This window comes from Actinomadura sp. J1-007 (genome assembly GCF_009793335.1).
Classification (GTDB): Bacteria; Actinomycetota; Actinomycetes; order Streptosporangiales; family Streptosporangiaceae; genus Spirillospora; species Spirillospora yumaensis.
Genome location: NZ_WING01000003.1, coordinates 445,657 through 899,763, shown reverse-complemented (window position 1 = coordinate 899,763; position 454,107 = coordinate 445,657). Strand labels below are relative to the sequence as shown.

General features: G+C 73.4%; 416 protein-coding genes, 1 tRNA gene, 26 pseudogenes and 2 riboswitches (1 of these 445 only partly in view). Of the genes and pseudogenes, 256 read left to right on the top strand and 187 right to left on the bottom strand.

The window, feature by feature from the left end:
• From GEV43_RS45520 to GEV43_RS45500, 4 genes are all read right to left on the bottom strand, one after another.
• A protein-coding gene (locus tag GEV43_RS45520; RefSeq protein WP_160826787.1) for a M20 family metallopeptidase crosses the window boundary here: on the bottom strand, positions 1–352 show its 5' portion. 875 nt of this gene lie to the left of the window's left edge; the window shows 352 of its 1,227 coding nt (coding positions 1–352); its start codon is at positions 350–352; its stop codon lies beyond the left edge, outside the window.
• A gap of 73 nt (positions 353–425) precedes the next feature.
• Positions 426–956: a DinB family protein gene (locus GEV43_RS45515; protein WP_160826786.1), complete on the bottom strand. Its 531-nt coding sequence runs from the start codon at positions 954–956 to the stop codon at positions 426–428.
• A gap of 17 nt (positions 957–973) precedes the next feature.
• Positions 974–2,563 (bottom strand): maleylpyruvate isomerase family mycothiol-dependent enzyme, encoded by a 1,590-nt coding sequence (locus GEV43_RS48915; protein WP_206681730.1) that lies wholly within the window; start codon positions 2,561–2,563, stop codon positions 974–976.
• Between the two features lie 67 nt (positions 2,564–2,630).
• Positions 2,631–3,080, bottom strand: coding sequence for an NUDIX domain-containing protein (locus GEV43_RS45500; protein WP_160826784.1), 450 nt, complete (start codon positions 3,078–3,080; stop codon positions 2,631–2,633).
• A 158-nt stretch (positions 3,081–3,238) separates the two neighbouring features.
• Here GEV43_RS45500 and GEV43_RS45495 point away from each other — a divergent pair, with 158 nt between their 5' ends.
• The 4 genes from GEV43_RS45495 to GEV43_RS45480 are packed head-to-tail and all read left to right on the top strand — an operon-like array spanning position 3,239 to position 6,041.
• Positions 3,239–4,360, top strand: a complete 1,122-nt coding sequence (locus GEV43_RS45495) for an LLM class flavin-dependent oxidoreductase (RefSeq protein ID WP_160826783.1) — start codon at positions 3,239–3,241, stop codon at positions 4,358–4,360.
• Positions 4,357–4,980, top strand: coding sequence for an FMN reductase (locus GEV43_RS45490; protein ID WP_160826782.1), 624 nt, complete (start codon positions 4,357–4,359; stop codon positions 4,978–4,980). The genes GEV43_RS45495 and GEV43_RS45490 overlap by 4 nt, the downstream gene beginning before the upstream one ends.
• Before the next feature lie 51 nt (positions 4,981–5,031).
• Positions 5,032–5,406 carry a helix-turn-helix transcriptional regulator gene (locus GEV43_RS45485; RefSeq protein ID WP_160826781.1) on the top strand — a complete coding sequence of 125 codons (375 nt, stop codon included), beginning with the start codon at positions 5,032–5,034 and terminating at the stop codon, positions 5,404–5,406.
• The gene (locus GEV43_RS45480; protein ID WP_160826780.1) at positions 5,403–6,041 is read left to right on the top strand and encodes an SRPBCC family protein; all 639 of its coding nucleotides are present in this window, start codon (positions 5,403–5,405) and stop codon (positions 6,039–6,041) included. Before GEV43_RS45485 ends, GEV43_RS45480 begins: the two co-directional genes overlap by 4 nt.
• 16 nt (positions 6,042–6,057) lie before the next feature.
• Here the strand turns inward: GEV43_RS45480 and GEV43_RS45475 are convergent, their stop codons facing one another.
• Both GEV43_RS45475 and GEV43_RS45470 read right to left on the bottom strand, forming a co-directional pair.
• Positions 6,058–6,879: a thioesterase family protein gene (locus GEV43_RS45475; protein ID WP_160826779.1), complete on the bottom strand. Its 822-nt coding sequence runs from the start codon at positions 6,877–6,879 to the stop codon at positions 6,058–6,060.
• Positions 6,880–7,102: 223 nt separating this feature from the next.
• On the bottom strand, positions 7,103–7,681 hold the full coding sequence (locus tag GEV43_RS45470) for a hypothetical protein (RefSeq protein WP_160826778.1): 579 nt from the start codon (positions 7,679–7,681) through the stop codon (positions 7,103–7,105).
• A 9-nt stretch (positions 7,682–7,690) separates the two neighbouring features.
• Between GEV43_RS45470 and GEV43_RS45465 the strand changes: the two genes are divergently transcribed.
• On the top strand, positions 7,691–9,004 hold the full coding sequence (locus GEV43_RS45465) for a hypothetical protein (protein ID WP_160826777.1): 1,314 nt from the start codon (positions 7,691–7,693) through the stop codon (positions 9,002–9,004).
• A gap of 149 nt (positions 9,005–9,153) precedes the next feature.
• Here GEV43_RS45465 and cobN read toward each other — a convergent pair.
• A pseudogene (cobN, locus tag GEV43_RS45460) lies at positions 9,154–12,733 on the bottom strand (cobaltochelatase subunit CobN).
• Positions 12,734–12,789: 56 nt separating this feature from the next.
• Positions 12,790–12,909, bottom strand: a riboswitch (cobalamin riboswitch).
• A 19-nt stretch (positions 12,910–12,928) separates the two neighbouring features.
• The gene (locus GEV43_RS45455) at positions 12,929–13,327 is read right to left on the bottom strand and encodes an ATP-binding protein (protein ID WP_160826776.1); all 399 of its coding nucleotides are present in this window, start codon (positions 13,325–13,327) and stop codon (positions 12,929–12,931) included.
• A gap of 137 nt (positions 13,328–13,464) precedes the next feature.
• Here GEV43_RS45455 and GEV43_RS45450 point away from each other — a divergent pair, with 137 nt between their 5' ends.
• Entirely contained in the window at positions 13,465–14,172 is a 708-nt protein-coding gene (locus GEV43_RS45450; RefSeq protein ID WP_160826775.1) for a DUF5753 domain-containing protein, read from the top strand.
• On the top strand, positions 14,156–14,401 hold the full coding sequence (locus GEV43_RS45445; RefSeq protein ID WP_309240336.1) for a DUF397 domain-containing protein: 246 nt from the start codon (positions 14,156–14,158) through the stop codon (positions 14,399–14,401). Before GEV43_RS45450 ends, GEV43_RS45445 begins: the two co-directional genes overlap by 17 nt.
• 74 nt (positions 14,402–14,475) lie before the next feature.
• Here GEV43_RS45445 and GEV43_RS45440 read toward each other — a convergent pair whose 3' ends face one another.
• Positions 14,476–14,871, bottom strand: coding sequence for a hypothetical protein (locus GEV43_RS45440; protein ID WP_160826773.1), 396 nt, complete (start codon positions 14,869–14,871; stop codon positions 14,476–14,478).
• A 305-nt stretch (positions 14,872–15,176) separates the two neighbouring features.
• Here GEV43_RS45440 and GEV43_RS48910 point away from each other — a divergent pair, with 305 nt between their 5' ends.
• The 4 genes and pseudogenes from GEV43_RS48910 (at position 15,177) to GEV43_RS45425 (ending at position 18,466) form a co-directional block, all read left to right on the top strand.
• Positions 15,177–16,004 carry a hypothetical protein gene (locus GEV43_RS48910; RefSeq protein WP_206681729.1) on the top strand — a complete coding sequence of 276 codons (828 nt, stop codon included), beginning with the start codon at positions 15,177–15,179 and terminating at the stop codon, positions 16,002–16,004.
• Between the two features lie 8 nt (positions 16,005–16,012).
• Positions 16,013–16,348 (top strand): hypothetical protein, encoded by a 336-nt coding sequence (locus GEV43_RS52970; RefSeq protein ID WP_241684531.1) that lies wholly within the window; start codon positions 16,013–16,015, stop codon positions 16,346–16,348.
• Positions 16,345–16,964 (top strand): annotated as a pseudogene (locus GEV43_RS48905) (precorrin-8X methylmutase). The gene GEV43_RS52970 and the pseudogene GEV43_RS48905 overlap by 4 nt, the downstream one beginning before the upstream one ends.
• Complete coding sequence (locus GEV43_RS45425) at positions 16,964–18,466, top strand: precorrin-2 C(20)-methyltransferase (RefSeq protein ID WP_160826772.1); 1,503 nt, start codon at positions 16,964–16,966, stop codon at positions 18,464–18,466. The pseudogene GEV43_RS48905 and the gene GEV43_RS45425 overlap by 1 nt, the downstream one beginning before the upstream one ends.
• Here GEV43_RS45425 and GEV43_RS45420 read toward each other — a convergent pair.
• Positions 18,438–19,193 carry a cobalt-precorrin-6A reductase gene (locus tag GEV43_RS45420; protein ID WP_160826771.1) on the bottom strand — a complete coding sequence of 252 codons (756 nt, stop codon included), beginning with the start codon at positions 19,191–19,193 and terminating at the stop codon, positions 18,438–18,440. The genes GEV43_RS45425 and GEV43_RS45420 overlap by 29 nt on opposite strands.
• A 17-nt stretch (positions 19,194–19,210) precedes the next feature.
• On the opposite strand from GEV43_RS45420, the pseudogene GEV43_RS52965 reads away from it, so the two are divergent.
• A pseudogene (locus GEV43_RS52965) lies at positions 19,211–19,984 on the top strand (cobalt-precorrin-5B (C(1))-methyltransferase); the annotation flags it as partial.
• A 290-nt stretch (positions 19,985–20,274) separates the two neighbouring features.
• Here the strand turns inward: GEV43_RS52965 and cobM are convergent.
• From cobM to GEV43_RS52955, 6 genes and pseudogenes are all read right to left on the bottom strand, one after another.
• Positions 20,275–21,017, bottom strand: a pseudogene (gene cobM / locus GEV43_RS45410) (precorrin-4 C(11)-methyltransferase).
• A complete protein-coding gene (gene cbiE, locus GEV43_RS45405) occupies positions 21,014–22,087 on the bottom strand; it encodes a precorrin-6y C5,15-methyltransferase (decarboxylating) subunit CbiE (RefSeq protein WP_309240335.1) in 1,074 nt (357 codons plus the stop codon). Before cbiE ends, cobM begins: the two are co-directional and overlap by 4 nt.
• On the bottom strand, positions 22,051–22,251 hold the full coding sequence (locus GEV43_RS55755; RefSeq protein WP_309240334.1) for a hypothetical protein: 201 nt from the start codon (positions 22,249–22,251) through the stop codon (positions 22,051–22,053). The genes cbiE and GEV43_RS55755 overlap by 37 nt, the downstream gene beginning before the upstream one ends.
• Positions 22,244–22,657 (bottom strand): pyridoxamine 5'-phosphate oxidase family protein, encoded by a 414-nt coding sequence (locus GEV43_RS45400; protein ID WP_160826770.1) that lies wholly within the window; start codon positions 22,655–22,657, stop codon positions 22,244–22,246. The genes GEV43_RS55755 and GEV43_RS45400 overlap by 8 nt, the downstream gene beginning before the upstream one ends.
• A gap of 143 nt (positions 22,658–22,800) precedes the next feature.
• On the bottom strand, positions 22,801–23,691 hold the full coding sequence (locus GEV43_RS52960; protein WP_309240333.1) for an ROK family protein: 891 nt from the start codon (positions 23,689–23,691) through the stop codon (positions 22,801–22,803).
• Positions 23,652–23,816: a hypothetical protein gene (locus GEV43_RS52955; protein ID WP_241684530.1), complete on the bottom strand. Its 165-nt coding sequence runs from the start codon at positions 23,814–23,816 to the stop codon at positions 23,652–23,654. Before GEV43_RS52955 ends, GEV43_RS52960 begins: the two co-directional genes overlap by 40 nt.
• 73 nt (positions 23,817–23,889) lie before the next feature.
• On the opposite strand from GEV43_RS52955, the gene GEV43_RS45390 reads away from it, so the two are divergent.
• Positions 23,890–24,774: an MFS transporter gene (locus GEV43_RS45390; RefSeq protein ID WP_206681728.1), complete on the top strand. Its 885-nt coding sequence runs from the start codon at positions 23,890–23,892 to the stop codon at positions 24,772–24,774.
• Positions 24,708–25,058, top strand: a complete 351-nt coding sequence (locus GEV43_RS48900; protein ID WP_206681727.1) for a hypothetical protein — start codon at positions 24,708–24,710, stop codon at positions 25,056–25,058. The genes GEV43_RS45390 and GEV43_RS48900 overlap by 67 nt, the downstream gene beginning before the upstream one ends.
• 30 nt (positions 25,059–25,088) lie before the next feature.
• On the opposite strand, the gene GEV43_RS45385 is transcribed toward GEV43_RS48900, so the two are convergent.
• Positions 25,089–26,672 carry a Na+/H+ antiporter gene (locus tag GEV43_RS45385; RefSeq protein WP_160826769.1) on the bottom strand — a complete coding sequence of 528 codons (1,584 nt, stop codon included), beginning with the start codon at positions 26,670–26,672 and terminating at the stop codon, positions 25,089–25,091.
• 172 nt (positions 26,673–26,844) lie between these two features.
• Here GEV43_RS45385 and GEV43_RS45380 point away from each other — a divergent pair, with 172 nt between their 5' ends.
• Positions 26,845–28,446, top strand: a complete 1,602-nt coding sequence (locus GEV43_RS45380; RefSeq protein WP_175251216.1) for an ABC-F family ATP-binding cassette domain-containing protein — start codon at positions 26,845–26,847, stop codon at positions 28,444–28,446.
• 261 nt (positions 28,447–28,707) lie between these two features.
• Here GEV43_RS45380 and GEV43_RS56870 read toward each other — a convergent pair.
• Positions 28,708–29,061, bottom strand: a pseudogene (locus tag GEV43_RS56870) (glycoside hydrolase family 16 protein); the annotation flags it as partial.
• A gap of 230 nt (positions 29,062–29,291) precedes the next feature.
• The gene (locus GEV43_RS45370; protein WP_160826768.1) at positions 29,292–30,134 is read right to left on the bottom strand and encodes a hypothetical protein; all 843 of its coding nucleotides are present in this window, start codon (positions 30,132–30,134) and stop codon (positions 29,292–29,294) included.
• Positions 30,135–30,280: 146 nt separating this feature from the next.
• Between GEV43_RS45370 and GEV43_RS45365 the strand changes: the two genes are divergently transcribed.
• The 6 genes and pseudogenes from GEV43_RS45365 (at position 30,281) to GEV43_RS45350 (ending at position 36,931) form a co-directional block, all read left to right on the top strand.
• Positions 30,281–33,127: a biotin carboxylase N-terminal domain-containing protein gene (locus tag GEV43_RS45365; protein ID WP_206681726.1), complete on the top strand. Its 2,847-nt coding sequence runs from the start codon at positions 30,281–30,283 to the stop codon at positions 33,125–33,127.
• Positions 33,016–33,573 (top strand): annotated as a pseudogene (locus tag GEV43_RS53525) (carboxyl transferase domain-containing protein); the annotation flags it as partial. The gene GEV43_RS45365 and the pseudogene GEV43_RS53525, both read left to right, overlap by 112 nt.
• Positions 33,574–33,582: 9 nt before the next feature.
• A pseudogene (locus tag GEV43_RS56865) lies at positions 33,583–34,778 on the top strand (AMP-binding protein); the annotation flags it as partial.
• Between the two features lie 75 nt (positions 34,779–34,853).
• Positions 34,854–35,300: a hypothetical protein gene (locus tag GEV43_RS56860; RefSeq protein ID WP_375539160.1), complete on the top strand. Its 447-nt coding sequence runs from the start codon at positions 34,854–34,856 to the stop codon at positions 35,298–35,300.
• Positions 35,297–35,980, top strand: coding sequence for a TetR/AcrR family transcriptional regulator (locus GEV43_RS45355; protein ID WP_206681725.1), 684 nt, complete (start codon positions 35,297–35,299; stop codon positions 35,978–35,980). Before GEV43_RS56860 ends, GEV43_RS45355 begins: the two co-directional genes overlap by 4 nt.
• A 54-nt stretch (positions 35,981–36,034) precedes the next feature.
• Complete coding sequence (locus GEV43_RS45350) at positions 36,035–36,931, top strand: aldolase (RefSeq protein WP_309240330.1); 897 nt, start codon at positions 36,035–36,037, stop codon at positions 36,929–36,931.
• Here the strand turns inward: GEV43_RS45350 and GEV43_RS55750 are convergent.
• Both GEV43_RS55750 and GEV43_RS45340 read right to left on the bottom strand, forming a co-directional pair.
• Positions 36,874–37,623 (bottom strand): CdaR family transcriptional regulator, encoded by a 750-nt coding sequence (locus tag GEV43_RS55750; RefSeq protein WP_160826767.1) that lies wholly within the window; start codon positions 37,621–37,623, stop codon positions 36,874–36,876. The two genes, GEV43_RS45350 and GEV43_RS55750, sit on opposite strands and share 58 nt — an antisense overlap.
• Positions 37,521–38,234, bottom strand: a complete 714-nt coding sequence (locus GEV43_RS45340; RefSeq protein ID WP_160826766.1) for a hypothetical protein — start codon at positions 38,232–38,234, stop codon at positions 37,521–37,523. The genes GEV43_RS55750 and GEV43_RS45340 overlap by 103 nt, the downstream gene beginning before the upstream one ends.
• A gap of 152 nt (positions 38,235–38,386) precedes the next feature.
• On the opposite strand from GEV43_RS45340, the pseudogene GEV43_RS52940 reads away from it, so the two are divergent.
• Together GEV43_RS52940 and GEV43_RS54435 are read left to right on the top strand one after the other, a co-directional pair.
• A pseudogene (locus tag GEV43_RS52940) lies at positions 38,387–38,539 on the top strand (MerR family transcriptional regulator); the annotation flags it as partial.
• A gap of 500 nt (positions 38,540–39,039) precedes the next feature.
• Positions 39,040–39,168, top strand: a complete 129-nt coding sequence (locus tag GEV43_RS54435; RefSeq protein WP_302931463.1) for a hypothetical protein — start codon at positions 39,040–39,042, stop codon at positions 39,166–39,168.
• A gap of 67 nt (positions 39,169–39,235) precedes the next feature.
• Here the strand turns inward: GEV43_RS54435 and GEV43_RS54430 are convergent, their stop codons facing one another.
• Positions 39,236–40,387 carry an FAD-dependent oxidoreductase gene (locus tag GEV43_RS54430; RefSeq protein WP_160826765.1) on the bottom strand — a complete coding sequence of 384 codons (1,152 nt, stop codon included), beginning with the start codon at positions 40,385–40,387 and terminating at the stop codon, positions 39,236–39,238.
• Positions 40,388–40,468: 81 nt separating this feature from the next.
• Here GEV43_RS54430 and GEV43_RS45325 point away from each other — a divergent pair, with 81 nt between their 5' ends.
• Both GEV43_RS45325 and GEV43_RS45320 read left to right on the top strand, forming a co-directional pair.
• Positions 40,469–40,960 carry an RNA polymerase sigma factor gene (locus tag GEV43_RS45325; protein ID WP_160826764.1) on the top strand — a complete coding sequence of 164 codons (492 nt, stop codon included), beginning with the start codon at positions 40,469–40,471 and terminating at the stop codon, positions 40,958–40,960.
• Positions 40,957–41,436: a hypothetical protein gene (locus tag GEV43_RS45320; RefSeq protein WP_160826763.1), complete on the top strand. Its 480-nt coding sequence runs from the start codon at positions 40,957–40,959 to the stop codon at positions 41,434–41,436. The genes GEV43_RS45325 and GEV43_RS45320 overlap by 4 nt, the downstream gene beginning before the upstream one ends.
• Positions 41,437–41,483: 47 nt before the next feature.
• On the opposite strand, the gene GEV43_RS45315 is transcribed toward GEV43_RS45320, so the two are convergent.
• Together GEV43_RS45315 and GEV43_RS45310 are read right to left on the bottom strand one after the other, a co-directional pair.
• Positions 41,484–42,146, bottom strand: coding sequence for a TetR/AcrR family transcriptional regulator (locus GEV43_RS45315; RefSeq protein ID WP_241684529.1), 663 nt, complete (start codon positions 42,144–42,146; stop codon positions 41,484–41,486).
• Between the two features lie 147 nt (positions 42,147–42,293).
• Entirely contained in the window at positions 42,294–43,646 is a 1,353-nt protein-coding gene (locus tag GEV43_RS45310; protein WP_206681724.1) for a GMC family oxidoreductase, read from the bottom strand.
• A gap of 671 nt (positions 43,647–44,317) precedes the next feature.
• Between GEV43_RS45310 and GEV43_RS48890 the strand changes: the two genes are divergently transcribed.
• From GEV43_RS48890 to GEV43_RS45265, 9 genes are all read left to right on the top strand, one after another.
• On the top strand, positions 44,318–44,890 hold the full coding sequence (locus GEV43_RS48890; protein ID WP_206681723.1) for a hypothetical protein: 573 nt from the start codon (positions 44,318–44,320) through the stop codon (positions 44,888–44,890).
• Complete coding sequence (locus tag GEV43_RS45300; RefSeq protein WP_160826762.1) at positions 44,887–46,650, top strand: GMC family oxidoreductase N-terminal domain-containing protein; 1,764 nt, start codon at positions 44,887–44,889, stop codon at positions 46,648–46,650. The genes GEV43_RS48890 and GEV43_RS45300 overlap by 4 nt, the downstream gene beginning before the upstream one ends.
• Before the next feature lie 193 nt (positions 46,651–46,843).
• Entirely contained in the window at positions 46,844–47,389 is a 546-nt protein-coding gene (locus GEV43_RS45295; protein WP_160826761.1) for a hypothetical protein, read from the top strand.
• Between the two features lie 112 nt (positions 47,390–47,501).
• Positions 47,502–47,993 carry an HU family DNA-binding protein gene (locus GEV43_RS45290; protein WP_160826760.1) on the top strand — a complete coding sequence of 164 codons (492 nt, stop codon included), beginning with the start codon at positions 47,502–47,504 and terminating at the stop codon, positions 47,991–47,993.
• A 123-nt stretch (positions 47,994–48,116) separates the two neighbouring features.
• A complete protein-coding gene (locus GEV43_RS45285) occupies positions 48,117–48,980 on the top strand; it encodes a sensor histidine kinase (RefSeq protein ID WP_160826759.1) in 864 nt (287 codons plus the stop codon).
• Positions 48,977–49,459, top strand: coding sequence for a sensor histidine kinase (locus GEV43_RS45280; RefSeq protein ID WP_375539159.1), 483 nt, complete (start codon positions 48,977–48,979; stop codon positions 49,457–49,459). The genes GEV43_RS45285 and GEV43_RS45280 overlap by 4 nt, the downstream gene beginning before the upstream one ends.
• A gap of 21 nt (positions 49,460–49,480) precedes the next feature.
• Positions 49,481–50,155, top strand: coding sequence for a response regulator transcription factor (locus tag GEV43_RS45275; RefSeq protein ID WP_309240329.1), 675 nt, complete (start codon positions 49,481–49,483; stop codon positions 50,153–50,155).
• A 102-nt stretch (positions 50,156–50,257) separates the two neighbouring features.
• The gene (locus GEV43_RS45270; protein ID WP_160826757.1) at positions 50,258–53,404 is read left to right on the top strand and encodes an efflux RND transporter permease subunit; all 3,147 of its coding nucleotides are present in this window, start codon (positions 50,258–50,260) and stop codon (positions 53,402–53,404) included.
• Positions 53,401–53,748 carry a hypothetical protein gene (locus tag GEV43_RS45265; protein WP_160826756.1) on the top strand — a complete coding sequence of 116 codons (348 nt, stop codon included), beginning with the start codon at positions 53,401–53,403 and terminating at the stop codon, positions 53,746–53,748. The genes GEV43_RS45270 and GEV43_RS45265 overlap by 4 nt, the downstream gene beginning before the upstream one ends.
• Positions 53,749–53,775: 27 nt before the next feature.
• Here the strand turns inward: GEV43_RS45265 and GEV43_RS45260 are convergent, their stop codons facing one another.
• Together GEV43_RS45260 and GEV43_RS45255 are read right to left on the bottom strand one after the other, a co-directional pair.
• Complete coding sequence (locus tag GEV43_RS45260) at positions 53,776–54,960, bottom strand: NADH:flavin oxidoreductase (protein WP_160826755.1); 1,185 nt, start codon at positions 54,958–54,960, stop codon at positions 53,776–53,778.
• 12 nt (positions 54,961–54,972) lie between these two features.
• Positions 54,973–55,800, bottom strand: coding sequence for an SDR family oxidoreductase (locus GEV43_RS45255; RefSeq protein WP_160826754.1), 828 nt, complete (start codon positions 55,798–55,800; stop codon positions 54,973–54,975).
• 110 nt (positions 55,801–55,910) lie between these two features.
• Between GEV43_RS45255 and GEV43_RS45250 the strand changes: the two genes are divergently transcribed.
• From GEV43_RS45250 to GEV43_RS45240, 3 genes are all read left to right on the top strand, one after another.
• Entirely contained in the window at positions 55,911–56,540 is a 630-nt protein-coding gene (locus GEV43_RS45250; RefSeq protein ID WP_160826753.1) for a helix-turn-helix domain-containing protein, read from the top strand.
• Between the two features lie 140 nt (positions 56,541–56,680).
• The gene (locus GEV43_RS45245; protein WP_160826752.1) at positions 56,681–59,779 is read left to right on the top strand and encodes an NACHT domain-containing NTPase; all 3,099 of its coding nucleotides are present in this window, start codon (positions 56,681–56,683) and stop codon (positions 59,777–59,779) included.
• Between the two features lie 93 nt (positions 59,780–59,872).
• Positions 59,873–60,967 (top strand): acetate/propionate family kinase, encoded by a 1,095-nt coding sequence (locus GEV43_RS45240; RefSeq protein WP_160826751.1) that lies wholly within the window; start codon positions 59,873–59,875, stop codon positions 60,965–60,967.
• 177 nt (positions 60,968–61,144) lie between these two features.
• Here GEV43_RS45240 and GEV43_RS45235 read toward each other — a convergent pair whose 3' ends face one another.
• From GEV43_RS45235 to GEV43_RS55745, 5 genes are all read right to left on the bottom strand, one after another.
• Positions 61,145–61,927 (bottom strand): hypothetical protein, encoded by a 783-nt coding sequence (locus GEV43_RS45235; protein ID WP_160826750.1) that lies wholly within the window; start codon positions 61,925–61,927, stop codon positions 61,145–61,147.
• Between the two features lie 19 nt (positions 61,928–61,946).
• Positions 61,947–62,816 carry an oxygenase MpaB family protein gene (locus GEV43_RS45230; RefSeq protein ID WP_160826749.1) on the bottom strand — a complete coding sequence of 290 codons (870 nt, stop codon included), beginning with the start codon at positions 62,814–62,816 and terminating at the stop codon, positions 61,947–61,949.
• 79 nt (positions 62,817–62,895) lie between these two features.
• A complete protein-coding gene (locus GEV43_RS45225; protein ID WP_160826748.1) occupies positions 62,896–63,612 on the bottom strand; it encodes a TetR/AcrR family transcriptional regulator in 717 nt (238 codons plus the stop codon).
• A 138-nt stretch (positions 63,613–63,750) separates the two neighbouring features.
• Positions 63,751–64,968 (bottom strand): acyltransferase, encoded by a 1,218-nt coding sequence (locus GEV43_RS45220; protein WP_160826747.1) that lies wholly within the window; start codon positions 64,966–64,968, stop codon positions 63,751–63,753.
• Positions 64,965–67,211: a glycosyltransferase gene (locus GEV43_RS55745; protein WP_206681722.1), complete on the bottom strand. Its 2,247-nt coding sequence runs from the start codon at positions 67,209–67,211 to the stop codon at positions 64,965–64,967. The genes GEV43_RS45220 and GEV43_RS55745 overlap by 4 nt, the downstream gene beginning before the upstream one ends.
• A 600-nt stretch (positions 67,212–67,811) precedes the next feature.
• On the opposite strand from GEV43_RS55745, the gene GEV43_RS45210 reads away from it, so the two are divergent.
• Entirely contained in the window at positions 67,812–68,957 is a 1,146-nt protein-coding gene (locus GEV43_RS45210) for a DUF2637 domain-containing protein (protein WP_160826745.1), read from the top strand.
• Here GEV43_RS45210 and GEV43_RS53520 read toward each other — a convergent pair.
• Both GEV43_RS53520 and GEV43_RS53515 read right to left on the bottom strand, forming a co-directional pair.
• A complete protein-coding gene (locus GEV43_RS53520; RefSeq protein ID WP_309240328.1) occupies positions 68,909–69,295 on the bottom strand; it encodes an SDR family NAD(P)-dependent oxidoreductase in 387 nt (128 codons plus the stop codon). The genes GEV43_RS45210 and GEV43_RS53520 overlap by 49 nt on opposite strands.
• A complete protein-coding gene (locus GEV43_RS53515) occupies positions 69,250–69,765 on the bottom strand; it encodes an SDR family NAD(P)-dependent oxidoreductase (protein ID WP_254715914.1) in 516 nt (171 codons plus the stop codon). The genes GEV43_RS53520 and GEV43_RS53515 overlap by 46 nt, the downstream gene beginning before the upstream one ends.
• Before the next feature lie 64 nt (positions 69,766–69,829).
• Here GEV43_RS53515 and GEV43_RS45200 point away from each other — a divergent pair, with 64 nt between their 5' ends.
• A complete protein-coding gene (locus tag GEV43_RS45200; protein ID WP_160826744.1) occupies positions 69,830–70,495 on the top strand; it encodes a TetR/AcrR family transcriptional regulator in 666 nt (221 codons plus the stop codon).
• Between the two features lie 107 nt (positions 70,496–70,602).
• On the top strand, positions 70,603–72,009 hold the full coding sequence (locus tag GEV43_RS45195; protein WP_160826743.1) for an SPFH domain-containing protein: 1,407 nt from the start codon (positions 70,603–70,605) through the stop codon (positions 72,007–72,009).
• A 75-nt stretch (positions 72,010–72,084) separates the two neighbouring features.
• Here the strand turns inward: GEV43_RS45195 and GEV43_RS45190 are convergent, their stop codons facing one another.
• Both GEV43_RS45190 and GEV43_RS45185 read right to left on the bottom strand, forming a co-directional pair.
• Positions 72,085–72,849 (bottom strand): 2OG-Fe(II) oxygenase, encoded by a 765-nt coding sequence (locus GEV43_RS45190; protein ID WP_241684528.1) that lies wholly within the window; start codon positions 72,847–72,849, stop codon positions 72,085–72,087.
• An 83-nt stretch (positions 72,850–72,932) separates the two neighbouring features.
• Entirely contained in the window at positions 72,933–73,514 is a 582-nt protein-coding gene (locus GEV43_RS45185; protein ID WP_241684527.1) for a TMEM165/GDT1 family protein, read from the bottom strand.
• 289 nt (positions 73,515–73,803) lie between these two features.
• Here GEV43_RS45185 and GEV43_RS45180 point away from each other — a divergent pair, with 289 nt between their 5' ends.
• Complete coding sequence (locus GEV43_RS45180) at positions 73,804–74,904, top strand: serine hydrolase domain-containing protein (protein ID WP_160826742.1); 1,101 nt, start codon at positions 73,804–73,806, stop codon at positions 74,902–74,904.
• 58 nt (positions 74,905–74,962) lie between these two features.
• Here GEV43_RS45180 and GEV43_RS45175 read toward each other — a convergent pair whose 3' ends face one another.
• From GEV43_RS45175 to GEV43_RS45155, 5 genes are all read right to left on the bottom strand, one after another.
• Positions 74,963–75,811, bottom strand: a complete 849-nt coding sequence (locus GEV43_RS45175; protein ID WP_241684526.1) for a universal stress protein — start codon at positions 75,809–75,811, stop codon at positions 74,963–74,965.
• Between the two features lie 162 nt (positions 75,812–75,973).
• Positions 75,974–76,747: a hypothetical protein gene (locus GEV43_RS45170; RefSeq protein WP_160826740.1), complete on the bottom strand. Its 774-nt coding sequence runs from the start codon at positions 76,745–76,747 to the stop codon at positions 75,974–75,976.
• A gap of 318 nt (positions 76,748–77,065) precedes the next feature.
• Positions 77,066–77,518: a cyclic nucleotide-binding domain-containing protein gene (locus GEV43_RS45165; RefSeq protein WP_160826739.1), complete on the bottom strand. Its 453-nt coding sequence runs from the start codon at positions 77,516–77,518 to the stop codon at positions 77,066–77,068.
• Between the two features lie 43 nt (positions 77,519–77,561).
• A complete protein-coding gene (locus GEV43_RS45160; protein WP_160826738.1) occupies positions 77,562–78,095 on the bottom strand; it encodes a hypothetical protein in 534 nt (177 codons plus the stop codon).
• 20 nt (positions 78,096–78,115) lie between these two features.
• Positions 78,116–78,808 carry a Crp/Fnr family transcriptional regulator gene (locus GEV43_RS45155; protein WP_160826737.1) on the bottom strand — a complete coding sequence of 231 codons (693 nt, stop codon included), beginning with the start codon at positions 78,806–78,808 and terminating at the stop codon, positions 78,116–78,118.
• A gap of 347 nt (positions 78,809–79,155) precedes the next feature.
• Between GEV43_RS45155 and GEV43_RS45150 the strand changes: the two genes are divergently transcribed.
• Positions 79,156–81,027, top strand: a complete 1,872-nt coding sequence (locus GEV43_RS45150; RefSeq protein ID WP_160826736.1) for a histidine kinase — start codon at positions 79,156–79,158, stop codon at positions 81,025–81,027.
• 30 nt (positions 81,028–81,057) lie between these two features.
• On the opposite strand, the gene GEV43_RS45145 is transcribed toward GEV43_RS45150, so the two are convergent.
• Positions 81,058–81,867 (bottom strand): DUF72 domain-containing protein, encoded by an 810-nt coding sequence (locus tag GEV43_RS45145; RefSeq protein ID WP_241684525.1) that lies wholly within the window; start codon positions 81,865–81,867, stop codon positions 81,058–81,060.
• A 365-nt stretch (positions 81,868–82,232) separates the two neighbouring features.
• Here GEV43_RS45145 and GEV43_RS45140 point away from each other — a divergent pair, with 365 nt between their 5' ends.
• The 11 genes and pseudogenes from GEV43_RS45140 to GEV43_RS45090 all read left to right on the top strand — a co-directional run bounded on the left by GEV43_RS45140 (position 82,233) and on the right by GEV43_RS45090 (position 93,964).
• Positions 82,233–82,880, top strand: coding sequence for a DUF4360 domain-containing protein (locus GEV43_RS45140; RefSeq protein ID WP_160826735.1), 648 nt, complete (start codon positions 82,233–82,235; stop codon positions 82,878–82,880).
• A gap of 75 nt (positions 82,881–82,955) precedes the next feature.
• The gene (locus GEV43_RS45135; RefSeq protein WP_160826734.1) at positions 82,956–83,612 is read left to right on the top strand and encodes a DUF4360 domain-containing protein; all 657 of its coding nucleotides are present in this window, start codon (positions 82,956–82,958) and stop codon (positions 83,610–83,612) included.
• Positions 83,613–83,903: 291 nt separating this feature from the next.
• Entirely contained in the window at positions 83,904–84,854 is a 951-nt protein-coding gene (locus GEV43_RS45130; protein ID WP_160826733.1) for a carbohydrate kinase family protein, read from the top strand.
• A complete protein-coding gene (locus GEV43_RS45125; RefSeq protein WP_160826732.1) occupies positions 84,851–86,155 on the top strand; it encodes an alpha-glucosidase/alpha-galactosidase in 1,305 nt (434 codons plus the stop codon). The genes GEV43_RS45130 and GEV43_RS45125 overlap by 4 nt, the downstream gene beginning before the upstream one ends.
• Positions 86,156–86,396: 241 nt before the next feature.
• Positions 86,397–86,855, top strand: coding sequence for a hypothetical protein (locus GEV43_RS52925; protein WP_241684524.1), 459 nt, complete (start codon positions 86,397–86,399; stop codon positions 86,853–86,855).
• Between the two features lie 515 nt (positions 86,856–87,370).
• Positions 87,371–88,660 carry an ABC transporter substrate-binding protein gene (locus tag GEV43_RS45115; RefSeq protein WP_160826731.1) on the top strand — a complete coding sequence of 430 codons (1,290 nt, stop codon included), beginning with the start codon at positions 87,371–87,373 and terminating at the stop codon, positions 88,658–88,660.
• Positions 88,661–88,726: 66 nt separating this feature from the next.
• A pseudogene (locus GEV43_RS56855) lies at positions 88,727–89,503 on the top strand (carbohydrate ABC transporter permease); the annotation flags it as partial.
• Between the two features lie 100 nt (positions 89,504–89,603).
• Complete coding sequence (locus GEV43_RS52915) at positions 89,604–90,443, top strand: carbohydrate ABC transporter permease (RefSeq protein ID WP_206681721.1); 840 nt, start codon at positions 89,604–89,606, stop codon at positions 90,441–90,443.
• Between the two features lie 225 nt (positions 90,444–90,668).
• Positions 90,669–91,985, top strand: a complete 1,317-nt coding sequence (locus GEV43_RS45100; RefSeq protein WP_160826730.1) for an MFS transporter — start codon at positions 90,669–90,671, stop codon at positions 91,983–91,985.
• A gap of 9 nt (positions 91,986–91,994) precedes the next feature.
• Positions 91,995–92,654, top strand: a complete 660-nt coding sequence (locus GEV43_RS45095) for a response regulator transcription factor (RefSeq protein ID WP_160826729.1) — start codon at positions 91,995–91,997, stop codon at positions 92,652–92,654.
• On the top strand, positions 92,651–93,964 hold the full coding sequence (locus GEV43_RS45090; RefSeq protein WP_160826728.1) for a HAMP domain-containing sensor histidine kinase: 1,314 nt from the start codon (positions 92,651–92,653) through the stop codon (positions 93,962–93,964). Before GEV43_RS45095 ends, GEV43_RS45090 begins: the two co-directional genes overlap by 4 nt.
• Here GEV43_RS45090 and GEV43_RS45085 read toward each other — a convergent pair.
• From GEV43_RS45085 to GEV43_RS45070, 4 genes are all read right to left on the bottom strand, one after another.
• On the bottom strand, positions 93,955–94,893 hold the full coding sequence (locus GEV43_RS45085; protein ID WP_160826727.1) for a TAXI family TRAP transporter solute-binding subunit: 939 nt from the start codon (positions 94,891–94,893) through the stop codon (positions 93,955–93,957). The genes GEV43_RS45090 and GEV43_RS45085 overlap by 10 nt on opposite strands.
• Before the next feature lie 70 nt (positions 94,894–94,963).
• A complete protein-coding gene (locus tag GEV43_RS45080; RefSeq protein WP_160826726.1) occupies positions 94,964–95,347 on the bottom strand; it encodes a solute carrier organic anion transporter in 384 nt (127 codons plus the stop codon).
• Positions 95,331–95,528: a helix-turn-helix transcriptional regulator gene (locus GEV43_RS45075; protein WP_160826725.1), complete on the bottom strand. Its 198-nt coding sequence runs from the start codon at positions 95,526–95,528 to the stop codon at positions 95,331–95,333. Before GEV43_RS45075 ends, GEV43_RS45080 begins: the two co-directional genes overlap by 17 nt.
• Positions 95,529–95,619: 91 nt before the next feature.
• A complete protein-coding gene (locus tag GEV43_RS45070; protein ID WP_160826724.1) occupies positions 95,620–96,465 on the bottom strand; it encodes an LLM class flavin-dependent oxidoreductase in 846 nt (281 codons plus the stop codon).
• Positions 96,466–96,732: 267 nt separating this feature from the next.
• Here GEV43_RS45070 and GEV43_RS45065 point away from each other — a divergent pair, with 267 nt between their 5' ends.
• Genes GEV43_RS45065 through GEV43_RS45055 form a run of 3 tightly spaced genes read left to right on the top strand, consistent with a single transcriptional unit; the run spans position 96,733 to position 99,958 of the window.
• Positions 96,733–98,211, top strand: a complete 1,479-nt coding sequence (locus GEV43_RS45065) for an amidase (RefSeq protein WP_309240327.1) — start codon at positions 96,733–96,735, stop codon at positions 98,209–98,211.
• Positions 98,208–98,462, top strand: coding sequence for a hypothetical protein (locus GEV43_RS45060; protein WP_160826723.1), 255 nt, complete (start codon positions 98,208–98,210; stop codon positions 98,460–98,462). The genes GEV43_RS45065 and GEV43_RS45060 overlap by 4 nt, the downstream gene beginning before the upstream one ends.
• Positions 98,459–99,958, top strand: coding sequence for an MFS transporter (locus GEV43_RS45055; protein ID WP_309240326.1), 1,500 nt, complete (start codon positions 98,459–98,461; stop codon positions 99,956–99,958). The genes GEV43_RS45060 and GEV43_RS45055 overlap by 4 nt, the downstream gene beginning before the upstream one ends.
• Positions 99,959–99,981: 23 nt before the next feature.
• Here the strand turns inward: GEV43_RS45055 and GEV43_RS45050 are convergent, their stop codons facing one another.
• The 4 genes from GEV43_RS45050 to GEV43_RS45035 form a co-directional block, all read right to left on the bottom strand.
• The gene (locus GEV43_RS45050) at positions 99,982–100,374 is read right to left on the bottom strand and encodes a MerR family transcriptional regulator (protein ID WP_160826722.1); all 393 of its coding nucleotides are present in this window, start codon (positions 100,372–100,374) and stop codon (positions 99,982–99,984) included.
• Positions 100,375–100,557: 183 nt separating this feature from the next.
• The gene (locus tag GEV43_RS45045; RefSeq protein WP_160826721.1) at positions 100,558–101,409 is read right to left on the bottom strand and encodes an endo alpha-1,4 polygalactosaminidase; all 852 of its coding nucleotides are present in this window, start codon (positions 101,407–101,409) and stop codon (positions 100,558–100,560) included.
• A 349-nt stretch (positions 101,410–101,758) separates the two neighbouring features.
• The gene (locus tag GEV43_RS45040; protein WP_160826720.1) at positions 101,759–103,183 is read right to left on the bottom strand and encodes an amidohydrolase family protein; all 1,425 of its coding nucleotides are present in this window, start codon (positions 103,181–103,183) and stop codon (positions 101,759–101,761) included.
• Positions 103,184–103,305: 122 nt separating this feature from the next.
• Positions 103,306–104,511 carry an NAD(P)/FAD-dependent oxidoreductase gene (locus tag GEV43_RS45035; protein WP_160826719.1) on the bottom strand — a complete coding sequence of 402 codons (1,206 nt, stop codon included), beginning with the start codon at positions 104,509–104,511 and terminating at the stop codon, positions 103,306–103,308.
• Between the two features lie 107 nt (positions 104,512–104,618).
• On the opposite strand from GEV43_RS45035, the gene GEV43_RS45030 reads away from it, so the two are divergent.
• Complete coding sequence (locus tag GEV43_RS45030) at positions 104,619–105,104, top strand: MarR family winged helix-turn-helix transcriptional regulator (RefSeq protein ID WP_206681720.1); 486 nt, start codon at positions 104,619–104,621, stop codon at positions 105,102–105,104.
• A gap of 31 nt (positions 105,105–105,135) precedes the next feature.
• Here the strand turns inward: GEV43_RS45030 and GEV43_RS45025 are convergent, their stop codons facing one another.
• Both GEV43_RS45025 and GEV43_RS45020 read right to left on the bottom strand, forming a co-directional pair.
• Positions 105,136–105,627, bottom strand: coding sequence for a nucleoside 2-deoxyribosyltransferase domain-containing protein (locus GEV43_RS45025; protein WP_309240325.1), 492 nt, complete (start codon positions 105,625–105,627; stop codon positions 105,136–105,138).
• 251 nt (positions 105,628–105,878) lie between these two features.
• Positions 105,879–107,360 (bottom strand): pyridoxal-dependent decarboxylase, encoded by a 1,482-nt coding sequence (locus GEV43_RS45020; protein WP_160826716.1) that lies wholly within the window; start codon positions 107,358–107,360, stop codon positions 105,879–105,881.
• A 103-nt stretch (positions 107,361–107,463) separates the two neighbouring features.
• Here GEV43_RS45020 and GEV43_RS45015 point away from each other — a divergent pair, with 103 nt between their 5' ends.
• The 3 genes from GEV43_RS45015 to GEV43_RS45005 all read left to right on the top strand — a co-directional run bounded on the left by GEV43_RS45015 (position 107,464) and on the right by GEV43_RS45005 (position 109,809).
• Positions 107,464–107,958, top strand: a complete 495-nt coding sequence (locus tag GEV43_RS45015; protein ID WP_309240324.1) for an Lrp/AsnC family transcriptional regulator — start codon at positions 107,464–107,466, stop codon at positions 107,956–107,958.
• Between the two features lie 200 nt (positions 107,959–108,158).
• A complete protein-coding gene (locus tag GEV43_RS45010; RefSeq protein ID WP_160826714.1) occupies positions 108,159–108,767 on the top strand; it encodes a TetR/AcrR family transcriptional regulator in 609 nt (202 codons plus the stop codon).
• Between the two features lie 4 nt (positions 108,768–108,771).
• A complete protein-coding gene (locus tag GEV43_RS45005) occupies positions 108,772–109,809 on the top strand; it encodes an NADP-dependent oxidoreductase (RefSeq protein WP_160826713.1) in 1,038 nt (345 codons plus the stop codon).
• Between the two features lie 69 nt (positions 109,810–109,878).
• Here the strand turns inward: GEV43_RS45005 and GEV43_RS45000 are convergent, their stop codons facing one another.
• The gene (locus GEV43_RS45000; protein WP_160826712.1) at positions 109,879–110,331 is read right to left on the bottom strand and encodes a hypothetical protein; all 453 of its coding nucleotides are present in this window, start codon (positions 110,329–110,331) and stop codon (positions 109,879–109,881) included.
• 201 nt (positions 110,332–110,532) lie between these two features.
• Entirely contained in the window at positions 110,533–112,341 is a 1,809-nt protein-coding gene (locus tag GEV43_RS44995) for a hypothetical protein (protein ID WP_160826711.1), read from the bottom strand.
• Between the two features lie 164 nt (positions 112,342–112,505).
• On the opposite strand from GEV43_RS44995, the gene GEV43_RS44990 reads away from it, so the two are divergent.
• Positions 112,506–112,745 (top strand): hypothetical protein, encoded by a 240-nt coding sequence (locus tag GEV43_RS44990; RefSeq protein WP_160826710.1) that lies wholly within the window; start codon positions 112,506–112,508, stop codon positions 112,743–112,745.
• A 147-nt stretch (positions 112,746–112,892) separates the two neighbouring features.
• Positions 112,893–113,672, top strand: a complete 780-nt coding sequence (locus GEV43_RS44985) for an oxidoreductase (RefSeq protein ID WP_160826709.1) — start codon at positions 112,893–112,895, stop codon at positions 113,670–113,672.
• Positions 113,673–113,700: 28 nt separating this feature from the next.
• On the opposite strand, the gene GEV43_RS44980 is transcribed toward GEV43_RS44985, so the two are convergent.
• The 3 genes from GEV43_RS44980 to GEV43_RS44970 all read right to left on the bottom strand — a co-directional run bounded on the left by GEV43_RS44980 (position 113,701) and on the right by GEV43_RS44970 (position 115,487).
• On the bottom strand, positions 113,701–114,591 hold the full coding sequence (locus GEV43_RS44980) for a LysR family transcriptional regulator (protein WP_160826708.1): 891 nt from the start codon (positions 114,589–114,591) through the stop codon (positions 113,701–113,703).
• A gap of 102 nt (positions 114,592–114,693) precedes the next feature.
• Positions 114,694–114,870: a hypothetical protein gene (locus GEV43_RS44975; RefSeq protein WP_160826707.1), complete on the bottom strand. Its 177-nt coding sequence runs from the start codon at positions 114,868–114,870 to the stop codon at positions 114,694–114,696.
• Complete coding sequence (locus tag GEV43_RS44970; RefSeq protein WP_160826706.1) at positions 114,861–115,487, bottom strand: hypothetical protein; 627 nt, start codon at positions 115,485–115,487, stop codon at positions 114,861–114,863. The genes GEV43_RS44975 and GEV43_RS44970 overlap by 10 nt, the downstream gene beginning before the upstream one ends.
• Positions 115,488–115,681: 194 nt before the next feature.
• Between GEV43_RS44970 and GEV43_RS44965 the strand changes: the two genes are divergently transcribed.
• The 3 genes from GEV43_RS44965 to GEV43_RS44955 all read left to right on the top strand — a co-directional run bounded on the left by GEV43_RS44965 (position 115,682) and on the right by GEV43_RS44955 (position 118,267).
• Positions 115,682–116,158: an Rrf2 family transcriptional regulator gene (locus tag GEV43_RS44965; RefSeq protein WP_160826705.1), complete on the top strand. Its 477-nt coding sequence runs from the start codon at positions 115,682–115,684 to the stop codon at positions 116,156–116,158.
• 68 nt (positions 116,159–116,226) lie between these two features.
• A complete protein-coding gene (locus tag GEV43_RS44960) occupies positions 116,227–117,444 on the top strand; it encodes an MFS transporter (protein WP_160826704.1) in 1,218 nt (405 codons plus the stop codon).
• A 217-nt stretch (positions 117,445–117,661) separates the two neighbouring features.
• Positions 117,662–118,267 (top strand): helix-turn-helix domain-containing protein, encoded by a 606-nt coding sequence (locus GEV43_RS44955; protein WP_160826703.1) that lies wholly within the window; start codon positions 117,662–117,664, stop codon positions 118,265–118,267.
• A gap of 58 nt (positions 118,268–118,325) precedes the next feature.
• Here GEV43_RS44955 and GEV43_RS44950 read toward each other — a convergent pair whose 3' ends face one another.
• Entirely contained in the window at positions 118,326–118,937 is a 612-nt protein-coding gene (locus tag GEV43_RS44950; RefSeq protein ID WP_160826702.1) for a TetR family transcriptional regulator, read from the bottom strand.
• A gap of 122 nt (positions 118,938–119,059) precedes the next feature.
• Between GEV43_RS44950 and GEV43_RS44945 the strand changes: the two genes are divergently transcribed.
• Positions 119,060–120,271, top strand: coding sequence for an FAD-dependent monooxygenase (locus GEV43_RS44945; RefSeq protein WP_160826701.1), 1,212 nt, complete (start codon positions 119,060–119,062; stop codon positions 120,269–120,271).
• 113 nt (positions 120,272–120,384) lie between these two features.
• On the opposite strand, the gene GEV43_RS44940 is transcribed toward GEV43_RS44945, so the two are convergent.
• A complete protein-coding gene (locus tag GEV43_RS44940; protein ID WP_160826700.1) occupies positions 120,385–121,485 on the bottom strand; it encodes an acyl-CoA desaturase in 1,101 nt (366 codons plus the stop codon).
• A gap of 420 nt (positions 121,486–121,905) precedes the next feature.
• Here GEV43_RS44940 and GEV43_RS44935 point away from each other — a divergent pair, with 420 nt between their 5' ends.
• Both GEV43_RS44935 and GEV43_RS44930 read left to right on the top strand, forming a co-directional pair.
• Entirely contained in the window at positions 121,906–125,544 is a 3,639-nt protein-coding gene (locus tag GEV43_RS44935) for a WD40 repeat domain-containing serine/threonine protein kinase (protein WP_160826699.1), read from the top strand.
• A gap of 83 nt (positions 125,545–125,627) precedes the next feature.
• Positions 125,628–126,365 (top strand): ATP-binding cassette domain-containing protein, encoded by a 738-nt coding sequence (locus GEV43_RS44930; protein ID WP_160826698.1) that lies wholly within the window; start codon positions 125,628–125,630, stop codon positions 126,363–126,365.
• Between the two features lie 81 nt (positions 126,366–126,446).
• Here the strand turns inward: GEV43_RS44930 and GEV43_RS44925 are convergent, their stop codons facing one another.
• Entirely contained in the window at positions 126,447–126,965 is a 519-nt protein-coding gene (locus GEV43_RS44925) for a hypothetical protein (protein ID WP_160826697.1), read from the bottom strand.
• A gap of 468 nt (positions 126,966–127,433) precedes the next feature.
• Between GEV43_RS44925 and GEV43_RS44920 the strand changes: the two genes are divergently transcribed.
• Together GEV43_RS44920 and GEV43_RS44915 are read left to right on the top strand one after the other, a co-directional pair.
• Positions 127,434–128,039: a TetR/AcrR family transcriptional regulator gene (locus tag GEV43_RS44920; RefSeq protein WP_206681719.1), complete on the top strand. Its 606-nt coding sequence runs from the start codon at positions 127,434–127,436 to the stop codon at positions 128,037–128,039.
• Between the two features lie 100 nt (positions 128,040–128,139).
• Positions 128,140–129,030: a DUF4232 domain-containing protein gene (locus GEV43_RS44915; protein ID WP_160826695.1), complete on the top strand. Its 891-nt coding sequence runs from the start codon at positions 128,140–128,142 to the stop codon at positions 129,028–129,030.
• Positions 129,031–129,084: 54 nt separating this feature from the next.
• Here the strand turns inward: GEV43_RS44915 and GEV43_RS52910 are convergent, their stop codons facing one another.
• The gene (locus GEV43_RS52910; protein WP_241684522.1) at positions 129,085–129,831 is read right to left on the bottom strand and encodes an Lsr2 family protein; all 747 of its coding nucleotides are present in this window, start codon (positions 129,829–129,831) and stop codon (positions 129,085–129,087) included.
• Between the two features lie 457 nt (positions 129,832–130,288).
• Between GEV43_RS52910 and GEV43_RS44905 the strand changes: the two genes are divergently transcribed.
• From GEV43_RS44905 to GEV43_RS44890, 4 genes are all read left to right on the top strand, one after another.
• Entirely contained in the window at positions 130,289–131,230 is a 942-nt protein-coding gene (locus tag GEV43_RS44905; RefSeq protein WP_160826694.1) for an acetoacetate decarboxylase family protein, read from the top strand.
• Between the two features lie 11 nt (positions 131,231–131,241).
• Complete coding sequence (locus GEV43_RS44900; RefSeq protein ID WP_160826693.1) at positions 131,242–132,840, top strand: succinic semialdehyde dehydrogenase; 1,599 nt, start codon at positions 131,242–131,244, stop codon at positions 132,838–132,840.
• A 54-nt stretch (positions 132,841–132,894) separates the two neighbouring features.
• Positions 132,895–133,854: an NAD(P)H-quinone oxidoreductase gene (locus tag GEV43_RS44895; RefSeq protein WP_160826692.1), complete on the top strand. Its 960-nt coding sequence runs from the start codon at positions 132,895–132,897 to the stop codon at positions 133,852–133,854.
• 149 nt (positions 133,855–134,003) lie between these two features.
• Positions 134,004–135,389, top strand: coding sequence for an MFS transporter (locus GEV43_RS44890; protein WP_160827040.1), 1,386 nt, complete (start codon positions 134,004–134,006; stop codon positions 135,387–135,389).
• On the opposite strand, the gene GEV43_RS44885 is transcribed toward GEV43_RS44890, so the two are convergent.
• Positions 135,384–136,310: an LLM class F420-dependent oxidoreductase gene (locus GEV43_RS44885; RefSeq protein ID WP_160826691.1), complete on the bottom strand. Its 927-nt coding sequence runs from the start codon at positions 136,308–136,310 to the stop codon at positions 135,384–135,386. The two genes, GEV43_RS44890 and GEV43_RS44885, sit on opposite strands and share 6 nt — an antisense overlap.
• Before the next feature lie 82 nt (positions 136,311–136,392).
• Between GEV43_RS44885 and GEV43_RS44880 the strand changes: the two genes are divergently transcribed.
• A complete protein-coding gene (locus GEV43_RS44880) occupies positions 136,393–136,896 on the top strand; it encodes an acyl-CoA thioesterase domain-containing protein (protein ID WP_206681718.1) in 504 nt (167 codons plus the stop codon).
• A 187-nt stretch (positions 136,897–137,083) separates the two neighbouring features.
• On the opposite strand, the gene GEV43_RS55740 is transcribed toward GEV43_RS44880, so the two are convergent.
• The 7 genes from GEV43_RS55740 to GEV43_RS44845 all read right to left on the bottom strand — a co-directional run bounded on the left by GEV43_RS55740 (position 137,084) and on the right by GEV43_RS44845 (position 144,915).
• Complete coding sequence (locus GEV43_RS55740; RefSeq protein WP_160826690.1) at positions 137,084–138,175, bottom strand: helix-turn-helix domain-containing protein; 1,092 nt, start codon at positions 138,173–138,175, stop codon at positions 137,084–137,086.
• Between the two features lie 171 nt (positions 138,176–138,346).
• Complete coding sequence (locus GEV43_RS44870; protein ID WP_160826689.1) at positions 138,347–139,492, bottom strand: FAD-dependent oxidoreductase; 1,146 nt, start codon at positions 139,490–139,492, stop codon at positions 138,347–138,349.
• Entirely contained in the window at positions 139,485–139,664 is a 180-nt protein-coding gene (locus GEV43_RS44865; protein WP_160826688.1) for a rubredoxin, read from the bottom strand. Before GEV43_RS44865 ends, GEV43_RS44870 begins: the two co-directional genes overlap by 8 nt.
• Before the next feature lie 4 nt (positions 139,665–139,668).
• On the bottom strand, positions 139,669–139,827 hold the full coding sequence (locus tag GEV43_RS44860; RefSeq protein WP_160826687.1) for a rubredoxin: 159 nt from the start codon (positions 139,825–139,827) through the stop codon (positions 139,669–139,671).
• Between the two features lie 64 nt (positions 139,828–139,891).
• On the bottom strand, positions 139,892–142,093 hold the full coding sequence (locus GEV43_RS44855; RefSeq protein WP_160826686.1) for an acyl-CoA dehydrogenase: 2,202 nt from the start codon (positions 142,091–142,093) through the stop codon (positions 139,892–139,894).
• A gap of 56 nt (positions 142,094–142,149) precedes the next feature.
• The gene (locus GEV43_RS44850) at positions 142,150–143,334 is read right to left on the bottom strand and encodes an alkane 1-monooxygenase (RefSeq protein WP_160826685.1); all 1,185 of its coding nucleotides are present in this window, start codon (positions 143,332–143,334) and stop codon (positions 142,150–142,152) included.
• A gap of 30 nt (positions 143,335–143,364) precedes the next feature.
• Positions 143,365–144,915: an AMP-binding protein gene (locus GEV43_RS44845; RefSeq protein ID WP_160826684.1), complete on the bottom strand. Its 1,551-nt coding sequence runs from the start codon at positions 144,913–144,915 to the stop codon at positions 143,365–143,367.
• Between the two features lie 237 nt (positions 144,916–145,152).
• Here GEV43_RS44845 and GEV43_RS44840 point away from each other — a divergent pair, with 237 nt between their 5' ends.
• Positions 145,153–145,833, top strand: coding sequence for a TetR/AcrR family transcriptional regulator (locus tag GEV43_RS44840; RefSeq protein WP_160826683.1), 681 nt, complete (start codon positions 145,153–145,155; stop codon positions 145,831–145,833).
• A 21-nt stretch (positions 145,834–145,854) separates the two neighbouring features.
• On the opposite strand, the gene GEV43_RS44835 is transcribed toward GEV43_RS44840, so the two are convergent.
• Positions 145,855–146,493, bottom strand: a complete 639-nt coding sequence (locus GEV43_RS44835; RefSeq protein WP_241684521.1) for a TetR/AcrR family transcriptional regulator — start codon at positions 146,491–146,493, stop codon at positions 145,855–145,857.
• Between GEV43_RS44835 and GEV43_RS44830 the strand changes: the two genes are divergently transcribed.
• From GEV43_RS44830 to GEV43_RS55735, 4 genes are all read left to right on the top strand, one after another.
• On the top strand, positions 146,492–147,103 hold the full coding sequence (locus GEV43_RS44830; RefSeq protein WP_164717274.1) for a hypothetical protein: 612 nt from the start codon (positions 146,492–146,494) through the stop codon (positions 147,101–147,103). The two genes, GEV43_RS44835 and GEV43_RS44830, sit on opposite strands and share 2 nt — an antisense overlap.
• A gap of 290 nt (positions 147,104–147,393) precedes the next feature.
• Positions 147,394–148,014 (top strand): TetR/AcrR family transcriptional regulator, encoded by a 621-nt coding sequence (locus GEV43_RS44825; RefSeq protein WP_160826680.1) that lies wholly within the window; start codon positions 147,394–147,396, stop codon positions 148,012–148,014.
• A 374-nt stretch (positions 148,015–148,388) separates the two neighbouring features.
• On the top strand, positions 148,389–149,732 hold the full coding sequence (locus GEV43_RS44820; protein ID WP_160826679.1) for an MFS transporter: 1,344 nt from the start codon (positions 148,389–148,391) through the stop codon (positions 149,730–149,732).
• Positions 149,707–150,411, top strand: coding sequence for a FadR/GntR family transcriptional regulator (locus GEV43_RS55735; RefSeq protein WP_309240323.1), 705 nt, complete (start codon positions 149,707–149,709; stop codon positions 150,409–150,411). Before GEV43_RS44820 ends, GEV43_RS55735 begins: the two co-directional genes overlap by 26 nt.
• 64 nt (positions 150,412–150,475) lie before the next feature.
• Here GEV43_RS55735 and GEV43_RS55730 read toward each other — a convergent pair whose 3' ends face one another.
• The 4 genes from GEV43_RS55730 to GEV43_RS44795 form a co-directional block, all read right to left on the bottom strand.
• The gene (locus GEV43_RS55730) at positions 150,476–151,147 is read right to left on the bottom strand and encodes an RraA family protein (protein ID WP_206681717.1); all 672 of its coding nucleotides are present in this window, start codon (positions 151,145–151,147) and stop codon (positions 150,476–150,478) included.
• On the bottom strand, positions 151,110–152,288 hold the full coding sequence (locus tag GEV43_RS44805) for a mandelate racemase/muconate lactonizing enzyme family protein (RefSeq protein WP_160826678.1): 1,179 nt from the start codon (positions 152,286–152,288) through the stop codon (positions 151,110–151,112). The genes GEV43_RS55730 and GEV43_RS44805 overlap by 38 nt, the downstream gene beginning before the upstream one ends.
• 162 nt (positions 152,289–152,450) lie before the next feature.
• Positions 152,451–154,853: an alpha-L-fucosidase gene (locus GEV43_RS55725; protein ID WP_206681716.1), complete on the bottom strand. Its 2,403-nt coding sequence runs from the start codon at positions 154,851–154,853 to the stop codon at positions 152,451–152,453.
• A gap of 199 nt (positions 154,854–155,052) precedes the next feature.
• The gene (locus tag GEV43_RS44795; protein ID WP_160826677.1) at positions 155,053–155,757 is read right to left on the bottom strand and encodes a FadR/GntR family transcriptional regulator; all 705 of its coding nucleotides are present in this window, start codon (positions 155,755–155,757) and stop codon (positions 155,053–155,055) included.
• Between the two features lie 193 nt (positions 155,758–155,950).
• Between GEV43_RS44795 and GEV43_RS56850 the strand changes: the two genes are divergently transcribed.
• From GEV43_RS56850 to GEV43_RS44720, 17 genes are all read left to right on the top strand, one after another.
• Positions 155,951–156,715: a substrate-binding domain-containing protein gene (locus GEV43_RS56850; RefSeq protein WP_206681715.1), complete on the top strand. Its 765-nt coding sequence runs from the start codon at positions 155,951–155,953 to the stop codon at positions 156,713–156,715.
• Positions 156,616–157,020, top strand: a complete 405-nt coding sequence (locus GEV43_RS56845; RefSeq protein ID WP_375539158.1) for a substrate-binding domain-containing protein — start codon at positions 156,616–156,618, stop codon at positions 157,018–157,020. The genes GEV43_RS56850 and GEV43_RS56845 overlap by 100 nt, the downstream gene beginning before the upstream one ends.
• Positions 157,017–158,552, top strand: a complete 1,536-nt coding sequence (locus GEV43_RS44785) for a sugar ABC transporter ATP-binding protein (RefSeq protein WP_160826676.1) — start codon at positions 157,017–157,019, stop codon at positions 158,550–158,552. Before GEV43_RS56845 ends, GEV43_RS44785 begins: the two co-directional genes overlap by 4 nt.
• Positions 158,545–159,585, top strand: a complete 1,041-nt coding sequence (locus GEV43_RS44780) for an ABC transporter permease (protein WP_160826675.1) — start codon at positions 158,545–158,547, stop codon at positions 159,583–159,585. Before GEV43_RS44785 ends, GEV43_RS44780 begins: the two co-directional genes overlap by 8 nt.
• Before the next feature lie 27 nt (positions 159,586–159,612).
• Positions 159,613–160,464 carry a fumarylacetoacetate hydrolase family protein gene (locus GEV43_RS44775; RefSeq protein WP_160826674.1) on the top strand — a complete coding sequence of 284 codons (852 nt, stop codon included), beginning with the start codon at positions 159,613–159,615 and terminating at the stop codon, positions 160,462–160,464.
• A gap of 11 nt (positions 160,465–160,475) precedes the next feature.
• Complete coding sequence (locus GEV43_RS44770) at positions 160,476–161,837, top strand: L-fuconate dehydratase (protein ID WP_241684520.1); 1,362 nt, start codon at positions 160,476–160,478, stop codon at positions 161,835–161,837.
• Positions 161,834–162,607 carry an SDR family NAD(P)-dependent oxidoreductase gene (locus GEV43_RS44765; RefSeq protein ID WP_160826672.1) on the top strand — a complete coding sequence of 258 codons (774 nt, stop codon included), beginning with the start codon at positions 161,834–161,836 and terminating at the stop codon, positions 162,605–162,607. Before GEV43_RS44770 ends, GEV43_RS44765 begins: the two co-directional genes overlap by 4 nt.
• A 70-nt stretch (positions 162,608–162,677) precedes the next feature.
• Positions 162,678–163,694 (top strand): aldo/keto reductase, encoded by a 1,017-nt coding sequence (locus tag GEV43_RS44760; RefSeq protein ID WP_160826671.1) that lies wholly within the window; start codon positions 162,678–162,680, stop codon positions 163,692–163,694.
• On the top strand, positions 163,685–164,404 hold the full coding sequence (locus GEV43_RS44755; protein ID WP_160826670.1) for a (Fe-S)-binding protein: 720 nt from the start codon (positions 163,685–163,687) through the stop codon (positions 164,402–164,404). Before GEV43_RS44760 ends, GEV43_RS44755 begins: the two co-directional genes overlap by 10 nt.
• Positions 164,388–165,860 (top strand): LutB/LldF family L-lactate oxidation iron-sulfur protein, encoded by a 1,473-nt coding sequence (locus tag GEV43_RS44750; protein ID WP_160826669.1) that lies wholly within the window; start codon positions 164,388–164,390, stop codon positions 165,858–165,860. The genes GEV43_RS44755 and GEV43_RS44750 overlap by 17 nt, the downstream gene beginning before the upstream one ends.
• Positions 165,857–166,504 carry an LUD domain-containing protein gene (locus GEV43_RS44745; protein ID WP_160826668.1) on the top strand — a complete coding sequence of 216 codons (648 nt, stop codon included), beginning with the start codon at positions 165,857–165,859 and terminating at the stop codon, positions 166,502–166,504. Before GEV43_RS44750 ends, GEV43_RS44745 begins: the two co-directional genes overlap by 4 nt.
• Positions 166,501–166,812: an L-rhamnose mutarotase gene (locus GEV43_RS44740; protein WP_160826667.1), complete on the top strand. Its 312-nt coding sequence runs from the start codon at positions 166,501–166,503 to the stop codon at positions 166,810–166,812. Before GEV43_RS44745 ends, GEV43_RS44740 begins: the two co-directional genes overlap by 4 nt.
• Positions 166,813–166,818: 6 nt before the next feature.
• Positions 166,819–167,208, top strand: a complete 390-nt coding sequence (locus tag GEV43_RS55720) for a hypothetical protein (protein ID WP_309240322.1) — start codon at positions 166,819–166,821, stop codon at positions 167,206–167,208.
• Complete coding sequence (locus GEV43_RS44735; RefSeq protein ID WP_309240366.1) at positions 167,139–167,756, top strand: amidohydrolase family protein; 618 nt, start codon at positions 167,139–167,141, stop codon at positions 167,754–167,756. Before GEV43_RS55720 ends, GEV43_RS44735 begins: the two co-directional genes overlap by 70 nt.
• Positions 167,757–168,024: 268 nt before the next feature.
• Positions 168,025–169,185: a hypothetical protein gene (locus tag GEV43_RS44730; RefSeq protein ID WP_160826666.1), complete on the top strand. Its 1,161-nt coding sequence runs from the start codon at positions 168,025–168,027 to the stop codon at positions 169,183–169,185.
• Positions 169,182–169,799, top strand: a complete 618-nt coding sequence (locus tag GEV43_RS44725) for a hypothetical protein (RefSeq protein WP_160826665.1) — start codon at positions 169,182–169,184, stop codon at positions 169,797–169,799. Before GEV43_RS44730 ends, GEV43_RS44725 begins: the two co-directional genes overlap by 4 nt.
• Positions 169,800–169,866: 67 nt before the next feature.
• Positions 169,867–170,583, top strand: a complete 717-nt coding sequence (locus tag GEV43_RS44720; RefSeq protein WP_160826664.1) for a PIG-L deacetylase family protein — start codon at positions 169,867–169,869, stop codon at positions 170,581–170,583.
• Positions 170,584–170,714: 131 nt separating this feature from the next.
• Here the strand turns inward: GEV43_RS44720 and GEV43_RS44715 are convergent, their stop codons facing one another.
• Together GEV43_RS44715 and GEV43_RS44710 are read right to left on the bottom strand one after the other, a co-directional pair.
• Positions 170,715–171,308 carry a hypothetical protein gene (locus tag GEV43_RS44715; protein ID WP_160826663.1) on the bottom strand — a complete coding sequence of 198 codons (594 nt, stop codon included), beginning with the start codon at positions 171,306–171,308 and terminating at the stop codon, positions 170,715–170,717.
• Positions 171,309–171,427: 119 nt separating this feature from the next.
• Complete coding sequence (locus GEV43_RS44710; protein ID WP_160826662.1) at positions 171,428–172,012, bottom strand: hypothetical protein; 585 nt, start codon at positions 172,010–172,012, stop codon at positions 171,428–171,430.
• A 129-nt stretch (positions 172,013–172,141) separates the two neighbouring features.
• Between GEV43_RS44710 and GEV43_RS44705 the strand changes: the two genes are divergently transcribed.
• Complete coding sequence (locus GEV43_RS44705; RefSeq protein ID WP_160826661.1) at positions 172,142–172,546, top strand: hypothetical protein; 405 nt, start codon at positions 172,142–172,144, stop codon at positions 172,544–172,546.
• A 63-nt stretch (positions 172,547–172,609) separates the two neighbouring features.
• Here GEV43_RS44705 and GEV43_RS44700 read toward each other — a convergent pair whose 3' ends face one another.
• Both GEV43_RS44700 and GEV43_RS44695 read right to left on the bottom strand, forming a co-directional pair.
• Positions 172,610–173,419 (bottom strand): BPL-N domain-containing protein, encoded by an 810-nt coding sequence (locus GEV43_RS44700; RefSeq protein WP_160826660.1) that lies wholly within the window; start codon positions 173,417–173,419, stop codon positions 172,610–172,612.
• Between the two features lie 267 nt (positions 173,420–173,686).
• Complete coding sequence (locus GEV43_RS44695; RefSeq protein WP_309240321.1) at positions 173,687–175,219, bottom strand: monooxygenase; 1,533 nt, start codon at positions 175,217–175,219, stop codon at positions 173,687–173,689.
• Between the two features lie 28 nt (positions 175,220–175,247).
• On the opposite strand from GEV43_RS44695, the gene GEV43_RS44690 reads away from it, so the two are divergent.
• Entirely contained in the window at positions 175,248–175,919 is a 672-nt protein-coding gene (locus GEV43_RS44690; RefSeq protein ID WP_241684519.1) for a TetR/AcrR family transcriptional regulator, read from the top strand.
• A gap of 40 nt (positions 175,920–175,959) precedes the next feature.
• On the opposite strand, the gene GEV43_RS44685 is transcribed toward GEV43_RS44690, so the two are convergent.
• Positions 175,960–176,982 carry a LacI family DNA-binding transcriptional regulator gene (locus GEV43_RS44685; RefSeq protein WP_160826657.1) on the bottom strand — a complete coding sequence of 341 codons (1,023 nt, stop codon included), beginning with the start codon at positions 176,980–176,982 and terminating at the stop codon, positions 175,960–175,962.
• Positions 176,983–177,189: 207 nt separating this feature from the next.
• On the opposite strand from GEV43_RS44685, the gene GEV43_RS44680 reads away from it, so the two are divergent.
• The 5 genes and pseudogenes from GEV43_RS44680 (at position 177,190) to GEV43_RS44660 (ending at position 182,874) form a co-directional block, all read left to right on the top strand.
• On the top strand, positions 177,190–178,434 hold the full coding sequence (locus GEV43_RS44680) for an ABC transporter substrate-binding protein (protein ID WP_206681713.1): 1,245 nt from the start codon (positions 177,190–177,192) through the stop codon (positions 178,432–178,434).
• Between the two features lie 36 nt (positions 178,435–178,470).
• Complete coding sequence (locus GEV43_RS44675; RefSeq protein ID WP_160826655.1) at positions 178,471–179,403, top strand: carbohydrate ABC transporter permease; 933 nt, start codon at positions 178,471–178,473, stop codon at positions 179,401–179,403.
• On the top strand, positions 179,393–180,268 hold the full coding sequence (locus GEV43_RS44670; protein WP_160826654.1) for a carbohydrate ABC transporter permease: 876 nt from the start codon (positions 179,393–179,395) through the stop codon (positions 180,266–180,268). Before GEV43_RS44675 ends, GEV43_RS44670 begins: the two co-directional genes overlap by 11 nt.
• Before the next feature lie 76 nt (positions 180,269–180,344).
• Positions 180,345–181,852, top strand: a pseudogene (locus GEV43_RS44665) (alpha-N-arabinofuranosidase).
• 245 nt (positions 181,853–182,097) lie between these two features.
• Entirely contained in the window at positions 182,098–182,874 is a 777-nt protein-coding gene (locus GEV43_RS44660; RefSeq protein ID WP_160826653.1) for a DeoR/GlpR family DNA-binding transcription regulator, read from the top strand.
• Here GEV43_RS44660 and GEV43_RS55715 read toward each other — a convergent pair.
• From GEV43_RS55715 to GEV43_RS44650, 3 genes are all read right to left on the bottom strand, one after another.
• Positions 182,871–183,209, bottom strand: a complete 339-nt coding sequence (locus GEV43_RS55715) for a hypothetical protein (RefSeq protein WP_309240320.1) — start codon at positions 183,207–183,209, stop codon at positions 182,871–182,873. The two genes, GEV43_RS44660 and GEV43_RS55715, sit on opposite strands and share 4 nt — an antisense overlap.
• Positions 183,206–183,976: a galactokinase family protein gene (locus tag GEV43_RS44655; protein ID WP_309240319.1), complete on the bottom strand. Its 771-nt coding sequence runs from the start codon at positions 183,974–183,976 to the stop codon at positions 183,206–183,208. Before GEV43_RS44655 ends, GEV43_RS55715 begins: the two co-directional genes overlap by 4 nt.
• 290 nt (positions 183,977–184,266) lie before the next feature.
• Positions 184,267–185,364 (bottom strand): serine hydrolase, encoded by a 1,098-nt coding sequence (locus tag GEV43_RS44650; RefSeq protein WP_160826652.1) that lies wholly within the window; start codon positions 185,362–185,364, stop codon positions 184,267–184,269.
• A 495-nt stretch (positions 185,365–185,859) separates the two neighbouring features.
• Here GEV43_RS44650 and GEV43_RS44645 point away from each other — a divergent pair, with 495 nt between their 5' ends.
• Positions 185,860–187,395, top strand: a complete 1,536-nt coding sequence (locus GEV43_RS44645) for a bifunctional 3-(3-hydroxy-phenyl)propionate/3-hydroxycinnamic acid hydroxylase (protein ID WP_160826651.1) — start codon at positions 185,860–185,862, stop codon at positions 187,393–187,395.
• 91 nt (positions 187,396–187,486) lie between these two features.
• Here the strand turns inward: GEV43_RS44645 and GEV43_RS44640 are convergent, their stop codons facing one another.
• Positions 187,487–188,245, bottom strand: coding sequence for an IclR family transcriptional regulator (locus GEV43_RS44640; RefSeq protein ID WP_160826650.1), 759 nt, complete (start codon positions 188,243–188,245; stop codon positions 187,487–187,489).
• Positions 188,246–188,606: 361 nt separating this feature from the next.
• Here GEV43_RS44640 and GEV43_RS44635 point away from each other — a divergent pair, with 361 nt between their 5' ends.
• The 4 genes from GEV43_RS44635 (at position 188,607) to GEV43_RS44620 (ending at position 193,069) form a co-directional block, all read left to right on the top strand.
• Positions 188,607–189,197: a VOC family protein gene (locus GEV43_RS44635; RefSeq protein ID WP_160826649.1), complete on the top strand. Its 591-nt coding sequence runs from the start codon at positions 188,607–188,609 to the stop codon at positions 189,195–189,197.
• Between the two features lie 38 nt (positions 189,198–189,235).
• On the top strand, positions 189,236–190,123 hold the full coding sequence (locus GEV43_RS44630; RefSeq protein WP_309240318.1) for a fumarylacetoacetate hydrolase family protein: 888 nt from the start codon (positions 189,236–189,238) through the stop codon (positions 190,121–190,123).
• A 360-nt stretch (positions 190,124–190,483) separates the two neighbouring features.
• Positions 190,484–191,491 (top strand): S9 family peptidase, encoded by a 1,008-nt coding sequence (locus GEV43_RS44625; protein WP_160826647.1) that lies wholly within the window; start codon positions 190,484–190,486, stop codon positions 191,489–191,491.
• A gap of 162 nt (positions 191,492–191,653) precedes the next feature.
• Positions 191,654–193,069 (top strand): alpha/beta hydrolase, encoded by a 1,416-nt coding sequence (locus tag GEV43_RS44620; protein ID WP_160826646.1) that lies wholly within the window; start codon positions 191,654–191,656, stop codon positions 193,067–193,069.
• Between the two features lie 752 nt (positions 193,070–193,821).
• On the opposite strand, the gene GEV43_RS44615 is transcribed toward GEV43_RS44620, so the two are convergent.
• Positions 193,822–194,283: a winged helix-turn-helix domain-containing protein gene (locus tag GEV43_RS44615; RefSeq protein ID WP_160826645.1), complete on the bottom strand. Its 462-nt coding sequence runs from the start codon at positions 194,281–194,283 to the stop codon at positions 193,822–193,824.
• 179 nt (positions 194,284–194,462) lie between these two features.
• Between GEV43_RS44615 and GEV43_RS52890 the strand changes: the two genes are divergently transcribed.
• The 8 genes from GEV43_RS52890 (at position 194,463) to GEV43_RS44580 (ending at position 205,484) form a co-directional block, all read left to right on the top strand.
• Complete coding sequence (locus GEV43_RS52890) at positions 194,463–194,675, top strand: hypothetical protein (protein ID WP_241684518.1); 213 nt, start codon at positions 194,463–194,465, stop codon at positions 194,673–194,675.
• 26 nt (positions 194,676–194,701) lie between these two features.
• Positions 194,702–195,388: a hypothetical protein gene (locus GEV43_RS56840; protein WP_375539151.1), complete on the top strand. Its 687-nt coding sequence runs from the start codon at positions 194,702–194,704 to the stop codon at positions 195,386–195,388.
• A gap of 496 nt (positions 195,389–195,884) precedes the next feature.
• Positions 195,885–196,502: a hypothetical protein gene (locus GEV43_RS44605; protein ID WP_160826644.1), complete on the top strand. Its 618-nt coding sequence runs from the start codon at positions 195,885–195,887 to the stop codon at positions 196,500–196,502.
• A gap of 354 nt (positions 196,503–196,856) precedes the next feature.
• On the top strand, positions 196,857–197,696 hold the full coding sequence (locus GEV43_RS56835; protein WP_375539150.1) for an NERD domain-containing protein: 840 nt from the start codon (positions 196,857–196,859) through the stop codon (positions 197,694–197,696).
• 311 nt (positions 197,697–198,007) lie between these two features.
• On the top strand, positions 198,008–199,465 hold the full coding sequence (locus GEV43_RS44595; RefSeq protein WP_160826643.1) for a hypothetical protein: 1,458 nt from the start codon (positions 198,008–198,010) through the stop codon (positions 199,463–199,465).
• Positions 199,462–202,032, top strand: coding sequence for a hypothetical protein (locus GEV43_RS44590; protein WP_160826642.1), 2,571 nt, complete (start codon positions 199,462–199,464; stop codon positions 202,030–202,032). The genes GEV43_RS44595 and GEV43_RS44590 overlap by 4 nt, the downstream gene beginning before the upstream one ends.
• Positions 202,033–202,943: 911 nt before the next feature.
• Complete coding sequence (locus tag GEV43_RS47550) at positions 202,944–203,510, top strand: hypothetical protein (protein ID WP_160826641.1); 567 nt, start codon at positions 202,944–202,946, stop codon at positions 203,508–203,510.
• Positions 203,511–204,485: 975 nt separating this feature from the next.
• Positions 204,486–205,484, top strand: a complete 999-nt coding sequence (locus tag GEV43_RS44580) for a GTP pyrophosphokinase family protein (RefSeq protein WP_160826640.1) — start codon at positions 204,486–204,488, stop codon at positions 205,482–205,484.
• A 404-nt stretch (positions 205,485–205,888) separates the two neighbouring features.
• On the opposite strand, the gene GEV43_RS44575 is transcribed toward GEV43_RS44580, so the two are convergent.
• On the bottom strand, positions 205,889–206,920 hold the full coding sequence (locus tag GEV43_RS44575; protein ID WP_206681711.1) for an XRE family transcriptional regulator: 1,032 nt from the start codon (positions 206,918–206,920) through the stop codon (positions 205,889–205,891).
• Between the two features lie 307 nt (positions 206,921–207,227).
• Here GEV43_RS44575 and GEV43_RS44570 point away from each other — a divergent pair, with 307 nt between their 5' ends.
• Positions 207,228–207,560 (top strand): hypothetical protein, encoded by a 333-nt coding sequence (locus tag GEV43_RS44570; protein WP_160826639.1) that lies wholly within the window; start codon positions 207,228–207,230, stop codon positions 207,558–207,560.
• A gap of 286 nt (positions 207,561–207,846) precedes the next feature.
• On the opposite strand, the gene GEV43_RS44565 is transcribed toward GEV43_RS44570, so the two are convergent.
• Positions 207,847–207,920: transfer RNA gene (locus GEV43_RS44565), tRNA-Pro, on the bottom strand.
• A 246-nt stretch (positions 207,921–208,166) separates the two neighbouring features.
• Between GEV43_RS44565 and GEV43_RS48880 the strand changes: the two genes are divergently transcribed.
• Positions 208,167–208,517 (top strand): hypothetical protein, encoded by a 351-nt coding sequence (locus tag GEV43_RS48880; protein WP_206681710.1) that lies wholly within the window; start codon positions 208,167–208,169, stop codon positions 208,515–208,517.
• Positions 208,518–208,991: 474 nt separating this feature from the next.
• Entirely contained in the window at positions 208,992–209,750 is a 759-nt protein-coding gene (locus GEV43_RS44555) for a glucose 1-dehydrogenase (RefSeq protein WP_160826638.1), read from the top strand.
• Between the two features lie 50 nt (positions 209,751–209,800).
• On the opposite strand, the gene GEV43_RS44550 is transcribed toward GEV43_RS44555, so the two are convergent.
• Positions 209,801–210,460, bottom strand: a complete 660-nt coding sequence (locus tag GEV43_RS44550; protein ID WP_160826637.1) for a flavin reductase family protein — start codon at positions 210,458–210,460, stop codon at positions 209,801–209,803.
• A 512-nt stretch (positions 210,461–210,972) separates the two neighbouring features.
• On the opposite strand from GEV43_RS44550, the gene GEV43_RS44545 reads away from it, so the two are divergent.
• From GEV43_RS44545 to GEV43_RS52880, 9 genes and pseudogenes are all read left to right on the top strand, one after another.
• Positions 210,973–211,803 carry a short-chain dehydrogenase/reductase gene (locus GEV43_RS44545; RefSeq protein ID WP_160826636.1) on the top strand — a complete coding sequence of 277 codons (831 nt, stop codon included), beginning with the start codon at positions 210,973–210,975 and terminating at the stop codon, positions 211,801–211,803.
• Between the two features lie 225 nt (positions 211,804–212,028).
• Complete coding sequence (locus GEV43_RS44540) at positions 212,029–213,384, top strand: hypothetical protein (protein WP_160826635.1); 1,356 nt, start codon at positions 212,029–212,031, stop codon at positions 213,382–213,384.
• Positions 213,385–213,652: 268 nt separating this feature from the next.
• On the top strand, positions 213,653–215,551 hold the full coding sequence (locus GEV43_RS44535; RefSeq protein ID WP_309240317.1) for a SpoIIE family protein phosphatase: 1,899 nt from the start codon (positions 213,653–213,655) through the stop codon (positions 215,549–215,551).
• Between the two features lie 438 nt (positions 215,552–215,989).
• Positions 215,990–216,148, top strand: a riboswitch (cyclic di-AMP (ydaO/yuaA leader).
• A 10-nt stretch (positions 216,149–216,158) separates the two neighbouring features.
• Entirely contained in the window at positions 216,159–216,923 is a 765-nt protein-coding gene (locus GEV43_RS44530; protein WP_160826634.1) for a CHAP domain-containing protein, read from the top strand.
• Between the two features lie 218 nt (positions 216,924–217,141).
• Positions 217,142–220,114 (top strand): CDP-glycerol glycerophosphotransferase family protein, encoded by a 2,973-nt coding sequence (locus GEV43_RS44525; RefSeq protein WP_309240316.1) that lies wholly within the window; start codon positions 217,142–217,144, stop codon positions 220,112–220,114.
• The gene (locus GEV43_RS44520) at positions 220,098–221,351 is read left to right on the top strand and encodes a glycosyltransferase (RefSeq protein WP_309240315.1); all 1,254 of its coding nucleotides are present in this window, start codon (positions 220,098–220,100) and stop codon (positions 221,349–221,351) included. The genes GEV43_RS44525 and GEV43_RS44520 overlap by 17 nt, the downstream gene beginning before the upstream one ends.
• Before the next feature lie 54 nt (positions 221,352–221,405).
• Positions 221,406–221,810, top strand: coding sequence for a cupin domain-containing protein (locus tag GEV43_RS44515; RefSeq protein WP_206681709.1), 405 nt, complete (start codon positions 221,406–221,408; stop codon positions 221,808–221,810).
• 13 nt (positions 221,811–221,823) lie between these two features.
• Positions 221,824–222,405 (top strand): annotated as a pseudogene (locus GEV43_RS52885) (NAD-dependent epimerase/dehydratase family protein); the annotation flags it as partial.
• 107 nt (positions 222,406–222,512) lie between these two features.
• On the top strand, positions 222,513–222,659 hold the full coding sequence (locus GEV43_RS52880; protein WP_241684517.1) for a hypothetical protein: 147 nt from the start codon (positions 222,513–222,515) through the stop codon (positions 222,657–222,659).
• Here GEV43_RS52880 and GEV43_RS44505 read toward each other — a convergent pair.
• A complete protein-coding gene (locus tag GEV43_RS44505; RefSeq protein ID WP_160826633.1) occupies positions 222,649–224,097 on the bottom strand; it encodes a PLP-dependent aminotransferase family protein in 1,449 nt (482 codons plus the stop codon). The genes GEV43_RS52880 and GEV43_RS44505 overlap by 11 nt on opposite strands.
• A 59-nt stretch (positions 224,098–224,156) precedes the next feature.
• Between GEV43_RS44505 and GEV43_RS44500 the strand changes: the two genes are divergently transcribed.
• From GEV43_RS44500 to GEV43_RS44470, 7 genes and pseudogenes are all read left to right on the top strand, one after another.
• Positions 224,157–225,338 (top strand): acyl-CoA dehydrogenase family protein, encoded by a 1,182-nt coding sequence (locus GEV43_RS44500; protein WP_160826632.1) that lies wholly within the window; start codon positions 224,157–224,159, stop codon positions 225,336–225,338.
• 88 nt (positions 225,339–225,426) lie between these two features.
• Entirely contained in the window at positions 225,427–226,206 is a 780-nt protein-coding gene (locus GEV43_RS44495) for an SDR family oxidoreductase (RefSeq protein WP_160826631.1), read from the top strand.
• A gap of 4 nt (positions 226,207–226,210) precedes the next feature.
• Complete coding sequence (locus GEV43_RS44490) at positions 226,211–226,828, top strand: TetR/AcrR family transcriptional regulator (protein WP_160826630.1); 618 nt, start codon at positions 226,211–226,213, stop codon at positions 226,826–226,828.
• A 65-nt stretch (positions 226,829–226,893) separates the two neighbouring features.
• Positions 226,894–228,047: pseudogene (locus GEV43_RS44485) on the top strand (acetyl-CoA C-acetyltransferase).
• Positions 228,048–228,201: 154 nt separating this feature from the next.
• Positions 228,202–230,325, top strand: coding sequence for a phosphocholine-specific phospholipase C (locus tag GEV43_RS44480; protein ID WP_160826629.1), 2,124 nt, complete (start codon positions 228,202–228,204; stop codon positions 230,323–230,325).
• A gap of 53 nt (positions 230,326–230,378) precedes the next feature.
• A complete protein-coding gene (locus GEV43_RS44475) occupies positions 230,379–231,557 on the top strand; it encodes a CoA transferase (RefSeq protein WP_160826628.1) in 1,179 nt (392 codons plus the stop codon).
• On the top strand, positions 231,554–232,369 hold the full coding sequence (locus GEV43_RS44470; RefSeq protein WP_309240314.1) for a MaoC family dehydratase N-terminal domain-containing protein: 816 nt from the start codon (positions 231,554–231,556) through the stop codon (positions 232,367–232,369). Before GEV43_RS44475 ends, GEV43_RS44470 begins: the two co-directional genes overlap by 4 nt.
• A 33-nt stretch (positions 232,370–232,402) precedes the next feature.
• Here GEV43_RS44470 and GEV43_RS44465 read toward each other — a convergent pair whose 3' ends face one another.
• From GEV43_RS44465 to GEV43_RS44450, 4 genes are all read right to left on the bottom strand, one after another.
• Complete coding sequence (locus tag GEV43_RS44465; protein ID WP_160826627.1) at positions 232,403–233,974, bottom strand: hypothetical protein; 1,572 nt, start codon at positions 233,972–233,974, stop codon at positions 232,403–232,405.
• A gap of 76 nt (positions 233,975–234,050) precedes the next feature.
• A complete protein-coding gene (locus GEV43_RS44460; protein WP_160826626.1) occupies positions 234,051–235,727 on the bottom strand; it encodes a glycerol-3-phosphate dehydrogenase/oxidase in 1,677 nt (558 codons plus the stop codon).
• A 31-nt stretch (positions 235,728–235,758) separates the two neighbouring features.
• Positions 235,759–237,276, bottom strand: coding sequence for a glycerol kinase GlpK (gene glpK, locus GEV43_RS44455; RefSeq protein WP_160826625.1), 1,518 nt, complete (start codon positions 237,274–237,276; stop codon positions 235,759–235,761).
• A gap of 67 nt (positions 237,277–237,343) precedes the next feature.
• Entirely contained in the window at positions 237,344–238,168 is an 825-nt protein-coding gene (locus GEV43_RS44450) for an MIP/aquaporin family protein (protein WP_160826624.1), read from the bottom strand.
• Positions 238,169–238,393: 225 nt separating this feature from the next.
• Here GEV43_RS44450 and GEV43_RS44445 point away from each other — a divergent pair, with 225 nt between their 5' ends.
• A complete protein-coding gene (locus GEV43_RS44445) occupies positions 238,394–239,161 on the top strand; it encodes an IclR family transcriptional regulator (RefSeq protein ID WP_160826623.1) in 768 nt (255 codons plus the stop codon).
• A 42-nt stretch (positions 239,162–239,203) separates the two neighbouring features.
• Entirely contained in the window at positions 239,204–240,736 is a 1,533-nt protein-coding gene (glpK, locus tag GEV43_RS44440) for a glycerol kinase GlpK (RefSeq protein WP_160826622.1), read from the top strand.
• A 16-nt stretch (positions 240,737–240,752) separates the two neighbouring features.
• Here glpK (GEV43_RS44440) and GEV43_RS44435 read toward each other — a convergent pair whose 3' ends face one another.
• Together GEV43_RS44435 and GEV43_RS44430 are read right to left on the bottom strand one after the other, a co-directional pair.
• The gene (locus GEV43_RS44435; RefSeq protein WP_206681708.1) at positions 240,753–241,919 is read right to left on the bottom strand and encodes a serine hydrolase; all 1,167 of its coding nucleotides are present in this window, start codon (positions 241,917–241,919) and stop codon (positions 240,753–240,755) included.
• Between the two features lie 97 nt (positions 241,920–242,016).
• The gene (locus GEV43_RS44430; protein ID WP_309240313.1) at positions 242,017–243,168 is read right to left on the bottom strand and encodes an acyl-CoA dehydrogenase family protein; all 1,152 of its coding nucleotides are present in this window, start codon (positions 243,166–243,168) and stop codon (positions 242,017–242,019) included.
• A gap of 160 nt (positions 243,169–243,328) precedes the next feature.
• Here GEV43_RS44430 and GEV43_RS44425 point away from each other — a divergent pair, with 160 nt between their 5' ends.
• From GEV43_RS44425 to GEV43_RS44415, 3 genes are all read left to right on the top strand, one after another.
• Positions 243,329–244,024 (top strand): GntR family transcriptional regulator, encoded by a 696-nt coding sequence (locus GEV43_RS44425; protein ID WP_160826620.1) that lies wholly within the window; start codon positions 243,329–243,331, stop codon positions 244,022–244,024.
• Positions 244,025–244,143: 119 nt separating this feature from the next.
• Positions 244,144–245,322, top strand: a complete 1,179-nt coding sequence (locus GEV43_RS44420) for an acyl-CoA dehydrogenase family protein (RefSeq protein WP_160826619.1) — start codon at positions 244,144–244,146, stop codon at positions 245,320–245,322.
• A gap of 4 nt (positions 245,323–245,326) precedes the next feature.
• Positions 245,327–246,541: a CaiB/BaiF CoA-transferase family protein gene (locus GEV43_RS44415; protein WP_160826618.1), complete on the top strand. Its 1,215-nt coding sequence runs from the start codon at positions 245,327–245,329 to the stop codon at positions 246,539–246,541.
• Positions 246,542–246,616: 75 nt separating this feature from the next.
• Here GEV43_RS44415 and GEV43_RS44410 read toward each other — a convergent pair whose 3' ends face one another.
• From GEV43_RS44410 to GEV43_RS44395, 4 genes are all read right to left on the bottom strand, one after another.
• Positions 246,617–247,384: an ABC transporter ATP-binding protein gene (locus GEV43_RS44410; protein ID WP_160826617.1), complete on the bottom strand. Its 768-nt coding sequence runs from the start codon at positions 247,382–247,384 to the stop codon at positions 246,617–246,619.
• The gene (locus GEV43_RS44405; protein ID WP_160826616.1) at positions 247,384–248,445 is read right to left on the bottom strand and encodes an iron ABC transporter permease; all 1,062 of its coding nucleotides are present in this window, start codon (positions 248,443–248,445) and stop codon (positions 247,384–247,386) included. Before GEV43_RS44405 ends, GEV43_RS44410 begins: the two co-directional genes overlap by 1 nt.
• Positions 248,438–249,535: an ABC transporter substrate-binding protein gene (locus GEV43_RS44400; RefSeq protein WP_160826615.1), complete on the bottom strand. Its 1,098-nt coding sequence runs from the start codon at positions 249,533–249,535 to the stop codon at positions 248,438–248,440. The genes GEV43_RS44405 and GEV43_RS44400 overlap by 8 nt, the downstream gene beginning before the upstream one ends.
• A gap of 93 nt (positions 249,536–249,628) precedes the next feature.
• The gene (locus GEV43_RS44395) at positions 249,629–250,228 is read right to left on the bottom strand and encodes a hypothetical protein (RefSeq protein ID WP_160826614.1); all 600 of its coding nucleotides are present in this window, start codon (positions 250,226–250,228) and stop codon (positions 249,629–249,631) included.
• 173 nt (positions 250,229–250,401) lie between these two features.
• Here GEV43_RS44395 and GEV43_RS44390 point away from each other — a divergent pair, with 173 nt between their 5' ends.
• The 6 genes from GEV43_RS44390 to GEV43_RS44370 all read left to right on the top strand — a co-directional run bounded on the left by GEV43_RS44390 (position 250,402) and on the right by GEV43_RS44370 (position 255,125).
• Positions 250,402–251,217, top strand: a complete 816-nt coding sequence (locus GEV43_RS44390; RefSeq protein ID WP_160826613.1) for an alpha/beta fold hydrolase — start codon at positions 250,402–250,404, stop codon at positions 251,215–251,217.
• Between the two features lie 55 nt (positions 251,218–251,272).
• The gene (locus GEV43_RS44385; protein WP_160826612.1) at positions 251,273–252,133 is read left to right on the top strand and encodes a helix-turn-helix transcriptional regulator; all 861 of its coding nucleotides are present in this window, start codon (positions 251,273–251,275) and stop codon (positions 252,131–252,133) included.
• A gap of 93 nt (positions 252,134–252,226) precedes the next feature.
• Positions 252,227–252,547 (top strand): type II toxin-antitoxin system CcdA family antitoxin, encoded by a 321-nt coding sequence (locus tag GEV43_RS52875; RefSeq protein WP_241684516.1) that lies wholly within the window; start codon positions 252,227–252,229, stop codon positions 252,545–252,547.
• Positions 252,547–253,023: a Clp protease N-terminal domain-containing protein gene (locus tag GEV43_RS52870; protein ID WP_241684515.1), complete on the top strand. Its 477-nt coding sequence runs from the start codon at positions 252,547–252,549 to the stop codon at positions 253,021–253,023. The genes GEV43_RS52875 and GEV43_RS52870 overlap by 1 nt, the downstream gene beginning before the upstream one ends.
• A 141-nt stretch (positions 253,024–253,164) precedes the next feature.
• Positions 253,165–254,169, top strand: a complete 1,005-nt coding sequence (locus tag GEV43_RS44375; RefSeq protein WP_160826611.1) for an aldo/keto reductase — start codon at positions 253,165–253,167, stop codon at positions 254,167–254,169.
• Entirely contained in the window at positions 254,169–255,125 is a 957-nt protein-coding gene (locus GEV43_RS44370) for a zinc-binding dehydrogenase (RefSeq protein WP_160826610.1), read from the top strand. The genes GEV43_RS44375 and GEV43_RS44370 overlap by 1 nt, the downstream gene beginning before the upstream one ends.
• 41 nt (positions 255,126–255,166) lie before the next feature.
• Here GEV43_RS44370 and GEV43_RS44365 read toward each other — a convergent pair whose 3' ends face one another.
• Entirely contained in the window at positions 255,167–256,000 is an 834-nt protein-coding gene (locus GEV43_RS44365; RefSeq protein ID WP_160826609.1) for an SAM-dependent methyltransferase, read from the bottom strand.
• Between the two features lie 113 nt (positions 256,001–256,113).
• Here GEV43_RS44365 and GEV43_RS44360 point away from each other — a divergent pair, with 113 nt between their 5' ends.
• A complete protein-coding gene (locus GEV43_RS44360) occupies positions 256,114–257,337 on the top strand; it encodes a cytochrome P450 (protein ID WP_175251213.1) in 1,224 nt (407 codons plus the stop codon).
• Between the two features lie 36 nt (positions 257,338–257,373).
• Here GEV43_RS44360 and GEV43_RS44355 read toward each other — a convergent pair whose 3' ends face one another.
• The 4 genes from GEV43_RS44355 to GEV43_RS44340 are packed head-to-tail and all read right to left on the bottom strand — an operon-like array spanning position 257,374 to position 260,805.
• Entirely contained in the window at positions 257,374–258,444 is a 1,071-nt protein-coding gene (locus GEV43_RS44355) for a nitronate monooxygenase family protein (RefSeq protein WP_160826608.1), read from the bottom strand.
• Positions 258,441–259,199, bottom strand: coding sequence for a CoA-transferase (locus GEV43_RS44350; RefSeq protein ID WP_160826607.1), 759 nt, complete (start codon positions 259,197–259,199; stop codon positions 258,441–258,443). Before GEV43_RS44350 ends, GEV43_RS44355 begins: the two co-directional genes overlap by 4 nt.
• Entirely contained in the window at positions 259,196–260,056 is an 861-nt protein-coding gene (locus GEV43_RS44345; protein ID WP_175251212.1) for a CoA transferase subunit A, read from the bottom strand. The genes GEV43_RS44350 and GEV43_RS44345 overlap by 4 nt, the downstream gene beginning before the upstream one ends.
• Entirely contained in the window at positions 260,056–260,805 is a 750-nt protein-coding gene (locus tag GEV43_RS44340) for an enoyl-CoA hydratase family protein (RefSeq protein ID WP_160826606.1), read from the bottom strand. The genes GEV43_RS44345 and GEV43_RS44340 overlap by 1 nt, the downstream gene beginning before the upstream one ends.
• Positions 260,806–260,861: 56 nt before the next feature.
• Between GEV43_RS44340 and GEV43_RS44335 the strand changes: the two genes are divergently transcribed.
• Positions 260,862–261,653, top strand: coding sequence for an SDR family oxidoreductase (locus tag GEV43_RS44335; RefSeq protein ID WP_160826605.1), 792 nt, complete (start codon positions 260,862–260,864; stop codon positions 261,651–261,653).
• Entirely contained in the window at positions 261,650–262,558 is a 909-nt protein-coding gene (locus tag GEV43_RS44330; protein ID WP_160826604.1) for an SDR family oxidoreductase, read from the top strand. Before GEV43_RS44335 ends, GEV43_RS44330 begins: the two co-directional genes overlap by 4 nt.
• 57 nt (positions 262,559–262,615) lie before the next feature.
• Here the strand turns inward: GEV43_RS44330 and GEV43_RS44325 are convergent, their stop codons facing one another.
• Positions 262,616–264,079, bottom strand: coding sequence for a serine/threonine-protein kinase (locus tag GEV43_RS44325; protein WP_160826603.1), 1,464 nt, complete (start codon positions 264,077–264,079; stop codon positions 262,616–262,618).
• 230 nt (positions 264,080–264,309) lie between these two features.
• Between GEV43_RS44325 and hrpA the strand changes: the two are divergent.
• A pseudogene (gene hrpA, locus GEV43_RS44320) lies at positions 264,310–268,279 on the top strand (ATP-dependent RNA helicase HrpA).
• A gap of 93 nt (positions 268,280–268,372) precedes the next feature.
• Positions 268,373–269,380, top strand: coding sequence for a prolyl aminopeptidase (gene pip / locus GEV43_RS44315; protein WP_160826602.1), 1,008 nt, complete (start codon positions 268,373–268,375; stop codon positions 269,378–269,380).
• 23 nt (positions 269,381–269,403) lie between these two features.
• Here pip and GEV43_RS48875 read toward each other — a convergent pair whose 3' ends face one another.
• Genes GEV43_RS48875 through GEV43_RS44305 form a run of 3 tightly spaced genes read right to left on the bottom strand, consistent with a single transcriptional unit; the run spans position 269,404 to position 271,909 of the window.
• Complete coding sequence (locus tag GEV43_RS48875) at positions 269,404–270,354, bottom strand: ABC transporter permease (RefSeq protein ID WP_206681706.1); 951 nt, start codon at positions 270,352–270,354, stop codon at positions 269,404–269,406.
• The gene (locus GEV43_RS48870; RefSeq protein WP_206681705.1) at positions 270,351–270,992 is read right to left on the bottom strand and encodes a hypothetical protein; all 642 of its coding nucleotides are present in this window, start codon (positions 270,990–270,992) and stop codon (positions 270,351–270,353) included. Before GEV43_RS48870 ends, GEV43_RS48875 begins: the two co-directional genes overlap by 4 nt.
• Complete coding sequence (locus GEV43_RS44305; protein WP_160826601.1) at positions 270,989–271,909, bottom strand: ABC transporter ATP-binding protein; 921 nt, start codon at positions 271,907–271,909, stop codon at positions 270,989–270,991. Before GEV43_RS44305 ends, GEV43_RS48870 begins: the two co-directional genes overlap by 4 nt.
• Before the next feature lie 101 nt (positions 271,910–272,010).
• Here GEV43_RS44305 and GEV43_RS44300 point away from each other — a divergent pair, with 101 nt between their 5' ends.
• Both GEV43_RS44300 and GEV43_RS44295 read left to right on the top strand, forming a co-directional pair.
• On the top strand, positions 272,011–272,523 hold the full coding sequence (locus GEV43_RS44300) for a MarR family transcriptional regulator (protein ID WP_309240312.1): 513 nt from the start codon (positions 272,011–272,013) through the stop codon (positions 272,521–272,523).
• Positions 272,524–272,642: 119 nt separating this feature from the next.
• Positions 272,643–274,316, top strand: a complete 1,674-nt coding sequence (locus GEV43_RS44295) for a proline-rich domain-containing protein (RefSeq protein WP_241684514.1) — start codon at positions 272,643–272,645, stop codon at positions 274,314–274,316.
• 208 nt (positions 274,317–274,524) lie between these two features.
• On the opposite strand, the gene GEV43_RS44290 is transcribed toward GEV43_RS44295, so the two are convergent.
• Both GEV43_RS44290 and GEV43_RS44285 read right to left on the bottom strand, forming a co-directional pair.
• Entirely contained in the window at positions 274,525–275,220 is a 696-nt protein-coding gene (locus tag GEV43_RS44290; protein WP_160826600.1) for a hypothetical protein, read from the bottom strand.
• Positions 275,221–275,377: 157 nt separating this feature from the next.
• Complete coding sequence (locus tag GEV43_RS44285) at positions 275,378–275,893, bottom strand: hypothetical protein (RefSeq protein ID WP_160826599.1); 516 nt, start codon at positions 275,891–275,893, stop codon at positions 275,378–275,380.
• A 328-nt stretch (positions 275,894–276,221) separates the two neighbouring features.
• On the opposite strand from GEV43_RS44285, the pseudogene GEV43_RS44280 reads away from it, so the two are divergent.
• Positions 276,222–276,970, top strand: a pseudogene (locus tag GEV43_RS44280) (ABC transporter ATP-binding protein); the annotation flags it as partial.
• Positions 276,971–277,038: 68 nt separating this feature from the next.
• On the opposite strand, the gene GEV43_RS44275 reads toward GEV43_RS44280, so the two are convergent.
• From GEV43_RS44275 to GEV43_RS44240, 9 genes are all read right to left on the bottom strand, one after another.
• Complete coding sequence (locus GEV43_RS44275) at positions 277,039–278,319, bottom strand: AAA domain-containing protein (RefSeq protein WP_160826598.1); 1,281 nt, start codon at positions 278,317–278,319, stop codon at positions 277,039–277,041.
• Between the two features lie 112 nt (positions 278,320–278,431).
• On the bottom strand, positions 278,432–278,668 hold the full coding sequence (locus GEV43_RS52865) for a hypothetical protein (protein ID WP_241684513.1): 237 nt from the start codon (positions 278,666–278,668) through the stop codon (positions 278,432–278,434).
• Positions 278,632–279,903 (bottom strand): hypothetical protein, encoded by a 1,272-nt coding sequence (locus GEV43_RS44270; RefSeq protein WP_241684512.1) that lies wholly within the window; start codon positions 279,901–279,903, stop codon positions 278,632–278,634. The genes GEV43_RS52865 and GEV43_RS44270 overlap by 37 nt, the downstream gene beginning before the upstream one ends.
• A gap of 147 nt (positions 279,904–280,050) precedes the next feature.
• Positions 280,051–281,130, bottom strand: a complete 1,080-nt coding sequence (locus GEV43_RS44265) for a hypothetical protein (protein WP_241684511.1) — start codon at positions 281,128–281,130, stop codon at positions 280,051–280,053.
• Positions 281,127–281,993: a hypothetical protein gene (locus GEV43_RS44260; RefSeq protein WP_160826597.1), complete on the bottom strand. Its 867-nt coding sequence runs from the start codon at positions 281,991–281,993 to the stop codon at positions 281,127–281,129. The genes GEV43_RS44265 and GEV43_RS44260 overlap by 4 nt, the downstream gene beginning before the upstream one ends.
• Before the next feature lie 109 nt (positions 281,994–282,102).
• Entirely contained in the window at positions 282,103–283,008 is a 906-nt protein-coding gene (locus GEV43_RS44255; RefSeq protein ID WP_160826596.1) for an NAD(P)-dependent oxidoreductase, read from the bottom strand.
• 28 nt (positions 283,009–283,036) lie between these two features.
• A complete protein-coding gene (locus GEV43_RS44250; protein WP_160826595.1) occupies positions 283,037–283,624 on the bottom strand; it encodes a TetR/AcrR family transcriptional regulator in 588 nt (195 codons plus the stop codon).
• A 98-nt stretch (positions 283,625–283,722) separates the two neighbouring features.
• The gene (locus GEV43_RS44245; protein ID WP_160826594.1) at positions 283,723–284,808 is read right to left on the bottom strand and encodes a phosphotransferase; all 1,086 of its coding nucleotides are present in this window, start codon (positions 284,806–284,808) and stop codon (positions 283,723–283,725) included.
• A gap of 253 nt (positions 284,809–285,061) precedes the next feature.
• On the bottom strand, positions 285,062–285,463 hold the full coding sequence (locus GEV43_RS44240; protein ID WP_160826593.1) for a nitroreductase family deazaflavin-dependent oxidoreductase: 402 nt from the start codon (positions 285,461–285,463) through the stop codon (positions 285,062–285,064).
• A 71-nt stretch (positions 285,464–285,534) separates the two neighbouring features.
• Between GEV43_RS44240 and paaI the strand changes: the two genes are divergently transcribed.
• Positions 285,535–286,068 carry a hydroxyphenylacetyl-CoA thioesterase PaaI gene (gene paaI / locus GEV43_RS44235; protein ID WP_309240311.1) on the top strand — a complete coding sequence of 178 codons (534 nt, stop codon included), beginning with the start codon at positions 285,535–285,537 and terminating at the stop codon, positions 286,066–286,068.
• 60 nt (positions 286,069–286,128) lie between these two features.
• Here paaI and GEV43_RS44230 read toward each other — a convergent pair whose 3' ends face one another.
• On the bottom strand, positions 286,129–287,055 hold the full coding sequence (locus GEV43_RS44230) for a helix-turn-helix transcriptional regulator (protein WP_160826591.1): 927 nt from the start codon (positions 287,053–287,055) through the stop codon (positions 286,129–286,131).
• A 402-nt stretch (positions 287,056–287,457) separates the two neighbouring features.
• Here GEV43_RS44230 and GEV43_RS44225 point away from each other — a divergent pair, with 402 nt between their 5' ends.
• Both GEV43_RS44225 and GEV43_RS44220 read left to right on the top strand, forming a co-directional pair.
• On the top strand, positions 287,458–287,856 hold the full coding sequence (locus GEV43_RS44225; RefSeq protein WP_160826590.1) for a PPOX class F420-dependent oxidoreductase: 399 nt from the start codon (positions 287,458–287,460) through the stop codon (positions 287,854–287,856).
• A gap of 152 nt (positions 287,857–288,008) precedes the next feature.
• Positions 288,009–288,311, top strand: a complete 303-nt coding sequence (locus tag GEV43_RS44220) for a hypothetical protein (protein ID WP_160826589.1) — start codon at positions 288,009–288,011, stop codon at positions 288,309–288,311.
• Positions 288,312–288,476: 165 nt separating this feature from the next.
• Here the strand turns inward: GEV43_RS44220 and GEV43_RS44215 are convergent, their stop codons facing one another.
• The 3 genes and pseudogenes from GEV43_RS44215 to GEV43_RS44205 all read right to left on the bottom strand — a co-directional run.
• Positions 288,477–289,211: an ABC transporter permease subunit gene (locus GEV43_RS44215; RefSeq protein WP_160826588.1), complete on the bottom strand. Its 735-nt coding sequence runs from the start codon at positions 289,209–289,211 to the stop codon at positions 288,477–288,479.
• A gap of 77 nt (positions 289,212–289,288) precedes the next feature.
• Positions 289,289–290,065 carry an ABC transporter permease gene (locus GEV43_RS44210; protein WP_160826587.1) on the bottom strand — a complete coding sequence of 259 codons (777 nt, stop codon included), beginning with the start codon at positions 290,063–290,065 and terminating at the stop codon, positions 289,289–289,291.
• Positions 290,066–290,372: 307 nt separating this feature from the next.
• Positions 290,373–291,302: pseudogene (locus GEV43_RS44205) on the bottom strand (ABC transporter ATP-binding protein); the annotation flags it as partial.
• A gap of 168 nt (positions 291,303–291,470) precedes the next feature.
• Here GEV43_RS44205 and GEV43_RS54395 point away from each other — a divergent pair.
• Positions 291,471–292,649 carry a histidine kinase gene (locus GEV43_RS54395; protein ID WP_309240310.1) on the top strand — a complete coding sequence of 393 codons (1,179 nt, stop codon included), beginning with the start codon at positions 291,471–291,473 and terminating at the stop codon, positions 292,647–292,649.
• Positions 292,646–293,304: pseudogene (locus GEV43_RS52855) on the top strand (response regulator); the annotation flags it as partial. The gene GEV43_RS54395 and the pseudogene GEV43_RS52855, both read left to right, overlap by 4 nt.
• A gap of 41 nt (positions 293,305–293,345) precedes the next feature.
• On the opposite strand, the gene GEV43_RS44190 reads toward GEV43_RS52855, so the two are convergent.
• A complete protein-coding gene (locus GEV43_RS44190; protein WP_206681704.1) occupies positions 293,346–294,338 on the bottom strand; it encodes a TIGR03620 family F420-dependent LLM class oxidoreductase in 993 nt (330 codons plus the stop codon).
• Positions 294,339–294,379: 41 nt separating this feature from the next.
• On the opposite strand from GEV43_RS44190, the gene GEV43_RS44185 reads away from it, so the two are divergent.
• Complete coding sequence (locus tag GEV43_RS44185; protein ID WP_206681703.1) at positions 294,380–295,465, top strand: TetR/AcrR family transcriptional regulator; 1,086 nt, start codon at positions 294,380–294,382, stop codon at positions 295,463–295,465.
• Between the two features lie 91 nt (positions 295,466–295,556).
• On the opposite strand, the gene GEV43_RS44180 is transcribed toward GEV43_RS44185, so the two are convergent.
• Entirely contained in the window at positions 295,557–296,696 is a 1,140-nt protein-coding gene (locus tag GEV43_RS44180; protein ID WP_160826585.1) for a winged helix DNA-binding domain-containing protein, read from the bottom strand.
• A gap of 253 nt (positions 296,697–296,949) precedes the next feature.
• Here GEV43_RS44180 and GEV43_RS44175 point away from each other — a divergent pair, with 253 nt between their 5' ends.
• The 6 genes from GEV43_RS44175 to GEV43_RS44150 all read left to right on the top strand — a co-directional run bounded on the left by GEV43_RS44175 (position 296,950) and on the right by GEV43_RS44150 (position 301,361).
• Entirely contained in the window at positions 296,950–297,504 is a 555-nt protein-coding gene (locus GEV43_RS44175; RefSeq protein ID WP_241684510.1) for a DUF4291 domain-containing protein, read from the top strand.
• A gap of 271 nt (positions 297,505–297,775) precedes the next feature.
• Positions 297,776–297,919, top strand: a complete 144-nt coding sequence (locus tag GEV43_RS44170) for a hypothetical protein (protein ID WP_160826584.1) — start codon at positions 297,776–297,778, stop codon at positions 297,917–297,919.
• A gap of 230 nt (positions 297,920–298,149) precedes the next feature.
• Complete coding sequence (locus tag GEV43_RS44165; RefSeq protein WP_160826583.1) at positions 298,150–298,443, top strand: hypothetical protein; 294 nt, start codon at positions 298,150–298,152, stop codon at positions 298,441–298,443.
• Positions 298,444–298,532: 89 nt separating this feature from the next.
• Entirely contained in the window at positions 298,533–298,829 is a 297-nt protein-coding gene (locus tag GEV43_RS44160; RefSeq protein WP_160826582.1) for a YiaA/YiaB family inner membrane protein, read from the top strand.
• Between the two features lie 1,428 nt (positions 298,830–300,257).
• On the top strand, positions 300,258–300,494 hold the full coding sequence (locus GEV43_RS44155; RefSeq protein WP_160826581.1) for a hypothetical protein: 237 nt from the start codon (positions 300,258–300,260) through the stop codon (positions 300,492–300,494).
• A 564-nt stretch (positions 300,495–301,058) separates the two neighbouring features.
• A complete protein-coding gene (locus tag GEV43_RS44150) occupies positions 301,059–301,361 on the top strand; it encodes a GNAT family N-acetyltransferase (protein ID WP_160826580.1) in 303 nt (100 codons plus the stop codon).
• 254 nt (positions 301,362–301,615) lie between these two features.
• Here the strand turns inward: GEV43_RS44150 and GEV43_RS48865 are convergent, their stop codons facing one another.
• The 4 genes from GEV43_RS48865 to GEV43_RS44125 all read right to left on the bottom strand — a co-directional run bounded on the left by GEV43_RS48865 (position 301,616) and on the right by GEV43_RS44125 (position 306,082).
• Complete coding sequence (locus GEV43_RS48865; protein ID WP_206681702.1) at positions 301,616–302,263, bottom strand: nucleoside triphosphate pyrophosphohydrolase; 648 nt, start codon at positions 302,261–302,263, stop codon at positions 301,616–301,618.
• Between the two features lie 47 nt (positions 302,264–302,310).
• The gene (locus tag GEV43_RS44135; protein WP_160826579.1) at positions 302,311–303,213 is read right to left on the bottom strand and encodes a hypothetical protein; all 903 of its coding nucleotides are present in this window, start codon (positions 303,211–303,213) and stop codon (positions 302,311–302,313) included.
• A 99-nt stretch (positions 303,214–303,312) separates the two neighbouring features.
• Positions 303,313–304,527, bottom strand: a complete 1,215-nt coding sequence (locus GEV43_RS44130; RefSeq protein ID WP_309240309.1) for a cytochrome P450 — start codon at positions 304,525–304,527, stop codon at positions 303,313–303,315.
• A 271-nt stretch (positions 304,528–304,798) separates the two neighbouring features.
• Positions 304,799–306,082, bottom strand: coding sequence for a citrate synthase (locus tag GEV43_RS44125; RefSeq protein WP_160826577.1), 1,284 nt, complete (start codon positions 306,080–306,082; stop codon positions 304,799–304,801).
• Between the two features lie 129 nt (positions 306,083–306,211).
• Here GEV43_RS44125 and GEV43_RS44120 point away from each other — a divergent pair, with 129 nt between their 5' ends.
• Entirely contained in the window at positions 306,212–306,871 is a 660-nt protein-coding gene (locus tag GEV43_RS44120) for a transcriptional regulator (protein WP_160826576.1), read from the top strand.
• Positions 306,872–306,934: 63 nt separating this feature from the next.
• On the opposite strand, the gene GEV43_RS44115 is transcribed toward GEV43_RS44120, so the two are convergent.
• The gene (locus GEV43_RS44115) at positions 306,935–307,846 is read right to left on the bottom strand and encodes a serine/threonine-protein kinase (protein ID WP_241684636.1); all 912 of its coding nucleotides are present in this window, start codon (positions 307,844–307,846) and stop codon (positions 306,935–306,937) included.
• Between the two features lie 151 nt (positions 307,847–307,997).
• Positions 307,998–308,936 carry an aldo/keto reductase gene (locus tag GEV43_RS44110; protein ID WP_160826574.1) on the bottom strand — a complete coding sequence of 313 codons (939 nt, stop codon included), beginning with the start codon at positions 308,934–308,936 and terminating at the stop codon, positions 307,998–308,000.
• A 208-nt stretch (positions 308,937–309,144) separates the two neighbouring features.
• Between GEV43_RS44110 and GEV43_RS44105 the strand changes: the two genes are divergently transcribed.
• Positions 309,145–309,924, top strand: coding sequence for a hypothetical protein (locus tag GEV43_RS44105; protein WP_160826573.1), 780 nt, complete (start codon positions 309,145–309,147; stop codon positions 309,922–309,924).
• Between the two features lie 417 nt (positions 309,925–310,341).
• On the opposite strand, the gene GEV43_RS44100 is transcribed toward GEV43_RS44105, so the two are convergent.
• Positions 310,342–311,067 (bottom strand): hypothetical protein, encoded by a 726-nt coding sequence (locus tag GEV43_RS44100; RefSeq protein ID WP_160826572.1) that lies wholly within the window; start codon positions 311,065–311,067, stop codon positions 310,342–310,344.
• An 836-nt stretch (positions 311,068–311,903) separates the two neighbouring features.
• On the opposite strand from GEV43_RS44100, the gene GEV43_RS44095 reads away from it, so the two are divergent.
• Positions 311,904–312,710: a thioesterase family protein gene (locus GEV43_RS44095; RefSeq protein WP_160826571.1), complete on the top strand. Its 807-nt coding sequence runs from the start codon at positions 311,904–311,906 to the stop codon at positions 312,708–312,710.
• Positions 312,711–313,242: 532 nt separating this feature from the next.
• Here the strand turns inward: GEV43_RS44095 and GEV43_RS44090 are convergent.
• Positions 313,243–314,367 (bottom strand): hypothetical protein, encoded by a 1,125-nt coding sequence (locus GEV43_RS44090; protein ID WP_160826570.1) that lies wholly within the window; start codon positions 314,365–314,367, stop codon positions 313,243–313,245.
• Between the two features lie 170 nt (positions 314,368–314,537).
• On the opposite strand from GEV43_RS44090, the pseudogene GEV43_RS56830 reads away from it, so the two are divergent.
• From GEV43_RS56830 to GEV43_RS44075, 4 genes and pseudogenes are all read left to right on the top strand, one after another.
• A pseudogene (locus GEV43_RS56830) lies at positions 314,538–314,792 on the top strand (SDR family oxidoreductase); the annotation flags it as partial.
• A 17-nt stretch (positions 314,793–314,809) separates the two neighbouring features.
• Entirely contained in the window at positions 314,810–315,334 is a 525-nt protein-coding gene (locus GEV43_RS52850; RefSeq protein ID WP_241684508.1) for an SDR family oxidoreductase, read from the top strand.
• 154 nt (positions 315,335–315,488) lie between these two features.
• A complete protein-coding gene (locus tag GEV43_RS44080) occupies positions 315,489–316,403 on the top strand; it encodes a class II glutamine amidotransferase (protein ID WP_160826569.1) in 915 nt (304 codons plus the stop codon).
• A 166-nt stretch (positions 316,404–316,569) separates the two neighbouring features.
• Positions 316,570–316,782, top strand: a complete 213-nt coding sequence (locus GEV43_RS44075; protein WP_160827023.1) for a helix-turn-helix domain-containing protein — start codon at positions 316,570–316,572, stop codon at positions 316,780–316,782.
• Between the two features lie 378 nt (positions 316,783–317,160).
• Here the strand turns inward: GEV43_RS44075 and GEV43_RS55710 are convergent, their stop codons facing one another.
• From GEV43_RS55710 to GEV43_RS44060, 3 genes are all read right to left on the bottom strand, one after another.
• Positions 317,161–318,504 carry a DUF2786 domain-containing protein gene (locus GEV43_RS55710; RefSeq protein WP_160826568.1) on the bottom strand — a complete coding sequence of 448 codons (1,344 nt, stop codon included), beginning with the start codon at positions 318,502–318,504 and terminating at the stop codon, positions 317,161–317,163.
• Between the two features lie 1,053 nt (positions 318,505–319,557).
• Positions 319,558–320,499: a diiron oxygenase gene (locus GEV43_RS44065; protein ID WP_309240364.1), complete on the bottom strand. Its 942-nt coding sequence runs from the start codon at positions 320,497–320,499 to the stop codon at positions 319,558–319,560.
• Positions 320,500–321,173: 674 nt separating this feature from the next.
• Positions 321,174–321,437, bottom strand: coding sequence for a hypothetical protein (locus tag GEV43_RS44060; protein ID WP_160826566.1), 264 nt, complete (start codon positions 321,435–321,437; stop codon positions 321,174–321,176).
• A 293-nt stretch (positions 321,438–321,730) separates the two neighbouring features.
• Here GEV43_RS44060 and GEV43_RS44055 point away from each other — a divergent pair, with 293 nt between their 5' ends.
• The gene (locus GEV43_RS44055) at positions 321,731–323,254 is read left to right on the top strand and encodes a long-chain-fatty-acid--CoA ligase (RefSeq protein ID WP_160826565.1); all 1,524 of its coding nucleotides are present in this window, start codon (positions 321,731–321,733) and stop codon (positions 323,252–323,254) included.
• 485 nt (positions 323,255–323,739) lie between these two features.
• On the opposite strand, the pseudogene GEV43_RS55705 reads toward GEV43_RS44055, so the two are convergent.
• Positions 323,740–324,351: pseudogene (locus GEV43_RS55705) on the bottom strand (winged helix DNA-binding domain-containing protein); the annotation flags it as partial.
• 182 nt (positions 324,352–324,533) lie between these two features.
• Between GEV43_RS55705 and GEV43_RS44045 the strand changes: the two are divergent.
• Positions 324,534–324,995: a VOC family protein gene (locus tag GEV43_RS44045; protein WP_241684506.1), complete on the top strand. Its 462-nt coding sequence runs from the start codon at positions 324,534–324,536 to the stop codon at positions 324,993–324,995.
• A 341-nt stretch (positions 324,996–325,336) separates the two neighbouring features.
• Here GEV43_RS44045 and GEV43_RS44040 read toward each other — a convergent pair whose 3' ends face one another.
• From GEV43_RS44040 to GEV43_RS44030, 3 genes are all read right to left on the bottom strand, one after another.
• Complete coding sequence (locus GEV43_RS44040) at positions 325,337–326,443, bottom strand: low temperature requirement protein A (protein WP_206681700.1); 1,107 nt, start codon at positions 326,441–326,443, stop codon at positions 325,337–325,339.
• Positions 326,444–326,507: 64 nt separating this feature from the next.
• Positions 326,508–327,653 carry a serine hydrolase gene (locus tag GEV43_RS44035; RefSeq protein ID WP_160826564.1) on the bottom strand — a complete coding sequence of 382 codons (1,146 nt, stop codon included), beginning with the start codon at positions 327,651–327,653 and terminating at the stop codon, positions 326,508–326,510.
• A gap of 42 nt (positions 327,654–327,695) precedes the next feature.
• The gene (locus tag GEV43_RS44030; protein WP_206681699.1) at positions 327,696–328,616 is read right to left on the bottom strand and encodes a LysR family transcriptional regulator; all 921 of its coding nucleotides are present in this window, start codon (positions 328,614–328,616) and stop codon (positions 327,696–327,698) included.
• 206 nt (positions 328,617–328,822) lie between these two features.
• On the opposite strand from GEV43_RS44030, the gene GEV43_RS48860 reads away from it, so the two are divergent.
• The 6 genes from GEV43_RS48860 (at position 328,823) to GEV43_RS44015 (ending at position 331,877) form a co-directional block, all read left to right on the top strand.
• Complete coding sequence (locus GEV43_RS48860) at positions 328,823–329,839, top strand: MFS transporter (RefSeq protein ID WP_206681698.1); 1,017 nt, start codon at positions 328,823–328,825, stop codon at positions 329,837–329,839.
• A gap of 26 nt (positions 329,840–329,865) precedes the next feature.
• On the top strand, positions 329,866–330,057 hold the full coding sequence (locus GEV43_RS48855; RefSeq protein WP_206681697.1) for a hypothetical protein: 192 nt from the start codon (positions 329,866–329,868) through the stop codon (positions 330,055–330,057).
• On the top strand, positions 329,985–330,332 hold the full coding sequence (locus GEV43_RS48850; protein ID WP_206681696.1) for a hypothetical protein: 348 nt from the start codon (positions 329,985–329,987) through the stop codon (positions 330,330–330,332). Before GEV43_RS48855 ends, GEV43_RS48850 begins: the two co-directional genes overlap by 73 nt.
• Positions 330,333–330,386: 54 nt before the next feature.
• On the top strand, positions 330,387–330,848 hold the full coding sequence (locus tag GEV43_RS48845; RefSeq protein WP_206681695.1) for a hypothetical protein: 462 nt from the start codon (positions 330,387–330,389) through the stop codon (positions 330,846–330,848).
• Complete coding sequence (locus tag GEV43_RS48840) at positions 330,815–331,225, top strand: siderophore-interacting protein (protein WP_206681694.1); 411 nt, start codon at positions 330,815–330,817, stop codon at positions 331,223–331,225. Before GEV43_RS48845 ends, GEV43_RS48840 begins: the two co-directional genes overlap by 34 nt.
• A gap of 157 nt (positions 331,226–331,382) precedes the next feature.
• The gene (locus GEV43_RS44015; protein ID WP_160826562.1) at positions 331,383–331,877 is read left to right on the top strand and encodes a hypothetical protein; all 495 of its coding nucleotides are present in this window, start codon (positions 331,383–331,385) and stop codon (positions 331,875–331,877) included.
• Positions 331,878–332,009: 132 nt separating this feature from the next.
• Here GEV43_RS44015 and GEV43_RS44010 read toward each other — a convergent pair whose 3' ends face one another.
• Genes GEV43_RS44010 through GEV43_RS44000 form a run of 3 tightly spaced genes read right to left on the bottom strand, consistent with a single transcriptional unit; the run spans position 332,010 to position 334,523 of the window.
• The gene (locus GEV43_RS44010) at positions 332,010–332,705 is read right to left on the bottom strand and encodes a pentapeptide repeat-containing protein (protein ID WP_160826561.1); all 696 of its coding nucleotides are present in this window, start codon (positions 332,703–332,705) and stop codon (positions 332,010–332,012) included.
• Between the two features lie 20 nt (positions 332,706–332,725).
• On the bottom strand, positions 332,726–333,451 hold the full coding sequence (locus GEV43_RS44005; protein WP_160826560.1) for a TIGR03943 family putative permease subunit: 726 nt from the start codon (positions 333,449–333,451) through the stop codon (positions 332,726–332,728).
• 43 nt (positions 333,452–333,494) lie between these two features.
• A complete protein-coding gene (locus tag GEV43_RS44000; protein WP_375539149.1) occupies positions 333,495–334,523 on the bottom strand; it encodes a permease in 1,029 nt (342 codons plus the stop codon).
• 576 nt (positions 334,524–335,099) lie between these two features.
• Between GEV43_RS44000 and GEV43_RS43995 the strand changes: the two genes are divergently transcribed.
• Entirely contained in the window at positions 335,100–335,717 is a 618-nt protein-coding gene (locus GEV43_RS43995; protein ID WP_160826558.1) for a hypothetical protein, read from the top strand.
• 173 nt (positions 335,718–335,890) lie between these two features.
• On the opposite strand, the gene GEV43_RS43990 is transcribed toward GEV43_RS43995, so the two are convergent.
• On the bottom strand, positions 335,891–336,904 hold the full coding sequence (locus GEV43_RS43990; protein ID WP_160826557.1) for an ABC transporter substrate-binding protein: 1,014 nt from the start codon (positions 336,902–336,904) through the stop codon (positions 335,891–335,893).
• A 321-nt stretch (positions 336,905–337,225) separates the two neighbouring features.
• Here GEV43_RS43990 and GEV43_RS43985 point away from each other — a divergent pair, with 321 nt between their 5' ends.
• From GEV43_RS43985 to GEV43_RS43955, 9 genes and pseudogenes are all read left to right on the top strand, one after another.
• Positions 337,226–337,774, top strand: coding sequence for a GNAT family N-acetyltransferase (locus GEV43_RS43985; protein ID WP_160826556.1), 549 nt, complete (start codon positions 337,226–337,228; stop codon positions 337,772–337,774).
• A gap of 85 nt (positions 337,775–337,859) precedes the next feature.
• A complete protein-coding gene (locus tag GEV43_RS48835) occupies positions 337,860–338,252 on the top strand; it encodes a condensation domain-containing protein (protein ID WP_160826555.1) in 393 nt (130 codons plus the stop codon).
• Positions 338,147–343,414, top strand: a pseudogene (locus GEV43_RS43975) (amino acid adenylation domain-containing protein); the annotation flags it as partial. The gene GEV43_RS48835 and the pseudogene GEV43_RS43975, both read left to right, overlap by 106 nt.
• A gap of 140 nt (positions 343,415–343,554) precedes the next feature.
• Positions 343,555–344,148: a hypothetical protein gene (locus tag GEV43_RS52840; protein ID WP_375539157.1), complete on the top strand. Its 594-nt coding sequence runs from the start codon at positions 343,555–343,557 to the stop codon at positions 344,146–344,148.
• Positions 344,046–344,357: a phosphopantetheine-binding protein gene (locus tag GEV43_RS52835; RefSeq protein ID WP_241684629.1), complete on the top strand. Its 312-nt coding sequence runs from the start codon at positions 344,046–344,048 to the stop codon at positions 344,355–344,357. Before GEV43_RS52840 ends, GEV43_RS52835 begins: the two co-directional genes overlap by 103 nt.
• Positions 344,357–345,193 (top strand): thioesterase domain-containing protein, encoded by an 837-nt coding sequence (locus tag GEV43_RS52830; protein ID WP_241684628.1) that lies wholly within the window; start codon positions 344,357–344,359, stop codon positions 345,191–345,193. The genes GEV43_RS52835 and GEV43_RS52830 overlap by 1 nt, the downstream gene beginning before the upstream one ends.
• The gene (locus GEV43_RS43965; protein WP_206681692.1) at positions 345,190–346,626 is read left to right on the top strand and encodes a DHA2 family efflux MFS transporter permease subunit; all 1,437 of its coding nucleotides are present in this window, start codon (positions 345,190–345,192) and stop codon (positions 346,624–346,626) included. The genes GEV43_RS52830 and GEV43_RS43965 overlap by 4 nt, the downstream gene beginning before the upstream one ends.
• A gap of 86 nt (positions 346,627–346,712) precedes the next feature.
• Positions 346,713–347,600: a siderophore-interacting protein gene (locus GEV43_RS43960; RefSeq protein WP_241684505.1), complete on the top strand. Its 888-nt coding sequence runs from the start codon at positions 346,713–346,715 to the stop codon at positions 347,598–347,600.
• Between the two features lie 58 nt (positions 347,601–347,658).
• Positions 347,659–348,984, top strand: coding sequence for a lysine N(6)-hydroxylase/L-ornithine N(5)-oxygenase family protein (locus GEV43_RS43955; RefSeq protein WP_160826553.1), 1,326 nt, complete (start codon positions 347,659–347,661; stop codon positions 348,982–348,984).
• A 368-nt stretch (positions 348,985–349,352) separates the two neighbouring features.
• Here GEV43_RS43955 and GEV43_RS43950 read toward each other — a convergent pair whose 3' ends face one another.
• Positions 349,353–350,441 carry a M20 family metallopeptidase gene (locus tag GEV43_RS43950; protein ID WP_160826552.1) on the bottom strand — a complete coding sequence of 363 codons (1,089 nt, stop codon included), beginning with the start codon at positions 350,439–350,441 and terminating at the stop codon, positions 349,353–349,355.
• A gap of 14 nt (positions 350,442–350,455) precedes the next feature.
• Entirely contained in the window at positions 350,456–351,484 is a 1,029-nt protein-coding gene (locus GEV43_RS43945; protein WP_160826551.1) for a LacI family DNA-binding transcriptional regulator, read from the bottom strand.
• A gap of 140 nt (positions 351,485–351,624) precedes the next feature.
• Between GEV43_RS43945 and GEV43_RS43940 the strand changes: the two genes are divergently transcribed.
• The 8 genes from GEV43_RS43940 to GEV43_RS43905 are packed head-to-tail and all read left to right on the top strand — an operon-like array spanning position 351,625 to position 358,709.
• Entirely contained in the window at positions 351,625–352,476 is an 852-nt protein-coding gene (locus GEV43_RS43940; RefSeq protein WP_160826550.1) for a BtpA/SgcQ family protein, read from the top strand.
• The gene (locus tag GEV43_RS43935; protein WP_160826549.1) at positions 352,473–353,411 is read left to right on the top strand and encodes a carbohydrate kinase family protein; all 939 of its coding nucleotides are present in this window, start codon (positions 352,473–352,475) and stop codon (positions 353,409–353,411) included. Before GEV43_RS43940 ends, GEV43_RS43935 begins: the two co-directional genes overlap by 4 nt.
• Before the next feature lie 2 nt (positions 353,412–353,413).
• Positions 353,414–354,427, top strand: coding sequence for a substrate-binding domain-containing protein (locus GEV43_RS43930; RefSeq protein WP_160826548.1), 1,014 nt, complete (start codon positions 353,414–353,416; stop codon positions 354,425–354,427).
• A complete protein-coding gene (locus GEV43_RS43925) occupies positions 354,427–355,173 on the top strand; it encodes an ATP-binding cassette domain-containing protein (protein ID WP_160826547.1) in 747 nt (248 codons plus the stop codon). The genes GEV43_RS43930 and GEV43_RS43925 overlap by 1 nt, the downstream gene beginning before the upstream one ends.
• Positions 355,174–355,218: 45 nt before the next feature.
• A complete protein-coding gene (locus GEV43_RS43920) occupies positions 355,219–356,235 on the top strand; it encodes an ABC transporter permease (protein WP_160826546.1) in 1,017 nt (338 codons plus the stop codon).
• On the top strand, positions 356,232–357,302 hold the full coding sequence (locus tag GEV43_RS43915; RefSeq protein ID WP_160826545.1) for a phosphotriesterase: 1,071 nt from the start codon (positions 356,232–356,234) through the stop codon (positions 357,300–357,302). Before GEV43_RS43920 ends, GEV43_RS43915 begins: the two co-directional genes overlap by 4 nt.
• Positions 357,303–357,333: 31 nt before the next feature.
• Positions 357,334–358,080: a glutamine amidotransferase gene (locus GEV43_RS43910; RefSeq protein WP_309240308.1), complete on the top strand. Its 747-nt coding sequence runs from the start codon at positions 357,334–357,336 to the stop codon at positions 358,078–358,080.
• Entirely contained in the window at positions 358,077–358,709 is a 633-nt protein-coding gene (locus GEV43_RS43905; protein ID WP_160826543.1) for a TenA family protein, read from the top strand. The genes GEV43_RS43910 and GEV43_RS43905 overlap by 4 nt, the downstream gene beginning before the upstream one ends.
• Before the next feature lie 61 nt (positions 358,710–358,770).
• Here GEV43_RS43905 and GEV43_RS43900 read toward each other — a convergent pair whose 3' ends face one another.
• From GEV43_RS43900 to GEV43_RS43890, 3 genes are read right to left on the bottom strand one after another with little or no spacing between them, the layout of a single operon-like run.
• Positions 358,771–359,601 (bottom strand): IclR family transcriptional regulator, encoded by an 831-nt coding sequence (locus GEV43_RS43900; RefSeq protein WP_160826542.1) that lies wholly within the window; start codon positions 359,599–359,601, stop codon positions 358,771–358,773.
• A gap of 50 nt (positions 359,602–359,651) precedes the next feature.
• Positions 359,652–361,355, bottom strand: a complete 1,704-nt coding sequence (locus tag GEV43_RS43895; protein WP_160826541.1) for a thiamine pyrophosphate-binding protein — start codon at positions 361,353–361,355, stop codon at positions 359,652–359,654.
• Positions 361,356–361,366: 11 nt separating this feature from the next.
• Positions 361,367–362,134 carry an SDR family NAD(P)-dependent oxidoreductase gene (locus tag GEV43_RS43890; protein ID WP_160826540.1) on the bottom strand — a complete coding sequence of 256 codons (768 nt, stop codon included), beginning with the start codon at positions 362,132–362,134 and terminating at the stop codon, positions 361,367–361,369.
• Positions 362,135–362,255: 121 nt separating this feature from the next.
• Between GEV43_RS43890 and GEV43_RS43885 the strand changes: the two genes are divergently transcribed.
• The 13 genes from GEV43_RS43885 to GEV43_RS43830 all read left to right on the top strand — a co-directional run bounded on the left by GEV43_RS43885 (position 362,256) and on the right by GEV43_RS43830 (position 374,927).
• Positions 362,256–363,320 carry an ABC transporter permease gene (locus GEV43_RS43885; protein ID WP_160826539.1) on the top strand — a complete coding sequence of 355 codons (1,065 nt, stop codon included), beginning with the start codon at positions 362,256–362,258 and terminating at the stop codon, positions 363,318–363,320.
• Between the two features lie 159 nt (positions 363,321–363,479).
• A complete protein-coding gene (locus GEV43_RS43880; RefSeq protein WP_160826538.1) occupies positions 363,480–364,436 on the top strand; it encodes a sugar ABC transporter substrate-binding protein in 957 nt (318 codons plus the stop codon).
• A 1-nt stretch (position 364,437) separates the two neighbouring features.
• Entirely contained in the window at positions 364,438–365,937 is a 1,500-nt protein-coding gene (locus GEV43_RS43875; protein WP_160826537.1) for a sugar ABC transporter ATP-binding protein, read from the top strand.
• 166 nt (positions 365,938–366,103) lie between these two features.
• Positions 366,104–368,431: a Na+/H+ antiporter subunit A gene (locus tag GEV43_RS43870; protein ID WP_241684504.1), complete on the top strand. Its 2,328-nt coding sequence runs from the start codon at positions 366,104–366,106 to the stop codon at positions 368,429–368,431.
• Positions 368,410–368,958: an MnhB domain-containing protein gene (locus GEV43_RS52825; RefSeq protein WP_309240307.1), complete on the top strand. Its 549-nt coding sequence runs from the start codon at positions 368,410–368,412 to the stop codon at positions 368,956–368,958. Before GEV43_RS43870 ends, GEV43_RS52825 begins: the two co-directional genes overlap by 22 nt.
• Positions 368,955–369,521 (top strand): Na(+)/H(+) antiporter subunit C, encoded by a 567-nt coding sequence (locus GEV43_RS43865; RefSeq protein WP_160826536.1) that lies wholly within the window; start codon positions 368,955–368,957, stop codon positions 369,519–369,521. The genes GEV43_RS52825 and GEV43_RS43865 overlap by 4 nt, the downstream gene beginning before the upstream one ends.
• On the top strand, positions 369,518–371,086 hold the full coding sequence (locus GEV43_RS43860) for a Na+/H+ antiporter subunit D (protein WP_160826535.1): 1,569 nt from the start codon (positions 369,518–369,520) through the stop codon (positions 371,084–371,086). The genes GEV43_RS43865 and GEV43_RS43860 overlap by 4 nt, the downstream gene beginning before the upstream one ends.
• A 79-nt stretch (positions 371,087–371,165) precedes the next feature.
• Complete coding sequence (locus GEV43_RS43855; RefSeq protein ID WP_160826534.1) at positions 371,166–371,729, top strand: Na+/H+ antiporter subunit E; 564 nt, start codon at positions 371,166–371,168, stop codon at positions 371,727–371,729.
• Positions 371,726–372,004: a monovalent cation/H+ antiporter complex subunit F gene (locus tag GEV43_RS43850; protein ID WP_309240306.1), complete on the top strand. Its 279-nt coding sequence runs from the start codon at positions 371,726–371,728 to the stop codon at positions 372,002–372,004. The genes GEV43_RS43855 and GEV43_RS43850 overlap by 4 nt, the downstream gene beginning before the upstream one ends.
• Positions 372,001–372,408 carry a monovalent cation/H(+) antiporter subunit G gene (mnhG, locus tag GEV43_RS43845; RefSeq protein ID WP_160826533.1) on the top strand — a complete coding sequence of 136 codons (408 nt, stop codon included), beginning with the start codon at positions 372,001–372,003 and terminating at the stop codon, positions 372,406–372,408. Before GEV43_RS43850 ends, mnhG begins: the two co-directional genes overlap by 4 nt.
• A 162-nt stretch (positions 372,409–372,570) precedes the next feature.
• A complete protein-coding gene (locus tag GEV43_RS43840) occupies positions 372,571–373,140 on the top strand; it encodes a dihydrofolate reductase family protein (RefSeq protein ID WP_160826532.1) in 570 nt (189 codons plus the stop codon).
• A gap of 90 nt (positions 373,141–373,230) precedes the next feature.
• Positions 373,231–373,758, top strand: coding sequence for a SigE family RNA polymerase sigma factor (locus GEV43_RS43835; protein WP_160826531.1), 528 nt, complete (start codon positions 373,231–373,233; stop codon positions 373,756–373,758).
• A complete protein-coding gene (locus GEV43_RS43830) occupies positions 373,755–374,927 on the top strand; it encodes a hypothetical protein (RefSeq protein ID WP_160826530.1) in 1,173 nt (390 codons plus the stop codon). Before GEV43_RS43835 ends, GEV43_RS43830 begins: the two co-directional genes overlap by 4 nt.
• A 52-nt stretch (positions 374,928–374,979) precedes the next feature.
• Here GEV43_RS43830 and GEV43_RS43825 read toward each other — a convergent pair whose 3' ends face one another.
• On the bottom strand, positions 374,980–375,924 hold the full coding sequence (locus tag GEV43_RS43825; protein WP_160826529.1) for a TIGR03621 family F420-dependent LLM class oxidoreductase: 945 nt from the start codon (positions 375,922–375,924) through the stop codon (positions 374,980–374,982).
• Between the two features lie 143 nt (positions 375,925–376,067).
• Between GEV43_RS43825 and GEV43_RS52820 the strand changes: the two genes are divergently transcribed.
• The 4 genes from GEV43_RS52820 to mctP all read left to right on the top strand — a co-directional run bounded on the left by GEV43_RS52820 (position 376,068) and on the right by mctP (position 379,245).
• Positions 376,068–376,637 carry a thioredoxin family protein gene (locus GEV43_RS52820; protein ID WP_160826528.1) on the top strand — a complete coding sequence of 190 codons (570 nt, stop codon included), beginning with the start codon at positions 376,068–376,070 and terminating at the stop codon, positions 376,635–376,637.
• Positions 376,638–376,696: 59 nt separating this feature from the next.
• On the top strand, positions 376,697–377,206 hold the full coding sequence (locus GEV43_RS43815) for a hypothetical protein (protein ID WP_160826527.1): 510 nt from the start codon (positions 376,697–376,699) through the stop codon (positions 377,204–377,206).
• A gap of 108 nt (positions 377,207–377,314) precedes the next feature.
• On the top strand, positions 377,315–377,614 hold the full coding sequence (locus GEV43_RS43810) for a DUF3311 domain-containing protein (protein WP_160826526.1): 300 nt from the start codon (positions 377,315–377,317) through the stop codon (positions 377,612–377,614).
• The gene (mctP, locus tag GEV43_RS43805) at positions 377,611–379,245 is read left to right on the top strand and encodes a monocarboxylate uptake permease MctP (protein ID WP_160826525.1); all 1,635 of its coding nucleotides are present in this window, start codon (positions 377,611–377,613) and stop codon (positions 379,243–379,245) included. The genes GEV43_RS43810 and mctP overlap by 4 nt, the downstream gene beginning before the upstream one ends.
• A 78-nt stretch (positions 379,246–379,323) precedes the next feature.
• Here mctP and GEV43_RS52815 read toward each other — a convergent pair.
• The 3 genes and pseudogenes from GEV43_RS52815 to GEV43_RS43785 form a co-directional block, all read right to left on the bottom strand.
• A pseudogene (locus GEV43_RS52815) lies at positions 379,324–380,384 on the bottom strand (alpha/beta hydrolase-fold protein).
• A gap of 122 nt (positions 380,385–380,506) precedes the next feature.
• Positions 380,507–381,409 carry an ABC transporter ATP-binding protein gene (locus tag GEV43_RS43790; protein WP_160826522.1) on the bottom strand — a complete coding sequence of 301 codons (903 nt, stop codon included), beginning with the start codon at positions 381,407–381,409 and terminating at the stop codon, positions 380,507–380,509.
• Between the two features lie 41 nt (positions 381,410–381,450).
• The gene (locus GEV43_RS43785) at positions 381,451–383,634 is read right to left on the bottom strand and encodes an iron chelate uptake ABC transporter family permease subunit (protein WP_160826521.1); all 2,184 of its coding nucleotides are present in this window, start codon (positions 383,632–383,634) and stop codon (positions 381,451–381,453) included.
• Positions 383,635–383,813: 179 nt separating this feature from the next.
• Here GEV43_RS43785 and GEV43_RS43780 point away from each other — a divergent pair, with 179 nt between their 5' ends.
• The 8 genes and pseudogenes from GEV43_RS43780 (at position 383,814) to GEV43_RS43750 (ending at position 391,917) form a co-directional block, all read left to right on the top strand.
• Complete coding sequence (locus tag GEV43_RS43780) at positions 383,814–384,593, top strand: 2,3-dihydro-2,3-dihydroxybenzoate dehydrogenase (protein WP_160826520.1); 780 nt, start codon at positions 383,814–383,816, stop codon at positions 384,591–384,593.
• Positions 384,594–384,637: 44 nt separating this feature from the next.
• Positions 384,638–385,822, top strand: coding sequence for an isochorismate synthase DhbC (dhbC, locus tag GEV43_RS43775; RefSeq protein ID WP_309240305.1), 1,185 nt, complete (start codon positions 384,638–384,640; stop codon positions 385,820–385,822).
• Positions 385,822–387,453 (top strand): (2,3-dihydroxybenzoyl)adenylate synthase, encoded by a 1,632-nt coding sequence (locus GEV43_RS43770; protein ID WP_160826519.1) that lies wholly within the window; start codon positions 385,822–385,824, stop codon positions 387,451–387,453. Before dhbC ends, GEV43_RS43770 begins: the two co-directional genes overlap by 1 nt.
• Before the next feature lie 9 nt (positions 387,454–387,462).
• Positions 387,463–388,152 carry an isochorismatase family protein gene (locus GEV43_RS43765; RefSeq protein WP_241684503.1) on the top strand — a complete coding sequence of 230 codons (690 nt, stop codon included), beginning with the start codon at positions 387,463–387,465 and terminating at the stop codon, positions 388,150–388,152.
• A gap of 24 nt (positions 388,153–388,176) precedes the next feature.
• Positions 388,177–388,413, top strand: a complete 237-nt coding sequence (locus tag GEV43_RS52810; RefSeq protein ID WP_241684502.1) for a phosphopantetheine-binding protein — start codon at positions 388,177–388,179, stop codon at positions 388,411–388,413.
• Entirely contained in the window at positions 388,410–388,595 is a 186-nt protein-coding gene (locus GEV43_RS43760; RefSeq protein ID WP_160826518.1) for an MbtH family protein, read from the top strand. Before GEV43_RS52810 ends, GEV43_RS43760 begins: the two co-directional genes overlap by 4 nt.
• A gap of 121 nt (positions 388,596–388,716) precedes the next feature.
• A complete protein-coding gene (locus GEV43_RS43755; RefSeq protein WP_160826517.1) occupies positions 388,717–390,975 on the top strand; it encodes a hypothetical protein in 2,259 nt (752 codons plus the stop codon).
• A 13-nt stretch (positions 390,976–390,988) separates the two neighbouring features.
• Positions 390,989–391,917 (top strand): annotated as a pseudogene (locus GEV43_RS43750) (oxygenase MpaB family protein).
• Here the strand turns inward: GEV43_RS43750 and GEV43_RS43745 are convergent.
• A complete protein-coding gene (locus GEV43_RS43745; RefSeq protein WP_160826516.1) occupies positions 391,888–392,400 on the bottom strand; it encodes a GNAT family N-acetyltransferase in 513 nt (170 codons plus the stop codon). The pseudogene GEV43_RS43750 and the gene GEV43_RS43745 overlap by 30 nt on opposite strands.
• A gap of 146 nt (positions 392,401–392,546) precedes the next feature.
• On the opposite strand from GEV43_RS43745, the gene GEV43_RS43740 reads away from it, so the two are divergent.
• Both GEV43_RS43740 and GEV43_RS43735 read left to right on the top strand, forming a co-directional pair.
• A complete protein-coding gene (locus tag GEV43_RS43740) occupies positions 392,547–393,164 on the top strand; it encodes a LysE family translocator (RefSeq protein WP_160826515.1) in 618 nt (205 codons plus the stop codon).
• Positions 393,164–393,850 (top strand): B3/4 domain-containing protein, encoded by a 687-nt coding sequence (locus GEV43_RS43735; RefSeq protein WP_160826514.1) that lies wholly within the window; start codon positions 393,164–393,166, stop codon positions 393,848–393,850. The genes GEV43_RS43740 and GEV43_RS43735 overlap by 1 nt, the downstream gene beginning before the upstream one ends.
• Positions 393,851–393,923: 73 nt before the next feature.
• Here the strand turns inward: GEV43_RS43735 and GEV43_RS43730 are convergent, their stop codons facing one another.
• Together GEV43_RS43730 and GEV43_RS43725 are read right to left on the bottom strand one after the other, a co-directional pair.
• The gene (locus tag GEV43_RS43730; protein ID WP_206681691.1) at positions 393,924–394,700 is read right to left on the bottom strand and encodes a cytochrome P450; all 777 of its coding nucleotides are present in this window, start codon (positions 394,698–394,700) and stop codon (positions 393,924–393,926) included.
• Positions 394,701–394,884: 184 nt separating this feature from the next.
• Entirely contained in the window at positions 394,885–395,247 is a 363-nt protein-coding gene (locus GEV43_RS43725) for a hypothetical protein (protein WP_160826512.1), read from the bottom strand.
• Positions 395,248–395,370: 123 nt separating this feature from the next.
• On the opposite strand from GEV43_RS43725, the gene GEV43_RS43720 reads away from it, so the two are divergent.
• The 3 genes from GEV43_RS43720 (at position 395,371) to GEV43_RS43710 (ending at position 396,906) form a co-directional block, all read left to right on the top strand.
• Positions 395,371–396,051, top strand: a complete 681-nt coding sequence (locus GEV43_RS43720) for a TetR/AcrR family transcriptional regulator (RefSeq protein WP_160826511.1) — start codon at positions 395,371–395,373, stop codon at positions 396,049–396,051.
• Positions 396,052–396,232: 181 nt separating this feature from the next.
• On the top strand, positions 396,233–396,610 hold the full coding sequence (locus tag GEV43_RS43715) for a hypothetical protein (RefSeq protein WP_160826510.1): 378 nt from the start codon (positions 396,233–396,235) through the stop codon (positions 396,608–396,610).
• On the top strand, positions 396,502–396,906 hold the full coding sequence (locus GEV43_RS43710; RefSeq protein ID WP_160826509.1) for a GNAT family N-acetyltransferase: 405 nt from the start codon (positions 396,502–396,504) through the stop codon (positions 396,904–396,906). Before GEV43_RS43715 ends, GEV43_RS43710 begins: the two co-directional genes overlap by 109 nt.
• Positions 396,907–396,914: 8 nt before the next feature.
• Here the strand turns inward: GEV43_RS43710 and GEV43_RS48830 are convergent, their stop codons facing one another.
• Together GEV43_RS48830 and GEV43_RS56825 are read right to left on the bottom strand one after the other, a co-directional pair.
• On the bottom strand, positions 396,915–397,592 hold the full coding sequence (locus GEV43_RS48830; RefSeq protein ID WP_375539156.1) for a hypothetical protein: 678 nt from the start codon (positions 397,590–397,592) through the stop codon (positions 396,915–396,917).
• A 125-nt stretch (positions 397,593–397,717) separates the two neighbouring features.
• Positions 397,718–398,065, bottom strand: a pseudogene (locus tag GEV43_RS56825) (MFS transporter); the annotation flags it as partial.
• Positions 398,066–398,210: 145 nt separating this feature from the next.
• Between GEV43_RS56825 and GEV43_RS43700 the strand changes: the two are divergent.
• Both GEV43_RS43700 and GEV43_RS43695 read left to right on the top strand, forming a co-directional pair.
• Positions 398,211–398,969: a DeoR/GlpR family DNA-binding transcription regulator gene (locus GEV43_RS43700; RefSeq protein WP_160826508.1), complete on the top strand. Its 759-nt coding sequence runs from the start codon at positions 398,211–398,213 to the stop codon at positions 398,967–398,969.
• Between the two features lie 111 nt (positions 398,970–399,080).
• Positions 399,081–399,593, top strand: coding sequence for an HAD-IA family hydrolase (locus tag GEV43_RS43695; protein WP_309240363.1), 513 nt, complete (start codon positions 399,081–399,083; stop codon positions 399,591–399,593).
• Between the two features lie 27 nt (positions 399,594–399,620).
• Here the strand turns inward: GEV43_RS43695 and GEV43_RS43690 are convergent, their stop codons facing one another.
• The 4 genes and pseudogenes from GEV43_RS43690 to GEV43_RS56820 form a co-directional block, all read right to left on the bottom strand.
• Positions 399,621–401,483, bottom strand: coding sequence for a hypothetical protein (locus GEV43_RS43690; protein WP_160826507.1), 1,863 nt, complete (start codon positions 401,481–401,483; stop codon positions 399,621–399,623).
• Positions 401,447–402,283: a hypothetical protein gene (locus tag GEV43_RS43685; protein WP_160826506.1), complete on the bottom strand. Its 837-nt coding sequence runs from the start codon at positions 402,281–402,283 to the stop codon at positions 401,447–401,449. Before GEV43_RS43685 ends, GEV43_RS43690 begins: the two co-directional genes overlap by 37 nt.
• The gene (locus GEV43_RS43680; RefSeq protein WP_160826505.1) at positions 402,280–403,800 is read right to left on the bottom strand and encodes a cytosine permease; all 1,521 of its coding nucleotides are present in this window, start codon (positions 403,798–403,800) and stop codon (positions 402,280–402,282) included. Before GEV43_RS43680 ends, GEV43_RS43685 begins: the two co-directional genes overlap by 4 nt.
• 125 nt (positions 403,801–403,925) lie before the next feature.
• Positions 403,926–404,932 (bottom strand): annotated as a pseudogene (locus tag GEV43_RS56820) (phosphotransferase family protein).
• A gap of 199 nt (positions 404,933–405,131) precedes the next feature.
• On the opposite strand from GEV43_RS56820, the gene GEV43_RS43670 reads away from it, so the two are divergent.
• The 6 genes from GEV43_RS43670 (at position 405,132) to GEV43_RS43645 (ending at position 409,244) form a co-directional block, all read left to right on the top strand.
• Complete coding sequence (locus GEV43_RS43670) at positions 405,132–406,430, top strand: acyl-CoA dehydrogenase family protein (protein WP_160826504.1); 1,299 nt, start codon at positions 405,132–405,134, stop codon at positions 406,428–406,430.
• Positions 406,427–407,083, top strand: a complete 657-nt coding sequence (locus tag GEV43_RS43665) for a TetR/AcrR family transcriptional regulator (RefSeq protein ID WP_160826503.1) — start codon at positions 406,427–406,429, stop codon at positions 407,081–407,083. Before GEV43_RS43670 ends, GEV43_RS43665 begins: the two co-directional genes overlap by 4 nt.
• Before the next feature lie 19 nt (positions 407,084–407,102).
• A complete protein-coding gene (locus GEV43_RS43660) occupies positions 407,103–407,243 on the top strand; it encodes a hypothetical protein (protein ID WP_160826502.1) in 141 nt (46 codons plus the stop codon).
• A gap of 459 nt (positions 407,244–407,702) precedes the next feature.
• Entirely contained in the window at positions 407,703–408,023 is a 321-nt protein-coding gene (locus tag GEV43_RS43655) for an Lsr2 family protein (protein ID WP_160827017.1), read from the top strand.
• Positions 408,024–408,543: 520 nt separating this feature from the next.
• Complete coding sequence (locus tag GEV43_RS43650) at positions 408,544–408,708, top strand: hypothetical protein (protein ID WP_160826501.1); 165 nt, start codon at positions 408,544–408,546, stop codon at positions 408,706–408,708.
• A gap of 38 nt (positions 408,709–408,746) precedes the next feature.
• Complete coding sequence (locus tag GEV43_RS43645; protein WP_160826500.1) at positions 408,747–409,244, top strand: hypothetical protein; 498 nt, start codon at positions 408,747–408,749, stop codon at positions 409,242–409,244.
• 131 nt (positions 409,245–409,375) lie between these two features.
• On the opposite strand, the gene GEV43_RS52790 is transcribed toward GEV43_RS43645, so the two are convergent.
• Both GEV43_RS52790 and GEV43_RS43640 read right to left on the bottom strand, forming a co-directional pair.
• The gene (locus GEV43_RS52790) at positions 409,376–409,777 is read right to left on the bottom strand and encodes a hypothetical protein (RefSeq protein ID WP_241684500.1); all 402 of its coding nucleotides are present in this window, start codon (positions 409,775–409,777) and stop codon (positions 409,376–409,378) included.
• A gap of 26 nt (positions 409,778–409,803) precedes the next feature.
• The gene (locus GEV43_RS43640) at positions 409,804–410,838 is read right to left on the bottom strand and encodes an MFS transporter (protein WP_241684499.1); all 1,035 of its coding nucleotides are present in this window, start codon (positions 410,836–410,838) and stop codon (positions 409,804–409,806) included.
• 168 nt (positions 410,839–411,006) lie between these two features.
• Here GEV43_RS43640 and GEV43_RS43635 point away from each other — a divergent pair, with 168 nt between their 5' ends.
• From GEV43_RS43635 to GEV43_RS43620, 4 genes are all read left to right on the top strand, one after another.
• A complete protein-coding gene (locus GEV43_RS43635) occupies positions 411,007–411,612 on the top strand; it encodes a TetR/AcrR family transcriptional regulator (protein ID WP_160826499.1) in 606 nt (201 codons plus the stop codon).
• A gap of 70 nt (positions 411,613–411,682) precedes the next feature.
• Positions 411,683–412,552 carry an ROK family protein gene (locus tag GEV43_RS43630; protein ID WP_206681688.1) on the top strand — a complete coding sequence of 290 codons (870 nt, stop codon included), beginning with the start codon at positions 411,683–411,685 and terminating at the stop codon, positions 412,550–412,552.
• A gap of 130 nt (positions 412,553–412,682) precedes the next feature.
• Positions 412,683–413,888: a hypothetical protein gene (locus GEV43_RS43625; RefSeq protein WP_160826498.1), complete on the top strand. Its 1,206-nt coding sequence runs from the start codon at positions 412,683–412,685 to the stop codon at positions 413,886–413,888.
• Positions 413,889–414,008: 120 nt separating this feature from the next.
• Entirely contained in the window at positions 414,009–414,650 is a 642-nt protein-coding gene (locus GEV43_RS43620; protein WP_160826497.1) for a carbonic anhydrase, read from the top strand.
• A gap of 120 nt (positions 414,651–414,770) precedes the next feature.
• Here the strand turns inward: GEV43_RS43620 and GEV43_RS43615 are convergent, their stop codons facing one another.
• The 5 genes from GEV43_RS43615 to GEV43_RS43595 form a co-directional block, all read right to left on the bottom strand.
• Positions 414,771–416,078, bottom strand: a complete 1,308-nt coding sequence (locus GEV43_RS43615) for a HAMP domain-containing sensor histidine kinase (protein ID WP_160826496.1) — start codon at positions 416,076–416,078, stop codon at positions 414,771–414,773.
• A gap of 158 nt (positions 416,079–416,236) precedes the next feature.
• Positions 416,237–417,787 carry a BBE domain-containing protein gene (locus GEV43_RS55700; protein ID WP_309240303.1) on the bottom strand — a complete coding sequence of 517 codons (1,551 nt, stop codon included), beginning with the start codon at positions 417,785–417,787 and terminating at the stop codon, positions 416,237–416,239.
• 132 nt (positions 417,788–417,919) lie between these two features.
• Positions 417,920–418,348 (bottom strand): cold shock domain-containing protein, encoded by a 429-nt coding sequence (locus tag GEV43_RS43605; RefSeq protein ID WP_309240302.1) that lies wholly within the window; start codon positions 418,346–418,348, stop codon positions 417,920–417,922.
• Between the two features lie 307 nt (positions 418,349–418,655).
• The gene (locus GEV43_RS52785; RefSeq protein ID WP_241684498.1) at positions 418,656–418,919 is read right to left on the bottom strand and encodes a hypothetical protein; all 264 of its coding nucleotides are present in this window, start codon (positions 418,917–418,919) and stop codon (positions 418,656–418,658) included.
• A gap of 577 nt (positions 418,920–419,496) precedes the next feature.
• Positions 419,497–420,390, bottom strand: coding sequence for an ABC transporter ATP-binding protein (locus GEV43_RS43595; protein ID WP_160826495.1), 894 nt, complete (start codon positions 420,388–420,390; stop codon positions 419,497–419,499).
• Positions 420,391–420,623: 233 nt separating this feature from the next.
• Between GEV43_RS43595 and GEV43_RS56815 the strand changes: the two genes are divergently transcribed.
• From GEV43_RS56815 to GEV43_RS43565, 8 genes and pseudogenes are all read left to right on the top strand, one after another.
• Positions 420,624–420,920 (top strand): helix-turn-helix domain-containing protein, encoded by a 297-nt coding sequence (locus GEV43_RS56815; protein WP_375539148.1) that lies wholly within the window; start codon positions 420,624–420,626, stop codon positions 420,918–420,920.
• On the top strand, positions 420,887–421,570 hold the full coding sequence (locus GEV43_RS43590) for a helix-turn-helix domain-containing protein (RefSeq protein ID WP_309240301.1): 684 nt from the start codon (positions 420,887–420,889) through the stop codon (positions 421,568–421,570). The genes GEV43_RS56815 and GEV43_RS43590 overlap by 34 nt, the downstream gene beginning before the upstream one ends.
• Positions 421,571–421,789: 219 nt before the next feature.
• Entirely contained in the window at positions 421,790–422,899 is a 1,110-nt protein-coding gene (locus GEV43_RS43585) for a Xaa-Pro peptidase family protein (RefSeq protein ID WP_309240300.1), read from the top strand.
• Positions 422,900–423,259: 360 nt separating this feature from the next.
• Complete coding sequence (locus GEV43_RS43580; protein WP_160826493.1) at positions 423,260–424,486, top strand: ABC transporter ATP-binding protein; 1,227 nt, start codon at positions 423,260–423,262, stop codon at positions 424,484–424,486.
• Positions 424,487–424,553: 67 nt separating this feature from the next.
• Positions 424,554–425,809 (top strand): annotated as a pseudogene (locus tag GEV43_RS56810) (ABC transporter substrate-binding protein).
• A gap of 43 nt (positions 425,810–425,852) precedes the next feature.
• Positions 425,853–427,106: pseudogene (locus GEV43_RS55680) on the top strand (carbohydrate ABC transporter permease); the annotation flags it as partial.
• A gap of 86 nt (positions 427,107–427,192) precedes the next feature.
• Positions 427,193–427,318, top strand: a complete 126-nt coding sequence (locus tag GEV43_RS54380) for a hypothetical protein (RefSeq protein WP_302931446.1) — start codon at positions 427,193–427,195, stop codon at positions 427,316–427,318.
• Complete coding sequence (locus GEV43_RS43565) at positions 427,315–428,298, top strand: carbohydrate ABC transporter permease (RefSeq protein WP_160826492.1); 984 nt, start codon at positions 427,315–427,317, stop codon at positions 428,296–428,298. The genes GEV43_RS54380 and GEV43_RS43565 overlap by 4 nt, the downstream gene beginning before the upstream one ends.
• Positions 428,299–428,421: 123 nt before the next feature.
• Here the strand turns inward: GEV43_RS43565 and GEV43_RS43560 are convergent, their stop codons facing one another.
• Positions 428,422–429,681, bottom strand: a complete 1,260-nt coding sequence (locus tag GEV43_RS43560; RefSeq protein ID WP_160826491.1) for an ABC transporter ATP-binding protein — start codon at positions 429,679–429,681, stop codon at positions 428,422–428,424.
• 166 nt (positions 429,682–429,847) lie between these two features.
• Here GEV43_RS43560 and GEV43_RS43555 point away from each other — a divergent pair, with 166 nt between their 5' ends.
• Both GEV43_RS43555 and GEV43_RS43550 read left to right on the top strand, forming a co-directional pair.
• The gene (locus tag GEV43_RS43555; RefSeq protein ID WP_309240297.1) at positions 429,848–430,927 is read left to right on the top strand and encodes a LacI family DNA-binding transcriptional regulator; all 1,080 of its coding nucleotides are present in this window, start codon (positions 429,848–429,850) and stop codon (positions 430,925–430,927) included.
• A gap of 47 nt (positions 430,928–430,974) precedes the next feature.
• Positions 430,975–431,415, top strand: coding sequence for an Lrp/AsnC family transcriptional regulator (locus tag GEV43_RS43550; RefSeq protein ID WP_160826489.1), 441 nt, complete (start codon positions 430,975–430,977; stop codon positions 431,413–431,415).
• 122 nt (positions 431,416–431,537) lie between these two features.
• Here the strand turns inward: GEV43_RS43550 and GEV43_RS43545 are convergent, their stop codons facing one another.
• Complete coding sequence (locus GEV43_RS43545; protein WP_160826488.1) at positions 431,538–432,476, bottom strand: TIGR03619 family F420-dependent LLM class oxidoreductase; 939 nt, start codon at positions 432,474–432,476, stop codon at positions 431,538–431,540.
• A gap of 223 nt (positions 432,477–432,699) precedes the next feature.
• Here GEV43_RS43545 and GEV43_RS43540 point away from each other — a divergent pair, with 223 nt between their 5' ends.
• Positions 432,700–433,368 (top strand): hemolysin III family protein, encoded by a 669-nt coding sequence (locus tag GEV43_RS43540; protein ID WP_160826487.1) that lies wholly within the window; start codon positions 432,700–432,702, stop codon positions 433,366–433,368.
• 58 nt (positions 433,369–433,426) lie between these two features.
• Here the strand turns inward: GEV43_RS43540 and GEV43_RS43535 are convergent, their stop codons facing one another.
• The 13 genes and pseudogenes from GEV43_RS43535 to GEV43_RS43485 all read right to left on the bottom strand — a co-directional run bounded on the left by GEV43_RS43535 (position 433,427) and on the right by GEV43_RS43485 (position 446,367).
• Positions 433,427–434,401 carry an N-acetylglucosamine kinase gene (locus tag GEV43_RS43535; RefSeq protein ID WP_160826486.1) on the bottom strand — a complete coding sequence of 325 codons (975 nt, stop codon included), beginning with the start codon at positions 434,399–434,401 and terminating at the stop codon, positions 433,427–433,429.
• Positions 434,401–435,693 carry a 6-phospho-beta-glucosidase gene (locus GEV43_RS43530; RefSeq protein WP_160826485.1) on the bottom strand — a complete coding sequence of 431 codons (1,293 nt, stop codon included), beginning with the start codon at positions 435,691–435,693 and terminating at the stop codon, positions 434,401–434,403. Before GEV43_RS43530 ends, GEV43_RS43535 begins: the two co-directional genes overlap by 1 nt.
• Complete coding sequence (locus tag GEV43_RS43525) at positions 435,690–436,583, bottom strand: carbohydrate ABC transporter permease (protein WP_160826484.1); 894 nt, start codon at positions 436,581–436,583, stop codon at positions 435,690–435,692. Before GEV43_RS43525 ends, GEV43_RS43530 begins: the two co-directional genes overlap by 4 nt.
• The gene (locus GEV43_RS43520) at positions 436,580–437,614 is read right to left on the bottom strand and encodes a sugar ABC transporter permease (RefSeq protein WP_309240296.1); all 1,035 of its coding nucleotides are present in this window, start codon (positions 437,612–437,614) and stop codon (positions 436,580–436,582) included. Before GEV43_RS43520 ends, GEV43_RS43525 begins: the two co-directional genes overlap by 4 nt.
• Before the next feature lies 1 nt (position 437,615).
• Positions 437,616–438,944 carry an ABC transporter substrate-binding protein gene (locus GEV43_RS43515; protein WP_160826483.1) on the bottom strand — a complete coding sequence of 443 codons (1,329 nt, stop codon included), beginning with the start codon at positions 438,942–438,944 and terminating at the stop codon, positions 437,616–437,618.
• 33 nt (positions 438,945–438,977) lie between these two features.
• Positions 438,978–439,993: pseudogene (locus tag GEV43_RS43510) on the bottom strand (ROK family protein).
• Positions 439,990–440,259: a winged helix-turn-helix domain-containing protein gene (locus tag GEV43_RS52765; protein ID WP_309240295.1), complete on the bottom strand. Its 270-nt coding sequence runs from the start codon at positions 440,257–440,259 to the stop codon at positions 439,990–439,992. The pseudogene GEV43_RS43510 and the gene GEV43_RS52765 overlap by 4 nt, the downstream one beginning before the upstream one ends.
• A 192-nt stretch (positions 440,260–440,451) precedes the next feature.
• Positions 440,452–440,991: a DUF1707 and FHA domain-containing protein gene (locus GEV43_RS43505; protein WP_160826482.1), complete on the bottom strand. Its 540-nt coding sequence runs from the start codon at positions 440,989–440,991 to the stop codon at positions 440,452–440,454.
• 150 nt (positions 440,992–441,141) lie between these two features.
• On the bottom strand, positions 441,142–441,951 hold the full coding sequence (locus GEV43_RS43500) for an acyl-CoA dehydrogenase family protein (RefSeq protein ID WP_241684497.1): 810 nt from the start codon (positions 441,949–441,951) through the stop codon (positions 441,142–441,144).
• Positions 441,846–442,370, bottom strand: coding sequence for an acyl-CoA dehydrogenase family protein (locus GEV43_RS52760; RefSeq protein WP_241684496.1), 525 nt, complete (start codon positions 442,368–442,370; stop codon positions 441,846–441,848). The genes GEV43_RS43500 and GEV43_RS52760 overlap by 106 nt, the downstream gene beginning before the upstream one ends.
• A gap of 122 nt (positions 442,371–442,492) precedes the next feature.
• Positions 442,493–443,569, bottom strand: coding sequence for a DUF3616 domain-containing protein (locus tag GEV43_RS43495; RefSeq protein ID WP_160826481.1), 1,077 nt, complete (start codon positions 443,567–443,569; stop codon positions 442,493–442,495).
• Between the two features lie 116 nt (positions 443,570–443,685).
• Positions 443,686–444,882: a cytochrome P450 gene (locus tag GEV43_RS43490; protein ID WP_241684495.1), complete on the bottom strand. Its 1,197-nt coding sequence runs from the start codon at positions 444,880–444,882 to the stop codon at positions 443,686–443,688.
• Positions 444,883–444,987: 105 nt separating this feature from the next.
• Positions 444,988–446,367, bottom strand: a complete 1,380-nt coding sequence (locus GEV43_RS43485; protein WP_160826480.1) for a KamA family radical SAM protein — start codon at positions 446,365–446,367, stop codon at positions 444,988–444,990.
• 145 nt (positions 446,368–446,512) lie between these two features.
• Here GEV43_RS43485 and GEV43_RS43480 point away from each other — a divergent pair, with 145 nt between their 5' ends.
• On the top strand, positions 446,513–447,688 hold the full coding sequence (locus tag GEV43_RS43480; RefSeq protein ID WP_160826479.1) for a zinc-binding dehydrogenase: 1,176 nt from the start codon (positions 446,513–446,515) through the stop codon (positions 447,686–447,688).
• Positions 447,689–447,762: 74 nt separating this feature from the next.
• Complete coding sequence (locus GEV43_RS43475) at positions 447,763–449,094, top strand: DUF2252 domain-containing protein (RefSeq protein ID WP_160826478.1); 1,332 nt, start codon at positions 447,763–447,765, stop codon at positions 449,092–449,094.
• 317 nt (positions 449,095–449,411) lie between these two features.
• Here GEV43_RS43475 and GEV43_RS43470 read toward each other — a convergent pair whose 3' ends face one another.
• Positions 449,412–449,627, bottom strand: coding sequence for a hypothetical protein (locus GEV43_RS43470; RefSeq protein WP_160826477.1), 216 nt, complete (start codon positions 449,625–449,627; stop codon positions 449,412–449,414).
• Positions 449,628–449,759: 132 nt separating this feature from the next.
• Here GEV43_RS43470 and GEV43_RS43465 point away from each other — a divergent pair, with 132 nt between their 5' ends.
• Positions 449,760–449,927 carry a hypothetical protein gene (locus GEV43_RS43465; protein ID WP_160826476.1) on the top strand — a complete coding sequence of 56 codons (168 nt, stop codon included), beginning with the start codon at positions 449,760–449,762 and terminating at the stop codon, positions 449,925–449,927.
• A gap of 73 nt (positions 449,928–450,000) precedes the next feature.
• On the opposite strand, the gene GEV43_RS43460 is transcribed toward GEV43_RS43465, so the two are convergent.
• From GEV43_RS43460 to GEV43_RS43445, 4 genes are all read right to left on the bottom strand, one after another.
• Positions 450,001–451,236, bottom strand: coding sequence for a lipase family protein (locus GEV43_RS43460; RefSeq protein ID WP_164717278.1), 1,236 nt, complete (start codon positions 451,234–451,236; stop codon positions 450,001–450,003).
• A gap of 149 nt (positions 451,237–451,385) precedes the next feature.
• Positions 451,386–452,459, bottom strand: coding sequence for an ABC transporter ATP-binding protein (locus tag GEV43_RS43455; protein WP_160826475.1), 1,074 nt, complete (start codon positions 452,457–452,459; stop codon positions 451,386–451,388).
• Positions 452,452–453,234, bottom strand: a complete 783-nt coding sequence (locus tag GEV43_RS43450; RefSeq protein ID WP_160826474.1) for an ABC transporter permease — start codon at positions 453,232–453,234, stop codon at positions 452,452–452,454. Before GEV43_RS43450 ends, GEV43_RS43455 begins: the two co-directional genes overlap by 8 nt.
• The gene (locus GEV43_RS43445; RefSeq protein ID WP_309240294.1) at positions 453,231–454,028 is read right to left on the bottom strand and encodes an ABC transporter permease; all 798 of its coding nucleotides are present in this window, start codon (positions 454,026–454,028) and stop codon (positions 453,231–453,233) included. The genes GEV43_RS43450 and GEV43_RS43445 overlap by 4 nt, the downstream gene beginning before the upstream one ends.
• Positions 454,029–454,107: the final 79 nt, after the last annotated feature.

Below are 454,107 nucleotides of genomic sequence, written 5' to 3'. Positions count from 1 at the left end.
GCATCGCGGTGTGCAGGTCGTGGCCGCACGCGTGCATCGCCCCGGGGACCTTGGAGACCACGGCGGCGTCGCCGCGCTCGGTGACCGGCAGCGCGTCCATGTCGCCGCGCAGCAGCACGGTCGGGCCGGGCAGCGCGCCCCGCAGCACGGCCGTCACCGACGACAGCCGCTCCCCGGTGGCGATCTCCAGCGGCAGCCCGTCGAGCGCGGCCAGCACCTTCTCCTGGGTGCGCGGCAGGTCCAGGCCGAGCTCGGGCTCGTGGTGCAGGGCACCGCGCAGCCGGACGAGGTCGTCGCGCAGCGCGGCGGCGTCGTCGCGCAGGGACCCGGGGACGTGCTGGGCGTGGCTCACCGATGCCTCCTTCGAACGGTTCCGTTCCCGCACGTTATCGCCGCTGTGCTCGCGCGCCCGCGCGCGGGTGGCGTCACTCGCCGACCGCGCCGTCCGCCAGCTCGCGCACGACGTCGAGGTGGCCGAGGTGCCGCGCGTACTCCTGGAGCAGGTGGAACAGGATCCAGATCAGCGACGCGGGCTCGTCCTGGAACCGTTCGCCCGGCTTGGCGGCCTCGTCCAGGGAGGCGGACGCGACGATCCGCCGCGACCGCTCCCACGTCTCGGCGGCCAGTGCCTTGAGGCCGTCGAGGGTCTCGTCCTCGCCGACCTTCCACGGGTTCTCGGGCCGCCCGCCGGGCCCGCGGTCGCCCCAGGGGTCGCCGACGTCCTCGGCCATGAAGCCCCACTGGAGCCAGCGGATCTCCACGTACGTCAGGTGCTTGAACAGCTCCAGCGGCGTCCAGCCGGACGGCAGAACGGCCGCGCGGAGCCGGTCCTCCGGAAAGCCCTCCAGCTTGCGCAGCAGCGCGCTGCGGTAGTAGTCGAGATAGCCCGTCAGCAGCTCGCGCGGGTCGGTGAGGGTGTCCGGCGGCTCGGACGGCATGTCGCTCGGCGTGATCATGGCCACGACCCTAACAATCAGGTGCGCAGCCAGGACGACAGGTTTCTGAGCAGCAGATGCGCGTCGTTCAGGCGCGCCTCGTCCTTCAGCGAGCGGTAGACGCCCCACTTCGGGGAGATGCCGCGCGAGCCCGGGGACCAGGTGGCGAGGCCGCCGCGTTCGACGTCGAGCACCCTGTCGCCGCCGGGCGCGGTGATCGTCCAGTGGACGTGCCCGGCGGGCGCCGGGCGGAACCCGACCTCCAGCTCCACGTCGATCCACCGGGCGCGCAGCGGGCCGAGGGCGGTCGCCCCCGCGATGGTCCGCGAGCGCGGCACGTTCAGCTCGACGGTGTCCCGGCCGTCCCGGTGCCGCAGCGAGATCATCAGGACGGGCTCGCCGCCCTTCCCGGACGGTGCGGACGCGAACATCTGGTGGACGTGGGTGAAGCTCGTCGTCGCGCGCAGCGCGCCCGTCAGGTACCACGACCAGCGGAACCGCCACGTCTCGCCCTCGGCGATCCGCCGCTCGCGGCCGCCGGTCCGCATCCCCCTGACCTCCTGCCGCTGCCGGTCGGGGTAGGTGTCGACGTCGCCGGGATGGTGCACGTCGAAGCGGTACATCGTGCCGAGCGCCCGGACGTGCGGGACGCCCGGATGGACGCCCGCCCGGTCGTCCTCGACGCTCGCGAACGCGTCCAGGCCGTCCCGGCGCGGATCCGGCGCCCACACCCGCCGCCACCCGGACCCGTTCACCGGACGCCCGCCTCTCCGATCATCGGCCGCGCGATCTGGTCCCGCGCGAACGGACGGCACGGCTCGCCCACTAGAAGGCGGTGTGGGACAGCCAGTGGTCGAGGAGGGGGCGGTCGCCGGTGACGGTGACCGCCGGGTCGTCCGGGGGAGGCGGCGGGACAGGACGCGCAGCAGGTCGGCGAGCGAGGCGGACACGTTCACGTCGCCCTCGGCGGACGAGCGCCGCGACGTGACGCCGTCAGGGGTGCGGGTGACCAGCCAGGCGGCGGGCGGGGCGCCGGTCGCGCGCCAGCCGAGGGTCTGCCCCTCGCCGCGCAGCCTGGCCAGTTGGGGCCGCGCCTTCTCGGCCCAGGGGCCCGACAGCATCAGCAGGGCCTCGTCGATCGCGTCGGCGGCGAGGTCGGGCGCGATCGTGAACGCGCCGCCCGTCGTCGCGGCGGCGTCGGCCTGGTGGACGGAGGTGTCGTTCAGCATCCGCCGCAGCCAGAACGCCGGCGGCTGCGGCCCGACGAACGACCACAGCGTCGCGTCCGGGCCCGCCTCCTCGGCCGCCGCGACCAGCAGATCCGCGCCCTCCAGCAGCCAGTCGCGCCAGGGCTCGGAGCCGTCCACCGGGACGCGGGACGGGCCGCCGGCCACCTCCTGCGAACGGGTCCGGACGAGCTCGGCCGCCCAGCGGTGCGCGCGCCCGACGTGGGCGACCAGGTCGCGCAGCGTCCATTCCGGGCAGGTGGGCACGCGGGCGTCCGGGTCGCCGCCGTCCACGTGGGCGGCGAACGCGGCGGTCTGCTCCCGGAGTCCTTCCGCGAGCCGCTCGGGGGTCGGCGCGGTGTCCACGTCCCTGTTCATGTCCATGCTCACGTCCTTGTCCATGTGCATGCTCCTCCGGTCCAAGTGTCTGTGAACGACGGGACGCGCTGCCACGCCTCGCGGTCGTGCGTCAGGGGGCTCCGGCGATGAGGGAGCGGTGGGACGGCATGAGGTCGGCCGGGAGGGCGCCGGGCTCGAACCAGCCCGCCTCCAGGATCTCGCGCCGGTCGACGCGCAGCGTCCCGCCGACCAGCTCGGCCTCGAACGCGACCTCCGCGCGGAGCCGGTAGCCGCTGGTGAGGCGGACGAGGCGGCCGGTCCGCACCTCCAGCGCCGTCTCCTCGCGGACCTCCCGGACGACGGTGTCCTCGAACGTCTCGCCGCGCTCGGCGTAGCCGGACGGCAGCCCCCACTGGCGTCCGTCCGGCCAGAGGCGGTGGCGCAGCAGCAGCACCCGGCCGTCGGCGTCGCGGACGACGCCGGTGACGCCGATCATGAACGTGGCCTGGCGCAGGAAGGCGAGCCGCCACTGGACGCGCCCGGAGAGCGACTTCCACAGGCGTGCGGTCAGATCGTCCATGAGTCCTTTGTCCGGTGGCGCCGTCAGGGGGCCGCCCGCTTCGGCGGCCTGGACCACCCTACGGAGCGGCGCGCGGCGGCGGGGCGCGGCGGGGGAATAGCGGCGGGAGGGGGGCCGTTCCGCTAGGGTAGTTGAACGTTCTACTAACGGAGGCGGGCATGCAGTTCGGGATCTTCAGCGTCGGCGACGTGACGCCCGACCCGACCACCGGGCGCGCCCCGACCGAGCACGAGCGGATCAAGGCCATGGTCGCGATCGCGGAGAAGGCCGAGGAGGTCGGGCTGGACGTCTTCGCGACCGGCGAGCACCACAACCCGCCGTTCGTGCCCTCGTCCCCGACGACCATGCTCGGCTACGTCGCGGCCCGCACCGAGCGGCTCGTGCTGTCCACCGCGACCACGCTGATCACCACGAACGACCCGGTCAAGATCGCCGAGGACTTCGCGATGCTCCAGCACCTCGCGGACGGCCGGGTCGACCTGACGATGGGGCGCGGCAACACCGGGCCCGTTTACCCGTGGTTCGGCAAGGACATCCGGGACGGCATCCCGCTCGCCGTCGAGAACTACGCCCTGCTGCACCGGCTCTGGCGCGAGGACGTCGTGGACTGGGAGGGCCGGCACCGCACGCCGCTCCAGTCGTTCACCTCGGCCCCGCGGCCCCTGGACGGTGTGCCGCCGTTCGTCTGGCACGGCTCGATCCGCAGCCCGGAGATCGCCGAGCAGGCCGCCTACTACGGCGACGGGTTCTTCCACAACAACATCTTCTGGCCCGCCGAGCACACCCGGCGGCTCGTGGAGCTGTACCGGCGGCGCTTCGAGCACTACGGCCACGGCTCCGCCGACCAGGCCATCGTGGGCCTCGGCGGCCAGGTGTTCATGCGCAGGAACTCGCAGGACGCGGTCCGCGAGTTCCGGCCCTACTTCGACAACGCCCCGGTGTACGGGCACGGGCCGTCCATGGAGGAGTTCACCGCCGAGACGCCGCTGACCGTCGGCAGCCCGCAGCAGGTGATCGAGCGCACGCTGTCGTTCCGCGAGTACGCGGGCGACTACCAGCGCCAGCTCTTCCTGATGGACCACGCGGGGCTGCCGCTCAAGACCGTGCTGGAGCAGCTCGACCTGCTCGGCGAGGAGGTCGTCCCGGTGCTGCGCAGGGAGTTCGGGATCGGACGTCCGGCGCACGTCCCGGACGCGCCCACCCACGCCTCGCTCCTCGCCGCCCGCCGCACCGCGGCCGCGACCGCCGCCGCGACCGCGGAGAAGGAGGGCGCGCGATGACCGGGACCCGCACGCTCGCCGTCGTCTCGGCCGGTCTCGGGCAGCCGTCCTCGACCCGCCTGCTGGCCGACCGGCTCGCCGCCGCGACCGCCGACGCCCTGCGCGAGCGGGGCTCCGGCGTCGTGGTGGAGCCGGTCGAGCTGCGCGACCACGCGCACGAGCTGACCGACAACCTGCTCACCGGCTTCCCGGCCGCGCCGCTGCGCGAGGTGATCGAGACGGTCACCGGCGCGGACGGGCTGATCGCGGTCACGCCGCTCTTCAACGCCTCGTACAGCGGCCTGTTCAAGACGTTCTTCGACGTCCTGGAGAAGGACGCGCTGGAGGGGCGGCCGGTGCTCGCGGGCGCGACCGGCGGCACGGCCCGCCACTCGCTCGCGCTCGACCACGCGGTCCGGCCGCTGCTGGCCTACCTGCGCGCGACCGTCGTCCCGACCGCGGTGTACGCCGCGTCCGAGGACTGGGGGAGCGCGGACGGCTCGAACGCCCTGGCCGGACGCGTCGCGCGGGCGGGCGCCGAGCTGGCCGCGCTGATCGCGGGCGGCGCTCCGGCCGTGCGCGCCGACCCGTACGAGGACCCGACGCCGTTCGAGCAGCTCCTCGCGTCCGGAGGGGCCTGACCTCGTTATTTTCGGCTTGACTTATATAAGTGCCCGCCGTATCTTCGCGGGGTGCACGCCTTCGACGTCCTCGGCGACCCCGTCCGGCGGCGGATCCTGGAGTTGCTCGCCGACGGCGAGATGAGCTCCGGGGCCGTCGGCGAGGTCGTCCAGCGGGAGTTCGGCATCTCGCAGCCCGCCGTGTCGCAGCATCTGAAGGTGCTGCGCGACGGCGGGTTCGCGACCGTGCGGCCGGAGGGCGCCCGGCGGCTCTACAGCGTCGCGCCCGAGCCGCTGCGCGAGATCGACGCGTGGCTGGACCGGTTCCGCCGCTTCTGGACGCCGCACCTCGACGCGCTCGCGACCGAGCTGGCGCGCGGCAGGCGTGCGCGCCGCGCCGGCGGACGACCGCCGGCCACCGACGACGAACCGGGGAGCAGTGGATGATCGAGGTCAGCGAGCAGGTCAACGCCGTACGGCGCAGGGTCGGCGAGCGCGTGCTGGAGGCCGGCGACGCGCGCACCGTGACCCTCGAACGGGTCTACGACGCCGAGGTCGAGGACGTCTGGGACGCGGTCACCAACCCCGAGCGGATCCCGCGCTGGTTCCTGCCGGTCTCGGGCGACCTGCGCCTCGGCGGGCGCTACCAGCTCGAAGGCAACGCGGGCGGGACGATCGAGAGGTGCGAGCCGCCCACGGCCTTCTTCGCCACCTGGGAGTTCAACGGCGAGGTGAGCTGGATCGACGTACGGCTCGCCGCCGAGCCCGACGGCCGCACGCGCCTCGTCCTGGAGCACATCGCGCACGTGGACGACGAGCGGTGGGCCGAGTTCGGGCCGGGCGCGGTCGGCATCGGCTGGGACATGACGCTGTACGGCCTCTCCAACCATCTCGCGACCGGCGTGTCCATGGACCCCGAGGAGGCGGCGGCCTGGGCGGAGTCCGAGGACGGCGTCCGGCTCATGAGGCTCAGCGGTGAGGCGTGGTACGAGGCGCACGCCGAGTCGGGCGCCGACAAGGCGTTCGCCCGCGCGGTCGCCGACCGCACCATCGCCGCCTACACCGCCGCTCCCGAGTCCTGACCGGTCCGCGGGGGCCTCAGGTGGCGGCCTCGTCCACCAGCAGGGTCTGGAGGACGCGGCCGAGGTCGCCGTCGCGGTCGGCCAGGGTCGCCTCGACCAGGCCGCTGCCGCCCGGGTCGGCGTGCAGCGCCGCCCACATCCGCAGCCACTCGCCGGACGGGTCGCGGTGCAGCGCGACGGTCAGGTCGGTGTTGATGACCAGCCACTTGGCGAAGTCGAGCTCGCTGCCGAGCCCGGACGCGCTGTCGGCGAGCAGGAGCGCCCGTTGCAGCGGCGAGACGGCCTCGCCCGCGACGAGCGGGATCCGGGTGCGCGCCCACACCGCGCCGGGCCCGGGACGTCCGAACGACCCTTCGGTGAACCGCCACTCCATCGCCGCGATGTAGCCGTCCACGTGCGCGCCGGACCAGGCGGTGCTCCGCGTGCGGGCGTCCGGGCCGAGGTCGGGCAGCGGCGGCGGCGCGGGCGCGTTCGCGGTCGGTTCGAGCGCGGCGGGCGCGGCGGCGATCCGCCAGGCCGAGGCGCGCGCGACCGGCCGCCCCTCGTGGGTCATCTCGGCTTCGAGCAGCGTGATCCGCCGTCCCGGCCGTACGGTCCGGGCGGTGACGCGCAGCTCCGCCACCGGCACGGGGCCGAGGATCTCCAGCGTCACGCGCGCGACCCGCGTGCCCGGCGCCGGCTCGTGCCGTTCGAACGCGCGGCCCATCAGCGCCGCGACGGGGCCCGCGTGCTGGAAGTCCGGCGACCAGGGGCCCGCCGTGGCCACCGTGCTCGCGAACGCGCCGTCCTCGCCGAGCGGCTCGTAAAACGCGTTGGCGGGGAAATCGGCCGATGCCATCCTGGTTCTCCTCTCGACCCGGTACCGTCCCATGCTTCCAGAACGGTCGGCCCGGAACGCGAAAGGGGACACCCATAACCACGGTCCTGCACGGCCTCGACGCGATCGGCTGGGACGCCCTGCGCCACGCCTACGGCGCCGCCGGCGACGTCCCCGCCCTGCTCCGCGCCATCGCGGACGGTGACGACCCGCTGGGCGCGGTGGACGAGCTCGACGTCAAGATCTACCACCAGGGCGGCGCGGTCTTCTCCGCGGCGGCGGCCGCCCTGCCGTTCCTCACCGGCCTCGCCGCGAGCGCCGAGACCGATGCCGGCGTCCGCGCCGCGATCCTCGACACGGTCGGACGGCTCGCCGACGAGGCGCGGCTCGCGGACGCCCGCGCCATCGCCCGGGAGTGGCCCGCCGCGTGGGACGCCGCTCTTCCCCGGCTCCTCGCCCTCCTCGCCGACCCCGACGCCGTCGTGCGGCGGGCGGCGGTCAGCGCCCTGGACGGCGCGGCGGCCGACGCCGACACCGTGACCATGGCGCTGCGCGCCCGCCGCCCGGACGAGGACGATCCCGCCGCCCGCCTCGAAGCCGTCCTCGTCGTCGGGGCCTCGCCAAGGCCGCGACCGCCGCCGTCCTGCCCGAGACCCTGGCCTGGCTCCGCGACCTGTGCGGCGACCCCGACCCCGACACCCGGCTCGCTGCGCTGCTCGCGCTCGCGGAGGCCGTCCCGGCGCAGCGCCTCGGGGACGACCTGGACGCCGTCGTCGCCGCGGCCCGCCAGGCCGAGCCGGACGTGTGGCGGGACGTCCCGCACGTCGGAGACATGCCGGACGACCTGGTCGCGACGTACGGCGGCATGCCCGCACGCCTCGTCACGTGGATCGGCGCGCACCTGGAGGACGAGGTGCCCGCGCGGACGCGCCTCTGCCTGGCGTTCGGCGGCGACCGCGACGCCGACCGGCGCATCGGCGCCGTGCGGAACGCCGCCGACCTCCTCAGCGCCTGGCGTTCCCCGGCCGGACGGCTCGTGCCCCTGCTCGCCGAACGCACCGCCGACGGCGGCGGGCCCGCCCGCGCCTACGCCACCCACGTCCTCGCCGCGATGGCCGGGGGACCGGACGGCGCGCGCGACGGCGAGGTGTTCGCCGCGCGCCTGGACGACCCGCACCGCCTGGCGCGGCACAACGAGCAGACCGTCGCGGACGTCGCCGCCTGGGGCCTCGCCCGGCTCGGCGACGCGCGCTGCGTCCCGTACCTCGCCGAACGGCTCGCCGCGCCGAACCTCGGCTACGGGACGGCGGTCGTCGGGGGCACCGGCGGCGCCGGGTACTCGACGTGGCTGCCGGCGGCCCAGCAGGTGCTGGAGCCGCTGCGCGACCACGCCGGCGTCCTGCTCCCGGTCGTCCGCGAACGCCTCCGGAACGGCACGGCAAGCGACCAGCGGGCCTTGGCCGACCTGCTCGAACGATGGGGGAGCGCGTCGTCCCCGGCCGTCCCCGAGCTGATCCCGCTGCTCGGCACGCAAGCGCACATCGCGGCGGTGAACGCGCTCGCGGCGATCGGCCCCGCCGCCGCCGAGGCCGCGCCCGTCCTGGAGGAGATGTGGCACCGGCCGCCCGAAGGGCTGCCGGAATGGAGCCGGAGGCAGTCCGCGTGCGCGCTGCCGTGGGCGCTCTGGAAGATCGCCGGTGACGCGGCGGCGGCGCGCGCGGTGGCGGACGCCGCGTTCGCAGGCGCGCCCCGCGATGTGGCCTGGGGGTACGTCGCGGACGTCGGCGGCCACGCGGACACCTGCACCGGTCGCCTGCGCACGCTGCTCGACCACCGCGACGACTGGACGCGCGTCCGCGCGGCGCACGCGCTCTTCCGGGTGACCGGCGATCCGAGCGGGGCGTCCGAGACGCTGTACCACGAGATCTATCCGATCACCCGCGGCGAGTACCTGCCGGTCAGATGGGCCGCGGCCCGCCACCTCGCGGAGATCGGACCCGCCCCCGAACCCGTCCACTGGGCGCTGCGCGACATCCTCGACTCCGACCGCCGCCACCACGTGAACACCGGCTGGCAGGCGTTCGCCGAGGACCGCGAACTCCGCGACCTCGCCGCCCGCCTGCTCGCGGACACCGAGAATCACTGAGGCGGCCTCGGCCACGGCGCGAGTGCGTTAACTGTCCGGGGAAGGCGAAGCCGAAGGCGAGCCTTCCCCGGACAGATCCCGAAGCGATGCAGCACTCGCAAAGCAACGGTCAGGCCGCGAGCCGTTAGGCGAGCGGCCTGGGCCGGGGCTTAATCAACACCGTCCTCCAGGTCGCCTTCGATCTGGAGGTAGAGGCTCTTGAGAGCTTCGAGCGTCTCCGGCTCCGGGTGCTCCCACAGGTCGCGGTCGGCGGCTTCGAGGAGCCGCTCGGTGATGCCGTGCAGCGCCCACGGGTTGGACTGCTTGAAGAACTCCTGGTTCTCGGGGTCGAGCGCGTACGTGCGGGCGAGCTTCTCGTACATCCAGTCGGCCACCACGCCCGCCGTCGCGTCGTACCCGAACAGGTAGTCGACGGTCGCGGCCAGCTCGAACGCGCCCTTGTAGCCGTGCCGGCGCATCGCGGCGAGCCAGCGCGGGTTGACGACGCGGGCGCGGAAGACGCGAGAGGTCTCCTCGTTGAGCGTGCGGGTGCGGACCGCGTCCGGGCGGGTGCTGTCGCCGATGTACGCCTTCGGCGCGGAACCGGTCAGCGCCCGCACGGTCGCGATCATGCCGCCGTGGTACTGGAAGTAGTCGTCGGAGTCGGCGATGTCGTGCTCGCGGGTGTCGGTGTTCTTCGCCGCGACGCTGATCCGCCGGTACGCGGTCTCCATGTCGCCGCGCGCGGGACGCCGTCGAGCCCCCGCCCGTACGCGAACCCGCCCCACACCGCGTACACCTCGGCGAGGTCGGAGTCGTCGCGCCAGTTGCGGCTGTCGATCAGCGGCAGGATGCCCGCGCCGTACGCGCCGGGCCGCGACCCGAACACGCGCATCGTGGCGCGGCGCTCGTCGCCGTGCTCGGCCCGGTCCGCCCGGACGTGCGCGCGCACGTAGTTGGCCTCGTCCGGCTCGTCCTGCTCGGCGGCGAGCCGTACCGCGTCGTCCAGCATGGTCACCGCGTGCGGGAACGCGTCGCGGAAGAACCCGCTGATCCGCACCGTCACGTCGATGCGCGGGCGGCCGAGCTCGTCCGGCGCGATCGCCTCCAGGCCCGTCACCCGCCGGGACGCCTCGTCCCACACGGGCCGGACGCCGAGCAGCGCGAGCACCTCGGCGATGTCGTCGCCGGACGTGCGCATGGCGCTCGTCCCCCAGACCGACAGGCCGACCGAGCGCGGCCACTCGCCGGTGTCCTCGCGGTACCGGGCGAGCAGCGAGTCGGCCATCGCCCGGCCCGTCTCCCAGGCCAGGCGGCTCGGGACGGCCTTCGGGTCGACGGAGTAGAAGTTGCGGCCGGTCGGCAGCACGTTGATCAGCCCGCGCAGCGGCGACCCCGACGGGCCCGCCGGAACGTACCCGCCGTCCAGCGCGTGCAGCACCATGCCGATCTCGTCGCGCGTGCGGTCCAGCCGCGGCACGACCTCGGTGGCGGCGAACCGCAGCACGTCGGCGACCACCGGCGCGTTCGCGGTCTTGGCGGTCTCGGCGACCGCGGCCGCCTCCGCCGGGTCCCAGCCGCGCTCCTCCATCGCCGCGACCAGCGACCGCGCCCGCTCCTCGAACGCGTCGACCTCGCCGCGGTCGGTGCTGTCCTCGTCCATGCCGAGCGCCTCGCGCAGGCCGGGCAGCGTCACCGCGCCGCCCCACATCTGCCGGGCGCGCAGCATCGCCAGCACCAGGTCGACGCGCGTGTCGCCCTCCGGCGCGGCGCCGAGGACGTGCAGGCCGTCGCGGATCTGGACGTCCTTGATCTCGCACAGCCAGCCGTCCACGTGCAGCAGGAAGTCGTCGAACTCGGCGTCGTGCGGCCGGTCGTCCAGCCCGAGGTCGTGGTCGAGCCGCGCGGCCTGGATCAGCGTCCAGATCTGCGCGCGGATCGCGGGGAGCTTCGCCGGGTCGAGCGCGGCGATGTTGGCGTGCTCGTCCATGAGCTGTTCGAGCCGCGCGATGTCGCCGTAGCTCTCCGCCCGCGCCATCGGCGGGATCAGGTGGTCGACCAGCGTCGCGTGCGCGCGCCGCTTGGCCTGCGTGCCCTCGCCCGGGTCGTTCACCAGGAACGGGTAGATCAGCGGCAGGTCCCGAGCGCGGCGTCCGGCCCGCAGCTCGCCGACATCCCGGCGGCCTTGCCGGGCAGCCACTCCAGGTTGCCGTGCTTGCCGACGTGGACGACCGCGTGCGCGCCGAACGCGTCCTCCAGCCACCGGTACGCGGCCAGGTAGTGGTGGCTCGGCGGCAGGTCGGGGTCGTGGTAGATCGCCACCGGGTTCTCGCCGAACCCGCGGGGCGGCTGCACCATGACGACCACGTTGCCCGAACGCAGCGCGGCGAGCACGATCTCGCCGTCCGGGTCGCGCGAGTCGTCCACGAACAGCTCGCCGGGCGGCGGGCCCCAGTGCCGTTCGATCCCCTCGCGGAGATCCTGCGGCAGCGTCGCGTACCACGCCCGGTACCGCGCGGCCGGGATGCGCACCGGGTTGCCGGTGAGCTGCTCCTCGGTCAGCCACTCGGCGTCCTGCCCGCCCGCCGCGATCAGCGCGTGCATCAGCGCGTCGCCTTCGGCGGGCAGCTCGTCGCCGATGTCGTAGCCGCGCCCGCGCATCTCCGCGAGCAGCTTCACGACGCTCGCGGGCGTGTCGAGCCCGACCGCGTTGCCGATCCGCGCGTGCTTGGTCGGGTAGGCCGACAGCATCAGCGCGACGCGCCGTTCGCCCGGCGCGACGTGCCGGAGCGCGCCGTGCCGCACCGCGATCCCGGCGACCCTGAGCGCCCGCTCCTCGTCGGCGACGTAGACGCTGAGGCCGTCCTCGTCGATCTGCTTGAACGAGAACGGGACCGTGATCAGCCGGCCGTCGAACTCGGGCACCGCCACCTGCGTGGCCGTGTCCAGGGGCGACAGCCCGTCGTCGTTGCGCTCCCAGGCCGAACGCTCGCTGGTCAGGCACAGCCCTTGCAGGATCGGGACGTCCAGGTCCGCCAGCGCGCCCACGTCCCACGCCTCGTCGTCGCCGCCCGCCCCGGCGAACGCGGGCTTCGTCCCACCGGCCGCGAGTACCGTCACCACCAGCGCGTCCGCGCGGCCGAGCGTCTCCAGCAGCCCGGCGTCGGCCGTGCGCAGCGACGCGCAGAACACCGGCAGCGCCCGCCCGCCCTTCGCCTCGATCGCCCGGCACAGCGCCTCGACGAACGCGGTGTTGCCGGCCAGGTGGTGGGCCCGGTAGTACAGGACCCCGACGAGCGGGCCCCCGTTGTCGTCCGCGTCCCGTTCCAGCACGCCCCATGTCGGCGTGGCGGCGGGCGGACCGAAACCGTGCCCCGTCAGCAGCACGGTGTCCGACAGGAACCGGAACAGCTCCCCGAGGTTGCCCGGCCCGCCGTGCGCCAGGTACGCGTGCGCCTCCGCCGCGACCCCGGCCGGAACGGTCGAGAGCTCCATCAGCTCCGCGTCGGGAGCCTGCTCCCCGCTGAGCACGACCACGGGCCGCGGCCCGGCCAGCAGCGCGTCGAGCCCCTCTTCCCAGGCCCGCCGCCCGCCGAGCAGCCGCACGACCACCAGGTCGGTGCCGTCCACCAAGGCGGGAAGGTCGTCGAGCGCCACCCGCGCGGGGTTGGCCAGGCGGAACCCGGCGCCGCTCGCACGGGCGCTGAGCAGGTCGGTGTCCGAGGTGGACAGCAGCAAGATCACGTGGATCGAGTCCTCACCCGGGGTCCTCGCCCCGAATCGCAGAGTCCAACGGCGGCGGCACGGAGTCTCCTGGCTCCCGGATCAACGCTCGCCCCGGCCTTCCCGCTCGCACGGTGGCCTTCGACGGGGTCCGCTCCCCGGTGACAGTGGCGGGACCGCGCCGGATTCGCACCGGCTTCCTCCCTTGTCGCCGCACACACCCTAACCCGACCGCGCCACGGCCACGCCCTCGCACTCCGCCCACACGACCTTCCCGCCCTCCGCCAGCGGCCGCGCCCCCCACCTCCGCACGAGCGCCCCGATCAGGAGCAGCCCCCGCCCGTTCTCCGCCCCGGGATCGAACGGCCGCACCACCGGCGGCGCGTCCGACCGATCCCACACCTCGATCACCGGCCGACCGTCCAGGGCGAACACCCGCACCACCACCGGGTCCCCGTCCCGCGACCCGTGCCGGATCGCGTTGGTGACCAACTCGCTCACCACCGTCCGCGCCACGTGATCGTCCAGCCCCCACTCCCCGAACACGAGCGCCACGAATTCCCGCGCTTCCTTGACCGCCTCGGGAACCGCCTTCACCACGACCGCCGCCGCCTCCGCCATAGCCGTTCACCTCCCGAAAGATTCGCTGAGTCACCGGCCAATCTCCCTCGAAGTCCAGCCTGTGGAATCTCATCGCGTTCTACCTGCGGCTTCTCCGCACCCAGCACGGCCAGTCAGGCGAGGCGCTCGGCCGGATCATGAACTCCGGCAAGGCGACTGTTTCGCGCATCGAGAACGGCGAGGCCCGTCTGGACGGAACCCGCGCCGCGCTCGTGGACAAGGGCTGGAATACCGGCGGCCTCTTCGGCTTCCTGGTCTGGTACGCCTCGCTCGGCCACGACCCCGAGTGGTTCGGCCGCTACGTGACGTTCGAGCAGCGCGCCCGCCTCATCCGCATCTTCGAGCCGCTCACCGTCCCCGGCCTCTTCCAGCAGGAGGACTACGCCCGCGCCCTCCTCGCCTCCGGCGGCGCGGCGGATCCTGAAGCCGTTTTCCGCGAACGCATGGAGCGGCAAGCGATACTTGAGCGGGCCTTTATCACCGCAGTGGTGAGCGAAGCGGCACTGCGGTGGCCGGTCGGCACTCCCGAGATCATGCGCTCCCAACTCCAGCATCTGCTGGAGTTGGCGGAACGGCCGAACGTCGTGATCCTTGTGGTCCCCATGTCATTCGACACCGGGGCGTACGCGGGTTTGAATGGTCCCATGATGTTGCTCTCCGGCGATGGTTTCGGGGAGTTGGCGTACGCCGATTCGCCGCTCGGCGGACGGCTCGTATCGTCACCGTCCGACGTAGGCGAATTCGCGGTCATGTACGCGCGGATCAGCGCGAAGGCGCTGCCTCAAGGGTTGTCGAAGAACCTGATTGAGACGGTATTGGAGGCGTTCAGTGACGACGTGGCGTAAGAGCAGTCACAGCGGCACTCAGCACAGCGACTGTGTCGAGGTCACTGCCCTTGCCCCCGCCGTTTGGCGTAAGAGCTGGCATAGCGGTGATGACGGCGGCAACTGTGTGGAGTTGGCGTCCTCGTCCGGCAAGGTCGGAGTGCGGGACAGTAAGGATGCGGCGGGTGGGGTGCTCGTCTTCGCGCGTTCGGACTTCCGGGTGTTCGTCGAGGTCGTGAAGCGGCGGTAGGGCGGGTGTCGCTACCGGTGACCAGTCGGGTGCGCGTCACGCGCCGGGGCCGGCGCGTCGGCGGGCGGCTTCGGTCAGGGGACGTGCACGGTCGTCTGCGGGCCGCCGGGCGTGGTGCCGATGGCGAAGTGGAAAACGATCTCCGCGGGGTGTTTGTTCTTCTCGATCGGGACGCAGACCGGGTGGGGTGAGGTCACTACGCCGTCGCGGGGGATTCTCGCGCCGGGGCGGTCGGTCACGCAGGTGTCGCGGGAACGGATCTGCCGGGTGAGGTCCACGACGCTCGCCATGTCCTCGCCGTTGAGGTCGAGCATGTCGAAACCGACGGGCTCACCGCCGGGGTTCTCGATGCGCCAGCCGAAGCGGTAACCGCGGGCGCCGTCGGAGCCCGTCCAGGGTTCGTAGCCGGTGACCTTGACCGTGAGCCGGCCGTTCTGGCCGCAGGGGCGCGGGGCGCACGGCTTCGGCACGCCGAAGCAGACGCGGTACTTGCCGCTTTTCGTGGGCGTCGGAACGGGCGGGCAGGACCATGTCTGGCCGGGGGCAGGGGTGCGTCCGAGGGGGAGGCGGCCGTCCGGGGCGGCTGCTCGGTGCCGCAGGCGGTCGCGAGGCAGAGCAGCGCCGGGAGCGTCAGGAGGGGCGTCCAGCGGGGCATGCGCGGCAGCGTAACGGCGTATTTCGGGCGGTGTCGGGCGTTCGGCGGGGAGAGGTGGAGGAACGGGCCGGGTTAGAGTCGCGTTGGGGGTTGTTCGCGCTGGTCCTTAGGATCCGTCCCGTGTCTTCACCTTCGCGTACTGGGCCGGACAGGTGTCCGGGAACGCTGCGGGTCCACGCCGCGGCCGATGGCGGGCTCGCCCGCGTGCGGCTGCCGGGCGGGACGTTGAGCGGGGCGCAGGCGGGCGCGCTCGCCGACGCCTCGCGGGATCTCGGGGACGGGCATCTTGAGCTCACGTCCCGGGCCAACGTGCAGATCCGCGGGCTCCGGGACGGTGTCGAGGGGGAGCTGAGCGAACGGCTCCACGACGCCGGGCTGCTGCCCTCGTTCACGCATGAGCGGGTGCGGAACATCCTGGCCAGCGTCCTGTCCGGGCGCGATGGGGGCTTCGCCGACGTGCGGCCCCTGGTGAACGAGCTGGACGCCGAGTTGTGCGCCGATCCGGAGCTGGCCGGGCTGCCGGGACGGTTCCTGTTCGCGTTGGACGACGGGCGCGGGGACGTCATCGCGCAGGGCGCCGATGTCGCGCTCTATGGGATCGAAGGCGGGTTCGCGCTCGTGCTCGCGGGGCGCGACAGCGGGCGACGGGCTTCGCCCGCGGGCGCCGTCGCGTTGATGGTCGAGGCCGCTCGGGCGTTCCTGCGGGTGCGGGACGGCGAGTGGCGGCTGAACGAGCTGGACGACCTCGGGGCGCTCGGGATGGGCGGGGACGCCGAACGGGTCGCGGTGCCGGAGACGGTGCGGCGGGTGCCGGTCGGGGTGCTGCCGCAGTCGGACGGGCGCGCGGCGGTCTCGGGGCTGGTGCCGTTCGGGCGGCTGGGGCCGGACGCGCTGGGGGAGCTGCGGGCGTGCGGGGAGATCATCGTCACTCCGTGGCGGGGCTGGTGATCCCCGACTTGACGGACGTGCCAGACTTCCATGGCCTGGTCACCGCGCCGTCCTCCGGTTGGGAGGGGCTCACCTCCTGCGCCGGGCGGCCCGGCTGCGCCAAGTCCCTCACCGACGTGCGCGCCGACGCCGCGCGCGTCCGCGAGGCGGGCGCCGCGGACGGCGGCCCGCCGGTGCACTGGGCGGGCTGCGAGCGGCGATGCGGGCGCCCCGCGGACCGGCACGTCGCCGTCGTGGCCACCCCCGGCGGCTACGAGGTGCGGCTCGGCGACGAGGTCCGCGCGCGGTCCCACGACCTGACCGCGACGGCCGCCGCCGTCGCGACGACACGGAGGAGTACGTGATCGACTACGTGCGCGACGGCGCGGAGATCTACCGGCGGTCGTTCGCGACCATCCGGGCCGAGGCGGACCTTGGCGGGCTGCCGGAGGACGTCGCCCGGGTCGCGGTCCGCATGATCCACTCGTGCGGGATGACGGACCTGGTGCGCGACCTGGCGTACTCGCCCGGCGTCGTCGCGGCGGCGCGGGACGCGCTGGTGGCCGGACGGCCCGTGCTGTGCGACGCCCGCATGGTCGCGGCGGGCGTGACCCGCAAGCGGCTGCCCGCGGACAACGAGGTCGTCTGCACGCTGGCCGACGAGCGGGTCCCGGACCTGGCGGCGAAGCTCGGCACGACGCGCAGCGCCGCGGCGATGGAATTGTGGCGCGGACGGATCGAGGGGCCGTGGTCGCGATCGGCAACGCGCCGACCTCGCTGTTCCGGCTGCTGGAGATGGTGCGGGAGGGGGCCGGGACCCCGGCCGCCGTGCTCGGCATCCCGGTCGGGTTCATCGGCGCGGCCGAGTCGAAGGCGGCCCTCGCGGAGTCGGGCCTGCCGTTCCTGGCCGTCCACGGGCGGCGCGGCGGGTCGGCGATGACGGCCGCCGCGGTCAACGCCATCGCCAGCGAGGAAGAGTGATGACCGGACGTCTGTACGGCGTGGGCCTCGGCCCCGGCGACCCCGAGCTGATCACGATCAAGGCGGCCCGGCTGATCGGGGCCGCCGACGTGGTCGTCCACCACGCGGCCCGGCACGGCCGCAGCATCGCGCGGTCGATCGCGGCATCGCACCTGCGGGACGGGCAGATCGAGGAGGCGCTCGTCTACCCGGTGACGACGGAGGCGACCGACGATTACCGGGGCGTTCTCGAAGCGTTCTACGAACGGTGCGCGGAACGGCTCGCCGACCATTTGGACGCCGGTCGCGACGTGGTCGTGCTCTGCGAAGGCGATCCGTTCTTCTACGGCTCGTACATGCATTTGCACAAACGGCTCTCGGGGCGTTATGAAACGACGGTCGTGCCGGGAGTGACGTCGGTCAGCGGCGCATCGGCGGAACTGGGGCGGCCCCTCGTGGAACGCGACGAGGTGCTGACCGTCCTGCCGGGCACGCTGCCGAGCGAGGAACTGGCCGAACGGCTCGCGCGGACCGACTCGGCGGCGGTCCTCAAGCTCGGGCGGACGTTCGGGGGCGTGCGGGACGCGCTGGAGCGGGCGGGGCGGCTGGACGAGGCGTGGTACGTCGAGCGCGCCACGTCCGACCGGCAGAGGGCCCTGCCCCTGGGAGACGTCGATCCGGCGAGCGTTCCGTACATGTCGGTGGCCGTCGTACCGAGCCGCGTGCACGAGGAGACGCGGCGGTCCCTTCCGAAGCCGGAGGCGGGCGGCGAGGGCGAGGTCGTCATCGTCGGCCTCGGGCCGGCGGGGCGGGAATGGCTGACGCCCGAGGCGCAGGACGCGCTGGCCGGAGCCGACGACCTGGTGGGGTACGTGACGTACCTGGACCGGGTGCCCGCCAATCCGCGGCAGCGGCGGCACGCGTCCGACAACCGCGTCGAGTCGGAACGCGCGGAATTCGCGCTGGCGCTCGCCGAGAAAGGCCGCCGGGTCGCGGTCGTGTCGTCGGGCGATCCCGGGGTTTTCGCGATGGCGGCGGCCGTTCTGGAAATAGCGGCCGAGGAACGGTGGAAGCACGTTCCCGTGCGGGTCCTGCCGGGTCTCACGGCGGCCAACGCGGTCGCGTCGCGGATCGGCGCGCCGCTCGGGCACGACTACTGCGTGCTGTCGCTGTCGGACCGGCTGAAGCCCTGGGACGTCATCGAGGCGCGGTTGGACGCGGCGGCGGCGGCCGACCTGGTGATCGCGATCTACAACCCGGCGTCGAGGAGCCGCGTCGAGCAGGTCGCGCGGGCGCGGGACGTCCTGCTGCGGCACCGCTCGCCGGACACGCCCGTCGTGATCGGCCGCGACGTCGGCGGCGACGGCGAGAGCGTGCGGGTCGTCCGGCTCGGCGACCTGGACGCGTCGGCGGGCGTCGACATGCGGTGCCTGCTGCTCGTCGGGTCGTCGCGCACGCGCGTGGCCGAACGCGGCGACGGCCGCACGACCGTGTTCACGCCGCGCCGCTACCCGACGGCGTGACGCGCGAGCCAGGCCGCGGCCTCCTCGACCGTCGCGGCCGCGGCGACGTCCGGGGGAGGGGCGGGCGGTCCACCATCACGACGGGCACGCCGAGGGTGCGGGCGGCGGCGAGCTTCGCGGCGGTCATCGCGCTCCCGCTGTCCTTGGTGACCAGGACGTCGATCGCGTGCTCGCGCATCAGCGCCAGCTCCTCGTCCACCGTGAACGGGCCGCGCGCGAGCACGGCCGCCATGCGGGGCGGCAGCGGCGGCTCCGGCGGGTCGACGGAGCGGACCAGGTACCAGCGGCGCTCGTCGCCCGCGAACGCGGCGAGGTGCTTGCGGCCCGTCGTGAGGAACACGCGCTCGCCCGGCAGGTCCGCGGCGGCGGCCTCCAGCGTCGGGACGCGGCGCCAGTCGTCGCCGGGCCCCTCCGTCCAGCCCGGACGGCGCAGCACGAGGAGCGGGAGGCCGGTGCGTTCGGCGGCGGTGACGGCCGAGTCGGTCATCACGGCGGCGAACGGGTGCGTGGCGTCCACCACGGCCCCGATGCCCTGGGTCTCCAGCCAGTCGGCGAGGCCGTCGGGGCCGCCGAACCCGCCGATCCTGACCAGGCCCGCGGGCAGCGCCGGATCGGCGGTGCGCCCGGCCAGCGAGCTGATCACCTCGTACGCGGGATCGGCGTCGAGGCGCGCGGCGAGCAGCCGCGACTCGCCGGTGCCGCCCAGCAGCAGTACACGCAACGTCACGAGAGCATGCTAGAGCCGTGAGCGAGCTGCGTTACGGATGGACGACCGGCGCGTGCGCCACGGCCGCGACCAAGGCCGCCCACACCGCGCTGCTGACCGGCGAGTTCCCCGACCCGGTGGAGATCGTCCTGCCGAAGGGGCAACGTCCCGCGTTCGCCCTGGCCGTCGAGGAGCTCGGCGACGGCGTCGCGACCGCCGGGATCGTCAAGGACGCCGGAGACGACCCCGACGTCACGCACGGCGCGCTGGTCCGTTCGACGGTGCGGCTCGGCGAGCCGGGGACCGGCGTGGTGTTCCGCGCCGGGCCGGGCGTCGGGACGGTCACCAAGCCGGGCCTGCCGCTGGACGTGGGGGAGCCCGCGATCAACCCCGTCCCGCGCCGGATGATGCGCGAGGTGCTCGGCGGCGCCGACGCCGTCGTGGAGATCTCCGTGGACGGCGGCGAGGAGCTGGCCCGCAGGACGTGGAACCCGCGGCTCGGCATCCTCGGGGGCCTGTCGATCCTCGGCACGACGGGCGTCGTCGTCCCGTACTCGTGCTCGGCGTGGATCGACAGCATCCGGCGCGGCGTGGACGTCGCCCTCGCGGCGGGCCGCGCGCACGTCGCGGGCGCGACCGGCTCGACGTCGGAGCGGGTGGCCGCCGAGCTGCACGGGCTGCCGGACGACGCGCTGCTCGACATGGGCGACTTCGCGGGCGCGGTGCTGAAGTACGTGCGGCGCCACCCCGTTCCGCGGCTGACGATCGCGGGCGGCATCGGGAAGCTCGCCAAGCTCGCGAACGGGCACCTGGACCTGCACTCCAAGCGCTCCCAGGTCGATTTCGGCGCGCTCGCCGCGCTGGTCGGCGAGGGGAGACCGCCGAACGGGTCCGGCACGCCAACACCGCGCTCGACGCGCTGCGCATCTGCCAGGCGGCCGGGCTGCCGCTCGGGGACCTGGTGGCCGCGCGCGCCCGCGCGGTCGCGCTCGACGTCCTGCGCGGCGCGCCCGTCGAGGTCGACGTCGTCGTCATCGACCGCGCCGGAACGATCGTCGGCCGCGCCCCCTGAACCCCTGGCTTCCTGTTCCCGGCGTGCCGGTCAGTCGCGGCGGCGGGCCGCCGAGTACAGGTGGCTGTCGGTGAAGTGCTCGGCGGTGAGGGCGCGGCCGACGATGATGACGGCCGTCCGCCGGATCCCGGCCTCGCGGACCCTGGCGGCGATGTCGGCGAGCGTGCCGCGCAGCACGACCTCGTCGGGACGGCTGGCGTACGCGACGACGGCGGCGGGGCAGTCCGCCCCGTAGTTCGGGACCAGCTCGTCCACCACGGCCTCGACGCGCTGCACCGCGAGGTGCAGCACGAGCGTGGCGCGGCTGCGGCCGAGCGTCGCGAGGTCCTCGCCCGGCGGCATCGGCGTCGCGCGCGCGGACGTGCGGGTCAGCACGACCGTCTGCGCGACCTCCGGAACGGTCAGCTCCCGCCCGAGCGACGCGGCCGCCGCCGCGAACGCGGGCACGCCCGGCGTGACCCGGTACGGGACGCCGGCCGCGTCCAGCCGTCGCATCTGCTCGGCCATCGCGCTGAACACCGACGGGTCGCCCGAGTGCAGCCGCGCGACGTCCAGCCCGTCGGCGTGCGCGGCGACCATCTCGGCGACGATGTCGTCCAGCACCATCCGCGCGGTGTCGACGAGGCGGGCGCCCGGCGGGCACCACTCCAGGACCTCGCGGGGACGAGGCTCCCCGCGTACAGGCACACCGGCGACGCGGCGACCAGGTCCCGGCCGCGCACCGTGATCAGGTCGGCGGCGCCCGGCCCGGCGCCGACGAAGTGCACCGTCACCGCGTCACCGCCCACTGCGTCACCGGCATCATCGTCCTCCATCCCGTGAACCCGCCGACCGGCGCGCCCCTGCTGATCGCGACGCGCGTGAGCTCGCCGCCGAACCGTCCGTACGCCTCGGCGACCACGCGTTCCGACTCGACGGTGACCGCGTTGACCACGAGCCGCCCGCCGGGGCGCAGGGCGTCCCAGCAGGCGTCCAGGACGCCGGGGACGGTCACGCCGCCGCCGATGAAGACCGCGTCGGGGGCGGGCAGGCCCGCGAGCGCGTCGGGCGCGCGGCCGGTCACCACGCGGAGCGCGGGAACGCCCAGCTCCGCGGCGTTCGCGGCGGCGCGCGCGGCGCGGTCGGGCTGGGACTCGACGGCCACGGCCCGGCAGGAGCGGTGCGCGCGCATCCACTCGATCGCGATGCTGCCCGCGCCCGCCCCGACGTCCCAGAGCAGCTCCCCGGGGACGGGCGCGAGGCGCGCCAGCGTGACGGCGCGGACCTCGCGCTTGGTGAGCTGGCCGTCGTGGTCGTACGCGCCGTCCGGCAGGCCCGGGACGGCCGCGTACCCCGCCGCGCCCGCGCCGGCGTCCTCGGGGTTCGCGGGCGGGCAGCGGATCGCGACGATGTTGAGCGGGTCGGGGTCGGGCGGCGGCGGGCCGATCCGCTCGCCGGGGGCCCCGAGGCGTTCGAGCACGGTGACCTCGGCGCCGCCGAGGCCGCGCCGGTCGAGCAGGGCCGCGACCTCGGCGGGCGTGGACGCGCCCGCGCTGAGGACCAGGATCCTGCGGCCGGGCGCGAGCGCCGCGTTCAGCGCGGGGAGCGGGCGGCCGACCGCGCTGACCACCTCGACGTCCTCCACCGGCCAGCCGAGCCGCGCGCACGCCAGCGACACCGACGACGGGTGCGGCAGGACGCGCAGGCGGCCGGGGCCGAGGAGCCGGGCGAGCGCGGCGCCGACCCCGTAGAACATCGGGTCGCCGCTCGCCAGCACGGCGACCCGCCGCCCCGCGTGCTCCTCGAACAGGCCGGGCAGCGCGGGCATCATCGGCGACGGCCACGCGACCCGTTCGCCCGCCACCCCTTCCCCGGCGGGGGCAGGAGCGCCAGGTGGCGCGGGCCGCCCATGACCACCTCGGCGGAACGGAGCGCGGCGCGGGCCGGTTCGGCGAGGCCCGCCCAGCCGTCCGCGCCGATCCCGACGACCGCGACGCGTTCGTCGCGGGAGCCCGCGAGGTCAGACATTGCCGAGGGCCCGGGTGACCGCGATCTCGATGACGACCCGGGACGGGTTGGCGCGCGGCGGCTTGTAGCGGTCGGTGTAGCGGCGCTCGGCGTCGGCGACGGACGCGGCGTCGGTGCGCAGGACGGCGCGGCCCTCCAGGGACGCCCAGCGGCGGCCGTCCACCTGCGTGACGGCGACGGGCAGCCCGTCCGGGCCCGCCGCCGCGACGTGCCGCGCCTTCGCCGAGCCGGCCGAGGTGATCACCCGGACGAGTCCGGCGGCGGCGTCGAGCGTCGCGCCGACCGGCACCACGTGCGGCGTGCCGTCCGGGCGGAGCGTGGCGAGCGCGCACACGTGCCGTTCCCGCCAGAACGCTAGGAGGCGCTCGTCGTCCAGCCCCAGCCGGTGCCGTGTCCCCTGCTGCATCTCATCCCCTCGTCCGCGTGACCAGCAGGATCCCAGAAACCGGGCATCGACCCCGAATCGGGACCGGCCGCCGGGCCGCCGGGGTCAGCCGGGCGCGGCGACCGGGTGGCCGAAGACCGCGTCGCGTGCGCCGTCGAGCGCGGTCAGCACGGCGCCCTGGAGGATCGCGTTGCCGTCCACGGTGCTCGCGCGGACCTCGGTCGGCGCGGGGACAGGGCTTGGAGCTGCTCGGCGACCCGTACGGCCAGGTCGTCGCCGCCCGCGCGGGCCGTCGAGCCGGCGAGCACGACCAGGCCGGGATCGAGGACGGCGACGAGCAGGAACGCGGCCTGCGCGACGCGCCGCGCGGCCTCGTCCGGGGAACGGCCGCCGAGCGCCTCGGGCAGCAGCAGGTCGCAGATCGTCGTGCCGTCCACGCTGAGCAGGCCGACCTCGCCCGCGCCCCCGGACGCGCCGCGCCGCAGCCGCCCGCCGAGCACGACGGCGCCGCCGATGCCGTTGTCGAGCCACAGCAGCGCGAAGTCGTCGCGGCCCGCCGCCGTCCCGGTGCGGTGCTCGGCGATCGCGGCGAGGTTGACCTCGTTCTCCAGGACGACCGGGACGCCGAGCCGCCGCGCGACGTCCTCGCGCAGCCCCGGATGCCAGCCGGGAACGGCGTTGTCGGCGGCCAGCTCGCCGGTGGACGGCGCGACGAGGCCCGGCGCGCCGATCACGACCGTGTGCGGCGTATGCGCGCCCGCGGCCTCGCTGACCGTGTCGGCGAGGAACGCCGGCAGACCGCCCCCGGCGGACGGCCGGGACCCGGCGGAACCGCCCGCGCCGGGGAGGGGGCGGCGGGCGGAGCCGACGACCGTGCCGGTGATGTCGGCGACCGTGACCTGGACGGCGTCGCGGCGCAGGTCGACCCCGGCGACGTGGGCGCGGCCCGCGACGATGCCGTACAGGCGGGCGTTCGGGCCGCGGCGGTCGCTGCCGCGCTCGCCGGTCACCTCGATCAGGCCGCCGTCGCGGAGCCGTTCGACGAGGTCGGACACCGTGGGCGGGACAGGCCGGTGAGCGCGCGCAGCTGCGGCGCGGTCAGCGGGCCCTGCTCCAGCAGCAGGTCGAGGGCCAGGCGGTCGTTGATCGCCCGCGCCATCGCGGGGGTCGCGGTCTGCACCCGGCCCATATTAGTCAGGAACCCTGCCTGATATCTCTTTTCATCAGGAAGCCTTCCTGTTAATTTGCTCGGCATGCACCACCACCGCGCCATAGCGATCGTGTTCGCCGTCCACGGGGCCGTCAGCGGCAGCCTCGCGACGCGCCTGCCCTGGATCCAGGACCACCTCGGCCTCACCCCCGGCATGCTCGGCTTCGCCCTGCTCTGCGCGCCGATCGGATCGTTCGTCGGGATGCCGATGGCGAGCCGCCTCGCCTACCGGATCGGCGCGCGGACCGCCGTGCGCCTGCTCCTCGCCCTGTGGTGCGCGGGCCTCGCGCTGCCCGCCCTCGCGCCCGTGCAGGTCGCGCTGTTCGGCGCGTTCGTGCTGTACGGGGCGACGGCCGGGATGTGCGACGTGGTGATGAACGGGCACGCCGTCTCGCTCGAACGGCGCCTCGGCCGGTCGATCATGTCCGGGCTGCACGGGATGTGGTGCCTCGGCAGCCTCGCGGCCGGGGGCGTCGGCGTGCTCGCCGCGCACAACGGCGTGGACGCCCGGCTCCACCTCGGCGGGGCCGCGCTCGTCCTGCTCGGCCTCGGCGCGCTCGCCGGGCGCGGCCTGTGGGCCGAGCCGCCCGCGCCGGGCGCGGCCGCCCCGCGCCGCTACGCGCTGCCGCCCCGCTCGATCCTGCTGGTCGGCCTGGTCGGGTTCGCCGGGACGTTCGCCGAGGGGTCCAGCGCGGACTGGGCCGCCGTCTACGTCACCGACGTCGCGGGCGCAGGACCGGGCCTCGCCGCCGCGACCTACACCGTCTTCATGCTGTGCATGGCGTCCGCGCGCCTCGCGGGCGACCTGCTCGTGCGCCGGTTCGGGCCCGTCGCGGTCGTCCGGGCGGGGGAGTCGCGGCCGTGCTCGGCGGCGCGGTCGTCGTCGCGTCCCGGACGCCCGTGCTGTGCACGGCCGGGTTCGCGCTGATCGGGCTCGGCGTCGCGGCGGTCGTGCCGCTGGTCTTCGCCGCGGCGGGCAACCGGGGGACGACACCGGGCGAGGGCGTCGCGGGCGTCGCGACGATCACGTACATGTCCGCGCTGATCGCGCCCGCCGTCACCGGCTGGGTCGCGGGCGCCACGTCCTACCCGGTCGCGTTCGCGGTCATCACCTGCGTCGTGGCGCTGATGACCGTGCTCGCCGGGGCGATGCGCCCGCCCGCGCCCGCCGCGACGGCCGACGCGGCGTCCCTGAGGGAGGTCGGCGCCTGACGCGCCCCGTCCGCCCGGCCCGCCGCGCGGTCAGTGCAGGCTGCGGACGTCGAGCTGGTAGAGCAGCCGGTCCACGACCTCGGGATCGACGCCCGGCTCGTTGCGCGCCGACAGGACGGCGCGCCGCGCGGCCGACATCATCTCCGACTGCACGCGCCGGAACGTCCGGATCTGCTCCGACCTCTGCTCGACGGCGCGGCGGCGCTCCTCGTCGGCCAGCTCCGGGCTCGCGCGGGCGCCGAGCGCCTGCACCTGCCTGTTCAGGACGTCCAGCATCTCGTCGGGCAGCACGCCCTCGCCGGCGATCTCGCGCAGCCGGTCGCGGGCGGCGCCCGCCGCGCGCAGGGCCAGGTCGCGCTCCAGGGCCCGTTCGGCGGCGGTGTCGGCCCGCACGCCGAGCCGCCGCACCAGCCACGGCAGCGTCAGCCCCTGGAGCACGAGCGTCGCGAGCACGACGGAGAACGCGATGAACACGATGGCGTCGCGGGCGGGGAACGGCCCGTCGTCCGTCCGCAGCGGGATCGCGAGGGCGAGCGCGATGGACGCCACGCCGCGCATCCCGGCCCACCACATCACGATGGTCTCCCGCCACGTCGCGGGCAGGTCGGCGTCGGCGTCCATCGCGCGGCGCGCCCGCCGGGCCGCCCACGCGGCGGGCATCAGCCACGCGAGCCGTACGGCGAGGACGACGCCGGTGATCGCCGCGCCCCAGACCAGCAGGTCGCCCCGGTCGCCCCCGGCCTCGCCGAACAGGTTGTGCAGCTCCAGCCCGATCAGCCCGAACGCGACGCCGGTGACCAGGGTGTCGACGACGTCCCAGAAGCTGCTCCCGGCGAGGCGGCCGAGCACGTCGTCGGCGTCGGCGTCCACCTCCGACAGGTACAGCGCGGTCGTCAGGACCGCGAGCACGCCCGACCCGGCGAACTCCTCCGCCAGCGCGTAGCTCGCGAACGGCAGGATCAGCGACAGGCCCGTCCGGGTGTTCGCGTCGCCGAGCAGGCCCATCAGCCGTCCGCCCGCCCAGCCGATCGCGAGCCCCGCCGCGACCGCCACCACCGCCGACAGCACCAGCCGGCCGAGCCCCTCCGGCCAGGAGAACGCGCCCGTCACGGCCGCCGCGATGGCCACGTGGTACAGCACGATCGCCGTGACGTCGTTGAACAGGCCCTCGCCCTCCAGGATCGACACCAGCCGCCGGGGCAGCCCGAGCGGCCCCGCGACCGCCGTCGCCGCCACCGGGTCGGGCGGGGCGATCAGCGCGCCGAGCGCGACGGCGGCGGCGACCGGCAGGCCCGGCACGAGCGCCTGCGCGGCGGCGGCCACCACCGCGGTCGTCACGAACACCAGGGCGACCGCGAGCAGCACGATCGGCTGCCAGTTCGCCGCGAACTGCCGCCACGACGTGCGCTTCACCGCCGCGTACAGCAGCGGCGGCAGGACGAGCGGCAGGATCAGCTCGGGCTCGATCCGCACGTTCGGGACGAACGGCAGCAGCGCCAGCACGATCCCGATCAGGGTCATCAGCACCGGCGAGGGCAGCCCGAGCCGGTCCCCGAGCGGCACCGTCAGCACGGCGCCGAGCAGGAGGAACAGCAGCAGCACGAACTGGTCCATCGCAGTGCGGATGCCCGCGCCCGGGCCCCGCCGCCCCCGCCCGCCGAACCTTGACCGCTCGATGATCACCTCGTGACGTACACTGGCCGCATGTCCACGCCCCGGATCTCCTAGCTCAGGACACCGCCTCCACGCCACACGTGTGTCCTGAACCGATCCGGAGCGTCACCCAATGATCACCCTTCGCGGCGCCGACGTGCGCGCCGGCGCCCGCCTCCTGCTCTCGGGCGCCACCGCCCATGTCGGCCCCGGCGACCGCGTCGGCCTCGTCGGCCGCAACGGCGCCGGCAAGACGACCCTGCTCACCGTCCTCGCCGGCCTCGCCCGTCCCTCCGCGGGGACGGTCACCCGCACCGGCCCCGTCGGCTACCTGCCGCAGGACCCGGCCGCCGCCGATCCCGCCGCCACCGTCACCGGGCGCATCCTGTCCGCCCGCGGCCTGGACGAGGCGGTCCGTTCGCTGCGGGCCGCCGAGACCGAGATGGCCGAGGCGCGCGGCCCGTCCGCCCAGGACCGCGCGATGCGCCGCTACGCCCGCGCGGAGGCCGCCTTCCAGGCCGCCGGAGGGTACGGCGCGGAGGCCGAGGCCGCCCGCATCGCCGCCGGGCTCGGCCTGCCGGACCGCGCCATGGCGCGGCCGGTCGGCGACCTGTCCGGCGGGCAGCGGCGGCGGGTCGAGCTGGCCCGCGTCCTGTTCGGCGAGCGCGGCGTCCTGCTGCTCGACGAGCCCACCAACCACTTGGACGCCGACTCGGTCGCGTGGCTGCGCGGGTTCCTGGCGTCCCACGCCGGAGGGCTCGTGCTGATCAGCCACGACACCGGCCTGCTCGACGCCGTCGTCAACCGCGTCTGGCACCTCGACCCGGCGCGCGCCGCGCTGGAGGTCCACAACACCGGCTGGGCGACGTACCTCGCCGACCGCGACGCCGACGAGCGGCGGCGGGCCAGGCTGCGCGCCGCCGCCGAGCGCAAGGCCGCCGCGCTGCACGCGCAGGCCGACAAGATGCGCGCCCGCTCCGCGACCGCCGTGCGCGCCAAGGACATGGCCCGCCGCGCCGACCGGATGCTCGCGGGCCTCGAACCCGTCCGCCGCGCCGGGAAGGTCGCCCGCATCCGGCTGCCCGAGCCAGCCCCCTGCGGGCGCACGCCGCTCGGCGCGGTCAGCCTCGCCAAGGCGTACGGGCCGCTGCCCGTCCTGACCGGCGTGGACCTCGCCGTGGACCGGGGGAGCCGGCTCGCCGTCCTCGGGCTGAACGGCGCGGGCAAGACCACGCTGCTGAAGATCCTCGCCGGACGGGAGGCGCCCGACTCCGGGCGCGTCGTCCGCGGGCACGGCCTGCGCCTCGGCTACTTCGCGCAGGAGCACGACACCCTCGACCCGGAGCGGACCGTCCGGCAGAACCTCGCCGCCGCCGCGCCCGGCCTGGCGGACGCCGAGGCCCGGCACATCCTCGGCTCGTTCCTGTTCACCGGGGACGACGCCGACAAGCCCGCCGCCGTCCTGTCCGGGGGCGAGAAGACGCGGCTCGCCCTCGCCGGGCTGGTCGCGTCCCGCGCGAACGTCCTGCTCCTGGACGAGCCGACCAACAACCTCGACCCGGAGTCGCGCGAGGAGGTCCTCGCGGCGGTGGACGCCTACCGGGGCGCGGTCGTCATGGTCACCCACGACGAGAGCGCGATCGAGGCCCTGCGCCCCGACCGCGTCCTGCTCCTGCCCGACGCCGTCGAGGACCTCTGGAACCCCGGCTACGCCGACCTCGTCACCCTGTCCTGAACGACGTCTAGGACGTCTAGGAGGTCGGAACGGGGCAGGAGGTGGGCGAGGCGGTGGGGTGGGGGAGGGGGAGCGGGGTTCGCTGCTGGGCGGGGAGTCGCCGGGGAGGCCGTAGACGCGGACCCAGTCGACGTTCATGGTGACCCACTTGGGCGTGTCGCGGGTGCGGCAGAAACCCTTGCCGCGGTCGCAGACCTGGTCGTTCTGGAGGGCGAGGCCCATCTTGGTCTGCTTGGGAAGGAGGGGGCCGGTGTAGGTCCACACCTTGCGGCCGTCGATCCAGAAGACGAGCTTTTCCGGACGCCAGTCCAGGGCGACGGTGTGCCAGCGGGTGAAATCGACCTTGACGGTCCGCTGCGCTTGGGCGTCGTTCTCGCCCTGGTGGACGAACAGGCCGGTGGACTTGCGGGTGGGGTCGATGACCTCGGCGAAGTTGATCTCGGCTTTCTCGGGCCGGCCGAAGTGCTCGGGCCAGAGGAGCGCGACGGCGGAGTAGCCCGTGCCGGCGTCGGCGCGCATCCGGACCTCCCAGCGTCCGTAGCGCTGGTTGAGGTGGGACGCGATGCCGCCGGAGAGGTCCTTGCCGTCGTAGAGGCCGCCGGTCAGGTGCAGCATGCCGTCCTTGACGGTGGTCGCCTTGGCGGTGCGGGGGTTGACCTTGGCCGCGGGGGAGTCGTACACGAGCCACTTGCTCGTGTCGACCTCGGTCCCGTCGAAGTCCTCGGAGACGACGGGCCGTCCCCAGCCGCTCGTTCCCCCGCCCGGCGAACGGCTCGGGCCGCCGCCTGGCCCGCGCGTCGGCGGAGAGGCCGGGGCGGGGCCGCGCCGGCGGGTGTTGTGGGCCTTCATGACGGCTTGCAGTTCGGGGTGGTCGGCGAGGGCGGGGCAGGCCCACGCGTCCTGGCGGCCCAGGAGTAGGAGACGTCGAACGCCGGGGACGGGGCGTGACGGTCCCAGCGGTCGAGCATGGCCCGGAGCTGCGCCGGTCTCGGCATCCGCCAGGTCTTCTCGCCGTCCGCGCAGGTCTGCCCGAACGTCTGGAACACCGGGACGATCATGCGGCGGGGGAACCCGGCGGCGTCGGCCTGCCGCACCATCCGGTCGATGACCCCGAGGTCGCAGCCGTCGCCGTCCACGCGGCACGGGTACGGGTCGACCCCGATCAGGTCCAGGTGCGTCTCGGACGGCCGGAGCGGCGACATCTCCCAGTCGGTCAGCGACGCGAACGCCTTCTGCCCGGGCGCGCGCTCGTGGACGATGTCGGCCCGCTCACGGATCTTGGCGGCGATCCCCGGGCACTCCTTGGGGTTCGGCTCGTCGGACAGGTACCAGCCGTACACGCGCGGGTCGTCCGCCAGGCGCTCGACGGTCTCGGCGAACGCGCCGGTGTCGGCGATCTCGAAGTCGCCGCAGGTGGTGTTGCCGACCCACAGCATCGCCTTGGCGCCCTTCGGCAGCGACGCGATCTCGTCCTCGTCGGGATCGACGTCGAACAGGTCGTAGCCGAGGCCCGCCGCCTTGGCCCGGTCGCCGGCGGGCATGTTCAGCGCCAGGTGCCGGGGGCCGGCGGCGAGCGAGGACGCGGCCCGGCGCGCGTCGGCGCCGCCGGGCGAGGGGGCGGCCAGGTAGCCGGTGAGCGCTCCGCCCAGGGCGGCGACTGCGGCGACGGCGGCGAGGTGCGTTCTCATCTGCTCTCCCGGCATCGGTGATGCGGGCGGAACGGTCTCGCCCAGTATCGGCCGGGAGGGGGCGGTGCGTCCGGCGTTGACGGAAAGCGGCCACACGTTAGGATGATGACGTTGACGTCAGTGTCAATGCGCAGGTGGGAGGCTTGGTGAGCGGCATTCTGGTGGCCAACCGCGGGGAGATCGCCGTCCGCGTGATCCGCGCCGCGAGCGAGCTCGGCCTGCGGACCGTCGCGGTGCACGCCCGCGACGACGCGGCCTCGCTGCACACCCGGCGCGCCGACGAGGCCCGCGAGCTGCCCGGCGAGGGCGTGCCCGCCTACCTCGACGGCGAGGCCGTCATCGCCGCCGCCCGCGCGTCCGGCTGCGCCGCCGTCCACCCCGGCTACGGCTTCCTCAGCGAGAACGCCGCGTTCGCCCGGCGCTGCGCCGAGGAGGGCCTGGTGTTCGTCGGGCCGCGCCCGGAGGTGCTGGAGCTGTTCGGCGACAAGGTCCGCGCCCGCGCGCTCGCGGAGGAGCTCGGCGTCCCCGTCATGCCCGGCACGGCGGGGCCGACGAGCCTGGACGAGGCGCGCGCGTTCGCGGACCGGCACGGCGCGGTGATGCTGAAGGCGCTCGCGGGCGGCGGCGGGCGCGGGATGCGCGCGGTCCTCGACCCCGCCGAGCTGGACGAGGCGTACGAGCGGTGCCGCTCCGAGGCGCTCCAGGCGTTCGGCGACGGCGGCCTGTACGTCGAGAGGCTGCTGGCCTCCGCACGCCACATCGAGGTCCAGGTCGTCGGCGACGGCGACGGGAACGTGCGCCACCTGTGGGAGCGCGACTGCGGCGTCCAGCGCCGCCACCAGAAGCTGGTCGAGGTCGCGCCGAGCCCGTCCCTGGACGACGCGGTGCGCGACCGGCTGCTCGGGGCCGCGCTCCGGCTCGCGGGCGAGGTCCGGTACGGGGGCCTCGGCACGTTCGAGTTCCTCGTCGGCGCGGACGGGTTCTGGTTCATCGAGGCCAACCCGCGGCTCCAGGTCGAGCACACCGTCACCGAGGAGATCACCGGGATCGACCTCGTCCAGGCGCAGATCCGGCTGGCGTGGGGCGCGTCGCTCGCGGACGCCGGCGTGGACCGCACGCCGCCGCCGCGCGGGTTCGCCGTGCAGGCGCGCGTCAACCTGGAGACCCTCGCCGAGGACGGCACGCCCCGTCCGGGCGCGGGCACCCTCACCGCGTTCGCGCCGCCGTCGGGGCCGGGCGTCCGGGTCGACTCGTACGGCTACGCGGGCTACCGGGCGAGCCCCCGCTACGACTCGCTGCTCGCCAAGGTCATCGCGCACGCCCCCGACTTCGCGGGCGCCACCGCCAAGGCGTACGCGGCGCTCGGCGAGTTCCAGGTGGAGGGCGTCCCGACCAACATCCCGCTGTTGCAGAGCATCCTCGCCCACCCCGGCTTCGCGGCGGGCGAGTGGGACACCTCGTTCGTCGCCGCGCACCTCGGTGAGCTGCTGCACGGCGCGCACCGCCGCCTCTACTTCGACGCGCCCGCGCCCGGGACCGCGCGCGAGCCGGACGGGGCGGACGCGCCGGTCGCGGCCGAGGGCGACGCGACCGTGACCGCGCCGATGCAGGGCATGGTGATGAGCCTGGACGTGGCGGAGGGCGACACCGTCCCCGCGGGCGGCCGGCTGATGGTGCTCGAAGCGATGAAGATGGAGCACGTCGTCCGCGCCGGCCGCGCCCTGACCGTCACCGCCGTCCTCCCGGCGGCGGGCGACCTGGTCGAGGAGGGCGCGCCACTGCTGTTCGGGACGCCCGCGGACGGACTCGGCGCGGAGCCTGAGAACGACGACGGGGCCGACAGGGCTGACAGGGCTGACAGGGCTGACAGGGCCGACGGGGCCGACGGGGCCGACTGGTCCGCGGAGGTCGCAGAGATCCGCCGCCGCCACGAGCTGGCCCGCGCGATGGGCGGCCCGGCGAAGGTCGCCAGGCAGCACGGCGCGGGCCGCCTCACGGTGCGCGAACGGATCGCGGCGCTCGCCGACGCCGGCAGCTTCCGCGAGATCGGCGCCATGACCGGCTTCGCCGAGTACGGCTCGGACGGGAACGCGGCCTCGGTCCTGCCCGCCAACTTCGTCGCCGGCACCGCCCGGATCGACGGCCGCAAGGTCGTCCTCGGCGCCGACGACTTCACCGTGCGCGGCGGGTCGGGCGACGCCGCGATCCACGACAAGCAGGTCTTCTCCGAACGGTACGCCCGCGAGACGCGGCTCCCGGTCGTCCGCCTCCTCGACGGCGCGAGCGGCGGCGGCAGCGTCAAGATGGCGCAGGAGGCCGGGTTCACGTACGTGCCCGTCAACCCCGGCTGGGACGCGGTGGTCGACAACCTCTCGCTCGTCCCGGTCGTCGCGGCCTGCCTCGGCCCGACGGTCGGGCTCGGCGCGGCCCGGCTGGTCATGTCGCACCTCGCCGTCATGGTCGAGGGCGTCGGCCAGCTCTTCACCGCCGGGCCGCCCGTCGTCCTCGGCGGGACGGGCGAGGACCTGACCAAGGAGGAGCTCGGCGGCGCCGAGGTGCACCGGGGCAACGGCGCGGTCGAACGGTTCGTCCGCACCGAGGAGGAGGCGTTCGGCGTCGTCCGCGCGTTCCTGTCGTACCTGCCGGGCAGCGCGTTCGAGCTCCCGCCGGTCGCGCCCTGCGACGACCCGGCGGAACGGCGCGAGGAGTCCCTCCTCCGGGCCGTCCCGCGCGACCGCCGCCGCCCGTACCGGATCGAGCCGGTCCTCGACGCGGTCTTCGACGCGGGGTCGGTGTTCCGGTACGCCGAGTACGGGGCGGGACGGTCACCGCCCTCGCCCGGCTGGACGGCCACCCCGTGGGCGTCATCGCGGCCGACCCGTTCAAGGGCGCCACGATGTCGGTCGAGGGGGCGCAGGCCGTCACCCGCCTCGCCGACCTGTGCGAGACGTTCCACCTGCCGATCGTCAGCCTCACCGACCAGGCGGGGATGACGATCGGCAGGGCCGCCGAGCGGCGCGCGACGATCCGGCACGGGGCCCGCGCCATCGCCGCCGTCTACCAGGCCCGCGTGCCGCAGGCCGAGCTGGTGCTGCGCCGCGTGTACGGGGTCGGCGGCGCGGGCATCGTCAACCGGCACCGGCCCGGCCGGAGCTGGGCCTGGCCGTCCGGCGACTGGGGGTCGCTGCCGGTGCGGGGCGGCGTCGAGGCCGCGTTCCGCGCGGAGCTCGAAGGCGCCGCCGACCCCGAACGGGAGGTCGAGCGGATCCGCCGGGAGCTGGAGGCCGTCGCGTCCCCGTTCCGCACGGCGGAGCACTTCGGGATCCAGGACATCATCGACCCGCGCGACAGCAGGGCCCTGCTGTGCGACTGGGTACGCGACGCCTACCGGCTGCTGCCCGAGCAGACCGGTCGGCCCTCGTTCGGCACCCGCCCGTAAGGAGAGGACATGAACGAACGGGACCTGGCCGCGCCGCTGCGCGCCGGGGGCGAGATGGTCGTCGAACGGCTCGACCACTGGGCCGCGGCGGCGGGCGACCGGCCGTTCTTCCACTACGGCGAGGACGGCGTGACGCTGACCTACCGCGAGTTCGGCCGCCGTACCGACGCGATCGCCGGGAACCTCGCCGCGAACGGCATCGGCAAGGGCGGCCGGGTCAGCGTGTTCTGCGTCAACCCGCTGGCCGCCGCCCTCGTCATGTTCGGCGCGTGGAAGGCGGGCGCGCTCTACTGCCCGTCAACTTCGGCTACACCGGGCGGCTGCTGGCTTACCAGCTCGCCGACACCGCGCCGGACGCGATCGTCACCGAACCCGCGCTGCTGCCCGCGCTCAACGAGGTCGCCGGCGGCCTCGCCGAGCCTCCCGCCGTCGCGGTGTACGAGGCGCCGCCCGGCGCGCACGACCACGGCGCGGAACGGCCCGCGGCGCACCCCGCGCTGCGGGAGATCCCGTGGGCGGACCTGACGCGCGACGCGCCCCGGCCGGACGTGACCCTCGCGTACGACGACCCCGCCAACGTCATCTACACCTCCGGGACGACCGGCCCGGCGAAGGGCGTCGTGCAGCCGTTCCGCTGGCTCGCCCAGTACACCTTCAACCTGCGCCTGCCGGTCACCCGCGACGACGTCATCTACAACGACCTGCCCATGTACCACGTGGGCGGCGCCATCGCCAACGTCGCGCGGGCCGCTTGGGCCGGCTGCGAGGTCGCCGTCTGGAACCGGTTCAGCCCGAACGACTTCTGGCGGCGCGTCGAGTCGCGCGGCGTGACGACCGCGATCCTGCTCGACGTGATGATCCCCTGGCTGGCGAAGGCGCCGCAGACGCCCGGCGACCGCCGCAACACGCTCACCAAGGCGCACATGCAGCCGCTCCCGGCCGGGCACGCGGAGTTCGCGCGGCGCTTCGGCATCGACTTCGTGACCGCCGGGTTCGGGCAGACCGAGTCGGGCGCCCCGCTCGGCGTGATCATCGAGGAGACGGCGGCGGGCGAGGGCACCCCCGCCGACCTGTACCGCGGCCTGACGCACGCCGAGGTCGCCGCGCTCGCCGCCGAGCACGGCGTGCCGTTCCTGCGGGGCGCGGACGCCTCGCGCAAGGGCCTGATGGGACGGCCGAGCCGGTTCGTGGAGGCCGCCGTCCTCAACGAGCGCGACGAGGAGTGCGCCGACGAGGAGCCCGGCCAGCTCGCGCTGCGGCCCCGGCTGCCCGCCCTCTTCATGGACGGGTACCTCGGCAGGCCCGAGGCGACGGCCGCGGCGTTCCGCAACCTGTGGTTCCACACCGGCGACGCCGCGGTCCGTTCGGCGGACGGGCTCTTCTACTTCGTGGACCGGCTCGGCGACCGCATCCGGGTGCGCGGCGAGAACCTCTCGTCGTTCCAGGTCGAGGACCTGCTGAACCAGCATCCCGGCGTGCGGTACTGCGCGGCGTTCGCCGTCCGGAGCGGGGAGGGCGACGAGGACGACGTGGTCGCCTACGTGGTGCCCGCCGAGGACGACGGCGCGCTCACCGAGGACGACGTGCACGCGTTCGCGCTGGAGACCATGCCGAAGTTCATGCGCCCCCGGCACGTCCGGATCGTCCCGGACCTCCCGCGCACCCCCACCAACAAGATCGAGAAGTACCGGCTGCGGGCGCGGATCCTGGAAGAGCTCGGCGGATGAACGCGGAGCAGGCGGAGCAGGCGCCGCAGGCGGCGTGGGCGGCGGCGCGGACGTCGCGCGAGGGCAGGGAGCACGAGACGCGCTCCCTGCTGGTCGGCTGCGCCTCGCGGGTGTTCGCGCGGCGCGGCTACGCCCGGACGACCATCGCCGACATCACCGCCGAGGCGCGGGTCGCCCGCGCGACGTTCTACGTCTACTTCGCGTCGAAGGAGGACGTGTTCCGCGCCGTCGCGCTGGGCGTGCGCGACGCGTTCCTGGCCGCGCACGAGATCCCCGGCGTGGACGAGGACGACCCGTACGAGCTGGCCCGCGAGTCCAGCGCCGCGTTCCTCGCCGCGTACGCCGCGAACCTCGACCTCATGACCGTCATCGAGCACCAGGCCCTCGCCGACCCCGGGATACGCGACGTCTGGCACGAGATCCAGGAACGGCCCCTGCGCCGCACGGCCCGCTACATCGAGCGCATGACCGCGCAGGGGCTCGCGCGCCCGGCCGCGCCCGCCCGCGCGGTGGCGGAGGCGACGATCGGGATGTTCGCGCGGTTCGCCCGCACGGCCCCGCCGACCGCGAGGGCTTCGACCGGACCGTCGACCAGCTCACCGCGATGTACCTGCGGCTCCTCGGCATCCCGGAGGCGCCGCCCGGGGCCGGAGGTGACCGTGCGCGCGGAACGGGGATGACTGGGCGCGCGGAACAGGGGTGACAGGGCGCGTGGAACGGGCCACGGTGGGTGCGTGGACGAACACAGCGGACCGATCGCGCGCCTGACCGAGATCCGGGCGACGCGGCCCGAGGCGATCGCGGAGGCGGCGGCGCGCCGGGCCAGGCGCCCCGCCCTGCTCGAACCGGGCGGGCGGCTCATGCTCGTCGCCGCCGACCATCCCGCGCGCGGCGCGCTCGCGGCGGGCGGCGACCCGTACGCGATGGCCGACCGCCGGGACCTGCTCCGCCGGCTGTGCGTCGCGCTCGGGCGGCCCGGCGTGGACGGCGTGCTCGGCACCCCGGACGTGATCGAGGACCTGCTGCTCCTCGGCGTCCTGGACGGCAAGGTCGTGCTCGGCTCGATGAACCGGGGCGGGCTCGCCGGCTCGGTCTTCGAGGTCGACGACCGGTTCACCGCGTACGACGCCGAGGCGATCGCCGCGTCCGGGCTCGACGGCGGCAAGATGCTCCTGCGCGTCGACGACCGCGACGGCGCCACCGCGCGCACGCTGGAGAGCTGCGGGCGCGCGGTGACGGCGCTCGCCGCGCGCGGCCTGACGGCCCTGATCGAACCGTTCGTGGCGCGCCGGGAGCCCGCCGCCCCGTCCGGCGGGAGGCTGCGCAACGAGCTGACGCCCGAGGCCATGGTCCGCGCGGTCTCCGTGGCGTCCGGGCTCGGCGCCACGTCCGCCCGGACGTGGCTCAAGGTGCCCGTCGTGCCCGACATGGAGCGCGTCATGGCCGCCTCGACGCTGCCCGCGCTGCTGCTCGGCGGGGAGGTCGCCGACGACCCGCGCGCGGCCCTCGCGGGATGGCGCGCGGCGCTGCGCCTCCCGTCCGTGCTGGGCCTGGTCGCCGGCCGGTCGCTGCTCTACCCGGCGGGCGGCGACGTGGCGTCCGCCGTGGACGCCGCCGTCGACGTCCTCTGAGCGCCGCGGTCCGGCGCGGACGGCCGGGACGCGGCGGCGCCGTCCGTCCGGGCGGGCGCCGCGGTCTCGGGCGCGGCGTCCTGGCCGCTCTCGGAGGCGGGGTTGTCGGCGAGCCACGCGCGCAGCACCATCTGGAGTTCGAGCGAGTGCGCGGGGTCGTAGATCACCTGGCCGAACAGGTCCTCCAGCGTGCGGAGCCGGTAGCGGACGGTCTGCGGGTGCAGGTGGACGCGCTCGGCGACCCGCGCCGAGTTGAACCCGCACTCCAGGCACGCCACGAGCGTCTCGGCCAGCAGGCGCCGCCGCTGCCGCGACCGGACCCTCTCCAGCGGCGCGAGGCGGCGCGCCGCGACCCGACCGACCAGGTCGTGGCCCTGCGTGATGACCAGCGTGGGCATGTGGTCGGCGACGTCGAGCAGGCCGTCCGACGGCAGGGCGCCCCGGCGCGCCAGCGACAGCGCGTGCCGCGCCCACCGCAGCGACGGGCCGAGCTCGGTGACGGCCCCGGCCGGGCCGAGGACCGCGATCCAGCCGCGCAGCGCGGCCTCCAGCGCCTGCCGCCGTCCCGGGCCCTCCGGGTCCGGGACGATCAGGCAGGGCTGGTTGAGGTGCAGGCCGTCCAGCACGTCCGGACCGAGCGGCGGCGTCGCGGGCGTCCGGTCGCCGCGCGGGTGCAGCGCGACGGCGGCCACGGTGCGGGCGGGATGCCAGCCCGCCCACCGCGCCTGCGCGCGGACGGACCGTTCCGTCGGGGCGGGTCGGCGATCAGCAGGTCGAGCAGCAGCCGCCGGTGCCGCCGCAGGCCGTGCTCGGTGCGCGCCTCGCCCTCGGCGTGGCCGCGCGCGGCGGCGGCGTCGAGCAGGTCGAGGTACGGGAAGATCGCGTCGATCACCTGGCTGTAGACCGGGGACGGCAGGTCGGGCTCGCGCCCGGACGCGGCCTCGCTGAGCCGCCGGACGGCGGTCTTCGCGCCGCGCCGCACCGCGAGCCGGAGCGGCTCCAGGCTGCGGCCCTCCAGCGCCTCGCCGTAGCCGACGTCGCGGAAGAAGGCGACCACCTCGTCGGTGGGGGCGGACGGATCGTTCACCAGCTCGACGAACTGCCCGATCGCGTACCGCACGCCGAGCTCCAGCGTGGCGGCGTAGCGGGCGTCGTGCGGCCGGACGTACTCGGGCAGCTCCCGCCGGATGTCGAGGACCGTCTCCTCGGCGATCGACGGGACGGACGCGCGCAGGGCGTCCGCCGTCGCGCGGTGGCCGTCCGGCCAGGGCAGGAACGGGCCGGCCGTCGCGAGGGTTCCCATGGAGCCTCCTCCGTCGCGGAGGGGTGCAACGGCCGGACCCCGAACGCCGTTCCACGCACTTCCATCGAGTTATGCGCCATCAATCGATGGGACAATAGTGTGGTTAAGATCCGGTACCGTCAAGGGCGACCTCCGGCGTACAGAGCGGTGCCATGTCCGTGTTCCGAATCGACGAGCTGGCTCGGGCAGCGGGCCTCACCGCGCGCAACGTGCGCGCCTACCAGGAGCGGGGCCTCCTGCCGCCGCCGCGGCTGCGGGGCCGCACCGGCCTCTACGACGAGTCGCACCTGGCGCGGCTCCGGCTGATCGGCCAGCTCCTCGGCCGCGGCTACACCCTCGCCGTCATCGCCGACCTGCTGTCGGCGTGGGAGCGCGGCCGCGACCTCGGCGACCTGCTCGGTCTGGAGAAGGTGCTGACCGACCCCTGGTCGGACGAGCTCCCCGCCTACCTCACCGACCGCGAGCTGATCGAGATGTTCGGGCTCGACCCGGAGGCGGACGACCTGCCCGGACTGCTCGCCGAGGCGCAGGAGCGCGGCTTCCTCGAACGCGAGGGCGACCGCTACAGGGTGCCGAGCCCGCAGCTCCTCCAGATCGGCGCCGACCTGGCCGCCGCCGGGATCCCGCTGCGGGACGTGTTCGCGATGTCCGACCGCCTGCACGAGGACCTCGCCGTCGTCGCCCGCCGCTTCGTCCGGTTCGCCATCGACCACGGCAGCCAGGGCCCCGGGCGGTTCCTCACCCGCGACGACGTCCCCGAACTGGCCGCCTTCATCCAGCGCCTGCGCCCCTGGCGTTCAGCGGGGTGGAGGTCATCCTCGCGCGCAGCATGCAGAACGAGATGCGCGGCGCGGTCGGCGACCAGATCGCGCTGGAGATCCGCCGCGCGATCCAGTCCGCCGCCCCCGGCGAGCAGGCGGAGCCGGGGGGCTGACACCGCGGCGGCGCGGTCCCATGAGCCCCCGCCGCCGCGCGGCGGCGGGGGCCTGGCGGGGCGAGGGTCAGGCGCTCAGGTGGGCCTCGGCCGGCCGGGCGGGTTCGCCGAGCTGCTGGACGGCGAGTCGCGCGGCGGCGATCCCGACCTCGGCGAGCAGCCCGGGTGCGGCGGACTGGTCCGTGGCCACGGCGAGGGTGTCGCCGCGCCGGACGGCCGGACGGTCGTTCGCAGTGGTTCCGGGCAGGTCCAGGGCCCCGGTGCAGGCTGTGCGGAGAGCGCCGGCGTTCCACCGCACCGCGGAGCGCCAGCCGGGCCAGGCGTGGTCGAGAAGGCGCTGCACTCGCCGTTCGGCGTCGCTCTTACGCTCGCCGGGAGCGCACGCGGCGGAGATCTGGACGAGTTCGTGCCCGGGAGGAGCCAGGGTGGGGTCGGCGAGGCTGTAGCGGGCGGCGTAGATCCGGTCGTCGAGGTCCATCACCCGGAACCAGTCCGGCCCGCCGCCCGCCCGCAGGCCCAGGTCGAACGTCGCGACGCGGGCGCTGGGCCAGGTGAGCGAGTCGTCGCCGGTCAGCCGGCGCGCCGCCGCGAGGCTGGTGGCCAGGATCGTCGGGCCCTCGGGCGGGGCGGCCGTCCGGGTGCGGGTGCTGATCCGTACGCCCAGACCGGCGGCCCGTTCGGCGAGGAGATCGACCAGGGTGGACCACCCGCCGGCCACGTACCGGGCGCCGCCGGCGAACGCCCGGCCGAGGCCCTGGCGGGCGAACGCGGCCGAGAGCCGTCCGGGGTCGTGGTCGAAGGTGAAGACGAACGCCGCGCCGATGATCGCCTCGGCCGTCCTCGCGTCGACGTGCCGGAGCAGCCAGCCGCGGAAGGTCTCCTCCGCCGGGGCCTCGGCGGGCAGCGCACTGACGGCCCGGCTGAGTTCGGCCGGCCACGGGCCGTACCGTCCGTCCGCCCGGACGAGGGCGGGACGAGACGGCGCCTCCACGATCGGCGGCGTGAGCCCGCGGCGCTCCAGCCAGGCCCACCAGGGCCCGTCCACGTAGACGGCGTGGGGACCGGCGTTGGCCCGGTACGGGCCCGCGAGCGAGCGCGCCCGCCCGCCCGGCCGGGAATGCGCCTCGGCCACGGTCACCGTTCGGCCGCGTTCGGCGGCCTCGATGGCCGCGGTGAGGCCGGTGAGGCCCGCGCCGACGATCGTCAGGTCTGGTTTCACGAGTCAGGCCCTCCTGTGTGGTGTCCTCTCGTCCGGAAAGTGGCGGGGAACCTTTGGAAGGTTCCGCTTAACCTTCCTGGCGTGGACCCGGAGATCGTCGCGGCGGCTCAGCAGGGGGACGCGCTCGCGCTGGACCGGCTTCTGGACGAGCTCGCCCCCTACGTCCGCCGGCTGTGCGCGCGGACCGCACCGGCGGCGGCCGACGACGCGACCCAGGAGGCCCTGCTGGCGATCTTCAAGGGGCTGCCCGCGCTGCGCGCCCCCGAGGCGATCATGACCTGGGCGCGGTCGGTCACCGTCCGGACGGCGATCCGCGTCGCCCGCCGCCAGGACGTGGAGGTCGCCGCGGAGGAGGCGCGCGTGGACCGCCACGACTCCTCGCCCGAGGGGCTGGTGGACATCGACGACGCCCTGGCGCGGCTGCCGGTCTCCCAGCGCGTCGTTCTGGTGCTGCGCACCCGGGAGGGGCTCAGCGAACAGGAGATCGCCACCACTCTGGGAATCCCGATGGGGACCGTGAAATCCCGGCTGCATCGGGCCAGGGCCGCGTTCCGGGAGGTGTGGGAATCATGAACGACCCCGTGGCGCTCCCGGGCATCGACCCGGTCGACCGCCTCGCCGTTCTCGCGGCGGCCCTGCCGGGCGCGGCCGTCGGGCAGCGCCGCCTGGCCGCCCCGTTCGACGCCGTGTGGCAGGTCATCGCCGACCTCGAACACGCCCTGCCGCGCTACGAGCCCGGCGTCGCGCAGGTGCGCGTCATCGAGCGGAGCGGCGAGTTCCTGCGCCTGCTGGTCGAGGACGACGCCGGGCGCGAGGACGCGATGGAGGCCCGGCTCCGTCCGGGCTGGTGCGTGATGCAGTCCGCCGAGGTCGTCGTCGCCTTCGCCGCCCGCCGCCTGGGCGACGAGACCCTGCTGGCCCATCTCGAACACCGGCGCGCGCAGGCCCCTGCGTCCGGCCGGAGCGGGCCGGGGGACCGCCGCGCCGCCCTCGCGAAGATCGACCAGGAGCTTCGAGCGGTCGAACGGCTCGCCACCTACAACCGCTGACCTCGCGGGCCAACGCGCGCCGGCTCTCGCGGGCGCCGAGCCGGACGTCAGCCGCCCGCGCCGGTGCGTTCCGCCTCGGGGCCGGAGAGGATGCCGTCGACGAGGCGGTCGAGGCCCGCCTTGACGCGGGCGAGGGCCATGCCCTGCTCCTGCCGGTGGTGGACGAACATCCCGGCGGAGAGCGGGGCGAGCAGCGCGTCGGCGAAGTAGTGCGCGTCGAGGTCGGGGCGCGCCTCCGCGACCAGCCGGGCCAGGTGCACGTGGTGCACCGCGTACGCGCCGCCCCGGTACCTGCCGGTCGGCGACGTCGCCTCCGCCACCGCCATCAGCGGCGCGTAGTTGTCGAGCAGGTCGGCGTACGCGTGCAGGAACCCCTTGATCCGGTCGGCCGGGGAGGCGTCCGGGCCGAGCGGCGGCGCGCCGGTGAGGCACGCCTCCTGGAGCTGGCGCTCCCGCTCGTCCATCACCGCCGCGATGAGGCCCGCGAGGTCGCCGAACCGCCGGTAGACCGTGCCCACGCCGACGCCCGCCGCCGCGGCGACCTCGTTCATGGTCAGCGCGTCGACGCCGCGCGTCGCCACGATCTCCTCGGCGACGGCGAGGATCTTGCGCCGGTTGCGGGCGGCGTCGGCCCGTTCGGGCGCCGCGGCGCCGGCGATCGGCAGCCGCCACCCCAGGTCGGGCCGCACGGGCTCGGACTTTTCCATCATCGTTCACGCTACCGGACGCCGACCGGCGCGAGGCGGTGATCGGAGGACCCTCCGGTTAACCGCCGTCGCGGACGACGGCGGCCATCGCGCGCTCGGCCAGCGCGGCGATGGACAGCGACGGGTTCGCGCCGCCGACCGTGCCGGGGATCAGCGAGCCGTCCAGCACGTACAGCCCCGAGGGCCCTTGACGCGGCCGTACAGGTCGGTCGATCGGCCCAGGACCACGCCGCCGAGCGGGTGCGCGGTGAGGGTGAACGGCCACGTCAGCGAGAACGGCACCACCCCGGGGTTGGCGGCGATCACCTTGGCGTTCAGCGCGGCGCCCGCGTCGGCGGACGGCCTGGACTTGTCCCGGGTCCAGTCGGCGAGCCGCACCCTCCCGCGGAGGCGGTCGTAGGCGAACGTGCCGCGGTTGTCGAAGTCGGCGGTCATGGTGAGAGTGTGGATCACCGGCAGGCCGTGCGCGCCGAGCAGCTGCCAGCTCTCGGCCCGCATCGGGATCCCGAACTCGGAGTCGTGGAACGTGCCGCTCGCGCACGGCGACCCCTGCGACGGGCCCGCGGGCAGGTCGGTGTAGGCGTACAGGTTGAACTGGTCGCCGTTGTCGCCGAAGCCGGTGCCGATCTCGGCGGGCAGGTCGGGCAGCGCGCCCGTCTCCCGCGCCGCGACCAGCAGCCGGTTGGTGTTCAGGGTGCCCGCGCAGACGAACAGCCGGTCGCAGAGCAGGGACTCCGCGCCGTGCGCCGAGCCGTCCGCCGCGAGCCGGCGCACCTCCACGGTGTAGCGGCCCGAGGCGGTGCGGCCGAGCCCGGTGACCTCGGTGAGCGGGCGCAGCGAGACCTTGCCGGTCGCGAGCGCCGACGGCAGGTAGTTGCGGGTGAGGCTCCGCTTGGCGCCGTCGCTGCACGCGAAGTCGGTCTCGCCCGCGATGGCCGACGGCCGTACGGACCCGGCGAGTTCCCTGCGCACCACGCCCCAGTCGAACGTCGAGTCGAGCGGCGCGGGGGCGTGGCCCGCCTTCCGCATGTGCGCGTCCCAGACCCGCGAGTGCGTGAACGGGGCGGAGCCGTAGACGTCGGGCGGCATCGGCGAGGCGTTCAGCGTCGCCCGCACCTTGGGGAACCAGACGGTCGCGAACTCGTCCCAGCTCAGCCCGGGGTAGAGCCGCTCGAAGTAGCGGCGCGGCGGCGGCACGGTGACGCCGGTGTAGACGATCGACCCGCCGCCGACCGCGGCGCCGCAGGCGATGTTGAGGTGGGCCTCGCTGGACAGCTCCATGACGCCGGGCACCGGCGAGATCAGCGTCGGCACGACGGCGGGCCAGTCGGTGATGTGCCGCATCCAGAACATGTCGCTGTTGGGGCGGTCCTGGTTGCCGATCACGAGTTCGGTGTCGTTCGGGATGGGCCACTCCCGCCCGCGCTCCACGACGAGGGTCTCGACACCGGCGCGGCCGAGCCGCAGCGCGGCGACCGAGCCGCCGAACCCGGACCCGATCACGATGGCGGGGAAGTCGGTGCGGGTCCCGGCGGACGCGCGGGCCCGGCGCCCGAGCGACTCGGCCTTCGCGGCGGTGAGCGCCGCCAGGGCGCCCCCCGCTGAGAGGCCGAGGAACTCGCGTCGGCCGACGCCGTCCCCTGCCCGTGCCCTGGTCTCGTACCCGGTTCCGTCCTGGTCCGTGCCCTGGTGTCACGGCTTCCTCCACTGGCTGCGCGGAGACGTGGAGCGCCAGTGTGAGCTGCGTCATAGCGCGGTGCTATGCGGTCGGCGACGGAAACCGGGGGCCCGTTCTGTCAACGGAGTACGGAGAAACTGGACCAGACGTCCAATATCGTGGCCGGGCCGCGACCGAAGGTGATGGACGTGTCGGACGAGCCTCAGAGGGAACGCCGCGCCGTGCTGGGAACGGCCGGCCTGCTGGCCGCCGCGACGGCCGTGCCCGGCCTCGCAAGCCCCGCGCGGGCCGGAGCCGCCGGACCCCCGGCCGCCGGGACCGGAATCGCTGAGTCCCAAACCGGCGGGCCCGGGGCGGCGGCGCGTGACGCGCTGACCCTGGACACCATGCGCGGCCTCGCCGTGTTCGTCATGCCGGGCCCGGACGCCTATTCCCGCGCCCAGGGCACGCCCGCCCGGGAGCCCGGCGGATCGAGGCGCGGCTGCCGGAGTTCCTGGTGGACGCCCTCGACCGCTACCTTCCGGCGCCCGACCTGCCCGCCGTCCCGCTCGTCCGCGCGCTGCGGGACGGCGTCCCCGGCCTGCTGCGCGAACCGGTGCCGGACGCCGCGCTCCGCGCCGGTCTCGGAGTGGACGCCCTGCTGGAGAGCGACGCCACGATCCCGCTGTCGCCCCTGGTGGCGCTGCTGCTCAACGCGGAGGCCCTGCGGGTCGATCCGCGCACGGTCGCCGGGCCTTTCCTCGCGCCGTTCTCCCGGCTGGCGTTCGGGCGGAAGGCCGACGTGTTCGAGCTGCTGGAGGGCGCCGACCCCGACCTGGTCGAGCTGCTGGACGCCCGGCTGCCCGAGCCCCTGAAGCGCACCGCGTCCGGCCTGCTCCGCTTCCTCGGGGGCGCCCTGCTGGAGCTCGCGGCGCTCGGCGGCTACTCCGAATGGGCGGTGTTCGACCCGGCCTCCCGGCGGCTGCGGGACCGCCCGGTCGGCTGGCGGATCAGCGGCTACACGCCCGCCGCCGAGGGACGGCCCGAGTTCCGCGGCTACTACCAGGGCCGCACGGAGGTGACCGGATGAGCCGGGACGTGATCGTCGTCGGAGCCGGCGGGGGCGGCCCCGTCGTGGCCAAGGAGCTGGCCGCGCGCGGGCTGGACGTCCTGCTGCTGGAGGCCGGGGCGCGGCACGCCGACCCGCGCCGCGAGTGGACGCACCTGGAGAACGACGCCAACAACCCGCTCACCGGGTTCCTGCGCGTCGGCCCCGCCGACCGGAGCAAGCCCGCCTGGCTGCGGGAGGAGCCGCAGAACTCCTACCTGCTCCAGGCGTCCGGCGTCGGCGGCACCACCCTGCACTACTACGGCAACTCGCCGCGCGCGTACCGGGGCGTCTTCCAGGGGTACGAGGGCCCCGACAAGGGCGCCTACGACAGCGCCCACGCGTTCCCGTTCACCTACGACGAGCTCGTTCCGTACTACCGGTGGGTGGAGGCGACGCTGCCCGTGCAGACGGCGGCGATGGGCGTCAAGGAGACGGTCTTCCTGTCCGGCGCCGAACGCCTCGGCCTCCCGGTGCAGACCACCAAGGACACCACGCGCTGGTCGTACCGCCCGCAGGAGAACGCGATCCTGCAACCGGGCGGCACCGCCGGGCGGACCGGCGACCCCGAGCGGCTGCGCTACCCGCGGGCCACCGGATGCACGTTCTGCGGCTACTGCCTTCAGGGGTGCATGGAACCGGCGGGAGCGCCCCGGAACCAGGCCGCCAAGCGCTCCACCGACAACAGCTACGTCCCGATGGCGCTCACCGCGCCGGCGTGGTCGCCGCACGGCAAGGCCGTCACGCTCCTCGCCGACTCCTACGCCGTCAAGGTGCACACCGCCCGGCGCGACGGCGGGCTCGTCGCGACCGGGGTGACGTGGCGGAACGGCGCGTCCGGCGACCGGCACCGCGAGGACGCCGAGGTGGTCGTGCTGGCGGGCGGCACCACCGAGACCCCGCGGCTCTGGCTGAACAGCGGCCTCCCCGACCCCAACGGCTGGGTGGGCCGCGGCTACACCGACCACTTCCTGGACGGCGTGACCGGGCTGTTCGACCACGACACCGGCTCCTCGCGCGGGCCGAGCTCGGCGGCCCGCTGCGACTTCCCCGGCTACGGCGCGCTGGAGAACATCGGCCTGCCGCCGGCGATGCAGGCGTTCAGCATGTCCCTGTCCGACAGCGGCATCCGGGGCCGGTACCGCAACGGGCGGGGGCTGACGGGGCCGTGGGACGGGCGGACGGGCCGCCTCGGCGGACCCGAGCTGAAGGAGGTCCTCGCGCACGGGATCGACCGGCTGCTGAACGTCCTGATCCTGACCGGCGACGACGTGGAGCCCCACAACCGGGCGACCCTGTCCGCGCTTCCGCCCGACGAGCACGGCGCGGTGCCGAAGGTGGTGTTCCGGTCGCGGCGGCGGACGCGCCGTACGCTGGCCGCCCGCGAGTTCCTCGCCCGCCGCGCCACCGAGCTGCTGCGCCGCGCGGGCGCCACGCGGGTCTACCGGTTCGACTGGGCGCCGCTGCTGCTGCACGTCCACTCCTCGATGCGGATGGGCCTGTCCGCGGACGACTCGGTGCTCGACGCCGACGCCGCGAGCCGCTGGGTCGGACGCCTCTACGTCGCCGACAACTCGGCGCTCGCGAACAGCCTCGGCGGCCCCAACCCCACCCTCACCACGCAGGCCCTCGCGACCCGTACCGCGGAGAGGATCTTCGTCCGGCACTTCGGCGGGGACCCCTGGGTGGGCGACGAGACCCCCGTCCCCTCGACCGACCACCGCGTCACCGACGCGCTCTGAGGCCCTCCGGACTCAAGCGCGGCCAGCTACTCCGGGCGGCGTACGGCGCGGGCCCGGCGTACGCCCGGGGCCGCAGCGCGGGTGACGCCGGCTGTGCGACGACGGCCACCGCGTGCCGTTCGGATCATTGGGTGCGACACGGCGCCGGCCGCGAGGCCGGCGCGGACGCACGCGGTGAACCGGAGGAGAGCGGATGAGCGAGGACAGGGAACAGCACGCGGGCGACGAGGGGCGCGCGCGGCGGCGGGTGGCGCGATGGGCGGCGCCCGCGGCGGTCCTCGGGGCCGTCGGGCTCGGCGCGACCGGCCTGGCCGCCGCGTCGAGCGGCGCGTCGGAGCCGTCGCCCGGCCCGAGCGCGTCGTCGTCGCACGGCACCGAGCACGGGAACGGCTGGCGCGGCGGCTGGGGCGGTCAGGGCGGTTGGGGCGGGCACTGGGGCGGGCCCGGCGCGGGGCGCTTCCAGGGCGCGCTGCACGGGGAGTGCGTCATGGCCAAGGACGGGGGCGGCACCGAGACGCGGGTGTTCCAGCGGGGCACGGTCACCGGGGTGAACGGGTCGTCGTTCACCGTGCGCAGCTCGGACGGGTTCACCCAGCGCTACGGCGCGGCCAAGGACCTGACGGTGAACGGGGAGAAGAAGGGGCCGGGCGCCGTACCCCAGGGCAAGGAGGTCATGGTGATCGCGCTCAAGGGCGGCGGCGACCCGGCCGCGCAGCGCGTGTTCTCCTGGTCCCACTGACGGGCTCCCGGTCCCGCCGGACTCCTCCCGGTCCCGTTGGACGCCCGCGGCGGCTAGCCTGACCGGCATCGCAGGCCAACCCGGCTTCGCACACTTTCCGGAAGGTGCCCGGATGAACAGGACCGAGCTGATCGAGGCGGTCGCGGCGCGGGCGGGGAGCGACCAGGCCGCGGCCCGGCGCCACGTGGACGCCGTGTTCGACGCCATCATGGACAACGTCGCCGCGGGCGAGCGGGTGCTCGTCACCGGCTTCGGCACGTTCGAGCGGCTCACCAGGCCCGCCCGCAAGGTCCGCAACCCGCGCACCGGCGTGCCCATGGACGTCCCGGCCGCCGAGGTGCCGCGCTTCCGCGTCGGCCAGACGTTCCGGCACCGGGTCGCCGGGGACCCGGCCGTCGCCCTCGCCGAACTGGACGAGGCCGACGCCCCGGCCCCGGAGGCCGAGAAGAAGCCGAAGAAGGACAAGGGCAAGAAGTCCAAGAAGGACGCCGCGGCGAAGGGGGCGTCCGCCTCCGCCAAGAAGCCGAAGGCCAATGCCAAGCCGAAGGCCAATGCCAAGGCCAAGGCGAAGGCCAAGGGCAAGGGGAAGAAGGCCGGAAAGTAGGCGCGGCGGGGCCGGGCCGCCGCGTTTCCCCCCGGATCGGACGACGCGGGTGGTACCCGGGTCCTACGCCGGGTCCGCCCGGGGGATGAGGGTGTGGGGCCGGGGGCTTCTACTCTCAGGACCATGGAGCCCGAGGCGAGACCGCGTCACCGCGACGGCCCGGCGCGGCGCGCCCGGAGGGCCCTCGCGGCGGTGCGTCGGCGGTGGAGCCCGTCGGCGCGGTCGCGCGCGCTCGACGGCCTGGTGGTGCTGCTGGCGCTCCTGGTGGTGGCGAACGACGTCCTCCAGCACGGGCCGCGCGAGGAGCTCGTGATCGGGCTCCCGCTCGGGATCGTGCAGGCCGGCGCGCTGATGCTGCGGCGCAGCCGCCCGGTGGGGGTGCTGGCCCTGGTGGCCGGGACCGACGCGTTCGGGTGGCTCCTGCTGCCGGGCCTGTGGTTCTCCCCGGCCAGCCTGGCGAGCGTCTTCGCGCTCTACGCCCTCGGCAAGTACCGCCCGTACGCGACCGGCTGGGTGGCGGGGGCGGGCCAGCTCGTCCTGGCCGCGGCCTGCTACCTCCTGCGGACCACGCCGGCCGACAAGGTCTCCAACGTGGTCCTGTGCGCGCTCACGGTCGTGCTCGGCCAGTACGTCCGGCTGCGGCGCGAGATGACCGAGCGCCGCCGGGCGGCGCGGGCGCACGAGGCGGTCCAGGCCGAGCGGCGCCGGATCGCGCGGGAGCTGCACGACGTGGTCGCCCACCACATCAGCGTGATGAACGTGCTCGTCGGCGCCGCGCGGACGACGATGCGGCTCGACCCGGAGCGGGCCGAGGAGGCCCTGACCACGACCGAGCGGACGGCGCGCGAGGCGATGGCCGAGATGCGCCAGCTCCTCGCGGTGCTGCGCGCCGACGACCGGGTGGAGGACCCCGAGCCGGGCGCCCGCACGTCGCGGCTGCCCGAGCTGGTGGAACGGGCCCGCGCCGCCGGGGTCCGGCGGAGCTGAGCGTCGAGGGCGAGCCGCTGCCGCTGCCCGCTGCCGCGGACCTGGCCGTCTACCGGACGGTCCAGGAGGCGCTGACCAACGCGCACAAGCACGCGTTCGGCGTCCGGACCCGCGTGTCGCTCCGCTACGCGGACGCGGCGGTGGTGGTCGAGGTGGTGAACGGCCCCGCGGCGGGCGGTCCCGCCGCGGGCGGCCCGGCGCGGGGTCCGGCGCGCGGGCCCGCGCGCGGCTCGGCCCACGGCGAGGGCTACGGCCTGCGCGGCATGGCGGAACGGGTCGCCCTGTGCGGCGGTGAGCTGACGGCCGGGCCCAGGGAGGACGGCGGTTTCGGGGTGCGCGCGCGCATCCCGCTCTCCGCGCCGGCCCGGCCCGCGGCGCCCGGCGGCGAACCGCCCGCGGCCCCGGAGGGCGAGGCCCCGGGGGACGCGGGGCGGCGCTCTGGACTGCTGGACGGGCCCGTACGGCACGGGCCCGGGTGAACGCGATCGAGGAGGGGGCCCGTGGCGATCTCGGTGCTGCTCGTTGACGACCACGCGCTGGTCCGGACGGGCTTCCGGATGATCATCGGGGCGCAGCCGGACATGGACGTGGTGGGCGAGGCGGCCGACGGCGCGCAGGCCGTGGAGCGCGCCGCCGAGCTGTGCCCGGACGTGGTCCTGATGGACATCCACATGCCCGGCCTGGACGGCGTCGCCGCGACCGAGCGGATCATGGCCGCGCGGTCGGCGGCGCGGGTGCTGGCGCTCAGCACGTTCGACCTCGACGCGTACGTGCTCGGCGCGCTGCGGGCGGGCGCGGCGGGCTTCCTGCCCAAGGACGTCTCGCCGGAGGAGCTGGTGGAGGCGATCAGGGTCGTGCACCGGGGCGAGGCCGCCGTCGCGCCGCGCCTGCTCACCCGGCTGATCAGCACGTTCGTGCGGGCGTCGGCGCCGGCCCCGGGCGGGGCCGGGCGCGGGCGGGCCGACCTGCGCGCGCTGACCGACCGGGAGCGCGAGGTGCTGGTGCTGATCGCGCGCGGCCGGTCGAACGTGGAGATCGCGGCGGCCCTGGCGATCACGGCGTCCACGGTGAAGAACCACGTGACGAGCGTGTTCGCCAAGACCGGCGTGCGCGACCGGGCGCAGGCCGTGATCGCCGCGTACGAGGCGGGCCTGGTCACCCCGGGCGGGGATTAGGAACACGGTCCCAGCCCGCGGGGGCGCGTCGTCCCGCGGGCACGGTCGCAAAGCGTCCGCGCGGACGACGAAACCCGTCCGATCAGGCGAAACCGTTGGGGCATGAACTTTCTGACCCGGCTCAGCCTGGCGAACAGGGCGCTGGTCGCCCTCGCGGCCGTGGGGGTCCTGCTGTTCGGCGCGTTCACCGCGACGTCGCTGAAGCGGGAGCTGTTCCCCTCGATCAACGAACCGGCGTTGACCGTCACCACCGCCTACCCCGGGGCGGCCCCCGCGATCGTGGAGTCCGCGCTGACGCGCAAGGTCGAGGACGCGGTGAAGGGCGCCGAGCGCCAGACCGAGGTCACCTCGGTCTCCGCCAAGGGCGTCTCCAGCGTGCAGGTCTCCTACGAGTTCGGCGTGGACCTCGACAAGGCCACCTCGGAGCTCCAGCAGCGGATCGCACGGATCCAGCCTGACCTGCCCGAACGCGTCACGCCGTCCGTCGCGGGGTTCAAGACCGAGGACCTGCCCGCGATCGTGCTGACCGTCGCCGGCCCCGGCGACCAGCAGGCCCTCGCCCGGCGGCTGGAGAGCGTCGCGGTGCCGCGGCTGTCCGGGCTCGCGGGCGTCCGCGAGGTGAAGGTGGACGGCGCCCGCGACGACCGGATCGAGGTGGACGTCGACCCGGCGAGGCTGAGGCGCGCGGGCGGCACCACGGAGGCCGTCGCGAACGCGCTGAAGGGCGCGGGCGTGCCGGTGCCCGCCGGGAGCGTCCGGAACGGCGCGCTGTCGCTGCCCGTCCAGGTCGGCGAGACGCTGGCGTCCGCCGAGGCGGTCCGCGACCTGCGGCTCGTCGGCGCGGAGCGTCCCGCGCGGCTGGGCGACGTGGCGTCGGTCCGGGTCGGGCCCGAGGAGCCGGAGTCGCTGATCCGGGTCGGCGGGCGCCGGGCGCTCGCGCTCAGCGTGCTGCCCGCCGCCGACGGCAACACGGTCGGGATCTCGCACCGGGTCCGGGACGAGCTGCCCGCGCTGGCGAAGGCGATGGGCGGCGGCGTGACGTTCACCGCGGTGTTCGACGGCGCCCCGGCGATCGAGGAGGCGATCGGCGACCTGACGACCGAGGGCCTGCTCGGGCTGGCGTTCTCGGCGCTGGTCATCCTGGTGTTCCTGTTCTCGCTGCGGTCCACGCTGGTGACGCTCGTGTCGATCCCGGTGTCGCTGCTGATCGCGCTGATCGGCCTCGGCGCGGGCGGGTTCTCGCTCAACCTGCTGACGCTGAGCGCGCTCACCGTCGCGATCGGGCGGGTCGTGGACGACTCGATCGTGGTCATCGAGAACATCAAGCGCCACCTCGGCTACGGGGAGGAGAAGCGCTCGGCGATCCTCGGCGGCGTCCGCGAGGTCGCGGGCGCCGTGGTCGCCTCGACGCTGACGACCGTCGCGGTGTTCCTGCCCATCGCGTTCACGGGCGGGATCGTCGGGGCGCTGTTCTCCTCGTTCTCGCTGACGGTCACGATCGCGCTGCTCGCCTCGCTGCTGGTGTCGCTGACCCTCGTCCCGGTGCTGGCGTACTGGTTCCTGAAGGCGCCCGCCGCCGCGTCCCGCGCCGCGTCCCGCCGCGAGGCCGAGGACGGCGAGCGGAGCGGGCGGCTCCAGCGCGCGTACGTCCCGGTGATCCGGTTCGCGGTGCGGCGCCGGTGGGTGACGCTGGGCGCGGCGCTCGCGGTGTTCGTGCTCACGGCGGGCCTCGGCACGCAGCTCAAGACGAGCTTCCTGGACGACATCGGCGGACGGCGGTTCACCGTCAGGCAGGAGATGCCGCCGGGCACCGGCCTGGAGGCGACCGAGGCCGCGTCCGGACGGATCGAGGCCGTCGTCAGGGGCCTGCCCCACGTGAAGAACTCCTGGGCCGAGGTCGGCTCGTCCGACGAGGACCCGAGCGGCGGCGGGACCGCCACCGTCACGGTCGAGCTGACGAAGGACGCCGACTCCGAGGCGCTCCAGAACCGTGTCCGCGACCGGCTGCGCGCCCAGGGCGCGGCGGGCCGCGTCACGGTGGACGAGGGCGAGGGCAGCGGGAGCACGGCCGAGATCACCGTGTTCGCCGCCGGGGCCGTCCCCGAGCAGGCGCTGCGCGGGGCGGCCGACCGGGTGGTCCGCGTGATGCGGGAGACGTCCGGCACCGCGGACGTGCGCAGCGACCTCGGCGAGGCCGCGCAGGAGCTGCGGGTCCGCGTGGACCCGGCCAAGGCCGCCGCGCTCGGCCTCACCGAGACTCAGGTCGGCCAGGCCGTCGCGCAGGCGACGCAGGGCGAGCCGGTCGCCAAGGCCGACCTCGGAGGCCGCCAGGGCGACGTCGTCCTGCGCGTCGGCGCGGGAGGCTCCGGTGGACGGCCCGCAGGCGACGGGGCGGCGGGCGGCGGCGCGCCGCAGGGCGACGCGCGGACGCTCGCGGCGCTGGAGATCCCGACGCCGGCGGGCAGGAGCGTCCGGCTCGGCGCGGTGGCGGCCGTCACGACGGAGCGCGCGCCGGTCACCCTGACGCGGATCGACGGCAGGCGCGCCGTGACCGTGAAGGCCAAGGTCACCGGCGGCGACCTCGGCAAGGTGAACGGCGCGATCGAGCGCCGCGTCAAGGCGCTGCCGCTGCCGGAGGGCGTCACCACCGACGTCGGCGGGACGGGCGAGGAGCAGGACGACTCGTTCGCCGACCTCGCGCTCGCGCTCGGCGCCGCGATCCTCATCGTCTACCTGGTGATGGTCGGGACGTTCCGCAGCCTGGTCCACCCGCTGACGCTGCTGGTGTCGGTGCCGTTCGCCGCGACCGGCGCGATCGGGCTGCTGGTGGTGACCGGGACCCCGCTCGGCCTGCCCGCGCTGATCGGCGCGCTGATGCTCGTCGGCATCGTCGTCACCAACGCGATCGTGCTGCTCGACCTCGTCCGGCAGTACCGGGAGGCGGGCATGAGCGCCCGGGACGCGGTCGTGGAGGGCGGCCGGCACCGCGTCAGGCCGGTGCTGATGACCGCGCTCGCGACGGTGTTCGCGCTCGTCCCGATGGCGCTCGGCCTGACCGGCGAGGGCGGCTTCATCTCCAGGCCGCTGGCCGTCGTCGTCATCGGCGGGCTGACGACCTCGACCGTCCTCACGCTCGTGCTGATCCCGACGCTCTACACCATCGTGGAGGACGTCAAGGACCGGTTCCGCCGCCGCCGGGGCGCCGGGGACGCGCCGGAACGCGACCCCGAGGCGCAGCCGGTCGGATGACCTCCTCGCCGAAGCGGGGCCCGGCGCGCCCGCCCGGTCCCGTCCGCGAACCCGTCCGCGAGCCCGCGGGGGCCGCCGGGCGGGGCCGCGGCACGGGGCGGGCGCGCCGGATCCGCCGCGTCGTGGCCGTCCTGCTGCTGATCATCGCGCTCGGCATGCTGCTCCCCGCCGCCGGGCGCGAGCGCCCGCACCGCGGTGACCCGTGCCGCCCCTGGTTCTCGCCGGTGTCGGGCCGGGTCCAGCGCCTTCTGCCCGGTCGGCTGCCCGGCTGCCACGGCGCGCGCGACGAGAGTCCGGCGCCGTCGCGTCCGCGCGATCCGGGGGACCGCGGCGACCGCCCGTGACAGCGAAGGGGTCCGCCGGTCCGCTGGTCAGGTGAGGACGCAGCGCGTCCCGCTGAAGATCGTCGGCATGCACTTGTTGCAGTGGATGCACAGGGAGGGCGTGCCCGCGTCCCGTTGGACGCGGTTGACGAGGTCGGGCTCGCGCAGCAGCGCGCGGGCCATCGCCACGAACTCGAACCCCTCGGCCATCGCCAGGTCCATCGTCCGCCGGCCGGTGATGCCGCCGAGCAGGACGAGCGGCAGGTCCAGCGCCGCGCGGAACTGCCGGGCGTCTTTCAGCAGGTACGCGTCCTCGTACGGGTAGTCCCGGATGAACCGCTTCCCGACGAGCCGGATGCCCAGCCGCTGCGGCCTCGGGAACGCCGCGGCGAACTCGCGTACCGGCGCGTCCCCCTTGAACAGGTACATCGGGTTGAGCAGCGAGCTGCCGGCCGTCAGCTCCAGCGCGTCGACCGAGCCGTCCTCCTCCAGCCACTCCGCCACCCGCAGGCTCTCGTCCAGCCAGAGCCCGCCGGGCACGCCGTCGTCCATGTTGAACTTGGCGAGGATCGCGATCCGGTCGCCGACCGCGTCCCGCACCGCCCGCGCGACGCCCCGCGCGACCTTGGCGCGGTTGGCGAGCGACCCGCCGTACCCGTCCTCGCGCCGGTTGACCCTCGGGCTGAGGAACGAGCTGGCCAGGTAGTTGTGGCCGAGGTGGATCTCGACCGCGTCGAAGCCCGACTCGATCGCCAGCCGCGCCGCGTTCGCGTGCGCCTCGGTCACCCGGGCGATGTCGGCCGCGGTCGCCGCGCGGACCCTCCGCATGCTCTGCGGGTTGAGCATCGGCGAGGGCCCGAGCGCGGGCACGCCGTTGGAGCGGGCGTTCGCGACCGGCCCCGCGTGCCCGATCTGCGCGGACGCGGCGGCGCCCTCGGCGTGCACGGCGTCGGTGAGGCGGCGCAGCCCCGGCACGGCCTCGGGCCGCATCCAGATCTGGTGGAACTGGGTCGTCCCCTCGCGGGCGACGGCGCAGTACGCCACCGTCGTCATGCCGACCCCGCCCGCGGCGTGCCGCCGGTGGAACTCGACCAGCTCGTCGCCGGCCAGCGCGCCGCGGCACCTCCCCTCGAACGTGGCGGACTTGATGATCCGGTTGCGCAGGGTCAGCGGGCCCAGCCTGGCGGGCCCGAACACGTCGGGAACGGTCCTGCTCTTCCCAGGGGTCGCCATCGCGTCTCCAGCTCAGAAGGTCATCGGGGTCGGGTAGCCGTCGGGCCGCATGGCCGCGTCCGTCCCGCCGTCGACGAACAGGACGGCGCCCGTCGCGAACCGGGCCTCGGGCCGGAGGAACTGGTGCACCCAGAACGCGATGTCCTCGGGCTCGCCGAAGACGCCGAGCGGCATCGGCGTCGGGAACTCGTCCACGTCGCGGTCGGCGGCGCCGTCGGTGGAGCCGCGCATGAGCGGGGTCAGGACGGCCCCGGGCGCGATGGCGTTCAGCAGGACGCCCTCGCGCGCCCACGCGGGCGTCACGGCGGTGCGCCGCACCCAGCGGGCGAGCGCCAGCTTGGACGTGGCGTACGCGGTGATGCTCGGCGCGCTCGCGGCCAGCTCCGGCGGGAGCCCGGCCTGCGCGGCGCGGGCCCGGTCGCGGGCGGCGTGCTCGTCGCCGGCGAGCGCGAGGCCCGCGAGCTCCTCGTCCACGAGCGGGACGGTGCTCGCCGAGTTGGAGCTGATCGCCACGGCGCGGCCCGCGCCGGTCGCGGCGAGCGCGGGCCGCAGCCCGTCCAGCAGGGCCACCGGGCCGAAGTAGTTGATCGACATGACGGCCCCGGCGTCCTTCAGGTCGGGGCCGACGCCCGCGATCGCGGCGACGCCGTCGAGCGTCCCGCCGCTGACCGACAGGATCCCGTCCACGGCGGCCCGGCGGCCCGCGGCCGTCCCGAGGTCGGCCTCGATCCGCGCGTTCCGCAGGTCGACGCCGATGACGGTGTGGCCCGCGTCCTCCAGCAGCCGGGCGGTGGCGGCGCCGATGCCGGACGCGGCCCCGGTGACGGCGAAGGTTCCCATGCTGTCCTCCCTTGCGTGGTGGTTCCGGGACCCGCCCGCCGGGCAGGCCCGCATACACCAGTCAATCACTGATTGATGCCTATTTGGAATATATGTGATGGGATGGGCCGATGGCCGACGAGACGACGACCGAGGGCACCAGGGACCGGCTGCTCGCCGCGGCCGAACGGCTCTTCCTGGAGAAGGGCGCCGACCGGGTGTCGGTCCGGGCGATCAACGCCGCGGCGGGCCTCAACCCCGGCGCCGTGCACTACCACTTCGGCGCGAAGGAGGGCCTGATCGCGGCCCTCCTCGAACAGGACCTGCGGCCCTACTGGGAGGACCGCCTGGAGGACCTCGCCGGACGGTCCCGGCGCGGGGCCGAGACGGGCGAGCCGTTCCCGATCGGCGAGCTGGTCGCCGCGATCGTCGAGCCGTTCGAGGAGCTGACGAGCACCGAGAAGGGCCGGATGCTCTGCACCCTGCTCGCCCGCTCCGTGCTGCCGTCGTGGCGGCTGCCGAGCGCGTCCGCCTGGTTCGGCTCGGCGCCGTTCGAGGTGATGCTCGGCCGCGCGCTGCCCGAGCTGTCGGCCCGCGAGGTCGCCGAACGGTGGCGCCTGGCGTTCACCCTCCTGCTGGAGGTCTACGGGCGCCCCCAGGCCCCCGCCTCCGCCCGAGCCGGGACCTATCCCGAGACCGCGACCGTCATCGCGTTCGTCACCGCCGGGCTCACCGCGCCGCCTCCGCCCGACCGCCGCTGACACCGGGCCGGAAGCGCCCGGCACGTCCGCTCTCGCCGGTGCCGCCGTGCCGCCGTCCGGCTCCGATTCCCGTCCGGAGGCGGTGTCCGGTCTGTGCCATGTGCACTGGTATGCGGGATCGGCGCGCCTATCGTGAGGCGATGGCCGCGGACCCGCTGCTGAAGCTGCTGCCGTACGGGCTGGGCGGCACGGCGGTGCTGGCCGTGTCGCTGTGGGCGGCCAAGCTGTACTTCGGGAAGCTGATCGACACGCTCGCCTCCCGTACCCCCGACGGCCTCGCCCGGCTGGCCGGCCGCCGCCCGTCCCCGCTCGGCCGCCGCTACAAGCGCTACCGGCGGGCCGTCCAGGCGCGGTACGCGACGCACTCCATCGGGTTCGGCGAGAGCGGCACGATCGACATCCGCGAGGTCTACGTCCCGCTCCAGTACGACCACGCGGGCCGCCGCGAGGACATCTACGAGCGGATCCGCGGCGAGACCCGCACGGTCGTGCTCGGCCCCGCCGGCGCGGGCAAGTCGCTGCTGCTCAAGAACTCCATGCTGCTGTGGGCCGCCGACCGGGACCGGGGCCGCCTGCCCGTGCTCATCGAGCTGCACCGCTACTCGGGCGCGGCGACGGCCGCCGGCGGCGACGGCGACGGCGACGGGGCGACGGGCGGCGCCGACCTCGTCTCGCTCGTGGTGGAGGAGCTGTGCCGCCCGCGCACCCGGGCGGCCGGCCGCGTCCGCGCGTTCGTCGCGCGGGCCCTGGAGGAGGGGCGGCTGCGGCTGCTGTTCGACGGGCTGGACGAGGTGAGCCGCGACGACCACGACCGGGTCGTGCTCGCCCTGCGCGACTTCGCCGCGTCCTACCCCGACTGCCAGATGATCGTGACGTGCCGCAACGCCGCGTACTACGGGGAGCTGGCGCCCGAGTTCGGGCACGTCGTGCGGGTGGCGCCGCTCGACGACGCGTCCATCCGCCGGTTCCTGTGGCACTGGCCGGGGATCGGGGCCGCCACCGACGCCGACCGCGTGTTCGGGACGCTGCGCCGCAGCGCGCCGCTGATCCGCCTCGCCCGCAACCCGCTGCTGCTGACGATCATCGCGCACCTCCAGACCGGCAGCCTCGACCCGGTCGGCGGGACGCTGCCGAACTCGCGGCCCGAGTTCTACCAGCGGGCGATCTCCCACCTGCTCGCCCGCGACCGGGTGATGGGCCGCCCGATCACCTCGGTCTACAAGCCGTCCGACAAGCTCGCCGTCCTCCAGCGGGTCGCGCTCGCCGTCCAGGAGCAGGTGGACGGCGACCGCCTCACGATCGGCCGCGCCCGGCTCATCGCCATCACCGCCGAGCTGCTCGCCTCCACCCTGAACCTCGGCCCCGAGCACGTGGACCCGCTGCTGGACGAGATCATCGACCGCAGCCAGCTCCTCGAACGGGCCGACGAGGCGGGCTCGCGGTTCCGCTTCCCGCACCTCACCCTCCAGGAGTTCCTGGCCGCGCAGGCGCTCGCCCGCGACGTCGACGGCCTGCTCGGCCGCTACACCGCCGACCCCGACTCGTGGCGCGACACCGTGCGGCTGTGGTGCGCGGAAGGCAGCGCCGACTGCACGGAGGTCGTCCGCGCGGTCTTCGCGATGGACGGCACGCGGCACCGCGTGCTCGCCCTGGAGTGCCTCGCCGACGCCGCGCGGATCGACGCCGCGTTCGGGGCGGAGGTCATCGCCTCCTGCCTGGCGTCCATCGACGCCGCCGGGGGAGCGGTCTGGCGGGCGTTCGCCGCGGTCGCCGCCGACGGCCGCCCGCGCGGCAACGCCGTGCTGGAGCTGCTCACCGGCACCGCCGAGCAGGGCCCGCCCGCCGCGCGCGAGGCCGCGCTGTCGGCGCTGTCGGCGTCGGGCCGCCCCGAGGCGGCCGACTACCTCGCGGCGCACGCGGACGGGTCGCCGGTCGTCCAGGCGTGCCTGCGGGAGATGGGCGAGCCCGCCGTCGAGGCGCTGAGCGCGGCGGCGCTGGACGGCGCGCTGTGGGCCGTGGACGCGCTCGCGGGCGTCGCGACCCCGGCGGCGGCGCAGCGGCTCGCCGGCCTGCTGTGGCACGCCGCGCCGACCGCGACCCGCGCCGCCTGGCGGCTCGCCGCGCTGCTCCCGTACCCCGACGTCGAGGAGGCGCTACGCGGCGAGCCCGGCCTCGCCGCGCCCGCCGATCCGCCGCTCGGCCCCGAGAACTGGTGGTACCCCTGGATCTGGGCCCCGTTCGCCGGTCCGGACGACGGCGCCCTGCCCCAGATCGCCGGACGGATCGCGTACCTGATCGACGGCGGCCGCAACGGCGGCCCGCTCCGCCCCCTCGACGTGCCCGCCGACGCCGGGACGATCGACACCCGCGTCGGGCTGCCCGTCGCGGGCATCAGCGCCTCGGCCCACCGGATCCTGTTCGCGCTCGTCCAGCACAGCCGCCTCGACCCGCTGGCGCAGGACGTGCTGGACGAGGCGCACCGCCAGCGGCCCGGCCTGACCAGGGCGACCGGGATCGGGCCGCGCGTGCTGACGACGCCGGAGGTGCTGGTCACCGCGCCCGGCGCCGCCGTCGCCGCGCTGCGCGCCGAGCTGTTCGCGATCAACGACCTGCCCGCGGACGACCGGCGGACGATCGAGGCACTGCGCTGGCCCGTCCAGGCCACGCTGCTGGCCACCATCCTCGGCGTGTTCGAGAAGCCGCACCTCGACCCGGGGACGTGGCGCACCGTCCGGCAGGCGCCCCGCCCCTCGGCGTGGCTCTGGTGGACCGCCCGGGTCGGCGCGGCGGCGTCCGTCGCGCTCATCGCGCTCGTCGGGACGTTCCGCGCGGTCGCGACCATCGCGGGCACGTGGCCGACCGGCCCGCTCCTGGCGAGCTGGGCCGTGGCGGTGCTCACGGCGGGCCTGCTCGCCGCGCTGCCCGTCCGCTGGTGGCTGCTGCGCAGGCACCTCGCCCTGGAGACCCCGGTGAACGTCCCGCTCGCGCTCGGGAGCCTGGTCTACCTGTCCGGGTACGACTTCGTGCTGACGCTCGTGACGTGCGCCGAGCGCGCCGGGTGGCCCGCGACGCTGCTCGGCCTCGCGGCGCTCGGCGCGCTGACCGCCGTCCCCGCCGCCGCGGCGTACGTCCGGGACGGCAGGAGCGCGAACCCCCTGCGCGAGTGCCTGGCGGCCGACGCGCTGGCGGTCTCCGGCCGCACGTCCGTGCTCGCCGCCGCGCCGCCCGCGACCGCCTGAGGCGAACGCCCCGCGCGGGAACGGCGGACGGCCTGCGCGTTCGGGCTCCCGGCGGCCCGTGACGCGCGGCGGTGAACGGGTATGGCCGATGCCATGCGCGTACTGACGATCAACCCCGGGTCCAGCAGCCTGAAGCTCGCCCTGCTGGACGAGGACGGCACCGCGCCGCACCGCGCCGAGGCGCCCATCGAGTCCGGCGCCCGCGAGGGCGAGCGGCTCGCCGCGATGGTCGCGGACCTGCCGCGGCCCGACGCCGTCGGCCTGCGGTTCGTGCACGGCGGCCCGGACTTCGCGGGCCCCGTCGTGGTCGACGACGCGGTGGCCGAGCGCCTGCGCGGCCTGGTCGACCTCGCGCCGCTGCACCAGCCGCACTCCCTCTACGCGCTCGGGGAGGTCCGCCGGGCCCTGCCGGACGTCCCGGTCGTCGCGTGCTTCGACACCGCGTTCCACGCAGGGCTGCCGGACGAGGCGTCCACCTACGCGATCCCGGGGGAGTGGCGGGAGCGGTACGGACTGCGTCGCTACGGCTTCCACGGTCTCTCGTACGCGTACGCCGTCCGGCGCACCGCCGAGCTGCTGCCGCCGGACGCCCCGTCCGAGCCGCGCACGGTCCTGTGCCACCTCGGCTCGGGCGCCTCCCTCGCGGCCGTGCGCGGCGGCCGTCCCGTCGACACGACCATGGGTTTCACGCCGCTCGAAGGGCTCGTCATGGCGAGCCGCGCGGGCAGCGTGGACCCCGGGATCCCGCTGTGGCTCATCGACCACGGCGTCCCGCCGAAGGAGGTCTCCGACGCCCTTGAGAACCGTTCCGGCCTGACCGCCCTCGCCGGGACGGGCGACATGCGGGAGCTCCGGGAGCGGGCGGGCCGGGGCGACCGCGCCGCGTCGTTCGCCCTGGACGTCTACCACCACCGCCTGCGCGCCTGCGCCGCCGCCATGGCCGCGTCGCTGGGCGGGCTCGACGTGCTGGTCTTCACCGGCGGCGTCGGCGAGCACGACCCCGAGACCCGCCGCCGCGCCGCCGCCGACCTGGCGTTCCTCGGCGCCGCCGTCGACGGCGAGGCCAACGCGGCGGCGCGCGGCGACGCCGACGTCACGGCCCCGGGCGCCGCCGTCCGCTCCCTCGTCGTGACGGCCCGCGAGGACCTGGAGATCGCCGCCGGGACCCGCGCCGCCCTCGCGCGCTGACCCCGCCGCCTCGCCCGCGGGCCGCGCGGCTCGGCGTTCAGAGGTCGGAGTGCTCCTCGGGCAGCGCGAGGTCGTTGACGACGACCGCGGCGAAGCCGCCGCGCGCCGCCACGCCCAGCCAGAGCACGGGCAGGACGGCGGCGGCCCCGACCCACCCGACGCCGTGGACGAGCAGGCTCAGCAGGACGGCGGTCGCGGCGACGCCCCCGCGACCACCGCGCCCACGAACCCGGCCCGGATCACGCCGGGGCCCTCGGCTCCGGCGTCGGTCAGCCCGAACTGGTGCAGCACACCCATGATCAGCACCAGCGCGCCGACCGCGGGCGCGCCCGCGAGGCAGAGCGCGACCGCGACGTCCGAGCCGAGGAACGCCAGCACGTGCCTAGCCACGGGCCCAGCGTCGCCGAGGTCGGTGTAGTCGGGGAAGCGGGCGAGGTCGGCGCGGTCCGCCGAGACGAAGCGGCGCCAGCCGTCGCCGTCCGGGCCGTGCACGACGGCGCACGCCATCACCAGGCACGCGCCGATCACCTGGACGGCCGCGAGCCTGATCCGTCCCCGCACCAGGAGGCCGCGCGCGACGAGGAAGCCCGCCGCGACGAGAGCCAGTTCGGCGGCGGCCAGAAGGACGAGGTCGTTCCGCGACAGCGACCCCTTGTACTGCATCGTCGCCCACTCGGGGTGGGCCCGCGCGACGGCGAGGCTCGTGGGAACGAAGACCAGCGCGCCGTACACCAGGGCCAGCGCCAGGTGGCGGCCGGTGGCCGCCCCCTTCACCCGCGGCGCCCGCCCGACGCGGGGCTCGTCCCCGGCGGACGCGTGCCGGGGCGACGCGGGCACGGGCCTGGTCGGTGACGCCGCGCGGGCCAGGGGCCGGGCGCCGCGGAGCTGGTGCGCGGCGGACAGCGCGATCCCCGCACCCGCGCCGTACGCCCAGGGGAGGTCGGTGTAGACGCCCAGCATGGCTGCTCCTCTCCAGGGCTCAGCGCGAACGGGAACGGGACCGCGAACGGGCGCGGCGGTTCCGGTCCAGGCGCCGTTCGACGCGGCGGGTGGCGAGCCGCGCCAGCACGCGGCGGGGCGGGCGGCGGAGCGGGCCGGGCGTCAGGTGGTACAGGTCGGTCGCGGCGCGCAGGAAGACGTCCGCGGCGCGCTGCCGCCCGTGGCTCCAGCCGAAGCCGTACTGGCGGCGCAGCGGCTCGGGCAGCAGCGCGAACGTCACCAGCCGGAACACCCACAGCGCGGGGGACAGGTACCAGAGCCGGCGCGGCCACATCACCGCGCGCGCGACCTCCCGCGCGGTGTCGCTCACCTCCAGCTCGTTGACCATGCGGTCCATGTACGCGCGGAACGAGGCGAGGTCCGGGGGCTGCGCGTCCGGCGGGGCGCCGAGCACCTCGGCGACCAGCCGCGCCTGCCGGTAGTAGGCGGGCGCGAGGTCCTCCTCGTCGTCGCCGGGCCGCATGACGTGCCGGTACACGTGCAGCGCCGAGTCGATGAGCGTGGCGTTCACCCAGACCTGGAGACCGGTGTCCGTGCCGGAGTAGCCGTCGCCCTTCACGCGCTGGTGGACGCCGCGCACCCGCGCCGCGAACCGCGCGATCTCGTCCTCGTCGCCGAACGTGACGACCAGCAGGAAGTCGAGCGTCCCGAAGAGGCGGGCGAGGGGCCGGTCCTCGAAGTCGCTGTGGCCGGCGACGCCCGCGGCCACCTTCGGGTGGGCGAGCTGCATGAGCAGCGCGCGGCCCGCGCCGAGGCCGACGAGCGGCTCGGACGCGAGCCTGCGCAGGACGTCCCGGTCGCCGAGGGCCTCGCGGACCGAGTCGTTCGGGAACGGCGGCGCGGCGGGCATGGCGACCTCCGGAAGCGGCGGGCCGGTGCGGCTACCGACCGTTCTACCCCCTTGTTGGCGCTGTGCCAATAGGTTCGGGTCAGCGTTCCTCCGCCTCCAGCAGGCGGGGGACGACCTGGTCGATGAGGTTGACCAGCACCTCTTCCAGCAGCAGCTGCACCTGGGCGCGCGACAGCAGCCCGTGCTTCAGCCACTCGCGCGTCGTCGCCTCGGCGAGCGCCGCGTACCCGCGGAACGCCGAGCGGACCTCCGCGCGCTCCTCGGCGAGCGGGGACAGCCCGACCACCTCGGTCATGTGGTCGACCGCGCGGTCGCGGCCCTCCCCGAGGATCCGGTCCAGCTCGGGGTCGCCGCCGGGCGCGGTCAGGTCCAGCGCGGCGACCCACGTCTCGCGGTTGCGTTCGAGCAGTTCGAGCCAGGCCGACACGCTCTGGGTGATGCGGTCGCGGACCGTCGCGCCCTCGACGAACGCCGGGACGGGGATCGGCGGCACGCTCATCATCTCGCTGACGGCGGCCAGGTACAGCTCGCGCTTGGTGCCGAAGTAGTGGTTGAGCAGGCCGCGGCTGACCCCGGCCGCCGCCGCGATCTCGGTGTTGGACACCGTCCCGTACGGGCGGCGGCTGAACAGCGCCCGCGCGGTCTCCAGGATCTGGCCGCGCCGCTCGTCCGGCTCCTTGCGGACCCGGCGCGGCGCGGCCCCCGCGTCCGCAGGGGCGTCCGCGTCCGCAGGGGCCGCCGCGTCCGGAGGGACGGCCGCGCGCGGGCGGGAGGCCGTGCTGTGCTCGCTGGTCATCGTTCCTCGCGCTGGTCGGCGGGCGGCACCGGGCCGGACGCCCTGTCGGCATCCCGACAATAGCGGCCGCCCGTTCGCCAACAGGCCGCCGGCGGTTCGCCGCCGGGAGGCCGCCGGCGGCGGACGGAGCGCCGGCCTTCACGGGGACAGCTCGGGGTAGTAGTCGCGGCGGCGGTGCGAGGAGTCGCGCAGCCGCCGCAGCAGCGCCGCCGGGTACTCGATCGCCCAGTACGACGCCGCCGCGGCGGGCAGCGCGACGGCGAGGACGACCAGCAGCGCGGGCCCGAACCCGCCGGGCCCGCCGGGCAGCGCGCCCGCCCCGTCCAGCCAGATCATGATCGGCTCGTGCCACAGGTAGAGGCTGTAGCTGACCAGGCCGACGCCGGTCAGCCACCGCGCCCGCAGGCAGCGGTGCCAGAGCCCGCCGCGCCGGACCTGCACCGTCGTGTGGATCAGCACCGTCCACAGCAGCGCCGCCAGCGGATGGTAGAAGACCGACGCCGCGCCCGCGTGGTCCTTCGACAGCCACGCCAGCGCGAGCAGCGCGCCGACGGCCGCCGCCCGCGCGAGCGCGGAGGCGCGCGCGCCGAGCCGCCCGCGCTCGCCGAGCGCGACCGTCACGACGGCGAGGAGCATCCCGGCGGCGAACGCGTGGAAGCGGGCGTGCGGCCCGTAGTACGCGGGCCAGTCCGTCACCGGGACGCGCAGCCCGTAGTGCGCGACCGCCAGCCACGCCACCGGGCCCGCGAACAGCAGCGCGCACCCGGACGCGCAGACGGCGACCCGCGCCCCGCGCCGCGCGAACGGGCGGCACGCGCGCGCGGCGAGCGGCCCGAGCACGACCAGCGCCCCGTAGAACATGATCTCCAGCGACATCGACCAGGACGCGCCGATCGTGTAGAAGATCCGCTCGCCGTCGAAGACCTGGGTGAACGTCAGGTGCTCGGCGAGGTCGCGCCAGTCGCCGGGCAGGCCCGGGTTGCGCGCCGTCCAGACCACGAGGATCGCGGTCCAGTACAGCGGCAGGATCCGCACCGCCCGCCGGAACAGGAACGTCCGCGCCGGATGCCCCGGCTCCCGGTCGATCGCCGCCCGCGCGTACGACAGCGTGAGCAGGTACGCCGACAGCACGAAGAACAGGTCGACGACCTCGAACGAGAAGAACGCCCGCGCGAACCCGTTCGCCAGCGGCGGCCTCGCCCCCTCCGGCCCGTACGTCGTGTAGTGCTGCCAGACGTGGAACACGACCGTGCTGAGCGCCGCCACGCCCCGGTAGCCCTCCAGCTCGCGGACCCGCCCGCTCCTCGCGGGCGCCCCCTCCGGCGGATGCGCGCGGGAGCCGTCGGCGGCGGTCACGGGCCGTTGCCCTTCCGCGCCGTACGGGGCGTCACGCGCCACTGGCGGTCGCCCAGGAACTCCTTCAGGTGCGCGTTGCGGGCCACCAGGTTCTTGAAATGGCCGTAGAACAGCATCGACAGCAGCAGGTACCGCCAGAACCAGCCGCCGCGCCGCCGCACCTCGGGCACGGCGAGACGCCACGCGAACGCGGCCTGGACCGGCCCCGTCGCCACGGTGAACACCGTCGCGAGCAGGAACGCGGGCACCGCCCAGTCGAGCCGGTCCACGCCGCCCGCGCGCCACGCCGAGTACAGCAGGATGGGCAGGATCTGGAGCGTCAGCCACGGCTGGGCCTCCCGCCAGCCGAGCAGCACCAGGAACCCGAGCTTCTGCCGCCGCGTGAACGTCCGCGACGCGAGCACGGCCCGCAGATGCCGCAACGAGACCTGGAGCCAGCCCTGCGCCCACCGCGACCGCTGGTTCCACAGCGCGCGCAGCGTCGTCGGCGCCAGTTCCCGCGACACGATCTCCCGGTCCACCGCGATCCGCGCCCCGGCGCTCAGCGCCCGCAGCGTGGAGTCGATGTCCTCCGTCAGCATCGAGCCGTGCATCCGGGTCGAGGCGAGCCGGTCGGTCGTCCAGAACCCGTTCGACCCGCCGAACAGCCCGAACCCGAACATCCGCGTCCGGCCCGGGTGGCTCACCGCGTAGATGGCCTCGAACTCCACCGCGACCATCCGCGCCACCCACGAGCTGTCGCCGTTCCGGACGACGCAGTGCCCCTGGACGACGTCGTAGCCGTTCGACAGCCAGTGCCAGGCCAGGCGGAACGCGTTCGGATGCGGATGGTGGTCGGCGTCGAACACCCCGACGAACTCCCCGCGCACGCGGGTCACGGCGGCGTTCAGGTTCTGCGCCTTGGACGTGCTGCCCGGCACCGGCAGCAGCACGAGCCGCTCGTCGCGGCGCGCGATCTCCCTCAGCACGTCCTCCACCGGCAGCGGGCGCGGCGTGTTGTAGGCGAGCACCACCTCCAGCCCGCCCGGGTAGTCCACGCGCAGGAACGACTCGATCGTGTCGACGATCGTCGCGGCCTCGTTCGGCAGGTACGCGGCGATCACCGCGCTCGCGGGCGGGTACGGCCTGGACGGGCCCGCCGGTCTCGGCACCGCGTCCAGCGTGAACAGGCACTCCAGCACGATCAGCGCGGCGGCCGTCACCAGCGCCGCCACGACCGCCCAGTACACGACGGGCCCGGCGTCCACGCCGAGCCGGTACGCCAGCAGGTACGCGGCGAGCGGCGCGCCGACGCCGAGCAGCAGCATCAGCGCCGGAGACAGCACGGGCACCAGGGCGTCGGCGAGCGCGCGGGCGACGGACCGGCGGCGCGGCGTCCCGCGCATCCACGCCTCGTAGCGGACGGGCCGCAGGTCGCGGTGGCGGCCCGCCTCCCGCACCGCGTCCAGCGCCGCCGACACGGCGGGGGTGTGGCCCGAGCACTCCTCCAGCGGCACCCAGCCGATCAGCGGCGTGAGCAGGACGTGCTCGTTCGCCACGACGAACCGGGTCCCGGCCACGGCGTCGGCGAACTCGCTCAGCCCGCGCCGCGCGGTCTCGCCGTCGATCCCGGGCAGCAGCATCAGCAGGCGGCCGTCGCCGTCCCACCCGAACCGGTCGCACGCCCGGCCGAGCCGTTCGGCGACGCCGGCCATCCGCTCGGCCACCTCCCGGTGCACGCGCGGGCCGAGCCGGGCCTCCAGCGTCGCCATCTCCGCGACGCCGACGACCGCGACCGCGCCGCCGCGCCGCGACGGCGCGGGCCGTTGCAGCTCGCGGTCGATCTCGTCCAGGAAGTGCGGGCGCGAGTACAGCCCGGTGCCCGGATCCAGCGGCAGGTGCTCGACCGGGACCGGGACGCGGCGCAGCTTCGCGTCGATCCTGGCCAGCAGCTCGCCGGGGTCGGACGAGTCGGGCACGCAGTCGTCCGCGCCGCTGCGCAGGCCCTCCACGACGCCCGCCGGGCCGGGCGCCCGCGTCACGACGAGCAGCGGGGCGGCGCGGCCCGCCGGGGCCCGGCGGATCTCCTGGATCATCTCCCGCCCGCCGCGTTCGTCCGCGAGCGCGACGACCGCGTCCGGCGGGGACAGCCTGACCCGGGCGCGCACCTCGCCGGGCTCGGCGTGCTGCACCTGGTGGCCCGCCGAACGCAGCGTCGCGCTGAGCCGGTCGAGCCGGGGGCCGGGCGCCCCGACGGCGAGCACCTGCGCGCCCGCCGGGGCGGGCGTCTTGAGATGCGAGGGAGCGGCCGATGGGAGCGGCGAAGGCGGCTGGGGGAGCTGCGGAGGCGGCGGGGATGGGACGGACTGGGAGGACTGCGTGGACTGGGAGGACTGCGTGTTCGGCGGGTGGGGGCGGGGGCGGGGGCGGTGAACCGTGCTCAAGCGAGGTCACCCGGAAAAGCATGGAAGAGACCAATGGGGTTTTTGATCCCCCTCGGAGCAAAATTCACTGCCGTGAATCCGTCTTTAACCGATAGGTAACGACACGGTCACCGCCCGCCGCCGCCGGAACCGGCCCCGCCGAACGGCGCGCCGGCGGTCGGGCTCGGCCGGCGACGCCTCCGGGACCCCACGGATCGCAGGGATGTCGTTGATCACTCCAATATCGGACAAAAAGGTCTGTAGAGGTCTATATCGGTAACCGTGCGCGGAACGTAACGGCGAATGCCCCACCAGAGGCCGCCGGAATGGATAGTCTCGCCACCGATCACCTATGAACGCGAAAGAGACTCCGGGAGCACACCCCACATGACCGTCGCTAACCGGGCACAGGCCATCACACGCTGGGGAGCCGTGGCGTTCATGGCGACCGCGGTCCTGACCGCGACGGCGGGTGGTTTCGCCCAGTCCTACGCCGGGCTGTACCACTGGGCCCTCGAACACGGCCTGCACGGCTGGAAGGCCGAGTCCTTCCCCCTGCTGGTCGACCTGTTCATCATCGTCGGCGAGCTCGGGCTGTTCCTGCTCGCCATAGACGCCTTCGTGCTCAAGCGCCGCGCGCTGCTGAGCTGGCTCGACTTCTGCCTGCCGCTCACCATCGCCCTCGCCGGCTGGACGGCCAGCCTCATCTTCAACGTCGGCCACGTCGGCCACCGCCAGTTCTCCTACCAGGCGACCGCGGCCGTCCCGCCGATCGTGTCGATGCTCGGCCTGTTCGTCCTGCTGCGCACCCTGCACCGGTACGTGTCGCGCGAGAACGAGGAGCCGGAGGGCAAGGGCGAGGGCCCGCGCGCCATCGCCGCGCCCGTCACCCTGCACCAGATCACCCTGATGCCGCTGCGCTCCACCGGCCCGTTCCCGCAGATCCCGCTGCGCCCCGACAAGGCCCTGGAGCCGGGCGCCGAGGGCGAGCGCGCGAGCCGTACGGCCACCGAGGACCGCGCCGAGCCCGCGACCAACGGCGCCGCCCGCACCAACGGCGCGCCCCGTACGAACGGCACGCCCCGCGCCAACGGAACGCCCCGCGCCGACGGCGCCGAGCCGAGCGGCAAGCGGCGCGGCTCGGCGCAGGGCAAGCGGCGCAAGCCCGCCCGCGCGCCCGAGCCCGAGCCCGCCCCGGAGCCGGCCCCCGAGCCCGAGCCCGCCGTCGTCAGCGCCGCGGCCCGGACCGGCCTGAACGGCCACGGCAGCCTCAGCACGACCGCGCTGGACGAGCCGATCATGCGCGAGACCATGCCGGAGAACCTGCGCACCCGGATCATCGAGATCCTGGAGCGGCACCAGGGCGACATCGCCGCGACCGCCGCCGACGTCGCCGCCGAGGGCCACGTCTGCGACGAGAGCGAGATCCGCCGGATCAGCGACAACCACTGGTTCCCGTACGCGGTCTACCGCCTGCTCGCCAAGCACGACGGCGACGGCGCGCTGGTCGCCCAGGAGCTGACCGGGCGCGGCGTCGTCTACGACCAGGCCGCGCTGGACGAGCTCGTCAAGTCCTGGCGCGTCTGACCGCCCCCGCGCGCCCCGCTCCCGCGGCGGCGCGCCGCGTGCGCCCCGCGTTCCGCGCTTGCGGCCCCGTGCCCGTGATCACCACGGCACGGGGCCGTCCTCGTTGAAGAACCCCCGCTCGGACCGTCCGCGGGCAGCGTGGCCAGCCGCACGATGACCCGTGCGCCCTCGGCGACGGTGCGGGTGCCCCGTCCCCGCGTCAGGTCGGTCGCGACGTATCCGGGCGTCGCCGCGTTCACCTTGATGTGGGCGAGCGCGGGGTCGTCCGCGAACGCCCGCGCGTACTGCACGGTCAGCATGTTGAGCGCCGTCTTGGACGTCGAGTAGGCCGCGCGCACCGCGGCGTCCCCGCCGAAGTCCCTGCCCCGCTGGTGAGCGCCAGCGACGCGGTCGTGCTCGACACGTTGACCACGCGCGCCGCGGGCGAACGGCGCAGCAGCGGCAGCAGCGTCCCGACGGCGGTCGCGGCGCCGAAGACGTTCACCTCGAACGTGCGCCGCAGGACGTCCGCCGTCATCTCGGCCGCCGCCGACTCGACGACCGTCCCGGCGTTGTTGACCAGGACGTCGAGCCGCCCGTGCTCGCGTGCGATCCGTTCGCCGGCGGCCTCGATGGACGCCGCGTCGGTGACGTCCAGCCGGATCGGGGTGACCGGCGCGCCCTCGGCGGCGAGGCGGCGCGCGGCGGCGGCCCCGCGCTCGGCGTCGCGGCTGCCCAGCAGCACCGCCATGCCCCGCTCCGCGAGGCTACGGGCGGTCTCCCGGCCCAGGCCCTTGTTCGCTCCGGTCACCAGCGCCACCGCGTCCATGGGAGCCCTCCGCTCGTTCGTGATACAGCCTGTATCCCAATATACAGGTTGTATCATCAACGCCATGGTCGAGAAGCCGGGCCTGCGGGCCGCCGCGGCGGAGCGCACCCGCCGCGCCATCGTCGCCGCCGCGCGCCGCCACCTGGTCGAGTCCGGCTACGCGGGGTTCGGCATGGAGCGCGTCGCCGAGGAGGCGGGGGTGACCCGCGTGACGATCTACCGGCGGTTCGGGTCCAAGCTCGGCCTGCTCGAAGCGGTCGCCGACGACCTCGCCGCGCGGTCGCGCGTCGTCCCGCTCCTGGCGGACGCCGAGGCGGGCGACGCGGCCGCCGCGTTCCGCGCGATGGTGTCGGGCCTGTGCGCCTTCTGGGGTACGGACCCGGACCTGTTCCGGCGGCTCATCAGCCTCGCCGCCGTCGATCCCGAGGCGCAGGAGCTGCTCGGCTCCCGCGAGCGCTGGCGGTACGGCCGGATCACCGCGTTCGTCGAACGGCTCGCCGCGGCCGGCCGCGTCCGCGCGCCGTTCGACGCCCTCGGCGCCGCCGCCGTGGTCGGCGCCGTGACGTCCTTCCCGGCCTGCGACGAGATGGCCGCCCGCCTCGGCGTCGGCTTCGCGGAGCTGGACGGTCCGCTCACCGCGCTCCTCGCGTCCGTCGCCGACCTGGACGCCCGCGGCGGTGCCGACGGCGGCGGTACGGACGGCGGCGGGGGGACGGGCCCGGCGCGCTGAACGTCAGCGAACGGTCGTCCATGTGGTGAAAAACGGGGACGTGCCGTGGTGCGACCCGCCAGGATGATGATCGACGGACCGGGAGCACACGGCCACGGGGAGACGGCATGAGCGGTGGCAGCAATACCTACCTCGACCAGGTCGTGGCGCAGCAGGCCGAGCTGGAGGGCGACCTGCGGGGAAGGCGCAGTCGGGGCGCGCCGCCCGCCCCCGGCGCGGCGCCCCCGCCTCAGGGGCCGCTCGCGAAGCGCGACCGCGCGCTCGGCGGCGGGGGAGGGGACGCGGGCGACCGCGCCCCGCACGGCCCCGTCGACGTGCGGATCAGCGGGTTCTGGCGCTGGAAGAACGTGCTCGTCCCGCCGAACGCGTTCGTCGTGCACACGCGGCGCGGCCGGGAGGACCCGCTGCACATCGGGCTCGGCGTGTCGTTCCGGTTCAACCCGGCGACGGACGCGTTCCTCGTGGTGCCGGGCGCGACGCAGACGATCCTGATCAACGCCTACTGCATCTGCCGCGAGCTCCAGGGCGTGCTCGTCCAGGGGTACGTCCAGTGGATCATCCAGGACTTCTCGATCGCGTACCGCAAGCTGGACTTCGGTGACGCCGACGACCCGATGCGGCTGGTGAACCTCCAGCTCAAGGAGCAGGCCGAGGCCGCGATCAAGGACAAGGTCTCGACCATGGGCGTCCGCGACGTGCTGAGCGACAAGCAGCCGATCATCGAGGAGCTGACCGCGCGGCTGCGCGCGGTCGCCGAGGGCGAGGAGTCCGGCGACGAGGGCCTCGGGCTGCGGATCGTGACCGTCCAGATCAAGGAGGCCGTGGTCAGCTCCTCGCGGCTCTGGGAGAACCTCCAGAAGCCGTACCGGTCCGAGCAGGGGCAGATCGCGCGGCTCGCCGAGCTCCAGGCCGAGGAGGCGATCGCGCAGCGGGAGATGGCCGCGGACCGGCTGAAGCAGACGCAGCGGCTGGAGCACGAGCGGGAGCTGGCCGAGCTGCGCTCCCGCAACGAGGCGCAGCGCTTCGACACCGAGACCGCCGAGCGGCTGCGCCGCGCGCGGCGCGAGCACGACGACCGCCGCGAGGTCGCCGAGCTGGAGACCGAGACGACCCGGCACGCGCTGCGGATGGAACGCGAGCGGCACGGCGAGGAGGCCGAGACCGGGCGGCTCCGCGTCCAGCGCGAGCAGGAGCTCAAGCGCCTGGAGGCGGACGGCGAGCTGGCCCTCGCCCGCGCCCGCGCGCAGGCGGGCCACGATGAGGAGCTGCTCGCCCTCGAACGGGAGCGCGCCCGCTCGTCCGTCGCGAACGACCGCACGCCCGCCGGGATCCAGTCCGAGCTGATCGCGTCCCTGCCCGCGATCCTGGAACGGCTGCCGAAGCCCGACGAGCTGCGCACCGTCACGATCGGCGGCGCCGACCAGACCACCGTCGCCGGGCTGCTCGCCCAGCTCGCCGCCGTCGCCGGGGCCCTGCGCGCGGCGGCCGACGCCGAGCCGCCGCAGCGCGCCTAGCGCCGCGGACCCAGCGGCGCGGGGCTAGCGGCCCAGCGGCGCGGGCCGGCGGCGCGGGGCTGGCCGTTCCCGGGGCTACGCCGCGTCGTGGAAGACCAGGCCGAGGGTGCGGCGCCGTCCCGACCGGACGGTGCTGACCCCGTGCCGTACGGGTGAGGCCGACCAGCCCCGCGCGGACCGCACGGGCCGGTCGCGGGTGGTGAAGACGAGCCCGTGCCCCCGTTCGAGCAGCACGGAGGTGCCCCGCGACTGCGCCCGGGGCCGCTGCTCGACCAGAAGGAACTCCCCGCCCCGGTAGTCGGCGCGCGGCTCGTCCAGCCCGATCACCACCTGGAGCGGGAACACCAGGTCGCCGTACAGGTCGCGGTGCAGCGCGTTCCAGTCGCCCTCGCCGTACTTGAGCAGGATCGGCGTCGGCCTGGTCTGCCCGGCCGCGTGGCACATCTCCAGCCACTCCTCCAGGTCGTCCGGCCACGGCGCGGGCCGTCCGAGCCGCGCGGCCCAGTCCCGCGCGATCGGCAGCAGCCGCGGGTAGAACGCCTCCCGCAGCTCCCTCACCGCGTCGGGGAACGGCCGCGCGAAGTAGCGGTACTCGCCCTCCCCGAACCGGTACCGCGCCATGTCGACGGTCGAGCGGAACCGCCCGGCGTCCTCGTACATCTCCGCGAGCTCGGCGCACTGCGCGTCCGTGAGCACCCGCGGCGTCAGCGCGCACCCGTGCTCGTCCACCTCCGCCGCCAGGCCCGGCCAGTCGGCCGCGGCGACCCGCCCGGCCGCCGTCGCGGCGCCCGCTCCGAGCCGGGTGTCGTGGTCGTTCGCGGTGTCCATGTCAACGTCCATGCCGGTACAACACCGGAGGCCCCCGAACGGGTTGGCGGATTTCCGACGCGACGTTCGCGGCGTCCGCGGCGTCCGCGCGGCGGTCAGAGCACCGCCTCAGCCAGCGACCAGGCCGCCAGCCCCAGCATCACGACGCCGCCCACGCGCTGGACCGTCCGCAGGGGGACGCGGTCGGCGATGAAGCGGCCCGCGACCAGGGCGAGGGCGGACACGGCCATGAGCGCGAGGAGGGCGCCGAGCGCCACCGGCAGGGGCCCGCGCGTGGCGGCCAGGTTGGCGGTGGTGATCTGCGTGAGATCGCCCCACTCGCCGATGAACACCACCGTGAACGCGGTCAGGTACGTGGGCCAGAGCCCCGTGACCCGCTTGGCGGGGGACTCGTCCTCGTCCCCGTCATCGCCGCCCCGCAGCAGCGTGTAGGCGCCGAAGGCGAACAGCGCCGCGGCGACGGCCTGCACGACCGGCTTCGGCAGCAGGGAGAACGCGCTGCCCGCGGCGACCGCGATCAGCACGTGGACGACGAACGCGCTGGAGGTGCCGAACCACACCCAGAGCGGGCGCATCCGCGTCCCCATCGCGAGGGAGGCGAACATGGTCTTGTCCGGCAGCTCGGCCAGGAAGATCACGGCGAAGGTGGTCGCGAACGTGGCGAGGTCGAACGGCAACGGGCGGCCTTCCGTACGGACCGGACCCGGGCGGCCGCCGGCTGGACGGGGAGGACCGCTCGGCCCGGCAAGTCGTCGGCGCCCGGCGGTCGCCGGGCACCCTTACCAGACCGAAGGTCTCGTCCACCGCGCGAACGCGGCCTGAGCGCCGGGCCCCTCCGAGGAGGGCGCCAGTATGTCGACCACTCAGCGACGGACTACTCCCCTTCGCGCCACCAGGGTACCCCGGCCGATGATTTTCCGGTTCCGGCGCGGTCTCCATGTCCGAACCAGATGAAAAGGGGATGAAGTGACAGATATTCAGCGGGACGTCCAGGACGCCGTCGACCGGCTGGTGGCCTCGGGCGCCGAACGGGGCCTCCAGGTGCACGTCCGCGTGCACGGCGAGCCGGTCGTGGACGCGGTGGCGGGCGTCGCCGACCCGGCGTCCCGGCGGGAGATGACCCCCGCGACCCCGGTCTACGGCTGGTCGATGGGCAAGGCCCTGACGGCGACGATCGTGCACATCCTCGCCGAGCGCCGCCTGTTCGGGTACGACACGCCGGTCGCCGAGCTCTGGCCGGAGTTCGCCGCGCGCGGCAAGGGGGGCGTGACCCTCCGGCACGTCCTGAACCACACCGCGGGCGTCCCCGGCCTCCCGCCCGGAACGACCGTCGAGGACGTCTGCGACTGGGACGCGATCTGCGCCGGCATCGCGGACCTCGAACCGTGGTGGGAGCCCGGCAAGGAGATCGGCTACCACGCCTACACCTTCGGCCACATCCTGGGCGAGGTCGTCCGGCGCGCCACCGGCAAGCCGATCTCGCGGGTCCTCCGGGAGGAGATCACCGAGCCGCTCGACCTGGACGGCGAGCTGTACTTCGGGATGCCCGAGTCCGAGCAGCACCGGCTCGCGGTGCTGGAGGACGCGGTGCCGCCCGAGCAGGCCGCCGCCGCGATGGCGGACCTCCCGCCGGACCTGCCGATGTTCCGCGCCGCGCCGATGGAGCTGTATCCGACCGCCGCGCTCGGCAACCGGGCCGACGTCCTCGCCGCCGACATCCCGGCGGGCGGCAAGATGTCCGCGCGGGCGATGGCGCGCGTGTACGCCGCGCTGCTCGCCGGGGAACTCGTCCCGCTGGAACGGGTCCGCGAGGCGACGGCCGACCCCGTGTCCGGCACCGACCAGGTCTTCTCCGTGCCGTCCACCCTGGGCCTCGGCTACTCCATCGGCTTCCCCGGCGTGGAGGAGCTGGCCGGGTCGTTCGGGTTCGGCGGCGCCGGCGGCAGCTACGCCTGCGCCGACCCCGGCACCGGCCTGGCCTTCGCGTTCACCAAGAACCGCCTGACCGACGGCTTCGACGCGGCCGTCGAGATCGGCGGCATCGTCGCCCGGCACCTCGCCGTCTGAGCCCCTGCACCTCGCAGCCTGAGCCCGGCGCCTCGCCGCCCGGAGCCGGTGGCGGTGGTCAGGCGTCCGCCCCGTCCGCCCGCACCACCGCCACCGGGCACGCGGCGCGCCGCAGGAGCGTCATCGTCGTGATGCCGGTGTCGAGCGGGTGCGGGTCCGCCGACCCGCGCGCGCCGACCACGATCAGGTCCGCTCCCGACGCGGCCTCCATCAGGGCGCTGCGCGGCTGGGACGGCACGAGCGACGTCCGCACGGGCACCCGCGGGTAGCGGTCCCGCCAGGGCGCGACGGCCCGTTCGAGCCGCGCGCCGCTCGCCCGCCTCAGCTCCTCCAGGTCGGAGTACAGCGACAGGTCCTCGGACACGCCCGGGTCCCAGTAGCCGTAGACGGCCTGCACGCACCACCCGCGGAGCTCCGCCTCCCCGAACGCGAAGCCGAGCGCCGCGTCGCCGCCGGGGGAGCCGTCGGCGCCCGCGACGATCCTGCGCTCCGCCGAGCCCGCGCGCCGCACCACGATCACCGGCCCCGGCGCCCGGCCGGGGAGCTGGAGCGCCGTCGAGCCGATCGGGACGGCGTCCGGGTCGTGCGAGCCGATCACGATGAGGGACGCCTCGTCGGACTCGGTGAGCAGGCCCGCGCACGCCGGGCCGTCCACCAGCAGCGTCCGCACCTCCAGGCCGGGCGCCAGGTCCCCGGCGACCGCGCCGCCGCGCTCCAGGATGTTGCGCCCCATCCGCTGGACGATCGTCTTGGTGTCGCGGTCCGCGTACTCGGCGGGGTAGGGCCAGCGCCAAGCGTGGCAGAGCATCAGCGGCAGCCGCCGCGCGCACGCCTCGTCCACGCCCCAGTGGAGCGCGGCCTCGCTCTCCGCCGAGCCGTCGTAGCCGACGATCACCAGCTCCGTCATCCGCCCTCCCGCGCCCCGGACCGCCATGGAAGTCCTCTAGGGAGTCCCCGCGAGGGTCGGCCGGGGCCCGCGCGGGGAGAGAGATTCATCACTGCTTTGCCGAGACTTTCCGGCGCGCGGCGGACGCGGCGCGCCGCGCGGGCGCGCCCGCCCGGGGTGAGGTCACCCCGTGGCGGGCGCGTCCGTGTGGTCGTGGGGCTCGTGCTCGCCGCCGCCCTCCGACGCGTCCGCGTCGTCCCGGCCGGTGTTCGCCTGGCCCTGGTCGGGGACGTCCTGCGCTCGTTCGCCGTCCTGCTCCTGCTGCTGCTCGACCCCGTTGACCACGAGCTGGATGCCCGCGCGCGGCGGGACGGCGGCCTGCCCGCCGCGGCGCCCTCCGCCCTTCCGGCCCTTGCCGTTCCCGGCGCCCCCGCCGCCCTTGCCGTTCTTGCCGCTCTTCCGCGCCTTGCCGTTCCCGCCGCCCTTGCCCTTGCCGTTCTTCCGGGCCTTCGCGGGCTTCCCGCCGCCCGCGCCCCCGTCCGGAACGGCCCCGGGCCGGTCGCCTCCCGCGTCGCGTTCGGGCAGGTGAACGGTCTCGGTCAGCTCCTGGATGCCGCTCTCCTTGAGGGTCGACAGCACCGACAGCGCGTCCCCGCGCGGCCCCTCGGCCGACCGGAACGACGGCAGTCGCGACGTCGCCGTCCTGGTCGTGCGGGTCAGGGCCCTGCTGTACCCGCGCGCCAGCTCCATCTGCGCCCGGTAGGGCAGCGCGTCGCGGCGGGTGCGCTCGCGCTCGATCAGGTACGTCGCCAGCAGGACCGTGAGCGCGGTGATCACGGCCAGGCCGATGATCAGCCTGACGTCGTCGGTGACCAGGGCCGCGCCCACGCCGGTGACCGGGCCGGGGACGAACCGCCCGCCCCAGCCCGCGGCGGTCGACCAGCCGCCGGCGATCATCCGTCCGGCCCCATCGCTGCGCGCACGGCGGCGCGGACGGCGCGGGCGGCGCGCACGCCGGGGCGTGCGGCGCCGGGTCCCGCGGCGCGCGGGGAGGGCCCCCGCGCGGCTTGCCAGGAGTCGCCTCTTGGCCTCACAGTTGGTTGTGTAAACAGCGGACTCCCCTCCAAGGGAATCGGGAGAACCGTCCCAGGGCCGGAGCGTCTTCGGCTTGGCGGCAGTGGCGCTCTGGCCCTAGGGGACGGCCCTCGGGCGCGAAGGTGCCGGTGAGCGGGGGTCCGGCGGTCGAACGTTCGGCACGGGCCGGTGGGTGGCCCGTCAGTACGGGTGGATGCCCGCGATGTACGCGCGTTTCAGCCAGGTCCTGGCGATCTGGATGCTCACCCCCGGACGGCGCGCCAGGAACGCCTCGAACTCCTCCGGCGGGACCTTGAGCGTGTGCACCGGCTCCAGGGCCCGCACGGTCGCGGACCTGGGCCCCCGCACGACGGCCGACAGCTCCCCGAGCAGCGACCCGGGCCCATGCAGGGCGGGGACGAGCGCGTCGCCCGCGTCGCCCTCCCGCGCCGCGCCGCCCGGCTCGTCGGTGTCGGCCTCGACCCAGCCCTCCAGCAGCACGAGCACCGAGGTCGTCTCGCCGTTCTCGGTGAACAGGGTCGCGCCCGCGGGCCGGCGCTCGCGCACCCCGAGCGCGAGGAGCTCCTCGCGCTCGGCGGGGCCGAGCGCGGCGAGGAACGTGCCCGGTTCCGGGGGCGTGGTCTCGGATGTCATCTGTCCCGTCCTCCTTGCGGTGGGGGCGCGGCGACGGGCGCCGCTAGCCGACGAACCGCGGCCGTATGCAGGTGGCGCGGCTCTCGACGGGCTGGGCCTCGCCGCGCTGCTCGCGGTCCCGCCGCCACTCCTGGATCGCCGCCACGTCGGGCTCGTCCTTGTCGCGCTTCAGCTTCTCGTCGGCGATGAGCATGAGCTTGTAGCGCTCGACGTCGTCCACCGGCGCGAACCGCAGCCCGCCGATGATCTCGGAGCGGGCGATCAGGTCCTCGGTGTCCCAGCCGTCGAAGATCCACTTCTGGGAGAACTCGATCCGCCCGTGCGCGGTCTCCAGGCACCGCGTCGGCGCCCCGCTGATGTCGCCGGTCGACGGCCTGCTGATGCGCACGACCCGGTCCCAGGCGCTCTTGCGGACGACGACGTCGAGGTCGCTGATGTCGTCCCGGATCCCGCAGGCCAGCAGGGGGCCGCTGCCGAAGATGACGAAGTCGTCGCGGTCGAGCGGCAGCCTCGTCAGCTCGCGGATCAGCGGGTGCCGGAGAAGGTCGACGGTCTTCGACTTCGGGCGCTTGAACATGTCGGCGCAACTCGCTCTCGTCAGTCCAGGGCCGTGCGGTCGCCCTTGGCGATCTCGCGCAGCGCCCCGGGGTCGAGGATGATCGTGGCCTGCCGGGAGGTGGCGACGATCCCGTGCTCCTTGAAGGTTCGGATGATCTTCTTCACGGAGGCGAGGGAGCCGCCGTTGAACGCCCGGATGCCGTCCTGGCTGAGCTTGACGACCAGGCCGCGCGCGGACGGCTTGGCGAAGCCGCTCTCGATCAGCCGGACGAACGTCTTCGCGAGCCGCTGCTCGGCGGCCAGCTCCGACGAGTCGGCCGCCTGCTGGTCGGCCTCGGACAGCCGCTCGTACACCGCCCGCAGCAGCGAGATCGCCGCCCGGGGGTGCTCGCCAAGGAACTGCCGGTACCGGCGTCCCGACAGGCGCAGGACCTCGACGGAGTCGAGCGCCTCGATGGTCGCCGACCGGGGCATGCCCGCGATGGCGGCGGTCTCGCCGACCACCTCGCCCTCGCCCCGGATGGCCTGGATCCTCCTGAGCGCGGGGTTCCACACGATGACGTGGCCCTTGCGGATCAGGAGCATGAAGTCGGTCTTCTCGTCCTGCTCGATGAAGCGGTGCCCGGCCTCCCGGTGCAGCGCCTGCCCGTACCGCTCGAAGAACTCCAGCTCGGGGCCCGTGAGCAGGGTCTTCGAGTCCTCGAAGAGATAGTCGTACTCGTCCACGTTCACGAGTGTAATTATCTACTTAGCTTCGGGCAAGAGGAACTCTCTAAGAAAGTGGAAATCGACCCGTCCGAGGTGTGGACTGACCGCCGCTGCCGAGCGTACGACACCCTGCCGGAGTCGCGCCTGGACTCTGGGGGAGCCGTGTCTGGACTCTGCCGGGGCCGCCCCTGCACCTTGGCGAGGCGGCTTCTGCACCCTTCAAAGGTCTCTCCTGGTCCCTGCAAGGGATGCTCCTGCTCTCTGCCGGGACGCGTGCCAGGGCCTCCGCGTGTTCCCGAGGACGGCCTTCGCGGCGCCGTCCCCGCCATGCCGATCATGGGAGAATGCGCACGCGTGCGACGGGAGGGGCGATGGGCGATGACGGTTCGGGGCCGCGCGGCGCGCGGGCGCTGACCGCCGCGTACGTCCTCTGCGTCGCCGCGGTGTTCGCCCTGTCGCGGGCCCGCTACTTCGGCTTCTCGTGGACGAGCGCCGCGTACCTCGCCGCCGTGGCCCCGGTCGTCGTCCTGCAAGTCGTCCTGCTCGGGCCCCGCGCCCGGCCCCGGCTCCTGCTCCCCGCGCTGGCCGCGTTCACCTACCTGCCCTTCCTGGTCTTCGGCGGGATCTGGATCGGCCTCCCGGCGTTCCTCGCGGGCTCGTTCCTGATCACGGTGCGGGGCCGCGCCCGGTGGGCGCTGTTCGCGGCGGCGGCGGCGAGCGCCGCGGCGTCCGGCGGAGCCTACGGCGGCGGTGCCGGGGGGATGTTCTACGCGGTCACCTCCACGCTGGAAGTGGGCCTCGTCCTGTACGCGGTCTCCCATCTCGCGCGGATGGGCGCGCGCATGCACGCCACCCGCGACGAGCTGGCCGCGATCGCGGTGACGTCCGAACGACTCCGGGCGGGGGAGGACCTGGACCACCTGCTCGGCGGCGGCCTCTCCGACATCGCCCGGCGCGCCGCCGCCGCGGCGGAGCGCTCTCCCGAACGGATGGCCGCCGCCCTCCCGGAACTCGTCCGCACCGCCCGGGCCACGCTGGACGGCGCGCGCTCGCTCGCCGCCGCCTACCGCGTCCGGGAGTCGGGGGCGGCGGCCGACCGGCGCGAGGAGCGCCGGGCGCTGTGGGCCATGCTCCTCATCGCGGGCGGCTACCTGACGTCGTCCGCCCAGTACCTCGCCGGCGTCGGCGCGGGCCCGCGCGAGTGGACGCTCCTGCTGGGCGGCCAGGCCCTGGTCCTCGCGCTCCAGCTCCACCACATGGCCCTGCGGCTCCAGGCCCGCCGGATGCCGTACGGCTACCTCGCCGCCCAGGCCGCCGTCGTCTACCTGCCGATCCTCGGCGACCTCCAGTGGTACATGACGGTGGGGCCGCTGGCCGCGTCCGTGCTCCTGCTGTTCCGCGGCCGCGCCGCCTGGGCAGGCGCGGCGCTCGTCCTCGGGAGTGCGCCGGTGATCGCCGTGCTCGACGGCGCGTGGCCGCCGACCGAGAGCCTCTACCTCGGCGTCTCCCAGGTGACCACGGCCGTGGCGTTCTTCGCGCTGGTCAGGCTGGCCGAGATCGCGGGCGACCTGCGCGCCGTACGCGCCCGGGTGGCCCGGATGGCGGTCCACGCCGAACGGGTCCGCCTCGCGGGCGACGTCCACGACCTGCTCGGGTACGGCCTGTCGGCCATCGCGTTGAAGTCCGAGCTGGCCCTCCGCGTGCTGCCCGGCGACCCGGAACGGGCCCGCCGCGAGCTGGCCGAGGCGGCCGAGCTGGCCCGCCGCTCCCTGGCCGAGCTGCGCGGCGTCGTGGACGCCTCCGGCGACGTGTCGCTGGCGGCGGAGCTCGCGTCCGCCCGCGCGACGCTGACCGCCCTCGGCGTCCGGGTCGCCGTCGAGGCCGACCCCACGCCCGTCCGCGTCGAGGTCGACAGGACGCTGGCCATCGTGCTCCGGGAGGCCGTGGCCAACGTCCTGCGGCACAGCAGCCCGCGCCGGGTCGCCATCACCGTCCGCACGACGCCCGCGGCGGCCCGGATCGAGATCACGAACGACGGCCCGTGCCGCGCCCCCGGCTCCGCCGCGCCCTCTCCGGGCGTTCCGGCGCCCGGCGGTCCCGTCTCAGGCGGCAGCGGCCTCAGGAACCTGACCGTGCGGGTGAACGATCTGGGCGGGCACCTGACCACCCGTCCGACGCCTTCCTCCTACACCCTCGAAGCCGAGATCCCGTTGAACCTCCTCGCGCAGCCGGTGAAGCCGTAGGAGTAACGGACGGCGGCCTGGGCCGCGCGGTCAGAAAAGGGCGGGAGGCTCGGCCGGGACGGGCTCGGGCAGCGGATCGACCCCGGGGACACGCGCCCTGACCTCGTCGTGGAAGCGGCGCGCGAGCGCCAGCGCCTCCGCGTTGTCGGGCGTGTGGACGAACACGGTGGGCGAACGGCCCTCGCGCAGCCACTCCGCGACCGCGCCGACCCAGTGCCCCCAGCCCTCGACCGTCCGCTCGACGTCGTCGCGGCCGAGGTAGCGGACGATCGGGCGGCCGGTCAGGGCGGACGACCGGCGCGGCACGCGCGGCTTCTTCATCCACGCGTCCCGTTCGGCGTCGGTGCTCGGAGGGCTCTGGAACAGCGTGACGGTGTCGAACGGGACCCACTCGGCGCCGGCGTCGCCGAGGACCCGTTCGAGCAGCCGCTCGGACCGCGCGTCCTCGAAGAACGCCCGGTGCCTGACCTCCACGGCGTACCGGTGGGAGCGGGGGAGGCGGCGCAGGAAGGCCGCGAGGGCGCCGACGTCGTTCGGCCCGAACGAGCCCGGCAGCTGCACCCACAGCGCGTGGACGCGCGGGCCGAGCGGCTCGACCGCCTCCAGGAACGAGCGGACCTCCTCGTCGGCGCCGGTGAGGCGGTGCTCGTGCGTGACGGTCTTCGGCAGCTTCACGACGAAGCGGAAGTCAGGGGAGGTCTGCGCCGCCCACGACTCCACGGCCGATCTCGCCGGGGTCGCATAGAACGTCGTGTTGCCCTCGACGGCGTTGCACCAGGACGCGTAGGCGCGGAGCCGTTCCTTCGGGGCAGCGGATGGGGCAGGAAACGCCCCTGCCATGGCGCGTGAGTCCACATCGCGCATCCCACGTGAAGCCGCATGGCTTGACCGTACCGAAGGCGCGGCGCGGGCGCCGCCCGGTGGTCCGCGGGCGCGGGCGGGAGGCGCCGTTCTAGCCGTTCTGAACGGCGGGTGGATTTCGACGGGCGCCTTTATGGAACGATCCGCCCGTTCGCCCGCCGGGTCCTTGAAAATTGAACGGCACGTTCGCCCAGATCGAACGGGGTCACTAGACCAGTTTACTTTCTCCGATCCGGCCGGCCGGGAAATGTGGAAAAGTGTTCGTTGACCATTCTTTGGGGTGAAGTTAATCTTTGCGCGAGGTCCTCGAACAGGCGCCCACCCGCCCCGTAGAGAGGCAAATCATGCGAAAAGGGCTCGCAATTACCGCTGCCGTCGCCCTGGCGCTCACCGCCGCCGCCGGCCGCCCCGCCTCCGCCTCCCCCGTCCCGCGCGGCCCAGGCCCCGACGGGGTCACCATCGAGATCGCGACCGTCATCGGCTCCGGCTGCCCGACCGGGACCGCGGCGGTGGCCGTGTCGGACGACAAGGAGGCGTTCACCGTCACCTACAGCGACTACATGGCGCAGGTGGGCGGGACCTCGGGCCCGACCGACTTCCGCAAGAACTGCCAGATCAACATGAAGGTGCACGTCCCCCAGGGCTTCACCTACGCGATCGCGTCGGCCGACTACCGGGGGTTCGCGCACCTGGAGCCCGGCGCCACCGGCACCGAGAAGGCCAGCTACTACTTCCAGGGGATGCCGCAGACCACCGCGATCAGCCACAACCTGCGCGGGCGGTTCTCCGACAACTGGCAGTTCGACGACGTGAACGACGTCACCCAGCTCGTTTACAAGCCCTGCGGCGAGGAGCGCAACTTCAACATCAACACCGAACTGCGCGTGAACAAGGGCACCTCCGATGCCACCAAGACGAGTTTCATGGCCATGGACTCCGTCGACGGCAGCATCAAGACGACCTATCACTTCGCCTGGAAGCGGTGCCCGTAAAGGGCCGCTTCCTTATTGAGACCCCGGCGGCGCGCCAATGTGATGAGTTTGCCGGCCCCCAGAAGAGAGGGAACCATGCGTAAGAAACTGACCGCCTCGGCGGCGTGCCTCGCCGCCCTGGCCGCGGGCGGATCCCTGGCCCCGGCGGCCTCCGCGCAGGCGAAGGAGCCGCCCCCGCCGGACCGCATCGTCATCGACGTGCTCACCGTGAACGGCTCGGGCTGCCAGTCGGGGACGGCGGCGGTGGCCACGGCCAGCGACAACACCGCCTTCACCGTCACCTACAGCGACTACCTGGCGCGTGCGGGCGGCGACTCCGACCCGACCGCCTTCCGGAAGAACTGCCAGATCAACCTCCGCGTGCACGTCCCGCAGGGCTTCACGTACGCGATCGCCGGGGCGGACTACCGGGGCTTCGCCAGCCTGGAGCCCGGGGCGTCCGGTATGCAACGGGCGAACTACTACCACCAGGGCATGTCGCAGACCACCCCGATCAGCCACGTGATCCGCGGGCGCTACTCCGACAACTGGCAGTTCTCCGACCGCACCGACGTGGCCGACCTGGTCTACAAGCCGTGCGGCGAGGACCGGAACTTCAACATCAACACCGAGCTGCGCGTCAGCAAGGGCAGCTCCGACCCCGGCAAGACGAGCTTCATGGCGTTCGACTCCACCGACGGCAGCGTCAACACGGTCTACCACTTCCACTGGAAGCGCTGCCCGGGCGCCTGACGCCCGCGACCCCCTCCGGCCGGGCCGAGTCCACAGCGGAGAAGGACGAGGCCCGGCCCCACCCTTGCCCGGCCGTCCGCCCGGCGAGGTGCGACCCCGGTCGCGGCGCCCGAAGCCGCCGCGACCGGGGTCGCTGTCGTGCGCCCGCCGGGCCCGCCCGGATCAGCCCGGGTCAGCCCGGACCCGGCGTCCGGAAGGTCACTCCCGACAGCGCTTGCGCGAACGTTGCTCATTTGTGGATGATTAGCAACAGTTTCGAACCAAAACGCGCAACGCGTTGGAGGGGGTGCGGTGACGAAGACCTTCGACCTGCTCGTGCTCGGCGACGCCAACCCGGACGTCGTGCTGGTGGGCGCGCCCCGCCGGCCGGCCTTCGGCCAGCGGGAGGAGCTGGTCCGGCACGGCGAGCTGGTGCTCGGCGGGTCCGCGGCGATCACGGCGTGCGGCGCCGCCCGGCTGGGCCTGCGCACGGCGTTCGCCGGCCGGGTCGGCGACGACGCGGCCGGGCGGTTCGTGCTGGACGCGCTCGCCGCGCGGGACGTGGACGTGTCGGCCTGCACGGTCGACCCGTCCTGCCCGACCGGCCTGACCGTCGTCCTCACCGACGGCGACGACCGCGCGATCCTGACCGCGCCCGGGACGCTGCCGCGCACGGCGCCCGGCGACGTGCCCGAACGGGCGCTGCGGGACGCCCGGCACGTGCACGCCGCGTCGTACTTCCTGCAACCGGCGCTGGCCGCGGGCCTGCCGGAGCTGTTCGCGGCGGCGCGGGCGGCGGGGGCCACCACCTCCCTCGACACCAACGACGACCCGTCCGGGCGGTGGGAGGGGCTGGACGCCGTGCTCGCCGCGACGGACGTCCTGCTGCCGAACGCCGCCGAGGCCAGGGCGCTCGGCGGGACCGCCGACCTCGCCGAGGCGGCCCGGCGGATCGCCGCCCGGGGACCGCTGCCGGTCGTCAAGCGCGGACCTGAGGGGGCGCTCGCCTGGGCGGACGGCGCGGCCGTGCTCGCCGCGCCCGTCCCCGCCGACCCGCTCGACACCGTCGGCGCGGGCGACAGCTTCGACGCCGGCTTCCTGGCCGGACGGCTGAACGGCCTCGACCTGCCCGGCAGCCTGGCCCTGGCGGCCGCGGCCGGCGCGCTGTCCACCCGGGCGAACGGCGGCACGGCCGCGCAGCCCACCTGGCGGGAGGCCGCCGCGGCGGCCGGACTCGCCCGCAACGAGAGGATCGTCCGATGACCAAGATCGTTTTTGTCGGTGCCGGGAGCGTGGTGTTCACCCAGGCGCTGCTCGCCGACCTGCTGGGCTTCCCCGAGCTCGCGGACGCCGAGATCGCGCTGCACGACATCGACCCCGAGCGGCTGGAGGTCGCCGCGGCGGCCGCCGCGCGGATCGCCGAGTCCCGGTCCGCCCGGCCCCGGATCTCCGCGCACCCGGACCGGCGGGCGGCGCTGGAGGGCGCCGACTTCGTGATCAACATGATCCAGGTCGGCGGGCACGCCTCGACGCTCACCGACTTCGAGATCCCGGCCAGGTACGGGCTGCGGCAGACCATCGCCGACACGATCGGGGTCGGCGGCGTGTTCCGGGCGCTGCGCACGTTCCCCGTGCTGGACGGCATCGCCGCCGACATGGCGGAGGTCTGCCCGGACGCCTGGCTGCTGAACTACACCAACCCGATGGCCATGAACGTCTGGTACCTCTCGGCGGCCACGCCCGTCCGCAACGTCGTCGGCCTCTGCCACTCGGTGTACTGGACGACCCGGGGCCTCGCCGACCTCGTCGGCGTCCCGCACGAGGAGGTCTCCTACACCGCGGCGGGCGTCAACCATCAGGCGTGGGTGCTGCGGCTGGAGCACGACGGGGCGGACCTGTACCCGCGGCTGGACGAGGCGATCGAGCGCGACCCCGAGCTGCGCCGCAGGGTGCGGGTCGAGATGTACCGGCGGCTCGGCTACTACCCGACCGAGACGAGCGAGCACTCCGCCGAGTACGTGCCGTGGTTCATGCGGCACGACGAGGAGCTGCGCAGGCTGCGCGTCCCCGTCGGGGAGTACATCAAGGTCAGCGAGGAGAACCTGAGCGAGTACGCGACCACGCGGGACAACCTGGCCGCGGGCCGTCCCATCCCCGTCGAGGGGAGCATGGAGTACGCGCCGCAGATCATCCACAGCATGGTCACCGGCACGCCGCGGGTCGTCTACGGCAACGTGATGAACCACGGCCTGATCGGCAACCTGCCCCAGGGCTGCGCGGTGGAGGTGCCGTGCCTGGTGGACGCGCAGGGCGTGCAGCCGACCGCGGTGGGGGACCTCCCGGTCCAGTGCGCCGCGCTCAACCGCTCGTTCGTCAACGTGGGGGAGCTGACCGTCCGCGCCGCGATGGAGGGCCGCCCGGACCACATCCGGCACGCGGTCATGGCCGACCCGAACGCCGCCGCGACGCTCACCCTGGACGAGATCTGGCGGCTGTGCGACGACATGGTCAAGGCGCACGGCGACCTGCTCCCCGAGCCGCTCCGCGCCACCGGCCTCCGCTGAGCCCCCGCCCGGCGGGGACGGCCCGCGCCCAGGGATCCGGCGCGGGCCGCCCCGCCGAGCGGTGTCACGCTCCGAGCAGGCGGCGGGCGTTCTCGGAGTACACCTTCTCCAGGACGTCCGCCGGGAGGTCGAGGGCGGAGACGGCCCACCGGCCCTGCGGCGGCACCTCCTCCTCGGGGCGTACGGGAAGTGCTCGTCGGCCGTCTCCAGGAAGCGGAAGTGCGTGCGGTAGGCCGACGCCGTGACCGGGAACGCGTCGGTGCCGAACAGCACCCGGTCCCGATGGCGCGTCAGCAGCGCCGCCGTCTCGCGGGGACGCCGTCCCAGCTCGGCGAGCCGTCCGGCGATGTCGACGTGGAAGTTGGCGTGCTCGTCCAGCATCCGGCCGACCCAGCCGAGGTCCTCGGCGTTGCAGCCCACGTGCGCGCCGATGAACGTGGTGCCCGGGTGGGCCGCCACGAGCCCCTCCAGCGCGTCCATGAGGCGGTCGAACGTCGGCAGCCCGGGGCGGCCGAAGTGCCAGTCGGGCTGGGACAGCAGCTCCTCCAGCCGCTCGTTGTGCCGGTCGAGCGGCGCGAAGAACGCCACCGGGTCGGCGGTGTGGATCAGCACCGGGAGGCCGAGCTCCCCGGCCGCCGCGAAGACCGGGCCGAGGCGCGGGTCGTCGGGCAGGACCAGCCGCCCGTCCGGGCCGGTGTAGTGCAGTCCGAGGGTCTTCCAGACCTTCAGGCCGCGGGCGCCGAGCATCCGGGAGTGCTCAAGACTTCGCACCAGACGCTCGATCCCGTCGCGTTCGCGCAGCAGGTTCCAGTCGAGCTGGCAGAATGTGAGGAAGCGGCCGGGGTGGGCGCGGTCGTACCGGTCGAGGTTGGCCGCCAGCTCCTCGCCCCACATCCCGTCCAGGTTCACGATGGAGCGCACGTCGTGCCCGTCCATCAGCGCGAGCAGCCCCGACACGTCCGGGACCATCCACTTTCCGTCCTCGGCGAGCCAGCGGCCGAGGTGGTTGTGCGCGTCGACGCAGCGGTGCCGGGGCCGTTCGACGCGGTTCTCCGGCAGCCGCGCGCTCGGCCGGGGGGCGAAGTCGCGCAGCCGCAGATCGGTGACATCGGGCATCTGGTCCCCATATCCGTGATGTTTTCTGCTTGTTCTACTTCTATTTCGAGCAGAAACAAGCATAGAGTCTCAGACCACACGAATCACTCGGGAGGGCCGATGGCCAACAGACTGCGCGGCGCGGCCGCGCTGGCGGCGGCGGCGCTGCTCACCCTGACGGCCGCCGCGTGCGGCGGTGGCGGCTCGGACGGCGGCAAGGTCAAGCTGACCTGGTGGCACGGGCAGGCCGCGCCGTACGACAAGCCGCTCAAGCAGCTCGCCGCCGAGTACACCCGGACGCATCCGGGCGTCGAGATCGTTCCGCAGCTCGGCACCAGCAACGTCGACAACATGCTGCAGAAGGTCCAGGCCGCGCTCGCCGGCGGGGACGCCCCCGACATGGCGTACATGTACGGGTCGTGGACGGCGTCCATGGCCCGCAGCCACAAGGTGGTCGACCTGGCGGAGACCGTCCGGGACCCCGCCTTCGGCTGGAACGACTTCTGGCCGTCCGAGCGCGCCGCCGCGACGGTCAAGGGCAAGGTCGTGGGCCTGCCCGCCGTGGTGGACAACCTCGGCGTGGTCTACAACAAGAAGCTCTTCGACGCCGCGGGCGTCCCGTACCCGAAGTCCGACTGGACGTGGCAGGACTTCCGCGAGACCGCCAAGAGGCTGACCGACCACGGCAAGAACGTCTACGGCACCACCTACCCCGTGAGCGGCGCCGAGGACACCGTGTGGCGCTACTGGCCGATGCTGTGGCAGCAGGGCGGGCAGATCCTCGACCCCGCGGGGAAGAAGGCCGCGTTCGACACCCCGCAGGCCGTGGCCGCCCTCGACCTGTGGCGCGGGATGGCCCGCGACGACAAGTCGGTCTACCTCGACCAGAACGGCGAGAAGTTCCTCCCGCTCTTCCAGTCCGGCAAGGTGGCCATGGTGGTCACCGGGCCGTTCGCCCTGCTGGACATCCGCGCGCACCACGTCGACTACGGCGTGACCGGGCTCCCCGGCTACAACGGCGACCACCAGACGATCTCGGGCCCCGACTACTGGGTGATGTTCGACAACGGGTCGCGCCGCCGCAAGGCGGTCGTCGACTTCGCGACCTGGCTGTCGCGGCCCGAGCAGGACGCCCGCTGGTCGCTCGCGGTCGGCAACATGCCGCTGCGCAAGGCCACCATGGGCCTGCCCGCCTACCGCACGTACGTGAAGGACTTCCCCGGCGCGGCCGAGTTCGTCGCCAACCTCGCCAACGCCAAGCAGGCCCGGCCGACCACCCCCGTGTACTCCAAGTTCTCCGAGGCGGTCGGCAACGCCATCACCAGGTCCCTCATCGGCGGCGACCCCGCGGCCAAGACGCTCGGCGACGCGGCCGACCGCACCGATGATCTGCTCGCCAAGGACAAGTGACATGACCGTGAGCACCGCTCCGCCCGCGCCGCGAGCACCCCCCGCGCGGAACGGCGCGCCGGGTCGATGCGCCGGCGGATCGCCCCGCACCTCGTCGGCTGGGGCTTCGTCGGACCCGCCACCCTCATCGTCGTCGGGCTGTCCCTCTTCCCGGCGGTCTGGGCGCTCTGGCTGTCGCTGCGCGACAGCGACCTCGCCACCTCGGGCGAGTTCGTCGGGCTCGCCAACTACCGCGACATGGTCCACGACCCGGCGCTGCGCGACGCGGCCTGGCACACGCTGGTCTACAGCCTGCTGTACGTCCCCGGGTCCGTCCTGGTCGGGCTTCCCCTCGCGGTGGCGCTCAACCAGCGCATCCGGTTCATCGGCTTCTACCGGACCTGCATCTTCATCCCGTACGTCACCTCCGCCGCGGCCGTCGGCATCCTGTCCAACTTCGTGCTGGACCCCGAGTTCGGCATCGTCAACAGCGGGATACGCGGCCTCGGCCTGCCGGTCCAGGGCTTCCTCCAGGACCCCGACCAGGCCCTGTACGTGCTGGTCGCGGTCTCGCTGTGGTGGTCGATCGGGCTGCCCGTCGTGATCTACCTCGCCGCCCTCCAGGACGTGCCGGGCGAGCTCAAGGAGGCGGCGCTCGTGGACGGCGCCAACCCGTGGCAGGCGTTCAGGAACGTGACGCTGCCGCAGCTGCGGCCCGCCACCACGTTCGTCGTGATCTGGCAGATGATCACCGCGCTCCAGCTCTTCGACCTCGTCTTCACCACCACCAAGGGGCAGCCCCTGGACTCCACCTCGGTGATCGTCTACTACCTCTACGACCAGGCGTTCAAGCAGTTCGACGCCGGATACGGAGCGGCCGTGGCCTACGTGCTCTTCCTCGTCACCCTGGTGGTCTCCGCCCTGATGCTGCGGCGCGGGAGCGGGAACGGGCGGGGGCCGGCGCGTGAGCGGCGCGACGGCGGGCGCGGGCCGGGACCGGCGCCGGCTGCTGCACCTGTTCCTGCTGCCCGTGGCGCTGCTGTTCGCGGCGCCGCTGGTGTGGATGCTGCTGACCTCGCTGATGCCCGACGCGGACATCAACCGGCTGCCGCCCCGGCTGTGGCCCGACCACGCGACGCTCGGCGGCTACCGCAAGGTGCTCACCGAGAACGACTACCCGCGCTGGTTCCTGAACACGGTGATCGTCGCGGCGGTGGCCGTGGCGTCCCACGTGGTGCTCTGCTCGCTGGCGGGGTACGGGTTCGCCCGGCTGAGGTTCGCGGGCAGCCGGCTCGGCTTCCTCGCCGTGATGGTCACCATCATGATCCCGGTGCAGCTCCTGATGATCCCCACGTTCCTGATGTTCCGGATGATGGGCCTCATCGACACCCTCGGCGCCGCGTTCGTGCCCTGGCTGGCCAGCGCCTTCGGCATCTTCCTGATGCGGCAGTTCTTCCTGTCGGTGCCGCCGGAGCTGGAGGAGGCCGCGCGGATCGACGGCTGCGGGCGGCTCGGCGTGTTCTTCCGCATCGTGCTGCCGCTCGCGCGCCCCGCGGTCGCGACCCTCGTGGTCTTCACGCTGCTCGGCTCCTGGAACGACCTGATCTGGCCGCTGATCGCGATCAACTCCGAGAACCAGTTCACCCTCCAGATGGGGCTGTCGACGTTCTCGGGCACCCGGCACACCGAGTGGTCGTCGCTGATGGCGGGCAACACCCTCGCCACCGCGCCGCTGCTCGTCGCGTTCCTGTTCGCGCAGCGGCACTTCGTCGCGACGATGTCGTTCAGCGGGCTGAAGGGCTGAGCGGGCGGAGGGCGGAGCGTCCCGAACGCTGGGCCCGACGACCCGTGCCCGGCCCGGCCGCCCAGAGCGGCCGGGCCGCTTCGCGTCCGGAAGCCGAGATCCGCTGAAATCCGCCCAACGTTCGCCGCAACGTTAAGGGCCGATTAGATAACCGGCGGTTCGCTTCGCTCCCGCCGCCTCCCGGGGGACGCTCACCGGCAACGGCTCCAGGCGGGAGGCAGGACGATGGCGGCTCGGAAACCGGGGCGGACGCCCTGGAAAGCGATCATCGGCGGTTCGATCGGCAATCTGATCGAATGGTATGACTGGTTCGTCTACGCGAGTTTCGCGGTGTACTTCGCGGGCTCGTTCTTCCCCAAGGGCGACGCGACGGCGCAGCTGCTCAACACCGCCGGCATCTTCGCGGTGGGCTTCTTCATGCGGCCGGTCGGCGGCTGGCTGCTCGGCCGGTTCGCCGACCGGCGGGGCCGCAAGGCGGCGCTCACGCTGACGGTGTCGATGATGTCCGGCAGCGCGCTGCTGATCGCCGTCGCCCCCTCCTACGACGTCGCCGGCTACTTCGGCGCCCTGGTGCTGCTCGCGGCGCGGCTGCTCCAGGGCCTGTCGGTCGGCGGCGAGTACGCGGCGAGCGCCACGTACCTGACCGAGGCGACGCCGCCCGGCCGGCGCGGCTTCGCCTCCAGCTTCCAGTACGTCTCGATGACGGCGGGGCAGCTCCTCGGGCTCGGCCTCCAGATCCTGCTCCAGCACACGATGTCGGGTGAGGCCCTGCACTCCTACGGCTGGCGGATCCCATTCGTCATCGGCGCCCTCGGCGCGGCGGTGGTGCTGTACCTGCGGCGGAACCTGCTGGAGACCGAGGTCTACGACGCGGACCTGCGGCGCAACTCGGCCGAGCGCGGGACGCTCCGCGAGCTGCTGCGCCACCGGCGGCAGTTCATGCTGGTCATCGCGCTCACCATGGGCGGGACGCTGGCGTACTACACCTTCACCACCTACCTCACCAAGTACCTGTCCAACACCGCGGGGCTCCCCAAGACGACCGCGTCGCTGGTGAGCTTCTGCGTGCTGTTCATCTTCATGCTGCTCCAGCCGCTCGCCGGGGCGCTGTCGGACGTGATCGGCCGCCGCCCGCTGCTGATCTCGTTCGGCGCGGGCGCGACGCTGAGCACGGTGCCGCTGATGACGGCGCTCGCGTCGGCGGGCGGCTTCGGCGCGGCCCTCGGGCTGTCGCTGATCGGGCTCGTCGTCGTCACCGGCTACACCTCGATCAACGCGGTGGTGAAGGTCGAGCTGTTCCCCACGCACGTGCGGGCCCTCGGCGTCGCCCTCCCGTACGCCATCTCCAACGCGCTGTTCGGCGGCACCGCCGAGTACGTCGCGCTGTGGTTCAAGAAGGCGGGACTGGAGACCGGCTTCTACTGGTACGTCGCGGCCTGCGCCGCCGTCTCCCTCACCGTCTACGTGTTCATGAACGAGACCCGCGACGCGGCGCTCACACCGGACGAGAACGCCCCTGACGCCGAACCGGTCCGAGTTTAGGCTGGCGCCATGCGAGTTCTCGTCGTCGAGGATGACGACCGCTTCGCCGAAGCCCTGGCGTCGGCCCTGACCGACCACCGGCACAAGGTCGTCCGGGCGGGACGCGCCGACGACGGCCTGCGCCTCGCCAGGCACGCCGACATCGTGCTGCTCGACCTCGGACTGCCCGACAGGCCCGGGTTGACCGCCTTGGCCGAGCTGCGGCGCGTCTCGTCCGTCCCGCTGATCGTGGTGACGTGCAGCGGCGAGGACCACCTCGTCCTGCGCGGGCTGCGGGCGGGCGCCGACGACTACCTCGTCAAGCCCTTCCGGACCGACGTCCTGCTGGCCCGCATGGACGCGGTCATGCGGCGCGGCGGCCGGCCCAGGCGCGGCGGGTGCCCGGTCGTCGAGGTCGGCGACGTCCGCGTCGACCTGGACGCCCGGCGGGTCACCGTCGCGGGCGCGCCGGCGGCGCTGACCCACCGCGAGTTCGACGTGCTCGCGCTGCTCGCCGAGGACCCCGGCGTCGTGTGCACGCGGGAGAAGCTCCTCAGCACCCTGTGGCGCGACACGATGCCGTCCTCGTCCTGCTCGCTGAACGTGCACGTGGCCAACCTGCGCTCCAAGACCGGGCGCCCCGGCCTGATCGTGACGCTGCGCGGCGTCGGTTACCGGCTGGGCGGGTGAGGTCCCGCCTGGTCCTCACGTTCGCGACGCTGATGGCCCTCGCGATCGCGCTGCTGGCCGTCCCGCTCGCGCGGGACTACTCCTCGCACCGGACGGGGCGGCTGCTGCTCGACCGGCGCGCCGACGCCACCCGCTTCGCCGACCTGGCCGACCAGGCCGCGCGGGACGGCGACCGGGCGACGCTGAACGACGAGATCCGCCGCTACGCCGACCTGTACGGCGCGGCGGTGCGGGTCCGCAACCGGGACGGCGTCCTGGTCGCCTCGGCGGGGGACATGGCCGCCGACGACCGGGACGCCGTGCGGCTGGCGCTGTCCGGCCGCACCACCGAGGACCTGCCCGAGGTCACCCCGTTCGGGCCGCGCGCCGTGCTGGTCGCCGAGCCCGCCGGACGGGACGCGCAGGTGACCGGCGTGGTGCTGGTCGAGTCGCCCGCCGGCGCGGCCCGCGCGGACGTCGCCGCCGTCTGGGGCGCGCTCGCGCTCGGCGCGCTCGCCGGGCTCGGCTGCGCGGTGCTCGCCGCCCGGCGGCTCGCGTGGTGGGTGCTGCGCCCGGTGACCGAGCTGGACGAGCTCACGCGGGCGATGGCGCGGGGACGCCGCGACGTGCGGGCCGTCCCCCGCACCGGGCCCGGCGAGCTGCGGCGGCTGGAGGAGCGCTTCAACGCGATGGCCGACGCGGTCTCCGGCTCGTTCGAACGGCAGCGGACGTTCGTCCACGCCGCGTCGCACGAGCTGCGCAACCCCCTCGGCACCGTGATCATGCAGGTGGAGAACGGCCGGAACGAGGCGGCGCTCGCCGAGCTGGAACGGCTGGTCACGCTGGTGGATGGCCTGCTGCGCCTCGCCCGCGTCGAGCACCGCCCGGTGGTCGAGGACGTCGACGTGGCCGCCGAGCTCCGCACCCGCGCGGAGGGATGGCGCGAGCCGTACACGGCCAAGGGCCTGGACCTCGTGCTCGACCTCCCGGACTCGCCGCGGCGGCCCGCCGTGCCCGGCGCCGTGGCGCAGATCGCCGACATCGCGTTGGAGAACGCGGTGAAGTTCCTGCCGCCGGGCCGCCGGGTGGTCGTCAGCCTGGACGGGCCGGTGCTGCGGATCGCCGACGACGGCCCCGGCCTCCCCGCCAACGAGCACGACCGGGCGCTCGGCCACTTCTGGCGTTCCCGGACGCACACCAACGTGCCCGGCAACGGCCTCGGCCTCGCCATCGCCGCCGAACTGGCCCGCGCCTGCGGCGGCGCGCTCGCCGTCCTGCCGAACGAGCCGCACGGCCTCATCGTGGAGCTGCGGCTCCCGGATCAGTCGTAGACCGACCGGTAGTAGCGGACCGCCCCGGCGTGCAGCGGTACGCCTCCCGTCCCGACCGCGTAGCGCCGGTCGAGCCGGGCGCCGGGCGCGTCGGGCACCCGCAGCCGGTCCCGGCTGGAGAACAGCACCTCCGTCGCCCGGAACGCCGTCCCGGCCCCGAGCGCTCGGCGGCACACCAGGTAGCTCGCCGTTCCGATGGTCGACACCGGCGCCGTGCCCCCGTAGGCGCCGGCCGGGACCGGCACCGGCTCGTACATCGGCCCGTACGAACGGCGCATCCGCCGCACCAGGCCGCTGAGCGCGACCAGCCGGATCGGCGCGGCCCGGCCGAGCGCGTCCACCGCCGGGGTGGGCACGCCCCCCGACCAGAAGAACGCCTCGATCCGGCCGTCGCGCAGCGCCGCGATCGACTCCTCCAGCCCGAGCCGGAGCGTGCGGGCGGGACGCACCGGGCCCGCGGCGGCCAGCACCCGCTCCGCCGTGACGGCGGTCCCCGACCCCTCGGCGCCGATCGACACCGCGCGGCCGTCGAGGTCGGCGGGCGCCCGCACCTTCGAGCCGTCCGGGACGACCAGGTGCACGTAGTTCAGGTACATGCGGGCCAGCGCGCAGATGGGGCGGCGCCGGACCCGTACCGCGTCCTCGGCGCTGTCGGCCAGCGCGAACCCGAGGTCGGCGCGCCCGGCCGCGAGCAGCTCCAGGTTCTCCACGCTGGCGGCCGTCTTGGTGACCTGGACCCGCAGGCCGCGGCGGCGCAGCTCCGCGGCGAAGCGGTCGCCGAGCACCCCGTAGGCGCCGCCCGCGGGCCCGGTCGCGAGGCGCAGCGGGGCGGCGTCCCCGCCGCCGGACCGGCACCCGGCCGCCGCCGCGCCGAGCAGCAGCAGGGCCCGGCGGCTCAGCCGCCCGCCTCTGGACGTCACCAGGTCCATGACCGGATCCTAGGTTCCCGCGCCCCGCCCATGAAGGCGTCCGGCCGAACCGCCGCACGGAACGCGGCGGTCAGCCGCGCCGGGAGAGGACCGCCAGGCCGCCCATGAAGCTGAAGCCGCCCACCGCGGCGATCGCCGCCCAGGGCATCCCGTCGCCCCCGCGCGCGAGGTCGACCACGAAGCCCGCCACGACGAAGACCGCGACGACGTTGGCGGAGAAGTAGCCCGCGCGCGTCTGGAGCGAACGGCGGCGCTCGTCCTCCCCCTCGCCGCCGAGCAGCGCGACGGGTTCCGCGCCGCGGAACAGCAGCAGGACCGCCGCGTACACGACCATGATCCCGAGCAGGAGGAAGCCGAGCCACCACGTGCCGTTCAGCCCCACCGCCAGGCACATCACCACCCCGATGCCCACCGAGACGGCCGGTACGGCCCAGCGCTCATTCATCGTCGACATGGAAGACCTCCTCGACCGCACGCCCGAAGAAGCGCGCCAATGTGATCGCCAGCGGGAGGGACGGGCTGTACCTGCCCGTCTCGATCGCGTTGACCGTCTGACGGGACACGCCAAGGACCTTCCCCAGCTCTGCCTGGGAGAGGCCCTTGGCGAGCCTCAGCCCGCGGACGTCGTTCCGCATGTGTCAAGCGTGCTTTACATCCGCCTGCGGTGTCAAGCTCGCTTTACATCATCGCGTGCGCGCCGTCCCGGGCTCCTCGGAGCGCGGGCTCTCAGAGGGCGTCGGCCAGGCGGTCGACCTGGTCCGGGTCCCGGCCGTAGCAGTAGAAGACGACCTCGTCGGCGCCGAGATCGGTGAACGCGGTGATCGCGTCGCGGATCTCGGCGGGCGTGGTGAGCATCCCGGCGACCATCTGGTCGGACATGCCGGTGAAGGCGTAGTACGCGTGCATGCCGGCGCGCGCGTCGTCGATCACGTCCTGGGAGCCGAGCGCGGCGTTGACCTGCGCGACGATCCGCGGCTCGCCGTCGCGGCCGTACTCCTTCCAGAACGTGCGGACGGTGTCGAACAGGCCGCCCGCCCACGAGGGCGCCGCGGCGGACAGGAAGCCGTCGCCCGACCGCGCGACGCGTTCGAGCGCGGGAGGCTTGAAGCCGCCGAACAGCACCTCGGGACCGCCGGGACGGGCGGGCGCGGGGCCGATCGGGCCGGCGCCGTCGCCGTACGGCTCGCCGGACCAGATCCGGCGCATCAGCGCCATCTGCTCGTCCAGGCGGCGGCCCCGGGTGCGGAGGTCGACGCCCGCGACCTGGTGGTCGTCGTCCCGGCCGCCGACGCCGAGGCCGAGGACGAGGCGCCCGCCGGTCATCCGGTCGAGGGTGGCGGCCTGCTTGGCGAGCAGGGCGGTCTCGCGCAGCGGCGCGAGGAGCACCTCGGTCTGCACGCGGACGCGGGACGTGGCGCCCGCGAGGACGGCCAGCGCGACCAGCGGCTCGGGGTTGTCGTAGACGAGCCGGTCGAGCAGGGCGAGGGAGGCGAACGGCCCGGCGTCCGCGCGCCGCGCCCAGTCGGGCAGGGCGGCGGGGTCGCTGATGGGCAGGCCGATACCGATGTTCATGGGTGGACTCCTCCGTGATGAGGGCTGGACAGAAGCGCGCCGCCCCTCCGGCACCTCGTCGAGGTGGGACGTTCCCGCACTGCGGCCTACTTCTGGAGAGCGTCTCGTCGGAGTGATCGAACTCTAGGACGAACGTCGTTCGCCTCGCAAATAGCCCCCCGGACGTACGCCGGGTCCGCGCGCCGTCGGGGGTTGCACTCAACCCGGGTTGAGTTAGGAGGGTGGCGTTCCGCCGCCTGCGAGAGGCGGCGCTGACGGAGGTGGAACGTGACCGAAGCGCTGACCGCGCAAGCGGCGCTGGCCGCGCAAACGACGCCGGCCGCGCAAGCGGCGCCGACCGTGGCCGAGGCCGCCGAGGCGTTGCGGAACGGGACGCTGACCAGCGTCGAACTCACCGAGGCCGCCCTCGCGGCGGCCGACCGTTCCGACCGGACGCTCGGGGTCTACCTGGCGCGTTTCGACGAACGGGCCCTCGCGGCGGCCGAACGCGCGGACGAGGAGCTGAGGCGCGGAACGGACCGCGGGCCCCTGCACGGGATCCCGTTCGGCGTCAAGGACACCATCGCGGCGGCCGACGGCCCGACCACCGCGCAGAGCCTCGTCCTCGACCGCGCCTGGGGCGAGGGGCGCGACGCCCTCGCGGTGGCGCGGCTGCGCGCGGCCGGCGCGGTGATCACCGGAAAGACGACCACGATGGAGTTCGGGTGCGGGCTGCCTGAGGAGGGCGGACCGTTCCCCGTCCCGCGCAACCCGTGGCGGCCCGAGCTGTGGGCCGGCGGTTCCAGCTCCGGCGCCGCCAGCGGCGTCGCGTCCGGGATGTTCCTCGCCGGGCTCGGCGGCGACACCGCCGGGAGCATCCGCATGCCCGCCGCGTTCTGCGGGGTGAGCGGGCTAATGCCGACGTACGGCCGCGTCCCCGCGGAGGGGTGCGTGCCGCTCGCCTACAGCCTCGACCGCGTCGGCCCGCTGGCCCGTACCGCGCGGGACTGCTCCGCCGTGCTGGCCGTGATCGCCGGAGCGCCGGGCGGCCTCCCGCCGTTCGCCGAGCCCCGCTTCGGCGGGGACCTGGCCGGGCTGCGCGTCGGGGTCGTCCGCGAGCACCACTTCCCGGACGACCGGGACCCGGCGCTGGACGAGGCGTTCGACGCGGCCGTGTCGGTGCTCACCGGGCTCGGGGCCGCGACGGCGGACGTCACGCTGCCGTACTGGCGCGAACTGATCGCCGCCCTGTTCGTGACCGCCGCCAGCGAGGGGCTCGCCTACCACCGCGCCGACCTGCCGCGCCGCTGGGACGACTACACCGCGGCGTCGCGCGGGCTGCTGGCGATGGGCGCGCTGGTGTCGGGCGCCGAGTACGTCCAGGCGCAGCGGGTCCGGAGGGTCGCGCAGGAGGCGGTGGACGCGCTGTTCGGCGAGGTGGACGCGATCGTCTGCCCGACCGCGTCGGTGGGCGCGCCGCCGTTCGACGCGCTGGCCGACGAGGCGGGCCACCAGGACAACGCGGGCGTGTTCGGAAAGATCTACACGCCGTACTGGAACCCGCTGGCCAACCCGGTGCTGGCGGTGCCCATGGGCCGCACCGCGGCCGGGCTGCCGCTGTCGATGCAGATCGCGGGCCCGGTCGCGGGCGAGGCGGCGATCCTCCGCGTCGGCGACGCGTTCCAGCGCCGCACCGAATGGCACCGGCACGCGCCCGTCGCCGCCGCCCGCCCCTCCGCCGCAACGGACGGGGAGGTGAACGCGTGACCGCTCCGCGCGAGGAAACCGCCCCGTCCGAGCCGTTCAGCCTGGAAGCCCGCGTGCGGACCCTGCTGGACGCGGCCGGGCTCCCGGCGAACGAACGGGAACTCGCCGGGCTCGTGGCGGCCTACACGACGCAGCGCCCGGCGGTGGACGGACTGTTCAACGTGGCCGCGGCCCGGTACGCCGAGCCCGTCCTCACCCCCGACGTGCCCGTGCGGGCCACCGGCCGTGCGGCGGACGGGAGGCCCGCGTGAGCACGCAGATCCACGCGGAGTCCGCCGCGCCGCCGCCGGATCCGAGCGTCCGGCGGCACGAGCGCCTCGTGATGGCCCTGGCCTGCGTGGGCTCGTTCGTCGTCATCCTGGACGCCACGATCGTCTCGGTCGCGCTACCCGGCATCCGCGCCTCGCTCGGGTTCTCCGCGGCGACGCTGCCCTGGGCGGTCAACGCGTACACCCTCGCGTTCGCGGGGTTCCTGCTGCTCGGCGGCCGGTGCGCGGACGTGTTCGGCCGCCGCGCGATGATGCTGACCGGGATGGCCGTCTTCACCGCCGCGCGGACGGTCGGCGGCCTGGCCGCCACGCCGGAGATGCTGCTGGCCGCCAGGGCGGTGCAGGGGTTCGGCGGGGCGCTGCTGATGCCGGTGACGCTGTCGCTGCTGACCGCGACGTTCACCGAGCCGGCGCGGCGCGCGCGGATGCTCGGCACGTGGAGCGCGGTCGGCGCGGTCGGCGCCGCGTCCGGGCCGGTGATCGGCGGCGTGCTCACCGAGTGGGCCGGGTGGCGCTGGGTGTTCTTCGTGACCGTCCCGATCGGGGTGCTCGCCCTCGCCGGCACGGTGCGCGCGCTGCCCCGCCACGACGCCCCCGGCCGCCGCCCCCGGCTGGACGCGGTGGGCGCCGCGCTGGCCACCGCCGGGCTGACCGGCGTGGTGTACGCGGTGATGCGCGCCGCCGTCGCGGGCTGGACGAGCCCGCGGGTCGTCGGGCCGCTGGCCGCCGGCGCCGCCCTGCTGGCGGTGTTCCTCCTGCACCAGGCGCGGTGGGCCCGCGAGCCGCTGGTGTCCTTGACGATCTTCCGGCTGCGCGCGGTGAGCAGCGGCAACGCGGTGATGTTCCTGCTCGGCCTCGGCTTCTTCGCCAGCCCGATCCTGCTGTCGCTGTACCTCCAGGACGTGCACCACTGGTCGCCCCTGCGCGCGGGCCTCGGCTACCTGCCGGTCGGGGTCGCGATGTTCGCGGGCGCCCAGGCCGCCGGGCCGCTGACGGTGCGGCTCGGCCCGCGCCGCGCGACCGTGGCGTGCTGCCTCGTCGGCGCGGCCGGGTTCGCGGGCGTGGCGGCGTTCCTCGGCGTGGACGGCTCGTACCCGCTGACGGTCGTGGTGTCGGGCGGGGTGTTCGGGTTCGGGACGGCCGCGGCGTTCACCCCGATCACGGTGGCGGCCACCAGCGGCGTGCCCCCGGCGCGGAACGGGCTGGCCGCGGGCGTGCTGAACACCGTCCGGCAGACCAGCGGGGCGATCGGGCTCGCCGCCATCAGCACGGTCTCGGCCTCGGCGGCGGACGGCTGGGCCGCCGCGCACCCCGGCCGGGGCGGCGGGGAGGCGCCGCCCGCGCTCGCGCACGGCCACACCGTCGCGTTCCTCGTCTCGGCGGGCTGCGTGGCCGCCGCCGCGCTCGTCGCCGCGCTGACCATGCCGCGCGACGGCCGGCGGCCAGGCGGGGCGGACCGTGACGGGGGCGGACCGTGACGGCGGGCGCCGGGCGGCGCGGGTCAGGAGTGCACGGGGACGGTCGCGCGGAACTGCGGGCACTGCTCCAGATCGTCCCCGTGCGCGCAGGTCAGGAGGTGGCCGAGGTACGTGCGCGCCGCCTCCAGCCGGTCGATGTGCGCGCCCAGCGCGGCGATGCGGCCGTGCACGGCCTCCTGCCACTCGCGGCCCGGCCCCCGGCGGCGCAGGAGCGTGTCGATCTCCTCGATGGACATCAGCCCGGTCTCCCGCCACAGCTTGATCAGCGCCACCCGGTAGACCTGCTCGGAGTCGAAGTACCGCCGCCCGGACCGCCGGTGCGGCGCCAGCAGGCCCCGCCGCTCCCAGTAGTGCAGCGTCGAGATGGGCAGCCCGAACCGGTCGGCCACCTCCCGGATCGCAGTCAGGTCGTCCATACCGCCATCTTCCCGGACGGCCCGCGCCCGGACGGCCCGGACGGCCCGCGCCCGGACGGCCCGGACGGCCCGCGCCCGGACGGCCCGCTGCGGGTCGCGCCGGCCGCGCCGGCCGCGCCGGCCGCACCGGCCCCGTCCTCGCAACGCGGGCTGCGAGGGCGGGGCCGGGGAAGGGGGAGGGGGTCAGACGCCGCGGCAGGGGACCCGGTAGGCGTCCAGGTCGTACTTCTTCTTGAGGGAATTGAAGTTCTGCGCGTTGGACTTCGCGCAGAAGGCGGACGTGGCGAGGTTGTACTCGACGTTGAAGACGGCCTTGCCCGCCGCCACGTACTTGTCGTATCCGTAACCGGCCTGGGCGCTGGTGCACTCCTTCTGCTCCCAGCACTCCTCGTTGAGGGCCCAGTCGAAGTACGGCTGGAGCTGCTTCAACTGCGGGACGTCGTTCTTGAGTCCCGCCGAGAGGCCCCGGGCGTGCGCCTCGTTCGCCAGCCAGGTGTTGAAGGCGAGCTGGTCATCGGCCTTGAGAGGGAATCCGGTGTCGTTGCCGTAGCCGTCGACGTTGTCGAACTCGATCGCGTCGAAGCCCTTGCTCTTGCACATGTCCATGCGCTTCTTCAGGACGGTGCCGAGCGGCCCGTTGAACGCCCGGATGTCCAGCCAGCGTTCGCCCTCCCAGTCGTCCAGTTGCTTTCCGAGCACGGCGGAGGGGAATTCGGCGGCGTCGGGTCGCCAGTTCTCGTGGCTTCCCGCGCTGATATAGCAGACGACCTTGCGGTCCTTCTTCGTGGCGTGCAGCCGCTGGACCGTGGCGGCCGAGGCGTTGAAGCCGTCGATGTCGTACATCGCGACGTCCAGGAACGGCTCGGTCGGCACCGTGAAGAGCTGCCACTGCCAGCTCGTGTTGAGCGCCGGCTTCCAGCAGCCGGGACAGGAGACGGGCTTCGGGAGTTCGCGGGCCGAGGCCGGCGGGGCGAGCCCCAGCCAGCCGACGAGGGCGGCGAAGAGGATGAGGACGAGTCGTTTCGGATCGCGCATGGGCGCTCCTCGCGGGACGTGGTGACGGCGCGGGGCGAGCATGCGTGCTGTTCCGCACTCCCCGTACCGGCCGGCCCCGAACGTTCGGCGGCGGGCACGGGGTGGCGTCGCCCAGTGGGGTCCGTAGGACCGACGCCAGCACGAGGAAGGAACCTCCCGTCACTCGACACTCGGCACCCGGCCAAGAATTGCTCATAGCTGCCCGATAATCAACACTTACGAACCAAAACGAGCACCGACCTGCGGCGCGACCACAGGCGGTGAAAGCGACGGGCTCTCAGTGATCAGGGGGCCAGCGGCGGGTAGCGCACCGCGCCCTCGGCGACGATCCGTCCGTTGGTGATCGTCATCAGGCGGGTGGCGCCGGCGATCCGGTCGGGGCGACCGTCAGCGGGTTCTCCCTGAGAACGACGAGGTCGGCGTACTTCCCCGGTTCGATCGTCCCGCGCTCGTGCTCTTCCAGCGACGCGAACGCGGCCCTGGAGGTGATCAGCCGCAACGCCGTCGGGACGTCGAGGCGCTGGTCGGGCAGCCAGCCGCCCGGGGGAGTGCCGTCGAACTCCGTGCGCGTCACGACCCGTTGCAGACCCCACAGCGGATCGAGCACCTCGTTGGCGAAATCGCTCCCGCCCACCATCGGCACCCGCGCCCTCAGCATGTCGCGCCACCGGTAGGCGTGCCGGAGCCGGTGCCGTCCGAGCGCCCGCTCGGCGAACCGCTGGTCCGTCGTGGCGAAGCTGAACTGGATGCTCGCGATCACGCCGCGCCGGATCATCCGCTCGATCAGGTCGTCCTCGGCGACCTGGACGTGTTCGAGCGCCCAGCGGTCGCGCGGGGACACCCCGTTGCGCTCGTAGGCGGTCAGCGCGACCCGCACCCCGCGGTCTCCGATGGCGTGCGTCGTGACGTTGAACCCCAGTTCGCGGGCGCGCGCCACGTCGCGGTCGGCGCGCTCCTGGTCCAGGAACAGGATGCCGCCGCGCGGGAAGCCGTACGGATCGTCGCTGTACGGCTTCCGGAGCGCGGCCGTACGGGGCCCGAGCCAGCCGTCGGAGTAGAGCTTCACCCCGAGGACCTTGACCCACTCGTTCCCCACGCCGGTGCGCAGCCCCATCCGGGCCGCCTCCTCGATGCAGCCCCACGCCACCCGTACCAGGAAGCGGACCTTCAGCCTGCCCTCCTCGGCGAGCTGGAACAGCGCGTCCAGCGCGCCGAGGTCGCGCAGCCCCGCCTCCACGACCGTGCTGACGCCCTGCTTGGCGACCTCCTCCTGCATCACCAGCAGGTCGTTCTTGAGCTTCTCGGTCACCGGGCTGTGCGCGCCCCGGTCCACCGGCGTCTCGCCGCGCGCGTGGATCTCCACGTGCCGCTGCCCGTTGCGGCGCCGCGCCTCGAACGCCTCCCGCTCGTCGTAGGGCGTGAACACCGGCCGGTACGCCTGCGCGCCCGCACCGCCGACCGCGGTCTGGATCAGATGGGTGTGCTGGTCGCGGAAGCCGGGCGCGACGAACGCGCCGCGCAGGTCGATCCGCCGCGTGCGGGGCCCGGCCCAGCGGAGCACCCGGCGGTCGGAGCCGACCGCGACGATCCGCGCGCCCTTGACCGCCACCGCCTGCGCCGTGCCGTTCCCGTGCTCACCGGTCCAGACGACACCGGAATGCAGCACCAGGTCGGCGTGGCCGGGGGAGTCCGGCGCCGCCACGGCCAGGGAACCGGTGGCCGCGCCGGCCAGGGCCAACGCGGAACGGCGGCTCATCGGAGGGATCGCGTCCACAGCGTGCTCCTCGTGCACTCGGTGACATCCCCGCCCCCAGCCCAGAAGATCAGTGTGCCTCCGCCCCGCGAGCCGTCCAACCCCGCGTCCGTTCCCGGACACCGGCGAGACCTCCGCGGGCGTCACCGCGTGACGCGGGCGTCCCAGTCGATGTGGTGGTGGTACATCCAGGTCATCTTGGCCATGGCCTCGGGCCTGTCGGCCTTGCGGAGGATGAACGGCAGCGCCAGGTCGCGCAGGACGCGTCCGGCCGCGCCCTGCTTCTTGGTGTTGTTCATCCCGGAGCCCCACTTGACGATCCGTTCCACGCGGGAACGGCGCAGGGCCTCGTAGCGCTCCAAGGCGGCCGGAACGGCGGGCAGGTCGCGCAGGCAGCGCGCGAGGACCACCGCGTCCTCGGCCGCCAGCGAGGCGCCCTGCCCGGACGCGGGGGAGACCGCGTGGGCCGCGTCCCCGATCACCACCATGGCCCCGTCGTGCCAGGTCGGAACGTTCGGCAGGTCGTACTGGTTGGTCAGGCCGATGTCGGCGGTGGTGGCGGCGACGATCCGCGCGCCGGGCGTGCGGTCGGCGGCCAGCAGCCCGGCGAGCCGTTCCTTGACGTCGCGGCCGGTGAGGCGGCGCAGCTCCTCGCGGGACGGCTCGCGCCGCGCGGGCGGGTTGGCGAACCACCAGACCTGGCCGTCGGGCGCGACCGTGTAGCCGAAGAAGCAGTCGCGGCCCCAGATCATCACGTAGTCGCCGGGCTCGGCGTCGACGCCCGCCGCGCGGGTGAAGCCGCCGGTGTTGCCGAGGCCGGTGTAGCGGGGGCGGGGGTTGGCCGGGTCGATGAGGCCGCGGGTGGCCGAGTGCACGCCGTCCGCGCCGATCAGGACGTCCCCCTCGGCGGTCGTGCCGTCGGCGAACGCGGCCCGCACACCGCCGCCCGGCAGCTTCTCAGCGCCGGTGAGGCGCTTGCCGTGGTGGACGGGCACGCCGCGCTTGACCACCAGGTCGTACAGCCCGCCGTACAGGGCGTCGCGGCGCAGCGTGTGGGTGACGGTGCCGTCGTCCAGCGTCGGGCCCAACGTGATCGAGCCCAACTGCTTGCCCGTGCCGCTGCGGAACCGGATCCGGCCCGTCGGGAAGCCCGCGTCCAGCACCACGTGGTGGGCGTCCACCGCCCGCAGCGCGTCCAGCCCGTTCACCGCGACGGTCAGGAAGACGCCGTGGTCGAGGCCCGCGCTGTGGTCGTACGCCTCGAACAGCTCCGGCTCCAGCCCGGCCCTGTGCGCGGCCAGCGCCGCCACGGTGCCGGCGACCCCGCCGCCGATGATCAGAACGCGCATGGCAGATCCCCTCCAATTATTTCGTTCGGTCGAACGAAACATAGGTGGCGCTCCCGCCGCCCGTCAACTGTTTCGTTCGGTCGAACTAACTGGTTATGCTGGCTCCCATGACCGACCGGGAGGACCTGACCGCGCGGATGCTCGCCGCGGGCCGGGAGCTGAGCACGGCCGCGGTGATGTTCCACACCGCGCTGGCCGCCCGCCAGGGCCTGTCCGCCACCGAGGAGAAGGCCCTGGATCTGCTGGACCGCCTCGGCCCGCTGACCGCCCGGCAGCTCGCGGCCCACGCGAGCCTCGCCCCCGCGTCGGTCACCGGCCTGGTCGACCGGCTGGAGCGCAAGGGCTTCGCGCGGCGCGTCCCCAACCCCGCCGACAAGCGCAGCGTCCTCGTCGAGACCGTCCCCGACCGCCTGACGGGCCTCGCCCCGCTCTTCGACCACTACGTGGCGTCGCTGACCGAGCTGGTCACCCGCTACAACGACATCGAACTGGCCGCCATCGTCGACTTCCTCACCGAAGCCGCCGCCCGCCAGCGCGACGCCACCCGCCTACTGAAAGACGACGGAGAGACTTTCGCGCCCGACTCCCGGTAGGACCCTGCCTCTCCGCCCGTGCCGCAGTCGGTCACCGGCCTTCTTCGGCGCGGACGGTCTGGAGGGCCGCGGTCACGGTGTCGGGAAGCGTCCGGCGGACCGGGACTCCCAGGCGGTGCGCGACACGGACCAGGTAGCGGTTGCGTTCGGGGTTCGGGCAGTCGGGCGGGCAGCCCAGCACGGCGCGGCCGGTCGGCGCGTCGAGCCCGAACTCGACGTTCGTGGTGAACCCCGGCATCGTCTCCAGGCACCGCGGGATCCAGAAGAGGACGGCGTTCGCGGCCGCTCGCGCCTCGGTCTCCCAGTCGACCTGGTCGTCGTACTCGCGGGCGCGCAGCCCGTTGCGGGATTCGGGCGTGAAGACCGTCAGCGGCTCGGGGCCCGTCCACTGGGCTTCCAGTTCGGCGACGGCGGCGGGACGCCACGACGGGACGTCCGCGCGGCGCGGAGTGGGCCCGGCGAGGAACACCGTCCGCCCACCTGCGGGGATGGGTTCACGGGCCCACACCAGGACGATGCTCACTCTGGCTCCCTCGAACGTCGGGCGCGGTTGAACGTCGGGCGCGGTTGAACGTCGGGCGCGGCTGGACGTCGGGCGCGGCGTCCTCCGCAGCGTAAGCCCGTCGCCCTCGGCGCGCGGGTGGGCGGGCCGACCGTCCCCGAGGCCGACCCGCGTACCGCCTGAGCGGGGACGGATCCGCGGTGCCGGGCATCGTTCCGACGGGCCAGGCGAGTGATGCGAATCGTGGCGAGCGATGCGCATCGTTGAGCCGCCTACCTGGCGTAATGCGGGCGGTCCGGTGCCGCGGTGGGAGGCGGCTCCTGCGAGCGTGCCGACTCCAGCTCGGTGACCAGGGTCTCCACGTCGGCTTCCGTTGTGGCGAGGTTGGTGATGCAGGCCCGCAGGGCGGGGGTCCCGGCGATGGCGGTCGTGGAGATCCACGCGTGGCCCGCGCGCAGCACCCGTTCGGCGACGGCCTCCAGGCGGGCGGCGTTCCCGGCCTCGCCGCCGTGGGCGTCGTCGGTGAAGCAGACCACCGGGAGCGGGGTGCGGTTGAGGACGCGCCACCCGGCGTCGGCCAGGCGGCGCCGCAGCAGGTCCCCGAGGTCGGTCTGCCGCTCGATCATGCGCGCGTACCCGGCGCGGCCGACGGCGGCGAGGGTGACGAACAGCTTGAGCCCGATCGCCCGCCGGGACCACTGCGCGGACGCCGCGTACGGATCGACGGCGCCGGGCGTGCTCGCGGGCATGTAGGCCGTGGTGATGCGGAACGTCTCCAGCAGCCCTTCGGCGTCCCGCGTCAGGAACGTGCCCGCTCCCATCGGCATGGCCAGCCACTTGTGCGCGTCCAGGGTCACCGAGTCCGCCCGCTCGATCCCCGCGAGCACGGGCCGCAGCCGGTCCGACAGCGCGGCGGCGCCCGCCCACGCGGCGTCGACGTGGAACCTCAGCCCCTCGGCTCCGGCGAGGTCGGCCAGTTCGCCGAGCGGGTCGATCACCCCGGCGCTGGTCGTGCCCGCCGTGCCGACGACCAGGAACGGCAGCAGGCCCGCGCGCCGGTCCTCGGCGATCCGCTCGGTGAGCGCCCGCAGGTCCATCCGCAGGTCGGGCAGCACCGGCACCAGCCGTACGGCGCGGCGCCCCAGCCCGCACATGTGCGCGATCTTCAGCCACGCCAGGTGGCTCTCCGCGCTGGCGTACAGGACGGGCCGTCCGGGGAGGGCGGCGAGCCCGTCCTCGCCGACCTGGGGGAACGCGCGCGTGAGGGCGAGCAGGACGCCCGTCAGGTTCGCCTCGGCGCCGCCGCTGGTGAAGTGGCCGGCCACCCGCCCGGACGGCAGCCCGAGCCGTTCGCCGAGGAAGCCGGTCACGTGCCGTTCGATCTCCACCGCGCCCGGCGCGTGCGACCAGGCCGCCAATTGCGGGTTGAACGCCGCCGCCAGCAGGTCGCCGAGCACGCCCAGCGCGGCCGGGTTGGGATTGAACAGCCCGAAATATCCGGGGTGCGTCGTGTGCACGGTCCAGCGCCGCAGCATCGCGGCCGTGTCCGCGAGCACCCCTTCCGGCTCCAGCGGGCCGTCGAAGTCGTAGCGCTCCAGATGCCGCCGTACGGTCTCGGGCGTGACGTCGGGCGTCACGGGCAGATCGCGCACCCCGCGCGCGTGCTCCTCGACCAGATCGAAGACCTGCCCGAACAGCCGCCGCCGCTCCTGCGGGCCGAGATCGAACGCCGTCCCCGCCACTGATCCGTCCATACCGTCCATGGTTGGACGCTATCGAGCGGAAGCCCCCGCCCTACAGGCAGATTTGAAGGCACTTCCCGCTTTTGCCTTTGAGAACCGCTGTTACTGTCGGCCTGTGCCTGATGATGTGAAGGTCAAGCTGGACGCCACGGACTGGCAGATCGTCGCGGAGCTGCAACGGGACGCCCGCGTCAGCTTCAGCGAACTCGGCCGCCGGGTCTCCCTCACACCGCCCGCCGTCGCCGAACGGGTCCGCCGCCTGCGGGACCGCGGCGTCATCGAGGGGTTCACCGCGCGGATCGACCTGGAACGCGTCGGGCTCCCCATCCTGGCCTTCGTGACGATCCGCTTCCCGGGCAGCGACTACCGCGAGTACATCCGCCGGATCCGCGGCATCGACGAGATCGTGGAGTGCCATCACGTCACCGGGGACGACTGCTTCATCGCCAAGGTCGCCGCCCGGTCGATGCGGCACCTGGAAGAGGTGGTCGCGGGCCTCGCGCGGTTCGGCTCGACGTCCACCACCGTCGTCTACTCCACCATCGTGCGCGACCGCGCCCTGACCGGCGACCTGGCCGACGGCCACCCCCGAGGCCCCGCGGCGCCGTGATGCCCGGCCGCTGAACAAGGGCCTCAACGCACCGAACGCGCCGGTCCGCGCCGGTCCGCGCCCGTCCGCGCCCGTCGGCACCCGTCCGCACGCGCCCGCGCCGGTCTGCGCCCGTCCGCACCCGCCCGCCTTCGTCGGTCATATCCACTCATCACTCAGATACAGCGATGTATGCGGATACCATGATGTATGTTTGCCGCATGGTGGTGCGGGAGACGCGGGCCGAGCGACGCCGGCGGACGCGCGAGGAGCTCGTGGCGTCGGCGATACGGCTGTTCGCCGAGTCCGGGGTGGCCGCGACCTCGGTCGAGGCGATCGCGGAGACGGCCGGGTACAGCCGGGGCGCCTACCACAGCAACTTCGACACCAGGGACGAGATCCTCGACGCCGTCGTCTCCCACGTGGTCGGCAGCCTGGAGCCGGACCTCGTCGCCGCCCTGCATGCTCCGGGCGGCGCGCTGGAACGGCTCGCGGCCTATATCCGCACGTTCCTCCAGTACTGCGCGCAGCGGCAGGTGGAGACGCGGGCGCTGATCGCCGTCATCGCCCACCGCACGGCAGCGGCGGCGGACGTCTACGACGAACTCGTGGCGGCCTCTCTCGCCGACATCGTCGCGTTGTTCGAGGAAGGGCAGCGCAGCGGCGAGATGCGTGAGTTCGACCCCGTCATGATGGCCTCGCTCCTCCGCCGCGCCCTCGATGCCGAAGGGCTGCGGGTCGCGGGCGGCGCGCCCGTGCACGCAGTGACCAACGAGCTGATCGCGACGTTCGGCCAAGCGACGCGTTCCGTCCCCGAAAGGACGACCTGACTTCATGCCCGCCCGGACCTTCCGACAGCTCGTGCTCCGTGAACGCCCGACCGGCGGCATCACACCCGGCACGTTCGAAGAGCAGAGCGTTCCCTTTCCCGCGCTCGACGACGGTGAAGCCTTGGTCGAGGTCGTCTGGCTCGGAATCGACGCCACGCAACGCACGTGGCTCAATCCCGGCACCACCTATACGGCGCCCATGGGTGTCGGCGAAGTGATGCGCGGCAGCGGCGTCGGACGTGTGGTCGCCTCCCGCAATGAGACGCTGCCGGAAGGGCAATGGGTCTACGGCGATCTGGGCTGGCGGGAATATGTCGTTGCGCGGGACGGAGGGCTTTTCGGCGTCAATCCGGTGCCGGAAGGAGTCGATCCGCGGCACATGCTCACGGTCTTCGGCGTGAGCGGATTGACGGCGTTCATCGGAATGACTCACGTGCTCGACGTCGCGGACGGAGACACGGTCCTGGTCACCGGTGCGGCCGGCAGCGTGGGCTCGCTGGCAGGGCAGATCGCGCGGCTTCTGGGCGCCCGCGTCATCGGCACCGCCGGATCGGCGGAGAAAGTCGCCTGGGTGACGGACGTCGCACGATTCGACGCGTGCACGAACTACCGCACCGACAACGTCCCGGACGCGTTGTCCGAGTTCGCTCCCGATGGGCTCACCGCCGTTTTCGACAACGTCGGTGGCGTTCTGCTGGAGCACGCGCTCGACCGCCTCGCCGTCCGCGCGCGCATCGCCCTGTGCGGGTCGATCTCGTCCGGTTACACGGCGGCGGGGTACGGCACCGGGCCCGCCAACTACATGCAACTGGCGTTCAGGCGAGCACGCATGGAGGGCTTCATATTCACCGACTACCTGCCCCATTTCCCAGAAGCGTTCAAGCGTCTCACCGGCTGGGTGTCCGCAGGCGAACTGCGCTGGGCCGAGGACATCGCCGACGGCCTCCGCAACGCCCCCACCGCGCTCCAGCGGCTCTTCGACGGCGCCAACCTCGGCAAGCAGCTCGTCCAAGTGAGCTCCGCCGGAACGGAGGCGGACTGAAACCCCCGCGCCGGACTTCCTCATCTCCGCATGCACGGAATCTCCGCATGCACGGAAGCCGGCGACTGGTCAGGAGTCCGACCGGTCGTCCGGCTCTGATCGGGGCGAGGCGTCTCTCAGGTGCCTGCGTGAGGCCGCCACGGACAGGCGGCCCACGACCATCAGGACGAGGGGGCCCAGCCACAGCCGCGCGTCGTCCAACCACGCGATCAGCCTGCCCCACGGCGACGCGGCGACGATCACCATGGCGGTCGCCCACACCAGGTAGAGCCGCGCCCTGTACTCAGGGCCCACGGCGACCTGGAGCTCCAACAGCACTGCGGCTGACAGAAAGAGCAGGGCGGTGACCAGGATCTCGCCGTCCGCGCCGCTGAACAGTATCCCCACGCCGCCCGCGGCGAAGGCGAGGCCGACGCTTGCTTTCAGCGCGTCCTGCCAGTCCTCCGCGCCCATGGGTATGACCAGCATGACCAGGATCAGCAGGGCGTCGAGGAAAACCGGCCACGACCATGTCACCTGCATGTCCCACCGTCCTCACTCGCGCGGCAGGTCGTCGGTCGCGGTCCCGCATCCGAACCGGGTCTCAGGCCACCACCGCGATGTCGGCGAACTCCCTCGTGCGGTCGACCTTAGAGAGAGACCTTTGGGAGGGGTCCCGACGGAATACGCGACGGAACGGCGTGAGGGGCCCGCGCCGCGGCCGGATTGGCGGCGATGACGCGATCAGAGCCAATTCGACAAAGGGTGGGGAGGCTGCCAGGGAGGCGGGCCGAAACCGGGGTTGTCGAGCGCCGCCTCTTTCCAGGCCAGGTCGGCTTTGCAGGGGGTGGAGTCGACGCGGCGGGCGGTGAGCCGAACGAGATGGGGCCGGCCGCGCGCCTTGCCTGTGGCGAGGCTCCCTCCGGTCACCTTGATCTTGTCCTGGTGGAGGCGTTTCACCTCCAGGTCGGCGCGAATGGTCCCGGCCGCGACCACGGCTCCGTCCAGACGCACGGCCCATTCCATCCGTACGCCGCCGATCGCCTTGGGGCAGCGCCCGTCCTCGCCGTGCTCGGGGGACACAAGGGTCAGGGAGCCGTTGAGAGCGCGGATGTCCGCACTGGGAGCGGCGCTCCAGGTCGTGTCGACGCGTCCCGCCGGACCGGTCGTCCACGTCGCGGCCGGGACGCCGCTGTTCGCGTCTCCGTTGTGCGAGATCGTCCGCTGCCGGGGACGGTCCCCGGAACGGTAGGTCAGGGGCACGTCAGGTAGGGCGAAGGCGACCATGGTGAACACGCTGGAGATGACCAGGACCATGGCCCCGGCGAAGACCGACACCATGAGGACGGCCCTTTCCGGCTTCTGCTCAGGCTCCCGCTCGTCCCCGTCCCCGTCCCCGCCCCTGCCCCCGTCCTCGTCCTCGTCCTCGGCCAGGTCTGCTTCCTTCGGGAACGCCTCGCCGTCCTCAACGGAATCCACCGGGTCCGCGGGGCTTTCGCCATTGTCCGCGAGTTGTCCGCGGACAATGCGAGGCCCGTCTGAGCTGGGAGTCCGCGGGGATGGCGGGTCGTCGAGTTCGAGGCGGCGCCGCAGCTCGGCGAGGCTGCGTCCCGTCTCCTGAAGGACGGCCGTGCTCTGCTCCAGCGCGGCGTCGTACTCCTCCAGCGGCGCCCCCGCCCGCGGTGAAGAGGCCGAGCCGGGTTCCGGGGGCTCGGGGCCGTCGGTCGCGGCGGGCGCGTCGCCCTGGGCGAGTTCGCGGCGGTACCGCGTGACCCGTTCGACGGCCTCCTGCCGCAGGGCCTCGGCCTCGTCCTGCCGCCGGCGGGCCTCGGTGAGCTGGCGGTCGGCTTCGCGCAGGCGGTCCTGGTAGTAGCGCAGCTCCTGGAGCGAGGCGTCCTGGCGGCTTTCCAGCTCCGCGCAACGCGCCCGCAGCGTCTCGACCGCCTCGGACAGGTTCTGCACTTCGGCGGTGCGCAGTTCCTGCCGGTGCCCCTCCAACTCCTGGACGGTGGCCTGGTGGCGGCGCTCCAGCTCCGCCCACCGGCGGGACAGCGTGACGTTCATGACCAGCAGGACCGACACCAGCCGGTTCATGGTCAGGAGCCCGTCCTGGGCCTGGATGGTGTCGCGCTGGGCGTCTTCGAGATGCTGCCGCAGGTCGCTTTCCCTGTCGCGATGCTCCTGCTCCAGACGGCGCAGCCGCTCCTGCTCGGTCAGCCGCTTGCGGTCCTGCGCGGACGGCTTCCCGGCGGCGGCCCGTTCGGCGCGGCCCCAGAGCTCCCTGCCCTCGGCCAGCAGCGCCTCCTGCCTGCGAGGTTCGCGGACCAGTCCCCGTACCAGCAGCTCCAGGTAGTGCAGCGGGATCAGCTTGGTGCCGTTGAGGTACTCGGTCCACAGGCTCTTGCCGGGCCCGCCCTGCGGCCGGAAGCGCGCCTCAAGCGCGCGAACGGTCAGACCGGCGTCATGGACGAGGCCGACGACCCACACGCCGAGCGCTTCGGCCTCCGCGCTGTCGTAACGGCCCTTGCGCGTACGGCCCCGAGTCTGGCCCACCGCCGTTCCTTCCGGTACGCGTTCCCCGCCCATTGTCCGCGGTCTTCCTGGGAAGACGCATTCTTCCGGGAGTGGACAACGCGCGCAGGCGACACGGTGAACCCACCGCGATGCGGCTGGACCGGGACGGCCCCGTTCCCCGTCCGCACCGGAGGGAGGACGCGATGGACATGTCCACGATCGTGACCCTGGCCGGCGCCGGGTCGCAACTGGTGTGCGCGGTGCTGTCGCTCGCGGTGCAGATCCGCCACGGCCGGCGTCGGCACTGCGCGTCGCACCACCCCCGAAAGCACGCGGACGCGGTCGAGCCCGCCGCCCCGCCGCCGACGCGCCCACCGCGCTCCGCCGACGCCGATTCGGACCAGGGCGGCGGCCCCATAGGAAACCCCTATGGACCCTGCTGACATTTCGTCTTTGCCTCTCACTCTTTTCCGGCCGTACCGTGAAACAGCTCGACGAAGCGCACACCGCGAATTGCCTGAACAATCGCTCTGCGCACCTCACCTCTTTTCCGTCGAGCGAACGAACACGCAACCGAGAGGACCAATGGCATGACCACGATCGAGAACGGACCGGGAACGCGGGAACTCGCGGGAAAGCGGGCTCTGGTCACGGGTGGTTCTCGCGGAATCGGAGCGGCCGTCGTGCGCCAGCTCCTGGACGCGGGCGCCGAGGTGGTCGCGGCCGCCAGGTCGGCGACGGGCACGGTGCCGGAGGGCGCCGCGTTCGTGGAGGCGGACGTGCGGACCCGGGCCGGTGCGCAAACCCTCGCCGCGGCCGCGCAGGAAATGCTCGGCGGGGTGGACATTCTCGTCCACAACGCGGGCGGGGCGCGCCCGCACGAGGGCAGCTCGGCCATTTCCGACGAGGAATGGCAGGACGCGCTGGACCTGAACTACCTGGCGTCGGTACGGCTCGACGCGCTGCTGGTCCCGGGGATGCGGGAACGGCGTTCGGGGATGATCGTGCACGTCTCCTCGGCCGTCGTCCTCACCCCGGTGGCGCCGTTCCTCCACTACACGGCGGCGAAGGCGGCGCTGGAGAACTACAGCAGGGGTCTGGCCCTTGAACTGGCCCCGTTCGGCATCCGGGTCAACACCGTGTCGCCCGGCAGAACCGCCACCCCGGGCGGCGAAGCGACACGAGAGCAGTGGGCGGAGGTGGCCGCGCGCATGGACGCGACGCCGAGCCGGAACGCCGTTGTTCCGTTGGGGCGCGATGGCCGGCCGGACGACATCGCCCACGCCGTGCGGTTCCTCGTGTCCGGCCGGGCGAGCTGGCTGACGGGCAGGAATCTCATCCTGGACGGCGGCGAATTCCCCATGGGGTAAGGACTGCGGTGCCCGCTTTCTCAGCCGTTCAGGAAACCGGCGAGAACGAACCGGACCAGCTCTCCTGACGCAGCAGTTCGAGCAGGGCCGTTTCCGCCGGGCCCGCGCTGTGCCGGACCACGGCGATGACGGGCTGGGACACGGCCGGGAGCACCGGGCGAACGAGGTGCTCGTAACCGTGGGGCACCGCGGAGACCGGGACGAGCGTCACCCCCAGCCCGTGGGCGGCCCACCGCACGGCCGTCGCCGTCTGGGACACGCGGGCGACCGTGTTCGGAGCCAGACCGTTGTCCCGCAGCACGTTCAGCAGCACGCCGTCGAGCGCGCTGTCGCGGTCGAACCGCACCCACGGTTCCCCCTCCAGCTCGCGCAGCCCGACCCGTTCCGCGGCGAGCAGCCGGTGCCCGGCGCCCAGCACCACGACGAACTCCTCGTCGCCGAGATGGTGGGCGTCGGCGGGGCTCCGCTCGCACGCCGCCATCAGCGCCAGGTCCAGCACGCCCCGGCGACCGAGCCGTTCCAGCTCGGCGGAGCTCGGCTCCTCGAAGACGGTGACCTCCAACCGCGGGAAGCGGCCGCGCAGCGCACCTAGCGCCCCCGGAAGCTGCCGCGTGCCGAAGCCCATCTGCACCGCGACCACCAGCTCGCCCACCAGCTCGTCGGCGCCGGCCCGCGCCGTCGCCCGAGCCCGCCGCGACGCGTTCACCGCGACCTCCGCCTCCCGCAGGAACGCGCGGCCGACCACGGTGGGCACCAGCCCGGTCGGCGTACGGGCGAACAGCCTCACCCCGAGTTCCCGCTCCAGGCCGCGGATCTGCTGGGACACCGACGGCTGAGCGACGCGCAGCAGCTCCGCCGCCGCCGTCACCGAGCCCTCCTCGGCAACGGCCAGCGCGTACTCGTACTGCCGAAGACTCATCGACTCCCGCCCCTCCCACGGCGCCCCGCGCCCCACCCCACGCCGTCCCGCCGTAATCCCTGTAACAACAATTACACTACGCCCCCGGCTATGCGCCGTCGCTCAGCTGGCTCCGTCCCGCCCGACCCGCCCACCGTGCAGCGGCCAGATCTGTACGAGGTGCTGCTCCATGCCGGCGGTCGCGGTGACGGCGAGCCGTACCCGGTAGACGACATGCGGCCAGACACGTGCGGACAGCGTCCCCACCTGCTCGTAGCGTCCGCCGGGAATCACGCACATGAGTTCGGAATGGGGATAGCTGGTCCATTGCTGACTGGCTTCCGCGACCGTTCCGCCGGTGAGCGTCTCGGGCGCGGTCGGAAGGACGTGAAGGTCGAGATCCACTTCTTGTGCCTGCGCCGTGACGAGCAGGGCCGCTCCGCGGAAGGTGCCGCCGATCCGTGTCGCGCGGGGTCGTCGTGGGCGGGCATGGTGTCGATGGCGACGTGTTTCCCGCGCCATGCGGGTTGGCGCAGCACGTAGCCGGTGGCGCCGCCGAGACCCAAGCGCAGCTTCGCGTGCTGCGGCGGCTCGGCATCGTGCGCCGGTAGCTGTATCTGGCCGAGGATGCTGTCGCGGACGTGCAGACAGGCGTCGGCTTCTTCGGCTTCTTCGGGCTCACCGGTGTTGGAGAGGGTGAGCGCGGTCCGGTCGAGTTCGGCGACGGCGACGTCCCATTGCCGCGCGGTGAGTGCTACCTGGACCTGCGGCCGGGTCTCGTCGTGCCAGCCGATGGATTGGCTGATGGCCGAACAGTCGTCGGCGATGCCACGCGGGTCGCCCCGCTGGGGTTCGATGGCGGTCCCGGAATCCATGTGCAGGGCGATGGTGTTGGCCTGCGCGCCGGTGAGCGTCACAGGCAGGAGTACGGGGCGCATGGTGATCCTCGGTGGGTCGAGTGCGCGGGGGAGCGGTCAGCGTACCCACCCCCAACGGACGGGCGCCGCGGCGTCGATACATCCGACGGACCGGCCCCACCGTCGAAGCCACCCGAGATCAGCGACGGCGGGGGGCGGACGGCCTTGGAACGGGGACATGTATAGTCCCGGTTATGCGTATGAGTGAGGGCGCGGAGTGGGGACTGCACTGCTGCGTCACGCTGGGCTGGCTGGCTGACGAGGCCCCGGTGTCGATCCGCCGGCTGGCCGCCTGGTTCGACCTTCCGCAGGAGTACCTGAAAAAGCGCCTTCAGTCGCTGAGCAGGGCGGGCATCCTGGCGTCGAGCCCTGGTGCGCTGGGCGGCTGGTCGCTGGCCCGGTCGCCCGAGAAGATCACCGTGATGGAGGTCGTCGCGGCCATGGAGGGCGGCCTTGAGCTGTTCCACTGCACCGAGGTGCGACAGCGCGGGGTGGGCGGACAAGGGGCTGGTGCGGAGTTCGTGCGGCCGTGCGGCATCTCCGCGGTGATGCGCCGCGCCGAGTTGGCGTGGCGGCAGGAACTGGCCGCCCACACCATCGCCGACCTGATGGCCCGAAGCCCCAAGGGCGCTGAACGGACGCACCGCAACTACCGGCGCATGACCGGCTGATCCTCGTCCGTTCCACCTGACCTCTCTGATCGTTCGCCCGGCCGGGCATCCTCTGGGAAGGAATGGGGATGAAGAATGTCCCGATAGCTCGTAGCGTGGACCAGTACCGCGCCGAAGCCGCTCGTCAGGAGAGCGCACCGCGCGGGCTGGGGGCCACCGCGATCCTGGCGCTCGGCACGTTCGCGGTCGGAACCGATGCCTACGTGGTGGCCGGGTTCCTGCCCGCGATGGCGCGCTCGCTGCACATCTCGCAGTCGGCCGCCGGGCAGTCGGCCACGGTGTTCGCCGTCACGTACGCGCTGCTGTCCCCGGTCCTGGCGACGGTCCTGGCGCGCGTGCCCCGCCGGGCGCTGCTGGTCGGCGCGCTGGTCGTTCTGGCGGCGGCCAACCTGGGCTCGGCGCTGGCACCCGACTTCGCGACGCTGATGGCCACGCGCGTGGTGGCCGCCGCGGGCGCGGCCGCCTTCACCCCCAACGCCGGAGCGGCCGCCTCCATCCTGGTCGCCCCCGCGCAACGGGCCCGTGCCCTCGCCATGGTGGTCGGCGGGCTGACGGTCGCCACCGCGCTGGGCGTCCCGTTGGGCAACCTCGCCGAGAAGGCCCTGGACTGGCGCGCGGCGCTCGGACTGGTCGCGGCGCTGTGCGCGGTCGCGGCGGCGGGCGTGTCCACGGTCATGCCCGCCCTGGCGGGGGCCGAGCCCATCGCGCTGCGGCAACGCCTGGCGGCACTGCGCAACCCCGGCGTGCTGGCGATCCTTCCCCTGACCGTGGTCGGGATCGCCGCCGGGTACGGGCTGTACGCCTTCGCGGTGCCGGTGCTGCACGCGCTGGGAGCCGGCCCGGCGCAGGAGGCGTGGCTGTTGTTCCTGTACGGCATCGGAGCGGTCGCGGGCAACCTGGTGGCCGGAGCCAGGGTCGACCGGCACGGCCCCGTTCGTGTCCAGGCCGTCGGTTTCGCCGGGCTCACCGTGACCTTGGCCGGCTTCGCCTGGACGGCGGGCGCCGGAGTGCACTGGCTGCCACTGACCGCCCTGCTGATGGCGGCCTGGGGCGCCGCCACCTGGTTCCAGACCCCCGCCCAGCAGGTCCGGCTGATCAACGCGGCCCCCCAGGACACCGCCGTGGTCATCGGCCTGAACGCCGCCGCACTCTACGGCGGGATCGCCCTGGGCACCGCACTCGGCAGCCTCCTGCTCCCCATCAGCGCCCCTTTGGCACTGGGCACGTGCGCCGCCCTTGCCCTGCTCTGCCTGCTCTACCTCAAAGCCACCCGCCGCTATGGCTAACCCTTACCGCCCCTCCAGCACCTCTCGCCCAAGCGCAGTATGGGCCCCCACCGCGACACGTAACCGACCACCCCCTCGGTGAACGCCGCGCGAGCCCTGAGAACCGGACGGTGTTGCGGTGCCGAAGCCGCAGGTGACGTACGGCCCCATCTGCCCACGGCCCCGTGTCTGCGACGTCACTGGGTCCGCCTTGCGGTACGGGCATAGAGTGTTGCCTATGGCGCGAGACGATGACGAGTTGGATGGCCTCGTACGTCAACGCATCCGCGCCCTGCGGGTGGCTCAGGGCTGGTCCCTGGAGGAACTGGCCGGTCGCGCGCACCTCAGTCAGTCCTCGCTGAGCCGCATCGAGAACGGCCGGCGCCGCCTGGCCCTCGACCAACTCGTCACGCTGGCCCGCGCTTTGGACACCACGCTCGACCAACTCGTGGAGAACGCGTCCGACGACGTGGTCATCAGTCCGATGATCGACGGCGCCCACGGGCTCATGCGCTGGCCCATCAAGGGCGATCCCGGCATGAGCGTCGTACGGCAGCGCATGACCGATCCGCCGCCGGACAATCCCGCGCGCATGCGAGCGCACCCCGGGCGCGAATGGCTCGTCGTTCTGTCCGGCACGGCGGTCCTCATGCTGGGCCATCACCGCTATCGCGTCGAGACCAACCAGGCGGCCGAGTTCCCCACCATGCTGCCGCACGCCATCGGCGCTGAAGGAGGCCCCTGCGAGATCCTGGGCATTTTCGACCGCGACGCCCGCCGCGGCCACCAACGCGAGAGCCGACGATCCGGAGACGGCCGCGAATCGGACGGCTCCACCACATGACCGTTCCGAACGTGTAGGCCAGGCATAGTTCCGCGGCTCATCGCCATTGTTGTCGGACTCACTCTCGGGGGCCGGGCGTTCCCAAAACCCCGTTCACTATCGTCCGGGCCAGGGTGCGAGTGGTCTCGGTGGTGATCGGTTGGGGCGGCCCGGTCACGAGTGTGAACAGGGCGCCGCTGTAGAGCGCCGTGAGGGTTCGCACTTGTTCTGGGGAGGTCTCCAGGCCCAGGGCGCGGTGGTGGGCGATGGTGGTTCGCAGCGTCGCTGTAGAGATCTCGGACAACGTGTGGCCGAGTGCAGGTGTGCGGGTGGCTTCCAGGAGGAGTTCGAAGATGGCCTGGAAGCGTACGCGCCGTTGCGTCGCCGCCTGGTACAGGGACTGGCCGATGAGGTCGGCGAGCCCGTTCTGGTCGAGTCGTTCGGCGGCGGTCGCGGGGACATCGCCGATGTCTCGCGCCATGTCCTCCAGGTGCAGGTCCACGATGCGGCGGGCGGTGGCCTGGAGCAGCCCGTCCCGATTGCGGAAGTAGTTCGACGTCGTTCCGCTGGGAACGCCCGCCGACTCGTCGACCGCGCGGTGGCTGAGCCGGTGGATGCCGCAGGTACCGAGGATTTCGATCGCGGCGTCGGCCAGGGCGTGCCGACGGAGCAGATTCGCTGGAGGCGTCACGCGTCCTGCTCTACCAGATTTCCACGGTCGGAGCGGACCGTGGCACCCCGCGTCCGCAAACCACTGCTCTGATAGTACTATCAACGTAGTGATCAAGACGGCGGACGAGGATGGGAGCGCGCATGGCCGAGCGGTTGACGGCGACGGTGGTCGGTGGAGGGATCGCGGGGCTGGCGTCGGCCACGGCGCTGCTCCAGGCCGGGTGGAACGTCACCGTGCTGGAACGCGCCCCCGCGTTCACCGAGGTCGGCGCGGGTGTCGCGTTCACCCGCAACGGCATGGCCGCCCTGGAGGCCCTCGGGGCGGACGGCCTTGTCCGGGCGGCCGGTCACATGGTCCATACGGCGGGTGCCCAGGACACCCGGGGCCGATGGATCATGCGCCTGCCCGAAGCGCCCATCGAGCAGGACCCGACGGCGTGGGTGTGCTCGATCCACCGGCAGCGGCTGCACGCCGTCCTGCTCGGCACCGCCGAGGGGGCCGAACTGCTGAACGGCGCCCGGGTCACCGCCGTCGAGCCGGGCGAACCCGGTGCGGCGCCCGCCCGCGTGACGTGGACCTCGGACCAGGGCGGGGGGACCGTCGAGTCCGATCTCGTGGTGGCGGCCGACGGCGTCCACAGCGCCGTCAGGGGATGCCTGTTCCCCGGCGTACGGGCGCGGTACGCGGGTGCCACGAGCTGGCGCGCGGTGATCGAGGACACCGCGGTCATCGACGACCGGTACATCGCGATCTGGGGGCCGGGCGCCGAGTTCGGCGCGCTGCGGGTCAGCGCCACCGAGGTCTACTGGTACGGCTACTTCCTCAGCCCGCCGAACGCGGTCTTCGACGACGAGGTGGCCACGGCCCGTGCGATGTTCGCGGACTGGCCTCGTGCGGTCACCGCCACGCTGGCGGCGACCCGTCCCAGCGAGCTGATGCGCCACGACGTCCACCACCTGCCGCAGGGGCTGCCCTCGTACACCCGCGGGCGGGTCGTCATGGTCGGCGACGCCGCGCACGCGATCATGCCGACCGTGGGCCAGGGCGTGGCGACGTCGCTGGAGGACGCCGCCTGCGTCGGACGCCTGATCGCCGCCCCGGCCGCTCAGGCGAAAGCGCTGGGCCCCGCCCTCGCCGCGTACGACCGGGCCCGCCGACCCCGGTGCCGAAAGATCGCCCGCCAGGCGATCATGGTGGGCCGCGTCGCCTCGCACCTGGGCGGCGGCCGACGCCAGTCCGTACGCAACGCCCTCCTGCGGTCCGTCCCCGCCGGACGACTCGCCAACGTTTTCGCCGCCGAACTCGTGAACTGGACCCCACCCCCGCCCACCAGCCAGCTACCGCACCCCTGACGCCGCCCACTCCGCCGCGCTGCGGGCCGGCGAACTCAACACGTTCACCGCCCGAGCCAGAACCGAACAATGCCCGATGACCTGAGCTGGGGCGTCCATGGCGGGGGCGCGCGTCAGCGGCCGCCGGGGAAGGCTAGGCGCAGCACCTTCGACCAGTGTCCGGTGACCTGGCGGGGGAACGAGGCGGAGCGGTACGGCAGGCCGTAGCGGTCGCACACTTCGCGGATGCGCGGGGCGATCGCGGCGAGGCGGTTGCTGGGGACGTCCGGGAACAGGTGGTGCTCGATCTGGTGGGACAGGTTGCCGGTGAGCAGGTGCAGGAGCGGGCCGCCGCTGATGTCGGCGGAGCCGAGCAACTGCCGCAGGTACCAGTGCCCGCGGGTCTCGGCCTCTATGGTCTCTTCGGGGAAGACGTCGACGTCGCCTGGGAAGTGGCCGCAGAAGATGACGGTGTGCACCCAGATGTTGCGCAGGATGTTGGCGGCGAGGTTGGCCGTCAGTACGTGGCGGGCGTTGCGGCCGCCCATCAACGGGAAGGCGACGTAGTCCTTGAGGGCCTGGCGGGCGAACTTGCGGCCGATGTCGGCGAGCCCGGCTTTGAGCTCCGCCTCGGTCTTCTCACCGGATTCGAGTTGGGCGCCCAGGTCGTAGACGGCGTTGCCGAACTCGAAGAGGGCGGCGAAAGCCAGGTTGTAGACGGGCTGGGCGAGGTAGACCGGGCGCCAGTCCTGTGCGGGGTTGATCCGCAGGATCGTATAGCCGAGGTCGCGGTCCTTGCCGAGGACGTTGGTGTAGGTGTGGTGGAGCACGTTGTGGGCGTGCTTCCACTGGTCGGAGGGGCAGGCGTTGTCCCATTCCCAGGTGGTGGAGTGGATTTTGGGATCCCGCATCCAATCCCACTGGCCGTGCATGACGTTGTGGCCGATCTCCATGTTCTCCAGCGCTTTCGCCACTGTGAGAAAGGCCGTTCCTGTCCACCAGGCCCAGCGCCGGGACGCGCCCATCAGAATTCCCCGGCCCGCGACCTCCAGCCCGCGTTGCAGGGCGATCACGCGCCGGATGTAGCGGGCGTCCGCCTCTCCCAGGTCGGCCATCACCTCCTGGCGGAGCGCGTCCAGTTCGTTCCCGAGCTTCTCCAGTTCCGCGTCGGTCAGGTGTGCGCCGCTGGCGGGCGCCGTTCGCGGGAGCGCGGGCTTGTCGGCTGTCAGGGTCATGGTGATCACTCCGGTTCGGTGCCCGCGAAGACGCCGCCGTTGAGCTGCTTGCCCGCGGCCTTGAGGTCGGCCGGGACGCCGCCCGTCGTCGGCCTGGCCGACAGGACCGGGGCGATCGCGGTCGCGGACCTGGACTCGGTGCGGCGAGGGCACCGGCGATCTTCACACGCTCCTCCTCGAAGAATCAGAGACGGTGGCGTCTCCGATTCTCTGGAGGCCAATGTGGCAGACGGCGCGCGGCGGGCCCATGGAGCCGAGGACGAAAATCCCGGCACGGCTCCAGCGACCGCGGCTAAGAAACGTCCCTACCGGCGGGCGGCGCGGCGCGAACGCCTGCTGGAGCTGTTCCGAAGGCCGGCGGTCCCGCGGGCCGGGGAGCGCGGGTGAACCGGAGCGGGGGAGTGGGGCGTCCCATAGGCCATGACCGATGCGCTCGCTCCCGGGGACCCGCGGCAGCTCGGTGACTACTGGCTCGCCGGGCGGCTCGGCGCGGGCGGCCAGGGCGTGGTGTACGAGGCGTACGGGCCGGACGGCGCGCGCGTGGCGATCAAGGCGCTGCACGGCGCGTTCACCGGCGCGGGGCAGCGCGACATGCTGGCCCGCGAGGTCGGCGCGGTGGCGCGGGTGTCGTCGTTCTGCACGGCGCGGGTGCTGGCGTCCGACCTGGAGGGCACGCCGCCGTACGTGGTGAGCGAGTACGTCCCCGGCCCCGATCTCCAGAAGTCGGTGGAGGCGGGCGGCCCGTACGCGCCGGGCCCGCTGTACCGGCTCGCGATCGGGGTCGCGACGGCGCTCGTGGCGGTGCACCGGGCCGGGATCGTGCACCGCGACCTCAAGCCGGGCAATGTCCTGTTGGGTCCGGACGGGCCGCGCGTGATCGACTTCGGGATCGCGCGCGGCGAGGAGATGACCCGCAGCGCGACCGGCGTGAAGGGGACGCCGCCCTACATGGCGCCGGAGCTCTTCGCGGGGGAGCGGGCGAGTGCCGCGTCGGACGTGTGGGCGTGGGGCGCGGTGGTGCTGTTCGCCGCGCTCGGACGGCATCCGTTCGGAAGCGGCTCGATGGTGCAGGTCGCCCACCGCGTCCGCACGCTGGAGCCGGACGTCGCCGGGCTCGCCGAGCCGCTGCGCTCGGTCGTCGCCGCGGCGCTGGCCAAGGACCCGGCGGCGCGCCCGTCCGCGCACGAGGTGCTGCTCGGCCTGATCGGCGGCGAGGACGAGGCGGGCCGCCTGCTGGACGAGGGCAGCCGCGTCGCCGCGGACGTGCGCGCGCCGCACGCGCCGCCGCCGTCGCTGGCCGAGGTCGCGGAGGCCGCCTACCTGGACCTCGACGCGGCGGCCCGCGAGGCCGTTCCGGCGGTGCTGCTGCGCATGGTGCTGCCCGGCGAGGGCGCGGACGACACGCTGCGCCGCGCCGACGTGCGGGAGTTCGACGGCGCGGGCGCCGATGGCGGGAACGGCACGGACGGCACTCCGGCGGGACGCGTCGTCGAGGCGTTCTCGCGGGCCGGGCTGCTGGTCCGGGAGAGCGGGCGGATCGGGATCGCCAGCGCCGCGCTGCTGCGCGCCTGGCCGCGGCTGCGCGAATGGGTGGACGCCGAGCGCGACGGGCTCGCGGCGCACCGTTCGCTGGCGGACGCCGCGGCCGTGTGGGACGGGAACGGCAGGCGTCCCGGCGACCTGCTCCAGGGCAGCGTCCTGCGCCGCGCCGTGCAGTGGGCCGCGACCGGCCGCCGCCACCTGACGCTGAACGCGGTCGAGCGCGCGTTCCTGGACGCCTGCGCCGCGCTCACCCGGCGGCGCGCGCGCCTGCGCGGCACGGTGACCGGCGTGCTGGCCGTCCTGCTGGTGGTCGCGGTCGGCGCCGCGGCGGTCGCCGTCCGGCAGAGCCGCGTCGTGGCCGACCAGCGGGACCGGGCGGTGGCCGACCGGCTCGCCGTGCTGTCCTCGGCGCTGCACCGCGACGACCCGCGCACCGGCCGCCGCCTGGCGCTCGCCGCGGCCCGGATCGCGGACGACGACCAGACCCGGCAGGCCGCGCTGAGCGCGATGTACCAGTGGGAGGACGACGCGTTCGCACCGCGCGGGGCCGGCGACCCCGGGGTCCCGTCGCTGGACCCCGGCGGCCGCACCGCGACGCTGGACGACCACGTCCAGGTGACGCGCTGGGACCTGAGCACGCACGAGCGGCTGCCCGTCCCGGCGTCGGCGCGGGCGAAGTCCAGGACGGCGTTCAGCCCGGACGGGCGGCGCATGGCGCAACTGCTTCCGGTCGGCGACCCCGGCGAGTCGCCGTTGCTGCTGCGCCGCGTCCAGCGGTACGACGCGTCCAGCGGGAAACCGGTGGGGGCGCCGATGGGAGGCTCGGGCGAATCGTTCACCGAGCTGGCCTTCAGCCGCAGCGGCAACCTGCTGATGGCCGACAGCGGGCCGCAGGAGCCCGGGTTGATGCCGCGCTCCATCCATCCGGTCGCGGCGCTGTGGGACGCGCGGGACGGGCACCTCGTCAAGCGCTGGAAGCGGAGCCCGGACTCCTGGTCGGTCAGCGCCGACGACCGCTACGTGGCGATGACCGACCCGGACGGCCTGCGGATCTGGGACACCACCACGCGCAAGCCCGTTGCCGCGTCGTGGCTGAAGAACAACCTGGCGAACCCGAAGGAACGCGCCCGCCAGGTCTCGTTCGGCCCGGTCGGGCACCGGCTAGCGATCACCGCCGGGACCGAGGTGGTCGTCGCGGATCTCGACGCGGGCGCCGAGGCGCTGTCGGCCATGTCCGGGGCGAGGACGCTGAGCGGCGCCCCGCGGCACAACCTGCTCCAGCGCGGTCTGGACGAGCCGGTCTTCAGCCCCGACGGACGGTTCCTGGCCATCGGCTTCACGCTCTGGCAGCTCGACGGCCGTACCACCCGTCCGGTTCTGGACCGCAGGTCGGTCGAGTACCCGAGCGGCTGCCGTTTCTCCCCGGACGCCGCCGTCCTGCGCTGCGCGACCGACGACGACCGGGTCGTCGCCACGAGCGTCGGTCCCTACACCGGCCGCGCCGGGACGCCTCTCGGCACGCAGTCGGTCGTGCTCAGCCCGCACGGCGACCGCGCCGTGCTCGTCCAGGACGCCGGCTTCGCCGTCTGGGACGTCGCGCGTCGCCGCGCGTCGCCGCCGATCCGGGTGCCGGGCGTGGTGCCGGGCCTCGACTCCGCCGCCCCGCCGACGTTCAGCCCGGACGGCGGCGTGCTCGCCCTGCCCGCCAAGGGCGCCGGCTACACCCTCTGGGACGTCCGCGGCGACGTCCGCCGGCCCGCGCGCCAGCTCGCCCGGCTCGACTGGCCGAAGGACGTCACGTCCAACACCCCCGTCACGTTCTCCCCAGACGGCCGGACGCTGGCGGCGGTGCTCCACACCGACCGGTTGGACGACCCGGCCCCGTCACGGCTCCACGTCTGGGACGCGCGCACCGGCCGGCGCGTCCGTTCGACCCCCGTCGAGACAGGCTCGGCCGGCCCGCTCGTGTACGCCGCCGACGGCGAGAGCATGGCGATCAACACCGCGGAGCTGGAGATGCCGTCCGGCCGGGTGCGCCACAAGCTGGACGGCGCGACGATCGAACACGTCCTGGCGCTCGACGGCGCGGGCGCAACAGCGCTGGTGTGGGCACGTCCCGGAGAGGCGCTGCTGTGGGACGTCCGGACGAACAGGCGCAAGGGCCCCGCACTCGCCGGAGCGTCCGACATCAACCACGAGGAGCCGCCCGCCGCGTTCTCCCCGGACGGGAAACTGGTCGCGACGGGCGGCGCGAAGGGCGACATCCACCTGTACGACGTCGCGACGGGCCGCGAGTACGGGCTCCCCCTCCCCGGCCACGCCGACGGGACGGACGCCCTGGCGTTCTCCCGCGACGGCCGGACCCTCTACAGCACGGGCGGCGACAGCTCCATCCAGGCCATCGCCCTCGACCCGGAACGCATCGCGTCCCGCCTGTGCGCGCAGGTCGGACCGCTGACCCGAGCCGAATGGAAGCAGTACGTCGACGACCTTCCCTACCGCCGCACCTGCCCCTGACCCTGCCCGGCCGAACGCGCCCTCCGACACGGCAGTAGTTTTGGGCGGCGTGCCCACGGCGTCCTCCCAGAACGGACCCCTCGATGCTTGCCGAACTGCGCGGACTGACCGTCCACATCGACACGGGCCGGTGGAACGAGACCGTCCTCGACGCCGTCGACCTCCTGGTGCCGCCCGGAGAGATCACCGCTCTGCTGGGCGAGTCAGGATGCGGCAAGTCCATGGCCGCCGCGGCGCTCACCGGCTCGCTCCCCGACTCCGCCCACACCACCGGTCAGGTGCGCATCGACGGCGAACCGGTGCGGGAGTGGCGAAGCCTTCGCGGCGGCACCGTCGGGCTGCTGCCCCAGGCAGGCGTAACGGCCTTCCACAGCGAGGACACCGTGGGCGCGCAGTTGCGCGCACTGGAACGCCGGTACAACCGTTGGAGCGTCGAACGCGCCTGCTCGGCCGCCCGCTACCCGGCCGAGCTGACCGACCTCTACCCGCACCAGCATTCGGGCGGCCAGATCCAACGAGCCGCGCTCGCCGCCGCCCTCCTGCCCGAACCACCCGTCCTCGTCGCGGACGAACCGACGGCCTCCCTGGACACCGCGACCGCCTACGGCGTATGGGCCACCCTCCGCCGCTACGCCGACGCCGGAGCCGCGGTCCTGGCGATCACCCACGACATACCGATGCTCGCCTCGGCCCGGATCGCCGACCGCGCCGTCCTCATGCGCGCCGGAAAGATCACCGCCACGGGCCGCCTGTCCGACCTGGCCGCCCTCGACGACCCGTACGTGCGCGGCTTCTTCCAGCCCACCGCCCCTCGCCCTTGAGCCCTTGCCACGCCGCGTCGCTGCGGGGGCCACGTACACGTGTGACCAGGCGTCCAGCGCTCAGATGGGCCCAGGCGTCGCTTAGGCGAGCGCTTCGCGGAGAAGGCGAACGGCCTTCGGGCCGACTCCGTGCATCGCCAGGAGTTCGGCGTCGGTCAGCTCGGCGACCTGCGCGAGCGTGGTGATGCCTGCACCGGTCAGGGCCCGGGTGGCGGGACTTCCGATGGCCTTGGGCAGGTCGCCGACCTCACCGGGCGTCGCGGCGTCCCCGGCGGCCGCTTGCGCCGCCAGCCGCTTCGGCGCCTGCGAAATCCACGCGCGACGCACCCAGTGGTTGAGCTGCTGACCGTTGATGTCGCTGATCGGGACACGGACACCGACCGGCGTCGCGCCGCGTTCCAGCCGTTGCGCCGTCGGATGCGCGGCAAGGGCCTCGTCCGCATCCGGCGCGGGAAGCCGCAGTTCCACCAGCTCGTCTTTGCCCATCGACGCGAACCATTTCTCGCCCACAGTGTATGCGACGATTCCCGAGTCGCCGACTTGCTCGGCGGTCTCGGGAAGGGAAAGGGCGGTCTTGCGAAGCTGGGCGAGAGTCGTCATAGACCTAACCTAACTATGCCGAGATCATCGCGTGCAGTGGCGCAGATCGTCGGGGCCGCACAAGCCGTACCGAGGTCGGCGCGCCGGCGTCATGCCGGCCGAAGCACGCGGTCCCTTCCAGGTCGGTGCCGGGGCAGTGCCGGACGACCCCGCACCGTTGCAGCGAGGCGTTCAGGACGACCGACAGCCTCCCCGCCAGGACTGCCGTTCCACCATCAAGTGCTCTCCCAGCGCCCGGTGCCTGGACCCGGCCAAGGGCTCGCCGACTGCGTCGGACCGCGTACGCCGCCCGCGTTACCCTTCACGGAGATCACCCGCCGGGTCTCCCGGTAATATGCCAACCGGTCCGAATTGACTGTGCGCGGCGATGGTCGTACCTCAGGCGAGAAGCCGTACCGAGGCGAGAACAGGGGAAGTATGGCGGACGCCAGACGCCGAGGGCGTCGCCGGCCGGGCGAGCGCCGGACGGTGGTGCGCAATCCGGAGGCCGCGCGCAAGGCGCTCCTGAAGAGCGCATTGGAGCTGTTCGAGCGGAACGGCTTCGCCGGGACGTCGGTGCAGAGCGTGGTCGACGGCGCCAACCTCACCAAGGGCGCGTTCTACCACCACTTCGAGAGCAAAGAGGAGCTCCTCCTCGAACTGCACGACGCGTTCATCGACGACCAGCTCGAACGCGCGCGGCGGATCGTCTCCCGCGACGACCTCCCGGCCGACGTGATGCTGCGCCGCCTGGTGGCCGAGGCGCTGCTACAGCCGATGCTGATCTACAAGTCCGAGATCACGGTGTTCATCCAGGAGCGCCGGTTCATGACGAGCGAGATCTTCGAGGAGGTCCGCGGCAAGCGCGACCGGTTCGAGCGCTACTTCGTGGACGTCATCGAGCGCGGCATGCGCGACGGCGTGTTCCGCGAGGTCGGCCCGGCCCGGCTGGTGGCGTTCGGGATCATCGGGATGGGCGCCTGGTCGTACGTGTGGCTCGACGTCGACGGCCCGCTGACGCCCGCCGAGATCGGCGACATCTACGCGGAGCTCGTCATGAACGGGCTCGCGTCGCCGGCCTCCGCGGCGACCTGAGCGAAGCCCCTTACAGGTCCGGGAACCGGACGTCCGCACCGCCGGCTCCGGCACGCGCCTCGCGGCGCTCGCATCCGCGCGCCTATGGTGGGATGGGCGGATGCGTGCCGTTACGTTCACTGCCCTCGTCGGTGCCTTGTTCTTGACGGCGTGCGGTACGCAGGGCGAGTCGCCGCCCAGCGGTGTGAACGTCGCCGCGCCCGGCAGTTCGGCTCTTCCCGGCGCCACTGAGGACCTCGCGCAGGACGGGGTGAGGATCACCGCCATCAGCGGCTGGTCCCGCCACGAGACCCCACCGGTGATCTCCGCTGAATTCGAGGTCGCCAATCGCGAGAGCGAACCGTTCACCTACACCATCACCTTTGACGCGCTTTCCGGCTCCGGTGCGGTGCTGGAGAACACCAAGCAGACGGTGCCCGCCGTGGGGCCCGGCCAGACCGTCAAGCGCACCGTTCGCCTGAACGGCTCATCGCCGGACCTGCGGGGCGACAAAGGGCGTGTGCGCATCGCCAAAGTCCGGCGGGTCCCCTCCGCCGAGGCTCCGACCGAGAACGGCCCGTGCCCATCTTCCGGGGTGCGACTGACGGTCGACGACGGAGATGCCGCCATGGGACTGCGCGTAGTAGGGCTCCATCTGACCAATTGCGGGACCCGCGCCTACCGCCTCGACGGCTTCCCGCTCCTTCAACTTCTGGACGAGGACAGGAAACCCGTACCCGCCGTCAAGGTATTCAAGGGCAGCGGCGGCATCGCCACCATGCCCGACTTCGACGCCCCGGCCCGGCCGGTGGTCTTGGAGCCGGGCCAGACCGCCAACACCGCCCTGATGTGGCGCAACACCACCGACACCAGCGGCGCACCGGTCAACATCCCCTACGTCAGGGTCAGGGCCAAGCCCGGAGCCGGGCCCATCATGGTCACACCGGAACTCGATCTGGGAACCACCGGAAAACTCGCAGTCAGCCCCTGGAAGAAAGACCCGCCACGCTGACTCCAAGCCGCCCGCCGGCATTACTGGCAGCTACGGCAGTTGAGCAGGTGGGGGTCATTCCCGTTCTTCTGCGTGGTGTGCGGCCAGGTACCTTTCGACCATGTGGCCGGGGATGCGGCCGAACTCGTTGATCGGGATTCCCTGGCCTTCGTACCAGGCCCGGATGTCGGCCGCGTGTGCCGCCTCCCATGCATCGTTGGTGTTCTCGTCGATGGGGATGCCCTGGTTCCTCGCCCAGGCGTGGACGGTGTCGAGGTACCGTTCGGTTTCGGCGTCGGTGGAGGCCCGCGGCTCGGTGATGGGTTCGAGAGGGGCTGGCCAGAAGCGGGCGACGTACAGTTCGGTGCCTTGGGCCTGTTCCCATTCCTCATCGTCGGCGTTGTGTGCTTGGAGGTCGCGTTCCTTGGCGACGGCGAGCGAGCGCCGGTAGCCGAGCAGCTGGAGGTGGTAGCGGCCTGGGGGGATGTCGAACACGCCGGGTTCGGCTCCGGCGGCGGCCGCCATCAAGCCCAGGGTTCCCTCTCCGTTGATTTCGAAGTGGAGCGTGGCCGCGACTTCGGGCAGGTCGAGCTTGTCGTAGACGTCGTGCGTCGGCAGTTGGTCCCAGCGTTCGAAGCGGATGGCGGGTGCGGGCTGCTGGCAGGCCGGGTAGATGTGAACGTCGCCGCTGGAGGCGGTGTACCACTCGTCGCCGTGCCAGGGCGGGGGCGCGGGGTGGGTGCCTTCTTTGTCGTAGAAGCCGAACATGCCGTGGCCGGTGGCGGCGATTTCGGTACGGCGGTTGAGCAGGTGGGGGGCCATTCGCGTTCCTCTGCTCGGCGTGCGTCCTCGTACATCTCGGGTGCCGACGGTGCCCGTCACAGCTGGATCAGGTGCTGTTCTGCGGCATGACACCCCTCGGTTCTCCCCGGCGATGGGTTCGGTCCGTCCGCCCCAGGGATCACGCCAGAACTTACCGAGATCGGGCCCTGCTCCACGGACCTAGCGATCCAGGACGTTCGGGGGAGGGGCGTCCTGGCGAGGTGCTCGGGCGAGTGTCTGCGGCGGGTCTGTAGGGAGTGTGGGGGCGTCGCCAGGCCAGATGGAACGGCTGCTGACAGGGGCTTGGACGGCTCGTTCGGCGTTGGCGGCGGCACGTCGGGGTCGCCGGTGCCCGGGGGGTCGGTTCGTTCGCGCTCATCCCGGTTTGTTGACGGTGCTTACATTGCTGGATAGGGTCATGTATACAACGCTAACATTGATGTGGGGGCCTACTCCGATGCCACCGATCCAGCAGCAGGACACGGTCGAGGTCGACCTGGGCGGGCGCGCGGTCGCGGTTCCGAAGGGCGGCCTTTACGACCGTTACCGGATGGGCACCGATCTCGACGTGGTCGACCGCGATCCCCGCGTCAGCGGTGTGGACTTCTTCCGGGGAATGCCCAAGACCAGGGTCGATTCCCCGATCGGCGCCACGTTCACCCCGAACTTCTACTACCGCATCTCGACCGCCCGGATCACGATGCTCGCCCGGTCCCGTGCCATCCGTTCCCGCCTGCCCGGGGAACTGGCGCCGCTGGAGGTCGCGCCGGGCCTCGGGCTGGTCTCGGTCATGTTCTTCCGGTACGAGGTGTGCGATATCGACTTCTATACCGAGGCCGCCGTCGGGATCGCCGTGAGACCGGCCCGGCACGGCCGGCTCGGGTTCGTGGACCTCGTCGCCGCGCTCAAGAACGAGCGTCTCGATTCCTATGTGCTGTCGTTGCCGGTGAGCACCGAGATCGCGCAGGTCCGCGGCCGCGACGGCTACGGCTTTCCCAAATGGGTCACCGAGCTCGATGTCGATATCGATGCCGATCGAACGGTGGCACGTGTGGCCAACGATGCCGGCGGGACGGACCTGTCGTTCTCGGCGGCGACACCGGCCCAGACGGCTTATCCGAGCGGCCGGCGCGTCTCGACCCTCAACGCGTACACGACGATCAACGGCGCGTGGCATTCGACGCTGAGCCAGACGAACGTGCTGGCGGCGGGGAGCGCGAGCCTCCCGCGGGACGCCGCTCTCCGTGTCGGCGCGGGCCGTATGGCCGACGACCTGCGCTCGCTCGACCCCGTCAGGACCGTCCGGCTCGATGTCGTCACCGAAGGGCAGCTCGCCCTGCACATGCCGGTCCCCACCTCGGTCCCGCCCGGGGGCCGGGTGCGACGAGACGAGAGGTAAGGAACCCTGCCATGGTCACCGACCACGCCCGCCCGTCATCCGCCGTCCGCGGTTCCGCCCTGCCGCCCTCGCTGACCCCTGCGCTCGTCAAGCGGCTGGTGCGGCGGGTCACCGCCGCGGCGAACGCCGCCCGGGTCACCACCGACGCCCCGTACACCGGAGACCCGCTGGCCGACCTGCCGGTCTCGACGCCCGCGGACGTCGAGGGCGCGTTCGCGCGCGCCCGCGCCGCCCAGGGGGAGTGGGCGGCCATGTCCGTCCGGGAGCGGAAGAAGATCCTCCTTCGCTTCCACGACCTCGTCCTCGCGCGCCAGGACGAGGCGCTGGACCTGATGCAGGCCGAGAGCGGCAAGACCCGCCGGGACGCGTTCCTGGAGGTCACCGATATCGCGATCACGGCCCGGTACTACGCGCGCAGCGCCGCCCGGCTCCTCGGGCCGAAGCGCCGCCGCGGCGCGGTCCCGGTGCTGACCCGCACCACCGAGCTGCGCCATCCCAAGGGCGCCGTCGCCGTCGTCTCGCCGTGGAACTACCCCCTGAGCATGGCCGCCGGCGACGCGATCCCGGCGCTCATGGCGGGCAACGCCGTCGTCCAGAAGCCCGACACGCAGACCGCGCTCACCGCGCTGTGGGCGCTGGATCTGATGTACGAGGCCGGCCTGCCGTTCGGCGTGTGGCAGATGGTGATCGGGCGGGGCGAGTCCATCGGCGGCGCGCTGATGGCGGGCGCCGACTACATGATGTTCACCGGCTCCACCGCCAGCGGCCGCCGGATCGCGCGCGACGCCGGCGAACGCCTCATCGGCTCCTCCCTTGAGCTCGGCGGCAAGAACGCCATGCTCGTCCTGGACGACGCCGACATCGACCGGGCGGCCGACGGCGCCGTCGCCGCGTGCTTCCCCTCGGCCGGCCAGCTCTGCGTCTCCATCGAACGCCTCTACGTGGACGAGGCCGTCCACGACCGGTTCGTCGCCGCGTTCGTCGCCCGCACCGAGAAGCTCCGGATGGGCGCCTCGTACGACTACAGCGCCGATGTCGGCAGCCTCACCACCCAGGCCCAGCTCAACACCGTCACCGCGCACGTGGACGACGCCGTCACCAAGGGCGCGACCGTCCTGGCCGGCGGCGGGGCCCGGCCCGACCTCGGGCCGCTGTTCTACGAGCCGACCATCCTCACCGGCGTCACCCCCGACATGACGCTGTACGACAACGAGACCTTCGGCCCCGTCGTCTCGGTCTACCCCGTGCGCGACGCCGACGAGGCGATCGACCGGGCCAACGCCACGCCCTACGGGCTCAACGCCAGTGTCTGGACCGGTGACGGCGCCCGGGGCCGGGCCGTCGCCGCCCGCCTGCACGCCGGCACCGTCAACGTCAACGAGGGCTTCGCCGCCGCGTGGGGAAGCATCGACGCACCGATGGGCGGCATGGGCGAGTCGGGCATCGGCCGCCGTCACGGGGCCGACGGGATCCTCAAGTACACCGAGCCCCAGACCGTCGCCCACCAGCGCGTCCACGGGTTCACCCCGCCGGCTCGTGTGTCGCACCGGACGTGGAACCTCGCCATGACCGCCGCGCTGATGGCCATGAGGAAGGCCGGCGTCCGCTGAGGCACGGCGCCCCAGCCGCGGGCGCGCTCATCTCACCCCTGTGAACGGAGCATCATGAGAGCAGTATCGATCAAGGAGCCCGGGGGCCCCGAGGTCCTGGACTGGACGCGGGTCGAGGACCCGTCGCCCGCCGCCGGCGAGGTGGTCGTCGATGTGGCGGCCAGCGCCCTGAACCGGGCCGACGTCATGCAGCGAATGGGGCTCTACCCGGTGCCGCCGGGGGCTTCGCCGTATCCGGGCCTGGAGGTCTCCGGCCGCATCAGCGCACTCGGGCAGGGCGTGACCGGCCGGCAGGTCGGTGACGAGGTCTGCGCGCTGCTGACGGGGGGCGGCTACGCGCAGAAGGTCGCCGTCCCCGCGGGGCAGTTGCTCCCGATCCCCAAGGGGATCGACCTGGTCGACGCCGCGGCGCTGCCCGAAGCGGCCGCCACGGTGTGGTCCAACGTCGTCATGACCGCGCGGCTCAAGGAGGGCGAGACGTTCCTCATGCACGGCGGAGCCGGGGGCGTCGGCACCATGGCGCTCCAGATCGCCAAAGCGCTGGGGGCCCGCGTCGTCACCACGGTCGGCGGTCCCGAGAAAGCCGCTCTGGCGCGGGAACTGGGCGCGGACCTGGCGATCGACTACCGCACGGAGGACTTCGCCGAGCACGGCCCGTACGACGTCATCCTCGACGTCATCGGCGGCCGTTACTTGGAACGCAACGTCCGGTCCCTGGCCGCCGACGGGCGCCTGGCCGTCATCGGCTTGCAGGACGGGCTGGAGGCCCCGCTCAACCTCGCCGAGTTGGTCGTCAAGCGGGCATCGGTGCACGGCACGACCCTGCGCACCCGGTCCGCCGCGCAGAAGGCCGCCGTGGTCGCCGGAGTGCGGGAGCACGTCTGGCCGATGATCGAGAGCGGAGCCGTGCGGCCGATCATCGACCAGAGGCTGCCCATGGCCGAGGCCGGCGAGGCCCATCGGCTCATGGAGGCGGGCCGGCACACGGGCAAGATCCTGCTGGTGAACGGCTGAACGCCGACATTCTAGAATCATATTCTAATATTGTGCCTTCCTGGGCCGTGCGAAGGGACGAGCGTGAGCCGTACCCCGCGAGCCGACACCGACCGTCCCCCTCCGCCGGGCCCTCGCGCAACGCCTGGTGGACGCTGTCGGTGGTGACCATGGCCAGCGTCCTGATGGGCCTCGGCGCTAACTCGCTCAACGTCGCGCTGCCCGCGGTGGTCCGCCATTTCCGCGCCGGGCCGGTGGAGGCGAGCTGGATCCTGCTGGCCTTCATGCTGGCCAACACGGTGCTGATCATCGTCTTCGGCCGCTTCGCCGACATGTTCGGGCGCCGCGCGATGTACCTGGCCGGGCTCGGCGCCTACACGCTGGGCAGCCTCCTGCTCGGCTTCGCGCCGACGGCCTGGACCGTGGTGGCGCTGCGGGTGCTCCAGGCCGCCGGGGCCGCGATGCTGCTGGCCAACAGCGCGGCCATCCTCACCGACGTGTTCCCGCGCGAGCACCTCGGCCGCGCCTTGGGCGTCTACACCGCCGGCTTCTCCATCGCCCAGCTCGCCGGGCCCACCCTCGGCGGCTTCCTGGTCGACGACTTCGGCTGGCGCTGGGTGTTCTGGTACAACGTCCCGTTCGGCGTGCTGTGCCTGGCCTGGGGCGCGGCCGTCCTGCGGCCGGTCGAACCCGCCCGCGGCGAACGCGGCGTCGACGTGCCGGGCAACGTCCTGATCCTGGCCGGGCTCGGCGGGCTGCTGTTCGGCCTGTCCCAGGTCGGCGACCTCGGCTGGACGAGCCCGCCCGTGCTGGGCGGCGCCGCCGTGTTCGCGGTCCTGCTGCCGGTCTTCATCGCCGTCGAGCGGCGCAGCCCGCACCCCGTCATCGACACCGCCCTCTTCCGCGACCCGCCGTTCGCCTTCGGCATCCTCGCCACGTTCCTGGACGCGACCGCCCGGATCGGCGCCGTCCTGCTCATGGCCCTGTTCTTTCAGGCCGTCCAGGGGGACGACGCCGTCACTGCCGGGCTGAAGGTCCTCGCCATGCCGGCCGTCGCGGTCGTCGCCTCCACCGGGTCGGGCTTCGTGCAGCGCGGCATGGACGCCCGCACCATGGCCGCGCTCGCGTCGGCGCTGACGACGCTCGGCTTGGCGGTGCTGCTGGCCGCGGTGTCGCCGCGGCCCGGCTACTGGCCGATCATGCTGGGCCTGATGCTCATGGGCGCCGGGTCGGGGGCCTTCCTCCCCGCGAACGCCACGGCCCTGCTGCGCGGGCTCCCGTCCCACCGCGTCGGCATCGTCAACGCGATGCGCCTGATGATCATGAACGTGGGCATCGTCGTCAGCACCGCGCTGGCCTTCCCCGTCATCACGGCCCCCGTGGCGGCGTCCCTGCGCGACCGCGTCTTCGCCGGGACGCTGTCGCGGGTCTCCGAGCCGGGCGTGGCCCAGCTCGTCACCGGCTACCGGTACGCCCTGGGCCTGATGGCGGTCCTCTCGGCCCTGGCCGTGCTCTCCAGCTACGCCGCGCGCCGCACCGGCGAGACGGCGTCATAGGCGCGCGGGCCGTTCGGGGAAGGTCTTCAGGAACTCCCGCGTACGGGCCCGGTCCTCGCCGCGCATGAACTCACCGGCCACGAAGTCGGTGACGCCCGCCGCGGCCAGCCGGTCCAGCGTCGCCCGCACCGCCTGCTCGTCGCCGACGACCGCCAGGTCGGCCGGGCCCTCGGCGCCCTCCCGGTCCATCATGGCCCGGTAGGACGGCAGCGCCCCGTAGGGCCCGAAGATCTCCGCCGCCCGCTTCCGCGCGCCCTCGGCGTCGTCGGTCACGGCCACGGGCAGCATGCACACCACGCGCGGCCGGGGACGGCCCGCGCTCTCGGCCGCGGCGGTGATGGTCGGCACGATGTGGTCGCGGACGGTCCGGGGCCCCGTCATCCACAGGACGGTCCCGTCCGCGCGCTCGCCGGCCAGCTTCAGCATCCTCGGGCCGAGCGCCGCCATGAGCAGCGGCACCCGCTCCCGGTTGGGCACCGAGAGGCCGATCCGCGCGCGGACGGTGTCGCCGTCGAACGCGACGCTCTCGCCGTTCAGCAGCGGCACCAGGACCGACAGGTACTCCTGCATGTGCCGTACGGGCCGGTCGAAGTCATAACCGTAGGCGTTCTCCACCACGATCTTGTGCGACGTCCCGACGCCCAGGGTCAGCCGTCCGGGCCCCAGCGCGAACGCGGCCGTCCTGGCCTGCTGCGCGAGCGCGGCCGGGTGGCGGGGGTAGGTCGGGACCACCGCGGGCACCAGCTCGATGCCGGGCACCCGCGTTCCGACGACCGCCAGCGCGGTGAGCATGTCCATCCCGGCGCCGTTCGGAATCCATATCGAGGCCAGCCCGTCCTCGGCCGCGCGCCGCACGTCGCCGATGAGCCGTTCCAGCGCGTCGGGGCCGTTCCGCTCGGCCAGCGCCACACCGATTCTCATGAGCACCTCTCCGTCCATTCCGTGAGCCACGGCGAAAAGCGCCGCGACATACAAGATAAATCTTATTTACACCGTACGTAGCGTGGCATCGTTGCTCGGAGCCTGTCAACGCCGCGTTCCCGAGCCCGGAGAGTCCTGGCAGGCGGCCGGCCCGCCGGCGGTCCCGCCGCCGCACGAGCTGGAGCCCGCGGGCCTGTCCCGCCTGTTCGGGGACGACCGGCCCTTCGAACTGCGTCCCGCCGATCCGTCCAAGGACGGCGCCCCCTTCGCCCATCCCTTCTGGGTGCGCGTGACCGAGCCCGTCGCGGACGACCCGGCGCTGCACGCCGGCCTGCTCACCTTCCTGTCCGACATCGCCGTGGTGAACGCCGCTCGCGCGCCGCTGTCGCGGACCAGGTACGGCCTGCTCGTGAGCCTCGACCACTCGATCTGGTTCCACCGGCCGCCACGCGTCGACCAATGGCTGCTGTACGACATGGGCTCCGTCGCCCACGTCGGCAGCCGCGGCCTGGCCACGGGTTCGATGCGCACAACCGACGGAACGCTGATCGCCTCGATCGTCCAAGAAGTACTCCTGCGCCGATGACATGGCGCGGACCAGCGGACGGGCGCACCTGACGGTACGGTCGAACGCCGGGTTCAACGTCGCGCACTGCTACGACACTCCCCATGACGCTCTGCGCGCGTAGGCCCAGATGGCCGCTCAATTCTCCACGGGTCCCGCTGAGGATCCGGCCGGACGAGGACGGCGGCCCGGCGGGGGCACGGGTCGTTCAGCGGCGGCCGCGGTCGGCGACCCGTGCCAGGTGGTGCAGCAGGATCAGCAGTTCGATCCGGCGCGCCGGGTCATGGATGGCGTCGCCCAGAACGGTCTCGACGTCGCGGATCCGGTTGCGGACGGTCTGCTTGTGCACTCGCAGGCGTTCGGCGGCGATGACCGCGTTGTCCCGGCTCTCCAGGTACACCAGCAGCGTGTCCGTGAGCACGCGCCGGCGTTTCGGCCGGAGCCGGAGAAGCGGGCCGAAGCGTGCGGGCAGGGCGGCGCCGATGAGTTCCTCGCCCATGTCGGTGAGCAGGCTGGGGAGGTGGTCGAGGCAGCGGACCGGGCGCTCGCCCGTGATCGCGCCTCGCTCGACCAGCGCGAGAACCCGGCGCGCCCACCGCAGTGACATGGCGCCCTTCTCCAACGGCACGGTCGGGCCGATGGCCACCGGTACCGCGACGCCGTGCAGGGGGAGCGGCGGCTCTCCCGGCCCGTCGGGATCAGGCCAGATCAGGTACGGCTCGGGCGCCGTCCACCTGGCCAGGAAGGCCGGCGGCAGCACGGGCGGCGGCGCGTCCCGCGGTGTCCGGACGGCGACGGCGGCGAGGCTGCGGACCGGCCCCCAGCCGGCCCGCTCGGCGAGGCCGCTGATGGCGTCCGCCCCGGCCGGCGGGTCCTGAACCAGCAGGTCCGCCAGCGTGCGCCGCAGGTGCTCCCGCTCGTCGGCCATCTCCCTTCTCGCGCGCGCGTGCCCGTCGGCCGCGGCCGCGGTCATCTCGTCGATGAAGAGGAAGAGATCCTCCAGGGCCGTCGTGAGGTTCTCCAGGGTCGCGCCCAGCCGCCTGGCCTCCTTGACGAGGTGCCGGCACGCGGCGTTGCCGCCGGCGTTGAGCGCCGTCTGTAGGCCGTCCGGGTCGCGCCGCCCGGCTTCGCACGCTCCGAGGTTCTCGAAGAGCTCCCGCCCGCTCCGCAGCCCGTCGCGCTTCTCGCGCTGCGACCCGCAGACCGACTGCCGTACCGCCTGCTCGATCGTCCGTTGCAGGCTTGCGGCGGCCGTGCCCTCCGTTCCGTAGTGCTCAGGAACCGCTCGCTGGACCGCCACCGTGATCTCGGTGGCGGCCGCTCCGAGTGCCGGGAGCAGTAACCGGGGGTCGTCGGCAGCCGGTGGGCCGGGCGAGTGATGGTTCGCCGTAGGAGAAAGACCCATGCACCCTCCTGATCTTCTCAGGAATCCTTCTTCCGGACCGTCAAAGCAATTGCGCCTTCACACCGGTCACGCTTTCACCGTCTGCGAGCCGTCCTCGGAACGGGCTATTTCCGATCGGAGGTCGCGGAACTCCTTCGGCCGGTTGAAGCAGACCGCCCCGCAGAGCGCGCCGTCGTGGACGAACGAGATCGCCGCGTCATGGCGCGCCGGGTCACCGGAGGTCTCGGGCGTTCCGACGAGCCGGCCGCAGATCTGGATTTTCAGGCCGTACTGGTCGGACCAGCACCACGGGACCGCGGTGTGGGCGACGTCCTGCCCGAGCATGTTCCGTGCCGCTGTGGCGCCCTGCTCCTGGGCGTCGGCCCAGTGCTCGCCCCGGCCGCGGGGAAGGCGGGCGGCGTCCCCCGCCGCGTACACGGCGGCGTCAAAGGTGGCGAGCCGGTCGTCGACGACGATCCCGTCGTCCACGGCCAGCCCTCCTTCGGCGGCCAGGGCGGTGTCGGGCGCCACCCCGACGGCGGCCAGCACGTGGTCGCCGTTCCACCGCGCGGACTCGCCCGCCACCCGGTAGCCGCCGGACGTGTGAGAGACCGCCTCCACCGGGGTCCCGGTGCGCAGATCGACGCCGCGACGCAGATGAGCGGCCGCGACATGGGCGGCGAGCCATCCGGGGAGCACCCGTCCGAGGACGTGATCGCCTGCTTCCCACACGGTCACCTCGCATCCGGCGGACCGCGCCGTGGCGGCGGCCTCCAACCCGATGAGCCCGCCGCCGACGACCAGGAGCCGCCCTCCCTCGTCCAAACGGGCCCGGAGGGCGAGCGCGTCGGCGAGCGTCCGCAGGGTCGGCGCGCCGGGTATCCGGAGCGGCCTGCCGCCCGTCGCCAGCAGGAGCCGGTCGTAGCCGAGCTCGCCGCCGTCGGACAGGCGCACCCTCCTGCGCCCGCGGTCCAAGGCCACCGCGCTGATCCCCGTGCGGAGGGCGATGCCCTGGTCCGCCCAGGCCGCGGGAGGTTTCAGCCGCACCCGCTCCGGCGGTATGCGGCCGGCGAGCAGTTCCTTGGACAAGGGGGGACGCCGGTACGGCTCGTGAGGCTCAGCGCCGATCAGGTCCACTCCGCCCTGGTAGCCCTCGGCGCGCAGGGTCAGCGCGGCGGTCGTCCCGGCGATGCCGGTCCCGACGATGACGACGCGGTCGATCCGCTCAGGCACGGCTGATCTCGGTCATCCGGAAGTCCGCCTTGGCCGCGCCGCACTCGGGGCAGGACCAGTCGTCGGGGATGTCCTCCCAGCGGGTGCCCGGCGGGATGTCCTCTTCGGGCCAGCCCTCGGCCTCGTCGTAGACGAAGCCGCAGACCATGCATTCCCAGACGCGGTATTCCATTCCTTCACACCTTCTCGAAATCGATCTTCTCGCGGACGCCGCAGTCGGGGCAGCACCAGTCATCGGGGACGTCCGCCCAAGCGGTTCCCGGCGGGAAGCCCTCGCGGGGCTCCCCGGCCTCCTCGTCGTACTCGTAGTCGCAGACGGGACAGCGGTAGGTCATGCCGGCTCTCTGGGAATCGTGGTGGACGGCAGATCGCGGTAGACGGGCAGAGGGACGCGGCGTCTCACGGCCGCGCCTTGGGTTCGGGGTCGCGGGGGAGGCCGAGGAGGCGTTCGCCGATGATGTTGAGCTGCACCTCGGTGGTGCCGCCGTAGATCGTCATCGCGCGGCTGAACAGCATCGCGCGCGCGACGATGCCGCTCTCGGCCATCGGCACCTCGGTGGTCGCGGCCGTGCCCTGGGCCGCCCAGCAGTAGTCGGCGACGTCCTGGTTGAACTGCACGCCGAGCAGTTTGCGGACGCTCGCCTCGGCGCCCGGCTCCACGCCGCTCAGCTGTTTCAACGTGGTGCGCAGCCCGAGCAGGTCGATCGACTGGCCCTGCGCCACCAGCCGTCCGATCTCCGCGGTGGTGACCGGGTCGCGGTCGCGGCCGGCGAAGAACCTCAGCAGCTCCGGCACGCCCATCCCGATGCCGCTTCCAGTGGAGATGGAGACGCGCTCGTTGGACAGGGTGTTGCGGGCGACCTGCCAGCCCTGGTCCACCTCGCCGACCACGCGGTCGTCCGGAACGAACACCCCGTCCAGGAACACCTCGTTGAACAGCGCGTCACCGGTCAGCTCCCGCAGCGGCCGCACGTCCACGCCCGGCGATTTCATGTCGACCAGGAAGTAGGTGATGCCGTCGTGCTTGGGCGCGTCCGGGTCCGTGCGGGCGATGCAGAAGCCCCAGTCGGCGAACTGGGCGACGGTCGTCCAGATCTTCTGGCCGGTGAGCTTCCAGCCGCCCTCGACGCGTTCGGCCTTCATCGACAGGGACGCGAGGTCCGAACCGGCGCCGGGCTCGGAGAACAGCTGGCACCACACCATCTGCCCGCGCAGCGTCGGCCGCAGGAACCGCTCCTTCTGCTCCTCGGACCCGTAGCGGACCAGCGACGGCACCAGCCACGTCCCGATCCTCAGATCTGGTGCCGCCACACCGGCGGCCTTCAGCTCCTGCTGGATGAGGATCTGCTCGACCGGGCCCGCGCCCTTGCCCCACGGCTCGGGGAAGTGCGGGACGGTCCAGCCGTCGTCGCCCATCCGGGCGTTCAGCTCGTTCTTGTCCTTGATCGCCGCCAACTCGGCGACCTGGGCGCGGATGCGCTCACGCAGCGGCTGGGTGCCCTCGTCCAGCTCCAGCTCCACCTCGCGGCGCCCACCGTCCAGCGCCAGCCCCGCCACCTTGGCCGCCCAGCCCTCAGACGACCCCAGCAGCGCCCGCAGCGTCAGCGCCCGACGCAGGTACACGTGTACGTCGTGCTCCCAGGTGAACCCGATCCCACCCAGGATCTGGATCGCGTCCCGGGCCGTGCGCACCCCCGCGTCCGCCGCGACCACCGCGGCCACGGCGGCCGCGAACCCGGCCTCCTTCGCCCCCTCGTCCAGCGCACGGGCCGCGTCCCACGCGGCGGCGCGGGCCTGCTCCAGCCGGATCAGCATCCGGGCGGCCTTGTGCTTGACCCCCTGGAACTGCCCGATCGGACGACCGAACTGCTCACGCACCTTGGCGTACTGCGACGCCGTCGCCACCAGCCAGCCCGCCAGACCCGCGGCCTCCGCACCGAACAACGCCGCAGCCAGGTCGCGGACCCGGCCGCCGGTCACACCGTCCAGCACCCGGTCAGCGGCCACCGCCACCTCGGGAACCTCGACGGTCGCGACGCGCCGCACCCGGTCCAGGCTCTCGACCGGCGTGACCTTCAGCGCGGACGCGTCGACCGCGACCCACTGCTCGCCGTCGTCGGTCGCGACCGGCAGGACGACCACGTCGGCGAGCACCGCGCCCAGCACCGTCGCGGCCGTGCCGCCGACGACGAGCGCGCCGCCGTCGCGGCGGCCGGTCAATGCGGCGTCCAGCGCCACCGCCGCCGTCCTCGACCCGTCCGCCAGCCCCGGCAGCAGCTCCGCGCGCGCCTTGGCGTTGCTGGAGGCGTCCACCACCGCGCTCGCCAGCACCGTCGGAAGGAACGGACCCGGCGCAGCGGCACGACCCAACTCCTCCACGACGATCGCCAGCTCCAGCAGGCCGTAGCCCTGCCCGCCCTGCTCCTCCTCCAGATGCAGCCCGAGCAGGCCCTGCTCGGCCAGAGCCGACCAGAACGGCGGCCTGGACTCCTCATCGGCCTCCAACGCCGCCCGTACGACACTCGCCGGAACGTAGCGCTCGGCGAAACCGCGCACCGACTCGGCCAGCGCCTCATGCTCCTCGGTCAGCCCGATGCCCATCGCGTCAATCCCTCTCTCAGACCGCTTGTCGGTGATCGGTATGCGAGCCGGTCAGATCACACGGTGATCTCCTCCGTCTCCGAGCCGGGCGGGGTGACGCCGTAGCGGGCGTGCTTCCCGGGCTGGATGTGCGCCAGCGAGGCGTCGCCCCCGTAGTGGGCGATGACCCGCTTGTCCATCACGCGCCGCCACAACCAGGGGAACTGGGCGAGACGGAACATGACGAAATAGCCGGCGGGCAACTGCGGGGATTCGTCGAAGTGCCGCAGTGCCTGGTATCGCCGGGTCGGGTTGGCGTGATGGTCGCTGTGGCGCTGCAAGTTGTAGATCAGGATGTTCGAGGCGATGGTGTTGCTGTTCCAGGCGTGTCGGGGAGTGCAGCGCTCGTAACGGCCCGTGGCCGTCTTCTGGCGGAGCAGGCCATAGTGCTCCACGTAATTCGCGAGTTCCAGCACCGTGAATCCAAGGGGAACCTGCAACAGCAGGTACGGAGTGATGCCGAGGCCGAAGACACCGATCAGGGCGCCGAACAGCACGACGGTCATGGCCCAGGAATTGAGGACGTCGTTGCGCGGCGTCCACGGGCCCTTCCCCAGGCGTGCCAGCCGAGCCTTCTCCAGCCGCCAGGCCGACTTCAGACTGCCCCATACGCTGCGGGGCCAGAACCGCCAGAAGCTCTCGCCGAGCCGCGCGCTGGCCGGGTCCTCGGGGGTGGCCACGCGGACGTGGTGGCCGCGGTTGTGCTCGATGTAGAAGTGCCCGTAGGCGGTCTGCGCCAGGACGACCTTCGACATCCAGCGCTCCACCGACTCCTTCTTGTGGCCCAGTTCATGGGCGGTGTTGATGCCGATGCCGCCGACGAGCGAGATGGTGAAGACCACGCCGATCTTGCCGAGGACCGAGACGTCCGGACGCGACCACGTCCAGGCGGCCAGCACCAGACCCGCGTACTGCAACGGCACGTACAGGTAGGTGCACCAGCGGTAGTAGCGCTGGTCCTCCAGCCAGGCCAGCAGGCTCTCCGGCGGGTTCGTGGAGTCCTGTCCGAAGATCTTGTCCAGCACCTGGGTGAGGACGCCCAGCAGGACGGGCATGACGAACCACATCGCCCCCCAACCGGTCGCCTCGACCAGCCCCCAGCCCATGAAGGGCGCCAGCGGGACGACCAATCCCAGCAGCCACAGGTATTTCTTCTTGTCGACCCATTCGACGCCGAGCGCGTCATTCTTCGCCGTTGTCATGGCACCTCCTGTGAACCGAGCGCCTCTCGTTCAGATGCGCCGGGCGTTCTCCTGCCAGTACGGATCGCGCAGGACGCGTTTGGGGAGCTTGCCTGACGGCGTCCGCGGCAAGCGGGGGACGAAGTCGACCGAACGGGGGACCTTGTAGCCGGCGAGCGCCTCCCGGCAGTGCGCGAGCAGCGCCTCGGCCAGCCCGTCGCGTTCGAAGGCGTCGCCCGTCGGCTGGACGACGGCTTTGACCTGCTCCCCGAACTCCTCGTCCGGTATTCCGAACACCGCCACGTCCGCGACCGCCGGATGGGCGATCAGCACGCCCTCGATCTCGGCGGGATAGATGTTCACCCCGCCACTGATGATCATGTCGATGGCGCGGTCGGACAGGAACAGGTAGCCGTCCTCGTCGAAGTGGCCGATGTCGCCCGTGGTGAACAGGCCGCCGTGGCCGTGCACCGAGGCGGTCTTCTCCTCGTCGCCCCAGTACTCGATGTCGTCGCCGCTGGTGTAGCGGAACCAGATCTTTCCCGGCGTCCCCGGGGCGGCGGGCGAACCGTCCTCCAGGAGCACGCTGATCTCGGTCGTGGGCAGCGGACGGCCGACGCTCCCCGGCTTCTCCAGCCATTCGGCCGCGGTGATGACCGTGTTCACCGACGCCTCGGTGGAGCCGTAGTACTCGTGCACCACCGGGCCCAGCCAGTCGATCATCTGCCGCTTGACCGTCGGCGCGCAGGGCGCGGCCCCGTGCCACACCGCGGCCAGGCTCGTCCCCGAGAACGCGCGCCTGGTGGACGGGTCCAGCCGCAGCAGCCGGACGAACTGGGTCGGCACCAGGTGCACGTTGGTGATCACGTGCCGGTCGATCAGCCGCAGCGTCTCCGCCGGGTCGAACCCGCGGCGCATGACGACCGGCCGGCCTCCCATCAGCGGCATGAAGGAGAACAGCCACTGAGCCGAGTGGTAGACCGGGCCGACCAGCAGCGTCCGCCCGTCCTCGGGGACGAGGAAGGTCTGCGCGAACACCTCCGAGACCAGCGCCAGCGTCTCGGCCGGCAGGCCGGCGTCGAACAGCCTGCGGCTGACGCCCTTGGGCCGCCCCGTGGTCCCCGAGGTGTAGAACATCGGGGAACCCATGACCGGCTCCGCCGGCTCGTCCGCCGACGCACCGGCGACCAGGTCGCCGTAGCCGGTGAAACCGCTCATGCCGTCGTCGAAGGACACGCGCGCCAGCGAATCGAGCCCGTTCACCGCCTGCGTCACCGTCGAGGCGAACTCGGATTCGGAGAACAGCACCCGAACGCCCGCGTCCCGCAGCACGTAGCCCAGCTCATCGGCGGTCCAGTGCCAGTTGAGCAGCACATACCGGAGCCCGATGTGGCTCGCCGCCGCCATCACCTCGAAATGCTCGCGCCGGTTCCCGGCGTGGATCGCGACGACGTCGCCCGTTCCCAGCCCGAGGTCGCGCAGCGCGTTCGAGACCCTGTTCACGCGCTCGTCGAACTCCGCCCAGCCGGTCGTTCCGCGCTCGTCGACCAGTGCCGGCTCGTGCGGGCGGGCTTCGGCGAAACGTCGCAGGAGCTGGGCCATGGGCGATCTCCACTTCCGGTCATCGACGGGCGCCGGTGCGCAGGGACACCGTCACGGCCACCATGCCACGTTACGTACAACGTAAACAAGATTTATGCCGTACCTAACATCGAGGGGCCGGCCCCCGGGCTCCGCCCGCCGCTCCGCGGCACCGGACGGCTATGGTTGAACGCGAGATCACGCGTGGCCGCCGCGCGGTGACGGCGCGGGCCGGCGGGCGACCCGGAGAGAACGGTGATGGGGAAGAAGACGGCCGATCACGCCGAGCGGCGACCGCTGACCCGGGAGCTCATCGTCCAGACGTCCATCGCGATCATCGAGCGGGACGGGGCCAAGGCCCTGACCATGCGCAAGATCGCCACCGAGCTCGGCGTCGGCGTGATGTCGCTCTACAACCACGTCCCGAACAAGGACGAACTCCTGGCCGCCGTGGCCGAGTCCGTCCTCGCGGGACTGGACGTCCCCGAGCGCGAGGCCGGCCCGGACCAGGACTGGAAGCTGCACGCCCGCGCCATGGCCGGCGCCTTCCGCGCCGTCGCCCACCGCTACCCGCGCAGCATGCACCTGGTGCTCACCAGCCCGGCCGGCCGGATGGCCGGAGGGCGGACGGCGGAACGGGCCCTGGCGCTCTTCGCGGCGGCCGGATTCGACGCCGCCACCGCCGTGAACGCGCTGTGCGCCTTCATGTCCTACATGATCGGAGCGCAGATGCTGGAGGAAGGCGCGCTCTCGATGACCGGCCGACCGCCGGAAGACCACCTGGACGCGGACGCCGAGATCGATCTGGACGAGATCCCCCGCGTCGTCGAACTCGCCGACGAGCTGATGCGGGTGGATCCGGACGCGGATTTCGAGTACGGCCTGGAGATGCTGCTGTGCGCGCTCGACCGGCTCCCGCGCGGCGCGTCCAAGGTCTGACCGCCCGGACCGCCGCCGGTGTCAGTCGGCGCGCCGCGCCCTCATCTCGACCGCCGACAGGAACAGTTCGAGACCGAAGTCGAACGACGCGTCGGGATCGTGCTCTGCCGTTTCGGCGGGATGGACGGCCATGTGCGGAAACCCGGCGGCCTCCAGATGCCGCAGTTCATCGGTGAGGTCCCCCTCCTTCTCCCGCAGGATCCTCTTCAGGCCCGCTTCGCGGAGCTGGGAGCCGAGCGTGTAGGCCATCAGCGCACGCACGACGCGGACCGGCTCGACGCCCGTCAGCCCCGCCGCGGCGCAGAGGTCCAGAGCCCGTTCGATGACGCGCAGCCCGACCGGGAGCGCCGTCTTGTTCACCACCACCAGGGCCATGCACCGCGGGTACTCGTCGGCCGTCCTGCGGAAGGCGTGGGCCAGCTCGCGCGCGCCCGCCCGCCAGCCGTCCGGCTTCGGCTCGGGCAGGTCCAGCGTCCCCATGACGTACTCGGCGATGCCCCGAACGAGCGCCTCCTTGTTCGGCACGTGGTTGTACATGGCCATCGCGGTCACGCCCAGTTCGGCCCCGACCGCGCGCATCGACAGCGCCTTGGCGCCCTCCCGTTCGACCAGGTCCACGGCGGTGTGCACGATCAGCTCGCGGGTCAGCACCACTCGCATGACCCGCTCCGGTGCGCGCTTGGGCATGGCCCGGCCTCCTCCTCCCGCCGGTGCCGTCCACCAGGCGATCCCCGCAAGACTACGCGCCCGCCGACTCCCTGACCTCGCCCGGAACGGCGGCGCCGGCTCCGCGCTCCGCGAAGGCGCGCGCATCGTCCGGACGGCCCCCGTCGCCGACCCGCCCGACATCGCCGCCCCCGCCCACAAACTGGCGTCCGCCATCTCTCCCGGCGACGTGGCCATGTCCCTGCACACCCTGTCGAACGGCCTGACCGGCACCGGACCGGGCGCCCCCAGCGTCCACGAGCACCCCGACGAAGTCTCACGGCTCCTGGACACCACCGCAGAGCTCAGCGACCGGGTGTCCACCACCTTGCGCGGCCACGGAGCCAACATCGGGCACCTCATCGACGGCGCCGGCCGAACGCTCGCCGCGATGCGCCCGCAACGACAGCACATCCCCACACTCATCGAGTCGCTGGACGAACTCTTCGGCAGCCTGGCCGGCCTCATCCGCATTCCAGGCCCAGAGGGAAGACTGCTCACCTACGGCACCGCTCCGCTACCGCTCGCCCCCTGCCAGACCTTCATCGACCTGTGCACACCCTGAAGTCGCGACACATCCCCAGCCCCACCAACGCCGTCGCGCGGACCCGCTCACTACGGCGGCGCCTCACGGTGGGCAGCCCTGTGCGGTAGCCGTGCCCCGCCACTGCCCACTCGGGAAACGACTCCAACGGCGCGGCGTCGGACACGGCGGCACCTGTCCGCAGCGCAGGGACAACGGCGATAATGGTTCGCTGGTCATCCCTTTCCCCTTCCGGCCGCCGGCGCCTATCATGTATGCACTGCACACATTTGTCGGGCTGTGCAGGGCCGCGAACACAGAGAGTGTGATCCATGCCGCGAGCGAGCGCCCCGTACCACCACGGCGATCTCCGTGCCGCCTGCCTCCAGGCGGCGCGGGAGCTGCTTGAGGAGGACGGCAGTGCCGCGCTGTCGCTGCGGGCGGTGGCGCGCCGGGCCGGGGTGTCGGCGACGGCCCCCTACCGCCACTACGCGGACCGCGACGCGCTGGTCTCCGCGGTCGCCGCGCAGGGATACCGCGAACTCGCCGAACATCTGGCCGCCGCCCACCCCTCGCCCGAGAGCCCCGAAGACCTCGCGGCGGTCGCCGTCGCCTACGTCCGCTTCGCCCTCGACCACCCGGCGCTGTTCCGGGTGATGTTCGCCGAGCCCTGCGACCCGGACAGCGAGGAACGGGTCAGCGCGACCATCGCCATCTGGGAATACGTCTGCGGCATCGTCCGCAGCGTCTTCCCCCACGCCGACCCGGACGCGCTGTCGACCACGATCTGGGCGTTCGTCCACGGCCTGGCGTTCCTGCACCTGGACGGCAAACTCGACGCCTCCACCCCCGACGTGGTCGCCGCCAAGGTCCGCGCCGCGGTCCGCGCGCTCTTCGTCGCATCCCCGGTGATGTCGCAGACGGCGCCCCCCTCGCCCGCCCCGGGAACCTGACGCAGACCAAGGCCACCCCACGTTGAACGCGGTCCGCGCACCGGACGCGTTCTCCCGCCGACCACCTCAACGGCGCGCCTGCGCCCCCACTCCGGCTGCGCCATCCCAAGGCCGGTCGGTGACATCAGCGATCGCGGCGTCCTGGGTGACGGCGAGGTCCTCGTCGCGGGACGTGCCGTCTGCCCGCTGCACTTCCGCGGGCGCTGTCGCTGCGGTGCTTCAACCGATCGTCGCCGTTCTCCGACGTAGCGGCGGCGCGCGTGTGCAGGGGTATTGGTAGGGCCAATCTATGGACAGGGGGTCGTTGCGTGCATATCATGCCGCGATCCCTCCTGTGTTGAGGGAATTGGATGGGCCAATCGATGGACGGTGTCATGGCAGCGAGCAGGTCCAGGCGGCGCGCGGCGGCGGCGAGCATGGTCGGGAGCGTCGTGGAGTACTACGACTTCACGCTCTTCGGCCTGGCCGCCGCGCTGGTGTTCGGCGACCAGTTCTTTCCGGAGACGTCGAGCACGGCGGGCACCCTCGCCTCGCTCGCCACCTTCGCGGTCGGCTTCGGCGCGCGGCCGATCGGCGGTGTGGTGTTCAGCCACGTCGGCGACCGGCTCGGCCGCAAGCCGATGATGGTGATGACCCTGGTCCTGATGGGCGTCGCGACGGCGGGGATCGGGCTGCTGCCGAGCTATCGGACGATCGGTCTGGCCGCTCCGGTGCTGCTGGTGACGCTGAGGCTGCTCCAGGGGTTCGGCGCCGGGGCCGAGTACGTGGGCGCGCTGGTGGTGGCCGCTGAGGCCGGCGACCGGCGGCGGCGCGGGCTGCTGACCGCGCTGCCCGGGACCGGAGTGTTCCTCGGCATCCTCGTCGCCACGGTGGTCTTCGCCGGCGTCTCCGCCCTGCCCGACGAGCAGTTCGACTCCTGGGGCTGGCGGGTGCCGTTCCTGCTGAGCCTCGCGGCCGTGCTGGTCGGCCTCTACTTCAGGTCGCGGGTCGAGGAGACCCCCGTGTTCGAGGAGGCCGTCGCGGACCGCGCCCCGGAGGGCCTGCCGATCGTCGAGGTCGTACGGCGGCAGCCGCGGATGCTGCTGCTGGCGATGGCCGCCAACGGGCCGTTCGTGGCCATCTCGTACCTCATCCAGGTGTTCGTCCTGTCGTACGTGACCAAGGAGCTGGACATGGGCGACGCGATGGGGCTGACCGCCAACGTCACCGCGTCCGCGCTCGCGATCGTGGCGACCCCGCTGTTCGGAGCGCTGTCGGACCGCGTCGGCCGGCGGCCGGTCTGGCTCGGCGGCGCCGCCTTCCTGGCGGTGTTCGCGTTCCCGATGTTCTGGCTGATCGACACCGAGATCCCCGTCCTGGTGGTGACCGCGGTCGTGCTGGGCCTGGCCGTGGGGATCTCCTCGATGTACGCGGCGCAGGCGTCGCTGCTGGCGGAGATGTTCGAGGCGCGCTTCCGGCTCAGCGGGATCGCGCTGTCCCGCGAGTCCACCTCCGCCCTCATCGGCGGGCCGGCGCCGCTGGTCGCCTCCGCCCTGCTCAACTGGTCGGACGGCGCGTCCTGGCCGATCGCGCTGCTCGTCCTGCTGTTCGCCCTCGTCTCGTTCCTGGCCGTGCTGGCGGTGCCGGAGACGCGCGGCGCGGACCTCGGCGGGGAGAAGGCCGCCGTCCCGGGGAGCCGTCTAGTGTTGACGGGTGACCGTCGAAAGCCCCTCCCGTGAGTCCGTCACCAACGCGACGATCAGACAGATCAAGACGATGATCGCGACCGGCGAGTTCCCGCCCGGCCACCGGCTGCCGACCGAGCGGGAACTCGCCGTGCGGCTGGGCGTCTCCCGGAACTCCCTGAGGGAGGCGATCCGCGCGCTGACCCTGGTGGGCATGCTGGAGTCGCGGCAGGGCGACGGCACCTACGTCAGGGCGCTGGTCCCCGCCGTGCTGCTGGACGCGTTCTCGATGATGGTGGAGCTGTCGCAGGACACCACGGTGCTGGATCTGCTCGCCGTGCGCAGGGTCCTGGAGGCTGCCGCCGCGGCCCAGGCCGCCTCCCGGATCACCGAGGAGCAGCTCGCTGGCCTCGCGGCCTCCCTGGAGGAGATGCGGCGCGACCCCCAGCGCGGTGACGGCCGCGTGGACGAGGTGGTGGACGCCGACATGCGGTTCCACTCGATCATCGCCGAGGCGGCGGGCAACCCGGTCCTCAGCGCCCTGATCGGCTCGCTCAACGGCCGGACGCTGAGCGCCCGGCTCTGGCGCGGGCACCTGGACCGCGGCGTGTTCGAGCGGGCGGGGGACGAGCACGAGGCGATCTACAACGCGCTGCGCGATCGTGATCCGACGCGCGCGGCCGCCGTGGCCGCGGCGCACATCGACGGCGTGGAGAGCTTCTTCCGCCGCTGAGACCGCACGCCGAGCCCCCCCGGCCCGGGGGCGCTCCGGGCCGGGGGCTCACTCCGCGGGTCGGTCAGAGGACGCCGTGGCGCTCCCAGACGGTGCGCAGGCCGTCCCCGGCGAGCAGTTCCTCCAGAACGGTCGACTCGGTCTCGACTCGCGCGCGCGCCCGCGCGAGCACCTGCTCCTCGACGGACGCGGGCACCACCGCGACGCCGTCGTCGTCGGCCATCACCAGCTCGCCCGGACGGATCGTCACGCCGCCCAGCACCACCGGCTGCGCCCGAGCGACGACGCGCATCCGGGCGCGGTAGTCGAGCGGACGGCGGCCGCGCGCGAAGGCGGGGAAGCCCAGCGCGGCGATCTTCGGGGAGTCGCGCAGGCAGCCGTCGGTGACGATGCCGGCGGCGCCGCGGCCGATCGCGGCCGCGCTGAACAGCTCGCCCCAGAAGGCCGAGCGCGCGCTGTCGCCCGTCGCCACCACCGCCACCTCCCGGGACGCAGTCCGTCGATGAAGGCGATGGCGTCCTCGTAGGGGTCGGGGCCGTCCTCGGTGACCGGGGCGAACTGCACCGTGGCGGCCCGGCCCAGCAGACGCGAGCCGGGCACGAGGGGCTCGATGCCCGGGGCGAGGACCTGCCCGCGCCGTCCGGCCGCGTCCAGCGAGTCGGAGATGACCGGGGAGGTGAACCGGTCGTCGGTCATGGTCACGTCCTTTCCCGGGCGCCGATGACGTGCCCGCCACCCGGTACGTACGGGAACCGCTGCTCGGTCTCGGGCGTGAGCCGGACACCGAGGCCCGGCGTGTCCGGAACGGCCAGCCGGCCGTCCTCCAGGCGGAGCTCGCGGTCGAGCAGCGCCTCGCGCAGCGGGTTCGGGAGCGTGCAGTACTCGAACAGGTCGACGTGCGGGTGGGCGGCGCTCGTGTGCAGGTTCGCCATCAGCGTCACGCCGCTGCCCCAGACGTGCGGCACGCAGGCGGCTCCCGCCTTCGCGGCGAGGTCGGCGACCCTGCCGAACGCCACGGGGCCGCCGACGAACGTGACGTCCGGCTGGGCGATGTCGACGCCCCCGGCGTCCAGCAGGACCCGGAAGTCCTCGACGCTGCCGTGCGACTCGACACCGGAGACGGGCACGTCCAGCGCGGCCCGCACCGCCGCGTACCCGGCGGGGTTCTCCGCGCGGCAGGGCTCCTCGAACCATCGGGCGCCGTACTCCGCGCACACCTCGCCGACCCGGACGGCGTCCTCGATCGCCCAGGGTTCGCTGGCGCAGCCCTGCACGGCGTCGAGGACGAAGCGGACACCGGACGGGAGCCGCGGTACGACGTGGCGGATCAGCGCGATCGTGGTGTCGGGGTCGCGCATGGCGCGGAACTTCACCGTGCGCAGCCCCGCGGCGACCTGGTCCAGCGCCCAGGCGGTGACCTGCGCGAAGCTGGAGCCCAGCCCGCCGGACGCGTACGCCTCGATGTGCGTGCTCCGGCGGCCGCCGAGCAGCTCGTGCGCGGGCACGCCGCGGCGCTTGGCGACCGCGTCGAGGCAGGCCGTCTCGACCGCGCCGAGGGTGCCGGACGCGATGCCGCCGCGGGACCAGAACGCCGTGCGGTCCCGCAGGTGGTCGCCGACCTCGCGGGGGTCGCCGAAGCGGTGGCCGAGGAGGTAGGGCCGCAGGGACTCGACGATGCCGGGGACGGCGGCGGGCGCCATGATGCCGGCGCCCGCCTCGCCGAGCCCGGTGGCGCCGTCGTCCAGCGTGACCTCGACGAGGGCGGCGTCCCAGGAGCGGATGACGCCGCCGACCCAGGAGAGCTCCTCGCCCGGCGGGTAGACCGCCGAGAGCAGGACCGGGCGCAGCGCTGCGACGCGTAGGGAGTTGTCGTTCATGCTTCCTTCCATCACCCCTAAGAGGTCGGACCAATAGTCGGGATCCAGCCATCCTGTCGAGCAGGATCCGAAAAGTCCAGCCCGGTGGATGTGAGATGGTCGGACCAATGCGCGCCTCGGGAGGTGACGCCCTCCCGAGGCGCGCCCGGCCGGAGGCCCGGCCTACCTCTCCAGCGTCGCCGCGAGGACGTACGCCGCGGCCTGCGCCTGGGGCCCGGAGGCTTTCCGGAAGGTGACCGAGGCCAGCCGCTTGGACGGGTCGACCGGCAGCCGCAGCCCGTAGACCTTCACGGCGCCGTCGTCCCGCTTGCCGTACAGCCAGCGGTAGCGGGCCCGGATCGGCGCGTCGCCCGCCCCGGTGACCCAGTCGTCGGCCCGTACGGTCACCGTGTTCGTCGAGCCGTCGGCATACGCGAGCTTCACCGGCAGGTCCGCGGGCCCGTACGCGGCGGAGGCGAGCAGGTCGAGCGAGCCGTACCTGCCGTCGGGGGCCTGCACCGTACGGTCGTCGGCCGCGAGCACGGCGTTCTTCGAGCCCTTGGCACCCGACGGCCAGTCGTAGCGCACGAGGTCGTGCGTGTAAGGGCCCGCCTGCGGCAGTTCCTCGGCGGGGTAGCCGATCCCGCGTCCGGCGAAGTCGGTGTCCTGCGGGTCGTCGGCCCCGGCGATGACGTCCGCCGTACGGGCCGGAGCCAGGTTCAGAGGCACGCTCTCACCGACGACGCGCAGCTCTCCACTGCCGGTGTAACCCTGGTCCCGCACCTTGGCCGTGGCCGTCACGGTGGCGCTGCCGCTCGCCGTCGAAGCGGGTACGGCGAGGTCGAAGTCGGTGTGCATCCGCTGGTGCGGCTTCAGCGCCGGGACGGCAACGGTGACCGGCTCGGCGCCCGGCCACGACGGCTGGACGACGGCGCTGCCCGGGACCGTGGGGCGGTCGCCGCGGTTGGCCAGGGTGAGGGTGACTCCCGAGGCGCCGCCCGGCCTGGTGCTCGTCGCCTTGACGCCGACGTCGAGGAGGTCGGCCGTGGCGGGGTCGTATCCCGCCTTGGCGATGCGGAACGTCCAGGCGTTCTTGGACGGGGTGGCCGCCTGCCCCTCGGCGGGCATGTCGACGACGAGCCGGCCCGCGGAGTCCCGGTGCCAGGAGAGCGGCTTGCCGTACCCGAGCAGCCGGACCTCGTCGCCGGGGCCGACGCCGACCGGGGCGGTGAGGACGAGCTGGTCGCCGGGCCACTCCGTGGCCGTGGCGTACAGCGCCTTGGGCTGCCGGGTGAACCGGACCGGGACGTTCGCGCCCTTGTCCTCGGCCTGCGTCCAGTAGCCGGAGCCGTAGACGGCCTCGCCGTTGGTCCTCAGCCAGGCGCCCAGCGCCCGGACCCGCTGCGCTTGCAGGTCGGGAATGGTGCCGTCGGCCTTCGGCCCCACGTCGAGGAGCAGGTTGCCGCCCTTGGAGACGATGTCGATGAACGAGGTGACGAGCTGCTTGTCGGTGAGGTAGTCGCCCGCGTCCTCAAGCTGGTTGTAGCCGTAGGAGCGGCCGATGCCGCGGCTGGCCTCCCAGCTCGACTTCCTGATGTCCGGCTCGACGGAGTACTCGGGTGTGGTGAAGTCGTGGTGCTCGTTGCCGCACCGGTTGTCGACGACGACGTCCTTGGGCGCGGCGCGGTCCTTGGCCTTGTTGTAGTAGCGGGCCATGAAGGCGTCGCTGTTGTTGACGCCGCCGATGTCGCACCAGACGATGTCGGGGTCGTAGCCGTCGACCAGCTCGTTCATCTGCTGGTACTGGTAGTTCTCGACCCAGTCGGCGACGGTCTTGTAACCGGTGTAGGGCACCTGGGCGCCGGTGTAGGGGTTCTTCGGCGCGCCGCGCCCGAACCAGCCGCTCCACTGCACCGGCTCGTCGGGGCTGTACCACTCGGGCATGGAGAAGTAGACGCCGTTCTTCAGCCCGTACCGGCCGCTCCTGTTGACGTCGACGAGCGAACGGACGATGTCGCGCTTGGGGCCGTGGACGACGGTGTTGCGGTCGGAGACCTTGGAGTCCCACAGGGCGACGCCGTCGTGGTGCTTGGCGACCAGCACGTAGTACTTGGACCCGCCGTCCTTGAACAGCTTCAGCCACTCGTCCGGGTCGAACTTCTCGGCCTTCCACTGGCCCAGGAAGTCGTCGTAGGCGAAGTTCTCGCCGTACGTCTGGCGGTGGTGCTGGTAGGTCGGAGAGTCCTTCCGGTTCATCTCCGACCAGTACCACTCGGCGTAGGCGTTGCCCGACTGGCGGTCCTTCGGAGCCCAGGCGGGCACGGAGTAGGCGCCCCAGGTGATGAACGTGCCGAGCTTGGCGTCCGAGAACCACTGCGGCGCCTTGTGCCGGGACAGTGACGCGGTGTCGGGCGTGTAGTCGGAGATGTCGGTGTCGTCGTGCCACGTGACCGCGAGCCGCTTGCCGGCGGCTCCGGCCTCGGGCACCGCGGCGGCCTGCGCCGCCGCGAGCGCGAGGAGGAGCCCGGCGGCGACCGCGACGGTGCGCCGGGCTCTCCCGGGACGGGTGAAGGTGGGGGCTTGCACGGAGGTCTCCCCTCACACAGAAATGTGCTTACGGCAGGGACCATCCGTGGTCAGGCGGGTTCCGGGCAAGGGGCGAGCGGAGACTGCTCGGAAGATTGGCAGGACCATTGCCGGTTCAGTGCTGCCGTTTGGCAGCTTCTGCCCGTAGATAACGACATATGGGTCCGACCAATCGGGTCGCTGCTGATCGCCGCGCCCCTCAGCCCGCGTCCAGCTGCGCCCGCAGCCACTCCTCGACCGCGCCGACGTGCGCGGCGGCCGCGGTCCTCGCCGCCTCGGGGTCCCGGGCGCACAGCGACCGGTAGATGCGGCCGTGCTCGGTGCGCGCCCGGGCGAACGCGGCCGCGTCCTGCTCCCCGCGCCGGATCCGGGCGCGGAACGTCCGCGAGGAGAGCCCCTCCACGATCGCCGCCAGCGCCTCGTTGCCCGCGGCCTGCGCGATCGTGCGGTGGAAGGCCATGTCGGCGACCAGGAACTCCTCCGGGTCGTCGGCGCCGTCCATCGCCTTCAGCCAACGCTCGACCTCGGCCAGCTCCTCCTCGCCGATGCGGGCGGCGGCCATCGCGGTCGCGCTCGCCTCCAGGATCCGGCGCACCTCCAGGAGCTCGGCCAGCCGGGACGCCGGCGAGATCTCCGCGACCATGCCGAAGGTCTCCAGGAGCTCACCGGTCTCCAGGCTGGTCACGTAGATCCCCGAGCCGTGCCGGGACTCCAGCACGCCCAGCACGGTCAGCGCGCGGATCGCCTCCCGCATCGAACTGCGCGAGATGCCGAGCCGCACCGCCAGCTCCCGCTCGGTGGGCAGCCGCTGCCCGGGACCGAGCCTGCCGTCGGCGATCATCGCCTTGATCTGGCCTATGGCGCGCTGGGTCACCGACCCGCTCGCCGGACTGTCCTCGGCCATGGCGCCCCCTCTCAGCCGGACACTGTCGCGGCAGTCTATCCAGGCAAGTAGTCAGACCAATCCGTTGCTTATCTCGAACTTCTCCCTGGTTTGGGCTGTTCTACGAGCTAAGAGGTCTGATAAATATTCGGGCACGGCACGTGGACGGGACCGGTCGCGTGTCGCCCACCCCCTACGTCGAAGGAGCTGTCAGATGACCGGCACGACAGCGCGTTTCAGGTCCGGGACGATGTGGACGGCGGCCCTCACGGCCTGCGCCGCCCTGGCGCTCTCCGCCTGCGGCAGCACGAAGGACGGCTCCGGGACGGCGTCCGGAGGCGGGTCCGGCGAGTCCGGCAAGGCCGGCGTGATCCTGCCGCTGCTCACCTCGCCGTTCTGGCAGGCGTACAACGGCTACGTGCCGAGGATGGCCGCCGAGGAGGGCGTCGGCACGCTCAAGACCGTCAACTCCAACAGCGATCCCGCCCAGCAGATCACCGACATCAACAACCAGCTCAACCAGGGGGTCCGGGGCCTGGTCGTCGCCCCGCTGGACAGCGCCGCCATCGCCGCCGGCCTCGCCCAGGCCGAACGCAAGGGCGTCCCGGTGGTCGCCGTGGACGTCGCGCCCGAGAAGGGCAAGGTCGCCATGATCGTGCGCGCGAACAACGTCGCGTACGGCGAGAAGGCGTGCGACTACCTCGGCGGCACCGTCAAGAAGGGCAAGGTCGTCCAGATCATGGGCGATCTGGCGTCGGTGAACGGCCGGGAGCGGTCCGAGGCGTTCCGCGCCTGCGTCGGCAAGAAGTACCCGGGCCTGAAGGTGCTGGAGGTCCCGCGAAGTGGGAGTCCGACGCCGCGGCCGCCAAGCTCGACACGCTGCTCAACGCCGACCCCGACATCAAGGGGATCTACATGCAGGCCGGCGGCGTCTACCTCGCCCCGACCCTCCAGACCCTCAAGTCCAAGGGAATGCTGAAGAAGGCCGGGGAGGACGGCCACATCGCGATCGTCTCCAACGACGGCATCCCGCAGGAGTTCGCGGCCATCCGCGAGGGCCAGATCGACGCGACCGTGTCCCAGCCCGCCGACGCCTACGCCAAGTACGCCCTGCGGTACATCAAGCGGGCCATGGCGGGCGAGACGTTCGAGCCGGGCGCGACCGACCACGGCTCGACGATCGTCCGGTTGCCCAACGGCCTGCTGGAGGACCAGCTGCCCGCGCCGCTGGTCACCGAGCGGAACGTCGACGACCCCGCGCTGTGGGGCAACACCGCCAAATGAGCGCGACCGACACACCGCCCCGGCCGCTGCTCGCGGCCGAGGGGATCACCAAACGGTACGGGACGACCGTGGCCCTCGCGGACGGGCGGCTGACCGTGATGCCCGGCGAGTCCCACGCGCTCGTCGGCCGGAACGGCGCCGGCAAGTCCACGCTGGTGTCCATCGTCACCGGCCTCCAGACGCCGGACTCCGGCGCCGTCGCCTTCGACGGCGAGCCCGCCCCGCCGGCCGCCGACCGCGACGCGTGGCGCCGCAAGGTCGCCTGCGTCTACCAGAAGCCGACCGTCGTGCCCGGCCTCACCGTCGCCGAGAACCTCTTCCTCAACCGGCAGCCGACGGGGCGCGGCGGCTTCCTCAGCTGGAGGCGGCTGCGCGAGCGGGCCGCCGAGCTGCTCGACGCCTGGGACATCCGGATCTCGCCGGACGCGGTCACCGCCGACCTCAAGGTCGAGGACCGGCAGATGGTGGAGATCGCCCGCGCGCTGTCGTACGGCACGCGCCTCATCGTGCTGGACGAGCCGACCGCGCAGCTCGACAACCGCGAGATCGAGCGGCTCTTCGCCCGCATGGGGGCCCTCCAGGAGTCCGGGGTGACGTTCCTGTTCATCTCGCACCACCTCCAGGAGGTGTACGAGGTGTGCCAGACCGTCACCGTCCTGCGCGACGCCCGCTGGATCACCACCGCCTCCGTGGCGGACCTGCCGTACGACGCGCTGGTCGAGGCGATGGCGGGCGAGGCCGCCACCGGCCGGGCCGGGCAAGGGCCGGAGGCCGCCGCCCGCCCCGGGCCGCCGGCGGACGCGCCCGTCCGGCTGGCGGTGCGCGGCCTCACCGGGTCCCGCGGCGCGTACGCGGACGTCTCGTTCACGATCCGCCGCGGCGAGGTCGTCGGCCTCGCCGGGAGCAGCGCCAGCGGAAAGGTCGAGCTCGCCGAGACCTTCGCGGGGCTGCACACCCCGACCGCCGGCGAGGCCGAGCTCGACGGCGCGGCGCTGCCGTTCGGGGACGTCAGGTCCGCGCTCGACGCCGGTGTCGGCTGCGTCCCCCGGGACCGGCACGAGCAGGGCCTCGTCGCCGGGATGACCATCGCCGACAACGCCACGCTGAGCGTGCTCGACCGGCTCGGCCGGTTCGGGTTCGTCGGGACCGGCGCCCGGCGGAACGTCGCCGGCGAGCTGATCGAGCGCCTGGACGTCCACGCCGAGGGGAGCGAGCAGCAGGTCGCCGCGCTGTCGGGCGGCAACGCCCAGAAGGTGGTCATGGCCCGCGCGCTCGCCTCGGACCCCAAGCTGCTCGTGCTCATCAACCCCACCGCCGGGGTGGACGTGAAGTCCAAGCAGTCCCTGCTCGCCCGCGTGGACAGCGCCCGCGAGGACGGCACCGCGCTGCTCGTCGTCTCCGACGAACTCGACGATCTGCGCCGCTGCGACCGGGTGCTCGTCCTGTTCCACGGCCGCGTGGTCGCCGAGCACCCCGCGGGCTGGCGGGACCGCGACCTGATCGCCTCGATCGAAGGAGCGCACCGTGGCTGACACCAAGACCGCCGCACCCGGGACGGCGGCGGGGAGCCCGCGCGGCTCCGCGACCTCCCGCGGACCCGGGAACGTGCTGCTGCGCCGCGCGCGGGAGCTCACCCTCGTCCCCGCGCTGATCCTGCTGCTCGTGCTCGGCGCGGTGCTCAACGACTCGTTCCTCACCGAACGCAACCTGATCTCGATCCTCGGCGCGTCGGCCGCCCTCGCGATGGTGGTGCTGGCGGAGTCGCTGGTACTGATCGTCGGGAAGTTCGACCTGTCCCTGGAGTCGGTGGTCGGCATGGCGCCGGCGTTCGGGGCGCTGCTGGTGCTGCCCGCCGCGTCCTCGGGGTTCGGCACCGAGTGGCCGGCGTGGGCGGGGCTGCTCGCCATCGTCCTCGCGGGAGCCGTGCTGGGCGCGGTCAACGGCGTGCTGGTGGTGCGGTTCAAGCTCAACGCCTTCATCGTCACCCTCGCCATGCTGATCGTGCTCCGCGGCGTGCTGGTCGGCACGACCGAGGGCAAGACCCTCTTCGGCATGCCCGAGTCGTTCTACTCGCTCGCCACCACGACGTTCCTCACCATCCCGATGTCGGTGTGGTGCGCGGCCGCCGCCTTCGGCGTCGCCGGGTTCCTGCTCAAGTACCACCGCTGGGGCCGCGCGCTGTACGCGGTCGGCGGCAACGCGGAGGCGGCGCGGGCGGCCGGGATCCGGGTGGAGCGCGTGATGCTCGGCGTCTTCGTCGTCGCCGGGACGCTGGCGGCGCTCGGCGGCCTGATGCAGACCGGCTACGTCGGCGCCATCAACGCCAACCAGGGCCAGAACATGATCTTCACGGTGTTCGCCGCGGCCGTCATCGGCGGCATCAGCCTCGACGGCGGCAGGGGCACCATGTTCGGCGCGCTGACCGGCGTGCTGCTGCTCGGCGTCGTGCAGAACCTGCTGACCCTCGCCCAGGTGCCGTCGTTCTGGATCCAGGCCATCTACGGCGGGATCATCCTCGTCGCCCTCATGATCGCGCGGCTCACCTCGGGCCGCGCGCAGGACTAGCCGCAACACACGGAGGAGAAGCCGTACATGAAACTGATGCGCGTCGGCGACCGCGGTGGCGAACGGCCCGCCGTCCGCACCGGCGACGGACGGGTGCTCGGCCTGGCCGCCCTCACGCCGGACATCGACGGCGCCTTCCTCGCCGGCGGCGGGCTCGACCGGGTCCGCGCCGCGCTGGAGGAGGGCGGGCTACCGGAGATGGAGGTCGAGGGCGTGCGCGTCGGCGCCCCCGTCGCCCGTCCGGGCAAGGTCGTCTGCGTCGGCCTCAACTACCGCGACCACGCGGCCGAGACGGGAGCGCCGATCCCGGAGCGCCCGGTGGTCTTCATGAAGGACCCGGGCACCGTCGTGGGTCCGTACGACGGGGTGCTCATCCCGCGCGGCTCGACCCGTACCGACTGGGAGGTCGAACTCGGCGTCGTCATCGGGCGCCGGGCCCGCTACCTGGAGGACGCGGAGGAGGCGCTGGCCTGCGTGGCGGGCTACGCCGTCAGCCACGACGTCTCCGAACGGGAGTTCCAGCTCGACTACTCCCCGCAGTGGGACCTCGGCAAGTCCTGCGAGACGTTCAACCCGCTCGGCCCCTGGCTCGTCACCGCCGACGAGGTCCCCGATCCGCAGAGCCTGACGCTGCGGCTGTCGGTGAACGGCGCCCGCCGCCAGCACGGCCGCACCCACGACATGATCTTCCCGGTGGGGGAGATCGTCCGCTATCTCAGCCGGTACATGGTGCTCGAACCCGGAGACCTCATCAACACCGGCACCCCGGCCGGCGTCGCGCTCGGCCTGCCCGGCACGCCCTACCTGCGCGCCGGCGACACCGTGGAACTGTCCATCGACGGTCTCGGCGGCCAGCGCCAGACACTGGCGAACGCATGAAAGGCGGCTCCTTGCCCCCGGCTCCACCGTCCCCGCCGTCCGGGAACCCGGTCATCACGGCGGTCGACACCTACGACATCCGGTTCCCCACGTCGCGGCGGCTCGCGGGTTCGGACGCGATGAACCCCGATCCCGACTACTCCGCGGCCTACCTCGTCCTGCGGACGGACGCGGGCGACGGGCTGGAGGGCCACGGCTTCGCCTTCACCATCGGCCGCGGCAACGACGTGCAGGTCGCGGCGATCGAGGCGCTGCGCCCGCACGTGGTGGGCCGGTCCGTCGAGGAGGTCTGCGGGGATCCCGGCACGCTGAGCCGCGTCCTGGTCGGAGACAGCCAGCTGCGGTGGCTCGGCCCCGAGAAGGGCGTCATGCACATGGCGATCGGCGCCGTCGTGAACGCCGTGTGGGACCTGGCCGCCAAACGGGCGGGGGAGCCGCTGTGGCGGCTGCTCGCGCACGCGGACCCCGAATGGCTGGTGAGCCAGGTCGACTTCCGCTACCTGACGGACGCGCTCACCCCCGAGGAGGCGCTGGAGCTGCTGCGCCGCGGCAAGGACGGCGCGGATACGCGCGAGGCCGCGCTGCGCGAGCGCGGATACCCCGCCTACACCACCTCTCCGGGCTGGCTCGGCTACTCCGACGAGAAGCTGACCAGGCTGGCCGAGCAGGCCGTCGCGGACGGGTTCTCCCAGATCAAGCTGAAGGTCGGCGCGGACCTCGACGAGGACGTCCGGCGGCTGCGCCTCGCCCGGCAGGCGGTCGGCCCCGACGTCCGCATCGCCGTCGACGCCAACCAGCGGTGGGGCGTGGCCGAGGCGATCACGTGGACGCGGGCGCTGGCCGATTCCGACCCGTACTGGATCGAGGAGCCCACGAGCCCCGACGACATCCTCGGGCACGCGGCGGTGCGCAGGGGAGTGGCCCCGGTGAAGGTGGCGACCGGCGAGCACGTGCACAACCGCGTCGTGTTCAAGCAGCTGCTCCAGGCGGGCGCCGTCGACGTGGTGCAGATCGACGCGGCCCGGGTCGGCGGGGTCAACGAGAACCTCGCGATCCTGCTGCTGGCGGCGAAGTTCGGGGTGCCGGTGTGCCCGCACGCCGGAGGCGTCGGGCTGTGCGAGCTGGTGCAGCACCTGTCGATGTTCGACTACGTCGCGCTGTCCGGCACGACCCGGAACCGCGTCATCGAGTACGTCGACCACCTGCACGAGCACTTCGTGACGCCGGTCCTGGTCCGCGGCGGCCACTACACGGCGCCCACGGCGCCCGGCTTCTCGGCGCAGCTGCGCGCCGAGGCCATCGCCGAGCACAGCTATCCGGACGGAACGTTCTGGGCCGCGGAACGCGCGGCACGAGCGGAGGAGGCGGCATGACCGATCTCAAGGGCCTCAAGGCCGTGGTCACCGGCGGGGCGTCGGGCATCGGCCTCGCCACCGCGCGGCTGCTGGCCGAGCGGGGCGCGGACGTGGCGGTCCTGGACCTGCGCCCCGAATCCCTGCCCGGACCGCTGCGCGGCCATCGCGCGGACGTGGCCGACGACGCCTCGGTGAGGGCCGCCGTCGAGGCCGCCGCCGAGGACCTGGGCGGCATCGACGTCCTGGTCAACAACGCCGGGATCGGAGCGGTCGGCACGGTGGAGGACAACGGCGACGACGAGTGGCGACGCCTCTGGGAGGTCAACGTCCTCGGCATCGTCCGCGTCTCCCGGGCGGCGCTGCCGCACCTGCGCCGGGCGGCGCAGACCCCTCCGCACAGCGCGGCGATCGTCAACACCTGCTCCATCGCCGCCACCGCCGGGCTGCCGCAGCGCGCCGCCTACTCGGCCAGCAAGGGTGCCGTGCTGTCGCTGACCCTGGCGATGGCGGCCGACCACGTGACCGAGGGCGTCCGGGTCAACTGCGTCACCCCGGGCACCGTGGACACCCCGTGGGTGGGACGGCTGCTCGGCCAGGCCGCGGACCCGGAGGCGGAACGGGCCGCGCTGAACGCCCGCCAGCCGACAGGGCGGCTCGTCACCCCCGGCGAGGTGGCGGCGGCCATCGCCTACCTGGCGTCCCCGGAGGCGGGTGCCGTCACCGGCACCGCGCTCGCCGTCGACGGCGGCATGCACGGCCTGCGGCTCCGCTCGCCGGAGCGGCGATGAGGCCGCCCGCGCGCACGAGCGTGCCCCGGCCCGCAGCGGCACGCACGCCCTTCCCGCAGGTGAGGGAACCATGAGGCGGCGCACGCTCGGCCGCGGTGTGGAGATCACCGAACTCGGCTTCGGCGGGGCCGCGCTGGGAGGGCTCTACACGGCCGTGGACGACGGCACCGCCGCCGCGACGGTCGACGCGGCGTGGGCGGAGGGCGTCCGCTACTTCGACACCGCGCCGCACTACGGACTCGGCCTGTCCGAACGGCGGCTCGGCGCGGCGCTGCGCGACCGGCCGCGACCGTCGTTCGCCGTCTCCACCAAGGTGGGGCGGCTGCTCGTGCCGTACGCGCGGAACGATCCCGGCCGTCCCGCCGACGACCGCGCCGCCGGCTTCGCCGTGCCGGCCACCCACCGGCGGGTGTGGGACTTCAGCGCCGACGGGGTGCGCCGTTCGCTGGCCGGGAGCCTGGAACGGCTCGGCCTCGACCGGATCGACGTCGTCTACCTGCACGACCCGGACGATCACGCGGAACAGGCGTTCGGCGAGGCGTACCCGGCGCTGGAGCGGCTGCGCGGCGAGGGCGCCGTCGGGGCGATCGGCGCGGGCATGAACCAGGTGGAGATGCTGGCCCGGTTCGTCCGCGACACCGACGTCGACGTCGTGCTGTGCGCCGGCCGCTACACGCTGATGGAGCAGCCGGCGCTCACCGGACTGCTGCCCGCGGCGGCCGAGCGCGGCAAGAGCGTCGTGGTCGGCGGCGTCTTCAACTCGGGCCTGCTGGCCGATCCCCGGCGCGAGGCGACGTACGACTACGCGCGTGCGCCGCGTCCCGTACTGGACAGGGCCCTGGCCATGAAGGCCGTCACCGAACGGCATGGCGTCCCGCTGCGGGCGGCGGCACTGCGCTTCCCGTTCGGGCACCCGGCTGTGGCCGCCGTCCTGACGGGCGCCCGCAGTCCGGCCGAGGTGGCGGACGCGGCGGCGCTGCTGGCCCGTCCCGTCCCCGGGGCCGTGTGGGCGGAGCTGCGTGCGGAGGGCCTCCTGCCTGAGGACGTCCCCGTGCCGGAGGACGAGGCGGGACCGCCGTGCGCATAGCCCTGTTCATCACGTGCTTCAACGACACGATGTTCCCCGGGACCGGCAAGGCCGTCGTCCGGCTCCTCGAACGGCTCGGCCACACCGTCGACTTCCCGCAGGAGCAGGGCTGCTGCGGGCAGATGCACTTCAACACCGGCTACCGCCGCGAAGCGGTGCCGCTGGCGCGCCGCTTCGCCGAGGTGTTCAGGGGGTACGAGGCGGTGGTCACGCCGTCCGGCTCGTGTGCGGCGATGGTCCGCGACCACCACCGCGTCCTCCAGCCGGACCTCGCGCCACCGCCGGTCTACGAACTGTCCGAGCTGCTGGTCGACGTGCTCGGCGTCACGGACGTCGGCGCCTGGTTCCCGCATCGGGTCACCTACCACCCCACCTGCCATTCGATGCGGATGCTGCGCGTCGGCGACAGGCCGCTCCGGCTGCTGCGCGCGGTCCGCGGCATCGACCTCGTCGAGCTGCCCGCCGCCGAATCCTGCTGCGGCTTCGGCGGCACGTTCGCGCTGAAGAACCCGGACACCTCGAACGCGATGCTGGCCGACAAGGTCCATCACGTGCGGGCCACCGGCGCCGAGGTGCTGTGCGCGGGCGACAACTCCTGCCTGATGCACATCGGCGGCGCGTTGAGCAGGACGCGCACGGGCATCGCCACCCGGCACCTGGCCGAGATCCTGGCCGCGACGGAAGAGGACGCCGATGAACACCCCTCATGACAGCGTGGTCTGGCTGGGCGCCCCGGCGTTCCCCGAAGCGGCGCGCAGCGCCCTGGCCGACACCCGGCTACGGAAGAACCTGCGCAAGGCCACCGGGACGATCCGCGAAAAACGCCTCGCCGCCACCGGAGAGCTCGACGATTGGGAAGAACTGCGCGCCGCGGGGGCGGCCGTCAAACGGCGTACGCTCCGCCACCTCGACCGCTACCTGGAACAGTTGGAGGAATCCGTCGCGCGCGCGGGCGGCACGGTGCACTGGGCCGCGGACGCGGCCGAGGCCAACCGCATCGTCACCGAGCTGGTCACGGCCACCGGCGAACGCGAGGTCGTCAAGGTCAAATCGATGGCCACCCAGGAGATCGGCCTGAACGAGGCCCTGGCCGCCGCGGGGATCAGCGCCTACGAGACGGACCTCGCCGAACTCATCGTGCAACTCGCCGGGGACCATCCGTCGCACATCCTCGTCCCGGCGATCCACCGCGGCCGCGCCGAGATCCGCGAGATCTTCCGGCGCGGGATGGGCGACCGTGGGCGTCCGGCCCCGGACGGCCTGTCCGACGAGCCCGCCGCCCTGGCGGAGGCGGCGCGGCTGCACCTGCGGGACAAGTTCCTGCGCGCGAAGGTCGCCGTGTCCGGTGCCAACTTCGCCTGCGCCGACACCGGAACGATCGGCGTCGTCGAGTCCGAGGGGAACGGCCGGATGTGCCTCACCCTGCCCGACACCCTGATCACCGTCATGGGCATCGAGAAGGTGCTCCCGTCCTTCGCCGACCTGGAGGTCTTCCTCCAGCTGCTGCCCCGCTCCTCGACCGGCGAGCGGATGAACCCCTACACCAGCATGTGGACCGGGACCGTCGCGGGCGACGGGCCGCGCGCCTTCCACCTCGTCCTGCTGGACAACGGGCGGACGGCGACGCTGCGCGACCCGGTGGGACGCCAGGCGCTGGCCTGCATCCGCTGCTCGGCCTGCCTCAACGTCTGCCCCGTGTACGAACGGACCGGCGGGCACGCCTACGGCTCGGTGTACCCCGGCCCCATCGGCGCGGTGCTCACGCCGCAGCTCATGGGCGTGGGGCAGGCGTCGTCGCTGCCGTTCGCCTCGACCCTGTGCGGAGCGTGCTACGACGCCTGCCCAGTGAAGATCGACATCCCCGAGGTGCTCGTGCATCTGCGGGCGGCGGAGGTCGATGCCAAGCGCGGCGGGGTGCCCACCCCGGAGGCGCTCGCGATGAAGGCGGCGGCGGGCGTGCTGGGATCGCCCCGCCGCCTGGCCGCGGCACAGCGGGCCGCCGCCGCGACCGGTCGGCTGTCGGCGCGCCGCGGCTCGATACGCCGCCTGCCGGGCCCCCTGTCCCGCTGGTCGGACACCCGGGACACGCCCGCTCCGCCGCGCGAGTCGTTCCGCGCGTGGTGGCGGCGGACCCGTACCGGCCCCACCGCGGAGGACGAACGATGAGCGGCGCCCGCGACACCGTGCTGCGGCGGGTCCGCGCCGCACTGGCCGACGTGCCGGCGGGCGAACGCCCGGACGATGTGCCCGTGCCCCGCGCCTACCGCCGCAGCCACGCTGGCGGAGACGTCGTCGGCCTGTTCGCCGACCGGCTATCCGACTACGGAGCCGGCGTCACGCGCACCGGCGACCCCGCGACCGCCATCACCGCCGCGCTGACCCGAAGGGGAGTGGACGGCCTGGTCGTCCCCGACGGCCTGCCCTCCGGATGGCTGCGCCCCGGCCCTTGGAGCGTGCTGCGCGACGACCCGCCGCTGCCGGTGGCCGCGCTGGACGACGCCTCGGGCGTGCTGACCACCGCGACGGCCGGGATCGCCGTCACCGGCACGCTCGTGCTCGACGCGGGCCCCGGGCAGGGACGCCGCGCGCTGACCCTGTTGCCCGACTACCACCTGTGCGTCGTCCCGTCCGCCAGGATCGTCGGCGACGTCCCCGAGGCGCTGGCGCGGCTGGCACCGGACGCCCCGCTGACGTTCGTCTCCGGACCGTCCGCGACCAGCGACATCGAACTCGACCGTGTCGAGGGCGTGCACGGCCCGCGCGTCCTTGAGGTCATCATCGTCGAAGACGACAAGGAGCCGCCCGCATGAGGATCGCCCTGCACACCAAGGTCCGCGCCGACCGCGTCGAGCAGTACGAGAGCGCCCATCGCGCGGTGCCCGACGAGCTGACCGCGGCCATCCGCGCCGCCGGAGCCGAATCCTGGACGATCTGGCGCAGCGGAACCGACCTCTTCCACGTGATCGAGTGCGAGGACTACGCGAGGCTCCTCGCGGAGCTCGAACACCACCCGGTCAACGTCGCCTGGCAGGCGCGCATGGCCGGGCTGCTGGACGTCGAGCACGACTATTCAGAGACGGGGGCCGCGAGCGGACTGCCCGTGGTCTGGGAACTGTGAGGCACCGTGGACATCATCGACGCCCACCACCACGTCTGGGACCTGGCCGTTCGCGACCAGGACTGGATCACCGGGCCCCGGCTCGCGCCGATCCGGCGCGACTTCTCCCTCGCCGACCTGGCGGCGGACGCCCGCCGCACCCCGTTGCGGGCCAGCGTGCTCGTCCAGACGGTGGCGGCCGCGGAGGAGACGCCGGAGTTCCTGTCCCTCGCAGCCCGCGGTGACCTGGTCGCGGGCGTCGTCGGCTGGACCGACCTCACCGCGCCGGACGTGGCCGACCGGCTGGCGGCGCTGCGCGAAGCCCCGGAGGGCGGCACCTCGTCGGCATCCGCCACCAGGTCCAGGCCGAACCGGACCCCGAGTGGCTGCTGCGTCCCGACGTCGCCCGCGGCCTGACCGCGGTGGCCGCGGCCGGACTCGTCTACGACCTGGTCGTCCTCCCGCACCAGCTGCCCGCCTGCGCCGAGGCCGCCGCCGCCCACCCGGAGCTGACGTTCGTCCTGGACCACCTCGGCAAGCCCGGCATCGCCGCTGGTGAGCTCTCCCCGTGGACGGCGGGCCTGCGGGCCCTGGCCGCCCTGCCGAACACCACCGCCAAGCTCTCCGGCCTGGTCACCGAGGCCGACTGGGACGCTTGGACGACGGCCGACCTGCGCCCGTACACCGAGGAGGCCCTGGAGCTCTACGGCCCCGACCGGCTCATGTTCGGCTCGGACTGGCCCGTCTGCCGCCTGGCCGCCTCCTACGAAACCGTGCTGGAGACCGCCCGGGAGCTGACCCGCCACCTCGCCCCACCGAACGCGCAGCCGTCTTCTCCACCACCGCGCTCCGCGTCTACGGCCTTGACGGCCTCCTCCCCACCCCGCGCCCCGCCGCCGGATGACGTCCGCCCCGGAACGCACCACCTCCCACGCGGAGGTCTACGGATGCGCGGGTTGTCGTGAATTTGACGCTTTGCTGTGATTGGTGACACGTCCCGGCGGGACACAATACCTGGTACATCGAACGATTCATCTCGCGAGGAGGTCAAAAGGCGGCGAAGCGCGCTCACGCGTGCCTTGGCGGGCGCCAGATCAGAAGGTGAGGCGTCACGTTGCCGCGCCATTTTCGCGCAACGCCGGCGTCCATTCGCATTGGCTGTGGCGGGACGTGCATTCGCACGGCCGACAGGCGTCTCGCCTGATTCGCATTCACTTTCTCGCGGGGGATCGAGTGAACGGTGTGCGTCTCAGCACGGTGATCATGGCGCATCCCGCCCGTGCCGCGCTGCTGCCCGCGCTGATCGACGCCTGTGCCGGGCTGGCGCCCCGGATCGTCTTCGATCCGGACCCCGCCGGGCCGCCGAGCCCGTTGCGGACCGCGAAGCGAGCCTGGGCCGCTGTCGCGTCCGGAGCCACCCACCACCTGGTGCTCCAGGACGACGTGATCCCCGTGGCGGGGTTCGTCGAGCAGGTATGCCGGGCGATCGAGGCGAAGCCGGAGCACGGTCTCGCGCTGTGCGTCAACTGGAACAGCCCGCACAACTCCTACTACGCCCGCCGCGCGGCGGCGGTCGGGTCGCCGTGGGCGCCCCTGTCGACCACCGAGTGGATGCCGACCCTCGGCCTGGTCCTCCCCGCCGACGCCGCGCTCGGCCTCGCCGCCCATCTGCACCGGGTGCCGGACGATTTCGTCGATGAGGACGAGGTCGTGGTGGAGTTCTGCCGAATCCGCGGGCTTCCGGTCGTCGCGGCCCTGCCGAACCTCGTCGATCACGCAGGGGTCCCGTCCCTCACCGCGCACTACCTGGTCAGCCACGCGATCACGCTTCCCGCCGATGTCCCTCCCCTGGAGGAGGGGCACTGGTCGGCGATGGCCGCCGCGGAACCGTTCCTCACCGAACGCGTCACCGACGTGTCGCGGCGCCGGTACACCGTGGAGTTGTGGGACTCCGAATGCTCCCTGCGCTTCGTCCGCGACGAGGCCGGAGAGGCGGTCGAGCACCCCTTCAGTTGGTACTGGTACGACTGGTGCCCGCTGGCAGGGATCGACCCACGCGAGATCGTGGCGGCCTACCGGGAGGACGCCACGCCCGGCGTTCCTCCTGAGATCGGGCTTGAGGTGTGGGCCGCGGGCTTTCTTCTGGGATCGGACGCCGCCACGACGATGCGCGACGCGCCGGCCGAGGCGCTCTCGCCGGCGTTGCCGCCCGCGACGGCGGCGGGCCTGCTGCGCGGGGTCGTCGCGTCGTGGGTCCGGTCCGGACTGGTCCCGGAGGACCTGGCCGATCTCGATGATCCGGCGCGGGCCGCCCTGGTGGACCTCGGGGTCGCCGCCGTCGCCGCCGCGCGTACGGGTCGGCGGCGGGTGCCCACCGCGGCGGCCGGCCGATGACCGAAGCGATCGTCGAGCGGATGGCCGGACGCGAGGCCGCAGCGCTGGTGCTGGCCGCCCCGTGGGTGCCCAACGCGCCGTACCTCCCGCCGCTGGTCATGTACGTCCGGCGCTGCCAGGAGTGCGGCGCGGACGAGCGCGCCGCGGCGCGACGCCCGGACGCGCTGCCCCTGCGCGGCTGGCCGCTTGCCGCGACCGGCGACCGGACCGGGCCGGTGTCGAGTCTCACGGTGCTCGGGTGTGAGCGGCTGGCACCCCGTTCGGTGCTGCCGATCGTGGTGGCGCTGACCGGCGGCGCCCCGGGCCCGGTCGCGTTCCGGAGCCGGGCGGTGGCCTGGGCCGACCACTCGGGCGAGAGCCTGCCCGCGACGCTGGCCCTCATAGACGAGTCCGAGCGCTGGGCGGACGGCTGCTCGGCCCCCGAGCCGTACGGCGACCCGGTCACGCTTCCCGCCTGCACGCGCCCCCGCCGCACGCCGGGACGCACGGGTCCGCGCGCCGCGCACTTCCTGACGCCGCACCCGCACGGCCTGCGGCTCGACCGCCTCAACGCCCACTACCTGCGCTACCGCCTGACCATGGTCGATCTCCTGCTGAACGGGTCACCGCGGTGACCCGGCACCCCGGCGTCGCCGCCGCTCCCCAGGACCCAAGGCAAGGACCCATGCCGCGGGCCCCTCGGTGATCGTCGTCTCGCCGCACCTGGACGACGCGGCGCTGTCGGCGTGGGCCAGGCTGGCCGCGGGGAACGTCATGGTGATCACGGTGTTCACCGGCCGTCCGCCCGCGGCGTTCACCGTGAGCTCCTGGGACCTGGAGACCGGTGCCACCTGCTCCCACCAGCGCATGCGCGAACGCCTGGCCGAGGACGACCGGGCGCTCGGCGGCCTGGGCGTGCCGACCGTCCGCCTGGGTCAGGTCGAGTTCGAGTACCGGAGCGGAGGCGACGCGGACGTGGCCGCGATCGCCGAGGGGCTCCGCCGCTACCTCGCCGGCTGCGGCGAACTGTGGCTGCCCGCCGGGATCGGCGCCCATCCTGATCACATCGCGGCGCGAGACGCCGGCCTCCTGGCGCTGATGGCGGCGCCCGGCCTCGCAGCCCGCTTCTACGCCGACTTCCCCTACGTCGCCGAGGACGGCTGGCCGTCCTGGATCACGACCGCGACCCGCCACGGCACCCACGCGCTCGTCTGCCCCGAATCGACCGAGCTGTGCCCACTCCGCTTCGGGGACGTGCGTCCGACGGCCCGGATCACCGTCCTGGATCCGGACGAGCGGGCGGCGAAGACCAGCACGCTGCGCAACTACCGGTCGCAACTCTGCGCGCTCGGGCTCACGGACGAGGAACTGGCCCGATCATCGCGAATGCTCAACTACGAACTGAGCTGGTCGGCATGAGCCCCACCCACACGCCGCCACCACCCGCGACTCCTGCCCTGCGGGTCCAGCCAACGACACCACGACCGTGAAAGGCCGACCGTGCTCGACACCTTGAGGTGCGAGCCGGAACGGCCCTCGGTCCGACTCGGTCAGCAGGAGTCGCCGCCACCTCCGAAGAAGTCGCCGTGACGGTACCCGGGACGCCTTCTCGCTGGAGTGGGCGCTCTGCGCGGACGGGGACGGGCACGGTGGCTGGACGGCGACGTCCGTGGGGAGTCGCTGTAGAACATCGTGCCGAGACCGGCGAAATTCTGGGGCGCGTCCTTCTCCGGCCCGTCGTAGTGGTACCAGTCGGGGGGCGTTTCGTTGGCCGTCCTGTACTTGCGCAGATCCCCGGCGCGCCCACGTGCCACGCTGTAGGGCAGGTCGTCCGCGGTAGGGAGGCGCTGGTCCAGGCGCGCGAAGTAGTCCTCCACCTCGGCGCGGAGCCGCTGGGCGTCGGGCGTGAGCGGGTCGACGCGCCGGGACCACCGCCACGTGGCCGCCGCCGCCACCAGCAGGCCGAGACCGCAGGCGGTCAGATCGGTCACGGACCGGGCGACGGCCGGGTCGCGGACCAGCAGAACGAACCCGATCACTCCCGTGAGCACGGCCATGAACCGCGGCAGGGGAGCGCCCGACTCGTTCGCCCAGTCCCGCCGCCAGCCGCGGGCGGCGATGGCCTCCTCGACGAGCGGCCTCACGGACCGCTGAAGGCTCCATCCGCCGACTGCCTTGACGAGCGCCGAGTCCAGGTCGCCGAAGACCGTTCTCAGGAACTCCTTCTCGTAAGGACGCAGGTCCGCCGGGTCGCCCTGCCCGGTCAGCCGGAGCGCGACGCCCCCCGGCCTGCGGTCGACAATCCGCAGGTGCCCCGAACGGCGAGGTCGAACGCCAGGATCGCGCCGAGGTCGGGCCATCCCCAGTCGGCACGCAGGCCGACGAGTTCGGCGGGCGGGACCTCGGCGCCCGGCGTGGTCGGCGTCCGGTCCGCCCGGCGTTCGCGGCGCACCCCGGACACCGAGACCCCCGCCAGCACGACCGCGAGAGCGAGCCAGCCGACCACGCCGACCCGCCACGCCGGACCGCCCCGGGACCGTCCCACCGCGCCGTCCGGCAGGTGAGCGCTGATCGCGATGCCCCGCCCCGCCGCCAGCCGCTGTTCGAAGCCGGACGGCGCCTTGAGCCGTACGGTCGCCGCGGGCGCGGCCGAAGCGGTAGGGGCGGGAGCGGCGAACGGGACGGCGAGGCAGGCGACCGCCGCCCGAGCAGGATCGGGCGCATGACAGGTTGGACTATCCGAGCGATCGGAGAGTTCTCGACCCGAAGGAATCGAAACCGTCGCGCCGGGCCACCCGAACCAGCGTTCGCCGCGCCAGCAATGGACCTCGTAGGTGCCCGCGTCCACTAGAGCAATGCTGATGGATTTCGCGTCGAAAGACGCGGACCAAGCACATTGGATGCGGCAAAGGGGCGTGATAAACCACTCAGACCAGGGAAACGGATCTGACCCCTCACCTGGCTCAGGAGGCAGACCATGGCCATCAAGCACGCCATCGCGGCGGGCGCCGCCGTCATCACCGCCCTCGGCATCACCACCGCGGCCGCCGACCCGGCCACCGCCGCAACCACCGCCATCACCTGCACCACCGGCCTGTTCACCGAGCAAGGCGCTGGAATCCTGTTGGCCAGCGGATGCCGCCCGGCCCAAGGCGGCGACGCCCCCTACACTTTCCAGATCCAGAAGGAACTGGGCACCCAGACGCCCCGGACCGTCGTTTGCCAAAGCGCCAACCGGCTCACCCTCGAAGAGTTCGATCAAGGCATCAGCCTGCTCTACTTCGTCTTCGGTCCGATCCTGGTGGTGCGGGCGCCGGAGCTGAGAGCCGCCGGGCCGGACTACTGGGGCGGCGGACAGCAGTGCACGAGCCGCCCAGGCTGACCCGCGAAAGGGGGAAGTGGTGGGTCCTGCCGGGGGTGGACTCCTGCCGGTACTGACACGGTCTCACCGTCGTCCGGCGGTCGCCTCGATCAGTTCGTAGGCCAGGTCGAAGTGGACGCCGTCGGGATTGCTCAGGTCCTTGTCCGCATACCAGGAGGCGTCGGCCTCCGGGTGGGGGCCGCTCACCCCGACCCGGCCCTTGCCGTACGGGGCGACGACGACGGCGGCCGTCTTGTTGGGATAGGTCGCCAGGACGGTGGCATCGGCGCCGGGGTCCAGGAAGAAGGCCGGGCCGTCCTGGAAGTACATGTGCCGGGGCCTGCCCTGCCAGTTCACCGGCACCACGGTGTCGCGCCCGTCGGTGACCGTGGCACCGGGGGAGTCGATGTATCCGTTGGTGTCGCCGGGCAGCAGGTCGAAGCCCGGGTTGCGCCCGGCCAGGTAGGCGCCGAAGCACAGGCCCAGGAAGCCGCCTCCCTCCCGGACCCAGTTGCGGATCGCCCCGGCCGAGCCCTCCAGATGCCGCCAGGTTCCCTTCAGGTCGGCGCCGCCGCCGGGCTGGACGTACAGCCGCGCGTCGGCCAGGGCGGCAGCGGTCAGAGGCGTCTCGCCGCCCACGTACTCGACCCGGTACGGCCGTGGCGCCCCGCGCAGCAGGGCGGCCACGGTCTCCGGGCACGCGGGGCAGCCCTGCGGGCCGTTGTAGACCAACGCGAGGGGCGGCCGAGCGCTACGCCCGCCGTCCGACCGGTCGTCGTTCGACCGGCCGCAGCCGGCGGCCAGCAGGGCGGCGGCCGGGAGGACGCCGAAGACCAGCCGGCGCCGGTCCACAACGGTCGGACCGGGGACGGCACTCGGGTCCATACCGGACATGGGATCTCTCCTCTGTTCACCTGCCGCGCACTGGGCCTTCGCGGACTCGCGACGCCCGTACGGTCCGCCGCGCTGGGGCCATCGCTCGCGGGGACGCCTCCGTCCCCGCCGGTCACACCCGACACGTTACGCAGCGCCGCCTACGGTCCTGACGGCCGCACCCGCCATGCCGGGAACGCCCTGCCGCCAGCGGAAACGGGTCCGATGCGTTCGCTGCGCCATGTCGCCGACGTTCGCCGTGCAGCCCCGTCTGTGCGGCGATACGCGCTAGCGTCCCGTGCCGGCCCAGGCGTGGAGTGCGGCATGGCGGGCGTCCGGGTCGGTCGTACGGGCGGCCCAGGCGATGTGCCCGTCCGGTCGTACGAGGATCTCGGTCACTCCGTCGAGATCCGGGCGCTTGTCGTGGTCGGTGACGGTCACGGCGGTGACCCGCGTACCCCACCCGCTGTGAACGGTCTCACGCGTGTCCGGGTTCCCTGCGAGATCGAGCAGGACGAAGCGCGCGTCGTGAAACAGGTCGTACACCCGTGTCGCCTGCGAGTCGGCGGCGGTGAGGGCGATGTCGGGCATCCGCCGTCCCACCAGGGGATCCGCGTCCGCCGAGGCGGGTGGGTAGACCGTGCCCAGGGCGGAGACCATCTCGGCTAGCCGGCGATTCACCTGCTCCATGCCGAGCAGTTCGTCGAGGAGTCCGCGCAGGGCCGCCGCGGGGCGCTGGTACTGCGGGACGAGTGTCAGCTCCAGCAGCAGGGTCTGTATCTCGGTGTTCTCCGTGACGGCCCGCCCGACCGGGCGGCGCTCGGCGTCGTAGGTGTCGAGAAGGCCGGGCGGCGCCGAGCCGTTGACCTGCGCGGCGAGTTTCCAGCCCAGGTTCATGGCGTCCTGGAGACCGGTGTTGAGCCCCTGCCCGGCCATCGGGAAGTGAATGTGAGCGGCGTCCCCGGCGAGGAAGAGGCGGCCTGACCGGTAGCTCGCCGCGAGCCGGGTGGCATTGCCGAACCGCGACAGCCACCGGGGCTCGGCGATCCCGCAGTCAGAACCGAAGACCCGGGCCAGCGACGTGCGGAACTCCTCCAGGGTCACCGGCTCGGCGGAGGGCACCCGCATGCGCTCGGGGTCCGTGAAGACCAGGCGCGTCAGTCCCCGGTCGAGCGGCACCACCAGCAGGCCGCGGTCTCGCGCTCCCGCCGCGGCTTCGCGGTCGACCACCGCGAAGTCGCCGAGCACCCCGGTCAGGGTCTCGTCGGTCCCGGGGAAGTCGATGCCGGCCGCCTGCCGTACGACACTGCGCCCGCCGTCGCATCCGACCGCGTACCGGGCCCGTACGGTCTCGACCGCGTCACCGGGCCCGCGCACCCGCAGCTGGACCGCATCGGCGTCCTGGCTCAGGCCGACCACCTCGTGGCCGCGGCTGATGTGCACGCCCAACTCGTGCGCGCGCCGCTCCAGCAGTTCCTCGGTCCGGGCCTGGGCGAGGAACAGGGTGTAGCCGTGGCGGCTGTCCAGGGCCGAGAAGTCGAGTTCGGTGTCGAGGGAGGCGAAGTGCCAGCCCGGCAGGGGCCTGCCCCGTTCGAGGAAGCGGGAGGCCAGGCCGCGCTGGTCCATCAGTTCCAGGCTGCGCGGGTGCAGGGTCAGCGCCCGCGAGTCGGCCTGCGGTTCGGTCCGCCGCTCGACGATCCGGGTCCGTGCCCCGGCCAGCGCCAGCTCGCAGCCGAGCATCAGCCCGCTCGGCCCGGCGCCCACGACGATCACGTCGAAGTCCATCGGGTTCGCCCTCCTTAATTTGTGAACGTCGTTCACGTGAACGTTGTTCACTATAATGCGGGCCATGAGTCCCACGTCAAGAGGCCGGCCTCCGCGGCTCGACCACGGCCGCACCGTCGAGACCGCGTTGAGGCTGCTGGACGAGTCCGGTCTCGAAGCGCTCACCATGCGGCGGCTGGCCGACGCGATGGACGTCCAGGCCGGGGCGCTCTACCGCTACTTCGCCACCAAGCAGGACCTGCTCACCGCGATGGCCGAACGGATCCTCGCCGGCGTCACCCCGCCTCCCGCCGGCCCCTGGACCGAGCGGCTGACCGGCCTGGCGAGGGCGACGCGCACGGCCCTGCTCTCCCACCGCGACGGCGCGCGCGTTTACGCCGGTACGCACTCGACCGGCCCGAACACCCTGGGCCTCGCCGACGCGTTCATCGGGGTCCTTCGCGACGCGGGCTTCTCCTCCGACGACGCCGCTCGCGCGACCATGACCGTCATCGACTTCACGACCGGCCACACCCTTGAGGAGCAGGCCGTGCTCCGGCCGAACCCCGAAAACCCCGCGGACCCCGAACGCCTACGCCAAGCTGTGACGCCCCAGCGGTTCCCTCACCTGGCAGCGGCCGTATCCGTTCTCACCAGCACCGACTTCGCGGCCCGCTTCGAATTCGGCTTGCATGTGCTCGTCGCCGGACTCAGCACTGCGAATCGCGGAACCGGCGATAACACAGGCGCGCGCTAGTCGCCGATTTCCGCAATTCCCTGCACTGGCGCTTCGGTGCTCAGCGGCTGAGGCCCGCGGTGCTCTCGCGGATCTTGAGTGTGAAGGGCGTCTGGACGTCCTGGGGCTCGGCGGACGTGGCGCGGCCGGGTCCGGTGCGCTGGTGGGCCAGGCTCACGGCCGCCTCGGCGATCGCCGCCTTGTCCGGCGCGATGGTCGTCAGCGAGGGGTAGCCGTGGGCGCCCTCGGCGATGTCGTCGAAGCCCGCGACGGCGATGCGGTCGGGGATCGCGACGCCGCGCTTCAGGGCGGCGTGCATGGCGCCGACCGCGAGCAGGTCGTTGCAGCAGAACACCGCGTCGGGCGGTTCGGGGAGCTGGAGCAGGTGGGCCATGGCGGCGGCGCCCCGGGACCGTTCGTAGTGCTTGACCGGGACGACGAGCGCCGGGTCGTAGGGGAGTCCGGCGGCGGCCAGGGCCTGGCGGTACCCGGCGGTGCGCAGCGAGGAGGTGCCGGTCGCCTTTCCCGGTTCGTCTCCGATGAGCGCGATCCTGCGCCGCCCCAGGCCGATCAGGTGCTCGACGGCGGTCCGGGAGGCGGCGACGTTGTCGATCATCACATGGTCGGCGGGGCCCGCGATGTCGCGCTCGCCGAGCAGGACCAGCGGCGCCGACGACGACGCCTGGAGCAGGTCCTCCGGCTCGATCGCGAGCGGGCTGAGGATCGCGGCGTCGATCCGCTGGGGGCCCATCGAGGTGATGACCGCCTGCTCCAGCTCGCGCGAGCCGAGGGTCTGCTCGACCAGCACCGTCCATTCGCGCCGGCGCGCGGCGGTTATCACGAGCCCGGTGAGCTCCGCGAAATAGGGATTCTCCAGCTCGGGGACGGCGAGGATGATGAAGCCCGTCCGGCCCCTGCGCAGATTGCGCGCGCCGACGTTGGGCCGGTAGCCCGTCTCCTCGATCGCCCGCTGGACTCTCGCCCGGGTCTCCGCCGTGACGAACGGGTAGTCGTTGATGACGTTCGAGACCGTCTTGATCGAGACACTGGCCCGTTCGGCCACGTCCTTGAGCGTTACGGGCACGCGTGTCGACCCCTCTCCGGAGGCTGCTTGTGGGAGGGAGCCTAGCCATTTCCAACGTTGGAGACAACGTTGGAAAAAACATGGGCGAACTCTTTACAACGTTGAAGACAACGTTGTAGAACTGATCCGCACCAGCCGTTCGTGTGGCTCGGGTCACATGCGTGGCCGCGTACCCCACCCACCACAGGCCCCGGGAAGATCATGAAAATGCGTGTGAAGGCGGCCGCGGCCCTCGCGGCCCTCGGCCTGCTCGCGAGTTCGAGCTGCGGCGGTTCCGGATCGGACTCGTCGGGGCCGGTGAAACTGTCCTTGCTGACCGGCTTCACCGGGCCGGACGCTCCCGCCTACCGGGCCCTGGTCGACGCGTTCAACGCCTCCCACCCCGGGATCCGGGTCAGCATGGACGTGCAGCCCTGGGACGCCATCGGACAGAAACTGCCCGCCGCGTGGGCGACGGGCCAGGGCCCCGACCTCGCCACTCCGAGCTTCGATCCCGGCGCCATCTTCAACTACATCAAGACCAACTCGGTGCTGCCCCTGGAGTCCGCCGCCGGCGACGGCGACGCGAAGATCAACGCCTCCGCGATCCCGCCCGCCGTCACCAAGGCGTTCACGGTCGACGGGCACCTGTACGCCGTGCCCGCCAACCTCGCCTCGGTGGCGCTCTACTACAACAAGGCGATGTTCAAGGCCGCGGGCATCGCGCGCCCGCCCAAGACCGCCGAGGAGTTCATCGCGGACGCCAGGAAGCTGACGACCGGCGGACCCAAGCCGACGCAGTACGGCATCTCGCTGGCCGACCACCAGACCATCCAGATGTGGCCGATCCTCCAGTGGATGAACGGCGGGGACATCGTCGGCGCGGACGGGTGCGCGACGGTCAACTCCCGCGCGAGCGTGCAGTCCCTCCGGACCTGGGCCGACCTCGTCAGGAACGACCACGTCAGCCCGCCCGGGCAGACCGGCGCGGACGCCGACACCCTGTTCTCGGCCAAGAAGGCCGCGATGGAGCTGAACGGTCCGTGGGCCGCGGAGGGCTTCCGCAAGGCGGGCGTCGATCTCGGCATCGCCCCGGTCCCGGTCGGCTCGGCCGGCCCGGTCACCGTCGCCTCGACGGCGCCGCTGATGGCCGCCAGGAACACCGGGCACAAGGCCGAGGCACTCCAGTTCCTGAGCTGGTGGACGGGCAGGACCGCGCAGGCGGAGTTCTCGAAGAAGTCCGGCTTCCCGCCCGCGCGGACCGACCTCACCGTCGCCGACCCCGCCGTCGCCGTCTTCGCGAAGGGGCTGCCGACCGCGCGCCTCTACCTCGCCGGGCTCGAAGCCTCGACCAAGATCGACACCGACGCCTACGCGCCCCTGATCGGCCAGATCACCCGCGGCGCCGAGGTGCAGAGGTCGGCCGACACGGCGGCCAAGACGATCAACGGCCTCACCGGCTGCAAGAACTGACGCCGGGGCGACCGACGAGGAACAGGACGGTCCCGGATGACACGTTTCGCCGAACCCATGACGACCGCGCCGCCGCGGCGACGGCCGGCCCGCGCGCGCCGCCGGAAGGCGCGCCTCAACCCGGCCTACCTGTTCGTCGCGCCGGCGTTCGCCCTCGCCGCCGTGTTCATCCTGTGGCCGATCCTGCGGTCGGGCTGGATGAGCCTGCACGACTGGAGGATCGGCGAGACCTCGCACACCTGGCGCGGCCTCGGCAACTACACCGAGCTCTGGCACGACTCGCGGTTCTGGAACGCGCTCAAGGTGACGTGCGTGTACGCCGTCTGCGTCGTCGTCGGCCAGGTGGCGATCGGCCTGGCGCTCGCGCAGTGGCTGCGCCGCACCACCTGGTTCACGATGCTGCTGCGGTCGGCGTTCTTCTTCCCGACGATCGCCTCGCTCGCGGTCACCGGCATCGTCTGGAAGTTCCTGCTGGACCCGCAGGTGGGCCTCGTCGACGGCTGGCTCGGCAAGCTCGGTCTCGACGGCCCGGCCTGGCTCCAGGACACCAGGCTCGCGCTGCCCTCGCTGATCGCCGTGGGCATCTGGAAGAACTTCGGGTTCTCGATGTTCGTCCTGCTCGCCGGGGTGCAGGGGGTCCGCAGGGACCTGCTGGAGGCCGCGATGCTCGACGGCGCCAACGCCGTGCAGCGGTTCTGGCACGTGACCCTGCCCGCGCTGCGCCCGGCGCTGCTGTTCACCACGGTGATCGGCACCGTCAACGCGCTCCAGCTGTTCGACCTGAACTACGTGATGACCAATGGCGGGCCCGTGTTCCACACCGAGTCGATCGTCATGTACCTCTACCAGCGCGGATTCGTCGACTTCCGGCTCGGCTACGCCAGCGCCGTCGCCTGGGTGCTGTTCCTGCTCATCCTCGCGGTCTCCGTCCTCCAACTGCGATTGCTGAGGTATCGCGATGACGACTGACCTCGCCACGTCCGGGCCCCCGCCCTGGGCCGGCCCGCTGCTGCGCTCCGCCAGGCTCGGCGGACGGCTGCTGTCGTGGACCCTGCTGACCGTCGCCGCCGTCGCCACGATCGTCCCGTTCGTGTGGATGCTGGGCGTCGCCTTCCGCACCCCGGCCGACCTGTACGCCGATCCCGCGCGGCTGTGGCCGGGGAACTGGACCGGCGACGGCTTCCACGCCGTCCTCACCCAGCTGCCGTTCGCGCGGCTCGCGGTCAACAGCGTCGTGTTCGCTGGCGGCACCACGGTCCTGCTGCTGCTCGTCGACTCGCTGTGCGCCTATGCCCTGGCCCGGCTGCGCTTCCGCGGACGGAACGTGCTGCTGTGGATCGTCCTGCTGTCGCTGATGGTGCCGTTCCAGGTGATGCTCATCCCGCTGTTCCTCACCCTGTTCCGTCTCGACTGGCTGAACACCTTCCAGGGACTGATCATCCCCAGGTCGGTGAGCGCGCTCGGGATCTTCATGCTGCGCCAGTTCTTCGTGAAGATCCCCAGGGAGCTGGACGAGGCGGCCCGGGTGGACGGCGCCGGGCCGCTGCGGATCTACTGGCAGATCATCCTGCCGCTGGCCAAGCCGGCGCTGGCCTCCCTGTTCGTCATCCAGTTCATGGCCCTGTGGAACGACTTCCTGTGGCCGCTGGTCGTCTCCAGCAGCACGGACATGCGGACGCTGCCGTCGGCGCTGACCCTGTTCTCCAGCCAGTCGGGGGTCGACCACGCCGCGCTGATGGCAGGGGCCGCGATCTCGCTCGCCCCGCTCGCGCTCGCGTTCCTGCTCGCCCAACGCTTCTTCACCGAGGGAATCGCCACGACCGGCATCAAATAGCCGATCCCTCGACCCGCCAATCCCTCGACGCGCCGGACCACCCAGTACACCGCGCCGCGATTTCTAAGGAACGCCCTTGCTGACCGCACATGTTTCCCTCGACCCCAGCTTCCGGATCGCACCGGTCGGACGGCGCCTGTTCGGCTCGTTCGTCGAACACATGGGCCGGTGCGTCTACGGCGGCATCTACGAGCCCGGTCACGCCGAGTCCGACGCCGACGGCAACCGGCTCGACGTGCTCAGGCTCGTCCGGGAGCTGGGGGTCGGCGTCGTCCGCTACCCCGGCGGGAACTTCGTGTCGGGATACCGGTGGGAGGACGGCGTCGGACCGGTCCAGGACCGTCCGCGCCGCCTCGACCTGGCCTGGCGGTCGATCGAGACCAACGACTTCGGCCTGAACGAGTTCGTCGCCTGGACCAGACTCGCCCAGCTGGAGCCCATGCTGGCGGTGAACCTCGGGACCCGGGGCATCCAGGAGGCGTGCGACCTGCTGGAGTACGCCAACCATCCGGGCGGCACGCACCTGTCGGATCTGCGGAGGGCGCACGGCGCCCCGAGCCGCACGGCGTCCGGCTCTGGTGCCTGGGCAACGAGATGGACGGCCCCTGGCAGATCGGCCACACCACCGCCGAGGACTACGGACGCCTCGCGGCCGAGACGGCCAAGGCCATGCGGCAGGTCGACCCGGACATCGAACTGGTCGCGTGCGGCAGCTCCAACGCCTCGATGCCGACGTTCGGCGCCTGGGAGGCCACCGTGCTGGACCACGCCTTCGAGCACGTCGACTACCTCTCCCTGCACGCCTACTACGAGCAGCACGGCGACGACCGCGCGAGCTTCCTCGCGGCCTCCGCAGGAATGGACCGCTTCATCGACGGGGTCGTGGCCACCGCCGACCACGTGGCGGCCAAGAAGAGGTCCCGCAAGAAGCTCATGCTCTCCTTCGACGAGTGGAACCTGTGGCAGGAGAGCCGCTTCGCCGGCCACACCAACCTGGAGTGGGAGCGGGCGCCCCGGCTGATCGAGGACACCTACACCGTCCAGGACGCCGTCGTCTTCGGCAGCCTGCTGATGTCGCTCCTGCGCCACAGCGACCGCGTCGCGATCGCGTGCCTGGCCCAGCTGGTGAACGTGATCGGGCCGATCCGCGCCGAGCCCGACCGCCCGGCCTGGGCCCAGACGATCTTCTACCCGTTCGCGCTCACCGCCCGGCACGCCCGCGGCGACGTGCTCCGCGTCCAGACCGCCACCGGCCTGTACGACACCACCGAACACGGCGAGGTGCCGCTGGTCGACGTCGTCGCCACCCACGACGCCGAGACCGGCGACGTCACGGTCTTCGCGATGAACCGCCACGTGAGCGAACCGGCGCTGCTCGACATCGACCTGAGGGCCTTCGGCGACCTGGTGGTCGCCGAGCACCTCTACCTCGGCGGCGACGAACTGGACGCCGCCAACTCGATCGAGACGCCCGAGAGGATCGCGCCGAGCCGCGGGGGCGGGCACGACACCGACGGGCGGCGGCTCCGCGCCTCGCTGCCGCCGGTCTCGTGGAACATGCTCCGGCTCGTGCCGCGCTCCTGACCGACCGCGGGGTCCCCGCGCCGCCGCATTCGACCGCGCCCGTGCCGTACGGCCATCGCGAAGACCGCACCACCAGGTGACGCGCGCCGCCCATGCCCGGACCCGCCGTCGCACCATCCCGCACGCGGCAGCCGCCGAACCGGCGACCCGCCGTGTGTTCGGATGTTGGTTTGTGTGGGATCCTCGGAGGCGCCGGCGGTCCAGTGGGAAGGCGCAGGCCGGCTTCTCACCGGAAGGGGGCCGGGATGCTGGCCGGACATCGGCGGCAGGAGATCGCCGCCCTGGTACGGCGGCGGGGGTCGGTCCGGGTCGCGGACCTCGTCGAGCGGTTCGGGGTCTCCGACATGACCGTGCGGCGCGACCTCGAAGTGCTCGCCGAGCAGGCCGTGCTGCTCAAGGTGCACGGAGGCGCGACCGCGATCGGCGCCCCGGTGACCGACGAGCCGGGGTTCGAGGCGAAGTCGCTGGTGCAGCGGGCGGAGAAGGAGGCGATCGCGGCGCGGGCCGCGGCGCTGGTCGCGCCGGGCACGGCGGTCGCGGTGTCGGCGGGGACGACGACGTGGGCGCTGGCCCGTGAGCTGCTGGAGATCCCCCGCCTGACGGTGGTCACCAACTCGCTGCGGGTGGGTGAGATGTTCCATCGCCGCAAGCGCGCCGACCAGGAAGTGGTGCTGACCGGAGGCGTCCCCACGCCCTCCGACGCGCTGGTGGGTCCCGTCGCGGTGGCCGCGATCGGTTCGCTGAACGTCGATCTGCTGCTGCTGGGCGTCCACGGGATGAGCACGCACGCCGGGTTCACCACGCCGAACCTGCTGGAGGCCGAGACGAACCGCGCGCTCGCGGCCACGGCCCGCCGACTGGTCGTGCTGGCCGATCACACCAAGTGGGGGGTGATCGGCGTGGGCACGATCGCCGCGTTGGAGGACGCCGACGTCCTGGTCACCGACCAGGGGCTCGGCGAGGCGGAACGCGCGCTGCTGGCCGAGCGCGTCGGGGACCTGGTGATCGCCCCCAGCCCTTAGAGGGCGCGGGCCGCGGGACCGGCGGTCGTCTCAAGGAAGCCGGGCACGGTCCAGCCCCGCTCGGCGAACGCCTTGCCGACGGCGTCGGAGACGGCGGCGATGGCGTCCCGGTGGGCCAAGGCGAGAACCGAGCCGCCGAAGCCTCCGCCGAACATGCGGGCTCCGAGCGCACCGGCGGCGAGCGCCGCTTCCACGGCGACGTCGGCCTCGGCCCAGGACACCTCATAGTCGTCGCGCAGCGACACGTGGCTCTCGGTCAGCAGGGCCCCGACCTCGGCGAGCGCGCCCTTCTCCAGTAGATCAGCGGCCGTCCGCACGCGCTGGTTCTCGGTCACCACATGCCGGGCCCGGCGCCGGAGCACGGGATCGGGCAGGGACATGACGGCGCGGGGTCGGTAACGTCACACAGGAACTCGACCCCGAGGTGCTCGGCCGCCCGCTCACAGGAGGCCCGCCGGTCGGCGTATCCGCCTCCGGCGTGCCGATGCTCGGCACGGGTGTCGACGACCAGGACACGGTGCTCGCCGAGCCGGAGCGGGATGTGGGCGCTCTCCCCGGTGCGGCAGTCGAGCAGGAGCGCGTGGTCGGCGCGGCACAGCAGGGACGCCGACTGGTCGAGGATCCCGCAGGGGACGCCCGCGTAGTCGCGCTCGGCCCGTTGCGTGATCTCCACGAGGTCCTCGCGGGGGACGTCCAGGCCGTAGAGGCCGGTGAGCGCGATGGCGGTGGCGCATTCGAGGGCCGCGCTGGAGGACACGCCGGCGCCTTGCGGCAGATCCGAGGAGAACCGCAGGACCGCGCCGCCGACCGGATGCCCGGCGGCGCGCAGGCAGCCCGCGACCCCGGCGACGTAGGCCGCCCAGCCGGTCACGGCCCCGGGCGCGGCCTCGCCCAGGTCGACGGTGCGCGTCTCGCCCTGAGAATGGATCTCAAGCAGGTCGTCGTCGCGGCGGGTCCCGGCCACGGTGACGCCCTGGGGGAGGGCGTACGGCAGGACGAGGCCGCCGTTGTAGTCGGTGTGCTCGCCGATCAGGTTGACCCGTCCGGGAGCGTGCCAGCGCCCGCCCATCGCACGACCCGCGTCGCGCCCGTCAGCCGGCACCGCAGCCGCCCGGCAGCCCACCGCGCCGACGTCGGATCATCATCCTCGCGACCCCCGCCCTCGAACACTAACGAACGTCCAACCACGTTCAATCATGTTTGGATACGTCGGTTTTGTCCACCCCCAGAGCCATGACTCTGCGAACGCACCACCCCTGCGAACGACCGGGCAGCACAGGCGGGCTGATCTTGCTCAGGGTCGCCCCGCACCGCCTGGAACACGCCTGCCCGGCCCCGACACCTCCGACCGGCGGTGTCGGGGCCGGCGCTTCGCAGAGCTCAACGCAGCCGTCATCCGGCGACGTCGGCGTAGACCGCGCGGACGAGCGGTGCGAACGGGTGCTGGGCGTGGTGGCGTTCATCGAAGAACTTGTTGTGGCAGATCATGACGGCGAGTTCCGCGTCCAGGTCGGCGAAGCCGAGGGCGCCCCCCGCGCCGGGGTGCCAGAGGACGCGGCCGCCTCCGAACCCCAGGACCTCCCGGTGGGCGGGAACCGGTCCGCCCACCATGAGCCCGCCGGCCCCGATCACCGCTCGCGGACCGGCGATCGACCCGGCCTCGAAGGTGCACGCCCGCCGGTCGAGGAACGTTTCGATGCGGTCGGCGGCCAGCAGACGCGTTCCGTCGAGCGCACCGCCCTGGGCGTACGCGGCCCACAGCCGCGCGGCCTCCCGCGCGGTCACCCACGCGCCGCTCGGGTCGATCCGATCCCGATACTCCGGGGTGTTGATCTCGTGATCCGCCCTGACCGTGAACGTCGCGGGCTCGCCGCTGAGGATGTCGCCCCGCATGATGGCGACGCGTTCCTCCACGCCGGCGGGAAGCCGGTGCCACACCCCCGAGACGCCGAGGGGCGCGTGAACCTCGTCGCGCACGAGATCTTCGAACGACCGGCCAGCCGGGTCCGCCCGGCGAGCGATCTCTCCGACGACGTAGCCCCACGTCCGTGCGTGATAGGCGTTGCGCCGGGCCGGATCGTCGCTCGGCGCCGAGCGCGCCAACCGGTCCGCCATCCACTCCCAGTCGCCCAGGAATTCAGGAGTGGCGTCGCCGGGGAGCTCGGCCAGGCCGACACGGTGCGTGAGGGCGTCGCGGACCGTGAACGAGTCCTTTCCCCGCACGCCGAACTCCGGCCAGATCGACGCGATGGTCTGGTCGTAGTCGATCAGGCCGCGCTCGACCTGCACATGGAGCGCGGTGGCCGTCGACACCTTCCCCGCTGACGCGACCCAGAAGATCGTGTCGGAGTCGACCTTCCGCCCGCCCACCGACATCGCACCGGCACTGACATCGAGGACCGGTTCGCCGCGGTGGTAAGCGGCGACCTGCAAACCCACCTCGCCCCTGGAGAGCGCCTCGTCGATCGCGCTTCGCACTGCACTGCCCATCGCGGGTTCCATCCTGTTCATCGTCGCGGTCACGCGGCCGTATGCGAGTTCGTCGTAGCACTACTGGGCGAGGCGGATCGGAACCGGACCAGGGCGGCCACGCGGCTTCGACGGCGGCGGCGGTGCCGCGGAGTCGTCCCTCAGCCCGCCGCCGCCGTTCCGTGGCAGCGTCGCTGTGTTCTCATCGCTGCTCCATGGTCCTCAGGGACGCGGAAGTCCTGCGGCCGAGCATCGTCCGATGCGCCCGAACCGCTGCGTCGCCTGTCTGCTCTCCAGAACATGATCTGTAATGTAGATCTCTTCCAGGGAACGACACAAGCCTCCCAGGTCGTTCACCCTGGGCGCGTGCGTCAGGACATGGCCACTCTGATTGACAGAACGCATTCTGTTGAACAGAATCGATGCTGCTTAGCCCGAGGACCTCGTGGCGCGAGCCCGCCGCGGCCCGTCGGTTGCGGATTCAGTCGATGGACGGCAAGGCGAAAGGCTGCGGACATGACCTTCTCCGAGGACTCCGGCACCCACGCGGACGCCGACGTGCTCATCGTGGGCCTCGGCCCCGTCGGCCAGACCCTGGCCGCCCTCCTAGGGACGTCCGGCCACCGCGTCGTCGTGTGCGAACGGCGCCAGGGCCGCTACGAGACTCCCCGCGCGGGCCACTTCGACCACGAGATCATGCGCGTCTTCCAGTCCCTGCGCATCGCCCGCCAGGTCGAGCGCATCGCCGACCCGGCGCGGCTGTACGAGTTCCTCGACCCCGGCGGGGAGGTGCTCGCGCGCCTGCCGCGCGAGTGGGACGCCCCGTCCGGCTGGGACGCGTCGTACCACTTCTACCAGCCGGAACTGGAGGAGGTCCTGGACGCGGCCATCCGGGAGATCCCCACGGTCGACGTGCGGTTCGGCGCGGCGGTGGTCGATCTCCGCCAGGAGGCCGGCCACGTGGCGGTGACCCTGGAGGACGGGTCGGTCGTCACCGCGCGCCACGTCGTCGGCGCGGACGGCGCCAACAGCACGGTCCGCCGCCTGTGCGGGATCCGGACCGAGGACCTCGGCTTCCGGGGCGACTGGCTGGTCGTCGACGTCCGCCCGCGGCCGGGCGCCCGCCCCCTGGACATCCCGCACACGGGCCAGGTGCTGAACCCGGCCAGGCCGAGCCACATGGGCCGTGTGGCTCAGCGCTACTTCCGCTGGGAGTTCATGCTCGTCGACGGCGACGACCCCGCCGAGATGGTGACGGCGCGGCACGTCTGGAAGCTGCTAGAGCGGTGGATCGGTCCGGACGAGGGAGAGCTGATCCGCCAGGCCGTCTACCAGTTCAGGTCCATCGTGGCCGACACGTTCCGCGCCGGATCGGTACTGCTGGCCGGTGACGCCGCGCATGTCATGCCGCCGTTCCTCGGGCAGGGCATGAGTTCCGGCATCCGCGACGCCGCGACCCTCGCGTGGATGCTCGATCTCGTGCTGAGCGGTGCCGCGGACCCGCGGCTCCTCGACCTGTACACGGACTCCCGGCGGCCGCAGGTCACGGCCTACATCGAGGAGTCGGTGCGGATCGGGACGGTCGTCTGCGAGACCGACCCCGCCCGCGCGGCGGAGCGCCGCAAGGCCCTCCAGTCGTCCACCGAGCTCCCGCCCCCGTTCGAGCCGCCCGTCGGGGCGGGTTTCATCGCCGGGCAAGCGCTGGCGGGGCGCCTCGGCGTCCAGCCGCTCCTGCACACGGACGGCGGCACGATCGAACGGGCCGACGACGTCCTGGGGGCCGGGTTCACCCTGTTCAGCCTCGTGGATCTCGACGAGGCGGCGAGGGCCCTGGCCGCCGAGCTGGAAGACGCGATCGGGCTGCGGACGGCGGTCGTCGGCACCGCGCGGGGCCTCCGGGAGGAGGGCGAAGCGCTCAGCGGCTGGATGAAGGAGGCCGGCGTCGTGGCCGTGCTGGTCCGTCCGGACTTCTACGTCTACGGCACCGCGGCCGACGCCGGTGAACTGCCCGACCTGCTCGCGTCCCTCCGTCCAGCCCTGTCACTGACCTGACCATCCGCCGACCGGACGTCGGCCGGACGTCGCCACGGACCTGTTCGGCCTACGGCGGGCACCGCCTGCCATACCGGCGGCTTGCGACGATCTAACTCAGTGACGCGCCCAGCTGATCGGCGGCCTGTAGCAGCACTGGCACATGCTCGGTGAGCTTGTCCTCGGTCAGGCGCACCGACGGTCCGGAGACGCTGATGGCGGCACGTGCGTTCCCGGCGGAGTCGCGCACCGGAACGGCCAGGGCGTGCAATCCGATCTCGCTCTCGCCGAGGTTCACGGCATGCCCCTGACTCCGGACGATCTCGAGCTCGTCCTCCAGCATGCGGCGGCTCTTCTTGGCCGCGGTCGTGCCTCCGCGGAGCCGACTGCTCGGATAGCGCTCACGTAGCTGCTCGCGGGTCAACGATGCGAGGAGGACCTTCCCGGCGGCGGACGGGTGCGCGGGCGCTCGGTCACCGGTGCGTTCCGCGGCCCGGATGGCGAAGGTGCCCTCCACGCCGTCCAGGAACACGATCGTCGAGCCGTCCAGGATGATGAGGTGGACGGTCTCGCCCAGATGCCGGCGGAGCCGTTCGAGCGTGGGCCGCGCGACGGCCCGCAGGTCGGTCGCGCCGATGACCGCCACGCCGATCTGCACGAGCTGCGGGCCCGCCGCGTAAACACGCGTGGGCTTCTGTTGCAGCAGTCCTTGGGACTGGAGCGTCGTCAGCATGCGGTGAGCGCTGGATCGCGCGATGCCCAGTTCCACGGCGACGTCGGCGACCCGCAGGTCGCGCCTGTCGCGAAGCATCAACAGAACACGTGCGGCGTTCTCGACCGACTCGATCGGATAGTTCGCTGGCGCCGACATGGGGCCCCCTGGTCGTGGAGAAGGAACGCCACGGACGCGGTGGCCGCACCAGAGTAGCACCAGACGACCGATTCGTTCCGCAGTGCAGAACTTTCCCTGGTCGTTCTATGGATGAGACGCACCTGACGGGCGCTCGTGCCGACCTTGAGGTCATGCCGGAGGGGCGGATCTGGCGCAGTTGCTGAGTGGAGTTCTGTTGCATGGAACGTTGACCGTAGGACAGAATAGCGACAGAGCACGGTCGCGGCGTACCGGAAATGCCGAGCCGCAGCGTTCTGAGGTTCAGCTCGCCGGCCCGACCGGCCCATCGCCGTAGCCCTCAGCGCACCAGCAGGACCGATGGCGGAAGGACGCCAGTGGCATGAACAAGTCCGCAAACCCCGTCCGGCGGAAGGTCGCCGAACTCGGCCACGTCGGCATCCGATGCTTCGACGTGGAGAAGCAACTCGCGTTCTACACCGAGGTCCTGGGACTGGTCGTCACCGATCACGACCCCGCCCTCGGCAACTACTTCCTCTCCGCCCGTCCCGACGACGAGCACCACGAGCTCCTGCTGGCGAAGGGCCGCGACGTCGCTCCGGACGGCCGGCTGCTCCAGCAAGTCTCCTTTCGCTGCGAGAGCTTCGAGGACGTTGTCGGCCTGTACCGCCAGTTGAAGGAGTACGGGGCGGCGTTCGACATGATCGTGTCTCACGGCAACGCCGTCGGGGTGTACTTCTTCGACCCGGAAGGCAACCGGGCCGAGGTCTACTGGCGGACGGGCCTCGTCGCCCGCCAGCCGTTCATCGAGAACATCGACATCGAGACCCCGGCGGACCGGCTGATGGACGCCATCCGTGCCTCGGTCGAGAAGTTCGGCGCGAGCGGCTTCACCGAGGAGAGCTACGTGCGTTGGACGCGTGACCAGGCAGGCCGGACCGATGCCGCCACTACAGGGGAGACGACCAAGTGAAGTTCGTCCGATTCTCAGGTCCTGACGACCGGATCCAGGTGGCGGTCGTCGTCAGGGACCGCTTCCGCGTCCTCGCCGGCGTCGAGGACCTGCTCCCGCTGATCGAGTCCGGCGAAAGCGCGCTCCTGGACGCAGGCCGCGCGGCCGAGAAGTCCGGCGAGGAGATCGACCCGGCGGAGACGCAGATCCTCTCGCCGCTCGCGACCCCGCCGACGTTCCGTGATTTCTATGCGTTCGAGCAGCACGTTCGCGCGGGCAGGGCCTGGCGCGGACTGGAGATGGACCCGACGTGGTACCAGATCCCCGTCTTCTATTTCTCGAACCCCTACGCCTTCCGGGCGGACGGTGACATTCCGATGACGCCGGGAGCGTCGAAGTTCGACTTCGAACTGGAGGTGGCCGCCATCGTCGGCAAGGCCGGTTCGAATCTCACCGTCGAGGAGGCCGAGGAGCACATCATCGGCTATTGCGTGCTGAACGACTGGAGCGGCCGCGACGTTCAGCATCGCGAGATGACGCTCTCCATGGGCCCGGTCAAGGGCAAGGACACCGCGACGGGCCTTGGACCGTACCTGGTGACAAAGGACGAACTCGCCCCGTACGCCACGGCCACCGGTTTCGACCGCGCCATGACCCTCACCGTCAACGGACGTCCGTACGCCGAGGCGAACTGGTCCGATGTCCACTGGTCCTTCCCGCAGATGATCGCGTACGCCGCACGCGGAACCGAGGTCCGGCCGGGGGACGTCATCGGCTCGGGCACGTGCGGCACAGGATGCATCCTGGAGCTGTCGCGGACGCACGGCGAGGAGAAATACCCGTGGCTGGAGCCCGGTGACGAGGTGGTCGCGACCATCGAAGGACTCGGAAGCCTGCGCAACACGATCGTTGACGCCGCCCCCGTGCACCCGCTGGACCGTCCCTAGAGCGGCTCCGCCCGCCCCGCCCGCGAGCGGGGACTTGGAAGACTTGGAAGACGCGGAATCGGAGCGCGAGAAAAATTGAGCGCCCCACCAAAGTGGTGAGCTCGAACAACCGCGCGGGGTGGAGCTCGTCGAATGCCCAGGGACCGACAGGTCCCCGTCGTCCGCTCCTCACAAGGACCTCTTGCGGCTCCGGCCATAGGACGCCGCGCCGATGCAACAAAGCACATGCCATTCCCCGCCAACCCTAGGAGTTTCCGTGCGTGTCACCGAGCGGATGACGTCCTGATGGGCGTCCCAGATGAGCCAGAGGACGCGGCCAAACTGCGCGCCGCTCTGCTCCGATCGATGCCCCTGACACGAATGCTGGACTACGGCATGGACCATTGGGACGCCGCCGCGCTGACCGGCGCCCCGGCGTCCCAGCCCTGGGACGAGGCCGCGGCCCTGCTGGCCGACGCCCAACTCGGGCGGGCGCGAGCGGCCGCCGCGCGAGGCGACGTCGAGACCGCGGTGAGCTGCTACCGCCGGGCGACCGCAGCCCTGGTCTTCGCGCAGATGGCCTACAACCACGACACTGCCGAGAAGCGTTCGCTGTACGGGCGACTCTCCCGCGCCTACCAGGACGCGGCCGAACTCGACACCGATCTGCGCGTCGAACGCCTGGCGGTGCCGTTCGGCACGAGCCACTGCAACGCCTGGCTCGTCCGCCCCACAACGGAGGGCCCGGAACCGACGGTCGTCATTGTGGGAGGTCAGAGCGGATGGGGCCCGGCCTTCCACCGCCAGGCCGACGCGCTCGCCCGACGCGGACTCTCGACCGTGCTACTTGAGGCCCCCGGTCAGGGCGAGACGCGGATCCTCAACGGTCTTCATTTCGACAAGCACTCCGATGGCGCCTTCAGCGCAACGCTCGACCTCGTGCAGAAGCGCACCGGTTTCGATGGCCCGTTCGGCGTTTGGGGAAACAGCTTCGGGGGCCTGATGGCCGCGCGCGCCGCGGTTCACGACAGCCGCTTCGGTGCCTGCTGCGTCAACGGAGCGCCCGCACGCCCGGTGCCGGCACCGTTCCGCACGGCCAGCGAACAATCGCAGGCGCTCCTGGGCGTCGGCAGCGACGAGGACGTCGCGACCGTCTTCCGCACGCTCTGGCTCGACCCCGATGTCGACCGGATGCCAGCGGCCTTGCTGGTCCTGCATGGCGCCAACGACCCCCTGATCACGCTCGACCAGCAGAAGGAGTTCCTGGAACTGTCGCCCCAGTCCTCGCTGCGCGTGTGGGACGACGGCGAGCACACCATCTACAACCATTCCGCCGAACGCACGGAGTTCGTCAGCGACTGGTTCCGTACCCGACTCGCCCGCAGCTGAGACCGGCGACGAAGAACCGTCCACCAGAGCCTGCCTGGTGGTTCGTATCGCCGCGACGAAGGAGGGCGGCAGTTCTTCCTTGCTGAAGGTTCGAAGGCGATTTAGGGTCTCGACATGAATAGGTCCACTTTTGCGACCTTGGTCGCATTGATAGTGATGATCTTGAGCATCGGAGCTGCGCCGTCCAGCGCGACGTCCCGCGCCCCAGATCTGGGCGGTATCGACTGGCGTCCTTGTCCGGAGCGAGCGGACATCGACTGCGCGACGGTCCCGGTCCCGATCGAGTGGGACCGGCCGGGCGGGGCGACGATTGACATAGCGATCGCCAGGCTCAAAGCCACCGACCCCGGGCGGCGCATCGGTTCTCTGCTGATCAACCCGGGAGGCCCCGGCCATTCCGGTGTGCAAGCGGTCTTCGAGTCGGAAGGCTACTTCTCGGCGGACCTGCGTCGGCAGTTCGACATCGTGGGGTTCGACCCGCGCGGAGTGGCGCGCAGCAAGCCCGTCCTTTGCGACGCGACGCTGAAAGAACAGCAGTACGCCAAGCTGTTCCCGACCGACCAGGCAGAGCTGGACGACCTCACCGCGACCACCCGCAAGCTCGGCGCGGACTGCCGCGGTCACACCGGTCCGCTGATCGACCACGTCGACACCGTCAACGTGGCGCGCGACATGGATGCGATCCGCGTTGCACTCGGCGAGTCGAAGATCTCCTACTGGGGTGTCTCCTACGGCACCCTGCTCGGGCAGATGTACGCCGAGCGGTACCCCGCCCGTATCCGGGCCATGGTGTTGGACTCCAACATGGACCACAGCCTGACCGGCTACCAGATCCAGTCCGACGGGACGGCTGAGCTGGAGGCGTCCTTGGGACAGTTCGCCGACTGGTGCGCGCGCACCGCGGACTGCGCCCTGCACGGTAAGGACGTGCACGAGGTCTTCGACAGCCTCTACGCCAAGGCGGAACGCGGTGAACTGACAGACAACGGACGCAAACTCACGCCGCCGTTCTTCGTCTGGGACGTGGCGGATTCGATGGCCTACCCGCTGGACGCCAACACTGGCTGGTACCACCTCGCCGAATGGCTGCGTTCCCTGCACGAGAACAGCCGCGTAGGAGGCCGGAGCGCACACGATGACCTCGTCGAAGGCACGCCAGGGGCCGTTACCTGCCAGGATTACAGCGAGCGGGCGACCTCTTACCAGATGCTGGAGAACTACCGCCGCAAGCTCGCAAGGCTGGCCCCGCACACCCGAATGAACCCGTCCACCTGGGCAATGCTCACAGGCTGCACCCAGTGGCCGACCAAGGTCACCAACCCCGAGCATCGGCTGAAGGTGAGCGGCGCCCCGCCGATCCTGGTCACCACCAGCCGCTACGACGTCCTGACCCCGCACCCCTGGGCCGCCAACGTGCAACGCCAGATTCCCGGGTCGGTACTGCTGACCTACGACGGCGTCGGCCACGAAACCTACCTGCACAGCCCCTGCGGCCGAGCAGCCACCGACCGATACCTGCTCACGCTGAACACTCCCGCCCCAGGCACCCACTGCCCCGCCGTCTGGCCCAGCAAGTAACGCCCCCGTGGTGGCGCCAGCGACCACGCCGGCGCCACCACGCAGCGGCCGGTGAGCAACCCCCACCCCCCGACCCGCACGGAAACCCCAAGCCTCTCGAAACCAACGAACATGGGTGTGCGCCTCCATCTGAGTGGCGCGCACGGTCGGCTCGACTACCAGGGGGAGGCTCCTGCGCACGAGGGAGCCCGTGCGTAGCACACGACCGCCTACCGTTCTGCCCGCGATCAGCGGCCGTACGCGCGGATCGTCCCCTGCCCACGCGATAATCGAGGGAACGCCATTCCGAAAAGATCTGCCCAGAGCCGGTGCAGCAGGATGTGAACGACGAAGTCGGCTTCTACACGCCTGCTGGCTCAACGGGCTAACCCGTTCGTCATCCACTCGGACCCCGCGGCTCGTGCACGCGATCTCGAACGTGCAATCCCTCAAGCGCAGGCGCGGGACATGGTCGTACGGAACAGAGTCGAACTGGTCAAGCCCCCAGAGCCTGGCCGGGCGTCCGAGCCGGGCGCTCACACTAGACCAGACCCAAGCCGTTCTCGAGCGGCTAAGCCAACGCGACTGCACGCATACGTCGAGCTCAGCCCCCTGACCGATGTCCGCACCGGAGAGGCGCGGGCTCTGCAATGGGACCACACCGTGGTGTGGGACGACGCCGAAGAATGGCGCCGGGTGGTCAGATGGGGGCGGCCCCGCACTCCGACGATGGGGGTGGCCGCAGCGGGACCAGGTCTTGCGGGTGGGCGGCGTCATCGAAAATCCGGCCTCGTCTTCGACGACGGTCCAGGTCTTGAGCGCCGCCGCCGTCCTTCCACGCGTGGCCAGGTCTCCTTCACCCAACCCGCCACCAGCGCATCGTCGCGTTCGACCGCACGGCGGGCCGGGGCCTGATGGCTCCAGCCGTGCCGGCGCAGCATCTGGCAGATGCCCGCCAGGCTGACGGTCTTGTGGAAACCACGGCCGATCAGCGTCTGGATCCGCGACAAAGTCCAAATCTGATCCGGCCACCCGTGCGCCATCGGGCCCTTGTCGGGCTCGGCTTCCAGCGCCGCCACAATGCCGGGCTCAGATTCGGGCCCCCTGGCGACCCCTTCGAGCGCAGCGCCCGTGCTCCGGCCTGCGCCCAGGCCCTTACGCCACCGCTGCACCGACCAAACGCTGCCCCGCAGCCGCTGGGCGACTGCGGCGTTGTCCACCTCGCTGACGAACAACTCCGCCGCCCTGAACCGAACCTGCTCACGCGCCGCCCGCCGATGAGCAGTCAACCTCCACCTTGCGGATACCTCGTAACCCGGCCTACACCGCCGAGCCCACCCCGACAACATCACACCTAAAACCTCGTTAGCGAGCCACTAACAAACGACCATTCGGGGGAGTGGCGTAGGGGTACGTGTTCAAGCGCATCAACCGCCACGGCAAGCCGCGCTACACCGCCTGCTACGAAGATCTCAAGGGCAAGATCGCGTCGGCGGAGACCTTCTCGTCCAAGAAGGAGACCGACCGGGCCTGGCAGCGCGCCGAGGCCGAGTCGGCAAGGGCCGGGACCTCAACCTCAAGCGAGGCCGGCAGACCTTCAAGACGTACGTCGAGGAGATCTGGCTGACGAACCACGAGGTCGAGCCGAGCACCATGCAGAGCTACCACTACTCGATCTCCAAGCACGTCATGCCCGAGTTCGGCGCCATGCGGAGGATGGACATCCTCCCCGAGCACGTCCGCGCCTGGATCAGCAGCATGAAGAAGAACGGCATCTCGGCCGCGACCATCCGCTACCACAAGGTCGTCCTCAGCGCTATCTTCACCACCGCCCTGAACGACCAGGTGACCTACGTCCACTCCTGCAAAGGAGACCGCACCCCCGTCCCCGAAAAGCCGCTGGAAATCATCAGCTCCGAACAGTTCGACGCCCTCTACCACGGCCTGCCGGGCACCCACTCCAAATTCGTACTTCGAGGGCCTGTATCTCGTCTCCCGGCTTCGGGCACGGTGGATCAACCGCCCCGGCAACATGCTGTGCCTGTGTGCGACCTGCTGCGCGAAGCTCCAGTACGGAAGCTTGGGAGGGCCGGACGTCGTCGAGCAGGTCAGGAATTGGCGTGCGGCCGTGGAAGACGGCGGGCCCGCTGCGCTTTCCCTCACTCTCTGTGGCAAGCCGGTACGCGTGCGCTTCACCGAGAAGCACCTTCTCGAGCTTCAAGCGATCATCGAAAGTGCGACGGTTCCTGCGGAGACTCCGAGTCAGGAAACAGCGACCCGGTGACCCCAGCCTCGCTCCTTTGTGCGCAGCGGCGTGATCGGCGACGGCCAGTGGGGTGATCTCAGGGATTTCGAACGCGGGCACGGTAGGGCAGGCCGTGGCGGTGTATTACCCGCGTCAAGGCGACCGGCGTGAATTTCTGTGCTCCGAGAGGTTAGCGAAGAATACCTGACGAGTACCTTCAAGGTTCGTGGCTGTCGACGGACGATGCGTTCTCTGCCGCTCGTACCCTGCGGAGGGCGCATGACGACGACCACGGTACGTACTGGCCATAGCGGGGCTTGCGAGCGAGCCCGGAAGCCTCCATGCGCATGCTCATGCGGGGGTGCCGAGCACGGCTGGCAGGGTGCCCTCGCCATCGCCGCCGCTCCATCCGACGGAGAGCTTCGAGATCTTGAGCGGGGTGCCGACGAATCCTGGTACGCGGCCAAGAGGCAGGCGGAAAGGTCCAGGGCTCGCCGGCGAAAGCCGTGGCCGGAGACCGAGCGGGGGCAGTCGGCAGCGATCGGATCCTTTATCGCCGATCTCGTCCGATGGCTGCGACGTAACCAGAACATGTACGAGGCCACCAAGCAGGTCGGCGAGCCGTTCCGCGTCTCCCGCGACAAGAATCCGGACATCCCTCTCCGACCTCCCACCCACAAGGATCACGAACGGTTCGTCGAAGATCACGTGATCCCGCGACTGCGCCGCGAGTTCGGTGACCGGAGCATCGATGCTTTCCAGGCCAAGGCTCGCGCTGCGCATTTCTGGTGCGAGCTCCTGGCGCAGACCGCCAATGCCCTGCACATGTTCAAGGAGCGGTACGAGCAGGCGCAGGAGGCGGTCGTCAGGGCGCTCACCCGCGACGACGAACAGCGGCCGGACGGCTGGACCGCCCTACTCGCCGAGGAGGCCGTGATCAAGCGAGCGGTGGCGCTGGTCTTCGAGCACCTACCGAGGATTGTGACCGGCGGTTTCGTCGCCGAGGACGTCTTTCCGCTGGTCTGGCCGGTCCGTGCTTTGGCCGTGCTGATGTGCCGAGAACCCCGCCGTCATGAGGCCGTCCGCGTGTACTGCGTCAACCCGATCGTCGAGTACGGATCGGCGGAGATCCGGGAGCAGGTCAAGGAACGCCTTCGGCAGGCGTTCCCGTTCGACTGGACCGCGCCCCCCACAGCAGGTGGCCTGTGATGGCGGCGCCCCTTGCGGATTGCGGTGTCTCTGCGTCGCGGCGCGTGGCGGGTGACGAACTTGTCGGCTTGGCCGCGGCCGCTGACGTCACCAGCGGGACGGCCAGGACTCAGCGGTCGGAGGCGGACAGGTTGCCCAGACAGTGTTGAACCGCCTCCGAGCCAGCGACTGTGTCTCATTGGCGACGCTGGTGTGGGCGGACGTCTGGGATGCGTGGGGGTTACGGGGTGTGGGTGGCCGGTATCTGACACCGGGGCGGCCCGAAAACGCTCCGGGGCAGGGGTTGGGCGTCGGCGCGATCTAGGCCGGTCCGGGGATCGGCGGGCATAGGGGAGTGCGGGGAGCGGAGGGGGGATGTCGGGGTCCGGCAGGCCGGTTTCGAGGCCGCCGAGGCCCGTCCAACGGTGGTTCCAGGAGGGGCTGGACCACGTCAAGGCGCTGATGCCGGACGTGGAGCCGTACCGCGCGTGGGCCTTGTTCTCCTTCGTCGCCCCGTCGGGGCGGGTCCACGAATTCGACCTGTTCGTCGCGACGCCCGGGGGGCTGTATCTCGTTGAGTTGAAGGCGCGTCCCGGCCGCGTCGTCAACAACGGGGCGACGTGGACGTTCAACGGCCCGGACCGCCCGAGGACGATCCGCAACCCGCTCCCACTGACTGACTGGAAGTCCAAGGAACTGAGGAGTCGGCTGTCCTGGGGGGCCAGAGAGCCCGGATTCTTTAGCGTTCGGGTCCCGAGGGCCGAGCCGGCGGTGTTCCTCACCGCCGAACCTGGTCTCGGACCTGGACGACGTCCAGCGCACCCGCGTGTACGGCCGAGACGACCGACAAACCGGTCTCGGCCGCATCTGGCACGACCTGTTGGGCCCCGGAGAACGAGCAGCGCAGGGTCGCCGCCGATTCCCAAGGCCGCGCGCGGATGGGGTCTGCTCCTCCCCGGCGGCAAACCCCTCTCGCTCTATCACCAGCTCCACGACTGCGCGGCGCTCCTGGCCGACGCCCGGCTCTCGGAGCGGTGCGGAGAGAGCCACGGCGTCCGGCGTGTGAGGCTCGACGAGCTCGGCTCCCGGCAGGATTGCGTCGCCTGCCTGCTGTGTATCAGGAGACGGATTACTCCAAGTTCAGAAGCTGCGCAGTGGACACCGGGGCCGAACGTCACAAAGGCACGCGCCTTGTATGGCGAGCGGACCCGGTAGCAGGGTGGAGCGCGGTGGTGATCTACAAGCTGCGGAACCGCCTCGTCGCGGATATCCGAACGGAGGGGGAGCTGGAGGAGCTGTTCGACCCGTAAGGGGCTCTCTGTTCGGGCAGGAGCGGCAAACGCCGGTGGCTTCTGCCCGAGCGTGAGATAACACTTCGGTGTGTTATGTCCCATCGAGATGGGCTTGAGCGGCTAGCCTGCCTAAGCTCTGGGGCGAAACCGCGAAGGGGGCGCATGGCTTCGGTGGAGGGTCCCGAATGGTCACTGAGGGGAATCGAGCAACGGTCGGGACGGTATCCGCTGCGTGTGGAGGCGCCGGTCCTGCGCGCGATCGAACTGCTGGTACCGGGGATCTCCTCGGTGACCCGGTACGTCCGCTACTACGCCCTGTACGCGGCACTCGGCGCCCACGCCGCCGACCATGACCTGGACGGTGCGGCGAGCCTGCGGCTGTTGCGGCGCAGTGAAGTCGTTCTCGCCGCGGTGTCGCGCTTGCACGACGATCCGGACGCGTGGCCCGGCATGGGACACGCGGTCGACGAGGTCAGGCACGCGCTCGACGGAGACGTCCTGCGCACCGATGCGGCGGCGCGCATGGAGGACGCCGACCATCCGTACTCGCCGCGGCGCTCGGGGTTCTGGTCCCAGTACCTCGGCCCGAGCACGGTACTCGGCACGGCGGTCAACGAAGGCGACGTGCCGCGCCCCGGCAAGCATGCGTGCCCCCCGGAGGTCGAGGCGCTGTTCGCGCCTGTGCTGAGCGCCGCCGACGCCGACGTCCTCGACGGGGCGCGCCTGCGGGCGCTCGCCCCGCTGGCGATGCAGGCTCCCGAACGTCCCGAGGTCCCCTGGATGCGCGGACTGTTCACCGCGACCCGCAACGGGCGCCACGATCCGGAGGAGTGGGGACCCGACGATCGGCGGCGCCGGGCAACCTTCCGGATGCTCGGCCGCGCCGTGGTCCTTCACGGCGGAGACGCCGTCCTCGGCTGGGAGGAGTACGCCCGGTCCGCCGTGGCCTTCGGGCCCGAGGCTGAGACCGACCCGGTGCTGCGTGGCGTCGACAACGTCCTCGGATGGCGCGGGCTGCTGCTGCGCAACTACTCGGTCAGCGCGTGGCGGCGGCTGTGGGCGGCATTGGTCCGCTCGATCGGCTCGCAGGATGGTGAAGCGGACCGGAGCCTCGACGAACTCCGCGCGTGGCTGGCCGACCCCATGCCCGCCACGTCCTTGCGGGCCTGCCTTGAGGAACTGCCCGACACGATGAGCGGCGGGCACCCGGCATCTGCCGAACGGCAGATCATGCAGGACGCCGACCGGCGCGACCCGGTGGTGAACGTGAAGCTGCTCCTGGTCGGTGGGCGCCGCGCCGGCGAGCTCTCCGGCGAGGCTCGCACCACGTTCTTGGGGACGCAGCACGACATCCTCAACCCGCTGTGGGTGGCCCGGCTGATCGACGACTTCGCGAACCGGCCGATGCGGGACCTGGCCGTCCGGTTGGTGGACGACATGCTCGCGCAGGCCCGCCGCATCGCGCTGGCCAAGACCCAGCCCGACGCGAACGGGCGGATGAAAGTCTTCTCCCGCGTGCACGAACGCGGAGGCCGTTACTACAAGACCGGTGACGAGGGCGACGGCGACATCGGCACCCGCCTGCACCAGGCCGGGGACTTCGCCGAGCAACTCGGCCTCCTCACCCGCGCCGACGACGGGAGGGCGTCCCTCACGCCCCCGGGAGCCGAACTGCTGGAGGTGGGGGAGTGACCTGGGAGTTCAGCTCGCCGCTCACCCTGCTCGGCGAATGGCGCGACCGCACCGACGAGGCCGAGCTGCACGAGCTCCTGCTGCTCGGCTTCACCGTCGACCTGCCGTTCCTGGAGAAGACGGCGATCCCGACCGCGCGGGCGCTCGGCGCCCGCATCACGGTGATCGGCGACGCCGGGCAAGGTCTGTACGACCCGGTCGACGTGCGGATGGCTGGAAGGTCCTACTTCCACGGCCTGGCCGCCTGCCGCGGCTCGTTCCACCCGAAGCTCGCCCTGCTGATCGGCGCGCATGAGGCCGTCGCGGCGATCGGCTCGGGCAATCCGACCATGGCCGGCTGGGGGTACAACGATGAACTGTGGACCGTCCTGCGCGGCCACGAGACCGACGCACCCGAGCCGTTCCGAGAACTGAGCCGATGGCTGGCCGCCTTGAGTGACCAGGTCCCCGTCCCGCAGTATGCGGCGGAGTTGCTGAAGGAAACCGCGGCCAGGCTTGCGGACTTCCAGACCGTCCCGCACCCGGCGCGGGTGCTGCACAACCTCGAAACCGGATTGCTCGATCAGCTCCCTGCGGGGCCCGTCGACGAACTGCACCTGTACGCGCCGTTCATCGGCCGAGACGGCCGCGCCCTGGCCCGGATCGTCAAGCGCCTCGCCCCCACCCGGGTCGTCCTCGGCGTCCAGGAGCGCTGGAGCAGCTACGACGGCGACGCGGTCCTGCGCTCGCTCGTCGACGCGGCGGACACAGAGTTGCGGCTCCTCGCCGAGCAGCGGCCGCGCCACGGCAAGCTGCTGGAATGGCGGACCGGTGACCGGTGGACAGCCTTGACCGGCAGCGCCAACCTCACCGGCGCCGCGCTGCTGGACGCCGTCGCAGGCGGTGGCAACTGCGAACTGGGCGTCCTCGCCCCGGTCCCGTCACCGCTCATGCCGAAGGGCACCGCCACGGCCGTCATGCACCTGAAAGGGCGACGCACCGTCCGACCTGTGGAAGGACGGCCGGGGCTGCTGGTCATCGGTGCCCTGCTCACCGGGGCGGGGCTGCTCCAGGTCACCCTGGCGCATTCCTATGACGTGGACGTCGCCGTCGAGGTGTCGCCGGACGGCTCACCGGGGTCGTGGACCAGGATCGGTACGGTCTCGGCCGGGCGCACTGCCCAGGAGTTTGCCGTCCCCGAGTTCGCGGGCGCGGTGGTGCGCATCGTCGACCCGCGCGTCGACGGCCGGACCGAGTCGCCCCCGGTCTTCGTCGTCCATCCCGCCCGCTGCGCGCGCCGCCAGACGGACGAGAACCGGCCCCGCCTCCGCCACGGCTACACGGAAGAGGAGATCTTCACCGACGAGGAGCTGGCCCGCCGCTTCCGCTACGACCTGCTCCGCCTGTCCGACCAGCTCGCCGGACACCGCACCGTGCAGCCCGCCCGGACGACCTCGCCTTCGCAGACGTCCGCCGTCCACGACCGCTACGCGTCCTACCTGGAGGATTGCGAGCGGACCATCGGTCGGCCCCTCACTCTGAAGCTGTTCGGCGGGACGGCCACACCCGGCCTCACCCTGGGCCCGCGTTGGGGGCCGGCCGCCGACGACGTCCTCGACGAGGATCTGGACGCGTCAGACGGCGCCCCCGAGGACACCGACCAGGAGGAGATGCCGCCCGATCGCAAGCGGGAGTGGCGTCAGTGGACCGCCCGGGCCGTGGAGCAGACCGTACCCCGCGAAGGGGAATCAGGACCGCTGATGCTGCGCGTGCTCGTGGCCCGGCTGTTCGTCCAACTGCTCGGCCACGGTGTCTGGAGATTCGACGACGACTCCTGGCGTGCGCCGCTCGCCCGGCTGACAGAAGGTCTGGTGCCCCGCGCCCAGGACGAGATACCGGACGAGGCCGTCCAGCACGTGACGGCGGTCACCGCGGTCTGCATGGGACTGCTGCTCAGCGAGGCCTCCCTCACAGGCGGTGCTCCCCATGACCTGCTTGCGGCTCGCACCTGGGAGGCCGTCAAAGAGCGGGTCGCGGAGGCGGAGACCGACATTGCCGAGGATCTGCTCATCCCGCCGAGGCTGGCGCACGCGCATGTGCTGGGCCGCTCCGGTTGGGAACGGCTACTCGACCTGGCGCACTCGGACGATCCGGTGGCCCTCATCGCCGCCGAGCTCGCCGATGAGCAACTGACACTGGAATCCGACCACGGGATCTACCTGGTCACCGGGAAGTTCAGCAACCCGGTCCCGGTCGCGGCCCGCGTCGCCGCCCTCCTCGGACGACACCTGGAGAACGTCCTCGTGCACGCCGTCACGGACGGCCGGTGGACCTTCGTGGCGTGGCAGCGGCCCCACCTCGCCGTCGCCGGTTCCCGCGCCATGTGGCCGGGATGGCGCGTGTACCGCGTCCCGCCGTCGGGCACGCCGGAGTCGCGGCTGACCGGCGGCGAGGGACCGCCGAGGGCCGGTCTCGTCGCCGGACCGGTGCCCCTCGGGCGGACGCCGCCGGGAGCGCTGGAACTCCTGGAACGGGCCGGGGTGGACCCCACCGACCTCCTTCGGAGGCTCCTCGACCATGGACCATGACCGGCTTCGGCCAGTCAGGTCCGGCAGGTGGGCGGGTGACCTGGAATCGGGCGCGGGGCTCGGGACGGCCCCGCGCGGCAGGGGTGTGCGCGCAGGTGAGCCGAGGGGAGTCGACGAGCGGCGGAACTGTACCTGCGGGACGTCCTGGACATCCCCGAAGAGGTCCTCGCCGGTGACTACAAGGCCGAGCTGACCGGCGGGTTCGACGAGGCCGACCAGCGCATCGACGAGTACGTCGTCACCGACCAGCTCAAGCAAGGCTTCCGCGACTCGCTGAGCCTGGTGAAGGCGCCGGTGCGGGGTGGCAAGTCGAACGCCGCCTACCTGCACGGGTCGTTCGGCTCCGGTAAGAGTCACTTCATAACCGTGCTTCACGCGCACCCCCCTCGTCCAAGCCCTCGCGGACGCCGACTACGACATCTCCGACCAGGAGCTCGCATCCGCCCTCGTCTCCGCCTCGGCCGTGCTGCGCTGCCTCGAAGGCGTCCAATGGGGAGTGCTGGACGGCGTCGCCGCCTTCGCTGGCCGCGGAGACTCTGTCGGCGCACGCGCCGAACGGCTCGTGCAGGATGTCACCAGGGCGGCGCGGGCGGACGAGTTCGTCCAGACTCTCCCGCCCGTGCTGGAGGCGGCGAACGAGCGTGCCGCAGCCGCGAACGCCCGCCGGAAGCCCACCCAGTCATGGGCGCAGGCGCGTCGAGCCGACACACCTCGAACACGCGCTTAGCGAAGCCGTCGCGGAGATCCAGGCGGAAATCCGGGCGTTCGCCGCGGCCAACCCGGGCGTGCCCATCGACATCGCCTGGCAGCCCGCCGGGGCAGGCTCCTCCGACGGTGCCGACGGAGAACGCGCCGACGGCGGCGACGAAGCGCCTGGCAGGTGAGCACGCCCCCCCGTGATACATCGGCGGGTGCTGGAGGCGTTGCTCGACATCGAACTGCCGAGGAGGAACGCCGGCGACACCCGCCAGGCTCGTCGTCGTCCACGGCAGGTACCGGGACGGCGCTCCACCGAGTTCGGCATCCGGTTCGGTGAGCGGCAGCGTCGCGTCCGGGTGAGCGACCAGACGTCCGTTCTCGGCGTCATTAACGCATGGGAGAAACACACCTCCGGTAACGGCGACGGCTCCAAGGCCATCCCCGTCGTTACTACCGGAGTGGACGACCACCAGCTTGGCGCGGACCTGCGCGCCCACGCCCTCGGCCGCCGCGCGCTCAGCGTCGACCGGGCGGAGATAGCCAAGCAGCGGTTCGGCGCGGCGGACCTCGACCCGCGCATCCGCCAGGAACCGTGGCTGATCGACGTTCTGCTGGACGCCGAGTCCTCCGACTGCTCCGCGTTCGCCGGGAGTCGCCGAGATCTCCAGTCAGCGCCCGCCGCGGGCCGCCCGTGCGCTCGGTCTCCCTCGCACGTACGCCTACCACCTCGCAAAACACGGAGACTTCCCCTGCAAGGTCATTCGAATCGGTACCTGTAACCGAGTTCCCACCGCAGCTCTTCGAGCCCTGCTCGATGCTGAGGAAGACCGGGAGGAGCATTTGCTCCCTCTGATGGTCGCCGCCCCAGCTGCTCCCGGCCGGGGCAGCTGCCTGCGAAGGATTCTCGGCGGCAACGGGGGGTCTCGGTAGTGGCCGGGCTGGATGTCTCCGAAGCTTGCGGAGAAGCGACTGTCGGCGGGTTTGAACGCCGCTAGATGCGCCGCTGGCGCTGGTGGCGAATGAACTGGCTACTCGCGGCGGGACGTGGGCTCGTCGCTCGCGGCGACGGCGCTGGGGCCGGGGTCGTCCGGCCTCGGGCTCCGATGGTGCTCCGGATCGGTGAGGATCATGGGGGAGCGGTGGGACCGGGAGTGTGAACATCTGGTGGGCTGGAGCGGGCCGGGGCCGGTTCTTCTGGTCCCGTGTGAACCGGGCGAGTGCCGCCAGGGGCGGCTGAGTTCGCTAACGAACGGCTAACTAACGATCAAGAGGCCGGTCCTCCGTGGGGAGGAAACGGCCTCTTAGCTGGTACATCTCTGTCGGGACGGCGGGATTTGAACCCACGACCCCTTGACCCCAGGACGGCGGGGGAGCGGTCGGCGCAGCTCAGAATAACTTTCGAACGTGTGTGCGAAGTGCTGTGATCGGGGGCGTGTTCGCCGTGAGGCATAGTGTGTGGTCCCTGCGTGGTCCCCGGCGTTGAGGTCAGGACAGTGAGGTACCTGTCCGCAGCATAAGACGGGGTCATGTTCGCTGCGCGTGGCATCGCATGGCTTCCACGATCAACCTGTAGGACGGATTTTTCCAGTCCGTCCCAGGCTACACGGCACCTTGAAACATGAACATCAATTGTTCAAGACTGTTGGCCTCGGGCCAAAAATGGTCAGACGCCCCTTCATAGTCCGGTCTGCACGCTAGACTGCTCGAAGCGGAATGCGTAACACTTGAGGACAGTACACGAAAGGCGGAAAACTGTGAGCAACGGTGCTATTGAATGGTTCGACTCAACCTTGCCTCTCTTCTCTAGGCTGAAGATCGAGGTTGATTTTATCCTAGAGCATTCAATCAATGATGCTGCACTGAAAGTTCATTCCATTTCTAGTAGAGTAAAAGAAAGGAGTAGTTTTGTCGAGAAAATCGAGAGGAAGGCTTATAGGCAACCTCAGAATGAGATCGAAGATTGCGTTGGATTTCGCATAGTATGCCTCTTTCTTGCCGATCTTAAGCGATTGGATGACCTAATTCACCAAAATTTCAAGGTATTGCGCTCTGAGAATAAAATAGAAGGTAGTGTTGATGATTCCTCGGAGTTTGGATACATGTCTCATCACTACATATGCGGTCTGCCGGAGAGGTATTCCGGACCAAGGTATGACGATCTCAAGGAAATCGTCTTTGAGGTCCAATGTCGCACGATTTTGATGGATGCATGGGCTAATGTGTCGCATTATCTGGACTATAAAGGCGAGGCAAGTATTCCTAGTCATCTAAAGCGAGATTTCCATGCATTGAGTGGTCTGTTTTATGTTGCAGACAAACACTTCCAAGTCTTCTTTGAAGAGGCTGTAGAGTCTCGCCGAGTAGCTGTGATGGATGTTTCGCGCGGGGACAATACAGTTGAGCTCAACGCGGACACTGTAGCCGCGCTATTGGTCGAGCTTTATCCGGATCGAAATGTTTCGCCGACGAAAGATGTGTCTGAGTTTGTGGAAGAGTTGGCGCACCTTGGCATGCATGAAACAATTGGCCAATTGAGATCGGATCTACTCAAGGGGATAAGGGCGGCCGAAGCGTCCGAGCGAGATAATCCTCCCGAGCTTAAAGTGGGTAATCGATACACAGGGGTTGGGATAGCTCGGACCGTTATCCAGATCATCTATCCTCAATTTAGGCAAGAAAAAAGAGACCCTAGCGACGATTTTGATCCTTATTACAATCCTTATAGAGAACTGTTGGATAACAGTTCTCAATAGTTGATAGGGAGCTGGATGGTTCCGGACTTGTGTGGGGGCGGGGCCTCGTAGCCTGGTGCGGCGGACGGGCGGCACCTGCCTGCCCGCACTGGCCCGTCGCGAGGCCCCGCGCGGGGTCCCGCGCAAGTCGGGAACCGGCCAGCGGCACCCGGCCAGAGTGCGCAACCTCGTGTGACTGGACCCGTCTGCGAGCGGTCCCGCGGTACCTGATGCTTTCGCGCCTGCCGACCGGCGCCGGCCTGGTCCTGTCGCCGGCGCCTGAGCAGAGGTGTCAGGGCCAGGCGCCGAGTCGGCGGCGCGTGCGGCCCGGTTCTCGGGCCGCCTTGAAGACGTACAGAAAGTTTGCACAGTGCAGCAAGCGCGGGATGGACCTGGACGAAGCTTTCTGGTGCAGTGGCTGGTGCTCAGCCGAGAGAACGAAGCACCTCGCGAAACTCGGTAGTCGCTGGTTCGTCGGGGAACCGCTGCTCCAGCTCGGAGTCGAGTTCACTGGCGACCATCAAGAGAGATGGCAGGGACTTTCGGCTGGTGCTTAGAGCAGTCTGGCCGAGCGAGACAGCTCGCTCTAGATCGCCCGCACGGGCTGCGGAGACACCGAGGGTGAGTCTCGCTTCGGCCATACGCATCGGTGAACGCTCGGAACCATCGGGCGCCGTAGCAGACGCGATGACTTCTTCGGCGTGGGCTACGGCAAGTGCGTCTTCACCGGCTAGCCGGTAAACATCCGTGGCGTAGAAGTCCCACTTGGCCGGATCCACGATGAAGTGGTTGTCCGTGTTCTCCGGTTCTGGGAACTTGCTGAGGATGCTTTGACCATGCTCTAGCCTTTGTCGCAACTCTTCGGTCTTGCCCATACGAGCCAAAGCTTTGCTCTCCTGGGCGACGAGTTGGACGACGACAGGATGGTTTTGGGCACCATCCTGAGTGGCACACGCAGCGGAAATGACGTCTCGATAGCGCCCCTGGTTTAGCGCAAACCAGGCTGACATTTCATGAGACCAGCCAATGATCTCGTTGTTGCCTGCCTCGGTTCCGAGCTTGTGAGCGGCTGCGCGCGTCACTTCCGCTGCCGTTCGAAGGCCCATGTCGTATTCCAGGCATCCGACGAGCAGGGCAAGCCACCCGGTAGCCGTGAGAAGTTCAGAATGAGCCTTAAGGCAAACAGGCCTGCGAGTCATGTCGGATATACGCCGCAGCCACGCATGTGCGTCGTTTCGGAGATCATCCGCATCGCGGTACGGATACTCGCAGCCGAGTTGAAACACAGTCGCATTGAGTGCTTCAAACGTGGTTGCATCGGTGTCGGATTTTTGAATCCGGCCTATGAGCTCTGCAGTTTGCCACGGCCGCAGATCACGACTTGCCGAAATATCGGCGTGGGCCGCCGAGATCAGCTCACCTCGGGCTTGCAGGGCTACGTCACATGTGCGAGCCACGTCCTCAGACGGAGTTTTTTCCTGTCTCTAGTTTGGAGAGATAGCCCTTGTCGTAGCGAACCAACTGGGCAAACGCGTTAGAGACAGCTCCCGCTCTTGGTGGAGTTGCCTCAGCATGTCTCCGAACACCGTCATGCCTGTCACCTTACGTGCGGTGTTGCTGTTGCCTCAATTGCCCCGTTGCCTTGGGCAACGGAGTGCATCGGACAACACCTTCAAGTCTACGTGTGAGTGTCGTCTCATGGTGATCACGCACAGGGGAAGCGCACCGAGAGGCGGTGCGGCCCTGGATCGGAAGGGGAGCTTGATGAAGCTCTACGTGGACACCAGTGCGAAGCAGGTCATGGTGTCGAAGGAGCCGGTCGAGAAGACGGACCAGAACGGTCGTCAGCGGACCGAGCGGAACACCGGCCGGCCGATGTGGTCGACGCACGTGTTCGTCCAGGACGACGACGGCGGCGAGGTCATCACCGTCACCACGGCGGGTGAGAAGCCGAGCGTGAAGGTGGGACAGTTCGTCACCGTGTCCAGGTTGGAGGCCCTGCCGTGGGCGACCAATGGGCGCAACGGCGTGGCGTTCCGCGCGGAGGAGATCAAGGAGGAGATCAAGACGGCCGGTCCGGTGGCCAAGTCGGCCTGACCGGGGCTCCTGGCTCCAGCATCGCAAGTCTGCTGCATCTGGTGACTCACGGAGGGGCCGAACCGATGGCTCCGAAGATCGAACCGTCCCCGAAGCGGGACGCCGCACCCGGATGCCGCTTCGATCAGCGCGGCCGGAGAGGCTCTGAGCGTCCATCTGAGGGCCCGTAGGTCCCCGGATGGTCCCCGGCTCCGGGCCGTCTAGATCATGACGGCTACGGCCACCAGGAACACAAAAGCCCTGTTGACCTCGGATTACTCCGTGATCGACATGGCTTCCTGTTCTGTCGGGACGGCGGGATTTGAACCCACGACCCCTTGACCCCCAGTCAAGTGCGCTGCCAAACTGCGCTACGTCCCGGTGCCCGCCGCAGCAGGCGTGATAACTCTAGCGCAGTCTGGAGGGTCCTGCGTACAGGGTTTGGGGGGCGGCGGTGCCGGGTGGGGGATGGGGGCGCGGGTTCGTGGCGGGCGTGGTGCTCGTCGGGGGCTGGTGTGCGGGTGCGGGGGCGGGGACGAGGCGCCCAAGCGGGCGGGGACGACGTCGGCGCGGGCTTCGGAGCGGCCTTCCCAAGGAGCGGTGAGGCCGTCGCGGAGGGGCGTTCGGGTGCCTGCGGGGGTCGCTGCGGGGTACGTGGTGGTGCGGCGGGGGAAGGTCGTTCTGAGGTATCGGGAACGGGCGGTGTTCCGGTCGGCGTCGGTGGTGAAGCTGCTCATCGCGCTCGATCATCTGCGGGGCGGGAAGAGGGACGTGCGGCTGCTGGAGCCGATGCTGCGGTCGAGCGATGACCGGGCGGCCACCGAACTGTGGCGGCGGGGCGGGCGCGGGGAGATCATCGAGCGGATGGTCCGGCTGGTGGGGTTGAGGGACACGGCGCCGCCGCCGGCGGACAAGCCCGGGTTCTGGGGGTACACGGCGCTGAGCGCGGGGACGTGGCCCGGGTCTACCGGTACTTGATGAGGGTTCCGGAGGGCAAGGTCGTTCTGGGGTACCTCCGGAAGTCCACGCGGTGCGGGGCCGACGGGTTCGATCAGAGCTTCGGGATCCCGCGGCTGGGACGGGACGCGGCCGTCAAGCAGGGGTGGTCCGGGTTCGGCGACGTTCCCGCGGTGCGGTGCCGGGGAACGCGGTTAGGGTCGCGGCACCGCTGGGGATCGGACGGCCCGTGCTGCATACGACCGGGGTCGTCGGAGACCGGATCGTGGTCGTTCTGACACTCCAGCCGGCGGGGTCGGGCTTCGAGGCCGGAGCGAAGCGGGTCACGGCGTTGACCCGGCAGGTGTACGCGGCGAGCTAGGCCATGCGCCGTGGTCGTTCGGGGGTGGCGAGGTGATGTGCTTGATCCAGATGGGAACGGTCCCGCAGAGGTGTGGACGACCGTCCGCCGGTGGGGCGAAGCGGTCGTTCCGCACTTCGTGAGAAGGAGGTCGCATGGTGGTGTCCGGGAGGCCCGAGCCGAGGCTGGACGGGAAGGTCGCGATCGTCACGGGCGCTGCGCGCGGGCAGGGCGAGAGTGAGGCGCGGCTGTTCGCCGCGGCCGGGGCGCGCGTCGTCCTGACCGACCTGCTGGCGGACGAGGGGGAGGCCGTCGCCGCGTCGATCGGCGAGGCCGCGGTGTTCGTCCGGCACGACGTGACGTCGGCGGACGGCTGGGCCGAGGTGGCGGAACGGGCGCGCGAGGCGTTCGGCCGGATCGACGTGCTGGTCAACAACGCCGGGATCTGGCGGACGGCGCCCGTCGACCAGGAGACCGAGGAGCGCTTCGAACGGATCCTGCGGATCAATCTCGTCGGACCGTTCCTCGGGATCCGGGCGGTGGTGCCGTCGATGCGCGAGGCGGGCGGCGGGTCGATCGTCAACATCTCCTCGACGGCGGGTCTGCGCGGGATCCCGGGGCACGCGGCGTACGGGTCGTCGAAGTTCGGGCTGCGGGGGCTGACCCGTTCGTCCGCGCTGGACCTGGCGGCCGACGGGATCCGGGTCAACTCGGTGCACCCGGGCGCGATCGACACGCCGATGATCGCGGCAGCCGGGTACGAGCGCGGCGCGGGCGGGTTCGACCGCGCGCCGCTGCACAGGGTCGGCGTGCCGGAGGACGTGGCGGAACTGGTGCTGTTCCTCGCCTCAGATGCCTCCTCGTACATCACCGGGACGGAGTTCGCGATCGACGGCGGGCTGACTACTGGCTGACAATGCGGCAGGTCAGGAGGGACCTGATCCGCGCCGGACGGGTCCGGAGGTCAGTCCCAGTGGTCGCCCCAGCCCCACGGGCCGGCCAGTGCCCAGTCCGCCGCGGACGGGGCGGGCGCGGAGGGTTCGAGGCCGAAACCTCCCCGGAAGAACACGAGTGGGGCCGGGCCCGTCTCGGTCTCCAGTTCCAGCACCCGCCCGATCACCACGTCGTGGTCCCCGGCGACGTGCACCGCGTCGACCTCCGCGTGTACGCGCAGCAGGACGCCTGGGAGCGCCGGGGTGCCCCAGCGGGACGTCTCCCACGCGAGCCCGTCGAACTTCTCGCCGTTGCTCGACCCGAACCGGCGGCACAGGTCGTCCTGGTGCTCGCCCAGGACGTTCACGCAGAACTGTCCGACCGCGCGGATCCTGGGCCAGCTCCGTCCGCTGTGACCGGCGCAGAACAGCACGAGCGGCGGATCGAGCGACACCGAGGCGAACGACTGGCACGCGAAGCCGACCGGCCCTTCGGCGTCCGCGGCCGTGATCACGGTGACGCCGGTCGCGAACTCGCCGAGCGCGCGCCGGAACTCAGGGGCGGACGGCGGGATCGTGCGGGACGCAGACGCCCGGCCGGCGCCCGTCGCCTGCCGGGCCTGTGCGGAGCCGGTCGCGGCGCTCTCGCCGTGCTCGGTGGCCTCCGCGGTTTCTGCGTGATCGGCGGTCATGGGCGTTCACCTCGGGGTGCGTCGGTCCGGTCGGGGGTGCCGGGGCTCGTCCTTCGACCGTAGGCCGCGGAACGGGCGGCGCAAGTCGGGCGTCCCCGACGAGTGGGAACGGAACCCCCGCCCCCAGGATCCCGCTGTCCGGGATCCCGCCCGCCACCGGCCCCGTTCCGCTGGCGCGGTGGGGCGGCACCCGACCGGCCGGAGGCCCTGCTGTTGTTGTACGGCTCGGTGGTCGGTGTTACCGGCTGGCGAAACTTCCGCGGCAGAGTGTGCGTGCTTGTGGCCGCCGGACGGTTCCGCTCTCTGATCCCGGAATTCTTCGGCGCCGGCGCGTGGAGCGACTTGCGGCAGAGCGCCCGATGGGTGTCGTCGCGTGTGGATCGATTCGGGGCGGTGGGTTGGACGCGTCGCAGCGCCGGGGCTGACGCGCTTGTGTGTTGCGGTGGTGGCTCGGCGGGCCTTCTGATCGCCGGGGGTGTTCGGGGGTGCGGGGGGCGGGCTAGTTTCCCGCCATGGCGACTTCCAGACTGAACGGCCGGGTCATCGTGATCACTGGGGCCGCGAGCGGCATCGGGTCCGCGACCGCGGGCCGCCTGGCGGACCGGGGCGCGCGGGTGGTGCTGCTCGACCGCGACGGCGAGGCGGTCCGCCGGCGCGCGGCGGAGCTCGGCGATCCCGCCGCCGCGTTCGAGGTGGACGTGACCGACGCCGACGGCCTGCGCCGCGTCATGGACGAGGTCGCGGAACGGCGGGGCCGCATCGACGCGGTCGTGGCGAACGCGGGTGTCAGCGGTCCCGTCGCGACCGTCGCCGCTGTGGCGCCCGCCGAGTTCGAGCGAGTGATCGAGGTGGACCTCCTCGGCGTCTGGCGGACGGTCCGCGCCGCCCTCCCGCACGTCCGGGCCCGGCGCGGCTACGTGCTGATGACGTCCTCGATCGCCGCCGCGATCCCGTGCCCGACCGTCGCGGCGTACGCGGCGGCGAAAGCGGGCATCGAGGCGTTCGGCCGGGCGCTGCGGATCGAGCTGGCGCACACCGGCACGCAGGTCGGCATCGCCTACTTCGGCGCCGTGGACACCGGGCTCGTCCGCGGCCTCATGGCGGACCGGCCCGCGCTGGCCGGTCTGGACAGGATGCCGCGCCGCCTCGGCGCGCCGATCTCCGTCGAGCGCGCGGGCGCCGCGATGGCCGCCGGGATCGAGCACCGCTCCCGTACCGTCCACGCGCCCTGGTGGGTGCCCGCGCTGCTCGCCGCCCGTTCGCCGCTCGCCCTCGCGGACCCGTTCGCGGCGCGCGTCCCCGCGCTGGCCAGGCTCATCGCCGACGCGGGCCGGCCCGGCTGAGCGCGGGACCGCGGAGGGCTCCGACTGGGGCGCGCGCCGGTCAAACCGGCAAAGGACGCCGATCTTGGGTGAGGGGGTTTGCCGGGGATTCCCAATAGGCGTGATCAGGGCTTCGTGTCATCTTGATGCCAATCATCCGGTGATCCTGGTCGGTGGCACGGCAATCCCCGCCCGTCCCGCTCCGTGCTCTCGCTGCGGTCCAGGGCCGATCGCAAGGGAGAGCACATGAATTGGCGCCGAAAGGTGCTGGCCTCCGCGACCGCTCTCGTGATGGCCGGGGCCGGGCTGGCCGCCTTCCAGGCACCCGCGTCCGCCACGCCGTTGGAGCTGGTCAACTTCCAGCTCCGTCCCGCGAGCAACGCCGCCGAGCTGCGGCAGCGGGTCGCCGAGCTCGACCAGACGCTGGTCAGGAAGGGCGTCGGCGACATCATGAACGACCTCAACCGCCAGGACGACAGGCCGATCACGTACGGCGCGCCCTGCGAGGAGGCGGCCGTGGACGACGACGTCCCGCGGCCGGCCATCACCAGGAGCCTGTGCTTCAACGACGCCGACAACGTGATCCCCATCTGGTACCCGCAGGGCGTGACGACGGTCGCGGACGCGCAGGCCGACCAGGTCTGGGGGACCTCCAGCAAGCCCGTCCTCGTCACGTGGTACGACCACAACGACGACGACGGCGTGGACAGCGACGGCGACGGCTACGACACCGACGAGCAGATCAGAGGCGTCCGCGTCTCGTTCATGAACCCCGACACCGGCGCGTACCGGCACGTGCTGCTGGTCTACCCGTTCACCAACGCCTCGGGGAACGTCAGCTACATGAGCCTGCGCACGGCGCAGACCGGCGAGTCGCTGTCGCTGCACGCGGGCGGCATCGTCTGGTACGGCAACTTCCTCTACGTCGCCGACACCGCGCGCGGGTTCCGGGTGTTCGACATGCGCCACATCTACGACCTCGGCGACTCCGAGAACGGCACGACCGCCGAGGAGGGGAAGATCGGCAGGCAGGACGGCACGTACTACGGGCACGGCTACCGCTACATCATGCCGGAGGTCAACGCCTGGACCCACACGGCGCCGACCGGCGAGAAGTGCACCGTGCGGGACGGCTCGCCGCAGTTCTCCTACGTCGGCCTCGACCGCAGCGGGACCGACCACCTCACCGCCGGCGAGTACTGCGACAAGGACGAGGAGGTCAACGGCCGCGTCGCCGCGTGGCCCATCGCGGGCGCCACCTCCAACGGCGAGCAGAACATCTCCTCGACGTACCGCTGGAACGCCGATGCCACGTACAACCTGCCCGCCTCCAACATCCAGGGGGCCGTCAGGTTCAACGGCAAGTGGTACCTGAGCCAGAGCAACGGGCAGAACGCGGGAAGCCTGCTCAAGACCAAGGCCGTCAGCTCCGCCACGGGGACCCTTGAGACCGATGTGCAGAAACCGCTGAGCATCGGTCCCGAGGACCTCTCGCACTGGCCGGGCGGGACCGAGACCAGCCCGACGCTATCCACCCTCTGGACCGTGAGCGAGCACCCGGGCAAACGCATGGTGTACGGCGTCTACGCCCCTGCCGACTGACGATCGTTCCGCGGCGCCCCCAGTACGACTGGGGGCGCCCTCTCTTGCGGTGGTCGTCGGTGGAGGCCGAGCCCGCACCGGCCCGGCGGCGCCTGCCGGGTGGTGGGCTGGAAGGTGACGGGGGGTTCTCGGGAAGGTGAACGCGGGGTCCCCAACGGAAAACCGGGGCAAAGATATGGACTGCGAACGAAGATAACAAGAATCGTCGTACGCGACTCTATGTACCTTTTCTCTTTCGGGGGCATGAACCGCCGAATGGGGGATTCGGGTGACGGAAGGGCCGGAGACGCGTGGTGAGCTGGGGGCCGACACGGCGCCGGAGCTGGCCGACCTGCGGGGGGCCGCGCACGATCGCGCGATGCTCGCCGAGGCGCGGGTCGTCCTCGCGGGACGGCTCGGCGTCCCGCCGGGCGAGGCGCTCCAGCATCTGATCTGGCTGGCCCGCGACCTCGACCTGGAGCTGCGGGAGGCGGCGGAGCTGGTGGTCGGGGTCCGCGCCCCGGAGGAGAGCCGGGCCGGGGAGATCGCGGGCACGCAGGCGCCCGCGCCCCGTACGGCCGAGACGGTGCAGGAGGAGCCGACCCCGGAGGCCGAGGAGATCCTGCGGCAGATCACCGCGGTGGACACCCGCGGCGACGCCGAGATCGTCTCCGCGCTGCCCGACGACCCCGAGGCGCGGGCGGTGCTGGACTCCTCGATCGACGGCGCGGCGCACCTGGTGCCCGTCCGCGACGAGGAGGGCCGCGTCGTGGACCTGCTGTACGCGAACCTGAACTCGGGGGCGCGGGACCTGTTCGGCCGGGGCGCCGCCGAGCTGTCCGGGCTGCGGCTGCTGCGCACCGACCCGGGCGCGGCGCTGAGCGGCCTGTTCGAGGAGTACGTGAACGTGATGGAGACCGGCGTGCCGCACGAGCGGGAGCCGTTCCTCTACTCGACCGCGCAGGAGGGCCTGTCCCGCACGTCCCGGATGAGCGTGCGCTGCGCCCCCGTCCCGACCGGCGTGTGCGTGGTGTGGCGCTACCACCACGACGAGGACCGGCTGCACCGGAGGCTGGAACGGGTCGAGCGGCTCGCCCAGCTCGGCTTCGGCGAGTGGGACCTGGTCACCGGCGAGGCCGACTGGACGCCGCAGATGGCGGCGAACTACGGGCTGGACCTGACCGAGGAGCCGCCGCTCCCGCACGACCTGCCGAAGGTCGTCGCCGAGGAGGACATGCCGCTGGTCGAGGAGGCCGTGCAGACGCTGTTCTCCCGCAAGGAGCCGGTCGAGTTCGAGCACCGCGTCACCACGTCGGAGGGCCGCCGCAACCTGTGGGTGTTCGCCGAGCCCGTGCTGGACGAGTCGGGCCTGCCCGTCTCGATCAACATCGTGTCCCAGGACATCACCCGGCGGCGCGGCGTCGAGCAGGCGCTCGCCGAGACGCGCCGCGAGATGCTCCGCCAGCAGGCCAGCATCGCGCAGGAGCGCCGCGTCGCGGTCACCCTGCGCCGCGCGATCCTGCCGGACGTCCACCAGGTCGAGCAGATCCCCGGCCTGGAGATCGGGATCCGCAGCCTCTCGGCGGAGAGCGCCGCGCGGATCGGCGGCGACTGGTTCGCGACCCGCGCGCTGCCGGACGGCCGCGGCCTGTTCGCCATCGGCGACGCCGCCGGGCACGGACTGCCCGCGGCGGCGAACATGGCGAGGACCCGCAACGGCCTGCTCGGCCTCGCCTACACCGGGCAGCCCGCGGGGCAGCTCCTCGGCTACCTGAACGAGCTCGTCAGCGACCTCCAGTCGGCCACCGGGACCGCGATCATCGCGTACTTCGACCCGCGCCGCCGGCTCGTGCAGTGGAGCTGCGCCGGGCACCCGCCGCCGATCCTCGTGCGGGACGGGATGGCGGCCCCCCTGGAGGTCGACCCGGAGCCGATGCTCGGGGCGTTCTCCGGCTTCGACTACTCGACGCTGTCGACCCGGCTGGTGAGCGGCGACCTGCTGTTCCTCTACACCGACGGGCTGGTCGAGCGCCGGGACGCCGACCTGGACAAGCGGATCGAGCGGCTCACCACCATCCTGCGGGACACCGCGGGCGACCCCGACGCCGTCCTGGACGAGGTCCTGGACCGGATGGACTTCGACAGGGCCGCCGACGACACCACCCTGTTCGCCCTGCGCGTCGACTGAGCCCCCGCGGCGATGGCGTGTGGCGTACGTCACCATGGGGCGCCCGGGGGTGAGTGGTGTGGTGCTGGTCACGTGACGCCCGGCCCTAAGGGCCGGGGCGGCCTTTCCGCCGGTGCCGCGGAAAGGCGATCTTGGTTGCGCGCAATGCGTCCGCTCGCCCTTCCTCCGCGCGGTTCCAGAAGATCGGGAAGGTCCGGAGGGGGCGGGGCGTTGAAGGTTTCTTGATGGGGCTTTAGGTCCCCGAGGGCATCCTTGATGCCTGGTTTGCATTTTGCGCGAAGGTTGATACCTTCTGTCCCGAATCTGCGGCGCGTTCCATGCGCCGCCGCGGTCATCCAGTTGACCGCAGGTCGCGAGGCGAAGTGGCCCGCGACGCGCGAGCGATCCACGCCGCGCCCAGCTCACTGAGATCAATCCGAAAAAGCCGGTGCCGCGCCTGCGGCACCAAGGCCGAGTCCGCGTTCTCCGCCACGGCGGGGGACGGGGAGCCGGGGACCCAGTTCATTGGGGTGAATCGGCGCTCCATCGCGTGCGCCGTAGGGCTCTTCCATGCCCGAATCCGTCAGCTAACCCGGTAGGCGTCATGGGAGACAAGGAGATTCTCTGCATGCCCGTGCTCAAGAGCTTCAACCCCCTGTCCAGTGAAGAGCGCGCCATCGGCATCGGCGTCGGCGCCGTTCTCGCCGGAACCCTCGGTTTCGCCCTGATCAACCCGTTCAGCGCGAACGCCGAGACCCCCGCTCTCGCGGCCGAGGCCGCGAAGGCCCCCGCCAGCGCCGGGAAGGCCGCTGGAAAGGACGCCTCCGCCAAGGAGAAGGGCGGCGAGAAGCTGTCGCGGCTCGCCGAGGCCCGCAAGGAGGGCTACGCGGTCGTACCGCACCGCGTGAAGCCGTCCGCCGTGGTCAAGCTGGCCGAGGAGCAGGTCGGCACCAAGGAGGGCAAGGGCGGCCAGACCAAGTACCACCGCTGGTACGTCTCGACCCCGAACGCCGAGCGCACCGCCCGCCGCGACGGCGGCAGCGTCTCCGAGTACAACGGCGCCGAATGGTGCAACATGTTCGTCTCCTGGGTCGGCGCCCAGCTCGGCGTCAAGGACATGGGCTGGGACGCCTACACCGTCGAGCACGCCAAGTGGCTGGAGCGCAACGGCCGCTGGGGCCACACCGCCAGGCCCGGCGCGGTCGTGTTCTTCGACTGGCAGAACGGCTCGCGCGGCGGCATCGACGACATCGACCACGTCGGCCTCGTCGCCAAGGACAACGGCGACGGCACGATCAGCACGGTCGAGGGCAACACCGACAACCAGGTCCAGCGCAAGGTCCGCGACAAGTCGCAGGTGGTCGGCTACGGCTACCCCGACTACGCCAAGTAGGACCGGCGAACCCCGCGCACCGCGCGGGAGCGATTCCCACGAACCATCCTGGAATCCCGCAAGGGAAGGCGCCCGGCACCCCCGCCGGGCGCCTTCCCGCGTTTCAGGGCTTCTGACTGGTTCATCGCCCTTTCCCGGGTGAGGGCGGGTAATGCCAAACGTTGAGAGGTTTTGGGTGCTCTTGCCGCGCCGTCCGCCGGTTCCTGGAAAGGGATCGGGTGTACGCCGGACTTGCGGAGGGGATGCCGATGCGGGCGCGCCCGGATGTCAGCGTCGTGGTGATCGCCTACAACGACGAGCGGCGGCTGCCCCGGGCGGTGGGCTCGGCGCTCGGGCAGTCCCTCGGGGGCGTCGAGGTGGTCGTGGTGGACGACGCGAGCACCGACGGGACGGGCGACGTGGCCGAACGGCTCGCGGCCGAGCACCCGGGCCGGGTCCGCGCCGAGCGGCTCCCCGTCAACTCCGGGGGCTGCGGCCGTCCGCGCAACGTCGGGGTCGAGCGCTCCAGCGGCCGGTACGTGATGTTCCTCGACAGCGACGACCTGCTGGACCGGCACGCCTGCCTCAATCTGCTGTCGGCCGCCGAGGAGACCGGCGCCGACCTCGTCTCGGGCCTGTGCGCCCGCGTCCACCTGGACCGGGGGAGCGGGCGGGTGCGCCCCTGGTACCCGTGGCTGTACGAGCGCCGCGCCGTGTACGGCTCGCTCCGCGACAACCCCGACATGCTCTACGACACCCTGTCCACCAACAAGGCGTACCGGCGGGGGTTCCTGGAGGGGCGCGGCCTGCGCTTCGTGGAGCGGCTGCACTACGAGGACCTGCTGTTCACCGCCGAGGCGTACCTCGCCGCGGACCGTACCGCCGTGATCCCGCACCGCGTCTACAACTGGCTGGTGGAACGGCGCGAGGGCGCCCAGTCGATCTCCAACCGGCGCGCCGAGCTGGCCAACTTCGCCGACCGGCTGGAGATCCACCGGCGCATCGACGGGCTGTTCGCCGAGCGCGGCGCGGGGGAGCTGAAGCTCGCCAAGGACGCCAAGTTCGTCAACCACGACCTGCTGCTGTACCTGCGGGAGCTGCGCAACCGCGACCCGGAGTACCGGGACGGCTTCCTCGACCTGGCGGCCGGGTACCTGGCCGAGCTGGACCCGCGCGTGTACGAGGCCGCGAACCCGATGCCCGCGATCGCCGCGTACCTGGTGCGGGAGGGCGACCGCGAGGGGGCCCTCGCCGCCGCCGAGTACGGCCGCGGCAGGCGCCCGGAGATCCGCGCCGCGCTGGCGGAGCGCGGCGGGCGGATCTACTGGGGCGGGGCCCGCCCGCTGGAGCCGGTCGGGCGGCGCGTGCTCGACGTCACCGGCTTCGGGTTCCACCGCCGGCCGCTCGCCGAGCTGCGCCCGGCCAACACGGTGACGGAGCTGGAGGCGCGGGGCCGCCGCGCCCGCGTCGCCGGGCGCGTCCTCAACCCGCTCGGGCGCGTCGCCGAAGGAGCCGAGCTGCGCGGGACGGTCGAGTTCTACGACCGGCGCCGCCCGTCCCGTTCGGGCGCGGTCCGTGCGGACGTCGCGCACGAGGGCGACCGGCTCGCGTGGAGCGCCGACCTGGACCCGGCGCGGCGGATCCGCCCGCTCGGGTTCGCCGATCCGGTCTGGGACCTGCGGGTGCGGATCTCGGCGGACGGCCAGGAGATGGTCACCCGCCCGAGCGAGGGGCCGGAGTCGCCCGGCCTGGACGGCGTCGTGCTGCCCGTGCGGCCCCGGCTGACGCGGCTCGCCGGCGACGGGCTCCGCTCGTACGTCACCGAGGCGGGGCACGTCGCGTTCCGCCTCGAAGGGCGGCGCCCGCTGAGCAGGCTCGCGCAGGCCGCGGTGCACCGCGCCGCCCGCTCGCGCGCGGGACGTTCCGCCTGGCGGCGCGTCCGCCGGGCGCGGCACACCGCCCGCCGCGCCCTGACGTCACGCGGGACGAAGGTCATGCTGTTCAACCGGGTGCTGACGCGGCTGCCGGTCCGTACCGGCTCGGTCGTGTTCGAGAGCCATCTCGGCACGAGGTACGCCGACAACCCCAAGTACATCCACCGGGAGCTGCGGCGTTCGGGACGGCCGGTCCGGGCGATCTGGTCGTACGCCGCGTCGCCGAAGGGGTTCCCGAAGGACGCCGAGCTCGTACGGCGCGGATCGTGGGCCTACTACCTGGCGCTGGCGCGCGCGGAGTTCTGGATCGACAACCAGGGGTTCCCGGACGGCCTGCGCAAGCGGCGCGCGACCACCTACCTCCAGACCTGGCACGGCTCGGCGTTCAAGCCGATGGGGTACGACCAGCAGCACCTGAAGGAGGGTGCGGAGGGGGAGCGGGCGCGGCTGCGCCGCATGGTCGACCGGTACGACTGCTTCCTCGTCCGCTCCGACCACGACGTCGGCACCCTCGCGCGGGGCCTCGGCGTCCGCTCCGAGCTGCTCGCCGCCGGTTATCCGCGCAACGACCCGCTCGTCAACGGCGTGGACGGCGACCCGGAACTCGCCGCGGAGGTGGACGAGCTGCGCCGCACCCTCCGCCTCGGAGACGACGGCCGCCGCGCCGTGCTGTACGCGCCGACGTTCCGGCGGGGCCCGGACGGGCGACCGGTCAGGGAGACGCAGGTCCCGATCGACCCCGAACGGTTCGCCCGCGAGCTCGGCCGGGACCTGGTCCTGCTGGTCCGCCCCCACTACCTGTGCGGCGCGGACCTCCCGCCGTCGGCCCGCTGCGCGATCCGCGACGTCGGCGCCGTACCGGACGTGACGCCGCTGCTGCTGATCGCGGACGCGCTGATCACCGACCATTCGTCGATCATGTTCGACTACGCGCTGCTCGACCGGCCGATGCTGTTCCACCTGCCGGACGAGGAGGCGTTCGGCACCGGCTACTTCGACCTCACCGCGCACGCCCCCGGACCGATCACCCGCACCGAGGGCGAGCTGGTCACCGCGCTGTCGCGGCTGGAGGCCGACGCCCCGGCGCACGCCGCGCGCCGCCGCGCGTTCGTCGCGCGGTTCGGCGAGCACGACCGGGGGACCGCCGCCCGCACGATCGTCGACCGCTACTTCCCCGAACGGCCCGCCCGCGGGCACGGCCGCGCCGCCGGCGGGCGCCGCCGCGCGCGGGACGGCGGCACCGAGAGCAGGAGGACCGGACGTGCCCGAACCCCGTGACGTGTTCATCGTCTGCAACAACATCGACGGCATGGGCGGCCTCCAGCGGTGGGCCCGCCACATCGCGGGCCTGTTCGCCGCGCGCGGCCACCGCGTCACGCTCGTCGGCGTGACCCGCGCGCCCGAACCCCACCCGTACGAACCGGACGGCTCGTTCACCGAGGTCGTCCTGCACGACGAGTGGCGGCCTCCCGCGCTCGCCTGGCGCGCCGGGACGCTCCGCAAGCGGCTGAACGTCGCGGCGCGCGGGCGCGACCTGTGGCGCACGGCCGGCGTGCGGCGCGGCGCGGGCCGGCTCTCGGAACTGTTCGCGCGGGCGGAGCCGGGCGCGGTCGTGATCGTCGCGCAGGTCTGGGCGATGGAGTGGGTACGCAGCGCCGACACGACCGGCCTGAAGGTCGTCGGGATGAGCCACGAGTCGTACGCGGCGTCGCGCTCCTCGTCCCGGCACCGCAGGGTGAAGGAGCACTTCACGGGCGCGGACCGGTTCCTCGCGCTCACCGCCGAGGACGCCGACGCGTGGGCGCGCGCCGGGATGACCAACGCCGACCACATGCCGAACCCGCTGCACGTCGCGCCCGGCTTCCTCGCCCCCGGCTCGGTGACGCCCGGCGCCGCCGCGCCGCTCGGCTCGCCGGTGGTGGCGTCCGTCGGGCGGCTGTCGCGCGAGAAGGGCAACGAGCTGCTGCTGGAGGCGTGGGAACGCGCCGACGCCCGGCACCGCGGCTGGAGCCTGCACGTGTACGGCGGCGGCCCCCAGGAGGACGAGTTGCGCGCGCAGGCCGACGCGGCGGGCATCGCCGGATCGGTCGAGTTCCGGGGCGTCACCTCCGACGTGGAGGCCGCGCTGACGGGGGCGTCGGTGTTCGCGCTGCCGTCGCGGGCCGAGGGGTTCCCGATGTCGGTGCTGGAGTCGATGGCGTTCGGGCTGCCGACGGTCGCGTTCGACTGCGCGCCGGGCGTGCGCGAGCTGCTCGACGACGGGGAGACGGGCCTGCTGGTGCGGCCCGGCGACACCGCCGCGTTCGCCGCGGCGCTCGACCGCCTGGTGGACGACGCCGAGCTGCGCCGCCGCATGGGCGCGGCGGCGCGCGGCTCGGTGCAGCGGTTCCGCCCCGACCGGGTGCTCGACCGCTGGGAGCGCCTCTTCTCCCTGCTGCACAGCGACGTCCCACCGCAGCGCTCCCCGGCGGGCGGTGAGGCGGAGGCGTCCCGGATCGCTCGACCGGTCCAGTGAATACGATGTGAAGTGGTCTAAGCGATTGGTCCGGTGGGGCCGTAGCGTCGTGGCATGACCAGCGACACGAACGTTTCGAACACCGTCCTGACGACCCTGCTGCACCTCGTTCCGCCGTTCCTGCCGGAGGGGGCGGAGGTGATGACGATGACGGTCGAGCTGCCGCCCGGCGACGCGGGGACGCCGCCGCACCGGCACTCCGGGCCCGTGTTCGGCTACCTCACCGAGGGCGAGATGGTCTTCGAGCTGGAGGGCGAGCCGGAGCGGGTCATCCGGGCCGGCGAGGCGTTCTGGGAGCCCGGCGGCGACGTGATCCACTACCAGGCGGCCAACAACCTGGCCGACGCGTGGACCCGGTTCGTCGTGGTGATGATCGGCGTCCCCGGGAGCCGATGCTCACCCTCGTCGGAGCGGACGAGCTGGAGGCCCGCAGCGACCGCCGCGCTCCGCGTCCGGTGAAGGGGGCCTGACCGTGCACGTGTTCCTGGCCGGGGCGACCGGCGTCCTCGGGCGGCGGATCGTTCCGCGGCTGCTGGCGGACGGGCACCGCGTCACCGCCCTGGTACGCGACGACGCGGGGGCGGCGGCCGTGGAGGCGGCGGGCGCGACGCCTGCCCGCGCGGACGCGTTCGACGCGGGCGCGCTCGCCCGCGCCGTCGCCGGAGCCGCGCCCGACGCCGTGATGCACCAGCTCACCGACCTCGCCCGGGGCGACAGCTCGGCGAACGCCCACATGCGCCGGACCGGCACGCGCAACCTCGTGGACGCCGCCAAGGCCGCGGGCGTCCGCCGCGTCGTGGCCCAGAGCATCGCGTGGGTGTACGAGCCGGGGCCCGGACCGGCGGACGAGGCGACCCCGCTCGACCTCGGCGCGGCGCCCCCCAGGCGGACGACGGTCGAGGGCGTCGCGGCGCTGGAGACGGCGGTCCGCGAACTGCCCGAGTGGGTCGTTCTGCGCTACGGGCTGCTGTACGGGCCGGACACCTGGTACACGCCCGGGGGGCTGATGGCCGCCAAGGCGAAGGCGGGGGAACTGGTCGCGGGCGGCGACGTCAGCAGCTTCGTCCACGTGGACGACGCCGCCGACGCCGCGGTCCGCGCGCTCGGCTGGCCGTCCGGTCCCGTGAACGTCTGCGACGACGAGCCGCTGGCCGCGCGGGAGTGGCTCCCCGCGTTCTGCCGGGCGGTCGGCGCGCCCCCGCCTCCCGCGTCGGACGCCCCCGCGACGGCGCGGCGCGCGGCGCGAGCAACCGGTACGCGCGCGAACGGCTCGGCTGGACGCCCGCGCACCCGGTGTTCAGCCCGTGAGGCCGTGGACCTCGACCAGCTTGGCCAGCGCGTCGAGGGCACGGCGCCACGCGTGCGGCGGCGGGGCCGCGTAACCGAGCACGAGCGCCGCCGGCCGCTCGACTGGGCGCGCACCGGACGCCCCGGTGGGCGTCCCGGCAGGGGAGTCGTGCCAGTAGCCGAGGGTGTGCAGGCCGTGCAGCCGGATCCCGGCGGACGCACCGGCCTCGACCAGCCGCCGTTCGTGGGCCGCCGACCCGACCGGGAGCAGGGCGTGCAGGCCCGCCGGCACGCCGTGCAGCGGGACGGGCAGCCGCCGGGCCAGCTCCGCGCGGCGGCGCCGGTGCGCCAGCCGGGCGCGCCGGATGTGGCGGTCGTAGCCGCCGTTGCCGACCAGCTCGGCGAACGCGAGCTGCTCGGCCACCGGCGCACCGGTCCCGGCCTCCTCGGCGGCCAGGGCCAGCGGCTCGCGCAGGTCCGGCGGCACGACCAGCCACGCCAGCCGCATCCCCGGGGCGAGGGTCTTGCTGGCGCTGCCCGCGAACACGACCCGTTCGGGCGCGAGCGCCTGCAACGCGCCGACCGGCTGCTGGTCGTAGCGGAACTCGCCGTCGTAGTCGTCCTCGATCAGGTACGCGCCGCGCCGCCGCGCCCACCCGGCGAAGGCCGCCCGGCGCTCCGGCGCCAGCACGACGCCCATCGGATGCTGGTGGGCCGGGGTGAGCAGGGCCGCGCCGGTGCCGGCGGTCAGCCCGCCCGGGTCCGCCCCGCCGGCGTCCACCGGCAGCGGGACCGTCGCCATGCCCGCCGCGCGCAGCAGCTCCCGGTGGCGGCCGAGGCCGGGGTCCTCGGTCGCCACCTCCCGGACGCCGAGCGTCCGCAGCGCCCGCGCGAGCAGCGCGAGCCCGCCCGCGAAGCCGCCGCCGACGACGGCCACGCCGCGCGGGTCGGCCCGGACGCCCCGGGCCCGCGCGACGTACTCCGCGATCGCCTCGCGGACCGCGGGCAGGCCGAGGGGCGGCGGGTAGTCCCACACCTCGGGCCCCGCCGCCGCGAGGGCCCGGCGCACGGCCGCGACCCACGCCGTACGGGGGAACGAGGTGAGATCGGGGCGGCCGGGCCGCAGGTCGACCAGGTCCGGGGGGCGTTCCCCGGCGGCGTCGCGGCGGGGCTCGTCGCCGCCGCCGACCGTCGGCGCGGCGGACACGCGCGTGCCGGAACCGGGCGTGCCGACCAGCCAGCCCTCGGCGACGAGCTGGGTGTACGCCTGGACGACCGTCCCCCGCGAGATCCCGAGGTCGGCGGCCAGGGTGCGGGTGCCGGGCAGCGGCGTCCCCGCGGGCAGCCGCCCGGAGCGCACCGCGTCGCGCAGCGCCGCCTCCAGCGAGCGCCCGACGCCGCCGCGCCCGCGCTCGACGCCGAGCAGGAGGTCGAGCCCCGCCCCGCCAGGATTGCCCACGGGACGATCCTAGGCCGCGGCACGATTCTTTCTAACAACTGTTTGGTAGAGTCTGCGGGGTGAAGCAGAACGAGACCCCCGAGGACGCGGCCTTCCGGGCCGAGGTCCGCGACTGGCTCGAATCCAACCTGTCGGGCGACTTCGCGCACGCGCGCGGGCTCGGCGGGCCGGGCCGGGAGCACGAGGCGTTCGAGGAACGGCTCGCCTGGGAGCGGCGCATGGCCGCCGCCGGGTGGACGTGCGTCGGCTGGCCGAAGGAGCACGGCGGCCGGGGCGCGAGCATCGCGCAGCAGGTCATCTTCCACGAGGAGTACGCGCTCGCCGACGCGCCCGCGCGGGTCAACCACATCGGCGAGAACCTGCTCGGCCCGACGATCATCGCGTTCGGCACGGACGCGCAGAAGGCCCGCTTCCTGCCGCCGATCGTCGCGGTCGAGGAGCTGTGGTGCCAGGGCTACTCCGAGCCCGGCGCCGGATCCGACCTCGCCAACGTGCAGACCCGCGCCGTCCTGGAGGACGGCGGCTGGCGGATCGACGGGCAGAAGGTGTGGACCTCCCTCGCGGTCGAGTCCGACTGGTGCTTCGCCGTGTGCCGCACCGAGCCCGGCTCGTCCCGCCACCACGGCCTGTCGTACCTGCTCGTCCCGATGCGGCAGGACGGCGTGGACGTCCGCCCGATCGTCCAGCTCACGGGCACCTCGGAGTTCAACGAGGTCTTCTTCGACGGCGCCCGGACCGACGCCGCGCACATCGTCGGCGCGCCGGGCGACGGCTGGAGGATCGCGATGGCCACACTCGGGTTCGAGCGCGGCGTCGCGACGCTCGGCCAGCAGGTCGGGTTCCGCCGCGAGCTGGAGGGCGTCGTCGAGCTCGCGCGCCGGACCGGCGCGATCGAGGACCCGCTGCTGCGCGACCGCCTCACCCGCGCCTGGATGGGCCTGGAGATCATGCGGCTGAACGCCGCGCGCACGATGGCGGGCGTCGCCGCGGGAGCGCCCGGCCCCGAGTCGTCCATCTCCAAGCTCGTGTGGGGGCAGTGGCACCGCGACCTCGGCGAGCTCGCCATGGACGTCCTCGGCGCCGCCGGGATGGTCGCCGACGGCGAGCCGTACGACCTGAACGACTGGCAGCGGCTGTTCCTGTTCTCGCGCTCCGACACCATCTACGCCGGGTCGAACGAGATCCAGCGCAACATCATCGCCGAACGCGTCCTCGGCCTCCCGCGCGAGCCGCGCCCGTGAACGGGACGCCGCCGCCGGGAGCGGCGGGCCGCGTCCGGCGCCGCGTCCGACAGCAGGGAGCACGTCCGATGAACAGGGAGGCGCGCCGATGACCCCGCCCAGCTACGTGCCCGGCCACGGGCTGCTCGACGGCCGGTCCGTGGTGATCACCGCCGCGGCCGGGGCCGGGATCGGCGGCGCGACCGCGCGCCGCTGCCTGGAGGAGGGCGCCAGCGTCCTCGTCTCGGACGCGCACGAACGGCGGCTGCGCGAGTCGGCGCGGGCGCTGGAGAAGGAGTTCGGCGCCGAACGGGTCGCGGCCCTGCCGTGCGACGTCACCGACGAGGACGGCGTGCGGGCCCTGTACGGCCTCGCGGTCGAGCGGTTCGGCCGGATCGACGTCGCGGTCAACAACGCCGGCCTCGGCGGCACCGCCGACCTGGTCGACATGGCCGACGAGCAGTGGGACCGCGTCATCGACATCACGCTGAACGGCACGATGCGCTGCACCCGCGCCGCGCTGCGGATCATGCGGGACCAGGGCGCGGGCGTGATCGTCAACAACGCCTCGGTGATCGGCTGGCGGGCGCAGAAGGGCCAGTCGCACTACGCCGCCGCGAAGGCCGGGGTGATGGCCCTCACCCGCTGCGCCGCGCTGGAGGCCGCCGACCACGGCGTGCGGATCAACGCCGTCTCGCCGTCGCTGGCCATGCACCCGCACCTGGTCAAGGTGACCTCGGAGGAGCTGCTGGACGAGCTGACGCGCCGCGAGGCGTTCGGCCGCTACGCCGAGCCGTGGGAGGTGGCCAACGTTATCGTCTTCCTGGCCAGCGACTACTCCTCGTACATGACCGGCGAGGTCGTCTCCGTGTCCTCCCAGAGAGCCTGATCAGATGAGTCCACGACGGCGCGACGCCGAAGGCACCGCCGCCGCCCGCGCGGTGCGGCGGGCCGAGCTGCTCGCCACCGCCGCGGAGGTGTTCGCCTCCCAGGGGTACGCCGCCACCACGGTCCGGAAGGTGGCCGACGCCGCCGGGATCCTCGGCGGCAGCCTCTACTACCACTTCGACTCCAAGGAGTCGATGGCCGACGAGATCCTGTCGACGTTCCTCGACGACATGTGGGCCGGCTACGACCGAGTGCTCGCCGCCGGGCTCGGCGCGCGGGAGACCCTGGAGGCCCTCATCGTCGAGTCGTTCCGCTCGATCGACCGGCACCGGCCCGCCGTCGTGCTCTACCAGAACGAGTCCAAGCACCTCGCGACGAGCGAGCGCTTCCACTACCTGCTCGACTCGCAGCGCCGGTTCGAGGAGATGTGGACCGCGCTGCTCGCGCGGGGCGCGTCGGAGGGCGCGTTCCGCGCCGACCTCGACCCGACCCTCATCTACCGGTTCATCCGCGACACCGTGTGGGTCGCGGCGAACTGGTACCAGCGGGGCGGGCGGCTGTCCGCCGACGACATCGCCAAGCAGTACCTCGCCATGGTCCTGGAAGGGATCCAGGCGGGGTAGGGCGCCGGGACATCCCCCGGCCCCGGGGCCCGCCCGCCGCAACTCGTACGAAGGAGAACCCCGAAATGGCCGAGGCTTACATCGTCGACGCCGTCCGCCTCCCGGTCGGGCGGCGCGGCGGCGGGTTCGCGTCCGCGCACCCCGCCGACATGGGCGCGCACGTGCTGTCCGCGCTGATGGGCCGGTCGCCCGCCGACCCCGCGGCGGTGGAGGACGTGGTGTTCGGCTGCGTCGACAACGTCGGCCCGCAGGCCGGCGACATCGCCCGCACCTGCTGGCTCGCCGCCGGGCTGCCCGAGGAGGTCCCCGGCGTCACGGTCGACCGGCAGTGCGGCTCGTCCCAGCAGGCCGTGCACTTCGCCGCGCAGGCCGTGCTGTCCGGCACGTCCGATCTGGTCGTGGCGGGCGGCGTGCAGAACATGTCGCAGATCCCGATCGCGTACGCGATGACGGCGGCCGAGCCGCTCGGGTTCGACCGGGGCCCGTTCGTCGGGTCCGAGGGCTGGGTGAAGCGGTACGGCGACGGCGAGGTCACGCAGTTCGCCGGCGCCGAGATGATCGCCCGCGACTGGGACCTGTCCCGCGAGGACATGGAGGCGTGGTCGTACCAGTCGCACCGGCGGGCCATCCGCGCGATCGACGAGGGCCGCTTCGAGCGCGAGATCGTCCCGTTCGGCGACGTCACCACCGACGAGGGGCCGCGCCGCGACACCACGCCGGAGAAGATGGCGGGCCTGAAGACCCTGGTGGAGGGGGGCCGCCTCACCGCCGCGGTGTCGTCGCAGATCTCCGACTCCGCCGCCGCGCTGCTCATCGCGTCCGAGCGGGCGGTCAAGGACCACGGGCTCACGCCCCGCGCGCGCATCCACCACATCTCGGCGCGCGGCGAGGACCCGATCCGGATGCTGTCCGCGCCGATCCCCGCCACCGCGTACGCGCTGAAGAAGTCCGGCATGACGATCGGCGACTTCGACGCCGTCGAGATCAACGAGGCGTTCGCGTCCGTCGTGCTGTCGTGGCTGAAGGAGACCGGCGCCGACCCGAGCGCGTCAACCCGAACGGCGGCGCGATCGCGCTCGGCCACCCGCTCGGCGCGACCGGCGCCCGGCTGATGACCACGCTGCTGCACGAGCTGGAGCGCACCGGCGGCCGGTACGGCCTCCAGACCATGTGCGAGGGCGGCGGCCAGGCCAACGTCACGATCATCGAGCGGCTCTGAGCCGTGCCCCGGCCGCGGGCCGTCCCCCGGCCGCGGCGAAGACCTGAACTTTTCTCATAGTTCAGCGGGACGCCGCGAACGGTCCATTCACGATCGCCCCTGCTCCGGCACAGTGCCACCGGATCAGTTCTGGATCATTGAAAGGTCGTTCCGCATGGCCACGCTCGATCGGCGCCGTTTCCTGCAAGCAGGCGGCGCGACCGCCGCAGCCGCGGCCGGTGCCGCCGCGTTCCCGCCCGCGATCGCGAGGGCCCTCGCGGTGCCCGCCGCGTCGCGGACGCGGTCCATCAGGGACGTCGAGCACGTCGTGATCCTGATGCAGGAGAACCGCTCGTTCGACCACTACTTCGGCACGCTGCGCGGGGTGCGGGGCTTCGGCGACCCGCGCCCCGCGCTGCTGCCGAACGGCAAGCCCGTCTGGCACCAGCCCGCCGCGTCCACGCGCACGTCCCGCTACCAGAGCCGGGGCCTGCCGGACGACGTCCGCGAGGTGCTGCCGTTCTACATCGACCCGCGCGACACCACCGAGTACATCGCCGGGACCGACCACGGCTGGAGCAGCGGCCACCTGGCCTGGAACCAGGGCCGCCACGACCAGTGGGTGAACCAGAAGCAGGACGTGTTCACCATGGGCTACCTGGAGCGGCGGGACCTCGCCTACCACTTCGCGCTGGCCGAGGCGTTCACGGTCTGCGACTCCTACTTCTGCTCGGTGCACGCCGACACCGCCCCCAACCGGATCATGCTGTGGACCGGCACGGTCGACACCCGCAACGTCCTCGGGACCAAGCCGAACGGCCCGGGACTCGGCGAGCGCAACGGCACCAACGGCTACACCTGGACGACCTACCCCGAACGGCTCGAAGCCGCCAAGGTGAGCTGGAAGGTCTACCAGGGGGGCTCGGGCATCCCCGGCACCCCGACCGACAACTACACCGACAACTCGCTGGAGTTCTTCCGCAAGTACCAGCGGGCCGAGGGCGCGACGGGCGCCCTGCCCGACAAGGGCGCCTCGACGCACACGCTCAAGGAACTGCGGGCCGACGTCCAGAAGGGGACGCTGCCGCAGGTGAGCTGGGTCGTCCCGCCCTACAAGTACTCCGAGCACCCGAGTGCCTCGCCGACCGACGGCGCGTACTACATCAACCTCGTCCTGGAGGCCCTCACCTCCGACCCCGAGGTGTGGGCGAAGACCGTCCTCATCGTCAACTACGACGAGAACGACGGGCTGTTCGACCACGTCGTCCCGCCGATGCCGCCGCTGACGAGCGAGCCGGGCAAGCAGGGCATGGTGTCGCGCGGGATCGCGCGCAGCCTGGCGGACGAGCTCCTCGACCTCGACAAGCATCCCGAGGAGATGGGCCCGCTGGTGCCCGGCGCGGACCCCGGCGGGCTCCAGCCGCTCGGGCTCGGCCCGCGCGTCCCGCTGCTGGTCATCTCGCCCTGGTCGCGCGGCGGATGGGTCTGCTCGGAGACGTTCGACCACACGTCCGTGCTGCGGTTCCTGGAGGAGCGCTTCGGCGTCCACGAGCCCAACATCAGCGCGTGGCGCCGGTCGATCTGCGGCGACCTCACCTCGGCGCTGGACTTCGGCGGGCGCGCCGACACCCGGCCCGTGTCGTTCGAGGTGCCGAAGCCGATCGCGTCCGCCGGGCGCCCGTACCACGTGGACCTGCCGCAGGCCATGCCGCGGCAGGAGCCCGGCACCCGCCGGGCGAGGCCGCTGCCGTACCGGTTCCTGGTGAACGAGGACCCGAGGCGCGGCGACGGGACCGACCGGCTGCGGCTCACGCTGCGCAACCGCGGCGAGGCGGGCGCCTGGTTCTACGTCTACGACCGCAACGAGCCGTCGTCCGCGCCGCGCCGCTACGCCGTCTCGGCGAACGACAGCCTCGGCGACCACTGGGACCGCAAGGGCGGCGGCCACCACCTCGCCGTCTACGGGCCGAACGGGAGCCTCGCCGAGTTCAAGGGCGGCTCGGACGGGCTGCGCGCCGAGGTCGCGGAGAAGGGGCGCGACCGGATCCGCGTCACCGTCCGCAACGCCGGGACGGCCGTCCGGGAGGTCGAGGCGTGGGACGCGTACGCGAAGGGCGGGCGGCGGACCCGCAGGCTCCGGCCCGGCGCCTCGGCGGAGTTCACCTTCGGCGTGCGGCCCGCCTCCGGCTGGTACGACATCTCGGTGGCCGAACGGGGGAGCGGCGCGTTCCTGCGCCGGTACGCCGGGCACCTGGAGGACGGCCGCCCGAGCCAGAGCGACCCCGGCCCCGCGGTGTGAGCGCGCGGGCCGCCTAGGGCATACTCATACAAAATATATGAGAGGCGGTCTCCATGCCCGAGGCGGTAGCGGTCGGCGGGGAGGGCCTGCTGGAGGGCCTGCGGGTCGTGGAGATCTCCAGCTTCGTCGCCGCGCCGCTCGGCGGCATGACCCTCGCCCAGCTCGGCGCGGACGTCGTCCGCGTCGATCCGGTCGGCGGGTCCGCCGACCTCGGGCGCTGGCCGCTCGCGCCGTCCGGCGCGAGCCTGATGTGGACGGGCATGAACAAGGGCAAGCGGTCGGTCACCGCCGACTTCCGCTCGCCCGAGGGCCGCGACGCGGTCACCCGCCTCGCGGCCGACGCCGGGATCGTGCTGACCAACGCGGTCGGGCGCGGCTGGCTGGCGTACGAGGCGCTCGCACGGGCGCGGCCCGACCTGATCCACCTCCAGATCGAGGGCCGTCCCGACGGCTCGCCCGCCGTGGACTACACCGTGAACGCCGAGATCGGGTTCCCGCTGGTCACCGGGCCGCCCGAGCACGGCGGCCCGGTCGGCCACGTCCTGCCCGCGTGGGACGTGGCGTGCGGCCTGTACGCCGCCGTCGGGCTGCTCGCGGCCGAGCGCCGCCGGTCCCGCACGGGCGAGGGCGCCCGGATCAGGCTGCCGCTGTACGACGTGGCGCTCGCGACCGCGGGCAACCTCGGGTTCCTCGCCGAGGCGCAGCTCGGCGGCGAACGGCCGCGCGTCGGCAACCACCTGTTCGGCGGGTTCGGCCGCGACTTCGCCCTCGCGGACGGCGAGCGCGTCATGGTCGTCGCGCTGACCGGGCGGCACTTCGCGGACCTGTGCGGGGCGGCGGGCCTCACCGGGACCGTCGCCGAGCTGGAACGCCTCCTCGGCGCCGACTTCGCCGTGGACGGCGACCGCTACCGCCACCGCGAGGTGCTGGCGTCGCTGCTGGAGCCGTGGTTCGGGGCGCGCGGCCTGCCGGAGGTCGAGGAGGCGTTCGCGGGCACGTCCGTCCTGTGGTCCCGTTACACGCGCTTCTCCGAGATCGACCTCGCGGCGAGCCCGCTCATGGGCGAGATCGACCAGCCCGGCGTCGGGCGGCTGCGCGCGCCCGCGTCGCCGCTCGACACCGGCGCGCGCACGCACGCGGCGGCGCCCACGCTGGGGGAGCACAGCGCGGAGGTGTTCGCCGCGCTCGGCCTCGACGCCGAGGCGCTGCTGGAGAAGGGGGTGATCGCGTGACCGGCGGCATCGACGTCTCGGGCTGGGCGCCCGAACCCGAGGAGGTCACCGAGACCATCGGCCCCGGGCCGTCCGCCGCGCTCGCCGGAGTCCTCGACGCCGAGGCTCCGGCCGGGGAGCTGCCGCCGCTGTGGCAGTGGCTCCACTTCCTCGAACGTCCCGCGCAGCGCGAGCTCGGACCGGACGGGCATCCGCTGGAAGGCCGGTTCCTGCCGCCGATCCCCGACCGCAGCCGCATGTTCGCGGGCGGCCGGTTCACCGTCCGCGACCCGATCCGGTACGGCGACACCGTCACCCGCCGGGCCGAGCTGGCGTCCACGGCCGTCAAGAACGGCCGCAGCGGCGAGATGCTCTTCGTCACCGTCCGGCACACGTTCCTGCGGGACGGCGCGGAGATCGCGGTGGAGGAGCAGGACCTGGTGTACCGGAGCGGGGCCAAGGCCGCGCGCCCGCCGGAGGTGTCGTTCGAGACCCCTGAGGTACGGGCGCCGTGGACGCTGCCGATGGTCGCGGACCCGGTGCTGCTGTTCCGGTTCAGCGCCCTCACCTACAACGCGCACCGCATCCACTACGACGAGGCGTACGCGACGGAGGTCGAGGGGCACGGCGGCCTCGTCGTGCACGGGCCGCTGCTCGCGATGCTCTGCCTGGAACTGCCCCGCCGCGCCGGGCGCACGGTGGCGAGCCTGTCGTTCCGCGCTCGCCGGCCCGTGTACGCCCGGCAGCCGTTCACCGCGACCGGCTCCGCGGACGACGGCACCCTCGCGATCGAGGCCCCCGGCGCCACGGCCATGACCGCGACCTTCGCCTGACCTGCGCGGGCGCGGGCCCGGCCGCGCCGCTTCTCAGCCGACCCTGTAGAGGCGGGCCACACCGTCGCGGGTCGCGTGCAGCTCGCGCCAGCCGGGTCCGGGCCGTACGGGGTCGCCCCACGCCGCCCGGGCGGACGCGCGGCACAGCGGGCAGACCCGGCCGCGCTCGGTGTCGTACAGCAGGACCAGGTCGCCCGGCGCGGGCCGGTCGCCGCCCGGCCGGGCCGCGAGCAGGCGGCCGGGCCACGGCGCGCCGCCCCACGCGCCCTCGCGGTAGACGGTGAGGACCTTGCGGGTGTGCGGGTCCGACCAGAGCCGCCGGTCCGGTGCGCCCTCGGCGCGCATCCAGGAGCGCACGTCCTCCATCTGGGTGGCGCCGCCGAGCCGGGTGGACGGCGCGCCCCACCACGACCGCGCGGCGGTGCCCACGCCGACGGCGGCGACCGCCACGACGACGGCGGCGGGCAGCGCGGCGCGCAGCCGTCCGCGCCCCGGCAGCCTCGCCGCGGCGAGCCACAGCAGGCCGAGCCCGCCGAGCACGAAGCCCGGGAAGACCGGGAACCAGTAGCGGATGAGCTGGAGCCGCAGCTTCGGCGCCGCCGGGTCGATCACGCCGCCGAGCAGGGTGAGCGGCACCCACAGCAGCGCGCACGTGGCGAACAGCAGCGTGACCCGGCGCACCCGCAGCGCCGCCCCGGCCACGGTCAGCACGAGCAGCCCGACGAGCACCCTGCCCTCCGGGTACGTGCCGAGCGTGTCGGGCAGCCGCATCACGTACGTCATCCGGGGCTTGTCGCGGTAGCTCGCCGCGACGGCGGGCGTCGAGGGCCGCTGCCCGTGCCCGCTGACCGCGAGCAGCCGGGCGAGCGGATCGCCGTACAGCCGCCAGCACAGCAGCGTCTCGGCGGCGAACAGCACGGCGACCGGGACCGCGGCCCAGGCCAGGCCCCGCCATCCGACCCGCCGGTACAGCAGCGCCGGGACGACCGGCCAGAGGAAGACGATGAACTCGCGGGCCAGGTACGACCAGCCGAGCAGAGCGCCCAGCAGGAGCAGCACCGGGACGCCCGGCGGGCCCGGCCGCCGCCGCAGCGCCACCGCCAGCGCGAGCGCGGACGTGAACAGGCCCACCGCGAGGATGTCGGGCAGCAGGTCGGTCGAGTCGGTGAACACCGGCGTCGCCGCGACGACGAGCAGCGCGCCCGCCGCGCCGACAGTCCGCGCGAACAGCAGCGTCCCGAGCGCGTACGTGCCCGCGAGCAGCGCCAGCGTCGCGAGGACCGGGACCGTCGCGTACGCGGCCTGCGAGTGGCCGAACACCGCGATCGCCAGCCGCGCCGGAACGATCAGCCCGAACCGGGTCATCTGATGCATCTCGGTCGTCGGCTCGACCCGGTGCGGGAACCGTTCCGCCGCCAGCATGTAGTTGAGCTGGTCGGACGGGACGGGCGCGCGCAGATGGGCGAGCAGCACCGCCGCCCAGGCCGCGGCGAGGACGGCGGGGATCAGCCAGGGCGGGACGGCGCGCCGCCCCGGCGGCGGGGGCGCCGCGCCGCCGGGCTCGTCCTCGCCCTCGGAGACGGTCGCGTCGATGCTGGTGGACACGGCGTCAACCTGGCACCGGCCACCCCCGATCCGGGTGTCCCCGACATGACGGCGAGATGAATTCGCGCGCCGGACCTCAGGACGCGGCCGGCAGCGGCGCGCCCTCCGCCTCCGCGGGAGCGTCCGCGCCCTGCCGCTCGCTGCGGACCTGGAGCACGTAGCGCTCGGTCTCCGCCGCCGTCCGGTCCTCGTCCCACCGCAGGAACGGCGCGATCAGCCGGGCGACGTGGCCCGCCGCCGCGAGCCCGCCGTCGCGCTCCTCGAACGAGATCCGGGTCCGCCGCGCCAGCACGTCCTCCAGGTGCAGCGCGCCCTCGTGCGTGACCGCGTACACCGCCTCGGCGCGCAGGTAGTCCGACGTGCCCGGGACCGGCTCGCCGAGGGCCGGGTCGGCGGCCACGAGGTCGAGCACCTCGTGCACGCACGCGCCGTACCGCTGGAGCAGGTGCTCGACGCGCGCCACGTGCAGCCCGGAACGGGCCGCGAGCCGCCGCCGCTCGTTCCACAGCACCTCGAACCCGACCGCGCCCATGAGCGGCAGCCGGTCGGTGGGGGAGGCGGGCACCGGCTCCTCCAGCCCGCGCGCGACCGCGTCCACCGCGTCCCGCGCCATCACCCGGTAGGTGGTGAACTTCCCGCCGGTGACCACCACCAGGCCCGGCACCGGCTCGGCGACCGCGTGCTCGCGGGACAGGCGCGCGGTGTCGTCCGACTCGCCCGACAGCAGGGGCCGCAGGCCCGCGTACACGCCCTCGATGTCGTCCCTGGTCAGCGGGATCCGCAGGTGCGCGTTCGCCTGCTCCAGCAGGAAGTCCACGTCGGCGTCGTCGGCGAGCGGCTCGTCCGGGCCCTGCGCCCACGGCGTGTCGGTGGTCCCGATGACCCAGTGCCGGCCCCACGGGATGATCAGCAGGACGCTCCGGTCGGTACGGGTGATCAGGCCCGTGTCCATCCGGATCCGGTCGCGCGGCACCACCAGGTGCACGCCCTTGGACGCCCGCACGGTGAACGGCGCGCGGGCCCCGGTCATCGCCTGCGAGCCGTCGGTCCACACGCCCGTCGCGTTCACCACGCGCCGGGCCCGGACCGCGATCTCCCGGCCGCTCTCCAGGTCGAGCACGTGCGCGCCGGTCACCCGCTCGCCCTCGCGCAGGAACCCGGTCACCTCGGCGCGGGTCGCGACGCGCGCCCCGTACAGCGCGGCCGTCCGCGCCACCGTCATCGTGTAGCGCGCGTCGTCCACCTGCGCGTCGTAGTACTGCACCGCCCCGACCAGCGAGTCCGGCCGCAGCGCCGGGGCCTCGCGCAGCGCGCCCCGCCGGGTGAGCTGCCGGTGCCGGGGCAGCGCGCGGGCGCCGCCCATCGTGTCGTACAGGGTGACGCCCGCGCTGACGTACGCCCGCTCCCAGGCCCGGTGCCGCAGCGGGTACAGGAACCGGACCGGCCGCACCAGGTGCGGGGCCAGGCTGCCGAGCAGCAGGCTCCGCTCGCGCAGCGCCTCCCGGACGAGCCCGAAGTCCCGCTGCTCGAGGTAGCGCAGGCCGCCGTGGATCAGCTTGCTCGACCGGCTCGACGTGCCGGCGGCCCAGTCGCGGGCCTCCACGAGGGCGACCGACAGGCCCCGCGCGACCGCGTCGAGCGCGGTGCCCGCGCCGACGATGCCGCCGCCGACCACCAGGACGTCGAACTCGTTCTCCGCGAGGTCGCGCAGGGTCGCCTCGCGGTACTGCGGTGTCAGGGCTAGGGATGTCACTGCTCGCTCCTGTGTTCTACGGGTGCCGTCGTCAGCCGACGTCGACCCAGTCGAGTGTCCGGTTGACGGCCTTTTTCCAGGCCGCGTAGCCCGTCTCGCGCTGGTCGCCGTCCCACGCGGGGGTCCACTGCTTGTCCTCGTTCCAGTTCTGGCGTAGTTCGTCGGTGTCGTTCCAGAAGCCGACGGCGAGGCCGGCGGCGTAGGCGGCGCCGAGGGCGGTGGTTTCGGCGACGACGGGGCGGGAGACGGGGACGCCGAGGATGTCGGCTTGCATCTGCATGCACAGTTCGTTGGCGGTGACGCCGCCGTCGACCTTGAGCACGTCCAGGGAGACGCCGGAGTCCTCGCGCATGGCCTCGACGACGTCGCGGCTCTGGTAGCAGATGGATTCCAGGGTGGCGCGGGCCAGATGCGCGTTGGTGTTGTAGCGCGAGAGCCCGACGATGGCGCCGCGGGCGTCGGAGCGCCAGTAGGGGGCGAACAGTCCGGAGAACGCGGGGACGAAGTAGACGCCGCCGTTGTCTTCTACTTGTGCGGCGAGGGATTCGCTTTGGGCGGCGCCGGAGATGATGCCGAGCTGGTCGCGCAGCCACTGCACGGCCGAGCCGGTGACGGCGATGGAGCCTTCCAGGGCGTAGACGGGTTTGTCGTCGGCGAACTGGTAGCAGACGGTGGTGAGCAGTCCGTTCTTGGAGCGGACGAGTTCTTCGCCGGTGTTGAGGAGCAGGAAGTTGCCGGTGCCGTAGGTGTTCTTGGCCTCGCCCGGCGCGAAGCACACCTGCCCGACCGTGGCGGCCTGCTGGTCGCCGAGCGCGGCGGTGAGGGGGACCTCGCCGCCCAGCGGTCCGTCGGCGCGCGTGACGCCGTAGCCGCCGGGGGCGGAGGACGGCTTGATGGCCGGGAGCATGGCGCGGGGGATGCCGAAGAACGACAGGAGTTCGTCGTCCCAGTCGAGGGTCTCCAGGTCCATCAGCATGGTGCGGGAGGCGTTGGTGGGGTCGGTGACGTGCACGCCGCCGTCGGGGCCGCCGGTGAGGTTCCACAGCACCCAGGTGTCGGTCGTTCCGAAGATCGCCTCGCCGTTCTCGGCGGCCTCGCGGACGCCGTCGACGTTCTCCAGGATCCATTGGATCTTGCCGCCGGAGAAGTAGGTGGCGGGCGGGAGGCCGGCCCGGTGCCGGATGGTGTCGCCGCGGCCGTCGCGGTCCAGCGCGGAGGCGATGCGGTCGGTGCGGGTGTCCTGCCACACGATCGCGTTGTAGTAGGGGCGGCCGGTCTTCGGGTTCCACACCACGGTGGTCTCGCGCTGGTTGGTGATGCCCAGCGCGGCCAGGTCGGTGTGGGTGAGGTTGGCTTTGGTGAGGGTGGACTGGATGACCGCGCGGGTGCGTTCCCAGATCTCGGTGGGATTGTGCTCGACCCATCCGGCCTGGGGCAGGATCTGCTGGTGTTCGAGCTGGTGGCGGGCGATCTCGTTCCCGCCGTGGTCGAACACCATGAAACGGGTGCTGGTCGTGCCCTGGTCGAGCGCTCCGACGAAGTCGGCCATGTGCGAAGTCTCCTGGAGAGGGGTGGGGGTGGTCCGGCGCCCGCGGCTCCGGCCCCGGCGGAACGGGTCAGGCCTTCTCGAGCTCCGGCTCGGTCGACGCGACCGGGCCGTGCTCCTCGCCGTCGGGCAGGAACCGCCCGATCATGGCCTTGTAGAGGCCGGTGCCGACGATCGCGCCGATGACGGGCCCGACGATCGGCACCCAGAAGTACAGGTCGCCGTACTGGTCCCGCCACGCGCCGTCGTACCCGGTGATGAACTGCGCGAGCCGCGGCCCGAAGTCGCGCGCCGGGTTGATCGCGTAGCCGGCGTCGCTGCCCCACGCCATCCCGATCGCGACGACGACGAGGCCGATCAGCAGCGGGGCGAGGTTGGACAGCGGGCCGTTGTTGCGCACGTCGGTGAGGACCAGGATCAGGAACAGCAGGATCGCGGTGCCGATGACCTGGTCGCGCAGCGCGCCCCACGAGCTGACGGGCAGCGTGCCGTTGCCCGGCAGCGTCGAGAACACGCCCTGCGACTTCAGCGTGTGCCCGGGGTCGAACTTGGCGAGCGCCTCGCTGTAGTTCCACCGGACGATCAGCGCGCCGACGAACGCCCCGGCGGTCTGCGCCGCGATGTAGGGCCCGGCCTTGCGCCAGGAGAAGTCCCGGAACACCGCGAACGCGAGCGTGATGGCCGGGTTGAGGTGGGCGCCGCTGACCCGCATCGCGGTGTACGCGCCGAGGGTGACGCCGAGGCCCCAGGCCCAGGTGATGCTGTCGTGGTCGCCGATCCCCGCGGCGTTCACCTGGGCGACGACGCCCACCCCGAACAGGATGATGATCATCGTTCCGGCGAACTCGGCGGCCATCTCGCCCGCCAGCGGCGGGAACCTCGTCGGTCTGCTCATGGGCACTCCTCGACAGGGGGTGGGGCTCGGACGCTAGGCGGCCACGCGCGGGCGGACAACGGGCAGGTGCCGACAATGTCGGCACTTTCCCCGCCGCCGGACGGCCGTTACCCTCCACCCTGTGCACCAGATCACACGATTGCGCCAGTTCGGGGCACCGTGGTGGGCGATGGCGACGGGCGCCGACATTGTCGGCAGCGCGTTCATCGGCCTACCATCGGGTCCATGCCGGGACCCGTACAGTCGATCGAGCGGGCGGCCGCGATCCTTCGGCTGCTCGCCGCGAGCCCGGGCCGCCTCGGCGCGGGCGAGATCGCGGGCTCGCTCGGCCTCGCCCGCGGCACCGCCCACGGCATCCTGCGCACCCTGGAGCTCGTCGGGTTCGTCGAGCGCGACGAGGCCACCGGCAAGTACCAGCTCGGCGCGGCCCTGCTGCACCTCGGCACGAGCTACCTCGACGTCAACGAGCTGCGCTCCCGCGCGATCAACTGGGCCGACGCGCTCGCGTCGCGCAGCGGCGAGGCGGTCCGCATCGGCACGCTGCTGGACGGCCGGGTGCTGGTCGTCCACCACGTGTTCCGGCCGGACGACTCGCTCCAGGCCATGGACGTCGGCACGCTGCTGCCGCTGCACGCCACCGCGCTCGGCAAGGTGCTGCTCGCCCACGACGCGCACGCCGCCGCGTCCGTCCGCGACGCCGTCCTGGAACCGTACTGCCGCCGCACCGTCACCGACCACAAGGAGCTCGGCCGCGCGCTCGCCCGGGTCCGCGACAACGGCTGGGCCTCCGAGGTCGAGGAGCTGTCCATCGGGGAGGCCGCCGTCGCCGCGCCGATCCGCGGGCACGGCGGCCTCGTCGTCGGCGCCATCGGCGTCTCCGGCGCGGTCGAGCGCGTCTGCGACGCCCGCCGCGTGCCCGTCCCCGCCCTCGTCGCGTACGTGCGCGACGCGGCCCGGGCCGTCTCCAGGGACCTCGGTGGAACGCGCTGGTGAGGCCCGCCCCGGCGGACGGGGCCGGCGCGGGGAGGGCACGCCGTGACCGAACGCTACGTGATGTCCATCGACCAGGGCACCACCTCCACCCGCTGCATCCTGTTCGACCACGGCGGACGGCTCGTGTCGGTCGCGCAGCGCGAGCACCGCCAGCACTTCCCGCGCCCCGGCTGGGTCGAGCACGACCCCGTGGAGATCTGGCGCAACCTGGAGCGCATCGCCCCTGAGGCGCTCGCCCAGGCGGGCGTCACCGCCAGGCAGGTCGCAGCCGTCGGCATCGCCAACCAGCGCGAGACGACCGTGCTGTGGGACCGCATCACCGGCGTCCCGATCGGCCGCGCCATCGTCTGGCAGGACACCCGGACGAGCGCCCTGGTCGACGAGCTCGGCCGGGGGCCGGGCGCCTCGATCGTGCCGGAGCGCAGCGGCCTGCCGCTCGCCACCTACTTCTCCGCTCCGCGCATCCGCTGGACCCTCGACCACACGCCCGGCCTGCGCGAGCGCGCCGAACGCGGCGAGGTGCTGTTCGGCACGATGGAGAGCTGGCTGATCTGGAACCTCAGCGGCGGCCCGGACGGCGGCGTCCACGTCACCGACGTCACCAACGCCAGCCGCACGCTGCTCATGGACCTGCGGACGCTCGCGTGGGACGACGGCCTGCTGTCCTTCTTCGATGTCCCGCGCGCGATGCTGCCGGAGATCCGCTCGTCCACCGAGACGTACGGGACGGCGCGCCGGGTGTTCCCCGGCGTGCGGATCGGCGCGGCGCTCGGCGACCAGCAGGCCGCGCTGTTCGGGCAGACCTGCTTCGCGCCCGGCGAGACCAAGTGCACCTACGGCACCGGCGCGTTCCTGCTCATGAACACCGGCACCACGCCCGTCCGGTCCGGCAACGGGCTGCTCACCACGGTCGGCTACAAGATCGGCGACGAGGACGCGGTGTACGCGCTGGAGGGCTCCATCGCCGTCACCGGCGCGCTCGTCCAGTGGTTCCGCGACGGGCTCGGCCTGATCGGCACCGCGCCCGAGATCGAGACCCTCGCCCGCTCGGTGGACGACAACGGCGGCTGCTACATCGTGCCCGCGTTCTCCGGCCTGTTCGCGCCGCACTGGCGCGGCGAGGCGCGCGGCATCATCGTCGGCCTCACCTCCTACATCACCAAGAACCACCTGGCCCGCGCCGTGCTGGAGGCGACCGGCTGGCAGACCCGCGAGGTCGTGGACGCGATGAACCGCGACTCGGGCCTCAGCCTGCGCGAGCTGAAGGCCGACGGCGGGATGACCTCCGACAACCTGCTCATGCAGATCGTCGCCGACGTGCTGAACGTGCCGGTCGAGCGGCCGATGGTCGTCGAGACCGTCTCGCTCGGCGCGGCGTACGCGGCCGGCCTCGCCGTCGGCTACTGGGCCGACCTGGAGGGGCTGCGCCGCAACTGGCACCGCGCGGCCCGCTGGGTCCCCGCGATGGACACCCGGCGGCGCGACGCCGAGTACGACAACTGGCGCCGCGCCGTCGAGCGCACGTTCGGCTGGATCCGCCCCGGGGAGGACGGCGACGGCACGGCGCCCGCCTGACCCGGGTGGAACGCGCTCAGCAGAGCACGTGGTCCATCAGGGCGTTCGCGGCCTTGAACTGCTTGAGGCGGTCCTCGGTGGTGGCCGGGGTCGTGGGGATCATGATCTGCACGGCGGTGCGCCCGTCGGGCGACACCGAGTTGACGCTCGACACGCCCGCCATGGACCCGCCGTGGAACCACGCCCACGTCCCGCACCCGAGCCGCCTCTTGGCGAGCCCGAGCCCGTACTCGGCGTCCTTGTAGACGATCCGCCAGTCCCGCGCCGGGACGGTCCGCCGCATCTCCGCGAGCTGCGCGGGGCGCAGCAGCCGCCCGCCGAGCAGCGCCCGGTGGAACCGGTTCATGTCGGCGCCGGTGCTGATCACGCCCCCGTCCGCGTAGCCGTCGGCCTGGATCGACACGTCCACCAGCGGGCCGCCCGGCTCGAACCGCTGGTAGAACGTGGCGCGCGGCCGGGGCGCGTACGCCGAGGTGCCCGAGATCATCGTGTGGTCGAGGCCCAGCGGCGCGATGATCCGCTCGTGCACCTCGTGCTCCCAGGGGTTGCCGGTCGCCTTCTCGACGATCATCCCGGCGAGGATGTAGTTGGTGTTGGAGTACTCCCACCGTGCGCCCGGCTCGAACACCGGGGCGTGCCGCATCGCCATCGCCACGAGCCGCGCGGGCGTGTACGACCGGAACCGGTACCTGCGGTACGACTCGGGGCTGTGGTCCTGGTCCTGCGGCAGGTAGGCGCTGTAGTCGTAGACGCCGCTCGTCTGCCGCAGCAGGTCCCGGACGGTGATCTTCGATCCGTCGTTGCCGTGGCCCGCCACCACGCCGGGCAGCCAGTGCCCGACCGTGTCGGTGAGCCTGATCCGCCCCTCGGCGGCGAGCTGGAGGACGACGGTCGCGACGAACGTCTTGGTGTCGCTCCCGACGCGGTAGTAGGCGTCCCAGGGGACGGGCCCGCGCGTGCGCAGGTCGGCGACGCCGCTGCGGGCCCGCAGCGTCCGGCCGCCCGTGCTCACCTCCGCCAGCACACCGGTCGTGCCCGCGTCGCGGATCGCGTCGGTGTCCCGTTGCAGCCGCTCCCGGTCGGCGGACGCCGACGCCGGGCCGGTCGGGACCGCCGCCGCCGACGCCGCGACCGCCAGCGCGGCGGCCCCCGCGCCGCACAGGGTGATGGTTCGCTTCAGCATGGACGCCATCGTCGCCGCGGGGGGACGGGCCGGTCGATCGGGCAGCCCCCACAGTCCGGGGTGGGGATGGCGGGGTGGCGGGGGCGGCGGGCGGCGGCTAGATCCGGTTGCGCTCGATGAGCTGTCTGGCGATGACGTTCCGCTGGATCTCGTTGGTGCCCTCGCCGACGATCATCAGTGGCGCGTCGCGGAAGTAGCGCTCGATGTCGAACTCGGTGGAGTACCCGGCCGCGCCGTGGATGCGGACGGCGTCCAGGGCGGTCTGCATCGCCGCCTCCGACGCGTACAGCTTGGCCATGCCCGCCTCCAGGTCGCACCGCTCGCCGGCGTCGAGCCGTTCGGCGGCGTCGAGGGTGAGCAGCCGGGCCGCGCGCAGCCGGGTCGCCATGTCGGCGAGGTAGTTGCCGACCGACTGGTGCCGCCAGATGGGCTTGCCGAACGCCTCGCGCTCCTGCGCGTACCGGATCGAGTCCTCCAGCGCGGCCCGGCCGACGCCGAGGGCGCGCGCGGCGACCTGGATGCGGCCGACCTCCAGGCCCCGCATCATCTGCGCGAACCCGCGGCCCTCCTCGCCGCCGAGCAGCGCGGACGCCGGCGCCTCGTACCCGTCGAACGACAGCTCGCAGCTCTCCACGCCCTTGTAGCCGAGCTTCGGCAGGTCGCGGGAGACGGTGAGGCCGGGCCCCGGCTCCGCCAGCAGGACGCTGACGCCCTTGTGGCGCGGCGAGGCGTCCGGATCGGTCTTGCACAGCAGCGCGATCAGCCCCGAGCGGCGCGCGTTGGAGATCCACGTCTTCGCGCCGTCGACCACGTACCGGTCGCCCTCGCGCCGCGCGGACGTCGTGATCGCCTGGAGGTCCGAGCCCCCGCCGGGCTCGGTCAGCGCCATCGTGGCGCGCAGCGCGCCGGTCGCCATGCGGGGGAGGTAGCGCCGCTTCTGCTCCTCGGTGCCGAACACCGCGAGCAGGTGCGACACCACCGTGTGCCCGCCGAACGCGCCCGCCAGCGACATCCACCCGCGGGCCAGCTCCTCGGTGACCATCGCGTAGCACGCCTTCGACACTCCGGACTCGCCGTACGGCTCGGGCACCGCCAGCCCGTACACGCCGAGCTCCTTCATACGCTCGATGAGCCGCTCGGGGTACGCGTCGGCGTGCTCCAGCTCGCGGGCGGCGGGCCGCACCTCCCTGTCGACGAAGTCCGCGACGACCTCGACGATGGCGCGCTCCTCATCGGACAGCTCGAACACGGGCGCTCTCCTCCCACAGACGGCGCGACCGAGTGTTTCATATATTTGATTTGATGCCGATGGCAGCCGGGCGTTCGGCAGGGGCGCCCCGCCGGTCACGGCCGTACCGGGAGCCGCCTCCCTCCATAATGTGTCGAGCACGCCGAACCCTGGGGAGACGATGACTGTGGCCCGTTCCGGCGACCGGCCCCTCGGCAGGCGGCGGCAGCTCAGCGACGAGGTGGCGGCGTACGTCCGCGAGCTGATCATGTCCGGGCAGGTCAGGCACGGGGAGTTCCTGCGGCTGGAACGGATCGCGGGCGACCTCGGGATCAGCGTGACCCCGGTCCGCGAGGCGCTGCTGTCGCTGCGCGGCGAGGGCTTCGTGACGCTGGAGGCCCGCCGCGGCTTCATGCCCGCGCCGCTGTCCCGGCGGGACGTCCAGGACCTGTTCGAGGCGCAGGCGTACTTCGCGGGCGAGCTGGCCGCCAGGGCCGCCGAACGGATCACCGAGGAGCAGCTCGCCGCGCTCGACCGGACCCAGGAGGAGCTGGAGAAGGCGTCCAGGGCCGGGGACCCCGAAGGCATCGAGCGCGCCAACCACCGGTTCCACAGGGCCGTCAACCTGACGGCCGGATCGCCGAAGACCGCGTGGCTGCTCCAGCTCGTCGCCCGCTACGCGCCGCGCCGCTTCTACGCCAACATCCCCGGCTGGAGCCAGGCGTCGGTGGACGACCACCACCTCGTGCTCGCCGCGCTCCGGGCCGGCGACGCCGAAGCGGCGCGGCAGGCGATGCGCACGCACATCCGGCACGCCGGGGCGCTGCTCGTCGTCCACCTGGAGGCGCAGGGCTTCTGGGCGGGCCCGGACGCCTGACCGCGCCCTCCCGGCGAAGCCGGCATCGGCCGCCCCTTCCGTTCCCGGTCCCGAACCTCATATCGTATAAAAAATTTGCACGCCCGGACTCGACGCGGCCATCCGGGAAGGGTGAGGACTTGAGCAGGTTGCAGCAGACGTACGGGCTGTCGCGGGAGCAGCGGGAGATCGTCGCGACGGTCCGCTCGTTCGTGGACAAGGAGATCCTCCCGGTCGCGACCGAACTGGAGCACGCCGACGAGTACCCGCAGGCGATCGTCGACGGGATGAGGGACCTCGGCCTGTTCGGGCTGATGATCGGCGAGGAGTACGGCGGGCTCGGGGAGTCGCTGCTGACCTACGCCCTCGCCGTCGAGGAGCTGTCGCGCGGCTGGATGAGCGTCTCCGGGATCGTCAACACGCACTTCATCGTCGCGTGGATGGTCGCCCACCACGGCACCGAGGAGCAGAAGGCGCACTACCTGCCGAAGATGGCCGCGGGCGAGGTCCGGGGCGCGTTCTCCATGTCGGAGCCGGGCTGCGGCTCGGACGTGTCGGCCATCCGGACCCGCGCCGTGCCCGACGGCGACGGCGGCTACGTGATCGACGGGCAGAAGATGTGGCTGACCAACGGCGGCTCGGCCAACCTCGTCGCCGTCCTCGTCAAGACGGACCCGGCGGCGGGCCACAAGGGCATGACGACGTTCCTGGTGGACAAGGAGCCCGGGTTCGGCGAGGTCGCGCCGGGCCTGACCGTCCCCGGGAAGATCGAGAAGATGGGCTACAAGGGCGTCGACACGACCGAGCTGCTGTTCGACGGCTTCCGGATCCCCGCCGCGCAGGTCCTGGGCGGCGCGACCGGCCGGGGCTTCTACCAGATGATGGACGGCGTCGAGGTCGGCCGCGTGAACGTGGCGGCGCGCGGCTGCGGCGTGGCCCGCCGCGCGTACGAGCTGGGACTCGCGTACGCCCGGCGGCGCGAGGCGTTCGGCAGGCCGATCGCGGAGCACCAGGCGGTGCTGTTCCGCCTCGCGGAGATGGCGACGAAGGTCGAGGCGGCGCACCAGATGATGGTGATGGCCGCCCGCCGCAAGGACTCCGGCGAGCGCAACGACCTCGAAGCGGGCATGGCCAAGTACCTCGCCAGCGAGTACTGCAAGGAGGTGGTCGAGGACTCGTTCCGCATCCACGGCGGCTACGGCTACTCCAAGGAGTACGAGATCGAGCGGCTCTACCGGGAGGCGCCCATGCTGCTGATCGGCGAGGGCACCGCCGACATCCAGAAGATGATCGTCGGCCGCAGGCTGCTGGAGGGCTGACCGGATGCTCCCCCCGAACCCGGCCGTCCCCGGGCCCCCGCCCCTGGCGGGGATCACCGTCGTCGCCCTCGAACAGGCCGTCGCCGCGCCGTTCGCCACCCGCCAGCTCGCCGACCTCGGCGCCCGCGTCGTCAAGGTCGAGCGGCCGGACGGCGGCGACTTCGCCCGCGCGTACGACAGCGCGGTGCGCGGCGGGCTCGGCACGCACTTCGCCTGGCTCAACCGGTCCAAGGAGTCCGTCGCGCTCGACCTGAAACGGGACGAGGGGCGCGCGGTCCTGCGCGACCTGGTCGCCCGCGCCGACGTGTTCGTGCAGAACCTCGCGCCCGGCGCCGCCCTCCGGCTCGGCTTCGGCGCCGCGGAGCTGCGCGCCCGCGACCCGCGCCTCATCGTGATCGACATGTCCGGGTACGGGTCGCGCGGCCCGTACCGCGACAAGCGCGCGTACGACATGCTCGTGCAGGCCGAGGCGGGGCTGGTCTCCGTCACCGGCACGCCCGAGACGCCGGTCAAGGCGGGCTCGCCGCTCGCCGACATCGCCGCCGGGATGTACGCGTTCTCCGGCGCGCTCGCCGCGCTCGTCCGGCGCGGCACGACGGGGGAGGGCGCGGCGGTCGAGGTCGCGATGTTCGACGCGGTCGCCGAGTGGATGGGCCAGGCCATGTACACCACGATCTACACCGGCTCCCCGCCGCCGCGCGCGACGCTCGGCCACCCGGTCATCGCCCCGTACGACCGGTACCCGACCGCGGACGGCGCCGACGTCGTGATCGGCGTGCAGAACGACCGGGGCTGGGCGGCGCTCGCCACCGGCGTCCTCGGCCGGCCGGACCTCGTCACCGATCCGGAGTACGCCACGAACGTCGCCCGCGTCCGCAACCGCGAGAAGGTCGACGCCGCCGTCTCCGCGGCGACGTCCCGGATGGGCCGCGACGAGCTGCTGCGCCGGCTGGACGAGGCGGGCGTCCCCAACGCGTCGCTGAACGACGGCCACGGCCTCGTCGCGCACCCCGTCCTCAGCGGCCGGGACCGGTGGCGGGAGGTGGGCTCGCCGGTCGGCGCGCTGCGCGCGATCCTGCCGCCGATCACGTTCGCCGACGTCGAGGCCCGCATGGGCCCGGTGCCCGCGCTCGGCGCGCACACCGACGCGGTCCTCGCCGAGCTGGGCCTCGACGCGGACACCATCGCGCGCCTACGCGCCGAGGGCACGGTCGCCTGAACGGCACCGGCCAAGGCCGAGACCGAGACCGAGACCGCTCAGGCGACCGCCGGCGGCCGTCACCTGGAACGCCCGCTACCCGAGCGACGCGACCGCGATGTGGGGGCGGCCGGTGATCGGGTGCGCGCCGATGTGGGCGCGCACCCCGAACACCTCGGCGACGAACTCCGGGGTCAGCACCTCCAGGGGCGGGCCCGCCGCCCGCACCGCGCCGCGTTCCAGCACGACCACGTGGTCGCAGTAGGCGGCGGCGTGGTCCAGGTCGTGCAACGCGGCGAGCACCGTCAGCCCGAGCGACCGGATCAGGTCGAGCAGGCCGAGCCGCGCCCGGACGTCCAGGTGGTTCGTCGGCTCGTCCAGCACGAGCAGCGGCGCGCGCTGCGCGAGCGCCCGCGCGAGCAGGACGCGCTGGCGCTCGCCGCCCGACAGCGTGGAGAACAGCCGGTCGGCCGCGCCGCCCATGGCCACCCGCTCCAGCGACTCGGCGACGATGGCGCGGTCGGCGGCGTTCTCGCGTTCGAGGACGCCCTTGTGCGGTGCGCGGCCCATCGCGACGACCTCGGCCGCCGAGAACTCGCCGGACAGGTCGCCGTGCTGGGTGACGACCGCGCGCCGCCGCGCCGCGTCCCGCGCCCGCATCCGCCACAGGTCGTCGCCGTCCAGCGTGACGGCCCCGGCGGACGGGCGGAGCGACCGGTAGACGGTCCGCAGCAGCGTCGACTTGCCGCTGCCGTTCGGCCCGATCAGTCCGACGAACGCGCCGGGCTCGGCGACCAGGTCGGCGTCCGACACGATCGCGGTCCCCTCGATCTCCGCGGTGACCCCCGCGAGCACGAGCCGCATCAGCCCTCGCTCCCCGCGCTCGCGCGGCGCCGCAGCAGCCACAGGAAGAACGGCACCCCGAGGCCCGTCGTGAAGATCCCGATGGGCAGCTCGTTCGGCCGGTCCGCGGTGCGCGCCGCGATGTCGACCGCGACGAGGAACACCGCGCCGAGCAGCGTCGCGACCGGCAGCACCCGCCGGTGGTCGGCGCCGACCGCGAACCGGGTCGCGTGCGGCACCATCAGCCCGACGAACCCGATCCCGCCGACGACGCTGACCGCCGTCGCGGTGAGCAGCGACCCGACGACCAGCAGCGCGATCCGCAGCGTCCGCACGGACGTGCCGAGCCCGGCCGCCGCGTCCTCCCCGGCCATCAGCGCGTTCAGGTTGCGGCCCTGCGGCAGCAGGAACGCCGCGCACACCGCGATCACGGCGGCGGGCAGGCCGAGGTCGGGCCACGTCGCGCCCGCGACGCTGCCCATCAGCCAGAACATCAGCCCGTGCAGCTCGGTCGGGTTCACCTGGAGCTGCACGTAGCTCGTCGCGGCCGTGCACAGGTAGCCGATCGCGACGCCCGCGAGGACGAGCCGCGAGTCCAGCAGCCGTCCGCCGCGCTGCGCGAGGACGTACACCGCGACGACGGTCAGCAGCGCGGTCGTGAACGCCGCGCCCGTGACGCCGAGCCCGCCGAACGCCGTCGCCCCGGACGACACGACCAGCACCGCGCCGAGCGACGCCCCGGACGAGACGCCGAGGATGTACGGGTCGGCGAGCGGGTTGCGGACGAGCGCCTGGAACGCGACGCCCGCGACGCTCAGCCCCGCCCCGGCGAGCGCCGCCACCAGCACGCGCGGCGCCCGCAGGTCCCAGATGACCTGGTCGCGCAGCGGGTCCGGGGACGCCGACCCGGTGAGGTGCGCGCCGACGACCCTCCACACGGCGCCGACCGGGAGGTTCACCGACCCGATCGAGACCGCCGCGACCGACACCAGGACGAGCGCGGCGGCGAGCACCGCGAGCAGCAGGCCGGTCGCCCGCCCCGACACCAGGTGCGGGCCCCGCCCCGCGCGGGCCTCAGCCATGGGACCGCACCGCCCCGGCGAGCTTCTCGACGGCCGCGGCGTTGAGCGGGCCGAGGAAGACGCCGTCGGCGACGGTGACGTAGCGCTTCGTCCGCGACGCCTTCCACTGCGGGTAGGCGGCGAACAGCTTCCGCGCCTCCGCCGCCGGGTCCTCGCGCGGCTCGAACGCCCCGACGGCGAGCACGTCCACCTGCGCGGCGGCGAGCTGCTCCTTGCTGAGCGTGCTGGTCATGTCGCGCGAGCGCCCCGCGAACGCGTTGACGCCCCCGGCCGCCTTGATCACGTCGTCGGTGATGCGGCCGGTCATCACGGCGGGCAGCCCGTTGGCGTTCATCATCGACATGCCCGGGTAGGCGATCAGCACCTTCGGCCTGGGCCCGGCCGAGGTCCGCGCCCGCACCGCGTCCACGCGCCGCCGCAGGTCCGCGGTGACCTGCGCCGCCTTGCGCTGGACGTCGAAGACCTTGCCGAGCAGCGTCAGGAACTCATGCGACGACTCGATCGACAGCGCCTCGTACGCGTCGCGCTCGGCCCGCGACGCGCCGGGCTTGCCGTACGCGCAGTTCACCGGGTTGACGAGCGTCGCGGCACCGGCCGCCGCGAGCTGCTCGCGGGTCGCGAGCCCGCGCTTCGGATCGAACCCGCCCGACCACGTGGACAGCACGAGGTCGGGCTTCGCGGCGAGCACCTGCTCGGCGGGGACCTCGAAGTTCTTGTTCATGGTGAGCCCGCGCCTCGGCAGCGCCCTGATCGCGGCGACCATGGACGGGTCGTCCGACACCCCGTAGGACTGGGCGTTGGCGAGCACGGAGCGTTGCAGGCCGAGGAGGATCACGCTCTCCACCTCGGCGACGGACGTGCCGTTCAGGATGAGGACGCGGCGCGGCGGGCGGGTGAACGTCACCTTCTGCCCGCAGTTGGTGATCGTGAGCGGGTACGACGTCGGACCGGGCGCGGCGGAGGGCCGCGTCCCGGTGTCGCCCTCCGCCGCCGACCCGGACGAGCATCCGGAGGCGGCGGCGAGCGCGGCGAGCGTCGCGGCGGCGCACGCGGAGAGCAGGGCGCGCCGCGCTGGTGTGCGTACAGACATGGGGAATCCCTTGGAGGAACCGGTGGTCGATGGCGTGCGGGCGCACGCGGACCGCCCGCCGGCCCCGTTCGGGAACGCGGAGGGGAGGCGGGTTCAGGCCACGGCGTGCGAAGGCGCGGCCGGCGGTCCCCTCCGCCGTACGGACCGCGCGAGCACGACGCCGAGGCGCGGCGCGGGATCGTCCTGGACGACCACGGTCCAGGGTGCGCGGCGGACCGGCGCGGGACGCGTGAGGAGCCGGGCGAACGCGACGGCGAAGACCGCCCCGCACAGCCACCACAGCGCCCGTTCGGCGCCGGCGAGCAGCACGGCGGCGGCGACCGCGGCGAGGGCGTGCCCGGCGAGCATCGACGGGCCCATCGCGAACGGGCCCGCGACGCCGCCCGCGGCTCCGGGCGCCGGGGCGCCCATGTGGTGCCCGGGGCCCGGCGCGGCCACGGTGAACGAGAAGTGGAACGCGACCTGCGCCCAGCCCACCACGGCCAGGATCCGGCGGAACGACATCATCCGCCGCGCGAGCGCGACGCACAGCGCGCCGACCACGGCGCCGGTGACGGCGACGGCCTGCCACGGCGGGACGCAGCAGTCGCCGGCCCCGCCGAGGACGTGCCCGCCGAGCGACAGCAGGGTGCACACGGCGGCGAGGAACGCGCCTCGCGCGCATCGCGGCAGCGTCGCCCCGGGACCCGTCACGACCGCCAGCCTAGAGGGCCCTTCCGATACCCCCGCGGGGACCCCCGCGCGGCGTTTGTGAGGCGCCTGCCAAACGCCCGCGCGGAGTCCTGCCCCGGCGCCGTATCGCCGCGCCCGCCCGGACGGAAGAGTTCGGTCGTCGGGCAGCGCGGGCGAGGGAGAGCGGGGACGGGATGCTGGCGTACGAGCGCATCGGATCGGGCGAGCCCCTGGTCCTCCTGCACGGGATCGCCCACCGGAGGCAGGCGTGGTACCCGGTCGTGGACCGGCTCGCCCCGCACCGCGAGCTCATCCTGGTGGACCTGCCGGGGCACGGCGAGTCCCCGCGCCTGGACACCCGTGGCCGGTCCGCGCCGCAGGCCATGCGGGACGAGCTGCTCGCCCTGTTCGACGCGCTGCGGCTCGACCGCCCCCACGTCGCCGGGAACTCGATCGGCGGGCGGTTCGCCCTCGAACTCGCCGAGGCCGGGGCGGTGCGCAGCGTGACGGCGCTGTCGCCGGGCGGGTTCTGGTACTCCTACGCCGACTTCGTCTACACGTGCGGGCTGTTCGGCACCGTCATGGGCGCCGCGACCGTGCTCGCGCCCCTCGCCAAGCCGCTGACGGCGACCCGGGCGGGCCGCGCCATGCTGTTCTTCTGGATCAACAACCGGCCCGCGGCGGCCGACCCCGAACGCGCCCTCGGCGACTTCCGCGGCCTGCTCCGCGCCCGGACGACGCTGCTGCGGTTCCTCGCCGCGGGCGCGCCGTTCCGCGGCACCGTCCCGGAGGACGTCCCCGTCACGATCGCCTGGGCGCGCCGCGACATGGTGCTGCCGCCCTACCAGGCGCGGGTCGCCCGGAAGTTCGTGCCGCAGGCCGAGCACCTGCCGCTGCCGCGCTGCGGCCACGTCCCGATGGGGGACGACCCCGAGCTCGTCGCGAAGATCATCCTGGCGGGCAGCGAGCCCGGACCGGCCCGCACCGGCACCGCCAGCGCCTCGGCGTAGCGCCCCGCCCGGAGCGCGCCGCGGGCGCACCGCCCGGCGGCCGTATCGTGGGGCCATGACCACTGACACCCCCGCGACCTCCCGTGACCGGCGCCGCGAGGAGCTGCGCGACTTCCTGCGCGGCCGGCGGGCGCGGCTCGCGCCCGCCGACGTCGGCATGCCGGACGCCGGGCGGCGCCGCACCCCCGGGCTGCGCCGCGAGGAGGTCGCGGTGCTCGCCGGGGTCGGGGTGTCCTGGTACACGTGGCTGGAGCAGGGCCGCGACATCAAGGTCTCCGGCGCGGTGCTTGACGCGGTCGCGCGGGCCCTGCGCCTGGACGCGGCCGAGCGCGAGCACCTCTACCTGCTGGCCGGGCTGAACCCGCCGCGCGCCGAGGCGGGACCGGCCGTGCCGATCACCCCGGAGCTGCGGCGCGTCCTGGACGCCTGGCTGCCGCGCCCCGCGTACGTGCGCGACCGGCACTGGAACTTCGTCGCGATCAACGACGCGGCGCGGGCGGTGTTCGGGTACGGCGACGACGACCACAACTGCCTGGTCTCGTTCTTCACCAACGCCCGCTACCGGGCGCAGCACGCGGCGTGGGCCGAGGCCGCGCCCGGCGTCGTCGCCCGGTTCCGCGCCGACGCGGCCCGCTACCCGGACGACCCGGAGTTCGACCGGCTGGTCGCCGACCTGACCGCGGCGAGCCCGGAGTTCGGCGAGCTGTGGGCCCGGCACGAGGTGGCCGCGGACGCCCAGGCGGTCAAGGCGGTCGAGCACCCGGAGGCGGGGCGGCTGGTGTTCGAGGCCACGCTGCTGCCGCTCGCCGACCGGCCGGGGCACTCGCTGGTGCTGCACAACCCGCGGCCGGGCAGCGGGACGGACGCCCGGCTCGAACGGCTGATGAGCCGCGTCCGCCTGGTGGAGGCGAGCTGACCGCGGTCCGGCGCGTCACCTGCGGGGGTTGCGTGTAACCCCCACTAGGGGTACACATGGGGGTAGAGATCGACGACCCCGCAGGGAGCCCCCATGCCCAAGATCAACGTCTACCTGCCCGACGAGCTGGCCCAGGCGGTCAAGGAGTCCGGCGTGCCGGTGTCCGCCATCTGCCAGCGCGCGCTCGACCAGGCCGTGCGCCGGATCACCGCGATCAGGTCCGCCGCGCTCGCCGACCTCACCCGCGAGGACCTGGCCGCCACGTTCCCGAACGTCACCGCCCGCGCCCGCGACGCCATCGCGCACGCGGTCGAGGCGGCCGCGAGCGCGGCGCGGCCCTGGCCGGCACCGGCGACCTGCTCGCCGGGGTCCTCGCCCAGGAGGGCAACCTGGCCCTGCGCGTCCTGGAGCTGATGGAGATCGACCCCGCCGTCGCCCGCGCCCGGCTGGACGGCGGGGACGCGGACGGCGAGGGGGACGTGCCGGGCGGGCCCGGCCGGGGCGACGGCCTGCGCTGGGGCGGTCCCGCCGCCGCCGCGCTGGAGCTCGCCGCGACCGAGGCGATCGCGTCCGGCCACAACTACATCGGCTGCGAGCACCTGCTCGTCGGCCTGGTCACCGAGCCCGACGGGACGGCGGGGCGCGTCCTGCGCGACCTCGGGGCCGAGCAGCGCGCCGTCCGGCGCACCGTCGAGTCGGCCCTGATGGGCTACACCCATCTGCGGGCGCAGCAGGCCGCGACCCAGGGCGCCGCGGGCGGCCAGAACCCGGCGCAGGCCGTCGCGGCGCTCGTCCGGGCCGAGCTCCAGCCGCTGCTCCAGCGCCTCGACCGCCTCGAACGGCACGCCGGGCTCGACCCCGAGGCCCCCGGAGGCGACGCCGACCGGTGACCCGCGCCGATCCACGCCGCGCGGCACCCGCGCGGCACCCGCGCCAGGGTGGTGCTGCCAGACCCAGGATGAGCTGAGTCTGTCTCCAATCGCGGCCAGGGGGCAGCATCGTCCCCACAGGCAAGAACGGAAGGAACGACGATGCGCACTCGCGAATTCGCAGGAACCCAGGTCGGCGCGATAGGGCTCGGCTGCATGGGCATGAGCTGGGCCTACGGGACGTCCGAACGGGACGACACGGCCTCGGCCGCACTGATCGGGGAGGCCCTCGACCTCGGCGTGACGTTCCTCGACACCGCCCAGGTCTACGGCGACGGCGACAACGAGGCGCTGGTCGGCCGGGCCCTCGGCGGGCGCAGGGACGAGGCCGTCCTCGCGACCAAGACCGGCCTGGTCGTCGAGGACCGCGCCACCCTGGCGATGCGCCGGGACGGCAGCCCCGAGCACGTCAAGCGGTCCGCCGAGGCGAGCCTGCGCAGGCTCGGCACCGACGTGATCGACCTGTACTACCTGCACCGCGTGGACCCCGAGGTGCCGCTCGCCGACACCTGGGGCGCGATGGCCGAACTGGTCGCCGAGGGCAAGGTGCGGCACCTCGGCCTGTCGGAGGTCACGGTCGCGCAGGCCGCCGAGGCGCACGCCGTCCACCCGGTCGCGGCGGTCCAGTCCGAGCTGTCGCTGTGGACGCGGGACGCCATGGGCGCGACGAGCAGCGCGGTCGGCACCATGCCGGGCGAGCGCGGCGGCGAGGGGCCGGGCGACGTGGTCGGCTGGTGCGCCGCGAACGGCGCGGCGTTCGTGCCGTTCTCCCCGCTCGGGCGCGGCTTCCTCACCGGCGCGGTCACGACGGCCGACTTCGAGGACGACGACTTCCGGGGCCGCAACCCGCGCTTCCAGGAGGAGGCGCTGAAGGCCAACCTGCGGATCGTGGACGTCGTCAAGGCCGTCGCCGCGCGGCACGGCGCCACCGCCGCGCAGGTCGCGATCGCGTGGACGCTCGCGCAGGGCGACCACGTCCTCCCGATCCCCGGCACGAAGAAGTCCGCCTACCTGCGCGACAACGCGGGCGCGGCCGGCCTCGACCTCACCGCCGCCGACCTGGCCGAGCTGGACGGCGTGCCCGCGCCGGTGGGGGAGCGGTACTGATGCGCGCGATCACCGTTCCCGCGTTCGGCGGCCCCGAGGTGCTGCGCGCCGCCGAGGTCGGGCCTCCGGAGCCGAAGCCCGGCGAGGTCTCGATCGACGTGGCGTACGCGGGCGCCAACTTCGCCGAGATCCTCTACCGGCGGGGCGTGGTGGACGTGCCGCTGCCGTACGTCCCCGGGATCGAGGTGTCCGGCCGCGTCCGGGCCCTCGGCCCCGGCGTGGAGGGACTCCGCGTCGGCGAGCCCGTCGCCGCCCTCACCATCGTGGACGGCGGCGGGTACGCCGAGGTGGTCACCGCCTCCGCCGACCTCGTCGCCCCGCTCGGCGGCCTCGGGCTCGGCCTCGACGTCGCGGCGGCCGTCCCGTCGAACGGCGCGACCGCGTTCCTCGTCCTGGACCGGGTGGCGCGGATCGAGCCGGGCGAGAGCGTCCTCGTGCACGCCGCCGCCGGGGGAGTGGGCAGCCAGCTCGGGCAGGCCGCCCGCCTCCTCGGCGCCGGGACCGTCGCCGGAACGGTCGGCTCCCCGGCCAAGGCGGAGGCGGCGCGCGGCTTCGGCTACGACGACGTGCGGCTGCGCGACGACCCGTACGGCGGGCCGTACGACATCGTCGTGGACATGGTCGGAGGACCCGCCCGCCAGCGGAGCCTGGACGCGCTCGCGCCGATGGGCCGCCTCGTCGTGATGGGCAACGCGTCCGGCGCGGACGACGTGGCCGTCGCGGCGAACGAGCTGTGGTTCACCAACCGCACGGTGTCGGGGTTCAACCTGGCGGCGTTCTCCGCCGCCGATCCGGCGGGCGCCGGGCGCGCGCTGCGCCGCGCGCTCGCCGCCGCCGCGTCCGGCGACCTGCGGGTCCAGGTGGAGGCGCTGCCGCTGGACGAGGCGGCCGAGGCGCACCGCCGCATCGAGTCGGGCGCGACGACGGGCAAGCTCGTCCTCGCCGTCAACCCCTGACGGCCCGGCGGGCCCCGCCTCCGGGCGGGGCCCGCCAAGCCCTAGGGGACGCGGGCCACGGCGCAGAGCATGGACACGTCGCCGATGGACGGGCTCGCGCCGCGCGGCCCGTCCGGACGCCACTCCAGGACGGAGGTGATCCCGGGTTCGAGGACGTCCAGCCCCTCGAAGAACCTCGCGAACTCGTCCCGGGACCGTAGCCGGAACGGCACGCCGCTGCGCCGGTTGGCCTCGTCGTTCACCTCGCGCTCCTCGGGCGTGAGGTGGTCGCCGGTCGCGTGCGTCATCACCAGGTGGCTGCCGGACGGCAGCCGCGACAGCAGGTGCCGGACGATGCCGTACGGGTCGTCGCCGTCCTCGATGAAGTGCATGATCGCGACCAGCATCAGCGCGACCGGCCGGGTCAGGTCCAGGGTCCGGTGCAGGTCGGGATGCCCGGTGATCTTCTCGGGTTCGCGCAGGTCGGCGTCCAGATACGCGGTCGCGCCCTCGGGGCTGCTGGTCAGCAGCGCCCGCGCGTGCACGAGCACGATCGGGTCGTTGTCGACGTAGACGATCCGGGCCTCGGGCGCGATCTCCTGCGCCGCCTCGTGCACGTTGCCCGCCGAGGGCAGCCCCGTGCCGATGTCCAGGAACTGGCGGATGCCGGTCTCGCCCGCGAGGTAGGTCACGGCGCGCCGCATGAACCGGCGGTTCTCCCGCGCGGCGAGGTGGACGGTCGGGAACGCCGACGCGACCACGTCGGCCGACTCGCGGTCGACCGCGAAGTTGTCCTTGCCGCCCAGCCAGTAGTTGTACCGGCGCGCCGGATGCGCCTTGGACGTGTCGATGCCGAGCGGGGGCCGCTCGGCGCTCGCGGCGTTCTCAGAGTCCACGTCGACCTCTCGAATCGGCCCACCGGGGGAACGGAATGGAGCGGTCCCCGTACGTTCCGATCACATTTCTCCGGTAACGGTGAACCGGTGGCGTCCTCATATGAAACTGGTTCATGATCGTACCCCGTGCGGCGGTGACGATCGGAGAGGCGACCCACGTGGACCTGTTCTACAGCCCTTATGACTTCGGAATTCAGAATGATCCGTACCCGGTGTACGCGAGGCTGCGCGAAGAGTCGCCGGTTTATCGGAACGAGGCCGACGACATTTGGGCGGTGTCACGGCACGCTGACGTTCTGTCAGCACTGAAGGATTCGGCGCGGTTCTCCTCGGTGAACGGACTGCGCATCGAACCGGCGTTCTGGGGCCCGGACGCGGAGCGGTTCTTCTCGTTCGTGGCGATGGACCCGCCGAAGCACACGCGGATGCGCGGGCTGGTGTCGCGGGCGTTCACCCGCAAGCGCGTCGAGGCGCTGGAGCCCCGGCTCCGGGAGATCGCGCGCGGGCACCTGCGGCCGCTGCTGGAGGCCGGGTCGTTCGACCTGATGCGCGACTTCGCGGCGTGCTTCCCGACCGACGTGATCTCCGAGCTGGTCGGCGTCCCGGAGCGGGACCGGGAGCTGGTCCGCGACCTCGGCATGGCGATCATGTACCGGGACGAGGAGTCCGGCGACCTGCCGCCCGAGGCGCTGGAGGCGATCGGCAGGCTCGTCGGCTACTACACCGAGCTGACCGTCGAACGGGCCGGAAAGCGCCGCGACGACCTGCTGTCCGGGCTGCTGGACGCGTCCGAGGGCGACGACCGGCTCACCCCCGAGGAGATCGTCGGGGTGCTGATCCTGCTCGTCGGCGCGGGCATCGAGACGTCCATGCTGCTGCTCGGCAACGCCTGGCACGCCGCCTGGCGGCACCCGGAGGCGCGCGCCGAGGCGTTCGCCGGGCGCGTGGACGACTGGATCGAGGAGACGCTGCGGTACGACCCGCCGACGCAGGCGCTCGCCCGCAGCACCACCGAGGCCGTCGAGCTGCACGGCGAGACGATCCCCGCCGGGGGGCGGGTGCTGCTGCTCACCGGGTCGGCCAACCGCGACCCGGAGGTGTTCGCCGACCCGGACCGGTTCGTCCTCGGCCGCGACACCGGCGCGTCGCTGGCGTTCGGCAACGGGCGGCACCACTGCCTCGGCGCGAGCCTCGGCCGGCTGGAGGCGCGCGTCGCGCTCAGTGAGATCGTCGCGGCCGTCGCCGACTTCGAGCTGGACGAGGACCGCGCCGAGCGCGTGCACTCGTCCAACGACCGCGGGTTCGCGTCGCTGCCGACGACCGTCACCCCGCGCTGACGTCCCCGGGAGGGGCGGCGTGCCGCCCCTCCCGGATCACTCCGCGACCAGGTACGAGCGCTGGGCGGCGATCGCCTCGGCCGCCCGCGCCACGATCCCCTCGATCAGCTCCGCGCACGTCGGCAGGTCGTCGATGACCGCGACGGCCTGCCCGGACGCCATCACGCCGAGGTCGGGGCGGCCGTCCACCATCGCCGCCTTCAGCAGCATCGGGGTGTTGGCGGCCATCAGCACCTGCGACCACGACAGGTCCTTGCCGTGCTTCATCGCCTTCCCGTCGGCGATCATCGCGCGCCACGACATGCCCGACAGCTTCCTGAACCGCGCGCCGTTCCGCACGGCCCGCGCGAGGCCGCCGACGCGCCCGGACCGTTCGAGCGCGTCGACCAGCTCGCTGCGCAGCACGCGGTGCGGCATCCCGTCCACCTGCCGGGTCACCACGGTCTCGCGGGTGCCGAGGTAGACCCGCTTGACCTCCTCGGGGACGGAGGAGTCGGACGTCAGCAGGAAGCGGGTGCCCATCGCGACGCCCGCCGCCCCGTACGCGAGCGCGGCGGCGAGGCCGCGCCCGTCGAAGAAGCCGCCCGCCGCGATGACCGGGATGTCCACCGCGTCCACGACCTGCGGCAGCAGCAGCGTCGTCGCGACCGCGCCGGTGTGCCCGCCGCCCTCGCCGCCCTGCACGAGCACCGCGTCCGCGCCCCAGGCCGCGACCTTCTCCGCGTGCCGCCGCGCGCCGACGGAGGGGATCACGACCACGCCCGCGTCCTTGAGCCTGGCGATCAGCTCCTTCTTCGGCGCGAGCGCGAACGAGGCGACCTTCACGCCCTCCTTGACGAGCAGGTCGATCCGCTCGCCCGCGTCCGACGCGTCCGCCCGCAGGTTCACCCCGAACGGCGCGTCCGTCCGGTCCTTCACCTCGTGGATCGCGTCGGCGAGCTGCGCGGGCGTCATCGTCGCCGACGCCAGGATCCCGAGCCCGCCCGCGTCGGCGACGGCCGTCACCAGGCGCGGCCCGGCGACCCAGCCCATCCCGGTCTGCACGACCGGATGCCGTACCCCGGCGAGCCGGGTCAGGGGCGTGTCGAGGACCCGCCCGCCGGTCACGAGGGGACCTCGCGCTCGCGCAGCCCCTTCGGGTCGAGGACGTCGCGCATGATGCGCAGCTCCTCGGCGGTCGGGAGCCGCGTCTCCGGGACGTCGCCGGGCACGGCCAGCTCGAACCCGGTGTTCTGGACGACCTCGTCCACGGTCACGCCCGGATGCACCGAACGCAGCCGCATCCGCTTGTCCGGCGTCGCGAAGTCGAGCACGGCGAGGTTGGTCACCACCACGCGGATCTCGTGCGCGCCGTTGTCGTGCCCGACGCCGCTGACGAAGTCGACCTTGCCGGTGAACACCCGCGGCGAGTGCTTCGGCACCCAGTAGCTCGTGGTGTTGAGCAGGGTGTTGCCGGGCCCGCCGCGCACGCCGAGGAGCTGCCGCTTCGGCCGCTCCCAGTCGCCGATGCACGAGATGTTGGTGTTGCCGTACGGGTCGATCTGGCTCGGCCCCATGATCACGTGGCGGCGGCCGTTCAGCACCAGCCACAGGTGGTCGCGGAACGGGAGCCAGCCCTCCACCTCGGCCGCCGCCGCGCCGAGCGGCACCGCCTCGGCGCTCAGCGAGGGCCCGCCGTCGGTGGTCAGCAGGTCCGGCTCGAACGTCGAGCGCGCGAGCCGCGAGCCCAGCATCGGGACGAACCCGGCGACCGCCGCCGCCACGATCTCGCCGTCGCCGCGGAACGCCTCGGCGCACGCGACCGCGCACACCTCCGCCCTCGTGGCGGTGACCGTGCCGCTCGTGCCGTTCGTGCCGCTCACTTGCCCTCCTCCCGCCACGCGCGGACGGCGTCCTGGTAGGCGGCCTCGTCGCCGGACAGGAACCGCTCGCGGAACTCCGCCCACTTCTCCGGGTCGCCCGCCGCCTGCGCGTAGTGCCGCTGGAACGCCTCGTCCCGCCCGTGGTCGGGCGAGCAGTCGGTGAAGTGGCCGCCGTTCGGCGCCTCCACGACCCCGGCCACCTGCGCGCGGCTGATCAGCAGCGACTGCACCGGGCCCTCCTTGAGCAGGTCGCCGGTGTCCACGAGCCGCTCGCACGAGACGTACGTGCGGTCCGCCGCCTTGGCGTACAGGTCGTCCATGTACGGGTCGGGCCCGAGGTACTGGGCGTTGCCGCGCGCGTCGGCGCGGTTCATGTGCACGAGCGCGGCGTCCATCTCCAGCGCGGGGACGGCGACGAGCTCCCGCCCGTCCGCGTACGGCGAGCGGACCGTCCTCAGCTCCGGGTTGACCCGCATCACGTCCGAGCCGAGCCCGGCCGGGGTGGGCAGGAACGGCAGGTTGTGCGCCGCCGCGTACAGGCCGAACATGAACATGCCCTCGTCGTACTCGGTCAGCTCGACCGCCCCGTCCTGCCGGGCCCGCCGGAAGTGCGGCTCCAGCGGCACCGAGTCGAGCGTGACGAACGCCGTGACGAGCCTGCGCACCTTGCCGTACGCGCACAGCAGCCCGACGTCCGGCCCGCCGTACGACACGACCGTCAGGTCCGTCAGCGGGGACCGGCAGATCGCGCGGACGAGGGCCATCGGCTTGCGCCGCGAGCCCCAGCCGCCGATCCCGAGCGTCATCCCGCTCTCCAGCGACCCGACGACCTCCTCGGCCGTCATGACCTTGGACATCAGCGCGCCCCCTTCCGCACGAACGCGTCGCGGTGCTCGTCGCCCGCTCCGACGAGGTTGAGCTCGAACGTGAAGCCCTGCTCGTATCGGTAGCTGCGCTTGACGTCGACCGGGTCGATCCCGTTCAGCGACTCCTTGGCGCGCCGGATCACGTAGGGGTCCTTGGCGGCGATGTTCTCCGCGACCCCCATCGCCGCGTCCCGCAGCCCCTCCGCCGGGACGACCTCCAGCACCGACCCGTGCCGGTGCAGCTCGTCCGCGCCGACGTTGCGGCACGTGTAGACCATCGCGCGCATCAGGTGCTGCGGGACGAGCCGCGCGAGGTGCGTCGCGGCGCCGAGCGCGCCGCGGTCCACCTCGGGGAGCCCGAAGTACGCGTCGTCCGAGGCCACGACGATGTCGGCGTTGCCCGCCAGGCCGATCCCGCCGCCGAGGCAGAACCCGTGCACGGCCGCGACGACCGGGACCTCGCAGTCGTACACCGCGGCGAACGCGGCGAAGCAGCCCCGGTTGGCGCCGACCAGCGCGCCGTGCCCCTCGCTGCTCTGCATCTCCTTGATGTCGACGCCGGCGTTGAACCCGCGGCCCTCGGCGCGCAGCACGACGGCGCCGACCCGCGGGTCGCGCCCCGCCGCCGTGACCGCGTCCGCCAGCTCGAACCAGCCCGCCACGGTCAGCGCGTTGACCGGCGGCGCCGCCACGACGATCTCGGCGACCCCGCCCTCGTGGGTCGTGGTGGAGACTCCCATGCGCTACCTTTCCACCAAACATTTGTTAGAACAGAACGGTAGCAGAGGGGAGAGACGTGCTGACGCTGGATCTGAGCGGCCGGACCGTCGTGGTCACGGGAGGCGTCCGGGGCGTCGGCGCCGGCATCAGCCGGTCCTTCCTGGAGGCCGGCGCCGACGTGGTCGCGGTCGCCCGGCGCGAGCCCGAGACCCTGCCGGAGGCGAACGGCCGGACCGCCCGGTTCGCCTCCCTCGACGTGCGCGACCCCGACGCGGTCCAGGCGTTCATGGACGGCCTGGACCGGCTCGACGTGCTGGTCAACAACGCCGGCGGCGCGCCGTTCCTGCCCGTCGCGGACGGCCCGCTGCGCACCCATCTCAAGATCCTCGAACTCAACCTGAGCGCGCCACTGATCATGGCCCGCGCCGCGCACGCGGTCATGGACCGGCAGCCCGAGGGCGGCTCGGTCATCATGATCGGCAGCGTCTCCGGCGCGCGGCCCTCGCCCGGCACCGCCGCGTACGGCGCGGCCAAGGCCGGCCTCGCCAGCCTGACCACTTCGCTCGCCGTCGAGTGGGCGCCCCGGGTGCGGGTCAACAGCCTCACCCTCGGCATGGTCCGCACCGAGCAGACCCACCTGCACTACGGCGACGAGGACGGCGTGCGCGCCGTCGAGCGGACCGTCCCGCTCGGACGGCTCGCCGAGCCGTCCGACGTCGGCGCCGCCTGCGTGTTCCTCGCCTCGCCGCTCGCGGCCTACGTCACCGGCTCGGCGCTGCTCGTCCACGGCGGCGGCGAGCGCCCCGCCTTCCTCGACGCCGCCACCGTGAACCAGGACGCCACCGTGAACAAGGAGGACCCCAAGTGATCTGCAAGGACCGTGTCGTCGCCGTCACCGGGGCCGGGCGCGGGCTCGGCCGCGCGCACGCGCTGGAGTTCGCCCGGCAGGGCGCCGCCGTCGTGGTGAACGACCTCGGCGTCGCCCGCGACGGGACCGGCGAGGCGTCCGGCGGGCCCGCCCACGACGTCGTGGCGGAGATCGCCGCGCTCGGCGGCCGGGCCGTCGCCAGCACGCACGACATCGCGACCGACGCGGGCGCCGCCGCGCTCGTCGCCACCGGCGTCGAGGCGTTCGGACGGCTCGACGTGCTGGTCAACAACGCCGGGTTCCTCCGCGACCGGATGCTCGTCAACCTGGGCGAGGACGAGTGGGACGCCGTCATGCGCGTCCACCTGAAGGGGCACTTCCTCCCGCTCAAGCACGCCGGCCGGTACTGGCGCGGCGAGAGCAAGGCGGGCCGCCCCGTGGACGCGCGCGTGGTCAACACCTCGTCCGGCGCGGGCCTGCTCGGCAGCGTCGGCCAGGGCAACTACTCCGCGGCCAAGGCCGGGATCGTCGGCCTCACCCTCGTCGCGTCCGCCGAGCTCGGCCGCTACGGCGTCACGGTCAACGCCATCGCGCCCGCCGCCCGCACCCGGATGACCGAGGAGGTCTTCGCGCAGACGATGGCCGCGCCCGCCGAGGGCGAGTTCGACGCGATGGCCCCCGAGAACGTCTCGCCGCTCGTCGTCTGGCTCGGCTCGGCCGACTCGGCCGGCGTCACCGGCCGGGTCTTCGAGGCCGAGGGCGGCCGGATCTGCGTGATGGACGCGTTCCGCCACGGCCCCGCCGTCGACAAGGGCGCCCGCTGGGACCCCGCCGACGTCGGCGCCGCCGTCAAGGACCTGCTGGCCCAGGCCCCCGCGCCCGAGCCGGTCTACGGGGCGGGCTGACCGCAAGCGGAGCCGGCGGCCCCCCGGCTCCGCACAGCGGCCCGCGGCGGGGACGGTTCAGCGGGGGCGGTAGTCCCGCAGGTAGCGCGCGACCTTCTCGGTGTACGGCCGGTACTTCGCCGGGACGCCGCGCGACTGGACGACCCGCTTGGACGACGTCCGGTACATCGCCGCCAGGTTGAGCGCCGGGTCGCCGGGGACGCCCTTCAGGTCCTTGCCCCAGTAGCACAGGTAGCGGCCCATCGCCGGGATCGACAGCTCGGGCGTGATCTGCGCGGGCTTCGGCTCGGGGTTGTTGAGCCCGCCGGGCTGCCAGAACACCAGCACCTTCGGCGTCCACCGCGCGATCCCGTACTCGTCCATCCGCGGATCGGACAGGTGCGGGTCGAAGCCGCTCTCCGCCTTCAGCATCGCGGCGATCAGCGCCGGGCTCAGCCCGTCCATCCGGCACCACGTGCCCGCCTGGACGATCAGCGGGCGGTACTGGCGCGGGACGTCGGACTCGGCGCGCAGCCAGCGGTCGGGGTCGTTCGCCGCCCGCGCGCCCGCCGCGCCCCTCCCGCCGGACGAGCCGTCCGATCCGGCGAACGCCCAGTACGCGCCGCCCGCGCCGAGCGCGATCACGGCCGCCGCGCCCGCCGCCAGAGCGGCGACGCGGCCCCGGCCCAGGCCCCGCAGCGCGCCGCGTCCCGCGCCCGCCGGGGGCGCCTCCGGCAGCGGATCGGTGTCGATCTTGCTGGTGGCCTGCGACAGGGCCCGGCCGAACTCCGCCGCCGACGGCCACCGCCGCTCGCGGTCGGGTTCGAGGGCGCGCAGCACCACCGCGTCCACCGCGGCCGGGACGGCCGGCTGCGACTCGCTCGGCGGCCGCCGCGCCTGCCCGGGCGGCTCGCCGGCCAGCAGGTGGTAGGTCAGCGCGCCGAGCCCGTACACGTCGGCGCGCCGGTCCGGGGCCCCGTCGACCTGCGACTGCTCGGGCGCCATGTAGCCGGGCGACCCGGCGGGCAGCGTGAGGCTCGACAGGCGGTCGCCGGTGCGCGCGACGCCGAGGTCGGAGATCATGATCCGCTCCCCGTCCCCGCCGCCGGGCGCCGAGCGCACCAGCACGTTGGACGGCTTCAGGTCGCGGTGCACGATGCCGAGGTCGTGCAGGTCCTGGACGCCCCGGACGATCTCCCGGGCGACGCGCAGCGCCTCGTTGACCGGCAGCGCGCCCGCCGCGAGCCGCTCCTCCAGCGTGCCGCGGTCGGCGTAGGTCATCACGAAGTACGGCCGCCCGTCGTCCAGCTCGCCGATGTCGAACACCTGGACGAGCCGGTGCGAGTCGACCTGGCGCAGCAGACGCGCCTCCTGGACGAACCGCTCCCGCACGTCGGCCCGGAGCGCCCAGTGCTCGGCCAGGATCTTGATCGCGACCGGCGAGTCCAGCTCCTCGTCGCGGCCGAGCCACACCGAGGCGAACCCGCCGGACCCGAGGAGCCGGTCGATCCGGTAGCGTCCTGCCGCGCTCGGGGTCCCCATGTGGCCCCATGATGGGGGATGTCCGCGCCGCCCGGCAGTGCTTTCGGTGATCGAATCGTGGCCCCGCGTCGCGGAATGCCGCCTCCCCGCGGGGCGTTGTACCTGCGTGCGGGCGCGGGCCCGCTCCCGGCGGTGAGGGAAAATGGATCGCCGGACCTCCGCGCAGGAGGCTACGGTTCGAAGGTTGCGGGCAGGGGAGCCCCCCGGCCGCACCGCGCCGCCGATGAACGATGGGAACGCCTGTGAGATCGCCGCTCGCCGACCTGCGCGCGCGCCTGCCCGAGCTGACGGCCCGCGACGCGCACCGGCTGCGCCGCCGCATCGACGGGACAGAGAGGCTGCGCGACGAGGGGCGGCGGCGCGCGGCCGCCGACGAGATCGCCGCCGACATCGAGGCCGCCGAGCGGCGGGTCGAGCGGCGCCGCGCCGCGGTGCCGCCGATCGCCTACCCGGCCGAGCTGCCGGTCAGCCAGAAGAAGGACGACATCCTCGCCGCGGTCCGCGACCACCAGGTCGTGATCGTCGCCGGCGAGACCGGGTCCGGCAAGACCACCCAGATCCCCAAGATCTGCCTGGAGCTCGGCCGCGGCGTCCGCGGCTCGATCGGGCACACCCAGCCGCGCCGGATCGCCGCCCGCACCGTCGCCGACCGCATCGCCGAGGAGCTCGGCACCGAGCTCGGCGAGGCCGTCGGCTACAAGGTCCGCTTCACCGACCGCTCCAGCGACGAGACGCTCGTCAAGCTGATGACCGACGGCATCCTGCTCGCCGAGATCCAGACCGACCGGCTGCTCCGCCAGTACGACACCCTGATCATCGACGAGGCGCACGAGCGCAGCCTCAACATCGACTTCCTGCTCGGGTACGTCCGGGAGATCCTGCCGCGCCGCCCCGACCTCAAGGTGATCATCACCTCGGCGACGATCGACCCCGAGCGGTTCTCCCGGCACTTCGGGGACGCGCCGATCGTCGAGGTGTCCGGCCGCACCTACCCCGTCGAGGTGCGCTACCGGCCCGTCACCGACCCCGAGGACCCGGCCGCCGACCCCGACCGCGACCAGATCCAGGCGATCCTCGACGCGGTGGACGAGCTGGCGCTGGAGGCGCCCGGCGACGTCCTGGTGTTCCTCAGCGGCGAACGGGAGATCCGCGACACCGCCGACGCGCTCACCAAGCACCTCCAGGGCGGCGCGGGCAGCAGACCGAGGTGCTCCCGCTCTACGCGCGCCTGTCGGCGGCCGAGCAGCACCGCGTCTTCCAGGCGCACCGCGGGCGGCGCGTCGTCCTCGCCACCAACGTCGCCGAGACGTCGCTGACCGTTCCCGGCATCAAGTACGTGGTCGACCCCGGCACCGCCCGCATCTCGCGCTACAGCCACCGGCTCAAGGTGCAGCGGCTCCCGATCGAGGCGGTCTCGCAGGCGTCGGCCAACCAGCGCAAGGGCCGCTGCGGGCGCGTGTCCGAGGGCATCTGCATCCGGCTGTACTCGGAGGAGGACTTCGAGTCCCGGCCCGAGTTCACCGACCCCGAGATCCTGCGCACCAACCTCGCGTCGGTCATCCTCCAGATGACCTCGCTCGGGCTCGGCGACATCGCCGCGTTCCCGTTCGTCGAGCCGCCCGACCGGCGCAACGTCAAGGCGGGCGTCGACCTGCTGCACGAGCTCGGCGCGATCGACCCCGCCGAGCAGGACCCGCGCAAGCGCCTCACCCCGCTCGGCCGCCGCCTCGCCCAGCTCCCCGTCGACCCGCGGCTCGGCCGGATGGTGCTGGAGGCCGAGAAGAACGGCTGCGTCCGCGAGGTCCTCGTCATCGCCGCCGCGCTGTCCATCCAGGACCCCCGCGAACGGCCCGCCGAGCACCAGCAGGCCGCCGACGAGCTGCACCGCCGCTTCGCCGACCCGACCTCGGACTTCCTCGCCTACCTCAACCTGTGGAACCACCTGCGCGAGCAGCAGCGCGAGCTGTCGGGCAACCAGTTCCGCCGCATGTGCAAGAACGAGTTCCTGCACTTCCTGCGCGTCCGCGAATGGCAGGACCTGCACAGCCAGCTCAAGCAGGTCGCCAAGCAGCTCGGGGTCGCGGTCAACACCGCCGACGCCCCGCCCGACCGCGTCCACGTGTCGCTGCTGTCCGGCCTGCTCTCCCACATCGGGCTGATGGACGCCGACGCCAAGGACAAGGGCGGCGACAAGAAGGACGGCGGCCCGAGGCGCAGGCAGCAGGAGTACGTCGGGGCGCGCGGCGCGCGGTTCGCCGTCTTCCCCGGGTCGGCGCTGTTCAAGAAGCCCCCGCGCTGGATCATGTCGGCCGAGCTGGTCGAGACGTCCCGCCTCTGGGCCCGCGTCAACGCCAGGATCGAACCCGAGTGGGTCGAGCCGCTCGCCGAGCACCTCGTCAAACGGTCCTACAGCGAGCCGCACTGGTCCAAGAAGCAGGCCGCCGTCATGGCGTACGAGAAGGTCACCCTCTACGGCGTCCCGATCGTCGCGCAGCGCCGCGTCAACTACGGCCGCATCGACCCGCCGCTCGCGCGCGAGCTGTTCATCCGGCACGCGCTGGTCGAGGGCGACTGGCAGACCCACCACCGGTTCTTCCACGACAACCGCGCGCTGCTCGACGAGGTCGAGGAGCTGGAGCACCGCGCCCGCCGCCGCGACATCCTCGTGGACGACGAGACGCTGTTCGACTTCTACGACGAGCGCGTTCCCGACGACGTCGTCTCCGGCCGCCACTTCGACGCCTGGTGGAAGAAGGCCCGGCACGCCGAGCCCGACCTGCTGAGCTTCGAGAAGTCGATGCTCATCAACGAGAGCGCGGGCGGCGTCTCCGAGGCCGACTACCCCGACGCGTGGCGGCAGGGGCCGCTGCGCCTCCGCCTCACCTACCAGTTCGAGCCCGGCGCCGACGCCGACGGCGTGACCGTGCACATCCCCGTGCAGATCCTCAACCAGGTCAGGCCGTCCGGGTTCGAGTGGCAGGTGCCGGGCCTGCGCGTGGAGCTGGTCACCGAGCTGATCCGCTCGCTGCCGAAGCAGCTGCGCGTCAACTTCGTCCCGGCGCCCGACTACGCCCGCAAGGTCCTCGACCGGGTGTCGCCGCGCACCGAGCCGCTGCTGGACGCCCTCGAACGCGAGCTGACCGCGATGACGAGCGTCCCCGTCGCCCGCGAGGCGTGGGACCCGTCCCGGCTCCCCGCCCACCTGCGCATCACGTTCCGCGTCGCCGACGACCGCGGGCGGGTGCTCGGCGAGGACACCGACCTCGACGCGCTGAAGCGCCGCCTCGCCGGGACCGTCCGCGGCACCCTCGCCAAGGCCGCGTCCGCCGAGGGCCTCGAACGGGCCGGGCTGCGCGCCTGGACGATCGGCGAGCTGCCGAAGACCTACGAGCGCAGCCAGGCCGGCTACGACGTCAAGGCGTACCCCGCGCTGACCGACGAGGGCGACTCGGTCGCCGTCCGGATGTACGAGACCGAGGCCGAGCAGCGGCGCGCCATGTGGCGCGGCACCCGCCGCCTCGTCCTGCTGAACGCGCCGTCCCCGCCAAGCAGATCCAGGGCGGACTGACCAACCAGGGCAAGCTCGCCCTCAGCCACAACCCGCACGGCTCGGTCGCCGCGCTCTTCGACGACTGCGTGACCGCCGCCGCCGACCGCCTGATCGCCGCCGCCGGGGGACCGGCCTGGGACGAGGCGGGCTTCACCCGGCTGTACGACCTCGTCCGCGCCGACCTGTACGACGCGACCGCCGCGATCGTCGCCCTGGTCGAACGGATCCTCGCCGAGGCCCACGAGATCGACCGGCGCCTGCGCGGCACGGCGAGCCTCACGCTCGTCCCGGCGCTCACCGGCATCCGGGAGCATCTCGGCACGCTGGTCCGGCCCGGGTTCGTCACCGAGACCGGCTGGCAGCGCCTCCCCGACCTGCCCCGCTACCTGCGCGCCCTCGCGGTGCGGCTCGACAAGCTCCCCGAGAACCCCGGCCGCGACCGCCAGCTCTCCCACCAGGTCGAGGTGCTCCGGCAGGAGTACGAGCAGGCGCTGCGGCGGCTCCCGCCCGCCCGCCGCGACGACGAGCCGGCCCGCCAGGTCGGCTGGATGCTGGAGGAGCTGCGCGTCAGCCTCTTCGCCCAGCAGCTCGGCACCCGGTACCCCGTGTCCGACAAGCGCATCCGCAAGGCCCTCGCCCAGCTCTCCTGAACGCCGCCCGGTCCGCCCCGGCCGTCCGGTCCGTCCCGTCCCGCATCCCGAAAATGATCAAAGGGGGCGGGACGTCGGGTAGTACTGATGTGCATGGGTTTCAAGGAGCTGTACCCGCCTGTCGAGCCGTACGACCACGGCATGCTCGCCGTCGGCGACGGCAACGAGATCTACTGGGAGACGTGCGGCGATCCCGACGGCGCACCGGTGGTGTTCGTGCACGGGGGCCCGGGGGGCGGGGTGCTGCCGGGGTTCCGCCGCTACTTCGACCCCGCCGCGTACCGCGTCGTCCTGTTCGACCAGCGCAACTGCGGCAGGAGCCTGCCGCACGCCTCCGGCCCCGACGTGGCGTGGGAGGCCAACACCACCCCGCACCTGGTCGCCGACATGGAGGCGCTGCGCGAGCACCTCGGCATCGAGCGCTGGCTCGTGTTCGGCGGGAGCTGGGGCACCACCCTCGGCCTCGCGTACGGCCAGGCGCACCCCGAGCGCGTCACCGGGTTCGTCCTGCGCGGCGTCTACCTCGCCCGCCCGGAGGACGAGGCGTGGACGTTCGGCCCGACGGGCCTCGCGCGGCTGTTCCCGGACGAGTGGGCGCCGTTCCGCGGCCACATTCCCGAGGCCGAGCGCGACGACCTCGTGGCCGCGTACGGGCGGCGGCTGTTCGACGCCGACCCGGCCGTGCACCTGGCGGCGGCCAAGGCGTGGCTGGGATGGGAGCTGTCGGCCAACACGCTCGTCCCCGCGCCGCCGCCGACCGGGCTGGACGACCGCCTGCTGGTCGCGATGGCGCGCATCCAGCAGCACTACCTCGGCCACGACTCGTTCCTCGGCGACGGCCTCCTCGCGGGCGTCGACCGGATCCGGCACCTCCCCGCCGTGATCGTCCACGGGCGGTACGACATGAAGTGCCCGGTCGAGCAGGCGTGGGCCCTGCACCTCGCCTGGCCCGAGGCCGAGTTCCACATCGTCGAGGACGCCGGGCACGCGAGCACCGAACCCGGCACGCTGCACCACATCATCGAGGCCACCGACCGCTTCCGCCCTGACCACGGCCCGCACGCCCCGCTTCCGACGCGAAGCGCCGGAGGGACCCCCTGAAAGTCCCTCCGGCGCAGGGTGGATCAGGCCGTCACGTCGCGGCGGCGGAAGCCGTAGAGGCCCGCGCCGACCAGCGCCGCCACGATCGCCGTGAGGACGACCAGCGGCGTCGCCCGCATGTCGCCGCCCGGCAGCTTCGGCACGTGGGTGAACGGCGACAGGTCCATCACGGCCTGCCCGAGGTCGAGCAGCGGCCCGAGCTGGCCGAGCAGCAGGAACAGCCCGACCATCGCCCACGCCCCGAGCGCCAGCCGGGGCGCCAGCCCGAACAGCGCGACCGCGATGCCCGTGGCGACCCACGCGGCGGGCACCTGCACCAGCACCGCGCCGAGCGCCTCGGCCGTCTTGCCGCCCACGTCGCCCGCGGCCGCGCCGTACGTGACGCCGATGGCGAGGCCGGACACCAGCATCATGACCGCGGTCCCGGCGAGCGCGATGAGCAGGTGCCCGGCCGCCCAGCGGACCCGGCCGACGGCCGCGACGAGGACCGGCTCGGCCCGCTGCTGCGTCTCCTCCGCGCGCAGCCGCAGCGCCGCCTGCACCCCGTACGTCGACGCGAGGATCGCCATGATCCCGATGCACGTCACGAGGAACGCGTCGACCAGGCCGTTCTGCCCGCCCATCTTGGTGATGACGTCGGTGGTGCCGGAATTCCCGTCGACCAGGTCGCCGATGCCGTTGGCGAGACCGCCGATCACCAGGCCGTACACCAGGAACCCGGCCGCCCACGCCGCCATCGACCCGCGCTGGAGCCGCCACGCGAGCGCGAGCGGGCTGCGCAGGCCCGGCGCGGCGGTCGCGGGACCGGGCCGGGAGGGGACGAGTCCGGCGCCGAGGTCGCGCCGCTCGATCAGCGCGTACGCGCAGCCGGCGACGAGGGCCGCCGCCGCGAGCGGCAGCAGCGCCACCCAGTAGCGGTCGCCGCCGTACGGCCGGATCTGCTCGACCCACCCGACCGGCGACAGCCACGTCACCCACCCGGCCCCGACGACGCGTCGCCGATCGCGCGGATCAGGTACGACACCCCGATCACGCAGACGGCGATGCCGCGCGCGACGCGGGCGTTCTCGGAGACCTGGGCGGCGACGGCCGCGACGGCGGCGAAGAACGCCCCGGCGCCGATCCAGCCGACGCCGGTCGCGACCGCGCCCGCGGCGCCCTCCTTGGCGAGCACGGCCGTGACGAGCAGGGCGAGCGCGACGTTGGCGACCATGGTCAGCAGCAGCGCGGAGGTGAGCGGCGCGCGGCGGCCGACGACCCCGGCCCCGACCAGCTCCAGCCGCCCGTCCTCCTCCTCGGCGCGGGTGTGCCGGATCACCAGCAGCACGCAGAACACGCCCACGAACGCGGCGCCGAGCGCGCCCATCCGCCACGCGGTCAGGCCGCCGACGGAGGTGTCGTGCAGCCGCCCGTAGAACGCGAGGGTCGAGGCCTGGTCGTTGACCCCGTCGGCGAACTTCTGCCGTTCGGCCTCGGTCTTGTAGAGGCCCGCGTATCCGGCGAGGGTGCTGTAGACCGAGGACAGCAGCAGCAGGATCCACACCGGGATCATGACGCGGTCGCGGCGCAGCCCGAGGCGCAGCAGCGTCCGGGTGCCGGCGAGGGTGGTCATCGGTTCGCCTTCTCCATCCTGGCGTCGCTCGCGCCGTCGCTCTCGTAGTGGCGCAGGAACAGCTCCTCCAGCGTGGGCGGCTGGCTGACGAGCCCGCGCACCCCGACCTGCGTGAGCCGCCGCAGCACCGCGTCGAGCTGCGGGGTGTCGACCTCCAGCCGGACCCGCGTGCCCTCGACCGCGACGTCGTGCACGCCCGGCAGGGACCCGATGCCCTCGGGCGGGGCGGCCAGCTCGGCCTGGATCGAGGTGCGGGTGAGGTGGCGCAGCTCGGTGAGCGTGCCGGACTCGACCGTGCGGCCCTTGCGGATGATCGTGACGCGGTCGCAGAGGGCCTCGACCTCGCTCAGGATGTGGCTGGACAGCAGGACGGTGCGCCCGCGGTCGCGCTCCTCGCGCACGCACTCCTGGAAGACCTCCTCCATCAGGGGGTCGAGGCCCGACGTCGGCTCGTCCAGGATGAGCAGCTCGGCGTCGGAGGCGAGCGCGGCGACGAGCGCGACCTTCTGCCGGTTGCCCTTGGAGTAGGCGCGGCCCTTCTTCTTCGGGTCCAGCTCGAACCGGTCGAGCAGCTCGTCGCGGCGCGTCCGGTCGAGCCCGCCGCGCAGCCGGCCGAGCAGGTCGATCACCTCGCCGCCGGACAGGTTGGGCCAGAGCGTCACGTCGCCCGGCACGTAGGCGATGCGCCGGTGCAGGGAGGTCGCGTCGCGCCACGGGTCGCCGCCGAGCAGCTCGGCGGAGCCGGAGTCGGCCCGCATCAGCCCGAGCAGGATCCGGATGGTCGTGGACTTGCCCGCCCCGTTCGGGCCGAGGAAGCCGTGCACCTCCCCGGCGGCGACGGTGAGGTCGAGCGCGTCGAGCGCGCGTGTCCGGCCGAACGTCTTGACCAGGCCGGACACGGTGAGAGCGGTCGTCATGGTTCACAAGCTACACTAGTTTCACAATTGCGTGAACTCTATGAAGCGTATGAAGCGCATATAGACTGTGCCTGCCGATCTGACCAGGGAGTTGATGCGCAGTGGCGGGGCCGAACACAGCGTGGCCGGAGGAACAGCGCGAGGAGGTCCTGCGGTTCATCGAGCGCTTCGCGTCCCAGATGGCCGACGCGGGGTGGCAGCGGATGCCCGCGCGCGTCGTCGCCGCCCTCATGGCGACCGACTCCGGTGCGCTCACCGCGGCCGAGCTGGCCGAGATGCTCCGGGTGAGCCCGGCGGCCGTCTCCGGGGCCGTCCGCCACCTGACCCGCCTCCACATGGCGGTGCGGGAGCGCGAGCCCGGCTCGCGGCGCGACGTGTTCTACGTCCGCGATGACCTCTGGCAGGACGTGATCGCCGGCCGCGACCGCCTTCTGGACAACTTCGAGGAGAGTCTGACGATGGGCGTCGCCGCCGTCGGGCACGACACGCCCGCGGGCCGGCGCCTCGCGGAGTCGGCCGAGTTCTTCAGCTTCCTGCAGAAGGAGATGGTCGAGGTGCTGGATCGCTGGCGCGAGCATCGGGAGGCCCTACGGGAAGGCCACTCCGGCTCCTGACGGCGTCCGGCGGAACGCCGCGGGCAGGGCCCGCGGAGGCCGTCGCGGGGGAGTGGCGGGGCCCACATGAAGCCCCCAAGTCTCTGCGGTCACGGGGGTAAGCCCGTAAGGTGCATTCCATGCCTAAGAGCGATGAGCGCGACAATCGCGGCGCAGAGGACCACGCCGCGACGTCCGAAGCCGCGGTTCCCGGGGGCATGGAGCCGCAGGACGACGCTTCGGCCACGCGGGAGGGCCCGGCCGGGGACGGGCCGGGCGGGCACGGCGAGGCCGGCGCGGGCTCCGGCGGCGGGACGGGTGCCAAGGGCGACCCGGGCACCGCGGTCGCCCGCATGGGCGAGCCCGTCACCGTCTGGCCGTGCGCCAACTGCGGGCGCCCCGTGCCGCAGCCGATGGGCACCGTCCGCGCCGTCCGCTACTGCCAGGACAACGACGGCGCCTGCGCCCGCGAGGCGCGCGACCGCCGCGAGCGCGGCCGGGACGCGCCGGGCCTCACCGGGCAGGTCGCGTCCACCTGGGAGATGGTCGAACGGCTGGAGAAGGCCGCCGACGTCCTCGCCGACTCGCTGACCTCCGAGCTCAGCGTCGCGGGCGTCGAACGGCGCGTCTCGGAGGTCCGCGCCGAGGCCGCCCGCGAGCTCGCCAGCGCGCAGACCGAGCGCGACGCCTCGCAGCGCAAGGCCGAGGAGGCGTGGCAGGAGGCCGCCACGTCCCGCCAGCGCGCCGAGACCGCCGAGGACGAGGCCGCCCGCGCCCGCGAGGAGGCCAAGCTCGCCACCGCCAAGCGCGACGCCGCCCAGCAGGCGTGGGAGGAGGCCCACCAGATCGCGCAGCAGGCGGTGACCGCCAAGCTCGCCGCCGAGAGCGAGCGCGACCGCATCGCCGCCCGCGAGACCGAGCTGCTCGCCGCGCTGGAGACCGCCCGCGCCGAGCTCGTCGGCCTGCACTCCAAGCTCGCCGAGGCCGAGGGCGCGGCCGAGGCGCAGCGCGTCGAGGCCGCCGTCGCCAAGCAGGGCGCCGAGGACCTGCGCAACGCCATGCGCGACACCGAGGCGCAGCGGCAGCGCGCCATGCAGGCCGCCAGCAAGGCCGAGGCCGAGCGCACCACCGCGCTGCGCGCCCAGTCGGAGGCGGAGGCCGAGGTGGTCCGCGCCAACGCCCGCGCCGACGAGGCCACCAAGGAGCGCGACGCCGCGCAGGCCCAGGCGCAGGCCGCCGTCGCCGAACGCGACGAGATGGCGGCCAAGGTCAACGACCAGTCGGTCCAGCTCCGGCAGCTCTCCCAGTCGGTCGCCGAGCAGCAGGCCGCGCTCACCGCCCTCGCCGAGGAGCGCGACGCCGCCCGCGCCGAGGCCGACCGCGCCCGCCGCCAGATAGACCACTTCACGCACAACACGCTGTCGTCCAACATCCCGCCCGGCGGCCGGATGCCGGGCGGCGGGCAGGGCCCCGCGCCGGGCCTGCCCGGCGGTTCGCTGTCCAGCGGCCCGATCCCGAACGGCTCGCTCAGCGACGGCGCGCCGCTGAGCGCCCCGATCCCCGGCGGCCCCAACACCAGCGGCCCGATCCCGAACGTCCCGGGTCCCGGCTCCCCGATTCCGCCCGGCCCCGGCACGAGCGGCCCCATCCCGAGCATCCCGAACGCCCAGGGCGGCCCCATCCCGTCCGGGCCCATGCCGCCGCAGAACGGTTCGGCCCAGTCGGGAGACCACCCGATGCCGGGCGGCCCGACCGGCGAGCACCGCCCGATCAACGGCACCGACCGGGAGGACCCCCTCTTCACCGGCCCGTGAACCGCCGCGCCCCCGCGCTGGACGACGCGGCCGCGAACGGCTCGGCCGCGTTCAGCGCCCGTTGCGCGTTCATCCGCGCCTGCCGGGCCGGACGCCGAGCGGGGCTGTCGCCCGGCGTCCGGCCCGGCCCGCGCCGCCACCGTCCACGCCCCGGCGGCCCGTCAGGTCAACGGCGCCGCGAGCACGCCGCGGGCGGCGCACACGCCGGCTACTTGCCGAACGTGTCGGGATCGACCTCGATCCAGATCTGCTCGGCGCGGCCGAGGAGGCGCCCGCCGGAGCCGTACAGGGCGGTCGCCGTGTGGAGCTTGCGGCCCTCGCGGCTGCGGGCCAGGCCCATCACCACGCACGGTTCGCCCTGCTCGGGCAGGTCGGCGACCTGCGCGGTCATCGTGCCGAGCACGGCGGGACGCCCCGGCAGCCCGAACGACCAGCCGCCCGGGCAGTCCATCGCGGCCCACACCAGCTCGCGGCCCGGAACCTCGCGCGGCGTCCAGGGCGCCGCGACCGTCCCCTCGGCCACCGGGCCGGGCTCCAGCCGCAGCCCGTCGCCGGGCTCCCGTTCGGGGCCGCACACGAAGCAGCGCGGGAACGGGTGGTTCTCCAGCGCGCGGAACTTCTCGGCCGCCTCCAGCGCCTCCTCGTACGGCACGGCCGGGACCGGCGGGACGACGATCGCCCCGGCGAGCCCCTCGGCCACCAGGTCCTCGCCGTCCCACAGCCGGACGCGGTGCCCGCGCTCGTCCTCCACCGACACCCGCAGCCCGGTCTCCAGCGGCGGCGGTCGACGCAGCGTCACCGTCACCGTGTCGGACGCCACGTGCCCGGCCAGGACCCCGGCCACGTAGCCGCCGTTGCCCGACCCGTCCGGGCCGTGGAACCGTCTCTCTATGATCACTCGCATCCCCGTCGTCACGTCCCCGTCGTCGCTTCCGTCCAGCGGTGGTCAGGGGCCACCGCCCAAAACGGGACCGATCTTAATGAGGCCGTCCGACAGACCTGGAAGGAGGGTTCAGTTCCGGCCGCCCGCCGCGCCCGGTGACACCCCGTGACGAACGCCGTCAGACGGCGCGGGACGGCTGGGGGCGGCCGGGGCGGGTCGTGAAGAAGACCGACAGCGAGCCCGTCAGGCGGGCGCGGACCGTCTCCTCGCCGACCGGGCCGTCGTCGGGGACGGGGGTGCGCTCCAGCGCGCGGGCGATCAGCACGTCGATGTTGCGGTCGGCGACCAGGACCGAGCACGTGTCGCAGCCGTACCAGGGGTAGAGCATGTTGAGCACGGCGACGGCGGTGTCGTCGTCCGACAGGTGGGTGGTGTCGAGCTCCACCTCGAACATGTCGGTGTCCTCGGGGTCGAGGGTCGGATAGTAGAGCCAGCTCGGCTCCTCCGCACCGCAGAAGTCGCACGCCTGCTCGGCCGGGGCCGCCGTGCCGACGGCGAGCTCGAGCTCGTGGTCCCACGGTTCGACCCGCCGGTTGTGGCGGTAGCCCACGCCGTCGAGCGACCCCTCGCGGTTGTGCGTGACGTCGTGCACTTCGCCGCCGCAGCGGGCGCACATGAGGCCGATGTCCTCCATGTCCCCCTCCTGATCGCTGAGGCACCGCTTCTCACAGTATCCGGCCGGGCGGCTCCGGCGTACCAGGCGCCGCGATCCGGACGATCATCGCGTGCGGCGGCGGTGGCGGCCGACCCCGGGGCACCGCCCGTCCCGCGCGGTCGGATAGCGTGGTGCCTTCCCCCGGCGCACGTGCCCCGGCGATCCCGGCCGCCCCGCGCCCCCCACGTCTTCGCCTGCCGTGCCGACGCATGACCGCGTCCCCGCGCGCCCGCCGACACCACGAACGGGAGGTTCCGTTGCCCACCGCCCCACGCCCCAGTCCGACGTCGTCCTCAACGCCGACAAGATCGACCTCGTCCGGGAGGGCAGGCTCCTCCTCGACCAGGTCACCGTGACGGTGCTGACCGGCGAGCACTGGGCCCTGCTCGGCCCGAACGGCGCGGGGAAGAGCACGCTGCTGGGCATTCTCGGCGCGTACACCCACCCCACCCGGGGCGCGGCGGAGATCCTCGGCCACCGGCTCGGCCGGGTGGACGTCCACGCGCTGCGCAAGCTGATCGGCCAGGTCAACCCCGCCACCCGCTGGAGTCGGCCCGCACCGTACGCGAGATCGTGCTGACGGGCGTGACCGGCACGATCGAGCTCGTACCGCGCTGGACGCCGTCGCAGGACGACCTGCGCCGCGCCGGCGAGCTGATCGAGCTGATGGGCCTCACCCCGCGCGTCGACGCGCGCTGGCCCAACCTGTCGCAGGGCGAGCGGGGCCGCGCGCTGATCGCGCGCGCCCTGATGGCCGACCCGCGCCTGCTCCTGCTGGACGAGCCCGCGACCGGCCTGGACGTCGCCGCCCGCGAACGCCTCCTCGCCGCGATCGACGAGCTGCGCGAGAACCGTCCTGGGCTGACCACCGTGCTCGTCACCCACCACCTGGAGGAGCTGCCCACGAGCACCAGCCACGCGCTCCTGCTGCGCGACGGCCGGGTGCTCGCCGCGGGCCCCGCCGACGAGGTCGTGACGACCGACCTGGTCAGCGCCTGCTTCGACCACCCGATCGCGATCACCCGCCGCAACGGCCGCTGGGCCGCCACCGCCGCCCCGCCCACTGACCCACCGCCCCGCCGGCGGTCCCGTGCCGCCGGCCCGGGGCGGTCAGAACGGCGCGGTCAGAACGGGGCGGCCTCGATCCGGTGGCGGGCCAGGTGGGCCAGGACGGACTGGTTGGCCTCCCAGCCGTCGGGGAACTTGACCGGGACGCCCAGGTGGACCGGCTCGGTGGACGGGTGGGCGTCGAGCAGCTCGGGGATGCCCGCCCGCGCCACCACCACGCACGCGTGCCGGTGCCGCGACGCCAGCACGCACAGCCGTCCCGACTCCAGGTGGAACGCCGTGGCGTCGCGGCGGCCCGACAGCGGGTGCAGGACGACCGTCACGTCGTACTCGCGGCCCTGGAGGCGGTTGGCGGTGTCGACCGTGATGCCCTCGCCGTGGGAGCCGAGCGCGGCGCGGATCGCGGCGACCTGGTCGCGGTGCGCGGCGCCGATCGCGACGCGGTCGGCGCCGACCGGGCCCGACCCGTGCTCGGAGTGCGCGACCGGGCCGCGCTGGAGCAGCCGGACGGCGAGCGCGGCCGTCGCGCGGACGGCCTCGGCGTCGGTGCGCAGCGTGTGCCGCGCGGGCAGCTCGTAGAGCGCCCAGCCGGACGCCGCGGCCTCGTCGAGCGCGTGGTCGAAGCTCGTGCCCATGCCGCGCGCCGCGTACTCCAGCCGCCGCTCGCCCGGCCCCGTGCCCGACCGGAAGCCGGTGAACGGGTAGAACGCGTCGGACACCACCGGCGCGGCGGACGCGGGCAGCCGCCACGACACCGGCAGCCGGTGCACCGGCAGGTCGGGGTTGTGGGCGAGCAGGACGGACACGGCGCTGCGCATCGGGTCCCAGGTGAGGCCCGCCCAGCGTTCGACCTCGACGGTGGAGAACGGGTCGAGCTGGCCCGGGTCGCCCACGAACAGCGCCCGCTCGAACCGTCCCGCGATGCGCAGCAGCATGTCGGAACGCATCTGGTACGCCTCGTCGACGATCGCCCACGGCCACGAGCCCTCGGACAGCGTGGCCCACTTGGCCGCCGTCGCGATCACCACGGCGCGTTCGGCGAGGTCGTCGGCCTTGGTCGCGACGCGCACCTGCGGCCGGGCGAGGACGCGCTCGGACGGGGTGTAGCCGGAGGCCGACAGCCGACCGAGCGACACGTCGGGGTGCTTGCCCGCGAGCCGTTCGATGAGGTCGTCGACCTGCTCGTTGGTCTGCGCGACGATCATCAGCCGCTCGCCCGCGGCGGCCAGGTGCGCGGCGGCCCGCACCACCAGCGTGGACTTGCCGGCGCCGGGCGGGGAGTCGACGACCACGCCGCGGTGGGCGCCCGCGAGGTCGGCCAGCACCGCGTCGACCACGCGGCCCGCCGCGGCGGCCGGGTCGAGGCCGTCCGCCGGGCCCGCGGGGAGGGGACGGGCGCGGACGGGACGGCGAACAGCGTCGCGGTCCCGGTGCCGGTCGGGCGTTCGGTCATGACCAGTCCTCTTCGGCGTCCTCGTCGGTCGGCACGTACTCCTCGGGCGGCCCGCCGTGCGTCCACGGCGTGTCCTCCCGGTCGGGGAACCGCGCCGCGCCGAACGAACCGTCCGTCAGCGACGTGAAGCAGACGCCGTCGCCGACCCCGGGGACGCTACCGGGCTCCGGTGACAGTTTGCGCCCCATCCCGCCCGTCAGCTCCACCAGCACGGAACCGTCACCGATCTCCACGACCTTCCCTTTGAGCGCGGGACGCGCCGCGTTGCACACGGTGGCGCCCGGTTCCAGCCTGACCGGGTCGTCGGTCCGCACCCGCAGGTGCGGGCGGAGCCGCGGGCGCTTGCCGGTCTCGTCCAGCCGGGCCGGGTCGCATTCGCTGACGACCCCGCCGAAGGCCTGGCCCGACAGGCGGTGCTCGGCCATGACCAGGGGATCGTCGAACGCCCGCTGCGCGTCGTAGGCGTCCTGCGCGCGTTCGAGGTCGTGCAGGCGCTTGGCGGCGCGGACGGGCGAGTCGACGCGCGCCTGCGGGTACGCCTCGCCGAACGTCTGGTGGTAGTAGGTGAACGCGTCGCGGTCCCGTTCCCAGCGGCGCGCCACGCTCGCGCCCTCGGGCAGCGCCCGCAGGACGCCGATCGCGTGCCACATCGTGTCCCAGGTGGGGGTGAGCTGCCCGGCGAGGACGGTACGGAGCCGTTCCTCCGCGCGCGGCTCCCCGCCCGACTCGTGGTAGGCGGCGATGGCGGGGCGAGGACCTCGTTGTCGAACGTCGGGTCGGTGACAGGACCGGCGGGCGGCGTCGTGACCGGGTCCTCGGCGCGCGCCGCGGCGGCGGGGCCGTCGAGCCCGTCCGGCGGGTCGATCCAGCCGACGAGCGCGGCGAGGTTGCCGTCCTCCAGCGCGCTCTGCCCGGTCGCCCAGTGCAGCCGCAGCGCCTCGGTCATCGCCATCAGCAGCGACGACCCGGGCCGGTCGTGCCGGTCGGCCAGCCAGGTCAGCCACCGGCCGAGCACGGGGACGGCCGGCTCCACCGCGTACGGGCCCTCGGTGCTGCGGAACCGCGTGGACCGCCCCAGCATCCGCAGGAAGCCGACCCCGCCGCGGTTGGGCACGAGGAACTGCGGCGCGTCGGAGTAGCGGATCCGCTCCTCGCCGTCCTTGCCGGGCGGCAGCTCCTCGACGGCGCCGCGGCTCGTCTCGATGTGGTTGAGGACGAGCTTGGCCAGCTCGGCCGCGAACGCGAACCGCAGGTCGCGGTTGCGCGGCTGCGCGACGATCAGCAGCGACGGGTCGTCCGGCCCGCTGCCCAGCATGACCGCGAGCGGCGCCGCCGCCTCCCCGGCGAGCTTCAGCGGGACGAGCACGAGCGGCGCGTCCGACAGGTGGCAGTGCCGGACGGTGGCGAGAGGCTGCGCGACTCCGGCGGCCGACGCCTGGAGCTGCGCCAGGGACGTGAGCGCGCTCATGCGCGGGACCGCCCGGCGCGCGCCGTCGGCAGGACCGAGGCCGTACGGACGCCCGGCGGCGCGACGGCGGGGAGGCGAACGGAACGGGAGGGACGGGCGGGACGTGCCGGCAGCGTCACGCGGCGCCGCCCAGGGCCTCGGCGCCGCTCAGGGCCTCGGCGCGGAGCCGGGCGGCGGTACGGAGCTGGGCGGCCGTCTCGGCGAGGTCGTCCGACGGGCGAGCGAACCGTCCGCCAGCGCGAGCGCCGTCTGGACCGAGTCGACCCCGCCGAGGTCGTCCCGGACGGAACGGCCGAGCGCGCCCGTCGCCCCGCACGCGCGCGCCTCGTCGCGGCAGAACAGCGCCATCTCGCAGGTCGCCATGCAGTCGGGCGCGTACCGGGCCTCCACGGTGCGGACCGACTCGGCCAGGCCGTCGCCCTCCTCGAACGTCAGGTCGCCGGGGAGCGCGGCGAGGATCCGGTCGACGCGGGTGAGGCGGGCGAGCTGCCGTTCGAGCACCGCGAGCTGCGGCCGGACGTCCAGCGGCGTCGCGGTCGGCCGGTTGGAGAAGTTCTCCGGGCAGACGAGGAAGATGTCGTGCGACACGCGCGCCGGGTCGTGGCCGAGCTCGCCCACCAGGCGGCGCAGCGCCAGCACGTACACCGCGGCCTGCCGGGCCGCCGCCGCGACCTGCTCCGGCTCGGCCTGGCCGTCCACCACCGCGAACGACTTGATCTCGATGATGTGCAGGCGCCCTTCGAGCTGGAACGCGATCACGTCCGGCTCCAGGTAGGCGGGCTGCCCGGCGATCTCCAGCCGCAGCAGCGGATGGTCGAACAGCGTGCCCTCGCCCGAGTCCAGCGCGCGGCCGAGCAGCCGCCGGGTGCGGGCGTGCCGCACCTCGCGGCCCTCGTTGCCCGCGACCACCTCCAGGTCGTCGTAGGCGACCTCCGGCACCGCTAGGCCGAGGCGGTCGCGCAGCAGCGTCAGCAGCTCGGCGCACCCGTCGGCCTTCACCTGCGCCTCGAACGCGTTCCCGCGCGTGATCGCGAACTGCGACTGCCCGAACGGCGCCCCGAACCCGAGGTACCGCGCCACCGCGTCCTTGTCCACGCCCGCGGCGTCCATCACGCCCCGCCGGGCGCAGCCCGGATTGGCGGTCAGCGCCGCGATCGTTCGGGCGTCGTGGTTGCGCGGGGGAGTGCCGCCGCGCAGCCGGTCCAGGTCCGGCGCGGTCTCGGTCATCGCTCGTCTTCTCCGTGGGTGGCGCTGCCGTTCGCGGCCCGGCGCAGGGCGCGCAACGGGCTGCCGAACAGCCGCTCGGCGTCGTCGAGCTGGGCGCGGGCGCGGCGGGCGGCCCGTTCGCGCAGCTCGCGGTCGGCGTCCCGGTGCACGTCCAGCTCCGCCCGCGCGGCCTCGATCAGAACGGCCGGATCGACTGTACCGACCGTATCGCCCGTCGCACCCGGAATGTTGGACGCGAACCGCCACAGCAGCCGCTGCGCGTCGGGCGCCACCGGGCGCCCGCCCCGCACGGCGTGCTCGGCGAGGCGGACGGCGGCGGTCAGGAAGTCGGCGCGGGCGCTCAGCGGACCGGCGACCCGCAGCTCCAGCGGCCAGGTGCTGATGGCGAGCAGCCCGCGCGCGGGCGCGAGCAGGTCGGCCGTCAGCACCGCGCACATGTAGTAGGGACGCGCGTACGGGGCGGTACGGAACGAACGCTCCTCGTCGCGGCGCAGGCTCGTCAGCCGCGCCCCGGGGATCTCGCCCGGGAGGAACGCCGCGTACACCGAGCCGATGAGTTTCGGCGCGGCGGGAACGCCGAGCAGCGTGAGCGCCTGGTGGACGCGCTCGCGCACGGGGAGCATGCCGCGCCGCGCCGCCGCGGGCCTGTCGGCGGGCGGACCCGCGGGCCGCGCCGGGGAGCGGGGCGGGCTCCCCAGAACGGCGTCGTCCCAGGAGCGTTCGGCGTCGCGCAACTGCGCGCGGAGGTCCCGCGCGGCGTCCCGTTCGCCCGCCGCCATCGCCCGGCGGACGGCCGCGCGCAGCTCGCCGATGCGCGCTTCGAGCGCGTCGGGCGTCGCCGGCGGGCCGGGGGGCTGGGACATGCGCAGGAGCGTAGCGCAGCTTCCAGACATTTCCAGTCTTTTCCAGCCGCCCCCGCCTGCGCCCGGAAGCGCGCCCGCTCCGCGGGACCGGGCGACGGGCGGGGGACGGTCAGCCGGGGAAACTGGCGTAGTAGGTCGCCGCCATGTCCTCGTCGCCGTGGCCCTGGGCGAGGGCGCGCCGGAACCGTTCGCCCGCCGCGTCGTTCATGTCGACGCGGACGTTCCCGGACTCGGCGGCCTCGTGGATCAGGCGGGTGTCCTTCTCGGCGTTGCGGACCGCGAAGCTGGTCTCGAAGTCCTCGCCGAGGATCGCCTTCAGCTTCGCCTGGAGGTACGGGCTGGCCATCGGCCCGCCGCCGACGACCTCGCCGAACAGCGCCGGGTCGATGCCGAGGCCCTTGGCCAGCGCCAGCGACTCCGCGAGGATCGACGTCATCGAGATGCCGAAGCCGACGGCCGCGAGCTTGAGTCGCGTGCCGTTCCCCTGCGCGCCGTCCTCGCCGAGCCACATCGTCTTGCCGCCGACCGAGCCGAACACCGGCTCCACCGCGGCCCGCGCCGCCGAGGGCCCGGCGGCGAGGACGACGAGCGTTCCCTGTTCGGCGGGCTGCCTGGTGCCTTGAACGGGCGCGTCCACGAACGTCAGGCCCTGCTCGGACGCGAAGTCGGCGAGCAGCCGCAGCGACGCCACCCCGACCGTGCTCATCTGCGCCCACACCTGCCCCGGGCGCAGCCCGGCGGCGGCCTCCGTCATCGCCGACAGCACCGTGTCTCCGTCGTTCAGCATGGTGACGATGACGTCGGCGCCCTCCACGGCCTCGGCCGGGGAGCCCGCCACCGTCGCGCCGTCCGCGGCCAACGGCTCCGCGCGCGAGCGGGTGCGGTTCCAGACCGTGAGGGCGAGGCCGTCCTTGAGGACGTTGCGGGCCATCGCGGCGCCCATGATCCCCGTACCGAGGATCGCGACCTTGGTCATGGCGGTGCTCCTTGTCCGTGTACTTTCTTGACTGGTCATTACAGATTCGGCGGTGCGGCAGGACGTCTCAGCGGAGGGGCAGGACGCGCAGTGCCGTGTCCACCACCGAGGCCAGGCGGCGGCGGTCCGCCCCGGTCCTGCCCTGCACGCGCAGGCCCTGCACGAGGGTCGTGAAGTAGTCGGCCAACGCCGTGACGTCGGCGTCGGCGCGCAGCTCCCCGCGGTCCCGCGCCCGCCGCAGCGCCGCCGCCACCGACTCCGCGATCCGGTCGAACGCGTCGCCGACGATCCGTCCCGCCGCGCGGTCGCGCGGCAGCCGCTCCACCGCCGTGTTGGTCATCAGGCAGCCGCGCCGGTGCGGGTGGCCGACGGTCTCGTCCACCAGGCCGAGCAGCACGTCGCGCAGCACCTCGCGCACGGGCTCGTCGCGGGCGAGCCGCGCGGCCATCCCCTCCGCCGACCGGTCCGCGTACAGTCGCAGCGCCGCCTCGTACAGGCCGTCCTTGCTCCCGAACGCCGCGTACAGCGACCCGCGCCCGACGCCGGTCGCCGCCACGAGGTCCCGGACCGACGTCGCCTCGTAGCCGCGGTCCCAGAACACCTCCATCGCGGCGGCCACCGCCGCCCCGGTGTCGAACTCCCTCGTGCGCGCCATGCCGCCGACGCTAGTAATTCTGTAACGCCCGGTCAACTTAGAGGCGGACCGACCCGCCGGAACGGTCGCGGAAACGGCACCGACCGTGCGCGGGCGCGTCAGCCGTACGCGCCCGACGGGTCGGCGTGGGAGGCCGCCGGAGGATCGGTGTAGGGGGCGGCGAAGAGGTCGAGGGTGCGCTCCAGATGCGCCGACCACCACGACACCAGCGCCGCGGCGCCCGCGTCGCCCCGTTCGCCCGGCCCCTCTTCGCCCAGGTAGCGGTGCCGCAGCGGCGCGACGTCGCACAGCCGCTCCCACCACGCGCGGTGCACGGCCGACTGGATCTGCTCGGCGTCCAACGGGAACGCGGCCCGATGGCCGCGGACGAACGCCTGGACCCGGTCGAGATCGAGCCCCCGGTCGTCCTCCCCGGCGAACAGCCGCGCCGCGGCCCGCACCACCTCGCCCGCGATCGGCCCGGTCGTCAGCCCGTCCCACCCGAGGACCGCGGTGACGTGCCCCGACCCGCCGTAGCGCAGGTGGTCGGCGTGGAACGACCCGTGCAGATGGCCGAACGTGCTCACCTCCACCTCGGGCGGCTGGTGGTCGGCCATCTCCGCCAGCAGCGCGCGCCGCTCGCTCAGCCGCCGCGCCGACAGCGCGTCGAAGTCGTTCCCGTCGCCCGGGACGGCCTCCAGCATCCGGTCGATCGCGGCGACCGCGTCGGCGGCGCGCGGCGTGGGGATCAGCAGGCTCTGCTGTACGGGCGAGGTCAGCCGGTCCATCGCCGCGTGCAGGCGCCCGAGCAGCTCCCCGACCGCCTCGCACTGCCCGAACGTCAACTCCAGCCCGCCGCGCCGCCGCCCCGAGATCCACGGATAGAGCACGTAGCCGCGCCCGCCCGCCGTGACGAGCGTGCGCCCGCCCCGCGCCGGAACGGGGGCCATGACGGGCAGCCCGTCCTCGTCCAGCGCCGCCGTGACGGTGTGCTGGAACAGCACGCCGCGCCGGTCCGGCCGCGCGCCCTCCTCGAAGCGGTACTCCTTGAGGAAGAACGGCCCGTCGGCGGCGTCCACCCGCCAGCAGCGCCCGCCCGGAGCGTCCCGGACGGCCTCGGCCTCACCCTCCCGCCCGGCGTCCCATCGCCTCAGGAGCCGCGGTGGAAGCGGCTCGGTGTCGCGAGCACTCTGTGACGTCGGCACCTCAGCACCTCGGCGGCCTCGGACGGACAGTCGGTCGAACGGATGTTCCCCACCGACGCTACACGCCCCCGAGCCCGCCGCGAAAGAGAACACCCCGACCCGCCCCCGCAACGCCCGACGTCCCAACGCCGCCCGGCGCGCACGAGGACGGGGACCGGCGCGCGCGAGGACGGCGGCCTGGAACGCGAGACCCGTCCGGCGGAGAGGTCCGCCGGACGGATCAGGGTGTCGCCGGTATCGCCGGTGTCGCGGGTCAGGCGCGTTCGAGGATGACGACCTGGATGTCGCGGTCCGTCTTCTGCTGGTACTCGTTGTAGGCGGGCCAGGTCGCGGCCATCTTCTCCCACAGCGGGGGCTTCTCCTCGGGCGTCGCCGTGCGGGCGCGCGCCTCGAACCTGTCGCCCTGCACCTGGACCTTCACCGACGGGTCCGCCTCGATGTTGCGGTACCAGAGCGGCGGCTCGTCCGTGCCGCCGTTGGACGCCACGATGAGATAGCGGTCGCCGTCGCGCTGGTAGATCAGCGGCGTCGTGCGCTCCTTGCCGCTGCGCCGGCCCTTCGTGGTCAGCAGCAGCGTGACGGTGCCCTGCCACTCGTGGCCCTCCGCGCCGTCCGTCTCGCGGTAGCGCTGCACGTGCTCCTTGCCGAATAGCATCCGGTCTTCCCCCTCAGGTGATCGTTCGCATGGGGTGTTCCCCAGGACGTGGAGATCAATACGCTGGCACGGTGAGCGAAGCGACGGAACCGGCCGACCTGGCGCGGCGGTGCGCGCGGGCCATGTACGGCGAGGACCGCGTGGCGCAGGACCTCGGCATGGAGATCGCCGACGTCGCGCCGGGACGCGCGGTGCTGCGCATGGCGGTCGCGCCCGCGATGGTGAACGGGTTCGGGATCGCGCACGGCGGCTACCTGTTCCTGCTGGCCGACTCGGCGTTCGCGTACGCGTGCAACTCCCGCGACGTCGTGACGGTGGCGGCGGCGGGCGACGTGGTGTTCGTCGCGCCCGCCCGCGCGGGCGACGTCCTGGAGGCGGAGGCGGCGGAACGCGCGCGGTTCGGGCGCAGCGGCGTCTACGACGTGACCGTCCGCCGCGTCCCCGACGGCGAGGTGATCGCCGAGTTCCGCGGAACGAGCCGTACGATCGGCAAGGCCCAGGGCACGGTCACCGGCACCGCGCCGAATGCTCCCGCGCCGGACGCTCCCGCACCGAACGCTCCCGCACCGGACGGACCCGCGTCGAACGGTCCGGACCCGGGATGACAAGGCGCGCCTGGACCGGGGACGTGGGCCGCGGTCGCCGTGGGGGGCGGGGTCGGGCGGTCAGGTCTCGTTGAGGATCTCGGTGAGGAGGCCCGGGGTGTCGTCGGGGCGGGCCGCGGTGATGCACAGGTTGTTCATCGCCCGCATGTAGGTGTCGACGTCGGTCGGCTTGTCGAGGTAGAGCGCGCTGGTGAGCTGCTCCAGGTAGACGACGTCCGACAGGCCGGGCTCGGCGAAGCGCAGGATGGTGAACGGCCCGCCGGCGGCGGCGTGGCCTCCCGCGCCGAACCGCACGATCTGCAACGTCACGTTCGGCAGCTCGGACATCGCGATGAGGTGCCGGAGCTGGGCGCGCATGACGTCGCGCCCGCCGAGGGGGCGGCGCACCACGGCCTCGTCGACGACCGCCCACAGCGTCGGCGCGCCCGGCGCGGTGAACCGCTCCTGCCGGGTGCGGCGCAGGCCGACGCGGCGTTCGACCTCGTCCTCGGAGGCGTCGGGGAAGCCGAGCCGTACGACGGCCGCGGCGTAGTCCTCGGTCTGGAGCAGGCCGGGCACGAACTGGAGCTCGTACGTCCGCAGCAGCGAGGCGGCCTCTTCGAGCCCGAGGTAGACCTCGAACCAGGACGGCAGCACGTCGCCGTAGCGGTGCGACCAGCCCGGGGTGTTGGCCTCCCTGGCCAGTTCCAGCAGCGGGGCGCGCTCGGCGGGGTCGGTGACGCCGTAGAGCGTCAGCAGGTCGGCGACGTCGCGCTCCTTGAACCCGACGCGGCCCAGCTCCATCCGGCTGATCTTCGAGTGCGAGCCGCGGATCTCGTACCCCGCCTGCTCGGTCGAGATCTGGCGCTCCTCCCGCAACCGGCGCAGCTGCGCACCCAGCAGGATGCGCAGGACGGTGGGGCCACCGCGCCTCGGGATGTCGAGGACGCGGCCACCGGCCGGATCGTCCTCGGCCGGAGGCGTGGGGGCAGATGCTTCCTGGGGCAAGAGGTCACCAGCCAGTCGACGGGCCCGCCCTCGGGCGGAACGGCACGGCCCATGGTAGAGGATCCCCGGCCCTTTTTGGGAAGTATGAAATAACGTGTCCCCTTAGAACCGACGTATCGACGGCGAGAGGCCGCGTTGCGGCGCGGGAAGGCGCATGGAGCGGCGCGGTCACGTGACGGACGGTGAGCGCGCGCGCCGCTCCACGGGCGGGTCGGAGGCGCGCCGGTGCGATTCCAGGTCCTCACGGTCGGTCACGGTCATCGGCGCCTGCCGAAGTAATTGCCCGCCGCTGGAATGAGCCGAGCGGTTTTGTCGTTGGGGACCGTCGCGCATTGCCATGGAATGGCCATGGTCCTTATAACATGCACGAATTCGGCCGTACGACCCGACCAGGAGGTCCTTGTGGGCAAGCTCTCCGAAGACGCCAAGAAGCTGCTCGGCCGTCCGATCCCCGCGTGGGTGACGACGCTGCGCCCGGACGGATCGCTCCAGGGCACCGTCGTGTGGATCGACGTGGACGGCGACGAGGTGCTGTTCAACACCGCCGTCGGGCGCGTCAAGGAACGGCACCTCAGGGAGGACGCCCGCGTCTCGATCAGCGTCCTGGACCCCGACGACCCGTACCACTGGATCAACGTCTCGGGCACCGCGCGCCTCGACACCGAAGGCGCCGAGGACACCATCGACGCCCTCGCCAAGAAGTACCTGGGCGTCGACAGCTACCCGGGGCGCACGCCCGACGAGGTGCGCGTCAACGTCCGCGTGACGCCCGATCACGTCATCTACAACAGCGGTCAGTGACGAAGCTCTCGTAGCGTCCGGTGAACTCCGGGTACGCCGAATCGGTCTTCATTCATAGGGGGTGCCGTCGCACGCGGCGGCGCGGCGGCACCGGCCCATGACGACCATTCGACGACCGCCGCCGCGTATCTGGGGAGAAGATGCACTCGACCATGCGTGAACTGCCAGAGATCCGTTTCCTGACCTCGGGCGACGTCACCGGGGCCGAGAAGTCCACCGCCGAGACCGCCGTGCGCTCCGCTCTCGCGGGCGCGCAGGGCACCGTGACGGCGATCAGGGTGACGCTCAGCGTCGTGGCGGACCCGGCGCTGCCGCGTCCCGCCCTGGCGCAGGCCATCGTGGACGTCGACGGCCGCAGGCTCCGCGCCCAGGCCGCCGCGCCCGCCCTGCCGGAGGCGATCGAACTCCTGCGAGACCGCCTGTCCGTCAGAGCCGCTTACCTCCGAGCCAGCTAACTCGCACCCCGAAGCCCCGCTCGCCGTACGGAGCGGGGCGTACCGCACAGGCGGAACGGCGGCGTGTCCCTGACCAGGGGACGCGCCGCCGATCCGTTCGTGCACCTCCGTATGAGGCTGTACGGGTCCGCGGCCCGTGACGTTCAACGCTCGGACTCGCCGTGTTCAGGCGTCCCGGCGCGTGAGGACGATCGCCGCAGCCGCCAGCGGGACGACGGCGTACGCGAGCAGGACCAGCGCGGCGGCGCCGGGCGGGAGCAACTCGCCGTAGATGCTGTTCTGGTCCTTGCGGCCGATCTGCGCCGGAAGGCCGCCGAGCATGAACGAGCCGATCCGGTCGTTCCACGGCGCGGGCAGGTTGCCGACCATCACCGGTACGACGTGCCAGACGAGGGCGAGCGACACGATCGAACCCGCCGTCGACCGCAGGACGAACGCCAGCCCGACACCGAACAGCGCGAACGCGGCGACCGACGCCCCGGCGGCGGCCAGTTCCACCGCCTCGTCCCCGAACGCCGAGGTGTAGCCGCTGATGGGACGGTCGCCGATCACGCCCCGGGTGGCGAGGAACGTCGTGAAGGCGACCGCCTCCCCGGCGGCGAGCGCGACGGCCGCGACGACGGCGGCCTTCGCCGCGAGGACGGTACGGCGCGCCGGAACCGCGGCCAGCGTGACGCGGATCATGCCCGTCCGGTACTCCGATGTGACGGAGAGGACGCCGAGCACACCGAGGCACAGCGCCGCGGCCCACGCCGCGAGATCGGCCAGCGACGCCAGGCCGAACCCCTCCCGCCGTTCGGCGGAGAGCCCGTCCCAGATGTGCGCCGCCTGCATCGCGAGCAGGACCGAGAGCGGCACGAACGCCACCGCCACCGCGACCGTCCAGTACGCCGACCGCATGGACCGCAGCTTCCGCCACTCGGCCGCGACGACTGCCGAGGCCCGGCCATACCGACCGGGGGCGGCCGTGCGGCGCGTCACGCGTCCCTCCGCGTGAGGCAGAACGCGCCGGCGCCGAGAGCGACCGCGACGTACAGGACGAGCAGCGCGGACGCGGCCACGGGGGAGAGGGCCCCGACGTCCGGACGCGAGCCCGGCGTCGTCGCGATCTGCTCCGGCAGGCTGGCGGGCATGAACGACCAGAGCCGTTCGCCCCAGGGCGCCGGGATCACGTTCATCATGTTCGGGACGACGAGCATCCCCACGAGCACCGCCGTGATCGTCGCCGCCGTCGATCTGAGCACCGCTCCGAGGCCGAGCGCCATCAGCGCGGACGCCGCCGCGAAGATCCCGACGCTGAGCAGGTGCGGCGCCTGGTCGGACAGGGGCGCGTGGAACGACGGGACGGCCCGCCCCCCGACGACCGCCCGGCCCGCGAGGACGGCGGCCGCCGCGCTCACCAGCGCCGCGACCAGCATCACGCCCGACGAGACCGCCGCCTTCGCCGCGAACAGGTTCCGGCGGCGCGGTACGGCGGCCAGGCTCGTACGGATCATCCCGGTCCCGTACTCGGAGGTGATGCTGAGCGCGCCCAGCACGGCGGCGCACACGGGCAGCACCAGCAGGAGCGGCTGGTCGGCCGCCGCCGTCCGGAGACCCGCGCGCCGTTCCGCCGACAGCCCGTCCCAGTAGCCGCGCACGTACCACGACCACAGCACGCACAGCGCGAAGAACACCACGACGACGCCCAGCACGTTCAACGTCGAACGGATCGCCCAGAGCTTCCGCCACTCAGCCGCGACGACATCGTTCACAGCGCCTCCCCCACTTCACACCCGCCGAACGCCCAAGCCCCTCCAACTCACCCCGCCCACTTCCACCGCCCCACCCGCCGTAGCGCCCACCACCACCGCCGCCACCACCGCCGTCGCGCCCGCCGCCACCACCACCGCCGTCGCGCCCGCCGCCACCACCACCGCCGCCACCACCGCCGTCGCGCCCACCACCACCACCGCCACCATCGCCGCCGCCGTCGCGCCCGCCACCGCCGCCGTCGCGCCCACTACCCCCGTCACCGCCGCCGTTGGCACTGCCGCCACCGCTACCACCTCTGCGTCCGCCAGCGCCCGCTTCGTAGTCGGTGCTGGTGGCGGTCAGTTCCATGTACGCCTCCTCCAGGGACGCGCTGCGTGGCGTGACCTCGTACAGGGGGAGGCCGTGCGCCGCCGCCTCGTCCCCGATCCGGGCGACGTCCAGTCCCAGGACCGTCAGGACCCCCACACCGTCCGCGCCCGGAGCGCCGGCGGTCCCGGGGAGTGTTTCCACGGTGCCGCCCGCGGCGGCGAGCACGGCCGCCAGGTCGGCGGGACGGGGCGAGCGCACGAGGACGCCGCGCCGGAAGCGTTCGGCCAGCTCGCGGACGGACGTGTCGGCGATCAGCCGGCCGCGCCCGATGATGACGAGCCGGTCGGCGGTCAGCTCCATCTCGCTCATGAGATGGCTGGAGATCAGCACCGTCCGGCCCTCGGCGGCGAGGGCCCGCATCAGCTCGCGGATCCAGCGGACGCCGTCGGGGTCCAGGCCGTTCACCGGCTCGTCGAACAGAAGCACCCCGGGATCGCCGAGCAGCGCCGCCGCGATCCCGAGCCGCTGCCGCATGCCGAGCGAGAACCCGCGGACGCGCTTGCGCGCTACCCCGGCGAGCCCGACCTGTTCGAGCACGGCCGCCACGCGCGCCCGCCCGATCCCGTTGCTGCGCGCCAGCCACGACAGATGGTCGAACGCGGTGAGCCCGCCGTGCACCGCGCCCGCGTCCAGCAGCGCGCCCACCGCGTGCATCGGACGCCGCAGGGCCGTGTAGGGGCGGCCATTGACCAGCGCCTCGCCGGACGAGGGCGCGTCCAGGCCGAGCAGGCAGCGCATCGTCGTCGACTTGCCCGCGCCGTTCGGGCCGAGGAACCCCGTCACCGCGCCGGGACCGACGCGGAACGACAGGCCGTCCACGGCGACCGTCCGGCCGAACCGCTTGGTCAGCTCACGTACTTCGATCATGCCGTCCACGGTCGTACGCCGGGCCCCGCCGCACATCGGAACCCGGTCCGGAAACGGGCGTCCGCCCCAGGGCCGGTGTTCGGCCTCCCCGCCGCCCCGCGTCAGCCCCAGGTCTGACGCCCGCGGGGCCGAGGTGAGCGGTCCGGCGCGGCGGATACGGTTCGTGGCGTGGACGACCCCGAGCTGCGCAACCTGTTCGCCCGGCGGCTCGGCAGGCGCCAGCTCGCCGGGCTGGACGCCGCGTTCGCCGTGGTCATGATCATGCTGATGCTGGCGGTCACCGGGAACCGCGCGGGCTCCGGCGGCGCGGCGCCCGCCGAGATCGCGATCACCGTCGCGACCTGGCTGCCCCTCGCCGTCCGGCGGCTGTGGCCGCGCCCCGTCTGCGCCGCCGTCCTCGCGATGACGGCCGTCTCCGTGATCGCGGGCCTCCCGCCCGAGGCGCTCGGCGCCGCCGCGTACGCCGTCTACCCCGTCGCGCTCGACGTCCCGCGCCGCCGCTGGCTCCCGACCCCGGTGATCGGCGTGGTCAGCTGCGTCGTCCTGTTCGGCGGGACACTCGCCGGGCCGGTCGGCGGCGGCGCCGACCAGGCCGTCACGCTCGTGTTCGGCGCCGCCGTGCTCGGCGGCTCCTGGACGATCGGCCGCGCCGTCCGCGAGCGCCGCGCCTACGCCGCGCGCTCCGCCCGCCAGCTCGCCGACCGCGCCGTCACCGACGAACGCCTCCGCATCGCCCGCGAGCTCCACGACGTCGTCGCGCACAGCATGAGCCTGATCGCCGTGAAGGCGGGCGTCGCCGTCCACGTCGCGGACGCCCGCCCGCAAGAGGCCCTTGACGCGCTGCGCGTGATCGAGACGACCAGCCGCGGCACGCTCGCCGAGATGCGCCACCTCCTCGGCGTCCTGCGGGAGGGCTCCATGCCCGACGCCCCCGACCTCGCGCCGGTCCCGGACCTGTCGGCCCTGCCCGCGCTCGCCGAACGCGCCGCGATGGCCGGCGTACGGGTCGACCTGGACGTCCGCGCCCCCGACCTGCCCGAGAGCCTCGCCGTCTCCGCCTACCGGATCGTCCAGGAGGCGGTCACGAACGTCGTCAAGCACGCCGCGCCCGCCCGCTGCCGCGTCACCGTCGCCGCCGACGGCGGCGCCCTCCGGATCCACGTGGCCGACGACGGCCCCGGCACGCGCGTCCTCCCGGGCGGCCCGCCGCCCGGCGCCGGCCACGGTCTCGTCGGCATGCGCGAACGCGTCATGATGTACGGCGGCGACTTCTCCGCCGGCCCCGGCGCGAGCGGAGGCTTCGAGGTCGCCGCCACCATGCCGTACGAGACGGGAGCCACCACGTGACGGACGTCCGCGTCCTCGTCGCCGACGACCAGGCGCTGCTGCGCGGCAGCTTCCGCGTCCTGCTCGACACCGCGCCGGGCCTCGCGGTCGTCGGCGAGGCCGGAACCGGCGCCGAGGCCGTCGACCTCGCCGCCCGCGAACGCCCCGACGTCGTCCTCATGGACGTCCGCATGCCCGAGATGGACGGCATCGAGGCCACCCGCCGCATCTGCGCCCCGGACGGCCCGCCGGGGGTCCGCGTCCTCATCCTCACCACGTTCGACCTGGACGCCTACGTCTACTCGGCGCTGCACGCGGGCGCGAGCGGCTTCCTGCTGAAGGACACCCCGCCCGCCGACCTGCTCTCCGCCGTCCGGACGGTCGCGGACGGCGAAGCGCTCCTCGCCCCGTCCGTCACCCGCCGCCTCATCACCGAGTTCGTCCGCCACGGCGGATCCGCGCACCCCCCGCCGCGTTCCCTCGACGGCCTCACCGAGCGCGAACGCGAAGTCCTCACCCTCATCGCCCGCGGCCTCTCCAACGCCGAACTCGCCGACCACCTCCACCTCAGCCCCGCGACCGTGAAAACCCACATCGGCCGCCTCCTGGCCAAGCTCCAGGCCCGCGACCGGCCCAACTCGTCATAGCCGCGTACGAATCCGGCCTGATCCGCCCCGCTGAGGCCGCTTTCCGTCCCACCGCGCTATGGGCGCGCCCTCAGACGAGGGTCTTGAGGGCGGGGGAGAGGCGTTCGAGCTGCTCCGCCGTCGAAGCGAGGTCCGGCGCGAAGACGTTCACGCAAATGTGGTCGGCCCCGGCATCGAGGTGAGCCTGGAGTTTGGCAGCGATCGCGGCCTCGTCTCCCCAGGGAAAACGGGCATCGATCAGTTCGTCAGAGCCCTCGTTCTCCAAATCGGCGTCCGTGTACCCCATTTCGAGGAGCGCGCGGCGGTAAGGGGAGCCGGGCGCCGAAGAACGCACGGCGGCGCCCCTGGCCACCGAACGCGCGGCCGACGGATCGGTTTCCAGGATGACGCCCTGCATGACGACCAGGAGCTTGTCCGGGCCGAGGATCTCCCTGGCACGCCGGGTGTGCTCGACGGGCATCGTCGCGGGGAGCGCCCCGTCCGCCCGCTCCCGCGCGAGCCCTATCATCTTCGGGCCCAGCGCGGCCAGGATTCGCGGGAACGGCACGTCCGGCCGCGGCGCCCGCTCCGCCGAAGCGTCCATACGGTCCAGATACTCGCGCATGTGCTGGAGAGGAGGCCGCCATTCCTGCCCGCTGCCCTCCACGATGTCGCTCATGCTCACACCGGCGCCCAGCACGAAACGCCCCGGATAGGCGTCGGCCAACCCCGCCGCCGCGCCCTGCGCCGTCGCGGGATGGCGCGCCCACACGTTGGCGACCCCGGTCCCGGCGACGAGCCGTCCGGTGGCCGCGAGCAGCATCCCGAGGTGGGTGAACGCCTTCCGTCCGCCGACCGCCTCGTTCACCCAGACCGAGCCGTACCCGGCCTCCTCCACCCGAACGGCCGCGCGCCGCCACTCGTCCGCCGGCGCGAGCGGAACCATCAACCCGGCCCCGAACCTCCCCAGACGCCGCCGCGCCTCGCTGACCGCGCTCTCTGTCATCCCGTCCTCCCCAGTGCCGTCGGCAACGGGCGCGACCCGTCCCGATACAATCGGAACGGGCGACCCGCTTACGACCATAGCGGAACGCTCACTCCGCTTGTCAATCTCCAAGGAGCCCGGTGGAACGCCGACCCCGCGCCGACGCGCGCCGCAACCGCGAGCGCATCCTCCAGGCCGCGCTGGAGGCGTTCGCGGCCGAGGGCGAACTCGTGCCCCTGGACGAGATCGCGCGCCGCGCCGGCGTCGGCGCCGGAACGGTCTACCGGCACTTCACCACCAAGGAGAAGCTGTTCCAGGCGGTCATCGAGGACCGCATCGGACGCATCGTCGAGGAGGCCCGGGCCCTCGCCTCCTCCGACGAGCCGGGCCAGGCGTTCTACGGCTACCTCGAATGGGTCGTCGAACGCGCGATGTTCAACCACGCCCTCTGCGAGGGGCTCGGCCAGGCCGGACACGGCCGCCGTTTCCAGGACGAGTTCGACGCGGCCCTCGCCGTCATCCTGCGGCGCGCCCAAGAGGCCGGCGCGGTCAGGCGCGACCTGGACGTGGACGACGTCCGCGCCCTGCTGAACGGCTGCATGCTCATGGAACGCCAGCGCCGCACGACCGGCCCGCCCGGCCGGATGACCGCCCTGGCCTTCACCGCCCTCCACCCGCCCGTCACGAAACCCACCCCACCTCATAACGAAACCCGCGACGAAACCGCACGCCGCTGCGAAACCTGCGGCACCCCCCTCACCCCGGCCCCCACCGGCCGCCCACCCCGCTTCTGCGGCCCACCTGCCGCCAGAAAGCCCACCGCCGCCGCAGCCCCGCTCCTGACCCCGCACATCCCTCCGCCAGAGACCGACGAGCCAGGCCACGCGGCGTTCGGCCGGCCTGCGCGGCGATCCGCCCAGCCGGGTTTCGGATGCGGCGGACGGGCCGACCAGCTTCAACTGCGGCGGACGGGCCGGCCAAATTCAGACGCGGTGGACGGGCCAGTCAGTTTCGGGTGCGGCGGATCGTTCCGCCAGGTTCAGATGCGGCGGGGCCGACCAGTTTCATGTGCGGCGGACGGGCCGCCCAGATTCACGTGCGGCAGACGGGCCAGCCAAATTCATGTGTGGCGGATGGGCCGACCAGTTTCAGGTGCGGTGGACGGGCTGGCCAAATTCAGGCGCGGTGGATCGTTCCCGCCAAGTTCAGATGCGGAGCACGGTTAGCCCGAACCAGCGCGGCAGGGGGTCGGCCAAGGGCAGGCGCGGCAGACCGGTGGGACGGTGGGCCAGATCCAGTCGCGGCGGGCGGGGACGGTCAGCCGGGTTCAGGCACCGCGAACTCGACGACCCGCTCCTTCACCCGCTCCTTGGCGTTGTCCGCCAGGAAGGCCAGCACCCCACGGGCCTCCCGTTCGACATCCTCTTCCTCCGACGACGTCAGCTTCCGAAACGGCCGGACGCGCAACGTCGCCGTGCCCTTCGACTTCGTGACCCGCCAGGTCGCCGCGACAGAACCGTCCACCAGAACGGTGGACGGTGCCTCGCCGTTCTTGCCTTCAAACCCCTGTGCGGCGAACTTCACCATCATGACCCGGGAGATGTCGGCATGGGATCGCAGCAGATTGTCGTAGTCATAGATGAACCTCACCGGCGCAGGGGTGTCCGCATCTGGGCGAGGCGCGTCCGGCAAGTCGAACAGTTCCCGACCACCCTCATCGCGGAACGACATCAGGCGATGGCGCAGGCCCTCCACGACCTCGTTCAATCGCGTCAGCCCGCACCAATGCTGCACATCCCGTATGGACGCGGGCCCGAAAGCGGCGAGATACCTGAGCACCATCTCCTCCAGCGCGTTCGGCACCTCCCTTACCTCCGCGGAACCGCCGATCCAGATGTCGGCGGGTTTATGCGCCGCAGGCCCGCTCTCGCCCCACACCCCACGCGGCGGCACTTGCGCCAGCGGCACATGCGCCCGCACCGTCTGTGCCATTGAAGGCCCGTCATGGTCGGGGAACCGTTCCGCGAGCCGCCGTCCCAGTTCGCTGAACGTCAACGCCTCGGCGGTCATGAGCTCGCGGGCCACGGTGACGAGTTCCGTGACATCCAGGCCGACGACTCCGCGTCCCCAGCTCGTCCTCGTCATCCGCTGGATCATCGGCTCCAGGACGGGTCGCAGCCACAGGCAGTCCGCAGCCGTCACCAAATGAATGGTCGACCGCATCAACGCGATGCGGACGATCCCGCCTTCCCGCAGCAGCTCCGCCGTCGCGTCCGGCGTGTAGCCGTTCAGGCGCGACCACAGCCCGAGATACCACGTGTGCGGCGTCTGAGCCTGGAGCCCGACGAGCCGTTCGAGCGCTTCCGTGACGCCCGCGTCGGAACGTTCGAGCAACATCTGCCGGTCCAAGGTGGCCCGGTTGAGGGCCCGGCGACTGAGCAGGACGGCGTCTCCCATGCCGGTCAGCCTGCCACCTCGCCGACCTCACCGGAAATCCGTTTGATCGTCGTCCCTTCCTCCGCCACCGTAACCATCACCCACGCCCGGCCCCCGCCGCCTTCGGACAGGTCCCACAAGGCCGGGCGAGATCCCCAACCCACCGTCCCATCCACCGCTGAGGCCGATAAAGCCGGGCACTGCCCCCAGCCCAGCCGCTCCCCGAACGAACCCGATATCCAGCAACCACACCACCCTCAAGGAGTAGGCGTCATTGCGAACACGTGAGATCCGCGCCGAATACGACCGTGAAACGATCACGGTCTACCAGGCGTACCGTCCCGATATCGCCGTCCCGGCGCTTGAACACGGCACCTTCGTCGCTCCGTTCTCCCGCGGCCGGATGACATGGATCAAGCCGTCGTTCCTCTGGCTGATGGCACGCAGCGACTGGGCGCGCAAGCCGGGGCAGGAGATGATTCTCGCCGTACGGATCTCACGGTCCGGCTGGGAGGAGGCGCTCTCCGAGGCCGTCCCGACCGATCCCGACCGCCGTGTCTTCCGCAACGCGGACGAGTGGCGGGCCCGCTTCCGCGAAGCGACCGTTCGCGTCCAGTGGGATCCCGAACGCAGTCTGCGGGGCGAGAAGCTGGAGGCCCGAAGCATCCAGATCGGGCTGAGCCGCCACATCGTCGATCGCTATGTCGATGACTGGATCGTCGCGATCGAGGACCGCACGCCGCTCGCGCGCAAGATCCACCGGCTCGTGCAGGACGGATGTGCGGCAAAGGCGAGAACCTTCCTTCCCGAGAACGCGCCTACCCGTTGAACGACAGCTTGCTCCGCCGCATCGGAGCCGACTGACTCCCATCGAGGATTCAGGCGAACAGCAAAGAGAGCGACGCAGCGCGAAGCTACTCACTCGCGCCTCCGTACTCGGACTCATGCGAACCCGGTTCTCTGCGCCAAAAATAGACGGAGAACGCGGGCTTTCGCGCATTCGCCCGCCTCCAAGACGGGATCTCGAACGTGTCCAAAAACCTCTCTTCCCTCGCCGTCCTGGCCGCCATCGGGCGGTCGTCCTGTATTTCGTCGCAGACGTGCCGCTCTCCACACTCCTGTCGCTCGGAGCCGGAGCGCTGTGCCTCATCTGGCTCGTGGTGCTCCTGACCGTTCCGTGGAACGTCTACTTCCAAGCTCGCGGCCTCCTCCAAGAGATTCACGACAGCCGTGACCGGGCCTGACCGTCACAGAGGAGCGCGAGGCCGAAGCATGCAGGATCGCCGGCCGGAGCCGAACGGCCGCCGTCGGGGCCCATCTCCTCTCCGCCGCCCTCATCGCCGTCATCGCCTACTTCTCCGGAGCGGTCGTCGGCTACTACTTCGTCGCGTTCTACCTCGTCAGCACCTTCTTCCGACCCGTTCACGCATGGTTCGTCCACCTGCGCCGGAGGCTCGGCACGCTGCTCCAAGAAGTGCGTCACCCGCGCGACGACGTCCTCGCCCTCCTCGAACGGGTCACCTTCCTGGAGGCGCAGGCCGAGAACCTACGGAGCACGACCGAACAACTCCACGAGGCCGACCTCCGCCTCGACCACCGCCTGGAAATCATCGACACCACCACCTCGAACCGAAGCGACGAACTGAACGGCAAGATCAACGCGCTGGGCCGCCGCTTCGAGGACACCGTCGCACGCCTCACCGACAATCAGGAGGTGATCACCGGCATCAAGGCATTCCTGCGACTCCTCAAGACCGATCCGGCCTGACCACTCCCCACCATTCGTCCTGATTACTCAGGCAGGCTTGAGCCTTCGTACTCAAGCGCCGCGGCCGAGCCGTCCGCAGACTTATCGGCATGACGACCTCCCCACCGGCCAAATCGGCCAGCACCACCGCCTTCTTCATCCAGGCGGCCATCTCCTTCGCCGTCTCCAGCGCCGCCGTCGCCGGCGGCATCGTGTACCTCCCGGTCAGCAGCTGGGTCCGCGCCTTCCTCGCCCTGGGCCTGCTGTACGTCATCACCTCCACGTTCACCCTCGCCAAATGCGTGCGCGACAAGCAGGAGACCGAGGCCATCACGAACCGTGTCGACCAGGCCCGGCTGGACAAACTGCTGGCAGAGCACGACCCGTTCTCAACCCAATCCCTCTGACCAAAAACCCGAGCCGGGGCGACGCCCCCTCCCCGCCGCCCGGCCCCTCTCCACCCCAGCCCCCACGCCCCTCCCACATCCACCCCTGACCTCTCTCCCTCCGGGGCCACGCCTCTCCCTCCAGGGCCACGCCCCCCACACCTCAGCTCAGCCCCCACAAGCCCCCTCCCATTGAGCACACAGCACGACCCTCTCCCCTCCAGGCCCAGCGCCCGTCGCCCGCCCACAGCGCACGCCCCTCCACGCCCGCACGCCCGCACCGTGCCCCCCCTCCGCGCCCGCACCGCGCGCCTCCTCCGCGCTCGTAGGGCGACACCCCCGTTCGCCCCCAGCGCGGCGCCTCCGTCGCGCTCGCAGGGCGCCCCTCCGCGCCCGCAGCGCGGCGCTCCCTTCGCGCCCGCAGCGCGGTGCCTGCTCTGCGTCCGCAGGACGGTGCTTGCTCCACGCCCGTAGCGCAGTGCCTCCTTCGCGTCCACAGCGCGGCGCTCCCTTCGCGCCCGCAGCGCGGCGCCTGCTCCGCGCCCGCAGGGTGACGCTCCCTTCGCGCCCGCAGCGCGGCGCCTCCTTCGCGTCCGCAGCGCGGCGCTTGCTCCGCGTCCGCAGCGCGGTGTCTGCTTCGCGCCCGCAACGCGACGCCCCCTACGCGCCCCAGCGCGGCGCCCGACGCATCCCCGCTTCATGTTGGGGTGTGGCCCTGCGTTGAGCCCGCGATTCGGCCTTCGCTCGGCACCGCAGCGCGGACGCTCGTCCTCGGGAGGGCGGCACCGACTTCGCGCTGCGGTCAGCCCGCCGCTCGTCCTGCGATGCGGCCCACTTCGTCCTGCGGTGCGGGTCCTGCACTATGCCGCGATGCCGTTCTGCATTGGGATCATGAGTGGCACCCCACTTCGTGTTGCGATGTAGCCCTCGGCCCCGGAAGCCAAAGCCCGCTTCGCACTCCGGGCCGGGCTCTGCTTCACAAAGCGTTGCGGCCCCTCTTCGCGCTGCGGGACCGACTTCGCGCCCGCCGCACGCTGCCGCTTAGCGCCACTGCGAGGGCCCCGCTTCGCCGCACTGCGGGGCGCCGCTTCGCACCACGGCGCGGGATTCGCTTCGTGCCCGCGGCACGGGCTCGCTTGCGCATCGCAACGTGGTTGCCGCCGCGCACCATGGCGCAGTCCCGGCTTCCCCGCCGCAACCTGGACTCCACTTCGCACTGCGATCCGGACCCGCCCACACTGTGGTGCGCGCCTTCGCCCGCCGATACGGGTCCTGCCCTGCACTGCGATCCAGGCTCCGCTTCCCCCCACCCTCCCCGGCGGGCGCGGGTCTCACCACACGCCCCGAGGCGGGCCCCTTCACACCACACTGGCGCGTCTCGTCCAACTCTGGCGAGTGCTCCGCGCGGCGACTTTTATCGAACTGGTGTTCGGTCTAGGGTGTGGTCCCGTGCTGATCGACGAACCCGTCTCTGCGGAGACCACCCCCACCGGCCGTCCCGTCCAACTGTCCGGCCCGCGCGGTCACTTTCGGGTCCGGCGCGTTCTCGAGGAATGGCAAGCGCCGGGTCAGGCAAGGTTCTACCGCTTGCAGGTCACGACTCCGGACGGCCCGGCGATCGCCGAGGTGATGGGTCCCCTGTCCGTGAGTGCTGGTGGCTGGACGCTGCATCGCGTCTGGGGCTGAACGGCGCGCAGCACCAGATGTCGAGATAATGCCGCATGGCTGGGATCTCACGAACGACCTTGAGAAGTACGTCCGCGTAACCACTCCCTTCCTCCGGTCGGATCGTGCTGGGAACACCGTTCTCCTCAGCGTTCTGGAGACCCTCAAGCTGCACGGCGCCAATGCGTACGGGGAGAACGCCCTGTTCGGCTGGTGGCGCAACGGGCGAGGGGACGTGGAGGGCGCTTTCCTGCAAACTCCACCGCGCCCTCTGCTGCTCAGCGCCATGCCGGTGCGAGCGGCTCGGCAACTCGCTGATGCTGTGCCGACCCATGGCATTACGGGGGTCAATGCCGACAACGAGGCGGCCGAAGTCTTCGCGAACGCCTGGCAGCTCCGCACCGGCATCGAGAACCGGCTTCAGATGCGTCAACGCTTGTACCGCCTCGAACATTTGGTGGAACCAAAGCCGTTGCCACCAGGCGCGCCCCGTCTCGCCTCAGACCATGATTTCCCCTTATCTACAAATGGTTCGGAGCGTTTCGTGACGAGGCGGCTGCTTCCGGCCCAGTCAACGCCGCCTTGGTGCGGAGCAAGGTGGCCGATCGCGGGATCGTCCTCTGGGATGTCGACGGAACCACCGTCGCGCTGGTCGGCCGTACCCGTGTGATCGCGGGCATGACCTGCATCTCACCCGTCTACACGGCCCCGGAGCACCGTCGCCGCGGGTACGGCACGGCCGCGACGGCGGCGATGACGCGTTCGGCGCTTGAGTCCGCCGACGTCGTGGTGCTCTTCACCGACCTGGCCAACCCCACGAGCAACAGCATCTACCAGCACATCGGCTATCGCCCGGTCAAGGACAAGGTCGTGCTCTCCTTCCTGTAAGAGGGACGGTCCGCGGACGTGCGGCGGCGGGCGTAGCGGCCGACTCGTTCGGCACGACGCAGGGGCGGCGGCCGTGTTCGAGAACGCCTCGCAGACGGGACGCCCTCCGTCATCAGGCGTGACGGGCGGCGGACGAGACGAGACTGAACGGGCTCGCAAGTTGGCCGCGCCCAGACGAGCGAACGGATGCGCGAGAGTGCGATGGGACTGTGTGAAGGCGGCGGACGGGGTGTAAGGCTGTGGTGTCTCCGCGGTCACACGAGGCGTAGGACTACGCGGTCATTGAAACCCCCGCGTTCAGCGGATTTGGCGGCTCTCATCTCCTCCAGGTCGGCGGGGCCCAGGCCGTGGACGGCGGCCAGGGCTTGGACGACTTCCAGGACGTCCGCGAGCTCTTCTGGATCGCCTCCGGTGATGTACTCGCCGGCCTCCTCGTAGAGCTTCGCGCGAAGGAGGGCCTTGTACTCGGGGTCGTTGGCGATGCGGGTTTCCGGCTCCCTCCCGCCGTTTCGGATGATGTCGGGGATGCGGTCGCGGACGAGCTTCTCCTCATGTCCGTTTTCGTTGGTGCGGTGTGCGACGGGGCCGTGCCGGCGGTCGAGTGCCTGGATCCATTTGACCGCCACCGCGGCCGTCTGGACGAGTTCGGTGCGGAGACGTTCGGGATCCTCTTCGGCCAACGCCTCATAGAACTCCTCCGTGAGGATGTGCCGCCAGGTCAACTCTCCGCGGGACCAGGCCGCGGAGCACTGTTGCTTGGCCTCCTCCGCATGTGCGGCGTAGGCGGAGCCGCTGCCGTCCGGGAACTCCTGGACGCCGAACCTGCGGTCTTGGGCTGCTCGCTCGTCAGCGACGTCGGAGAGGACTTTCCGCAGCGAGGCCGGTATCTCGTCGTGCTCCATGCCGGACGACGTTAGCCAGCGCGGGCGTCTGCCGCGTCGGATACCGGTCAGGGCGGATCGGGTTCGCAGCCGAGCAACTCGTAGAGGATGGGCGGGAGTTCGTCCCAGAGCCAGTCGTTCAGGCTGTCGGGGAAGTCGACGGGCGGGCCGATCGACAGCATGTCCGGCTGCGGTTGGGTGAGTCGGACGGGAACGGGCCCGTCGTGCCACAGCGGCTCACGGGTGCCCCAGAAGGCGGCGAAGTCGTGGCTCTCCAGGGGAAGTTCGGACGGAAGGAGATGGTCGCCTGGACGGGTGCCCAAGGGGAGTAACCGTTGTGCGGTCGTTCGGATGACGTTGAGCGCGGCCAGATCGTGAGCGCAGGCCGCACCGGCGATGCGCAGTTCGGGTAGACCGAACCGGCGGAGCCCTCGGGTGGCGAGGTCGACGCACGAGCAGGAGTCGGGAACGTCCTCGTCGGCGGTGCATCGCCCGCCGTCGCGGTGGGGAGGGAGCCACGCGCCGATCCAGCCGTCGGCAAGGGTGAACCGTGCGGGGCCGCGAGGCCGCGGAGGCGGGATCTGGCCCGTGTCGAGATCGACCACGATCCCCGCGACGGAGGCGGCGACCGCGTGTGCGACCGAGCGGGCGACCTCAAGGCCGAACGGCAGGTCGGAGACGGGCAGGTCGCAGGTGATGCCGATGTGGCGCGCGGCCTTGCCGACGCGGGCGAACGACTCGTGGGCGGTCTCGCCGTCGGCGGCCGCGATGCCCGCGAGGTCCCACGGCGAGTCGGCGGCGCGATGGTCGCTGATCCGCAGCCTCGGGGTGCCGATCCGCTCGGCGGCGGCCATCGCGAACGTGCCGGTCAGGTGCCGGCGGACGGCGACCGGCAGGTCGGCGGGGGAGACGTCGGTGGCGACGGCGAACCCCGCGGTGATCTTGGCGGGAACGGTGATGGTGACGGACATGGCGGCCTCCTCTGACCGGTGCCGAACGGCGTGTGCCATCCAGGTTCGGCCGGGACCGCGACGGAAGAAACTCGAATCTCGTTCTGGGGATAACTCGGTTCAGAAGGCGCAGAGAAGTGATCTCACGCCGTTGATGAAGCTGGCGCGCTGCCGTTCGGGCGCGGCGGTGGCGTGCAGATCCGGAAGGCGCGTGAACAGTTCCCGCAGCAGGACGGTCACTTCCCGACGGGCGAGGTGCGCTCCCAGGCAGAAATGCGGCCCTGGAGCCCCGAAACCGAAGTGGGCGTTGGGTGAACGGCCGATGTCGAAGGCGTACGGATCCTTGAACACGCTCTCGTCGCGGTTGGCCGAGTTGTAGTAGAGGATCACCCGGTCACCCGCGCTGTAGACGTGGCCGAGCAACTCGTGGTCGCGAGTCAGCGTGCGGCGCATCCACGTGACGGGCGTCGCGTAGCGGACGACCTCCTCCACCGCGCCGGGAAGGCGGGCGTCCAGATCGTCCAGCAGCAGGGAACGCTGGTCGGGATTGTCGGTGAACAGCGCGAGCGCGTGCGTGAGCGCGTTGCGAGTGGTCTCGTTGCCGGCGACCACGAGGAGGCTGAAGAAACGCCCCAACTCCAGGTCGGTCAGCGCCTCGCCGTCCACGTTCGCGGTCGTCAACGCGGTGACGAGGTCGTCCGACGGGTGGTCGCGGCGCCTGCGCCCGAGATCGGACATCAGCACGTGCAGCTTGGAGAACTTCTCCTCCAGCACGGTTCCGCGGTCCTGCCCCTCCGGGCCGACGTACTCGGGGTCGCCGATCGCGAGGATCGCGGTCGTCGCGTCGATGACGTCGTCGTACGCCGAGTCGGGGATCCCCATCATCGAGCAGATGATCCGCAACGGCATCGGCATCGCGACGTGCTCGACGAAGTCGCAGGGCCCGCGTTCGACGAGGTCGTCCACGATGCGGCCGGCGAGCGCCGTCACGTCGCCGGTGAAGCGCTGGATCATGCGCGGGGTGAACGAGCGGGACACGATCCGGCGCAGGCGCGCGTGCCGGGGATCGTCCAGGCTGATCATGGACCCGGAGTACTCGAGGATCTCCGGCGGCGGATCGATGAGGCTGACCGCCGTCGGCTGCGAACTGAACACCTCCGGATGGCGGCTCGCCTCGGCCACCTGCTCGTACCGCGTCAGCGCGTAGAAACCCGGTTCGTTCGGCAGTGGACAGAACACCGGGCCGTCGGCGGCCCGCAGGGATGCGAAGTGCTCGTCTCGTTCAGCCTGTGGTTTCGCCCAGAAATCCAGGCTGGCAAGGTCAGTCTCAACCATGGAGGGCATTGCCGGAGCCTTCCGCCGGGGAGCCGCCGTCGACCAAGGCTAACCCGCGCGCCCCTGGGAGGCGATCAGGTTCCTCGCATGTACGCGTGCGGGAGAAGAGAGAGACCGATTTTCTCGATCCGGCCCGGAAACGCGATCAGGGCCGGTGCCAGGATGCGGATTCCTGGCATCGGCCCTGGAGCCGCGTCGTCCCGGCCCTTCCAGACCGATTCCTGCGGCACGATCGTCGTGCGCCACCGCCACGCGCGACGGCGGCGTCGGATCAGCGTGCGGAGACGTCCACGTAGTGGCGCTCGCCCGGACCCACGTAGACCTGGCGCGGACGCCCGATCTTCGTCGCGGGATCGTTCATCATCTCTCGCCACTGGGCGATCCAGCCCGGCAGCCGCCCGAGCGCGAAGAGGACGGTGAACGCGTTGGTCGGGAAGCCCATCGCCTTGTAGATGACGCCGGTGTAGAAGTCGACGTTCGGGTACAGCTTGCGCTCGATGAAGTAGTCGTCGCTGAGCGCGACCTCTTCCAGGCGCATCGCGAGGTCCAGCAGGGGGTCGGCCTTGCCCATCGCGTCGAGGACCTTGCGGGTGGCCTTCTTCACCACGGCCGCGCGCGGGTCGTAGTTGCGGTACACCCGGTGGCCGAAGCCCATGAGCTTCACCCCGGGCTCCTTGTTCTTGACCCGCTCCACGAACGACTTGACGTCGTCGCCGTTCTCGTGGATGCGCTCCAGCATCTCCAGAACGGCCTGGTTGGCGCCGCCGTGCAGCGGACCGAACAGCGCGTCGACGCCGGCGGACACCGACGAGAACAGGTTGGCCTGGCTGGACCCGACCAGCCGCACCGTCGAGGTGGAGCAGTTCTGCTCGTGGTCGGCGTGCAGGATGAACAGCATGTCGAGGACCCGCACGATCTCCGGGTCGATCTCGTACGGCTGCGTGGGGAGGCCGAACGTCATGCGCAGGAAGTTCTCCACGTACCCGAGAGAGTTGTCGGGGTACAGGAGCGGCTGGCCGATGGAGGTCTTGTACGCGTACGCGGCGATCGTCGGCAGCTTGGCGATGAGCCGGATGCTGGACGCCTCCACCTGCTCGGCGTCGAACGGGTCGAGGCTGTCCTGGTAGAAGGTCGACAGGGCGCTGACCGCCGACGACAGGACCGCCATCGGGTGCGCGCGACGCGGGAACGCCGAGAAGAACGCGCGGAACTTCTCGTCCAGCAGGGTGTGGTTCCGAATCTTGTCGGTGAACTCCCACAGCTGGTCGGCCGCCGGCAGCTCGCCGTAGATCAGTAGGTACGCGACCTCCAGGAAGGAGGATTTCTCCGCCAGTTCGTTGATCGGGTACCCGCGGTACCGCAGGATGCCCGCCTCACCGTCGATGTAGGTGATCTCCGACGTGGTGGAGGCGGTGTTGGTGAAACCCGTGTCCAGGGTGACGGTCCCCGTCTCCTTGAGCAGGCTTCCGACGTTCAGGCCTGACGGGCCTTCGGTCGCCTGTGTCACCTCGAGGGGCATCCGGCCACCCGCGTGCTTGAGTTCGAAATCCGACATCCCAGCTCGCTCCCAACTCCGTCCACACCTGCGTAGACGCTCCACTTTGCATCGTATCCGCGTGATCACGCAGGCTAATCCGGGCCTGGTCCGTTGACTCCGCCCACCCCCCGATGTTGCGCTGTGCGCATGGCCGAACACATCGCACGCGACCTCGCCGGCGCCGCGCGCAGGGAGATCGCCGCAGCCTCCGCCGGCAACCGGTTCCTGGACCTGCTCGAAGCCGGGCAGGTCCCTCGGGAACGCCTTGCCTGGCTGGCCGGGGAGGAGTACCGGATCGTCACGAGCGACCGGCGCAGCTTCGCCCTCCTGGCCGCCCGCTACCCCGAACCGCCCGCCGGGGAGATGTTCCTGTCGCTCGCCCAGGGCGAGCTTCGGGCTCTGGAACTCCTCCGGGACTTCGCAGGCGCGCTAGGAGAGAGTGAGAAGGATCTCATTCGATACGAGCCGATGCCGGAGGCCCAGGCGTACCCGGCGTACCTCGCCCAGCGGGCCGCCTTCGGCACGTCCAGTGAGGTGGCCCTCGCCATGCTCGCCAACCTTGAGGAATGGGGCTCCTATTGCGGCCGGACGGCGGAAGCCCTGCGCACACGCTACGGGCTCAGCGAGGAGGCGGTCGGCTTCTTCCGGTTCTTCGCCGAATCGCCTCCCGGCTTCGAGGACCAGGCACTGGCCGTCGTCGTCGGCGGGCTCGCGGCAGGTGAGGACCCGCAGGACGCGGCACGTGCGGCGCGTATGCTCCACGCCTACGAATCGGCCTTCTGGAACGCCCTGGCGAACGGCCTCTAGAGAACTCCCGTTCAGGCCCCACAAGCGCGTTCCGCCCCAGGAGTTTCCCTCGGCCCGACCAGCTCAGGGCAGTGATTCGAACGGCGAGGACAGCTTCTTCGTGACCTGCACCAGGGTTTCGTCTTGCGCGCCGATGAGCGCCTCCACGTCCGGAAGGAGCCACTCCTCGCCGTAGTGCGCGTCCAGCAGAGTGGAAAGAGCCGTCAGCACCTGCTCCGGGGACGGACGCTCCTCAGGTTCCTTGAGCAGGCACCGGGTGACGAGCCCGCGCAACGGATCCGGCAGGCGCGACAGGTCCGGCTCGCCGTAGACAATGCGTCCTCGCACCTTGTGGTCGATACCGAACGGTGCGGCCCCGGTCGCCGCGCATACGAGTGTCGCTCCCAGGGAGAACGCGTCGCTCTGCGGGGTCACGGCTTCTCCGAGTGCCTGTTCCGGCGACATGTACGCAGGCGTGCCCAGGATCTCCGAGCGAGACAAGGGAAGAGCGTCCAGCGGCCTGGCGATGCCGAAGTCGATGACGCGCGGTCCGTCGGAGGCGAGAAGCACATTCGAGGGTTTGAGATCGCGGTGCACGATCCCCGCGCGATGGATGGCGATGAGCGCTTCCGCCAGGCCGGCTCCCAGCTTGCACGCGGCCTGCTCGGGCAGCGGCCCTTTCTCCCGTACGACGGCCGCGAGACTCACTCCGCGGATGTACTGGGTCGCGAGCCACGGCTGTTCAGCGTCAGGATCGGCGTCCACGACCGGAGCCGTGTAGAAACCGCTGACGGACTGCGCGGACGTCACCTCGCGCCGGAAACGCGCTCGCCATTGAGGGTCGCCCAAGAGCTCCGGCCGGATCACCTTCACGGCGACCAGGCGGCGGCTGGGCGAGGACGCGAGGAACACCTCGCCCATCCCGCCCGACCCCAGCCGCGCGACCACGCGGTAGGGGCCGATCATCTGCGGGGAGTCTGGCTGCGGCGACTGCATGGGCACGCTTTCCGATCATGGTGGGGCGTGCCTCATCGTTCCATGCCCCGGGGACAACGCGTTCGTTCCCCAGCGCCCTTACGCGGCCCCGGTCACGCACAAGGCCGTCGTGCTCCGTCGCCGTTCTTTCCGGTCAGGGGCGGTGAGGCTTTCAGGTCCAGGGCAGCGCCGCCCGGTCGGACCAGTAGCGAGCCGGCGGCATGGCCAACGACTCGACCTTCGGCAGATCTCTCCTTCCCAGGACGACGCGGGCGGCCGCCAGGTTCGACCGCAACTGGTGCGGGCTGACCGCGCCCACGAGGACCGTGTCCGCCCACGGCTGCGCCAGCGCCGCCGCGATGGCCACGGCGTCCGGCCGTACGCGGTGCTCGAACGCGAGGCGCCGCATGAGCGTCGGCGGCCTCACCGCCAGTTTCCCGTTGGCGAGGACCTCTTTCAGCAACACATGCAAGCCCTGCTCGTGTGCTTCCCGGAGGGCTTCACCCGCGGACTGCTCGAAGACGTTCCACGTCGACTGGACGGTGCTGAACAGCCGTTGGCCGGACACCTCCAAATCGAGAGCTCTCCGGATGGTGTCCGGTTGAGCGGGCCCCGAGGTGGAGAATCCGACCCTAATTCCGCTCGCAGCCGCCTCGGCGATGGCCTCCTGCAAGGGAACGTCTTCGAACAACGGGCTGTCCGCCGTCAGCGAGTGCACCTGGTACACGTCGAGGTGGTCGCCCAGCAGCGTTCGGCTTTCTTCGTACTGGGCGCGATACCGGTTGAGGCTGTGCTCCTTGACCTCGTGCACGGGGGCGTCCACCCGCCACTCGCCGACGTAGGCGTAACCCCATTTGCTGGAGACCGTCAGATCCTGCGGCGAGCGCGCCCCTAGCCAGCCGCCCAGGAACTCCTCGGCTCTCCCGTACGAGCGCGCCGCGTCCACCCATCGGATGCCCGCGGCATACGCCGCGTCCAGCACGCCCCACGTCGCCTTGCACAACTGCTCCGGGCTGCGACTGAAAGGAAGCGCGTCCGCCCGGCCCATGTTGATGTACGCCGGCCGCCCCAGCGCCGCCAGCCCGAGCCCCAGCCGTTGCATCGCAGTCATGCCTCCCACCTTGGCACGTCTCCCTCATCGCACAGAACACCGACTCCGATCACCCTGCTTTGCCGCCGATATTGCAGTACGCCCAAAATGGTCTTTTCCTTTGTCTCGGGGTTCGGCGTTATCCACAGAATCAGATTCCAGTTTTCTGGTGCTCGCGTTTGAAGCAGGCTGTCGTCACATCACGGATCGCCCGCGACAAAGGAGCACCATGGAACAGAAGATCGCCGGCGGACACGGCACCACGCGGTTCGCCGCCATGATCGGCCTCTCCGGCTGGCAGGTACGTCTCGGCAGGGAGCACGGGCTGCTTCCCGACCCCGACCTCGACGGCGAACGCTGGTCTCCGGAACTGGCCGAGGAGGCCCGGGCGAAGGCCGCGCACGTGATCGCCGCGTTCGGGAACGACCCGCCGATCGGGGCCGCCCGGGCCGCCGACCGGCTCGCCGTGACCCTCGGTCTCGACGTCGAACGCCCCGACGTCGAGGTTCTCGTCACCCGCGGGGACCTCAGAGTCGTCAGCCACTACCGGGAGTACCCCGTCTACCTTCGACGCGACGTCGACGCCCTCGCTCCGGAGGCCGTCGCGGAGGTCGTCGCGGCCCGCAAGGGCCCCCTGAACGACACGGTCGACGCCAAGGGCGCGGCCCGGATCCTCGGCTGGCCGAGGAGGGCCTTCGACCGCATCGCCGCCGAACGCGAAGTCACGCCCGACCAACTGGGCCGATTCCGGCTCTCCGACATCCGCGCTCTCGGCGCCGACGAGCAACTCGCCGCCCGGATCCTCGACGAACGCCGGCGCGCAGCCCACGCCAAAGCCCTCAAGGAGGAGACACGCATCGAGGACGATGTCCGCGGGTGGCTGCTGCGCTGCACCGCCTACGTCGACCGTGACGCCGACGAACCCCCTGACCTCACCGCCGCACGGCGCGCCCTCCGCGCCCTGAGTGAGGCCCGAGCCCGCACCGACGCGACCAGCTCACCTCACTGAACGAGGCCGCCAGGGTCGGCGCCGTCGGCGAGAGCCCAGAACCTGAGCACGAGGGGTGGGACACGACTCGCCCTGCACCGTCCGCCCTTCTGCCCTCACATCCGCGCAAGGCACTCGGGCGACGCGCCCGCAAGGGCGTCCCCGCAAAGCGGCGCAGGTGCCAGAGAGCGGAAGAGACGACAAGTTCAGCGGGGACGGCCACCCCCACACCCCAACGGACAAGGTGCCGCAGGGCCTCTGCACTGGTGGTTCTACTGTTCCGCGGTGCGCCCGTGGGGGAGTCGGCGCAAAGTACGGAACTTGGAGGGCAAGCGACGGAAGGCCGCCCATGAGTGAAGGAACGAAAAGCCGCCCATGAGCGAAAGAGAGTAGAGGGGGAACAGGCGGAGGGGGAGTGGAGGGAGGGGCAGAGCTGGCTCAGGAGCGTTTCTGGCCGGACGCGGAACGGCGTCCGGACTTCTGGGGGCGCAGATTCCGGCGGATGGCGGCATGCAGACGGTCGCGGGCCTCAGTGCGGGACATCGCCGGGAGCCGCTTGGGGAGAGCGGCGGCCATGGTGGGCGGCGCGACGACCAGGCCGTCGGCGTCGATCGTGGCTTGGCCGCCCGTCCAGTCGCCGAGGAGCAGGACCGAAACGCCGTCGGGATGCCGGGTGACGAGGCGGTGGATGCGGTCGGACTCCTCTTCCGTGTCGGCGACGAGCAGGAGCCGGCGGGCCTTGGGATCGGGATCGCCCTGGCGGACGACGAGCTCGGTCTCGAGGTAGGCGAGAGCGGCGTCGAGGTTGCCGGGGATGAACAGCTCGGCGGTGTTCTCGTCGAGGAGCTCGTCCTCGGTGAGGCCGAAGAGCATCGTCGCGTCCGGTCGCGGGATCACAACGAGTGCGGTGTCCCGGTGGTCCTCGAGCGCGGCGAGGGTCATCACCCGCGCGGCGCCGACGGCCCCCGGGCCGGTCAGAGCGAGAACGGAGGTGGCGAACGGGTCGATCGTCGGCCGGTAGGTGAAATGGACCGTCTGATGCGTGGGCTCGTCGGCGGGAGGGGGCGGAGCGAGTAGGGCCGTTCCGGCGGCGGCGTAGATGTGGCGCCGGAACGGATAGCCGATCGCGGCCGCGAGGGGCAGGAGGAGACCGAGGAGAAACATGGGTGGGAGGGAACTCGCTTTCGAATTCTGTTCATCGGCCTTTCGCGGGCCTGGAACGGGAGTCGGAACGGGAGCAGGGGTGCCCTGAGGAGGGGGCTTGCGCTTCGGAGCCGCCGGCGCGGGGCGCGGAGGGCGGGCGTGTACCGGCTTCCGGGGAGGCGGAGTGGCGCGTGCATGCGGACGGGTTCCCTTCCTTCGGGAACGCTCTGCGGGCGCGTCGCCTCCTGGCCTCTGCAAGCGTTTGCCGTACATCGCGCGCAGCGCTTCCCGACACATCCGGGCCGTGTAGCGGTCGTCGATGAGCAGGCCCTGCCGGCAGACGGCCGGGAGAGAGTCACGCGGTCTCGGGTCTGCTAGAGCTTCGGCCGGCGCCACCAGGCCGAACGAGACCGCGCCTACCACGGCTGCGCAGCCGAGCACGCCGCACGCACAGCGGAACGTTTCGCCGACCGAGCCGGCGGGTGTGGGATCTGCAGAACGGTTCATCTTCGCCCCGGGGATCGCGGTGGTCACCGTCAGGAAGCCGATCGTAGTCAATTTGGCTACAGAGCGTTGAAAGTTGGTCACAGTAGGGGGTGGAGATTCTGGTTGGTATCCCGCCTCCGACGCCACCTTCCGCGCCGCGCTGGATCGGAAGCGGCCTGGTAGGCGGGGGACTTATGGATATTTGGAAGGGCGTATCCGGCTCTACATGACCGCGGGCGGCACCAAGAGGAAATGAGGGGGTTGATGCGCTGAAGAGAGAAGGTCACTCTCGGTTGTCGCCGATCGGCGGCACCGGTGACCGTGCCCGAAAACCGTTCGTGTGGGGTGGGCACGCGATCTAGGGTCGCGGCATGGGAGACCTTGCGGTCGATACAGCGGTGATCGGCGATGAGGGCCGTTACGCCGCCCGCCTGTCGCCGGACTGGGAAGCATGGGGCCCGAACGGCGGCTACATTGCCGCGGTGCTGCTCCGTGCCGCCGTTGCGCACGGCTCGTTCCACCGCGTGGCGAGCATCGCGTGCCACTTCCTCTCGGTGGGCCGCTTCGCGCCGGTGGACCTCAACGTGACGACGTTGCGCCGGACGAAGCGTGCGGAGTCCGTGCGCGTTGTGATGTCCCAGGAGGGGCGGCCGATCGCGGAGGGGTTGGTCTGGCTTGTGGCGGACCACCTCCCCGGACTGGAGCACGACGTCGCGCGCATGCCGGAAGTGCCCCCGCCGGACCAACTGCCGTCGTTCGCGGAACTGACCTCCGAGGACGCGTCCCCCGCGCCGCCCATGTGGGACAACATCGAAGGCAGGCCCACCGTTCTGTACGACGACTGGGACGCACGTCCGCTCGGCAACCCGTACACGAACGGTTGGTACCGGTTTCCGGCGCACACGACCGAGGACGCGGCACGGCAACTCGTCCTGCTGGACGTCCTGGCCTGGTCGGCGGCCTGGACCGCCTACCCGCCGGACAACGGATTCGTCGCGCCGAACCTCGACCTGAACGTCCAGTTCCACCGGTCGGACGCCAAGTCCGAGTGGCTGTTCGCCGAGGGACGGGCCGACGTGGCCAAGGACGGGCTGATCGGCTTCCACACCAAGGTCTGGTCGCAGCAAGGGCTACTCCTGGCCTCTGGATCAGGCCAACTCCTCTGCCGCGCCGTCTGAACAGCACCCGGCACGTTGAGCAGCGACCAGGACGTGGGGCGGCACCCGGCACGTTGGGCGGCGTCCGGCACGCTGTGCAGCACCTGCATGTTGAGCGGTAACGGCACGTTGAGTAGCACTCGGCGCGTTGAGCGCCGTCGGGGAGGTTGAGCGGCGTCCGGGAGGCTGTGCAGCGCCCGCATGTTGAGCCGCATCGGCACGTTGAGTAGCACCCGGGACGCTGGGCGGCGCCCGGGACGTTGGGCGGTGCTCGGCACGCTGTGCAGCACCCCGGGGCGTTGGGCGGCACCCGGCACGTTGGGCGGCGCCCGGCGCCGGGCGCGTTGAGCGGTGGCCGGGACGTTGGGCAGCATCCCGGGACGTCGAGCGGCGTCCGGGACGCTGTGCAGCGCCCGCATGTTGAGCGGCATCGGCACGTTGAGTAGCACTCGGCACGGCAGCGATCCAACGCTCACACACCGCCATCGCGACACCGACTCGTCCCTCAAACGCCCGTGGGCGCGTGGCCCGATGACGCGCGTGCGTCAGGCAGCTAGCGGTGCCGCCTTGACCGGCTAAAGGCAGGGGCGGCGGTGGAGACTTGGGATTGGGCGAGCGGAGGCTGTTGGGGTGGGGGAGAGGGCTGGAGTTGGGTGGGAGTAAGGCTGGCTGGGGCGGGGTTACGGGGCTGGGGTTGGTTGGTGGGCGAGGGGGTGTAGGTCTTCGTCGGCGGGGGAGCTGAGGAGGTCGTACATGCCTGGGGGGAGGGTGCCGGACCAGAGCCAGTCGTTGACCGTGCCGTGGAAGTCGTTCGGTGGGGTGATCGCGAGGAGGCGGGGGTGATCGAGGTGAGGCGTACCTGGAACGAGGAGGGGGCTGGGGAGTGGTCTCGTCGTGTGGAGCCCCAGAATCCGTCGAAGTCGGTGGCGCTTAGGGTGAGGTTCGCGTCCATGGCGCGCGTGCGGGTGGCGGGGCCGGTGGCGAGCCAGGACCAATGGTCGCTGAGGAGGCGGCGGGCGGTCGTGCGCAGGACGTTGAGGGCCGCTACGTCGTGGGGGCAGGCGACGTCGCTGATCGCGAGTTCGGGGAGGCCGAAGCGGCGGAGCCCGGAGGTGAGCAGGCGTACGCATGAGCAGCCGTTGACGCCCTCCGGGTCCTGGTCCGGGTCGGCGGCCGTGCATCGGCCGTTGGAGCGGACCGGCGGCAGGGCGTCGGCCAGCCATTGGTCGGCGAGGACGAAGCGCGCGCGTTCGGTGGAGAGGCCCTCGGTGTCGGCCGTGTAGAAGATGTGCCCGGTCACGAGGTCTGCGGCGACGCCGTCGATGGCCCTGGCCAGGGAGTACGCGGCGGCTCGCGCGACCTGGACTCCGCGCGGCTGGTCGGTGATCGGCCCGAAGGCGGTCACGACCGCGAACTCGCAGGCTCGGTGCAGTGTCGCTTCGGCCGCGCGATGTCGGGGATGGACGGCTTTGAGGCGGCGGGGGTCCCAGCGGAGGCCCGCGGGTTCGCGGGCGAGGGCGAGCTGGGGAGTGCCGAGGCGGCCGGTGATGTGCGACCTGTACGCGTCGGTGGCGTGCGTGATCGCGAGGGCGGGGAGGTTCTTCGGGATCGTCCGGCCCGCCACGACGAAGCGTGAGGTGGACGTCATCGGCACGGGGAACGTGAGCGTCGCGGACATGATCGCCCTTTCTGGCGTCGGAGATGCCAACCAGGATCTGCGAGCGCTCCAAGGGCGTCGACTCGAATCGCCTTCTGTGGATAACCGCGCGGGAGCGTGTCACGTTCTGGGGGCGTGGACGCGTCTGTGGGGGTGAGTTGGAGGTCGTACGGACGTGAGGAGAGGACGCGATGCTCATCCTGGTGACGGGCGGGACCGGGGCGCTGGGAACGGTGACGGTGCCGAGGCTGGTGGAGGACGGGCACACCGTGCGCGTCCTGACGCGCCGGCCGCGGACCGAGCGGGACGTGCGCGGGGATCTGGAGACCGGCGAAGGGCTCGAGGCCGCCGTCAACGGGGTGGACGCGATCGTCCATCTGGCGTCCGCGCCGCACAAGTGGAACACCCCCCGCGTGGACGTGCAGGGCACGCGGCGGCTGCTCGGGGAGGCGGCGCAGGCGGGGTGGGGCACCTGGTGTACGTGTCGATCGTCGGCGTCGGCACCGTGCCCAGCCGGTACTTCCGGTTCAAGCGGCAGGCCGAGGAACTCGTCGTCGAGGGGCAGGTGCCGTGGTCGATCCTGCGCGCCACGCCGTTCCCCGAGTTCACGGAGGGGATGCTGCGGACGTTCAGCCGGCTGGGGCCGGTCGTGGTCCCGGCCCGGACGCCCTGGCAGGTCGTGGACGCGGGGGAGGTGGCGGACGGGCTGGTGTCGATGGTCGGACACGGGCCGAGCTACGCGGTCGATGAGCTGGGCGGGCCGGAGGTCAGGCCGTTCGACGAGTACGCGCGGGCCTGGCTGCGTGCGAGGGGCTCGCGGCGGCCGATCATGCCGGTGTGGCTGATGGGTAGGACGGGACGCACGCAGCGCCAGGGGCATCTCACCACTCTGGACGGCGCGAACGGCCGCAAGAGCTGGCAGGACTATCTGGACGAGTGCTATGGGACCTCGGGCGCGAAGGGCGTATCCGAGAAAAATCCGTCTTGACATCAGGCTGTCACGTACTTGTTTCTTGCCGTAACCGCCCGCACGCCGTCGCGACCGTCGGTAAAATCACCGTCACCATCGGTTAAGATCTTGCCTGCGCCTGGAACCACCCCGCGCTCTCGGGCCAGAGGCGATATGAGTGAGGGGCGACGGCATGTGCCGACTGTTCGGTATGAGTACTGGAGGCCCGCGGGTCAGGGCTTCGCGCTGGCTGCTGGACGCGCCGAGCAGCCTGCGGGCGCAGAGCCACCGGATGCAGCACGGGGCGGGGCTCGGCTGGTTCTCGCTCGGTGGCGAGCCGATCCGCGACCGGGCGCCGGTCGCGGCGTTCGAGAACGCCGATTTCGACCTGCACGCGCGCAACGTCGTGTCCCACACGTTCGTCGCGCACGTGCGGGACGCCTCGGTCGGAGGGTTGACGGTGCGCAACTGCCATCCGTTCGTGATGAACGACCGGCTGTTCGCGCACAACGGGGTCGTGAAGGGGCAGGACGCGATGCGGTCCTGGCTGAGTGAGATCGACCGCGCGCCCGTGGTGGGGGAGACCGACTCGGAACTGGTCTTCGCGTATCTCACCGCGGAGATCCGTCGGCACGGCGACACGACTGCGGGGATCGTGGAGGCCGTCCGGCGGATCGGCGCGGAACTTCCGCTGTTCTCCCTCAATTTCCTGCTCGCGGAGGCGGGACGGCTGTGGGCGCTGCGCTATCCGGAGTCCAACGAGCTGTGGGTGCTGTCGCCGCGCGACGGCGGGATGAGCGGGGAAGAGCCGTCCGCCGACGCGTACGGCTCGGTGCCCGCCGTCGTCGTGGCCAGCGAACCCATGGACGACGATCCGGGCTGGCGGCCTCTCGGGCCGGGCGAGCTGCTCGTCGTGGACGGCGTCGAGGAGACCTCGATGTTCCCGTTCGTACCGCCGCGCCTGCCGCTGCGCCGTTCGGACCTCTCGCTCCGCGAGGCGGCCTCCCAGGGGGTCGAGGGTGCCGGGAACGGCGGGCCGGAGGCGGACGGGCCTCCGTTCACGGCGGAATCGGCGGGGATGGCGGTCGTTTCGAGACCGTCTGTCTAGTTCCGACACGCCGAGCGCCGTGGAAAAGACCAGCATCGGCCGCTCTTGTGACGATTCGCGCGGCATTGGCGGGAGGTTTGTGGGGAATGTGTACCTTGGGTAGATCAACAGTGCTGTGAGCTGCGGGGACCGCCCCGCCGCCCAGCGTCCGACCCAGGAGGTACCAGTGGCCCGCACCCTGGCGAGAGGCACCCGCGTGACCGGTGCCGAGCGCACGCAGCTTGCGGCGGAGCTCGCTCCGCGCTACGCGGCGGGCGAGAGCATTCGCGACCTGGCCGCCGAGACCGGACGGTCCTACGGCTTCATCTACAACGTGCTCAAGGAGGCGGGCGTGCCGCTGCGCGGCCGGGGCGGCAACACCAGGCGCAAGAAGGGCTGACCGCCGCCGCGACGCCCGGCACCACCGCGCCGGGACGGTCGGCACAACGTCGTGCCGATCGCCACCGCCCGTAAGGCCGCCGACCGAACCGGACCTCACGGCTCCGGAACGGCCGGGAACGGCACGAAACGGAGGGCCCGCGCAGGCGACGACCATCCGCGCCGGAACGAGTCGCATCGTTCCACGAACTGGGAGTGGGCACGGATGGGCGAGACCGCGGCGGGCGGCGCACCGTCACGAAACGGAGGACGCCGCGCCCGAACGGACGGCACCGCTCGCTGGAGGGCGGTAACGCCGCCGGGTAACGTCATCGCTTACGGAACGACACCATCGACGAGTCCGGTCGTCCCCCTCGCCCCCCGGGGGACCCCGAGAACGCTAACGTCCGCGGAACGCCTCGGTGACCTCGGAGCGTCCGTTGAGGCTGGCGAGGTCGGCGGCCGCCCGCCCGGCCACCCAGCCCTCGTAGTTGGAGACCGACCCGGCACGGCCCCTGGACAGATTGGGGAACAGCGCGCCGACGGCCTGATCGACGGCCAGGTCGCGCGCGGCCAGCACGGGAAGCAGATCCTTTCCGCCGGCCCCCTCCGCCGCCGCCCGGTCCCTCGCCTCGCCCGCCGCCTCACGCAGCCGCTCCCCGACGCGGGCCGCGTAGGCGTTGAGGAACGCGTGCCGGAACGAGCGCGTGCGCGATTTTCCCCGCGCGTCCCTGCGGGGACCCGCGTGCACCATCGCGGACGTCGCCTGTACCAGCAGCGAGGTGAACAGCATCTCCACCGCCGCCAGGTCCGCCGGGAAGCCCAGCACCGTCGAGAACCCGAGCTCCCTGTGCCAGACGGCCCGGCACCGGTTGGCCTCGGCGACCACGGTCAGCAGAACCGCCTTCGGCGCGTCGTACGGGTTGTCGACGGCGACGCGCCGCCCGCACGGCTCGCTCGCAAATCCCGACTCCGCGGCGAGCAGCGCGTGGTCGATGCTGTGCCGCGCCATCAGTTCCTGCGCGCGGGCGCTCAGCGCCTCCGCCTCTTCCGGGAACTCCGTCGATTCCGCCTTGGCCAGCAGCGCCCTGACCTTGCCGAGCATCCGCTGGTCGACCTCGCGCGCGGGCTCCGGCGGAGGCGCGCTCGCGTCGCGTACGGTCCCGGGCCGGGGACCGATCCGTGCCAGCAGCGGCAGGCCGCCCAGGAGCTGAACGAGTTCGACGGCGCAGGCGATGACGTCGGCGCGGCTGATTTCCTCACGATCGCGCCACGATTCCAGGTACCGGTCGTCGCCGTCCCACCACACCTCGGCGCCGAGCGCGGCGAGCTGCTCGCGCCACTGGTCGTCCACCGTCGCGGCCGAATAGGAGCGCATTTCGGAGGCGATCGCGTCGACGACGAGGCGCTGATGCCGCGCGCCCCGCCTGCGCCCGGTGAACCGTACGACGTCGGCGGGCTGCCAGCCCCGGTCCCAGGCGGCCGAGACTCCCTCCCGCAGCCGGGTGAGGAGAACCTGGTCTATGACGCGCCGCCACCCGTCCGCGTCCAGCGAACGGCGCCCCGAGGGCTCCGGCGGCGCGGCGAGACCGTCCACGCGGTGCCGGAATAGAGCGTCGTCCGCGCGGGCGAGCGCGAGCACCGCCTCTCCCACCAGAGCCGAGGCCGCCTCGGCGGCCTCCTCCACTCCGCTCGCCGGTGCGGAACCGGGCGCGAAACCCGGCCTCCACCACGCCTTCCGCACTCGGGGCCTCCCTCCCGGAACGCGCTTCAGTCCGTGCATCCTGCCACTTCCGGACGCCGCGGGTGAGCAAGAGGACAAGGCGTTCACCCCCACGCCACCCACCCCGCCCAGCCCCCACGAACCCGCCAGACTGCCGGCCTGCCGACCGCCGGCCTGCCGACCGCCGGTCGCCGCGCCGTCGAGCCGCCGAGCCGCTGGGGGCGGACGACTGGCGCATGCGGACGATGGGCAGGTGACGGACGGCGGGTGGCGCCGGGCTCAGGGGGCGGGGGCGCGGGGAGGCAGTTGGCTCAGCGGGCGGACAGGGGTGGCGGCGGCAGTGGGCTCAGCGGGCGGCGACCGGCAGGGGAACGGCGGGCTCAGCGGGTGGCACGGGACGGCGAGCGGCGGCGGTGTCAGCGGGCGGCGGGCGGCAGCGGACCTGAGTACGCCCGCCGTCTGCGGCATCCGCCACCTACCGGGGCCCGCGCCGCCTGCCGGTGCCTACCGCCTGCCGGTGCGCACATTGCCCGCCGTCCGCCGCTACCCACGCCGTCCGCCGTTCGTGCCGACCGACCCCGCCGTCCGTCGTTCGTGCCGTCCGACCCCGCCGCGCATCGTCCGCGTCGTCCGTCGGCCGCGCTGCCGAACTCCCGCCGCCGCTTGCGCTGTCCGCCGCGCGCCGTTCGCCCGACGCCCGACGCCCGTCATCGTTCGCGCCGTCCGCGCCGCCGCGCCGCCGCGCCGCCGCACTGTCCAATGTCCACCGTCGCTGGTGCTGCTCGCCGCCATTCGCGCTGTCCGCCGTTGGTGCCGTCCGACTCCGCCGCTCGTCGTCCGCGTCGTCTGTCGGCCGCGTTGCCGGACGCCGCCGCTTGCGGTGCCTGCCGTTCGCCAGCCTTCCGCTGCTGCGCGTCGTTCGTCCACCGCCTGCCATTGCTCGCGCTCTCCGCGCCACCCAACGTCCGCGGTCGCTCGTGCTGCCCGTTGCCGTTTGTGTCGTTCGTTGCTGGTGGCGATGCTTAACGCTCGCTGGCGCTCGGGTTGGTCCGGTCTCTGGGGGGCGGGTGGGGGTTAGTCCTTGTCGTCCCAGATGTGGAGGGCTCGCCAGATCTGTTTGCTGACGGGGTTGATGAGGCCGATGTCGGCGCACAGGTCGCGTACGTTCGACACGGCGCGGGCGATCAGGCGCTGGGAGTCGTCGGCGCCCCAGTACGTCTGCCGCAGTACGTCGTCGGGGATCTGGAAGCGGCGGCCCATCGCCGCGGGCGGGGTGAGGATGAACCACGCGCCCAGCTTCATCGACGGCGGCACCGCCAGGCTCAGCGCGAACCGCTGCGGCGCCGCCATGCGCGGCACGCGCCGCCGCAGGAACTGGTGGGCGAACGAGATGTGCCGCGCCTCCTCCGCCACGTGGATCGACATGATCCTGGTCAGCAGCGGGTGGCGTGCCGAGCCGTCGCGCAGCATGCGCCGCTGGACGTGGTCGATCGGCTCCTCGCCCGCGAGCACCCAGAAGAAGAACAGCGAGGGCGCGAGGACGCTGAACGGCTGGGTGAGCTCACCGACGAGGCGGACGATTCGCGGCATCCCCTCCACAGGAGTGCCGCTGCGGTTGACGAACTCCTGGAACATCATGCCGTGATGACCTTCCTCGATCATCTCGTGGTAGATGTACCGGAACTCGGCCGAGGCGTTCGGGAGCCGGTAGGCGTAGGTCATGAGCCCGCGCTTCAGCAGGTTCTCGAACTGCATCCCCACCTTGCACACGTTCGCCTGCCGCCAGAGGCCGATCCGCGCCCGGACGGCCTCCGGCTGCGCGAGGTACCAGGGGTGCGCCCCGAGTGGGTCCATTTTCGGCAGGATCCAGCGCGGGTCCTCGGGATCGATCGCGCATTCGGCGTCGTCCCAGGGGATGTCGGTGTACGGCTCCCAATGCTTGTTGACCGAAGCCTTGGACAGTCGCCGCAGCGTCTTCTCGTAGGCGGCGTCCTGCTCGCGGCGCTCGTCCGGGATGTCTCCGACGAGTCGTACGTCGCGGATCTCACGTACGCCGCGAACGGCTCGTCCCTCAGGGACGCCCCTGCGGCGAGGCGCCGGACGATTGTCGCGCGTGCCTCGTGGTGACGCCGTGCGCGACGGTTTCGACGATCGCTTCCCTGAACGGGGCGGTGCCTTGCGCAAATTCGTTGTTGGCGCGTCTGTACGAGGGGGAGCGTTGCGCGAGTCTGCGGCGGGTTCTTGAGCGGCCGCGCGCGCCGGAGGGGTGTGCTCGGGAGCCGGCGCGGGGGTGGGCTCGGGGTCGTCTCGCTGCTCGCGGCCGTGCTCGGGCTTCCGGTCGTCGCGGGTCGTGTTCGTCCCTCGGGGCATGACCGTTCCCTTCACCGTGAGGAGGGGGACGCGGGCCGCGGCGGGGGGACCGCCGGGCCTTGGCGTGGGGTGTGGTGCGCCCTGACCGCGTGGTGCGCGCGCCTGTCAGGGGGACGCCCGCACGCCTGTCAACGTAGGCACGCGGCTACCGACCGGTCAACATCGCCGTGCCCTCTGCGGACGCGGTGAGGGGGTCATTGAACTGCGGCGACGCCGGGGGTGTGGCGCGGCGGCCCGGACGAGATGGCCGGGGGCGGACACGGGGTGGAATGGCCGTAACACGCCGTTCACATCGAGGGTGTGAGGTGTCGGACGGCCTGTCAGGACGCGCTGTCGCGCATCTCCTCCACCACGACACTCTGGTACGCGCGGGAGGTGTCGGGGACGTAGGTGAGCCGCGCGAGGGCCTTGCCCGCCTCGTCGCGGATCTCGAAGTGGTAGCCGTCGTGGACCTGGCCGATCTGCGCCAGCGCCTGGTCGTGCCGGAGGCGGCACATCGTGTCGACCTTCTCCAGGGCGACCTTGAGGCTGCCCGCGTCGCTGATGAGCCTGGCGGGTTCGCTGGTCTCCCAGATCTCGAACATGGGGTTCGTGTCCTGTCGGCGATGGGGTGGGGCTGGTGCGGGGGTTTCGCGGCGTTCCCAGTGTGGGGGACAGCTTGCGCCGATTTGGTGGATCTTTCAATCAGCGCAGGTCTCGGATTGATCACTATTCGGAGCCGGGTGGGGCCGCAGAGTCATGGTGGATCCTGTCTCGCAGTCATGGCGCTTGTGATGTCGGTCACGTGCGCGGGGCCGTCCCGGCGTGCTTCCCGCCGGTCCGGCGGTGTGGGTAGGGTCACGGGACCAGAGCCGAATGGTGTTCGGAAGGGGCCGGAGTGGACTACCGGGTCGTGTCGATCGTCCGAGACCATGCTCGCGAACGGGGCGAGGCCCCCGCCGTCACCGGCGACGGCCGCACCGTCACCTACGCCGAGCTCGACGCGCGGTCGAGCCGCGCCGCGCGGGCGCTGCTCGCCGCCGGGCTCGGGCCGGGCGCGCGCGTCGCGTACGTCGGGCGGAACGCGCCGGAGTACTTCGACGTGCTGTTCGGCGCGGCCAAGATCGGCGCGGTCGCGGCCCCGGTGAACTGGCGGCTGACCCCGGCCGAGATCACCGCGATCGTCGCCGACGCGCGCGCGGAGGTCACCGTCCTCGACGCCGAGTTCGCCGGGCTCGCGGACGACCTGCCGGGCCGCGCCGTCGTGACGGGCCCCGGGTACGAGGCGTGGCTCGCCGCGCACCCGGCCGACGACCCGGGCTTCACGGGCGAGCCGGACGACATCGTCGTGCAGCTCTACACGTCCGGGACGACGGGCGTCCCGAAGGGCGTCCAGCTCAGCAACGCCAACTTCTCCGTGGGGGAGCGGATGGCGCGGCGCTGGCGGCTCGACGGGTCGGCCGTGAGCCTCGTCCCGATGCCGCTGTTCCACATCGGCGGCACCGGCTGGGCGCTCGCCGGACTGTACGCGGGCTGCCGCCAGGTACTGGTCCGCGACATCGACCCGGTCGCCCTGGTCGACACGTTCGAACGAGAGCGGATCACCAACGCGTTCATCGTCCCGGCGGTGCTCCAGTTCATGTGCCAGGTGCCGGGCGCCCGCGACCGCGACTACTCGGCGCTGCGCGCCATCACCTACGGCGCGTCCCCGATCACGTCCGAAGTGCTGCGGACCGCGCTGGAGACCTTCAGGGCCCCGCTGTTCCAGCTCTACGGCATGACAGAGACGACCGGCGCGATCGTGCAGCTCGACCCCGAGGACCACGATCCCGGCGGCTCCCGCGCCCATCTGATGCGGTCCGCGGGCCGTCCGTACGACTGGGTGGAGGTCAGGATCGCCGACCCGGCGGGCGAGGGCGACCGGGGGCCCGGCGAGGTCGGGGAGGTGCTCGTCCGCTCGGCGCAGAACACCCCCGGCTACTGGGCGCGCCCGGCCGAGACCGCCGCGCTCCTCACCGGGGACGGCTGGCTGCGCACCGGCGACGCGGGCTACCTCGACGCCGACGGCTACCTGTTCCTCACCGACCGGATCAAGGACATGATCGTCACCGGCGCGGAGAACGTGTACCCGATCGAGGTCGAGGAGGTCCTCGCCGCCCATCCCGGCATCGCGGACGTCGCGGTGATCGGCGTCCCCGACGAGCGGTGGGGCGAGACGGTCAAGGCCGTCGTCGTCGCCCGCCCGGACGCGTCCCCGACCGAGGAGGAGATCCTCGCGTACGCCAGGGAGCGGCTCGCCGGGTTCAAGCGCCCCCGCTCGGTCGACTTCGTGGACGCGCTCCCCCGCAACCCCAGCGGCAAGATCCTCAAGAAGGACCTGCGCGCCCCGTACTGGGACGGCCTCGACCGCGCCATCGGCTGAACGCCGTCGCCCCATCGTCCCCGCCCCCGTTCCGCCCGGTGTGCGCCCGACCGGGCCTCTCCGCCTCTCCGCTTCCTCTGGCCGCCTCTGAGGCGGCCTGTACGGCCGGTCAGGCTTCCGCGGCGACGGTGACCAGGTGTTCCTTGGCTTCGGGCTCCGCGAAGCGCAGGAGGGCGTCGCCTTCCGTGGTGAGCGCCCGGAGCGCCTCCCGGGGAGCCGGTCGAACGGGCGCAGGCGGAGGGTGGCGGTCTTGCGCTTGGTCTCGATCTCCCAGACGCCGCGCGCGAAGCCGTCCCAGAGGAACGTGGCGCGGACGCGGAGGTTCTTGGTGGTGAGGGCGGGGCGGTGCTCGTCGGAGATGATCCGCGTGCGGTCGGCGTGCGCGAGGACCAGGTTGTCGAACTCGGGCAGGAACCGGGCCGGGACGGGGCGTCCTCGTCGGGGCGCGGGGCGTCGGGCAGGTCGAACAGCTCGCGCCCGCGCTCGTCGGCGAAGACCCGGAGCCTCGGGCGCAGCGCGTCGAGGACCTCGCCGAGCGCGGGCAGCCCGGACCAGGTCTGCGCGTCGGCGGCCGTGGCGGGGCCGAACGCCGCGAGGTAGCGCAGCACGAGCGCCTCGGCGGCGGTGGACGCGTCGGGCGGCGCGCCGAGCCACGCCTCGGCGAGCGTGAACTCCGAGGTGCGCGGGAAGCCCCAGCGCTCGGCGGTCGGGACCATCACCAGCGGCAGCCACATCCGCACGGCGTAGCCGAGCGCGCGGTCGTCGGCGTCGGGGAACCTCTCCTGGAGCAGCGCGCGGATCTCGTTGAACGTGCGGGGGCGTTCGAGCAGGAGCTCGCGCGCCGCCGGGACGAGGGCCGCGCGGTCGAGGCCCTCGGCGCGCTTGCCCAGCACCCGCAGCGCGGAGTCGAGCATGGGCTGTATCGGCGCGCGGAACGCGGCGTAGTCGGCGGCGGACACCAGGTGCAGCGTGCCGCGCATCATCGTCGCCCGGACCACCGAGCGGTCGTGCAGCGCCGCGCGCAGGTCGTCCGCGCGGAACCCGGCGAGCCTGGACCACAGCCCGAGGTACGGCGGGCGCGGCTCCTGCGCCTGCATGCCGGCCAGCCGTTCGACGGCGTCGGCGACCGTCGCGTCCTCCCGCGCCAGCAGCATCTGCCGCGCGAGCGTGGCGCGGTTGAGCGCCCGCGTGCCGAGGATGTCCGCCATGGTGACCGCTTTCGACAAGACCTGCCCGCCGCCGGGTGGCAACGTACGGAATGCGACACTAGCGAGGGGGGATGACAATGATGCGTCCGCAGGTCAACCTGGTCACGCTCGGCGTTCCGGACCTGGCCGCCGCCCGCCGTTTCTACGTGGACGGGCTGGGCTGGGAGCCGGTGGTGGAGGTGGAGAACGAGATCGTCTTCATCCCGCTGGCGCCCGGCCTGCTGCTGGGCCTGTTCGGAGCCGAGGACCTGGAGCGCGACATCGGAGGCGGGGAGCCCGCCGCCGGTCCCGGCGCGATGACGCTGGCCTACAACGTCAACGCGCGCGGCGACGTGGTCAAGGCGCTGGAGGCGGCGAGGGCGGCCGGTGCGACGGTGCTCAAGGAGCCGAGGGAGACCGACTTCGGCGGATTCCACGCCTACTTCGCCGACCCGGCCGGGTTCCGCTGGGAGGTCTGCCACAACCCGGGCTTCACGGTCAACGCGGACGGCACGCTCACCATCAACCACGGCCAGCCCGGCGCCCCCCTCTGACAGCCCCACCGCTCCACCGCCCTACCGCCGCGCCCCGACCGGACCAGCGGACCGGGCGCCCGCTCGCATCGAGCGGCGGACGCGCCCCGGTCAGATCGGCTGTTCGGGGCGTCCCGGTCGGATCGGGCGGTCGAGGCGTCCCCGCAGGACCAGTGCGTCGGGAACTCGAACGGGTCGGGCGGTCGGGTGTCCCGTGTCGGGGTGGCCGGTCGCGGTGTGCCGGTCGGATCAGTGTGTGGGGGCGTCCGGTGAGGGTTGGGTCTTTGGGGTGTTCTGTCTGTGGGACTTGGTGGTGTGGGCCCAGACGCTCAGGGCGATCAGGAGGGCCATCAGGGCGCCGATCACGGGTACGGGCGCGGCGTTAGGGACGCCGGGAGGGTGAGCAGGCCGACGAGCGGCATTCCCCAGGCGTACGGGGCGTTCGCGCCGTGCGGGCGGACGAGAAGCCACCACACGACCGTCAGGTAGCAGAGCACGGGGACGGCGAGCGCCAGGCCCGCCGCCGTGCGCGAGACGTGCGCGTGGTGCGTGGCGAGGGCGGCGTTGACGGCGATGCCCGCGCCCGCGGCGGCACCGGACGCGAACACGACGTAGTGCCCGTAGCCCCAGAGGATCGCGGCGCGCGTGCGGGTCAGCAGGCCGGCGGACGGCAGGGAGAAGTACACCCACCACAGCGCGAACACCGTGACCAGGCCGCCCGCCGCGACGAGGTAGAGGTCCAGGCGCGCCTCGTCCGCGATGCCCTCCTGGACGGCGCGGGACGCCGAAAGGATGGTCTCGCCCAGCACGATGATGGTGAACAGGCCGTACCGCTCGGTGATGTGGTGCGGGTGCCAGGGGATCGAGCGGGCGCGTTCGGCCCACGGCGGAACGAGCAGTTCGGCGGCGGCGGCGACCAGCCACACCGGGAGCCGCCAGCCGTCCGGGACGGCGAAGATCGCCACCGCCCAGAGCACCATGCAGCCGCTCTCGCCCGCCGCGTAGCGCATCAGGGAGGCGCGCCGTTCAGGGTCGGCGGCGGCGGCGCGGAGCCGCTGCGACTCCAGCCCGATCCGCATCACCAGGTAGCCCGCGAAGACGACGGCGAAGTCGCGGTCGTCGAAGGCCCTCGGCACGCCCGCCGCGAGGATCAGCACCCCGGCCATGACCACCATGGTGGCCAGCCGGTACGGCGTGTCGTCGGCGTCGTAGGCGGACGCGAACCAGGTGAAGTTCATCCACGCCCACCAGACGGCGAAGAACACCAGGAGGAAGCTCGCGATCCCGCTCCCGGTGTGCCCTTCGGCCAGCGACTCCTCCAGGCGCGCCGAGTCCGTGCCGATCGCGACGACGAAGCACAGGTCGAAGAGCAGTTCCAGCGGGGTGGAGACCCGCTGCGTCTCCTCCGGGTCGCGGGGCCGCATGCGCCTCCGCCAGGACCAGGGCGTGACGGCCGGGTGATCACTCATGCGCGTATCGTACGGCCGCACTCACCCAACGTCGCGGCGCGGCCCGCGAGCGGCCGGGTGCTACTCAGAGCGAGGCGTAGAGGGCGTCCATCAGGGCGCGGTTGCGGGGGTTCTGCCAGCGCGGGCCCATCTCGTTCATGACGTAGCCGAACGCGACGCCGCAGTCCGGATCGCAGAAGCCGAGGGAGCCGCCGGCGCCGAAGTGGCCGAACGAGCGGGGATTGGGTCCGAAGGGCCGTTCGGGCTGCGTGAGTTGGAATCCGAGGGCGAACCGCGACGGCCGACGCAGGACGAGGTCTTGGCCGGAGACCTGTTCGGTGGTCGCGGCGGCGAGCGCGTCCTTACTGACGACGCGCGTGCCGTTCAGGCCGCCGCCGGCCGCGAGCGCGGTGTAGACGCGTGCCACCCCGCGCGCGCTCGCGTGGGCGTTGGTGGACGGCAGTTCCGCCTCCCGCCAGGCCCGGGTGTTGATGACTCCCATGCCGGACAGGCCGCCGGGGTTGAAATACGCGTTGTACTCCATGAGGCGGTCGTCATCGAGGTCGCCCGAACGGTCGTCCTCGGGCGGAGCGTCCTGCCAGCCGAATTCCGCCACCCGGTGGTGTTCCGAGTGCGGAAGGCCGATGTGCACGTCGGCTGCCAGCGGCGCCGCGATCTCCTCGCGCAGAAGAGCGCCCACGGTACGGCCCGTGGCGCGCCGCACGATCTCCCCGAGCAGGAACCCGAACGTGTTGACGTGGTAGCCGTGCGCCGTACCGGGCTCCCACCAGGGTTCCTGTTCGGCGAGCGCGGCGGCCATGGCGGCGTGGTCGAGCATCGTCCCCGGGGCCATCCGGCGGCGCAGGGCAGGCAGCCCGGCCTGGTGGGACAGGACGTGCCGTACCGTCAGCGCCTCCTTGCCCGCCTTGCCGAACTCGGGCCAGTAGCGGACCACGGGCGCGTCCGCGTCGAGCCGCCCGTCGTCCATCAGCCGCGCCGCGAGGAGCGCCGACAGGCCCTTGCCGACGGAGAAGACGTTGACGAGCGTGTCCGGCCCCCACGGGCGCGCGCGGGAGGGATCGTCGGCGGCCGTACCGCCCCACAGGTCGGCGACGACGCGGCCTCCGACGGAGACGCAGACGGCGGCGCCGCGTTCGCCCCGTTCGGCGAAGTTGGCGGCGAACGCCTCGCGTACGGGCGCGAAGCGGGCATCGCACGTTCCCTCGATCATCGTGGCCGCCCCTCGATCCGAATGTGGTTCTAGTGGGGCACGCTAGCGGACCGGGTCGGCGGCCGTCAGCTCCTTGGCGGCCTCCCGCACGAGCCCGCGCAGCCAGGAGTGCCCGGCGTCGGCGTCGTAGCGGGCGTGCCAGCCGAGCGACAGGCGCAGCGGCGGCAGGTCGAGCGGGACGGGGAAGGACACCAGGCCGAGCCGTTCGACCAGCGCCCGGTGCCACCGTTCGGCGGCGAAGCCCACCAGGTCGGTCTCCAGGAGGATGAACAGCGACGTGGTCACGGTCGGCACCGAACCGGCCAGCCAGCGTGTCATGTCCCTCTCCGCCAGCATCTCGTCGATGGGACCCGCGAGCCTTCCCCGTCGGGACGAGGTGAGCTGCTTGGCGGACACCCACTTCTCCAGCGTCACGTCCCCGTCCGCCAGCGGATGCCCCGGGCGCACCACGCACACGAAGCGGTCGTCCATGAGGTGCTCGGTACGGGTTTCCGGGCCGTGCTCGCTGATGACGCCGATTTCCAGATCGACGGTGTCGCGGCGCAGGGAATGAGTGTCGCGCGGCCCCTCGCCGAGGAATCGCAGCGTCACGCCAGGGGCCTCGCGCGCGATCCGCTCCAAGAGCGGGCCGGCGAGGACGGCCACCGTGCCCTCGTCGGCCTGGAGGGTGAAGCTCGTACGCAACGACGCGGGATCGAGCTCGTCCTCCGCCGCGAAGAGCGTCTCCGCCCGCTGGACGAGCTCGTGCACCTCGGCGCGCAGCGCGCTCGCGCGGGGCGTGGGCACCATGCCGCGCCCGGAGCGGACGAGCACGGGGTCGCCCAGCGCCTTGCGGATGCGGCCGAGCGTACGGCTCATGGCCGGGCCCGACAGGTGCAGGCGCTCGGCCGCGCCCGCGACGCTGCCCTCCTCCAGCAGGGCGTCGAGCGCGACCAGCAGGTTGAGGTCCAGTTTGGACTGCACGAAACGCACTCCTCGACTGCAAAAGATGCATTTGAAAGCAAGTCACCCTCAGCCTACGTTGGGACCACGGAGGCGGCGCGCGCGGCTGGATATCCCCCTCCGTCCCTGTACCAGGCCCCCCTTCCCGGACGACGCATGTGTTCCCCTGCTCGGGCACCGGCGGCGGCGGGACGGGCGGCTCACGTCCGAAAACGCTAAGGAACCTCATGACAGTCGATGCCGCCCGCGACGCCGCGCGGTCCGGGCCTCCGGGAACGACGCCGTCCGCCCCCGTGGCGCGCACGCGATGGATGACGCCGCTGATGTCGGGCTGCGTGGTCCTCGTCGTGGCGATGGTCGCCGCGATCAACCTCTCCATCCCCAAGCTGTCGGCGAGCGGCCTGCACCCCTCGTCCACGCAGATGCTCTGGATCGTCGACGCGTACGTGCTGGTGTTCGGATGCCTGCTCATCCCCGCGGGGGCGCTCGGCGACCGGTTCGGGCGCAAGGGCGTCCTGATGGCCGGGCTCGGCGCCTTCGCGGCGGGCTGCCTGGTGTCGGCCGCCGCGCCCGGCGTCGGCGTCCTGGTCGGAGGGCGGCTGTTCACCGGCCTGGCCGCCGCCCTCATCATGCCCGCCACCCTCTCCCTGCTGCTCCAGGTGACCGAGCCGGCGCGCAGGCCGCAGGCCATCGCCGCCTGGACGGCCGCCACGGGCGTCGCGGGCGCCGTCGGCAACCTCGGCGGCGGAGCCGTCCTCCAGTGGCTGCCCTGGCAGGCCCTGTTCCTGGCGGGCGCCGCCGCCGCGATCGCGCTCCTGGCGCTGGTGGCGTGGCTGTCCCCGCGCGGCGAGCGGCATCCCGCCAACCTCGACCTGGTCGGCGCTGCGCTGCTCACCGCCGCCCTCTTCGCGCTGCTGTTCGGCATCATCGAGGGCCCGGAGAAGGGCTGGGGAGCCCTGCCCGTGCTGGGCTCGTTCGCCGCCGCCTGCGTCCTGCTGGCCGCGTTCGCCGGCTACGCGCTGCGGGCGGCGCACCCGCTGCTCGACCCGCGCCTGTTCGCGAACGCCCGGCTGCGCGGCGGGGTGCTCGGCGTGGCGGTCGCGTTCTTCGGGCTGTTCGCGCTGTTCTTCGTCAACGCGCAGTACCTCCAGTACGCCAAGGGGTACTCGCCGCTGCTGACCGGCGCGGCGATCGCGCCGCTCGTCCTCGGCATGATCGCCACGACCAGGGGGAGCATCCCCTGAGCCGCCGGTTCGGCGCGCGGCCGGTCGTGGGGACCGGGCTGTTCACGCTCGCGGCGGGACTCTTCCTGCTGTCGTTCGCGGACGCCTCCACCCTCTACGGCCTGTACGCGGGCGCCCTGCTGATCATGGCGGCCGGGATGGGGCTGTGCATGCCCGCGCTCTCCGTGGGCGTCATGGCGGCGCTCCCGCCCGCCCGCGCGGGCTCGGGTCCGGGCTGAACAGCGCGGCCCGGGAGATCGGCAGCGCGCTCGGCGTCGCCGTCCTCGGGACCGTCCTCGCCGGGCGGTTCGCCGACGGGCTGCCGCCCGCGCTCGCCGGGCACGCGCACTCGGCGGGCGAGGCGCTCTCCGCGGCGGGGGACGGGGGCGCGGCCGTGCACGACCAGGTCGTCACCGCCTTCACGGACGCGATGTCGCTCGGCTACCGGACGGTCGCGCTGGTCGTCTGCGTGGCGGCGGTCGCGGTCGTGGCGGGCTTCCGCGAGGGCAAGTGAAGATATATCGTGACTTCGGCCAAGACGAGATATATCTCTTTGGAGGGTAAGAGCGTGGCCGCCAATGCCGAACAGACCGCGGGCCCGGGAACGGGAGCGATCCGCGGACGCCTGCTCGACCTCATGTTCACCCGCGGCCGGGTGGAGGAGGTCCGGTCCCTCACGCCCCGGATGCGGCTGGTCCGCGTCGGCGGCGTCCCCGGCCTCTCCTGGCGGCCGGGGCAGCACGTCCGCCTGCACGTGGCGGACCTGCTCGCCGCCCGCACCTGGCTGAGCGGCGCGATCCGCGACATCCTGCGCACCTACTCCGTCTGGGCGTACGACCCTGACGCGGGCGTTCTCGACCTGTGCGTGTACGACCACGACGGCGCCTCCAGCGGAACTGACGGCGCTGGAGGGGCGAACTCCGAGGCCGGGCGTGGCGGAGCACCCGGTGGGCCCGGGCCCGGTGGGCGCGCGAGGCGCGGCCTGGGCAGGAGGTCGTGTTCGGCGGGCCGGAGGGCGGGTTCACCCTGAAACCCGCGCCGTACCACCTGTTCGTGGGGGAGGAGACGGCGTCGGTGGCGTTCGGCGCGATGCTGCGGGCCGTACCGCCGGACGAGGGGGTGTACGGGGCGATCGAGGTCGCGGGCCCGGAGGACCGGCTGCCGCTGCCCCGCGCCGACGAACTCGCCTGGCGGTACCGGGGCGGCGCGCCCGCCGCGTCGTCGCCGACGCTCACGGAGGCGGTACGTGATCTGAATCTCCCGGCCGAACCGGGGGTCGCCTACGTGGCCGGGGAGGCACGCTCCGTGCAGGCCGTCCGCGCCCACCTCGTCCGCGAACGCGGCTGGCCCCGCAGGTCGGTGCTGGTCAAACCGTTCTGGACGCCGGGAAAGCGCGGGATGGAGTGACCGGTCCGCGGGTCGCAACGAGCGGCGGGGGACGGGGTTACGCCCGATTTCGATGTGATCTGCACGTGCATCAGCCCTTGCACCTGCACGCCATTCCTAGCAGGATTGCCCCGGACCCCCGCACGTGAACTCCCCGGAGATCGCGATGACCGCACACTTGAACGACAGTGACCGACAGGCGCTGCGGCTTGCCCACGAGCTCCGCGAGGAGCTGCGGGCGGCCCTGCCGCCGCAGGGCGCCGCCCCTTCGGTCTCTCCCTTCGTCGACCCGTCGGGGACGCCCAGCGTTCTGATGCGGATGGACGCCGAGACGGCCCGGGCGCTGATGGCCGTGCTCGCGGAACGGCGCGCGGAGCGGACCGCCGCCCCGCCCGCCGAGCCGAGACGCGCCGACGGCTCCCACGTGCCGCCGCCGGTGCCGCCCCAGAGCGCGCCGCCGCAGGCCGCGCCGCCGTTCGCCGAGGTGACCGCGGTGCAGCCCGCGGTGCCGGTGACGGCGGTCCAGCCCGCGGTGCCGCAGGCGGCCCCGCCGTTCGGCGAGCCGGCGTTCGCCGAGCCGTTCGCGGACCCGGCGTTCGCCCAGCCCCCGGTCTCCGGCGCGCCGATGTACACCTCGGCGCCGCTGCTCCCCACCTCGTTCCCGGCGCGCTGATCCAGCCCCGGCGCCCGTCCGGTCCGCCCCGCGAGGCGGGGCCTTCCGGAGGCGGGCGCTCCGGCGCTGACGGCGTGCCGACGGAAGGTCGAGGGCGGAGGCGGTCCCGGCGGAGGGGTGCGGGCCCGGGGGTCACCGCGGTCGCGCGGGCGGCGGGTCCTCGACCGCGATGCCGAGGGCGTCGGCGAGCATCGGCGCCAGATCGGCGAGCTGGGCGGGGGTGACGACAGCCCCCCGCAGCGAGGCCGGATCGACCTTCACGCCGAGCTCCGCGCCGCGCAGGTCGGCGCGTTCGAGGGTCGCGCCCGCCAGAACGGTCTCGGCCAGCCTGGTCCCGGGGAACTCCACGCGCGTCAGGCGGGCACCGCCGAAATCGGCCTCCCGCAAGAGGCAGTCCTCGAACGTCACGTCGGTGAGCTCGCAGTCGCGGAAATTGATCCCGTCGAGCTTGCAGCTCCGGAACACCACCCGCGACAGGGACGATCCGAAGATCTGGATGCCCGCCGCGACCGATCCCAGCAGCACCGAGTCCTGCCATTCGGTCTCGGCCAGGTCCGTGCCGACGATGTGGAACTCGTTCGCCCACACGTCGATGAACCGCGACCGGCGCATCCCGCCGCCCTCCAGCGCCACGCCCGTGAACGCGCACTCCAGGAACCGGGAGCCCGGCGCGTCGACGCCGGCGACGCGTCCGCCGTCGAAATGGACGCTGTCGTGATCGCCGTCCGGGCCCCAGACGCCGTCGTGCGGCCGCAGCGCCCCGGCGTACGGCAGGTCTTCCAGGCTCTCGGGCACCGGCCCGTTGGCGGGCGCGGAACGTCTGGCCATGCGCTCTCCTCGGTCGGGGACTACTCGTAGGGGTTGCGCGGCTTGCCGACGCGCCGGACGGACGTCCCCTGGATCTCGTGGACGCCCGTCGCGGACGTCCCGGGCGCCGGAGGCTTCCAGGTGCCCACCACCTGCACCCAGGCGTCGGCGGGCGGACGGCGCAGGCCCTTGACGATCACCGGGAACGGTATCGCGTCCCCCGCGCAGCAGGCCATCTTCAGCCGCGTCACCTGCCAGCCGTCCTCGCCGCGCGGCGTCACGAACCCGGTGAGCCGCACCGGGATCCCCTCCAGCGTCGCGGCCTGGCCGGTCTGCGCCTCGTACGACCGCCCGATGAACTCGCCCATGGTCATCGCGACCGGCCCGCCGTCGCGCGGCAGCGCCCCGAAGCCCTGCGGCGGCGGGGCGGGCGGCGGCGCGGCGCGCCCGGTGTCGCGGGCGGCGGTGAACGAGCCGAGCGCCGGGGGAGCCACCACGAAGATCGCCAGGACGGGCAGGCAGAGCAGCCACGCCACCCTCGGCCCGCCCCCCGAATGATCGTGCCCGTGGTCGGCGGGGCCTTTGGACGAGGCGGGGCCCTCGGGCGAGGTGGCCGGGAGGTCGTCGGGGGACGGCGCGCGCCACTCGCGGCGGAGGCCGGCGGCGCCCAGCAGGACGAGCGCCGCTCCGGCGGGCACCAGGAGGTAGCGGAAGCCGGGCTTGACGTAGTTGACGTACTCGCCGCTGCCGAGCGTGATCCAGAGCACGGCGGCCCGATGGTGATCAGCAGCAGGTTCTGCGCGGGCCGCGTCACAGCAGCACCTCTCCCACGGCGGCGCTGACCGCCACCGCGAGGGCGAACGTCAGCGGGATGAAGCGGACGGCGAAGCGGCGGCCGAAGAAGCCCGCCTGGAGGGCGATCAGCTTGAGGTCGACCATCGGCCCGACGACGAGGAACGCCAGCCGGGCCGTCGGGGAGAACTGGGTCAGGCTGGCCGCCACGAACGCGTCCGCCTCCGAGCAGATCGACATCAGCACGGCGAGGAACGCCAGGACCAGGACCGACGCCCACGGGATCCCGGCGACGCCGTTCACCCAGTCGGACGGCACGACCACGTTGATCGTGGCGGCGGCGAGCCCGCCGACCACCAGGAAGCCGCCCGCGTGCATGATGTCGTGCCGCATGGCCTGCCGGAACGCCTCCAGCCTGCCGCCGTCCCCGTCGTGCGGACGGGACGGGATCCGCAGCCACTCGCCCTTGCCGAACAGCGCCCAGGTCCATCCGGCCAGCACCGCCACCAGCAGCGACGCCGCGAACCGTCCGGCGACCATCTCCAGGGCGCCGGGGAACGCCACGGCCGTGGCGACCAGCACGACGGGGTTCACCGCGGGGGCGGCCAGGAGGAAGGTCAGGGCGGCGGCGGGCGCGACGCCGCGCGCCATCAGGCCGCCGGCCACGGGCACCGACGCGCACTCGCAGCCGGGCAGCACCGCGCCGAGCGCGCCCGCGACGGGCACGGCGGCGCCGGGGCGGGAGGGCAGGGCCCGCCGCCAGAACGACGCGGGCACGAACGCGGTGATCGCGGCGGACAGCACCACCCCGAAGACCAGGAACGGCAGGGCCTGGACGCAGATCGCCACGAAGATCGTCGTCCAGGCGTCCAGCTCGCGGGCCCCGATCCGCGGCGCGGCCCAGAGCCGGCCGAGGACGAGCGCGGCGGCCAGCGCGGCGAAACCGAACGCGGCTCGGGTGCCGGGCGCGAGGGTGCGGCCTGGGGCCCAGTCGGGCGGTGGGAGGAGGTCGTCGTCGGCCGTCCGAAGGCCGGCGGGCTCGGTCATGCCGGTCATCGTGCCATAGCCCGGGGGACGCGCTCGCGCCGTTCCGGGGGGCGCGGCGCGCGCGATTCCGGAGCGTCCGGAGAGGCCCTGACGGAAAGGCGGGCGGTAACCCGGCGCCAAAAAGATCTACCTAAGAACGGGCTTTGAATGCGCCGTTTTGGCGTTGTCATGGTATCGGCGTATATAGTCATCGCCAGGTCAGGGTCAAAGAAGCCTTGACCCTGCCAATCACATAGCCGTCGCGCCCCGCCCGCCAGGCGGGAACCCCCGAGCCGTTCAGCGGCCGTCCATGCAGCGGTCGCCCCGGGAAGTGCCAGAGAGCCCCCGGTCGGCATAACCCCGCAACACCGAGTCCGTGCCATTGGCATGCCCGCAGCCGGTCATGCCCTTCCAGGCGCGGGCGCGGCCCGTGCTGCCCAGCAGGGCGGCGCCGGCCGATTCGCGTGGGTCTTCTTCGCGGCGGTCCCATCCCGAGCTCGACGACTCGGTGCCGTTTCCCCTGCCCTGCGGAGCCTTCCCTGATTCCGCGCCCCGGCGTGAGAAACGGCGGTCCTGTAAGCCGAACTAAGGATTCTCATGCATCAGCGAGCGCTCAATGTCGCACTCACCGCGGTCACCGGAAGCTGCCTGGCCGGGATGATGGTGGCCGGTGTGGCCGCCGCGAGCGACGGTTCCGCTCCTAAGCAGACGACGCTGGAGGCCGAGGCGCCTGCGGCGGCGAAGCACAGCACCCCCAAGAAGGCCGAGAAGGTCGAGAAGAAGTCCGAGTCCAGGTCCTCAGCGAAGAAGTCCGACAAGGACAGCAAGGCCATCCTGAGCGGCAGGACGACGGCGTCCTACTTCTGGGACGACGGTTCGGGCGTCAACGGCGACACCGGCGCCCCCGCCGGTGGAACGCCGATGCAGAAGGGCCTGTTCGCCAGCCCGAGCTGGCCCCTGCACACCAAGGTGAAGGTGACCTACAAGGGCCGCAGCGTCGTCGGATTCATCGGCGACCGCGGGCCCGGCGCGCCGTCCCACAATGGCGTGATGCTGGACCTCGACACCTACACCTTCCGCTACCTGCTGGACGGCGAGAAGCCGAGCAGCAAGTACGAGGCGGGCACCGGCGAGGGCCACATCAGCGGCGTCCGGTACGAGGTTCTCAAGTGGGGTTCCGGCCCCGGGACCAAGGGCGCTCCGGAGCCTCTCTGACCGAGACTTCCGAGTAAAGTCCCTGTGTAAAGTCGGGCCCGTTCCCGTCCGCGCCGAGGGTGCGGAAGGGCGGGATCCGGCACGGGAACGGGGACGCCCCGGTGATCGAAAAGACCACCGGGGCGTCCCCGTTCCGCATTTCTTTACCTTTGTGGCGGCCCCTGCCGCCGGGCTCACTTGGCGGAGCCGAGCGCCTTCTCGACGTCCGCGATGACGGACTCGGCGGCGGCGGGCCCGCCGCGCGAGGTCCAGATCGCGCCGTCCACGTTGACCACGTGCCCGGCCTTGGTGACGCCGAGGTTCTTGAACGCCGGGATCTTCTTGGCCTCGGCGAGGGCGGCGTCGGCGTCCGGGTTGAGGGTGCCGAGGAACATCCAGTCGCCGTCGAGCACCTTCAGGTTCTCCAGGCTGAGCGCGTCGCTCGGTGAGACGCCGGCGGGGGTGAGCTGGCCCGCGGGGCGGCCGAGGCCGAGATCCTTGATCACCACGCTGGAGAAGTGGTCCTTGAGCATGTAGCTCGGGCCGGTCGCGTTCCAGCGGACGATGCTGACCTTGGCGCCCTTGTTGGAGCCCAGCTTGCCCTTCACGTCGGCCAGCCGCTTGTCGTAGGCCGCCAGCACGGTCCTGGCCTGCTCCTGCTTGCCGAGGACGTCGGCGGTGCGGGTGAACGTGGCCTTCCAGTCCTCGGTCATCTTCGTGGTGAGCACGGTGGCCGGGGTGATCTTCTTGAGCTGCTCGATGACCTTCTTGTCCGGGATGAACCCGGCCAGGATCAGGTCGGGCTGCGCCTGGGTCACCTTCTCCAGCACCGGGGTGCTGAGGTCGCCGACCACCGTGTACTTCCCGGTCAGCTTGCTCTTGAGGTAGCCGGGCACGTCCTTGGCGAACCGGCCGTTGGTGACGCCGACCGGCTGGACGCCGAGCGCGAGGGCGGAGTCGAGGTCGGTCTCGTTCAGCACGACGACCCGCTTCGGCGCGACGGGCACCTGGACCGTCGCGCCGGTCGCGTCGACGATCGCGCGGGTCTTGCCGCCGCTGCCGCCGTCGCCGTCGTCCCCGTCACCGCCGCACGCGGCGAGTCCCAGGCTGAGGGTGAGCAGGCCCGCGGCGAGGCCGGTGATGGCGCGGCGCCCGCGGGCGCGGGCGGGGCGATGGTGGACGACATTGGTACTCCCGTCGGATGGCATGGTACGGCGGGAGACTTTAGGTTAGCCTCACCTAATTTGTCACCCGATGTGTCGTAGATCGCTCTTGCCCGGTTCGGCACGCGAGGCCGTTGACCGCCCGTACCGGCGGTGCTTAGCTTTGCCTTACCTAAGGGAACTTAGGCAACCCTAAGTTGGCGCGCCGCGCCGACTGGCCCGCTCACCGACGGCCGGGCCCTCCGGCCGCAGATCCAGGAGGCGACGTGCGCAGCTCGGGCACCGAACCGGCACCGCAGAACGGCGAGTACACCCGCGAGATCCGCGAGGGGCTCGGCCCGGCCGTGCTGGCGGCGGGCCGCCCCGGTGCCGGTCCTCGCGCCCCCGTTCTCCGCCCGGGTCGCCCGGCCGCACGGCGAGGACCTCGACCTGGTGCACCGGTGGATGAACCTGCCGCACGTCGCCGAGAGCTACGACCAGGCGTGGACGCGGGAGCGCTGGGCGGACGAGATCGCCGGGCAGCTCGCCGGGGACTACGCCCGCCCGTTCATCGTCGAGCTCGACGGCCGGCCCATCGCCTACGTCGAGCTGTACCGCGCCGCCCGCGACGTCCTCGCCGGGACCTACCCGGCGCGCTCCCACGACGTCGGCTTCCACATCGCCATCGGCGAGACCGACAGCGTCGGCCGCGGCGTCGGCGGCCGGATCTTCCGCGCGTTCATCGACGGGGTGTTCGCCGCCGAGCCCGAGTGCACCCGCCTGATGTCCGAGCCGGACTTCCGCAACCAGGCCGCCCGCCGCCTCGACACCAAGCTCGGCCTGCGGTTCCTGGGCGAGGTGGACCTGCCGCACAAGCGCGCGGCGCTGTTCGTCTACCCGCGCGCCGAGGCCGACGTCCCGAACCTGTCCGCATGACCGCGTCCCGTCCCGCGGCCCCCGCACCGTCCGCGGGGACCGCTCCCTCCGCCGCGCGCGAGGCCCCGGGCGACCGGCCGGCGCGATGCCGCTGACCGGCGCGCAGGAAGGGGTCTGGTACGGCCAGCGGCTCGACCCGGCCAGCCCGGCGTACAACACCGCCGAGTACGTGGAGATCCACGGGCCGGTGGACCCCGCCCTGTTCGAACGGTCCCTGCGCCTCGCGATCGGCGAGATCGACGCGCTGAACGTCCGGTTCGGGCAGGAGCAGGGGGCCGGGGACGACGCCGGGGGCGGGCCGGGTCCGCCGCGGACCGCGACCGGCCGTACCAGGTCGTCGAGCCGACGGACTGGCCGCTGCACCGCCTCGACGTGGCCGGGGCGCCCGACCCGCGCGCCGCCGCCGAGGAGTGGATGCGCGCCGACCTCGCCCGCCCCGTACGGCCCGAGGCGGGCCCGCTGTTCACCCAGGCGCTGATCACGGCCGGTCCCGGGCGCGCGTTCTGGTACCAGCGCTGCCACCACATCGTCCTGGACGCCTACGGGTTCTCGCAGGTCGCGCGGCGGACCGCCGAGGTCTACACGGCGCTGGCGGGCGCGCCTGGAGAAGGGGCGGGCGCCGGCCCGTTCCTGCCGCTGCGTGCGCTGGTGGACGAGGAGGTCGCGTACCGCGCGTCCGAACGGTTCGCGGCCGACCGCGCGTACTGGGGGGACCTGTTCGCCGACGAGCCCGAGGTGGTCGGCCTCGCGGACGGCGTCCCCCTGCCCGCGCCGACCTTCCTGCGCCGTACGGCGAGCGTCCCGGCGGCCGGGCCCGCCGCGCTCGCCGAGGCGTCCGGGGCGACCTGGCCCGAGGCCGTGATCGCGGGCGCCGCCGCGTACGCGCACCGCCGCACCGGGACCCGCGACGTGGTGCTCGGGCTGCCCCTCATGGGACGGCTCGGCGGCGCCGCCGCGCGCGTGCCGGGGATGGTCGTCAACGTCGTCCCGCTGCGGCTGGACGTGCGGCCCGGCATGACCGCGGGCGAGCTGGTCGCCGCGACGGCGGCCCGGCTCCGCGAGACCCGCCGGCACGGCCGGTACCGGGGCGAGGACCTGCGGCGCGACCTGCGCCTGCTCGGGGAGCGGCGCCGCCTCACCGGGCCGCTGGTCAACATCAAGCCGTTCACCCCCGGCCTGCGCTTCGGGGACAGCCCGGCGTCCACGCACTACCTGTCGGCGGGCCCGGTGGACGACCTGACGATCACCGTCCACGGCGCCGGGGGCGGGCCGGGCGCGCGGGACGGCGCGCTCCCGCTGGAGCTCGACGCCAACCCGCGCCTCTACGCCCCCGCCGACCTCGACGATCACACGCGGAGCCTCACCGGCCTGCTCGCGGCGTTCGCCGAGGGAGGGCCGGGCCGGCCGGTCGGACGGCTGCGCGTGGCGGACGAGCCGGCGGTCCACGCCGTGCCGGGGCCCGTACGGGCGAAGGCCGCCCCGCCGGGGCCCGTACCGGCGGCGTCCGCCTCGCCGGGGACGCTGACGGGGATCTTCGAGGCCCGGGCCGCCGAGACTCCCGACGCGGTCGCGGTGACCGTCCCCGGCGACGGGCCCGGCCTGACCTACGGGGAGCTGAACGCCTCCGCCAACCGCCTCGCCCGGCTGCTGGCCGAACGCGGCGCAGGGCCCGGACGGCTCGTGGCGCTCGCCCTGCCCCGCTCCGCCGATCTGGTGACCGCGGTCCTGGCCGTGCTGAAGACCGGCGCGGCGTACGTGCCGATCGACCCGGGCTACCCGGAGGAACGGATCGCCGCGACGCTCGCCGACGCCCGGCCCGCGCTGACGGTCACGGAGGACGTGGTGGGGGAGGACCTCTCCGCGTACTCCGGCGACGACCTCGGCGCCGGGCCCGCCCCGGACGCGCCCGCCTACGTGATCTACACGTCCGGCTCCACCGGGGCGCCGAAGGGCGTCGTCGTCCCGCACCGCAACGTCGTGCGGCTGTTCTCGGCGACGGACCACTGGTTCGGGTTCACCGGCGAGGACGTGTGGACGCTGTTCCACTCCTACGCCTTCGACTTCTCGGTCTGGGAGCTGTGGGGCGCGCTGCTGCACGGCGGGCGGCTCGTCGTCGTCCCGCACGAGGTCAGCCGTTCGCCCGAGGCGTTCCTACGGCTGCTCGCGGACGAGCGCGTGACCGTGCTCAACCAGACGCCGTCGGCGTTCTACCAGCTCGCGCGCGCCGACCGTGAGGAGCCGGGGCACGACCTGGAGGCGCTGCGGTACGTGGTGTTCGGCGGCGAGGCCCTCGAACCCGCCCGCCTCGCCTCCTGGTACGAGCGGCATCCGGCGGACGCCCCGCGCCTGGTCAACATGTACGGCATCACCGAGACGACCGTCCACGTCACGTTCGCCGAACTCGGCCCGGACGCGCTCGGCGGCGGCAGCGTCATCGGCCGCCCCATCCCGGACCTGCGCGTGTACCTGCTGGACGACGCGCTGCAACCCGCCGGCCCGGGACGCACCGCCGAGATGTACGTCGCGGGCGCGGGACTCGCGGACGGCTACCTCGGGCGGCCGGACCTCACCGCGCAGCGGTTCGTCGCCGACCCGTACGGCCCGCCCGGCTCGCGCATGTACCGCTCCGGCGACCTCGCCCGGCGGACCGCGGACGGGGAGCTGGAGTTCCTCGGCCGCGCCGACGACCAGGTCAAGGTCCGCGGGTTCCGGGTGGAGCCCGGCGAGATCGAGGCCGCGCTGCTCGCGCACCCGGAGGTGGCCGACGCCGCCGTGATCGTCCGCGAGGACCGTCCCGGCGACCGCCGCCTGGTCGCCTACACCGTGCCGCGTGCGGGCGACGCGGGCGGCGCGGGCGGCGCGCCGCGGATCGACGACGGGCTGCGGACGTACCTGGGGGAGCGGCTGCCCTCGCACATGGTGCCCTCGGCCGTGGTCCGCCTGGACGCGCTGCCGCTGACCGTCAACGGCAAGCTCGACCGGCGGGCGCTGCCCGCGCCGGACCTCGGCGCCGCGGTCTCGGGCGCCGCGCCGCGCACCGCGCGGGAGGAGAAGCTGTGCGGGCTGTTCGCCGAGGTGCTCGGCCTGCCCTCGGTGGGGGTGGACGACGGGTTCTTCGACCTCGGCGGCGACTCGCTGCTGGCCGCGCGGCTCGCGGGCCGGGTCCGGGCGGTGCTGGGCGCGGAGCTCGGCATCCGCACCGTGTTCGAGTCGCCGACCGTCGCGGGGATCGCGGCGGCGCTCGGCGCCGAGGACACGGACCGGCCGCGGCTCGTCCCGCGGCCCCGCCCGCCGCGCGTCCCCCTGTCGTCCGCGCAGCGCGGGCTGTGGTTCCTGCACCGGACCGGGGACCGCACGGCCTACAACGTGCCGATCGCGCTGCGGCTCACCGGCCCGCTGGACGTCCCGGCGCTCGCCGCCGCGCTCGGCGACCTGACGGCGCGGCACGAGATCCTGCGGACGCTGTTCCCCGACGACGACGGCACCCCGTACCAGCACGTCCTGGACGCCTCCGCGGCGCCGGAGCTGCGCGTGGCCGCCGGGCGGGACGAGTTCGACGCGGCGGCGCGGCACGCGTTCGACCTGGCCGCCGAGCCGCCGTTCCGCGCCACGCTGCTGGAGGAGGGGCCGGACGCGCACGTCCTGCTGCTGCTCCTGCACCACATCGCGGGCGACGAATGGTCGCAGGACCGCCTGCTCGCCGACCTCGCCGCCGCGTACGCCGCGCGGCACGGCGGCGGGCCCGGCGGGGCGGCGGGCGGACCGCCCGGGTGGGAGCCGCTGCCCGTCCAGTACGCCGACTACACGCTCTGGCAGCGGGACCTGCTCGGCGACGAGGACGACCCCGGGTCGCTCGCCGCGCGGCAGCTCGCCCATTGGGAGAAAACCCTGGACGGCCTGCCGGTCGAGCTGGAGCTCCCGGCCGACCGGCCCCGCCCCGCCGTCGCCAGCCACCGGGGCGAGGTCGTCCCGTTCGAGATCGGGCCCGGCCTGCACCGGGCGCTCGCCGGGCTCGCGCGGGACGCGCGGGCGAGCCTGTTCATGACCGTGCAGGCGGGGATCGCGGCGCTGCTGACCCGGCTCGGCGCGGGCACCGACATCCCGATCGGCACGCCCGCCGCCGGACGGACCGACGACGCGCTCGGCTCCCTCGTCGGCTGCTTCGTCAACTCCCTCGTGCTGCGCGCCGACACCTCGGGCGCGCCCGGCTTCGCCGAGCTGCTCGGCCGCGTCCGCGAGGCCGACCTCGCCGCGTTCGAGCACCAGGACCTGCCGTTCGAACGGCTCGTGGAGGCCCTCGCCCCGCCGCGCTCCCTCGCCCGGCACCCGCTGTTCCAGATCATGCTGACGTACTGGAACGACGCGGGCGGCGCGCCGTCGCTGCCCGGCCTGGACGCCGAGGTCGCGACCGTGCCGACGGGCGCCGCGAAGTTCGACCTGGCGTTCCGCCTCGCGGAACGGTCGGGGCGGGACGGGGTGCGCGGCGTCGTCGAGTACAGCACCGACCTGTTCGACCGGGCGACCGTCGAGGCGCTCGTCGGGCGGCTGCTGCGCCTGCTGGAGGGCGCGGCGGCGGACCCGTCGCGGCCGATCACCGAGCTGGACGTGCTCGGCGAGGACGAGCGGCACACCATCCTGCACGGCTGGAACGACACCGCCCACGACGTGCCGCCCGCGACGCTGCCCGCGCTGTTCGAGGCGCGGGTGCGGCGCGCGCCGGACGCGACCGCGCTGGTCCTCGGCGACGAGGAGCTGACGTACGCGCAGCTCAACGCCCGCGCCAACCGGCTCGCGCACCGGCTCGCGGGCGAGCACGGCGTGGACCGCGAGGACATCGTCGGGATCGCGCTGCCCCGTTCCGTCGACATGGTCGTCGCGGTCCTCGGGGTGCTCAAGGCGGGCGCCGCGTACCTGCCGCTCGACCCCGAGTACCCGGCGGACCGGCTCGCGTTCATGGTCGAGGACGCCCGCCCCGCCTGCGTGGTGACCGCGCGCGGGACCCGTCCGCCCGGCGCGGTCGCCGAGCTGGTCATCGACGACGAGCGCGACCTCGCCGGGGCCCCGTGTCCCGACGTCGACCCGCCCGGCCCGCTCTCGGTGCGCGACGCGGCGTACGTCATCTACACCTCGGGCTCGACCGGCAGGCCGAAGGGCGTCGTCGTCACCCACGCGGGGATCGCCGACCTGGTCGCCACCCAGGAACGGCGGTTCGGCGTCGGGCCGCACAGCCGGGTCCTGCACTTCGCGTCGCTGAGCTTCGACGCCGCGCTCTGGCAGATGTGCATCGCGCTGCTGTCGGGCGGGACGCTCGTGATCTGCCCGTCCGACCTGCGCACGCCCGGCGCGCCGCTCGCCGACTACGCGCGGCGGCACCGCGTCGACCTGCTCGGCCTGCCGCCGTCGGTGCTGGCGATGTTCCCCGACGGCGTGGAGCTGCCGCGCGGCTCGACGCTCGCGATCGGCGCCGAGAAGGTCCCGCCCGAGCTGGTCGCGCGCTGGGGCCGCCGGCACCGGGTCGTCAACGCCTACGGACCGACCGAGGCCACGGTCAACGCGACGCTGTGGGACTGCGACCCGGACGCGTCCGGGCCCGTCCCGATCGGTATCCCCGACCCGGGCACGCGCGCGTACGTGCTGGACGCGGCGCTGCGCCCCGTACCGCCCGGCGTCGTCGGCGAGCTGTACCTCGCCGGGACGGGCTGGCGCGCGGCTACCTCGGCCGCCCCGCCCAGACCGCCGAACGGTTCGTCGCCGACCCGCACGGGCCGGCCGGCTCCCGCATGTACCGGACGGGCGACCTCGCCCGCTGGACCCCCGAGGGCGTCCTGCACTTCGCCGGGCGCGCCGACGACCAGGTCAAGGTGCGCGGGTTCCGGATCGAGCCGGGGGAGATCGAGACGGTGCTGGCGCGGCGGGACGGCGTGGCGCAGGCCGCCGTGGTCGTCCGCGAGGACCGGCCCGGCGACGCCCGCCTCGTCGCGTACGTCGCCGTCCCGGGCGCGCGGACCGGCGCCGACGCCGGCACCGGTGCGGGCACCGGCACCGGCGCGGGCACCGGCATCGGCGCGGGCGCAGAGGCGGCGGGCGCGATCGAGCGGGAGCTGCGGCGCGCGGTGGCGGCCGAGCTGCCCGGCCACATGGTCCCCTCGGCGGTCGTCGTCCTCGACGCGCTGCCCCTCACGCCGAACGGCAAGATCGACCGCAGGGCGCTGCCCGCGCCCGCCCGGTCGCGGCGTCGCCCGGCCGCGGCCCGCGCGACCGGCAGGAGGAGATGCTCTGCGAGCTGTACGCCGAGGTGCTCGGCGTGCCGCGGGTCGGCATCGACGACTCGTTCTTCGACCTCGGCGGGCACTCGCTGCTCGCCGCCCGGCTGATCGGCCGCGTCCAGGCCGAGTTCGGCGCCGAGATCAGCGTCGGGACGATCTTCGCCGCGCCGACCCCCGCGGAGCTGGCCGCGCGGCTGGAGACCGGCGGCGAGGACGAGGCGCTGGAGATCCTGCTGCCGTTCCGGACGTCGGGGAGGGGACGCCGCTGTTCTGCTTCCACCCGGCGGGCGGCATCGCGTGGTGCTTCTCCGGGCTGATGAAGCACGTCCACGACGTGCCGATCTACGGCGTGCAGGCCCGCAACCTCGCGCGCCGCGTCGCCCCGGCGGACACCCTGGAGGAGATGGCGGCCGAGTACATCGCCGAGATGCGCAAGGCCCGCCCGCACGGCCCGTACGCCCTGCTCGGCTGGTCGTTCGGCGGCGTCATCGCCCACCACGTGGCGGTCGCGCTCCAGGAGCAGGGCGAGAAGGTCGAGCTGGTCGTGATGCTCGACTCGTACCCGAGCGGCGTGTGGGACCGGCTGCCGAGCGAGGAGGACGCCCTGCGCGCCCTGCTCTACATGGTCGGGCACGACATGGGCGCGGACGGCGGGGAGCCGGTCACGCGCGAGCGGGTCATGGAGATCCTGCGGGCCGAGGGCAGCGCCCTCGCCAACCTGAAGGACTTCACCCCCGCCGCGATGATCGACAACTTCGCGGTCAGCGCCCGGCTGGAGAAGGACGCCGCGTTCGGCCGGTACGACGGCGACCTGCTGTTCTTCACCGCCGCGCTCGACCCGGCCGCGCTCGGGCCCGGCGCGACGCCGCCCACGTACCGCCTCTGGGAGCCGTACGTCGGCGGCGCGGTCGACAACCACGACCTGGACTGCGCGCACAAGGACATGACGCAGCCCGGCCCGATCGCCGAGATCGGCGCGATCGTCGGCGCCCGCCTCCGCGGCGCCGCCGCACCGCCCGCCGCCGCACCGCCCGCCGCCGCACCGCGCGCCGCCACCGGACCGCGCGCCGCCGGGTCGAGCGCTGACGGGCCGCGGGCCGCCGGACCGCCCGGCGGCGTCCCGCACGCCGCCGGGCCCGAGGGCCGCCGGTGAGCGGCGGCCCGACCGGGAGCGCGGCGGCGGACGGACCCGCCGCCGCGCCGCGCGGCCGGTTCATGGTGTGCGTGGTGTACGTGACCGTGGTGTTCATGGTCGGCATGGACACCACCATCGTGAACCTGGCCCTGCCCGCCATCGCCCGCGACTTCGGCGTCGCGCCCGCCGCGACCGGCGCCGTGGACGTCGCGTACCTGGTCAGCGTGGCGGTGTGCATCCCGCTGTCGGGATGGCTGAGCGACCGGTTCGGCGCCAAGCGCGTCTTCCTCACCGCGCTCACCGCGTTCACCTGCGCGTCGGTGCTGTGCGGCGTCGCCGGGGACCTGCACGTGCTCGTCGCGTCCCGCGTGCTCCAGGGCGCGGCGGGCGGCGTGCTCGCGCCGGTCGGCCTCACCCTGCTCTACCTCGCCTACCCGCCCGAGGACCGCATCCGGCTCGCCCGCGCGATCGTCCTGCCCGGCGCTCTCGCGCCGACGCTCGGCCCGGTCGCCGGCGGGTTCCTGGTCGAGCACCTGTCGTGGCGGTGGGGCTTCGCGATCAACGTCCCGGTCGGCGCGGCGGCGCTGGTCGCGGGCGCGCTCGCGCTGTCGGCGGGCACCGGGCACCGCGGGCGCCGCTTCGACCTGTGCGGCTTCCTGCTCATCACGCCCGGCGCGGGCCTGCTGATGTACGCGCTGAACGCGGGCGCCACGCACGGCTGGTGGCCCGCCCCGCTCTGCCTCGGCGCGCTCGGCGCCGCGCTGATCGCCGCGTTCGTCGGCGTCGAACGGCGCGTCGCGCAGCCGCTCGTCGACCTCGGCGTGTTCCGGGACGCGGCGTTCCGCACGGCCGGGGCGTCGATGGTGTTCCTCGTCGCGGGGTTCATGGCCGCCGGGTACGCGTTCACGCTGCTGTTCCAGCAGGGGCTCGGGGCCTCGCCGTCGCACGCGGGCCTCGCGGTCTTCCCGAAGGCGGTCGGGCTGATGTGCGCCTCGCAGGTCGCCGGGCGGCTCCGCGACCGGTTTGGCCCCGGACGCGTCGTCACCGGCTGCATGCTCGGCGCCGCCGCGACCATCGCCGGGACCGACCTCATCGGCGCGGGCACGCCGCTGTGGGCGGTCGGCGCGCTGCACCTGGTGATGGGCTTCTGCGTCGGGCAGTCGTCCATCCAGCTCCAGGTCACCGCGTTCGCCACGATCGGGACGGCCGCGACCGCCGCGGCGTCCACCCTCTACAACGCGCAGCGGCAGCTCGCGTCGGCGCTCGGCGTGTCGATGGCCGCGGGCGTGCTCGCCGCCGCGCAGTCGGGCGGCGGCCTCGTCCCGTACCGCGCCGCGATGGCCGCCGCGGCGGGCTGCGCGCTCGTCGCCGCGTTCTTCGCGTTCCGGCTCATCGCGGTCGCGCGCCCGGCGCCCGCCGTGCCCGCCGCCGCGGCGGCCGAGCGCTCCTGACCACCGTCCCGTCCCACCAGGACCATCCAGATCAGTCCAGAACAATCCAGACCCCATGAAGGCGAACACCACGAGGAGGCGTTCCATTGTCGGCGCAGAACGAGGCCCCCGTACGGCTGCCCGGACTCCGGGTCCTGACGGTGCTGCGGGCCGAGCGGATCACCCCGCTGATGCGGCGGATCACGCTGGGCGGACCGGAGCTGGAGGGCTTCGGCACCGGGCCCAACATCAAGATCCTCGTCCCGCCGCCGGGCGACCCCGACCCGCAGTGGCCGGTGCTCGGGCCGGACGGCCGCAAGGTCTGGCCGCCCGCCGGCCGCCGCCCGGTGATGCGCACCTACACCGCCCGCCGGTACGACCCGGACGCCGGTGAGCTCGACGTCGACTTCGTGCTGCACGGCGACCACGGGCCCGCGTCCCGCTGGGCCGCCGCCGCGCGGCCCGGGGACGTGCTGGGCGTCGCCGGGCCCGGCGGGCGCGAGATCGGCCGCGCCGACCGGTACCTGGTCGCGGGCGACCACACCGCGCTGCCCGCCATCGCCAAGATCGTCGAGGGGCTGCCGGACGACGCGCGCGGCCACGTCCTGGTGGAGGTCCCCGGCCCGGACGAGGCGCAGGACCTCAAGCCGCCGCCCGGCGTGGAGCTGACCTGGCTGTTCCGGCGCGGCGCCGAGGCGGGCACGACCACGCTGCTGTGCGACGCCGTGCTGGACGTGCCGTGGCCGGACGGCGGGGAGTCGGTGTTCGCGTGGATCGCCGGGGAGTCGTCGGCCGTCCGCGCGATCCGCACGTACGTCCGCGACGACCGGGGCCTGCACCGCCGCGGCTTCCTGGCGATCGGCTACTGGAAGCACGGCATGACCGAGACCGCCTACCACGACGAGCACGACAACGACCGGGACAAGGACTACTACGCCGCCGGCAAGGAGGAGCTCGCTGAGCGCGAGCGCGCCTCCGCCGCGGGAACCGCGTAGCCCCGTGCCGTACCGCCCCATTTCACCAACCGACGAGCCAACGACCCTAGGAGGGTCCGTGTCCCAGCCGGGAGACCGACCGTACGATTTCGTCGGCGTGGGCTTCGGCCCCGCCAACCTCGCCCTCGCGATCGCCCTGGAGGACCACAACGCGCGGTCCGTCCGCGAGGAGCGCCTGACCGCCCTGTTCGTCGAGCGGCAGCCGACCTTCGGCTGGCACCGCGGGATGCTCATCGACGGCGCGACCATGCAGGTGTCGTTCCTCAAGGACCTGGTCACGATGCGCGACCCGACCAGCGACTTCTCGTTCCTCGCCTACCTCGCCGACCGGGGGCGCCTGGTCGACTTCATCAACCACAAGACGTTCTTCCCGACGCGCGTCGAGTTTCACGACTACTTCTCGTGGGCCGCGGCCCGCCTCGACCACCTCGTCCGGTACGACGCGGAGGCGGTGTCCGTCGAGCCGGTCGAAAACGCCGGGTCCGCCGGCGGCGAGACGACCGCGTTCGACGTGACCGTGCGGGACGCGGCGGGGAACCCGGTGACGGTGCGGGCGCGGAACCTGGTGATCAGCGGCGGGCTCCAGCCGTGCATGCCGCCCGGCGTCGAGGAGTCCGAGCGGGTCTGGCACAACCAGCGGCTGATGACCAGGCTCGCCGCGTACGCCGGCCCCGAGCCGAAGCGCTGGACCGTGATCGGCGCGGGGCAGAGCGCCGCCGAGGTCACCGAGTACCTGCACCGCACCCGGCCGGACGCCGAGGTGTGCTCGGTGTTCGCCCGCTACGGCTACAGCCCCGCCGACGACAGCCCGTTCGCCAACCGGATCTTCGACCCGGAGGCGGTGGACCTGTTCCACGGCGCGCCCGAGCAGGTCAAGCGGCGGCTGTTCGACTACCACCGGGGGACGAACTACTCGGTCGTCGACCTCGACCTCATCGAGGAGCTGTACCGGCGGGCGTACGAGGAGAAGGTGCAGGGCCGCGAGCGGCTGCGGATGCTGAACGCCTGCGAGGTGATCGACGTCCGGGAGGTCCCGGGCGGGGCCCGCACGACCTACGAGTTCCTGCCGACCGGCGAGCGGACCGTCCTGGACTCCGACATCGTCGTGTGCGCCACCGGCTACCGCCCGTTCGACGCGCTCGGACTCCTCGGCCCCGTCGCCGCCCTGGTCGAGCGCGACGACCGGGACCGGGCGCGGGTGGACCGCGACTACCGGGTGCGGACGGACCCGGCGGTGACCGCCGGCATCTACCTCCAGGGCGGGACGGAGCACAGCCACGGCATCACGTCGTCGCTGCTGTCCAACGGCGCGGTCAGGGCCGGCGAGATCCTCGACAGCATCCTGGCCCACCACCGGGCGAAGGAGCCCGCCCCCGTGTCCTGACCACCCGCCCGCCCCCGCCGACCCGCGCCGCCCCGCCCCGCCACACGAGCCCCCACCGCGAACGCGCCCCACGGCCCGGCGTGCGCGGTCGGGCGGCGCGATCCGGGGGGTGCGGTCCCGGCGGCGTGGCCCGGCGTGCGTGGCCCGGCGTGTGCGGTCCTGGCGGCGTGGTCTGGCGTTCGTGGTCTGGCGTGCGTGATCTGGCGTGCGTGGTCCGGCGTGCGCGGCCTGGCATGCGCGATCTGGCGTGCGCAGGCTCGGCCGCCCGGCGGCGTGGTCCGGTGTGCGCGGTCCTGGCGGCGCGGTCCGGCGTGCGTAGGCCCGGCGGTGCGGGGCGGGTGGGGCGGATGGGCGTGGGTGGCGGGGGGTCAGCGGAGGAGGAGGGCGGTGAGGGCGTCGGCCGTACGGCCGATGGCCGCCGCCTCGCAGGTCTCGTCGGTGACGTGGGCCTGCGCCGGGTCCCCGGGACCGTAAACGATTACAGCGGGATCGCCGAGCTTGGCGGTCAGGACGCTGGCGTCGGTGAAGTAGGTGGCGTACTCGGGCGGCCGGCGCGTCGAGCCCGGCTCCAGCAGCTCCATGGCCTCCGCGACGCCCGGCGCCGCGGGGTCGGTGGCCACGCCCGGCAGGTCCACGATCCGTTCGGCCTCGACGCCGGGTCCGCAGAGCCGGAGGATCTCGGCGGCGGCCTCGTCGGAGCCGAAGCCCGGGACGGTGCGGACGTCGACCCGCATCTCGGCGCGGTCGGGGACCAGGTTCGGCTGGACGCCGGAACGGAACGTCCCGATGTTGACCGTCGCCGGGCCGTGGGTGGGGCTGACCGGCCAGCCGTCGTGGCCGTGCACCCGCAGCGCGGCGGCGGCGAGCTCGGCGAGCGCGCTGCGGCCGAGCTCGGGCCGGGAGCCGTGCGCGGACACCCCGCGCGCCGTCAGGCTGAGCCACAGCGTGCCCTTGTGGCCGAGGACGGTCCGCCCGGCGGTCGGCTCGGCGACGATCAGCAGGTCGGTGGGGCGGAGCGCGGCGCCGTCCAGGAGCGCCGCGCCGTCGCAGCCGGTCTCCTCGCCGAACGTGAAGACGAGCTGCACCGGGGTCGCGGGCCGTTCGCGGACGGCCCGCAGCGCGGCGTCCACCTGCGCGGCGACGCCCGCCTTCATGTCGCTGCCGCCGCGCCCGAGCAGCAGGCCGTCGCGGATGTCGCCGCAGAGCGGGTCGAACGACCAGCCGGACGGGTCGGCGGGGACGGTGTCCAGGTGCCCGGTGAACGTGACGGGCACCCGCCCGCCGTCCGGGCCGCGGTACGCGACGACGTTGGCGCGGCCGGGCACCGGCTCGTGGATCGCGACGCGGAAGCCGGCGCCGTCGAGGACGTCGGCGACCAGGTCGGCGGCGGGGCGCTCCCCGCCGCCGCGCGTGTCGGTCCGGACGAGGCGCTGTGCCAGGTCGAGTGCCCGTTCCATGGGGTTCCTCCCGTTCAGCCGGTGGTGGCCGGGGCCCGGGTGCTGTCGCGGACGACCAGCTCGGGCACCAGCGCGATGTGGGCGGACGCCCCCCGCTCGCCGTCGCCGCGCGCGCCGGCGGCGGCCAGCAGCCGCACCGCCTCGGCGGCGATCCGGGCGCAGGGCTGGTCGATGGTGGTCAGCGCGGGCTCGCCCAGCCGCGCGAACTCGATGTTGTCGAACCCGGTGACCTGCACCCGGTCCGGAACGGGCACGCCGTGCGCGCGGCAGGCCCGGGTGACGCCGAGCGCGATCAGGTCGTCCGCGCAGACGATCGCGTCCGGCAGGCCGCCGCCCTCGATCAGCCGGGCCGCGGCCGTCTCGCCCCAGTCCACGCTGTAGTCGCCGAGCAGGACGTGGGCGGGGTCGTGGGCCACGCCGAGCTCCTCGGCGCGGCGCCGGAACCCGGCGAACCGCTGCTCGGTCGAGGAGTTGGTGAGGTGGGAGCCGACGAACGCGGCCGACCGCGCGCCGCCCGCGTGCAGGTGGTCGACGACCTGCCGCATCGCCGCGACGTCGTCCACGCCCACCCAGTCGGTGTTGGTGCCGCCGACGAACCGGTCGAGCTGGACGAGCGGCAGCCGGTCCGCGGTGGCCTGCACGGCCGGGCCGCTGTCGGTGCCGTGGCTCGGGCTGACGATGATCCCGTCCACGTTGCGGGCGACGAGGGAGGCGAGCCGCCGCGCCTCCACCTCCGGATCGGACCGGGCGTCGCAGAGGAACAGCTCCTTGCCCTCGCGGCCGAGGGCGTGCTCGACGTTCTCCACCAGCGAGGTGAAGAACGGGTTGGTGATGCTCGGGACCACCATCCCGACGGTGTCGGTGCGGCTGTTGCGCAGGGCCCGCGCGGCGTGGTTGACCTGGTAGCCGAGGTCGTCCGCGGCGCGCCTGACCCTGCGCCGGACCTCGGCCGACACCGGGCCGCGCCCGGACAGCACGCGCGACACCGTCGCGGTGGACACCCCGGCCCGCGCGGCGACCTGGGCGATGGTGACCCGCTGCAATCGTTTACCTCTCTGAAGGGCCGACAACCGGCCTGTCACGGTACGTCCAGCACTTTGCCGAGTATAGGCCCTTGACTACCTGCGGATATATACCTACAGTCCATTCAAATTTCACTGCAATCGATTACACAGGAGACGACATGACGCTGGGCGTGTTCCCGCCGAAGCCGAACGCGATCGAGGAGCTGTTCGGGACCGCCAAGGTCGTCATCGGGGTCGTGCACCTGCCGCCGCTGCCCGGCAGCCCGCACTACGAGGGCGTCCCGCTGGACGAGATCGCGACGTTCGCGATCGAGGAGGCGAAGGCGTACCTGGAGGGCGGCGTCCACGGGCTGATCGTGGAGAACCACTGGGACATCCCGTTCCTCAAGCCCGGCGAGCACGGCTACGAGACCTCCGCCGCGATGGCCGTGGTCACCGACCGGGTCCGGCACGCGACCGGCGGGCGGCTCGGCGTGAGCGTCCTGTCGAACGCCGCCGAGTGCTCGATCGCGTCGGCGTGGGGCGGCGGCGCCGGGTTCGTCCGCGTCAACCAGTGGGCCAACGCGTACGTGGCGAACGAGGGGATCATCGAGGGCCAGTCGGCGCACGCGACCCGCTACCGCAGCCGGATCGGCGCGGACCCGGTGAAGGTGTTCGCCGACGTGCACGTCAAGCACGGCTCGCACGCGATCGTCGCCGACCGCACCCTCGCCGAGCAGACCGAGGACGCCGAGTTCTTCGGCGCCGACGTGCTGATCGCGACCGGCTCGCGCACCGGCGACGCCGCCGCGCTGGACGAGGTCGAGGGCATCGCGGCGCACACCACCCTGCCCGTCGTGATCGGCTCGGGCATCACCGCCGCCAACATCGGCGGCCTGCTGCCCGCCTGCGACGGCGTGATCGTCGCGTCCTCGGTGAAGGACAACGGCCGCTGGTGGGGCCGGGCCGACGCCGCGAAGGTCCGCGAGCTGACCGCCGCGGCCGCGAAGGCCGGCGTGGTCCTGCCGTGATCGTCTTCTGTGGCTACGCCAACGGCGACCTGACCGTGAGCGTCCCGGAGCTGCCCGGCCCCGGCGCCCGCGTGCAGGCCACCGCGGTCCGGCGCGGCGAGGGCGGGATGGCCGCCAACGCGTCGGTCGCCGCCGCCCGGATGGGCGCCGACTCCCGGTTCGCCGGCGTCGTCGGCTCCGACCCGCTGAGCACGGCGTTCCTGCAGACTCTCGCCGCCGACGGGGTCGACACGGCCTGGACGGCGCGCACCGGCACGCTCACCACCGCCGTCGTCCTGCTGACGCCGGACGGCGAGCGGTCGATCATCAGCCAGGACGACGAGGTGGACGGCGCGCACATCGAGGCGCTCGCCCGCACCGCCCGCGCGGCGGGCGCGGACTGGCTCTACCTGGACGGATATCGTTTCCCCGAGGCCGCCCGGCTGCTGGACGGCCTCCGCGGCCCGGGGGTCCCCGGCGGCGGGCGCACCGGCGTGGTCGTCGACCTCGATGGCGCGGACGGCGCGGACGCGATGCGCGCGGCCCTCGCCGCCGCCGACCACGCGGTCGTCGGCCGCGCGCAGGCGACCGCCGCGCTCGGCGGCGACGAGGCGCTCGCCGCGGCGGCCGCCCGGTACGGGGTCCACCTGGTCGTCACCGACGGCGCCCGCGGCTGGACGCTGCTCGCGCCGGACGGGACGCGGCACGACGGCGCCGCGATCACGGTCGAGGCCGTGGACGCGACGGGCGCGGGCGACTGCTTCGCCGGCACCTACTGCGCCGAGCTCGACCGCGGCGCGGCGCCGCTGGACGCCGCCCGGTTCGCCGCCGTCGCCGCCGGGCTGTCCTGCACCCGGCCCGGCGCGCGCGACGGGATGCCCCGCCGCGCGGACGTCGCGGCCTACATCGACGCGAAAGCGCCACACCTGCTCACCCGCTCCGAAGGAGAGGAGTAACGATGCGACGAACGGTGACGGCCGTGGCCGCGCTCGGCGTCCTGCTGAGCACGACGGCCGCGTGCGACGTGGCGGCCCGGCGCGAGATCGACGCGGAGAAGAAGGCGACCGAGCAGGGGCCGCCGCCGCCCCAGAAGGTCGCCCAGCCGTGCAAGGTGCAGGGCCGGGCGCCGAAGATCGGGATCGTTCCGATCAACCTCCAGGCGCTGTTCTTCAACCAGATCAACACCGGCGCCAAGACGGTCGCCGCCAAGACCGGCGCCCAGGTGCAGGTCGTCAACGGCAACGACGACTCCCAGACGCAGGCCAACGCGATCGACGACCTGGTCGCCAACCACTACGACGCGATCATCGTGGACGCGGTGGACACCGAGGGCATCAAGCCCGCGGTCCGCCGCGCGAAGGCGGCCGGGGTCCCGGTCGTCGCGGTGGACGCCACCGTGGACGACCCGGCGGTCGCCACGCAGGTCGGCACCGCCAACGCGCAGGGCGGCAAGCTGCTCGGCGACGCGCTGACCAAGCTGACCGGCGGCAAGGGCGACATCGGGGTGGTCGGCGCGCTCAACAGCACCATCCAGAACGAGCGCCAGAAGGGCTTCACCGACGAGGTCACCGCCAAGGGCATGAAGATCAAGAACGTGGTGGACGGCCGCAACATCCAGGAGAACGCCCAGACCGCCGCCGAGAACCTGCTCACCGGCAACCCGGACCTGCCCTACGCCTACGCGACGGGGGAGCCCGCGCTGATCGGCCTCGCCGCCGCGGTGGTCAGCCAGCAGCGCACCAAGGACCTCAAGGTCGTCGGCTGGGACCTGTCCTCGCAGGCGGTGGACGGGCTGAAGGCCGGCTGGATCGTCGGCGTCGTCCAGCAGAACACCTTCCAGTTCGGCTACGAGGCGATGAACGCCGCCCTCGACCACGCCTGCGGCCGGTCCGCGCCGAAGGACGTGCCCGTCCCGACCCAGATCGTGACCCCCGCCAACGTCAAGAACTACCTCTACTACCTGGAGAAGTGATGAGCGATCAGTCGCTGGTCACCCTGACCGGGATCACCAAGTCCTTCGGCGCCGTCCGCTCGCTACAGGGCGTCGACCTCACCCTCGCGCCCGGCGAGGTGCTCGGCCTCGTCGGCGACAACGGCGCCGGGAAGTCGACCCTCATGAAGGTCCTCGCGGGCGCCATCCAGCACGACACGGGCCAGATCACGATCGACGGCCGCGACGTGCGGTTCGCCAGCCCCGCCGACGCGCGGCGCGAACGGATCGGCATCGTCTACCAGGACCTCGCGCTCTGCGACACGCTCGACGTCGCGAGCAACCTGTTCCTCGGCCGCGAGCCGCGCAAGGGCCCGTTCATCGACCGCAAGGCGATGCACCACAGGGCCGCGCAGACGCTGTCGGAGCTGCACGTCCGGGTGAAGTCCACCTACCAGGAGATCGGGCAGCTGTCCGGCGGGCAGCGGCAGGCGGTCGCGATCGCGCGCGCCGTGTCGTTCCAGCCGCGGGTGCTGATCCTGGACGAGCCGACCGCCGCGCTCGCCGTCGCCGAGGTCCGGCAGGTGCTCAAGATGATCCGCGACGTCGCCGCCCAGGGCGTCGGGGTCATCCTGATCACCCACCGGCTCCAGGACCTGTTCGAGGTCTGCGACCGCATCACGGTCATGTACGAGGGCCGCAGCGTCGAGGACCGCGCGGTCGCCGACCTGGACATCGAGACGCTCGTCGCCATGATCACCCGTTCCAACGCGGAGGAGGCGGCGTGAACGGGCCGCGCGGAACCACCGCACACACCGAGGAGGCGGCCTGACATGGCAGCCCAGGCACCTGCCGCGCCCACCGTCCTGGCCGAGACGCCGAACCGGTGGGAACGCGCCAACAAGGCGACGCTCGCGATGGCCGGCGTCACCGTCGCGCTGTTCCTGGTCTTCGGGATCGCCGCCGACAACTTCCTGTCCTTCGCCAACCTGTCCAACCTGCTGACGCAGGTGGCGATCACGCTGATCGTCGCGGTGGCGATGACGTTCGTGATCACCACCGGGCAGATCGACCTGTCGGTCGGCTCGACGCTGGCGTTCGTGGCCACGCTCACCGCCGAGATGCTCAAGGCGGGCTGGGACTCGTCCGTCGTGATCGTCGCCGGGCTGCTCGCGGGGCTGCTCTGGGGCGCGGTGAACGGCTGGTTCGCCGCGTACCAGAAGATCCCGCCGTTCATCGTCACGCTCGCGACGATGTCGGTGATCCGCGGCCTCGCCCAGCTCTGGACGCAGGGCTTCTCGGTGCCGATCGACCGGCGGCTGTTCGTCGCCAGGATCGGCGAGGCGAAGTTCCTCGGCTTCTCGGCGCTGGCGTGGATCGCGGTGGCCGTGGTGGTCGTCGCGGCGGTCCTGCTGGCCAAGATGCGGTTCGGCAGCTACGTCAACGGCATCGGGTCGCAGGAGGAGTCGGTGCGGCGCGCGGGCGTCAACACCGACCGGATCAAGATGATCACGCTGATGCTGGCGGGGCTCGCGGCGGGCGCCGCGGGGCTGCTCACCGCCGCGCGGCTCGGGTCCGGCTCGGCCAACTCCGGGCAGGGCTTCGAGCTGACGGTGATCGCCGCGGTCGTGCTCGGCGGCACCAACCTGTTCGGCGGGCGCGGCACGATGGTCGGCACGGTCATCGGCGCGCTGATCACCGGACTGATCGCCAACGGCCTGACGCTGCTCGGCGTCAGCCCGTTCCTCACCCCGATCGTGACCGGGGGCGTGCTGCTCGCCGCGATCTGGATCAACCTGCGCGGCCGGAGCCTCGCGGACGTGTTCACGCACCTGGTGCGCAGACCGTGAGCGGGGCCGCCGGGACGGCCGTCACGACGGTGACCGGGCCGGTGGACGCCTCGGACCTCGGGCTGACCCTCACCCACGAGCACCTGCGCAACGACGTGCGGGCCGCCGTCGGCGAGCCCGGTGACCACGGCGACCCGGAGCTGCGCCGGCTGCGGGACGCGCGGGTGACGCCCGAGCTGGCCTGGCTGCTGCGCGAACGGCCGTACGACTGCCTGGACCACTGCGTCCTGGACGACGCGGACGCGATGCTCGCGGACCTGAAGGCGTTCGCGGCGGCCGGGGGCGGCACGGTCGTGGACGTCACCCCCGGCGGCCTCGGCCGCGACCCGCTCGCGCTGGTCTCGTTCGCCGAGCGCAGCGGCCTGCGGATCGTCATGGGCTCCGGCTGGTACCTCGAACGGTTCCATCCGGCGCACCTGGCGGACGCGGGGGAGCGGCGGCTCGCGGACGAGCTGGTCGCCGAGTTCGCCCGCGGCGCGGACGGCACCGGCGTCCGGCCCGGCGTCATCGGGGAGATCGGCGTCTCGCCGGACTTCACGCCCGCCGAGCGCACCGCGCTGCGCGCCGCCGCCCGCGCGCAGCGCGAGACCGGCGTCCCGCTGTACGTGCACCTGCCCGGCTGGCAGCGGCGCGCCCACGAGGTCCTCGACATCGTCCTGGACGGGTACGGGGTGCCGCCGGGCGCGGTGGTGCTGTGCCACATGGACCCCTCGCACGACGACCCGGACTACCAGGACGCCGTCGCCGGACGCGGCGTCTGGCTGGAGTTCGACATGGTCGGGATGCCGTTCCGGTATCCCGGCGAGGGCCAGTCCCCGGCGCCGCACGAGACCGCCCGCGCCGTCGCCGGGCTCGTCGCGCGCGGGCACGGCGACCGGCTGCTGCTCAGCCACGACGTGTTCCTCAAGAGCATGCTGACCGCGTACGGCGGCAACGGGTTCCGGTACGTGCCCGAGCTGTTCACCGGGCGGCTCGTCGACGAGGGCGTCCCGCCCGAGACGGCCCGGGACCTGCTGCGCGGCAACCCCGCCCGCCTTTTCGAACGCGCCGCCTCCGCGGCGTCCTGACCTGACCGACCTTCCGAAGGGAATGAGACAAGTGAGCCGCGTCCTGATCGCCGGCGAGAGCTGGGTCACCCAGTCCACCCACATCAAGGGGGTGGACTCGTTCACCACCAGCTCGTACGTCGTCGGAGTGGAGCCGCTGCGGCGCGCCCTGGAGGGGCGGGGCCACCAGGTGACGCACCTGCCCGCGCACCTGGCGCCCGCGCAGTTCCCCGGCGACGCCGCCGCGCTCGCCGAGTACGACGTGGTCGTGCTGTCCGACATCGGGGCCAACTCGCTCCAGCTCGCGCCCGAGGTGTTCGAGCGCGCCCGCCGCGGCGCCGACCGCCTCGAAGCGCTGCGCGGCTGGGTCGGCGAGGGCGGCGGCCTGCTGATGATCGGCGGGTACCTGTCGTTCACCGGGTTCGAGGCCAAGGCCGCCTTCCGCAACACCGTGCTGCACGAGGTGCTGCCGGTCGAGCTGCTGCCCGAGGACGACCGGGTCGAACTGCCCGCCGGGGCCCGCGCGGAGGTCGCGGACGCGGCGCACCCGGCGCTCGGCGGCGTGGACGGCGCGTGGCCGCACCTGCTCGGCTACAACCGCGTCCGCCCCCGCGCGGGCGCGGAGGTCCTCGCCACCCTCAACGCCGACCCGCTCGTGGCCGTCGGCGCGTACGGCTCGGGCCGGTCGGCGGTGTTCACCTCCGACTGCTCGCCGCACTGGGCGCCCGAGCCGTTCTGCGAGGAGTGGGACGGCTACGCCGAGGTGTTCGGCGGCCTCGTCGAGTGGCTGGCGGGATGACCCGGTCGCGGCGGCTGCTCGACGCGTGCGCGCCCGCCCTGGACCGCGCGCTGGAGATGCGGTTCGTCCGCGAGGTGGCGGACGGCACGGTCGGGGACGCCGCGTACGCCGACTACCTGGAGATCGAGGCGGCGTTCGTGGAGACGGCGGCGCGGCTGCACGGCCTCGCCGCCTGGGACGCCCCCGGCTGGACGGCCATCGGCCGCAACGCGCGCGCCGCGTACGCCCTGGTCACGGGGCAGGCGGACTACTTCGAGGCCGCGCGCGCCGCGTGGCCCGTCCCGGCCCGGCTGGACCGGGACGCGGCGCGCGGCGCGGGCGGGCTGTCGCGGTACGCGCTGGACGCCGCCCGCGAGGGCGGCTACCCGGCGGTCATGACGGTGCTGTTCGCCGCCGAGACGCTCTACCTCACCTGGTGCTCGCGCGCCCACCGGGAGGGCCGCGTCCGGCCGGGGCCGATCGCCGACTGGGTCGCGCTGCACGCCGACGAGGCGTTCCGCGCGGGCGTGGACGCGCTCGCCCGCGAGGTCGACGGGCTGCCCGAGACCGTCCCGGACGAACGGCTCGAACGCTGGTTCACCGGGATGCTCGACGCGGAGATCGCGTTCCACGACGCCGTCTACGCCTGAGGCCGCGAGCCGTCCGCGCCCTCGCGCGGACGGCGGACCCCGGGCCCGTGCTCCGCTACGGTCAGCGGCGCACGGGCCCGCCGGCGCTCTCCCGGGCCAGCTCCCGGGAGAGCGCCCGCGCGGCGGTGCGGACGGCCGGCGCGAGGCGGTCCAGGTCGAGCCGGTACGTGCTGCCGGTGATGGAGATCGCCGCGATCGGGCGGCGGTCGCGGCCGAGGATCGGCGCGGCGACGGCCGACACCCCCGCCTCCGACTCCTCCCGGTTGACGCCGTACCCGCGGTCGAGCGTGCGGGCCAGCTCCCGCTGGAGCAGACCCGGCAGGATGATCGTGTGCGGGGTGTGCCGCCGCAGCCCGGCCGACACGGCGCGGTCGAGCCGGTCGGGCGGGCCCATCGCGAGGAACAGCTTGCCCGTCGCCGTGCAGTACGCGGGCAGCCGCCCGCCGACGCGGGACACGATCGGCATCGACCGGCGCCCGTTCACCTTCTCCAGGAACAGGGTGTCGGTGCCGTCGAGGACGGCGAGGTGGATGTTCTCGTGCGTCGCCTCGTACAGGTCCTCCATGTACGGCAGCGCCGCCTCGCGCAGGCCGCGCGGCGACGGCGCCCGCTGCCCGAGGACGAACAGCCGCAGGCTCAGCCGGTAGCCGGTCTCGGTGCGCTCCACCCCGCCCCAGCGCACCAGCTCGCCGAGCAGGCGGTGCGCGGTCGGCCTCGGCAGGCCGGTGCGCGCGGCCAGCTCCGTCAGCGTCAGCTCGGCGTCGCCCGAGCCGAACGCGTCCATCAGGCTGAGGCCGCGCGCGAGCACCGATTTCGGCGGCCCGGCCGCGTCGGGACCGGGCGGCTCGGCTTCCCTGCGGGCGTCACGGCCGGACGGCCTGGAGTCGTTCATGCTCCGATCGTCACGGTACGGGGGCGCGTGGGCAAGTCCGGCCGGACGGTTCATCCGCCGTTCCCCGCCGCGCCGCCCCCGCTCCCGCCGCCGCGGCCGCCGCGCGGGCCCGCCTCCGGCGTGCCGTGCCCGGTGATCGGCACCTCGATGACCAGGGGCCCGTCCAGGTCCTTGCCCGCCGCGACCGCGTCGCGCAGCGCGTCGGCGGTCTCCACCCGCAGCGAGTCGATCCCGAAGAACCGGGCGGCGTGCCGCCAGTCCAGATGCGGCGGCGCGAGGTCCATCCCGACGTACCGGCCCGTCGCGGCGGACGTGCCGCCCCCGGCGTCGAGCGTGTCCTTCAGGGTGCGGTACTCGCCGTTGTTCATCACGACGAACGCGACCGGCGTCCGGTAGCGGGCGGCGCTCCACAGCCCCTGGAGCCCGAACATCGCGCAGCCGTCGCCGAGCACCGCGACGACCGGGCGGTCCGGGTCGCCGAGGTGCGTGCCGACGGCGGCGCCGATGCCCCAGCCGAGCCCGCCGCCGACCGTGTGCACGTACGAGCCGGGCAGGTCCTGGCGCAGGACGGAGCGGAGCTTCAGCCCGGCGGTGATGGCCTCCTCGACGACCACGGCGTCGGCGGGCAGCCCGGACGCGACCGCGTGCGCGGCGGCCAGCGGGTCCAGCGGCGACCCGCCGTACGCGGCGCGCGCGGTCGCGTCCAGCCGCTCGCGCTCGCGCGCGTGCTCGGCGGCGGCCCGCTCGATCCGGACGCGGGCGTCGGGGACGCGGCCCCGCAGCCGGTCGGCGAGCGACCAGAGCGTCTCGGCGAGGTCGCCGGTCAGGCCGACCCGCACGGGGAAGTTGCGGCCGGGCTCCGCGGGGTCGTCGTCGATCTGCACGATCGGCAGCCCGTCGGGGACGGCGGGCCCGGGGGAGTAGTGGTGCGGCATGAACGCCCGGCAGCCGACGATCAGCGCCGCGTCGTACCGGGCGAGCGTCTCCCTGATGACCTCGTTGCGGGGCGGGACCATCCCGGCGTAGAGGGGATGCGTGCCGGGGAAGTCGATCCCGTCGTTCATCGGCTGGTGGTAGACCGTCGCGCCGAGCCGTTCGGCGACCGCGACCAGCTCGGCGACCGCGCCCGCGCGGCCGACGCCGTCCCCGGCGATCACGACCGGGCGCTCGGCGGCGATCAGCAGCTCCGCGGCCTCCTCGGTCATCGCCGCGCCTGGGCCCGACACCGGCGAGCGGGCCGGGACGGCGACCTCGCCGTCCTCCTCCAGCAGGTCCATCGGGATCGACACCAGCACCGGCCCGGCGGGCGGCCGGGCGGCCAGCGCGAACGCGCGGCGCAGCACCACCGGCAGGTCGCGGGCGTGCTGGACCTCCACCGCGTGCTTGGTCGCCGCCGACGCGAGGCCGACCAGGTCGCCCGACAGCATCGGGTCCTGGAGCAGGTGCCGCCGGTCCTGCTGGCCCGCCGCGATCACCATCGGGGTCCGCGACCGCGTCGCGTTCAGCATCCCGATCAGGCCGTTCGCGACGCCCGCCGCGACGTGCAGGCTGGCGAACGAGGTGCGGCGCGACGCGCGGGCGTACCCGTCGGCCATCGCGACCACCGAGCCCTCCTGGAGCCCGAGCACGTACTCCAGGTCGTCCGCGCCCGCGAGCGCGTCCATCAGCGGCAGCTCCGTCGTGCCCGGATTGCCGAAGATCCTCGTGACGCCCTCGTCCCGCAGGATCTCCAGCATCGCCTCGATCGGCCGCATAGCGCTCCTCGTCAATGTTTCGCCGATCCGCCGTCGACGTTGATGGTCTGCCCGGTGAGGAAGCCGCTGCCCTCGTCGCACACGTACAGCAGCGTGGACACCAGGTCGCCGGGCTCCTCCACGGCCCGGACGACCTGCATGTCGCGGACCCGTTCGAATCCGCCGTCCGCGCCCGTCGTCCGCGCCGCCGTGGCGGTGCGGACCAGGCCGGGCGAGATCGCGTTCACGGTGATCCCGTACCCGCCGGTCGCGCTCGCGAGCGCCCGGGTGAACCCGACCAGCCCCGACTTGGAGGTGGTGTAGGCGACCAGGTCGGGCGGGCCGAGGAAGACGACCGCCGAGACGATGTTGACGATCCGCCCCCAGCCGGCCTCCTTCAGGTGCGGCAGGGCCGAGCGCGACACCAGGAACGGGCCGTCCAGGTTGACCCGCATGATCCGGCGCCAGTCGTCCAGCGTGGTCTTCTCGAACTCCAGGGGCGGGTAGACGCCCGCGTTGTTGACCACGATGTGCAGCGCGCCGAAGCGCGCGACGACCTCCTCGACCGCCGCGTCCACCTCGTCCGGGTCGGTCACGTCGGCGCGCACCGGCAGGAACCGGCCGCCGTCGCCGCGCCCCCCGCCGCCGGGGCCGGCGGCGATCCGGCCGGCGGTGGCCGACTGGTCCGCCAGGTCCAGGCCCGCCACCGCGTGCCCGCGCGCGGCGAGGGCGGAGGCGAACTCCTGCCCGAGCCCGCCCGCGGCCCCGGTCACGAGGGCGACCCGCTGTGTCTCGCTCATGGACCGCAGCGTGCGCCCGCCCGCGCGAGGGCGACAAGCGGGCGCTTCCACTCACCGGAACGTTTTCACTCACCGGAATCCGCCGCTTGTCGGGCCGTGACGCCGGTCACATGCTCGCCGCATGTCCGTACCACGACCGCCGGACCCGCCCCCGTCCGCGCCGGCCCCCGCGAACGACGAGGACGCGGCGACCGCCCCGCGCCCGCGCGCACGCCGGCGCCGCCGGCCCGTCCCGGACGAGGCCGGCGTCGTCGGCGTGCTGGTCCTCCTCGTCGCGGCGGTCGGCCTCCTCCAGCCCGACTTCCTGCGCACCGACAACCTGCTGACCACCGCGCACAACTCCGTCTACGTCGGGCTGATGGCGTGCGGGATGGTGTTCGCCCTCGCGATGCGCGAGGTGGACCTGTCGGTCGGCGGGATGTACGCGATGGGCGTCGTCGTCGGCGCGCTGCTGATCCGCGAGGGCACGCCCACCTGGGCGGCGGCGGTGGCGGTGCTGGCCCTCACCGCGCTGCTCGGCGCGGTCAACGGGGCCGTGACGACCTACCTGCGGCTGCCGTCCTTCATCGTCACCCTCGCGACGGCGATGCTGCTGCGCGGGGTCGGCCTCGCGCTGGCGGAGGGCAAGCAGATCACCGACCTGCCGCCGGACGACGCGTTCTTCCGGGTGCTCGGTGGAGGCGAGCTGCTCGGGGTGCCGAACGCGGTGTGGGTGTTCGCGGCCGCCGTGGCCGCGCTGACCGTGCTGTTCACCCGGACCAGGTTCGGCGCCCGGGTGCGGGCGATCGGGTCCAACCCGGAGGCCGCCGAGTTCGGCGGCCTGCCGATCGCCCGCACCCGGATCGCCGCGCTCGCCCTGTCGGGGCTGATGGCGGGGTTCGCGGCGGTGCTCGCGCTCGCGTTCTTCATCGCGGGCGACCCCACCATCGGCCAGGGGTACGAGCTGACCGCGATCGCCGCGGCGATCATCGGCGGCACCCCGCTCAAGGGCGGCCTCGGCTCGGTGCTCGGCGCCGCCGCCGGGTGCCTGATCCTCGGCGTCGTCACGGCGGCGCTGGTGTTCTTCGAGGTCCCCATCAACTGGACGACGTTCGCGACCGGCGGGGTGATCCTCGTCGCCGTCGGCGCCGCGCCGCTGCTGCGCCGCGTCCGTGAACTGCGCGGCCCCCGGACGGCGCGGCCGTGACCCGCGCGGACCGCGTCCCGCGCCCTCAGGGAGGAACCCCATGATCCGCCGTTCCCGCGCGCCGCTCGCCGCGGCCCTCGCGCTCGCGCTCGGCGCCGCGTCCACCGTCTCGTCCTGCGGGGACGACGGCGGCGGGGCGGCTCGGGCAAGCGCCTGAAGATGGGCATCGCCGTCGCCAACTACAGCCTCAACTTCGCCCGCGAGATGTACGAGGGCGCGACCGAGGCCGCCGGGCACGCGGGCGGCGTCGACTTCAAGGTGGTCGGGCCGCCCAACACCGACGGCCCGGCCGAGCAGCAGCTCTTCCAGAACCTCACCGTCACCCACCGCGACGGCATCGTGCTGGAGAACCTCGACCCGCCGATCTTCACCCGGCCCGCCGCGCAGGCGGTCTCGCGCGGCATCCCGATCGTCGCGCTCGACACCGCCCCGACGGACGGCAGCAAGGTCGAGTTCTACGTCGGCAACGACAACTACGAGCTGGGCGCGCTGCTGGCGGCCGAGACGGTGAAGCGGCTCGGCAAGGACGCGAAGGGCACGGTCGTGCTCGGCGTGCCGAACCCGGGGACGCCCGTGCTCGACAGCCGCGCGAACGGCGTCAAGGAGGGGCTGGCGAAGCTCGCCCCCGGCATCAGGGTGCTCGGCCCGTTCCAGACCTACAGCGACCCGGCGCAGAGCTACGCGGCGTGGCAGTCGCAGGTCAACGCCAACCCGAACGCGCTGGCGTTCCTCGGCGTCGGCGACGCCGACAGCTACAACCTCGCGCGGCTGAAGGAGCAGCGGAAGGGCCGGTACCTCACGGCGGGGTTCGACGTGGACCCGAAGACCCTCCAGGCCGTCAAGAAGGGCACCAACTTCGTCGCGATCGACCCCGAGCACTTCCTCAAGGGGTACGTCTCCACGTCCGTCCTCATCACGTCGGTGCGCGACGACGGGGGCAAGCTGCCGAAGGGCTGGTTCAAGACGCCCGGACTCGTCATCGACAAGGGCAACATCGACCAGATCCTCCAGCGGCAGAAGTCGCCGCAGGAGGCGTACAAGTGGTACAAGCCGCAGCTCGACAAGCTCCTCGCGGACCCGAAGGCGGGCATCCGGCCGCTCAAGGAGGCCCGCTGAGATGCTGGTCGCCGAGGGCCTCGCCAAGCACTACGGCGGCGTCACCGCCCTGGACGGCGTCGGCATCACCCTGGAGGCCGGGGAGGTGCACGCCCTCGTCGGCGAGAACGGCGCGGGCAAGTCCACCCTCGTCAAGATCATCTCCGGGGTGGTGCGGCCCGACGGCGGGACGATCGAGCTGGACGGCGCGCCCGTCCGGTTCGCCGACGCCCGGCAGGCCGCCCGGCAGGGCGTCGCGATCGTCTCCCAGGAGCTGATGACCTACGACGACCTGACCGTCCTGGAGAACCTCTTCCCGTACGGCGCGCCCCTGCGGCGCGGGCTGGTCAGCAACCGCGAGATGCGCCGCCTGGCCCGGCCCGTCCTCAGCGAACTCGGCCTCGACCCCGCCCCGTACGCCCGCGTGGGAAGCCTGCCGCTCGCCGACCGGCAGCTCCTTGAGATCTGCCGCGCGCTGCTCCAGGAGCCCCGCGTCCTGATCCTCGACGAGCCGACGTCCGCGCTGCCGCGCGAGGCCGCCGACCGCCTCGCCGCCACCACGCGCCGCCTCGCGGACCGCGGCCTCGCCGTCCTGTACATCTCGCACTTCCTCGAAGAGGTCATGCGCGTCGCGGACCGCGTCACCGTCCTGCGCGACGGCCACGCCGTCCTGCCCGCCGCGCCGGCGAGCGGCGTCGGCCTGGACTCCCTGGTCACCGCCATGCTCGGCGCCGCCGCGCCCGCCGCGGCGGACCCGCGGCGCGTCCGCCGCGCGCGGACGGGCGGCGCGCCGGTGGCGTTCACGGACGTGACGGTCCCCGGCCGCCTGCGCGAGGTGTCGCTGAACGCGGCCGGGGGCGAGATCGTCGGGCTCGCCGGCCTCCAGGGGTCCGGGCACCTCGCGGTCCTCGACGCCGTCTGCGGGCGCGTCCGCCCGTCGCGCGGGGCCGTCCGCCTGCCGAACGGCGTGACGCCGCGCAGCGCCCGCCACGCCGTCACGGCCGGGGTCGCCTACGTCTCCGGCGACCGCAAGGGCCGGGGGCTGATGCTCGACAAGCCCCTCTGGGAGAACGTCACGTCCGTCACCTGGCTCGGGCAGGGCCGCGACGGGGCCCTCCCGCGCCGCTCCCGCCTGGTCGAACGGGCCCGTACCGGCCTGGAGCGCCTGCGCGTCCGCGGCGACGTGCACGCCCGCGCCGGGGACCTGTCGGGCGGCAACCAGCAGAAGGCCGTGCTCGCCAAGTGGCTCGACGCCGGGCCCGCCGTCCTCGCCCTGGACGACCCGACCCGCGGCGTGGACGTCGGGGCCCGCGCCGAGCTGCACCGCATCGTCCGCGACCTCGCCGCCGAGGGCAAGGTCGTGCTCGTCGCGTCGTCCGACCTCGCCGAGCTGGTCGACCTGTGCGACCGCGTCCTGGTGTTCCAGCACGGGAAGGTGGTCGACACCCTGGCCGCCGAGCGCCTGACCGAGCCCGGCCTCAGCCTGGCGATGAACGCGGGCTTCGCCGCTCCCGCGCCCTGACCCCGGCGCCCCCGGCCCGGGTCGCGGCCCGGGTTCGCCCCGGGGCGGGGCACGCCCTGGTCATGGGGCGGTCCGCAACGCCAACACGCCGCGGAAGAACGCGCGTCCACCGCGGGCCGGCGGGCTAGTGTGACGGACCGTCACCGATCGATCTCGCCGGGGAGTCATGCTCCTGTTGTTCGCCGCGCACTGCGCGGCCGCGGCGGTGGCTCCACTGCTCGTCCGGTGGCTCGGCCGCAACGCGTTCCTGCCGCTCGCACTCGTGCCCGCGGCCGCGGCCGCCTGGGCGCTCCCGCCCTGGCTCGGCGGCGGCGCGGCGCGGGAGCTGACCCGCGCCTGGATCCCGGGGCTGCACCTCGGGTTCGCGTTCCGGGCCGACCCGCTGAGCTGGATGATGGTCCTCATCGTCGGCGGCGTCGGCGCGCTGATCGTCGCCTACTGCGCCCGCTACTTCCGCGCCCGGGACGAGGGGCTCGGGGCGTTCGCCGGGGAGCTGCTCGCGTTCGCCGCCGCGATGCTCGGCCTCGTCCTCGCCGACGACCTGTTCCTGCTGTACGTCTTCTGGGAGCTCACGACCGTCTTCTCGTACCTGCTCATCGGGTTCGAGCCCGGACGCGCCTCGGCCCGGCGCGCCGCCACCCGCGCGATCGTGATCACGACGTTCGGCGGGCTGGCCATGCTGATCGGGTTCATCATGCTGGGGCGGGCCGCGGGGACGCACCGGATCTCCGAGATCGTCGAGCACCCGCCCGGCGGCACGGGCGTCGCGGTCGCGCTCGCGCTCGTCCTCGTGGGGGCGCTGTCGAAGTCGGCGATCGCGCCGTTCGGGCTGTGGCTGCCGGGCGCGATGGCCGCGCCGACGCCGGTCAGCGCGTTCCTGCACGCCGCGGCGATGGTCAAGGCCGGGGTCTACCTCGTCGCGCGGCTCGCGCCCGCGTTCGCCGCCGTCCCCGTGTGGCGGCCGGCCGTGTTCGTGCTCGGCGCCGCCACCATGGTCCTCGCGGGCTGGCGCGCGCTGCGCGAGCGCGACCTGAAGCTCCTGCTGGCGTACGGGACGGTCAGCCAGCTCGGCTTCATGATCGTGCTGGTCGGGGCGGGGAGCCGGGACGCCGCGCTCGCGGGCGTCGCGGTCCTGCTCGCGCACGCGCTGTTCAAGGCCGCGCTGTTCATGGTCGTCGGGATCGTCGACCACGCCACCGGCACCCGCGACCTGCGGGACCTGTCCGGGCTCGGCCGCGCCTCGCCGCTGCTGTGCGCGACCGCGGTCGCCGCCGCCGCGTCCATGGCGGGCGTCCCCGCCACGCTCGGGTTCGCGGGCAAGGAGGCGGCGTACGAGGCGTTCCTCGGCGGGCGGCCCGTCCTGCTCGCGTTCCTCGTGCTCGGGTCGGCGTTCACCGCCGCCTACAGCCTGCGGTTCCTGTGGGGCGCGTTCGCCCGCAAGCCCGGCGTCGAGCCCGTCGCCGTCCGGGGCCCGGCCGGGCCGCTGCTGCTCGGGCCGCCGCTGCTGCTCGCGTTCGGAGGGGTCGTGCTCGGCGTCCTCGCCGGGCCGCTGAACGTGCCGCTCGCCCGGGAGACCGCGCCGTACCCGGCCGAGCACGGCGGCGGCTACGAGCTGTCGGCGTGGCACGGGTTCGGGACCGCGCTGGCGCTGACCGCGGGGTCGCTCGCCGCCGGCCTCGCGCTGTTCCTCGCCGGGCGCAGGGTCGCCGGGCTCCAGCGGCGCCTCGCGCGGATCGAGCCCGACGACGTCTACCGGGCCCTGATGGGCGGCCTGGACGATCTCGCGCTCCAGGTCACCGGCACCGTCCAGCGCGGCTCGCTGCCCGGCTACCTCGCCGTGATCCTGCTGACCGCCGTCGTCCTCGCCGGGACCGCGCTCGGCCTCGCCGGGCCCTGGCCGGAGCCGTCGGCGTGGCGGTGGTGGGACGGCCCGGCGCAGGTGATGGTCGCCGTCCTCACCGTCGCGGCGGGGATCGCGGCCGTGCTCGCGCACGGGCGGGCGCGCACCGTCGTGCTCGCCGGCGCGTCCGGCTACGGGGTGGCGATGCTGTTCGTCCTGCAAGGGGCGCCCGACCTCGCGCTGACGCAGTTCCTCGTGGAGACCACGAGCCTGGTGGTGTTCGCGCTGGTGCTGCGCAGGCTGCCGCCCGGGTTCCCGCGCCCGCTGCCCACCTGGCGGCGCAGGCTGCACATCGCCATCGGCGTGTTCGGCGGCGCGACGGCCGCCGCCGTGACGCTGCTCGCCGCGCACGCCCGGCTCGCCGTGCCGGTGTCCGCCGCGTACCCGGCCGCGGCGGAGGAGGCGGGCGGCTCCAACATCGTCGCGACCGCGCTCGTGGACATCCGCGCCTGGGACACCCTCGGCGAGAGCTCGGTCGTCGCGCTCGCCGCGCTCGGCGTGACCAGCATGGTCTTCGCCCGCCGCCGCGCGTCCGCCCGCCGCGCGCCGCCGAGGCGGCCGAGGACACCACGGTGTGGGCCGTGGAGGGCCTGACCTCGGTGGACGAGGCGTTCCCCGAGGACGCCGCGCCCGCGGACGAGCGCCGGTGGCTCGCCGCGGCCGGGACGACCCTCGCCTCCGAGCGCCGTTCGATCATCTTCGAGGTCGTCGCACGGATGATCTTCCACACCGTGCTGCTGTTCTCGGTGTTCCTGCTGTTCACCGCGCATTCCGCACCGGGCGGCGGGTTCGCGGGCGGGATCGTGGCGGGGCTCGCGCTCGCCATCCGCTACCTCGCCGGAGGGCCGTTCGAGCTGGCCGAGGCCGCGCCCGTCGCCGTCGGGCTGCTGCTCGGCGTCGGGCTGCTCATCGCGTCGGCCACCGCGCTCTGCCCTCCGCTGTGGGGCGCGGACACGCTGGAGGCCGCGAGCTGGGACGGGCGCCTCCCCCTGATCGGGCACCTGCACCTGTCCACGTCGCTGCTGTTCGACGTCGGCGTCTACCTGATCGTGGTCGGCCTCGTCCTGGACATCCTCAACTCCCTCGGCGCCGAGGTCGACCGGCAGGCGGACGCCGGATGAGCGCGGGCGCGGGGCTCCTCGCCGCCGGGGGCGGCGGCGCGTCCGGAGGGACGGTCGCCCTCGCGGTCACCGGCGGCGCGCTCGTCACGGCGGGCATCGCGATGCTGCTGGAGCGCAGCCTGACCCGCCTCGTCGTCGGCATCCTCCTGCTCGGCAACGGCGTGAACCTGCTGATCCTCACCGGCGGCGGGCCCGCGGGGCGCGCGCCGATCCTGCACGGCGGGCCGCCCGAGGCGGCGCACCGGCCGATGGCCGACCCGCTGCCGCAGATCATGATCCTCACCGCGATCGTCATCGCGCTCGCGTCCGCCGCGTTCGTCCTCGCGATCGCCTACCGCAGCGGACGGCTCGGAGGCGAGGACGAGGTCCGCGACGACATCGAGGACCGCCGCGTCGCGCGCCGCCGCGGCGGGATGCGCGCCGAACGGGAACGCCGCGCCATCGCCGGTCCGGCCGACCCCATCGACCCGGACGAGCTCGGCGCCCCGGAAGCCCCGGACGCGGCGGACGGCCGCGACGCCGCGGACGGCCGGGACGGCGGCGCGGGGGAGGGGGGCCGGTGAACGAGCTGCTGCCCCTGCCGGTGCTGCTGCCGCTGCTCGCCGCCGCCGTGAAGATCATCCTCGGGCCGCGCCACCCGCGGCTGCAACGGACGATCAGCGTGGCGGTGCTCGCCGCCGTCCTCGCCGTCGCGGTGGCCCTCCTGCTCGACGCCGACCGCTCCGGGGCGCAGGTCCTCCAGATGGGCGGTTGGCCCGCGCCGGTCGGGATCACGCTGGTCGCCGACCGGCTGTCGGCGCTGATGCTCGTCGTCTCGTCCGCCGTGACGCTGTGCGTGATGGTGTACGCGATCGGGCAGGGCACGGCCGACCGCGACCACCTGACGCCGCTGTCGGTGTTCCACCCGACGTACCTGCTGCTGGTCGCGGGCGTCGCGGACGCGTTCCTCGCCGGGGACCTGTTCAACATGTTCGTCGGCTTCGAGATCATGCTGATGGCCAGCTACGTGCTGATCACGCTCGGCGGGACCCTGCCCCGGATCCGCGCCGGGACGACCTACATCATGGTCGCGCTGTCGTCCTCGATGCTGTTCCTCGTCGCGATCGCCGTGCTGTACGCGGCGACCGGCACGGTCAACCTGGCCCAGCTCTCCGACCGCATCGCGGCGCTGCCGCCCGGCACCTCGCTCGTCGCCGAGCTGGTGCTGCTGACCGCGTTCGGCGTGAAGGCGGCGGTGTTCCCGCTGTCGATGTGGCTGCCCGACTCGTACCCGACCGCGCCCGCGCCCGTGACGGCGGTGTTCGCGGGCCTGCTCACCAAGATCGGCATCTACGGGCTGATCCGCGCCGAGACGCTGCTGTTCCCCGACGACCGCGCGCGGGACCTGCTGCTGGTCGCCGCGATGCTCAGCATGGTCGTCGGCGTGCTCGGCGCGCTGGTGCAGGTCGACGTCAAGCGGCTGGTGTCGTTCACCCTGGTCAGCCATGTCGGCTACATGGTCTTCGGGGTGGCGCTCCAGTCGGCCGCGGCGCTCACCGCGACGGTGTTCTACGTGCTGCACCACATCACCGTCCAGACCACGCTGTTCCTCGTCACCGGGCTCGTCGAGCGGCGCGGCGGGAGCACCTCGCTCGAACGGCTCGGCGGCCTCGCCCGCACCGCACCGCTGGTCGGGCTGCTGTTCTTCGTCCCGGCGATGAACCTCGGCGGCCTCCCGCCGCTGCCGGGGTTCCTCGGCAAGCTCGGCCTCTTCCAGGCCGGCCTGGAGGACGGCGGCCCCCTCGCGCTCACCCTCGTCGCCACGGCGGTCGTGACGAGCCTGCTCACGCTGTACGCGCTGGTGAAGGTCTGGAACCGGGCGTTCTGGCGGGCGCCCGCCGCGCCCGGCCCGCCCTCCGGGGCCGGGTCGTTCTCGGGGGCCGCCCCGCTCTACGAGGCCGTCTCGCCCGCCGCGGCCTCCCGTGCGGGCGGCGCGGGGCCGGGCGGCGCGGACGGCGGCGAGGACGATCCGGGCGAGGGGCTCGCGCACCGGACCGCGCGCCTGCCCGCGCCGATGGTCGGCGCCTCCATGGCGCTGATCGCGCTCGGCCTGTCCTACACCATCGGCGGCGGCCCCTCGTGGCGCTGACCGGCCGCGTCGCCGCCGAATTGCTCGCCCCCCGCGACTACGTCCAGGCCGTGGACCCGTACTCACCGGGAGGAAAGTCATGAGCGATCTGCCGCCGTTCAGCGTGCGGGTCGGCCGGCGGGTGGTGCAGCTCCCGCTGGTCGTCTGGCTCACCGTGATCTGGCTGCTGATGTGGGACGGGCCGTCGGCCGCGAACGTGGCGTCGGGCGTCGCGGTCGCGCTGGTCCTCGTGCTGGTCTTCCCGCTCCCGCCGCTGGACCCCGGGCTGCGGATCCGGCCGGTCGGGCTGGTGGTGTTCGCCGTGCGGTTCGCGTTCGACCTGCTGCGCAGCGCGGGGCCGCTGACCTGGCAGGCGTTCGGCTCGGCGGGCCGCGACACCGTCAACTCGGTCATCGGCGTCACGCTGCGGACCCGCTCCGACCTGATCCTCGCCGGCACCGCGATCGCGCTGTCGGCCGTCCCCGGCACCCTGGTGGTGGACGCGCGGCTCGCCACCTCGACGCTGTTCCTGCACGTGCTCGGCGGCGCCGACGACGCCCAGCTCGACCGGGCGCGGGCGGCGGTGCTCGCGCTCGAACGGCGCGTCGTGCGCGCGTTCGGCACCCGCGAGGACCTGCGCGCGATCGCCGGGGACGCGCGGTGAGCGCCGTGCTCGGCGCGGCGGCGGCCCTGCTCGGCCTCGCCGCCGCGCTCTCCCTCGCCCGGCTGGTGCGCGGCCCGTCCATGCTCGACCGCGCGGTCGCCCTGGACGTCCTCGTCGCGACCATGATGGCGGGCCTCGGCGTGGAGGCGATCGCGGCGGACGACCCGTGGGTGCTGACGACGATGCTGGCGCTGTCGCTGGTCGGGTTCGTCGGCTCGGTGTCGATCGCCCGGTTCCTGGTCTACCGGGCCCCGGGCGCGGAGGAGGACGCGTGATCGCCACCGTGCTCACCGGGGCGTGCGTGCTCGCCGGGGCCGGGGCCGCGCTCAGCGCCGGGCTCGGGCTGCTGCGGCTGCCCGACCTGCTCAGCCGGATGCACGCCGCCACGAAGCCGCAGGCCGTCGGCCTGCTGATGGTCCTGGTCGCCGTCGGCGTCCGCTTCCCGACCGGCGGTGTGATCACGACGCTGCTGCTGGTCGCGCTGCTCCAGCTGACCACCGTGCCGATCGCGGCCCACATGGTCGGCCGCGCCGCGTACCGCACCGGCCGCGTCCCCCGGCACCTGCTGTACGTCGACGAGCTGGACGAGGCGCTCAGCCCCGTGCCGCCCGGCGCCGGAGAGCGGCCGTCCGGCAGGGGCCCCGACTCCGGCGGGGAAGAGCCCGACGCGGAGCACTGATCCGGGGGGCGAACCGCGGTCCGGGCCCGCAGCGTCCGGGCCCCCGCGCCGGGCGCGCGGCGGCCATAGGGGGACGCGCGCCTCCACGGCGGGCCGTTCGGTGCTGTACTGGTCACTCCCCGCGCACTCGAAACCCCCCGCATCGGGCGAAGGAGACGGGCGATGGGCAAGGTACTGCTGGACGTGTCGATGTCACTGGACGGCTGCGTCGCGGGGCCCGACGTCGGCGAGGACGCGCCGATGGGCACCGGAGGCGAGCGCCTCCACGACTGGATGTTCAACGGCCCGTCGCGGTCGCCCGCCAGCGACGTGGACGCCCAGATGGTCCGCGCCCTGAACGCGTCGGCGGGCGCCGTCATGATGGGCCGCCGGACGTTCGACGTGGGCGTGGGCCCATGGGGCGACACCCCGTTCAGGGCACCGTGCTTCGTGGTCACGCACCGCCCGATGGGGGACATCGTCAAGGCCGGCGGGACGTTCGCGTTCGTCCCCGGCATCGGCGACGCGCTGGAACGGGCCCGCGACGCGGCGGGCGCCAGGGACATCCTCGTCATGGGCGCGGACCTCGCCGGACGGCTCCTGGACGCCCGCCTGCTCGACGAGGTGCACGTCCACCTCGTCCCGGTCCTGCTGGGCGACGGCGTCCGCATCTCGGGCCTCGCCGAGCTGGAGCGCATCGGCCTCGCGCTCTCCCCCTACGTCACCCATCTCCACTACCGCGTCGCCCGGTGAGAACGGCCTCCGGGCCCCGCCGATCCGCCTCCGCCGTGAGAAAGGCGGCGCGGGCGAGCAACAAACCAGGGCCCGGCCCGTCTATTGGGCATGGAAAGAGTTGATACGCCGCTGGCCGAGCCCGCCGGTGCCGCCGAGGAGAGGGTCACCGCCCTCTTCCGGCGGCACCGGCTCGCGCTGCTCCGCCTCGCCGTGCTGCTGGTCGGCGACGAGCCCACCGCCGAGGACGTCGTGCAGGACGCCTTCATGGGCCTGCACCGCCGCTGGGCCGGGCTGGAGGACGAGGGCAAGGCGCTGGCGTACGCGCGGGCGTCGGTGGTCAACGGGTCCCGGTCGGTGCTGCGGCGGCGGTCCGTCGCGCGCAGGTTCGGGATCGCGCACGAGCCGCCGATCTGGTCCGCGGAGTCCGAGGCGATCCTCGGCGAGGACCGCCGCAGGGTCATGGAGGCCCTGCGGCGCCTGCCGCGCAGGCGCCGCGAGGTCCTGGTCCTGCGGTTCTACGCCGGACTCGGCGACGCCGAGATCGCCGAGGCGCTGGGCATCGCGCCCGTCACCGTCCGCACCACCGCCGCCCGGGGCCTGACCGCCCTGGCACGTCTGCTGGGGAACGAGGAATGACCACGACCGAGGAGCAGCTCCGCGACGCGCTGAACGCCGTCGCCGAACTCGTCACCGAGCCGTCCACCGAGCCGTCCACCGAGCCGTCCGCCGAGCCGTCCGGGAAGCCCGTGCCGCTGAGGGCGCGGCAGCCGTCCGCGCGCGCCTGGGTCGCGCCGTTCGCCGTGGCCGCCGCCGTCCTGCTGGTGATCGCCGCCGCCGTCACGGCCGTGTCGCTGCGACCGTCCGACGAGCCGCGTCCCGCCCTCGCGCGCGGGCAGAGCGGGTACTTCGTCGCGATGGTCGCCGAGGGCACCGGGCCCGGCGGCGACGGCGCGACCGTCCGGGACGCCGCCACCGGCGAGATCACCGCGAACGTGCCGATGCCGAAGGGCGTCACCGAGTGGAGCGCCGTCGGCGGCACCGCGAAGGCGTCGCTGTTCTACCTGGCGGGCATGGAACGCGACGGCCGCGCGAGGCTCTTCCGGCTCCGCCTCTCCGGCGGCGCGGTCGGGAGGCTGGAGCCGGTGGACGTCCCCGTCACCGGATCCGGCCGGATGGCGGTCTCGCCGGACGGCGCGCGCATCGCGTTCCCGAAGGAGGCCCCGCCCGGCCGGATGATCCGGGACGACGGCCGGATCGACGTCGTCACCGTCTCCACCGGGAAGCGCACCACCTACCGGACGTCCGCGTTCACCTCGGTGGAGAGCCTGAGCTGGTCGGCGGACGGCCGGTACCTGGCGTTCGAGGCGGCCGGGCCCGCCCGGGAGGTGAACGGCATCCGCGTCCTGGACACCGCGCGCGGCGGCCGCGACCTGCGCGCGGCGTCCCGCAGGGTCGCGGTGTCGGAGGGCGGCCCGCTCGGCATGCTCACCACGCCGGTGCTCAGCGCCGACGGGACGAAGGTCTACACGATCGCGGCGCAGCGGCCCGCGGGCGGCGGCCCGTCGTGGAGCCGCCTGATCGAGGTGGACGTCGCGACGCGGGCCCAGCGCCGCGTGCTGTTCCAGCAGCGGTACGAGGGGGACCCGGGCAACACCGTGTGGATGTTCACCTCGCTGGTGAGGGACCCGTCCGGCGGGCGGCTGCTCGTCGTCTCGAACGGCTACGGCTACCGGATCGACACCGCCACCGGACGCGCCGAGCGGATCCCGTTCCCCGGCGGCGACCCGCACTCCCTGGCCTGGTGAACCCGGGAGGGCCGCCGGACCGCCGTACGCGGCCCGGCGGCCCTCCGGCGGCTCAGCGGCCGTTCAGCAGGGCGACGACCGGGGCGAACGCCTCCATGTCGGCGTCGGAGACCAGGTAGTAGGAGAACCCGAAGCGCTCGCGGCGGGCCGCCATCTGCTCGGCGATGTGCTCGGGCGGCCCGACGAACTGCGACGGCATGTCGAGGACGAGGCCGGCCGACGAGGCGCCCCAGCCGCGCAGGACCGCGACCTTCGCGGCGGCCCGGCGCGGGTCGGGGCCGAACGCCGGGTACACGAGCATGCTGAGCTCGACGTCGCGGCCTCCGGCCGCCTCGGCGGCCTCCCTCACCCAGCCGACCTTGCGGGCGATGGTGTCCGGGAGCCGCTCGGTCAGCTCGTCGGAGATCGTCCCGTTCGGCAGGGCCCGGGGGAGGACGCCCGCGATGTCGGCGTACCGTCCGGCGAGGCCGAGCATGCGGCGGCTGCCCGCCCCGACGAGCAGGGGCGGGCGGCGCGGGGGCACCGGGTGCACGGTGAGGCCGTCCACCCGGTAGTGCTCGCCCGCGAAGGTCGTCTTCTCGCCGTCCAGGAGGCTCGTGACGATCCGGAGCGACTCCTCCAGGCGGTCCACCCTGACGCGGGCCGGGTCGAACGGGAGGCCCGCCCGCTCGTACTCCTCGCGCAGCCAGCCCGCGCCGAGCCCGAGCTCGAAACGGCCGCCGGAGACGGCGTCGAGCGTCGCGGCCTCCTTGGCGACGAAGGCGGGGTGGCGGTAGTCGTTGGCGAGCACGAGCGTCCCCACCCGCAGCCGCGTGGTCGCGGCGGCGGCGGCCGTCAGCGCGACCATCGGGGCGAGCTGGTCGCCGAAGCCGTCCGGGATGAGGTGGTCACGCAGCGTCAGCGTGGCGTAGTCCAGCTCCTCGGCGCGGCGCGCCGTGGAGAGCAGGTCGCCGGCGGTGCGGACCGACTCGCCGACGACACCGAAACGGAAGTCCATGCCTCCAGGATGCGGTGCGGGGACGCGGGCCCGCTGGCGGAAAACCGACGGCAGGTTCCGGCCACGGTCGGCGTATCCGGGCGGAACGGCTCCCGAAGATCGCTACTGTTGTCCCCTTCCGCGCCGAGAAGTGGGAGTCCCCCGTGAAGTCCTGCGCCATTCTCGCCGCCGCGCTTTTCGCCGTCGCCGCCTGCGGAGATTCGGGCTCGTCGGAATCGAACGGCGGGGCCGGTACGAGCACGGCTCCGAGCGCCGCCCCGAGCACGCCCGCGAACGGCTCGGCGCCGGCCGGTCCCGCTGCCCGGCCTCCCAAGCCCGAGCCGCTGCCCAAGGGGTACGACCCCGACCGTGACCCGAAGGCCGACATCGCCGCGGCGCTCGCGAAGGCCAAGGCCGACAAGCGTCCCGTCCTGCTCGATTTCGGCGCGGATTGGTGCCCCGACTGCGTCGTGCTCGAACGGTACTTCCGCACGGCGACGGTAAGGCCCGTCATCGGCGGCTTCCACGTCGTCGCCATTGACGTCGGCCGGTTCGACCGCAACCTCGCGGTGGCGAGAAAGTACCGGATCGACCTCCAGAAGAGCGGCATTCCCGCGCTGGTCGTGCTCACCCCGTCCGGCCGGGTCCGCGCCACGACGAACGACGGGTCGTTCGCCACCGCCGCCACGATGACGCCCCGCCAGGTCGCCCGCCACCTCAAGCGCTGGCGGTGAGGCGCGATGACCGGACGCCGACCGTTGACGGGACGCCGACCGTTGAAGGGACGCCGGACGTGAGGCGGACGGCGCGCGCCGCCGCGCCGGCGCTGGTCCTCGGCGCGCTCGCGGTGCTCACCCCCGCGTGCGGGGACGGAGGGGACGGCGGGGAGCGGCGGGACGCGCGGCCCGCGACCGCCCGCTTCGTCGAGAGCGGCGTCGAGGTGTCGATCACCGTGACCGGGGCGCGGGTCGAGGCGGTGTTCCGGCCGACGCGGGCGGGCTTCCACGTCTACAGCGTCGACCTTCCGTCCGGCGGCGTGGACGGGCTCGGCGTCCCGACCCGGCTCGGCGTGCGCTCGGGCCTGACCGCCACGGGCCGTCCCACGGCGGACCGGGCGGCGCGGACGCTCGCCCTGCCCGCGCTGAAGGTCAGCCTGCCGGTCTACCCGGACGGGCCGGTCACGCTGTCGCTTCCGGTGCGGCGCACGGGTCCCGCGGCCGAGGTGGTGGTGTCGTACGGCGCGTGCAGCAGCGGCGCGTGCCTGGCGCCGGTGACCGACCGCGTCACCCGGATCGACCTCTGAGGACGCCGGGCCGGGGCGGAGGCGCCGCCCGCGGGCGGGGGCGGTAACGAAGATCGCCTAGGGGCGATGTCCTTCACGTCGGCCGTCCCAGCTCCCGGAGGTCCGTCCATGAGCACGACGCCACGCGCCCGCGTCCCCGCCGCCCGGCGGGCGGCGGCGGGCGTGCTGCTCGCGGTCCCGTTCGCCGTCTACCTGGCCGTCCCGAGCTACGCGAGGGAGGACCCGCGGATCGCGGGCTTCCCGTTCTTCTACTGGTGGCAGCTCGTGTGGGTGGTGCTGACGGCGGCCTGCATCGGCGGCTCGCACCTCCTCACACGGACGCGCGCGCGGCCCGAGCCTCCAGCGCCTCCCGCGGGCTCCGCGGGTCCCGAGGGCCCCGCGGGCTCCGAGCGGGGTGAGGAGGAGTGAAGGACGTCAACGGCGTCGAGCTCGGCATCTTCGTCTTCTTCTTCGCGGCCGTCACCGTGGTCGGGTTCGCCGCCGCCCGATGGCGGCGCGGGCAGACCCTCATGCACCTGGACGAGTGGGGGCTCGGCGGGCGCAGCTTCGGGACGTTCGTCACGTGGTTCCTGCTCGGCGGCGACCTCTACAGCGCCTACACGTTCGTCGCGGTCCCGGCGGCGGTGTTCGCGGGCGGCGCGATGGGGTTCTGGTCGGTGCCGTACGGCGCGATCGCGTACCCGATCGTGTTCCTGATCGGGCCGCGGCTGTGGTCGGTGGCGCAGCGCCACGGGTACGTGACGGCCGCCGACTTCGTGCGCGGGCGGTACGGCTCGCGGGCGCTCGGGCTCGCGGTCGCGCTGACCGGGATCCTCGCGATGATGCCGTACATCGCGCTCCAGCTCGTCGGCATCCAGGCGGTGCTGACGGTCATGGGCGTCACCGGGTCGGGCCTCGCCAAGGACCTGCCGCTGTTCATCGCGTTCGCGCTGCTCGCCGCGTACACCTACACCTCGGGGCTGCGGGCGCCCGCGCTGATCGCGTTCGTCAAGGACGCGCTGATCTACATCGTGATCATCGTGGCGGTCGTCTACATCCCGACGCGGCTCGGCGGGTGGGGGAGCGTCTTCGACGACGCGGGAGCGGCGCTCGCCAAGCCGAACCCGGCGACCGGCAAGCCGTCCGGGTCGCTGCTCACCACCGACATGACGCACTGGGCGTACGGGACGCTCGCGCTCGGGTCGTCGCTCGCGCTGTTCATCTACCCGCACAGCGTGACCGGCGCGCTCGCCGCCGGGCGGCGCGAGGTGATCAAGAGGAACGCCGCGCTGCTGCCCGCGTACTCGCTGATGCTCGGCCTGCTCGCGCTGCTCGGCTACATGGCGCTGGCGCACCCGGGCGTGTCGGCCGCCGTGCGGAAGGCCGGCAACCCGCAGCTCGCCGTCCCCGAGCTGTTCGACCAGGTCTTCCCGGACTGGTTCGCGGGCGTCGCGTTCGCCGCGATCGGCGTCGGCGCGCTGGTGCCGGCGGCCATCATGTCGATCGCCGCGTCCAACCTGTTCACCCGCAACGTCTACACCGCGTTCGTCCGGCCGGACGCCACGCCGGAGGAGGAGACGCGGGTCTCGCAGCTCGTGTCGCTGCTGGTCAAGCTGGGGGCGCTGGTGTTCGTGCTGGGGTTCGACAAGTCCCTGGCGATCAACCTCCAGCTGCTCGGCGGGATCTGGGTCGTGCAGACGTTCCCGGCCATCGCGATCGGCGTCTACACGCGCTGGATGCACCGCTGGGCGCTGCTCGCGGGCTGGGCGGCCGGGATGGTCTACGGGACGGTCACCGCGTACGGCACCTCGTCGCCGACGCAGGAGCACTTCGGCGCGCCCATCGCCGACATGCCGTTCATCGGGCGGACGGGCTACATCGCGCTGACGGCGTTCGTGCTGAACATGCTCGTGGCGGTCGTCCTCACCGTCGCGCTCCGGCTGCTGAACGTGCCGGGCGGCGACGACGAGACCGAGGCGGACGACTACACGGCGGACGCGCCGGAACGGCTCGCCGCGCCGGAGGACCCGGGCCGCTCCCTCACCGGCCGGGCCGCCTGAGGGACCGCGCGGTGGGGCGGGGCGAGAGGCACGGTCGCCGACCAGTACGGCGCAAGGGCGTCACCGTCTGCCCCGCCCTCACCGGACCCCCTCATGCTGAACGCCGGTCCCCGGACGCGCAAGGGCGCGGAGGGCGTCGGCGAGGCCGCCGCGCCAGCAGGCGAGGTCGTGGCCGCCGGTGTACTCGCGGTACGCCGCGTCGTGCCCGGTCGCGCGCAGCGCGTCGCGGAAGCGCAGCACCGCGGGCCGCAGCCGCCACTCGCAGCGCCCGACCTCCAGGTGGAAGCGGACGGGCGAGGGCCGGACCCCGCGGGTGAGCGACTCGCCGTCCAGCCAGAACGCGCCCGACTGCGCGATCACTCGGCCGTACCGGCCGGGCGCGCGGAGCGCCGCTGCCGCCGCCGCGCGCCCGCCGAGGCTCTGCCCGCGATCACCGACCGGCCGGGGTCGGCGGTGACCGGCAGGCGCGCCGCCGCCCACTCCGGCAGCTCGCGCGTGAGGAACTCCAGGAACGCCTCGTCGCCGCCCAGCTCGGCGTTGCGGGCGGTGTAGCCGCCGGAGGCGGGCATCAGCGCGACGGCCGGCGGGATGCGGCCCTCGGCGATCAGGTTGTCGAGTGTCGGCGCGAACGGCACCGCGCCCGTCCACAGGTCGCCGTCCAGGAGGACGATCAGGTCGTACGGCTCGCCGCCCGCGGGCCCGGCCGCCGGGACGTACACGTGCACGGTCCGGTCGCCGCCCAGCGCCGCGCTCGGCACCCGGTGCCCGGTGACCGCGCCCGCCGGGACGCCGGGCCGGGGCCGCAGCCAGGGCTGCGGCGGCGCGCCGGGCAGTTCCAGCACCGACGTCACCGCCCCGGGGATCCACGACGGGAGGCGGTCCGGGTTCAGCGGGTCGGGGATCGCGCGGCGCCGCACGTGCGCCCAGACCTCCGGGTCGGCGGCGTCGACCGGGCCGTGCGCGGGATAGAGCTGGTACGTGGCGCGCAGGTCGGAACGGCACCGGAACGTGCGGTGCCACACGTCGGTCCCCTCGATCCGTTCCATCGAGACGGGCCCGAGGTCGTCGCGGTGCCCCTCGGCGACCGTGTTGACCAGCACGAGGACCCGTTCGGCCTCGCCGTGCCAGAGGAACGTCACGGCGTGGTGCCCGTCGCCGAGGTCCCGCACGAGCGGCGTCCGCGCGGGCCGCGTCTCCTCCGGCACGCACGGCACGACCGGCAGCGGCTCGAACGGCTCGATCTGCGCGGCGGACGGCCCGATCACCGGACGTCGGCCACGGCGCCCGCCTGCGCGCCCTCCACGGCGTCCACGGCGTCCACGGCGTCGTCCCTGCCGCCGTCCCGCTCACCGTTCACCCGGCCGGGCTCCGCGTCCGCCGCCGGGACAGTCGACGTGGCGGACGGGACGACGAGCGGAGCGCCGTCGCCGGGCGCCGCCAGGATGTCGGCGTCCACGTCGTACAGCTCGCGGATCAGGGCGGAGTCGACGACGTCCTTCGGCGCGCCCGACGCGACGACCTTGCCGGAACGCATCGCGACGAGCACGTCGGCGTAGCGCGCGGCGGAGGCGATGTCGTGCAGCACCATGACGACCGTCCGGCCGCCCCGCGCCACCGAGCGGACCAGCTCCAGCACCTCCACCTGGTGCCCGAGGTCGAGCGCGCTGGTCGGCTCGTCCAGCAGGGTCACCGGCGTCTGCTGGGCGAGGACCATCGCGAGCCAGCAGCGCTGCCGCTGCCCGCCCGAGAGCTGGTCGACGCGGCGGCCCGCGAGTCCGGTGACGCCGGTCGCGGCCATCGACTCGGCGGCGATCCGCTCGTCCTCCCGCGACCACTGGCGGAACAGGCCCTGGTGGGGGTGGCGGCCGTATGCGACGAGCCCGGCGACGGTGATGCCCTCGGGCGAGACCGGCGACTGGGGGAGCAGGGTGACGTGGTGCGCGGCCTGCCGGGGCCGCAGCCGCCAGATGTCGTGGCCGCCGACGGTGATCCGCCCGGCGAGGGGCTTGTGGATGCGCGCCATGCCGCGCAGCAGCGTGGACTTGCCGCAGCCGTTCGGGCCGACGATCGCGACCACCCGCCCCGGCGGCACCCGCAGGTCCACGCCGTCCACGGCGACGAGCCCGGGGTACCCGGACCGGACCCCCTCGACCACCAGTTCCACTTCGTCTCCTCCCGGCTCTCCTCGCCCCGGTCGGGGCGCGGTCAGGTGCGCTGCTCGCGCAGCAGGACGTACAGCAGGAACGGCCCCGCGACGATCCCGGCGATCGCGCCGACCGGGATCTCGGTGTCGCCGGCCGCGGTGCGCCCGACGGTGTCGGCGACCGCCACGAGGACCGCGCCGACCAGCGCGGACGCGACGAGCGGCACGCGCGCGGGCCCGGCGATGCGGGCGGCGATGACCGGGGCGCTGAGCGCGATGAACCCGATCGGCCCGCCGACGCCGACGGCGAGCCCCGCGAGCGCGGTCGCGACGGCGAGGACGAGCAGCCGGGTCCGCGCGGGGTCGGTGCCGAGCACGGTCACGACGTCCTCGCCGAAGCGCAGCAGCCGCAGCCGCCGCCCGGCGAGCAGCGCGGCCGGCAGCAGCACCGCGAGCCCGATCGCGAGCGCGGTGATCGACGAGTAGCCGCGGCCGTTGAGGCTGCCGACGCTCCAGGTGAACATCGCCTGCGCGATGTCGAGGTCCTTCTTGGCGAGCAGCAGCTCGGTCAGCGAGCGCAGCACCGCCGCGAACGCGAAGCCGACGATCAGCACCCGGTAGCCCTGCGCGCCGCCGCGGCCCGCGACGAGCAGGATCGTCCCGGCGGCGAGCAGCGCGCCGAGCGGCCCGGACCACCAGGCGCCGAACGTGGCGGTGCTGCTGCCGAGCACGGTGAGCAGCACGGCGAACGTCGCGCCCTCGTTCACGCCGAGGAAGTCGGGGGTGGCGAGCCGGTTGCGGGCCATCGTCTGCGTGAGGCAGCCCGCGACGCCGAGCGCCGCGCCGACCAGCAGGCCGGCGACGATCCGCGGCAGGCTGAACTCGCGCACCATCAGGACGGCGGCGTGCGTGCCGTGGCCGAACAGCGCGTTCAGCGCCTGCGACGGCGTCAGCACGGCCGAGCCGAGCACGACGCACAGGCCGAGCGCGGCGGCGGTCAGGACGGCGAGGCCGGCCACGGCGGCGGCGCCCCGGCGCGGCACGAGCATCGACAGCCCGCCCGCGCGGAGCACGAGGCTGTCGTCGGGCCCGCCGTCGCCGCCCCGGTGCGCGCGCGCCGGGGCCCGCCGCCCGCCCGGGCCGCCGGAGACGGCGGCGGGGCCGCCGAGCAGCAGCACGTTCCTCGACCGGACCATGAGGATCAGCAGCGGCCCGCCGATCAGCGCGAGCACGAGCGCGACCGACGTCTCGTACGGCTTGATCACGACGCGGGCGGCGAGGTCGGCGGTGAGCAGCACGGCCGCGCCGACCAGGGCGGACGCGGCGAGCTGCGCGCCGGTGCGCGGGCCCATCAGGCGGCGCGCGACGTACCCGGCGACGAGGCCGAGGAACGTCAGCGGACCGGCGAGCGCGACCGACCCGGCGGCGAGCAGGGTGACCGCGGCCGCGACGACGACGCGGGTGACCGCGGGCCGGTGCCCGAGCGCGCGGGCGGCGTCGTCGCCGAGGGCGAGCGCCGACAGCGGGCGGATCGCGGGCAGCGCGGCGAGCGCGCCGAGGGCCAGCACCGGCAGCACGCCGGTGAGCGAGCGCGACGTGACGCCCGACAGCGAGCCGAGCACCCAGAACCGGTACTCGTCGTAGGTCTTGCCCGACCCGAGCACGATGAAGTTGATCAGGCCCGTCACGGTGAACGTCATCGCGGCGCCGGCGAGGACCAGGCGCAGCGGCGAGGCGCCCGCGCGCCCGGCGCCCGCGAGCAGCAGCACGAGCAGGCTCGCGGCGAGCGCGCCCCCGAGGGCCCAGGGGATGTAGCCGAAGCCCGAGCCGACGCCGAAGTAGGAGATGCCGACGACCACGCCGAGCGCGGCCCCGCCGTTCACGCCGAGCAGCCCGGTCTCGGCGAGCGGGTTGCGGGTGGCGGCCTGGAGCAGCGCGCCCGCGAGCCCGAGCGCGGCGCCGATCGCGAGCCCGGCGAGGGTGCGGGGCAGCCGCAGCGTCGCGACGACGGTGTGGAGCTGGCCGTCGGCGCGGGCGCCGGAACGATCCAGCAGGAAGTCGAGCACCCGGCCGGGGCGGGTGTCGCCCGCGCCGACGAACAGCGAGGCGACGGCGAGCGCGGCGACCAGGACGGCGAGGCCCCCGAGGACCGCGAGCACGGGCGTCACGCGGGGCGCCGGGGGTCGTCCGGCGGGGGAGAGGGGCGTCGCGCGCGGGTCGGCGGACACGGCGGACGGCGATGGCATGAGGCAAGGCTAACCTAACCGAACTGCGGGTCCCAGTGATCACCGTCACCCGGGGCCGGGGCTTGACGGGCGCGCCGAGATCCAGGAATTTAGGTAAGGCATTCCTAACTTAGGTTTGCCTAAGTCACCTGCGTGGAGGGTGGGCGCGTGAGCCGTCCGGAGCCGACCGAGGAGCCGCAGTGAACCGTACCGGGATCGAGGGCACGGCCGCCGTGGTGACCGGCGCGGGACGCGGCATCGGCGCCGCGGTCGCCCGCGCGCTGGCCGAGGACGGGGCGAGCGTCGCCGTCGTCGACCGCGACGGGGCGAACGCGAAGGCCGTCGCCGCGGGACTCCCCGGCCCCGCGCTCGCCTGCCCCGCCGACGTGTCCGACCCCGCCGCCGTCGAGGACCTCACCGAACGGGCCGAACGCGAGCTCGGCCCCGTCGGGATCCTGGTCAACGTCGCGGGGATCCTGCGCCCCGGCTCCGCCCTCGACCTCGACGACCGCGACTGGGCCGAGCACCTCGCGGTCAACGCCGGGGGCGTCCTGCACGCCTGCCGCGCCGTCGCCCGCCGGATGGTGCCGCGCCGCTCGGGCGCGATCGTGACCGTCGCGTCCAACGCGGCGCGCGTCCCGCGCACCCGGCTCGCCGCGTACGCCGCGTCGAAGGCGGCGGCCGTGCAGTACACCAAGTGCCTCGGCCTGGAGCTGGCCGAGCACGGCATCCGCTGCAACGTCGTCTCGCCGGGCTCCACCGACACCGCCATGCAGCGCGACCTGTGGGCCGACCCGGACGAGGGCGCCCGCTCCGCCATCGACGGCGACCTCGCCGCGTACCGGTCCGGCATCCCCCTGCGGCGCATCGGCGCGCCCGAGGACGTCGCCGACGCCGTCCGCTTCCTGGTGTCCGACCGGGCCAGGCACATCACGCTGCACGACCTGTACGTCGACGGCGGCGCGTCCCTGCGCGGCTGAACGCCGCGCCCGCCCCGCATCGTCCCCTACCGAAAGGGCACCACGTGAGCACCGCCCCCGGTGTGACCGCCGACGCGGCCGGACTGCTGGCCGACTACCGCCCGGGCTCCTCGTTCTTCTTCTCCTCTCCCGAACGCACCGTCCTCGCCCAGGGGACCTGGGCCGACGTGCCCCCCGCCCCGTACGCCCCGAGGACGCTCCCCGGCCGCGCCGCCGCCGCGATGGACGCGGCGGCCGGGTCCGGCCACGACGACCCGATGATCGCCGGCGCGCTGCCGTTCCGGCCCGACGCGCCCGCGCGCCTGTTCGTGCCCGCCGCCGCGCAGCGCGCCGAGGGCGCGGGCTTCGCGCACGAGCGCGTCTCCGGCCCGGTGCCGAGCGTGGCCGTCCGGCCCGTACCGCCGCCGGAGGAGTACGAGCGCGCGGTGGAGAAGGCCCTCGCCAGGCTCGCCGAGACCGACCTGGACAAGGTCGTGCTCGCCCGCGCCCTGCACCTCACCGCGAACGGCCGCGTGGACGCCGCCCGCCTGCTCCGCAACCTCGCCGCGGGGGACCCGCACGGCCACGTGTACGCCGTGACCGTGCCCGGCCACCCGTGCTGCCGCACGCTGCTCGGCGCGAGCCCCGAACTGCTCGTCTCCCGGTACGGCCGGGACGTCGCCTCGCACCCGCTCGCCGGGTCGGCGGCCCGCAGCCTCGACCCGGTGGAGGACGAGCTGCGCGCGGAGGCGCTGCTGGAGTCGGCCAAGGACCTGCACGAGCACGCGTTCGTCGTGGAGGCCGTCGCCGAGGGCCTGCGCCCGTACTGCGCGACCCTGGACGTGCCGGACGGGCCGGAGCTCGTCCGCACGGCCACGATGTGGCACCTCGGCACGCGCGTCACCGGGCGGCTCGCCGACCCGGACGTCACCGCGCTCGACCTCGCCGCCGCGCTGCACCCGACGCCCGCCGTGTGCGGCACCCCGACCGGCACCGCCCGGGACGTGATCGCCGAGCTGGAGCCGTTCGACCGCGGGTTCTACGGCGGCGCGGTCGGCTGGTGCGACGCCTCCGGCGACGGGGAGTGGGCCGTCACGATCCGCTGCGCGGAGGTGCAGGGCCACGCGCTGCGGCTGTTCGCGGGCGCGGGCATCGTGCCCGGCTCGGTGCCCGCCGCCGAGCTGGCCGAGACGAGCGCGAAGTTCCGCACGCTGCTGAGGGCCATGGGCCTGGAAACGGAGACCCCCTGATGCTGCCGGGCGCCACCCCGTGGCCGGAGGAGTACGCCGCCCGCTACCGCGCGGCCGGGCACTGGCGCGGCCAGACGTTCGGGACGCTGCTGCGCGAGGCCGCCGCCGAGCACGGCGAACGGGTCGCCGTCGTCGGCGAGGGCGCGGCGGGCGCGGTCCGCTGGACCTACGCCGAGCTGGACCGGCGGGCGGACCGGCTCGCCGCCGGGCTGCGCGCCCTCGGCCTCCGCGACCGCGACCGCGTCGTCGTGCAGCTCCCGAACGTCCCCGAGTTCTTCGAGGTCTGCTTCGCGCTGTTCCGGATCGGCGCCATCCCCGTGTTCGCGCTGCCCGCGCACCGCGCCGCCGAGATCGGCTACTTCCTGCGCCACGCCGAGGCCGCCGCGTACGTGATCCCCGACCGGCACGCCGGGTTCGACCACCGCGCCCTCGCCCGCGAGCTGAAGGACGACGTGCCGCCCGAACGGGTGCTCGTCGCGGGCGAGGCCGAGGAGTTCACCGCCCTCGGCGGCCTGCCCGCCGACCCGGTGGACCTCCCCGACGGCGACCCGTCCGACGTCGCGCTCATGCAGCTCTCCGGCGGGACGACCGGCACGCCGAAGCTGATCCCGCGCACCCACGACGACTACATCTACAGCTTCCGCGCGAGCGCCGAGATCTGCGGCCTGCGGCCCGGCGGTGTGTACCTGTGCGCGCTGCCCGTCTCGCACAACTTCCCGATGAGCTCGCCCGGCGTGTTCGGCGCGCTCGCGGCCGGGGCGACGAGCGTGCTCGCGCCGCTGCCCAGCCCGGACGTGGCGTTCCCGCTGATCGAGCGCGAGCGCGTCACCATCACCGGCCTCGTCCCCCCGCTCGCGCTGGTCTGGCTGGAGGCCGCGCGGACCACCCGGCACGACCTGTCGAGCCTGGAGGTCCTCCAGGTCGGCGGCGCGAAGTTCAGCGCCGAGGCCGCCGCGCGGGTCCGGCCCGTGCTGGGCTGCGACGTGCAGCAGGTGTTCGGCATGGCCGAGGGCCTGGTCAACTACACCCGCCTGGACGACCCGGAGGACGTGCGCGTCGGCACGCAGGGCCGGCCGATCTCCGAGCACGACGAGGTACGGGTCGTGGACGACGACGGCCGCGACGTCCCGCCGGGGGAGACCGGCCACCTGCTCACCCGGGGCCCGTACACCATCCGCGGCTACTACCGCGCGGACGAGCACAACGCCGCCGCGTTCACCCCGGACGGCTTCTACCGGACCGGCGACGTCGTGCGGCGCACCGCGGACGGCGACCTTGTCGTCGAGGGGCGCGCCAAGGACCAGATCAACCGCGGCGGCGAGAAGATCGCCGCCGAGGAGGTCGAGAACCACCTGCTCGCCCACCCGGCCGTCCACGACGCCGCCGTCGTCGCCGTCCCCGACGCGATGCTCGGCGAGCGCACCTGCGCCGTCGTCATCCCGCGCGGCGAGCCGCCGAGGGCGCTCGCGCTGAAGGCGTTCCTGCGCGAGCGCGGCATCGCCTCCTACAAGATCCCCGACCGGATCGTGTTCACCGACCGCTACCCGCACACCGGCGTCGGCAAGGTCAGCAAGCGCGACCTGCGCGCCGCCCTCGCCGACCGGCTCGCCCGCGACCGGGCCGCAGACTAGGAGCTCCTCATGGCCATCCCCGCCATCGCCCCGTACCCGATGCCGACCGCCCGCGAGCTGCCCGAGCCGCGCGTCGGCTGGACGCCCGACCCGCGCCGCGCCGTCCTGCTGATCCACGACATGCAGAACTACTTCCTCGACGCGTTCGCGGGCGACCCGCTCCCGGCGCTGCTCGCCAACATCGCGCGGCTGCGCCGGGCCGCCGCGGACGCCGGGATGCCCGTCGTCTACACCGCCCAGCCCGGCGCGCAGACCAGGGAGCAGCGCGGGCTGCTGCTGGACTTCTGGGGCGACGGCATCGGACCCGCCGACCGCGAGCGCCGCGTCGTGGACGCCCTCGCGCCCGCGGGCGGCGACATCGTCCTCACCAAGTGGCGCTACAGCGCGTTCCTGCGCACCGAGCTCGCCGACCTGCTGCTGCCCGCCGGGCGCGACCAGCTCATCGTCACCGGCGTGTACGCCCACATCGGCTGCCAGACGACCGCCGTCGAGGCGTTCTCCCGCGACGTGCAGCCGTTCTTCGTCGCCGACGCGGTCGCGGACTTCTCCGAGCGCCACCACCGCGACGCTGTCACCTACGCCGCGCAGCGCTGCGCGGTCACGCTCACCACCGACGCCCTCGCCGCCGCGCTCGCCGCTCCGCCCGCGGACGCGCCCGCGCCCGCGCGCCCGGCCGCCGCCGTCCGCACCACCGCCTGACCGACCGACCGGGAAAGGACCGCCATGCACCAGACGCGCGACGAGCTGCGCTCCGAGGTGGCCGAGCTGCTCGCCGTCGAGCCCGCCGAGATCGGCTTCGACGACAACCTCATCGACGCCGGGCTCGACTCGATCCGGGTGATGATGCTGATCGAGCGGTGGCGCGCCCGCGGCACCGACGTCGGCTTCGCCGAGCTGGCGGAGGTGCCGAGCCTCGCGGGCTGGCACGACGTGCTGGCCGCGAAGGCGGGGTCCCGGTGAACGGCCCGGCCCCGACCAACCCGTTCGAGGACCTGGACGGCTCGTACCTCACGCTGGCCAACGACGAGGCGCAGTACTCGCTGTGGCCCGCGTTCGTCCCCGTCCCGGCGGGGTGGACGGCCGTGCACGGGCCCGACACCCGCGAGTCCTGCCTGGAGCACGTGACGGCCCGCTGGACGTGACCGCCCGCTGGACGTGACCGCCCGCTGGACGTGACCGCGCGCCGCGTCCGGCCGGGGTCGACACGGCGGGCGCCCTCGCCGATAGTGAGGGTGATCCAGCCGCGCGGCCCCGGGGGTGCGCATGTCGAAGGTGTCCCGGCGGCTCCGGCTGGCCCGCGCCGCGCTCGCGTTCGGCGGCCCGGACGGGCGGCCGTTCCGGCGCGCCTGGCGACGCCTCGTCCGGGTGTGGCCGCGCGGCCCCGGCGGCGAGGAGCTGATCGGGACGCTCCTGCGCCTCGCCGCCGACGACCCCGGCCCGCTCGGACGCGCCGCGCGCGCCGAGGCGTACAGGCTGTGGGACCGGACGCGCGATCCGCGGCTCCGCGCGCTGGTGCTGCGCGACGGCCTCCGGCACGCGGGCCCGTTCGCGCCGCCGGCCGCCTACGCGCTGTCCGGCGCGCTGCTGAGCGGATGGCGCGACGCGTGGACCGGCACGCTGCACCACCTCGTCGCCGACCCCGACGAGGACGTGCGCGCGGGCGCGGTACGGGTGTGCGTCGAGTCCGCCGAGCCGCTGCTCGGCAGGCTGTGGCACGCCGCCGCCCACGCGCGGGAACCCGGATGGCCGGCCGTACGGGCCGAGCTGGCGCGCAACCCGAACCCCATGGCCCCGGCCACCCGCGACCTGGTGTGGCGGCTGTGGCTGGACGATCCGTCCCTCGTGGACGTGCTGCGCCGCCACGGACGTCCCGCCACGAGCGGCCCGCTGCTGCGCGTCAGCAGGCTCGCCCTGGACTTCCCGTCGTGGCCGGAACGGTGCGCCGGCGCGGTCGCGGAGGACGTTCCGGACCACCTCCGCGCGCGGCTCATCGCCGACTGCCGCGAGCACGGGGCGCAGCCCGAGGACCCCGTGCGGCGCGCCGCGTTCTGGGCGCTCGCGGGCGACGCGCGCCGCCTCCGCGAGGCCGATCCGGACGGCGCGCACCTGGCCGAGGCGTACCGCGCCGCCTCGGAACGCCACCGCGCCCGGTTGCGCACGGCCATGGCGGGGCTCGACGGCATCGACCCGGTCCCGCTCCTCACGCGCGCGCACGGGCACGACCGCGTCCACGAGATGAACGCGGCCGAACGCGCCTTCGCCGTCCAGCGCCTCGCGGACCGTTCGGCGTGGGACGAGCTGTGGCGAACGGCCCTCGGCCTCCCCCTGGCCGAGGCGATCGCCGCAGCGCACCTCTGCGCGGAGGCCGGATGGACGCCGTCCGACGACATCGGGCACGACCTGTTCACGGCCCTGCGCGGAACCTCGCCGGACCTGGCCGCCGAGGCCGTCGCCGCCGCGCTCCGGGACGAGCCGCGGCGCGTGCCCGTCCCGCTGGACGCCTACGGGGCCACGCTGCTGGGCTGCGCGCTCTCGCCGGACGGCTCGCGCCTCGCGGCGGTCACGCACCCGTTCGGAGAGGAGCGGTGCTCGGCCACGGAGATCGCGCTGCCGTCCGGCGAACGGACCGGCCGCTGGGAGATCGCCGGCGTGCACGCGCCCACGATGTCGCTCCTGCACACCGGGACGGCTCCGGTGGCGGCCCGGAGCCGGGGCCCGCTGGAACGGTTCGACCCCGGCGGCGGGTCGACCGTCCTCACGCGTTCCGCCGTCGTGTCGCTCGCCCACGTCCCCGGCGGGTTCGCGGCCCTCACCGCCGACCACGAGCTGCTCGGCTTCGCCTCCGACGGCGCGCCGGGCGAACGCCTGTCCCTGCTCAGCGACCTTCGCCTCGGCCTGCACCCCGCGCCGGTCGTTCCGCGGATCCTGGCCGCCGCCCCGGACGCGCCGGTGGTCGCGCTGGCCACCGGCGAACTCGCCGTCGTGGACATGGCCGAGGCGCGGGTGCTCGCCCGCGCGCACGGCGCGCCGGGCACGCTGGTGGCGCCCCGCTCGGCGGCCTTCACCGCCGCGGACCGCCTCGTGACCGCCCTGCCGTCCGCGGTGTGGCGGATCCGGGACGGCGGGTTCGAGGGCGAGCCGTTCGGCGGATGGGGCGGCGGGTTCCACCGGTACGCCGCCCAGGTCGCCGCGTTCCCCGTGCACGGCCAGGTGGCCGTGGAAGGGGCGCGGGGATGGACGTGCCGGGACGCGGTGTCGGGCGGCCCGGCGGTGCCGGCGGTGTCCGGCGAGGACCCGCGGGCGCGCGACGAGGACGATCCGAGCGCGATGGGGCACTGGTCGCGTGTCGTGCCGACGCCTTCGGGACGGCACGCGCTGCTCTGCGGCCCGGGCGGCGCGGAGGTCCACGGCCACTGGCCGGGCCCCGCCGAACGGCTCCTCGCCCGTCCGCTCGGCTCGCTGTCCCGCGACGACCTGCGGGCGCTGGGCGAGGGGCTTCCGTTCCCGATCTTCATGCGATAAGCATGGACTTACCATGGTGAACACGGAGAAACTGATCGTCCACGGCCCCGAGACCGTGTCCTGGCGGGTGGTGCTGGACCCGCTGATGATGATCGCCGGGGTGCGCGCGCTGATGCTCCAGGCGCTCCAGCCGAGCACGATGCGGGGCGTCTGGCAGAACTCCAACTTCCTGGACGAGCCGTTCGACCGGCTGTTCAACACGGCCAACTTCGTCGCCGTCACCGCCGTCGGCACCCCCGAGCAGGCGGACGAGCTCGGCGCGCGCGTGCGCGGCGTGCACAGGCGGCTGCGGATCACCGACCCCGACGGCGGGCCCGTCCGCCGCGTCGACGACCCGAGCTGCTGCTGTGGGTGCACTGCGCCGAGGTCGCCTCGTACCTGGAGGTCATCGAGCGCGGCGGGCTGCGCCTGACCCCCGCCGAGCGCGACCGCTACTACGACGAGCAGCGCCACACCGCCACCTACGTCGGCCTGCACGCCGACGAGGTGCCCGGCAGCGTCGCGGAGATGCGGGAGTACTTCGCGGCGGCGCGCGCCGACCTGGACCTGCGGGTCATCCCGGAGTCGCGGGCGACGATGCGGTTCCTGCTGTGGCCGAAGGTGCCCCGCAAACTCCGCGTGCTCGCGCCGCTGAAGCCGCTGTGGTTCCCGGTCGGGATGCTCGCCTACTACACGCTGCCGCGCTGGGCGCGCGACCACTACCGGGCGCTGCCGGAGGTCCGCGCCGTCCAGCTGCTGGTCACGCTCGGGCTGAAGCTCGCCCGCGTCGCGATCCTCGCCGTCCCGCCGGAGATCCGCAGCCGCGCGTTCAAGCCCGAGACCCGCGAGCTGATGGCCGACCTGCACCGGCGCCTCGCCGCGTGCGGCGTCCGGCCGCGCCGCAACCTGCTGAAGGTCCGCGCCGTCCGCGACTCAGCGGGCGGGGAGCACGCGCTGGGATAGGAGCTGGCCGGGCCAGTCGCCCACCGTGAACCTGCGCACCGGCTCGAAGCCGTTGCCCTCGTAGTACCGGACCAGGCGGCCGTCGTCCCCGGCGTAGCAGTCCACCCGGAGCAGGGCGGCGCCCGCGCGGGACGCCTCCTCGCGGGCCCGCCCGATCAGCGCGCCGCCGACTCCGCGCCCCGCGTACGCCCGGTCGGTGACCAGCAGCGTGATGTACAGCTCCGGCTCGGACGCCGCGGTGACGTAGCGCGGCGGGACCGGCGAGGTGGCCATGGCGCCCGCCGGGGCGCCGTCCACCCGCGCGATCCAGACGGCGTCGTCCCGCGCGATCGCCGCGACGCGCTCGGCGCGCGCCGGGTCGGCCGACCAGGGCTCGGTGCCCCACTGGCCCGGCCGCCCGTTCGCGACCAGCCACTCGACCGCGCCGTCCAGCATCGCCAGGATCAGCGGCGCGTCCCCGGCGCCGCCTCGGCTGATCTCCATGCCCACCTCCGCTGGACCCGATGCTCGCACACCTTGATCACCCTCGCGAGACCGCCCCGGACCGGTCCACCGCCCCGGCCGCCGCCCCGCCCAACGGGCGGCCGGGAGCCCTGGTACCTTGATCGGCTCACGACGCGGGAGGCCGTATGAGCATCGAGTTCCTGGTGACGACACTCGTCATCGTCGCCACGCCCGGGACGGGCGTCCTCTACACCCTGGCAGCGGGCCTCTCGCGCGGGGCGCGCGCGAGCGTCGTCGCCGCCGTCGGCTGCACGCTCGGGATCGTCCCGCACGTCCTCGCGGCCGTCACGGGGCTCGCCGCGGTCCTGCACACCAGCGCCGTCGCGTTCCAGACGCTGAAGTACCTCGGCGTCGCCTACCTGCTCTACATGGCGTGGGCGACGTTCCGCGACAAGGGGACGCTCGCCGTCGAGGAGGACGGCGACGAGGCGCCGAGGTCCGCGCTGCGCGTCATCGGCTCCGGCGTCCTGATCAACATCCTCAACCCCAAGCTGACGATCTTCTTCTTCGCGTTCCTGCCGCAGTTCGTCAGCACCGGCTCGGCCGACGCGCTGCCGGAGATGCTCGGTCTGAGCGGCGTGTTCATGCTCGCGACGTTCGCCGTCTTCGCGGTGTACGGGGTGTTCGCCGCCGCCGTCCGCAACCAGGTGATCACGCGTCCGCGCGTCATGGCCTGGATGCGCCGGGTCTTCGCCGGCTCGTTCGTCGCCCTCGCCGGCCGCCTCGCCGTGCAGAGCCGCTGATGCACTTCCAGCACGCGCCCGCCCTCTGGGCCGCCTTCCCCGAACTCGTCCCCGGCGCCCTGCACGCCACCGGCATCACCCCCGGCGCGTCCGTCGCGCCGCAGGTCGCGAAGTACGGCGCGATCGCCGAAGCCCGCCTGGCCGAGTCGCCGGAGTCGGAGTTCCCCGAGATCCAGGCGTGGCGGCGCACGTTCTCCAAGATGGGCCTCAAGCCGACGCAGTACCGCTGCGCCTCCGAATCGCTGCTGCGCCGCTTCCGCAAGGAGAAGTCGCTCCCTTCGATCCACCCGCTGATCGACCTGTGCAACGCGGTGTCCCTGGCGTACGCGACGCCCATCGCCGTCTTCGACCTCGCCCACGTGGACGGGCACCTGGAGGTACGGCACGCGTCCGGCGACGAGTCGTACCTGACGTTCTCCGGGGAGACCGAGCACCCGGCCGAGGGCGAGGTCGTCTTCGCCGACGCGGCGGGCCGCGCGCACGCCCGCCGCTGGACCAACCGCCAGAGCGGCCTGTCGGCCGTGCGCGAGACCACGGCCGACGTCCTCATCGTCGCCGAGGCCGTCCATCCCGGGGCCGACGCCGGTCCGCTCATGGACGCCCTCGCCGCCGAGCTGGCCGCAGTCTGGCCGGTGGCCCCGCGGACCGCGCTGCTCACCGCGTCCGACCCGCGCTTCACCTTCTAGCGCGGCCTCGCGTCCGCGTGCCGGCCTCGCGCCTTCGCGCCCGGCCTCGCGTCCGCGTGCCCGGTCTCGCCGGTCAGGACGTCAGCGTGACCGGGAGGCGCGACAGGCCGCGCAGCGCGCTGTTGGTGTTCCACGCGTACGGCCCGGTGACCTCGACGCGGGACACGCGGTCGATCAGCTCGCGCAGGACGGCCTGGCCTTCCGCGCGCGCGAGGTGCGCCCCGAGGCACAGGTGGATGCCCGAGCCGAACGCCAGGTGGCCCGCGGCGTCCCGCTGGACGTCGAAGGCGTCGGGGTCGGGGAACTGCCGCGGGTCCCGGTTGGCGGCGCCGAACAGCAGGAGCACGCGCGACCCGGCCGGGATCGTCGCGGGCCCGATCTGGTGGTCGGCGACCGCCGTCCGGTAGAAGCCCTGGATCGGCGAGCTGTAGCGGAGCTGCTCCTCGATCGCGGACGGGACGAGCTCGGGCCGCTCGCGGAGCAGCTCGTACTGCTCGGGGTCGCGGGACAGGGTGAGCAGCATCGTGGACAGCAGGTTCGTGGTCGTCTCGTTGCCCGCCACCAGCAGCAGGACCGCGAACCAGAACAGCTCCTCGCCGGTGATCCCGCCCTCCTCGTTGGTGCCGTGCAGGTCGCCGAGCACGCCGTCCATGAGGCGCCCGCTCCTGATCTGGCGCTGGAGGTAGCCGTTCAGGCGCAGCAGGGCGGTGACGGTGCGCGCGAAGCGGGCCGGGAGGTCGCGGCCGAGTTCGAGCTGGAAGCCCTCGATGATGCCGTCCGACCAGCGCCGGAAGTCGTCCTGGTCCTCGGGCGGGACGCCGAGGATGTGGGCGATGATCCGTACCGGCATCGGCACGGCCAGCCGGGAGACCGCGTCCGCGCCCGGGCGGCGGCGAGGTCCGCGACCAGGTCGGCGGCGAGCCCGTCGATCACCGGGTGCCAGCGCTGGAGCGAGGGCCGGGTGAACGCGGGCAGCGCCAGCCGCCGCAGCCGGGTGTGGTCGGGGCGGTCGGTGGTGATCAGCAGCGGCAGGTTCACCCGCGTGCGGGTGATGCCCTGCGCGGAGGACAGCGCGCCGTCGGCGCGGGCGGCGGCGCGCACGGCCTCGTAGTGGCTGACGACGTAGAGGTCGCGGCGGGGTTGTAGGCGACGGGGCCGCCGTCCAGGAGCCGCCGGTACGCCGGGTACGGGTCCGCGATCACGGCGGGGTCGAGGGGGTCGTAGGCGGTCAGGTCCGCGCCGGAGGGCGCGCGGCCGCCCCGGCGGGCGCGGCGCGCGGCGACCGTGGCGCGGGCGTTGGTCACCGCGATGTCGGCGGTGGTGGTCAGGACGTTGCGGGCCTTGTCGACGGCCGTCGCGTCCTGGAGCGGCTTGCCCTGGTTGCTCATCAGTCGCACGACTGCGATCCCCCTCCGAGTTATTTACATTTATAGCGAGACTGTAAAAGCACGGGCGAGGATCGGTCAAGAGCGCCGCCTTCTACAATCGAAGCCCGACCGACCGAGCAGACGAGGGGACGCGTGCCCGAGCCGCAGGCGCCGCCACAGCCGCCCGCCCCGCCCGCACCGCCGGCGCCGCCCGCGGCGGGGCGCCGTCCGGCCGCGCGCCGCTCGCCCGAGGAGATCCGCGCGCGGATCCTCGACGCCGCCGCCGAGTGCCTGACCGACGGCGGGTTCGGCTCCGACCGGCTGCTGTCGGCCATCGCGCGCCGCGCGGGGGTCTCGCGGCCGACGCTCTACAAGTACGGCGGCAGCGTCGAGGACATCAAGGAGGCCCTGATCCAGCGCGAGCTGACCACCTTCATCGAGGTGGCCAGGCCGTGGCTGGACGAGATGACCTGGTCGGCCGACTACTTCGCCGACCTGCTGGTGTTCGTGATCGGCTACTCCCGCGAGCACCCGCTGCTGAAGGCGGCGCTGCGGACGGCGCCGCAGAACGTCCTGCCGATGTTCACCGTCCGCGCCGACCTGACGATCGACCGCGTCGCCGAGATCGCCGCCCCGGTCATCCAGGACAAGATCGACCGCGGCCGGCTGCCCCCGGTGGACGTCGACATCCTCATCGACCTGCTGTGCCGTGTCGCCCTGTCGATGGTCTTCACGCACAGCCGGGTCGACGCCGACGACCCCGAGGCCCTGCGCCGCTACCTGCGCACCGCCGTCAACTTCGCCGCCTACCTCCAGCCCGCCCCTACCCGTTGACAACAGTGAGGCAGACTGTCAATGAAAGTGGCGATGACCATGCCGGCGCGGCCACCCTCGCCGGCATGATCGCGGACGAGCGGCGCCTGCTGGCCCTGGAGGTGGACGCGGTCTTCGGGCTCGTCCCCGCCCCCGGTGGCCGGCCCGCACTGCGCGACGGGCCGGTGCGCGCGGTGCTCGCGTGGTCGCCCGGCGCGCGGCTGCTCGCCCTGGCCCGGGCACGCTCGTCCCGGGCACGCTCGTCCCGGACACGACCGTCCCGGGCACGGCCGCCCCGGACACGACCGTTCCGGGCACGGCCGCGCCGGGAACGGCCGCGCTCGACGGCGACGGCCAGGACTACGTGCCGGGCGAACGGCCGGACGTTCTCGTCCGCCTCGCCGAGGCCCTCGGCGGCGGCGCGGCCCTGGAAGGCGGCCCGAGCTACGTCTTCCCGAACGGCTCGCGGCCGTGCGGCCGTCCCCGCTGCCCGTCATCGTGTCCGACACCGCGGGCCGCGCGGCGGCCCGCCGCCTCGTCCGGCCCGGCAACTGGCCGCCCGGCGAGTGGCACGAGCTGATCGAGGGGCGGTTCGGCCAGTGGGCGATGGCCGTCCACGGCGACGAGGCCGTGTCGATCTGCCACTCGCCCGCGGCGAACGCCTCCGCCGCCGAGGCCGGGATCTGGACGCGCGAGGACTTCCGCGGCCGCCGCCTGGCCCCCGCCGTCGTGGCGGCCTGGTCCGAACGCGAGCGCCGCCGCAGGGACGTCCTCTTCTACAGCACGTCCGCCGCCAACCATGCGTCCCAAGCCGTTGCGCGCGCCCTCGGGCTGGCGCCGCTCGGCTGGATCTGGAAGGTCGTCACGACCACCTGACGAGCCGTTCAGGCGGGTCGCACCGGCTCGGTCTCGGGGTGTGCGGAGCGTTCGCGCGACGGACGCAGGACGCCGGCCGCGCAGGCGGCGACGGCGCAGCAGGCGACGGGGAGGAAGAACGTGAGGTTCAGCGGCAGGACGCCGGTCATCGGCCCGATGACGGCGGGTCCGGCGAGCATGCCGAGGTAGCCGAGCCCGGCGACGCGGGAGACGTTCGCACCGGCAGCGCCCTGGTCGGCGTGCCCGGCGGCGCTGAAGAGCTGCGGGACGCAGCCCGACAGCCCGGCCCCGAACACGGCCCATCCCGCGATGGCCGGCGGGACCCAGGGCGAGGCGGCCGCCGCGGCGAGGCCGAGCGCGGCGGCGGACGCGCCGTAGCGCAGGACGGCCACCGGCCCGACGCGCGCGGCGACCCGGTCGGCGAGCAGCCGGCCGGCGGTCATGGCCGTGGCGAACGCCCCGTACGCGAGGGCGGCCGTCGAGGCGGGCGCGTCCAGGACGTTCCGCAGGTGCAGCGCGCTCCAGTCGTTGGCCACGCCCTCGCACAGCATGATCATCAACGCCAGCGCGGCCAGCAGCCAGACGCGCCGGGACGTTCCGCGACGCGCTCCGGCGGTCGGCGCGGCGGGCGTGGTGGGCGCGGCGGGCGGGGCGGTGGCCGGCGGGCGGACGTGCTCGGGGCGCAGGAGCGCGGGGGCGGCGAGCGCGGCGGCGGCCAGTCCGAAGACCGCCGCCCGCCGAGGGTCGCCGCCGGGCTCCAGCCCCAGCCGAGCGTGCGGGCGCCGGTCAGCGCCGCGAGGACGCCGCCGATGGAGAAGGCCGCGTGGAACGCCGACATCACGGGCCGCCGGTAACCGCGCTCGACCTGGATCGCGTGGGCGTTCATGCCGACGTCCAGGCAGCCGTTGCCGAGGCCGAGGACCAGGAGCGCCGCCCCCAGCGTCCAGGCGTCCACCGCCAGGCCGGGCAGGACGACGGCCGCGCTGCACGCCGCCGCGCTGAGCGGCACGACGGCGCGGGCCCCGAAGCGGTCGGTGAGCGGGCCCACGGCCTGCATGCCCGCGAAGGCCCCCGCGCCGAGCAGCAGCAGGAGCCAGCCGAACACCGCGTGGCCGACGCCCACGCGGTGCTCGACGCTCGGGATGTGGACGATCCACATCCCCATGAGGTAGCCGTTCAGAACGAAGTAGGCGAAGGTGGCCAGCCGCCCGGCCCGCAGATGTCGTTCCACCCAACGAACGTACCGAACATTATCAAGTTGCGAAATATTGCTAAACGAACAGCAATGTTGTTCAATACGGGCCATGTCAGGCACAGATCGACTGAGGCGGATCACCGAGGCCGTCCGCGAGGCGGGCAGCGTCGGCGTCGCGGAGCTGGCCGGGCTCACCGGCGCCTCGGAGATGACCATCCGCCGCGACCTGGAGGTCCTGGCCTCCCAGGGGGTCCTCGAACGCTACCGGGGAGGCGCCAGGAGCCTGCTGCTGCGCGGCGAGGAGCCCCCCTTCGCACTGCGGGCCCGCGAGGGCCTGGAGGTCAAGCGGCGCATCGCCGCCGAGGCCGCCGGGCTGGTCGCCGACGGCGAGTCCGTGGTGCTCGACAGCGGCACCACCTGCCTGGAGGTGGCGCGGGAGCTGGAGCGGCGCAGGGTGACCGTGGCGCCGCTGTCGCTGCACGCCGTGAACGCGCTCGCCGCGGGGCCGCGCGTCACGCTGCTCGTGCCCGGCGGCCGGCCGCGTCCCGGCGAGCTGGCGCTGACCGGCCCGCTGACCGAGGCGTCGCTGGCCGCCCTGCGCTTCGACACCGCGATCATCGGCTGCTGCGGCCTCACCGCGGCGGACGGCCTGACCGCCCACGACCTGGACGACGCCGCCGTCAAGCGCGCCGCGATCTCCTCGGCCCGCCGCGTCGTCGCCGTCGCGGAGGCCGCCAAGCTCGTCCGGACCGCCCTCGCGTTCGTCGTGCCCGCCTCCGCCCTCCACGCCGTCGTCACGGACGCGACGGCCCCGGGCGACGAGACGGACCGGCTGGCCGCGGCGGGCGTGACGGTAAGGAAGGTGTGACCCCATGACCGCAACGGTGCTGTTCGACCTCTTCGGCGTCATCGCGAGCCACCAGACCAGCGAGGGCAAGGACCTGCTGGTCCGGACGGCGGGCGCGCCCGCGCCGGACTTCTGGGACGCCTACTGGGCGCTGCGCCCGCCCTACGACCGCGGGGAGGTGAGCGGGCCCGGCTACTGGCGCGAGGTCGCGGGCGCGCTGGGCACGCGCTTCGACGACGAACGGATCGCGCGGCTCGTCGCGGCCGACCTCGACGGCTGGAGCGGCGTGGACGCCGCCATGGTCGGCCTCGTCGAGGAGCTCGCCGCGCGGGGCGGCGGATCGCGCTGCTGTCCAACATCCCCGAGGAGCTGGCCTGCCGCTACGAGGAGCGCCACGCGTGGCTCGGGCACTTCGAGGTGCGGGCGTTCTCCTGCCGCATCGGCCACGCCAAGCCCGAGCCGGGCGCCTACCGGTGGTGCCAGGAGGCCCTGGGCGACCGTCCCGACCGGATCCTGTTCGTGGACGACCGCGAGGAGAACATCCGCGCGGCCGAGGCGGCGGGCATGCGCGGCCACCTCTTCACCACCCCGGACCGGCTGAGGGAGCACCTCGCCCGAGAGGACGCCCCGCAGAGCCCGCGGTGAGCACACGCGCGCGGGGGCCGCACGCGCTCAGGGAGCCGCCGTGACGGTGAGGGCGGGCCGCAGGACGGGCGGGGCGGTCAGCCCGCTCGGGTCCAGGCCCTTCTGCTGGGACGTGCCCGCGTAGTAGCGGTTCGCCGCCGACGAGGCGACCAGGACGTGGAGGACGTTGCCGGACGGGCGGAGGAGCCCGGCGGGGACCGGGCACGTGATCGGGCCCCACCCGAAGCGGCCGAGCGACGTCCCGTTGAGGACGATCTCGGCGCTCGTGCAGACCTCGGGCACGTGCAGCTCCCACCCGGCCCCGTCGGCCCCATCCGCCCCGCGAGCCCCGTCGAGCCAGTCGGTCCGGCCGTCCGGGACGTCGAACGCGGTCGCGTAGTCGCCGACGCCGGAGAAGCGCGGGAGGCCCTGCCGTTCCCAGCCCTCGTCCACCCGCACCGGACGGGCCGGGCCGCCGGCGGCGAGCGTCCAGCCGGAGTCCAGGACCAGGTCGCGGGGGACCTCGGCCGGGCCGTCCGCCAGGTGGAGGCAGGCGAGCTCCCACGGGCCGAGCGTCAGGCGGAGCGCGCCGCCGAGCGGGACCGGCGGGTCGATCTCGCCGGTGTCGGCGTGCCAGCGGGTCAGCCTGGACGGCAGCGACGGCGGACGGACCGTGACGGTCTGCGGGACGCCGGTGTCGTTGAACAGGGCCAGCCGCGTGCCGTCCGCGTCGCGGGCCTCGTCGCGCCAGACGGTGCGGGACGGGTCGTCCGCCTCGACCGTGCGCGGCAGGTACGAGCGCAGCCGCGCGTCCGCCTCGGCGGCCGTGGGGAGGGCCGGCCAGGACGCGGTGGGGGAGAGCGGGCCGGCGTCGCCCGACCGCTGGGTCCGCTCGGGCGGGCCGCCCGAGACGAGCAGGACGCCTCCGGCGTCCGTGAAGGCGTTCACGGCGGCGATCGTCGCGTCGTCCTCGACCACCGACGCGGCGGGCAGCACCAGCACGCGGTAGCGGCGGTCGCCCAGGACGAGGCGCCCGTCCGCCGACCGGGCCGAACGCAGGTCGCGCTCGTCGATGAGGTGGAACCCGTAGCCCTCGCGGGCCAGGTGCTCGGTCCAGAACGCGACGTGCCCGCCGTACGGGTGCGACGGGCCGCCCGCCCACGCGGTGCGCAGCGGGTAGAGGACCGCGACGTCCGTGCGGGGCCGCACGCCGTCCAGGAAGGCGGACAGGCGGCCGGACTCCTCGGCGAACGCCCGGTGGTACGGGAACCAGGGCTCGTAGTTCACGCCGGGCGCGAAGTCGAAGCGCGGGTTGGCGAAGATCTCCTCGCGGTCGTCGCCGTCCGTCTGCCAGAACGCGTGCATGAGGATCTGGCGCGCGCCGAGGAGGTGGTGCCGGATCGCGGCGGCGCGCAGGTCGCGCAGCGTCAGCTCCCACCGGCCCGCGCCGAAGTGCGTCCCGGCGAGGGTGCGGGCGAAGTACTGCTCGACGATCGTGCGGTCGCGCCCGCTGGAACGGGCGACCGAGTCGCCGAACGCCGCGCTGACCTGCGGGTGCTCGTTGCGGGCGTCCACGGCGGTGCGGTCGCGGAAGCGGTCGAGGCCGAAGTGGTCGGCGCCGAAGTTGGCGCGCGCGTCGTCCGCGACGATCGTGGACGTCGGGTCCCAGGTCGAGACGTAGCCGAGCACCTCGTGCCCCGACAGCTCGATGCCGTGCTCGCGGCACCAGCGCGAGAGCGTGCCGAAGAACGACTCGATGCCCCGCGCCGCGTACGCCTCGAAGAAGTCGCAGCGGCGGGCCGCCGTCCCGGGCCCGACGTCGTACACCAGGTCCAGGAGGGACGTGCGGGAGGAGACCAGGCCCGGCGCGTACATCAGGGACGAGCCGACGTGCCCTCGTGCTGCCGCCACCGGAAGAAGCACGCGTGCGGCTGGTCGAAGAAGGCGTACCTGACCGTCGTCCCGAAGTGCGGCCCGAACGCCTCGGCGTACGGCTCGTAGCTCACGTCGAGGAAGCGCTCGGCCGCCTCGGGGAGCAGGTAGTTGATCATCCGGCTGGTGGCGCAGCGGGCGGCGAGGAAGACGGTGAGGGAGGAGCCCGGCGGCACGGCGCCGGGCGGTACCGCGGCCGTCGCGCCCTCGCCGGACGCCGCGGTGAGGCGGGCGTCGGCGGTCACGTCGCGGACGTCGGCGCCGTCGTGGACGAGGGCGGCGACGATCTCCCACTCGTCCCAGCGCGGCGCGCCGCCCTCGAAGACCCAGTTCATGCCGGGGTCGAGGAGGTACTCCACGTCGGTCGGGCGGATGCCGTCCACCGTGCACTCGGGCCCGCGCGACGTCGACCAGAACAGGTGCCGCTCGCGCAGCTCGCCGCGGCCCTCGACCGTCCGCCCGCCCGCGTGCCCGGACAGCCAGTTGTACTCGTCGTACACGCCGATCGTCAGCCCGCGCCGCGCCGCCTCGTCGGCGGCAAGGCGGCAGGCGGCGAGGTAGGCGGGGCCCAGGTAGTCCGCGAGCGGGAACGCCATACGCGCCTGGATCTGGAACGCCTTGTACCCGGCGTCCGCGATCCGGCCGACCTGCGCGCGGACCTCGTCCGGCGTCGGGACGCGGTGCCAGAACCAGTACGTGGCGGGGGCGTGCCACTCGTCCGGCTCCGCCCACGAGGACGGCGGGACGGGCGCGCCCGGCGCCGGGCCCGGGGCGGTCATCGGACGACCGCCTCCCGCTGCTCGGGTTCGGCCGGCTTGGACCGGTCGCCCGGCACCTGGAACCTGAGCCCGTACGTCAGCAGCGCGTAGAGCGCCGCACCGATGATCATCGCGATCACGACGCCGAGGTTGGTCTTGGCGACGATGCCGTCCTGCGCGCCGGACGGCAGCAGGAACCCGACCACCTCGCCGATGTTGGGGTCGGACGAGGTGACCAGGCCGAGCCCGACCACCGAGGCGGCGACCAGCGACACCAGCGCGGTCCAGCGGCCCGAGCGGCCGCCGTACCCGGCGGGCAGGGCCATCGAGACGTCCCAGCCGAGGCGGCGCTGCCGGACGAAGTCCAGGAGCTGGATGCCGCCCATCGTGCCCATCGGCACCGCGATCAGCGCGAGGAACGCCTGGAACGTCGCCAGGAACGAGTCCGAGACGAACAGCAGGTAGAACGCGCCCGCCGAGATCAGCACCATGTTGATCACGGTCGTCCCGGCGCGGGAGGTCGGCACGCCGATCGCGAGCAGCGCGAGACCGGAGGAGTACAGGCCCGTGATCGCCGCCGCGACGAGCGAGATGACGATGACCACCGAGAACGGGATGAAGAACCAGAGCGGCAGCAGCTCGGTCAGCGCCGCGATCGGCGCGTCGGCGGCCTTGGCGCCGAGCGAGGGGTTGGTGCCGGCGAGCAGCACGCCGAGCACCAGCAGCACGGCGACGGGCAGGGTGATGCCCCCGGCCGTCCAGCCGATCACGCCGCGGGCCCGCGTGCCGCGCGGCAGGTAGCGGGCGAAGTCGCCGCCGTAGTTGAGGAACCCGAGGCCGACCATGGTCATCGCCATGATGACGCCGCCGACGAACGTCCAGAACGAGCCGTTTCCGGTGTCGCCGAGCCGCGACCAGTGCACGTGCGGGATGATCAGCCCGATGAACACGAGCGTGAAGGCGCCGGTGACCCAGGCGATCCAGTTCTCGATCCGGACGATGAACCGGTGCCCGAACACCGCCGCGACCACCGTCGCGGCCAGCACCACCACGAACCACAGCACGATCGCCGGGGTGGTGCCCGTCCCGTCGGACTTCGCGAACGCCGACGGCCACAGCCGGGCGAACAGCGCCGCGCCCGTCGTGGACGCGAGCGTGATGATCGTGACCTTCCAGCCGACGTTCGACAGGTAGGCGAAGAACGCCGGGACGCGGTTGCCGTGCAGCCCGAACGCGAACCGCGTCTGCGTCAGCGTCGGCAGCCCGGTCCGGGGCCCGCCGACCGCCAGTACGCCGACCAGCAGGGACGACAGCACGTAGCCGAGGATCCCGGCCACGATGGCCTGCCACGCGCTCAGCCCGAGGCCGAACACGAAGATCCCGTAGCCGACGCCCATGATGGACACGTTCCAGGAGAACCAGACCCCGAACAGCCCGCGCGGCGTGCCGCCGCGCTCGGCGTCCGGAACCGGGTTGACCCCGTTCTTCTCGATGGTGCTCGCGGAGGGATTCCGTGGCGCCGCACCCTGTTCGCTCATGCCCGTTGGAACCGGCGTCACCGTCCGTCTCTTCCCGTTACGGACTGTCCGATATGCCACGCGTCACGCGACGCACGTCACTGCGGTGGCCTCCGTCACACGGCCCGCCGCGCCCGGATGCGCGGTCAGGACGCGATGAACGCCTCGGCCCGGCGGAACAGCCCCAGGGTGATGCCGTGCAGCAGGTCGCCGGTCTCCTTCGGCGCCTTCCCGGCGAAGGCGCGCGCGTGCGTGCCCTCCAGGACGATGCCGAGCTTGAAGCACGCCAGCACCGCGTACCAGGTGATGGACGACAGGTCGCGGCCCGCCGTCGCCGCGCCCCGTTCGGCGTAGGCGGCGACCAGCTCGGCCCCCGAGGGCAGGCCGCCCGCCGCGCCGAGCGGCCCGGCGAGCCGCGCGCTCTCGTCGCCGTGGTCCGGCCAGGTCGCCAGGAGCCAGCCGAGGTCGAGCAGCGGGTCGCCGATCGTGCACATCTCCCAGTCGACGATCGCGGCGACCTTGGGCCCGCCGAACCCGTACATGAGGTTGGCCAGGTGGTAATCGCCGTGCATGATCCCGGGGCGCCAGACGGCGGGACGGTTCGCCTCCAGCCACGCCGCGACCTTGTCGAGGCCGGGGATGTCGGGCCGGGGTAGCCGTCGAGCGCGGAGTAGGACTCCAGCTCCGACGTCCAGCGGCCGACCTGGCGCTCCAGGAACCCGTCCGGCCTGCCGAAGTCGCCGAGGCCGGCGGCCTCGTGGTCCACCGCGCCGAGCGCGGACAGGGCGCGGGCGGCGTTCAGCCCCATCGCGTGGCGGACGGCGGCGTCGGAGGCGTGCGGCTCGGGCAGGCTCACCGAGGCGTTGAAGCCCTCGACCGGTGTCATCAGGTAGAACACCGCGCCGCCCATGACCTTCTCGTCCGGGCAGGACGCGATGATCCGCGGCGCGGGGACGCCGGTGCCGTCCAGCGCCGACAGCACGCGCGCCTCGCGGCGGAGCACCTCGTTGGTCTTCGCGCGCAGGTGCTCGGGCCCGCGCCGCAGCACGTAGCCGGCGCCGCCGCGCCGGAACCGGACCAGGGTGTTCTGCGTGCCGCCGGTCAGCCTCGCGACGTCCTCGAACGGCCCGCCGGGCAGACCCCGCTCGTCCATCCACGCGGCCAGGACGGCGAAGTCGACGAGCGCGGGGTCGATGTCCTCTGGCTGCTGCACGGCGGCTTCCTCACTGGCTGGCGCGCGGTCCTCGCCGGGCGCGTGGTCGTACTGGAGGGTAACAGTCATGCGCTTGCATTAATCCTTCAAGTGCGCTCATTATGTCGTTCAGCGACGCCGCCAGCACCGGGAGGCCGACATGGCGTGGGACTTCGAGACCGACCCCGGCTACCAGGAGCTGCTCGACTGGGCCGACGCGTTCGTCCGCGAGGAGGTCGAGCCGCTCGACCTCGTGCTCGGCGACCCGTACGACAAGGCCGACCCCCGCTACAAGGCGCTCGTGCGCCCCCTCCAGGAGCAGGTCAGGGAGCGCGGCCTGTGGGCGTGCCACCTCGGCCCCGACCTCGGCGGCCAGGGCTACGGGCAGGTCAAGCTGGCCCTGCTCAACGAGATCATCGGCCGTTCCCGCTGGGCGCCCTCGGTGTTCGGGTGCCAGGCGCCCGACTCCGGCAACGCCGAGATCCTCGCCCACTTCGGCACGCCCGAGCAGAGGGAGCGCTACCTGCGCCCCCTGCTGGACGGCGAGATCTCCTCGTCCTACTCGATGACCGAGCCGCACGGCGGCGCCGACCCGACCCTGTTCACCACCCGCGCCGAACGCGACGGCGACGGCTGGGTGATCAACGGGGAGAAGTGGTTCTCCTCCAACGCCCGGCACGCCGAGTTCCTCATCGTCATGGCCGTCACCAACCCGGACGTGAGCGCCTACCAGGGCATGTCGATGTTCATCGTCCCCGCCGGGACGCCCGGCCTGACCACCGTCCGCAACGTCGGCGTCGGCCCCGAGCGCGACGGCGGCGGCTCGCACGGCTACCTGCGGTACGAGAACGTCCGCGTCCCCGCCGCGAACCTGCTCGGCGAGGAGGGCGGCGCGTTCGCCATCGCCCAGACCCGGCTCGGCGGCGGCCGGATCCACCACGCCATGCGCACGATCGCGCAGGTCCGCGCCGCGTTCGACATGATGTGCGAACGGGCCGTGTCGCGCGAGACCCGGTTCGGGCCGCTCGCCAAGCTCCAGATGACCCAGGAGAAGATCGCCGACAGCTGGATCGAGATCGAGCAGTTCCGGCTGCTCGTGCTGCGCACCGCCTGGCTCATCGACCGGCACGGCGACTACCGGCGGGTCCGCAAGGACATCGCCGCCGTGAAGGCCGCCATGCCGAAGGTCCTGCACGACGTGGTGCAGCGCGCGATGCACCTGCACGGCGCGCTCGGCGTGTCGAACGAGATGCCGTTCGCCGGGATGCTGCTCGGCGCCGAGGCCCTCGGCATCGCCGACGGCCCCACCGAGGTCCACAAGATCACCGTGGCGCGGCAGCTCCTGCGCGGCCACAGGCCCGTCGAGGGCCTGTGGCCGAGCGCGCACCTGCCGACGCGCCGCGCCGCCGCCCGCGAGCGCTACGCCGAGGCGCTCGAACGCGCCGTGGGCGACGAGTGAACGACACCCGGGAGCGCCTGCTGGCCGCCGCCCGGCGGCTCTACGCCGAACGCGGCCTGGACGCCGTCAGCCTGCGCGAGATCAACCAGGCCGCCGGGGCCCGCAACGCGACCGCCGTCCAGTACCACTTCGGCGACCGCGCCGGGATCGTCAGGGCGATCTTCGAACGGCACGGCCCCGAGGTGGAGGCGCGGCGGCACGCGCTGCTGGACGCCTGGGAGGCGGCGGGCGAGCCCGACGTCCGCGGGCTCGCCGCCGCGCTCGTCCGCCCCATGGCCGCCCGGCTCGCCGACCCCGGCGGCCGGGAGTTCCTCCAGCTCTGGGCCGACGCGGTCAACCGGCCCGAGCCGCTCATCCCGTCCGCCGCGTTCGACGACCCCGGCGACAGCCTGTGCCGCTGGCGCGCCCTGGTCGGGCCGCTGCTGGAGGAGGACGCGGCCCGGCTGCACCGCCGCTTCACCGCGATCCAGTACGCGCTGATCGAGCTCGGCCGCCGGGCCCGCTCCGGCCCGCACGCCGACGACCGGCTGTTCACCAGCTACCTGATCGACGTGGTCGCCGCCATGCTGTCCGCGCCCGTCTCGGCCGAGACCCGCCGCCTCGCCGCCGAACGCGACGCCGCCCGCGGCCTCCCGTCCCGTCCCGCCCGGTAGGGGAGCGGCGGATCAGATCGTGCCGTCGGCGGCGAGCGCCCGGACCGCGCCCGGCGTCTCCGACAGCTTCGGGAACACGTTCTGCATCGGGACGTCGCCCCCCGCCCTCCTCGGCCGCGCGGGCGGATTCCCGGGGGCGACGGCGTACGACCGCGCCTGATCCGGCCTCGTGGGAATGCGGGGTCCGCTGGGGCCGAGTCGTACGCCCTTTCGCCGCTGCTTTTCTTCTCCGGCACGGCCGCATCGACGCGGCGAGAACAGTGCGGTGAACGGCTGCGAAGGAATGCGGTGAAGCACGGCGCAGGCGCGGGAACGGCGGAGGCGGGCGACCCGTTCCCCCTCGGGGCCCGGGACGAAATGGCCGGGTACGGGCGATGCCATTGACCGGAGTGTCTTCTTTGCGGCGGCGCGGTCTTCGGTCGGCTTGACTGCTCGGGGTGATCATGGGTACATCGAAGGCGTACATTGAGAACAGCGGCCTTCGCCGGCATGGCGCGGCCTCACTCGCGGCTCCGCATTCGCGAAGACGCGCGGGAGGCGGGTGTTTCGACATGGCCAACGGATCCGCAGCGTGATCGGCTACTGTTCTTCGAACGGCGACAACGAGAAGGAGCAAGGCATGGCCCAGAAGGTGCAAGTCTCACTGGTCGATGATCTGGACGGCGGAACGGCGGCGGAGACGGTGTCGTTCGCGCTCGACGGGCGCTCGTACGAGATCGATCTCAGTAAAAAGAACGCCAAGAAACTGCGCGCGGCCGTCGCGCCGTTCAAAGACCGCGCCCGCAAGGCGCGCTCCTCCCGTCCGCAGGCAGGGCGCGCGGCCCGCAGCCGCGAGCGCAGCGCCGAGATCCGCGAGTGGGCGAAGTCGGCGGGCATCAAGGTCAACGAACGCGGCCGTATCCCGGCGAACGTGGTCGAGAAGTACGAAGCGGCGCACTGAATGCGGTGAAATCCCGGCCTGCCGCCCCGCGGTTCCAAGCGGCAATGGCAGCATTTCCCGCACGCGGGCCTTCCCCAATGGCGGTCCCGTTCGCCCGCGCGGGCCGCGCGCCCGGCGGCGGGACGGACCGATGGGTGCGAGCGGACGCCGCAAGCGCGGGGCCGCCGGCATGGGGTGGGCGGCGGAAGGCGGCGGCGGCTTCGGGCGGTGGCCGCGCGCCGCGGCGTTCGGCGCTGTGGTTCCGGAGCAAATTCTTCCTTGCGGTCCTTCCGGACTTGTCACCGCCATGACAAGCGAACCGCCCGCCACAACGACAACTGAGTGATCGTTTCCGGGGCCTTGTCGGAAGTCGATAGAATTGCGGCGAATCTCACCTCCGGGCTTGCTTTCTCTGATCTCCGGAGTAGAAACATTGAGTATTCCGGGTGGTCAAGGAGAGTGTCACCGCCGCCGGAGTCGGGGGCGCGCGCGGGTCGGCCGCGCGCGAACGCAGCACCGCCCTCGTCGAGGAGGACCCCCCATGAAACGTCCGTTCAAGGCGGTCGCGCCGCTCGCCGCGGCAGCCGCGCTGGCCGCGGCGGCGGCGCTCCCGGCCGCCGCCGCGGGCACCGCCACGATCCACGAGGACACGGCCGCCGGAGCGCCGTACTCGGGAACTACCAGGTCTCCACCGTCGGCCCGCTGAACTTCGCCATCACGTTCCTCGGCTTCAAGATCACCTCAGTGTGCGAGGGCGCCACCCTGCGCGGCACCCTCACCTCCAGCGGCGGCGGCGCTCTGACCGCCGCCTCGATCGGCGCGTGCCGCACGTCCAACGGGATGAGCTCGCCGGCGATCACGCTGGAGAACATCCCCGCCAACACCGGGCAGGTCACCTACGCCCCGGTCGCCGGCGGCCGGGACGGCGTGCTCGCCATCCAGGGCGATCTCACGTTCAAGCTGGAGGGCGAGTTCCTCGGACGCGTCCGCACCTGCTACTACGGGTTCCGCACCGGCGGCGCCGACGGGCTCGCCTTCGACATCTACAACCGCGACAACCCCAACCGCCCCCTGCCGGACGACGACGCGCAGGGCCGCATCGTCAACGTGACCCTGGTGAAGCTGCCGGGCAGCGACGGCCTCTGCGCGTCCAACGGCACCGGCGCCGGCAACGCGGTGGCCCGCGGTGAGACGGCGCCGGGCTCCGGCGTCTTCGACCGCAAGCTGTACGTCACCGAATAGCCGCGACGCGTTCCCGCCCCAGGTACGCCGAGGAGACGGGTCCGGGAGAACGATCCGGGCCCGTCTCCTCCGCCGCCTTCAGAGGCGCCTGAGCCGTTCGAGGCGGGCGGGCGCCGCGCGGGACGGACGGCTCACGAGGCGGACGCGGTGGGCGCGGTGGGAGCCGGTTCCTGTGCGGCGGGCGCCGTGGGCTTCCCCCGCAGCGGGACCTCCTTGACGAGCAGGGACGCGACGAACGCGACGGCGCAGAGGGCGGCGGCGACCAGGAAGATGTGCCGCGTCCCCTCCGCGGTGCCGGCGGCGGTGAGGTGGGAGCCGGGCATCGAACGGGAGAACAGCGCCCCGAACACCGCGACGGCGAGCGAGCCGCCGAGCGTCCGGAACAGCGTGACCGCGGCCGAGGCCGCGCCGAGGTCGCGCATCTCGACGCTGTTCTGCGCGATGGTCATCGTCATCTGCATCGTGAAGCCGAGGCCCGCGCCGACCACCGCCATGAACGCCCCCGTCGCCACCCGCCCGGTGCCGGCGCCCATGGTGGCCAGCAGCAGGGTCCCCGCGGTCAGCAGCGCCGTGCCCGCGACGGGAAGACCTTGTAGCGGCCCGTGCGGGTCATCACCTTCCCGGCGATCTGCGACCCCAGCGGTATGGGAAGCAGCAGCGGCAGCAGCAGCGCGCCGGAGCCGGACGCCGTGGCGTGCTGGACGGTCTGCTGGAACAGCGGCAGGTACAGCGAGCAGCCGAACATGACCGCGCCGGTCGCGGCCACCACCACCGAGGCGACCGGCAGGTTGCGGTCGGAGAAGATCCGCGGCGGCAGCACCGGCTCGGCGGCCCGCCGCTGCGAGCGGGCGAACGCCGCGAGTCCCGCGACCGCCGCGGCGGCGAGCCCGAGGATCTGCGGGGACGTCCACGCGTAGCGGACGCCGGCCCAGGAGGCGGCCAGCACGGTCGCGCCGATCGTGACGGTCAGCAGCGCGATGCCGGTCCAGTCGATGCGCACCCGGGCCGTACGGGCGGGCAGCCGCAGCATGACCTGGACCCAGGCGAAAGCGATCAGCCCGAGCGGGACGTTGATGTAGAACGCCCACCGCCAGCCGAGGTGGCCGGTGACGAGCCCGCCGACCAGCGGCCCGCCGATGGTGCCGACCGCCATCATGGCGGCCGTCATGCCCTGGTAGCGGCCGCGCTCGCGGGGCGGCACGAGGTCCGCGATCACAGCGAACGCGCCGACGGCCAGACCGCCCGCGCCGAAGCCCTGCACGGCCCGCAAGCCGATCAGCTGGCCCATCGACTGGGCCGCGCCCGAGGCGACCGAGCCGACGAGGAACACGGCGATCGCCAGGAGGAACACCCGCTTGCGGCCCTTCAGATCGCCGATCTTGCCCCACAGCGGCGTGCCGACCGCGGTGGCGAGCGTGTAGGCCGTGACCACCCAGGACAGGTGGTCGGCCCCGCCGAGGTCGCGGACGATCGTCGGCATCGCGGGGCCGACGATCGTGTTGTCGAGCATCGCCAGCAGCATCCCGAGCATCACGCCCAGCAGCGTCAGGCGGACGTGCCGCGGCCCGGCGGCGGTGTCGTCGTTCGCGGACATGGCGCATCACTCCTTCCAAGGGAGTCGAGGGGGGTCGAGCGGAGCGGAGGCCGGAGCGGGGAGCCGCGAGTGGCTCCGGGTCCGGCCCGTCCACCGTAAGTGAAACCGCTGAGAAGATGCAACCGTTCAATTTTTCCATCCGTTCCATGTTGGCGCTACGATGGGCGGGTGACCGAGACGATGGGGCGCCGCGAGCGCAAGAAGGCCGCCACCCGCAAGGCTCTGGCGGACGCCGCGCTGGACCTGTTCCTGGAGCGCGGCTACGACGCGGTCGGCGTGCGGGAGGTCGCCGAGGCCGCCGACGTGTCGGTGACCACGCTGTTCAAGCACTTCCCGGACGGCAAGGAGGCGCTGGTGTTCGACATGGACGCCGAGCGCGAGGCCGACCTCGTCGCCGCCGTCCGCGACCGCCCGGAGGGCGAGTCGATCCCGCGCGCGCTCCGCCGGCGGCTGCACAGCGCCGAGGCCGAACGGCGCCGCGCCCATCCGCGCTTCGACGACTTCCACGCCCTCACCGACAGCACCCCCGCGCTGCGCGACTACGCCCGCCGCATGTGGCTGCGGCACGAGGCCGCGCTGGCCGCCGCGATCGCCGAGGACGTCGGCGTTCCCGCCGACGATCCCGTCTGCGCCGCGCTCGCCCACTTCGCCCTGGAGACCGTCGCGCTCAGCGGCGTCCGCGGCGATCCGGAGAGCATCGACCGCGTCTTCGCCCTCCTGGAGAACGGCTGGACCGCCACCATGGGCGACCCCGGCAAGCCCTCCCCGCCCTGAACAAGCCCGACCCACCCCCGCCCCCGGCGTCCCGGTATCCGCGGACGCGTCCCCCGAGCAGAGGTTGGCAGTGACCGAGATCCCGGTGCTGGAGATCGGCGGCACGCACGTGAGCGCCGCCGTCATCGACACCTCCACCTGGCGGCCCGTGCGGCCCGCGACGCGGCGGCCTCTCCAGGCGGACGGTTCGCGGGAGGAGTTCCTCGCGGCCGTCGCGGGCGCCGCCGCGCACGCGGCCCCGGAACGCCCGGCCACCTGGGGCGTCGCGATGCCCGACCCGTTCGACTACGCGCGCGGCATCGCGCTGTTCGCGGGCGTCGGCAAGTTCGACGCGCTGTACGGCCTCGACGTCGGGGCCGCGTTCGCGCGACGGCTGGGCGCCGGTCACCGCTTCGCCTTCCTGAACGACGCCGACGCGTTCACCCTCGGCGAGTGGGCGCACGGCGCGGGCGCGGGAGCGGGCCGCTGCGCGGGCCTGACGCTCGGGACCGGCGTCGGCTCCGGCTGGGTCGTGGACGGGCGGATCGTGGCCGAGGGCCCCGGAGTCCCGCCGGGCGGGCGCGCGCACCGCCTGTCGGTCGACGGGGTGCCGCTTGAGGACGTCATGTCGCGCCGCGCGATCCTCGCCGCCCACCGCGCGTCCGGAGGTGCGCCCTCCGCCGACGTCGCCGACGTCGCCGAGGCGTGCCGGGCGGGCGACGCCGCCGCGACGGCCGTGCTGAGGACGGCCGTGTCGGCGCTCGGCACGGCGCTCGGCCCCTGCGTCCGCCGGTTCGGCGCCGACGTGCTCGTCGTCGGCGGGTCGATGGCGGGCTCCTGGGACCTGTTCGAGCCCTGGTTCCGCGAGGCCGCGCCGGGCCTGCCGCCCGTACGGCCCGCCGCCGACCCGGAGGGCGCGGCGCTCACCGGCGCCGCCCTCCACGCCCTCGCCTCCGCCTGACCCGCGGGAACGGAGACGGCCGCGCGGGGCCTCCTCCCTGAGAACGACGAGTACCACCGGAGTGGCGGCCCCCGATGTCGTACCCGGCGGTGATGAGCGCGCACGGTCGGTGCCGTTAGCGTCGATCCCCATGAGAAGCACTCGGCTGCTGGCCGCCTCCGGGCTCGTGGGTGTCGCGCTGATGGTCCCCGTTCCGGCTCAGGCCCGTTCCGCGGGCGTGCGGGTGAGCCTGCCCACCCCGTCTGGGCCGTACCGGATCGGCACGGTGTCGGTGCGCCTGGTCGACCGCTCCCGGCCCGATCCGTGGGTGGGCGCGCGGCCGTACCGGGAGCTGATGGCCGGCGTCTGGTACCCGGCGCGGGACACCGGAGGGCGCCGCCTCGCGCCCCACATGCCGCGGCGCGCGGCCGAACGGTTCGGCGCCGTCCGCGGCCCCGGCCTCGGGATCGCGCCCGGCACGGTCGACTGGGCCGCGACGCGCACCCACGCGTACGAGGGGGCGCCGCCCGACACGCGCGGCGGCCGGCGTCCGGTGGTGCTGTACTCGCCGGGGGCGGGCGACCCGCGCACGTGGGGCACCGCCCTGGTCGAGGAACTGGCGAGCCGCGGGTACGTCGTGGTGACCCTCGACCACACGTACGACTCCCCGGCCGTGGAGTTCCCCGACGGCTCGGTCAGGGGGAACGAGCCGATGTTCGAGGAGTACGCGCGGGCCGAGAAGGCGGGGAAGGTCCCGGCGTTCCTGGAGAAGGTGCTGCGCGTCCGGGTCGCCGACACCCGGTTCGTGCTCGACCGGCTGGCGAGGCTGCCGCACGGGCTCGGCCGGGTGGCCGACCCGGGCCGGGTGGGCATGTTCGGCCAGTCCGCGGGCGGCATCGCCGCCGCCGAGGGCATGCACGAGGACCGGCGGATCAGGGCGGGCGTCGACATGGACGGCACGCTGGAGTACAACCAGGAGCCCAAGGGGACGAACTTGACGCCGGTCGCCGAGCACGGCCTGCGCCGCCCGTTCCTGCTCATGGGCAGCGCGGGCAACGACCACAGGACCGAGCCGTCGTGGCGGGCGTTCTGGGCGAGCAGCCGCGGCTGGCACCGCGACCTGACGCTGCTCGGCTCCGCGCACCAGAGCTACACCGACCTCGAAGCGATCATGCCGCAGACCGGGCTGCCCGCGGGCGCCGTCCGGGAGCAGATCGGCACGGTCGACCCCGTCCGCGCCGTCGCCGCGGAACGGGCGTACGTCACCTCGTTCTTCGACCGCTGGCTGCGCGGTCGCGACGACCACCTGCTGGACGGGCCGTCTCCGCGCCATCCCGACGTCGCGTTCGTCCCCTGACGCCCGCGCGCCCGCGGCCCCTCGCTCTCCGCCCCCCTCACGCCGGGGCCCCGGCCTGGGCTTACGGCGATGCCGGGACCCGGCCGGGACGGGACGAGGGTGGCTTCGTAGTCTCTAGGCATGACTGATGTGCCGAGTTTGACGGCTCGACAAGCGTTCGACGCTCTGCTGGAGGGCAACCACCGGTTCGTCACCGGAGATCCGCACCATCCGAACCAGGACGCGGCGCGGCGCGCGAAGATCGCGCCGGCCCAGCACCCGTTCGCGGTGCTGTTCGGCTGCTCGGACTCCCGGCTCGCGGCCGAGATCATCTTCGACCAGGGGCTCGGCGACCTGTTCGTGGTCCGCACGGCGGGGCACGTGGCGGGCTCGGAGGTCCTCGGCAGCATCGAGTACGGCCTGAACGTCCTCGACTGCCCGCTGGTCGTGGTGCTCGGCCACGACGCGTGCGGCGCCGTCGCCGCCGCGCGCTCCGCCCTGGACGGGGGCGTCGGCGCGACGGGCTACGTGCGCGACGTCATCGAGCGGGTGACGCCCAGCGTCCTCGCGGCGCGCGCCGCCGGCCTCTCGGAGGAGGACGACATCATCGCCGAGCACATCCGGCACACCGTGGACCTGCTCCTCGAACGCTCCAGGGTCCTCGCCGACCAGGTCGCCGCCGGAAGGGCCGCGATCGTGGGCCTCTCCTACCGGCTGGCCGACGGCAGCGCCCGCCTCGTCGCGTCCCACGGCCTGGACGAGGTGCTCGACCCGGCCTCCTGAGGCCGCGCCAGGCAGCGCCTGAACGGGCCGCCACCACCGCGACCGCCGCGAGCCGCGCGGAATCGCGGCGGTGCCGGCCCGCGCGCCGTGGTCCGCGCGCCGTGGGCCGGTCCGATGGGCTCAGTCCTCGGGGAGCGGCAGGCGGAGGGCGAAGCGGGCGCCGCGGTCGGAGTCCTCGACGCAGAGCGTGCCCCCGTGCGCCTCGACGACGGCGCGGGAGATGGCGAGGCCGAGGCCGCTGCCCCGGGGATCGCGGCGCGTCCCCTCCGCCAGCCGGACGAACGGCTCGAAGACGCGCTCGCGGTTCTCGGGCTCGATGCCGTCGCCGTCGTCCACGACCGTCACCAGCGCCTTCCCGTCCGAGCGGACGACCGCGATCTCGACGACCTCGCGGGCGTGCCGCTGGGCGTTGGCGAGGAGGTTCGTCAGCGCGCCGCCGAGCTGGAGCCGGTTGGCGAGGACCTCCACCTCGTCGTCCACCCGGACCTTGACCGGGATGTCCGGCGGCTGGCTCGCCGCCGACTCGCGCGCCAGTTCGCCGAGGTCGAACCGGTCGGGCGGCTCCGGCGCCTCGGTGCGGATGCGCGCGAACACCAGCATCTCGTCGATGATCGACTGGAACCGCTCGGTGGTCGACAGCGCCGACCTGATGGCCTCGTACGGGTCGCCGTCCGGGTCGAGCAGGGCCTCCTCCAGCTGCGCGTGCAGCCCGGTCAGCGGCGAGCGCAGCTCGTGGGAGACGAGGGAGGCGAACCGCCGCTGCTGCCCGACGGCCTCCTCCAGCCGCGAGAGCGTCTCGTTCGCGGTGGTGGCGAGGCCCGCGATCGCGTCGTGGCCCGGCGGCGCGGGCACCCGCAGGCTCAGGTCGCTCACCGTGATCTCGGCGATCCGGGCGCGCATCGCCGCCACCGGGCGCAGCGTCCGCCGCACCACGAGCCAGGTCGCCCACCCGGTCAGCGTGCCGGCGAGCAGCACCCCGATCCCCACGTAGAGGTCGAGCCGGTGCGAGGCCAGGAGCGACGGCTCGTCCATCCCCGCGTAGACGGTGTGGGGCTCGCCCGCCCACAGCAGGCCGGCCTCCTGCGGGGAGACGCGGCTGGCGGTCACGAGCACGCACCGGCCGCCGGAGCACTCCTTCCGGTACTGGATCCGGTCGTGCTCCGGGGGGTGCGCGCCGCTCAGCGGCCCCCGCCCGGCCGCGGCCCGGCTCGCGACGACGATCCGCCCGCGGGAGTCGACGAGCTGGAGCAGCGGCACCCGCGACGACGTGATCGGCTCCGGGGGCCGCGCCTGCCGCATCGACCCGATCCAGTCCGTCGCGGCGCGCTCGGTGTCGGCGAACGCGCCGTTCTCGATCCTGTCGCGGATCACCAGGTCCAGGCCGGCCCCGGTCACCGCGAACCCGGCCAGCGCGAGCAGGCCCGCCACCGACGTCAGGCGCGCCTGGACCGAGGCCGGGCGGAGACGGAATGACAGGGCCTGCCTCCCACTGTGCTGGAGCCAGGGGATGATTCCCGCTCGTTCTCCACCCGACCCGGCGGGTAACGCAAAACCCGGGCAAACGGCCGTCCGGCGCGAGCGCGGCGTCAGGCTTCGGGCAGTTCCACGGACTGGCGGTGCCGGAAGACGTTGAGCGGGTCCCAGCGGTTCTTCACGCGCTGGAGGCGGCTGTAGGAGTCCTTGTAGTAGAGCTTCGACCAGCGGTCCGCGGAGGTGTTCCACGCGGGGTCGCTCAGGTCGGCGTCGGGGTAGTTGATGTAGCAGCCGTCGGTGACGTCGCCGATGGCCGGGACCCCGCCGGTCGTGGCGAACGTGTTCTTGTAGGTGTCGCGGATCCAGGCAATGTGCTCGGCCTCCTTGGGGTCGCCCGCGGTCCAGTACACCTGGTACTGCATCTTGAGGATCGAGTCGCGCTGCGGCACGGCGGTCTCGCGCGGCGGCCGGTTGATGGCCGAGCCGTACGAGTCCACCTGGATGAGCGCCTCCTTGTTGACGTACTCGGTGTACCTCTCGTTTCCGAGGTAGTCCCACATCGCGTTGAGGTGCTGGTCGGTGAACGGCTTGCGCAGGTACGCCGACTTGTACTTCCCGCAGCGGTTCTCGCCGGACGCGTTGAGCGCCTGCGTGGCCGTCAGCCACGGCATCAGGCGCGGCGTCTTCGCCTCGGCCACCGGGCCGTGCTCGCCCATCCCCGCGGTCATCGCCGCCGACGTCGGGACGTCCTTGCCGTCCACCGCGCCGAGGAAGTCGTCCATGGCCTCCTTGGCGCCCGGGACGTCGGCGTCGATCTGCGCGAGGAGGCCGATCTCCCCGTTGCTGCGGTGGGTGAGCTTGAGCATCGCGAAGAGCTTGCCCGCCGGGGTGGACGGGTCCTGGTGCGCCGCGAACCACGTCCCGTAGGCGGTGACGAGCCGTGCGAAGGAGGCCCGGTCGAAGTCGGCCCATTTCCAGACGCGGCCGGTGATGAGGACCCGGCGGGGCGGTTCGGGCAGGTCGCGGAACCAGAACCGGGTGACGACGCCGAAGTTGCCGCCGCCCCCGCCGGTGTGCGCCCACAGCAGCTCGCGGCGGTCGGGGTCGGGGTCGTCGCGGGACGCGGTGACGAGCTCGACGGTCCGCCGCCCGGTCACCACGGCGACCTCCACCGCGTACAGGTAGTCGACCGTGAGGCCGGACTGGCGCGACAGCAGGCCGAAACCGCCGCCGGCGACGTGCCCGCCGATGCCCACGGAGTAGCAGGAGCCGCCGGGCAGGGCCCTGCCGCTGAGCGGGTAGAGGTGGCTGTAGCCGTGCCAGTTGGTGGCGCCCGCGTCGATGCGGTACGCCTCCATGCCGGGGTCGTAGGCGACGCCGCACATCGGGCTGATGTCGAGGATCACGCGGACGTCGGGGCCGCAGACGAAGTCCTCGTAGCAGTGGCCGCCGGACCGGACGGTGACACGGCGGCGCGCCGGGTCGGCGGCGGGCTGGTTGACCGCCTCGGTGAGCGCCCGCACGACCCCCGCGGGCGTGGCGGCCATCCGCACGTACTCCGGCTCGGCGATCCAGCGCTGGTTGAACCCGCGGCTGAGCGAGGGGTACCGCTTGTCGTCGGGCCGTACGGTGGTCACGGGCGGGAGCGGGAACGCGTCGTCCACGGGGCACCTCACATCTCGCGGGCCGGATGGACCCCGAAACCTATCCGCGGCGGCGGCCGCGCGAGGGGTGCTCCCGCGCTTCGGCGGGCCACGGTGGAGGCGCCTCCGGGCAACCCCCGCCTCCCCGTCCGGTCAGTCCTCCAGCCAGCCGTGCCGGTGCGCGATCTTGACCAGGGAGTCCCGCACCGCGACGATCTGCGTGCCCGTCAGCGTCGGGGCGCCCGCCAGGATCGACTCGGTGACCTCCTGGACGTACTCCTCCCGCGACAGCACGTCGCAGAGGGTGTCGTCGTCGGGGCCGAGCGGCCTCGACGGCGCCTGGTGGCCGTTGGCGCCCGCGTGCTGCGGGCCGCCCACGACCCGTACCGCGAACGCCTTCAGCCCGCGTTCGCCCTCGGTCACCTCGAACTCGACCTGCGTGCCCGGCGGGTAGGGCCCCCGGCCCTCCAGGAAGTCGTTCGTGTGCACGAAGACGTCCTCGCCGCCGCCGTCCGGCACGATGAACCCGTACCCGCGAACCTCGTCGAACTTGAGAATCCGGCCCGTACGCAACCGTTCCACCTCCACCAACAACCCTGCCTGAACGCCCCGAAGCCCCGTGCCCGCCCTCGCGGCCGGCCCGGGAAAAGAGTACAGCCGGGATGCCCGTCCGCCGCCCGGTCCGGCGAGTCGCGCCGCGCGTCCGCGCGAAAAGGCCGCCGCAAGCGCGCGAACGGCTTTTCGTCGCCCATGGCTACCGCCATTGCGGGCAGAGCGCGGCGAGGCTCTCGGAAGATCTACCCATGGCGGCCATTCGATTACACAAAGTGGAGGACGAAATGTGCGACGGAAGGTGTGGGACGGCGCGCCGGGAACGCGCGGCGGCGTCCTACCGCAGCCGCTGGAGGGCCTTCTCGCGGCGTTCGGCGACGCTCGATCCCGATTCGCGGCGCGCCATCCGGCGCAGGAGGAACGGCGCCGCCAGCAGGCCGGCCACCGCCCAGGCGGTGAGGACCCCGGCGGTTTCGAGGTGCCGCCAGGAGTCGCCGATCTCGACGGCGGCCGCGTCGCCGGGCAGCAGTGCCGAGCGCATGCCGAGCCCGAGCCAGTAGACCGGGAAGACCTGCGCGAGCCCTTGCAGCCAGCCCGGCATCGCGGAGACCGGGTAGAAGATCCCGAGACGGCGGTCATGCCGAGGATCGGCAGCAGGATCAGCCCCTGCGCCCGCGGGGTCGCGAACACCGAGCCCAGCACCGCGCCGATCGGCAGCGACGCCGCCATGCCGAGCAGCAGCACCCACGCCAGCGTCGGCCAGGAGCCCGCGCCGACCGAGAGGCCGTCGACGACGAGCAGGCCGGGAACGAGGAAGACCGCCAGCTCGGCGAGCAGCCCGGCCGACACCGAGACGAGCTTGCCGACCAGGTACGCGGGCATCCCGTTCGGCGTCGCCTTGGCGCGCAGCAGCGTCCCGTCCTCGCGGTCGGCGGTGAGGTGCTGGCTCACGCTCACCATCCCGAACGCGACGTTCATGCCGAGGATGCTCGGCAGCGCGAGCGTGCCGAGCGGGAACCCGCTGGACCCGAACGCCACGTCCCGCGTGAAGTACGTGACGGCGAGCATCAGCACCGGCCAGGTGGCGTGGCTCCACAGGTCCGCGCCGTTGGTGAACGACTGCCGCGTCTCGATCAGCCCGCGCGCCCAGCCCAGCCGGAGGGCGGTGGCGGCCGGACTCACCGGGGCACCTCTTCGGCCTGGTGGACGAGCGCGAGATAAGTGTCCTCCAGTGAGGAACGCCGCACTTCCAGATCGGCGAGCGATTCGCCGTACCGCTGGAAAAGGCCGTGGACGAATCTCGTGGATTCCCGGGTCGATTGTTCGAAACGGCGCCCGCCGACGGTCCAGCTCACCTGGTCCTCGCCCGTGATCCGCTTGGCGAGTTCCGGGGCGGTGCCGTCCGCGACGATCCGGCCGCCGTTGAGGATCGCGATGCGGTCGGCCAGCTTCTCCGCCTCGGCCAGGTCGTGGGTGGTCAGCAGGATCGTGGTGTCCTGCTCGGCGGCGAGCCCGCGCACGAGGTCGTGGAAGCCGTGCCTGGCCTCGGGGTCGAAACCGGCCGTGGGCTCGTCCAGGAACAGCAGTTCGGGGCGGCCGACGATGCCGATCGCCACGTCCAGCCGGCGCCGCTGGCCGCCGGACAGCGTCCTGATCTTGCTGCCCGCGTGCTCGGACAGGCCGACCGCCGCGATCAGCTCGTCCGCGTCCCACGGCCGCCGGATCCGTTCGGTGGAGTAGCGCGCGTAGTAGCGGCCGAGGTGCGCCAGCAGCTCGCGCACCCGCCATTTGCCGTGGTCGCGCCACGACTGGAGGACGACGCCGAGCCGCGCCCGCCACCGCTCGCCGCCGTGCGCCGGGTCGGCGCCGAGCACCTCGACCCGTCCCGCCGACCGCATCCGGAACCCTTCGAGGATCTCGATCGTGGTGCTCTTGCCCGCGCCGTTCGGCCCGAGCAGCGCCCGCACCTCGCCCCGGCCCACCCGGAACGTGACGTCGTGCAGGACGTCCGTCGTCCCGTAACGCATCCGCAGCCCCTCGACGGCGAGCACGGCATCACCGCTCGTCGCCATCGTCCCCCCTTTCCTGAAAACTCCGCCGCACCGCTTCGGACAATGGTGGAGGCTACGTTTCGTTTCATATTCGGTCAACGTGAATCCGCGCGCCGCAAGCCGTTGTGCTGGGCATTCTCGAACAAAAATTGCAACAGCGCTGAACGTTAATGCAACGCCCGTGCCGGCGGTCGTTGCAATGCGCTGCCGGTGAAAGCACACTGGGGCCGTTCGGCGACCGGGGAGGCGCGGGAATGCCGGGGACCAGGCTGACGGAGAACGACCGGCACGAGATCGCGGCGGGGCTGCGGGAGGGGCTCGGCTACGCGGAGATCGCCCGGCGGCTGGGCAGGCCGACGTCCACCGTCAGCCGGGAGGTGTCCCGCAACGGCGGCCCCGGCGGCTACCGGGCCGGCCGCGCCCACGCGGCGGCCGGGCGCCGCGCCCGCCGCGCCGGGTCCGCCCCGCCGGCCGTCCGCCCGGCGGCGCTCGGCGCGCACGGGCGCGACCCGAGGCGGTGCGCCGGTACGTCGAGGAGTTCGCCGCGCTGATGGTCCGCACGGGAGTCCCGCCGATGGCGGCGCGGGTGCTCACCGGGCTGTTCACGGCCGACTCCGGGTCCCTGACCGCCGCCGAGCTCGTCCGGCTCCTGCGGGTGAGCCCCGCGTCGGTGTCGAAGGCCGTCGGCTACCTGGAGAAGCTGGAGCTGGTGCGGCGCGAGCGCGGCCGGCGGCGCGAACGCTACGTCATCGACGACGACGTGTGGTATCGCACCTGGACGACGAGCGCCCGCGCGCACGAGGAGTTGGCGGAGTCGTCCGCGCGCGGGGTCGCGATCCTCGGCGCCGCCACGCCCGCCGGAGCCCGGCTGAACGGCATGGGCCGCTTCTTCGCGCGCCTCGGCGAGGACATGTCCGGCGGTCCCTCGATCGCCGCGGGCGGCGACGCGCTGACGGTCATGGCCGCGCTCGTGCACGCCCGCGCGCCGCTCACCGCCGACCGGCTGGCGGGCGCGCTCGGCTGGTCCGCCGACCGGGTCGCCGGGGCGCTGGAGGACGCCGCGCGCCACCCCGAGAGCCTCGACCCGCTGACGCTCCGGCGCTCCGGGGTCGGCGCGTACGAGGCCGTCGCCGTGCCCGGCCGCCTGACCGCCGCCCAGCGCGACCGCCTCCGCCGCACCGCGCACCCGGTGGACGCCTGACCGCCGCGCCCCCGCGCCGCCGCGCCGCCGCGCGCTCCGGGACGCCCGGGGCGCGGGGGAGCCGGCGGGCTTGCCATCCTTGGGGGATGCCCGGCGCGGACGTCTCCGCGCCGGGACTTGACGGAATGTGACAGGCCACGGCTGGCATGGAAGGAGGAAGCGGCGATCGGGCGCGCGCCACGGCCGCGCGGGACGCCGCGACCTGGGATGGAGACGGATGTGACAACGGAGTTGTATCCGCGCGAGCGGCTCGCGCAGGTGAGGGAGGCGACGGCCCGCGCGGGGCTCGGCGCCGTGTTCCTGACGCCCGGGCCCGACCTGCGGTACGTGACCGGCTACGACGCGCTGCCGCTGGAACGGCTGACGTGCCTGGTCGTCCCGGCGGACGACGAGCCGTTCCTCGTCGTGCCGCGGCTGGAGCTGGCCGCCGCGCGGGAGTCGCCCGCGGGCGGCCTCGGCGTGGAGATGGTGCCGTGGGACGAGACGGACGACCCGTTCGCGCTCGCCACCGGCCGGCTGCCCCGCGGCGTCGCGAAGGTCGGCGTGGCCGACCGGATGTGGGCCGTGATGGCGCTGCGGTTCCGCGCCGCGCTGCCGGACGCCGAGCAGGTCGCGGCCGGGACGGTGATGCGCGGGCTGCGCGTCCGCAAGAGCCCGGCCGAGGTCGCCGCGCTGCGCGAGGCGGGGGCGGCGATCGACCGGGTGCACCGCCGCGTCCCCGAGCTGATCAAGGCGGGCCGCACCGAGCGGGAGGTCGGCCGCGACATCCACGATGCGATCCTGGAGGAGGGCCACGCGCTGGTCGACTTCGTGATCGTCGGGTCCGGGCCGAACGGCGCGAGCCCGCACGCCGAGCTGTCGGACCGCGTGATCCGCCCCGGCGAGCCCGTCGTCGTCGACATCGGCGGGACGATGCCGAGCGGCTACTGCTCCGACTCGACCCGCGACTACTGCGTCGGCGAGCCGCCCGCCGACTACGCCGCGTACTACGCGGTGCTGAAGGAGGCGCAGCAGGCGTCGTGCGACGCGGTCCGCCCCGGCGCCACGCCCGAGGCCGTCGACGCCGCCGGGCGCGACGTCATCGCCGCCGCCGGGTACGGCGAGCTGTTCATCCACCGGACCGGGCACGGCATCGGCCTGGAGACCCACGAGGACCCCTACATCGTCTCGGGCAACACCGAGCCGCTGGAGCCCGGCATGGCGTTCTCCATCGAGCCGGGCATCTACCCCGGCCCGCACGGCGCCCGCATCGAGGACATCGTCGTCTGCACCGAGGACGGCGTGGAGCGCATGAACAACACCGACCGCGACCTCGTCCTCATCGACTGAACGGGACGCCCGGCGCGGCGCGGCGCGCGGCGGGCGGGGGAGAGGGCGGGGGCGCGCGCTCCCGCCCACTCCGCGTTCCCGGGCCGGTCCGCGGCGTGCGGGCCGCCCCGTCCTTCCGGCGCGTTACGGTCGGGTCCTCCGCATGTCCGAAGTCGCTCCATATAACGATCTCTTCACCAATCGTGTCAGCGGACGCTGTTCATGTTGCGGTGCCGCCGTCCGGCCCTGTACGACACTGTTCCGACGGGGTTACCAGCGAGTTGCGCTCCGGTGGCCGGGCCGTTCCGGCCGTCCCCGGAGAGCCGTCGCGCCCGCGCCCGCGGGAGCGCGGAACGCAGTGCCGGACGAAGAGGAGACGCCGTGGCAGAGGTCGCCCTGAAGGGCGTCGGGAAGGTGTACCCCGACGGGACCCGGGCCGTGACCGGCCTGTCCCTCGACATCGCCGACGGGGAGTTCCTCGTCCTGGTCGGGCCCTCCGGCTGCGGCAAGACCACCGCGCTGCGGATGGTCGCCGGGCTGGAGGAGATCTCCGAGGGCGAGGTGGTCATCGGCGAGCGGACCGTCAACCGCGTCCCCTCCCGCGACCGCGACGTCGCGATGGTCTTCCAGAGCTACGCGCTCTACCCGCACCTGTCCGTGCGCGACAACATCGGCTTCGGCCTGTCGCTGCGCAAGCTCCCGAAGGCGGAGATCCGGGCGAAGGTCGACCGCGCCGCGGAGATCCTCGGCCTCACCGAGCACCTGTCCCGCAAGCCCCGCAACCTGTCGGGCGGGCAGCGGCAGCGGGTCGCGATGGGGCGCGCGATCGTCCGCGAGCCGCAGGCGTTCCTGATGGACGAGCCGCTGTCCAACCTCGACGCCAAGCTCCGCGTCCAGATGCGCGCCGAGATCGCCCGCCTCCAGCGCGACCTCGGCGTCACCACGATCTACGTCACCCACGACCAGACCGAGGCGATGACGCTCGGCGACCGGGTCGCGGTGATGAAGAAGGGCGAGCTCCAGCAGGTCGCGCCGCCGCAGGAGCTCTACGACCGGCCGGCGAACCTGTTCGTGGCCGGCTTCATCGGCTCGCCCGCCATGAACCTGATCCAGGGGACGCTGACCGGCGACGCGGACAACCCGCTGCTGGAGATCGGCGGCCAGACCCTCGCCCTGCCGGGCGAGCTCATGGCCGCGCGGCCCGCCCTGGCCGCGCGCCTCGGGAGCGACGTCGTCGTCGGCGTCCGCCCCGAGGACATGGAGGACGCCGAGCTGGTCGAGACCCATGACCTGGCCTCCCTGACGTCCACCGCCGACCTGGTGGAGGCGATGGGCTCGGACGTCCTGGTGCACTTCGCGGTCGAGGCGGCCCAGGTCGTCACCGAGGACACCAAGGAGCTCGCCCGCGACGCGGGGACCGACGTGCTGGGGCGCCTGGAGGCGCCCCGCACCGACCTGGTCGCGCGGTTCAGCCCGCGCACCCGCGTGAAGGTCGGCGACCCGGTGACGATCCACGTCGACACCGGGCGCCTGCACTTCTTCGATATCGAGACCGGCGCGTCGATCTGGGAGTCGGCCGCCGGTTCGCCCAAGGAGGATTCGGCATGAGGGTCAGGATGAACCGGCGGGTGGCGAGCGCCGTCGTCGCGGCGGGCCTGCTCGCGTCCGCCGCCGCGTGCGGCGGCGGGGACGACGACAAGGGCGACGACAAGCCCGAGGGCGGCACCGCGCTCAAGGGCGTCAAGATCGAGGTCGCCGCCAAGTGGACCGGCCCGAGGAGGCCAACTTCCGCAAGGTCCTCAAGGCGTTCGAGGCCAAGACGGGCGCGACCGTGCAGTACGCGTCCACCGGCGAGAACACCGACGCCTACCTCGGCCCGCGCATCTCGGCGAAGAACCCGCCGGACGTCGCGATCCTGCCGCAGCCGGGCCTGATGCAGCAGTACGCGGCGAAGGGGAGCCTGAAGCCGCTGTCCGCCGACGTCGTCGCCGAGGTCGACAAGAACTTCGCGCCGTACTGGAAGGACCTCGGCTCCGCCAAGGGCCAGACGTACGGCGTGATGACCAAGGCCGCCTACAAGTCCATCCTGTGGTACCGGACGAAGGCGTTCGAGGACGCGGGCGTGCAGCCCCGGCGACGTTCGACGACCTGGTGAAGGCCGCGGGCACCATCCAGGACTCCGGCACCACGCCGTTCACCCTCGCGGCCGGGCCGCAGGACTCCTGGACGCTCACCGACTGGTTCGAGAACGTCTACCTCTCGCAGGCCGGGCCGGACAGCTACGACAAGCTCGCCAAGCACGAGATCAAGTGGACCGACCCGACCGTCGGCAAGGCCCTCACCACCCTGGCGCAGATCTGGGGCAAGCCCGACCTGATCGCGGGCGGCGTCGCGGCCGCCACCAAGACCAAGTTCGACGAGTCGGTCACCCAGACGTTCGGGCAGCAGAAGTCGGCGATGGTGTACGGCGGGGACTTCGCCGCCGCCAACATCGCCACCACCAAGGCCAAGGTCGGCGCGGACGCCAAGGTCTTCCCCTTCCCGAAGGCGGGCGCCACCGACCCGGCCGTGCTCGGCGGCGACATCGCCGTCGCGCTCAAGGACGGCAAGGGCGCGCAGGAGCTGATGAAGTTCTTCGCCTCGCCGGAGGCGGGCAAGACCTGGGCCGGGCTCGGCGGCTACCTGACGCCGAACAAGAACGTGAGCCCCGAGGCGTACAGCGACCCGATCGCCAAGCAGTTCGCCGCGCAGATCCAGAAGTCCGGCGACGCGGCCCGCTACGACCTGTCCGACCTGGCGCCCGCCGCGTTCGGCGCGACGCCCGGCAAGGGCGAGTGGGAGGCCCTGCGCACCTTCGTGCAGAAGCCGACGGACGTGAAGGGCACGCAGGAGAGGCTGGAGGCCGAGGCGGCCAAGGCGTACAAGGGCTGACCCAGCGTCCGGACCGGGAGAGCACGAGCAAAAGGGACCCTGGATGAACGCTCCAGACAGCGCGCCGAACGACGACGTTCCGCCGGACCGGGCACCGCGCGAGGAGGCGCCGCCCGCCGCGGCGGGCGGCGCCGCCGCGGTCCCCGACCCCCGGCCCGCGCCCGGTGCGGCGGACAGCGGAAGCGGTGGCGGCGACGGGGGCGGCAAGGCGGGCAGGGCCGGCAAGGCCGGGATCGCGCCGCCGTCCTGGCTGGCGATGGCGTTCCTGCTGCCCGCGCTGGTGCTGCTCGGGTTCCTGGTCGTCTACCCGATCGTGTACTCGGTGATCCGCAGCCTCCTGGACGCGTCCGGCGACTCGTTCGCGGGGCTCGACAACTACACCGGGATCTTCAAGGGCCACGACAACCTGGTCTCGGTCCGCAACACCGTGGTCTGGGTCCTGGTCGCGCCGACGGTCGTGACGATCGTCGGGCTGCTGTTCGCCGTCCTCACCGAGCGGGTCCGGTGGGCGACGGCGTTCAAGCTCGTGGTGTTCATGCCGATGGCGATCTCGTTCCTCGCCTCCGGCGTGATCTTCCGGCTGGTGTACCAGCAGGACCCCGACAAGGGCGTCGCGAACGCCGTGATGGTGTCGGTGCACGACATGTTCGCCCCGGGCGAGGCGTACCCGGGGGCCGGGCCGCGCGCGGGCTCGAACCAGCCGGTCAGGGCGGACGGCGGCGCGGTCGTCACCACCGCCGCCGTCGGCCCGGGGCAGACCGCGCTGCTCCCGCTGCTGCGCGTCAAGCCCGAGGACCTGCCGAAGGGCGCCGGGCCCGCGGTGAAGCCGCCCGCCGCCCGTCCGGGCGAGGTGAACGGCGCGGTCTGGTTCGACTTCACCAAGGGCGGGGGCGGCGCGCCCAACGCGCCGAACGCCGGCGAGTCCGCGCTCCCCGGCGTCCGCGTCGAGGCGGTCAAGGACGGCAAGGTCGTGGCCAAGGCCACCACCGCGTCCGACGGGACGTTCCGGCTCAAGAAGGTGCCGGGCCCCGTCACGGTCCGGTTGCCGAAGGACAACTTCACCGCCGCGTACGGCGGGGCGGAGTGGCTCGGCGGCACGCTCATCACGCCCGCGATCATCGTGTCGTACCTGTGGGTGTGGTCCGGGTTCGCGATGGTGCTGATCGCCGCCGGGCTCGCCGCGATCCCGCGCGACGCGCTGGAGGCCGCGCGGGTGGACGGCGCGACGGAGTGGCAGGTGTTCCGGCGCGTCACGATCCCGCTGCTCGCGCCCGTCCTCGTCGTGGTCCTGGTGACGCTCGTCATCAACGTGCTGAAGGTGTTCGACCTGGTGTTCATCATCGGCGGCGGCGATCCGAACGCCAGCGTGCTGGCGTTGCAGATGTGGACCGAGTCGTTCGGCGGGGGCAACGACCCGGGGCGGGCAGCGCGATCTCCGTGCTGCTGTTCCTGCTGGTCGTCCCGGCCATGCTGTTCAACATCCGGCGACTGCGGCAGGAGCGCGCATGAGTACCGCGGGCACAGCGGACGGCCCGGCCGGCGGCGGGACGGGCGGGACGAGCCCGACCGCCGCCGGAGCCGAGGACAAGGCGAGCGGGGCGAACGGGGCGTCGGGCGCGCCGCGCCGCGGGATCGGCGCGCGGATCGTCGGACGCCTCGGCGGCGGCGCCGCGCAGGCGCTGCTCGCCGTCGTCGCGCTGTTCTGGCTGGTGCCGACGTTCGGGCTGCTCATGGCCTCGCTGCGGTCCAACGAGGACAACAACGCGAGCGGCTGGTGGAAGGTGTTCGGCGCGCCGTCGCAGCTCACCTTCGACTCCTACTCCAGGCTGCTCGACAAGCCCGACTTCGTCGACTCGTTCTGGAACACCGTGCTCATCACGGTGCCCGCGACCGTCCTCGTCGTCGCGATCGCCTCGCTGGCGGCGTACGCGTTCGCGTGGCTGGAGTTCCCCGGCCGCGACTGGCTGTTCCTGCTCGTGGTCGCGCTGCTGGTCGTCCCGGTCCAGGTCGCGCTGATCCCCGTCGCCAAGCTGTACGGGAAGATCGACTTCGGCGGGTTCACGATGTTCGGCTCGGTCACCGGCGTGGTGCTGTTCCATGTCGCGTTCGGGCTGCCGTTCGCCATCTTCCTGCTGCGCAACTTCTTCGCCGCGATCCCGCGCGACCTGCTGGAGGCGGCGCGGATGGACGGCGGGTCCGAGTGGACGATCTTCCGCCGGGTGATCTTCCCGCTCGGTGGGCCCGCGATCGCGTCGCTCGGGATCTTCCAGTTCCTGTGGGTGTGGAACGACCTGCTCGTCGCGCTGGTGTTCGCCGACACCGGCTCGCAGCCGATGACCAAGTGGCTCCAGTCGCAGATGCGGCAGTTCACCGGCAACATCGACATCCTGGCGCCCGGCGCGTTCCTGTCGCTGATCGTCCCGCTGGCGGTGTTCTTCGCCTTCCAGCGCTACTTCGTGCAGGGCGTGCTCGCGGGCTCGGTCAAGTAGCGGACCGGCGCACCGCCGCCCGGTCACTCAGCGTCACGTTACCCACAGCCTGGGGACGGACCTGTGGGCAACGTGTACGCAGAGTGACCGGCGGGACCCGGCGTACCGGCGGAGCGGCTCCGGCTACAGCGCCTTCTTCGCCGCCGGCTCGTCCGCCCGGGCGTCCTCCGCGGCCGGCGCGGCGGCGTGGCCGATCGCCAGGCCGCTGGACGGGTCGAAGAAGTGCAGGCGGCGGGTGTCGACGGCGAGGTCGATCTCCTGCCCCGGCCGCACGTGCGAGCGGGAGTTGACCCGCGCCGTCCACAGCGCCTTGTTCTCGATCAGCGGGATCGCCATGTCGCTCTCGCCCTCGGCCGCGTCCTCGGCGAGGTCGGCGGTGTCCTTGTGCTCGACCGGCGGCGCGTCGATCGTGAAGATCACGTTGATCTCGCTGCCCAGCTCCTCGGTGACGCTGCTCTTGGCCCGCATCGGCGCCCACTCGGGCTTGGCGTGCGCGGCGTCCTCGAAGTCCGAGGGGCGGACGCCGAGGATGAGCTTCTTGCCGATCCAGCCGTCCAGGCCCGGCTTGGCCTCGATCACCTCGTCCGGCACCGGCAGGGTGTAGCCGGCGAACGCGACGTGCGCGCCGCCGTCGCCGCGGGCCAGCTCGGCGGTCACGAAGTTCATCGCGGGCGAGCCGATGAAGCCGGCCACGAACAGGTTGACCGGGTTGTCGAACAGCCGCTGCGGCGTGTCGACCTGCTGGAGCCTGCCCTCGCGCAGCACGCACACCCGCGACCCGAGCGTCATCGCCTCGACCTGGTCGTGGGTGACGTACACGGTGGTGACGCCGAGCCGCTCGTGGAGCTGGCTGAGCGAGGCGCGCATCGACACGCGCAGCTTGGCGTCGAGGTTGGACAGCGGCTCGTCCATCAGGAACGCCTGCGGCTCGCGGACGATCGCGCGCCCCATCGCCACGCGCTGGCGCTGGCCGCCGGACAGCGCCGCCGGCTTGCGGGACAGGAACTGGTCGAGCCCGAGCATCTTGGCGGCCTCGCGGACCTTCTCCTTGATCTCCGCCTTCGGCGTGCCGCGCAGCTTCAGCCCGAACGCGAGGTTCTGCTCGACGGTCATGTGCGGGTAGAGGGCGTAGTTCTGGAAGACCATCGCGATGTCGCGGTCCTTCGGCGCCAGGTCGTTGACCACCCGGTCGCCGATGGCGATCTTGCCGCCGCTGATCTCCTCCAGCCCCGCGATCATCCGCAGCGCGGTGGACTTGCCGCAGCCGGACGGGCCGACCAGCACCATGAACTCGCCGTCCCGGATCTCCAGGTCCAGGCCGTCCACGGCCTTGACGCCGCCCGAGTACACCTTGTCCACGCCGTCCAGCACGATCTTGGCCATCAGGTCCCCTCTCGCCGGAAACGATGGAAACGTTTCCCGTGAACCCTGCCGAGCAGGGCATATGTCGCAATGCGTGGATTAAACAATATGGAAACGTTTCCAGAGAAAGGTCGTTCATGAGAAGATGACCCGGATCCCTGGTCACGGCGGCGGACGGAGGCGGAGCGTGGCGGCGGAACGGCGGACGGCGACGATCAAGGACGTCGCGGCGGCGGCGGGCGTCGGCATCGCCACGGTGTCGCGCGTGTTCACCGGAGGCGGGCCGGTCGGCGCGGAGACCCGCGAGCGCGTGCTCGCCGCCGCGAGCGCCCTGGACTACCGCCCGAGCGCGCTCGGGCGCGGCCTGAAGCTGCGGCGCAGCGGCGGGATCGGGCTGGTCGTCCCGGACGTCGCCGACCCGTTCTGCGCCGAGCTGGCCGCCGGGGTGCTCGCCTGCGCGCGCAGCCTCGGCGAGCACGTCATCGTGGACGCCGCGCACGGCGACCCGGCCCGCGAGGCCGAGATCGTCGACCGGCTCGCCGAGCAGCGCGTCGACGGCATCATCGCCGTCCCCGCCGGGGAGGCCGCCGCGTGGCGGGCCCTCGCGGGGGTCGGGGCCAGCGTGGTGTTCGCCGACCGCGTCCTGCCGGCGCTGCCGGAGATCCCGTCGGTGCTCGCCGACGACGGCGCGGGCGTCCGCGCCCTCGCCGAGTACCTCGTCGGGCTCGGGCACCGCCGCATCGGCTTCCTCGGCGCCGCCGCGCCCGGCGGGGCGCCCGGCACCCGGGAGCGGGCGTTCCGGGCCGCCCTGGACGAACTGGGCGTCCCGGCGGACGAGGACCTCGTCGTCACGTCCCGGCCCTCCCGCGACAGCGCGTACGCCGCCGCCGCGGGGCTGCTCCAGCGCCGCGCCGACGCGACCGCGCTCCTGGCCGCCGGGCACCTGCACGGCGAGGCCGCCGTGCTCGTCTCGCGCGAGCTCGACCTGCGCGTCCCCGCGGACGTGTCGATCGGCATGGTGGACGACGTGGCGTGGGCCGAGCTGTGCGACCCGCCGCTCACCGCCGTCGCGCGTCCCGCCCGCGACATGGGCTACCGGGCGTGCGAGATGCTGCTGCGCGACCGCAGCCGCCGGGGGAGGGGCCGCCCGGTGCTGCTGCCCACCGAGCTCATCGTCCGGGGGAGCTGCGGGCCGCCCCGGACGGCCCGCGCGTCGGCCCGCGCGTCGGCGCGCGGGGTGCGCGGCGGTGGCCGGGCCGGACCGTGATGGCGCGGGGGTCGGCACCGGTGCCCCGGGCGCGCTAGATTTCCGGGGTGGAGGAGATCGATCGCCAGATCCTTGCGCTGCTCGCGGGCGACGGGCGTATGAGCTTCACCGATCTGGCCAAGGAGACGGGCCTGTCGGTGTCGGCCGTGCACCAGCGCGTGCGGCGGCTTCAGAAGCGCGGGGTCATCAAGGGGTTCACCGCCCTGCTCGACCACGAGGAGGTCGGCCTGCCGCTCACCGCGTTCGTGTCGATCAAGCCGATCGACCCGTCCGCGCCCGACGACGCCCCCGACCGGCTCGCCCACCTCACCGCGATCGAGGCGTGCCACTCGGTCGCCGGAGACGAGAGCTACATCCTCAAGGTGCGGGTGGCCTCGCCGAACGAGCTGGAGGACCTCCTCCAGCGGATCCGGGCCGCGGCGAACGTCGCGACCCGCACGACGGTCGTCCTCAGCACCCCGTGGGAGGGCCGCGGCCCCACCCTCTGACCGCCCCCGCGGGCGGGGACGGCCGGAGCGGCGGCGGCGCAGACCAGGACCGGAGGGCCCGGGTCAGGCCCGGACGGCCCCGGTCGGGACCGGAGGGCCCGGGTCGGGACCGGGCGCGCGGGTCAGGGCTGGAGGCGCGGCGGCGCGAACGCCTCCAGGGCCTCGCGCGCGATGTACATCGAGTCCCACGGGTCGGCGTCCGGGCCGGTGAGCTCGGGGTCGAAGTTGAGGTCGACGAACAGCTCGGTCACGCCCTGCTCCTCCAGCGCGTCGAAGTCGGACCGGATCTGCTCGTAGGTCCCGGTCAGGGGCCGCCGGCCCGCGCCGCCGGCGGCCGGGGGAGCGTCGTCCTCGGTGCGGATCCGCACCGCGCCCCGGCACACGAACCGCAGCGCGGACGAGTCGCGCCCGGCCTTGTCGGCGGCCTCGCGGACGATGTCGATCGACCGGCCGATCTCGGCGAGCTCGGCGCGGCTGGAGCTGACCCAGCCCGCCGACAGCCGCCCGGCGCGCCGCAGCGCCGCCTCCGACGTGCCGCCCATCAGGATCGGCGGCTCGGGGTGCTGGAGCGGCTTCGGGTCGAGCATGACGGGCGGGAAGTCGTAGAACTCGCCGTGGAACTCGCTGACCTCCTCGGCCCACAGCGAGCGCAGCGCCGCGACGAACTCCTCGGCGCGCGCGCCCCGGCGCTCCATCGGGACGCCCGACGCGGCGAACTCGGCGGGCATCCAGCCGAGGCCGAGCCCGAGGTCGAGCCGCCCGCCGGTCACGTGGTCGAGCGTCGCGGCCTGCTTGGCGAGCATCGGCGGGGTGGTGAACGGGACGTTGACGATGGCCACGCCGAGCCGGACCTGCTGGGTGTACCCGGCGAGGTAGGCCAGGGTGATCAGCGGGTCGGCCACGTTGCGGTACGTCGTGTCGGTGGTGTCGGCCGGGTTGAGCAGGCGTTGCAGCGTCCACAGCGAGTGGTAGCCGAGTTCCTCGGCGCGCTGGGCGATCAGCACCTGGTTGGCCGGGGTGGCCCACGCCCCCGACACCGGCACGGCGAACCCGATGAGCACGGCGGCTCCTCCTCGTCATCGTCGGATGTCCGACCCTATCCCCCTGCCCGGCCGCACCTTACAACGTCAAGGCCCGCGCCTTGAGGCGTCCGACCCCGCTCGCCTTCGCGCGCCGTCGCGGGAGGGACGTCTTCCGAGGTCGGAGCCCGTTACGCTGGCCTGGTCGGATTCCTGTTCGGATCCGCCGCGCGCGGGCGCGGCGCTCGGAGCGGAGGAGGTGCCGGTGCGGCGACCGGTGGAACTCGCGCAGGCCGTCAAGCCGGAGCTGCGCGGCTGGCTGCACGCCGGGGCGTTCCCGCTCGCGCTGGTCGCGGGCATGGTGCTGGTCGCGCTCGGGCCGACGCTCGCCGCGCGGCTGTGCGCGATGGTGTACGCGCTGACGTCGGCGATGCTGTTCGGCGTGTCGGCGGCCTACCACCGCGGCCGGTGGTCGCAGCGGGTGTCGGACCGGCTGCGCCGCTTCGACCACGCCAACATCTACCTCATCATCGCGGGCACCTACACGCCGTTCGCCTACCTGATCCTGGACGGCGCGGCGCGGGCGCTCGTGCTGTCGGTCGTGTGGTCGGGGGCCGTCGCGGGCGTGCTGTTCCGGGTGCTGTGGATCCGGGCGCCGCGCTGGCTCTACACGGCCCTCTACATCGGGCTCGGCTGGGTCGCGGCGTTCTTCGTCCCGCAGTTCATCAGGGGGACGAGCGTCACCGTCGCCGTGCTCGCGGCGCTCGGCGGCGTGCTCTACAGCCTCGGCGGGCTCGTGTACGGGCTGAGGCGGCCCGACCCGTCGCCGCGCTGGTTCGGGTTCCACGAGGTGTTCCACGCGCTGACCGTCGCCGCGTACGTGCTCCAGTACATCGCGGTCTCGTTCGTCATCTACCGCGCGGGAACGGTCTGAGGCCCTCCGGTCGCGTCGCGGAGGGAGGTCCGCGCGGGGGAGGGGCGGCTCTTTCCGGTCAGCGGCGGCGGGGGAACGTGGCGCGGAGGCGCGCGTAGGCGTCCGGCGGGGAGTCCCGGTGGTCGAGGGCGAGGAGCGCGGCGCCGAGGAGCGGGGGCTCGTCGGGGACGACCAGGCGGGCCCTCGGGGCCGTACGGGCGTAGCGCTCCCGGACGGCGTCCATGAGGACGGGATGGCGGGCGGCGAGGACCCCTCCGCCGAGCACGACGTCCGCCGGGACGTCCAGGAGGTCCAGGCGGCGGAGGGCGACCGTTCCGAGGAGCTCCACCTCCTCGGCCTGCCGGTGGACGAGGCGGAGCGCGACCGGGTCCCCGCCGGCCGCCGCCGCGAGGACGGCCGGGGCGAGCCCGAGCAGCCGGTCGGCGTCGAACTCGCCGCGGTGGATGCCGAGGCCCGCGTCGATGGCACGGTCCACGCCGAAGTGCCGCGCCACCGCCGCCGCGAGGGCGGTATGCGGGCCGCGGCCGTCCTCGGCGCGGACCCCGTGCCACAGCGCGGCGCGGCCGAGCTCGCCGCCCCCGCCCCAGTCGCCGGTCAGCGGGCCGAGGGAGGGGAACCGCGCGACGCGGCCGTCGGGTCCGACGCCCGCGCAGTTGATGCCCGCGCCGCACACGACCGCGACGCCCCAGCCCTCCGTCGCGGCGCTGCGGAGCAGGGCGAACGTGTCGTTCCCCGCGGTGACGGTGGGGGCGGCGCCGCGCGTGAGGAGCGCCTTCTCCAGGCGCTCCTCCTCGTCGGGCAGGTCGACGTTGGCGAGGTAGGCGGCGAGGTGCGCGACGGCGGACGCGGGCGCGCCCGCGTCCGCCAGGGCCGCGTCGAGCAGGCCCGCGAGGCCGTCGAGCGCGGCGTCCTCGCCGACCGTCTGGGGGCGGAACCCGTCGCCGCGCGCGGTCGTGAGCACCGTCCCGTCCGCCGCGAGGACGGCCACGTCGGTCTTGCTGTTGCCGCCGTCGGCGGCGAGCAGCACGTCCATCAGGCGGCCCAGGGGAGGTGGTCGCGGTTGGCGGCGACCAGGTCGCGGGCGAGCCGGTCGGCGACGTCGAGCTGCCCGACGAGCGGGTGCGCGAGCAGCGCCTTGGCGACCCGGTCGACGCCGCCGCGCAGCGCCGCGTCCAGGGCCAGCTCCTCGTACGCCGACACGTGCGCGATCAGGCCCGCGTACAGCGGCTCCATCGGCGGTACGGGCAGGGGGACGGGCCCGGAGGAGGTGATCCGGGCCGGGACCTCGATGACGGCCTCCGGCGCGAGGAACGGGAACGTGCCCCCGTTGCGGACGTTGACGACCTGGGTGTCGCCGGTGCCGCCGAGCAGCGAGGCGACGAGCTGGACGGCGGCCTCGGAGTAGTACGCGCCGCCGCGTTCGGAGAGCCGTTCCGGCTTGGTGTCCAGGGCCGGGTCGGCGTACGCGGCGAGCAGGTCCCGTTCGAGGTCGGCGACCTGCTCGGCCCGCGACCGCGACCCGCGCAGCTCCTCCACGACCCGGTCGTGCTCGTAGAAGTAGTGCAGGTAGTAGGACGGGACGGCGCCCAGCCTGCGCAGGAACGAGGCGGGCAGCGACGCCGACGCGGCCAGCTCGTCGGGATGCTCGGCCAGCAGCCGCGGCAGCACGTCCCCGCCCGCGTCGCGCCCGCCGCCGTCCTCGCCGTCCTCGCCGTCCAAGTGCACCGAGCGGACCCAGGTCAGGTGGTTGAGGCCCGCGTGCCCGAGCCGCACCCGCTCCGGCGGGACGCCCAGCAGCGCGGCCGTCCTCCGCTGCACGCCGATCGCGACGTTGCACAGCCCGGCGGCGCGGTGCCCGGCGTCCAGCAGCGCGCGCGTGACGATCCCGACCGGGTTGGTGAAGTCCACGATCCACGCGTCCGGCGCGCGGGCGGCGACGCGTTCGGCGATGTCCAGCACGACCGGGACGGTCCGCAGCGCCTTGGCGAGCCCGCCCGCGCCCGTCGTCTCCTGGCCGACGCATCCGCACGCGAGCGGCAGCGTCTCGTCGACGTGCCGGGCGGCCTGCCCGCCGACCCTGAGCTGGAGCAGGACGACCGCGGCGCCGTCGAGCGCCTCGTCCAGCCGGGTGGTCGTGCGGACCGCGCCGGGATGGCCCGCCCGCGCGAGCATCCGCGCGGCGAGGCCGCCGACGAGCGCGAGCCGCTCCCGGTCCGGGTCGGCCAGCACCAGCTCGGCGACCGGCAGCGCGGCGCGCATGCGGGCCAGCCCGTCCACCAGCTCCGGGGTGTAGGTCGAGCCACCCCCGACGACGACCAGCTTCAACCCTTCACTCCCGTCAGTGTGACGCCCCGCACGAACGCGCGCTGGGCGAGGAGGAACACGATGATCACCGGTAGCACGGTGAGGAGCGTCGCGGCCATCGTCAGGTTCCACTCGACGTTGTGCGCCGCGCGGAACGTGGCGATGCCGACGGCGAGGGGCCAGGAGTCCGGCTTGGCGTACACCAGCGGCCCGTAGTAGTCGTTCCAGCAGAAGAAGAACTGGAACAGCGCGACGGCGGCGAGCGCCGGCCGCGCCATCGGCAGGATCACCCGCACCATGGTCGTGAACTCGCCGCAGCCGTCCACCCGGGCGGCGTCGGCGTAGTCGCGCGGGATCGTCACCAGGAACTGCCGCAGCAGGAAGATCGAGAACGCGTCGCCGAACAGCAGCGGCAGGATCAGCGGCCACAGCGTCCCGGTCAGCTCGAACCGGGCCCACACGATGTACAGCGGCACGACCGTGATCTGCGGCGGCAGCATCATCGCCGTGATGACCAGCACGAACGCGACCTTGCGCCCGCGGAACCTGAAGCGCGCCAGCGCGTACGCGACCGGCACGCTCGACACCAGCATGAACACCGTGCCGAGCACCGCGTACAGCAGGCTGTTGCCGAGCCAGCGCAGCATGTCGCCGCTCAGCACCTCGGCGAAGTTGCCCCAGTGCCAGGACGTCGGCCACAGGTCGCCGCTGAGCGTCTGCTCGTCCGACATCACGGCGGTGAGGAACATGAACAGCAGCGGCGCCATGAACATGATCGCCAGCGCGATCGCGACGGCGTGCGTGCCGAACCAGATCAGCGCGCGGCGTCCGGTGGCGGCGCGCGGACGGCCCGCGGGCCCCTTCGCGCGCCCGGCCCCGGCGGCGCGGCGGTCGGCGGTGAGCAGGCTCATGACGCCTCCCCGTCGGTGAACGCGCGGAACTGCCGCAGCAGCACCAGCGTGAACAGCATCGCGACGCCGAACATCACCAGCGCCAGCACGCACGCGTAACCCATGTTGAACTGCCGGAACCCCTCGTCGTACAGCCACTGCGGGAACGTCAGCGTGGACCCGCCCGGGTAGCCGGGGACGGTCTGCGTCCCCGGCTGGTCGCTCTGGCCCGCCGCGACCTTCCCCGCCACCATCGCCTGCGTGAAGTACTGGAGGGTCTGGATGACGCCCGTGACCGCCGCGAACGCCAGCACGGGCGAGATCGTCGGCAGCGTGATGTGCCGGAACCGCTGCCACCCGTTCGCGCCGTCGATCTCGGCGGCCTCGTAGAGGTGCTTCGGGACGTCCAGGACGGCGGCCAGCAGGATGATCATCACGTCGCCGACCGCCCACAGCCCGAGCAGCGCGAGGCCCGGCTTGCTCCACTCCGGCTCGTTGAACCAGTCGGGCATCGGCAGGCCGACCATGTCGGCGAGGTGCTCGACGGGGCCGGTCCCCGGGTTCAGCACGAACACGAACGCGACCGTCGCCGACACCGGCGGCACCAGGTACGGCAGGTAGAACACCGACCGGAACACCGCGCCGCCGCGCTTCAGGTGGGTGAGGAGCTGCGCGATGCCGAGCCCGAACAGCACCCGCAGCGGCACCGTCACCGCGACCAGCCACAGCGTGTTGCGCATCGCGTGCCAGGCGTCCTCGTCCTGGAACAGGAACCGGTAGTTGGTGAGCCCGACGTACTCCAGGTTGAACAGGTCGTACCGGGTGAACGAGAAGTACACCGTGGCCAGCAGCGGGTACCCGAAGAACATCGCGAAGCCGATCAGCCACGGCGACAGGAAGGCCAGCACGCGCAGCCGCCGCCGGCGGCGCGCCCGCGCCCCGATCGCGCTCCACCCGCCGCGCGCGCCGGGTCCGCCGCCGGGCCCGCCGTCGCCGCGCTCCCCGCGGCGCCGTTCCCGGCCGGCCGCGGTCCAGGCAGCCAGGCCCGTCACCTCAGCCGCCCGCCAGCTTCAGCGCCTTGTCGACCTTCTCGTCGAGCGCCTTCAGCGCCCGCGCCGGGTCCTGCGCCTTGCCGGGCTCCCACTCGTCCTGCACGAACTTCTGGAGCTGGACGAGGTAGTCGCCGCCGTTCGGGCTGGACGGGCTGGTGGTCGTCCCCGGGTGCTTGAAGACGTTGAGGAACGTGCCGAACTGGGCGGGCAGCCGCAGGTCCGGCGACGACAGCGCCTGGAGCGTGCTCGGGACGTTGCCGAGCGCGTTGGCGAGCGTGACGAGCGAGCCGGTGTCGGTCGTCAGGTAGCGGACGAACTCCCAGGCCGCGTCGGCGTGCTTGGAGCCGCGCGGGATGCCCATGATCGTGCCGAGCGTGAACCCGCCGCCGTACTGCGCGGCGCGGGCGTCGGAGACGGGCGGCGGCGCGGTCCCGTAGTCCAGGCCGGGCGCCTCCTTCTCGATGAACTTGGTGCGCCACTCGCCGTCCACGGCCATGGCGACCTTGCCCTTCTGGAACGGGTTGGACGCCTCGAACTCCTGGCCCATCGTCCGCATGAACCGCTTGGCCTCGTCGTAGCCGTACCAGTCGAGCAGGTCCTTCTCCCACTTCAGGTACTCGGTGAACGCCGGGTCGCGGGAGAAGTTGGCCTTGCCGTCGGCGCCGAGCCACTTGACGCCGAAGCTCGTCGCGATGTGCTGCGGGGTGTGCTCGTAGTACTGCACCGACGGCATGAACCCGGCGACCTTGATCCTCCCGTCCCGGTCGCGCACCGTGAGCTTCTTGGCGAGCGCCGCGAGCTCGCTCATCGTCTTCGGCGGCGCGTTGCCCTTCATCAGCTTCTTGTTGAAGTACAGCCCGTACGCGTCGGCGAGCAGCGGCAGCGCGCACCGCTTGCCGCGGAACTGCGTGTAGTCCTGGACGGCCTTCGGGAAGATGTTCAGGTCCACCCCGGACTTCTTCAGCCGCGGCGTCAGCTCCTGCCACGCGCCGCTCTGGCAGAACTGCCCGAGGTTGTCGGTGGTGAACGAGGCGACGACGTCGGGCGGCGTGCCGCCCCGGATCGCGTTGGTGATCTGGTCGTCGGTCTGGTTGCCGGTGACCTTCACGGTGATGTTGGGGTGCAGTTTGCGGAAGCCGTTGACGGCGTCCTCGAACCCCTTCACCTCGTGGTCGGCGCTCCAGCCGTGCCACACCTGGATCGTCTGCTTGTCTTCGGCCTTCGGGCCGCCGTCGTCGGAACCGCCGCCGCCCGCCGTGCAGGCTGACGTGAGGCCGAGCGCCGCGGCGGCGATGGCCGCCGCGATCCGGCGCGGTGTGGTGGTGCGCACTCCGGTTCTCCTTCGGGGAGGGGGGTGAACGGGTCAGGCGGTGGAGAAGACCTCGTCGCGGGTCTCTCGCAGTGCTTGCTGGAGCGCCCCGGCCAGCACCGGGTTGCCCCGTACGGAGCTGAGCCGCACCGCGGGGCGCGGGATGGACAGCGAGTGGAGCTGCCGCTCGACCCGGGCGCGCAGCGGCTCGCCGCCCGCGCGCAGCACGTCGCCGGTGAGCACGACGAGCGCCGGGTCGATCACGGCGACGACGGTGGCGAGCGTCGCCCCGAGCCGTGTCGCGAGCTCCCGCAGCGCCTCCCCGCCGCGCCCCGCGCCGCCGTCCTCGCCGTGCCCGTGCGGCCCTGTCTCGCGCGGCCCTCCCGCGTGCCGCGCGCCGGCGTGCCGTGCGTCGGGACGGGCCGCGCCGTCCTCCGCCTCGGCGTCCGCGGCGGCGCGGGCGAGGGCGGAGGCGGCGTCGCGGCCCCGGTACCCGTGCTCGCGCATCAGCCGCAGCACCGCCGCGCCGCCGGTCAGGCTGTGCACGCCGCCGGTGTGCGTGCGCCGGACGTCGCGCATCAGCGGCGCGCCGACCGCGGGCATGTAGCCGATCTCGCCCGCGCCCCCGGTTGCGCCGCGGTGCAGCGCCCCGTTCAGCACCACGGCCATGCCGACGCCGTCGGCGACCCACAGCAGCACGAAGTCGCGGACGCCGGCCGCCTCCCGCCGGCCTGCTCGGCGAGCGCGGACAGGTTCACGTCGTTCTCGATGCGGACCCGGACGCCGAGGCCCTCCGACAGCGTCCCCGCGACGTCCGGCACGTGCCAGCCGGGGATGTGCGCCGCGTACCCGAGCCTCCCCGTGCCCGGGTCGACCGCGCCCTGGATGCCGATCACCGCGCGGCGCAGCCTCGCCCGCGCGAGCCCGGCCGCCTCCGCCGCGCCGTCCAGCGCGGCGCCCGTCCGGGCGACGATGTCGACGCCCGTCCGCTCCGGCGTCGGCAGCGTGTGCTCGGCGACGGTCGTCCCGGCGAGGTCGGCGACGGCGACGCGGATCCGCGCGGGCGTCACGTCCACCCCGGCGACGTGCGCGGCGGCGCCGTTGATCCGGTACAGCTCGGCGGTCCGGCCCGGGAGCCCTCCCGCACGCCGTCCTGGACGACCAGTCCGGCCTCGACCAGCCGGGCCAGCAGCTGCGAGGCGGTGGGCTTGGAGATCCCGGTCAGGTCCGACAGCCGCGGGCGGGTCAGCGGCCCCTCGGCCAGCAGGGCCTCCAGGGCGGCGCGGTCGTTGATGGCCCGCAGCATGCTGGGGGTCCCGGGGGTGGGCGTCGCCACGGGCGCGGTCTCCCTCCTGAGTTAAGAAAGTTTCCTAACTTGGAGGTGAAAGTAAAGAGCCCTAACGAACGCGTCAAGGGTCCGCGGCTGGCCGGGACCGGCCGCCCCGAGCCCGTCACCCCCGCGCGCGGCGAGCACGGCGGAACGTCGGACGGGGCGGCAGGCGGAACGTCAGGCGGGAACGGCCGCGGTTCAGGGGGCGGCGACGATGAAGCTGGAGTTGCCGAAGCCGACCTCGTCGCCGGGGCGGACGCGGGCGGGGCCGGTGAGCCGCCAGCCGTTCACGCGGGTGCCGTTCATCGAGCCGAGGTCGGAGATCATCCAGCCCTCGCCGGCCTGGTAGATCTCCGCGTGGAACCGCGAGACGGTGAGGTCGGTGAGGATGAACTGGCAGCCGGGGGCGCGGCCGACGACGATCCGCGCCAGCCCGGCCGGCGGGAGCACGAACCGCGGCAGCCGCGGCGCGCGCCAGGCGGCCTCGATGCGCGCGGTCACCTGCGACACCGAGGAGATGATGCCGGTCAGCCGGTTGACGACGCGGCTGGCGGGCGGGAGGTCGTGCACGATGTCGGCGAGCTCGGCCTGGCTCTTGGCGCGCAGCACCTGGTCGACGCGCCGCTCGAACGTCTCGTTCGACATCCGGCCCTCGGCGACCCTGTCGCTGAGGACGCGCAGGGCCCGGTCCCGCTCCATGTCGGACGCTCTCACCGGATATGAGGGCTGACCGTCCATAGCTGTGAGTATCCAGATCCTGTCGTCGCCTGTCCAGAAGGACCCCGAGCGGAGGACGGGCGCGCGCACCCGCCCCCCGCCTACGTTCGACGCCGCCCGGTCACCGGAAGTTCGGGGCCGGTTCACCGGCCGCCGCGGGCCCTTCGCGGATCAGCGGGACAGCAGGTCGCGGGCGATGTGGGTCACCTGGATCTCGTCGGTGCCGGCGTAGATCTGGAACGACTTGGCGTCGCGCGCGAGCTGCTCCACACGGTACTCGCTCATGTAGCCGTTCCCGCCGAAGAGCTGGACGGCCTCCATCGCGACCTCGTTCGCGGCCTGCGCGGCGTACAGCTTCATCGCCGACGCCTCCGCCAGCGTCGGGGTGCGGCCGGTCCGCTGCATCTCCACGTGCCGGAACACGAGGTTCTGCACGTTCAGGCGGGCGACCTCCATCTTGGCGAGCTTGAGCTGGATGAGCTGGAAGTCGCCGATCCGCTGGCCCCACAGCTCGCGCGCCTTGGCGTACTCGACCGACAGCCTCAGGCACTCCTCGATGACGCCGAGCGCCATCGCGGCGACGCCGGCGCGCTCGGTCACGAAGTTCTGCTTGGCCGACTCGCGGCCGCCGCCCGACCCGCCGCTGAGCAGCCGGTCGGGGCCGACGCGCACGTCGTTCAGGAACAGCTCGCCGGTGGGGGAGGAGTGCAGGCCCATCTTGCGCAGCGGCCTGCTCTGCTCCAGCCCCGGCATCCCGCGGTCGAGCACGAACGTGAGGATCTCGCGGTCGCGCGGGTCGGAGCCGTCGTCCAGCTTGCAGTAGAAGACGATCGTGTCGGCGTACGGCCCGTTGGTGATGAACGTCTTGGAGCCGTTCACCACGTACTCGTCGCCGGCCTTCCTCGCGGTCGCCTGCATGCCGCCGAACGCGTCGGACCCCGAGTTGGGCTCGGTGATGGCCCACGCGCCGACCTTCTCCATGGTGAGCAGGTCGAGCCCCCAGCGCTCCTTCTGCTCGGGGTGCCCCGCTTCATGATCGTCCCGGCGGCGAGGCCGAGGCTGACGCCCATCGCGGTGACCAGGCCGGGGGAGACCTTGCACAGCTCGATGATCGGCAGCATGTTCATGGCCGCGTCGCCGCCGCCGGGCCGCTCCTCGTCGGAGCCGGACCCGCTCGCGCCGGGCCCGCCCGCGCCGCCCTCGCGCTCCCTGGCCAGCCGCTTCTGGAACGACGAGCGCGCCATCTCGTCCATGCCGAACGTCTTGTAGAGGCTCCGGATGAGGTCGTACGGGGGCAGTTCGCCCGCGTCCAGGGCGTCCAGGTTGGGGCGGACCTCCGCGTCGATCCAGCCGCGCACCGCGTCCCGGATCATCAGGTCTTCCTCGGACCACTCGATCATTCTCGCCTCGCCTTTCGACTCCTGCCGGGGTTGCGCGTCCATCCTGGCAGAGGCCGAAAGCGAGCGCTTATTCGGGGAGGTCGCGGGGGTCCGGAGCGGTCGGGGTGGCCGGCCGCGCCGGGTCAGGGCGCGAGGACGACGACGTCGGCGAGGACGCCGCCGCCGGGGGTGAGCCGTTCGGCGGACGGGCTGTCGTAGACCACCAGCAGCCGCGTGCCGCCGCCCTCCGGCGCGTCCAGCACCGCGATGCCCTCGGCGTGGTCGTCGCCGTCGCCGTACGGCAGCTCGCCCAGGACCTCCAGCTCGCCCGCCGGGACGACGTCCGGGGCGTCCACCTTCGCCGCGCCCTTCCAGCGCACGACCCGCACCGGCCCGTCCAGGTCCATGGTGGGGCCGGTGAGGACGAGCAGGTCGTCGCCGTGCGGGCACAGGTCGCGGATGCCGAGCCCGCCGAGGTCCAGGAAGTGCGTGCGGTAGCGGGCGCCGTCGCCGAGGGGCCGCGGCCGCAGGCGCGCCGGGTCGTCCGGGTGCGTCTCGGGGCGGATCTCGACCAGCACCGCCCAGCCGCGCAGCACCGGCCCGCGCAGCCCGATGTAGAGCCGGTCGCCGTGCACGGCGATGCCCTCCACGTCGATGCCGTTGTCCTTGCTCGGGATCGCGAGGAACGGCGCGAGGTGCGGGTCGTCCGCCAGCAGGTCGGTGATCGAGTCGCCGTGCCCGCCGAGCACCGCGGCGGTGCGGTCCCCGTCCTCGGCGACCGCCTCCGGCAGTCCGTCGCCGCCGGTCACCAGGGGGAGCCTCGCGAGGACGAACCGGTTGTCCTCGCGGACGACCGTGGCGAGCCGCTTGCGGGCCTTGCCCTCGGACTGGCCCGGCTTGATCTTCTTGCGCTTGAGGCTGTGCGAGCCGATCGCCCACAGCCAGCCGCCGCCGCGCGCGAGGCCCTCGATGTCGGCCTCCTCGTCGCGGCCGGCGGGGAGCGGGACCAGGTCGGCGAGCGCGACCGTGCGCTGCGCCCCGTACCCGGCGAGCCGCCCCCGCTCGTCGGTGCGCGCGGTGAGCCGCTCGACGGTGGCCGTCTCGTCGCCGGCCACCCACAGGCAGCGGCCGTCCTGCCGCACGGCCGACAGGTTGGTGTGCGTCCCCGCTTCCCGGCTGTCGCGCCCGAAGCTGAGCTCGACCCGGCGTTCCACGATCATGCCCGGCATCGTCCCACAGAACGGCCCGTACGGGACGCGCCGCCGGTGCACCGGACGGCCGGGGGCACCGGACGGCCCGGGGGACCGGGACGGCCGGGCGTCCGGGGGACGTTCGCTCAGACGTCCCAGACGACGTGCAGCTCCGTCGGCTTGCGGAAGACCAGCCCGCGCGCCGCGGCGTCGCGGTCCGGATCGAGGCGCAGTCCGGGCAGCCGTTCGAGCAGCGCGGCCAGCGCGGTGCGCGCCTCCAGCCGCGCCAGGTGCGCGCCGAAGCAGAAGTGCGGCCCGTGCGCGAACGCCAGGTGGTCCGCCGCGTTCGACCGCCGCACGTCGAACAGGTCGGGCTCGGGGAACACCGCCGGGTCGCGGTTGGCCCCGGCGATCGACACCCGCACCAGGTCGCCCTTCCGGACGGGCGCCCCGCCGATCTCCACGTCGCGGGTCGCGTACCGGTCCACGACCGACGCCGACGGCTCCAGCCGCAGCGACTCCTCGATCGCGTTGTCCAGCGGCGCGCGGTCGGCCCGGACGGCGTCCAGGCCGGCCGGGTCGCCCAGCAGGTGCAGCGCCGCGTTGGCGATCATGCCCTCGGTGGTGTCGATGCCGCCGAACATCAGCACCGCCGCGTTCGACACGACCTCCGCGGGGGTCAGGCCCTCCTCCTGGTGCGCGGCCTCGGCCAGCAGCGAGGCCGAGCCCGGCACGGCGATCGCGGCCTCGACCGCCTCCCGCAGCCGCCCGTACGCCTCGCGGCTCGGCTCCGGGACGCCGCCGCCCGCGGTGAGCTCGGACACCGCGTCGACGAACGTGCCGTACCAGGAGCGGATCGTCGCGGCGTCCACCCCGTCCAGCCCGAGCGCCTCGGCGACGACGCCGACCGCGAGCGGCCCGGCGAACGCGCCGCGCAGCTCGGCCCGGCCCGCCGGGGCGAGCCCGGTGACGAGCCGTTCGACCTCGGCCTCGACGAACGCGGTGAACCGCTCGCGGGTGCGCGCCGGGCGGAACGGCCGCGCGAACGGCTCGCGGTGCCGGGTGTGCGTGCGGCCGTCCAGGGACAGCATGCTCGGCCCGACCAGCCGCGAGGTCGAGAAGCGCGGGTCGTCCACGGTGAACGCCGCCGCGTCGCGCATCACCCGCACCGCGAGCGCGTGCGAGGTCACCAGCCACCCGTCGAGGGCGGGCAGCCACGACACCGGCTCGTCCGCGCGCAGCCGCGCGAGGAGCGGGTGCGGGTCGCCCTCCAGCGCGGCGACGGTCGCGGTGCGCCCGATCGGGAAACGGGAGGTCGGCTCGTCCATCACTCGAACGAGCATATCGCCACGAAACCGGCATGGATCATCGCCGCCGCGCCCGCGCGCGCCCCAGTTGATGATCTACAATGTAAAGGCGGGCGGCGATGCGCCGTCCGCCCGACGCGTCTACGCGGCCGACTCGGCCCGCCACCAGGAGCGGCCCGCCTCGGGGAGCGTGTGGATCGGGTCGTAGTACTCGTAGCGCCTGGTGAGCGCGTCGGGGTCGGACGCCTCCAGGGCGGTGCGGTAGTTCTTCGTCCAGTACGAGATGCCGCGCTCGCGGTCGTAGTCGGCGAGCTGGTGCACCCAGCGCTTGCCGACGTAGGGGACGTCGCACACGATGCGGGGGGTCGCGAAGCCCGGCAGGTAGCCCATGATCGCGTGCTGGAGCTCCTGCGCCTCCCAGACCGCGAGGCGCCAGTGCTCGCTGGAGGGGATCATGTCGCACATGTAGAGGTAGTACGGCATGATGCCGGCCTCGTCGAGCAGGGCGAACGACAGGTCGAGCAGGGCCTCGGGGGTGTCGTTGACGCCGCGCAGCAGGACGCCCTGGTTGCGGACGTCGCGGACGCCGGTGTCGAGCATGGCGCGGGCGGCCTTGGCGACCAGGGGCGTCACCGAGCCCGCGGCGTTCACGTGCGTGTGGATCGCGATGTGGACCCCGCGCTCCTGCGCCTTGGCCGCGAGGCGCTCCATGCCCGCGCGGACCTCGTCCTGGAGCCAGTGCTGGGGCAGGCCCATGAGGGCCTTGCTGGCCAGGCGGATGTCGCGGATGTTGTCGATGTCCAGGAGGGCCGACAGGAACGACTCCAGCCGCGGCCACGGTAGGTTGGCGACGTCGCCTCCGGAGACCACCACGTCGCGGACGCCGGGCGTGCGGCGCAGGTATCCGAGCATGGCCTCGTGCCGGTCGGTCGGCTTGACCGTGAACTTGTGCTTGTCGACGGACGGAGTGGAGTTGCCGACCAGGTCCATGCGCGTGCAGTGCCCGCAGTACTGCGGGCACGTGGGCAGCAGCTCGGCGAGGACCTTGGTCGGGTAGCGGTGGGTGAGCCCTTCGACCGCCCACATCTCCGCCTCGTGCAGGGAGTCGCGCGTGGCGTACGGGTGCGAGGGCCAGTCGGTGCGCCGGTCGCCGAACACCGGGATCATGTAGCGCCGCACCGGGTCGGCGTAGAACGCCTCGGTCGACGACACGTCCATGGTGTTGAGCATCTGCGGTGTGACCAGCATCGACATCGTGGCGCGTTCGGCCTGGTCGCGCTCCAGGTCGGCGTAGAACGCCTCGTCCAGCAGGCCGCCCATGACCGTGCGGAGCTGCCGCACGTTCTTGACGCAGTGGGCGCGCTGCCACTGGGCCGACTCCCACTCGGCGGCGCCGACGTCCCGCCAGCCCGGCAGGCGGCGCCAGTCGGGCTCCTCCAGGGGCCGCCGGCGGTAGGCGTACGGCTGTGGCGTGGCGGGACGGGCGGCGGCGCCCGTCCCGGGGTGCAGGGCAGTGGTCATCGTCGACCCCTCCTCGCGCAACGATTTGGTCAGACAAAAGTCTTGTATGGGGCCGACGTTACGGGAAGACTTTCGATGAAACCAGGGCGGTCCGCACATTTTGCGGTACAGCGATTCAGACATTCAGGGCGAGAGGGGACGTTGGATGACCGGCGGCGGTGCAAGAGGCGGCGTGGCGGGCCCCGCGGCGGGCGACGCGGCGGGGCTCCGGCGCGTGCTGGATCCGCCGGGGGTGCTGCCGCAGGCGGCGCGGCGGCTCGACACCGACCCCCGGATCCGCCCGGACGAGGTCCGGGTGCGCGTGGAGCGGCTCAACCTGGACGCCGCGTCGTACCGGCAGCTCCACACCGCGCACGGGGGAGACCCGGACGCGATCCGCCGCGAGGTGCTGGAGATCGTCGCCGAGCGCGGCAAGATGCACAACCCGGTGACCGGGTCGGGCGGGATGCTGGTGGGCGTGGTCGAGGAGGCGGGGCCGGAGTCGCCGCTCGGGCTGCGGCGCGGCGACCGGATCGCGACGCTGGTGTCCCTCACCCTGACGCCGCTCGCCATCACCGACGGGCTGGCGCGCTGGGACGGTCTGTCGGAGCAGGTCCCGGCGGAGGGGCACGCGATCCTGTTCGCCCGTTCGATCGCCGCCGTCCTGCCCGACGACCTGCCGGTGCCGCTCGCGCTGTCGGTCATGGACGTGTGCGGCGCGCCCGCGCTCACGCACCGCGTGGTGACCCGCGCCGCCGAACGGCCCGACGCCGAACGGCCGCCGGTCCAGCGGCTCGCCGCCGAGCGGGCCGCCGTGGCGTCGGCGGCCAGGCGCGGCGGCGAGCGCGCCGCCGGGCGTCCGGGGCCGGTCGTGGCGGTGCTGGGCGCGGCGGGCAAGAGCGGGTCGCTGTCGCTGGCCGCCGCGCGCCGCGCCGGGGCGGGCCGCACGATCGGGCTGGTCCCGACGCAGGCGGAGGAGGAGGCGCTCGCGGCGACGGGCCTCGCCGACCGGGTCGTACGGGCCGACGCGCGGGACCCGGTGGCGGTGGCGGCGGCGATCGGGGAGCCCGCCGACGTGACGGTGGTGTGCGTGGACGTGCCGGGGTGCGAGCACGGCGCGATCCTCGCGACGGCTCCGGGCGGGACGGTGGTGTTCTTCTCGATGGCGACGTCGTTCCCGGCGGCGGCCCTCGGCGCGGAGGGGCTGGCGGCCGACGTGACGATGCTGATCGGCAACGGGTACGTGCCGGGCCACGCCGAGATGGCGCTCGGGCTCGTCCGGGAGGTGCCGGAGGTTCGTGGGCTGTTCACCGCCCGGGTGGGTGCGGATTCGGCAGAATGACCCGGAACGCCGCACCGCGCGGGCCGGTGGCGCGCGCGGTGCGGCGACGTCCGTTCATCGAGGGAGAGGGCCAGATGGCGAGCATCACCGAGGACCTGCGGCGGCGGGACCCGAAGGACCGGCGGGCGCAGATCGTGGACGTGCTGGTCGGGGCGTTCTCGGACCTGATGGAGCGCAGCCCCGCCGAGTTCCGCCGCCGGTTCCGCAAGATGGCCTCGGACCCGTTCGCGTTCTACCGGGGCAGCGCGTGCCTGTTCTACGCCGACATCGTGGACGACGAGGACCCGTGGGCCGACGAGCGCACGAGCCGCGTCTGGATCCAGGGCGACCTGCACGCGCAGAACTTCGGCACGTACATGAGCGACGGCGGGGTGTTCGTCTTCGACGTCAACGACTTCGACGAGGCGTACGTCGGGCACTTCACCTGGGACGTCAAGCGGCTGGTGGCGAGCCTGGCGCTGCTGGCGTGGAGCAAGGCGATCTCCGACTCCGACATCCGGCGGCTGATCGAGACGTACGTGCGGGCCTACGTCGACCAGGTGCGGGTGTTCGCGGAGCACGAGGGCGACGACGGGTTCGCGCTGACGCTCGACACGACCGACGGGTACGTGCGGGACGTGCTGATCGCCGCGCTGTCGTCCACGCGGGTCAAGCTGCTGGACAGCATGACGCTGGTGGACCAGCACGAGCGGCGGTTCCGCGCGCGCACGGGCGTGCGGCGGCTCGGCGAGGGCGAGCGCGCGAAGGTCGAGGCGGCCTACCAGGAGTACCTGAGGACGATCCCTGAGGAGAAGCGGTTCGGGTCGCTCACCTACGGGGTGAAGGACATCGTCGGCGCCTCGGGGTTCGGGATCGGCTCGGCCGGGCTGTCGGCGTACAACCTGCTGGTGGAGGGCCACAGCCAGGCGCTGGAGAACGACGTGGTCCTGTCCATGAAGCAGGGCAACGTCGCCGCGGCGAGCCGCGTGGTCGACGACGCGCGGATCCGCGACTACTTCGAGCACCACGGGCACCGCACGGCGGTGTCGCGGCGGGCGCTCCAGGCCAACACCGACCCGTGGCTCGGCCACACGCAGATCGACGGGGTCGGCTACGTCGTCCAGGAGCTGTCGCCGTACGAGGAGGACCTGGACTGGTCGGGCCTGACCGAGCCGGACGAGATGCTGTCGGTGCTGGACGACCTCGGCCGCGCCACCGCCAAGATCCACTGCGTGTCGGACAGCGACTCCGACCACACCCTGGTCGGCTTCCAGGTCGAGGACGCGATCAGCGCGGTGATCGGCGCGGACGAGTCCGCCTTCGTGGAGGCGATGGTCGCGTTCGGGATGGAGTACGCGTCGGTCGTCCGCGACGACCATCGCCTCTTCGTCGACGCGTTCCGCAACGGCGAGATCCCCGGACTCTGACCGTCCGCCGCCCGGGACCGGCCGCGCCGCGCGCCGGTCCCGGACGCGCGCCGTTCAGCGGGACCGCGGCGCGCCGCCGGCGCGCCTTGACCTCGACCGCGGTGGAGGTTCCATGCTGGTGGCCTCGCTCGTCGTCGCGTGTCGGAGGAGGCCACGGTGGTGCAGGTCGACGAGGGCAGGGCGCCCGATCCCGCCGATGCCGCGTTCCTGGTGCTGGGCTCCTGGAAGGCCGGCGCGCCTGACCGGCAGCGGGCCGCCGCGGCCGCGATCGGGCGCGCGTGGCGGGCGCGGCCCTGGCCCGGGGACGGGCTGCGCGGCTACGGGCTCCTGGCGTGCGACGACGGGACCACGCTGGCGCACCTGTCGCCGGCCGACGCGCCGGACGCGGCCGCCGGGCAGGACCCGTCGTGGAAGGGGGAGGTCGACGCGGCGGTGCCGGGCATCGAGCGGGCCGGGGTGGTCGCCTGGCGGCGGCACCGCAGCACCCCGTCCCACCGGGACCCGGCCGAGGCCGGGTGCGCGGTGCTGGTCACCCGCACCTTCGACGGTCCCGACCCCGACCGCGCCCGGGACCTGGTCGACGCCCTGTTCACCGCCGGCGACAAGGTCCCGCCGCCGACGGGCTGGTCGCCGCGCACTTCTACCTCGGCCTGGACGGCGCGCAGGTGCTCAACTACGCGCTGTGGACCTCGTCCCAGGCCCACCACGACGCCGTCGCCCACCGCCCGCCGCGACTGGCCGACGACTCGGACTGGCAGCACGCCCACACCGTGCCCGGACTGCGCTCCACGACCGTCCAGCGCTTCGAGCCGCTGCTGCTCCTGCGGCCCTGAGAGCCGCGTGGTCGGACGGCCGGATGGGGCGGGCCCCACCCGGAGGGGGTGGGGCCCGGCGGCGAGGCGGGGGTCAGGCGGAGCAGTTGCCCTGGACGGGCTTGCCGGCGAAGCGGTCGGCGAGGAACGTCGCGGAGTCCGGCTCGGCCCACAGGGCGCCGAGGAGGTGCTCGGCGAACGCGTAGGTCTTCCAGGTGATGTTCGCGCCCTTGGCGCACCAGTCCTTGTGCAGGGCGTCGGCCTGCTGCAACGGGATGATCTCGTCGAACACGGCCTGCGACTGGAAGACCGGCATGGACGGCGCGGTGCCGCCGAGCTTGTTCTCGGCCAGCCTCGCCTGCCAGTCGGGCTGGTCGAGCGGGTTCCTGGTGGTGAAGTCGCCGATCTTCTTGAAGGCGGTGCCGAACAGGGTGGAGACGCCGTCGAAGCTCAGCAGGCAGACGTCCTGGCTGCTCTTGAGCAGCTTCCTGCCCGCGTCGTTGAGGTAGCCGTCCAAGTTCAGCTCGGGGTACGCGGCGTCGTAGCCGACGGCCGCCATGTACATCAGGGCGGCGAACGGGCCCGTGTCCAGGTTCTTGGCCACCGCCAGGAGGTCGGCCGGGACGCCTCCCGCGGCGGCGCCCTTCACCTGGAGTTCCGGCGCGTACGACTGCGCGAGCTGGGCGGCCCATCCCGCCGACGTCCCGCCCTGCGAGTAGCCCCACAGGCCGACGGGGCCGCCGGTGCCGATCCCCGCGTCGCCCAGGCGTTCCGCGGCGCGGGCGACGTCCAGCACCGCCTTGCCCTGCGACCGGCCGACCTCGTAGGTGTGCTGGCCGGGGGTGCCGAGGCCCTCCATGTCGGTGACCGCGACCGACCAGCCGCGGCTGAGCGCGTCGGCGATGAACAGCTCCTCGTAGTCGAGCCCGAGCGCGAGGGTGTACGACGGCGCGCACGCGTCGCCGAGGCCGCGGGTGCCGACGGTGTACGAGACGAGGGGGCGCTTGCCCGGGCCCTTCCAGGGCTTGGTGGGGACGACCACCGTCCCGGACACCGCGATCGGGTCGCCCTTCGCCGACTCGGACCGGTAGAGGACCTGCCACGCCTTCGCGTCGCCGAACGACGGGTACGGCGACGGCCGCGACCTGATGACGTCGCCGGGCCCGCCCGCGGGCAGCGGGGACGGCGGCGTGTAGAAGGGGTCCTGGGCGGGCGGCTTGACCTCGGCGGGCGCGGCGTCGGCGGGGCCCTGGAGGGCCGCGGCCGACACGGCGAGGCCGGCGCAGGAGGCGAGTACCGTCCGCAGGACGCGTCTGACACGGGTGGACATCGTTCTGGCCCTTCGTCATCCCCCTGTGCCGTCCGGGTGACGACGTCCCGACCCTAGGATCGGCGCGCCCGGAGTCCCATAGGCGCGAACGCACATTCGGGACGCGGATTTGTGCCCGCGGCAACGGACGGCTCCGGGCGCGCCGGTCGTCAGGCGGGCACGAGGACGGCGTGGTCGGGTGACCAGTGGACGGTGACGCGGTCGCCGGGGGCGATGTCGGACAGGGCGCCGATGGCCTCGCGGACGCAGCCGGCGCCGCCGTTGCCGAAGCGGATCAGGACCTTGCGGAAGGCGCCCTGGTAGACGATGTCGGTGACGTCGGCCGAGACGGCGTTGTCGCCGGAGCCCGGCGCGCCGGAGAGGCGCAGGCGTTCGGGGCGGACGATCAGCGCGGCGCGGGAGCCGTCCGGGAGGTCGGTGGCGGGGGCCCGCAGGTCGAGGCCGTCGCCGGCGAGCCGGCCGCCGGACAGGGTGCCCTCGAAGGCGTTGGAGTCGCCGAGGAACGCCGCGACGAACCGGGTGGCGGGCCGTTCGTAGAGGTCGGAGGCGGTGCCGACCTGCTCGATGCGGCCCTCGTTGAACACCGCGATCCGGTCGGAGAGGGCGAGGGCCTCCTCCTGGTCGTGGGTGACGAAGATGACGGTGACGCCGAGCTCGCGGTGCAGCCGGGCGATCTCGATCTGGAGCTGCTCGCGCAGCTTCTTGTCCAGGGCGCCGAGCGGCTCGTCCATCAGCAGGACGCGGGGGTCGAACACGATGGCGCGGGCGAGGGCGACGCGCTGCTGCTGGCCGCCCGACAGCTTGCGGGGGAGCCGGTCGGCGTGGTCGCCGAGCCGGACGAGGTCCAGGGTGCGGGCGACGCGCTCGGCGATCTCGGCCTTCGGCAGCTTGCGGCGGCGCAGCGGGAACGCGACGTTCTGCGCGGCGGTCATGTGCGGGAACAGCGCGTACTGCTGGAAGACGACGCCGAGGTCGCGGCGGTGCGCGGGGAGGGCGGCGACGTCGCGGTCGCCGATGCGGATCTCGCCGCCGGTGACGCCCTCCAACCCGGCGATCATGTTGAGGGTGGTGGTCTTGCCGGAGCCGGACGGGCCGAGGAACGTCATGAACTCGCCGGGGCGCACGTCGAGGGACACCGCGTCCACGGCGGGCCGCGCGGCGCTCCCGAAGCGCTTGGTGAGGTCGCGGACGCGGACGCCGGCGCCGGGGGAGTGGTCAGGCATGGTCGGTGTTCCGCCTCAGCAGTTGGGGGAGAAGGATCAGCGCCGTGGTGATGGCCACGACGACGGTGGAGGCCGCCGCGATGGTCGGGTCGACCTCGTTGGTGACGCCGGAGAACATCCGCACCGGCAGCGTCTGGAGCTCGGGCGACTGGATGAACAGCGACACCACGACCTCGTCGAACGAGGTGACGAACGCGAAGACGGCGCCGGACGCGACGCCGGGCAGGATCAGCGGGAGCGTGACGTGCCGCAGCGTCGCCCAGGGGGTGGCGCCGAGGCTGGCCGCGGCGCGTTCGAGCCGGCGGTCGAACGTGCGCAGCGCGGAGGTGACCGTGACGATCACGTACGGGGTGGCGAGGACGGTGTGCGCGAGCACGAACCCGGCGGCCGTGCCGACCAGCCCCCAGCGCAGGAACGTCGCGTACACCGCGATCGCCACGATGATCGTCGGGACGACGATCGGGGCCATCAGCAGGCCGTTCAGCGCGCCCGCGCCCCGGAACCGCGACCGGACGAGCGCGAACGAGGCGGCGCTGCCGAGCGCGGTCGCGACGACGGTGACGATCAGCGCGAGCTGCGCGGAGTTGAACAGCGCGATCAGCCACCCCGAGTCGGTGAAGAACCGCTCGTAGTAGCGCAGCGACCAGCCCTTCGGCGGGAACGCGAAGCTCGCCCGGTCGGTGAACGACAGCGGGATCACGATCAGCGTCGGGACGACGAGCCAGACCGCGACGAGGGCGGTGACGGCGCGCAGCGGCCAGGACACCCTGCTCATCGGCGGTCCCCCTCGTCGGACATGCCGAGCGCGGCGCCGGGCCGGACGAAGCGGGCGACGAGCCCGAGCAGCGCGAGCGCCACGACGAGCAGGGTGAGCGACAGCGCGCCGCCGGCGCCGAAGTCCAGCACGTCCTGCACCTTGACGGCGATCAACTGGGCGATCATGGATTCCTTGGGCGAGCCGAGCAGCGCGGGGGTGACGTAGAAGCCGAGCGACAGGACCGCGACGAGGGTCGTCCCGGCGGCGACGCCCGGCAGGGTGAGCGGCAGGTAGACGCGCAGGAACGCGACGGCGGGGCGGGCGCCGAGGCTCAGCGCAGCGGGCACGAGGGCGCGGTCCACGTCGCGCATGGACGAGTAGAGGGGCAGCACCATGAACGGCAGCATCACCTGCGCCATCGCGATGGTGACGCCGGTCGCCGAGCCCGCGAGCCGCACGTCGCCGAGCCCGAGCGCGGCGAGCGCGTCGTTGACCGGGCCGCCCTTCTGGAGCAGGACGACCCAGGCGAACGTGCGGGCCATGAGGCTCGTCCAGAACGGCAGCAGGACGATCGTGGTGAGCACCGCGCGGGTGCGGGGCGGCACGACCGTCATGACGTAGGCGTAGGGGTAGGCGAACAGCAGGCAGACGGCGGTGACGACGAGCATCATCCGCAGCGTCCGCCAGATGACGGTGAGGCTGACGCCGTCGGTCAGCACGTCCCGGTAGTTGGCGAGGCCCGTCTCGGGCGTGGTGACGCTGAGCCAGGCCAGCCGCGCCATCGGCACGACGAACACGACGGCGACCACCACCAGGCCGGGCAGCAGCAGGGCGGCGCCCCTGCCGGACGGGCCGCGGCGGCGCCGTGCCGCCGGGGCGCCGCCGCGGCGT

Bases quoted from the DNA above. Each gene is read 5' to 3' on its own strand.
- GEV43_RS45290 (WP_160826760.1), top strand. From the start codon at position 47,502: ATGAACAGGACCGAGCTGATCGAGGCGGTCGCGGCGCGGGCGGGGAGC.
- GEV43_RS44265 (WP_241684511.1), bottom strand. From the start codon at position 281,130: ATGACCGAGACCGCGCCGGACCTGGACCGGCTGCGCGGCGGCACTCCC.
- GEV43_RS44120 (WP_160826576.1), top strand. From the start codon at position 306,212: ATGGCCGAACACATCGCACGCGACCTCGCCGGCGCCGCGCGCAGGGAG.
- GEV43_RS44705 (WP_160826661.1), top strand. From the start codon at position 172,142: ATGGCCATCAAGCACGCCATCGCGGCGGGCGCCGCCGTCATCACCGCC.
- GEV43_RS45390 (WP_206681728.1), top strand. From the start codon at position 23,890: ATGCACCACCACCGCGCCATAGCGATCGTGTTCGCCGTCCACGGGGCC.
- GEV43_RS45260 (WP_160826755.1), bottom strand. From the start codon at position 54,960: ATGGCGACCCCTGGGAAGAGCAGGACCGTTCCCGACGTGTTCGGGCCC.
- GEV43_RS45480 (WP_160826780.1), top strand. From the start codon at position 5,403: ATGATCGAGGTCAGCGAGCAGGTCAACGCCGTACGGCGCAGGGTCGGC.
- GEV43_RS45515 (WP_160826786.1), bottom strand. From the start codon at position 956: ATGATCACGCCGAGCGACATGCCGTCCGAGCCGCCGGACACCCTCACC.
- GEV43_RS44835 (WP_241684521.1), bottom strand. From the start codon at position 146,493: ATGCGAGTGGTGCTGACCCGCGAGCTGATCGTGCACACCGCCGTGGAC.
- GEV43_RS44795 (WP_160826677.1), bottom strand. From the start codon at position 155,757: ATGGCCGAGGACAGTCCGGCGAGCGGGTCGGTGACCCAGCGCGCCATA.
- GEV43_RS44435 (WP_206681708.1), bottom strand. From the start codon at position 241,919: ATGCTGAAGCGAACCATCACCCTGTGCGGCGCGGGGGCCGCCGCGCTG.
- GEV43_RS45170 (WP_160826740.1), bottom strand. From the start codon at position 76,747: ATGATCGCCGGCGGCTGGTCGACCGCCGCGGGCTGGGGCGGGCGGTTC.
- GEV43_RS44305 (WP_160826601.1), bottom strand. From the start codon at position 271,909: ATGACGACCGCTCTCACCGTGTCCGGCCTGGTCAAGACGTTCGGCCGG.
- GEV43_RS44475 (WP_160826628.1), top strand. From the start codon at position 230,379: ATGCCCGAGGCGGTAGCGGTCGGCGGGGAGGGCCTGCTGGAGGGCCTG.
- GEV43_RS45150 (WP_160826736.1), top strand. From the start codon at position 79,156: ATGGGCGATGACGGTTCGGGGCCGCGCGGCGCGCGGGCGCTGACCGCC.
- GEV43_RS45465 (WP_160826777.1), top strand. From the start codon at position 7,691: ATGCCGGACGACCTGGTCGCGACGTACGGCGGCATGCCCGCACGCCTC.
- GEV43_RS52870 (WP_241684515.1), top strand. From the start codon at position 252,547: ATGGAGATCGACCCCGCCGTCGCCCGCGCCCGGCTGGACGGCGGGGAC.
- GEV43_RS43990 (WP_160826557.1), bottom strand. From the start codon at position 336,904: ATGCCATCCGACGGGAGTACCAATGTCGTCCACCATCGCCCCGCCCGC.
- GEV43_RS44680 (WP_206681713.1), top strand. From the start codon at position 177,190: ATGCGTGTGAAGGCGGCCGCGGCCCTCGCGGCCCTCGGCCTGCTCGCG.
- GEV43_RS44375 (WP_160826611.1), top strand. From the start codon at position 253,165: ATGCGCACTCGCGAATTCGCAGGAACCCAGGTCGGCGCGATAGGGCTC.
- GEV43_RS45045 (WP_160826721.1), bottom strand. From the start codon at position 101,409: ATGCGCGATCCGAAACGACTCGTCCTCATCCTCTTCGCCGCCCTCGTC.
- GEV43_RS44775 (WP_160826674.1), top strand. From the start codon at position 159,613: ATGAAACTGATGCGCGTCGGCGACCGCGGTGGCGAACGGCCCGCCGTC.
- GEV43_RS44285 (WP_160826599.1), bottom strand. From the start codon at position 275,893: ATGGAGGACATCGGCCTCATGTGCGCCCGCTGCGGCGGCGAAGTGCAC.
- GEV43_RS43745 (WP_160826516.1), bottom strand. From the start codon at position 392,400: ATGGAGATCAGCCGAGGCGGCGCCGGGGACGCGCCGCTGATCCTGGCG.
- GEV43_RS44885 (WP_160826691.1), bottom strand. From the start codon at position 136,310: ATGAGAATCGGTGTGGCGCTGGCCGAGCGGAACGGCCCCGACGCGCTG.
- GEV43_RS45400 (WP_160826770.1), bottom strand. From the start codon at position 22,657: ATGCAGCAGGGGACACGGCACCGGCTGGGGCTGGACGACGAGCGCCTC.
- GEV43_RS44115 (WP_241684636.1), bottom strand. From the start codon at position 307,846: ATGCAGTCGCCGCAGCCAGACTCCCCGCAGATGATCGGCCCCTACCGC.
- GEV43_RS43880 (WP_160826538.1), top strand. From the start codon at position 363,480: ATGGGCATCGCCGTCGCCAACTACAGCCTCAACTTCGCCCGCGAGATG.
- GEV43_RS43925 (WP_160826547.1), top strand. From the start codon at position 354,427: ATGAGCGATCAGTCGCTGGTCACCCTGACCGGGATCACCAAGTCCTTC.
- GEV43_RS45020 (WP_160826716.1), bottom strand. From the start codon at position 107,360: ATGGACGGATCAGTGGCGGGGACGGCGTTCGATCTCGGCCCGCAGGAG.
- GEV43_RS44410 (WP_160826617.1), bottom strand. From the start codon at position 247,384: ATGCGGCTCGTGCTCGCGGGGGTCACCGCGGAGATCGAGGGGACCGCG.
- GEV43_RS52875 (WP_241684516.1), top strand. From the start codon at position 252,227: ATGCCCAAGATCAACGTCTACCTGCCCGACGAGCTGGCCCAGGCGGTC.
- GEV43_RS45450 (WP_160826775.1), top strand. From the start codon at position 13,465: ATGAACTCCGGCAAGGCGACTGTTTCGCGCATCGAGAACGGCGAGGCC.
- GEV43_RS44945 (WP_160826701.1), top strand. From the start codon at position 119,060: ATGGCCGAGCGGTTGACGGCGACGGTGGTCGGTGGAGGGATCGCGGGG.
- GEV43_RS44250 (WP_160826595.1), bottom strand. From the start codon at position 283,624: ATGGCGCGCACGAGGGAGTTCGACACCGGGGCGGCGGTGGCCGCCGCG.
- GEV43_RS44890 (WP_160827040.1), top strand. From the start codon at position 134,004: ATGGCCAGCGTCCTGATGGGCCTCGGCGCTAACTCGCTCAACGTCGCG.
- GEV43_RS43735 (WP_160826514.1), top strand. From the start codon at position 393,164: ATGCACTTCCAGCACGCGCCCGCCCTCTGGGCCGCCTTCCCCGAACTC.
- GEV43_RS45475 (WP_160826779.1), bottom strand. From the start codon at position 6,879: ATGGCATCGGCCGATTTCCCCGCCAACGCGTTTTACGAGCCGCTCGGC.
- GEV43_RS43765 (WP_241684503.1), top strand. From the start codon at position 387,463: ATGGCCATCCCCGCCATCGCCCCGTACCCGATGCCGACCGCCCGCGAG.
- GEV43_RS55755 (WP_309240334.1), bottom strand. From the start codon at position 22,251: ATGTCTGACCTCGCGGGCTCCCGCGACGAACGCGTCGCGGTCGTCGGG.
- GEV43_RS45195 (WP_160826743.1), top strand. From the start codon at position 70,603: ATGAGCGGTGGCAGCAATACCTACCTCGACCAGGTCGTGGCGCAGCAG.
- GEV43_RS45075 (WP_160826725.1), bottom strand. From the start codon at position 95,528: ATGCGGAACGACGTCCGCGGGCTGAGGCTCGCCAAGGGCCTCTCCCAG.
- GEV43_RS43875 (WP_160826537.1), top strand. From the start codon at position 364,438: ATGCTGGTCGCCGAGGGCCTCGCCAAGCACTACGGCGGCGTCACCGCC.
- GEV43_RS44040 (WP_206681700.1), bottom strand. From the start codon at position 326,443: ATGAGTGATCACCCGGCCGTCACGCCCTGGTCCTGGCGGAGGCGCATG.
- GEV43_RS43730 (WP_206681691.1), bottom strand. From the start codon at position 394,700: ATGCCGGTACGGATCATCGCCCACATCCTCGGCGTCCCGCCCGAGGAC.
- GEV43_RS44495 (WP_160826631.1), top strand. From the start codon at position 225,427: ATGACCCCGCCCAGCTACGTGCCCGGCCACGGGCTGCTCGACGGCCGG.
- GEV43_RS44425 (WP_160826620.1), top strand. From the start codon at position 243,329: ATGACTGTGGCCCGTTCCGGCGACCGGCCCCTCGGCAGGCGGCGGCAG.
- GEV43_RS44220 (WP_160826589.1), top strand. From the start codon at position 288,009: ATGCGTGAACTGCCAGAGATCCGTTTCCTGACCTCGGGCGACGTCACC.
- GEV43_RS43770 (WP_160826519.1), top strand. From the start codon at position 385,822: ATGCTGCCGGGCGCCACCCCGTGGCCGGAGGAGTACGCCGCCCGCTAC.
- GEV43_RS44985 (WP_160826709.1), top strand. From the start codon at position 112,893: ATGACCACGATCGAGAACGGACCGGGAACGCGGGAACTCGCGGGAAAG.
- GEV43_RS44010 (WP_160826561.1), bottom strand. From the start codon at position 332,705: ATGGCCAGACGTTCCGCGCCCGCCAACGGGCCGGTGCCCGAGAGCCTG.
- GEV43_RS44635 (WP_160826649.1), top strand. From the start codon at position 188,607: ATGAACAAGTCCGCAAACCCCGTCCGGCGGAAGGTCGCCGAACTCGGC.
- GEV43_RS45245 (WP_160826752.1), top strand. From the start codon at position 56,681: ATGGCCGCGGACCCGCTGCTGAAGCTGCTGCCGTACGGGCTGGGCGGC.
- GEV43_RS44820 (WP_160826679.1), top strand. From the start codon at position 148,389: ATGGCAGCGAGCAGGTCCAGGCGGCGCGCGGCGGCGGCGAGCATGGTC.
- GEV43_RS44925 (WP_160826697.1), bottom strand. From the start codon at position 126,965: ATGACGACTCTCGCCCAGCTTCGCAAGACCGCCCTTTCCCTTCCCGAG.
- GEV43_RS44390 (WP_160826613.1), top strand. From the start codon at position 250,402: ATGCTGGCGTACGAGCGCATCGGATCGGGCGAGCCCCTGGTCCTCCTG.
- GEV43_RS44935 (WP_160826699.1), top strand. From the start codon at position 121,906: ATGACCGATGCGCTCGCTCCCGGGGACCCGCGGCAGCTCGGTGACTAC.
- GEV43_RS52910 (WP_241684522.1), bottom strand. From the start codon at position 129,831: ATGGCCCCCCACCTGCTCAACCGCCGTACCGAAATCGCCGCCACCGGC.
- GEV43_RS43460 (WP_164717278.1), bottom strand. From the start codon at position 451,236: ATGTCCACCCGTGTCAGACGCGTCCTGCGGACGGTACTCGCCTCCTGC.
- GEV43_RS44805 (WP_160826678.1), bottom strand. From the start codon at position 152,288: ATGAACGACAACTCCCTACGCGTCGCAGCGCTGCGCCCGGTCCTGCTC.
- GEV43_RS43900 (WP_160826542.1), bottom strand. From the start codon at position 359,601: ATGAACGACTCCAGGCCGTCCGGCCGTGACGCCCGCAGGGAAGCCGAG.
- GEV43_RS44640 (WP_160826650.1), bottom strand. From the start codon at position 188,245: ATGTCGGCGCCAGCGAACTATCCGATCGAGTCGGTCGAGAACGCCGCA.
- GEV43_RS44325 (WP_160826603.1), bottom strand. From the start codon at position 264,079: ATGGGGACCCCGAGCGCGGCAGGACGCTACCGGATCGACCGGCTCCTC.
- GEV43_RS44690 (WP_241684519.1), top strand. From the start codon at position 175,248: ATGAGTCCCACGTCAAGAGGCCGGCCTCCGCGGCTCGACCACGGCCGC.
- GEV43_RS43930 (WP_160826548.1), top strand. From the start codon at position 353,414: ATGCGACGAACGGTGACGGCCGTGGCCGCGCTCGGCGTCCTGCTGAGC.
- GEV43_RS45225 (WP_160826748.1), bottom strand. From the start codon at position 63,612: ATGACCAGCGAGCACAGCACGGCCTCCCGCCCGCGCGCGGCCGTCCCT.
- GEV43_RS43455 (WP_160826475.1), bottom strand. From the start codon at position 452,459: ATGCCTGACCACTCCCCCGGCGCCGGCGTCCGCGTCCGCGACCTCACC.
- GEV43_RS43825 (WP_160826529.1), bottom strand. From the start codon at position 375,924: ATGGACTTCCGTTTCGGTGTCGTCGGCGAGTCGGTCCGCACCGCCGGC.
- GEV43_RS45050 (WP_160826722.1), bottom strand. From the start codon at position 100,374: ATGGACGACCTGACTGCGATCCGGGAGGTGGCCGACCGGTTCGGGCTG.
- GEV43_RS43495 (WP_160826481.1), bottom strand. From the start codon at position 443,569: ATGATCGTGGAACGCCGGGTCGAGCTCAGCTTCGGGCGCGACAGCCGG.
- GEV43_RS43525 (WP_160826484.1), bottom strand. From the start codon at position 436,583: ATGAGCCTGCTCACCGCCGACCGCCGCGCCGCCGGGGCCGGGCGCGCG.
- GEV43_RS44895 (WP_160826692.1), top strand. From the start codon at position 132,895: ATGAGAGCAGTATCGATCAAGGAGCCCGGGGGCCCCGAGGTCCTGGAC.
- GEV43_RS43950 (WP_160826552.1), bottom strand. From the start codon at position 350,441: ATGGAACGGGCACTCGACCTGGCACAGCGCCTCGTCCGGACCGACACG.
- GEV43_RS44900 (WP_160826693.1), top strand. From the start codon at position 131,242: ATGGTCACCGACCACGCCCGCCCGTCATCCGCCGTCCGCGGTTCCGCC.
- GEV43_RS45030 (WP_206681720.1), top strand. From the start codon at position 104,619: ATGACCGACCGGGAGGACCTGACCGCGCGGATGCTCGCCGCGGGCCGG.
- GEV43_RS44405 (WP_160826616.1), bottom strand. From the start codon at position 248,445: ATGGCTGAGGCCCGCGCGGGGCGGGGCCCGCACCTGGTGTCGGGGCGG.
- GEV43_RS45385 (WP_160826769.1), bottom strand. From the start codon at position 26,672: ATGGACCAGTTCGTGCTGCTGCTGTTCCTCCTGCTCGGCGCCGTGCTG.
- GEV43_RS44660 (WP_160826653.1), top strand. From the start codon at position 182,098: ATGCTGGCCGGACATCGGCGGCAGGAGATCGCCGCCCTGGTACGGCGG.
- GEV43_RS44670 (WP_160826654.1), top strand. From the start codon at position 179,393: ATGACGACTGACCTCGCCACGTCCGGGCCCCCGCCCTGGGCCGGCCCG.
- GEV43_RS52790 (WP_241684500.1), bottom strand. From the start codon at position 409,777: ATGGGCGCCGGCACCGGGCGGGTGGCGACGGGGGCGTTCATGGCGGTG.
- GEV43_RS45135 (WP_160826734.1), top strand. From the start codon at position 82,956: ATGCGTAAGAAACTGACCGCCTCGGCGGCGTGCCTCGCCGCCCTGGCC.
- GEV43_RS44930 (WP_160826698.1), top strand. From the start codon at position 125,628: ATGCTTGCCGAACTGCGCGGACTGACCGTCCACATCGACACGGGCCGG.
- GEV43_RS44750 (WP_160826669.1), top strand. From the start codon at position 164,388: ATGAACACCCCTCATGACAGCGTGGTCTGGCTGGGCGCCCCGGCGTTC.
- GEV43_RS44955 (WP_160826703.1), top strand. From the start codon at position 117,662: ATGGCGCGAGACGATGACGAGTTGGATGGCCTCGTACGTCAACGCATC.
- GEV43_RS45005 (WP_160826713.1), top strand. From the start codon at position 108,772: ATGCCCGCCCGGACCTTCCGACAGCTCGTGCTCCGTGAACGCCCGACC.
- GEV43_RS44035 (WP_160826564.1), bottom strand. From the start codon at position 327,653: ATGATCGAGGGAACGTGCGATGCCCGCTTCGCGCCCGTACGCGAGGCG.
- GEV43_RS44555 (WP_160826638.1), top strand. From the start codon at position 208,992: ATGGTGGTGTCCGGGAGGCCCGAGCCGAGGCTGGACGGGAAGGTCGCG.
- GEV43_RS43505 (WP_160826482.1), bottom strand. From the start codon at position 440,991: ATGGACGGTCAGCCCTCATATCCGGTGAGAGCGTCCGACATGGAGCGG.
- GEV43_RS44490 (WP_160826630.1), top strand. From the start codon at position 226,211: ATGAGTCCACGACGGCGCGACGCCGAAGGCACCGCCGCCGCCCGCGCG.
- GEV43_RS43855 (WP_160826534.1), top strand. From the start codon at position 371,166: ATGAGCGATCTGCCGCCGTTCAGCGTGCGGGTCGGCCGGCGGGTGGTG.
- GEV43_RS44830 (WP_164717274.1), top strand. From the start codon at position 146,492: ATGACCCGCTCCGGTGCGCGCTTGGGCATGGCCCGGCCTCCTCCTCCC.
- GEV43_RS45255 (WP_160826754.1), bottom strand. From the start codon at position 55,800: ATGGGAACCTTCGCCGTCACCGGGGCCGCGTCCGGCATCGGCGCCGCC.
- GEV43_RS43905 (WP_160826543.1), top strand. From the start codon at position 358,077: ATGACCCGGTCGCGGCGGCTGCTCGACGCGTGCGCGCCCGCCCTGGAC.
- GEV43_RS43685 (WP_160826506.1), bottom strand. From the start codon at position 402,283: ATGACCGCCCCGGGCCCGGCGCCGGGCGCGCCCGTCCCGCCGTCCTCG.
- GEV43_RS56835 (WP_375539150.1), top strand. From the start codon at position 196,857: ATGTCGGGGTCCGGCAGGCCGGTTTCGAGGCCGCCGAGGCCCGTCCAA.
- GEV43_RS44675 (WP_160826655.1), top strand. From the start codon at position 178,471: ATGACACGTTTCGCCGAACCCATGACGACCGCGCCGCCGCGGCGACGG.
- GEV43_RS44625 (WP_160826647.1), top strand. From the start codon at position 190,484: ATGCTGGACTACGGCATGGACCATTGGGACGCCGCCGCGCTGACCGGC.
- GEV43_RS44975 (WP_160826707.1), bottom strand. From the start codon at position 114,870: ATGTGCGTGATTCCCGGCGGACGCTACGAGCAGGTGGGGACGCTGTCC.
- GEV43_RS43560 (WP_160826491.1), bottom strand. From the start codon at position 429,681: ATGGCCAAGATCGTGCTGGACGGCGTGGACAAGGTGTACTCGGGCGGC.
- GEV43_RS43680 (WP_160826505.1), bottom strand. From the start codon at position 403,800: ATGAGCGAACAGGGTGCGGCGCCACGGAATCCCTCCGCGAGCACCATC.
- GEV43_RS44385 (WP_160826612.1), top strand. From the start codon at position 251,273: ATGACCACTGACACCCCCGCGACCTCCCGTGACCGGCGCCGCGAGGAG.
- GEV43_RS43740 (WP_160826515.1), top strand. From the start codon at position 392,547: ATGAGCATCGAGTTCCTGGTGACGACACTCGTCATCGTCGCCACGCCC.
- GEV43_RS43885 (WP_160826539.1), top strand. From the start codon at position 362,256: ATGTCCGTACCACGACCGCCGGACCCGCCCCCGTCCGCGCCGGCCCCC.
- GEV43_RS44290 (WP_160826600.1), bottom strand. From the start codon at position 275,220: ATGCGAGTGATCATAGAGAGACGGTTCCACGGCCCGGACGGGTCGGGC.
- GEV43_RS45285 (WP_160826759.1), top strand. From the start codon at position 48,117: ATGGAGCCCGAGGCGAGACCGCGTCACCGCGACGGCCCGGCGCGGCGC.
- GEV43_RS44060 (WP_160826566.1), bottom strand. From the start codon at position 321,437: ATGTTCGAGATCTGGGAGACCAGCGAACCCGCCAGGCTCATCAGCGAC.
- GEV43_RS44095 (WP_160826571.1), top strand. From the start codon at position 311,904: ATGGGAGACCTTGCGGTCGATACAGCGGTGATCGGCGATGAGGGCCGT.
- GEV43_RS43940 (WP_160826550.1), top strand. From the start codon at position 351,625: ATGACGCTGGGCGTGTTCCCGCCGAAGCCGAACGCGATCGAGGAGCTG.
- GEV43_RS44940 (WP_160826700.1), bottom strand. From the start codon at position 121,485: ATGACCCTGACAGCCGACAAGCCCGCGCTCCCGCGAACGGCGCCCGCC.
- GEV43_RS45175 (WP_241684526.1), bottom strand. From the start codon at position 75,811: ATGACGGAGCTGGTGATCGTCGGCTACGACGGCTCGGCGGAGAGCGAG.
- GEV43_RS48870 (WP_206681705.1), bottom strand. From the start codon at position 270,992: ATGACCACCCTCGCCGGCACCCGGACGCTGCTGCGCCTCGGGCTGCGC.
- GEV43_RS43920 (WP_160826546.1), top strand. From the start codon at position 355,219: ATGGCAGCCCAGGCACCTGCCGCGCCCACCGTCCTGGCCGAGACGCCG.
- GEV43_RS43865 (WP_160826536.1), top strand. From the start codon at position 368,955: ATGAGCGCGGGCGCGGGGCTCCTCGCCGCCGGGGGCGGCGGCGCGTCC.
- GEV43_RS44540 (WP_160826635.1), top strand. From the start codon at position 212,029: ATGAATTGGCGCCGAAAGGTGCTGGCCTCCGCGACCGCTCTCGTGATG.
- GEV43_RS45240 (WP_160826751.1), top strand. From the start codon at position 59,873: ATGCGCGTACTGACGATCAACCCCGGGTCCAGCAGCCTGAAGCTCGCC.
- GEV43_RS45300 (WP_160826762.1), top strand. From the start codon at position 44,887: ATGAGCCGGGACGTGATCGTCGTCGGAGCCGGCGGGGGCGGCCCCGTC.
- GEV43_RS43655 (WP_160827017.1), top strand. From the start codon at position 407,703: ATGGCCCAGAAGGTGCAAGTCTCACTGGTCGATGATCTGGACGGCGGA.
- GEV43_RS44445 (WP_160826623.1), top strand. From the start codon at position 238,394: ATGCCGGGACCCGTACAGTCGATCGAGCGGGCGGCCGCGATCCTTCGG.
- GEV43_RS44340 (WP_160826606.1), bottom strand. From the start codon at position 260,805: ATGGGAGTCTCCACCACGACCCACGAGGGCGGGGTCGCCGAGATCGTC.
- GEV43_RS44785 (WP_160826676.1), top strand. From the start codon at position 157,017: ATGAGCGCGACCGACACACCGCCCCGGCCGCTGCTCGCGGCCGAGGGG.
- GEV43_RS44530 (WP_160826634.1), top strand. From the start codon at position 216,159: ATGCCCGTGCTCAAGAGCTTCAACCCCCTGTCCAGTGAAGAGCGCGCC.
- GEV43_RS48835 (WP_160826555.1), top strand. From the start codon at position 337,860: ATGCCGCTGACCGGCGCGCAGGAAGGGGTCTGGTACGGCCAGCGGCTC.
- GEV43_RS45095 (WP_160826729.1), top strand. From the start codon at position 91,995: ATGCGAGTTCTCGTCGTCGAGGATGACGACCGCTTCGCCGAAGCCCTG.
- GEV43_RS44990 (WP_160826710.1), top strand. From the start codon at position 112,506: ATGGACATGTCCACGATCGTGACCCTGGCCGGCGCCGGGTCGCAACTG.
- GEV43_RS53515 (WP_254715914.1), bottom strand. From the start codon at position 69,765: ATGGACGCGGTGGCGCTGGTGACCGGAGCGAACAAGGGCCTGGGCCGG.
- GEV43_RS52785 (WP_241684498.1), bottom strand. From the start codon at position 418,919: ATGCCGGGCTGGCTGCAAGGGCTCGCGCAGGTCTTCCCGGTCTACTGG.
- GEV43_RS44850 (WP_160826685.1), bottom strand. From the start codon at position 143,334: ATGACAACGGCGAAGAATGACGCGCTCGGCGTCGAATGGGTCGACAAG.
- GEV43_RS44515 (WP_206681709.1), top strand. From the start codon at position 221,406: ATGACCAGCGACACGAACGTTTCGAACACCGTCCTGACGACCCTGCTG.
- GEV43_RS52810 (WP_241684502.1), top strand. From the start codon at position 388,177: ATGCACCAGACGCGCGACGAGCTGCGCTCCGAGGTGGCCGAGCTGCTC.
- GEV43_RS43475 (WP_160826478.1), top strand. From the start codon at position 447,763: ATGGCGAGCATCACCGAGGACCTGCGGCGGCGGGACCCGAAGGACCGG.
- GEV43_RS45035 (WP_160826719.1), bottom strand. From the start codon at position 104,511: ATGCGCGTTCTGATCATCGGCGGCGGGGTCGCCGGCACCGTGGCGGCG.
- GEV43_RS44255 (WP_160826596.1), bottom strand. From the start codon at position 283,008: ATGACCAGTCAAGAAAGTACACGGACAAGGAGCACCGCCATGACCAAG.
- GEV43_RS44745 (WP_160826668.1), top strand. From the start codon at position 165,857: ATGAGCGGCGCCCGCGACACCGTGCTGCGGCGGGTCCGCGCCGCACTG.
- GEV43_RS44965 (WP_160826705.1), top strand. From the start codon at position 115,682: ATGCGTATGAGTGAGGGCGCGGAGTGGGGACTGCACTGCTGCGTCACG.
- GEV43_RS44160 (WP_160826582.1), top strand. From the start codon at position 298,533: ATGACGACCTCCCCACCGGCCAAATCGGCCAGCACCACCGCCTTCTTC.
- GEV43_RS44400 (WP_160826615.1), bottom strand. From the start codon at position 249,535: ATGTCTGTACGCACACCAGCGCGGCGCGCCCTGCTCTCCGCGTGCGCC.
- GEV43_RS44100 (WP_160826572.1), bottom strand. From the start codon at position 311,067: ATGTTTCTCCTCGGTCTCCTCCTGCCCCTCGCGGCCGCGATCGGCTAT.
- GEV43_RS44725 (WP_160826665.1), top strand. From the start codon at position 169,182: ATGACCGAAGCGATCGTCGAGCGGATGGCCGGACGCGAGGCCGCAGCG.
- GEV43_RS43485 (WP_160826480.1), bottom strand. From the start codon at position 446,367: ATGACCACTGCCCTGCACCCCGGGACGGGCGCCGCCGCCCGTCCCGCC.
- GEV43_RS45500 (WP_160826784.1), bottom strand. From the start codon at position 3,080: ATGGACGATCTGACCGCACGCCTGTGGAAGTCGCTCTCCGGGCGCGTC.
- GEV43_RS52835 (WP_241684629.1), top strand. From the start codon at position 344,046: ATGCTCTGCGAGCTGTACGCCGAGGTGCTCGGCGTGCCGCGGGTCGGC.
- GEV43_RS56815 (WP_375539148.1), top strand. From the start codon at position 420,624: ATGCCGGGGACCAGGCTGACGGAGAACGACCGGCACGAGATCGCGGCG.
- GEV43_RS44370 (WP_160826610.1), top strand. From the start codon at position 254,169: ATGCGCGCGATCACCGTTCCCGCGTTCGGCGGCCCCGAGGTGCTGCGC.
- GEV43_RS44570 (WP_160826639.1), top strand. From the start codon at position 207,228: ATGAAGCTCTACGTGGACACCAGTGCGAAGCAGGTCATGGTGTCGAAG.
- GEV43_RS44740 (WP_160826667.1), top strand. From the start codon at position 166,501: ATGAGGATCGCCCTGCACACCAAGGTCCGCGCCGACCGCGTCGAGCAG.
- GEV43_RS44345 (WP_175251212.1), bottom strand. From the start codon at position 260,056: ATGTCCAAGGTCATGACGGCCGAGGAGGTCGTCGGGTCGCTGGAGAGC.
- GEV43_RS45425 (WP_160826772.1), top strand. From the start codon at position 16,964: ATGACCGGACGTCTGTACGGCGTGGGCCTCGGCCCCGGCGACCCCGAG.
- GEV43_RS45070 (WP_160826724.1), bottom strand. From the start codon at position 96,465: ATGAACATCGGTATCGGCCTGCCCATCAGCGACCCCGCCGCCCTGCCC.
- GEV43_RS44045 (WP_241684506.1), top strand. From the start codon at position 324,534: ATGACAATGATGCGTCCGCAGGTCAACCTGGTCACGCTCGGCGTTCCG.
- GEV43_RS56860 (WP_375539160.1), top strand. From the start codon at position 34,854: ATGGACGGGTACCTCGGCAGGCCCGAGGCGACGGCCGCGGCGTTCCGC.
- GEV43_RS45315 (WP_241684529.1), bottom strand. From the start codon at position 42,146: ATGATGGAAAAGTCCGAGCCCGTGCGGCCCGACCTGGGGTGGCGGCTG.
- GEV43_RS44860 (WP_160826687.1), bottom strand. From the start codon at position 139,827: ATGACCTACCGCTGTCCCGTCTGCGACTACGAGTACGACGAGGAGGCC.
- GEV43_RS44180 (WP_160826585.1), bottom strand. From the start codon at position 296,696: ATGGGAGACGCCGTCCTGCTCAGTCGCCGGGCCCTCAACCGGGCCACC.
- GEV43_RS52830 (WP_241684628.1), top strand. From the start codon at position 344,357: ATGAAGCACGTCCACGACGTGCCGATCTACGGCGTGCAGGCCCGCAAC.
- GEV43_RS43840 (WP_160826532.1), top strand. From the start codon at position 372,571: ATGGGCAAGGTACTGCTGGACGTGTCGATGTCACTGGACGGCTGCGTC.
- GEV43_RS48860 (WP_206681698.1), top strand. From the start codon at position 328,823: ATGACAGTCGATGCCGCCCGCGACGCCGCGCGGTCCGGGCCTCCGGGA.
- GEV43_RS44845 (WP_160826684.1), bottom strand. From the start codon at position 144,915: ATGGCCCAGCTCCTGCGACGTTTCGCCGAAGCCCGCCCGCACGAGCCG.
- GEV43_RS44545 (WP_160826636.1), top strand. From the start codon at position 210,973: ATGGCGACTTCCAGACTGAACGGCCGGGTCATCGTGATCACTGGGGCC.
- GEV43_RS45355 (WP_206681725.1), top strand. From the start codon at position 35,297: ATGAACGCGGAGCAGGCGGAGCAGGCGCCGCAGGCGGCGTGGGCGGCG.
- GEV43_RS43670 (WP_160826504.1), top strand. From the start codon at position 405,132: ATGGCGTGGGACTTCGAGACCGACCCCGGCTACCAGGAGCTGCTCGAC.
- GEV43_RS45100 (WP_160826730.1), top strand. From the start codon at position 90,669: ATGGCGGCTCGGAAACCGGGGCGGACGCCCTGGAAAGCGATCATCGGC.
- GEV43_RS43835 (WP_160826531.1), top strand. From the start codon at position 373,231: ATGGAAAGAGTTGATACGCCGCTGGCCGAGCCCGCCGGTGCCGCCGAG.
- GEV43_RS44550 (WP_160826637.1), bottom strand. From the start codon at position 210,460: ATGACCGCCGATCACGCAGAAACCGCGGAGGCCACCGAGCACGGCGAG.
- GEV43_RS44295 (WP_241684514.1), top strand. From the start codon at position 272,643: ATGCCTAAGAGCGATGAGCGCGACAATCGCGGCGCAGAGGACCACGCC.
- GEV43_RS44125 (WP_160826577.1), bottom strand. From the start codon at position 306,082: ATGTCGGATTTCGAACTCAAGCACGCGGGTGGCCGGATGCCCCTCGAG.
- GEV43_RS44190 (WP_206681704.1), bottom strand. From the start codon at position 294,338: ATGGTCGTAAGCGGGTCGCCCGTTCCGATTGTATCGGGACGGGTCGCG.
- GEV43_RS43700 (WP_160826508.1), top strand. From the start codon at position 398,211: ATGTCAGGCACAGATCGACTGAGGCGGATCACCGAGGCCGTCCGCGAG.
- GEV43_RS45210 (WP_160826745.1), top strand. From the start codon at position 67,812: ATGGCGACCGCGGTCCTGACCGCGACGGCGGGTGGTTTCGCCCAGTCC.
- GEV43_RS56850 (WP_206681715.1), top strand. From the start codon at position 155,951: ATGACCGGCACGACAGCGCGTTTCAGGTCCGGGACGATGTGGACGGCG.
- GEV43_RS44645 (WP_160826651.1), top strand. From the start codon at position 185,860: ATGACCTTCTCCGAGGACTCCGGCACCCACGCGGACGCCGACGTGCTC.
- GEV43_RS44915 (WP_160826695.1), top strand. From the start codon at position 128,140: ATGCGTGCCGTTACGTTCACTGCCCTCGTCGGTGCCTTGTTCTTGACG.
- GEV43_RS45230 (WP_160826749.1), bottom strand. From the start codon at position 62,816: ATGCCCGCCGCGCCGCCGTTCCCGAACGACTCGGTCCGCGAGGCCCTC.
- GEV43_RS48865 (WP_206681702.1), bottom strand. From the start codon at position 302,263: ATGGAGCACGACGAGATACCGGCCTCGCTGCGGAAAGTCCTCTCCGAC.
- pip (WP_160826602.1), top strand. From the start codon at position 268,373: ATGGGTTTCAAGGAGCTGTACCCGCCTGTCGAGCCGTACGACCACGGC.
- GEV43_RS48915 (WP_206681730.1), bottom strand. From the start codon at position 2,563: ATGGACAAGGACGTGAGCATGGACATGAACAGGGACGTGGACACCGCG.
- GEV43_RS45200 (WP_160826744.1), top strand. From the start codon at position 69,830: ATGGTCGAGAAGCCGGGCCTGCGGGCCGCCGCGGCGGAGCGCACCCGC.
- GEV43_RS44840 (WP_160826683.1), top strand. From the start codon at position 145,153: ATGGGGAAGAAGACGGCCGATCACGCCGAGCGGCGACCGCTGACCCGG.
- GEV43_RS43620 (WP_160826497.1), top strand. From the start codon at position 414,009: ATGACTGATGTGCCGAGTTTGACGGCTCGACAAGCGTTCGACGCTCTG.
- GEV43_RS43480 (WP_160826479.1), top strand. From the start codon at position 446,513: ATGACCGGCGGCGGTGCAAGAGGCGGCGTGGCGGGCCCCGCGGCGGGC.
- GEV43_RS43500 (WP_241684497.1), bottom strand. From the start codon at position 441,951: ATGGAGAAGGTCGGCGCGTGGGCCATCACCGAGCCCAACTCGGGGTCC.
- GEV43_RS44000 (WP_375539149.1), bottom strand. From the start codon at position 334,523: ATGACCGAGCCCGCCGGCCTTCGGACGGCCGACGACGACCTCCTCCCA.
- GEV43_RS44905 (WP_160826694.1), top strand. From the start codon at position 130,289: ATGCCACCGATCCAGCAGCAGGACACGGTCGAGGTCGACCTGGGCGGG.
- GEV43_RS44980 (WP_160826708.1), bottom strand. From the start codon at position 114,591: ATGAGTCTTCGGCAGTACGAGTACGCGCTGGCCGTTGCCGAGGAGGGC.
- GEV43_RS43640 (WP_241684499.1), bottom strand. From the start codon at position 410,838: ATGTCCGCGAACGACGACACCGCCGCCGGGCCGCGGCACGTCCGCCTG.
- GEV43_RS45495 (WP_160826783.1), top strand. From the start codon at position 3,239: ATGCAGTTCGGGATCTTCAGCGTCGGCGACGTGACGCCCGACCCGACC.
- GEV43_RS43890 (WP_160826540.1), bottom strand. From the start codon at position 362,134: ATGAGCGAGACACAGCGGGTCGCCCTCGTGACCGGGGCCGCGGGCGGG.
- GEV43_RS43595 (WP_160826495.1), bottom strand. From the start codon at position 420,390: ATGGCGACGAGCGGTGATGCCGTGCTCGCCGTCGAGGGGCTGCGGATG.
- GEV43_RS45145 (WP_241684525.1), bottom strand. From the start codon at position 81,867: ATGGCAGGGGCGTTTCCTGCCCCATCCGCTGCCCCGAAGGAACGGCTC.
- GEV43_RS45115 (WP_160826731.1), top strand. From the start codon at position 87,371: ATGGCCAACAGACTGCGCGGCGCGGCCGCGCTGGCGGCGGCGGCGCTG.
- GEV43_RS45295 (WP_160826761.1), top strand. From the start codon at position 46,844: ATGAGCGAGGACAGGGAACAGCACGCGGGCGACGAGGGGCGCGCGCGG.
- GEV43_RS43995 (WP_160826558.1), top strand. From the start codon at position 335,100: ATGCATCAGCGAGCGCTCAATGTCGCACTCACCGCGGTCACCGGAAGC.
- GEV43_RS45370 (WP_160826768.1), bottom strand. From the start codon at position 30,134: ATGAGAACGCACCTCGCCGCCGTCGCCGCAGTCGCCGCCCTGGGCGGA.
- GEV43_RS43870 (WP_241684504.1), top strand. From the start codon at position 366,104: ATGCTCCTGTTGTTCGCCGCGCACTGCGCGGCCGCGGCGGTGGCTCCA.
- GEV43_RS44260 (WP_160826597.1), bottom strand. From the start codon at position 281,993: ATGTCCCAGCCCCCCGGCCCGCCGGCGACGCCCGACGCGCTCGAAGCG.
- GEV43_RS43785 (WP_160826521.1), bottom strand. From the start codon at position 383,634: ATGCCATCGCCGTCCGCCGTGTCCGCCGACCCGCGCGCGACGCCCCTC.
- GEV43_RS45190 (WP_241684528.1), bottom strand. From the start codon at position 72,849: ATGGACGTTGACATGGACACCGCGAACGACCACGACACCCGGCTCGGA.
- GEV43_RS45165 (WP_160826739.1), bottom strand. From the start codon at position 77,518: ATGACATCCGAGACCACGCCCCCGGAACCGGGCACGTTCCTCGCCGCG.
- GEV43_RS45455 (WP_160826776.1), bottom strand. From the start codon at position 13,327: ATGGCGGAGGCGGCGGCGGTCGTGGTGAAGGCGGTTCCCGAGGCGGTC.
- GEV43_RS56840 (WP_375539151.1), top strand. From the start codon at position 194,702: ATGCAGAGCTACCACTACTCGATCTCCAAGCACGTCATGCCCGAGTTC.
- glpK (WP_160826625.1), bottom strand. From the start codon at position 237,276: ATGGCCGACTTCGTCGGAGCGCTCGACCAGGGCACGACCAGCACCCGT.
- GEV43_RS44605 (WP_160826644.1), top strand. From the start codon at position 195,885: ATGTACGAGGCCACCAAGCAGGTCGGCGAGCCGTTCCGCGTCTCCCGC.
- GEV43_RS52760 (WP_241684496.1), bottom strand. From the start codon at position 442,370: ATGATCGAGTGGTCCGAGGAAGACCTGATGATCCGGGACGCGGTGCGC.
- GEV43_RS43625 (WP_160826498.1), top strand. From the start codon at position 412,683: ATGAGAAGCACTCGGCTGCTGGCCGCCTCCGGGCTCGTGGGTGTCGCG.
- GEV43_RS45250 (WP_160826753.1), top strand. From the start codon at position 55,911: ATGGCCGACGAGACGACGACCGAGGGCACCAGGGACCGGCTGCTCGCC.
- GEV43_RS43810 (WP_160826526.1), top strand. From the start codon at position 377,315: ATGAGCACGACGCCACGCGCCCGCGTCCCCGCCGCCCGGCGGGCGGCG.
- GEV43_RS44855 (WP_160826686.1), bottom strand. From the start codon at position 142,093: ATGGGCATCGGGCTGACCGAGGAGCATGAGGCGCTGGCCGAGTCGGTG.
- GEV43_RS43490 (WP_241684495.1), bottom strand. From the start codon at position 444,882: ATGCTCGTTCGAGTGATGGACGAGCCGACCTCCCGTTTCCCGATCGGG.
- GEV43_RS43450 (WP_160826474.1), bottom strand. From the start codon at position 453,234: ATGAGCAGGGTGTCCTGGCCGCTGCGCGCCGTCACCGCCCTCGTCGCG.
- GEV43_RS45000 (WP_160826712.1), bottom strand. From the start codon at position 110,331: ATGCAGGTGACATGGTCGTGGCCGGTTTTCCTCGACGCCCTGCTGATC.
- GEV43_RS44090 (WP_160826570.1), bottom strand. From the start codon at position 314,367: ATGTCCGCGACGCTCACGTTCCCCGTGCCGATGACGTCCACCTCACGC.
- GEV43_RS44135 (WP_160826579.1), bottom strand. From the start codon at position 303,213: ATGTCCGTCACCATCACCGTTCCCGCCAAGATCACCGCGGGGTTCGCC.
- GEV43_RS44765 (WP_160826672.1), top strand. From the start codon at position 161,834: ATGACCGATCTCAAGGGCCTCAAGGCCGTGGTCACCGGCGGGGCGTCG.
- GEV43_RS43895 (WP_160826541.1), bottom strand. From the start codon at position 361,355: ATGCGGCCGATCGAGGCGATGCTGGAGATCCTGCGGGACGAGGGCGTC.
- GEV43_RS43830 (WP_160826530.1), top strand. From the start codon at position 373,755: ATGACCACGACCGAGGAGCAGCTCCGCGACGCGCTGAACGCCGTCGCC.
- GEV43_RS44110 (WP_160826574.1), bottom strand. From the start codon at position 308,936: ATGACTGCGATGCAACGGCTGGGGCTCGGGCTGGCGGCGCTGGGGCGG.
- GEV43_RS45140 (WP_160826735.1), top strand. From the start codon at position 82,233: ATGCGAAAAGGGCTCGCAATTACCGCTGCCGTCGCCCTGGCGCTCACC.
- GEV43_RS45265 (WP_160826756.1), top strand. From the start codon at position 53,401: ATGACCTCCTCGCCGAAGCGGGGCCCGGCGCGCCCGCCCGGTCCCGTC.
- GEV43_RS43565 (WP_160826492.1), top strand. From the start codon at position 427,315: ATGAGTACCGCGGGCACAGCGGACGGCCCGGCCGGCGGCGGGACGGGC.
- GEV43_RS44080 (WP_160826569.1), top strand. From the start codon at position 315,489: ATGTGCCGACTGTTCGGTATGAGTACTGGAGGCCCGCGGGTCAGGGCT.
- GEV43_RS45340 (WP_160826766.1), bottom strand. From the start codon at position 38,234: ATGGGAACCCTCGCGACGGCCGGCCCGTTCCTGCCCTGGCCGGACGGC.
- GEV43_RS45270 (WP_160826757.1), top strand. From the start codon at position 50,258: ATGAACTTTCTGACCCGGCTCAGCCTGGCGAACAGGGCGCTGGTCGCC.
- GEV43_RS44450 (WP_160826624.1), bottom strand. From the start codon at position 238,168: ATGAGCAGACCGACGAGGTTCCCGCCGCTGGCGGGCGAGATGGCCGCC.
- GEV43_RS45490 (WP_160826782.1), top strand. From the start codon at position 4,357: ATGACCGGGACCCGCACGCTCGCCGTCGTCTCGGCCGGTCTCGGGCAG.
- GEV43_RS44215 (WP_160826588.1), bottom strand. From the start codon at position 289,211: ATGCGGTCGGCGTACTGGACGGTCGCGGTGGCGGTGGCGTTCGTGCCG.
- GEV43_RS43535 (WP_160826486.1), bottom strand. From the start codon at position 434,401: ATGGACGTGCTGCTCGCCGCCGACGGCGGCAACAGCAAGACCGACGTG.
- GEV43_RS44650 (WP_160826652.1), bottom strand. From the start codon at position 185,364: ATGGGCAGTGCAGTGCGAAGCGCGATCGACGAGGCGCTCTCCAGGGGC.
- GEV43_RS45010 (WP_160826714.1), top strand. From the start codon at position 108,159: ATGGTGGTGCGGGAGACGCGGGCCGAGCGACGCCGGCGGACGCGCGAG.
- GEV43_RS45320 (WP_160826763.1), top strand. From the start codon at position 40,957: ATGAACGACCCCGTGGCGCTCCCGGGCATCGACCCGGTCGACCGCCTC.
- GEV43_RS44700 (WP_160826660.1), bottom strand. From the start codon at position 173,419: ATGTCCGGTATGGACCCGAGTGCCGTCCCCGGTCCGACCGTTGTGGAC.
- GEV43_RS52840 (WP_375539157.1), top strand. From the start codon at position 343,555: ATGTACCGGACGGGCGACCTCGCCCGCTGGACCCCCGAGGGCGTCCTG.
- GEV43_RS45380 (WP_175251216.1), top strand. From the start codon at position 26,845: ATGATCACCCTTCGCGGCGCCGACGTGCGCGCCGGCGCCCGCCTCCTG.
- GEV43_RS45235 (WP_160826750.1), bottom strand. From the start codon at position 61,927: ATGCTGGGCGTCTACACCGACCTCCCCTGGGCGTACGGCGCGGGTGCG.
- GEV43_RS44415 (WP_160826618.1), top strand. From the start codon at position 245,327: ATGCTCCCCCCGAACCCGGCCGTCCCCGGGCCCCCGCCCCTGGCGGGG.
- GEV43_RS44105 (WP_160826573.1), top strand. From the start codon at position 309,145: ATGGAACAGAAGATCGCCGGCGGACACGGCACCACGCGGTTCGCCGCC.
- GEV43_RS43755 (WP_160826517.1), top strand. From the start codon at position 388,717: ATGTCGAAGGTGTCCCGGCGGCTCCGGCTGGCCCGCGCCGCGCTCGCG.
- GEV43_RS45125 (WP_160826732.1), top strand. From the start codon at position 84,851: ATGACCAAGATCGTTTTTGTCGGTGCCGGGAGCGTGGTGTTCACCCAG.
- GEV43_RS44360 (WP_175251213.1), top strand. From the start codon at position 256,114: ATGATCGTACCCCGTGCGGCGGTGACGATCGGAGAGGCGACCCACGTG.
- GEV43_RS44960 (WP_160826704.1), top strand. From the start codon at position 116,227: ATGAAGAATGTCCCGATAGCTCGTAGCGTGGACCAGTACCGCGCCGAA.
- GEV43_RS44865 (WP_160826688.1), bottom strand. From the start codon at position 139,664: ATGGAATACCGCGTCTGGGAATGCATGGTCTGCGGCTTCGTCTACGAC.
- GEV43_RS44130 (WP_309240309.1), bottom strand. From the start codon at position 304,527: ATGGTTGAGACTGACCTTGCCAGCCTGGATTTCTGGGCGAAACCACAG.
- GEV43_RS45080 (WP_160826726.1), bottom strand. From the start codon at position 95,347: ATGTCGACGATGAATGAGCGCTGGGCCGTACCGGCCGTCTCGGTGGGC.
- GEV43_RS44480 (WP_160826629.1), top strand. From the start codon at position 228,202: ATGGCCACGCTCGATCGGCGCCGTTTCCTGCAAGCAGGCGGCGCGACC.
- GEV43_RS44270 (WP_241684512.1), bottom strand. From the start codon at position 279,903: ATGAGCGCGCTCACGTCCCTGGCGCAGCTCCAGGCGTCGGCCGCCGGA.
- GEV43_RS44825 (WP_160826680.1), top strand. From the start codon at position 147,394: ATGCCGCGAGCGAGCGCCCCGTACCACCACGGCGATCTCCGTGCCGCC.
- GEV43_RS45160 (WP_160826738.1), bottom strand. From the start codon at position 78,095: ATGTTCAAGCGCCCGAAGTCGAAGACCGTCGACCTTCTCCGGCACCCG.
- GEV43_RS43650 (WP_160826501.1), top strand. From the start codon at position 408,544: ATGAAACGTCCGTTCAAGGCGGTCGCGCCGCTCGCCGCGGCAGCCGCG.
- GEV43_RS44240 (WP_160826593.1), bottom strand. From the start codon at position 285,463: ATGCTATTCGGCAAGGAGCACGTGCAGCGCTACCGCGAGACGGACGGC.
- GEV43_RS44760 (WP_160826671.1), top strand. From the start codon at position 162,678: ATGAGGCGGCGCACGCTCGGCCGCGGTGTGGAGATCACCGAACTCGGC.
- GEV43_RS45085 (WP_160826727.1), bottom strand. From the start codon at position 94,893: ATGGACCTGGTGACGTCCAGAGGCGGGCGGCTGAGCCGCCGGGCCCTG.